This window comes from Erythrobacter sp. R86502, assembly GCF_042466465.1.
GTDB lineage: Bacteria > Pseudomonadota > Alphaproteobacteria > Sphingomonadales > Sphingomonadaceae > Erythrobacter.
In genome coordinates this window covers 2,449,956-2,911,328 of record NZ_JAXHCJ010000001.1, presented here as the reverse complement: position 1 = coordinate 2,911,328, position 461,373 = coordinate 2,449,956, and the positions used below count along the sequence as shown (strand labels likewise).

Sequence of the window (461,373 nt, the reverse complement as noted above, 5' to 3'; positions counted from 1 at the left end):
TTGATTTCGGGCTGGCCGAACTTGGCCCTGTCGGACGCGATGATGAAGTCCGCCATCATGGCAAGCTCGCAGCCGCCGCCCAGTGCAAAGCCGTTGACGGCGGCGATCCACGGCTTGCGGGTCTTCTTGACGATCTCGGCCGTCCACGGGCTGAAGAAATCCTCGAGGTAGAAATCGGCCGCCGCCTTCTCGCTCATTTCCTTGATGTCGGCGCCTGCCGCGAAGGCCTTGTCACCGCTGCCCGTCAGCACCGCGCACAGCTGCGAGCCATCGGCCTGATAGGCGGCAAAGGCGTGGATCAGCTCTTCCAGCACCTTGGAATTGAGCGCGTTCAATGCCTGCGGGCGGTTGATCGTCAGCAGCGTGACGCCGCTATGGCCTTGCGCATCGGTTTCGGCGGTGATGGTTTCGTACGTCATAGGGGCTTCCATTCCTCATCGGCGGGCAGCGGCGCGAAAATCGCGGCGAGCAAATGTTCGCTTACGTCTTCTGGCGTGGCCGGATTCCATTTGGGATCGTTGGTCTTGTCGGTGATCACCGCGCGCACACCTTCGGCAAAATCGGGGCGGGTGAGGACGCGAGACGCGATGCGATATTCCATTGCCATGTTGTCGGCAAAATCGGTGAGCGCGACGCTCTCCGCCAGTTGCCGCAGCGCCACCTTGCAGGTCTGCGGGCTTTTGGTGCCAAGCGTATCACGCTCCTTCATCGCCCAATCGTCACCTGCATCCGCAGCCGTTTCGAGGCTGGTAAGAATGTCTTCATAGCGATCGGAAGCGAAATGTTTGGCGATCTTGTCCGCGTTCGCTTCTATCCGCGCCTTGGGCGGCGTGCCAACCGGTTCGCTGAGGATGCCCGCGATCCGATCGGGATGATCGTGGATACGGGCCTTAATGTCTTCGAGCATGGCGTGCGGCACGTAATGCGTTGCCAGTCCGGTCCACAGGCATTCAGCTCCGTCAAGCCGGGCGCCGGTCAGCGCGAGGAACTGGCCGAGCCTGCGTCCCAACCGTGAGAGATACCACCCGCCGCCGACATCAGGGAACAGGCCGATGCCGGTTTCCGGCATGGCGAAGCGAGTATTCTCGGTCGCCACGCGGAATTTCGCAGGTTGGCTGATACCAACGCCTCCGCCCATTGTGATGCCGTCCATGAAAGCCACAATCGGCTTGGCGTAGGTGAACATCTGGTGGTTGAGCTGATATTCATCGTGGAAGAACCTGCGCCCGGACACGCCGCCATCATTCAGCGCTGAATCGCGCAGAAAGGCAATATCGCCCCCCGCGCAGAAACCCCGGCCTTCGTCATGATCGACGATGATTGCCCGGATCGCATCGTCATCAGCCCACTGCGTCAGCGCCGCGCTCATCGCATGGCACATGTCGAGCGTCAGCGCATGCAGCGCCTTGGGCCGGTTGAGGCTGATATGGCCGATGGGGCCGTTGGTGCGGATCAGGACGTCGTCCGTCATGGGATCATTTCTTTCGGTTCAATCAGGTCCCAGCGATTGCCGAAAGGGTCGCTGAAGACGGCAACGATGCCATACACCTCGTGGCGCGGCTGTTCATGAAAGATCACCCCTGCTTCGACAAGCCGTGCGTGGGTTTCTGCAAAATCATCCGTGTGGGCGAAAAACGCGACCCGGCCCCCGGCCTGATTGCCGACCGCGGCAGATTGCGCTTCGGTCATCGCCTTGGCCAGTAGCAGGCGTCCGCCATTCTTCCCGCCAACCACGACCCAGCGCTTCCCGCCGCCCATATCCTTGTCCTCGATCAGGTCGAAACCCAGCGCACCGACACAGAACGCGATTCCCACATCGTAATCAGGCACCACCACCGACGCCATCGCAAGCCGCACGCCTGTCACTGCCGCAGCAGATCCCGGCCCACGACCATGCGCATGATCTGGTTGGTGCCTTCGAGGATCGAATGCACCCGCAAATCGCGCCAGAAGCGTTCGATCGGGTAGTCCTGCAAATAGCCATAGCCGCCGAACAATTGCAGCGCGCGGTCAACCACGGACGAACCATTGTCCGTAGCGAGACGCTTGGCCATGGCGGAAAAGCGCGTCTTGTCGGGCGCGTTGTCGGTCACCTTGGCCGCAGCGAGATACAAAAGCGCGCGCGCAGCCTCCAGATCGGTCGCCATATCGGCCAGCATGAATTGGGTGTTCTGGAATTCGGCGACAGCCTGCCCGAATTGCTTGCGATCCTTTGTGTACTGGATCGCTTCGTCAAGACAGCGCTGTGCCCCGCCCAGCGAACACGCGCCGATATTCAACCGTCCGCCGTCCAGCCCCATCATCGCGATGCGGAAGCCTTCGCCTTCACCGCCAACAAGGTTTTCGGCCGGTACCCGCACGTCTTCAAGGATGAGCTGTGCGGTTGGCTGCGAATGCCAGCCGAGCTTCTTCTCATTCGCGCCAAAGCTGACTCCGGGCATATCCTTTTCGATGATCATGCACGAAATGCCCTTCGGCCCGTCTTCCCCCGTGCGAACCATCACGGCGTAAATCTCGTTCGCGCCGGCGCCCGAGATGAACTGCTTTGTCCCGTTCAAAATGAAATAGTCGCCATCGCGCCGCGCGGTGGTACGCAGCGCGCTGGCATCCGACCCACTTGACGGTTCGGTCAGGCAGTAGCTGGCGATCTTGTCCATGGTCACCAGGTCAGGCAGATACTTGGCCTTCACCGCATCGCCGCCAAACCGATCGATCATCCACGCGGCCATGTTATGAATCGAGATGAAGGCGCTGGTCGACGGGCAGCCATAGGCCATCGCTTCCATGATCAGTGCAGCTTCCAGCCGTCCGAGGCCAATTCCACCCGATTGTTCGGACACATAGATGGCGCCAAAACCCAATTCAGCGCTGCGCTGTATCGTCTCCTTGGGGAAAATGTGCTTTTCGTCCCATTCCGCCGCGAACGGCGTAATCTGGTCGGCGGTGAAACGTTGAGCGACCTCGCGGATGGCGAGCTGGTCGTCGGTGAGCTGAAATTGTCCGTGCATGATCGGGTCTCTAGCCGCCTCTGGCGCCCTCGGAAAGAGCAGCGATCTGGCCTGACCATGGAAATTTGTCAGGCCAACGCATTCGTGCCAAATCCGCAATCGAAGACAAGGCGTATGTGTCAGATGCCAGAGACAGTCCCTACCCTCATTTGTGTTTACAACGCTGATGGCGACCCGGTGTCGACAATTGTCGATTTCGTGCACAAAATTGTCGCGCCGGCAACATATCCGTGTTCACTCTGCGCCTTGACGTATGGGCATTTCTCGATGCGGCGTGAATGGCGCAGCTTCATCGAAAATTGCGGGATACCGGTGAAATTTCTCTATCGCGATGAATTTCGCGCCGATCTGGAACCGCGCAACATTGCCTTGCCTGTCATCCTGCTGGGGTGGGGAGCACCTCAACCTGAAGTGCTCGTCAGCGCGGCCGAGCTGAGCGCCTTGTCAGATGTAACCGAACTTATGGCTTTGGTGCAATCTCGCCTTGCCTTGCAGAAACCTTAGTCAGCAGCTCTCAGATAGGCTGGCACATGTCTGCCTTTCCGACCTGCGCGGCTGCTGCAAATTGTGCAGCGTCTGGGGCAAGACGGCGGATCAGGACGACCCCAGTGGTCGTTGGACTGACGATCGCGCCCTTGCCAGCTTTACTACCCGGAGGCAGCAACTGGACGCCGACAACTGGGCCGTCCCCCCTAATGGTCGCAAAATTGTCGGTCTCGGCATCGAAAAACGCAAGCGACTGGTATCCGCGCCAAGGTTGCATTCGCAGATGCAGTCCGTTGCGCGCTTTGCTCAGATCATAACGGCACAATGCATAATAAAGGTCGGGCGAGGATCGCACCACGCTTTGCGTCTGGGGTGTAATCCGTTCGGGCGTCGTGAAACGGTGAAGCGCCACGCCACGTTCTTCGAGGAGATCAAGCGCGCGAGTCATGATGATGCCGGGCGTAAGCTGCAAGGTCAGTATATGGGTAACGACCGTCATTAGAGCCACAGCCAGCAGCGGGCCGATCCAGCGTCTCATGCGGCGTCCTGACATGCGATACGTACGATCTGCGGAGGGTCTAACGTTTCCGATGGATCGTTGAGCAAAGCTGCGTGGGGCATATAAATCCGAAGCGTCAGATCAAAATTTCCAGCGGCCCGGCTGGAAATCCAGTGCGCGGCGCCTTCAGGTTGCTGGGGCGCGATCACCGATTCCCACCGACCATCGCCCGCCCGTTCGGCATCAATGCTGAGTGCCCCGTCAGTATTATCAGGGAGCATGCTAGAATGGTCGTAAAGCGTTACCGACCACCATCCCCCTGGCATCGGACCGCCCGATAACCGATAGCTGCACCCTTCCCGCAACGGCGCGCCCGACTGATCCGTCGAACGCGTAAAATACACAGCCTCTGTTTTTGCGAGTGCCAGCAGGCCATGACGTGCAACGCGAGCACGCGTGTATGGGTCTGCCGCCCTAGATCCGATTGCAAAATCACTGTGCCAGCCGCCAACATCGATGTTGCCTGACGCAAGATTAGGTCCGGTGGGCCCCAGGCCCGCCATCCAAAGCGCGCTACACACGCCAAAAAGACTGCCAGCCGTCACGGCGCCGAAATAGACGAGAGCCCTGCGTATCAATGGCGTATTCCTACCTGATCAGCCGCCATCCCTACGTCAATTTCGGCCATATGACCTACGGACACGTTCTGGCTGCCGAGCACCGGAGCAGGAGTTCAACCGCATGTAATTTCAGAAACTTTCATGTCTTTGCCGTAACGCACGTTCACGCGGTCTTCACGATAGTCCATTGTCCAGGCCGCATTTGGCGGTCCCCAACGTAAGGTTCGCGCACCGCTTACACGCAAGATCGCTTCACCGGAGGATTGGCTTGCATCGCGTCCGACATAAGATTGCGCAGGTTCGGCTTCGCAAACCATCGGAACCGGCGGCGGCGAAACGCCATCGACTTCACCACTGCCACTGTCGCTGACATTTACGACGCACCCGGAAAGGCTGAAAAGTGTAATGGCCGCGAATGTCGCTGCTTGCCCGGACTTCTTCATGTTTTAATCCTTTCATGCCCGTGACAGGTTTGATCCTGCCCTCCGACACGAAAGGGTATCAGCCCAATGCACATGTGAGAAGTGCTTCAAGAACCAGAGAATCAGGCTGCACACACGATCGTTGCAGAAGCCGTCAAGGCCGCTGCTTTTTGCGCTAGATCGTCAGCCTTCATCGGACGGCCGATAAAGTATCCTTGTGCATAGTCACAACCGATGTTTTCGAGAAAGGCCAGACACCCCGCCTCTTCGATCCCCTCTGCCACGACCTTCAGCCCGAGCTCATGCGCCAGCTGCACGGTAGACCGCACCAGCATGGCATCGCCGCGATCCACATGAGCATTGGCGACAAACATGCGGTCGATCTTGAGTTCCGACAAAGGCAGCAACTTGAGGTAATTCAGCGCAGATTGCCCCGTGCCGTAATCATCCATCGAAATGCGGATACCTGCGTCCTTGAACCGCCTTAGCGTGGCGACGGCCTTTTCGGTATCCTCGAATTGCGCGCTTTCCGTAACTTCGAACGTTACAAGCTGTGTCGGAACACCTGCGTTGCGCACCAGAGCCAAAGCGCGAGCGGAAAAGCTGTCCGACGTTAGCAGGCCAGCCGAGATATTCACGGCAGCCCCGATCGCCAGGCCCCGTTCCTGCCAAATACGCATATCGGTGAGCGATCGGGCAAGAACCGCCAGCGTCAGGTCGTCAATTCGGCCAGCCTCTTCGAACAGCGGAATGAAGCAATCAGGCGGAAGCATACCGCGATCGGGATGTTTCCAGCGAACCAGCGCTTCGACGGCGTCTATTGTCTGGGTCCTGAGATTGAGTTTGGGCTGATAAAGTACCGAAATACCGCCACTGTGCAGCGCCGCTTCCAGTTCACCCAACAAGGAAAACTGTTGCGATGCCGCCTCACCCTCGTCCGCGTCGTGCAGACGCCAGACTTTGTTTGTCCGTTTCGCAACAGCCGCAGCATGCGCGGCGTGAATGGGTGGATCGATACCGCGCTGATCGGCGACACCGAAGGTCAGCGACACGCCAAGCCTGCGGCCATCGATTTCGAAAGGGCTGCGCATAAGAGCACGTAATCCGGCAAGCTGAGCCTCAATTTCGTCGATCGGTAGCGAAGTCGACCAGACGAGAGTACGATCTTCGGTGCGATAGATCTTACCGCTTCCGCCTGCGACCTGCAGCCGTTCGGCAATTCGCCGCAGAAGCTGTCCCAGACTTCCTCCTTCAAGCGCCAATTGCAGCCCGGCAAAGTCATCAATTTGCGCCGCGATAAAAAAGCGATCGTGCGGACTGTGGGGCCGAGCATCGAGAGCCAGACGGTTGGGCAGCCCGCTTTCAACATCAACTTGCATCCTCAGGGCAGCAAACCGGTGTGACAACACACCGTACCGCACAGCGCCTGCTCCGATCAGTAAAGCCAGCGATGGCGCAACCTCGAACCAGAGATCTGCAGCCAGACGCGCTGTAAGCCACACTGTAACTATGCCAAGCATCGCAACGGCAGTGCGGACCAGCACAGCGCGCCGGCGCCGTGCGCGCAGCAATGCAAGCGACAGGACTGCGGCGACAAGCAGCGGCAACCGCCATGACCCATAAATCGGCACACCGTCAGCCAGCGTTTCTGCCGCCAGCGCCTGAATGACAACACCGGGGATAACGCCATTGCGCGGTACGGCATATCGATCGCCTATTTCGATGGCCGATGCACCGATGATGACGTCCTTGCCCTTCAGACTTCCAGGCGGGATCATCCCATTTTCGATCGCAACAAAGCTGTGACGCGGTATCGTTGCAGGATCGATTGCAAAATCAATCGGGAAGTGTTCACCGACCGCGCCCGATCGGCCTGCGACGAATGTGGACAGCGAAGGACGGGCGGTCGCGCCCGTTACCGTACCAAACGGCAACCGGCGAACCATGCCGTCAGGATCAGGAGCGACGGAGACAGAGGCGAGATGCGCATGTTCGCGCAATTCGGGGATGGGCAGCGAATCGAGCTGACGTTTGTCGTCCGAACTGGCTCTTTGCGCGAACGTCGGAAGCGCAATTGGCGCATGGGCATTGGCAATCGCAAGGGCAAAGGCGCGATCCCCTGCGGCATCGCCATGGCCCGAAAAGTCGACATCAAAACTGATCGAGCGCACACCAGCTGCATCGAGCGCTGTCACGGCTCTTGCGTAGTGGTCCCGCGGCCATGGCCACCGCTGGATCGCAGCGATGCTGGCAGCATCCATTTCCACAACATGCACTTGCCCACTGGCTTCGCGGCTGAGCAAATTGAAGCTCAGTTCCGTCAGACGATCTTCAGCCGGGCGGAACACGCCGGTCATCGCAACTACAGCGACCAGCATGACCAATGCGGTCACCATCAATCCGCCAGTCAGGTGCGAATCGCGCTGCTGGGAAAAAAAGCGGGCGAAGATCACACAGGGTTCCGCTGCGGCATCACAGTCGCATCACCGTGATTTGCGATGCGATTAGCGATCAACAACCTGGCCCCCACGCTTACCGTGGCCGCGGCCGCCTTCCCCATTTCCTCCACCGAAACCGGGAGACCGTCCTGCACGACCAACACTGATGCTACCGGCCTGACCAGCATCCAGACCGCGATCATCGTCGTCGTCCTTGCCGTCCTTGCCGTCCTTGCCGCCCTTGCCGTCCTTGCCGTCCTTGCCGTCCTTGCCGTCCTTGTCGTCCTTGTCGTCCTTGTCGTCCTTGTCGTCCTTGCCGTCCTTGTCGTCCTTGTCGTCCTTGTCGTCCTTGTCGTCCTTGTCGTCCTTGTCGTCCTTGCCGTCCTTGCCGTCCTTGTCGTCCTTGTCGTCCTTGCCGTCCTTGCCGTCCTTGCCGTCCTTGCCGTCCTTGCCGTCCTTGTCGTCCTTGCCGTCCTTGCCGTCCTTGCCGTCCTTGCCGTCCTTGCCGTCCTTGTCGTCCTTGCCGTCCTTGTCGTCCTTGCCGTCCTTGCCGTCCTTGTCGTCCTTGCCGTCCTTGCCGTCCTTGCCGTCCTTGCCGTCCTTGTCGTCCTTGTCGTCCTTGCCGTCCTTGCCGTCCTTGTCGTCCTTGCCGTCCTTGTCGTCCTTGTCGTCCTTGCCGTCCTTGTCGTCCTTGCCGTCCTTGCCGTCCTTGCCGTCCTGGCCGTTGCCGTCGCCGTCGCCGTCGCCGTCGCCGTCGCCGTTGCTGTTTCCGTTCTCGTTGCCGTTTCCGGTTCCGGTTCCGGTTCCGGTTCCGTCGCCGTTCGCATTGCCGTTTCCGTTGCCGGAGCCAGAACCGTCGCCACAGCTAGCCGCGGTGCAGGCTCCATTGTCATTGCCGCGCCCGCCGGAGTTGCCAAAACCTGACGCGTCGCCCCGGCCAGAGTTGTCGGCCACCACGACCGCTGCTTGCACGGCGACCTCGCCCGACACGAAACCGTTCGAATATCCGCCGAGATCACCAGGTGTGCTCACGATGGCGCTTTCAATCCGTACCGGCACAGGGTCTGACAATGCGGCAGGTTGCGCTGTGGCTGGGGACGCAGCGGCCGGCGCCGATCCATTAACCGGACGTGCGGGCGAATCGAGCACGCGCCGCCCCTCACCTTCAACAACCATGCGCAGCGGATCACCCGCCGCAATCATTGCAACCGCGCCAGGACGGATCAATTCGCGCACACCGCCATCGTTCGTGGCTGCCTCAACCGCACCTTCGGTGACCTGAAGGCTCGCGCCATCCTTGCCGACAGTAATCACGAAGGTCGTGCCCTTCACCACAGCAGCCAAATAAGGAGTTTCGACCGCGAAATGCGGATTGGGCTGCTTGCCGATGTTGAACAGTGCGCTGCCATAGTCTTGGATAATCTGCACAATCCCGCGTTCGCGCGCTGCCGCAGGAATACGGAGCTGTGCATTCTGACGCATGGTGACAAACTCGCGTCCGCGTACAAGCACCGCCGAAGATCGCGCCTCAGTGCGCACGATGGCGCCGGGCACAAGATCGGATCCCACCTTCACAGAACGCTGGCCCCGTGCATCAGTGACGATAACGGTCCCCTTTGCCTCGCTGATCGTCCACCCGCTGGATTGCGCCACTGCAACCGTGCTGCCGAAAAAAAGCAAAATCAGGGGCAGTAAAAGGTGTGTCAGTGAGCGCATATCAATCTCCGAGAGAACGCCATTAGAGATGAGCTGCGCAAATCCAGTTTATGCAGATGGTTAACAGAATATTGCACTGAATATTGGTTAACTTTTGTAGCCTAGGGATCGCGTGAGCTACAAAGTCGAGGGCCCGTGCCGATACTTGATCATCTTAGTAAAGGTTTAATCGCAAGCCTGCTGCTGACCACGCATTCACTGGCTGCGCAAAATGCACTGGATCGAACAAATCTGCCCGGGCAAATTTCCCGTGAGGACATGACCTTACCGTCCCAGCCTGCGTCACTAACACCTGCCCAGGCAGAGCCCGATAGCAAGCCGCGGGACGACGCGAATGCGGCGGCGCTCGATATCAGCGCAATCCTTTTGGACGGACTGACAACGATGACGCGTCAGGATTTTGCCGGGGTGATCGAGCCCTTTGCAGGGCGTACGCTCGACAGTTCTGACCTTACTCGTCTGACCGACGCCGTTGCCGCAAAAGCGCGGGCTGAGGGATATATTCTTGCCACTGCCTGGATCCCACAACAGACCTTGATGGCAGGGGTGCTTCGTGTGCAGATCGACGAAGGCTTCATTGATGCGGTGCGGATCGAGGGAACCGATGATCCCGCGGTAAGGCGGCAGATTGCGCAATTGATCAATGGCCGCCCTTTGACGCTCAAGGAACTGCAAAGACAGGTGTTGTTAGCTGACGACATCCCCGGTGTGTGGATCCGCAGCACGCGTTTCGAACAGGATGGCAAGAAACGTGTGCTTGTTGTGGATGCTGGCCGCGGAGACGCAAGTGGCAGCTTACTGATTGCCAGCGATGGCACAAAGCCACTGGGGCCCATTCGCGCTCGAATCGACTTTGATGCCAATGGTTTGTTGTCGCCGCGCGACAAGATCGACCTGAGCTTTTCGGCGACGCCGCTCGAACCGGATGAGCTGGCCTTTTTCAGCACGCGCTATACCGTGATTGTCAATGATTACGGCACCAGTGTGGGTGCGTTCGGTTCCTATTCGCGCACAGAACCCGGGGCCTATCTGTCTGACCGCGAACTGCTGGGCAAGGCCTGGCAAACCGGCATCCGGGTACGACATCCTGTGTTGCGTACACAGGATCGCAGCCTATGGTTGGAAGCTAGCGGCGAACTTCAGAACCTGACGCAAGACAGGTCCGGAAGCCTTGCCCGCCATGACCGGATCGCGCTGGCACGGCTTGGCTTCTATGGGTTTGGCCCCTTGGCAGGTGGCACCCTTCAGGGCCGAGCGACGATCAGCCAAGGCCTCAATATTCTCGGCGCGACAGGCATTGCTGATCCACAAGCCTCACGATTTGATGCCGAGCCCGATTTCACCACCCTGTCATGGTGGCTGAACTGGCGGCAAGCCATCGCCCCCCGCATCAGCTTGTCGCTGGCAACCATCGGGCAGATTTCAACGGCACCGCTTCTGATCGGCGAAAGCTTCGCTTTGGGAGGCACGGACTTTCTGCGTGGATATGATTTCGCCCAGCGCGTTGGCGACGAAGGCGTCGCGGGGCTGGCGGAGCTCCGCTACGACTGGCCCAGGCCGCTTGGCGCTGCGCAGCGCATGCAGCTTTATGCGTTCGCCGATGGCGGAACCGTTTCGAACCTTGCCGACGGTCTGGGCAGCGGCTCCCTCGCATCAAGCGGAGCAGGGCTTCGCACCGACATAACCCGTGACCTTGATCTTGATCTCGAAATCGCAGTGCCGCTGACAGAGGACCGGTACGATACAGGAGATAACAGCCCGCGCATCAACGTAAGAGTCAGTCAGTCCTTCTGAGCCGCACGTGGAGCGAGCAATCAATCTTTGTGTTTGTCGAGTTCATCACCCGTAATGCTGACAACGTGCAGCAGATTGGTTGCACCCGGGGTTCCGAAAGGCACCCCGGCAAGAACGATCAACTTTGCGCCCGCATGAGCAAACTTGTGGCGAAGCGCCATGCGCTTGCCTTTGCCGATCATTTCTTCAAAACTGCCGATATCCTTTGTGACCACGGCATGCGCGCCCCACAACAGAGCCATGCGCCGCGCCGTACGCGTTGAAGGCGTGAGCACAAGCACCGGTGTCGCGGGACGTTCGCGAGCGACCCGTCGTGCAGTCGATCCACTTGCAGTAAAGACCGTAATCGCACTGATGGGAACCGTATCGGCGATTGTCATACAGGCATGGGCCAGCGCGTCCGACGTGGTGGCATCGGGCGGCGTATCAAGGAAGCGGACACGCGCCATATATCCCTCATCGCGTTCGACCTGAACAGCGATCCGATCCATCATGGCAACCGATTCTTCCGGCCACGCGCCTGCTGCGCTTTCAGCCGAAAGCATAACCGCGTCTGCCCCATCATAGACCGCGTTTGCCACGTCTGAGACCTCGGCACGCGTCGGGGTCGGCGCCTCGATCATCGATTCAAGCATCTGTGTTGCGACAATCACCGGCTTACCGGCACGACGCGCCGCGTTGACGATCCGCTTCTGCAGTGGCGGGACTTCGTAAGGTTCCAGTTCCACGCCCAGGTCGCCGCGGGCCACCATGATGCCATCGGCAAGTTCGATGATCGAATCAAGCCTGTGAACCGCTTGGGGTTTTTCGATCTTGGCACATATCGCCGTACCGCGGGTTCCGATCAGCTTGCGCGCCTCGGCGATATCCTCGGGCCGCTGCACGAAGGACAGCCCGATCCAGTCCGCGCCATGTTCCGTGGCAAACGCCAGATCACGGCGGTCCTTCGCGGTCAGAGCGGGGATGGGTACTTCAGCGTCAGGAACATTCACGCCTTTGCGATCGGAGATTACCCCGCCCACCTCGGCGCTGCACAAGATACGGTCGCTGTCCGCTTCAAGCACCTTGAGCCGGATCTTGCCGTCGTTGATCAACAGCCGCTGGCCGCGTTCCATGATCCCGAACAATTCGGGATGTGGCAGGCAAACACGGTTTTCGTCACCAGGCGTCTCGCTGCGGTCGAGCACAAAATGACCTGAATGGCGGATCACGGCCTGACCATCCCTGAAGGTGCCAACCCGCAATTTCGGTCCTTGAAGATCAGCAAGGATAGCGATCGGCCGGGCAAACTGCTTTTCCAGCGAGCGGATCGCATGCACCGCGGCTTCGTGATCTTCGTGGGCGCCGTGGCTCATGTTGAGCCGGAAGGCATCTGCGCCGGCGCGCACGAGCCGCTCCAGCATTTCTGGCGAACGGCTCGCAGGGCCAATAGTGGCAAGAATCTTGACCTTGCGGCCGCGCGGGTCGATCCGTGGCTGATCGCTTCGTGACATTTTTTTGGCTATCCCTTTTGAGGCTGGCCCTCGTTGCAGTGCGCTATGACACACCCGTTTTTCAACTCAAGGAAAAGCCGCCATGAATAGCAATGCCGATCCGCTCGATGCGCTGGATGATGTACAGGCCGCCGCGGCGTTCCGCCGGTTGGTGCGCCATCTGCGTCATCGTAATGACGCACAGAACATAGACTTGATGGGTCTCGCCGGGTTTTGCCGCAACTGTCTGGCCGACTGGATCCGCGATGCCGGTTTCGAAGGTGAGAAGGAAACCGCCCGCGAAGTGATCCACGGCATGCCGAGCGGTGAGTGGAAGGCGACCCGGCAATCACCTGCCACTGAAGAACAATTGGCGCGCATGGAAGCAAGCATTGCGAAGAACGCACAGGAATAATTCACTCTGACGGTTCAATCCGCGAAGCAGGCTGGCTATCGGGGCGGGCTACCGATTCTTTTCCGATGGAGCTCCCCCAATGGCTGACAACGCCAATTCCGCTGACGACCGCCTGCGCCTTCTGATCGAACGTATCGAACGCCTTGAAGAAGAGAAAAAGGGCATCGCTGACGACATCCGCGATGTTTACATGGAAGCCAAAGCGGTGGGTTATGACCCCAAGATCATGCGCCAGATCGTACGCCTGCGAAAGATGAAGCCCGACGACCGCAGCGAACAGGATATGCTGCTGGAGACGTACAAGAATGCACTCGGAATGGCGTAAGCTCTTTCGGAACAATACGAGCGGGGCTACGGCGTGTCCATTGCGACCGGTGATAGTGTTTCACGCATTGTCGGTCGCTTCGGCACCCTCCCCTTGCGCCGAGCGTGACCCATCCGTGGCCACGCGTTATGGCGAGCAATCCATCAAATGTTGCCTACGACGCATGCAATGAAAAGTGCGGTATCCTTTCGGGATGATACGCAGATCAACCCGTTTTCAGCGCGATACCGCCACTTTGGGCACTTCATCCGACGCTGCTCGACAGAGGCACAAGACAATCGCCATGGTCTGCAGGCGACGAAATGTCTGTGTCCACCTGTTTAAGTTCGATGCCATTGTTGACTGCCCAGATTGCAGCCTGCGTACGGTTCTGTGCGCCCAGCTTTCGCAAGATTGCCTTGACGTGCACCTTCACGGTCGCCTCGCTGATATCTAAATGGCCAGCGATGACTTTGTTGGGTGACCCAAGAATCAAAAATCGCAGTGTTTCAATCTCGCGATCGGAAAGTTGGGCGATAACTTCGCGCTCAGACAAAACGGGTAGCGAACCCCCGTTCCAGCGGCGGGGCAGGCCGGTGGCAAGCTCACTCGGCATCACCTTCTCGCCCAGGAGGACGAGCCGCAAAGACTCGATAAGCGGCTCGCAATCAATGCGCTTTACAATGTAGCCGTCCGCCCCGGCCCTGAACGTCTCGACCATCATGTCGAAATCGAAATCCGGGCTTAGTACGACCACTTTCGATTTGGGCATCGCGCGTTGCAGCTGTGTAACTTGCGCACAAACGCTATCGTCATCACAAAGATCGACAACCACTATCTGAGGCGGCTCAAGTTGAGCCTTTACGTCAATTAGTGCTGCGCAGGACCGATGCGATCCGACAACAGTGAATTCCTCGCCCTCAAGAATTCGCTTCATTCCTTCGCGCGCAAGAGCATTGTCGCTCACCACCGCGATAGGCCTAGGACGTCGATTAACCATCGTAAATCTCCCCGAGCTTTCCCCTGCGACCCGAAGACATTAATTCTTTTTGGATGACAACTTAAATGCTTACATTCGCTGTGCCATCATCAAATGGCCCAACCAGCTTAGGTTTGCACCAGTCGTTGTATGCGCTTTGTAAACCACAAGCGACTCGATTCGTCGAGTCTCAAAATCAATTGCAGTATTGCAAGCGTTTGCAGTGCGATGTGCACAGTCAGATGATCTGCCGGATAAGCATGAAGCCTTCAGCGGCAGCACGGAAAATCGTCGATCCTCTGACAGTTGCCAGCGCCCGCAGAGTTTGGAGCGATCGCTCGTCGGGAAACGGCTTCACCTGACTCTTGAAGGCTGCGAAGGCTTCAATCTTCCGTTCGATCGTTGCGCTGATGTCCAGGTAAACGTTGGGCAGGAAGGCTTCTGTAATTCCGGGCGCGGCCCAATTGGTTTCTGACAACGTCTCATAAGCCAAGATCCTTCGCGGAACGTCTTGCGCACGGGGGCGCGACGCAACCAAGGCGGCGGTGAATACCAATTGGTGATCGCGGTGCACGTCGCCGACGAAGGGGATGAAAAGCGTATCGGGCATCAAATCGCTGACGAGTTGCCCGATTGCCGCATTGATTTGCGAACCGGGCAATGTGTCGAGCGCCGCCGCAGGAAGATCAAGGAAGTGACATTGCTTCACCCCCAAGATGGTGTGCGCCGCCGAAAGCTCATCACGGACCTGATCAACCAAACTGGCGGAAAACGCCGGTTCATAGCCCTTTGTCACAATAGCAACATGCACATCCTGTCCGCTGTCCGCCAAACGTGCCATCGTCCCGCCACAACCAAGCACTTCATCATCGGGATGCGGGGCAATTACCAAAACCTTGCCAAAATGCGCGAGATCGTCGGTCATCTGCTTCCTAACACGCTGTGCAGTCGAATTGGCGAACGCCCTTGGAACTCCCAATCTTCAATCCGCAACACACCTTGCCCAGTTATGACATCCAAGTGTTCATCCGATACGGACACGACCTGTCCGATCACACCATGATAACTTTCGCTATCACGTGGGTGCGCTTTCCAGATCGTCAATCGGTTATCACCTTGATGCGTAAATGCGCCAGGGTAAGGCGCTGACACGGCCCTTATCAATCGATCAATATCGCGTGCCGGGCTGTTCCAATCGATCACACCATCTTCGGGTCGCCGGCGGGCGGCATAGGTGGCATAGACTTCATCCTGCGGATCTCGACGCGGGTTGCCTGCGGCGAGCGCCTGAAGCGCTGATCGCACCATCGCATCAAGCGCCACCATGTGCTTGTCATACAGGCTTCGCGCGGTCTCTCTCGGCGCGACATGAAAGAACCGCTGCTCTAATATGTTGCCGGTATCGACCCCTTCGTCGATCCAGAACAGCGTAGCGCCGGTAATCTTCTCATCGTTGAGCAAGGTCCAAGGCAGGACCGCCCTGCCGCGCATTCGTGGCAAAGGCGCGGGATGGTAACCGATGACCCTGCCGGGAGCGAGCTGCATGAATTCGGGACCGCAGATTTGCGACCAGCCGATCACGAAGATATAGTCTGGTTCCGCGGCAGCAATTTGCGACAGCGCGTCAAGGTCGTTAACGTTTCGCACCCTTGCAACGTCAATGTGATGGTTTGCGGCAAGCGGCTGCAGATCGACGAAATCGGAATGCCTGCCGGCCAGCTCCGGGGTCAGCGTCACCACAAGCGCAGGGATACAATTCATCTCGATCATCGCCTTGAGTGCACAGCAAGTGCTCTCGACGGCGCCCACCAATGCAATGCGCATCAGCTCATGCCGCGCCCCGGGCAATGCCCGGTGGATCGCGCTCTTCGCCCACAACGGCGTTGCTCGGCGAACGCATCCCGGGGCGCTTCCGGGATAGGCGCATCTCATCCATGAGCAACTGGTTGACCAGCTTAACGTCGTACACCGTCTCGGCTAATTCACGCGACCTGTCCGCCATAACCGCAAGCAGTTCGCGATCCTCCACCAGACGCATCATTGCTACAGCCAGGCTTTCTGCATCGCGCGGAGGAACCAGAAAGCCGTTGAATTCATCTTTCACGGCATCTCGGCAACCGGGGGTGTCGGTCGTTATCACTGCCCTGCCCGCCGCCAATGCCTCAAGGATAGTGCGCGGCAATCCTTCACGGTAATAGGTTGGCAGCACAAACACGTGGGCCTGACGCAGAAACGACGGCACGTCGTCAGTCTCGTCAATAAGCTCGATCGGATATTCGCTTTTCAGAGATACCAGATCGGCGGCATTCATGCCCGTCGGGTTGCTCAGCTCGGGCCTTCCGATCAGTGCGAACCGGCTGTCGGGATGCTGGGCAACAACGATTGCTGCAGCTTTTGCATACTCCAACACCCCCTTGTCGCGCATAAGGCGGCCAATCATCAGGAAGCGTACCGGGCCCGCTGGCAAAGCAGCCTTGGCAAACCGGTCAAGATCCACTCCGGAACCGGGTACTTGGACGATGGGGGATGTCCGATCCAAAATCCCTGCCGCAATCATGTCGGACCGATCATCAGAGTTGAAAACGAATACCCTTTCTGCCCGTTTTAACCCAGCGCGATACAAACGGCAAAACAGCCATTTCAAAACCCGTCTTTCGGATGCCGCGTCGCTAAACAGATACCCCAGCCCTGACATCAGCGCATAATACCGACCGACCCCGGCTATTCTGCAGGCAATCCCGCCGTAAATTATCGGTTTTTGGGTATAGGCCAGAACAACGTCGGGCTTTTCCTGCCAAATCAACCGAACATAAGCCGCAACTGTCTTGAGGTCTGCAAGCAGGTTGGTGCCGGTGCGATCCATCACGACCGCGCGCAGTTCGATCCCCATATCTGCCAGCTTGCCGCGCACAACGGCATCATTGTCAGGTGCAATCGCAATCACCTCATGCCCGGCGCTACGAAGAGCCTCGAGCAGTTTGCCGCGAAAATTGATCAGCGAGAACGCCAGACTGGATAACACGACGACCTTCAATGTTATCCTCCCACCGCAGCAACCGGCTGCTGTCCGAAAGACTAATGCGTCCACTTGCGACAAGAAGTAAAACGGCAATCGGTCGATTAGGCGAAAGGTCGATCAGAACACGCAAGGATAGGGGGCATGGTGAATAGGGGTAGCTCTTGTCACTTCCGAGTTGCCGCCCCCTATCCTTCTGCAACGCCAAACCCCACCTTTTTGGGCGAAGCCTGAATGCGTTTTCGCCCTTACGGCTATTGCCTTGATGAGCAAGTGCACCGCCCTGTCGCACCGACTATTCGTCACGATGCTGGGCATTCGCTCATTATCTGGAACAAGCGGAATGACGATACGGGCAACAACGATCCCTTCTCACCCGGTAGACAGGCCAGGTGCCGATAGCGCGTTTGTCGGATTCGACGATGGCGCGGGTCGGCTGACCCGGCTGTCGCGTTATTGCGCGGCAAAACTTGGCATTGCGAATGCCTTCCGATGGCGGCGGATCTTTCGATTGGTCGGCGTAATGGGGCTCGATTTTGTAGCACTTGCGGCGTCGTTGGCAGTGCTTTTCCCGTTAATCCAGCAGCTTCAACTATCAGGCGGCTATCGTGTTGCTCCCGCACTGCTTGTTATTTCAGTAGCGGCGGCAGGCGTTGCGATCTTATTCTTTGGCGGCCTGTACCGGAGAAGCTGGCGATTCACCTCTCTCGCTGACTGCCTGACAATGGGAGTGAACGTCGCGGTCGCATTGGTTGCGATTTGGTTTGGCATCTGGTGGAGTGCAGAAGCACGCAATCCGGACCTGATTTTGCTGGTCGGACTATCACATTTTGCGCTCGCATTTGTCGCCATGCAGATGCTGCGCGTTTCTCGGCGCGCGTCCCGTCGGCTACCGCTTCGTCGATTAGCTAGCCGCAGTTCTACGGGAGAAACCCTCAACCGCGAACGGGTTCTGCTCGTGGGTCGCGCAGACTGGGTGGAAGCGATTGTGCGGATAACCCGGACGGATACCAAATCTCCCATCATGATTGTGGGCGCGCTTCTGCCCGAAGCCGACGGGCCTATACGTCAGATCCATGGCGTTCCGGTGCTTGGATTTCCCGAGCATGTGATCACCGCCGTGCTTGCGCTCGAACAGAGGGATCGCCGCCCCGATACGGTGATGATCTGCGATGATGCAGTCAATCTGAGCGCGCGTGCCATAGCCTTGGTCCGCAGGCGAGCACGCGACCTCGGCATCAAGATCGTGCGCGTGGGTGACGATTGGGGGCACTTGCTTGGGCGCACGAATACGTCTGCCATCGATAATCTTTCGACCGCAAAATTGCTGGAGCGATGCGAATTTGAACTTCGCGAAGGCGCAATTTCGCAGCAGATCGCCGGAGAATCGGTGCTTGTAACCGGTGCTGGCGGGACCATCGGCGGCGAATTGGCGAGGCAGCTTGCAGCCTTTAGGCCGGGTAAGCTCGTCCTGCTCGATAACAACGAGTTCAACCTCTACAAGATCGAGCAGCAGATCAGGGAAAGCCACCCTACTATCCCGGTGTTCATGTCGCTTTGCGATGTTCGCAACCTGTCCGAGGTCAAGCGAGTTTTTATCAAGCATGAACCGTCCATTGTGTATCACGCAGCGGCAATCAAACATGTGCCGATCGCTGAAGCGAATGCCTGCGCCAGTGCACACACGAACATCATCGGCAGCAAGAATATCGCCGACGCTCTGTGCGAATTCGGTGCAAAGGCGATGGTTCAGGTCAGCACCGATAAAGCGGTCAACCCCGTCGGGATCATGGGGGCGAGCAAGCGCGTTGGCGAGCTTTATGCGCAATCGCTGGATCTGTGTGGCGTTGACGATCCCGATGCCCCTCGTTTCATGACAGTGCGGTTCGGCAATGTGCTAGGTTCATCGGGGTCAGTGGTTCCCCTGTTCACAGCGCAGCTGCTGGCCGGTGGTCCGGTCACCGTGACCCATCCCGATATCGAACGCTTTTTCATGACCGTGCGTGAAGCGGTGCAGCTTATTCTGGAAAGCAGTTCAAGAGCGCTTCAGGACAATGCACCGCGCGGCCGCATCATGGTTCTGGACATGGGCGAACCCGTTAAGATCGTCGACCTGGCACGACGCATGATCCGCCTTCACGGCCTTGAACCTGACGTTGATATCGAAATCGTGTTCACCGGTCTGCGCCCGGGTGAAAAGCTTTTTGAAGAGCTTTTTGACAGTTGCGAACACCAACAGGCATCATCGATCCCGGGCATCTTCGAAGCTCAGTCACATCCTATTCCTTTGCCGTTGATCACCCGCGCGATCGAGGAGATCGGCATCGAGATCGAAAAGGGGGACGAGACGAATGTTCGGCGGATTGTCCATCATCTTACCAGCCTTCCCAGCAACTCTGCCACCTTGGCCGGTTTTGTAGCCAATTCCGAAGCACTGTGGCGTCGCCAGCCTATGGCGCCCGAGGAGGTCGGTCTGTCATGATGCACCTTGCAGGTACTGCCACGCCATTCCCCGCAGTCGAAAATTCGAAGCCAACGATCGTAATGTCACGCTGGCCTCAGCACGAAGACGACGAGATTGCCGCGGTGCTTACGGTTCTGAAATCGGGGCGGGTGAACGCGCTGGTGCACGGGGACCAGACCCGCGCGTTTGAACACGAGTTCGCTGAATATATCGGAGTTCCCCACGCAATCGCCGTTAGCAATGGAACGGTTTCCCTTGAATTGGCGCTGCGGTCGCTGGGTGTTGGCCCGGGCGACGAAGTGATTGTCCCGGCGCGCAGCTTCTTTGCGACCACCAGCGCAGTCGTTGCGGTGGGTGCGAGCCCAGTATTTGCCGACGTGGATATCTCCACCCAAAATATCGATCCCGATTCGGTTCTCCGCATGATCGGCCCTCGGACCCGTGCAGTCATCTGCGTGCATCTGGCAGGTCTGCCATGCGACATGGAACGGCTCTGCGCGATTACCTCCGCCCATAAGCTTGCTCTGGTTGAGGACTGTGCACAGGCCCACGGCGCTACCTGGAATGGGCGCCCGGTCGGGTCTTTTGGCGATGCGAGCTCATTTTCGTTCTGCACGGATAAGATCATGTCGACCGGCGGGGAAGGCGGGATGCTGGCCCTGAAGGACTCAGCTGTTTGGGAAAGGGCGTGGGCGTACAAGGACCACGGCAAAAGCCCCACGCGACTGACCCAGAGTGCCCCGGGGCCAATCGGGGAATATCGTTATCTGCATGACAGTTTCGGAAGCAATTTCCGCCTGACAGAAATGCAAGCCGCGATCGGGCGCCGTCAGTTGGTGAAACTCGATCAATGGGTCGTAACCCGCCGGAACAATGCCAGCGCCCTGCTTGCCGAAGCGGTCAAGCACCCGGCGATCGTGCCTGTGTCAGCGCCACAGCAAGCCGATCACGCGTACTACAAATGTTACATCAAGCTGGATTATGATCTGCTGCCCGCCAACGTTTCACGTTCGGACATTGTAGCAGCGCTGCAGGCCCAAGGCATCGCATGCGGTAGCGGGTCGTGTCCCGACATGAGCCAAGAGAACGCCTTTGCTAACCTCACCATCCGGCGCGATGGCAATCTTCCTAATGCTGTCAAACTTGCCCGCGAGACGATCATGTTTCAGGTCGACCACACACTTACCACCGCTCAAACCGCTTGGATTGGAAGATGTCTGGCAGATGCTGTTGAAAGCTTCGCGCCCATGCAAAGATTGCCATCATGAAGCCTGAACTGGACTTCATCGTGATTGGCGCAATCAAGGCGGCAACGACGTGGTTGCAGGCACAACTCCATCACCACCCCGATCTGATTATTCCCGAAATCGAACCTCATTTTTTCACACGCGAACACGAGCGCGGATGGGACTGGTATCGATCGTTGTTTCCCCGCACCAAGGAACCCGGAACGCTGTGGGGAGAAAAAACCGCTGACTACCTTGCAAAAACCGAAGCGGCAGAACGCATACGCACCGCCTATCCCGATGCGAAACTCGTGGTCCAGTTGCGCAATCCGATTGATCGTGCGTACTCGGATTACAAAATGCTGCTTCGTCGCGGGACGATTTCGGGGCCGCCCGAAGATTATCTCAGATCGATGGACAATCCGCAGCCTCGGTTTTTGCACGATGGACTGTACGCGCAGCACCTACGCCGATGGCTGAATCTTTTCCCGCGGGAAAGCATATTGATTTTCACGTTTGATGATGTCCGCAGCCAACCCCAACAAACGCTTGAAGCGGTTTACAATCATATCGGCGCACGCAAACAAATCGATAGCGAAGTTCTGTCGCGAAAGTTCAATGATAGCGGCGAGAAACATCTGCCCCTGCGCGTTCGCAAACTTTTGAAACCGCTCAAGCCGATCGTTCGACCCTTCCGCAATTCGGCGATCTTCCAGCGGACGCATGCGCAACTTGCAGCGGAAATTAAATATCCGCCTCTGGCTGACGAAACCAGAAAAAGCCTAGCCAATTTCTATTTTCAGGACATCGAGGATTTGAGCAAAATGCTCGGGCGCGATCTAACCTATTGGATCAGGCCGGATTTGGAAGGCAAAATCGCGGGATCACTTAACAATCATTCCACCCCATCCGCCTTGTCAGCCTGACAGTACAAAACCGAACGGGAAGAGGACGTTTGATGATCGCCATCAGAAAGCCAACCACGATACTTATGGCGTTTGCCATTCTGGTGAATGCGACCGCGTGCTCATCGGGGCTAGCCAATCTACCGCCGCTCACCAGTACCGGTGTCGCCGAAATTCAGGTGGCGCCCGGCGACAAGATTCGTATCGCGGTGCAGGATTTGCCTGCGGTCAACGGCGACTATGCCGTTGATGAAACAGGGTCGATTTCCGTCCCGTTGATCAAGCAGGTGAAAGTCGCGGGCCTCAGCTATGCTCGAATCGAAGAGGCACTGACGCGGCGTCTGATCGACCAGGATATTCTGAAGAATCCGGTAGTTACCGTACAGGGCCTTGATCTCAGGCCGGTCTATATCATTGGCGAGGTCCGACAGCCGGGCGAACTGGTTTATCGGCAAGGACTTACGGTGTTTGCCGCTGTTTCAATGGCAGGCGGCTACACCTATCGCGCCAAGACCGGATCCGTTGCGATCACCAGAACGATCGATGGCCGGGAGGTCACCAGCGTGGCAGCTGAAGATGCCGTGCTCCTGCCGGGTGACCGTATCCGCGTGTACGAAAGCTGGTTCTGATGACACGTAAATCGCCGGGCCGCCGTGTCTTGTTTGCGCTTCTGCTTGGCGCGACATGCCTGTGTCCAACTTCCCTGCTTGCACAAACAACGGTCGCTCCGCTTCTGGCTGCAGATGATCCGGTTTTCCGGATCGATCCGATCACGGCGGGTCCGTTGGCTCTGAGGCCGCAGATCACAGCCGTGGTCAGTTATGACGATAACGTCCTAGCCAGTCCTGAAGGAACGGAAATCAACGACGTAGAATTTGTCGTAAGGCCCGAACTCGCCGCGCGAATTGGCGATGACAATTTGGCGTTCCAGATGAACGGATACGGTGAATTTTCGCGGTTTGCCGATTTTTCAAGCGAAAATTCAGACATATATGGGGTAAATGGCTTGCTTGCATTCAGCCCCAGGGTCGGCGACCGGCTGAACGTCTTTGGTGGATTTGCCCGTCTGAAAGAAAATCGCGGCGATCCTGAAGCACGCCTGATTGCTGGCCCTGGCCCGCGTCTGATCGATGAAACGTCTGCAGGTGTGAATTATCGTCGTAGTGAAAGCCGGGTCCAATTCAGTCTCGAAGCCAACTATAGCGATCTTGATGCTGTCTCATCGCTCGATGATGATCGCGATTTCGAAGTCTACGCAGGACGGGCGACCGTTGGTTACAGGATCAGTGGCCCGATTTCTGTGACGGCTACGGGATTCGTGAATGTCCGCGACTTCCGCCAAGAGGCGACGCTCGTCGATCCGGACCGCGATGCCGTAACCTTTGGGGGGCAGGTCGGGGTAGGTATTGCAGAAAGCGAACGCCTGCGGGGCCGTTTGCGATTGGGTGTATTCCGGTTCGAGCCAGAGGACAAAACCATTGCGGCGCGAAACGGATTTTCGGCCGACGTTTCGCTAGCCTATCTCCCTACGCGCCGACTTGCGTTCATTCTGGAAGCATTCAACGGCGATGTCGCTACCTTTCGACGAGGCGCAGAGGCCCGCACAGACTCCAGGGTTTCGTTCGTCACCCAAGTCGAAATGCGTCACAATTTTTTTGGACGCGTCGGAGCGCGATGGGTGCGATCCGAATTCGTGGGAAGCGGCGTGACCGAAGACATTACGGGCGCCAACGTTGCGCTTGAATATCTTGCCAACCGACGCTTTTCGCTGATCGCTGAAGGTAACGTTTCGCAAAGGACAAGCGATGACCCTTTGCAGGAGTTTGAGCGCTTCCGACTTAGCCTTTCGGCCAGAATTCGGTTTTAGCGCGTGGCCTTCTTCGCAAACGGACCAGTTCTTCATAGACGTTGATGACCGAAGTGACATGCCGCTGTCTGGAAAAGCGTTCACGCGAGGAACGCTCAGCGCGGTCGACCATTGCCGCCGTCTGAGCTGGGTTTGACAATGATTCCATGACGCCATCAGCCAATGCGACAGGGCTTTCCGGCTCGACGAGGTATCCGGCATCGTCGAACAGGGCCTCAGGGTTTCCACCCGAACGCGTCGCAACCACCGGGGTACGCACCAACATTGCTTCGACCAGCGTCCGACCGAGCGGTTCTCCGACGGCGGGCACAATCAATTGGTCGCAACCCGCGATCCATTCGTGGCCCGGGGTGCAATATCCCATCATCCGTATGTGGTCTTGCATGCCTGACCGGATGATGTGCTTCTGCAGCGACTGCTCCATCGCAGGACTTTCGGCTTCGCCAAAAATAAGTCCGTAGACAGGACGGGTTATACGGCGACGCAATTCAGCAACCGTGTCCACGAAAAGCAGCGGGCGTTTGCGGTCAATGATGCTGCCAAAGTATCCCAGTATCAGCGCATCATCGGGCAAGTCAGCTTTGGTGATGACCTGGCGCCGCGCAGCCTCGCGATTAGCCGTCAGGGATGTGTCGAAGGGGCTGAATACGACATCGGCCTTGTGCGCGGCGCTCCATATCTTGGCCTTGGGCAGCGAGAATCTGGAAACGGTCAGCACCTTGCTTGCCAAGGCCGGCGCCAGCAAGCGTAGCCCCAGCGCACCAGGATCGCCGCGGTGATGCCAAAGCAGAGCTGCCCCGGCTAGCCTGGCGGGCACGGCCCATGTCGCATGGGTGCGGCCATCGTTCGTATGCACGATATCAACGTCTTGCTTGCGCAAAAACGACATGCGCAAGGGCGCGCCGGCAATGGTGCTGCCGAACTTTGCAAGATTGAACCTTTCATTTGGTACAAAAGAAACCGCAGGCCTTGCAGGGTCGGCAATTTGTTCAAACTTTTCAAAAAAAGTAGCGATCTTGCCGTCCGGAACTTCAGGCACCACAATGATGCGAAAGCGTGCCGGGTCAAGATCCTGAATCAAACCGCGCAACGAAACGTGGCTGCCGCCGATGGTGTCCCCTGCAAGTGGGAAACATATCGTAATCGTTTCCATACCCGCTTTTGCCGCAGGGCTCTGTGCCAAGTGGTTCGGAGCATGCATCATGTCAGGTTGAAGGCCGCAGCATCTGTTCGCGGTAGGCGAGGAAATCTTCGAAATTCGAATAGGCATCGCCGTCAGCATCGGCCCAGGGGTCAGAAACGCGCGGGTCCGCGCCGTGCGTTTGTTCCCACCTATCGTCCATTCCGTCGCGATCGGTATCAGGATAAGGTGCTTCGGCGATCGGCGAAGGCAAGGTGCCCGGCCGATCGTCAATGTTGCCGCTGCCGCGCCGAATATCGGCGACAACTCCGCGATCCAATGTATCGCGCGGCCATGCCCCGGAACCGGCAAGAACGGCATCATAGGCAGTAGCCGCTGCCGCTGGATTGATGGTGAGCGGACACGGCGGAGTTTCGGTCAAAACCGCTTCCGCTGATGCTGTAACGTGTTCGAAATCTCCGGAAAACGTGTTGTTCCAAAGATAAATGCTGGCAAGGCCGGTAGAGCCAAAAATTTCGCGCACCACGCCTTGCGCATTTGCTGTGGTGTCGCGGCCGCCGATGAAACTGTTGCCCACGATCGAAACCGGCGTTCCCCCATAGGTTTCCCATACTTCGGCAAACTGTGATTGCGCGTTGTAGAAAACATTGTTGATCACCTCGACACACGAGCCTGGCGGGAAATTGATATCGGGGTTGCGGTCACCGTTGTGCGCGCAAATGTTGGCAATGAAGCTGACATTCTGGGCGTCCTTCGGGTCACTTGCCAAAAGCGCGCATTTGTCATGTCTTGGAATGCCGTAAGAAAACAGGGAATTGCTGATCGTGATCCGGTCATTGTCGGCATAACCGTTCACGAGCTCGTCACTGGCCCAGCTGGCGCTGACGTGATCCAGAATGACATTGAAGCTGTCTTCTATGGTGAAGCCGTCATCGCTTTCACGGTTTCCGCTCAAACGGTCGAGCCGCACGCGGACATGGCGGACGATGACATCATGGGTGCGCTTTATCACGATCGGCGTCCGTGCCTGGTTGCCTCCGGCATGGGCGATCACCACACCACCGCCAGGCGCAGTTTGGCCTGCAATCGTGAGATAAGGATCCTTGATTATCGGCGGCGTAGTGGTGAAGCGAAACACGCCGCCGACACGGAAGACGCAAACCCGTTTCCCTGTGCTTGTCAGGCAAGCGCGAAGCGATCCGGGACCTGCATCACTGTGGTTGCTGACATAGATGATCTTGCCACCATCGCCCCCGGCCGTTGCTGCACCGTAACCGATTGCGCCGGCAAAGACCCGTTTTCCGGCAACTGGCTCAGCTTCGCCTGGCGGGGCGGCGACGACTTCTTGCGCGCATGACGAAAGGATGAGGTTCGACCCGAGAATTATGGCCGCAACCCCCAGTGGCCCTACCCGGTTCAATAATGTTCGCATGAATGTCTCCGGGAACTCAGGCGCACGACCGACAGTCTCAAAGCCGGCTTACGAGCGTCGCGCATTAGGGGACGTCGGAAAGCGCGGCAGGGTTTATCCCTACACCATCACCGCACATCATTCTCGTCAAACCATGAACCGGTGCAAGACTTCTTTAGTATAGATCGTCCACCCCTTCCTTGCCCGAACCGCCTAGCCCTTATTCGCTTTGCGTTTATCTTATAAGTCGTTGAGAGCGTGCACTGCTGGTTGCTACACAAGCGCCATGCTCGGAACCAAGAGTCCGGATTACGCCATTGCGATGTCTGCTCGAGACCTTGGGTCCCCGGGCACGCAGACGATGAATAGCGGACAAGTCGGATCAAAATTGTGGCTGGAGCCGGCTAACGCGGAAAAGCCGATGTCGCGCCGTACGCGCATCGTATTGATCGGCTCCGTATTTTTCTCTGGCTGGGCATTGGTTCGGATCGGTCAAATAAACCTGACCCTGAGTGACATTTTCCTAATCATCGTATTCTTGACGATGCTAATCAGGGGTCAGCTCAATGCCAGACCATTTGGACAGTTCACGCCTTACTGGTATTGCGGCCTTGGTGTAATGTTGCTGGGCCTTATGATCGGCAGCATCGCCCATAACAGCCTTGACCGCTTTCTGATCGTGGGGGCTCAATATCTTTTCGGATTTTTGCTGGTCCCGATGGTCTTCATGGGTCAGCAAATGACTTTCATGCGTAGCCTTGTGGCGGTATTCGTCTTTGGCATCGCGGTTTCAAACCTGCTGGGCGTATCGGCCAGTCTGCTTTTTGAACAGAGCGACGTTGCAGCCTTGATGGGGCGGGGCTTCGTTGCGGGCAATGGCCGCGTTGGGGCGATGACCGGTGAAGTAAATTGGAACGGAGCGATGGTCGCGTTCGCCGTTCCCATGCTGATCTATTCGGTCCAGCGCCGCATCATGCCATCAGGAATTGGGATCGCATGTGGCGCAATTCTGATTTGGGGCATGCTGGCCAGTGGTTCCTTTACCGGTTTTTCGGCAACGATCCTGGCCGTATCCGCCTATCTTGTCATATCGGGCTTTGGTTTGCTGATACGAGTGGCGCTGCTCGGAACCACGTGCGCCAGTCTTTTTCTCGTTTCGGGATTGCCGCTGCCCCAGGCATTTGAAGATCGGGTCGCTGGCGCGGTGACCAGCGGCGATCTCAACGAAGCGGGCACTTTTACGGATCGGTCGGTGCTCATCAAGGAAGCCTGGGGAATGACCGAAGACCACATCGTGGTTGGGCTAGGTGTCGACAGGTTGCGGCGTGTTAGCGGTCATCGCACACCCGTCCATGAATTCCATCTGCTGATCTGGAACGAAGGCGGGTTCCTGGCCTTTTGCGGTGTCATCGTACTGCTGCTGACGATGTTTGGCATTGCCTTTCTAGCCGCATCACGAAGCCGAAATGAAGGCGCCCTGATTCTGGCGTCGGTGGTGGTTTTCAATATCTACACCTTTTCGATCCCTCACATGTTTTCGCGCATCTGGATTTTGCCGGTGTTGCTTGCGATGAGCACTTATCTCGCCCGCCGCCCCAACATCAGCAGCCCTGACACCCATCCGGGGCCGCTATGAACGAGGCAGGCATCATGGACGGCGGCTCGAAGATGGGGGTCAATGCGATGCTGCGCTCAAGATTGGGTAGCATCCTGCATCTATTGAGCGGAAACATGGCAGTTTCGGCCCTAATGGCGGCAAGCACTGCGATTGCCGCCCGCGCGCTGGGACCTGAATCATATGGAATTCTGGCACTGGTGTTGACCACGGGGCGCATCTTTGAACGGCTTATCCGTTTTGAAAGCTGGCAACCCATCATCCGTTTCGCGTCGCAGACAAGGATCGAGGCTAGTCCAAACGCCATGTCGCAGCTTTTCCTTTTGGGATTGCTGCTCGACATTGCCTGCGCATTACTGGCGTCGGCACTGATGCTGGGGATCGGGTACCTCATCCTCCCGCTGCTGGGTCTGGACCGATCGTACTTTTATCTTCTCGTAATTTTCGCGCCAGCCATCGCCTTTAATGTCCGAGGGATGCCCACCGCCGCGCTTCGCCTGGCCGGGAACTTCAAGATGCTGGCCTATTTCCAAATGTTTTCGGCTGCTCTCAGGGTTCTCATGGCGGTTGCAGCCTGGCGACTTGAAGCATCCATCGGAGTGTTTCTTGCGATCTGGACAGCGGCCCAATTGATCGACACGGCGCTGTTCGCCGCACTTGCGGCACGCGCTCTCAGGGGGTTGGGGGTTCCCAATCCGATCCATGCCAAGGTGAGGGGCCTTATCGCCGCCTTCCCGGGTTTCATGCGGTTCGCCTGGTCCACCAACGCTTCAAGCGCATTGCGCACTCTTACGCAAGAAGCCGATACGCTGCTTGTCGGGGCACTGGGCGGGCCGACAGTGGCAGGTTTCTACCACCTCTCGAAGCGGTTTGCCAAAGTGGCCCAGCAAATCGGGCAGCAGGTGCAAACGGTAATCTATCCAGACCTGGCCCGAATGTGGGCGCGCAAGCAGTTCGACAGTGTCAGTTCGGTCAAGACAAAGACGCAGTTGTCCCTGGCCGCGATCAGCCTGCTTCTCATCGGCGTTGTTGCCGCGATAGGCGAAAGTGGTGTCGCCTGGCTGTTCGGAGAAGACTATATTGCGGTCTATCCGCTGCTAGTTGCCCAACTGGTTGCGGTTGGGCTGATCATGATCGCAGCGCCTTCGCGTTCAACCATGCTCGCAATGAACCAACCGGGCATAGTCCTTGCCGTCGCTGCGGCATCCACGGTTTCGTTTTTCGCTGCTAGCTTCATGCTGATCCCTGTGTTGGGTGCCATCGGGGCGAACCTTGCGCATATTCTGTTTGGTCTTGTGACCGTCGTACTGCTTGAACTCTGCTATTGGATGGTTCGCGCAGCCGGCAGAGAAAGGCGATCGTAAGCCTTATGAACGCAATTGGTTCTGTTCCGCGCGCGTTAGAACATGCCGGCCCCGCTCGCCCCGGACGCATCAGCTTCCTTTTGCCCGGACTTCGAGCAGGAGGCTCGGAACATGTTGTGACGTTCACCGCGAACCGCCTCATCGAACGGGGTCACGCTGTCGAAATCATCAGCTTTGAAAGCGGATCTGCCGCCCCTTATTACACACCCGATCCGCGAATTGCGTTGCATTATCTGGCGCTACCTGTCGCGCAGCGCGCGAAGCTGGCTGCTCTGGGTGAAATCGCACAAAGGACAGGCAGGTTGCGTAAACACCTGAAGAATTCGCGGCCTGACCTGCTGATCAGCTTCCTGACGCGAACCAATGTTCAGGCGATATTGGCCTCTCGCGGTCTCGATATTCCCGTAATAGTGTCCGAGCGGAACAACCCCGTGCAGCAAGACCCAGGAGCAGCGTGGCGCTGGCTGCGGGCGCGCCTTTATCCGAAGGCGTTCGGCCTGATTACAATGACGCACGGTGCCATGGCATGCTTTCCGCCGCAGATGCGACGCCGTTCTTGGGTCATCCCCAACATGTCAGAATTTGGTGAGAACCGCGCAATCTGCCACGATGGTGATATCAGGCACTTGGTTGCGGTTGGCCGGCTGACGCATCAGAAAGGATTTGATCTCCTCTTGGAATCGTTTGCCGCGATCGCACCGCATCATCCAAATTGGCGGCTCACCATTTGGGGGGATGGGCCGGATCGGACGAAACTCGAAACACTTCGCAATCAACTCGGTCTTGCCGATCGCGTGCTGATGCCGGGGGTCACCAACAAGCCGGGCGGCTGGATTACCAATGCGGATGCATTCGTCCTTAGCTCACGATTTGAAGGTTGGGGACTGGTGTTGGGCGAGGCTATGGCTGCAGGCCTGCCATCAGTCTCATTTGCCTGCGATTTTGGTCCGGCGGAAATGATCCGCAATGAAGAGGATGGCTTGCTGGTTCGAGCAGGCGATGTTCCCGCACTTGCGGCAGCACTGGACCGGCTGATGGGTGATGCGGCGCTCCGGAAACGGCTTGGCGCACGTGCGCAGGAAACATCCCGGCAGTTTCGACCCGACCGGATCGGGCAATTGTGGATCGACCTTGTCGAAAATGTTCTTGCTGAAATAGCGCCAACTGACGGTCTGATTGGAACATCATGATCACTGCTCTCAAAGACATCGTTCGCGATTATCGCCAGTCGAACCATGACGCGCGATTACAGCGCCGGACACAGGACATCGACGCTTTCTTGGTGTCCTTTCCCAAAAGCGGGCGCACATGGCTGCGCTACCTGATGTCGCTCTACCTCGCACGCCATGCTGGTCTGGATTTTGAACCGGACCTTCACTCGACCTTCCGCGTCATGCCGAACTTCGATTTGGACAAACAGCGAGGCTTGGGATCGCTCGTTCAGACGGTTGCCCCCGATTTGCCCCTTATCGCCGTCAGTCATCGTACATACGACGCCAACCTGTTCGCCCGCGTCCCGGTCGTGATGCTGGTACGCGACCCGCGCGACGTTCTGGTGTCGTCCTATTTTCACCAGACCCGCCACAAGCACAGATTTGAAGGCACGATGGCCGATTTCCTGGAATCCGAGGCTTTCGGTGCGGCCAGCATAGCCGAATACCATAACAACTGGGCCAAAGGGCTCGAATGCCGCCCCTCACTCGTGTTGAGCTACGAGGAAATGAGCGGCGCAACGACCGATACGGTGGGAACTATACTCCACTTTCTCAACCTGCCGGTTAACGCGACATGGTTGGACGAGGCCGTGGAAAAGGCACGCTTCGACAATATGCAGAAGAAAGAGCGCACGACCGGAATTCCGGGCCACGAATACGACAAGAATGACGCGGACGCCTCACGCGTGCGCCGCGGGAAGGTGGCGGGTTACACCGACTATCTCAGCGCCGACGACGATGCCCGGATCCGTCAGATTTTTTCCAATCGGCTGAACAAGGAAGCATGGTCGCTGTACCGATCGACCGGCTTTGCCCCATAAAGTGGCGTAATTCATGCGAACCTGCTCCATTGTAAACTCACTCACCACGGGCGGAGCGGAAGTTCTGGTGTGCGCCTTGACGCAAGAATTTGCGCGAGTTGGCGATCAGCCTTTGGTGATCGCCCTGTGCGATGCCGAAACCGTCGGCAACTCTGCGGAAACTGAAGCGCGAATGATCCGTGAAATTACGTCGGCGGGCGGGACGTTCCGCTCGCTGCGGCTCTCCGCGAAGCGCAACCCTGTCGTCGGAGCGTTGCGGTTAAAGCGGGTCATGAAAGATTTCGCGCCTGACGTCGTCCATGCTCACACGGTACGTGCACTCCCCATGCTTGCGCTCAGCTCGATGACAACGCCAACGGTCCTCACGCATCACAACACCCGGCTACCCTTTCCGCCGTGGCTGTTCACAATCTTTGACCGCATGACAGACAGCTATGTGGCGATTGGAGCCGACGTCGAGGCGATCTTGCGTCGCTTTGTCGGGAAGCCCGTCGTGCGTATCCCCAACGCGGCAAATCGATCATTCAAGGCTGGAAATCCACGCGCGATTGCCGGGCACCCATCCGCTGTCCTGTCCGTTGGAGCAATCAGCCGCCAGAAGAACTACGATCTGCTAATCGACGTGGCTGCGGCACTGAAGTCGATCCAGCACCCCCGATCGTCGTTTCGTTTTCTGGTCGCTGGCGGCGGACCTGATCTGGAACAGATGCGGGCTCGGACTCAACAGCGCGGCTTAGACGACATTGTGGAATTTCTGGGAGAACGATCAGACGTTCCGCATCTCATGGCAAACAGCGACATCTATCTCAATGTGTCGCTGTTCGAAGGCATGCCGTTGACATTGCTGGAGGCAATGGCGAGTGGCTTGCCCATCGTGGCAACCGACGTGCCTGGCAACCGCGAACTGGTAGAAGAGGGATTTAACGGCCTGATGGTTCCCCTGGGCAACGCAGCGGCTATTGCTGAAAAAATCATGCGAATGGTTGAAGATTCAAATCTTTACCAGCGCCTTTCGATTGGCGCAATCGCCAGAAGCGGGGCTTTTTCGATAGAGCGGACCGCAACGCTTCATCGCAATCTCTACCGTGAATTGGTCGCCGGAAGAAGAAAACGGACTGGTGAATGCCAAAAAGGGGTAGTCTAAAGAGCACGGACTTCGCCGCAATAGCTTGAGCGATCTGACCCACATTTCCCTATCATCGTCGCACCGCGCACGGCTGCGGCTACGCCTATTTCGGTGATGGGAGCAAAACGGTGAATGAAGTTTTCGCCAATCAGCCGGGTCAAGTCCCCATGGCTCATGAACGCCGTCCATCAGGCTTTCATTACTCGCCCCCGCAACAGGCTGCGACCGGCGAACAATTTGGCCTCATCGATTTTATGCGAACATTCGAACGGCACCGATTGCTGGTGCTCGGGATTGTGCTCGCCGCCGCTGTGATCACTCTGATTTGGCAGCTGACATCACCCAAGCTTTACCATGCAAAGGCCAACATACAGGTCGAACTGATCGACGAAACCGGGACCAATCAAGCCGATGAACTGGCGAAGAATTCGCAGCGTCTTGCGAATGAGAGCAAGCTCTATCGTTCGCGCACCTCGGCTTATCGGGTGATCAGACAACTCAATCTGACACAAGACCCACTCTTCATACGGCAGATGGGCGGAAAGCCAGAAGGGACCGAGGCGGAACAGATGAGCAAGGCCATTTCGACCTTGCTTGCGTCCACCGAGGTGACTTCCGAAGAAGGGTCTGACCTGATCGAATTTTCGGCCACAGCGCGTTCGCCAGAACTTGCGGCGCAGATCGCGAACACGTTCCCTCAGGCAGTACGTGACCTGAAGCGCGCGCGTGACAGCAGGCGCAGAAAGGAGCTGATGGACGATCTGGAGATTGAACGGAAGGATCGCATGGCACGCGCCGTCGAAGCGGCAGAAGCGTTGGCGAGGTTCCGGGTTTCCAATCGTATGCTGGTCGGCGCGGGAGGCGCCGAGGATCTGGCCCAGATCAACCGTATTTCGACTGAAGCGGCCTCGGCATCGGCGATGGGTTCCGGATCAGCCGCGCAAAGTGCTGGTGTCTCCCAGGCAGCTGGACTGTCATCGACTCTCGGTGCGACCTCGGCTGCAGTGCAGCAGTTGCAGCGTCAGGAGGCTGAACTTGGGGCGCAAGAAGCCCGCCTGTCGCAAACTTATGGCAGCGGATATTCCGAACTCGCCAGAGTGCAGACCGAATTGCAAAGCGTTCGGGCAAGCCTCGCCCGCGAACAGGAGGAGGCGCGCAGAGCAGCCCAAGCGCAGGCCAATGTTGAAGGCGCCCGTATGCGGCAATTGGCCAGCGCCGAAGCCGCAGGCAACGCGGCGCGTGCAGGCCAGTTGCAGGCCGTCGTCAACTCGATGACCTCAAAAGCCCTTGCCAACACCGCCAACACTCCCCTGCTTCAGCAGTTGGAAAGCGCAGCGCTGACCACGGCGGCCGCAGTGACGAGCATTTCAGAACAGATAAACCGAGTTGAATCGGAAAAGCTGGTCGAAGGCGTCACGTCAAACATCATCTCGCCGGCGACGCCCGACAGTGAAGCCATTTCGCCCGCTCCGCTCAAAACCACGGCGGTCGCCGTTCTGGGTGCCGGTGTCTTGGCGATGATTATCGCTTTCGTCATCGAACTGGTCGACGACCGCCTGCGCACGACAGCGCAGATTCGGAAGTTCTTCGGCCTCCCCGTGTTCGGGATGTTTCCCTCACTGTCCGAGGGCGTATCATCGAACCTGCGGGAGTCGCCAGTAATTGCCGAGCCGCATTCGATTTTCGCCGAGGTCGCACGCTCTGTCTACTCGGAAATCCGGTCACTGGTCCCACTCGACCAATCGCAAAGCGTGTTGGTGACATCGCCAATGCCCGGCGATGGCAAATCCGTGACCGCACTAACTATCGCCGCAGCGGCGCTGACCTGGGGCAAACGTGCCGTGATACTGGATCTTGACCTGCGCCGCTCAGGTATTTTGCAGAAGATACAGCAGGATATGAACGCTCCTGAACTGGTGGATGTCATCAGGGGAAGCGTTGATCTGCATGGCCTTATCGCTCCGACAAACGAAAACGAAGATGTGCTTCCCGAAGGCGGTCTTGAAATCATGCTGAAGCCCGATGCGGACGAGATGCTTTCGCGGTTCATGCTGCTCAGCGCATCGCAACCGATCTCCGAACCCTCATCCATTCTCAATTCGTCGCGCTTCCACCAGTTGGTGACGGATCTGAAAAAACAATTCGATATCGTTATCGTGAATGCGCCGGCGGTTCTTGCCGTGCGTGATGCCCGTTCGATGTGCGACTACACCGACAATACGATTGTTGTGGTGCGCTGGGGCGAAACAAGCGTCGATCAGGTCCGCGCGACGCTTGAATCGCTGGGCAGCGGAAATGTGGCCGGTTGTGTGTTCAACCAGGTTGATTACGCTGACCACGCGCGACGCAAATACGGCGATTCAATCCAATTCTATCATGAGGCTGCGGACTATTTCACCAGCGAAGTCCCTGCCCGGCTAACACTGCGCAGGCAGCTTATGCGGCTTTTCAAAGGAAAGCGCCTCGCCGCTGCATAGCATGTGGTGCACCGGGCCTAGGGATCATTATGCGTATCGCAGTCATCAGCGACGTTCATTCAGCCGCCACTCCTTTCCGGCGCGCCTTGGAAGCGGCACGCGCAGAAGGTTTTGACCAATTGCTGTTGTTGGGGGATCTGTTCACCTACGGCGTCGATCCGGCCGCTTGCCGCGAGATAGCAATCGACGCAATCGATCGCGATGGCGCCTTTCTGATCGGAGGAAACCACGAACAGATATACATTGATCTGCGCGACCGGAACACAGACTATTTCGACCGTTTGCCTGAGTGGATTCGCGAATCCATCGAATGGACTTGGCAGGAACTTGGCGAGGAATGGCCGCAGCAATTAAGCTGGATTTCCGAATGGGCGTGGGACGGAGCCTTGTTCGCTCATGCCAATCCCTTCGGGTATGGTGATTGGACTTATCTTGGCAACAACGAATTGCTGAGCGCTGCGGCGCGACGACTGCGCGATCGCGGGTTTCGTTACGGAATATTCGGCCACCTACATCGTGAAAAATTCCTTCGCGACGAACACGGCGTCGAAGTGCATGTCGTGGATTCGGTGGGGCAGCCACGTTCCGGTCGCGGCGCTCAGCCGTCATGGACCATGATCGAAAGCCATTCCGGCAAACTGCAAGTGAGCGTCCGGCCCATAGATTTCGACGCCCGTGCCCATCAGTCCGCTATTATTCATGCACGTGGGCTTTCGCTGGAAACCAAATCACAGCTGTGCAGGTTCTATCAATGATCAAGGTCGCCGTTACCGGAGCCGGGGCCGTTCTGGGCCAAGGCATCATCAAATCGCTTAAGATGGCGCCCTGCAAGTACGACGTGCTGGCGCTTGATCCCAATCCTTTGTCTCCGGGCCTGTACTGGGCGGATTCGCATCACCTGATCCCTATGGCAAATGACCCAAGGTATGGCGGTGCCATTGAGACGCTGCTGGAGGCGGAGCGTCCCGATGCTGTGCTGGTCGGCACCGATGTCGAGTTGGCCATTTTTTCGCGCAACAAGGACATTTGGGAGACACGTTTCGGCACAAAAATTGTCGTCAGTTCGCCCGATATTGTCGCGATTGCAGACGACAAAATGGCAACGGCTCAGTGGCTGGAGGCACAGAGGCTCCCGTTTCCTCATTCAGCAACTGGGGAAGCGAGCGATGATATCGATACGCTCGTCGCCGCGCACGGTTTCCCGTTGATTGTAAAGCCGCGTCAAGGCGCCCGCTCAATTGGCGTGTCTTTGGTTCACAGCCGTGAAGACCTGGCTGTTGCCCTTCATGGGCGGGAGGGTCTGATTGTCCAGCAGTGGGCTGGCCCCGATCACGAGGAGTATACCGCAGGGGTCATATGCTTCGATGGCGAAGTCTCAGCCTCTATCGTGTTGCGACGAGACCTGCGCGATGGCAACACCTTCCGGGCGTATGCGGCCGACTACCCCGATTGCGATGCTTATGTCCGGCAGGTCGCAAGCGCGCTACAGCCCTATGGGCCGGCAAACTTCCAGTTTCGCCGCGGCACTGACGGAGAGTTCCGGCTGTTCGAAATCAACGCGCGGTTTTCCGGCACGACACCCATGCGCGCGCTGCTCGGTTTCAACGAAGTGCACATGGTCCTGCAAAAGGTATTGCTGGGTAAAGCGATTGAGCAACCATCGATCACGCGGGGCACCGTTGTACGCTTTCTCGAAGAGCAACTGCTTCCGCCCGAGGTCTGCGCCGAAACTGGCGGAGCTGCGCAGTGAGGATCGCATTGACCGGCGCATCCGGCAAGATCGGCAAGTCGTTCGTGGATGCGGCAATGCGAGCAGGCCACAGTCTGCTGTGCCTTGGCCGGCGATTGCCGCCGGAACTGGAAGGTGCGGTCGATTATCAATACCTGGATTTCGCAGCGCCTGCTGACAATGTTGCGGTTTCCGAGGCACTCCGAAGCGTAGATACTGCGGTTCATTTGGCTGCCAAGGTTGATACAGCACCCGTCGATAGTTCGGCAGCGCTTGCGATGTACCAAATCAATGTTCTGGGAACTTTGCACTTTATACAATGTCTCGCGAAGGCGGATGTGAAGCATCTTGTGTTGGCTTCAGCTGCCAATTTTTACGACTCGCGCCTTTCCATCGCTGACGAGCGTTCATTGATCCGCCCGGTTTCGCGAACACTTTATTTGTCATCCAAGGCTGCGCAGGAAGCCATCGCACGCGAATGCTGTCTTAATGACGGCATTCGCTGCGCCACAATGCGCATTTCGTCGGTAGTTGGAGCCACGGCCGACGGCCTTATCTCCCGGCTCGTCGGCAAAGTTATGCGCGGCGAGGCAATCACGATACACAGCCCTTCGTTCGGCGCTGATTTTGTAACGGCGGATAGTGTGGTGCGCGGCTTGATGACAGCCGCAACGCAGGGGCTTGAAGGGGAATTCAATCTTTCATCAGGAACACGCCACACCCTGACCGATATTATCGCACTGATCGAAGCCCGCTTAGGATGCGTGGCCAACATCCAATACAGCGAGCCAACCATTCCCCCAGATCAGGGTTTTCCCGCAATCAGCTGCGATCTTTTGCGGGGAATGGGTTACGAGCCCGATCCCCTCGAGATGCTTATTGACGCCTTAGCCCAGAAGATTGAACGCGCATCGGCGGCTTGGAAACCGGTTCGTTGACGATGGGTAGCCTGGTTCAACGCCTTGTCGCACTGGTCTTGCTGATCGCTCTTCTGCCCATATTGCTGGTATTGGCGGTCGCCTTGGCTGTGTCACAAGGTCGCCCGGTCATGTTCAGACAGCTTCGCGCCGGGAAGGGAACCACGCCTTTCGCACTGACCAAGTTCCGATCGATGCGTGACACGCGCGACCAAGCCGGCAGTCTCCTTCCCGATGCTGACCGTGTCACCCGCATCGGAAGCATCTTGCGCCGGACCCGCTTGGACGAACTCCCCGGTATCTGGAATGTTGTGCGCGGTGATATGTCTTTTGTCGGACCACGGCCGCTATTGCCCGAAACAATCAGGGACCTGGGGTCCAACGGAATGAAACGCTGCAGCGTCAGGCCGGGGCTGACCGGTTGGTCTCAGGTGAATGGCAACACGCTGCTCACGCTCGAACAGAAGGTGGCGCTGGACCTGTGGTACATCGATAACCGTTCATGGATGCTCGATGCGCGAATCGTTCTCGCAACCTTCATGGTCATGATCGCCGGTGAGACGATTCGGGATCACAAGGCGTGATCCGGCGTCAGCTGCCACTTTTGCGCCACCGCAGGGCGTTTTGATAGGGGGCGCGCCTTCCAAAGACTTTCGATCAATCGCCTTTCTGGTCGTATCTTGCCGGAGAGATAAACCAGATCAGATGATTAGCCGTAGCTGCCGCCACCCAATCGTGAGACCGGTTAAATTATCCGCCGTCCTTGAGCCTGACCGGATGACTTCAGCGGCCAAAAATCGGCCGGTTCAGCAGCCATCGACATAGCGGTAAATCCGCACAACTTGTCGCCTCCCCCTGTTACTCAGTCAGTCTGCAGGCCCATGAGAGCACGACACCAACAATCAAAAGTATCGTCGCCGTGACCGCCCCCACAAAACTGGTTGCGAATGGAGACCGCTCGCGGATGCGAGTGGCTCACTATTCGTTTGGATATCTGATTGCGCCGCTGGCCATCATGCTTGGCAGCTGTGGTGGAGATGGTGAGACTACCACTGTTCCGCCTTCGGGTGCAGGGCCGACCGAGCCGCCGACCGCCAATCCAACGCCAGCCCCCACGGCAAGTCCCACGCCCACACCGGGTGGTTCAGGTTCTGCGTTCAATCCCGCCAAGCTTCCTGACGGACGGCAGCGGGCTTTCCCGACCGCTGAAGGCTTTGGTGCGGCCGCAACTGGTGGCAGAGGCGGGCGGGCAATCCATGTAACGAGCCTTGCCGATGCAGGGCCGGGATCGCTGCGTTCGTGCATTGAAGCCACGGGACCCCGCACTTGCATTTTTCGCGTCGCCGGCACCATTGAACTGCTATCGCAGCTCAATGTCAGTGCGGGGCAATTGACCATCGCGGGACAAACTGCGCCCGGCGGCGGGATTGCAATCCGCAACGCCCCCAGCAATCTGACAGGCTCTCCACTGTTCCTGCGCGCGCCGAACCTTATCATTCGGGGCATTCGGGTAAGACCCGGACCGACATCAGGGCCAAAGCAAGATACCACGGATGCAATCACCGTGGACACTGCCGCGCAAAACACGATCATCGACCACGTCTCGCTATCGTGGGCAACAGATGAAATCTTCAACTCGACCAAAGCTTCAAGCAAGATCACATTGCAATGGTCTTTGATTTACGAAGGGCTCAGCCGGTCCACCCATATCCAAGGCGAACATTCAAAGGGCGTTTTTGTCGAAGGCAGTGATCTGTCATTGCATCACGTCTACATGGCGCACGCGGTTGACCGCATGCCTAACGCCGGAACCGGGTCTCGTATCGATATCGTGAATACAATATCGTACGATATGCGCGAAAAGGCGCACCAGTATTTTTCCAATCTCCGGAACCAAAGCAATCCGAATAGCGGGCTTGTTCGGCGCGCTAACATCGTTGCAAACTGGGTTTCTTACGGACCGTCGACCTTGCGGAATGCGCCAGTTTTTGGTGCAGACTACGTCACCGAGTTTTCAACATTTCCCGGAAACGCTCAACTGTTTCTGAGTGGAAATATAGACGGTCGGCGGCAGTCGAATTCCGCCGACGACCGACTGTTTCTGGATCCGAAGGATTGGTCTTTTGCCGTCAACAGTTTGATCGGCGTTCTTTCGGTCGAACAGGTTACAGACGCCCAACAGGCTGTGCGAGATATTCTGGCCTACGCCGGTGCTTGGCCCCGCGATTCTTCAGATCGGCGTGCTGTGATGAACTTCCTCGGATGCACGGGACGGATCATCGATTCCCCGACCGAGGTTGGCGGATGGCCGGCGCTTGCAGGTGGAACACCCTACGCGGATGCAGATAGCGACGGCATTGACGATGGCTGGGAAGCCGCAACGGGGCTGTCCGATCCCAATGCCGATGGGGACGGCGATGGCTACACGAACCTCGAAGAGTTTCTGAATGAACTCGCAGGCGATCAGGATCGGCAAGGCGCCCTGCGAATACGGGTAGGCACGGGAACCGGAGCCATTCCGGCAGTCAATTGTGGTATTCCCGTCTAGGGCGCGTAACGGACCATGCATGTGGTTTGATCCATGTGAGAGGGCTGCAAGACGTTAGGCTGGCTCGTCTGATGGGACGCCTGCTATCGGACCGAATGAAGCGATCAAGTCGCCCTTGGTGCACCGAATTCGGGATCGACTGTCATTGATTTGCGCGCTTGCTGTGTTAACATCCTAAGACAGTTAGGAGAGAGGTATCGTATGGTTTCCCCTTGGAAAGATGCGCGCGGCGTGATCGTCAGCACCACCCCCACGCTCGAAGGTCGCCCGATCCAGGAATATATGGGCATCGTGACTGGCGAGGTGATCGTCGGCGCCAACCTTTTCCGCGATCTGTTTGCCAATATCCGCGATATCGTGGGCGGGCGTTCGGGATCGTATGAGCGCATTCTGGCCGATGCGCGCAATCAGGCGATCGAGGAACTGCAGGCCGAAGCGGCCTCACGCGGTGGCAACGCCGTGGTCGGCGTCGATCTCGATTACGAAGTCATCGGGGATCGCGGATCGATGCTGATGGTATCGGCTAGCGGCACCGCGGTGCGGGTCTGACCGGCGCTCACCACGCACCATAATCCCCGATCAGGAACAGCGCATTATAAGCGGCGTGGTGCACCATCGCCGCGCCGAGCCCCAGACGTGTGCGGGTGTAGGCGAGCAGCAAGCCGCCGATAGTCTGGGGCAGCACAACCAGTACGCCCAGCGGATGGCTCAGCGGTTCGTAATTGCCAAGGTGGATCAGACCGAACACCAGCGATGAGCCCCACACGATCCACCGGAAATGCTGCGTGAACCACGTCGGAATCGTCTGATCGCGGCGCTGGGTCAGGCTCCAGTGCACGCAGCCCGCCAGCGCAACCGCGACCGCCATGAATCCCACGCCCGAGGCCAGATCGGGCGGCAGGAACAAACTCACACCAAAAAGCGCCAATGCTGCAAATCCGTAAGCCGCAAACCGGAGTGCCGCGATGCGTCCTGTCAACCAGCCGCGAAACAGCAGCTCTTCCAGTACCGGCGCCAATAGCAGCGAGACAAAGATATCCTCGGCCAGCGAGATATCCTCCTCGATCGTTTGCGGCAGGAAGCCCGCCTTGGCATCCCACGCCGCAGTCAACATCACCACCAGCGTATCGAGCGCCAGATCGAGCGCGATGATCACCGCAAATGTCAACGCCGCCGCGCGGCCCCATGCGGTGGGCCGGGCGACAAAGCTAGGGCGAACCATGAAGCGCAGCGCATCCCCCACGCGCGCTCTCGGGCTCATCGCTCCTGCAACGTGCGCCCTTGCGTCGCCTGCATCCATCGGGGTAAGGCCCGCCTCTATCTTTCCAACATTACCGGTGAAGTCGTCCAATGGCAGGCCATTCCAAGTTCAAGAACATCATGCACCGCAAGGGTGCGCAGGACAAGAAACGCTCGGCGATGTTCTCCAAGCTGAGCCGTGAAATCACCGTTGCGGCCAAGATGGGGATGCCCGATCCCGACATGAACCCGCGCCTGCGCCTCGCGGTCAACGCCGCCAAGGCGCAGTCGATGCCCAAGGACAACATCCAGCGCGCGATCGACAAAGCCAGCATGGCCGGCGGCGAGGATTACGAGGAAATCCGTTATGAAGGCTACGGCCCGGCCGGCGTGGCGCTGATCGTCGAGGCCCTGACCGACAATCGCAACCGCACCGCCACCAATGTCCGCACCGCGTTCAGCAAGAACGGCGGCAACCTGGGCTCCGAAGGCTCGGTCAGCCACGGGTTCGAACGCAAGGGCCTGATCGAATACCCCGCTTCGGCAGGCGACGAGGAAAAGATGCTCGAAGCCGCGATCGAAGCGGGCGCGGACGATGTGGAATCGTCTGAAGACGGCCACACCATCTGGACCGCGGCCGAGGCGCTGCACGGCGTTGCGGGCGAACTCGAAAAGGTGCTCGGCGAGGCGGAGAATGTGAAGCTGGCCTGGAAGCCTTCGCTCACGGTCGATGTCGATGAAGACACCGCAGGCACGCTGATCAAGCTGATTGACGCGCTCGAGGATGACGACGATGTCCAGACCGTGTGGGGCAATTACGAAATCTCCGACGAGGTGATGGAGAAGCTCGGCTGAAAAAGCGCGAATGGCTGCTGGCGATGATGCTCGGGGCCGCGATCGTGGTGGCAATGCTGTGGCGGTTCGGCTTCCGGGTCGGGCTGTGACCGCGTGATCATCCTCGGCCTCGACCCGTCCTTGTCCTCCACCGGCTGGGGCGTGATCGTTTGCGAAGGCGCGCGGATCAGCCACATTGCCAACGGCCAGATCACCACCCGCGCCGCCGCGCCGATGGCCGAACGGCTGGCCGCTCTTTACACGGGCTTGGCCGAGGTGATCGCACAGCACGCCCCCGCCCGCGCCGCGGCGGAAGAAATCTTCGTCAACAAGAACCCGCAATCGACACTGAAACTGGCACAGGCGCGCGGCGCCGTGCTGGCCGCCAGCGGCGCGGCAGGGCTGACAGTCAACGAACACGCGGCGCGATTGGTGAAGAAAGCCGTCACCGGCACGGGCGCGGCGGAAAAGGCGCAGGTCGCCGCGATGGTGAAGGTGCTGCTGCCCGGCATCGCCATCGCCGGAAGCGATGCGGCCGATGCACTCGCCGTGGCGATTGCCGATGCGCATCTGTCCCCCCGGTCTTAAACGGAGCAAGGCACGATCACCCTACTGGTACGCCCCGTTGCGAGCACCCGTAAGAGTGTCTGCGCAAAGGTGGATGGGATGACCGCTTTCGGGGACCTTCGCTTCAGATGCGATTGGCCGGATGTGGGTGGAAAACGGACAAGGTCCGCGCTACGGTTGGGCATGAAGCTTCTCGGCCTTTCCGCTTACACTCTGCTGCCAGCTTTGACGCTTTCGGCTTGCACAGAGGAGCGCCATGAGACTGTTGAGTATTTCGAGAACAAGACTGGCTTGTCCCTCTGCCAATCTGCCCAAATCCAAAACATCAGGGTCGGCGATTACGACCACGAGACTGACTTCACTTACGGCGTTCTCATCAGGATCTCTGATAGGTGTCAACGCGAGTTTTTGGAGGAGATTGAGCAGCGCTTGGGCTACGTGTGTCGGCTTGGAGCCACTTGCAGCTTCATTGACGAGAATAGTTGGTCCTACGAACTGCTGCCGCTCGCTGATGGCAGAATGAAATTCATCCTCCGAGCGACTTGAGACCCGGAACGGCGGTTTAGGGGTCGCTTCCAGAACGACAGCAATTTTTCAGAACCGCGGCAAAGCCGCCATCAGCGGCCCGATCTCAGTAGTGACTGCTGTCGACCCGATGGCGTTCGGTCATTTTAGCCGCCTTGGAGGTCCGTTTCTGACAGAAGCTGCCGATCATAGGCAGCACATTGCGCAATCGGCTTTGCGCCCCGATCTCGGTCCTCGATTGATCGCGCACTTCACCCAAAAGTTGCCCTTAAATCAGATCAAAGCCGATGTAAGGTAAAACGCTGCTCTGGTCCGATATCGTCTTCAGCAGTAATCCTGAAAGTTGGGATGGGCGATCTGGCAGGCTTCTTGGGTCTGGGCAGCAACCCGCCCTGCCCGTGCACCCCTAACAATCGTGTGCATTTGCTTTGACAGAGCCGGCGGTCACCGACCGCGCATGGTCGACCGGCTGATGCCATACATCGCGGCGAGTTCATGCTCGGTAGGCAACCGGTCTCCCAGCTTGAACTAGCTCGAGACATGAAGCAGCTCAGCGTTTCGGCCAACGCCTGATAAACGCGCGTCGACTGCTTTGCTGGTGCGGAATATATGATGCAATTTTGTCCTGACCAATTGCGCTTAGCAAGACGCAAAGGTGCCCCTTTGCGGTGCCCTCGATGCTCAGAAGTGCCTGCCTGGTGTAACCTTAGCATCGGGTGTTAACGCTACCTCCGCCAGAATTTAGGATGCTGGTTGTCGCACTCGCCGCAGAATGCGGGCATTTTTTCACGCGGACTTAGGATAGTTCTAATCGCTTCGTGCCAAGGGCAACGGTGGGCTGATCAATCCATTGACTTGAGTGACTGCAAGAGTAAAAACGGATTCGTGGTAGCGCTATCATGCGCCTCAAGAGCGGCGCGCGGCAGTTACCCGTCAGAATGGCACAAATGCCATCACATGGGAGGGAGAAGTTTCATGAGGGCGTCGTCCTATAATCGTGTTCGTTTTGCGCCGGCTGATGTCAGCCGTCGCCTTGTTCTGTCGGCGAGCGTTTCGGCCTTGGCGTTGGGCGCTTTTGCGTCACCGGCCGCGGCGCAGGATGCCGCCGAGGATGAACCAACCAACGAAATTCTCGTCACCGGCGTGCGCGCCAGTCTTGAGCGCGCGATGGATATCAAGCGCGAGGCGTTTGGTGTTGTCGATGCGATTTCGGCCGAGGATATCGGGGACTTCCCTGACACCAACCTTGCCGAGTCGCTCCAGCGCATTCCCGGCGTGTCGATCAGCCGCATCAATGGCGAAGGTTCGCAGGTTACGGTCCGCGGCTTCGGCCCGGCGTTCAACCTTGTCACGGTGAACGGGCGCCAGATCGCCACCACCTTCGTCAACGCGGTCGGCGGCGACCAGGACGTCGATTTCAGCCGTGCCACCGGCCGGTCGTTCGACTTCAACAATCTCGCCTCGGAAGGCGTGCAGCGGCTCGAGGTTTACAAGACTGGCCGTGCGGCCATCCCTTCCGGCGGTATCGGCGCGGCGATCAACGTCGTCACCTCGCGCCCGCTTGAAGCGGCAGGCACTGGCCTGCGCGGAAGCGTCGGCGCCAAGGCGCTGTACGACCTCAGCAATTCCGACTTCACGGTCAATCCCGAATTGTCGGGCGTGCTGACCTGGACCGATCCCAATGACACCTTCGGTGTGTCGCTGTTCGGTGCCTATCAGGAACGTACCAGTGAATCGGTGAGCGCCACGTCGAACGCGTGGAACGTGTCGCCGTTCTCGTCCTTCCCCGGTCGCGGTGCGGCCACGGTGGTGACCGGCGCTCCGGCTGATCCCAATACGCTCGTCGCGGTGCCCAACGACAGCCGCTACCACTTCTCGGAGTTCGAACGCGAGCGCATCAATGTTGCCGGAACGGCGCAATTCCGTCCGATCGAAACGCTGACGTTTACCGCCGATGCGATGTATGTGCAGAACAAGCTGAGCGAGCAGCGGACCGATCAGACGAACTGGTTCAACCGTCCGTTCGATGCCATCACGTTCGATCCCAGCGATGCGGTCCCGACTTCGGTCTTCATCGAGGAAGGCGACGGTTACGGCACCAAGGATCTGGGCTTCGAGCAGCAGTTCCGCGCCACCAAGACCGAGCTGCAGTCCTACGGCCTCAACGCCGAATGGGAGATCGCGTCGGGCTTTACCTTACGCCTCGATGGCAACCACTCGATCTCGCGCTCCGATCCGAACTCGGCCAATGGTGCAAGCTCGACCCTGTTCAGCCTCGGTGCGCCGGTGGTGGACGGGCATTCGGTCGACTATTCCGGTGCGGTTCCGATCCAGCGTTACACGGTGAACGATCGCGGCGCTGGCAATGACGGCATCCTGGGCACGGCTGATGACCGCGGCAACAACAATGGTGTGCTCGATATCGGCGATCTGGGGACCCAGATCCAGCGGACCAACGCTTCGAGCCAGCGTCACGTCGTCGATCAGCTCAGCGCCGATCTGACCTGGGAGTTCGACGGGAATAGCCGGTTCGATGTCGGTGCCCGTTACATCGACTCGACCATGACCAGCGCCCGCACCCAGACCCAGCAGACGCTGGGCGACTGGGGCATCAACAATGTTGGCGATATCGCTGCCCAGGCCGGCAATCTGGTTGAGGAATTCTGTCTCTCATGCAAGTTCGACAAATATCAGGTCGGTGATGCCCAGACAGCGTTCCGCGGCAATGCCGTCGACCTGTTCCAGCTGTTCGAGCCGTTCTACGCAGCGCAGGGCAATCCCAACAACATCACCGGCAATGAATTCGACCGGGTGGGCGAGAAGATCTGGTCGACCTATGCCCAGTTCAACTGGGATGGTTCGATCGGCGGTCGTCCGGCCAATATTGTGGCGGGTGTACGGTGGGAAAACACCAAGACCACCGCGTTCTCGCTGGTCGATCAGCCGCTCAGGATCGAGTGGGATTCGGACAATGATTTCACCCGGGTGGTGAGCGGCAACATCGCTGAGATCACCCGCACGGGTGAATACAACGAACTCCTCCCCTCGATCGATTTCCGGATCGAACCTGTCGATGATGTCGTTGCGCGTGTGTCCTATTCGAAGACGCTGGCGCGGCCTGATTTCGGCAACCTGTTCGCGTCGCAATCGGCGAACGGGCCTGATCGCCCGACCCTGCTGGGCGGCATTGCTGCCGGTACGCAAGGCAACCCCGATCTCGATCCGCTCGTATCGGACAACTTCGACATTTCGCTCGAATGGTATTTCGCCCCGGCAAGCTTCGTGTCGGGCGCGTTCTTCTTCAAGAGCGTGTCGAACTTTGTCGGCACGGGTCAGGTAGAACAGAACCTGTTCGGCCTGCGCGATCCCACCACGGGTGCAGCCGGGACCCGGTCGGGCGCGGCGCTTGCCCAGATTAACGATATCGGCGCGGTGCTTAGCGATGTCAGCCTGTTCACCTTCACCGCGCTGATCGATGCCAATAACGGCAACGTGGCGGCCGCCCGGGCGCAGTTCGAGGCCAACCTCGGTGCCAACGGCCAGCTCGACCAGGCGTTCGTCGACACGATCCTGGCGCAGCGGGACGTGATCGCCAATGACACCGATCCGCTGTTCGTTTTCGATGTCGCAACCCCGATCAACAACCGCGAAGGCAACATCCACGGCTTCGAATTGCAGGGTCAGTACTTCTTCGGCGAAACCGGCTTTGGTGTTTCGGGATCCTTGACAAAGGTTTTCGGCGACGTCGACGTGGACGTCTTGTCCGATCCCAATACCGATGTCTTTGCACTGATCGGCCTGTCCGACAGCTACAACGTCACCGGGATCTACGATGCCAACGGGATCACGGCGCGATTGGCTTACAACTGGCGCGGGAAATTCCTGTCCGGGGTCAACCGCGGCGGGGCACGCAACCCGGTATTCTTTGACGACTTCGGCACGCTCGATGCCAGCGTCACCTGGGACTTCTCGCCGAACCTTTCGTTCTCGCTGGAAGCGGTGAACCTGCTCAGCGAACCGATCCGGTCGTTCGGCCGCGACGAGAAGCAGCTGTTCTTCGCGCAGGAGCTCGACCCGCGCCTGTTTGCCGGGGTGCGCTACCGCTTCTGACGCGTGGCGTCCGAATGTATCGATCGGGGGGGCATGACCATGTCCCCCCTTTCATCTCCCATCATCCATTGAGATCAGCCTTCGTCTGAGGCAGGATGACCCGATGCCCAAGGTTCTGCTCAACAATATCGATCATCAGGAACTTCGGCTGAACACGCGCGGCGGACGCGAATTCGGCGATGGCGTCAATCAGGTGTTGGTGTTCCCCACCGAGTTCGAACCGGCACAACGAGAATTTCCGATCATATTTCGCCCCGATAGTGACGGCCGGTTGCGACCGGTCGCGCTGCTGGGGCTGGATCGCGATGAGAACCTGTTCCTGGGCCCCGACGGTCGATGGCAATCCGACCATGTGCCGGCCTTGCTGCAAAGCGGTCCGTTCGCGATTGCGGCATCGTCGTCACACAGCGGCGACGGCGATCTGCAGGTCCTGATCGACCTCGATCATCCACGCATCTCCCTGACCGAGGGCGCGCCACTGTTTCTTGAGCATGGCGGCAATTCCCCGGCACTGGACAAGCTGCTCGGCGTGCTGCGGGCGGCCTATATGGGCCATCGCTTGCTCGATCCGCTCATCGAGGCCTTGAACGGGGCTGGATTGCTGCGTCCCTTCGACCTCCAGCTGCGGGTCGGACCCGACCGCGCCTATGCCATTTCCGATGCACACACGATCGACCGCGAGCGGTTGGCGGGCCTGACGGGCGAAGAATTGGCGACGCTCCATCGCAGCGGCTTCCTGCAATCGGCCTTCATGATCGCTGCATCGCTCGGAAACCTGCAGCGCCTGGTCGACCGAAAAAGTGCTCGGCTTGCAGCGGCGCCAGGAACCGCTGCGGCATGAGCGGCTGGGGTCGCGCTGCCAAGCGGCTGAGCGGCATCGATCCTGCTGCCATCCCCTATGCCGATCTGTTTGCCGGCCAACAGCCGGTGGTGATCGAAGGCGCTGCGGCGCATTGGCCCATGGTTTCCGCCGGACGCGAAGGCGAAGCGCAGGCGGCCGATTACCTGCGGCAATTCGCTGGCGACACCCCTGTCACGGTCTACACCGGTCCGGCGGAAATCGGGGGCCGGTTTCACTATGATCAGGATGTCGCATCGTTCAATTTCCGGTCGTCCCGCGCCCCGCTGGGCGAAGTGCTCAACGGGCTGATCGCATCGTCCGCCGATGCCGAGGCGCCAGCGGTCTATGTCGGATCGACCGATATCGACTACTTCCTGCCGGGCTTTCGTAACGATAACGACCTGGCGCTGGACCACCCCGATTTTGCGCACAAGCCGACACTCGCCAGCATCTGGATCGGCAATCGCACCACCGCGGCAGCGCATTACGACATCTCGCATAATCTGGCCTGCTGCCTGGTAGGCAAACGGCGGTTCACGCTGTTCCCGCCCGATCAGATCGCCAACCTTTACCCGGGCCCGCTCGAGCCGACGCCCGCCGGACAGGTCGTGACCATGGTCGATCTGGCCGCGCCCGATCTGGCCCGTTTCCCGCGCTTTGCCGATGCAATGGAGGCGGCGATCATCGCCGATCTCGCGCCGGGCGATGTCCTCTATTACCCTGCGATGTGGTGGCATCAGGTTGACGCACTCGCGTCCTTCAATGTGCTGGCGAACTACTGGTGGAATCCGGTTCCGGCCCACATCGACACGCCCCAGACCACGCTGCTGCACGCGCTGCTGAGCTTGCGTGATCGTCCGGCGGGGGAGAAAGCGGCCTGGCGCGAAGTTTTCGACTACTACGTGTTTGGCGATAATGATGCGGCGCGCGCCCATCTTCCGCAGCACGCGCGCGGACCGCTGGCGGCGCTCGATCCCATGACAGCGCGGCGGCTCAGGGCCCAGCTGCTGAACCGGCTCAATCGTTGAAGGACAAGGGCATGGCATCGTCACACGGCAAGCCGGTCAGGAAGGTGGTCATCGCCGGCGGCGGCACCGCGGGGTGGACCGTGGCAGCCGCGCTCGCCAAGAATCTGGGATCTATGCTCGCCATCGAGCTGGTCGAGTCCGACGCGATCGGGACGGTCGGCGTCGGCGAAAGCACCATCCCGACCGCGCGGCGGTTTCACGAGATACTGGGGTTGTCCGAGGCCGATTTCGTGCGCGCCACCGGGGCGAGCTTCAAGCTGGGTATTTCGTTCGAGAACTGGGCGCGGGAAGGGGAGCGCTATTTTCACTCCTTCGGGTCAACCGGACGTTCGACTTGGATGGCCGATTTCCAGCATATCTGGCTCGAAGCGCAGGCGTTGGGCGTGGCCGGTCCGATTGGCGATTACAGCCTCGAAACCCAAGCCGCGCTGGCGGGCAAGTTCCGCACCGGCGGGAATGTCCCGCTCAACTACGCCTACCATCTTGATGCCACGGCCTACGGACTGTTCTTGCGCGATTTCGCCACGAAATTCGGCGCGGTGAGAACCGAAGGGCGGATCACTGAAGTTCGCCGTGACGGCCTCAGCGGCGACATTGCCGCGCTTGTGCTGGATTCGGGGGCGGTGATCGAAGGTGACCTGTTCATCGACTGCACCGGCTTTCACGGGCTGCTGATCGAGGAGGCGCTCGAAACCGGGTTCGAGGATTGGACCCACTGGCTCTCGACCGACCGCGCGCTGGCCGTGCAGACCGCTGCCACCGGCCCTGCGCGCCCCTATACGCGGGCCATCGCGCATGATGCGGGCTGGCAATGGCAGATCCCGCTTCAGCGCCGGGTCGGCAACGGGCTGGTCTATGCGAGCGCGCACCTGTCCGACGATGCCGCGCTCGAACGACTGGCGCAGCGGCTCGAAGGGGAGATGTTGACGCAGCCGCGCCTGATCCGCTTTCGCACCGGCACGCGCCGCAAGGCGTGGAACCGCAATTGCATCGCGATGGGGCTGTCGTCGGGGTTTGTCGAACCGCTCGAATCAACCAGCATTCACCTGATCATGATCGCGGTGACGCGATTGATGCAGCTGTTCCCCTTCAATGGCGTCACCGAAGCGCTGGCTGACCGCTACAACGCGCTCTCCCGCGCAGAGCTGGAAGGTATCCGGGACTTTATCATCCTGCATTACCATTTGAACGGCCGCGAAGGCGAGCCGTTCTGGGACGCCTGCCGCGCGCTCGAGCTGCCCGATACGCTGGCGGCACGCATCGAACTGTTTCGCGAAAGCGCGACGGCCTTTCAGGCTAGTGACGAGCTGTTCCGGGTCGATTCCTGGGTGCAGGTCATGCTGGGGCAGGGGCTGGCGCCTGAAGGCTACCACAAGCTGGGCCAGATGATCGGACGGGACCGGCTCCGGCAGTCGCTCGCGGAACTGGAACGCGGGATCGGTCAGCAGGTGGCGGCGCTACCGACCCACCAGCAATTCCTCGATCAGTACACCGCGCTGGTTGCAGCGTGATAGCGACCTTCAGGCCTTACTGACTAGGCAAAACCGGACTTTTTTCAGGCATGGCACTGGTCGCTTTCGCCGCGAAGGGCATACAAAAGAATGTAAACCTCGCACACGACCGTAAGCCAGAAGGATTTCTGCAAGCCTACCTAGTCGGCCATAGGTGCCCACTTGCAGCATGTTCGCTGTCTTCGCCTCAGTGTCGCGGGACTTTTTGTTGAGCGCACAGGTGATTTCCCCGTAGCGATCCAAAATCGCTTGGGCATTGTTGACTTCAAGAATGCCGAGAAACCGCTTGAACGTGTCTGCGATACTCAAGCTCCTTAACCCCCGGTTTGCCTGCAAAAGGCAGGGTTGGATTAGAACATAATCAATTTGATGGCTTGACGGCAGCCATACACAAATTTTTGTAAAGCCGAGCGGCTCGCAGCTATTGGTGAAGATCTTGGCCGAGATAGATGAACTGCCAAAAATCATCAGCCACAAGCATCCGGCCCAGACTTTTGGGATGTTGGGGTAGGCGCGGTGGGGCGAGAGGTTGATTGGATCGCGGTTGCGGAAAGCTGGTCCAGTCCGCCTCCAGATGAGGAGAGCAATGGTCAATCTCAGGAGCAGGCTCCTGCCGACAACTCTCAGGCTTATTCGCCGTACCTTCAGTACATTACCAACCAGTGCATTTGCTCTGACAACGCCTTCCAGAAGCCTTGGAAAGTCGCCATTGGAGCTCCAAGCTGAGCGGCGACAGCTCGCGAATCAGACTTGGTCGTTGGCGATAGCCAGATCGAACGACTGATTTAACCGAGAGCCGCCATTCGGCTTTTCAGATCGCCAATCGGCCGAGTTTTATGACTAAAGCTGGGTGGAAGCCTGCCATTTATTCGGCAGCGCTACATCGCTGAGATGTAGAACGTGACAAATCGTCGGCTTGGTGCATTTGCAGCGATGTTTGGCGCAGCCAGCCTTCTCGCTGGCTGCCAGAGCGATGGCGAGAGGGTAATCGCAAGAGCGCAGCGACTTGATACCTGCGGTGCGAAGCCAATCCGCGAATTTGTATGGCGAATTGCTGACCAGCTAACCCGAGAGGCGATCGAGCAGCGGTTGGCCAACGCTCAGGAAATCCGGTGGATTTCACCGGGAGACAAAATAATCGCAAATCTCAGCACGGGCCGGATCAACATCTCAGTCAATGAAAACGGAAAGATCCAGCATATTGGCTGCTACTAAAGATGCGTCATGACCGCTTTGTGGTCGCTAGTTGAACGTCTGCTTTTTGGTAAGTAGCTTGCAAAGCAGCCATATGCCGCGGGCAATCATGCTTGCGGTTTCGCCCCCTCAAAGAGCAGAATAATCAATCAGGATATCAACGCGTAACATGAACCTCTACGGCATCCCCAATTGCGATACGGTGAAGAAAGCCCGCGCCTGGCTCGACCGGAACGGCCTCGCCTACACCTTCCACGACTTCAAAAAGGAAGGCGCCAATCCCCCCAGAATCAAAGCGTGGATCGCGGCGGCGGGGCTCGATACGGTGCTGAACCGTAAGGGCACCACGTTCCGCAAGCTGTCCGACGCCGACAAGACGCTGGTGGCGGACAGTCACACAGCTGTCGTTTTGATGGTTCAGCAGCCCAGCATCATCAAGCGGCCTATCGTGGAACACGCGCACGGAATTCTGGTCGGTTTCAAGGAAGACGAATGGTCCGCAACCTTGCTTTGATTGTCGCGCTTGCGCTGGCGCCCATTCCGGTGGCGGCGCAGGACATGCTGGTCATCGCCCACCGCGGCGCCAGTGCCGACCGTCCCGAACACACGCTCACCGCCTATGAACTCGCAATCGATCAGGGCGCGGATTACATCGAGCCCGATCTGGTCGCGACCAAGGATCTGGTGCTGGTGTCGCGCCACGAAAACGAGTTGTCGGGCACGACCGATGTGGCGACCCGCGAGGAGTTCGAGGATCGCCGGCGCGACAAGACCATCGATGGGCAGAAGGTCGCCGGCTGGTTCGCCGAAGACTTTACTCTGGCCGAATTGCGCACCCTGCGCGCCAAGGAACGGATTCCCACGCTGCGGCCCGCCAATGCGCGGTTCGACGGGCTCTATCAGGTGCCGACCTTCGCCGAGATCGTGAAACTGGTGCGCGCCAAGGAAGCGGCCACTGGCCGGCGGATCGGGCTCTATCCCGAGTTGAAGCACCCTGAGTTTTTGCTGCAGGATTCAGGCATCGACATGGTCGACCTGCTGCTCGGCGAATTGCGCACGCTGGGGATCAAGCCTGCCGACCCGATCTTCATCCAGAGCTTCGAAATCGCGCCCTTGCAGCGGCTTAAGCAGCGCGGGGCCGGCTTCAAGCTGGTGCAATTGATGGCGCCGCTGGGCGGCCCCGCGGATGAGCCCGCGATGCGCTACGCCGAGATGGTCACGCCGACCGGGCTGGCCGAGGTCGCCAAATATGCCGACGCCATCGGCGCGCACATCGCGCTGGTGCTCTCGCCCGACGGCGCGCCTACGGCACTGGTGGCCGATGCCAGGGCAGCGGGGCTGGCGGTGCACGCCTGGACGGTGCGGCCCGAGAACGAGTTTCTGCCCGCGGGCTTGCGGACCGGCGACGATCCCAAGGGCCGGGGCTGCGGCGATGTGCGGCTGGCGGAAATGCTGCGCGCTGCAGGGGTCGCCGGGGTGTTCTCCGACGGGGGCTTGAAGAGCCGCACCTGCCCTTAGGCGCGCCGGGCGCTCAGGATATAATTCAACGACTTGTCATCGGACAGGTGCAGCCCCTTGCCCGGTCGCCAGGCGATCCCTCGGGTGGCGGTCACCGTCAGCCCCGCATTGACAAGCAGGTTTTCGAATTCATCAGGGGTGATGAAATCCTCCCAGTGATGCGTGCCGCGTGGCACATAGCCGACCGCTTCGGCCGCGCCGACCAGCAGCACGCGGCTTGCCGCGGTGCGGTTGGGGGTCGACATGACCAGCAGACCACCCGGCGACAACCGCGCAACGACATCGCGAAGAAACGCCCGCTTGTCGGCGACATGCTCGATCACCTCGACGCAGATCACCAGATCGAAAGTGCCGATGTCGAGGCCCGCGACCTCCCCCGCCATGTAACGGATATCGAGCCCCATGCCCTCTGCATGGGCGCTGGCGGCAGCAACGTTCTGCGCCGCCGCATCGACGCCGGTGACAGCGCCGCCCAGCCGTGCCAGCGGCTCGCTGGCGAGACCCGCCCCGCAGCCGATATCGAGCACCGCCTTGCCTGCCAGCGGCTTGGCTTGCGTCGCCGCACCCGGCCAGTGCGCATCGATCGCGTCCCGGATGAATGCCATGCGCACCGGGTTGACCTGGTGCAGCGAAGCCATCTTGCCCTTCGGGTTCCACCAGTCCTGCGCCAGCTTGCTGAAGAAATCGGCTTCCTCGGGACGGATAGTTACATTCGATACGTTTGCGTTTCCCATGAACGCCCCTTAACAGCGCCCGCGAACACTCACCAGCAGGAGCTGCATCTTGGCCCGCATCGTGATGAAATTCGGTGGCACGTCGATGGCCGGGACGGAGCGGATCCGCCGGGTCGCCAATCTCGTGCGCGCGCAGGCCGCGGTGAAACCCGATGGCACCCGCGATTCGGTCGCCGTGGTCGTCAGCGCGATGGCGGGCGAGACCGATCGCCTCGTCAACTTCTGCCGCGAGGCCAATCCGCTCTACGATCCCGCCGAGTATGACGTGGTCGTCGCCAGCGGCGAACAGGTCACCAGCGGGCTGCTGGCGCTGACGTTGCAGGCGCTGGGCTGCAAGGCGCGGAGCTGGCTGGGCTGGCAGCTGCCGATCCAGACGATCGAGGCCCATGCCAAGGCGCGGATCGACATGATCGACGCACCGGCGCTGATCGCCTCGCTCCACGCAGGCGAGATTGCGGTGATTCCGGGCTTTCAGGGCGTTTCCGAGGATAACCGCGTCACCACGCTGGGCCGCGGCGGGTCCGATACCTCGGCGGTTGCGGTTGCAGCAGCAATCGGCGCGGACCGCTGCGACATCTACACCGATGTCGACGGCGTCTACACCACCGATCCGCGCATCGTCGCCAAGGCGCGCAAGCAGAAGGCGGTGACCTACGAAGAGATGCTCGAACTTGCATCGGTGGGCGCCAAGGTGCTCCAGACCCGCAGCGTCGGGCTCGCGATGAAGGAAAGGGTGCGGGTGCAGGTCTTGTCGAGCTTTATCGGCGAAGGTGCCCCGCCCGCCGATGATCTGCCCGGAACGATGATCGTTTCGGAAGCTGAAATGGACGAATTGGTGGAGAATGGCCTGATGGAACGCCAGCTTGTGACCGGCATCGCGCATGACAAGAACGAGGCCAAGGTGATCCTCACCCGCGTGCCCGACCGGCCCGGCGCGGTCGCCAACATCTTCGAACCGCTCGCCGCGGCCTCGATCAATGTCGACATGATCATCCAGAACGTCGGCCGCGACAAGGGCGAGACCGATGTGACCTTCACCGTGCCGCAGTCCGATCTGGCCCGCGCGCAGGCGCTGCTGGAAGACCGCCGCGGCGAAATCGGCTTCAACCGCATCATCACCGACAGCAAGATCGCCAAGATCAGCGTTGTCGGCGTCGGCATGAAAAGCCATGCGGGCGTCGCCAGCACGATGTTCCGGGCGCTGTCGGACCGCGGGATCAACATCCAGGCGATTTCCACCAGCGAAATCAAGGTCAGCGTGATGATCGACGAGGACGAGACCGAACTCGCCGTGCGCGTGCTGCACACCGCTTACGGATTGGACGCGGTTAACTGAAAGCCAGCCCGCCTTATCGAAGTTAACCATTGTTGGTGATACAGTCTTAACCTTTTCGGCCGGATTGTCTTTCCTCTCCATGTGGGAGCGAAAGGGCGCATACCATGGCCATCAAGGCCCATCTCGATACATTGTCATCACGCGGTTTTAAGCTATCCAACACCAACTCCGAACGCAGCGCACAGCGCAGGGCTTTGCGGCTCGAAACCAGCGGTTTTGTTGCGGGTGCGGGCGAGGCTAACGTTACCATTCACAACATCTCGGCCGCCGGACTTTTGATCGAGACCGAACTGAGCCTTGCTGAAGGCGAACAGCTTGCGCTCGATCTTCCTGAAGCAGGTGCGGTTACTGCGGTAGTCGTATGGCGAAGCGAGCGGCTTTACGGCTGCGCGTTCGAGCAGGCTATCGGCCCCGCCGCGCTGGCCGCAGCGCAATTGCGGGGGCTGGCCCCACGCGAAACGAAGCAGGCTGTGAGAATAGAAGCTCCGGCAGTGTCCGGTGAATTGCTGGGACCACGGCTGAACCGGTTGCGGCGCGAGGCGGGTCTTACATTAGCTGACCTCGCTGCAACGCTTGGCGTGAGCAAACCCACCGTCTGGGCATGGGAAAAAGGCAAAGCCCGTCCCCTGCCTGAACGGGTTGCCGCGATTGCCGACGCGCTGGGCGTGACACCCGATACGCTTGCAGCCGGCCCAGAACAAAACAACGAAATCAGGGCTACAATCGCAGAATGCCGCGATCGCATTGCAGCCGCCTGTGGAACCACGCCCCAGTCCGTAAAGATCATGATCGAATTATAAGCAAAATCGCGTTCCAACGCTGAGAATATGATGCCTAATACGTCAGATACCTATTAGATAGCCTGTCCCATATGAAAAATATGGTAAACGAAAACTGGAGATGATTCGTTATTTAGTCCGGTATGTTTACGTAACTAACAAAATGATGATTTATACTCGGGTATACTAGGGATAGTTTCCTGCCAATCACATCGGGTTAGTTACTAAGTAAATCTGACTGAGGGCGCGTCACCGGGTTTTTCCGTTGGACCGCTGGGGCACTGTCGGTATGAGAATTGGTTTGAGTGACGTCGAAGGTCATGTGCTGCATGGTCTGTTAGAGGAAACGTCGGGCGATATCGTCATCAGGATCGACCGGCATGGCTTCATCATCCACGCTTCGGCGAATATCGCCGAGCTAGGGTTCGATTTTGCCGGAGCATTGCTGCTTCCCCACATCACCGATTTGGCGGCACGAGATCACGCTGCCTACCTTGGAGAGCACGTAGCGGCAGTTCTGGCGGGACGCCCACAGACTGGCTGGGCGGAGTTCCCCGTGAACGAAAGCGCCGGCTGTAATTCATCAAGCTCCGGCCATTGCGCGCGGTGGTACGCGCTAAGCTTGCGGCCAATGTGCGATTCAAGGGGCATAGCCGATGGTGCCATGTGCTTGATGCGTTCCGTGCAGCAGGTCCGCAGCCTGGAAGGTGAATTGCACGCTCGCGCAGTAACCGATCCCTTGACTGGTCTCGCCAATCGGCAGGCCTTCTGTGCCACATTGAGACGGCATCTCGCCCACGGAGGCGGTCAAATGATAGCGGTCTTCGCCGTTGATTCCATGCGGGCCCTGATGATGCGTTACGGCCAGCGCACAGCGGACGAGGTCTTGTGGGGCTTTGCCAAGTTTCTCGAAACAATGGCGCTGAGCGGGCATGAATTGGCCCAGTTGGACGGTGAACGGTTTGCCGTGCTTTTGCCAGAGATGACTTCGCGCAGCGCACGCGAGTGGTGCGAGGATGTGGTTGCCACATTTGCTGGTCTCGCTTCTCCTGCTTCGAACCATGCGCGGTCAAAAGGCACGCATTTGACCGCGAGCGCAGGGCTCGCTCGGGTCGAATGCACTGTAGATTGGACCCTGCGCGAAGCCGAACTCGGGCTGGTGCTGGCGCGTGCTGGTGGAGGGCGCCAGGTGGCTGTCGCAGGACACCGGCGCGCAGCCTGACACCTCGCTAAACTCGCGTGCGAGGATAGGTCATGCCATGGTCATGAGCCATATTGCCACCATCCTGCTGCTCGGTTCAGGCGAGTTGGGCCGCGAATTCGTTATTTCTGCCAAACGCCTCGGGGCACGGGTGATCGCCTGTGACAGCTATGACAATGCACCCGCCATGCAGCTCGCCGATGGTCGTGAAGTGTTTTCAATGCTCGATGGCGAAGCCTTGCGGACAGCGGTGCATAAGCATCAGCCCGATCTGATTGTGCCAGAGATCGAAGCAATTCGCACCGAGGTTCTGGTCGATCTGGAAACCGAAGGCTTCATGATCGTACCGTCAGCACGCGCCGCGCAGCTCACCATGAATCGCGATGCCATACGCGACCTGGCAGCAGAAGAGCTGGGCCTGGCCACATCGCGATATGGATATGCTGAAAGCCTTGCTGAGGTGCGTGAAGTGGCCGGACGTATCGGCTACCCGCTGGTAATCAAACCTGTGATGTCGTCGTCGGGAAAGGGCCAGAGCAAGGTCGATTCACCGGACGCGCTGGAAACCGCGTGGGACAACGCTGTCGTCAATATGCGCGGCGACCGGGCGCGGGTAATCTGCGAACAATTTATTGCTTTTGATTATGAGATCACCCTCCTCACTATTCGCCATAAAAATGGTATCAGTTTCTGCCCACCTATCGGCCACCGGCAGGAACGTGGCGATTACCGTGAAAGCTGGCAGCCGGCGGCCATGTCGCCCGATGCATTGGTCAAAGCGCAGCACATGGCCGCCAATGTGGTTATCGCCCTGCAGGGTGATGGCCGCGGTTGGGGGCTTTATGGGGTCGAATTTTTTGTAAGTGGCGAAGATGTCATTTTCTCCGAACTGTCTCCGCGGCCCCACGATACCGGTATGGTCACGCTCATCAGTCAGCGCCTGAATGAATTCGACCTTCATGCGCGCGCCATTCTGGGATTGCCGGTACCCGACGATATTGCCGCCCACCCTGCGGGATCAGCGGTTATCTTGGCTGACAGGGATAGCGACAACTTCGACTTTGACGGGCTGCAAGATGCGCTCGCGTTAGACCCTGTTGCAGTGGATGTACGGCTTTTCGCAAAGCCCGCCACCCGGCCCTATCGCCGGATGGGCGTCGCGCTAGCCACGGCCGATACCGTCGAAGCAGCAGTCAAGCTGGCGAAAGACGCAGCCGGCTGCGTCCGGATCCATTACCGCTGATAGCAAAGGGGCAGCTTTCCTTTCGGAAACGCCGCCCCTGAAGATCGTGTGCAGAGAAATTCAGAAGCTGACAATTAACGCCATTTTGTTCGCAAGCATTGCCACACGACGAGCATTGGCAGCATTGAGCGCAAGCTCTACCTGCGGCTGATAGTTCGCGCGGGCCTTTGCGATGCAGGCACGATCGCTGACCAGAGCAGCGAGATTGCGTAACGATGCGCCGCTTTTGCACGCTTGGCGGGCCGCACGGTTCAGCCGCTGTTCGAGCACGACGCGGCCATCGGGCCGGGTGAGATCCAAATCACTGTATGAAACTGCAACCGATTTCGTTTCGGCAGCGAGCGGCGCAGCGATAGCAAGAGCAAGCGCTGGCAGGGCGATTCTGAAAAGCATTTGCGCGGTTCCTTTTGAAGCCCATCAGTAAATCTGCGTCAGGGGGTTTGACCTAGTACGGGCAGTCCATGCTGACCTCGGCGGCATACCGTGCGAGCGTTACAAGTTGCGGACAGGTGTAAGAAAGTTTCGTTAAGCGGCAATCATAGTGCTGTCGCAGATTTGCCATCCAGATGCCTTTGTTGCGTTGTTACCTTGACGCGATATTCCCCGTCGCTGCTTGCGATGCGAGCCACTTGCGCCTAATTGCCGCGACCATGAACACTTACCCGCATTCCGCTGCGATGATGCAGCGCGGCACCAATTTCCTTGGCTGTGAAACCGCAATTCTATGCGGCGCGATGAGCTGGGTGTCAGAGCGCAATCTTGTTGCCGCGATAAGCAACGCGGGCGGATTTGGCGTGATTGCTTGCGGCGCGATGACGCCGGAATTGCTGGACAGGGAAATCGCAGCGACCAAGGCACTGACCAGCAGACCTTTCGGCGTCAATCTCATAACGATGCACCCTGCGTTGTTTGACTTGATCGCAGTGTGCCGAAAGCATGGGGTTACGCATGTGGTGCTGGCAGGGGGCATACCGCCCAAAGGCAGCGTTGAAGCGATCAAGGATGGTGGCGGGACCAAAGTGATCTGCTTTGCTCCCACGCTGGCATTGGCAAAAAAGCTGCTGCGCTCAGGCGCGGATGCGATGGTAATCGAAGGGATGGAGGCCGGTGGCCATATCGGCCCGGTCTCAACCAGCGTGCTGGCGCAAGAAATCCTGCCTGAACTCAGCGCAAACCATCTGGTCTTCGTTGCGGGCGGGATCGGCCGGGGAGAGGCGATTGCGAGCTATCTCGAAATGGGCGCGGCGGGCGTGCAGCTGGGCACCCGCTTCGCCTGCGCCACCGAAAGCATCGCCCACCCCGATTTCAAGAAGGCGTTCTTCCGTGCCAGCGCCCGCGAGGCCGTTGCATCCGTTCAGGTCGACCCGCGCCTGCCGGTCATCCCTGTTCGCGCGCTCAAGAACAAGGGCACCGAAGAATTCACCGCCAAGCAGCGCGAAGTGGCCGCGCTGCTCGATGCGGGTAGCGTCGACATGATGGAGGCGCAGTTGCAAATCGAACATTACTGGGCCGGTGCGCTCAGGCGCGCAGTGATCGAAGGTGATGTCGAAAACGGCAGCGTCATGGCCGGACAATCAGTCGGCATGGTAAACCGCGAAGAACCAGTCGCCGATATTATTGCCGAACTGATGACGCAGTGCGAGACAGCGCTGTCTCGCGCAGCCGTTGCGGCCTAGACGCCGTCCATGAGCAGCCGCCGCCATGGCGCGGCGCGTTCATCATCGCTCTCCAGCGGGTTCCACACTGCCGCCATCCGCGCGCGCGCAGCAGGCTCGGGCAACCCGGCCGCGCGATCGAGCAGGTAGAAGAATGCCGTCACCCGGTAGTTCATGATGCAATGGACGTGATGCGGGCCGGGCTGCGCCGTCAGTGCTGCGGCGAGCGCGGCGACATGGGTGGGCGTGGGCGCGTCGAACGGCACCGGGATGGGGGTGTAGGCGATCCCTGCCGCCGCCAACAGCGCGGCCTCGTCTGCCAAGGCTTCGGGATGGCTGTATAGCGCTAGGTTGACGACATGGCGCACACCGATCGCCGCCAGCCGCGCCGGATCGCCCGGATCGAGCTTGCCCGAGGTGGTGATCCCGTCCGGACGGCGCTGCCAGTTCCGGATATCGTCGGGATCGCCCGCCTCCGCCATCGCTACCGCCGGGCGACCTTTTTCGCAGCCCCGCCCAGCGCCTTGTCCTCGTTGGCGCGCTTGATGACATAGGCGCGGATCGCCTCGATCTCGGATTTGGAGAGCGATCCGGCGAAGCTCGCCATGCCGTTGGACTTGAGCGCGCCGTCATGCACCACCGCGCTCCACGCAGCTGCGCTTTCGAGCGATCCGGCGCGGCGCAGATCGGGCAGCACGGTCGATCCGACCGCGCCCGGCGCGTGGCAGACCGCGCAGTAGCGGCCATACTTGGCCTGCCCGACCGCGATCACTTCGGCCGAAGCGGTGCTGGGCGGCGGATCGAGCGGAATATCCGCCAGCGCCGGTTCGGGCGGCAGCTTGGCGGTGCCGCCGAGCTTGAACACCAGCAGCCGCGAAATATTGCGCACCGGCGCTTTGCGATTGATCAGATCGCCATCGACGCTGAGCGCATAGGCCCCGCCCCAGCCCGCCAGCACCGCGACATATTGTTCGCCATTGACGGTGTAGGTGGCCGGCGGTGCGACCACCCCGGTCTGCGCGGCAAAGCTCCACAGCTTCTTGCCAGTGCTGGCATCATAAGCATTGAACTCGCTCCCTGTGGTGCCTTGGAACACCAACCCACCACCCGTCGCCAGCAAACCTCCGTTCCACGGACCGGGATGCTCTACCGTCCAGCGTGCTTTTTGCGCAACCGGATCCCACGCCACCAGCATTCCGCGAAGCGTGCCAGCCACCTGCTTTCTAAAGCCCCCGTCCGGTGGCAGATCGCCCGCACCAAGGTTGAAGCCGACATTGAAGCCGCGCACCGTGTCGGGCTTCCAGTCGGCCTCGGGCGCATACATCATGCCAGCCTCGAAAGCGGGGATGTAAACAAGGTTCTCTCCCGGGTGATAGGCCATAGGATGCCAATTATGCCCACCAAGCGCCCCCGGCGTTACCAGCGCGGGCTTACCGGTCTTGTCGACGCGGGTTTCGGGGTTTTCGATCGGGCGGCCTGTGGCCGGGTCGATCCCGCTTGCCCAGTTGACGCTCACATAGGGCTTGGCGCTAATGAACTTGCCGGTCTCGCGGTCGATCACATAGAAAAAGCCATTCTTGGGCGCCTGCATCAGCACCTTTCGCATCGCCCCATCGATTTCCATGTCGGCGAGCATGATGTGCTGGGTGGCGGTGTAATCCCAGGTCTCGCCCGGCGTCGTCTGGTAATGCCAGACATATTCGCCGGTCTTGGGGCGCACCGCGACGATGCTGGAAAGGTAGAGGTTGTCGCCCTCCCCGGTCCCGTCCTTGCCGGGGCTGCGATAGGCGCGGTTCCAGGGGCTGCCATTGCCCACCCCGATATACAGCAGGTCGAGATCGGGATCATAGGCCATCGAATCCCACACCGTCCCGCCGCCGCCGATCGCGTCGGATGCGCCCAGCACATCCATGTTCCAGGTCTCGGCGGCCCTTTCCAGGTAGGCGGGCGCATCCCTGGGGTCACCGCCTTCCGGCACGGTGTAGAACTTCCACAATTGCTCGCCATTCGTCGCATCATAGGCTGCAACAAACCCGCGCACGCCAAACTCCGCGCCGCCATTGCCGATGATGACCTTACCATCGATTACGCGCGGGGCGCCCGTAATGGTGTAGCTTTTGGACTGATCGACGGTGACTTTCTCCCAAACAACCGCTCCCGTGTCGCGGTCGAGCGCGATCAAGCGGCCATCCAGCGTGCCGACGAATAGCTTGTCATCCCATGCGGCAAGTCCCCGATTGACCACATCGCAGCAAGCCTTGACCGCAGTTTCACCCGGCACTTCAGGATCGAACGCCCATAACGCCTTGCCGGTAGTCGCATCAAAGGCTTTCACCTTGCTCCATGCGGTAGTGAGGTAAAGCTTCCCGTCCATCACCAACGGGGTCGCCTCCTGACCGCGCCCGGTATCCATATCGGCAAACCATGCAAGGCCAAGATCGCGAACGTTCTCGCGGTTCACACCGTCCAGCGGCGAATAGCGTTGTTCGGAATAGGTGCGTCCGTGGCTGATCCAATTGGCGCTATCGCCATCTGCCCCGACTAGCATGGCAGTTGTGATCCCATTTGCGCCGCCATCTGCGTTCGCACTTGTAAATATCTGACTGCAATTTGCCAACGTCCCAGCTGACAACAACAAGGCCGCTCCGTAAGCCCAATGCTTGAAGTGCATCACACCCGCTCTCCCCTGATAAGCCGCCCGTTTCCCGAGCCGTTCTATTTGGCCGCATGGTGACGTCTTCCAGCGGGCTTGTCCAATCCTACTGCACGCGCTTATCATGCGGCCGACGGGCTGGCAGGAGAGACCACCATGTGTGAAGAAAGCAAGCTGGCCGAGTGGGCCAAGACAACTCTAAGCCGGCGACAGCTCGGCGCGCTCACCGGAGCAGCAGCCGTGGCTGCTTGCGCTTCAAGTGACGGCGACAGCATTGCGCAGAACGCTGTCCTTGGCCTTAAGGAGCGCGGCGTCAGTTTCTCGGCGGCCGACGGTACTCTTGATGGCTTTTTCGTCCAGCCTGAAAGCGGGCGCCATTCGGCTGTCATTCTCTGGCCTGATATCGCCGGGATCCGGGAGGCCAAACGCAACATCGCCCGCAAGCTCGCATCAGCAGGCTACGCGGTTCTGGTCGTCAATCCCTATTACCGCGACGTCGCAGGCGAACAGTTCGCCGATTTTGCCACCTTCATCGATGCAGGCGGCTTCAACAAGGTCGGGCCGTGGCGAAAGAAGCTGGATGCGTCCGCCATCATGCGCGATGCGACTGCAATCGTCGGTTGGCTTGATAGCCAGCAAGGCGTCGATTCAACACGCGGCATCGGCACACAAGGCTATTGCATGGGGGGACCCTTCACCATCTGGAGCGCTGCGGCCGTACCAGCGCGCATCAAGGCAGCGGCAAGCTTCCACGGCGGAGGTTTGGTACGGCCTGACAATCCGATGAGCCCGCATAAGGTGCTGGACAAGGTTGAGGCGAGATTGCTGATCGCCGTGGCGCAGGACGATGATGCTGAGGCGCCCAACGACAAGACGATATTTGCGCAAGCTGCTGACGCCGCCGATGTCGCCGCAGTGGTGACCGTCTATCCCGGGGATCATGGCTGGATGGTTGCCGATAGCCCCGCCTATGAAGCCACCGCGGCAGCACGCGGTGAAGCGGATTTGAAGGCGTTGTATGCAGCGGCTCTGACGTAAATCTTGATTGGTCAATGGCGGGGGGCCTGCGCCACCCGCCACCACCGGCCCGCTGGCCTTCAGCCCGATTTGCGCAACTTCGCACGCTCGTTGGCGGCACCAAAGCGACCGTGCTTGCGATACCGCAGCATCCACTTGTCGAGAAACAGGCCCAGCGGTTTGGGTGCGATCCCCAGATCGGCAAAGCCGCGAGCGCTTGGTGCGACGGTGCTGCCAGCCTTGAGCAATGTCCACTGGTCGCGGCTCATTGGGGTGCCCGGCATCGCTGCGAAAGCAGCGCTGATACCGTCAGGCACACGAAGAAAGCTACGCTTGCGACCCTGTGCAGCCGCAATCCTCTCGTGTATTTCGATCATGGACAACTGCTCGGGCCCACCAAGTTCATAAGTGTGTCCACCATGACGCTCAGGGTGCTCAAGCGCGATCGCTACGGCCTCGGCAACATCATCGGCATAAACCAGCTGCAACTTCGCGTCTGGTCCGAAGACCGGAAGAACAGGCAGCATTTCGATCATACCGCCGAACATGTTCAGAAAGTTGTCGTCCTTTCCAAAAACAATCGAGGGGCGAAGGACGGTGGCAGTCGGAAACGCCCCCAAAACTCGCAGCTCACCGACGCCTTTGCCGCGAGCATAGTCTATGGCCGATGAGGGGTCTGCGCCGATTGCACTGACATGGACGAACGATTTGACACCGCGCTTTTGGGCCATTTGCGCCATGGCTCCGGGCGCTTCACCCATCAGTTTGACGAGATCGCCGTCAAAAGCTCCCACCAGATTGACCACATGACTCGCGCCGTCCAGCGCCGCCGCAACATGTGCTTCGTGTGTGATATCGCACGGCATAAGCTGCAGTTGCCCCAAGTTGGCAAGCGGCTTCAGATCCTGGGCCTTGAAGGGTGCCCGGCTTGCCAGCCGAATCCTCGCCCCGCGTACAAGCAAGCTTTGAGCAACATAGTTGCCAATATAGCCGGTACCGCCGAATATAGTGACCAGTTGACCGGTAAGCGGAGATGAGATGGGCATGGGTCTGTTGCTCTTGATGGCGTTGTGATGATTGGCCGCGCTTTGCGACAACGCAGCGCCGGAGGCAAGGGTTCCGGTAAGCGATGGGTTCATCTACGCGTCTACGATGCCAAACGCCGAGGCATCCGACCGTGCTCTGCGATGCAACGGAAGAAATTAGCAAGCGCGGAGGGCCATCCAACCGAATTGCAAGCATCCGTATTATTGGCTGCTCACAGACTGAAATCTTTGCATTGACAGCCCCCCCGGCCCCAGCTAATCGCCCGCCCCTACCCAGCTTCCGGCAGCGATGACCGGATGCACCGTGCCCAGATGGCGGAATTGGTAGACGCACCAGCTTCAGGTGCTGGCGCTCGCAAGGGCGTGGAGGTTCGAGTCCTCTTCTGGGCACCAACGCTGGTCAAAGATGGGAACACTCCCCTCAAGACGCGGCAACCCCTTGGCAATGCCCCTCTCCAGCACGGACTTGGGCCCGCTGATAACGATCTGTTTATCGGAAACTTCTACCCGCGAAACGAACATTCGCAGGTAGGCGTTTCGCAAGGTGCTGTCCTCATCGTGGAGCTTCTCGCGCAGTTGCTGGGCAAACTTCTGCAGAGCCTCAGGCGTGATTTTTCGGGAGCCTCTGGCCAGCTGACTTTCAAGGACTTCGATCCTTGAGGTGAGCGCGGCCACAGCCTCACGATTCTCCGTCAGGCGGTTGGCAAATTCCGGATCACTCGCCTTCATCACGCCATCTTCGATCAGAACGAGGAGCCGGTCGATCGCGGTACGCCGCCTTGTTCGCTCCGCGTTTGCCTGGGAGAGCTCCTGCTCAAGCAGTTGCCGCTTCTGATCGGTCAGTTCGAGGACATCCTTGAGCAACAGCTCGAGGCGCCCTTTACCAAGGATGCGCTTCTCGACAGCGCCGAGAACCGCCTCATCCAACTTCTCCCGTCGAACGTTCGGACATCGGCACCTTTGCCCTATGTTCGTCCGCTCATTGCATTTGTAATAGTAGTATTTGACCTTCGTTCTGGATGTGCCGCTGCCGATTGTCATGCCGGATCCGCAGCCTGACATGCCGCATCTTGCTATGCCCGTAAGCAATGTTGTCCCCGCAGCAACGTGGGGGGCCATTTGTGTCGGGGCCCTTGAGGATCTCAGCGCCGCAACCCTTTCGAATTGCTCACGCGTAATGACCGCAGGGCATTCCACCGGGATCCAATCTTCGCGTTCGGGCACAATGCCGTCATCATCGGCCGTTCTGTCGTAATAGATCCCCGTATATATCTCGCGGCCGAGAATGCCCGCCAAGTTCCCGTTTGTGAACCGTGCGCCTCGAAGCGTTACGCGGCGATCATTAAGCGTTTTGACGATCCAGCGGCCACCGCGCCCCTGCTCCGCCCAATCGAAGATCTGCTGCACGACCGCTGCTTCGGCCGGCAAAATTTCGAGCTTCATCCGCTGCTTCTTGCCATCGGTCTGAGCGACATATGTTGTGAAGCCGAAGGGGATGGGGCCGCCATTCCAGAACCCCTTGCGGGCGTTGGCGCGGCGGCTTTTCCGCGTATAGATCGCATCGTCTATCGCGCGTTGTTCATCGACCATCGCGGTGATTGTCTGGCCCATCCGTTTGGTGCGACCTTCACCGAAATTTTCGGTCACGCTTACCATCTCGACGCCGGCTTGGGCCAAGGTATGGATCGTGTTGACGAACAGGTGTATGTTGCGCGCAAATCTAGCCTGACGGTAGATCAAAATGATCTGGACCGGCCGGTCAGGGCCGGTTGCATCGGCGATCATGCGGGTAAATTGGGGGCGCTTGCTTAGCGTGCCGCTCAGGCCGCTGTCGACATACTCACCGATGATGTCGATCCCGTTCCGATCGGCATACTGGCAGCCAGCGTAACGCTGAGCCTCAATCGAAAGCGCCTTTCCGCCTTCGTCATCGACGGACAAGCGCAGATATAAATAGGCTTTCTGTACCGCCTGGCATGCTACGGGCTTCGCGCGCATCACTCATCTCCGCTGAATAGCGCCGCGATTTCCTCGCCGAGCGCCTCGGCGAGCATTTGAATCTCCTGCGCGGTGATTGGCAAGTCCAAAGGCAGATCGCTTCGGACTGGAACAAGCCTGATGGGGCTCCGCCGACGCAAAGCCGGCGGAGCCCCAGTTTTTGGACAATCCGTGCTTCGTGACACTGCCATCGCCCTTTATGGCGTCAGCCCGCATCCAGTTCGAAATAGGCATAGATCTGCTGGACGAAGGCCTGTGCTGCGACTTCACGTTCTTCAATCGTCATTGCGTTAGGATCGGGGAGGCGCAGCCTCGCGATATTATCAGAGTGCATGTCGAGCGCCCCAACGACCTGATCGTCACTTCCGAAGACTTCCACGCTATCTGTCGGCGCGAACGGATCGGCCTTTTCGGCACTGGCTTTTTTTCGCAGATCCCTCAATGTCGAAAGCGTCGAGTAGCTCGCCGGGAGTGAAGGAAACTCCTTCCGCTGCCAGGTCCTCCGCTCGAGAGACAAATGCACCAACTTCCTCGTCGCTGACTTTTTTCATGTGGTCGTGGATGCGCACGCAAGCGTCGATCGAAACGCGGTCCGGCTCCTTCAGCAGATCAAATACGACCGGAAAGTCCTCAATGGTCCGAGCTGCCTTGATCATTCGGCTGACTTGGTCCTTCTTGAGGGCCGGATATCGTTCCGCGATGGCCTTCTGGCTCATGCCCGATACCCGATGGACATTGTTGACAGCGAAGGCCATTTCGATCTGGGTCTTTGCGACCTTGCCGACCACGGCGTCACACATGCTTTCGACGGCCTGCAACTCCGTGCCAACAAAAATCACGCACCTCACTTTCGTATCCATTTTGTTGTGATGGACGGTTCGAAGCGCGTTCACGCGGCGCCTCCCGTCTTTGACAGCGTACAAATCATCGCCAAGCTTGATGACGACGAGGGGACGCATCATGTCGGGATTGTGAGCTGTCGCGAGCAGTCCCGCGTCGGCGACATCTGATCGCCGAGACATGACCGCGCAGTGGTATTCCCAGTCTTGCAGACTGGAAAGGGGAACCCAGACTTCCCCGGGCTCTGTTGGTGGGCGGTCGAACTCTTCCTTGATCGCTTCTGACACAGGAGGAGCATTATTCAATAACTGCGGCTGCTCGATTTCATCCTGAGGTTTGACTGCTGGCTTGGTAATCGGAGAATCTTCGGGGTAACTTTTTTTGATTTCAGGCGAATCTTTGTGTTCATCTTGGGATCGCTGCGGAAGATCGAGAGGTTTAAGCTGGCTCTCGCTCACCGATGTATTTTGCTTTTCCATTGTCATTCCATTCGCTTGAGGGCCTTTGACACTGCGTCTGGCGCTCGCGAACTGGTTTGATGATTCGCTCAGTTTTTGTTGATCCTGACTTACTTGTTTTTGTCGCCACAATATCAAGATGCGCGTCGCAGGCATCCTGGCAGCCGCTATAATGGGGCAAATTGCCGCTTCTGCTTTGCGCAAAATTCTCGGGCATTGCGGCCCGCAGGGTGAAGGCCCGACATCGGACAAGCTTGACGATCGCTTTGGATGACGGAACCTGGGACATAGCTGCCTTTTCGAGGCTGCTGGCCTGACGGCAGGTTTCGTCGGAAAACGACATCAGCTCCCCTAGTCGGCTGCTGACCGCGAGGGCCAATTTGCCTCTTGGATCGAACTGTTAGCCGTAGGAGGAAGCGCTGGCCGGTGCCGGTGTCACAAGCGCTCGATTTTTACACCGCGATACCCTCATGGTTGGTGATGGCGGCCTGTTCGCTCTTCCGCAGCGGCGGCCGTAGGCGGTCGTTCGTTCATGTTGACTGCCACATGGCTGATCAAGTTAGCGGACGCGACGGCAAGCGTGGTCGCCGGACGCGAATGCTGGCAAGAACGGCACGGAAATGGAGCTGAGACCGGATCGATGAAGTTGCGCGCTTATGATCTCGAGAAAGGCCAGGGGCGGCGGATACCGTCGCTGGGCGTGTGCATCTATTGTCAAAGGCCGCTCTCGCCCGAGAATCTGACCGACGAACATGTGATCCCTTTCGCGCTCGGCGCGAACTCGAGCATTTTCCTCGAAGCGTCGTGCCAAGACTGCGCGAGGACGATTCAGCCCTATGAGCAGGACGTGCTTCTTAAACAGCTAGGCAACTTCCGCCGACAGATCGACGCGCCCAGCCGGACCAAACCGAAGAAGCGCCCAACACATGCAAACGTCACCTTCAAGGAGGTTGATAACGATGGCTGCGACCTGCGGCCGCTCGGCGAGCGTAGCATCGCCATCGCCGAGTTGCCGCTGGCGCTCAGCCTTTGGCAGCTGCCCGAGCCGCGGATCATGCGTCCGCATTCGGTTCCCGGCGACGACGAAGGTCAGCCATGGCTTTACTGTGACGACGTAAATACGGTGCGGGCGCTGTGCCGCCAGGTTGCCGAAGAGACTGGCAGCAGGCACGTCGCGCTCGAAATCGGCGCGGTCAATCGGACGAACTTTCTGCGCTTCCTCGCGAAGACCGCGCACGCCTATGCGGTGGCAGAAGTCGGCCTTGACGCGTTCGAACCGTTGTTGATCGAGATCATCCTTGGTCGGGAGAACGATATCTCGCGCTATGTCGGCGGCTATTACGGCCCACCCCCTCCTGGTGCGGCGCCGGAGAATCTCGTCCTGGCGCATATCGGTCAAGCGGTGGAGGGACCCGGCGCGGGGCTGCTCATTGTAGCGCTGCAGTTCTATCCGCTGCTCGGTTCGCCGATCTACAGTGTGATCGTCGGCCGCACCATAATTGACATGGACGCGCAGGCGTTCGACATCGGCTACGACGTTTCCGGCTGACCAGCGTGGATACGCGCGCAGACCGCCAGCGCCTCGCCTACCTATTCTGCTCGCGCCGGGAGAGCTCGGCCAGCCTGATATCGTCCCGGACGAGTTCTTGCGCCTTGAGCGCGTCGAGCGTTCGGCGTGTTTCGTACGGCCACAGCCATACATCTTCGGGAAGGACCTTCCACAAGAGGTCGAGCAGCTCGCGCGGATACTGGGAGGCGATCCCTCCTTCTAGGTCGATGAAGTGGCCCATCCGCACCGACGATCCCGCGATCGCATCGAGGAGCGGGAGGATCGCATTGACGATCTCGACGAACCTATCCGGCATGGCCAATGCCATGTCGACCAGCCGGCCGGACGTCCGCGGCGTCCGGACCGACCTCTGCCGTGGCCACACGCGTTCGAGGAAGGGAAGGATCCGGTCGCCCCATTTCGAGTCGGGCTCGTTCGACCACCGCTGCAGATACCAGAGCATCTGGGTCCGCAGTTCGTCGTCGGCGTGAATCAGCACCTCGCGCAGTTCCACATCGGGGATGAGCGCGTCGTCTTCGGCGGGGTTGTCGCTGCCGGCCCAGCCTGCAAGCAGCATCCCGGCGAGCTTGTTGGCTTGGTCCCGGCGCTTCGCACCCGATCTCGCCAGCGCGATGAAGGCCGGCTTGAGGCGAGTGTAGAGCGGGAGCTGCGGCGTCCGGGCCGCCCAGAAATACCCTCCCCAAAAGGCTTGGGCGTCGGCGTCGTCTTCGTCGGCGACTGCCAGCAGTCGGCTTTCGGTCCAGTCCGGGTCGATGAAGTAGAGCCAGTTCGAGTGCGGCGCGGTCATGGCGATCGCCTGCCGACGCGCGTCGCCGGGGAGCGCGAGGAGCTGATCAAGCCGGGTCTTCCACTCGGCAGGCAGACCCGTGTCGGAATTGAAGTCGGCCTTCGACGGATCCTTGAAGAGGGCGTCGACCATGCGGCCGGCTGGCTGGTTGAGACCGTCATCGACCCATCCGGCGTCCGCCCATCTGAACCGGTCCTTCGGCGGGTGGGTCGCCAACGCGGCGACGAGCAAGTCCCACACTGCCTGGAACACGTCGGGAAGGTTGGTCAGCAGCCAGGTCGCGCGGTCGCGAATCCACTCGCTGATTGGATGCCGCAGTTCCGCGACCTTCTCTGTCTGGAGCTTGGCGAGCCGCCCCGCGATGACAGTGAGCAAGCGTGGATTGGGTTCGCCCTTGGCGGTTTCATGAAGGAGAGCAGCCCATTCCCGCGCCGGAAACTCACCTTTGCGTGCGGCGTCGGTCAGCACCGCCAGCGCGAACGCGGGACGCCTTTCCGCCAGCCCGGAGAAGGGCCGGTGGTCGATGAAGGTCTCGAAGTCGCGGCCCGAGGCTTCGCGCACGGCGGCCAGCACCTCGCCGACCGTTAGCCCCTCAAGCGGGGTGGGGTCGGTGTCGGTCGGAATGCTGCGGACCTTGCCTACGTTCGGCTGCGCCGTGCGATCCGCGAACCTGATCTCCCAATCGGGATTGTCTTTGCGCAGGTTGGTCATCTCGGCTTCCAGATCGAAGCTGAACTTCACCCCTTGAGCGCTCATCCATTGAAGGCGGTTAAGCCGGTAGTGGGCGTTGATCCTGGCGAGATCGTCGCGGGACTCCGGCCAGGGGAATGAGCCCGTCAGCAGGCGGCACTCGAGATCCTGTCGACTCTTCGCGTCCAAGTCTGTCCATCTGTCGCGGAGTGCATACAGCAGGTCCCGTTCCTGCTGATCAGTCCAGAACGACTCGTCGTCTAGAGACAGAAACACCTCGGCGGCCTCGTCCGGATCAAGGATCGCTGGCTGGCCCGCCGCCCAGATCCGGAGGCGTTCAAAGACCGGATTTGAACCGGCCGGCCAGCGGCCGAACTCCTCCCTCGCCGCCGCGCGGTCGGCCTCCGCCAGGCGGACCATCATGTTTACAAACGTCGCGAGGAGGCCGGTCAGTTGGAAACCGTCCTCGTCAGGCTGTTCTCCATCATCCGCCCGCGTAGCGTCGAAGTATATCCGGTCATGCCCGCCAATCTCGCTTTCGAGGACGATGGCGTGCTCGATCTGGGCTCGAAGAAGCTGGAGCGCATAGCCGAGATGCTCCGCTGGAATGACGAGCGGCTTGTGCGGTCGCGGATACTTCACGTCAGGCCGAAGGACGTTCTCGATCGTCACTTCCTCTTTGCCCGGAGGTAGTCGCGTAAGGATCGGCGGCTCGACGGTCAGCAGCGGACGATACATGTCGATCGTTGACCTGACAGTCGCCGTCGACCAGCCCGACTGGGCGACCACCGCCTTGATCTCGTAGCGCTGGCGATTGGGGTCTGGCGGGTCGGTGCGCCACGCAGCGATGAGCAGGCGCCATGCCTCTCGGATGCTAGCCGGAAAACGATCCTGCTGCTGGCGCAGCGACCATTCGAGATGCGACACGACGTCCGGATGCAGACCGTGCTGGTGCGCCGCCCACCAGACTGCGGCCGGCTGGTGGGCGACGCGGACCAGATACGCTCCTAGATGCCAGAGGCGGGCCGGCAGCTTCGACGGGCCGCCGGCATCCGGACCCCGCAGCCGACCCGTCGCGTCCGGTGCCAGCCGCTCGCGATCGGCTTCGGTGGCGGCAAGCAGATCCCAAGCGTCCGCCGAAACCTCGCGGCTGGAGAACCGGTCGTCGGGATCGGTCGGCGGCGGTGGTCGGTCTGAGTCGAGACCTAGTGAATCGAACGGATCGACGCGTTCGCTTCCCTCCACGTGAGGGTCTCGCGGGCCAGGAGGCGCGTAGCGCCTCTTCGGATCAAAGACGCAGAGCCATTCCGCCGGAAGAGGCGTTCCCTTGTCCGCCAGGCGCCGGGCGCCGTCGCGCGTCGCCGCGAGGTGGGCGACGATACCCCGCTTGTGGGGCTGGAGGGCGCCCGGGCCGGCGGCCGCCATCGCGATGACCCTCTCGTGCCAGGCGTCCACTTCGCGCGCCCGGCCCGCCCATGCCCGCAAGGTCTCCCAGAGCGCAAAGTGGCCGTTAGCGCTGTCGTATGCGATGGGCTGCACGCCCTTGTGCTTCCATTGTGCGGCGGCCTGGTCGACGCTGCCTGACTGGAAGGCATAGAGGTCGTTCGGCCTGTCCTCCTCCCGGCTGAGCGCCTCGAGAAGATACTGGACCGGCGGATCGTCTGCCGAATACCCGACGAAAACGATCTTGAAGCGCTGCAGTAGTGTCTGGATGTAGCGGGTTGCCCAGCCATCCGCGAGATACGCCCGGCCGAAGTCGGCGCTCGAAAGAACGAACTCGTCGTCGCAGGCGCGGCTATACTCGACGTCGACGCGGCCATGGATGTGGATGACCCCCCTGAAGTCCGTCGGGCGCCGAGGATCGGGCAGATGCGGCGGATTGAACGAGCCGAGTCCGGGGTCGCAGTCCTCGAACAGCCGGTCGAAGTTGGTGGTGATCAGCCTGACGACGCCCGCCGGATCGCGTGACAGGTCGAGCAGGGTGCGATGGGCGCCGAGCCCGTGCCCCTGAGGAGGAACCAGGGCCTTGGCCACAGCCTCGCGCACCTCTTCGGGGTAGAACTCCTGCTCCAATAAGCCGAAGATCCGGTCGGTGGCGACGACGCCGGTGAGGCCGGTCGCCTTCTCGAAGTCCCGGCTCGCCGAAAACAGTCGTCTGGCCGGACTGTCGAGGGCGGAGCCCAGAGAGGAGAGCACCCGGCCAGCGAGGCTGGGAAAGTTCGGCAGGTGTGCCTGCGCCTGCGAGACGCCCGCTCCGCAGAAGAACAGGACATGTCCCGCGTCGCGGGCTGTCAGCAGTTCGTCGGGTAGTTCCGGACCGTCGGCGATGAACCTCATTGAAGCATACTAATCGTCTAGCGCGTGATGAGGGAAGCCCAGCGTTCTGAAATTTTGGTTTCGGTGATACCAACACGGTCCAATCCGAGCGGGCCACTAGGCAGGGAGTGTGCCATCAGTCCCACCTGTGTTCCTGACATGAACGAGCGTGGGAAGGCAGGCTGAACGTCTGGATATGGGTCTTGGTGTCACAACCGGTCGGTTCTGACGCTCTACACCAGTCAGCGATTTCCAGCGGGCTCACAGGTGTCACAAGCTCATATTGAAATGTGGCTTCTGAGATCGATGATCATGCGCTTCGATGGCCCGACGCAAGCGCTCTGGTGCCAAATCGTATCCTTCGGCCAGCGGCAGGTATCAAAAGATATGGTCGATCAGTACTTAGCCAGTGAACGACCGACTGTGGGGCGATAGCTATCGGAAGGTCGTGGGACATTACTGCCACTTTAGAGCGATTGGTCGAACGGCAGCTCTTGTCAGAAGGCCGACAGCCAGCGATTGCCTGACTGCTATCGCATACTGCAAGAGAAGCGCGCCGGCCCAATTGCCTAGCAGCGGAATATCGATGACCATGACGAGCGAGCAACTCTCCCAGATCGAAGCCATTGCGCAAGGGTTTATCAACCTCGTCAGCTCTCTAGGCGCCGTCGTTTTGGAGTGGGCCTGGTGTGAGCTGGTGTTGCGAGCAGGCTGGCTCCCGCACGCATCCATTCCCCCCAAGTTGATCGCCGAGGCGGCGGACGTGCAAGGAGCGACCAGCTCCTAACCGGATGTCTTGGTTCCTGGGACGCGCGCGAGATCGCGATCTGTGGCCAACTCAAAGCCCCTGCTGTGATCGGCATCGTTCCAAAAGTCGCAGAAACTCACAAGAACTCCTTCGGTATCGTCGTTTGTCCAGTCGTCGCTGATTGATCGCGGTGACGCCAGGCCAAGTGCGAGCCGTTGTCCGCAGTGAACATCGAGCACGATAATCCCAGCCGCGTCGAACGACTGCGTGTCGTCGACAAAAATCCCGGGAGCCGTGAGAACGCCCTCGACGCCCGGCTTCCCGGCGAAGTCCGGCCGCCGGAGGACGAGACCGCCCTCACGCCCAAATGCGGCCTGCCAAAGAACGCCGCTCGAACCGCCCCCATCGAGTGCGTCGTCAAAATAGTATGGAGCGAGATCCTGTTGAGCGGCGGGCAGCACCAAGCGATCGACCACAGCCAAAGCGAAGGTAGGCCCTTGGGCGAACTGCGAGGACTTGAACGCCCGTCGCCACTTGCTCCGAAGGGTGTCGATAACCCGATTGAGAGACGGCGGATCGTAGGCGGAATCAGTGCCCGACTTCCTATAAGGCGCGATTTCGCGCTCGGACGTGGTTATCCGCTTGCCTTTCCGGGCCTGCCGTTCGTGCTCCACCTCGCTCTCAAGCGCGTCGTTAAGCATCTCTTTGTGACGGTAAATCCCGTCGACGACATCAAGAGACTTCACCTCGATGAAGAACTGTTTTCCATCATCCGTCTCGCACTCGAAGTCCGGCATTGACGTATTCGTCTCCGCAAGGCGCTTAACCTGAACCTTCCGCTCCCGAAGGAGAAGCATCACAATCGCTTCGCCGTAGATCTCGAAAAACTGCGCGTAGGCCTGTGCGTCCGGCGCAGACCGCACCTCCTCCAACTTTGCGCGAAGCTGTCCGACAAAGGTCTTGAGCGCGGGGTCGCTATGGGCCTTCTCATCAATCACGCGAAGCGTGGACAAGTCGATCGCGTTGAGGCTGAGATCCTGAGTCATGCCACTCAGTTTAGCGCACTCCGCCAAGTATGCCGACGTGGCAGGAAAAGCGGCAAGCTTCGCAGCCTCATAGGACATCTCGAAGGTACGTTGCTTCTCCGGATCGGTCGCAAGCGTAGGATCCGCCAGAAGCGTACCAAGGGTCCCGCTCGCTTCTGCGAAAGCCGCGGTGGGATGATCGCCGGACAGGCGTGCGAGTTTGTCGAGCACCTCCACCTCGACGAAAGGCATGACCGGTGCGGCCAAGATCAACCGTTGACGGTACAAAAGGTATGCGCGGCCCAAGGTGGAGGCCGGCGTAAAGGGTACGCGTTCCGTCATGAATTTCCCTGTTCCCCGATCGATGGATGCACGTCGATTTTGCCCGCGCGACCATTCGAGAATGCACGCTTCGCTCGTCTTTGCGGTCACACATATACAAGCGAAGTAAAAGACCGATAGGCTTCAAACTAAATGACCTGAAGATGATCGCGACCAGTCTCTGTAGCGCCCTGCCAAGCTATGTTAGGCTCACGCTCTTAGCATAAGCATGGGGGCGACCGCGTGGCGCGCATTGCTGCCCCAAAGCTCCGCAAGGTGCGATTAGCCGGTTCTGGCATTAGGCGACGTTCCCGCAGGCCAACCGAAACGGCGTAAGTTGGGTCGGAAGCGGTCGCGAGACATCTGAAAACAGAACCGCCGCTGCGCTCCTGCCTCCGCCCGGAACACGCCGTTCGGTTTGCGGCCCACCTGCCGCTACAATAAGTCCGACCTGAAGCGCACAAGACCTGTGTCATATACGACCACAAAATCTCCAATCTCGCTGCCAAGCCCAATCTCTGGCAAAAGCGATCTGGTCAAACGTCAGGCTCTGGGATTTCACACATTCGCCAGCCTCCCCCTTGGGGCCAGTGCCAATCCTTTCCGCCAACCCCGGATCGCAATTGATCGGCGACCAAGCCGGAAGTCTTCGGGCAGCCTCCCTCAAAATCGCAAATTTGCGATCAGCTTGCTGTTCCGCGGCATGGCTCGGAATGACGTCCGGTATCTGCAAGAGGTCGAACTGCTGCCTGAAGATTTGTTGCACATTCTCGACCGGGTGAACAAGGGGCAAATAGCCCTTCCGCAATGAATTGGGTCGTTTTGCAAAGATTTTTACAAACGGCGAATTTTCGTCTTCATACCGCTGAGCAACATGATCCAATTCCTTATTATAACGAATGAAATTGGAGCATTTGTTGAGAAAGTCCACTTCAGCATCAGGCACAAGCCATGCTTCGAAATGAGCACCTCGGGTCCAACCAGGCTGTCCTACTTGCGCCGCACTGTCGCGAGCTGAAGCCGCAATCTTCATCGATAGGTTCTTGAACGCATCGGGCAGCGAAAACAAAAGATCCTCGATCTTCTTCGCGTCACGCGGAAATTCGCGCTCGACGAATGTCATGAGGGCATGAGCGTCTCGCCGATCGGCGTTATATGCACCGGCGCCAAGCGCCATAGCGGTTGGATAAATTCTCAACCACCCACACTCTTTTCGGACAATTTTCTTGTACTTTCGGCGCTCCCCCTCTTGCCGCCGTTCTGGTTTCTTTCGTACGAGCTTGGCCGTCAATGTTTGTGCGGTAGGCGGGCAGATGTTGGCCAGAATGACTATCGACAACCACATCTCGCGTTTGGTGCGCTCAGAATTTTGATAGAGGATAGTGGGATGCCGTGATCCGGTTGCCATGCTGGTCTTTACCCGAAATCCGATCTGATGAAGGGAGACTGGAGCAAAATGAGCTGCATCGACGCCATTCATCAGCAAAGCCGGAGGCTTCCCATCCGGGCACTCCACTCGGCGGAAGGAGGGTTGCAGCGCATCGGAGCATGCAACGCTTCGCTTTAACCGCGCGAGAATGTCCGTATCCGCGTAGGCTTGGTCCAGAGCATTCATGGAATGATGAATGAACCGCAAACTTAGCAGCAAGCCGTGCGCATGAAGACCGACCTCGCTCGTATCGGACATCATGTCGCCGATTGTGCAGTAGCTGGCGATATGCTCGCGGACAGCAGGGGCCGTGATGTTTCTCCGCGACTTCATCTGGCGCAGAATTTCGAACACGCGCTCCAGTTCGGACATGATCGCCCAAGGTGCGAGAAAGGAGTCCCGCTCGTTGCCTCGCAAACTTATTAGCGGCTGTATCTCGAACGCTTCATAATGGGTTCCTTGCTCACTTATTACAGTAGCTGAAGTCAAACGGTCGACATCGTCCCAGCGGCGCAACCAGAGCGCAACAAAAAGCTCTGGTGATTTCACCAGAATGGCTTCGAGATAAGAAAGATATTCAGCTACACCAAAACCCCAGAGCTGACGCTGAATAAAGTCCGTGCTCATGATCCTGTCATAAACCGTTATCCCGGTGTAAATCTTTCTGGGCGCAGCGGTCGGGAGGAACAGTGGTCGCCACCGATAAAAAGCTAGAACCTTCAACTGATCTGAGCCAGCGGGCACTACCATCCCATCGACAAAGCAAATGCTCCCATTCTGGTAGAAGCCTTCGACCTTGCTCAGGTCACAGATGGTCTGCGGACATGGCTCAGGGTAGTCGGGTTTTGCTGCGACTTTTGCGAGACGCTCCGAGACGGGGTGCCCCTGCACAAGCTGGTCGCGCTCGCCGGGCCATCGATCCATGCCCGTCCAATTCGACGAAAGCGACACCGCGATCGCGCCCGTCGAAACGCCAGCTAACCGGAAGTCGTCGCTGATCGTGTCGGCACCGTTCTGCAGCCCCTTGACCACGCGATACACAAGGTCAAGAAAGGTCATACCATCCGCTTCCCGAGACGGCGTGTCAGCCAGATCGCTGTCATGTATATGGTTCGGGTTAACGGTGATCGGGTCACCTATGATTTTCGGCTGTCCCATTCCTTTTGAACGCGTTTCCATTCTTCTTCGTCCCGTTCAGCATTTTGGAGATCAAAAGCCTTCAAGTTTACTTGTAGGATATTCAGGCGGCTCCAAAGGTCGTCCGCGACCCCCAAAATCTCGACCGTCTCCAAATGGGGCAGGTTTGCCTCCAGATTGCTGATCATGCCGAACAGCCTGCCGATGACTCCGTCGATCTCCCGCTCAATCGCTAGGGGTGAAATCAAGCGGCAGAGGACGCCTTCTGCATCGCGCCATTCAAACCATCCTCCCTCATCGCTGGCCGGGCGATAAAACTGCGGATCGAGTTGCAACTGCTCGAAAGCCGTTACAAAGGTCGGGCCGAGGTGTCTTGCCTCTGGCACTTGCGCAAGCGACGCCGCTCTCGTTTGCAGCTGACTGGGCTCGCCGCGAAGACGATCGGGAGATCGAGCAGTGGCATATTCGAATTCGTCGTGAAGGCCGACAACAAGACGAACATGCGCCGCGCCTTCGTTAGCAGCCCGGATTTCTCTTGCCCTTATTCTCGCCCGATCGCGAGTTTCGATTTTAACGTGCTCGTTCCAACGCTCAACGTCGAGACTGAGCTGATCAAGGCGAGCAAAGGCGATGCGAAGTTCGTTGCGTTTCTGAGCTCTCGCCGAACCCGTCAGTACGTCAGCTTCGCGGAACAGCCGGTCTATTGCCAATGCCAGCTCCTTTGCCTCGGCTTCAATCCTGTCAGGACGATCGATGACTACCGTCGCCCCGGTCGCGTCCGTCCACCTGAACTCGCTCATACGAAGTCTCCATAGTTGAGATTGGCACCGTGGCATTCGAGCCAGTCAGCGGCTTGTCCGCGCAGAAGATGCCCAGGCATCGGCAATCGAAGGACGCGGCAGGTGACGCGGATCAGCCAGCGTTGACCGCTAGTCATAGGTGCCTGTCGCCAACTGCCCTCAAGCCGAAATTCGAGATCCCGCTTCAGCCACTCCGCGCGGTCCTCCGAATATAGCCGGAAGCGACGTTCCCAAGATGCGTAAAGCCCCTTGGCCTCCAACTCGCGGGCACTGACGTCGAGCAGATCCGCGAGCGCTTGCGCCGCCGTCCGGTCCAGATCGTCAATAGCCGAGGATGCAAGACCATCGCGAAGCCGTGCTACAGGCGATTGAAGCAGGCCTGCGAGTGCATCAGCATCGGCGGCCTGAAATCCTGCTGCAACCATGACTGCGCCCAAAGCATTCTTGTGATGCATGGCCGAAGGTGTCGCGACCACCACCTTGTGGACTGGCTCTGACAGCGCGCGCTGGCGTGCCGCAATGTCATGGCTGTGCTGTTCGAGTTCCGCCTTCCACTCATCAAAGGCAGCCGCGTCCTTGGACTTTTTCGGCTCGTCGCCAAAATCGCAAATTTGCGAATTCATTTGTGGCCTCCTTTCGAAGGCCTTCTCGCACATCGAAAAGATAGGCATAATCCTGACTTACCTTCAATAAGTCAGGGGTGCAGATTAAAAGAAACAATGATAGAAATGGGGGGTGTAAATTTGGTGCAATAAATGTTTCAGCTATGCAGAAAACAAAACCCTCCCGCTCTTCAGCTCGGACACCCCCCACTTCAAAGGATCATCGCTATATAGCGGCGACCTTCATCGATGACTTCGGAATTTCACGGAAGCTATCGGTCACATCGGCTTCCTCCTTCTCGAAGAAGAAGCTGGCTGCTGCAACGCGTCGGACAGTACGGCTGGCTGATGCCGAGCTTGATCGCGCCATGAGGGCTGGTGACCGGGAGACCGCGCTTGCTATCAGGCGACTTCGCAAGCAGGAGCGCGCTGCTGATCGTAGCATCTCCAACTTCTTCCGGCGACGGATCAAGACCGTCGAACCTCAGATCGAGAAGGTCAAGCATCAACCAACGATCAAGATAACCTCGCGCTGGCCATTCCGGGAGGTCGCTCTACCACGCTACAGTGCCGCCATTTTCGACAGCCAGAAGCGACGCGGCGTTTTCATGCGAGTCGAGTACTATGGCGCCAAGACGTCAAAAGCGGGCGTTGCCATGCGCGCCTGCAGATACATCTTTCGCGGGTGCGCTCTCGACGAGGACGGACGACCGTTGTTTGAGAGCAACCTCGGTCTGAGCGTCGAGGAAGCAGTTTGCGCCCTTGATCATCTCGAACAGATCAACCGGTCGGCACAGAAGAATGCCAAGGTTCTGTTCCACACGGTATTGGCGCTCGACCATCGCTGGTCGAAAGCGCAGCAGTTCCAGGTTGCCCGCGAGTGGGCCGAAGAGTGCTTCGGCCAGCATGGTCTGCCATATGCCATCGCCCTGCATTCGCCCGACCCTGATGGCGATGCTCGCAACTGGCATGCACACGTTCTGTCCAGCTATCGTCCGATGGTTCGCCTCGGCACATACGAATGGGAAGTCGGCGAGGCTGTACGCACCGATCTCGATAATCCTAAGGCCATGCAGCTTCTGAGGGAAAACTTTGCGCGCGCGATGACACGCATGTCGCGCGAAGCCGGACAATGCGAGCGCCACACTGCCCTATCGTATGCTGCCCGCGGTCTCCCGATAGAACCCCAGCAGCATTTGGGCGAGGCGCGAACGCGCAAAGTCAGAGCCGGAGAATTCGTCGCTGCGAACGAGGAGAATCATAGCCGTGTAAGCCGTTCAGTTACAGCGCTGGCGCAGACAGAGCTTGAGAAAAGGATGAGCGCCCTTGAGCGCCAGAAGCGTCCGCTCATGGCGGCCATGAGCAGGATTTTGGCGGCAGTGAAATCGCCGCATGTTCCATCGCGGGCCATAGTCGCCTCAAAGCTCGCGTTGCCTGCTACGAAAACTCGCCCAGCCCTTCGTCGGGCGGAGCCAACCACGTCCGTTACACTGCCGGCCAGCACCGTCAGGGTTGCATCAATCCATGTGCCAAGCGGGCATCAGAGCGCCCAGAATCCACCATTGTCCTCGCTCGAAATCGCAAATTTGCGATTTCCGGCAGCTGCATCGCAAGCGAATGTCTTTTCGTTGGATCCGTCAGAACTCCTTGATGCGCGGACGCTTCGTCATGCCACACGGGTCACGGGGCCGGAGGTGCCTCGCGTGTCTTCTCGAAGCGCCGGCTTCTCGTGCCCGAGTACTATGTCAGCGTCAGTGCCGCCGTTATCCTCGCTTGGCGAATTTCCGCGACCATCGCGATCTCTTGAAACCGAGGAAGAAAGCGTGACCGAAGATCAGGCGAGGCCTTTGCCACCGGCGCGCTCGTCGGCAGAGGACGGCGGCATCCCGCACGATCTGAAGCAGCTGATGGAACGCCTGCGCACAAGGAAGCGTCTCATCCGGAAACGCGACCATCATTTCGAGCTGCCGATCGACTTAATGGACGAAATTGGAATGGCGCAGCGATCGCTTTTGACGCCTGCCGTGCAAGATTTGCTGCGGGCCGAATACTTCCGGCAAGTCGATGACATCGGGCTGCTTGCCGGTCACTTTGCTGCAAAACCGGGAGATCTCTACGCCGTCACGGGCGGATGGCGCGCGCACCACGACGTTCCACGCCACATCCGAGAAGAGGTGGACCGTTGGCTCACGGAGCCGCGACTGCAAACCGCCTTGCAGACATTCGTTGGGAGGCGGCAGGTCGATCCCAAAGGCCCCGAATACGAGCGGCGCATCAGCCTCGTCTACGATTTCGTCTATCGCCGAACAGAGGCTCAGGCATCTCAGCCGGGCGACACGCAAGACGTCCCCGCTGGAACAGCAGTCGCTCCGGCAGAAGTCGGCATTGTACCGGCGAAAGGCTCTCAGCCCAGCTCTCGAGCTGAAGACGCATCGCGTCGTCCGACAGGACCCCCATTCCCGGGGCCAGATCTGGACCGCAAAGCAACATAGATTGGATGGAAGTGGAAACCGGGCGAACCCGGTTGAGGGAGTGGAAAAGTGGGCAAGGTGCCCGCTTGCGCTCCGCCGGGTTCGGGCCGGAGGCCGAAACCGTGAAGTATCAGAAGTTTCATCATCCAGAATACTACCAGACCGATCACATACAAGTGCTTGATATCGAGACGCTGGCGCCTGAGACCGAGGACGGCTCGTTCCCGCCTTGGCCGCTCCACGAGGCTGTTTGCGCCAGTGTGCTGACCCAGAAGAGGGCTGGCGACAGCTACGAGTTCGACATCCGCACCGTTGAGTTCGCCAATGAGCTCGAAGGCCTGCGGCAGCTGTTCGGCCTGCTCGATCCAAGTGCCACGCTCGTCACATGGAACGGCCGCGGTTTTGACGTCCCCGTGCTTCAACTCGCAGCCGCACGGCATCTGCTGTTCGAGGACAACGCCTTGCGCACAGCATGGCTGGCGCCCCGCTGGGCGATCAACCACGCCGATCTCGCCGAGCTTTACGGTCGGTTCGGCGGCGCAGGTAGGCCGAGCCTGGCAAATGTTTGCAGGGGGCTCGGCATAGCTGCCAAGACTCAGGGCAGTGGCGATAGCGTTGCTGCGATGATCGCCGATGGCCGCGAGCAGCAAGTCTTCCGGTACTGCGAGGAAGACGTCGCTATCACATGGCTGGCGTGGCTACACTACGCCGCCGCGCGCTATGCCGATCCGGGCAAACTGGCACACCCGCTCGCCGCATTCGACCGCTGGCTCGCCGATGATGATAACGGCCGGTACGCCCATCTCAAGCATCTGCGCGATCTCCCGCTGTTCCGACACGCCCGCGAGGCGGACCCCGTCTTTCGGCTCGATCGACTTATCGAGCGGACCGAAAGGCGCGCGAACATCGCCGCTATGCGCCCCAGCACCATGTGATCTGACCTTCTTTGCCAAGGGATAAGGCAGGGATGGAAATTGAAAGGAAAATACGAAATGACTGACACGTTCACCGCGTGCTGCCTGCGCACGCGTCCTGCCGATGCAAACGATCGCGGCGACACGATTTACGTCCGAGCCGTCGGAGCGGCCCGATTCGTCTTCGAAAACGGGACCTGGACGGCCCACGCATCAAGCTGGCTGTGCGGGGGACATCCTGATCCTGATGGCACAGCCCTGCACTGGATCGCACATCACGCCGCCGTGCAACCGCTGGTGTTCTGGTCGTTGTATGAGGCTGTCGACCGGGCGTTTGCCTTAGCTGATCAGGTTGATCTGATGGGCGATGCCGACCCGGCCGAAGATCTGAAAGCAATCCGCATGGCTTTTGGTCGTAGCGTGATCCCGTCAGTTGATGCCTACTATCCGTATGCGCGGACGATGAGGCAGGCAGCGCGGGACGATGATCGAAGTCGCGAACTGGTCGGCATGATGCGAAACGCGAAGGACCTGCCCCTTGTCACATTGCACCGGTCGGTCATTGCCGAGGCCGAACTTATCGGGCGCCTGGCCATCAAAGCGCTCGGCCGCGGAGCCGAGCTCGACTGAATATGATCGGGATCACCTATCGCCAACGCGCCCCGCCTGCTGCCCCGGCTACACGCAGTATCGAATTTTTCCGCCCGCTAAATGCGGGCCTTTTAATGCCTGGAGTATATCACAATGACCAACCACACGTCCGATCCCCTGCCTTTCGAGCAGGATGCTGACTTCCGCCATCAGGCTATCACGCTCGGCGAAGAAGCCGCGCTCTTCCTCGCTGATCGATCGGCCCCCAGCACATGGCAGCGGGTCATCGTCTGCGATTTCGAATACCTGTACGACATCAATGCGTTCAAGCGCTACCAGGTCGCGGAAGGCGATCCCACGCAAGGCTTCGTTCGCTGGCCGTTCCATCGCATCGTTGCCGGGGCATGGTGCATGCTGACGATCTCGCCGGACATGGATCGACCTGTCGTCACCAACATCGAAGCTATCAACAACCGCTCCGAAGCGGACATCGTCAGGGCCTTCTTCACCATGTGCGCGACATTCCAGGATGCCCGGCTCGTTAGCTGGGGCGGAGAGTCCAAAGATTTCCTCTGCCTCAAGCGCGCCGCGATCGAGCTTGGGTTGATCCTGCCTCCGCAGCTGCGCGATCCGGCTCCGTTTGCGCGCACGCGACTGGACTTGGCGAGCGCTGTGCGTTCGCTTGGCCACTACGTTCACCTGCCGGAATTCTGCGAGGCGATCGGCGTGGCGTCGAAGCCCTTGCCTTCGAAGGACATCTCGCTCGCTGTCCGACACGCGGCATGGGATCATGTCGAAAAGCAAGTCGTGGCGGACGTCTGCACAATCGCGCAGGTAGCATGGCGCTACTTCCTTGCGACCGGATCGGCATCTGGCTCCCCGGATGCTGGTGACGAAGCGGTTGTCACTGCGCTCGCCAATCGGTTTCCGGACAACGTTTGGCTGTCGAAGTTGGCGAGACCGGAGCAAATGGCGGCCTGATACGAGTGGACCTCGGCATCGAAGTCGGGGTCCACACCTCTACGTTACGGCGTTCCGACAAGGCCGGTAGCTTGGCCTGCATCCGACAGACGATCGCTTCTGAAGTGCCGTAACCAAAGCGGGATCTTGCCGCAGAGCCCCCTTTTTTTTAGCTCGCCTCGGCACAGCGGGGGGCGTCAGTCCGGCGACCCAATGCCCAAGCGCGGCTAAGTTCCTCAGGCGTCACTTCGCTTACCCTATGCCCGCGCCCGGCGGCGGCAAGGTAGGTTAAGTGCGCGGGCATCAGCGCAGGTTGGGTCATCCAAGATCCCCAAGCGCTATACGGCGAGCCCTCCGTGCGGGTCGCTGTTCTCGCCGATCCGGTCTCGCCTTCTTGTCGGCTGGCGGCACTAGCCCTAGAGCGCAGCAATGACAGATGTTTTCGACGCCGAGACCCGGATGGCAAGCGCGCCTATCTTCGGCTCAAAGCCTGAACTGACATCCTTTGGTATGTTTGAGTTTGCAGGAAAGCTGCTGCACTGGAGGCGACATGGATCGTGCTGAGTTCGAACAAGAAGTAAGTAAGGCAGTTGATGCAGCAGCGAGGAATGGCGCGAAATGGAAGCCTCTCGAGCACGCATTTGCCAAACAAGGCGTGCTCGCTGGGGGAGCCATTAGCAACCAGCAGGCAGAGCAACGAACACGTATCAGGCAAATCTTCACGAAGCGTCCCCTGCAAGGCGTGCTGCGATACTCCGAGTTCGCTGTGTTCGTTCTTAATCAGGATCAAGCTGACCGACACAAAGCGGATCCGGAGAAAGTCCTTACCTCAGTTATTAAAGCATTAGAGGCAGAACGCCCCCAGTTGCCATCGAATGTCTGCCTCGAGAGCTTCCTAATACTTCGTCACGACGGCAATCATGATTATGCGCCCTTGGCACTAGTTTCTTGGGGCGAAGGGAAGGCAACGCAGCTTGTGCGTGAATGGTATCCTGAGGCCCCGTTTATCGACAAATCTGGTGATGTTGTTCTTGCGCAGAGTCCAAATGGTTCATCCGCTAGCTTTGAAGATATTTACGGAGACACGCTGATCGCAGGCAGGCCAGGAGACAACGTGATCTTTTTCGGCCCTCCAGGGACAGGTAAGAGTTACCGGATTAAGCAGGAGACAGTTGATTTTTTCGACATTGTCATGACCGCTTTTCACCCAGAGTACGCCTATTCAGACTTCGTGGGCGCCTATAAACCTGTGTGCGGATATGACGATACTTTGAAGATTAAAGACTTTACCGGCAGTCAAGAAATCTCACGCCCCATAGTTTACTACACCTTCGAACCCGGGGTACTTATTAGGGCAATTGTCCGTGCACATGAAGCCGAGGGTGGACCTGTCGCCCTCGTTATAGATGAGTTGAACCGTGGGGATTGCGCAGCGATCTTTGGCGACTTCATGCATCTATTGGACCGTGCAGAAGGTGGTCGAAGCGAGTTCGGTTTGGACGTATCTCTTCCGCTTGGCGCTTACCTTGTGGAGGCAGGAGTGCTCGAAAGTCCGACTGAGAAGCTCTTTTTGCCAGCGAACCTCCATATCTTCGCCACGATCAACACTTCCGATCAGGCGCTCTATCCGATCGATTCCGCTTTCAAACGTCGTTGGAGTTGGGAAGCGATTCCAGTGACGGGTGCGTCAGGCCTTGAGGCGGTTTCCATTCCGCCAGTGGGCGATGCACCTATGATGCCTTGGCTTGCTTTTATATTTGGGCTCAATGATTTAATCCTCAGGCATACTGAGAATGAGGACAAGCGGATCGGACCGTGGTTTATCAAAGCCGTTGGAGACAGCATCCCTGCAGCTCAGGTCCGAAACAAGCTACTCTACTTCCTATGGCACGATGTGTTTCGCGGCCATACTTCCGAGGTGTTCCTGCCTGGTCTCAGGACATTCGAAGCGGTACAGGCTGCCTTCGATGCGAAGGGTATTCCCGGTGTTCTCAGATCATTCTCGGCGCAACCGCAGGTCGAACGTGCGGACGATGAAGAGGCCGCACTAGAAGACATGGACAGCCAAAGTGAAGCTGGCTCAGGTTCCTGAATGGGGAGGCTCTGGACATGAGACCTAGACCTACTGTCGGACTCCCTAGCGAGGTTATCCCGAGGGGTTGGGTGGAAGCGGTGGGGTTCGTTCGCATTAGCGGGCGACTATGTGTCTCTTTCCCAAAGGTCTACGATGCATGGAAGGATAGGCTCGCAACCGACGGCGCGCTGAGAGTAAAGCACTTAATTCTGCTCGTTCGAGTTCTTAGGGAGTATGGCCGCTCGATTTCCACGCAGATGGGCTGTGCGAGCGAAGGCTTCGTTTCGAACAATCCAGGTATGCTCGATTGGTTGGAGGCAGCTTGCGAGTTGTATGAAGATTTCCAGTCTAATGGCTTATACTGGACGAAGCAGTCGCAAATGTCCGATCGCGCCACATCTGGGGCGATAGCATGGAGCAAGACGCTTTCTAGCGTGCAGCCATATATGATTGACGAGGCCCCCATATATCTAGCTGTTGTTCGGCGGAACCGATCCCGCACAAATCAAGACTTGCTCCATCGAATTCATGCCCGCGCCATAAATGAGATTGCAGAAGCGCTCTTGGGGCGAAGAGCGTTCTTGGAATCTCAATACCTGGATGACATCGACCTTGGGAAGCTTCGGTCAGGCTCCCCTGCCATCTTTAAGTCGCTAGCGCGCATCACTTACACAGATCGCGGCAAGTACCTCCTGAAGTTGCTCATGAGGTATTTCGAGTTTGCAGATACTGAGCGGTCTAGGCCAGTGGATGGTTCACTTTTGTGCTCCTCAGAAGCGTTCGGGCTGGTATGGGAACACATGCTCCGGGCGACTGTCCAGAACTACGACCGAGGTAACTATCTGAGGATGCCGAGCGGCGAATGGAGAAGCCAAGGCGATGCACCCAGCAGAGGTATCGCGCCGAAACCGGATTTCGGCTTTATGGCCTCGATAGGTAGCGAGAAACGCTTGGCCATTTTCGACGCTAAAGACAAGCCTGTCAGTCTTGGCGAGCGAAGCGGGACCGAGCAAGATCATTATAAGCAGATCGTGTATCGCATGTTGGGAAAGTTTGCGTCACCGGTCTGGAACGCGCTGGTGTTCCCCAGCGTAGATCTAGTTGGCGATGGGGGGTCCTTTGTAGCATTGGGCAGCCATGTTTGGGCTGATCACCCAGGAACGATGGTGCATGAAATAGCTGCTGATTATCCGACAGTATGCCAGGCCTTCTTGGCCGGCCGCCGTTTGGACCCCACGCCAGTTCTCTGCGATTTGGCTCTCGGCTGACGATTGACACCCACATCTTTGTCGTCGATTCTCGCGCCCGACGCACGTTGCGATCACTTTGCGCGGTCAAAAGTAGGCCGTAAGCCATATAGGCCTTTAATGTTGAAGCACATTTTTGATGATTTGAGAGAGACCCAAGGGGAGGAAACCGAGGGTCTCCCGCCTGCATCGCCCTCCGCAGCAGAAATGCTTCAAGGGGATGAGGGGTTTCTCAGAGGAAGGTCACGTTCGGAGCCTGTTGGTGGTCCACCGCTACGCTGGGTCGACCTGTTCGCTGGCTGTGGAGCTATGTCTCTGGGTGTCTGGGAGGCTGCGTGCGCGGACAAGCGACGGGCTGAAGTGGCGCTAGCGGTAGACTTTGCGGAAGCTGCAGTCGCAGTCTTTCGTGACAACTTTGAGCATGCAGATGCTCGCTGCGACGACATCACCAAGCTTCTGACTGGCTGCGAGAGGGGAGAAATCTCGCCCGAGGAAGAAGCCTTGAAGGCCGCCGTCGGCCGAGTAGACCTGCTGATCGGCGGCCCACCCTGCCAAGGTCATTCAGATCTAAACAACTTCAGCCGTAGGGACGATCCTAGAAATCGTTTGTACCCCTACATGGCCCGCGCTGCAGAAGTCTTTGACCCCAAAGCGGTGATCATTGAAAACGTTAAGGGTGTTCCTCATGATCGCACCGGTGTGCTGGCTTACACATCAGCCTATTTAGAGGAGCTGGGCTATCATTTATCTGATGGCTTGATTGACGTATCCCATTTCGGCGTTGCCCAGAAGCGTGTTAGGCATGTGCTGTTGGCAACGAAGCAGCCGGTTCCGGGACTTGAGCGATTGCTAGCTCCGTATGCCATGGCGCCCAGATCGATCCGATGGGCGATCGGTGATTTGACGGGCGTTCCGCCAATGACGCTGATCGACCGGACCTCGACTCCCTCGAAAGACAACGCTCGTAGGATGTCGTATCTGTTTGAGAATGACTTGTTCGATTTGCCTGACTCCGAGCGCCCGCCTTGCCATCGAGACAAGGCCCACACCTACAGAAGTGTTTATGGGCGCATGAGATGGGAAGATTTGGCCCAGACGGTCACCAGCGGCTTCTACAGTATGTGCATGGGGCGTTACGTGCATCCAGAGCGGATCAGCACTCTCACCGCTCATGAAGCGGCTCGTCTACAGTTCATTCCTGACAGTTTCTCGTTCGGATCGGTTACGACACGTACGGCGCTTGCGGAAATGATCGGTAACGCCGTGCCGCCTAAGCTTACATACATTTTAGTCCGTGCACTGCTCAAGCAAGGGGCAATCTAATGCAGTTCGCTAGTATCTTCTCCGGCATCGGCGGCTTCGAGCTTGGCCTTGGCGAAGCCGGTCATGAGCCGACCGTGCTGTGCGAGATCGACCCTGGGGCACAAGCGGTCCTCCGCCACCGTTTTCCAGGTATTGATATTGCGCATGACGTAACACAGTTAACCCAACTTCCCCACGGCACTGATCTAGTCACTGCCGGCTTCCCTTGCCAAGATCTAAGCTCATCAGGCCCAAAAGCAGGTATAGGTGGCTCTCGTTCCGGTTTGATCGGTGATGTATTCAGATTGATCGAGGCAAGCAGACCTCAGTGGGTTCTAATCGAGAACGTTCACTTCATGCTACACCTCGCTAAAGGCACAGGTATCGCTCGTATTGTAGAGGAGCTGGAATCTCTGGGCTATGCTTGGGCGTACCGAGTGCTAGATTCTCAGGGTTTTGGGCTGCCTCAGCGCCGCAGACGCGTTTTCATCCTCGCATCGCTCGACGAAGATCCACGGGATGTATTGCTCGCAGACCAAGGAACATTCGAACCTGCAGCGCCGTCGATCAGCAGGCCTGTCGGCTTTTATTGGACTGAAGGAACCTACGCTACCGGCCTAGCCGCTGACGCGGTGCCACCCCTCAAGGGGGGGTCTACCATCGGAATCCCATCACCTCCCGCGATAATGCTTCCTGAGGGCTTCGTGGGCACACCTCACATTGAAGATGCAGAAGCTTTGCAAGGCTTTCCTCGCGGCTGGACCTCAGCGGCTGCAGATGCCGCAAGAGAATCTTATCGATGGAAGTTAATTGGCAACGCCGTGCCGGTGAACGTTGTGCGTTGGATTGGTGATCAGCTGAAGGATCCCAGAACCTATGACTCCGGGGCGGACGTTAGGATAGAAAAGGGCTCAACTTGGCCAGATGCTGCCTGGGGCAAGGGAGGAAAGCGATATCGATCCCAAGCAAGTCATTATCCGAGCGGGGTAGAGCAAGCCAGCCTCGCGCAGCTTCTTGCCCATGACTTGCGTCCGCTCTCCGTACGAGCATCTCGAGGCTTTTTATCTCGCGCACGGAAAGGAAACCTGCGATTCCCTGAGGGCTTCCTTGAATCCGTCGAGCAACACGCAGCTAAGCTTGAGGCTGCCTAAAAGCATCGATCGATCCAGTCCGATGCTGCACGGCAGATTCATGGCGTTCGCTATAGGTCTGATATTCAAAGCCGAATAATCAAAGAAATGAACCGATCTAAGTCGAGGCGCAGCGCACCTTCGAAGACGAATCAAGCGCCCTCGGCGTTGCCCGCTACCGGAAACACCGCGACGCGGCTTGGCAGAACGTCCTCGATCCCCACCTAGATGAGGCTTCGCTGCCACCGGCCAGAAGGCTGCTTCGCAGGTATCTGGCTCCCACAGCTGAAGCCATACGTGAGTTCCTCACCAGCGCATCGTCAAGGCGCGCTGGCAAAAAAGCACACCGGCATCAAGCTGCTCGATGGAGCCAGGCCGGAGCCCTCGGCCTACCCGCGTAGCCATGGACGAACCCGAGGGATGGTGGCTACCTAAGCCCGCCGCCTCGCAAAGTCCTCGTCAGGACGCACATCGGAAGTGCGCCCCATTCAAGGGGCCTGCAGGGTGATTTGCCACAAGTTTTGGTTCCCACTTTCGGACTCGAAGGGGCACCATTTTTGCAAAAAGTCAGGACAGCGGCTTTTTTCCCGCATTCCCATAGAGTGCGCCGGAGAACCGTGATCATTTTGGCGACCACTTTGCGCCCCAATCGTGGTCATTCGACATGCCAAGCGGTGTAACCCAAGCCTTCCTTTACAATCACGCGCCGCTTGGCCCTAAGGAGAGTCGGTAGTTGTGACTATGCCAACCTTCTGAATTAGCATGTCGAACGACTGACATTGCCAGAAGCCGACCCCGAAGGTCTGTGGCCTACTTTAAAATCTCCTGTGAGGAAGGCTCTCGCAAATGAGCGGTAGAACATATTAAGCCAGTTGAAGCCCCGGATCGGTTTTTCTCCGAAGATGTGAGTTCCCCAACCGGTAGATGCAGAGCTGATCGAGCACAAAGCTTTTGCATGTTCACAAACGCTCGTTCGAGGGCGTGAGAATTTCCGTCCCGATGTTCGGGCCAACCATAACGTCTCGTTCAGGGTTTGCGGGACGAGCGTGATCAACGGCAAGCACAATTGCGCGACCTGGTTGGCAGCCGTGGGAAAGGAACGTGCCGACGCTCGAGCTATGGAAGCGTAAAGCAGATTAACCTACGTTACATCCGTGTGCCTAAGTTACCGGCGCAAGCTGTGCAGCGCCGAGGACGCGCTCAGCCGTCGGTTGAGCGCTAGGGATTGGCGCAGGGTTTTCGAGCGAGATCGCAATCACGCTCCCGGCGGCGATGTCTTTGCGCATCTGGTCGGTAATTTCGACCACGAAAACCGAGCCACCAATGCCCTGCCCTAGCGAGCGCGGTTGTCCGTCCGGTCCGATGACCCACAATTCAGGAACAAGGTTCTGGTCCGTGATCTCAGCAATGCGGGCGGTCAGCTTACCGTCCTGGCCTTCATAAACCACGCTCAGAAGCGGGGCGCCATTGGCCTGGCTGACCTGGGCCACGCTGATGGCAGATGTTGCCTCATCGTCCTGCATCTGCGCCACAGCGAGCCTATCGCCGAATTCCTGCACACGGCTTCGCTCGCCAAGATAGAGGCCGCCAAGCACCAATGCCGTCAAAGATGCGGCGACCGCGCCCAGCCGCCAACCGGTAGCCGGCCCGGTTGCGATTGACGGTGAGCCTGCATCATTAGCAGGGCTTGGCAGGACGCGCGCCTCGCGTTCCTCGGGGAAAGTGGCCTTCATCCGGTTCCAAAGGTCATCCGGCGACCAACCTTTGTCCGCAGGTGCCGAGCGCGCCCAATCATGGCCAACCGCTTCCCACCGAGCCACGCGGGCTGCAAAATCTGGATCGGTGTCAATACGCGTTTCCGCTGCTGCGTGCGCATCGGCATCCAGCATACCGAGGGCATATTCGGCCGCCAGCGTCTCTGGATCTGAGGGCGAGGCAAGGTCATCAATCATGGATCATTCTTTCGCGCATGATGCGAAGCCCCCTGCGTATCCGCGTCTTGACGGTTCCCAGCGGCAGGCCCGTTGCATCTGCTACCTCCGAATATGTCATGCCGCGCAAATAAGCGCTGCGGATCAGATTTGCATCGGCTGAAGCCAGATTCTCCACCTGCTGCCTGATATTGTCCGATTGCTCTGCACGGATAAGCATTTCTTCTGCAGTCTCACTTTGGTCAACGACGAAGATCAGTTCGTTGTCGCCGCTGGTTGGTCGGCGCTTCTGGGCTCTGAGCCAGTCAATTGCACTGTTACGCGCAATTCTGGTCAGCCATGCCATCGGTGTACCTTTTGTCGGGTCGTAGCTGACTGCCCGGTTCCAGGCCTTCAGATAGACTTCGTGCACTACGTCTTCGCTGGCCTCCCGGTTTTGAATGAAGCTGAAACAAAGCGAATAGAGTTCATCAGACGTTCGAACGTAAAGACGATGCATGGCTGCCTTCTCACCTTCTGCCATGGCAAGAAGGATGTGAAGTAACTCACTATTCTGTGTGTCTCTGGCCATGCGCGCCGTTATTCTCCCGCTTCAGCAGCCCGCGATCTAGAAAGGCGGCAGCAAGTTGCGCAAGTTTTAAAATAAATTTTGATCCGACTAAAACCAGCCGCGATCCGCAAACGTAGGGACCGAGCGCAGGAACGTGCGCCGCGACTTCATTGATGCATTGCGCGAGGAGAAATTGGGTGAAATTCAAACACGCACTGCCCCTGACTGCGGGGGTCATAACAGCGTTGGCGGGGGGCGCGCTCTATGTGACCGGCGCCGGTCTCACAGCCGCTGACCACCTTGATCCGCCGGGCCGAACCAATCCAGCGGATGACACGACACCCGACAAGGCGGCCGACATTGCCGACGTTTTCGCCTGGCACACCGCCACAGACATCAACCTGGTGCTGACTTTTGCTGGTCCCCAAGCGACCAATCTTCCAGCCACCTATGATCCGAACGTACTTTACACGATCAACGTGTCGAACGCGGCGCCGCGCACTACGCCCAATATCCCGATCGAAATCCGCTTCGGACAGGGTTCGGGCAGTAATACCTTTGGGCTTCAGGTGAAGGGCCTTCCCGGTGTGACCGGGGCCATCGAGGGGGCCGTGGAAACCGATCTGGTCAAGGACGGTGTTCGTGTAAGGGCCGGCTTGTTTGACGACCCGTTCTTTTTCGACCTTCAGGGTTTTCGTGACACGGTCGCCACGGGAACATTGAGCTTCAACAACCAGCGCGATTTCTTTGCGGGGCAGAACCTTACGGCAGTCGTGATCTCGATCCCGCGGAGCCGGATCGAGAATGGAGCAAATCTGGTGGATGTGTGGGCCACCACTGCCCGTTTTGGAGGTCAACTGTGATGACAACGAACTATTCGAAAACGTTGCGTGGAGCACTAGCGACTGCTCCGCTTATCATGACACTCGCCATGCTGGCGGCTTGCGGGGACGATGAGAAGGCTCCGCCACCGGTTGTTGTCGCGCCGTCCCCGACTCCGACGCCAAGCCCAACACCCACTCCGACCAGTTTTGATGTAGGCCCCTGCCTCAACCAGATCGTGCCCGGAACGGGCGGGGTGACTGTCGCTGGCGCAGTTGTGCCTGACACCTTGACGCTCAACCTTGCTGCCAACGCCGGTTTCCCCAATGGACGTCTGCTGGCCGATCCGGTTATCGACGTGACCTTAGCGGTGATCTTCCTCGATCTTAGCCGCAACGGGCCGGGGACTTTGGCAGGACTGCCATTGAATCCGTCGCGCAACGACGTGCCACTGCCGACAGGCTTCCCCTTCCTTGCAGCCGCGCAAGGAACGCAGGTCATGACATCGCCTGGTTCGGGCTTTACGTTCCGCACCGATGCGGCCAGCGCCTACACGCGGGTTGATCGCATGGGAATGCCGGCGGTGTCGACTGCGCTGATCGGTTCAAGTCAGAAGAACGCGTACAACGACGCCAATCCCGCAGATGATGCTGATGGCGATTTCGTGCCGGAACTGAGCGCGCAGCTCACGGGCCTGACAAACGCGCTGGCGGATGATCTCGTTAGGGCCGGCCTGACCCCCTGCGCGGTCGCAAGGTAAGGGCTGCCAAGGTCGCCCCTCCTCCCCTGTAACCGGGCAGGCCCGACCCGTAAGGGCCTGCCCGGTTCACCAGAATGCGGCAAGGATATCATGTCAAAAATGCTCCGTTGGCCGGTCATCGCAATCGTCGCGATACTGAGCATTGCCCTGCTGCAATGGATGACGCAGCCCGGCAATGGTATCCCGGCGCCCGTTTTTGCCATGGAACAGCCTACTTTCGGCCCGACGAGCTATGCCGACCTGCTTCGCAATTCAAAAAATCGTCTAGACCAGTCGCAGGCTCGCATTGTTCGTGCGCCCAACGAATGGCTCCGTCACGCCGGGGCAGGCGCCGCGGCGCTTTCGCTGTTCCGTCTCACCGGCGATATAGCCTATCTCGACATTGCCCAGACCCGGATCACGGCGGTGCGCGACCTTGCCCCGCATCCCTCTGGCGTGCCTGAATTGCGGGCCGAATTGGCTTTAGCGCGGCACGATCTGGCGGTAGCAGCACGCGAACTTGAAATCTTCGCCCGTTCCAGCGTTGCGCCCGAAAAGTCCGCCTTGTCGGAAGCCACGGCCATGCGCGGCGATTTGGCGTTGTACACGGGCAATCACGGCAAGGCTGAAAAGCTTTACCGTAAGGCAGCTCAATTCGACCCGCATATCAGCGTGACGCTTCGCCAGGCGAACCTTAAGCGCGTATCGGGCCAATTCGATGCCGCGATAGCCACGCTGGCAGGCGCCACGCGTGCCGAACGACATAGCCCGGTCGTGCTTTCAGGCATTGCTCTCCAGACAGGTGTAATCGCAAGCGCACGCGGCGATTATGCAGCAGCAGCCGATTGGTACGACCAAGCCGAAACGCTGTTTTCGGGCCATTGGCTAACCGCACTCTACCGCGCCGAGGCTGATCTTGCGAATGGCCGAACTAACAGCGCGCTCACCGATCTGGAACGGCTGGCTCGTGACCACGGGCGGCCCGAGGCGATGGATATGCTGGCGCTGGTCTGGCGCGTTCGCGGCGACAATGCCCGCAGTCGCTACTGGGCGATGCAGGCTGGCGCGATCTGGCGCGAATGGTCGGGCAAATATCCTGCCGCTTTTGCCGCCCACGCAGCCGAGCATGAACTGGTGTTCGGCGATGCCGGGGAGGCCCTGCGTCTGGCCCGTATCAACGCAAAGGCCCGACCTTATGGCGAGGCGCGATTGCTGCTAGCGCGCGCGCTCATGGCAAATGATCAGGCCAGCGCCGCGCTGACCGAGATCACCCTTGCCGAACAGTCCGGATGGCGGTCCGCGCAACTTTACGCCAACAAAGCGCAGGCGCTGACCATCCTCGGTGATAGCGACGCGGCAGAAACTGCCGATGAGCAGGCGCGCGCGATCAACCCCAAAATCAACGACCCGGCAACGAGGTTGATATGGCTCGCACACGGCTGATCCGCTTTTTTGTGGCGTGGCTTCTCACGGTTGTCGCGCTGACTGGCATGGCAACGGCGCATCAGGCACCGAACAGCGAAGCCTATCTCGATTTTCACGCCGACCGTGTCGAACTGGAGCTCGTCATCCCGGCGGCAGAATATGCCTATGCCAGCGGCAACCGCGTCGCGAATGAAGACGCTGCGAAGGCGCAGGCGCGGCGCTATCTTGGCGAAACCATTTCGGCTCGGGGAAGCGGCGGTGCCTGGCAGATGCAGGTGAACAGCCTCGATTTTGTCAGCCGGGACGGCGATGACGATCTAGTCGCAACGCTTTCTCTGGTACCGCAAGACCTGTCGGAGCTGGGCGGATTCATGCTCGAGTGGCGCGCAGTCATCGCGGCGGCACCCGACCATTTCGTGCTGGTCATGTTGCGCCGCGATCCGGCGAGCAAGCTGGGCGATGCGCCCGATGTCATCGGCACCTTGCGCGGCAACCGCAATGCCTTGGCGATCAATCGCGGCGCTGCGCGCAGCTGGATGCCGTTTGCCAACGCGGTCAGTCTCGGTGCCAATCACATTCTTGGCGGACTCGATCATCTGGCGTTCTTGCTGGCGTTGCTGCTGCCGCTGCCGCTGCTGGCCCGGGGCGGGCGTTGGCGCGGAGCACGCAGGGCCAGGCCAACCATCCGGTCGGCAGCGGTCCTGATTTCGGGCTTCACGCTCGGACACAGCGCCACCCTAATCATGGCATCACTGGGGGGAATGACCCTGCCCGGAGCGCTAGTCGAGACCCTAATCGCAGTGTCGGTGCTGATTGCTGCCATCCATGCCATTCGCCCGATCTTCCCGCGCCGCGAGGCTCTATTTGCGACGCTGTTCGGGCTGATCCACGGCCTCGGCTTTGCCGGGTTCCTGAGCTTGACCGATCTTTCCGTGGCGCGCAATATCACTACGCTTCTCGGCTTCAATATCGGGATCGAGCTGGTTCAAATCGCCATCGCGCTCGCAATCGTGCCTGCGCTGGTGACCATCGCCGCCACACCAGCCTACCAACGGCTGCGTAGCGCATTGGCGATGTTCTGCTGCATCATCGCCGCGATCTGGGTGGCAGACCGTTACGTCGGCCTCGACGAACGCTTTGTTACGCCCTTCGAGGCGGTGGTTGAAACCAGCATGATGCTGGTGTTCGCAGCCGTCCTCACAACCGGAGTGGCTCTGTTCGCGCGCCGCATCGGTGCGCTCAAGCCCAGATCGGCCTGACCCTCTTCAGCCCGTTACAAAGGACTTTCCATGGCTGCAAAAACCGCATCGGTACCTGCCCACAGGCTGGTAATTGCATTGGCCGGAACAGTCTTTTACTCTTTCGCCACAGCTGCAACAGCGCAATCCACGACTGAATCTGAAGCAGCCGATAGAGAAAGCGCCGAGCCGCAACAGATCATCGTTTACGGCCGCGGTCTGGAAGAAATCGGCATTTCCCGGTCCGCATCCCAAGGCACAGTGGGCTATGCCGATTTCGACGCCATTCCGATTTCGCGGATCGGTGAGTTGGTAGAAAACATCCCCGGCCTCATTGCCACGCAGCATTCGGGCAGCGGTAAGGCCAACCAATTCTTTCTGCGCGGGTTCAATCTTGACCACGGCACTGATTTTGCCGGGTTTGTCGATGGCGTTCCCATCAATATGCGCTCTCACGGCCATGGGCAGGGCTATCTCGATTTCAATTTCCTGATCCCCGAGGCGATTGAACGGATAGACTTCCGCAAGGGGCCCTACTTCGCCGATGTGGGGGATTTCAGCGCAGCCGGAACCGCCGCCTTCAAGACCGCTGACACCTTACGCCCTTTTGCCGAAGCACAATTGGGCGAGTTCGGCTTTGTCCGCGGCGTGGCGGGGGGCAGCACCGGCCTTGCCGAAGGCGACTTGCTGATTGTGGGCGATGCGCAATTCTATGACGGTCCGTGGCTACTTGATGAAAATCTCGAGCGTTTCGCTGGCTTGGTAAAGTATTCGTTCGGCGGCGAGACCAGGCGGTTTTCGCTTCAGCTCAACGCGTATGATGCACGCTGGACATCGACCGATCAGGTGCCGGAACGCGCGGTGGCCAGCGGGCTTATCGATCGGTTCGGCAATATCGACGATGACCTCGGCGGCAGTACAACCCGCCTCGGAGCGGTGATCGGCGGTGCGGTCGGCGGCACCACCTTTTCAGCCTATGCCACCCGCTACGAGTTTGAGCTGGTATCCAACTTCACTTACTTCCTCGAAGACCCGGTCCTGGGCGACGAATTCGTTCAGCGCGATAAACGCTGGGTGCTCGGTGGTGCGGTGTCGCACCGGTTCGAGCGCGGCCCCCTCGCGCTCAACGTCGGCGCCGATCTGCGGCACGATGCCATCGACGAAGTGGCGCTGTTCCGCAGTGTCGATGCAATTCCTGTCGAGACCGTTCGGCTAGATGCCATCGACCAGACGGGTGTGGGGCTTTACCTCGATGGCCAGATCGCAATTGCGCCCGGTTTGCGCGGCTTTGCCGGGCTCAGGTTCGATTACCAGACGGTCGACGTGCAGTCCGATCTCGCAGCCAATTCAGGCGAAACCGATGATGATCTGTTCGCCCCCAAGTTCGGGCTGGCTTGGCAGGCATCCAAAACCATAGAGCTCTACGCCAATTACGGTCAGTCCTTCCATTCCAACGACGCGCGCGGCGCAACCATCGCGTTAGATCCGGTCAGCGGCGAACGAGCAGATCGAGTGCCGCTGCTGGTGCGAGCCAAAGGGGCCGAACTGGGCGCGCGGCTGGAGACAGCGACGATCGATGCTTCGGTTGTCGGGTTCTGGCTCGAACTTGATTCCGAACTGGTCTTCATCGGCGATGGCGGCGCAACCGAACCCAATGACGGATCGCGGCGCTATGGTGTTGAGGCTAATGTGTTCTGGCGCCCCGCACCCGGCGTGGTGATTGATGCCGCTTACGCCCATACCGATGCCAGGTTCGTCGGGCCGGGTGCGGGCGCCGATGCCATTCCAGGCGCGGTTCCGGAGGTGATTGCCGCGGGGGTGGCAGTAACCCCGGTGCCCGATCTGACGATCACTGCCCGGGTTCGTCATTTTGGCAGTGCCCCACTGATCGAGGATCGCTCGGTCCGCTCTGATGCGACCACGCTTGTCAATCTGGCGGGCTATTACGAGCTAGGGGCGATGCGATTGGGGATCGAGGCTTTCAACCTGTTCAATAGCCGAGACGCCGACATCACCTATTTCTATGAATCCCGCCTCCCCGGCGAAGCGAACGGTGTTGAAGATCGCCATTTCCACCCGGTCGAACCGCGTCAGCTACGGGCGAGCCTGAGATACAGTTTTTGATCAGGCTTGCCGCATTCTCCCCAAGCTTTAAAACTTTATTGGCAAACTGTATCTGTCAGTGCCTCGGGGTCTTCATCCCCCTCAGGAATTTCGATCCGTTGAACGCGCCAGATGGCCGTCGACCATAAGAGGGCCAGGTTTCACGAAAAGCGGCCAGTTGCGCCCCTTGGGACGAGGGGCGATTTGCGGTTACTGAGTAGGTGATCGAACGGCCGTTTTCGCCTTTCTGACGCGCTCCTTCAACCGTTTACAGGCGAGCTCCGCCCGTCACATGCCAATAGCTCAGCGCGGCCGACCTAGCCAAACTCCACCTCTCAGCCATCGATTGTAGGTCATCCTGCGATCGCGGGGGCGACACTGCGGCTAGCACACAAACAGTATTTAAATGGCCCCAATGCTTCGTGATCAGCACGAACCCGAACCGCCTTAGTCCGCGCTGCATAAACACTGATTACGTTTTACTTATTTTGTCACGGTAAACACTTTCGTCACCAGCCTTCTGATAGTGCAAGGGTCTACCTGATCGCGAAGCGAGCAGATAACGTAACACGGGAATGTGGCGGATGATCTGGAAAAACGCTGACGACCGCAAAGCCGACCTTGAGCTACTAGAGCAGCTTCAAGCAAATGCGCCCGCAACACACCGGGCGCGGATTCAAAAGGCGATTGCCAACGTTCGCTCCGGTCAAAAAGGTGAGCGGGACGCAGCACACTACCTTAAACGCGAATTCGGCACGAGCCAGTCGATCGGAATGCTGCACGACTTGCGATTAGAGCAAGATGGCGAAGTCGCTCAGATTGATCATCTTGTCATTCATCAATTGCAAGCGACGGCCTAGGTCTTGGAAACAAAAAATTATGCTGGTCGCATTACGTGCGATGACCATGGTGATTGGACAATATGGAACCAGGGCAAGCCGCGCTCCATCCCTTCGCCCCTTAATCAAGCACGCCGCCAATGCGAGCTCCTGCGTCAGTTTCTTGAAGCCAACGACATCACCAAGATAAGCAGGATTCAGCCTGTCGTTTTGATCTCACCCACGTCTAGTGTGGATAGATCGAAATTACCTGCTGACGCGCACATCGTTAAATCGGACAATTTCGGCGCTTGGTGGCGCAAACAATCGGCTGATCTCGGCTCCGGTACAGCGATGCGCATGATGGGAAAGCATATATTTTCAGGCGTTTCGAAACAAGATTTTACCGAACTCGGTAATCGCTTGGCTGCTGCGCACAGAGCTCCAACATATGACTGGCGTGGAATGCTGGGCCTGGGCATAGCACCAAATCAAGCGGCGCTTGCTTCAACAGCGCCCGGTCATAAGACTTCAACTCACATGGCGATCGAGCTGACGGGCGACGGGCCGTGGACGTTCGAAACCACTCACGGAAAGATTAAGGTCAACGCGATCCCGGACGGTCGTTATGCCGTTCGAAATGACCGAAACGACCGCTTGATGGAAGCGGTCAAAACGTCCTGCCGTGGCCACGGACAATGGAACGCGCGTTTTCGCAATTGGCTGATCGGTGAAGAACAAATCAATAGCGTTCTAGCTGCGATCATGAATATCATTGATACCGCAGAGAGTCAGCGCGATGAGTCACATAAACCGTATCGTCAGGGGGTGGGCAGCTGAACGTCGCTCTGTGACTCTACTGAGACGTGTGAGTTGTAAGGATCCCATTTGACGCAATGAGCTAGAAAACTAACTCTGCCGCCACTGGGTAACTCGGTTTCCATGATCGATGAGCATTCATCCAATTTTGTCATGAGTGCCCCGTTTACTGTGTACCCTCCTTCATTTGCTAATGCGCGACAAGGCTCCGCGTGATGATGCGTTTGCCGAGATCCCGCATCTCAACGACGATAGCGCGCCTCTTCTTATCTTCCCGGCACGCCTCCGTTAGTTGTGCGCTATCTTTAAAGCCTCCTCTATGGTGGCTGCCCGGATGCGGAAGTCCGATAACTATCTGATCGTGGAAATCAGGGTTTCTTAAGCTTTCCGCACGTATGACGCTACGTCAACCATGCAAAGCTATCTGCCTTTCCGGTTGCCTGCATTCGCAGCAACGGCCTGCATTACGATAATGGCAGGCGGCACCCTTTCCGTGGCAGCGGCAGGGCCCGCTACCCTACGGGTCCAGGTCGTCGATCTTGACGGAATACCGGTGCGTGATGCCGTCGTCGAACTTCAAGCCCAACGCCAGCACACAGGTCCAATCCGCTTCCCGTGGAAAATGGGGATGGCCCAAAAGGATCGACAATTTCTGCCCGGGACATTGGTCATCGCCAAAGGCAGCACAGTCGCCTTCCCCAATCTCGATAATGTCCGTCATTCGATCTACAGTTTTTCAAAGTCAGCAAGATTTGAATTCGAACTCTATGGCCGAGATCAGACCCGTACGCAGGCATTTCCTGTAACCGGCAGCGTAAAGCTCGGTTGCAATATTCATGACGAAATGCGCGGCTATATTCGCATAACCAACACACCGTTTGCGGGCAAAACCGATCATAACGGCTACCTGACGCTACAGGGCATGCCAACGGGAAATTCGGCGCTGACTGTTTGGCATCCACGATTACGCAGTCCATCGAATGAAAGCCGATCGACTTTTACCATCACGGACGATTCGCAGACCCATCGCATAACAGTAAGCTTGCTATGAGCATGGTGCCGGGACGTTTCGCAAGGCTGCGTTTCGGATCGCTGCGTGCGCGGATCGCGGTGCTGTATGCTTCGCTGTTTGCTGTCGTATTGGCGGTTATCGTTTCATTGGCGGCCAGTGGATTGACACGCTTCGCAGAACTCAGCGCCACGCGCGATCTAGCCGCGAATGCTCGTGTGTTTGACGAACTTCTGGCAACGCGTGCGCAGCAGATGGGCGATCAGGCTGACGTGCTGGCGCGCGATTTCGGTTTTCGCGAAGCAGTGGCGACCGGTGATAGCCCCACCATCTCCAGCGCGCTTTTGAGTCTGCAAACACGCGGAAGCACCGATGCCGCTTTCGTATTGACACTGGAAGGCGATCTGCTCGTCGCCGATGGCAAGCGCATCCCCGCGTCTGCACAATTATGGTCGCGGCTGATTGAGGGAGAAAGCCGCGGCATCATAGCATTGCGCGATGGGTTTGCCCTCGCTGCGGCTGCACCTATCGAAGCACCCGACCTTATCGGCTGGCTGGTGATCGCAAAACCGCTCAATCGCGCCGAGCTCGGACGATTGCTCGATCTGGCGCCCATCGCCCTTGAAGCGCAGGTCATCGACGCGCGCGAGCTTCCTCAGTGGCTTCAAGCTGCAAGGGCAGGAAGCGTCATCGAACATGATGAAGCCGATCGTTCGCTATACCATGTATCCGATCTTGCGGTGTTACAAAACGGCATCGCTCCGCGCCTGTTGCTGCGTCATTCGCTCACGGAGTCGCTAGCGGAGTTCTCGCAGATGAATAGGCTACTGGTGCTGCTCGCAGTTGGCGGGGTTGCGCTGGTCCTTGGTTTGAGCTGGCAAGTTGCGCGCAGTGTCACTGAACCTTTGCATCAACTGGATGAGGCCGCCCGGCGCATCGGGCAGCGGCGGGAAATCGCGCTGGGAATTGAAACCGATGACGAAATCGGCAGGCTGGCCCGTAGCTTTCTCGATATGGCCGAAGCAATCGAGGAGCGCGAAAGGCAAATTCATATTGGATTGCATGACAGCCTGACCGGGCTGGCCTCGCGCAAGTTGTTCGTCGAGCAGTTGGGTCAGTTGTTGCCGCAGACCAGTGCTGAAAGACGATTGCTGCTCGCATTCATCGATCTCGACAATTTCAAGGTCGTGAATGATACTCTTGGTCACCCTGCCGGCGATGCTGTGCTGCGCGCCGTCGCAAATCAGTTACGCACCGATTTCCCCGATGCACTGATCGCCCGCTTCGGCGGCGATGAATTTGCCATCATTTTCGATGAGCTAAGCCAAAGCGCCAACCTCAATCAACTGGCTGCATCTCTGAAAACCAGCCTGGTCGCTTCAATTCCGATCGAAGGTCAGAAAGCTGATTGCTCAGCCAGTATCGGTATTGCGGTTGCTCCAGCCGATGGTCTGGATGTGAGCAGCTTGATGAAGCGCGCCGATCTTGCGCTCTACTGCGCCAAGAACAAAGGTAAGGCGACCTACCATTTCTTCGAGCCAGCGCTTGACGCACATGATCGTCTGCGCAGCCAAGCCGAAGACGATATGCGTGCGGCGATCAAACGGAAGGAATTCGAACTCGCCTTTCAGCCACTTTTTTCCATGACCGAACAGCGCATTACTGGTTTTGAGGCGCTGGTGCGATGGCACCATCCGGAACGTGGTCTTGTGTCACCGGCTGATTTCATCGGGTTGGCCGAAGAAACCGGGTTGATCCTACCACTGGGGGAGTGGGTGCTTCGCGAAGCCTGTCGGCAAGCCAGTACATGGCCTGAAGATCTGACTGTCTGTGTTAATATAACCCCCAAGCATTTCAATTACAGCGGACTGCCCACTACCATCGTACAAGCACTTTCTAGCAGCGGACTTGCAGGCAACCGTCTTGAAATCGAAGTGACCGAGGGCATATTTACGTCGGATACTGTCAAAACCACATCTATCCTTACGGCAATCCGCAGCTTGGGTGTGCGAATATCGCTGGATGATTTTGGCACCGGCTATTCAACTTTGCACTATCTACGCGCTTTCCCGTTCGACAAGATCAAGATCGACAAGACCTTTGTCGACGATCTGGGCAACGATGCCCGCAACGGCCACGCTGTGATCCGCGCGATTACGACGTTGGCCGATGCGCTCGGCATGGCGACGCTTGCCGAAGGGGTGGAAAGTATCGCGCAGCTTGATGCGCTGGAGCGCGAGGGATGCCAGAACATGCAAGGGTATCTGATTTCGAAGCCGGTGGCTGCTGAAGATGTGCTTCGCCTATTAGCCGATCAAACCGGGCATCAACGCAAATTGCTTGCGTAGTTTCAGCAAACCAAAAAATTTCTCACTCGTTTGACCCGGATGCAAACCGCAGATCGCGGTTATATGTCGGCTCGCAGCTGGCGCTGAAAACGCGCCCATGGTTCAGGCGGCTCCTGATTCACATGTCTCTTCCATATGATTCGCGTTGACTAAGCTTGCGCTCGCTGCAGCCAGGACGATGTCCGCCAGAAAACTTTTTGCTGCACTAGCTTTTGGGCCCGACGGTTCGATCTTAGGTCCGCCACGTCAATAAGTGACTGAAATCACTTCAGCGGTTCCTCGCTATAGCTTGGTCTGATACCGAGGGTATGTGGGATCATTTAAGCAGTCAAAACCAGAACCAGCGGCAAACTATAACTTCTTGCTAACCTACGTTGGTTAATGGCGGAGGGTATGAACACCGAACCGCACTTTAAACCACCGTTTACCGCGATCCTGGCAACCACCCTACTTGTCGGCGGTCTGGCACCTGCACCCGTGCTAGCTGGCGGCGTGACTGCTGGCACCTTGATCGAGAATACAGCCGTGGCCAGCTACGATGAAGGCGGCGTCGCCCGCAGTGTTAATTCCAACACGATCACGGTGCGCGTTGACGAATTGCTTGATGTGACGCTGACATCACTCGATCCCGGCCCAATCGCCGCACGGCCCGGCGATGTGGTGTTTACCTTTGAACTGACCAATCAGGGCAACGGCCCCGAAGCCTTTCAACTATTAGCCAATACCGCGGTGGCAGGGAACGATTTCGACGTCTCATTTCGGGCAATTGCAAACGATAGCAACGGCAACGGGGTTTACGACGAGGGTATCGACGAGATCTTTGCCCAGCCGCAAACCACGGCAATTTTGGCGCCCGATCAACGGCTGACCTTGTTCGTATTGGCATCGGCACCTGCGGATGCAACCGACCAGCAGACCAGTGCCATTTCCCTTACAGCTGAAGCCGTGACCGGCACTGGTGCTCCCGGTACTGTATTTGCAGGAACTGGCGTAGACGGAGGCGATGCAATCGTCGGTACGACGGGTGCACAGGCCACTGCACGCGGTGAACTGATCAACGGCGTGGCCGCTGTGGCGCTAATCAAGTCAGTCGTGCTGCGCGATCCCTTTGGCGGCACAAGCGCTGTGCCCGGAACGATCGCGACATTTACGATCGAAGCACGGATCAGCGGGACCGGCGCTGCAGATAACCTTATCATAACCGACGCGATTCCGGCTGGCACGACATACTCCCCCGGAACCCTTGCGCTTGACGATACCGCTTTGAGCGATGCTGACGACGCCGATGCAGGCATGGCATCTAACGCCCAAGGGATTGCCGTCACGCTTGGAAACGTCGCAGCACAAAGCACGCGGAAGGTCTCATTTGACGTCGTCGTCGACTGATTTTCACCCCCATCCAGATACAAAAGTAAGGGCTACGCAATGAACCGGATCAACCAATTTACAATGGCTTTTGCCGCAGCGATCGCGCTTGCAGCTCCGCTCTCGGCGCAAGACACCGCGCCGCCCGTTTCGCTGACGGGTGACGTCATGGCTGAAACCGTTGTAGTCGACGCTGACGGCAAAGAGCGCGTCGAACTCGTCCAGCCTACGACAATCGTTCCCGGTGCCAAGCTTGTGTTCGGCACGGATTACACCAGCAAATCAGCCGAAGTGGTGAACAATTTCGTTGTCACCAACCCTTTGCCGCAGGCCGTCCGCCTTGCACCCGACGCTGATCCTGCACTGATGGTGTCGGTCGATGGCGGCAAAACCTTCGGCGCGCTTGCCGCGCTAAGTGTTACCAATTCCGATGGGACGACCCGTCCCGCCGCCCACGCGGACGTTACCCATGTCCGCTGGGTGTTGGCGAGTATCGCTCCCGGACAATCGGGCCGGCTCACCTATCCAGCCATCATCCGCTGATCAGCGGGAGATAACCGCCACGCCCTGCGGGCGGATCATTTCACGCGGGGCACACACTCAGGACCAAAATCATGACAACCACCAAGCATTTGCTGGGTGCGGTGAGTGCGTTTGCGCTCGTCGCGATGACCAGCGCGCCAGCTCTGGCGCAAGGGACCAGCGCAGGTTCGACCATCCGGAACGAAGTCTCGGTCAGCTACAACGTTGGCGGCATCTCACAGAACGCCGAAGTGGCGAGCGACGAATTCATCGTTGACCAGCGCGTCAATGTGAATGTCGCTTTTGTTGGTGCAGCGACGACTGTGAACCCTGGCCAGCAAGATGCCGTCCTTGTATTCGACGTCACAAACCTGTCGAACAGCACGATCGATCTCGACCTTGCAACGACGTTGCGCAATGGCACGGCCGCGGACATCAGCAACATCCGCATCTTCCGTGATGCCAATGGCAACGGTGTCTACGACGATGCCGATCGCACTGCTGGCGCCATTACTTTCCTCGATGAAGTAGCGGCAGATGCCGACGGCGTAACCGAACGGGTATTCGTGCTGGCGAATATTGGCCTTAACGCAGACAACGCCGACCTGTTCGACGTTGCACTGACCGCAAACGCGCATGCTGCTGGCACTGTCGGAACGCTTGGCGCTGAACTGGTCGAATCAGCTGCCAACACCACTGGTATCGATACCGTTCTGGCCGACGGCCTTGGTGATATTGACGCCGTACGCGATGGCGCGTTTTCCGATACGGGGACGTACACCGTGGCGGGTGCTGTCGTAACCGTGGCAAAGACCAGCCGCGTTGTGGAAGATCCGCTCAACGGAACTAATAACCCCAAGGCAATCCCGGGCGCGACCATCGAGTATTGCATCACGGTAGCAAATGCCAGCGGCGCTGCGACCGCAACCGACGTGGCAGTCAACGATGATCTGCCCTTCGATGTGACGTTCGTGGCCAATTCGATCTTTGTCGATGGTGATGCAACCTGCGCCAACGGCAGTTTGGGCGGCACGTTTACGGCAGAAGGCGGCAACGCTGGAAAGGACCTGGTCGCAGGCGATCTCAGCGATGTTGCCGGGGGCGAGACACGCTCGCTCTATTTCCGCGTCGTGATCGACTAAGCCGCGATCAGGATCTCGGTCTTGCGTGTTACCCCCTCCTTCAGACGAATGGCAGCGGCACTGTGCGCAGTGCTGCTGCCATTCGGCATGCCTCAAGGGGGGGTAAGCGCGCAAACCTCCGACGCGGCCGCAGTGCGCACGGTGATCAACATCGCCGAAGCTACATGGGATGATGATGGTACACGCCGAGGCGTGGTCAGCAATCCCGTTCAGTTCGATGTCCGGTCGGCGCCCAGTGCACCGCCTGCCATCCAGGTTTTCCGGCGCGCGCCCGGCGCGGGTTCGGAACTTGTGTACCGTCCGCCGAGCTGCGGCGTACCGACCGAGCCGGTACTTTTGAAAAGTGTCGCACAAACAGCCAACGCTGCGGCCGTTGCTGAGACCATATCCTCGCTCAACACAGCGATCGTCCAGCCTACCGACATGCTGCGCGGCGGCGAACCCCTTTTCTTTGAAGTCAGTGCCGTCAGCGCGAACCTTGACCCCAGTGCGGTCGATAGCCTGACCGTGGTGCTTACGTCAGCCGATGGCGACCGCGAAACCATGACGGTGTTCGAAACGTCAACGGACAGCGGTGTCTTCTCCGGCGTGATCGATACTTTCCGCATTCCCCCGCCGCTGGAGCAGGAAGATTGCCGGCTCAGCGTCGGGCATGATTCGCGCATCACGGTGGTCGCGGTCAGCCCCGGTACTGACGACATCCTCGTGCAAACCGATCTTACCGTATTGGTTGATCCCTTTGGTGCGGTGTTTGACAGCGAAACAGGGGAATTGGTTGATGGTGCGCGTGTCACGCTTGTCGATGCCGGCACTGGCGCCCCTGCCACGGTCTTTGCCGAAGATGGCGTCACATCGTGGCCTTCAACCGTCACATCAGGTCTGCCGATCACCGACGCATCAGGCCGCGTCGTTCCGATGGGGTCGGGTGAATTCTGGTTCCCGCTGACAACATTAGGGCGTTTCCGCCTCGTGGTGGAGCCGCCCGCCCCCTACACCGCGCCCTCTGTTGCCCCGCGCGAGCTTCTCGTGAATGTTACCCGCCCCGATGGCCGCGGCTACATCGTTCGCGAAGGGTCCTTCGGCGATGTCTTCGCGTTGGATAATCCGATCCCGTTCGAAGTCGACATTCCCGTCGATCGTCCAAGTGGTAGCCTTGCGGTGGTCAAGTCCTCGTCACGCGCCACTGCTGCACCCGGCGATGCGGTTTTCTACACCATCACCGTGCGCAACGCCGATCCGGCGCGGGTAAAGCGTTCGGTAACGCTGGTCGATACCCCATCCCGCTGGCTGCGTCTGCGTCGTGATACGGTGCGGATCAACGGCGTGGCAGCGCCAGACGCCGTCACCATTTCTCCTGATGGCAGCAAGCTGACAATCGGGTTGGGCGATCTGGCCGCCGGGTCGAGCGCCCGTGTAACCTATGCCATGTCAGTAGGTCCCGATGCGCCCCCGGGACGCGCGCTCAATGATGTGATCGTTCGCGATGGATTGGGCCGTCAGACACGTGCCAGCGCCGCAATCGACATTGTGCGCGACACAATTGCCGATCGTATGACAATCATTGGCCGCATCACCGCCGGTGCTTGCAGTCTTGATGAAGCGCAACGCGTGGGTGTTGCTGGCATTCGTGTCATGCTTGAAGATGGCAGCTTTGCCGTGACAGACGCAGACGGCCGTTACCATTTCGAAGGCGTCGTTCCGGGTACGCACGTTGTCCAGGTGTCGCGTATGACCCTGCCCGATCAGGCGCAATTGATCGACTGCTCGCGCTCGACGCGTAACGCGCGCAGCGAAAGCTCGCGCTTTGCAATAGGTCAGGGCGGCAGCTTGGTCGTGGCTGATTTTCACGTTGCAATGCCCGAAGGCGCGGCCGATGTTTCCGCCCTGCCCTCGCTGGCGGATGCGCCCGTCGAACCCTTCAAGACCGACGAACCCATCGCGACACCTACCGACTTCCTATCGCTCGGTGATGGGGCCGATGGCTTTCTGACCCCGCAAGAAGACGCCAATCCGCGCGCGCCTGCCGTGCGCGTTGCCATTCGTCACCGCCGCGGGCAGACTGTAGAACTTCTGGTGGATGGGAAGCCGGTCGATCCGCTTGCCTTTGATGGCACGCAAAACCCCGAAAAAGGCCGGTTTGCCGTCAGCCAATGGCGCGGTGTGCCGTTGATCAACGATCGCACTACCCTCGAAGCGCGGATCGTTAACAGCTTTGGCGAAGTGGCCAAGTCCTTTACCCGTGACGTGTTCTTCACCCGCATCCCGTCCAAAGTCGAATTTTTGCCTTCACAGTCAGAGCTGGTTGCCGATGGACGGACCCGCCCCGTCATCGCCATTCGTGTGATCGACCGCAACGGACGTCCGCTGCGCGAGGGTATTTCAGGCAGCTTTACGCTCAACGCGCCTTATGAGAGCGCCGAGCAGATTGACCGCCAGCAGCTCAACCAGCTCACCGGTACGGCCCCTTCGGCAGCGCGCTGGGTGGTTAAAGGCGATGAAGGCATCGCCCGGATCGAACTGGCTCCTACCATGGTCAGTGGATCTGTGCGGCTCGCTTTCGCATTCGACGAAGGCAATATTGCCCGGCGTCAGGAGCTGGAAGCCTGGATCGAACCAGGCGATATCGAATGGACCATCATTGGTCTTGCCGAAGGCACAATCGGTGCCCGTTCGGTTGCCGATAACATGGAGCGCGCCGGTCAGTTCGACAGCGACCTTGGCGATGATGCGCGCATCGCGCTGTACGCAAAGGGGCGTGTGCTGGGCAAATACCTGCTGACCCTTGCCTATGACAGCGCCAAGCAACGCGAAGATCAGCGGGTGCTGGGCGCCCTGGATCCGCAGGCGTATTACACCGTGTTCGGCGATGCGTCGGTCCGTCGGTTTGATGCTGCCAGCCGGGAAAAGCTGTATGTCCGGATCGAAACATCCACTTTCTACGCGCTGTACGGCGACTTCCAGACTGCGTTCAACCAGACACGGCTGGCAAATTACAACCGCACGGCAACCGGTGTGAAGGCAGAAGCGCGCATGGGCCAGATCAAGGCGCAAGGCTTTGCGGCTGAAATCGCCAGCCGTTTTCAGCGGCAGGAAATTCAAGGCCAAGGCATCACCGGACCATACAGCCTTGCCAATCGCCGCATCCTGCCGAATTCGGAGCGCGTTACGATTGAGGTGCGCGACCGTTTCCGCCCCGAACTTATCATTGCCACGCGCGAGCTTACCCGCTTTGCCGACTATGACATCGACCTTCTTTCCGGCACCATCAGCTTTTCAGCCCCGGTGCTGAGCCGTGATGAAAACCTCAACCCGCAATTCATCGTGATTGAATTCGAAGCCGATGGGGCGGGTCAGGCTGAATGGAACGCGGGCGTGCGCGCCGACTGGATCAGCGCGAACGGCGCGGTGCGCGTTGGTGCCAGCGCCATCAGCGACGCCGGACTGGTGGGCCGTGATGGTCAGGCACAGCGCACCGATCTGGGCGCTGTCGACCTGCTCGCGCGCGTCGGCGAAAACACCGAAATCCGCGCTGAGCTGGGCGTCAGTCAGCGCGAAGGTGAAGCGGCAACCGCCTGGCTTGTCGAAGCCCAGCACCAGACAGGCACGCTGGACCTTCTTGCCTATGCTCGCCAGATTGATGGCGAATACGGGATCGGACAGCAAAATCTTGCCGAACGTGGCCGGCGCAAGGTTGGCGTCGATGGACGGATCCTGCTGAACCAGAATTTCAGCTTCATCGGCAGCCTGTGGCAAGACGATGCTCTTGGTAACCTTGCCCAGCGCCGTGCGGCACAGGGACAGTTTGTCCTGACCCGTCAAACCACCGATCTGCGTCTGGGCCTCGTGCATTTCAACGATCGCCTTGCCGACGGCGAACGTGCTGCATCAACCGTTCTTGAAGCTGGCGCGACCCAGCGTCTGTTCGACAACAAGCTGGAGATTTCCGCGAGCACTGCTGTCGCGCTCGGCACGGCAGAAAGCCTTGATCTGCCTGCCCGTCACCGGCTCGGCGTGCGATATGCGATAACGCAGGACGTTCGATTGGTTGGCACATACGAACTGGCTGATGGGAAAAACATTTCCTCGCGCCAGCTTCGCGGAGGCATCGAGGTGTCGCCATGGCAGGGCGGCCAGGTCGTGACGACGCTGGGTCAGGAAACCATCGGGGAATACGGGAACCGCAGCTTTGCCGCATTTGGCCTGTCGCAAACCCTCGCGCTCAGCTCCTCTCTGACGATCGACGCCACCATTGATGGCAACCGTACGCTTGGCGGCGCTCCCGCAACGGCAGGTATTGTCAATCCTGCGCAACCTGTTGCCAGCGGCGGTCAGCTTACAGGGGGATTGCTGTTTGAGGATTTCACCGCCGCTACTTTCGGCGCGGCATGGCGCAAGGACCGCTGGAGCGTGGTCGCGCGCGGTGAAGTGCGTGATGGCGAAATTACCGATCGCAAGGGTGTAACCGTCGGCGCAATTCGTCAGCTTGGCGAAGGTAGCTTGGTTGGCTCGGGTGGCACATGGACCCTGTCCGAAGCAGCAGGCGGCGCGAAAGCTGAAATCTTCGATGCAAGCATTGCCTTTGCACACCGCCCTTCGGCATCACCGCTCGCGATGCTGGGCCGCCTTGAGTATCGCAGCGATCAAATTACTGCAGGTGTCGCAGGAGAGATCGGCGGCAATGCAGGTGCCGGCGCAGGCCGCACAGCATTGGTCGTGGATGGCAACGCAACCTCTCGCCGTCTGGTCGCCAGTCTGTCAACCAATGTCAGCCCGCGCGGCCAGGACGATGGCACAGAAGTTCGGCGTCATGAGATGTCGCTCTTCCTCGGCGCGCGGCACAATTTCGATCAGTTCGAAGGTACAGAATTTTCGGGCACCAGCCTGCTTGTCGGTGCAGATGCCCGCATCGGTATCGGCGAACGTATCGAACTGGGAGCCAGCACCACCGCTCGCTCCAATCTGACCGACAAAGCGACCAGCTTTGCCTATGGCCCGACGCTGGGTGTGGTGCCGGCAAAGGGCATGTTGCTGACGGTGGGATACAACATCGAAGGCTTCCGTGACGGCGATTTCGGACCGGCCCGTAATACGAACAAGGGTGCCTTTGCGTCGGTGCGCATGAGCGTCGACGCCGACAGCCTTCGCTTTTTGGGACTGGGCAATTAAGCGATGGGAATGCGCCGTTTTTCCCGATCTGCTAACGCGGTATTTACCATGGCTTCCTATGCCCGTGGCATGAATGCCTGCTGGTTCTCGCTACGTCGTGTGCTTACCCTAGTAGTGTTGCTTTGCGGGTTGATGTGGAGCCCGGCTGCGCAGGCGCAAAGCTGCGGTCAGGCCACCACGCAGGGGACAGCGCCAGATAGCTGGCAAACCTATTGCTGGCTCAACCTTACCAATTACAATGATACAACGGCACGCTCGGCATCGGGACAGAACCTTACGTTCACACTTCCCGATGGATCGACGGTGCGACTTAACGCGCGCGTGACGAGCACCGCTGCGACAGGCTATAACGCGGTGGCCTCGCCATCATGGACGGGGGCCGCCATCGGTAACACGGCCTTTAACGGCATCCCAGGCCGACCCGTCCTGTACACGGCATCGGCAGGCACCAGCACCATCACCTTTTCCAACATTGCGGTATCACCGCCGAGCGGCGCAAGTGCAACCGTCTACTCCTTCGTGGTCGCTGATGCGGAATCTACGAACGAGAACGAATTGCTGCGCATGTCCACCAATGGCGGAAGCTGGCAGCTGCTGGATTCGGTCGGACCGATCGTCGGAACGAACTTTCCCCCTATAACGGGCGTCGGCACCAACACCGTCAATGTCGGGGGCCGATCAGGAACAGTCGGCGCGTACATCATTGCCAGCAACAGTCCCACGACGGTGTCGGTCCAAACCCAAGCAGGCGGTCTGCAGGGGGTGATGTTCGCAATCCGCTTTGCCACGATCCGGCTGGAAGCCAGCATCAATGGGGCACGATTGAATACGGCCGATCAATTTTCGTTTCAAATCGCCAACACCAACACCGGCGGAACCATCATCAGCGGCACCACCAGTGGAACAGGTACGGGTCCGTTTTCTACACCCCCGCTTGCCCTGTCAGCTGGCGTTCCGATTACTCTGCGCGAAAGCATGGCCCCCGGCAGCGCCAGCAATCTTTCCCAATATGCCACGACATTGACCTGCGTGAATACGGCGGGCCCTACTCGTGCAAACCTGCCGAACAATCAGGTGACGACGAGCGCCAGCATCGGGCAGCTCGAATTCGGCGAATACCTGGTGTGCTCCTTTACCAACGGTGCACAACCACAGCTTCGCTTGCGAAAACTTCTCGGGACTTTCGGGCGCCGGTTTACTGGCGATCAGTTCACGATCCGCATTCGTGACGGAGAAACCGTGTTTGCGGCTCGCACAACCACGGGCACATCCGCCACGATCATCAACGGCGATACCGGACTGCTCCAGACCGTAGCCGGCACGGCATATACGCTGGACGAAATCGCTGCAGGCACGACCAACCTTGAAAACTATACCGCGACGCTTGGATGTACGAACGCGGCTACGGGATCGAACACGGTGCTTCCTACCAACGTGGGGGGCGAGATTATCTTGAAGCCGGGGGATGCGGTGACGTGCACGATCCGAAACACCCGCAGGACGACTGCGGTGCTGGTCGTCGAAAAAACAAGCATCATCATATCAGATCCGATCAACGGCACGCAAAACCCCAAAGCCGTGCCCGGCGCGATCATCGAATACGCCATTTCGGTCCGAAACGTCGGGGCACGTAGGGTCGATTCAAGCTCGATTGTAATTGTCGATGTGATGCCAGCCAACATGGCATTTGCAACCGGCACGCCGGTAACATTCACGAACGGCGCAAACCCCAGCGGGCTGAACGCCTTCAACCCATCGACGATGGTGCGCTTCTCATCCGCGGCGAACGGCACCGATCCGTACACGTACAGTCCGGTTGGCACATTTGACGCGAATGTGCGCGGCATCCGGATCGCGCCGACAGGCACGATGTCCGCCGCCAGCTCAACGGCGCAGCCCAGCTTCACCATTCGGTTCAGAGCGCAGGTGCAGTAGGCTACCCTTGCAAGGCAGCCGCACGCATCAGCCGCGCGCGCGCTTCTTCTTCGCCGATCAGCGGCAGGAGTTCGCCCATATCCGGACCATGGTCCATCCCGGTCAGCGCTTGGCGCAGCGGTAAAAACAAGCCGCGGCCCTTGCGCTGCGTCGCAGCCTTCAGCGCAAGAGTAAGGTCAGCCCAAGGATTGCTTCCCCAAACCAGGGATTGCGCGGCAATGCCGATAAAAGCCCTGTCGTCCTCGTTGAATGCAGGCACATCGATCGGACCTGTTACCAAGCGCCACCAATCCGCCGCCTCCCCAATATGGGCGAGGTTGGGACGGATTGCATGCCATCCATCGGCGTCCATTCCCGCAGGCAAACGATCGGCTATCGCTTCGTAAGATAGTTGGTGGACAATGCCGGCATTGAGCCGTTCAAGATCTTCTTCATCGAATTTGGCGGGCGCGCGTCCAAAAGTGCTCAGATCGAAGCTGGCCACCAGAGCTTCGCGATCGGCAATCGGTTCGATCGGCTGCGACGTACCCAGCCGCGCCAGAAGTGCAATTATCGCTTCAGGCTCGATCCCGCGTTCTCGAAAAGCATCGCAGCCCAGCGAACCAAGCCGCTTCGACAACTTGCCTTCCCGACCAACGAGCAGGGCTTCATGCGCGAAGGAAGGCAAAGCATTTGCTGCGCTCGTCTGTGCAGCAAAGCCTGCAGCATGAAGTGCGGTAAATATCTGAATTTGAACTGCGGTATTGGATACATGATCCTCACCGCGCAAAACCTGCGTCACGTCCATATCGATATCGTCAACGGCACTGGGCATCATGTAGAGCCAAGATCCATCCGCGCGTCGGATAACCGGATCGGAAAGCTGCGCTGCATCGAATTTCTGCGGGCCGCGGATACCATCATCCCACATGATCGGCTCGTCATGATTGAGCTTGAACCGCCAGTGCGGGGCGATGCCTTCAGCTTGCTTGGAAGCTATTTCTACATCGGTCAGTTTGAGCGAAGCACGATCATAAATCGGTGGAAGCCCTCGGCCCAAGGCAATCTTGCGCCGAACTTCAAGCTCCTGCGCGGTTTCGAAACATGGATACAACCTTCCAGTGTTCCGGAGCGCAGCAAATGCAGCCTCGTAACGGTCCAGCCTGGCAGATTGGCGCTCTTCGAGATCCCAGTCGATCCCCAGCCATGCCAGATCAGCGCGGATCGCATCGACGTATTCCTCTTTGCTGCGTGCCGCATCGGTATCGTCGATGCGCAGGATGAAGCGCCCTCCGCCCTGCCTCGCCAACATCCAGTTATGGAGCGCAGTGCGGATATTGCCAACGTGCAGGCGACCGGTGGGCGAAGGTGCGAAACGGGTTGTAATCATACCGGGTTCGGTAGAACGCACACGCGCGTCCCGCAAGCATTCACACCCCGCGCCATTCGGCCGCTGCAAGTGCCAGCGCGCCGTCCCATAACCGATGCATGCGGTCCGGACGGATAAACCCGTTCAATGCATTCTCAAAATCATGCCGTGAACCGCGCGCTGCGGCATCGACGAAGGCGCCGATCGTAGCTTCGTCATGGCTGAGCAACCGGCAGCAAAAGCGGGATATGCAGATACATTCCGGCCAAGTCGTCGACACGGTATGTGCAAGGGCTAACGATTTTGCCGCTATCTCCACGCTTCCAAGGCGTACGGCCAATTCTGGCACGGGGTCGTGCCCCATTCGGTCATGCAATGCGATAAGGCGCAATGCGTGGATGAAACGCCCCGCGACCGGGCCCAGGCCTTCGACACGAGGTGCAGCGGCCAAAGCGGCGACAACTTTTTTACCGGTCGCAGATGCGTTCTGGTGCCGTGACATAGAAACCTCGCAGATATGTAGGGGAACAACAAGTCTCACCTAACTTTGTTGCGAGTGATTTGCAATAGCAAATCTATCTAGTAACGACGCCGCTCATGAAAAAGCCCCGCCGGAGCCTGAACTCCGGCGGGGCTAATTTCTGGCACTTTGACCGTTGAGGTTATTATTCCTCGCCGGCGTCGTCCGCATCCGCGGCAGGCGCGGAGGCTGCCATCGCTGCCATTGCCGCCTTCATCTTCTCTTCCGATCCGACGGCGTCAGGCGCAGGTTCGGCTTCACGCTGACCGGTTGCGGCAAGCGCATCCTGCTGCTTCTTCCAAGCCGCCTTCAACGCCGCATCGCGGCTGTTGGCGGTGACGCGCAGGCGGTTCATGCCCGCGCCAGTACCGGCGGGGATAAGACGGCCGACGATCACGTTTTCCTTCAGACCGATCAGCGTGTCCTTCTTCCCTTCAACCGCCGCCTGCGTCAGCACGCGGGTGGTTTCCTGGAACGAAGCAGCCGAGATGAAGCTACGGGTCTGGAGCGAAGCCTTGGTAATGCCGAGCAGCACCGGATTGCCCGAAGCGCCCTGCTTGCCCTTGCCCAGCTTGCCGTTGATCTCCAGCATTTCTGCCAAATCGACCTGTTCGCCCGGCAGCAAAGTGGTGTCGCCGCCATCGGTGATTTCAACCTTCTGCAGCATCTGGCGAACGATCACCTCGATGTGCTTGTCGTTGATCTTCACGCCCTGCAAACGATACACTTCCTGAATCTCGTCAACGAGATACTCAGCCAGTGCTTCCACACCCATGACTTCGAGGATGTCGTGCGGGTTGGGCGAACCGGAAACAAGGGTATCACCCTTCTTCACGAAATCGCCTTCCTGCACGTCGATCACCTTGGTCTTGGCGATCAGGTATTCCACCGGATCCCCTTCCTCGGGAATGATCGCGATCTTGCGCTTGGCCTTGTATTCACGAACGAATTCGATCCGGCCAGAAATCTTGGCAATGACCGACACGTCCTTGGGCATGCGCGCTTCGAACAGTTCGGCCACACGCGGCAGACCGCCGGTGATGTCGCGGGTCTTGGCGGCTTCGCGGCTCGCGCGGGCGAGGATGTCACCTGCCTGCACCGTGTCACCATCGGTGACCGACAGGGTTGTACCCGGAGCAAGCATGTAACGCGCTGCTTCGATTTCCCCACTGCCTTCGGCGAGAAGAGTCATGCGCGGACGCAGATCTTCCTTCTTCTTGCGACCCGTCGCACGGTTTTCCGTGACGACGCGCTGTGCAATGCCGGTTGCGTCATCGACCTGTTCTTCCAGCGTGATGCCTTCAACCAGATCCTGGTACTTCACCACACCCGATTGTTCGGTGATGATGGGCAGCGTGAACGGATCCCACTCGGCGATGCGATCACCGATCTTGACGTGATCGCCATCCTTGAACTTGATGACGGTCCCGTAAGGCACCTTGTGCATTTCACGTTCGCGACCTTCAGCATCGATAACCGCGATTTCACCGTTGCGGGCAAGGCTGAGGATACGTCCCTGCTTGTCCGAAATCGTCGGCATGTCGCGAAGCTCGATCCGGCCTTCGGAAATCGCTTCAAGGTGCGACGTTTCGTTGAGCTGCGCCGCGCCGCCGATGTGGAAGGTCCGCATCGTCAGCTGGGTGCCCGGCTCACCGATCGACTGCGCAGCGATAACGCCGACAGCTTCACCAATGTTGACGGGCGTACCGCGAGCAAGGTCACGGCCGTAGCATGTACCGCACACGCCCTGTTCGGCTTCACAGATAAGCGGCGAACGGATCTTGGCCGACTGGACTTCAGCAGCCTCGATGTCCTTCACCATCGCTTCATCGAGCAGAGTGCCCGAAGGAACGATCACTTCGCCCGTTGCCGCGTTCAGAATATCCTCGGCCACGGTGCGACCCAGAATACGCTCACCGAGCGATGCGATCACCGAACCGCCCTGAACGATAGCGCGCATTTCCAGCGCGTTTTCGGTCTTGCAGTCTTCCTCGACAATCACGCAATCCTGCGACACGTCGACCAGACGGCGGGTCAGGTAGCCAGAGTTTGCGGTCTTCAACGCCGTATCCGCCAGACCCTTGCGGGCGCCGTGGGTCGAGTTGAAGTATTCAAGAACGGTCAGACCCTCCTTGAAGTTCGAGATGATCGGCGTTTCGATGATTTCGCCCGAAGGCTTGGCCATAAGACCGCGCATCCCACCCAGCTGCTTCATCTGCGCTGGGCTACCACGCGCACCGGAGTGGCTCATCATGTAGATCGAGTTGATCTGCGCCTCACGGCCCGTTTCCGGATCGATCGGCGTCGCCTTGATGCGTTCCATCATGGCGTCGGCGACAAGGTCACCGCACTTCGACCAGGCATCAACCACGCGGTTATACTTTTCCTGCTGCGTGATCAGACCGTCCTGATACTGCTGCTCATATTCGGCCACCAGCGACTTGGTGCTTTCCACCAGTTCGATCTTGGCATCAGGAATGATCATGTCATCCTTGCCAAAACTGATGCCAGCCTTGAACGCATGACGGAAACCAAGGCTCATGATGGCATCAGCGAACAGCACCGTGTCCTTCTGGCCGGTGTGACGATAGACCTGATCGATCACGTCGCCGATTTCACGCTTGGTCAGCAGCCGGTTGATGATGTCGAAGGGAACCTTGTGGTTCTTCGGCAGGCATTCACCGATCAGCATCCGGCCCGGCGTCGTTTCGAAGCGCTTCATCACCACGTTGCCGGCTTCATCGGCCTGAGGAACGCGGGCCAGAATGCGGGTGTGTAGCGTAACGGCTTTGGCTTCCAATGCCTGGTGCACTTCGGCCATGTCGGAGAAGCGTGCAAGCCGCTCCACCTTGGTGCCATCAGCGTTTTCGAGATATTCCGGGAACTTCTCCTGCCGCTCCATCGAGAGGTAGTAGATCCCCAGAACCATATCCTGCGAAGGCACGATGATGGGCTTGCCGTTTGCGGGCGAGAGGATGTTGTTGGTCGACATCATCAGCACGCGCGCTTCGAGCTGGGCTTCCAGCGAAAGCGGCACATGGACCGCCATCTGGTCACCATCGAAGTCGGCGTTGAAGGCCGAGCAGACCAGCGGGTGCAGCTGGATCGCCTTGCCTTCGATCAGCACGGGCTCGAACGCCTGGATGCCCAGACGGTGCAGCGTCGGCGCGCGGTTCAGCAGAACCGGGTGCTCGCGGATCACCTCGTCAAGGATGTCCCAGACTTCCTTGCGCTCCTTCTCCACCCACTTCTTCGCCTGCTTCAGGGTCATCGACAGACCCTTGGCATCCAGACGGGCGTAGATGAACGGCTTGAACAGCTCGAGCGCCATCTTCTTGGGCAGGCCGCACTGGTGCAGCTTCAATTCCGGACCGGTCACAATCACCGAACGGCCCGAATAGTCGACGCGCTTGCCGAGTAGGTTCTGGCGGAAGCGGCCCTGCTTGCCCTTCAGCATGTCGGACAGCGACTTCAGCGGACGCTTGTTGGCACCGGTGATAACCCGGCCGCGGCGACCGTTGTCGAACAGGGCGTCGACGGCTTCCTGCAGCATACGCTTTTCGTTGCGCACGATGATGTCCGGCGCGCGCAGTTCAATCAGGCGCTTCAGACGGTTGTTGCGGTTGATCACGCGGCGGTAGAGATCGTTGAGATCCGAGGTCGCAAAGCGGCCTCCATCCAACGGCACCAGCGGGCGCAGTTCGGGCGGGATCACGGGGATCACTTCGAGGATCATCCATTCGGGGCGGTTGCCCGAATCGATGAAGCTTTCGACGACCTTCAGCCGCTTGATGATCTTCTTGGGCTTGAGCGTAGACTTGGTGGTCGCCAGCTCTTCCATGAGCACGTCACGCTCGTTCTCGAGGTCGAGCTGCATCAGCATGGTGCGCACGGCTTCTGCGCCGATATCGGCGGTGAAGGCGTCTTCGCCATACTCATCCTGCGCTTCGAGAAGTTCGTCTTCGGTCATCAGCTGGAACTTCTCCAGCGGGGTCAGACCGGGCTCGGTGACGATGTAGCTTTCGAAATACAGCACACGCTCAAGCTGCTTGAGCTGCATGTCGAGCAGCAGCCCGATGCGCGACGGCAGCGACTTCAGGAACCAGATATGCGCGACCGGCGCGGCCAGTTCGATGTGGCCCATGCGTTCACGACGGACCTTGGTCACCGTGACTTCAACGCCGCACTTTTCGCAGACGACGCCCTTGTACTTCATGCGCTTGTACTTGCCGCAAAGGCATTCGTAGTCCTTCACCGGACCAAAGATGCGCGCACAGAACAAGCCGTCACGTTCAGGCTTGAACGTGCGGTAGTTGATGGTCTCCGGCTTCTTGATCTCGCCATAGGACCACGAGCGGATACGCTCCGGCGAAGCGATACCGATCTGGATCTGGTCGAAGGTTTCGGGCTTCGCCAGCTGGTTGGTGAATTTGCTCAGTTCATTCATGACTGTGTTCCCTTAGGGGGATGAAACTCGAAAGCGGGGCGGCGAGGCCGGGAGCAAGCACCCCCGGCCTTCATGCCTTATTCCGCTGCAATCGCGCTGTAGTCGGTCTGATCTTCGTCTTCGTCGAGGATCGACTTGAGTTCGACGTTCAGACCCAACGAGCGCATTTCCTTGACAAGAACGTTGAAGCTCTCGGGGATGCCGGCCTCGAAGGTGTCGTCACCCTTGACGATCGCTTCATAAACCTTGGTGCGGCCGACCACGTCGTCGGACTTCACCGTCAGCATTTCCTGCAAGGTGTAGGCCGCGCCGTATGCCTGCAGCGCCCAGACTTCCATTTCTCCGAAGCGCTGGCCGCCGAACTGCGCCTTACCGCCCAGCGGCTGCTGGGTGACGAGGCTGTACGGCCCGATCGAACGTGCGTGGATCTTGTCGTCGACCAAGTGGTGCAACTTGAGCATGTAGATGATGCCCACGGTCACCTTGCGGTCGAACGCCTCGCCCGTGCGCCCATCATACAGCGTGGACTGACCCGAAGAGTCGATCCCAGCCTTGATCAGCATGTCCGACACATCCGGTTCGCGTGCACCATCGAACACCGGTGTCCCCATCGGCACACCAGCCGAAAGGTTGCCCGCCAGTTCGACGATATCGGCAGCCGAGCGGCTATCGAGATCTTCGAAATACTGGTCGCCGTAGATGTCCTTCAGACGCTCCACCACCGCTTCAGGCGGCTTGACGCCAGCATAATCTTCGGCCGCATTCGGATTGGCAGCGCGCCATTCGTCCAGCTTGTCCTTGATCTCATGCCCAAGCGCGCGCGCGGCAAAGCCAAGGTGCGTTTCAAAGATCTGACCGACGTTCATACGCGAAGGCACGCCCAACGGGTTCAGTACGAGATCGACCGGCGTGCCATCTTCAAGGAACGGCATGTCCTCGATCGGCAGGATGCGGCTGATCACACCCTTGTTACCGTGGCGGCCGGCCATCTTGTCGCCCGGCTGCAGCTTGCGCTTCACCGCTACGAACACCTTGACCATCTTGAGCACGCCCGGCGCGAGTTCGTCACCGCGTTCCAGCTTTTCCTTACGGTCCTGGAACTTGGCATCGATCAGCGCGACGGCTTCGTCGTACTGCGTCTTCACTGCTTCGATTTGCGCCTGACGACCATCTTCGGCGACTGCGAACTTAAACCACTCGAAGCGGTCAAGCTCTTCCAGCATCTCGGCCGTGATCTCTGCCCCCTTCTTGGCGCCCTTGGGAGCAGCCGATGCGGTCTGACCGATCAGCATGTCGCGCAGGCGATTGTAGGTCGCACGGTTGAGGATGTTGCGTTCGTCGGCAGCGTCCTTGCGCAGGCGTTCGATTTCCTCGTTTTGGATCGCGCGGGTACGGTCGTCGATCTCGATACCGTGGCGGTTGAACACCCGGACTTCGACAATGGTGCCTGCCACGCCCGGTGGCAGACGCAGCGAGGTATCACGGACATCGCTTGCCTTTTCACCGAAGATCGCGCGTAGAAGCTTCTCTTCCGGCGTCATCGGGCTTTCACCCTTTGGCGTGATCTTGCCCACCAGAATGTCACCAGGGTGCACTTCTGCACCGATGTAGACGATGCCCGCTTCGTCGAGGTTGCGCAGCGCTTCCTCGCCAACATTGGGAATGTCACGGGTGATGTCTTCTGGACCGAGCTTGGTGTCACGCGCCATGACTTCAAACTCCTCGATGTGGATCGAGGTGAAGACGTCGTCCTTCACGATGCGTTCGCTGATCAGGATGGAGTCTTCGTAGTTGTAGCCATTCCACGGCATGAACGCGACGAGGCTGTTCTTGCCCAGTGCCAGTTCGCCCAGATCGGTCGAGGGACCATCGGCAATGATATCGCCCTGCTCGATCACGTCACCAACCTTCACCAGCGGACGCTGGTTGATGCAGGTGTTCTGGTTCGAACGCTGGAACTTCTGCAGCGTGTAGATGTCCACGCCCGACTGGCCGGCTTCGACATCGCCGATCGCACGAATCACGATACGGGTTGCGTCAACCTGATCGACGATCCCGCCGCGCTTGGCTGCAATGGCCGCGCCGCTGTCACGCGCCACGGTTTCTTCCATGCCGGTTCCGACCCAAGGGGCCTCAGCCTTCACAAGCGGCACCGCCTGGCGCTGCATGTTCGAGCCCATCAATGCGCGGTTGGCGTCATCGTTTTCAAGGAAAGGAATGAGCGAGGCGGCAACCGAAACCAGCTGCTTGGGCGACACATCCATCAGCGTCACGTTCTCACGCATCGCCATAAGGTTGTCGCCGTTGTGGCGTGCTGAGACCAGTTCTTCGACGAAGCTGCCGTCTTCAGTCAGTTCGGCCGAAGCCTGCGCCACGGTGTGCTTCTGTTCTTCCATTGCGGACAGATAGATCACGTCCGTCGTCACCTTGCCGTCCACAACCTTGCGATAGGGAGTTTCGATGAAGCCGTACTTGTTGACGCGGCTGAAGCTCGCGAGCGAGTTGATCAAACCGATGTTCGGGCCTTCGGGCGTTTCAATCGGGCAGATGCGGCCATAGTGCGTCGGGTGAACGTCGCGCACTTCGAAGCCCGCGCGCTCGCGCGTCAGACCGCCTGGGCCCAAGGCCGAAACGCGGCGCTTGTGGGTGACTTCGGACAGCGGGTTGGTCTGATCCATGAACTGCGACAGCTGCGAGGAGCCGAAGAACTCACGCACTGCAGCCACAGCGGGCTTGGCGTTGATCAGGTCGTTCGGCATCACGGTGCTGACATCAACCGAGCTCATGCGCTCCTTGACGGCGCGCTCCATACGCAGCAGGCCGACACGATACTGGTTTTCCAGCAGCTCGCCCACCGAACGCACACGGCGGTTGCCGAGGTTGTCGATGTCGTCGACTTCGCCCTTGCCATCCTTGAGGCCAACAAGCTCCTTCACCACCGCGAGGATATCGTCCTTGCGCAGCGTGGTGACAGTGTCTTCGCACTCGAGGCCCAGACGCATGTTCAGCTTCACGCGGCCCACGGCCGACAGGTCATAGCGTTCAGCATCGAAGAACAGGCCTTCGAACAATGCTTCGGCAGTTTCCTTCGTCGGCGGTTCGCCCGGACGCATGACCTTGTAGATCGCTTCCAGGCCCTCGTCGCGGTTTTCAGCCTTGTCGGCCTTCAACGTGTTGCGGATCCACGGACCGGTGTTGATTTCGTCGATGTCGAGCAGCGGCAGGCGATCAACGCCCGCCTTGTCGAGGGTTTCGACATGCTCGAGCGTCACTTCATCACCGGCTTCGATATAAATGCGCCCGGTTGCTTCATCAATCATGTCGGCAGCGGCGTAGCGGCTGACGACTTCTTCGACGGGAAGCAGCAGTTCGGTCAGGCCATCCTTGCCCGCCTTGTTGGCGGCACGGGGGCTGATCTTTTGACCTGCCGGGAAGACTTCCTCACCCGTGGCAGCATCGACCAGCGCAAAGGTCGGCTTGGCGTTGCGCCATGCTTCGGCGTGGAACGGGATCTTCCAACCATCCTTCGCGCGCTCCCATACGACGGTGTTGTAGAAATGGTGCAGGATGTCTTCGGCATCGAGGCCGAGCGAATACAGCAACGCGGTGACGGGTAGCTTGCGCTTGCGGTCAATACGAACGTTGACGATGTCCTTGGCGTCGAACTCGAAGTCGAGCCAAGAACCACGGTAGGGAATCACGCGCGCGGCAAACAGCAGCTTGCCCGAAGAATGGGTCTTGCCGCGATCGTGATCGAACAGCACCCCCGGCGAACGGTGCATCTGCGACACAATCACGCGCTCGGTGCCGTTGATGATGAAGGTGCCGTTGTCCGTCATGAGCGGCATGTCGCCCATGTAGACATCCTGCTCCTTGATATCGAGCACGGACCGGGTTTCGGTCTCGGCGTCGACCTCGAACACGATAAGGCGCAGCGTGACCTTCATCGGCGCGGCATAAGTAATGCCGCGCTGACGGCACTCGGTTGTGTCGTACTTGGGCTCTTCGAGTTCGTAATGCACGAAATCAAGCTCGGCGGTGCCGGCGAAATCACGGATCGGGAACACGCTGCGCAGCGTCTTTTCGAGGCCCGAGACATAGCCAGTGGCCTTGTCCGAACGCAGGAACTGCTCGTAGCTTTCGCGCTGAACTTCGATCAGGTTCGGCATCTGCACCACTTCGTGGATGTCACCGAAGATCTTGCGGATGCGCTTTTTCGCGGTGCCCTGCGCCTTGCGGCTGCGGGTGACGGGCGGCTTCGCCTTGGTTGCCATGGAGGAGTGGCCTCTTTGATTGGGCCGCGCGAGGATGCCGCGCGGACGGGGAATATCGCTATCGTTCCGCGCGGAAAACATGCCCGTTTCCAACGCACAAATGCCGCGTGCCCAGCCCCACATGAATGGTGATGGCGGCAGCAGCAGTCCTGTACGTCGCGAAACTGGCTCGCTACCGCTTCCATCCCAGACCAATTCCCGCGCATGAATCGGTCTTGCTCGAAGCGAGCGAGAGACGCGCATGTAGGATCGCTGCAACGCAGTGTCAACGGCCGGGACGTGCGCGCGAAGAATTGAAATGCGATCGCTGGCAGCGACCGTCTGGCGCGATTGTTACCCAGTCGTGCACCTTATCTCGTACTAGATATTGCAACCAGACCATCGCAGCTTGTAAAGGCGCCGCGCTAACAGGAGAAAACCCATGAAGCGTATCGTACTCGTAGCCGCCCTTCCCTTCGCTCTGGCCCTGGCCGCATGTGATGGTTCAGCCGAAGAAATGGGCGAGGAGCAGGATGATGTCATGGAAGCCCAGGGCGAAGTTCTGGATTCCGCATCGGGCGTGACCGAAGATCAGGCCGATCTGGCCGAAGAAAAGGCCGACGTGGCCGAAGCTGCCGGCAAGCCAGCCGAAGCCGCCGCTCTTGAGCAGAAAGCCGAACAGCTCGACGCCAAGGCCGAAAACATGGAAGACACCGCCGACGGGATGTAATCCCAGCGGGGTTTTGGGCAGTCTGGCGGCAATGGCCGCTTGACTTTACAACCCATCCATTTAAGGGCTCGCCGCGATCGGCGGGCCCTTTTTGGTTTGCCGGTCATCCGTCCGAGACAGTTGGTGAAGGCAATGTGGCCTTCTTAATTCCCAGCCTAGACGGGGAAACGAGATTCCGGCGATATGCGCAAGCAATCGCCCACGTGCTGGCCGTGATGGTAGCACACCCTCCTTCCCTTTCGAACGGACTCGCCCGTGTATGGTGCCTTTGGGTTGCTGTGCGCGGACAAACGTAGCCGGTCGTTCGGGCAGCCGCCTGATCGGCCATTAGTGAAGGAGTATGGCATGGATCGTTCGCAGAAAGCCGACGCGGTTGCCCAGCTCAATGCAGTCTTCAACGACGTTGGCGTAGTGGTTGTCACCCGCAACGCTGGCATGACGGTGGCACAAACCACCGCCCTGCGTTTGAAGATGCGCGATGCTGGCGCCACCTACAAGGTTGCGAAGAACCGTCTCGCCAGGCTCGCTCTTGAAAACACCGACTATGTCGGGCTCGGTGATATGCTCACCGGTCCGGTCGGGCTGGCCTGGTCGACTGACCCGGTCGCGGCTGCCAAGGCCGCTGTCGAATTCGCCAAGACGAACGACAAGCTCGAAATCGTCGGCGGTTCGATGGGTTCGGTCGTTCTCGACGAAGCCGGCATCAAGGCACTCGCCTCGATGCCCAGCCTCGACGAGCTGCGCGCCAAGCTCATCGGTCTGGTCAACGCCCCTGCGACGAAGATCGCTCAGGTCGTTACCGCACCCGCCGCCAAGGTCGCCCGTGTTTTCGCCGCTTACGCGGACAAGGCAGCCTAAGAGACGCTTTTCGTCAGACGACACAATCTTGGGGTTTTGGACATGGTGTCCGGCCCCGCCACAATTTGGAGTGAACCATCATGGCTGATATTGCCAAGCTTGTTGAAGAACTTTCGAAGCTGACCGTGCTCGAAGCCGCTGACCTTGCCAAGGCCCTCGAAGAAGCATGGGGCGTGAGCGCCGCTGCTGCTGTCGCTGTTGCCGCTGGCCCGGCCGCAGCTGCCGAAGCCGTTGAAGAGCAGACCGAATTTGACGTGATCCTCACCGGCGACGGTGGCAAGAAGATCCAGGTCATCAAGGAAGTCCGCGGCATCACCGGCCTCGGCCTGACCGAAGCCAAGACCCTTGTTGAATTGGCTCCGAAGGCTATCAAGGAAGGCGTCAACAAGGCTGAAGCTGAAGAAATCAAGAAGAAGATCGAAGAAGCCGGCGGCACCGTCGAGCTCAAGTAAGCAACACGGGGCGCCTTGGGGCGCCTGCCTCCGGTCTGATCGGATAAAAAGGGACGGCGGTACCAGCAATGGTGCCGCCGTCTTTTGTGTCTAATCTGTAACGCGCGCCTGTAACGGACGCTTCGATCCTATCCGGTATCAGCAACAAGGAAGGATAAGCGCATCAGCCCACTTCGTTACGAACTGTGAACGAAGCGTGCATGTCTTGCACGACCTCCAGCCCGGTGCGTTCCCACCTGCAATGCCTCTTTGGGGACGCCAGATGATGTATGCTTGGCCGGCACCACACGAAAAGCGCGCGTGCCAGCCCCTTTGGCATAGGGTCTACGTTAAACGTCAAAAAGCATTTGGTTGCTAAAGTTCGGGCAGCCATTCCTGCAATGACGGGCGTACCGCTGAATGTGCGGTTTGCGCCGCGTCTATGTGAGATAGACGCGGCAGGAAGGGAAGGCTGGGAAATCGCACCGGGAAATTACTGCTGAGCTGGTGGGGGATAAATTCCGGTCAAACCACTGAAGGCCTAGTTCTTGGTGAAAATTATAGCCAAAATGGCGCAATCTTTGATTGTTGTCACACCGCTGCGGTAAACCAAATCGTAGACTGCGATCATTTAGGTTGCGGCGATAAATCTAAAGATCACAACTGCGTGCAAATGAGACACCTCCGCGGTCGGCACCCTGAAGAAGCTTTACTCTCAGTTAATAATCTCTAACATCGTGGCATCGAGTCGCGGGGTCGGATTTCGACTTAGAACGTTTGATAAGGGCAAAGCTCCACTCACGTTCCTTGATGATTTGGGGGAGAGACTATGGCCATCGTTAAGGTAGGCCTCTTGGCGGGGGCGCTTTTTTGCGCCTTTCCAGCACTGGCTCAGGATGCGGTTTACAAACCCATAAGCCCCACTTTCGGCGGAAATCCATTCAATTCAAATCATGTCCTTGGCGTGGCTAACGCGAACAACGACACCCGCGATCCGCGTGCGACGAACAGTAATTCGCAGGCTGATATTTTTGCCCGCCAGCTGCAGTCGCGTTTGCTGTCGTCACTGTCCTCACAAATTGTGGACGCGATTTTTGGCGAAAACCCTCAAGAACAAGGCGTTGTCAGCTTCGGTGGTCAGACCATCGAATTTTTTCGCAGCCTTACCGAGGTGACGTTGATTATCCGCAACGATGAGACAGGGGAAGAAACCCGCATCGTCGTCCCTCTCTTCATCGAAGTGGATTGACAATAGATGTTGCGATCTTCTCTCTCGATTGCTCTTTTGTCTGCGGCAGCTCTTACTCTTGGTGGGTGCATGAAGATGGCCCAGGATGGCCGCAATACTCTGCCAACCACCACCAGCCTTGCGTATTTTCCTAAGAAAACACAAACCCAAAATCTTCTCAATCAGCTGCCCGCGCCACAACGCCCGGTCGCAATCGCGGTCTACGGCTTCACTGATCAAACTGGTCAATTCAAACCCAGCGAAACCGGCCAGACCCTGTCGCGCGCCGTCACGCAGGGCGCTACTTCGATGCTGGTCAAAGCGCTGCAAGATGCAGGCAGTCGCGGTTGGTTCACAGTTGTCGAACGTGAGCGCCTGGATAATCTTCTACGCGAACGTCAGATCATCGGGGAGATGCGCAAAAGATATTTGGGGGAACAGGAAATCGATCCCAGCGCGTTGCCGGCCCTGTTATTCGCTGGCGTGCTGCTTGAAGGTGGGATCGTCGGTTACGATACCAACACCGTAACGGGCGGAGCTGGTGCAGCATTCCTGGGTATCGGCGCGCGGACAGAATACCGGCAGGACAACGTCACCGTTTATCTGCGCGCTGTATCGGTACGCACCGGCGAAGTGCTCGCCAATGTCACCGCCTCCAAAACAATTGCGAGCCAGGCTATAGGCGCAAGTGCATTCAAATTTGTGGCTTTCCGTGAACTGCTTGAAGCCGAAGCCGGAATTACTTCGAACGAACCCGATCAAGTCGCGTTGCAACAGGCGATCGAAAAGGCTGTGTACGGCTTGATACTCGAAGGGATCGACCTCGACCTATGGCGATTTGAGGACATGGCGGCGGCGCAACCAATCATCAACGCCTACCGCGCTGAGCGTGATGGCCTTTACGAAGCCAGCGACATTCAGAAAGCGATCAAGCGCGCAGGTTCGTTGACCGCTCTTACGGTTGTCGATGACGAAGAGAAAGAAGGGCGCCGCGACGGTTCGTGACACTGAACGAGTTTCCCTGAAGGCCAGAAGGCCGAGAAGGGTTCACCCGAGAGCGCAGAAAGCGCCGGATAGGTCGCGAAAATAAGCACGCAAAGGAGCTGCAACTCCAATGCGCGCGAGGAAAGGCATGCGAATACCAATTTAGCCCGGCGTCTTGGCGCGCCGCGGCATGTGGTTGGTATCGCCTATCGTAGGGGCAGATGCAACCGTGAAAGCCGACCAGCATGTGACTGAGACTGCATACAAAGGCGCAATCGCGTCTGCGGCCATGTTTCAGATTGCCCGCAAAAGCGGCGCATTGCGTGGCTGCACAGCGCCACTGGCGGCACCCCCCACAGATCCAGAGCTTCCCGTCCGCACCCTACCGGTACGGCCCGGGCAAAATCACCGGGACATACACGATCCCGGACAGAAAACATGCACGCGTAGTCGCACTGGAAACCTCAACACAAAGGAAATGTGAGATGAGAAAGACTATTCTTACAGGCGCTTCCGTCCTGGCGCTTTCGATTGCCGTCCCGGCCTTTGGTCAAACGGCTCCGTCCACCCCGACCTATCCATCTACACCTGCTGAATGCGCAAGCGCAGGCAACAATTGCTCGACGATTGATCAGGCCGGCACCGATGGCAATGCCATTCTGAACCAGTCTGGTTCGGCTAACGTGTCGGCCATCAACCAGACCGCAGCATCGGCGAATGTAGACGCAAAAGTAACTCAGGAAGGTACGAACGCCACCTCATTCGTCGAGCAGAGCGGCGGCCCGGGTGTTTTCGTACCCAATGCAAGCGGAACCTTCGTTCGCAACAAGATTGAAGTAAGTCAGAAAGGTGATGGCGCCGATTCGGTCATCTACCAAGGCAAAAGCTCGCGGCTTCAGGTTGGTGTTAATCAGGATGGCGACAGCACCTCGTATGTGAACCAGGAAGGCAACAATTCGGCTGTCGAAGTGACGCAGACCGGTGACGCCAACGACTCGATCGTGTTCCAGTCTGCCAACACGAGCACGGTTGGACTACCGTTCAACGGAAACCAACGCACCGGAGTTGTCCAAACCGGCTCGGAAAACACCTCGGGCATCTATCAGGGCGACCTCAGCACGACATCGATTGATGAGCGCGACCTTACTGCCAACGTCATCCAGAACGGCGTGAACAACGATTCGTTCATCAGCCAGACGAACAGCGGTGGGCGTGCTGAGGCGACTGCCGAAGTTAATCAGCAGGGTAACGACAACATGTCATTGGTGCAGCAGTCGGGTTTGCTTGGCGACGCATTCCCGGTTGGTACGATTGTCGATGTCGATCAATTCGGCAACGACAACATGTCGGACGTCGTACAGGAAAACAACTCGACTAGGGGTGATGCGACCCCTGCCAGCGCGGTCATCATCAAACAGTTCGGTGACCAGAACGACAGCACGGTGAACCAGAGCTCCACAAGCGGAAGCGCAAAGGTGACCCAGACTTCCGAAGGCATCAATCCGACCAGCCCGCGCGCACGCGACAACCGTTTCGATGGCGGGACTGACACCGTTCGCGGCAACTTCTCGAACATCAGGCAGTCAGGTCTTGGCCAGAACGATGCGACGCTTAATCAGACGGGCCAGTTGAACCGTTCGGATATTCGTCAGAGCAATGTTGACGGCATCGCTACTGCCACTGTTGTTCAGGATGGAACCTTCAACAACTCGGATATCAGGCAAACGGCAGCTGCCGAAGCAACCGTTAACCAGCTAGGTAGCTATGGCGACAATGATTCGTCGATCGAACAAAACGCCGACGGTGCCACGGCGATCGTTAATCAGTTCGGCAACAACACTACGAACGGCCCTTCCTTCCCGACCAACCAGTCGTTCATTACTCAGAGCGATGATGCAAGCGCCATGGTTACCCAAACGGGCAGCCAAAACCTTTCGACGGTGAACCAGAATTCCGGTGCGTTTGAAGCTGTGGCGGTCGTAAATCAGCAAACAGATCCGACCGCGATTGGCTCGGGTGACGATGTCAATGAATCGACGATCACACAATCGGCGACGACCAGTGCGTTCGTGAATCAGATCGGTCAGGGTAACTTCTCGAACGTTAACCAGTCGGGTGGCAACGCCAGTCCAGATAATGGCTTCATGTATGCAGTTCAGATCGATCAGCTGGGTCAGGATGGCAGTTCAACTGTAACTCAAACCGGCATGGGCAACGAAGCCAGTCTCATGCAACTTGCCGGTTCGGAACTTGCTGAGTCAACGATCACTCAAGGCGGCAACGATAACCTCGCGCTGGTAACGCAGGGTGGTCTGGATAATTTCTCCAGCGTCATCCAGTCGGGCGACAACAACACCGCAACCGTCAACCAGTATTCGAACGGCAATTCTTCGTACGTAACGCAGGGCGGCAACGGCAACAGTGCCACGGTTAATCAAGGCGTAGCTCCGTCGATCGGCGGCTGACGATGTGGGGGGTGCAGCAGGCTGCGCCCCCCTTTCTTTTTTGGGGAAACTAACATGAAAACTCTTATTCTTGCCGGTGCTTCGGCGCTGGCTCTCGCCATCGGCGGCACCGCAGTCGCTCAGGATTCGGCCAGCGCGCTTACACCCGGCATTGCCGATTGCTCCACCACTTCAAGCGGCAATTGCTCCGACATCGAACAGACCGGCACTGACGAAGCCGCTGACGTTACGCAGATTGGCAACGGACAGTCGCTATCGGAAATCGATCAGGATGGCGAAGACAATACGGCAACTGTCAACCAGACGAACGATGCCGGTGCTGCCAACGAATCTGAAATCGAACAGACCGCTTCTGCAGACCGGGCCACGGCTGAAGTCGATCAGAACGGCGCAGGTAACCTTTCATCCGTCGTCCAGAGAGGCAATGATCTTCTTGCCGATGTCGGTCAGAACGGTGTCGGCAACAGCTCTGTCATCAGCCAGACTTCGTCGGCCGACTTTGCGATCACCACGGTCCAGCAAAACGGCTCTCAAAACGTTTCGGATGTGACGCAGACCGGCAATTTTGCAAGTGTCTCGGTGGTTCAGACCAATGATGAGTTGGAAACGCTCGGTAACAATTCCCTGGTTTCGCAAACTGGCGACGCGGCAACGGTTGTCGTGACTCAGTCGGGGCAAGAAAACCTCTCCGACGTTGGCCAGACTGCCGATGCCGCGCTGGTGACGGTCGATCAGACCGGCGCCAACAACCAATCTCTGGTTGATCAGGCGGGCGCTCTTGTGATCGTCGACGTCGATCAGTTCGGCGATATGAACGTTTCGAAAGTCGATCAGGTCGCCGACGGTGCCTTCGCCCGCGTCAATCAACTTGGTGATGAGAACACTGCAAGCATCGTCGAACGCGCAGAGTCGTCGCGTTCAACGATCGTACAGACGGGCGACATGAACACCGCAGCGATAGGGCAGGCAGATGCGCGCAATCTGATCGCTACGGTCCGCGGGCGTCCGATCACAATTGGGGCGATAGAGAGCGACGTAGCCAGCATCGCTCAAACTGGCGATGGCAACAAAGCCTCGGTGCTTCAGTTCGGGATCAACCAGACCGCCACGATTACCCAGATCGGCAGTGGCAATGTGTCGGGCACGCCAGATAGCATCACCGATGTCGGCATCTTGCAAGTAGGCGAAGATCAGGTCGCCAACGTGTCCCAGTCGGGTGATCGCAACAGGTCCAACGTTTCACAGGGCGTCGACAGCGATCTTGTGATTGTCTCGGGTGCGAGCAGCAGCAGGAACTTTGCCTTGGTCAATCAAGACGGCAATAACGGTATCTCCAGCATCCAGCAGGACGGTATCGATAATAAGGCGCAGCTAACGGATACGGGCGAATTCAACGAATCGACCATAATCCAGGCTGGAAACTTCAACGTAGCCGACGTTGCACAGGGCGGCGCGGGCAACCTTTCGACTGTCAACCAGACCGGCAACGGGAACACCGCGCTTGTGGGGCAGAACGCTTCCGTGCCCACCGGTACATTCTGATTGCGATTATACCAACGCAGCTCTGGGCGGGAGGTTATTCTCGCCCAGAGCACCCAATAAGAGTATAAGGATATCGCCATGCCGCTTTCCGCTATCCGTTCTGCCTCCATATGCCTGCTGATCGGCGGGTTAGGGCTGACTGGCTGGAACCCGGTATCGGCCCAAACTGCGCCCGAAAGGGGAGTGTTTGTGACTCAAATCGGCGAAAACGCCGTGGCATCTGTGACACAAACGAACGCCGACAGCTTCGCCCGCATTGTGCAGGAGGGCGATGGTAATGAAGTTGAGCTCGACCAGAACGGCGCTGCTGTCCAGCGGGCTCAAATTGTTCAAAATGGCGATAACAATAATGTCCTTGCGCAGCAGGAGGGCAGCGTCGTTCTCGCGCTTGCGCAAGAGGGCAACCAAAACATCGCCGTGACGTTTCAGAACGAATCGTTGGCCAATGCGCAGACGACCGCTGCAGTAGTTCAGAGCGGCAATGGCAATTCGCTCATGCTCGCGCAGGATGGCAGCAACAACAGCGCCGAACTGAATCAGGTGGGCGATGATAACACCATGACCGCAACACAGCTCGGCAACAGTAACCAACTGGAATGGACCCAAATCGGGAATGGTCTTTCCGATCTTGGAATTGTCCAGACCGGCAACGGCAATCTCCAGATTACCCAAAGCGCAGCCGGCGCACAGTTTACCCTTCCACCCGGTTCGGGCGGATAAGGCCAATGATGATCGTCCCCATGCGTCTTGCCTGCCTCCCCCGCCTCACGATCCCATTGCTCGTCGCCATAGGCTGTCTCTCGCCGGGGCAGGCATCGTCCCAGGACCGCGGTACCGACAATCGCGCACAAGCCGATCAGGTACAAGCATCCTCAAGCGAAGTCGTCCATCAGGGCAACTCTGGTAAAGCCTATCTTGATCTTGAACACGAACAGCCGCTCAAAGACCGTGCCAGCTTGGTACAAGCGCCTCATGGCCAGATAATTCGCCCGCCCAATGGTGATACGGCAGAGCAGATTTCAAGCCGGATTGAAGCGAGCGCGGGCATTCGCCAGTTGTCCAGGGCCGATCTCAACGCCACCCTCGCACAGTTGAGCGCGGCAGAACGGCACGTTCTGCTACAGACGATCGAGGGTACGGACATATGTGACGATCCGCCGCAAATTCCTGCTGTATTGGCATTGTGCCGTGACCGGATTGAAACCCGCTCTCAGGATTTTGCGCTCGACATCGAACGCCCTCTTAGCGCGGAAGAGCAACTGTTGCGCGGCGGGCTGGATATTTCAGCGCAGCCAAACTTCAATCAAGTGATCGAACGCCTTGCTCGTACAAATGCGGCAACGGACGATTTCAGCAATCAGGCGATTGCCTCAATAGCGCTGGTTCCAGATTCGGCATCTACACAGCCTAAGGAAGTCAAGCCGGATGGAACGGAGGGCCTTGGAGAAGCGACGCAGGCACTTATCGATGCGATTATCAACCAACTTGGGGGCGGCACACCATGACCATTTTTCAATTGGAAAGCCTGGCTGCGCTCTTGGTTCTTACCTCCGGAACGGCTCCCACAATGAAGCAAGATCCCCAAGCGCTGTCACTTGATGTCAAAAAACGCGGTGACGTCGTCGAGGTGCAGTTGATCGGTCGTTCGGCTCGTTCGCAGGAGGTCAGCTATTCGCTCGAAGTAGTTGCGCAATCGACGTCCCGTCACCGAGGAAAGACGACGCTTATTGCGGGAAAGACGGCTGTGCTGTCCACCATGCGCGCGACCGTTGGTGAGAACTGGTGTGTAAAGCTGGTTGCCGAAGAGTTGGGACGTGAGCCTTATGAAGTCTTTGAAGGAAGTTGCGAGATGGACTAAATGACAATACCTAATTGTCATCTCCCGCGCTGAACGAGCCCTTCTTTATCCAGCCGGAGTTCGATCGCTGAAATCTGATCCATATGGACCTTGCGGGCATTTTTGGGCCGCGTGTCGGAATGACTGACGTTAAATTCGTCATAAACCGGATCATAGCTGATCGGGATTCCCTGCGCCTGCAATTCCCCCAACGACAACCAGGCATTGCCCGCGGCCGAACTGCGGATTCGGGCCAGTTGCGCGGCATCGATCCGGTCCGCCAACACCTCGGCGATAGAGCCCAACCGCACCTTGATCCCTGAAGACGACTGCTCGAAATCAACCGCACCGGATGCCTTGCCGTCGACCCGCGTGATCAATCGGGCCACGGTTGCGGACGGAGCAGACACGCGTGGGGCTGATGCCGGCGCAGCTATCGCCGTCAGCGGCAAGGATGCCAACGTTGCTGCGGTCGGCGCTGCTGCGGCCGCCGAGTTGGCGCGCATTCCTGGGACAATCGGAGCGGTGGGGGCTGGCCGGCTTGCCTGAGCAACGGGCCGCCCCGAAGTCAGCGCTACGATGCCTGCATTTGTTGGCGCAGACTTCGCAGCATCATCCGTCTCAGGCATGGAAGTTGGCGCACGCACAGTGCGCGTGGCAGGATCGACCGTTATGTCCGCTGCAGACAAGCGGGAAACGGTCAATTGCGCAACTGCCGCGGGTCCGGCAGAAATTGCTGACGGGTCCACTGTTGCTGACTGCGTAAGTGCCGCCGCGATCACAGGCACAGCGTCCCCTACGAGGGGCATTGCTGCGGCCGGCACCGCTGGAATGGCAGGGGCCATCGCGGCCATCGGAATATCCTCAGCAAGCGGGGATGATACGGCGATATCGGCTTGGGCGGACACCGCCGACCGTGCATCAGACGGCCAAGCGCGAGCTGCAGTGAGATCCGCCGTCGACCCGTTCATCGCCGCCACGGCGTCGGTTTGGCCGAAGCGGTCGGGTGATTGATGGATCGTCGCTGCCAAAGCGGGCTTAGATGACTTTTGCGCACCTGCAGGCAATGCAGGGGGCGCAGGGGGCGCTGCGATTCCGGTGCTTGCCGCATCCAAACGGAGCCGGTCCGCTGAAACGGGCAGCGGCGCGAACATCGCGGCATATCGCACGCCTTCCAACCCCGGTGCCGGTGATGCGGCGAAGGTCGCAATCGCTCGTCTGTGCTTGACCAATGCAGGTTCGGGCGGATCGTCTGCTGCGTCGGATGGCAGAAGATCGCCGGCACCGACCGAATATTCCGGAAGCGCCAGCACCGCGATGAACGCCGCCGTGCCGGACAGCGTCCGCGCAACCAGTCCCGCGCCAGTGTGCAGACGCTGCACAGTGCTGCCTGCACCATCGTTGCGGCGGTCAACGTCAAAGGCTCGGAAGTTTAGGCGTTGTACCATGTGTTCCCCCGGAACAGGATTATGAGCGGACGGCCCGATTCGGCAAAGCGATTTCATCGCAATCGGCCCTTGGGGAGCGCATGTTCCGCAGGTGTTCCGGCAAAGGGCCGCAACGCAGGTGATGCGGCGCTTTTGCGCTTTCCCCGAATCGCCTACCCGCCTATCCGGACCGGCTCGCCATCCGGCGGGTGTCCGGACCGATGATGCAACAGGCGACCCACCTCGAAACACCCAGCTGGGGCCAGGAACTGCGCGCCACGCTCGCACTGGCATGGCCGCTTGCGGCTGCCAATCTGCTGCAGATGCTGACCTATGCGGTCGACGTGATCTTCATCGCCCGCCTGGGTGAGCAGGAGCTGGCAGGATCGGCGCTGGCGGTATCGCTGTTCGGGCTGGTCTTGTGGGCGCTGACTGGTTTGACGGGCGCGGTGGCCCCACTGATTGCCGAGGCGGTGGGCGCACGGGCCCCGGCGCTGCGTCCTGTCAGGCGGTCGGTGCGAATGGCGCTGTGGCTGGCAGTGATTGCCGGCATCGGCGGCATGGGGCTTTGCCTGATGCTTGATCCGATCATGCGCCTTTCGGGCCAACAGACCGGAATTATCGCGCTGGCGAACCAGTACAACAACGTCATCATCTATTCGATGGTGCCGATGCTGCTAGCGGGCGTGCTGCGCAATTTCGTATCGGCATTGGGACGACCGATCTTCGCCACGGCGATCACCGGGCTCGGCATTTTCGTCAATGCGGCAGCCAATTACGTCTTTATCTTCGGAAAATTCGGTGCGCCTGAAATGGGCCTGTCGGGCGCTGCGGTTGCGACGATCATCACCGGTTTCTTCACGCTGGGGGCCTATGTCGTGGCTATCCGGATGGACCGGCGCTTGCACCGCTATCATGTCTTCGGGCGGCTGTGGTCACCCGACTGGGCGCGGTTCAAGCAGATCATCCAGATCGGCACGCCGATTGCGCTTACCATCACGGCCGAGGCGGGTATTTTTGGTACTGCGGCGTTCTTGATGGGACGGTTTGGATCTGCGGAACTTGCGGGGCATACCGTTGCGCTGCAGCTCGCCGCGCTCGCATTTCAGGTGCCCTTTGGCGTGGGTCAGGCGGCTGCAATCCGGGTGGGCTACCACTACGGCGCACGTGACGCATTGGCAGCAGGCCGCGCAGGTTGGGTGGCCATTGCAATCGGCGCAGGCTTCATGGCGCTGACCGCAAGTGCGATGATCCTAGCCCCCAGGGCATTGCTGCGGATCTATGTCGATCCTGATGCAGCCGCCAATGCGATGCTGGTATCCTTTGCGTTGCAATACCTTGCACTGGCTGCGATCTTCCAGCTCGCCGATGGCGTGCAGGCGGTCGCGGCAGGCGCGCTGCGCGGTTTGCAGGACACGCGGATTCCGATGTGGATCGCAATTTTCAGCTATTGGGTGCCGGGGATCGGCATGTCGGTCGGCCTCGGCTTCTTTACGCCGCTGGAAGGTACGGGGGTTTGGATCGGTCTGGCCACAGGGCTGTTCTTTGCCGCCGTGGGCCTTATCTGGCGGTGGAATCGGCGTGAGGTTCTGGGGCTGACCCGGGGGCGGGCAGCGCCTTAGGCTCCTTCACCGGCTCTCCCACATGATGCACTTCGCGCTGCGGGAAGGGAATGGAAATGCCCTCCTTGTCGAACTGGTTTTTCGCCGCTTCTGTCAGCGCCCAGGACACCGAAAGATAATCTTCGGTCTTGCTCCACACGCGCAGGCCCATGGTGACAGAACTGTCCGCCAGCGCCGAAACGAACGCAACCGGCGCAGGATCGCTCAGCACACGGTCGTCAGCCTCGGCCAGAGCCAGCAACTGGCTGCGCGCATGGTCGATATCGTCGCTGTAGCCAATGCCCACAAGCAGTTCGAACCGGCGTGTGGGCATCCGCGAAAAATTGACAATCGGCTTGTTCCACAACTCGTTGTTGGGAACCATGATGTAAAGACCATCATATTGCAGTAGCTCTGTGGTGAAGAGACCGATTGCCTGAACTATGCCCGTCACCGGCCCTGCGTTAATAGCTTCGCCCACACGGAACGGCCGCTGAATCAGGATCATCACACCCGCCGCGACGTTGCTCAAGGTGCCTTGCAACGCAAGGCCCACAGCCAGCGCAAGACCGCCCAGCGCGGCGATAATGCTGGTGGTCTGCACTCCGAACTGGGTCAGGACGGTCACACCGACCACCGCCCAAAGCGCGTACTTGATCAGGTTGCCGAGAAAATTGGCGACCGTGGGTTCGATCCGGCCAGAACGGGTCAACGCGCGATCGGCACCCCGTGACAAAAGCCGTGCAACGATTGCGCCGATCACCAGAACCGCCAGCGCGCCAACAATCTGGGGAATGGCCTCACGTATCCAGATCCAGGCTTGCGTTGCCATGTCGAATTCCTGGGTCAATTCAGCCAGGCGGGCCTGCAACTGGGGGGCGGTCATGGGGCGAACGGGCTCCTGCTGACAGCGGCGCATCGTGTGCGGCGCAATAGTGGTTCAGCCGCGCGGATAACGAACCCACCCGCCGCTGGCCACCCCGCCGCCGAAAATTGCGCTTGATTTGAAATTTTTTGCCCACGCGGGGGTTGATTGAATCAGGTGCTGCGACCAAATGCCAGTCCGTTGGCACTCTCGGACGGAGAGTGCCAAGCAACCTCAACTTTTCAGGAAAGGTCATAAACATGGCATTTCGTCCGCTGCACGACCGCGTTGTGGTCCGTCGCATCGAAGCCGACCAGAAGACCGCTGGCGGCATCATCATTCCCGATAGCGCCCAGGAAAAGCCCAGCGAAGGCGAAATCGTGGCCGTAGGTGAAGGCGCCCGTGACGATTCCGGCGCCCGCATCACGCTCGACGTAAAGGTCGGCGATCGCGTCCTGTTCGGCAAGTGGTCGGGCACCGAAGTCAAGATCGGCGGCGAAGACCTGCTGATCATGAAGGAAAGCGACATCATGGGGATCATGGGCTGAACGCCTGATCCGTCTGCGCTTACTTTTCACGTAAACAAATTTCAGGAGAAACAATCATGGCAGCCAAGGACGTAAAGTTCGGCCGCGACGCGCGCGAAGGCATTCTGCGCGGCGTTGATATCCTCGCCAACGCCGTCAAGGTCACGCTCGGCCCCAAGGGTCGCAACGTCGTGATCGACAAGAGCTTCGGTGCGCCCCGCATCACCAAGGACGGCGTCACCGTCGCCAAGGAAATCGAGCTCAAGGACAAGTACGAAAACATGGGCGCGCAGATGCTGCGCGAAGTCGCCAGCAAGGCGAATGACAGCGCGGGCGATGGCACCACCACCGCGACCGTTCTGGCCCAGGCAATCGTGACCGAAGGCATGAAGTCGGTTGCCGCCGGCATGAACCCCATGGATCTGAAGCGCGGCATCGATCAGGCCGTGCTTGCCGTGGTCGAAAACCTCAAGAGCCGTTCGAAGGACGTCTCGGGCTCGGAAGAAATCGCGCAGGTCGGCATCATCTCGGCCAACGGCGACCGTGAAGTCGGCGAGAAGATCGCCGAAGCCATGGACAAGGTCGGCAAGGAAGGCGTGATCACCGTCGAAGAAGCCAAGGGCCTCGAATTCGAACTCGATGTCGTTGAAGGCATGCAGTTCGACCGCGGCTACCTGTCGCCCTACTTCATCACCAACCCCGACAAGATGACTGTGGAGCTGGAAAATCCCTACATCCTAATCCACGAAAAGAAGCTGTCGAACCTGCAGGCGATGCTGCCGATCCTCGAAGCTGTGGTGCAGTCGGGCCGTCCGCTGCTGATCATCGCCGAAGACATCGAAGGCGAAGCGCTGGCGACCCTGGTGGTCAACAAGCTGCGCGGCGGCCTCAAGGTTGCTGCGGTCAAGGCACCGGGCTTTGGCGATCGTCGCAAGGCGATGCTTCAGGATATCGCTATCCTGACGCAGGGCGAGATGATTTCCGAAGACCTCGGCATCAAGCTTGAAAACGTCACCGTGGGCATGCTCGGTCAGGCCAAGAAGGTCTCGATCGACAAGGACAACACCACCATCGTCGATGGCGCCGGCTCGGCCGATGACATCAAGGCGCGCGTGGCCGAAATCCGCACCCAGATCGACAACACCTCGTCCGACTACGACCGTGAAAAGCTTCAGGAACGTCTGGCGAAGCTTGCTGGCGGCGTTGCCGTCATCAAGGTTGGCGGTGCTACCGAAGTCGAAGTGAAGGAGCGCAAGGACCGCGTCGATGACGCGCTTCATGCAACCCGCGCTGCGGTTGAAGAAGGCATCGTCCCCGGCGGCGGCACGGCTCTGCTTTACGCTACCAAGGCTCTCGAAGGCCTCAAGGGCGTGAACGAAGACCAGACCCGCGGCATCGACATCATCCGCAAGGCGATCACGGCCCCGATCAAGCAGATCGCCCAGAACGCCGGCCATGATGGCGCGGTCGTTGCAGGCAACCTGCTGCGCGAGAATGACGAAACGCAGGGCTTCAACGCTTCGACCGATACCTACGAAAACCTGGTCAAGGCCGGCGTGATCGACCCGACCAAGGTCGTGCGCACCGCGCTGCAGGATGCGGCCTCGGTCGCCGGTCTGCTGATCACCACCGAAGCGGCGATCGTCGAGCGTCCGGACGACAAGCCGGCCGCACCCGCGATGCCCGACATGGGCGGCATGGGCGGCATGGGCTTCTAAGCCGATACAACCGGCATGCGCGGCGCTTGCTGTCGCATGCCGGCTTTGCCAAAATTCAGGAAACCCCGGTGGTTGGCTCCGCCGGGGTTTTTCTGTTAGCGTCGCCGCATTCGGGGGCCATGACAATTAAAAATCAAAGGAATGCCCACTATGAAACTGCCGCAAAATGCTCACGTCGCTCTGATCGACGGTGAGAATTTCACGCTGTTCCGCAACAGCGGCCAAGCAGACGAACCCAAGCTGACGGAAATCGAAAAGCCTTCGCTCGATCCGACCAATTTCAGCGCCGGCGTGACCCATCAGGACTCAGGCCGCAAGCCCAGCAGCACCGACCTGAGCGAACTGGCGCACGGCGCGGCGGCGGCCGAATGGCTTAATACCAAGGCAATCGCCGGGGATATTGAGGCGTTGCTTATCATCGCCGATCCCAAGACCCTTGGCGAAATGCGCCAGCACTATCACACTGAACTGTCGCAGCGCCTTGTGGGTGAGATCAACAAGACCCTCACCGGTCAGCCCACCGACAAGATCGAAGCGGCGATCGCAGCGGCTGATTGATTAATACAAGAAAGGGCGGCCTGCACGTGGCGGGCCGCCCTTACCATTGCTTGCCGCGTCCTAGCCGATGCGGTGTTCGCCCCTGATCCAGCGCACCGTGCCTGATGATGCGCGCATCACCACGCTTTCGGTTGTCAGGATCGTTTCGCCGGTCAATTTGCGGCGACGCTTCACCCCGCGCAGCAACGATCCGTCGGTTACGCCGGTGGCGGCAAAGATGCAGTCCCCCTTGGCGAGATCATCCAGCTTGTAGATGCGGTTCAGGTCTTCGATGCCCCACTTGCGCGCGCGGGCGCGTTCATCATCGTTGCGGAAGATCAGCCGCCCGTTGAACTGTCCGCCCACGCAGCGCAGCGCCGCTGCGGCCAGCACGCCTTCAGGCGCGCCGCCCTGCCCCATGTACATGTCGACCGTGGTTTCTTCATCCGTCACCGCAATCACGCCTGCGACATCGCCATCGCCGATGAGCACCACGCCGCAACCAATCCCGCGCAGTTCCGCGATCAGATCGGCATGGCGCGGGCGATCGAGCACGCAGACGTTGATTTCCGACGGCTTCACGCCCTTGGCATTGGCCACCGCCATCACGTTTTCCGTGGGCGATTTGGCCAGATCGATAATGTCTTCAGGATAGCCCGGCCCGACCGCCAGCTTATCCATGTAGACATCGGGTGCGTTCAAAAGGCAGCCTTCTTCGGCCGCCGCCAGCACGGCAAGCGCGTTGGGCCCGGCCTTGGCGGTGATGGTGGTGCCTTCCAGCGGATCGAGCGCAATATCGATCTTGGGGCCTTTGCCCATGCCGACCTTTTCGCCGATGAAAAGCATCGGCGCTTCGTCGCGTTCGCCTTCACCGATCACCACGGTGCCATCCATGTAAAGATTGTCAAAGGCGCGGCGCATCGCTTCGACAGCGGCGGCATCGGCGGCCTTTTCATCCCCGCGTCCGATCAATTGCGCAGCGGCAACCGCGGCAGCTTCGGTGACGCGCACCATTTCAAGCACCAGCACGCGCTGGATCGCTCCATCGTCGGCGCGGCCGGAATGTTGTGCGATGCCTTGCGAGGCAACAGAGAGGTCGGTATCGGTCGAGGAGTTCATGCGCAATTCAGCCCTTTATTGCTCTGGTTGCATCCACTCTTGTTATCGTCATGGCGCTTAAGCGGATGGAGACGGGTTTGTCGAGCAATGCAACACCTGTCGCGGCGCGTTTCTGGTTGGGGTGTGCGGCCACGGCAGCGATGATCGCTGTGCCCTTGGCGGCGCAGGATGACACCGCCGCGACAACGCCGCCCGCTGCAACCGCCAGCCCCGAACCTTCGCCCCCGCCGCGGGTCAATCTGATGGTCACGGTGCCGCAGGCCAACGTGAACGAGGCGCAGTTGCAGGCCTGCCGCGATGATGCCGATGCCGGCACGATCAGCGGCGAAATCGTGGTGTGCCGCGAGGTGGGCAGCGATGACAGCAATCTGACCGGCGATCGTGCGACGACGCAGAAACGCTACGCTCAGGAAACCATGCTGAAAGGCGCACCGCGCGCGCCTGATTTTATTGCCGATTGCAAGGATCAGGGCAATCCGTTTGGCTGCGTCGGCTTCGGCAACGCGCCTCCGCCTGCCTATATTGTTGATTTCGATGCGCTTCCTGCTGCGCCTGCCGGTTCGGACGCCGACCGGATCGGACGCGGGTTGGCCCCGCGTGGCAATGACCGCGAATTGACCGAAGACGAAGAAAGGGCCCGCCGCGAAGCTGCCGGCATCAAGACAAGCGTTCCGCCACGGCCCGCCAAGAAAGGCGGCTGAATTATCGCCGGGCCGCTTGTCTTGATGATCACTGCGCTGTCTATGGCAAGCCCGGGGCAAGTGCTGCCTTCCGAAGCGCAGAAGCGCCCGCCCGCTGCCGGGCCAAAGGATTCGAAGGTTCCCGCCGAACGGGTCCCGATCGACATCGGGCAAGACCGCTGGCCTGCCAATCCTCCGCAAACTATCGACATTCTGGCCCCGCCGCCCGAATCCGAAGCCGCCAGCGCTGCGGCGCTGAAAGAGTGCGAGGATGAACGCGATGTCGGCATTGTGGCGGGCGAAATCGTGGTGTGCCGCAATCTGGAGGTCGATACGTCGCAAATCTACAGCGGTACGCGTGAAGCCTGGCTCAAGGATTATGCTGCCCGCACGATGAACGCTGGCACCTTGCCGCCACCTGACGTTGCCGGGCCCGGCATCTTTCGCGGACCGGCGACTGTCGCGGGCCTGTGCCTTGTCGGTCCCTGCCCGGAAGAACCTGCGGTGATGATCGATGTCGAAGCCATCCCGCCTCCACCCGAAGGGTCGGATGCGGCCCGCGTGGCGCAGGGTCTTGAACCGGTCGAAGCCGACAACGCACCGCTATCGGATGAAGCGCGCAGCCGGGTCGAAGCCGAGCTGGGCCTCCCGGGTGTTTCCGCAGGCCCGCAGGATCCGCTGTCCTGACAACTAAAGCGGCAGGATCGGGAGCACCAGCGGTTCGCCCGTAAGGCTGTCCGATCCTTCGAGCAACGCCAACGCCTTGGCCACGCACCTTTCGGGGCCTTCATGCGTGACCATCGCCACCATCACTTCGCCCCCGCTTTGCGACCGGCCCTGCTGGATCAGGCTTTCGATCGAAACATCGCCATCACGCAAGGCCGCGGTCAGTTCGGCCAGAACGCCGGGGCGATCCTTCACCATGAACCGGATATAGGTGCGTTCGGTACGATGGCCGGGTTCAGCCGGTGGCATGGCGGACAATTGGCTGCTGGGGATCGAAAAAGGCGCGCCCACTTCATCACGCGCAATGTCGATAAGGTCGGCGGCAACCGCGCTCGCGGTCGGCCCGTCGCCCGCGCCGGCGCCCTGAAACAGCAGACGGCCCGAGAAATTGCCTTCGGCCACTACGGCGTTGGTGGGGCCATCCACAGCGCTCAGCGGGTGGCCGCGCGCGACCAAACAGGGCCGCACACGTTGCAACAGGCGCGGGCCTTCGGATGTCTCTTCCACATCGGCTTCACCAATAAGGCGGATGACAAAACCCAATGCGGCGGCCTGAGCAATATCGGCAGCGCGCACCTGGGTGATGCCGCTGACGCGCACACCGGCAAAGTCGACCCGCGTGCCGAACCCGATCGCGGCAAGGATCGCAAGCTTGTGCGCCGCATCCACCCCTTCGATGTCGAACGCAGGATCGGCTTCGGCAAATCCCAGCCGCTGTGCATCGGCCAGCACAGCGTCGAAATCCGCGCCAGTCGCTTCCATTTCCGAAAGGATGTAATTGCAGGTGCCGTTGAGGATACCATAGACCTTGGTGAGCGCATTGGCGCTAGTGCCTTCGCGCAGACCCTTGATGACAGGGATGCCCCCCCCCACAGCGGCTTCAAACTTTAGCGCGGCATTGCGGGCCTCGGCGATTTCCGCAAGCTCAAGCCCATGGTGGGCGATCATCGCCTTGTTGGCTGTTACCAGGCCCTTGCCCGCCCCCAATGCGGCACGCGACAGGGCCAGCGCCGGCCCATCCGATCCGCCGACCAGTTCCACGACCACATCAACATCGTCGCGCCGCGCCAGCGCGGTCATATCGTCCTCCCAGGCAAACCGGGCGATATCGACCCCGCGATCCTTGCCGCGATCGCGCGCGCTGACCGCGACAACCTCGATCCCGCGGCCCGCCCGCGCGGCAATCAGCGCACGGTTGGTGTCGAGCAACCGGATCACCCCTGCCCCCACGGTCCCGAGACCGGCAATTGCAAGACGCAGCGGTTGAGAGGCGGTATCGGCCAAGCGGTCCTCCATCAGTGAGACAAGGCCGCGCTTAACCGTGCAAATCCCGCGGTCAAGCCGCGATGGCGCTATCCACCTTTCGTGATCGCCCTGACGCAAGGCCCAATCGCTTCGCGGACATAGGCATAGTCCGCCGATGCCAGACGCCGCGCTTCTGGCTCGCGCGCAAGATTGACGTTGCTGGGCAACTGATCGGGCAGCGCGCAGGCAAGGCGATACCACCGCAGGCTGTCAGGCACCGGAGGGCGCGCCGCCGAATTGATGATCTCCCCCCATGAAACGCCCCATTGCGGGCTTTGGCCAGGACGACGCAGCACCGTAATCGACACGGGCGAACGGTTTTCGGTGGCGAGGAAAATCTGGGTTTCCGATTCGCCTGTCAACGTTCCCGGCACCGCCAGCGCATCGCTGATCCCGGTGATCCGCGGCGGGACCTGATCGGGGGCGGCGTACAGTTCGTTCAGGATCGGGCGAAGCCGGGCATCGAGTTCGGGAGTATACGATAGTTGCGCACGCGGGCTCACCAACTGCACTTCGCCCGGACGGCCTGCGACCGGCTTTGCGAACAGCACAAAATCCTGCCTTTTCAGGCGAGGAACCTTGCCTTTGGCATCAAGGGGTACATCGACCAGATAGGCCAGCGTGCTGCCAATCGGGCTGCGCCCCGCGATCAGCGCAACGGTGTTGGCTTCGATGTAAAGCCGCGCGAATCCTGCCGCAACGCCGGGCGCGCGATCGGCTTTCAGCGTGGTCTGCCGGCGAATCTGAGCGCGTACCACCAGCTCCGCTGCATCCGAAAGCGTGGCGAGATCGGCATAAGTGGGCCCTTCAGGGGCTGCCTGCGCAATGCGCGGCGGTTCTTGCGCGCTACTGCCAACAGGCATCAGCACAAGGCCTGCGCCAATCAGAAGAGAAACCTTCAGAGGATTGAAAAACGACATTAATTCACCTTTAACCCTTGGGCCTGTCACAGCACCGGACCATTGCCTGTACAGGCGGACTTTAGCAGGGCTTATTGCACATGGCTCGCAGTGAATCCGCCCTGAACCGCAAAAGCGTTTGATCGACTAGGGGTTGCCCGTTAAAGCCTTGGGGACTGATTGTGCGGGCTTGGGGACATTTCCGCACAAATGGTTCAGGTTGCGTATTGGATGAAAGTGTCCATTACGTGCCAGCCGGGGTAATATCGGGCGAGACGCTTGCGCTGCGCCCGTATTTTTATTCCCGGCGTGGGAGGAATGAAATTACCGGGATCTGCTTGTCGTCTTTCGGGTCGGCGGGTGGGGAGTGTGCCGATCCGAGTGATCGGCGAGTATTTGGAGAGAAAGCGCTGGATGTCCTACGCTAGCCAACAACAAGCCGGGAACAAGACCACCTCGATCGTTATCGTGATCTTGATTCACGTCGCGATCGGGTATCTGCTTGTGACCGGGCTTGCCATTGACGCCGTTAAACAGGTGGTCGAACGCGTTACCACCGTCGAAGTCAAGGAAGATGAGCCGCCGCCGCCGCCGCCGGAAGAAGAACCGCCGCCGCCGGAAGATACACCTGAGCCTGTCTCACCGCCGCCGCCCAATGCGCCGCCGCCGTTGGTGGAAAATCTGGTCCAGAACAGCCCTGTTCAGGTCGTGGATCGTCCATCGCCTCCGGAGGTGATCCGCAGGCCCAACGTTACGCAGGAACCGGTCAAGGTGGCCGAACCTGTGGTGGTCGCCACCCCGTCCAAAAAGCGCGGTGTGCAGCCGAGGAACCAGAATTGCTGGGCTGCTCGCATTCAGGAAAACTACCCGCGCCGTGCAGCGCAGGAAGAAATCGAAGGCACCGTGGGTGTGCGCGTGACTGTAACGGCAGAGGGCAAGGCCACCGGCTGTTCGGTAACGGCATCCAGCGGGTCCAACATCCTTGATGCCGCGGCCTGCAAGGATCTTGAGCGTTATGGTCAGTTTGAACCGGCCCTCAATGACGCCGGCAATCCGATCAGCGCCCCCTGGTCTACGCGTATCGTCTACAAGCTGAATTAACGGATCAATCCGTGACGCGGCCAGACCGCTACCCACGGACAACTTTTCAAGAGGACTACTCGCAATGAACCTTTATCTTCTCGCCGCAGCCGCTGGTGAAGCAGCGCCCGAAAGCCAGTTCGGCTTTGTCGAAGCCATGACCGAAGGCGGCCCCGTCGCCTGGTCGATCCTTGCCATCATGATCATCATGTCGGTTGGTTCGTTCTACATCATGTTCACCAAGCTGTTCGAACAGAACAAGGTGATGAAGCAGTACAAGGCGGTTCAGACCCAGTTCTGGCGCGCGTCGAGCCTGCGTGAAGGCGCGACCAAGCTTGAGAAGGACGGCCCGTGGCGCCAGCTCGCCGACGATGCCGTCAAGGCTCAGGAAGAACACGGCAAGATGACCGACGCTCTGGAATCGCATGACTACATGCACGGTTCGCTGCAGCGTTCGGAAGATTCGATCAACGCCGTGCTCGCCGGCGGCTTGCCCTTCCTCGCCACCGTGGGTGCGACCGCACCGTTCGTTGGTCTGCTCGGCACCGTGATCGGGATCTACCGCGCACTGATCAACATCGGCATCGCCGGTAACGCATCGATCGACAAGGTCGCTGGTCCCGTTGGTGAAGCGCTCATCATGACCGCCATCGGTCTGCTGGTTGCTGTGCCTGCCGTGTTTGCGTTCAACTGGCTGCAGTCGCGCAATCGCAAGATCGCAGCGATGCTCAGCACCTTCTCGACCGATCTCTTGGCGTACATGAACTCGAACGGTGCGGTGAAGCCTGCCATGACCACCGCTGCAGCTGCACCGGTTGCCAAGCCTGCTGCCAAGCCGGTCGCCAACCCGACGCTCAACAAGTCCTGATCGTCATTGCCGACAGTCGGCGGAAGCGTCCCACTTGGCCGCTTCCGCCACTGCCCGGCCCCCGGCCTGCAACGGCCGAAACGCCGGGCAGGCATTCAACGTCAAAGTTTTGACAGGCTAGGAATTCACAATGGCGATTTCTACGGGAGGCGGGGTCGATACCCCCATGTCCGACATCAACACCACGCCGCTGGTGGACGTGATGCTGGTGCTCCTGATCATCTTCCTCATCGCGGTTCCGGTGGCGATCCAGACCATCGAAAGACTTGAAATTCCGGTGTTCGAATCGCTGGAATCGAAGGACAAGGTCGAAAACCTGCTGGTCACCGTAAGCGCGACTGACGACAACGGCCTCAGCGCCGGGGATCCGGGCTATGCCGGCGCCTCGCGCAACGGCCAGTGCCGGGTTTACATCAACAACATCACGCTTGTGGACTCGGCTGAGCTGCAGGAACGCGCCTTCAAGAAGCTTGACGCCATCGTCAAGCGGGCGGGCGGTGCCGAAGCGCTGATGTCGAACCCTGAGGATATCCCCCAGGTGCATATCCGCGGCGACGTCAACGCCCCGTGGAGCTGCGTTGCGGGCACCATCTACAACATCCAGCGGGCCGGCTATCCGATCGTCGGGTTCATTTCGAACCCCGTCGATCCGGGCTGACGTGCAAGCGAACCTAAGGAGTAACTGACATGGGTATGTCTGGAGGCAAGCTCGACGGCGAGCCGATGATGGACATGAACATGACCCCGCTGATCGACGTTTTGCTCGTTCTGCTGATCATGTTCATCATCACCATCCCGGTGGCGACCCACTCGGTCGACATCGATCTGCCGACCCCGCAACCGCCGAATGATCCGCCGCCGATCGATCCGATCAAGAACAAGGTGGTTCTGACGGTCAACGACGAAATCCTGTGGAACGGCACACCGCTGAGCCAGAGCGAACTGGTCTACACGCTGCAGCAGACGACGCAGATGGCGGTTGAGCCGGAACTGCAGTTCGAACCGGAGCCGCTGGCCAGCTACGATCTCTCGGCCAAGGTGTTGCAGAACATCAAGGGTTCAGGCGTCACCAAGTTCGGATTCGTCGGGAACGACAAGTACCGCGACTTCGGCAAGTAAGCCGTACCCGCAAAGGGATGGATCAAAAAAGGGGCGCTGCGAGCAATCGCGGCGCCCCTTTTGCATGGCATCGGATGCGATCAGACCCAATGTTTCACGTGAAACATTTCGGGAACACCGGGCCGATCAATCCCCTTCGACTGGTTCGTCGGGCCGCATAGCGGCGGCAATCAGCCCTTCGGCTTCGAGCAGCAGTTCATCATCCACCGCCCCTTGCGGCACAGCCTCGCGCCCGATCATCGTCATCACCGGAACGGCGAGCGGGCTGACCCGTTCGAGGGTCACATGAACCAGCTCGCGCTCGGAGCGTTCGAGCAGATCGGCCAGCCGGCCCACATCGGTCATCCGTGAACGCGCATCGGCCCAGGCCGCCTCGATCAGCACGTGATCGGGCTCGTACTTGCGCAGCACGTCATAGATCAGGTCGGTCGAGAACGTGACCTGTTTGCCAGTTTTCTTTTGACCGGGATGCTGGCGCTCGACCAACCCGCTGATCACCGCCACTTCACGAAAGGCGCGGCGCAGCAGGTGGCTTTCGGTCACCCATTCGATGAATTCGCCGGTGAGGATGTCGGGCGACAGCAGCGGTCCGGGGTCGGTCACGGGTTTCAGACCCCAAACCGCAAGGCAGTAATCATTGGCTACGAACCCGGCGGGCAGCAGACCGCGGTCCTCCATGCGCCGGGTGATGAGCATCCCCAGGCTCTGGTTCGCGTTCCAGCCTTCAAAGGTGTAATAGGTGGTGTAATGCTTGCCGCCGTGCGGAAAGCTCTCGACCAGCAATTCCCCCGGCGCGGGAAGCCGCGATCGGTAGTCCTGCATTTCGAGCCATTCGCGCACATCGTCGGGAAACTGCCCCCACCCGGCCCGGTCCGCCAGCAGCGCCTGCACGCGGGTTGAAAGGTGCGCCGTGATCGGCAGACGCAAGCCGCCATAGCTCGGGATCGTGGCGCTTTTCTTCGCCGCACGGACAATCACGTCCATGTCCTTGACGCTCTCCACCTCAAGGCTCAGCCCGGCAAAGAAGAAGGTATCGCCGGGGGATAGCTGTGCGGCGAACCGTTCTTCGACCTTGCCCAGATTGCGCCCGTTCCTGAACCGGACGGCCAGCATTTCAGAATCGACGATAATGCCGGCATTCATCCGGTGCCGCTGAGCCTGGCTGGGATGCGACAGCCGCCACATCCCGTCACGCGTCCGGACAATGCGCTGGAACCGGTCATAGGCCTTCAGCGCATACCCGCCGTTCGATACAAAACGCAGCACGCGCCCAAAGGTATCCTCGTCCACCCAGCTATATGCCAGCGCGCTTCGGATTTCTGCAAGCAAAGCATCTTCGTGGAAGGGCGCGGCGCAGGCACAGGCCATTACGTGCTGGGCGAGCACATCCAGGCTGCCGGGACGGAAGGCCTCGCCATCCCGCTGGCCTTCGTCGACCGCCTGCTTGGCTGCGGTGGCTTCAAGGAATTCGAACCGATTGCCCGGCACGAGCACGGCGCGGCTCGGCGTATCGAGCCGGTGCCCTGCCCGCCCGATCCGCTGGAGCAGGCGCGATGAACCCTTCGGCGCGCCCATCTGCACGACCAGATCGATATCGCCCCAGTCGATCCCCAGATCGAGGCTGGCGGTGCACACCAGCGCGCGCAGCTCGCCGCGCGCCATCGCATCTTCCACCTTGCGGCGCGCTTCGACCGAAAGGCTGCCGTGGTGAATGCCGATCGGCAGGTTGTCGTCGTTTTCCTCCCACAGGCACTGGAAGATAAATTCAGCCAGAAAGCGCGTGTTGGTGAAGACCAGCGTGGTGCGGTTCGCCTTGATCGCCTCGTAAAGCTGCGGGACCGCCCAGCGGCCCGCGTGACCGCCCCACGGGATACGCTCTTCGACAGGGAGCAGGATCTCGACTTCGGGCTCGGCCCCCTCTTCGCCCAGCACCAGCGCAGCGGCGGCGATTTCGCCGGTGGCATCGGTGTGCTGCGGGGCAAGCCATTCCTGAAAGTCGCGTGGATTGGCGAGTGTCGCCGAAAGCGCCACCCGCTGCGCGTGGGGCGCCACCGCGTTAAGCCGCGCCAGCGACAGCGCCAGCAGATCGCCGCGCTTGTCCGTGGCAAAGGCATGAACCTCGTCGATGACCACGCGCTTCAACCCCGCAAACAGGTCCGCGCTTTCGGGGTAGGACAGCAGCAGCGACAGGCTTTCAGGCGTAGTGAGCAGAACGTGTGGGGGCTTTTCGCGCTGGCGTTTCTTGCGGTCCGACGGCGTATCGCCGCTGCGGGTTTCGACCCGGATCGGCAGGCCGATTTCCTCGATCGGGGTCAGCAGATTGCGCTTTACGTCCTGCGCCAGCGCTTTCAGCGGCGAGACGTACAGCGTATGCAGGCCGTCGGCGGGCAGTGAGCCGGCCGACGGTGCAAAGTCGCACAAGGTCGGCAGAAACCCGGCAAGCGTCTTGCCCGCGCCGGTATCGGCCACCAGCAAGGCATGCTGACCCGCGCGGGCTTTTTCCAGCATGTCCCACTGGTGCCGCCGCACCCGCCATCCCCGCCCCGCGAACCAGTCTGCAATAGCGGGCGGCAGGGGAGGATCGGTATCGGTCACGCCGGTCATGTGGGCGCTGACAGCCCCCACGACAAGCGGCGCGGCCTATTCAGCGGCTTGCTGCTGCGCTTCGATCTCTGCCACGCTGTAGCCCATGATGGTGGCAACGCGTTCCTGCTCTGCCGCGGACAGATCGTTAAAGCGGCGGATCGGCGGCAGCCCTTCGCCCGCGGCAGCAAGCTGTGCCTCCATCCCGGCGAAGGATTCCATCATCTGCGGCATCGATTCCATCGTCGCGCTGACAATGCGCGGGTCGCTCGACATGGTGAAGCTTTTGCGGGCGTAGGCAGCACCGATCTCGGTCTGGAAAAAGGCTTCGATACCGTCCAGTTCGGGCTGCGAAAAATGCACCGCATACAGTTCGGCCATGGCTTTGCGCACGCTCGGCTCCATCACGGTCATGATGTCCTGAATCAACGCGGGGAGCAGAGCCGCTTCGCGTTTGTGCCGTTCGGCATAGGCAGGATCGAACATAGCGGCGATCTGGGCGGCCTGTTCGGGGGTTAGGCTGATCGCCTCTTCGCTGAACCCTGTGCCCTTGCTGATCGTGTCCATCGCAGGCGCTTCGCCCAAGGCCATCAGCGGGACCAGCAGCGTATCGAACATCGATCCCATCATGTCGGCCATCGTGCCTTCGGGGATCATCCGCGCAATGATGCGCTGCGCCTGCGGCAACCGGGCTTCCTGCTCGGCAGTCAGCGGTTCTGCGGGGTACAGCGTGGCCATCATCGCCATCGCCTCATCGAATTCGGCAGCTTGGGCCTCGTCAACCGTTGTCGCCATTGGCGTGGTATCCTGCGCGGCAAGGCCAGCGGGCGCAACCAGCAGCGACAGCGCCGCGCCAGCGATCAGACGTATCGAATTCCTGCGCATCGAATCTCTCCCCTTGTTCGGACCCGATCATGCCGCAGCTTTGGTCAGATCGCCAGAACGCTGATCGTGGCAACGGTGACAGAACCGCTGGCGATGCGCAGGCTTCAGCGCCGTTGCCCTGTCACCGCCCGCATCGTGCGAGCACGATGCCAATCAGCATTAATACCACGATCCAGCGCACCGCCTGCGGGCCAAGTCCGCCAGGGGTGCCATCTGCGCGGTGGCTGTCCCATGAGGAAACCCGTTCGGAATCGAGCAGACTTTCAAGTTCGGGATAGCGATCGCGGATGCCGGTCAGCAGGTCATGAACATCCAGCCGCCGCACCCGCAGCCGGTCACGCACACGGGCGCGGCCCGGCCGGGACAGCTCCGCCCATGCCTTGTTGAGCGGATGATCGGGGCGCTGCACGTTTTCATGAAATCGCATCCCTTTCTGCCGCTGGTTGAGGAACACCAGCGCAGACCGTTCTTCCAGCGCCCCAGCTTCGGTCAGCCAGCCGAAAGCATCGTTCGCCGGTTCGACAAATGGCGCCGAACGCGGCCAGGTGCGTGCAAACAGTTCGGCCAGCCCATCATCAAGCGCGTTGGTTTCCACCAGATCGGCCACCTCGGCCCGCGCTAGCAATAAGCCAAGCGCGTGCCGGCCCTGTTCACATTCGTCGAGCGTCACCGGTAATTCGGATGAAGCACCGTCACCGTGCAGGATCGCCAGCAATTCCAGCCAGGCTGCTTCGGCCTGCATTTCGGATTCGGATCGTTCGCGCAGTGGGGCGGCGGCGGCGGGATCGTCCCATGCCTCTGCGCTGCTTCGGGCAGCGTCATCATCATCGTCATCATCATCGTAGCGAAGATCATCCGCAAGATCGCCAAACCGGCCGTCCTGCAACGCGGCATCATCGCGGGTCTGCGCTGCATATTGCAACGCCAGATCGCGTGCGCGCCGCAGTTCGGCATATCCGGCGATATCCGCATCTACGTCAGAAGCCCTCAAGCTATCAGCATAGGCCTTGCGGATGATCGCGGTGTCGCCGGTGGGGTCGATCCCTAGACGGCTCCACGGAAAGCGCCGGGTCATAACGGCGAATGGCTGTCGATCTGATCGAGCAGTTGGCCAAGCCCCTGCCGCGCATCGGCGATCAGGCGCGGGTCCTGCTTGTCGAGCGCGCCCTGAAATTCGGTCAGGCCTGCACCGATGATGTCGCGGACTTGGCCCGTGAACCCTTCATAGGCGCGTTCCGCCCGCGCCAGCAGGGCGACGTTGTCCGCCTCATCACGCGGGTGGACTTTCAGCTTCTCCAGCGCCTTGCGCCGCGCTTCCACGTCCTTCTGGGTGCGTCTGTCTTCTTCATCGACGACCACCAGATTGCGCGTCATCCCGGTCATCGGCACGGCAACATCCACCTCCAGCAGCCCGCTGGTGTCATAAGTGAAGCGCACGTCGACTGACACCTCACCCGCGGGGCGCGGGGGCACCGGAACGGTAAGCTTACCCAGCTTGACGTTTTTCTTCACGTCGCGCGCTTCGCCCTGATAGATCGAAAAAACCACCTGCCGCTGGTTATCGGCAAGGGTGCGGAACCGTTCCATCCGGCTGACCGGGACAGGGGTATTGCGTTCGATAATCGGCGCGAAGATATCATCGTGATAACGCCCGTGCTGATCGCGGGTCGCGGTGCCCACACCCAGCGTGAACGGCGCGACATCGGTGATGCGGATTTCCTCCAGCCCTTGCCCGCCCGAAAGCAGCCCCGCCTGGATTGCGGCACCCAGCGCAACGGCGTGATCGGGATGCACGGTGGCGTTGGGAAAGCGCCCGAACATCCGGGTCAACGCCTTGCGAACCACGGGCATCCGGGTCGCGCCGCCCACCAGCACGATGTCCGAAAGCGTGCGCACATCGACATGGCAATCGCGCAAGGCCCGGATCACCGGATCGCGCAGCCGCTTGACCAGCGGGCCTGCCGCATTCTCGAACGCTTCGGTGGTAATGTGTGCGGTCAGGCTTTGGCCTTGTGCAACGCAGGTGAAGTCCGCCTCCTGCGCACTCGACAACGCCCTGCGTGTGCGTTCTGCGGCCAGCGTCAGCACGGCGTGGCGGCGGTCGGCGGGCAGAGCGTCCAGCGCCGCCGTATCGTCGATCAATGTCAGCGCAAGTTTCACCAGCACCTCATCGAAATCATCGCCGCCCAACCGGTTGTCGCCCGCCGATGCGCGCACTTCGACAATGCCTTCGAACATTTCGACGATCGACACGTCAAAGGTGCCGCCGCCAAGGTCGAACACCAGGAAGGGTTCGCGGTCGCCCCGATCGGCAAGACCAAAAGCAAGTGCAGCGGCGGTGGGCTCGTTGATGAGCCGGCGCACATCCAGCCCCGCGATCTCGCCCGCCCGCCGTGTGGCGCGGCGCTGCCGTTCGTTGAAATAGGCTGGCACGGTGATGATGGCGGCGGTCGGACGTTCGCCCGTCATGGCTTCGACATCGTCGGCAAGGCTGCGCAGCACCATAGCCGAAAGGTCTTCCGGCGTCATCGTGGTGCCTGCGAGCGTGACTGTGCTGGCCGTACCCATCATGCGTTTGAAGCTGGTCGCGGTGTCGCCAGGGTGGGTGGCCATGCGATCTAGCGCCGCTTCCCCCACCCAGGCCTGTCCGCCCTTTGCCAGCGACACCGCCGAAGGGGTCAGTTCCTTGCCAAGCGCATTGGGCACAAGCTGCGGTGCGCCGTCTTTCCAGACTGCGACCGCGCTATTGGTAGTGCCAAGATCGATCCCGACGAGCATTCCGGTCGTCATACCGCGCAGGCGCCGTCTGACAATTGCAAACGCATTGCGAAAGGCGTCAGTGCCCCACCGTTTCCCCGCGTTCCAGCCCTGATGCAGCCAGCTGCGCATCGATCTGCGCAAGCAACCGGTCAAGCCCTTCGGGCGTCTCGCTTTCGGCGCGGGCGACCAGCACGTCCTGCGTGTTTGACGCACGCAGCAGCCACCAGCCGTCTGCAGTATTGACCCGCACGCCATCGGTGGCATTGACGCTTTCCACATCGGGGCCGGGGTTGGTCGTCAGCCGTTTGGCAATTTCGGACATTGCGGCAAACTTGCGGCTTTCATCCACCTGGAAACGCATTTCCGGCGTGTTGAGCATCGGAGGGATCGCGCCGCGCAGTTCGGTCACCGATTTGCCGAGCCGCGCGGATGCAGCCAGCAACCGGACCCCGGCGTACAGCGCGTCGTCGAAGCCGTAATAGTCATCGGCAAAGAACACGTGCCCGCTCATTTCGCCCGCCAGCGGCGCGCCCGTTTCCTTCATTTTGGATTTAATCAGAGAATGGCCGGTCTTCCACATCAGTGGCTCACCACCCAGCTCCGCCACGCGGTCAAACAGCGCGCGGCTCGCCTTCACATCAGCGATAATGGTCGAATTTGGACGGTTTTTGAGCAGATCCTCGGCATAGATCATCAAGAGCTGATCGCCCCAGATCACGCGGCCCGTGCCGTCGATGGCACCGATCCGATCGCCGTCACCATCGAAAGCCACTCCGAAATCGAGGTTCTTTGCCGCGACGAGCGCCCGCAAATCGGCCAGGTTAGCCTCCACAGTCGGGTCAGGATGATGGTTGGGAAAATGTCCGTCAACTTCGGTAAACAGCAGATGATGTTCCCCGGGCAACCGGGCGGCGAGCTTCTCAAGCGCGGGGCCAGCGGATCCGTTTCCGGCGTCCCAGCCGACCCGCAGTGTGGCGAGTTTGGCGGTGTCGATCCCGGCCAGTCCTTCGAGCAGGCGGTCGATATACTCGCCCATGATATCGCGCGAGGACACGGCGCCCATTCCGCTGGCGAACGCCCCGTCTGCTGCCAGTTTCCCGAGCTTCTGGATATCGGCGCCGAAGAACGGACGACCCATAAATACCATCTTGAAGCCATTGTAATTGGGGGGATTGTGGCTGCCAGTTATCTGAATGCCGCCATCCACCTGTTCGTCTGACGCTTCGGCGTAATAAAGCATCGGCGTCGCGCTCATACCAATCCGCACGACGTCGCAGCCGCTCGCCGTCAATCCTTCGACCAGCGCATGTTCAAGCATGGGCGAACTGACCCGGCCATCATAACCCACAGCCACGGTCTGCCCGCCCGCTTCACGCAGCAGCGTGCCGAACGCCCGTCCAATCGCCCGCGCATCATCCGCGCCGAGCGTTTCACCGATGATTCCGCGGATGTCGTATTCGCGCAGCACAGTCTGGTCGAAATGATGTTGCATGGGAAAAGGTGCTCCAAAATCTGTGCCGTGACGCCGCGCATGGATAGCGCAGATCGGCCGAAAATCGTCTGAATCGCAAGCGTTTCTAACAGGTCAGCGGACAAGGCCGGGTGTTACGGACCATCCAGCCTTCGAATATTCTGAGAAACTCCTGCCGCGCGTGTGTGTCAATCCCGTGATGTGGGGGGCACGTCCTGATCGGATGGAATTACAGGCACGTGCGGCAGATCGCCCAAAAGCAAATCGCGTGCGGCATTGGCTTCCTGCATCGCCGCGTTGGTGCCGCCCCTGTCGGGGTGAACCATGGCGGTCAGATTGCGGTGCGCATCGGTAATCTCGGCGCGGCTGGCCCCGGCAGATACACCAAGCACAGCCCGCGCCTGCTGCTGCGCCTGATCATGAGCCTTGTCCTGTACGGATGACAGGGGAAGATACGCCCAAGGCCATTTCCCCACGGCCCAGCGGCAGACCACGCTCAGCACCAGGGCAAGGATTAACACCTTCAAAACCATCAGGCCATCACCAATTCGCCCTGTTCGCGGTCAACAGCAGGCAGGCTCAGTGCCTTGACCAGCGCCCGCAATTCCTGACGTGCGACGAGATGGCTGGTGCCCAGTTCGCCCAGATGCCCCTTGTCGAGCAAGGTCAGACCCGACGGGAAAAGCTCGCGATAGATCACACGCTCGGACAGGCCTTGTGTCACCCGAAATCCGACGCGCTTCGACATTTCGCCCAGCGCCTTGTGAAGACGCGCCTGGTTGCGGGCTTCGACATGGCCGGTGCGGTTCCTGACGACGATCCAGTCCATTTCGGGGCGGTGCTGCTCAATCGTCATCCGGCTGCGCTTCAACCGCGATTCCCAGATCAGTTCGGCAAAGAAGGACAGCTTCTTCACCTTGAACGTTTCGGCATCGACCTGGCCGATCAGATCGAAATCGACGAAGCTGTCGTTCATCGGTGTCACCAGCGTATCGGCGTTTTCGACCGCGATACGGGCATAGGGATCATCGCGGCCCGGATTGTCGATGATCAGGAAATCGCAGCTCGCCTCAAGCCGGCGGATCATACCCAGCAGATCGCCGGTCGAATTGCCGCGGAACACTTCGCAATCGGGCGTTGGCAAGGTCAGTCCGCGCTTTTCCAGCGTGCCCAACCGATTTTCGATATAGCGGTGCATTGTGCGCTGACGCGGATCGAGATCGATCGACGCAACCCGCGCCCCCAGATAGGACAGCGCCACGGCGATATGAACCGCGGTGGTCGATTTGCCGGTGCCGCCCTTTTCATTGGCGAACACGATCCTGTGAGCCTGTCCCTTGCGCAGGCTGCGTCCCGCCAGTGCGGGTTCGGAAGGTTGTTCGCTCGGCACGGGCAGCATGGTTGGTCTCTTGTCGTGTATCGGCTTGAACAGGGACAGCGTGCGCCGCTAGGGCACAGGTTTCGCTTTATCCTTGGAGGCGCACAGGTGCAAACGGTCAAGTCGCTGCAAATGTTGAGAACCGCTTTGGCACAGCTGCGGGCCGATGGCGCAACGATCGCTCTGGTGCCCACCATGGGCGCCCTGCACGAAGGCCATCTGACGCTTGTGCGCCGCGCGCGGGAAAGCGCAGATCATGTCGTCGCCTCGATCTTCGTCAATCCCAAGCAGTTCGGCGCGAACGAGGATCTGGACGCCTACCCGCGGCAACTGGCTGAAGATGCAGCGATGCTGGCAGCCGCAGGCTGCGCACTGTTGTGGGCGCCGGACGCCGAAACGATGTACCCGCAAGGCTATGCAACAAACATCAGCGTTGCCGGGGTCAGCGATGGCCTGTGCGGCGCGGCGCGTCCTGGACATTTCGATGGCGTGGCTACCGTGGTGTGCAAATTGTTCAACCAAGTGCAGCCCGATACGGCATTTTTCGGCGAGAAGGATTTTCAGCAACTCGCCGTCATTCGGACAATGGCGCGCGATCTCGATCTGGCCTTCCCGCATGTCAGTGCGATCACCGGTGTCCCGACGGTACGCGAGGCCGATGGTTTGGCAATGTCGAGCCGCAACCGATATCTCTCCCCTGCCGATCGCACCGCCGCCGCAGCGCTTCCACGCGCGATGAAGGCCGCCATTGCTGCTATCGAAGGCGGCGCCGATGTACCCGGAACATTGGCGCAGTTGCAGACCGATGTTCTGGCAGGCGGCTTTTCCAACATCGACTACGCCGAACTGGCAGATGCGCGCAGCCTTGCCCCGTTGAAGCAGTTGAACCAGGCCCCTGCCCGGCTGCTGATCGCGGCGCGTATCGGCGGGACACGTCTGATTGACAACATGGGCGTAAACCCGCGCATTTGATACCAGACGATATTGACGCACCTGCATCTTCGGTGGCATTGGCGCAATCGAGCGGGCGGGTATAGCTTAGTGGTAAAGCTCCAGCCTTCCAAGCTGGCTATGCGGGTTCGATTCCCGCTACCCGCTCCAGCCCTCCCTTCCCAAACAGCCCCAGAAAGTCTATAAAACCCTTGGAAATCCGAGGGGTTTAGGCCCTCGGTCGTCCGAGAATGTCCCTATGCTTCCCGCTGCATCCGGGGCTCTTGGGGGCCACATCGCGGGGCCATGGTATTTCGGGCAATTGGACTAGCCCCCACGTGGGGGCCATGAGCTGGGAAAGGACCGAGGGCCATGCCGCTGACAGATGTTGCGATCCGGAACGCCAAGCCGCGCGGTAAGGCTTATAAGGTGGGCGACACTCTGGGCCTGTTCCTGCTGGTGCAGCCGTCGGGCGGAAAGCTGTGGCGGGTCAAATACCGGATCGACGGCAAGGAGAAGAAGCTGGCGATCGGCCTCTAATCCACCGACGAAATGACCGCCCACGGCTTCCGCTCCATGGCGTCAACCCTTCTCAACGAAAGCGGCAAGTGGCACCTCGACGCCATCAAACGCGCACTTGCCCACGGCGACAGCGACAGGATCCGCGCCGCTTACCATCGCGGAGCCCACTGGAAGGAGCGCGTGGCCATGGCACAATGGTGGAGCGACAACCTAGATCAACTTCGGAAGGGCGCCGAGGTGGTGCCGATCAAGGCGGGGAAGCGGTGATCGATCTGAAGAAACCGCAACTCGCCTACGATCCGCGAGTGACCGAAGGTCCTCGACAATATTTCAGCGTTTTATAGCCAAGTTCCTTGCCCGCAACTTGCCGCAAACCCGCCCAACTCGGGAGCTGGTCATTCGTGCACAAACTCTGTTTCCTTCGATACATCAGTGAGATGCAGCGCGAATTCGCGAGGGGGGATGTGCTAATCGTACCCCTATTGCGCCGTTCGGATCCAATGCCTTGGGACGCTTTCGGCTTGTGGCTCTTGAACAATTCTTCGGGTCGGAGCCAACGGCAGGCGAGTGCCTAGATCATCCGATCCGAGCTCTGATATAGCCAGCCAGTGTGTTGGCCGCTTCGCTCACAGCCTGTTCAGGCGCGATTTCGAAACCTGCTTCAAGCTGGCGCGCGTAGTCTGCTGCCTGCAGGAGCGCGATGGAAAAGGCCTGGCGCAGGCGCGCGTTCACCACATTCTCGGAAATGTCGGGCAGGCACGCAACCACTTGAGCCCGCAGCAAGAGCAGGCTGGGCATCCCGTGTTCGGTGACGAGCTCGAGCAGGTTGAAGCGCGGATCGGACGAGAACTGGAGACAGAACCTGACGTAAAGCCGCCCTTCCTCGTCAAGGCAGCAATCCATGAAGGGGGCAATCGCCGCTGCTATCAGCGCGGCAAGCCGGCGCGCCGGATCGGGTTCATCGACCTTGGCGAGACGCAGGGCGCGCTCTGCCTCGATCGCCCTGTAGCGCTGGATGAAGACTTCCTTGATCAGCGTTTCCAGATTGCCGAAGTGGTAATGCACCGCGCTCGGATTGCGGGCACCCGCAGCGCGGGTGATGTCCTTGACGGAAACCGTGCCCAATCCTCGCTCGGCGATGAGGCGCTGTGCGGACTGAAGCAGAGCGGTTCGTGTATCGGAATGCGTCGACTGGGACATGGTTCTCTGATCTAATATTGCACATTAATGTGAGCCATGGGATACCACACTCGCAGGCTTACCGCAAAGAACAGAACTGGTTCGCCCGGCTTGCAGCAAGAATGATCAGGGGGATGCGACGCGTGTACAATCAAGCTGGTGCGCCCGATCCCGTCAAGCAGACCGCCGCTCCGCCGCCGCTGTCGCGGCCGACCAAGCTTGCCTTCGGCATCGGCGCCATCGCCCCGGGTATCACGGCGGCCGCATTCGATTTCTTTCTGCTGATCTTCTACAGTCAGGTGGTCGGTCTCGATGCGCGGCTGGTCGGCTTGGCGATCCTCATCTCGCTGGTGTGCGATGCGCTCAGCGATCCGATTGTAGGCTATTGGTCCGACAATCTGCGATCGCGGTGGGGCAGGCGCCATCCGTTCCTTTATGCCTCGGCCATCCCGCTCGCGGCGAGCTACTACTTCCTGTGGACGCCGCCCGCGAACGCCAGCCAGACCGTGCTGTTCTGGTACCTTGTGACGCTGGCGGTGATCGTGCGGACCGCGATCACCTTCTACCGCACACCGGCGAGCGCGCTCGTGCCCGAACTCACGACGGACTATCACGAGCGGACCGCGCTCTACAGCCTGCGGTATTCTCTCGCCTGGGTGGGCGGCAATGCGGTGTCGGTATGGGCCTTTGCGGTCTTGTTCCCGATGTTCGTGACCGCCGCCATTGCCGACGGGCGATTCAACCGCGACGCCTACCCGATCTATGGCCTCGTCGGGGCGCTGGCGATCCTGCTGTCGATCCTCGTCAGTGCGGCGGGAACGCACTCGCGAATTCCTTACCTGAAATCCGCTCCTCCGCCCCGTAGGTTGACGATCAAACTGATCTTCGGCGAGCTGATCGAAACGCTTTCGAACCGCTCCTTCCTGTCGCTGTTCATCGCCGCGATGCTGGCGGCGATCGCCGGCGGGCTGGCTGCGGGTCTCTCGCTCTACTTCCTCACCTATTTCTGGGGCTTCGACGAGCGCCAGACGGGCGCGATTTTCATCGGCACCTTTGTCGCGGCGGGCATCGGACTGGTTCTGGCACCCTTCGTCTCGCGCAAACTGGGCAAGAAGCGCGGCGCGATCATCATCGGACTGCTGGCCTTCGGCGGCGCGCCGGTGCCTATCGTCCTGCGGCTGCTCGACCTGTTGCCGCCCAATGGGACGCCCTTCATCTTCTGGTTCGTCACCATCACCAACATCCTCGATATCGGGCTGATCATCTGTTTCCAGATCCTGTTCGCGTCGATGCTGGCCGATCTGGTGGAGGACAGCGAATTGCAGACGGGCCGGCGATCCGAAGGCGTGTTCATCGCTGCCGAGACCTTCATCGACAAGGCCGTGCGCGGTCTCGGGGTGATGGCGGCAACGACGATCCTGACGCTCGCAGGCGTCTCACCGGGCGCCAAGCCGGAGGACGTCAGCGCCGACGCCGTGTGGCGGATGGGAGCATATTACGTGCCGCTCGTGCTGGCGCTCTGGATCGCGATGATAGGGGTCATCTCGACCTACCGGATCGATCGGGCCACTCATGAGGAAAACCTCAGGAAGCTGGGTTCCTGAGGTTTTCGCGAAGGCGGAGCCGGGTTCGTTCCGGCGCAGCGGCTAGAACGACCTTCGGATCGTTACCCCGTAGGTGCGCGGCTGGTTCGGCGCGCCGTTGATCGTGCCCGCCTGTGCGAGGGCGGGCGAAGCGAAGACGATATGTTGATCGTCAAGCAGGTTGCGCGCCCACAAGGACACCGCGAAGTCGCTGGCAGTCCTGATCCCGACAGACATGTTCACGAGGTTCTGTTCGCGTGAAAAGCCGCTGCCCACCAGCCGGGCCGCTTCGTTCGGATCGTCGAGAAACGGCGAATCGCCGATATGCTGCCAATCGGCCCGCACGAAGGCGTCGAGGCTGCCGATGGTGAAATTGTAGTTCGAACCGAGCGTGAACTGGGTCTCCGCCACCCCTTGCGGTTGCTGTCCCGAGATATCGATGCCGGGGCCGAAATTGGGGAAGCTGTCATAGACCGGATCGAGGAAGGTCGCGCCGCCGGTGAAGAACAACCCGTCGAGCGGGCTCCAGCGGAAATCGACCTCGACGCCGAAGGTCGATTGCTCAGCCGCGTTGGCGAACACGAACCCGTTCTGCGTGAACACGGTGGTCTGGAAGTTCTTCAGGGTCTGATCGAACACCGTGAGCGTGAAGGCGAAGCTATCGAAGGTGCCCTTGATCCCCAGCTCATAGACCTCAGCATCCTCGGGCGAGGCCAGGCGTGTCCCGGGCAGGAGATTGGTCGAGTAAAGTCCCGCACCGGCAATCGGCGAGGCAGGCGTCGCCCGCAGCACCTGCCGGGTGACCGGATCGACCACAGGATTGCCGGGGGCAAGGATTGCGGCCGGCGGCCTGCTCTGCCGCGACAGGTTCCAGGAGCTCGCCTTGAAGCCCGTGGCGTAGGACGCATAGACGCTGATCTGGTCGGTCAGTTCATAGGCGAGGCGGACCGTGAAGTCGGTGCTGTTGTCGCGCGATTGTCCGTCTTCCACCGCATTGGGCAGATTGACGAAGGGTGGGAAGAACTGCAGCGCCCGCAGCCCATTGAAAGGGTTCGCGGTGCCGAGTGCGGTCGCCAGTGATTGCTGCTGGAGCTGCGCGTAGATGGCCGGATTGGCTGCGACGAACGGCCCCACCGACGCCGAATTCTGCAAGTTCACGCCGCGCGCCGCCAGCAGGTTCCTGAGCGTGGCGTTGTAGCCGAGCTGGTCAAGATTGACCGCAGCCAGCGCATCGGTGCTGAGCGCCGTGACTGAAACGTCCTTGCGATCTTCGGTATAGCTCACCCCGAAAGTGGCAGTCAGACGGTCGGTGAGATTTACGTCGATATTGCCGAAGACCGACCAGGCGGTGTTGTCCTGCTCGCTCATCTCCGAAATGCCTTGTCCGGGTGCGGCAAAGGTCCCGGCCGGTAACCCGGTAGCGGCCTCGAACGCGGAAACCTGCGTGGGGTTGCCGAGCAGCGCGCCCAGATAGCGCCGGTAATCCGCGCCATAGAACAGGTCGTTGCCCGACTGAAGCTGCTCATCGAAATAGAAGCCCCCGATCATCCAGTCGACCAGCTTGCCCGCGCCATTGGACTGCAGCCGGATTTCCTGTGTGAAGGTCTCGATTTCCGATTGGCTAGCGTTGGTCGAAAACAATTCGAGGCTGGTCGCGTCCGGATCGAACTGAGATTCGACGTCATTGCGGCGATAGGCGGTGATGCTGGTCAGCGTGGCGAAATCGAAGTCGACATCACTCTGAAGCGACACGCCGTAGTTCTCGATCCGGTTGCTCGGCACGATGTCGTAGAGCACGTTGTACGCGAACGGGTCTTCGGAGACGAATTGCCCGCCCAGCGCGCGGATGCTGGCGCCGGTCGGGCCTTCGACGAGATTGGTGAGGATGCAGCAATTCTCGTCGATCTTATCGTAATCGGCGATCAGGCGGAAACTGACATCGAGCGACGGCTCCCACAGGATGTCGCCGCGGATGCCCCAGCGGTCGCGCTCGTTGTAGTCGCCACCGGTTCCGAGATCCTCGACATACCCGTCGCGCCGGTTGAAATTGCCGCCCAGCGCCACGGCCACGGTGTCGGTGACCGGGCCCGTGGCGTAGGCTTCGAAGCGATGCAGGCCGTAATTGCCGAAGCTCGATTCGACGTGCCCATCGAATTCGAACTGCGGCTTGCGCGTGGTCACGGAAATCACGCCCACCGACGCGTTCTTGCCGAACAGGGTCGATTGGGGGCCGCGCAGGACCTCGACCCGCTCGAGGTTCGGCAGGTCGGAGATCGAGGCGGCCGAGCGCGAGCGATAGACACCGTCGATGAACACCCCGACCGAGGGTTCGAGCCCAATGGCGTTCTGGCCGTTGCCGAAGCCGCGGATGAAGAAATTGGTGTTACCCGAAGTCTGGCCCTGCCGGATGGCGAGCGAGGGAACGAGTGTCTGGAGATCGAGCAGATCCTGGATCTCGGCCTGCTCGATTGCTTCTGCCTCCACCACGGAGACCGCGATGGGCGTGTCCTGCAAGGTCTCCTCGCGCTTGTTCGCGGTAACCACGATGTCCCCGACACGCGGGGACACCACGGCGAGGTCTTCCTTGTCCGCCTCCGGCTGATCCTGTGCGAATGCCGGCGCGCTCAATCCGAGCAACAGCACCGGCAGCGCCGTGCCTGTCGCCAGTGCACCCTTCAAGCGCAGTGCGAGATGCCGAGTGGTTGTCCTTGCCATAAATCCCCTCCAGTGAGGCAGCGCCTGGCTCAGACCCGGTCTACTGCGATACATTAATGTGATAGATTATTGGCAGTTCCGCAAGGAGAGATTTGGAGCTTGCGCAGCGTGCGTATGGCGCGCGGGAATGGGCCCCGACTGTCGGCGAGCTTCACCCCTGTCCTCGACAAGAAAAGGGCGTGGGCGACGATGATCGAAGGGATCGAGGGGATGCTGGCCTAGTTGGGCCAGATCACGAATTCATCACCGGGCACAGCCTTCTGCGCCTCGGTCTTGTCAACCATCACCGGGCTGGCGAGCTTAAAGGGATACAGCGGCTTGACCGCACCCTTGTGATGCGCGGCCAGCAGTTGCGTGAGCTCGGCGACCTTGTCGGGCCGATTTCGGGCAAGATTGGTCTTCTCGGTGGGGTCCGCGGCCAGATCGAACAGCCATGTTTTCTGCCGCGTGCCGTCGATCTGCAACTTCCAGTCGCCCGCGCGCACCACCTGATAGGCGCCCGATTGCCAGAAGATCGCATTATCGGGGCGGGAGAACGCGCCGCCCCCGGTCGCGAGCGGCAACATGTCACGGCCATCGATGATACGATCGGCGGGCAGGGGCACGCCGGCCGCCGAGGCCAAGGTTGGCAGGACATCGATATGCGCGACCGGCGTATCGATCCGGGTGCCAGGCTTGATGGCCTTGGGCCAACGCACGAACATCGGCACGCGAATACCGCCTTCGAACAGCGTGATCTTCCAGCCGCGATAGGGCGCGTTGATGTCGGGCAGGCCGACATAGCCCGCCCCGCCATTGTCGCTGCTGAGCACCACGATGGTGTTTTCGGCAAGCCCCTCCTCTTCAAGCTTCGCCATGATCCGCCCGACGCTGCGATCCAGCGCGTGCACCATCGCGGCATAGACCCGCAGCCGATGCGGCTTGATGTCGCCCACCGCCTCGAAGTCCTTACGAGTCGCCTGCAAAGGCGTGTGAACGCCCCAATGGGCCATGTAGAGGAAAAACGGCCGGTTGCGGTTGGCCTCGATGACCTTCAGTGACTGGTCGGTCCACCAATCGGTGATGTAGCCGCCCGGCTCGAACGGCTTGCTGCCATTGAACGTCGCGGCGAATTGCAGCCTGGCCCAGAAGAACTTGTCGATCGGGTCGAAATCGAGCTTGGCGTTGACGACGTTCGGATCGTCTTCCGGGAGATACATGCCATTGTGCATGTTGAGGCTCTCGTCGAAGCCTTGCGCATTGGCCTTGAACTCGGCCGCCTCGCCAAGGTGCCACTTGCCGATGTGGACGGTGTGGTAACCCTTGGTCTTGAGCAGTTCGGCGATGGTGACTTCCGAGCCGGGGAGCCCCTGATTCTTGAAGGGCATCTTTTCTTCGTCGAATTCTGGATTGAACACTGTCGGCGGCAAGGCGCCGCGATCCATGTCGGCGGCGAAGATGGGCAGGGCCTTGGCCATACCATCGGGGATCGGGGTGAATTCGAACCCGGTGCGGGTGGGATAGCGACCCGTCATCAGCATCGCGCGCGAGGGCGCGCAGGTCGAAGTGCCGGAATAGGCCTGATTGAAGATCGCGCCCTGGCCTGCGAGCTTGTCGATGTTCGGCGTAGGCACCTTCCCTCCGGCGACCCCGCCGCCGAAGGTGGTGAGGTCATTGTAACCGAAATCATCGAACAGGATGAACACCACGTTGGGGGGCCGTTCGGAGGCGGGCGCATCGGCGGTGGCCGGGCCCTGATCCCACACGACCTCCCGTGTGGGCTCGACATATTCCTTGGTCGCCTCGATCCGGCGCATCAGCAGCGCGGTCATGATCGCGTTGCGATTGAACCATCCGACCGCGGCTCCGATCACGACGACTGCCAGCACAGCAATCAGGATTTTTCTTAGCATCAATGCCCCCACCGCGGCGCAGTCGCCGCCAATGTCTAATGCAATCAATTATAGCGCGCAAGACGAGACGGCTTTAGCAATCGGTAGCCTTACGAGCGTTTCATTTGCTGAAGACAAGGCCTTGGTAGGTGCCGGACCGTCGCCACGCCTCGATATGCTTGAAATAGCCCTCGGCACCACCCGGATGGCCCTGCGACTGGCGGAACTCCTTGCTCCATCCTTGGCCCTCGTTGTTCCAGAAGCCGGGGGTGCAATCGGTTGAGGCGATCAGCGATCCTTGGTTGGTCAGGATCAAGTCGACCCATTGCAAGGCTGCTTCCTCAGTTGGTTCGACCTCGGCATAGCCCTGGCTCTCGGCATAGGCGATCACCTGCGCCACCGTCTTGGCATGATCGACGATATTGTGCGGGATGTTGGTCACCATATTGGCGGCCTGGTTCATCTGCACCATGAAGGCGTTGGGAAAGCCGGGCACGTGCAGTCCGTGCAGGGTGCGCAAGCCCTCGGCCCAGTATTGCGACAGCAGCTGGCCGCCGCGGCCCTTTATGTCGAAGCCCGTCTTCATCTGGAAGTTGGCCCCGAATTCGAAGCCCGACGCATAGACGATGCAATCGACCTCGTAGAGCTTGCCGCCCACCATCAGCCCGGTTTCGGTGATCCGCTCGACGCCCTTGCCATCGGTGTCCACCAGCGTGACGTTGGGCTGGTTGTAGCAATCGAGATATTCGTCGCTGAAGCAGGGGCGCTTGCAGAGCTGCGAATACCACGCCTTGAGATGATCGGCGGTGTCCCGGTTCTCAACAACCGCATCGACCCGGGCGCGGATTTCCGCCATCTTTTCGATGTCCGCGTCCTCGATCGCTGCCAGGATCTTCTCCGGGCTCATCTGGCGCGGAGGACGCCCCAGCGCGCCCGCTACCCCCGTGGCCAATCTGGCGAGCCACATCGGCCGACCATCCAGAACCTTTTCCCGGATGCGCCGCGAAATCGCGGTCCAGCCATCGTTGATCAGATCTTCCGACGGCAGACCGCGCCCGACATTGTCGACGAAATTGTCCATCCAGCGCTTCTGCCAGCCCGGCTTGGCCATATTCGCGAACCACTGCGGATCGATGGGGTGATTGCCGCGCACGTCGACCGATGATGGCGTGCGCTGGAAAACGAACAGCTGGCCGGCAGTCTTGGCGACCTGCGGAATGCACTGGACCCCGGTCGCGCCGGTGCCGATCACGGCAACGCGCTTGTCCGCAAGCCTGTCCATCGGCGCGCCGAAAGCATCGCCGCCGGTATAGTCGTAATCCCACCGGCTGGTGTGGAACTGCTTGCCCGTGAAGGTCTCGATCCCGGGGATCCCCGGCAGCTTGGCGACGTGCAGCGGGCCGGTGCCCATGCCGAGATACTTGGCGGTGAAATCATCTCCGCGATTGGTGGTGATGCGCCACAGCCTCAAATCGTCCTGCCACTCTACAGAAGCGATCTCGGTATGGAACAGGGCCTTGTCATAGAGGCCGTAATGCTTCGCGATCCGCTCGCAATGGCCAAGAATTTCGTGACCGGGCACGTATTTCTGGCTCGGCATGTAGCCGGTTTCCTCAAGCAGCGGCAGGTAGATCATCGCCGCCGTGTCGCAGCGCACGCCGGGATAGCGGTTCCAATACCATGTGCCGCCGACGCCGCCCGCCTTGTCGATCAGGCGAACGCTGTCGATCCCCGCCTCTTTCAGCCGCGCCGCCGTGACCAGGCCGGACATGCCGGCGCCGATGAAGGCGAAGGTGACGTGATCGGTGACGGGATCGCGGGGAGCGAAGGGCGTGTGCGGATCGACGGCGAAATCCGCGAACTTGCCCGAGAGGCGCTGGTATTGCTCGTTGCCTTCGGGCCGCAGACGCTTGGCGCGCTCGGCCGCGTATTTCTGCCTGATGGTTTCCTTGTCTAGCACGGTGGTCATGCAATTGCCTCTCGCTTGTCGACCGCGACGAGGGGCATCCGGCAGCGCGCCCAAAAGTGACATGCGCCGACACTTGTTGTCGCGATCTAATATAGTGCATTAATTAGCCGCTGCGCGCTTCGGGAGCAAGCGCTTTGTGTCGGGTGCTGTTCTTCCCGTTAGCGCCGCACAACGCGGTGCTACCCGGAAGCAGAGGCAGCTGTTTGCGGTCCGCCCTGTCGAACCTGGTCGAACACGCGCAGCACCGCTTCTGCGATCACCTCGGGAACCTCTTCCTGCAGGAAGTGCCCGGCCGGTGTTTCGGTAACCTTTGCAGTGGGAAAATTCTCGAGCATCGCAGGCACCGCGCTCCCGAGGATGGGATCGTTGATCCCCCAGACGATCTCGACCGGCACACCGAGCCCGCGTACAAAGGGAACCAGCGCGCGCATCACCGGGGTGCTCGGATGATCCGGACCGTCGGGCACCATCCGCATCATTGCCAGCGGCGCCTTGTGGTTGCCGCTTTCGCGCACCGGGCGGGCATAGAGATCCTTGATCTCCTGCGGCATCGAGGCGGGATCGTGCTGCGGGCGATGCAGGCCCCGGAAGATCGCGTTGCGGACATTCCCCAGGAACTCGCCGACAATCGGGGTCTTCATCAGGTCGTGAATCTTGGAAAGGCTCGTCTTGACCTCGGTCACGCGGATCGCGGTGTTCATGATGACGATGCCCTTCGCCATGCCGGGCGACAACGCGAGCGCGCCGATACCGATCGGGCCACCCCAGTCCTGACCGACATAGATCACCTGATCGAGCCCGAGCTGCTGCAAGGCGGTGTTGATCCAGCGATTGTGGTTCGCCGCGGTGTGCATGCTGACCGGCACCTTGGACGAAAAGCCGAGCCCGATTAGCGTCGGCATGATCACGCGCACCCGGTCGAGCGGCAGATGCTGGGCCACCTTGCGATAGAGAAAGCCCGAGGTCGGGTTGCCGTGCTGCATGAAGATGGGATAGCCCTCGCCGACTTCGAGCATATGCACCTTGATGCCCGGTTCGACCTCGATGAAATAGCTCTTGTAGCTGCCGGTCACGAACTTCTGCGCATAGTCGGGAAGCGGAAAGCCCTCGAACGTGCCCGAGGCCGTAGTGACCTTGCCGGCCCCGCTAGGGGTGACGATCGACCCGTCTCGAGTGATTGCGAATGCGCCCGCTACCGCTGCCGCGCCCAGCGCGCCCGCACCGATCAGGATTGTTTCAACCATGCCTTGCTCCCGTTCAATCGTCTCGGCTTTGCGCCCGTCGTACTGCTATCGGTTGGTTTCAGGCGTTTGCCGCGCTGCGAGGTAGAGCAGGCCGACGAACGCCAGTTCAGGAATGACGCGCTCCGGATGAACCGGTGCACCATGGAGCAGCGTCGCGGCAATCCGGCCGAGTGCAAAGAATCCGAACAGCATCATCGCCGGGTAGAACCACACGCGTTCCTTGCGGATCAGGCCGATCGCCAGACAGACGGCGATGGTCAGCGCCCAACTGGCCGAGTGACCGCTCAGCGAGCTCAGCCCCAGACCGCTATCGGGAAACTGGTAGCCGAAGAAGGCGGCGGCGCGATCGGGGTTCGTCATCGTCCGGATACCCAGAAACCCGAACAGGATCGCCAACACCACCGGCGGCATGAGAACCGCCCATCTCAGAAACTTTGCCATCATTCATCCCGTTCGATTGGCCCGACGTTGTATCGGGCTCTCACGAATTAATATGAGACATTAGATCGTTCCGGGCAATTGCTAATTTGAAAGGCGGGCAATCGCGGCGCCCCTTGCTCATCTAATGCATTCGATTAATAATGTACATCAGCCGCAAGCCAGTGTCGGCGATTCGAACGGAGCATGCCCATGCGCAAACCCATCCGCATTCTTGCCGCAGCCGCACTCGCCTGCGCCTGCTTCCCGGTCGCCGCCCAGCCATCGGCGGAGCAGCTCGAAAAGGTCCGCGATATCCTCACCGAATCCGACGCTAATGGCGACGGCAGGGTCACCCGCCGGGAATATGACGCGCACCGCGCCGACATCTTCGCCAAGCTCGATCGTAACGGTAACGGCGTGGTGAGCGAGGAAGACGCGCCGCGGATCCGGATCGCCAAGCGCAAGTTCACCGAAAAGCTCGAGCAAGTCCTCGCGATGGCCGACAAGAACGGCGACGGAAAGCTGTCCCGCGCCGAATGGGACACTCCCGAACGCGATATCTTCGCCCTGATCGATCAGGACGAGGACAGCGTGATCATCCTCGCCGACCTGCCAGTGCTCTGACCATCCCTGCCCCTCGAAACCTGGAGCCGTGCCATGAAACCGCTTGTCATTGCCATCGCCGCCGCAAGCCTCGCCCTCTCGGGGTGCGCAACCGCCAATTTCTCTGCAGACTATGACCAGACCCACGATTTCAGTGCCTACAAGACCTTCGCATGGGCGGGTGAGAAGCCGATGACGGTGTTCGGAAGCGCTCAGGTGCCACCGGTCGTCGAACAGAGGATCGCCAGCGAAATTCGCACGGCGCTAGAGGCCAAGGGGTATCGCTACACCGAAAAGCTTGCCGATGCCGATTTCGGCGTGTCGTTCACGGTGGGGCGCCGCGATTCCACCGAAGTGCTATCGAGCCCCGAATATTTCTGGGTCAACCAGACCAACTGGCGCTGGGGCCGCGCCTATTATCCGGCCTATACCGGCGTCTACCGCCGTCCGCTCGGTGTCACCGCGGTAACGCCGGTCGCTGTCACGACGAAAGACGTCAAAGCCTATTCCGAAGGGACGCTCGTGATCGACATCTACGATGTCGCGGGCAAATCGCCGGTGTGGCACGGGGCGGGAACCAAGACCGTGGAGCGTACCGAACGACCGAGCGCAGCCAACAAGGCGACCACCGAGAAAGTCCGCGAAGCCGTGACCCGGATCCTCGAGGATTTCCCGCCGAAGTGACCGCCTACACGGCGGTTGCCGGGACGCGCCGCACCACCATTTGGCGCGTCCCGACCGTTTTAGTCACTACTTGTAGCGGGCATCCAGCTGCGCCTTGAGCTGGGCGAAGGTGACGTAGCCGTCCTTGTCGGTATCGATCGTCTTGAAGTTGGCCACGACACGGGTCATGCCGCCGTCCTTGGCTTCCTGCAGGGTCAGCTTGCCGTCGCCGTTCTTGTCGGCTGCCTTGAACTTCGACGTTAGCTGCGACAGCGCCATGTCGTAGCTCTGGGCATGAGCTGCGGGGGCAAGGACCAGCGAAGCCGCTGCAAGCGCGGCCATCCGGTACATCGTCTTCATAAGTCATTCTCCTTCACGGGGTTAGGGGCGGGGTAAGCCCAATGGCGGCAGCGGATCACTCGCTGCCTCATATCAACCGGCTTCGGTCGATCGTCTTGCTGCCGGCGGGCAGCGAGAACATCATGCCATCCTCGCCGACCACGATCGGGCCGGAAAAGCGGCTTGCGGCATCGCCGAGGAAGGCGGCGTAGAGCCACCGGCTCGGCAGCGGCGGGACGAGGTGGCTCAGCACCAGCATCCCCGCACCGGCGGTCTCCGCACTTTCGGCGGCTTCTTCGGGCGAGGTGTGGTAATCCTGAATGTCGTGCATGATCTTGGCCGCGCCCGTCTGTCCGTCCGCACCCGCTGCCGCCTCCATCTTTTGCACCAGCCCGGGGTTCAGCGCCTCGTGCACGAGGATGTCGACATCTTTACAGACGGCTTCGAGATTGGACGACTTCTTGGTGTCACCGCTGATGCACAGCGAGCGACCCTCGTAGTCGAAGCGGTAGCCGACCGAGGGCTTGATCGGATCATGATTGACCGTGAAGGCGGTGATTTTCAGCCCGCCACGCTCCAGCACCACAGCCGTCGGACCGGCCATTTCGAACGGGCGCGCAACGCCGCCCGCGCCGCTTGGCGGGACGACCGCGGTGCCGTGATGCGCGATGCGATAGGTGTTGTCGGTCGCGTAGGCCGCGTTGAACCCGGCCACGATCGCTTCGACCCCGGCGGGGCCGTAGACCGGCAGCGGCGCGGTGCTCGATCCGCGGGTCCAGTGGAACAGCATCAGCGGGCCGAAGCCGTCGATATGGTCGGAATGGAAATGCGTCAGCAGCAGCCCGTCGGCCTGGCCGGGGCTTAACCCCATGACATTGAGCGTCTCCGCTCCGCCTTCGCCGATGTCGACCACGAACATCTGCTTGCCCGCGATGACGACGTTGCAGGGCCCTGCGCGGTCGAGATTGGGCATGGGAGACCCCGTGCCGCACAGGCCGATGTGGAGGCCGTCTCCCAGCGCGGCGAGGTTGTCGACGCCCATGCGCTGGGCCGTGCCGCGTTCGAACAGCCACATGCCGATGCGCGCCTGAAATGCGTAGGCTGCCATGCCCCCGACAAGAACGAGGGTGAGTGCCGCCAGTCCGATCCTTTTCAACCAGGTCACGATTCGGCTCCTTCCATGCGGGCAGCGCGCCAGCTTGAGTCCGCCCATAACGACACGAACTAATACCATGCATTAACGAACGATCAAGAACCGCAGAAAATCGCGTCGCGCCGCGTAGGCGTGGCTGAGCTGGTTCGCGTCGCCGAACTGGGCCGGATTACTCGGCGGTGCGGCGAGCCATCCGGCGCAGCATCTTGAACAGGCCCCAGACGACAAACCCTACCAGCAGCGCTATCCCGGCGATGACGCCGTAGAGCCAGGGATAGTTCGCGAGCATCTGAACGATGTTGTTTTTGGCGGTCTGCGCCACCGAATCATAGCCCTCGGGCATCGGCAGCACGCCCACACGGCTCGCATAGGCGTCATAGTCTGCCACCATCTCGGTCAGGAGCTGAGGGCGGGCGATGCTGAGGTCGGTGGTTTCGCCGGGGTCGCGGGCGAGATCGAACAGCCGCCAGCGGCCATCCCCCAAGGGCAGCACGCTGCGGGTGATCTTGAAGTCGCCCTTGTAGAGTGCGGTGTTGCCAGAAACTTCGATTACCCGAACCTCGTCGCTGGCATAGGCGGTTGTTGCCTCCCCGGTGAGGACCGGGAGCAGGCTGCGTCCGGTCATCGTGCGCGCATTATTTCCCGCAACCTCGGCAGGCGCGCCGATCCATTCGAGCAGCGTGGGGGCGATGTCGGTCATCATCGCGGGGCTGTCGATACGCGCCGCCTCAAGGCCCGGACCGGCGATGACCAGCGGAACGCGCACGCCGCCCTCGGTAGCGTAGAACTTGAACCATGCGCCCGGGGTGGCGGTGGCTGCCGCCCATTCGGGGCCGATGAAGCCCCAGCTCCTGCGCCCGCCCATGCCCTCAAGCCCGATGTGGTAGCCGACGAAGCGGTGCCAGGCACTGAGCGTCGCATTGTCATCGCCGCGTGAGGGTTCGGGGCCGTTGTCCGACGCAAGCACGAAGATCGTGTTGTCGTACTGGCTGCTGGCCTTGAGGTGATCGATAAGGCGGCCGATGTTCATGTCCATCGCTTCCAGCATCGCGGCATGCACCTCCATACGCGCGGCATAGAGCACGCGGTCCTCGGCGCTCAGGTCTTTCCAAGCGCGATAGCCCGGTGGCAGGTCTGCCATCGCTGCACCCGGCGGCACCAGCCCGAGCGCCTCGGCCCGCTGCTGTCGCTCACGCCGTAGCACGTCCCAGCCCGCGTCATACCGGCCCTTGTACTTGGCGATCAGCTCCGCCGGTGCCTGCACCGGAATATGAACGGCCTGAAACGGCAGGTAGGCGAAGAGCGGCTTCGATGGGTCTGTCTCGCGCAGATAGGCGATCATCGTATCGACGATGAAGCGCGAGGAATAGAAGTCATCGGGCAGATCGGTCTCGACGCCGTCCTCGTACCAGGGCGCGTCCTTGTAGTAGGGAATGTAGGCTTTCTTCTCCCAATTGTCCGCGCCCGATGCGGCCAGAGCGAAGGAACGATCGAAGCCATGCGCCTGCGGCATCGCCCCAGCCTCTTCGCCCAGATGCCACTTGCCGACCATCAGCGTGCGATAACCTAGGCTGCGCAGCCGATCGGCGAGCGTGAGCACGCCGGGTTCGAGCGCCATCGAATAGCCCGGCTTGCCGCGCTGCTCGCTCGGCAGCACCTCGGGGATCGTCGCAAAACCCGTCAGGTGGTTGTCCATCCCGGTGAGCAACATGGCGCGCGAGGGCGAGCACAGCGGCGAGGCGCGGAACTGGGTAAACATCGCGCCGCGCGCAGCGATGGCATCCATGTTGGGCGTGTGTGCTTCCCCGCCAAAGGCGCCGAAGTCCGTCAGCCCTGCATCATCCGCGAGGATCACCACGACATTGGGCCGGGGCCGCGCTGTGTCCGCAGCAGTGGCGGTCGGAACAGCCGCACCGGCCAGCAGCACGGTCGCCAGCACGCTTATCCTGCCTGTCCCCCAAACTGATTGCATCGCTTTCCCCTGCCGTCATGATTGCATCCGCCGCTTCCCAGTCTCATGGTTGGGCTCGTCCATGGCGATGAATTGACCAATCTAATGGCATACATTACACCGATGATCCAGCGCCTCGAGCGCTCACGCAAAAGATCGACCCGGCGAACAGGGCAGACCAGATGACGCTTCAGCCAGAGCCCGAACACAATCCCAACCCGCCGGCGATGGTCGATCCGCCAGCAGCGCTCCGCCTTGCGATGCGCGATGGCTTCGAACAGGTGATCAATCCAGCGATCCGCGCGCGGCGCAGGCATAGTGCCGAAGCTGCCCGGATTTCTACAGGCACGCCGCACCGGGTCGAATATTTCCACCAGTACGATGACCCCTATTCGCAGCTTGCCGAGCAAGTGCTGGCGACCCTCGAAGAACGGTATGTCATCGAACTGGTGCGCCATGAAATCCGCGCTAGCGGGGGCAAGAACCAGCCCGAACCGGCCATGCTTGCGGCTTGGGCGATGCGCGATGCGCAGCTGATCGCACCGCACTATGGGCTCGAAGCCCCCTCGCGGCGGCATCGCACATCGGACACGCCGCCCGATCCTGCCACGCTCGATGCCGGAAGCGAACGGCTCGCCGCGCTCGGCCACTACTCCGGGGCGATGTTTCACTATGCGGGCGAGTGGTTCTGGGGCGTCGACAGGCTGTTTCACCTCGAACAATGGCTGCGCGATCTGGGCGCCTGCAAGGACCCGGCGCTCCCCTTCATCTGCCCGCGACCGGCGATCGATGTGGCAGGAGTCGATGCGAGCGCGCTTACGCTCGATTTCTATCCTTCGCTCAATTCGCCCTACACCGCGATCATCTATGACCGCACGATCGCGATGGCGCGTGAATGCGGGATCCGGCTCGAACACAAGCCTGTCCTGCCGATGATCATGCGGGGGGTGCCCGCCACGCGGGAAAAGGGCGCCTACATCATGTTCGATGCCAAGCGCGAAGCGGAACATCTCGGTGTCGATTTCGGACCCGTCATGACTCCGATCGGCGAGCCGACCCGGATGCTTTACTCGCTGCTTCCCTGGGCGTCCGAGCAAGGCAAGGACATCGCTTTAATGTCCGCCGGACTGCGCCTCGCCTGGGGCCAAGGCGTCGGGCTGCATGAACCCGAGGGCCTACGCCGGGCGGTCGAAGAAGCGGGTCTTGATTGGGCTGCGGCCCAGACAATTCTCGGCACTGATCACTGGAAGCAACCAACCGCGCTCCGGCAGATCGAAATGACCGAGGAACTCGGCCTATGGGGCGTTCCCAGCTATCGCCTGCGCGGTGCGGACGGCGAGCCGGACCTGTGCATCTGGGGTCAGGACCGCCTGTGGCTGATCGCGGCCGAAATCCGGCGCCGGGCGGGCGGCGCTCGATGATCCGCAACACGGCGCTGGTCGCGACGCTTGCGCTGCTGTTGATGAGTTGTGCGGAACAGGCCGCGCAATCGTCCAATGATGCGGCTGCTCCCGCCTGCGCGGGGATCGCCAAGCGCGAGATGGTGTGGATCGAAGGTGGCACCTTCACGATGGGAGAGGCGGCGCGCTACCGCGAAGAGGGGCCTCCGCGCACAGTCACGGTCAAGGGCTTCTGGATGTCCACGACCGAAGTTACAAACGCGCAATTCGCTGAATTCGTCGAAGCCACCGGCTACCGCACCGAAGCGGAGCGCGATCCGCCGCCGATCCCCGGTGCGCCGCCGGAAATGCGCGAGCCCGGCTCGGCGGTGTTCCGTATCCCCACGCCCGACAATCCCAACTGGTGGCAATGGGTGCCTGGTTCCGATTGGCGGCACCCTAACGGCCCGGGAAGTTCGATCGACGGGCGCAGCAATGATCCCGTGGTGCAGGTCACTTACAACGACGCACTGGCCTATACGAGGTGGGCTGGGGCGAACTTGCCGACCGAGGAGCAATGGGAATTCGCGGCCCGCGCGGGCGGGGCCGCCCCGCCTGAGCCGCTCGATCCGGACGGGAAACCGCAGGCCAATTACTATCAGGGCGTCTTCCCTGCGCGCGATACCGGCACCGACGGCTACACCACGCGCGCCCCTGTCGGTTGCTTCGAGGCCAACGCCTATGGACTTTACGACATGATCGGCAACGTCTGGGAATGGACTTCCAGCCAGCCGCGTGCAGGCGAACCGACCAATGTGATCAAGGGGGGCTCCTTCCTGTGCGCGGCAAATTACTGTGCACGCTACCGCGCTGCCGCACGCCAGTTCCAGGAACGCGACCTTGGCACCGATCACATCGGGTTCCGAGTCGCCAAACCATGAATGCTGGAAGGTGTGCAGATCGATAGTGACCCCTCAATGCCGAGCTAAAAAATTCTCTGATCGCTGGTGAAGTACCAACGGTTGAGGCGCTTCGAGATCGAAGAGTGCGGTCGAATTTCGGCGCGACGGGGCCACTTTCGAGTCGGTTGGGGGCCAGAGAAATTTAATCGTCAGCAATAGGTGTTTTGTCTCAATTCAGTAAGCCGACTTTTGGCTTGCCGCTACCGCTCCACAATCCCCGAAAAGCCGCAAAAACCGCCACTCCGGAGGTAGTATGCGCATCTGTTCCCCCATAGCGTCTCACACAGCATCTCACAGGGCCGGTCTTGGGCGCGCTGAAACTATGCGCCAGCAAAGCTATGTTGTCCGCAAAGGCGCGCGGTATCATTTCTCCCGCCAGATGCGGCATCCGGCACGCATCAAACCTGAAAGCATCTCGCTGCTCACAACTGGCCCGAGCAAGGCGCGGTGCCTAGCCCTGCGGCTTGCCGTGACATGGGACGAACGGAGCCTCCGGCAGACATGGTTGCAAAATCTGGATCGGGTTTTGGGGGTTTAACAGCCGATAACATGATGACAGCCAGTCGCCGTTTACCGAAGGACGACTGTCCAATTTGGCCTGATATTGACACATCGCATTCGAGAGTGAGCTTCGCCCCGCTGATGGATGTGTAGGGATCAAGAGCTGATCAGCGGGAATTCCCCTGTCGGCAACCGGTTTCCCAATCGACACTGTCGTCGAAACGATCACCGTCGCGGCGTCGGGACCGCGTGGTCAGTTGGCCCGCAAGTTCGACAATCGGTTGTTCTCGCGACTAGCCTAAAAATTTTACTCCGATGGAAAGCCCTCAACCGCGCTTTCGGTCTGCTTGTCGAGAGGAATGCGCCGGACAAAAAAGACCAGTATCACGGCGAAGGCTGTCAGCACGCCGATCAACATCCATGCATCGTTGATGGAGTCTACCAGGGCTTGTCTTTCCACCAAGGGACGGATCATTTCCGCGGTGAACTCGTCGGGCGGCGTGCCGATCTGTTCGATGAAGGCATCGCGGGGTATCCCGATCCTTACCGCAGTTTCGATGTTCCCGGCAACCAACTCGTCGACGATCTTCGCCCCGTAAATCGCGGCGCGGCTGAAAATCGTGGTGTCGATCAAAGCAAGCCCGATCGCGCCGCCGAGATTGCGCATCAGATTGAACAAGCCGCTGCCGTCCGCCACCAGTTCGGGTGACAGTCTGCCCAAGGCCATCCGCGTCGGGGGCAGCAGGCAGAACATGGTGGCCACGCCGCGCACAACCTGCGGCCAGAACATTTCGGCATAGTCGGTCTGGGCGGTCTGCGTCGTGCTCATCAGCAGGCCGACCGCAAACAGGACGAAGCCGAACACTGTCAGCGTGCGCGCACCGACTCGCTGCTCCAGATACACCGCGACAGGCGCCGTCAAGAGCTGGGCGATGCCGGTGACGAGCATGATCTCGCCGATGCGGAGCGCGTCATGTTCGCGCACGAGGCCCAGAAAGAAGGGCATCAGATAGGTCGACCCGAACAGTCCCATCCCGAGAATGAAGCTCAAGGCACAACCGATCGCAAAGTTGCGATCCCTGAAGCATCGCAATTCGACAAGCGGTTCAGGCGCACGCACCGTGCGCCAGACGAACCATGCCGCGCATAGGGCGAAAGCCCCCAGCAGCGCAGCCACGCCCGAAGACAGCCAGCCGTCGGTCGGGGCATCCTTCAGCCCGATCTGCAAGGCAGTCAGGCTGACAGCCAAAAGGGCCAGCGCGGCCATATCGACTGACCGTGCGAAGCGCGTATTGCTGGCCGCAGAGCGAAGGGTGGCAGCGGCCCCGACCGCGGCCAGAACACCCGGCAGGATGTTGATGCGAAACAGCCAATGCCAGGAATATGTCTCGGTAATCCAACCGCCGACGATCGGGCCTACGGTTGGCGCAAAGACCGCAGCTACCCCGGCGATGGTCGTCGCGATGCCTTGCGAACGCACCGGAAACAGCAGGAACACGGCAGAGAAAACCGCCGGAATCAGGGTGCCCCCGGCAAATCCCTGAACGATCCGCCACACGATCAGCGACGTAAAAGTCTGGCTTTCGGAGCAGCCGATCGATGCAACCGTGAACACCGCGACTGCCGAAACAAACAGCCAGCGCATGCCCAGCTTTGCGGTCAGAAACCCAGTGAGGGGAATCGCTACGATCTCTGCTGTGAGATAGGCGGTCTGAATCCAGATCATCTGGTCGGTAGCGATACCCAAGGCGTTCTGGATCGTCGGCAGGGAGGTGGCGACGATCTGGATATCGAGGATCGCCATGAACATGCCGATGCACATGAAGATGAATCCGGCCCAGGTCCGCACGGTTGCCTCAGGTATTTCGGTTGTGTTCATCGGATGTCCGGTAGCCGAAGAGGATGGCGGTGACTAAAGGAAACTGGCGTCCACATTCGGGCCAGCATCGTATAACCTTTCGGAACAATGCCTCTGGGGTGCGGTTCCCGTGAATGACCAATCCCATTTGCCGGTCGAGTGACCGATGTGAGGCCTCTTTGACGCTACCGGTAAGTATACACTCGCTCGCGACCGCGACACCGCTGCACGTTCTCGATCAAACAACAGGTGCGCAGGTCGCGGAACAGCTGCTTGGCGGGGCATTCGAGGATTTCGGACGGCTGCGCGCGATCTACGGCAATGCCGGGATTGAATTTCGCCAGCTGGCCCGTCCGGTCGACTGGTACACCGAGCCGCGCAGCATCGTCGAGCGTACCGAGGTCTATCTCAAAGTCGCGCTCGATCTGTTTATCGAAGCGTCCGAAAAGGCCTTGGCCGAGGCGGGCATTGCCGCGGACGACGTGGACGTCATCGTCACCGTGTCGTCCACCGGCATCGCCACGCCTAGCCTGGAAGCGCGGGCGATGCGCCGGATGGGGTTCCGCAGCGACGTGTCACGGGTGCCGGTGTTCGGCCTCGGCTGTGCCGGCGGCGTTTCGGGGCTTGGCTTGGCAGCGAAGCTCGCCCAGGTCGGTCAGGGTGCCACCGTCCTGTTCGTGACCGTGGAGCTGTGCAGCCTCGCCTTGAGGACCGAGAATGTTGGCAAGGCAGACATCGTCTCGACCGCGTTGTTCGGTGACGGCGCGGCGGCCTGCGTCATCCGGGCCGGCGACGAAGGCTTCACGCAGATTGCAGGAAGTGCGGAGAAAACCTGGACCGATACGCTTGATATCATGGGCTGGCAGATGGAGCCCGCTGGCCTGGGCGTGGTGCTCAACCGGGCCATTCCAGCCTTCGCCCGCAAGGAATTTCGCGGCGCAATGGAGGAAATGCTCACACCGCAGAACCTGCGGATCGACGACGTCGACCGCTTCATCTGCCACCCCGGCGGCGCCAAGGTCGTTGATGCGATCGAGTCTGCGCTCGCCCTGCCGCAGGGCAGCCTCAACGAAGAGCGCGAGGTCTTGCGGCGGCACGGCAACATGTCCGCCCCAACCGCCCTCTTCGTGCTCGACCGCGTCCGCAAGAAAGGGCTGCAGCCCTTGTCGGTGATGGCGGCGCTGGGGCCGGGCTTTACCGCCAGTACGGTCACCTTGCGGAGCGCCGCATGACCCTTCCCTATGCGATCATGCTGTTCGTTACCTTGCAGCGAATAGCCGAATTGTTCATCGCACGCAGCAACACCAAGGTGCTGATCGCGCGGGGGGCGACCGAGTATGGACGGTCGCATTATCCGGTGATGGTGCTGATGCATGCATCGTGGCTGGCGGTGCTGTGGGCCGCCGTCGGCGGCGCGCCGGTGTACCTGCCGCTGCTCGCCGTGTTTGCGGTTCTTCAAGCCATGCGCGTGTGGGTGCTGGCGACACTTGGCCGTCGCTGGACCACGCGCATCATCGTTCCCAAGGACGAGGCGCCGATTACCAGAGGCCCTTTCCGCATCATGCGTCACCCAAACTATTTCGTCGTGATCTGCGAAATCGCGGTCGTGCCGCTGATGTTCGGTCTGGTCTGGGTCGCAGTGCTATATTCCGTGCTCAACGCGGCGATGCTGTGGGTGCGCATCCGGGCCGAGAACGCCGCCTACTCCGAAGTCGCGGCCTGACCTTGCAACTGGCGCCGGGCCAGCGCTTCGCGTTCGGCCTTGATCTTGAGCATCGCCGATTTGCAGGTCGGTGATGTCTTTTCGATGTTTCGGATCATGCACGCCTCGACCTTCTTGCGGCTGAAAGACTTCATCTCGGCGGGGCAAAGCTTGCGCGCTTCCTGCACGCAGGCTTTCTTGCCGGGATCAGGCGCTGCAAAGGCGGGGCTGCCCAGCGCGAGGGCCGTGGCAATCGCTGTAATGCCACGAGCGATACCAATATTAGCACGGCGCTTCATATTCTAATACCCCTGTGACTCTTTGGCGTTGTCCCGCACTGCTGGCGATATTGGATTGAACCGTCGGTGAATGGGGCGATCACGAAGCGCCGGCATCATTGGGTCGCGACATCCACTGCAGGATGAACAGTTTGACCAAAACCGCAACAACACGCTGAGCAGATCGTCATCTGCGGATGAGTTTGCCGGTGTGGTTTTGCATGACAACTTTCAGAAAGCGAACCGGACTGCGCCACGTTCTCCACGTGCATCCAGCACATTTGGGGTGTTGGTTGGGGGGCAAAGAACATTGATATTCATAAATAACCTCATATTTTTCAATCTTGTAATTCAACTTGCCTTCCCGCGACCGCGCCACACTTCTGAAAAGGTCGCAATTAACCGCGCCTTTGGGGGCGGCATGCGCATGTATTCCCCATGGCTTGTCACATAGCATCCGGCAGGGCCGGTTCTGACCGCACTGCGCTGGCGCTATTTCGTTCGCCGAACGCGTTCGGCGCAAAGGGCCGCTAACGCGATGCGCCCGCAGGCCTGTAAGCATTTCACTGGGCACAGCTAACCCGAGCAAGGCCCAGCGCCTTGACCGGTGGTTGGCGGTGAGTTGGGATGAACTGGATAGGGACGCCTACACGGTCATTGCGCACCAACAGGGTGTTGGGATCGCGTCAGATCCCTCTAGGAGAATTGGACTAGGACAAAGGACACGTTGTCGCGACCATCGCGCTCAAGTGCCTGCATCAGCATCTGGTCGGCCAGCTCTGGCAACGGCTTTTGGTTCAAGATGTCCTGCGCTCTCAACGAGCGCGACAAACCGTCGGAACATAGCAGCACCCGGTCTCCCGGCAGGATGGAAACCGCGATCTCTTCGATCAAGGGATATCTGCTGCTCCCCAGCGCGCTGGTGACGACGTTGGCCTGCGGATGGGTATGGCTGGTGGCCTCGTCGATCAACCCGGCATCGAGCAGTTGCTGGACGATGCTGTGGTCTTTGGTCAGCTGGCGCAGCGTGCCCTCCCGTATGAGGTAGGCGCGGCTGTCGCCGGCCCAGCAGATTTGCACCTCATCGTGACCGGCAACCATGGCAACAAGGGTCGCTCCGCCCTGACCCCCAATCAATTCGAGCAGTTTCTCATGGGTCTGCAGCACCGCCGCGTTCAAGCCTGCAGTATTCTGCCGTTCGCCCCAGCGCGTCAATTCAGCCACGACGAAATCGGCGGCAACATCGCCGGAACGGTGGCCTCCCATCCCATCGGCGACTGCCCAGAGCCGTAGATCAGTCCGATCGAGCACGCGGTCCTCGTTGGCGGTACGCACCCGACCGACATCGCTGCGGCTGACCGATTGGCTTGTGTCGGCCCCGCGAACAGGCTTGCGGAACAACCACTTGAGCGCGTTCACAGTCGGCGCCCTGCCTTGAGCGCTTCCTCGGTCGTCGTGTAGGCGGCGGCAAAAGCCTGGTCCAGCAGCCCGGGTCGGCCATTGGCAAGCTGATCGGCAAGGTCGGCATGACGCGCGCTGACTTCCTCCACCACGCCAGCAGCACGGGTCTTGAAAAGCCCGGATCGCTGCTGCGTCGCTTCCTCAAGGCGTGACGGATCGAACCTGTCGATCGCGGCGCGCAGGCTGCCCTGCAGGCCCGCAAAGGTCGCGACCAAGTGCCGCTTGAGGTCCATGAACGAAACCTTCAGCGCCGACGGGCCGGATAGAAAGCCATCCGATTCCGCCAGTAGCAGATCGATCGCAAGGCGCTGCGTGGGTGCCCACTTGAAGGGATTGTTTTCTTCGCCGGCAATCGTGGTGCGGCTCATCTGGAAACGCATGCGGGCGGCGTCACGTTCCGCCATCAGATCGCCGATCCCCAACACCATCTGTCGGTAAAGCCCGCCCGCGCGGTGCATGATCACATCGGGTTCCTCGGCGGATAGCAGCGAGGGATCAAGGCCCGCGCCTTCGCAGAATGCTTCGAGCAGCGTCCCGTCCGCACGGGCCGCCACACGCATGGCATCGTTCCATTCGCTGGGAACCTCGATCGAATGGCCCAGAGGCGCGGTCATGATCATGGTGCGCTCGGAATCGAAGCCCGGTGTTGCAGCGAACGGCGCGATCGTCGCGACGATCCGGTAGCGGCCCATCATCAGCGCGCACGGGACAGCGATCATTGTCCGCTCGCCAGCGGGCAGGTTCGCCCCCGTCGCCGCATCGCCCACGCCATTGGCGCCCAATACCGTGATCGCCAATCCTTCCGGCGTTGCTTCAATTTCGCAATGCGCGCGCGAGAGGGCACAATCCGGATCGGCAATCGACCAGTCGGCGGCAGGATCGCGCCCGATTGTCAGAGTGCCTTGATCAAGCAGGCGCACATCGACGGGATTGACCGCATCGTCCCTGTCAAAAAGCTGCAGCATGTACATGGAAGGGCGACCCTAGCTTGGAAAGGCGATACGCGTGGCTGCGAGGTCAACTGGCTCGACCCGGGTCGCGGCACGTGCCTCTGCCTCGGCAGCGAACCTGTTGAAGGCATCGAAGGTATCGCCGAATTCATCGTTGCGCTTGTGTGTCAGCCGGACCGAAAAATCCCCTTTCGAAGCTTCCTCCAAGGCCCGTCGCAAGCGCCGCAGCGGTCGGGCGACCAGGACACCGCTGAGGTATCCCACCACCAGAACCAGCGCCATAATGAGGCTGGACAACACCATCATCAGCGTTCGCGATGTTGCAATTGCCTGATCGAGTGGGCTGCGATCGAGCACCAGATCTACCATCCCGAACCGGACATTTGCGTAATTGATGGGCCGCACAAAACGCATGCCCTCGCTCGCCGTTTCCGCTTTGGATGGAGCGCGATAGGCCGTGCCGATCAGCGCCGCATTGGTGGCCGCACGGATCGTCCCGCCATTATCTGCAATGATGATCCGGCGGACATCTTCGGCGTCAGAAGCTGTGACGACAAACGCCTGCAATGCCGTCCAGTTCTGCTCTGCAGCAGGCAACCCGGCGTTGTCGACCACCGTGACGGCGGCGTTGTCGGTGACGAAGGCAGCGATGCTGGCGCCCGATGCCGCAGCCATACGCTCAAACAGTTGGGTTTCGCGCTCCGATATGAAATACACCGAAGCTGCCAAGGCCATCGCCGTGACGCTGACTAGGGCGACAGGCAATGCGAACCGCATTGATCGGCCCCGGCGCTCGGACCCTTCATCGCGTTCTGCAGCCAGTTCCCGGTCGATCGCGGCGACCAGCGAAACGCCATCGGCAAACCGGTTTTCCGGCTTCTTGGCCAGCAAACGGTCAATAATCGCGCGCAAGCCCGCCGGACAGTCGGCAGAAACCTCTCCAATCGGGGCGACCTTTTCCTGCGCGATTTGAATCGCGAGGGTTGCCAGACTGCCACCGGGAAAAGCGATCTTGCCGGTTACCATTTCATAAAGGACCACGCCGAGCGAAAACAGGTCAGACCGGTGATCGACTGGCAGTCCGAGCGCCTGTTCGGGGCTCATATAGCGGGGGGTTCCGAGCAGTTGGCCCATTTGCGTGCGGGCAAGGCTGGCAGGATCGACCTCGCCAACGCGTGCGACCCCGAAGTCGAGCAGCTTTGCAGTCTGGCCATCTGAGCAGACCATGATGTTGGAAGGCTTTACATCGCGATGAACGATGCCGGCGCGATGCGCATAAGCCAGCGCATCGGCGAGCTGACGAGCAAGCAACAACACCCGTTCGGACGGCAATCGCCCCTGCCTTTGCAGCAGCGTGTCCAGCGGCTCGCCATCGATCAATTCCATTGCAATGTAGGCTGCCCCGCCGACATCGCCCACGTCATAGATAGTCGCGATATGTGGATGGCTGAGCGCGCCGGCTGCGCGGGCTTCGCGCAGGAACCGCGCGCCAAGCTGCGCATCGCGTGTGTATTCAGGCTTAAGCACCTTGATAGCGACGGTGCGGCCGATTTCGGGATCTTGTGCGCGGTACACATCGGCCATCGCGCCCTGACCGATCAGGGCCTGAATACGGTAGCGTCCGAGCTGGTCGAAGCTGTACTCGCCGCCATTTAAATCCGCGTGCGCCGGGCGACTGGGTTGGTTCTGCAGCATCACTCAGTTCCGGGCCCGGACGGTTGCTGCAATGCGTTTGGCGCGCGCAAGGTCCCGGTTGATGGCAGCGTTGCCGGGATCGAGAGCGGCGGCACGGCCAAGCTGGGACATCGCCTGGCTCAAGCGACCCTGGTTCAGCGCGGCGAGACCTGCAGCGTGCGCGCGCTTGGCTGCGGCAGGGTCGGTTCGGACGCCAGCGGGCGCCTTGGCCTTGACCGGTGTGCGTGCGGTGGCCGGGGCCTGCGTCGGCGCGCGGGTTGTCGAAGGCTGGACGGTGCGCGGCGGCGGCGCTGCTCGCGGCGGCTGGCCAGGAATTTGCAGAACCGTCCCTGCGGTGACGAGGTGGGGATTGTCGATGTTGTTGTACCGGGCCAGCTGATAGGCTTTCAGTCGGTTGCCGAGAAATTGCTCGGCAATGCTCGTCATCGTGTCGTCGTTCTGGACGACGTAAGGAAAGTTGACGGGGCCCATATCTTCACGCGCATTGCCGATGATCGACTGCCTCAGCATCATGAGCGCCGGATTGCCGGGATCGCGGTTCAGCGCCTTGTCCAGACGCTTACTCGCTTCTTTGCGCTTGCCGATGTAAAGAAGATTGGCGATCGCATCGACGTCGCCCGTAGCGGTTGCGGTAGCGTTGGTCCCGGCCATCTGCACCGGCGCCTTGCCCGAACAGGCGGCCAAAAGCACCGCGGCGATTACGGCAACACAGTAACGCGACGTCATAGAGAAAGCCTTTCAAGCGGCATTGGCGCCACTGGGTGGGCGAGGTCATGTCCCCGCCCCGAATCGCGAACGAACGCTACAAAGTCGGCCGACGAAAGCGGCCGGGAGAAATGATAGCCTTGGTAATAGCGGCAACCGCGGGCCCGCAGCCACGCATACTCGGCAGCGGTCTCGACACCTTCGGCAAGGATATTGATGCCGAGCCCGCGTCCAAGAGCCAGCAGAGCATTGCAGATCGCCTGGCTGTCCCGCCGCTGATCGACAGCGGTCACGAAGCTACGGTCGATCTTCAGCTTGGCGAACCGCAGCGCCCGAAGCGCGCTAAGACTGGAATAGCCCGTACCAAAATCGTCGATGGCAACCGCAACGCCCATCGAACGCAATGCGCGGCAGAAGCGCGCGGCACGGTCGCCGTCAGCCAGGGCGACACTTTCGGTCAATTCGATTTCCAGCGCATCAGGCGCCAGGCCATGGCGCACCAACGTACGCTCTATCATCGAAGGGAGCGCCTCGACTTCGAGGTCTTTCCCGGAAAGATTGACCGCTACCCGCATGTCCATGCAGCCCGAAGCGCGCCATTCACGCGCTTCACGCAGCGCATAGTTCAGCGCCCAGAGGCTGAACTCCTGCGTGATCCCTGCAGCTTCTATCACTGGAATGAACCGCGATGGCGGAATATTGCCGTGTACGGGATGGGTCCAGCGGATCAGCGCCTCGGCGCCGCAAACGCGGCCTATTTCCGCATCGAACAACGGCTGGAACGCCATATGAAGCTCGCCGCGGACAATCGCTTGCCGCAGATCCTGTTCGAGATCGAACTGCTCTTTGGTATGTGCGGCCAGCGTGGCATCGACGAGGACATTCTCATGATGGCCCTCGGTCGCAACGGCGAACGCCGAAAGCGCGGCCGAAACCGCGGCCTGCGGCGTTCGTTGGCCTGCCTCGAAGCGCGTGCTTCTGAGTGCAATCCCCGGCAGGATTTCGCAATTCTCCTCGACCAGCCGATTGCTCAAGGCGTACAGCATCGCTCTTGCTTCGGCTTCCGCGGATGCCTCGCTCGCTTCAGGTCCGAGCCAGACGGCAAAATGCGCGCGGTCGATTTGTGCAATCATCCGTGAGGCTGCGAGCATCGCGCGAAGGCGTGCAACGATCAGCAGCAACACGCGTTCGCCAAGAGCCGGATCGAAAGTGCACAGCCGGTCATAATCACGGCAGGTCAGCACGATGAGCGTGCCGGTGGTGTCCGCGGCCATTTTTTCGAACAGGATTTCGCGGGTGGGTAGACCGGTGATCGAATGAATGCGAAGATCGCGGCTATCTTCATTTGCGGTGCGGGCGACGAGCGCGCTAATTGTGTTTGCGGCGCGCGTACTCAGCGGGCCGTGGGTTGCAATGCCGATTTCAGCCTCTGCTGCCGCGACTTGCTGTGCAAGATCGCGGCGCAAGCGCCACGCAGTCCACCCCATAGCAACGCTTGCTAACGCAACACATCCAAGCAGTATGGCCGTTAGCCAAATCACCGCGGCCACCCCTGAAAGAGGATGCGAATCGCTAGATGGTCAAGGCGTGAATATGCCGGTTGCATCCATATTGGATAGAATGAGAGGTGTTTATGGAGACTTACCTTGCGCAACGGTTCGTCTCAAATCTCGGCCACGATGGTTTGCGCGTTCTGACCGCGCTAGCAATGCAGGCGCTTGTCCCTGTTGGGTTCGTGGTGGTTCCGGAAAGGGCAAACCCACCAGCGTGCGCGTGTAGCGGCGCAAAAAGCCTTCACCGTAACCGACATGTATCCGCCGATGGGAGACACACCTATTCCCTTACCGGGTAGCGGTAAGATCTGCGCAGAAACACCGCGTCCAGGCTTGCACATTGTCATCGCGAATCGTTGCGATCATCGCCTCATAGCGTGCCTTGCGTTCGTCCAACGGCATATCAAGCGCCTGCAGGATGGCATCGGAGATGTCGTCGGGACTGTAGGGGTTGACCAATACTGCCCCCGTCCCGTCCAATCCAAGCTGTTCGGCCGCCCCGGCAAAGCGCGATAGGATCAGCACACCCGGATCATTGGGGTCTTGCGCCGCGACATATTCCTTGGCGACCAGGTTCATGCCGTCGCGTAGCGGCGTCACAAGGCCGATTTTCGAGCCGCGGAAAAAGCCGAAGAGTTCGGCATGAGAATAGCCGCGATTGACATAGCGGATCGGCACCACATCAACTTCGCTGCGCGCCCCATTGATCTGCCCGGTCTTCTGCTCAAGCATCATCCGGATGTCCTGATAGCTCTTCACATCCTCGCGGCTGGGCGGCGCAATCTGGATAAATACAAGGTCGCGCACACGCTCAGGGTGCTGGTCGAAGAACCGGCCGATACCATCGATCCGCTCGGGCAGACCCTTGGAATAGTCAAGCCGGTCGACCCCGATCATCGCGGTGCGTTCACGGGTCGATGACAGCAGTCGCTGGTGGGCGTTGCGTGATTCGCCCCTATTGCCCTGCGCCTGGAAATGATCCCAGTCGATACCGATGGGATAGGTCCGGGCGATCACTGAACGACCTTCGAAGCTGATCGTGCCGGCTTCCTCGTCGACCTCGGCGTTCAATTCCTTGCTGCAATAGTGCAGGAAGCTGCCGCGCCATTCGTCAGTTTGAAAACCGATCAGGTCATATTCGAGCAACGTGCGCACCAGTCGTTCATGGAACGGCAGCGACACGAAAAGCCGGGTAGGCGGCCAGGGGATATGGAGGAAAAAGCCAATCCGGTTGTTGACCCCTTGGGCGCGAAGCCGTTCGCCCAAAGGGATCAGGTGGTAATCGTGCACCCACACCAGATCATCGGGCTCGATCAGCGGCGCCACCGCATCGGCAAACCGCTGATTGACCCGTTCGTATCCGCGGCCCGTTTCACGCTCGTATTCGGTCAGATCAAGGCGATAATGAAACAGCGGCCACAATGTCGAATTGGCGTAACCGTTGTAATATTCCTCAACGTCGCGGGCGGGCAGGTCGATCGTCGCGGTGGTGACACCCTCGTGACGTTGCAAATTGATGCTGCCGGCAGGATCCTCGCTTTCCTGGCCCGACCATCCGAACCAGATCCCGCCGTTGTCTTTAAGCGCAGAATTGAGCGCGCCGGCCAGCCCTCCCTGGGCACCGGCCGCACCCCGCGCCTTGGGCACGGCAACGCGGTTCGATATGATGATCAGGCGGGTTATCGGACATCACTCCATGGCTTGGACAGTAATCCGGCGCAGTTGATGACACCGACTAGCGAATAGGTCTGCGGAAAGTTCCCCCACAATTCATCATCATTGTAGTCGAGGTCTTCGCTGAGCAGACCAGAACGGGTGGTATGGCTGAGCATGGTTTCAAACAGCCGGCGTGCTTCATCACTGCGTCCGACAAGATGCAACGCCTCGATTAGCCAGAACGTGCAGACATTGAACGCTGTCTCGGGCGCGCCGAAATCATCTTCGGCCGCGTAACGCAGCATGAAATCGCCGCGCCGCAACTGCTGCTCAACCGCAGCAAAGGTGGAAAGGAACCGGGGATTGTCAGGTGCAAGGAACCGCAGCTCCACCATCTGAAGCAGGCTGGCATCAAGGTAATCGCTTTCAAAGCTTGCTCCGTAATGTCCGCCTGCATCATCGCGGGCATCACCGTTATCAACCCATGCTTCGGCTTCGATCTTGGTGCGGATGGCATCGGCGCGTTCGCGCCAGAGGCTTGCGCGGTCTGCCTTGCCGAGCCAATCCGCTGCCATCGCCAACCGGTCGCAGGCGGCCCAGCTCATCACGGCGGAATAGGTGTGAACTTCCTGCCGGGTGCGGAATTCCCACAATCCGGCATCAGGTTGATCGTGCATCGCCCATGCCATTTCGCCAACCTGTTCAAGGCTTTCAAAGTCGCATTCATCCGCGATCCGCAGCAGTCGCTGATCGATGAATGCCTGCACGGTGGGCAGGACGATCTGGCCGTAACAATCGTGCTGAACCTGCTTGTAGGCTGCATTGCCCACTCGCACCGGCCCCATGCCCCGGTAGCCCGGAAGCGCGGGCGCCGTCGTTTCATTGAGTTCTGCCACACCCATCACCGAATAGAGCGGCTGGATCTGCCCGCCTTTAGCTCCGTCGACGATATTGCGCAGATAGGCGAGGTACTTTTCCAGCACATCAAGCGCGCCAAGACGGTTAAGCGCCTGGACTGTGTAGTAGGAATCGCGAATCCAGCAGTACCGATAATCCCAGTTGCGTTCCGAGTTTGGCGCTTCGGGAATTGACGTTGTCAGTGCCGCAACAATCGCGCCGGTTTCTTCGTGCTGACACAATTTTAGCGTGATGGCGCAGCGGATCACCTCCTGTTGCCACTGCACCGGCGTTGCCAGTCCTCGCACCCAGCGCTGCCAATAGTCGCGGGTGGCCTGTTCCATCCGGCGTACCTCCTCGCGAAGGGCGCCGGTAAAGGGTTCGTCGGGCCCGAGGAAGAAGTGCAGATCCTGTTCAACCCGGAACGTGCGCTGTTCGAGGATGTAGCCTACCGGCGCGTCGGTGCTGAGGCGCAAGGCCTGTGGGCCGATCAGATAGCGGATGTGGTTTGAACCATGCGTGGTTTCAGCTGCCATCGCGCCGTAATCGCGCATGGGACGCAAAACGACACGGATGCGCGGGCTACCGGCGACCGGGCGCACAATCCGGCTGATCGCGACAGGGCGATACATCCGGCCTTTACCTTCATGGCGGGGACAAAAATCCAGGACTTCGACCGCGCTGCCATCCTCAGCTTCTAGCCGTGTGACCAGGATCGGCGTATTGCGGATGTAGCCTTGCGTCGCGCTGACCTGCCCCACAAGCTCGAACCGCCAGATGCCATCGTCGCGGTTGTCTCCGTTCAGCAGCGAACAGAAGACAGGATCGCCATCGACACGCGGCACGCAGCTCCACACAATGGCTGCCTCGCGGTCTACGAGCGCGCTGACCTGACAATTGCCAATCGGCCAGAGTTCCAGATCAGGTGTCACAGTTCCAACCACGCAATCACGTCCTTTACCGTTCCGAGCGAATAGCGCGCCGTTTGCGAAACTCGGTCGCCCACCGCAATGCCAAAACCGCCGCGCCTTTCGCAGGCGGCAAATCCATCTTCGTCGGTCATATCGTCGCCCAGAAAGACAGGCGTGGCACCGGCGAAGGGGCTCTGACCACCCAGCAGATCGACCGCGCCACCCTTGTCAGCGCCGGGTTGCATCATCTCGACAACACATTTGCCAGTCTTGATAGCCATGGCGTGCTCTGCAGCAAGGTTTTCGGCAAACCGAAGCGCGGTGTCTTCGAAATCGGGACGAGCGCGGTAATGCAGCGCCGCGCCATGCGGTTTGTTTTCGTAAAGCAGCCCGTTGTCAGCAGCAAAGAGCCGAAGCCGCTCTGCCACCGATTCCGGCAACGGCTCTGCCACGCGCAGCGTCGCACCCAAGGGCGCGCGGACGTCAGCCCCGTGTGACCCGGCAAGATAAAGCGGCACCGGGCCAAGGAACCGCGTCAGATTGTCAACGCCGCGGCCGGAGACGATGGCAAGCCTGCCGTCAAGCCGGCACGCAAGCCGTTCCAGACGCGCGCCCAGATCGGCGGGAACTGCGATAGCGTCGGGCCCTTCAGCGATTTCGATTAACGTTCCGTCAAAATCGAGAAAAAGCGACACAGGCCCCGCGTTCTGCAGCGCAGACAGTGGAGGCGGGTCGGGCTGGCGAAGATTCAATCCCATTGGCCAGAGCATAGGGTCTATCACGGGTGGGTCAAATCGTCCCTTCGCACGTGCAGCAATCTACCGCGTTTGGGCAACTATCCAGCCGAAGCGGCCATGTGCTCGGCAACCTATCGTAGGTAGCGCCGCGGTCAATCTCCCTCGAAATCGCCGGGCGTGCCTTCATGCGGCGCTTCGTGGGTTGCCCAGTCCGCGCCGCCGGGGGGAAGGTTGGGTGCACCTGCCGGTCCTTGCCCTTCGGTTGCCTGACCTTGCCGCAACCTGTGAAGATGCACCTTGGCCATCATGTTCGCGCTGATCGGAGCCGTGACGAACAGGAAAACGGAAACCAGCAGTTCGTGCGTGGTCCAGACGCCCGCGACAAGCTGAAACCACGCCACCGATGCCACGAGCATCGCACCAAGTCCCAGAGTGGTCGCTTTGGTCGGACCGTGCAGCCGTTCCATCAGCGATGGCAAACGCACCAACCCCCAACTGCCGATGAGCGCAAAGGCGCTGCCCAGCACAATCAGTCCACTCACCAACAGTTCGGCGGCCGAGAAAGACAGGCTGGTCATTCGATCACATCCCCGCGCAGCAGGAATTTGGCATAGGCGACAGTGCCGACAAAACCGACCATGGCCAGAAGCAATGCAGCTTCGAAGGACGTACCATTGCTGCTGGCGATTCCGGTTAAAACGATGATTCCGATGACATTTATCACCATCGTATCGAGCGCCAGAATGCGATCGGCAACACCCGGTCCCTTGAACAGTCGCCACAGGTTCATGGCCAGCGCCAACGCCAATGCGCCGAACCCGAACGTGAGGGCGTATCCGATCATCGGAAGATCTCCACAAGACGCGCTTCGTAGCGTTTCTTCACCTTGGCGACCTCGGCTTCAGGATCAGGAGCGTCGAGCGCGTGAACCAGCAGATAGTTGCCGCAGGCCGAAAGATCAGCAGAAACGGTGCCCGGTGTCAGGCTGATGGTGCCGGCAAACACAGTGATTGCCTCGGCCGTTTTCAGTTCGAGCGGGATCGTCAGCCATGCAGGGCGCAGTGCATGATTGGGTTTGAACAGGATGATTGCAGCGACTTGGAAGTTGGCAACGACAATATCCCAGACAACAATGCCGACATACAGCATGGCCGGGCCGAAACGGACCGGGGGGCGTTCGGGCCACCACGGCGCGGTGAAAATCGGAACAAGCACGCCGAACACCATACCGAGGAATATGGTGCCGAATGTGAGGTCGCTGACCATCACGACCCACATTGCCACCAGCAACAGGCTAAGACCTGGATGGGGGAAAAGGCGGTTCATCATCGCGCCCCCTTCATCAACACGGCACGCGCACTTTGTGCAGGATTCAGAACCTGCAGGGCCGCAGCGTTGGTATAGGCACTCACCCAGCCAGCGCCGATAGACAAAAGAGCGAGCAGCGTGAGTGCGATAATCGGGGCCGCGAAATCAGCGCGGGTGGCTGGTACGGCCGGCAGGTCGCAATCAGCCGAGTTCCAGAACACCGCGCTGCCAACCCGTGCAAAGCCGACCACACCGATAAATGTGGTGCCGAGGATCACGCCCCACGCCCAGCCCCAGTTCTGCAGTTCGGCTACCGAATTTAGGATCAAAAGCTTGCCGATGAAACCCGAAAGCGGTGGCAACCCCGTCGCGGCGATGGCTGCGGCCATGAACAACAGCGCAACACCGCCGCGCCCGGCAAAAGCGGGTCCAGCCACCGCATTGTCGCCATAGGTGCCGCGCCGGCGCGCCGTGACATCTGCCACGAAAAACAGCGCCGCCGCTGCCAGCGTCGAATGCGCGAGGTAATAAAGACCGGCGCCCAAGCTGTCGGCGCTCCATCCGGCGACCGCTATCAACAGTGTGCCGGTTGAACCGATAACGGCATATGCGGCCTGTTCGGCCATGTTGCGGGCCACGAAGACACCGGCAAAGCCGAGCACCGCACTGATCATGGCTGCGGGTAGCAGATAGGGTGCAGGAACCCATGCCGCCGCGCCTGCGCCGTCGCCAAAGATCTGTGGCACCACCCGGATCAGGGAATAGACGCCGACCTTTGTCATGATCGCAAACAGCGCAGCCACTGCAGGGGTCGCTACCGCGTAAGTCCGCACCAGCCACAAATGCAAAGGCGCCACCGCTGCCTTCAGCGCAAACACACTGACCAGGAGCAACCCGGCAATGCGCAGCAACCCCTGATCCGCTGGCGCAATCTCAGTTACGCGCAGGCCCATATCAGCCATGTTGAGCGTGCCGGTCAGCGCATAAAGCATCCCCAAAGCGATCAGAAAAAGCGATGATCCGACTAGATTGACGACGACGTATTGCACACCGGCCTTCAACCGCGCTGGCCCTTGGCCATGCAGCATCAGGCCATAGGACGCGATCAGCAACACTTCGAAGAACACGAACAGGTTAAACAGATCGCCTGTCAGGAACGCTCCATTAAGCCCCATCAGCTGGAACTGGAACAAGGTATGGAAATGCCAACCCCTCCGATCCGATCCCGTGATGACTGCATGAAGCAGAACGATAAGAGCAAGCGAAGCGGTCAACACCAGCATCATGGCAGCAAGCCGGTCGGCTACCACGACGATCCCGAAGGGGGCTGACCATTCGCCCAGTGCATATGCGAATATTTCGCCGGAACGGACCTGTCCCAACAGTGCCAGCGCACAACCAAGCAAGGCTAGGCAGGATGCAAACGCAATGCCGACACCCAACCTCGGCTTCCGCCTGATAAGCAGTAGAATGGCGGGCGCAGCCAACGCGGGTATGGCCACCGGAAGAATGGGAAGATGATCGGCAAACGTCACGCTTGGGCTTCCTCACCGTCATCTTCGCCCGGCGTTCCCAATCCGTCTTGCGCATCACAAGGAACGGTATCGCCATCGACATGATCGCTGCCGGTCTCAAGGAAGCTGCGCAGCGCAAGGATGACAACAAAAGCGGTCATGCCGAAGGTGATCACAATCGCGGTCAACACCAAAGCCTGCGGCAGCGGGTCGGCATATGCGCTGACGGCTTTGTCCCAGATTGGCGGTCGGCCCATTACCAGCCTGCCTGATGCGAACAGAAAAAGGTTCACGGCATAAGAAAACAGCGTGAGACCTAGCACCACCTGAAAGGTGCGCGCCCGCAGCGCAAGGAAGATACCGCCCGCAACCAGCACGCCGATCGCACTTGATAAGAGGAATTCGTAGCTCATGCCCCGCCTTCATCCTGCATGTGTGCAGCGCGTGCGGCGCGCTGGGCAATATGGCTCAACTGCGCGAGCGCCAGCATGACTGCACCAAATACGGTCAGGAACACCCCTGTATCAAACAGCATCGCGCTTGCGAGTTCGAACTTGCCGATAAGCGGCAGATAGAAATAGCCAAAGGTTGAGGTCAGGAAATTGGCCCCGAAAATCACGGAACCCAACCCAGTTGCCATTGCAGTCAGCACGCCCCACCCGATCAACTGGTGTTCGCCAAACCGCTTTCGCGCATGGGACCAGTCGAAACCTGCAGCAAGGTATTGGATTAGGAAGGCAATCGCCACGACAAGCGCGGCAATAAAGCCCCCACCGGGCTGGTTATGTCCGCGCAAGAACAGATATATCCCGACGGTCAGCGTCAAAGGCAGCACAATCCGGCTGGCTGCGACCAGCATGGTCGGGTGCCGTTCGGGCGAATGGATCATGTCTTCACGCCAACCCCGAAGTCGTGAGCCTGCCTCTCCCACGGCAGTCGTTTCCAGCAGAGCGTAAATCCCAAGCCCTGCAATCCCCAACACGATGATCTCGCCCAGCGTATCGAAGGCGCGGAAATCGACGAGGATCACGTTCACCACATTGGTCCCGCCTCCGCCAGATTTCGCATTGGCCAGATGATAGGCTGCGATGCTCGGCCCCGGATCGCGCGTCAGCAGTGCCCAGGCGATTCCTCCCACCAATATTCCGCCCGCAACCGCAAGCGCGCCATCGCGCCATTTGCGCGGTGCGGACGACAAAAGCGGTGGGCGCTTGGGCAGCAGGTTCAAGGCCAGCAGCAACAGAAGGATCGTCACCACCTCGACCGATATCTGGGTCAAAGCCAGATCCGGTGCGGAAAACTGAACGAACGCAAGGCTGACCACCAAGCCGATGACGCTGACATAGATCAGCACACGCAGCCGGTTGCGCGAATCATTCACCACCGCCGCTGTGGCCGCGATCAGCAAAACCCATGCGATCACCGCGACAGGCTGGGCCGGCAATAGCGCCCGCCCGCCTGTCAGCACGCCGCCCGCCTGCGCGCCATCGATCATCAAAAGCACCACCACACCAAAGGTCGCAAGCAGCATGCGCTGCAGCGATGGGGTGTGCGTTGCGACCAAACCCTTGCGCACCCAATAGTCGGCAAAAGCAAAGGTCCGCTCGAACAGGGCCTTAGCATCGGGAAGACCGGTCCGGTCCCATACGGATTGCAGCGCCTTGTGCTGCCATAGCAGCAAAGCGCCCCCGGCGACGGCAATCAGGCTGAGGATGAGCGCAAGGTTGACCCCATGCCACAAGGCAAGATCGAATTCGGGCGTCGGCGCGCCGATCACAGCTGCCGTTACCGCGCCAACCAGCGGCCCGGCCAATAGCATCGGTGCGAGCCCCAGCAACACAGCCAACCCCGTCAAAATCGCCGGGGCGCCCCACATTCCGGCGCCAGGATCATGCGCGCGGGCATGAGGTTCCGCCTCGCGCGGGGTGCCGAAAAACAGGTGTGCGGCAAGCCGTAGCGAATAACCGACCGAAAATGTCGCGCCCAATGTGGCCAGAACGGGCAACAGCCATGGCACCCCAAGAAGCGCCAGCTTGGGCGTTTCATAGAGCATCAGTTCCTTGGAGATGAAACCGCCCAGCGGCGGAAGACCGGCCATCGAAGCGGCGGCCAAGGTGGCTATGAGCGCCGTGATTGGCATGGCTTTGGCCAGTCCGCCCAGACGGCGGATATCGCGCGTCCCTGTTTCATGCTCGACAATCCCGGCGCTCATGAACAGAGCGGCCTTGAACGCTGCGTGGTTGAGGATGTGGACCACCGCTGCCAGCGCGGCGGCCTTCAAGGAAAAGCCGAGCAGCATCACCAGCATACCCAGCTGCGAGATGGTCGAATAGGCCAGAATGCTTTTCAGATCATGCCGGAACAACGCCACCACCGCGCCGAAGATCATGGTCGTCAGGCCAACCGTCGTCACCACGAAGGTGTAAATTTCCGTCCCGGAAAGCACCGGCCATAGCCGTGCGAGCAGAAAGACACCCGCCTTAACCATCGTTGCGGAATGCAGGTAGGCACTCACCGGGGTTGGCGCTGCCATGGCGTGCGGCAGCCAGAAGTGGAACGGGAACTGTGCGGACTTGGTGAAGCAACCCAGCAGGATGAGTCCAAGCGCGACGGGATAAAGTGCAGAGCTGCGCACAATATCGCCGCGTGCCAGAATTGTCGAAAGATCGAAGGATCCGGCCACAAGACCCAATAAAACCATGCCTCCGATGAGCGCCAATCCGCCGCCGCCCGTCACCGCCAATGCCATCCGCGCACCCTGCCGCGCTTCGGGTTTGTGTTGCCAGAAACCGATCAGCAGAAACGACGCCAGGCTGGTCATTTCCCAGAACACCAGCAGCAAAAGGACGTTGCCGGCAATCACGATGCCCAGCATCGCACCCTGAAACAGCATCAGGCTGGCGAAGAACCGCCCGGTCGCTTCGCCAGCGCTCAGATAAAAATGACCGAAGATCACGACCAGCAGCCCGATGCCCAGGATCAGCCCTGCAAACATCAGCCCCAGTGGATCGACCATCAAGGATAGATCAAGCCCCAGCGACGGCACCCACAACCAGCGTGCCGATGGAACCTCTCCAGCGATCACGGGCCCGGCCAAGGTAGCAAGGAGCACAAGCCCCCCCAGGCTCGCCGCGGCAGCAACGCCCGAATGCACCGCACGCCCTGCCCGATCCAGCAGCGCAATCGCCAAAGCGGCGACAAACGGAAGCGCCAAAAGCGCCAAAAGCGTCAAGGCAGTTGCCATTGGCGGCCCCGGTAGTCCCTTATCCTACGAGTGTGCGATGCAGAAAAGCCGTGATCGGCGCCCCGGTTCCGCATAGACGACCGCCCGGCGCAAGCACAACCCAAACCCATCATCGCGATGACGCGCTCACCGGCGACATCACTCGCCCTCAAATTCCATGAGCGCGTGAACAGCGACCCCCGAGCCGCGAAGGCGCGCAGCCCCGCCGAGATCGGGCAAGTCTATGACGAACAGAGCGTGCTCCACAATGCCGCCAGCCATGCGTAACAAATCGGCGGAAGCAAGGGCCGTGCCCCCAGTTGCGATCAAATCATCGACCATAACGACCTTTTGACCGGACTGGATCGCGGTCGGGTCCATCTCAAGGCGGTCGGTCCCGTATTCGAGCGCATAGTCGATCCCGATTGTCGACATCGGCAACTTTCCCGGCTTGCGCACGGGCACAAAGCCGATGCCCAATTGCACCGCAACCGCCGCGCCGAAGATAAAGCCGCGCGCCTCCATCCCTGCGATCTTGTCTGCGCCTGCAGCCTTGGCCCGCTCGGCAAGGTGGTGCACGCTGGCCGCCATGCCCTGATGATGACCAATCAGCGTTGTGATATCGCGGAACTGGATACCGGGCTGAGGGAAGTCCGGCACGGTGCGCACCAGGCGCTTCAATTCATCCGGCGTAAGATGCGGCGAAACCATGCAATCCCCTTTCCCAGCCCTAAAAGCAGAGCGCCCCGCCATCCGCAAGGGATGACGGGGCGCCAATGCTTATCGTTCGTGCAACCGGATCAGCTCTTCTTGGGCTTCATACCCGCCCAAACCTGCTTGTACGACAGGAAGGCCAGGATGGTCGCGAACAGGAGGAACCCGAGAACGAACCAGCCGGTCTGCTTGCGCTGAACCAGTGAAGGCTCCGCCGTCCAGGTAAGGAAGGCCGCAACGTCAGCCGACATCTGCGGAATTGTCGCATTGGTGCCGTCTGCATAAGTGACCTGACCATCAACCGCGAGCGGCGGGGCCATGGCGATGTTCACGTTCGGGAAGTGCTTGTTAAAATACAACCCGACCGGCGTTTCGAAACCAACCTTGGCAGCAAGTGCCGGGTCCGGTTCACCGTAACCCGTCAGCAGATCATACACATAATTCGATCCATCGTGACGCGCTTTGGTCATCAACGAAAGGTCAGGCGGAATTGCGTTGTTGTTGGCCGCTGCAGCCGCAATGGCATTGGGGAACGGCATCGGGAAGTAATCGGTCGGCTCGCCCGGACGTGTCGTGGTTTCGCCCGTGGCCGGGTCAATGCCCGGAACGGTCCAGCTTGCCGCTTCGGCGTCAACTTCCGCTTCGGTGTAACCGAGTTCCTGAAGGTTGCGGAATGCCACAAACTTCAGGCTGTGGCAGGCCGAGCAAACTTCCTTGTAAACCTGATAACCGCGCTGAAGCTGGGCATAGTCCCACTTGCCGAACGCGCCATCGAACGAAAAGCCGTTGGCTGGGCCTTCGCCGTGCTCGTAAAATGCATAGGCGGGCTGCTTTTCGGCCGCTGGGCCGAAGGCGAAGTTATAGGCACCGGGTAGAAGCGACCAGAACACAACCACCATTGTGATGGCGAGGCCTGCGATGATGCCGCCGAGACGAATAGACATGACCGAACTCTTTCTCGTTATCGGGTCAAATTGCTGGGGGTTGCCCCGGCCGATTACTCGGCCGGTTGCAACGAACCATCAGTGGCGGTGCCAGGAAGATCGCCGACGACGGTCTCTGGATTGACCTTCCCACCGCCCTGCGTGCTGCCAGGCTTGTCCCCGCCGACCACTGCTTCAGTGATCGAGAAGGGCAAAGGCTTGGGAACTTCGATCTGGCTGATGATCGGGAGAATCACTAGGAAATGCAGGAAGTAGTAAGCCGTCGCGATTTGGCTGATGATCACGTAGGGTTCTTCAGCCGGCGCGCCGCCGCAGATGAACAGCGCGATCATGGTCGGGATCAGGCCGAACCAGAAGAACTTGCGGAACATCGGGCGGTAGTGGCCCGAACGAACCGGGCTCTTGTCCAGCCAGGGCAGGAAGAACCACAGCAGGATCGAACCGAACATCGCAATTACACCGAGCAGTTTAGCCGGGATCAGCACGATACCGGTGAACGGGATGCTGAGATCGCCCGTGAAAGCGCGCAGGATTGCGTAGAACGGCCAGAAGTACCATTCAGGAACGATATGTGCAGGCGTCGAGAGCGGGTTCGCTTCGATGTAATTGTCCGGGTGACCCAGATAGTTGGGCAGGAAGAACACCATCGTGGTGAACAGGATAAGGAACACGCCAAGGCCGAAGCCGTCCTTGGCAGTGTAGTAGGGATGGAACGGCACAGTGTCCGATTCCTGCTTCACTTCCACGCCCGTCGGGTTCGACGATCCGGGAATGTGGAGCGCCCAGATGTGCAGGATTACAACGCCGGCAATCACGAAGGGCATCAGGAAGTGCAGGCTGAAGAATCGGTTCAGCGCGGCGTTGTCCGGGGCAAAACCACCGAGCAACCAGATCTGAAGCGGTTCGCCCACCAGTGGAATCGCGCTGAACAGACCCGTAATCACCTGCGCGCCCCAGAAGCTCATCTGGCCCCAGGGAAGCACGTAACCCATGAAGGCGGTCGCCATCATGAGCAGGAAGATTACAACACCCAGTAGCCAGATCATCTCGCGCGGGGCCTTGTACGACGAATAGAACAGGCCGCGGAAGATATGCATGTAGATGACGATAAAGAAGAAGCTTGCGCCGTTGGCGTGAGCGTAACGCAGCATCCAGCCGTAATTGACGTTGCGCATGATGTGCTCGACCGTCCCGAACGCGACCTGCGCGTTGGCGGCGTAGTGCATGGCGAGCACGATGCCGGTGACGATCTGGATCATCAGGCAGAAGCCGGCTAGAACGCCGAAATTCCACATGTAATTGAGGTTGCGGGGCACCGGATATCCGGCGCCGACGGCATTATAAACCAGCCGCGGAAATGGCAACTTTTCGTCCAGCCACTTGGTAACAGTGGTCTGCGGTTCATATTGCTTGGCCCAGGCGAAACTCATGGCGTTCTCTCGGCTTGATCTGAGTTAAAGATACGGACGATTGTGATTATCGTTCAGATACGAATGCTCAACCGACGCGGACGACCGTGTCGGACGAAAAACTGTACTCGGGAACCTTGAGGTTCAAGGGCGCCGGGCCTTTCCGGATTCGGCCAGCAACGTCGTAGTGCGATCCGTGGCAGGGGCAGAAATAACCGCCGAACTCGCCCTTGTTCTCACCTTCGGCGGCCCCCAGCGGCACACAGCCGAGGTGGGTGCACACACCCATGGTGATGAGAATATCTTCGTGCCCTTCTTTGGTGCGCGAAGCCAGGGTTGCGGGATCGCGCATGTCGGCCGCGTCATCCGCCTTGGCCGCCGCGATTTCTTCGGGCGTAAGCCGCTTGACGAACAAGGGCTGCTTGCGGAACGTCGCCTTGATGCTCTGCCCCGGCTGGATGGCGCCGACATCGACTTCGGTGGTGCTGGCAGCAAGAACGTCGGCGGACGGGGCCATCTGGCTTACCAACGGAAACAGCAACGACGCGCCGCCGACGCCAGCCGTACTGAGCGCGGCAATATGAATCCAATCGCGACGGCGTACGCCGTCCTGCGCTTCGATTGCACTGGTATCGGCCGTGTTCGTAGCCATTTCGTCTTACCCTGCTCGTTCTGACGCTGCGGGCTCAGCCCGCCCAGCGTGGTGTTCCAGTGTCGAGGTTTGCGCCCCGATGCCATTTCCGTCGATTGATCCCACGTTTCAGGCCTGATCACGCTTTGACACGCAGCTCAACTGAAACTTGGGCGGGCAAATAACGGCAATCCTCAGAAATTCCAACCGTGTTTTAAACAAGCGGCGTTCGCCTGCGTGCAAGCCGAGGTCATGGTAACGCGATCATACTGATCTGTCTGCCATAATTGGCTTCGCCCGCCTGGCTGGCGCGTCGATGCGAATGGTAACGTTCGAAATGGGAGAATGTATCCCGGCGCATATCCGCAATTCTGCTGAGCCCGGCTGACGCCAGTCGGCTGATGATGAAACCCGGCAAGTCGAATTGCCACCGCGCCAGTCCGTCGCGATGGGGCGCGGACCTGAAAAACCGGTCGGACGCTTGCGGGAAACGGGCACGGAATGGCGCGTCCACTTCATAGCTGTCCTGTGCGATTGTGGGGCCAAGAACCGCCACCATCCGGGCACGCTGTGCGCCGATTGCCTCCATTGCCGCGACGGTGTTTTCCAGCACGCCATCCACCGCGCCGCGCCATCCGGCATGGGCTGCGCCGATCACGCCCGCCTCCCTATCGGCGAACAGGATCGGTCCGCAATCGGCTGTAATGATACCGAGCACGACACCCGGTGTTCCTGTCACAACAGCGTCGGCCACAGGTCGACCCTCGGCAGTGTCTTCCCACGCATTTGTGACAGGCACAACGTGGGCCGAATGCACCTGATGCGGCGCGGCAAGACGTCCGCCGGCCAGCATCGATTGCGCGCCTGCCGCCCTTGCCGCCTGCACAGCGTCCATTTTCCCGGGGCCGCCAAAGCCGAACTGGTGCGCACCGTTGGCGCTGCCGAAAAACCCGTGCGGAACACCGTCCAGCAGCGTGTGTCGTTCAATCTGAAACGGCGCCATTTCAGCCTTCCAGACTGCGGCTTACCTGCTCGTAGGTATCGCGTGACAGATTGCCCGCCGCCATGATCCGTTCCAGTTCAGCCTTCATCATCGCCGCGCGTCCCGGTTCGATCCGACGCCACCGACCAAGGGCAGGAACAAATCGCGCTGCGGTTTGCGGGTTGATCGGATCGAGCGCGAGAATCACATCTGCCACCATGCGATACCCCTCCCCGTTGGCCGCATGGAAACCCTTGGGATTGCCGGCGAACGCCATGTGAAGCGAACGCACCCGGTTGGGATTGCGCATGGTGAAATCCGAATGCTGCGCAAGCGCGCGCACATGTTCGATGACATCGGGATGTAGCGACAACGCCTGAAGCGTGAACCACTTGTCCACCACAAGTGCATTGTCCTTGTAACGATCGTGGAACGCCGCCAGTTTGGCTGCGCGCGCGGGATGGTCCAGCCCGCACAACACCATCAGCGCACCCTGCCGGTCGGTCATGTTGTCAGCTGTATCGTATTGGACTGCGGCAAGATCCCCAGCGCATTCAGGGTCGCCGGCGGCCAGAAAACCAAGCGCGATCGACTTGACCTTGCGCGCGCCGCGCCCCGCCGGGTCATCAAGGCGCAATGCTGAGGTTCGCGCGTGAAGCGCTAGCAATTCATCCTTCAACGCCGCGCCGATGGCGCCCTTCAAGGCTTCGCGAGCGGCATGGATAGCGCCCGGATCTGCCTTGCGTTCACCCGCTGCCATCGCTTCGAACAGATAGGTTTCGGAAGGCAAAACCATCAGCTCGCCCCGCATCGCATCATCAAGCGCCGAGTCATTCAGGCTTGAGCGGAACGCGCCGATGATCGCGGCTTCACCACCCTGCCTGTCTGCGTTCGAGAGCGTGCCGCCTGCCGCCCCGATAAGATGCCCGACCGCAAGTTCCTGCAACGCTTCGGAGCGCGCAAAAGGATCATTGTCCTGCGCGGCGAGAAACACCAGGTCTTCGCGCACCAAAGCGCGTTCGATCACTACAGGCGCAGTAAAGCCCCGATTGATCGACACCACCGGATCGGCGCCCGTCAACGGCAGAATAAAGCTTTGCTCTGCCTCGTTCAGCACGATCAGCTGCTCTGAGCCGAGCGCCCCGCTTTGGCGCGAATGCACCGCGACCCGCAGCGGGATCGGCATGGGAAGCTTGTCGGGCTGGCCGGGGGTGGCAGGGGCCGTCTGCATCAGCGTCAGCGTCAGCGTGTCGCCATCGACCGCTTGTGAGACCGCAACGCGCGGCGTTCCGGCCTGCGAATACCAGCGCCGGAACTGGGTCAGATCGATGTCCGCTCCATCTTCTATCGCGCGAACAAAATCCTCGCAGGTTGCCGCTTCGCCGTCGTGGCGGTCAAAATAAAGATCGGTGCCTGCACGAAAGCGCGATTCGCCTACCATCGAGCGCATCATGCGGATCACTTCTGCACCCTTGTTATAAACGGTGGCAGTATAGAAGTTACTGATTTCGCGGTAAGAATCGGGTCTGATCGGATGCGCGAGCGGCCCCGCATCCTCGGGGAACTGCGCCGCACGCAGGATTCGCACATCCTCGATCCGCTTGACCGATTCGCCGCGCATGTCCTGCGAAAACAGCTGATCGCGCAGCACGGTGAAGCCCTCTTTCAAGGAGAGCTGGAACCAGTCGCGGCAGGTAATGCGGTTGCCCGACCAATTGTGGAAATATTCGTGCGCGATCACGCCTTCGACCGCGTCGAAATCGGCATCGGTCGCGGTGTCGGGATCGGCCAGTACATATTTGGTGTTGAAGACGTTGAGACCCTTGTTTTCCATTGCCCCCATGTTGAAGTCGCTGACCGCCACGATGTTGTAGAGATCAAGATCATATTCGCGGCCGAATACATCTTCGTCCCACTTCATCGAACGATGCAGCGATTCCAATGCATGGTCGGTGCGGGCAAGGTCTTCGCGGCGCACCCACACATTGCACTCAACCATGCGGCCCGATGCGGTGGTGAATGGCTTGGAGTTGGCGACGAGGTTACCTGCGACAAGCGCAAAAAGGTAGGAAGGCTTGGGCCAGGGATCATGCCATTCCGCCCAATGGGTGCCGTCAGCACCCTGGCCTTCCGCCGTGCGGTTCCCGTTGCACATCAGGATCGGGAACGTGGCCTTATCGGCTGCCATGCGGACGGTGTAGACCGACAGCACATCGGGCCGGTCAGGGAAGAAGGTAATGCGGCGGAAACCTTCAGCCTCGCACTGCGTGCACAGCATACCACCCGAAGCATAAAGGCCCATCAGCTGCGTGTTTGCACCCGGATCAATATCCGTCACGATGGTAACGGTGTGCCTGTCACCGGATAGGCTAAGCAGCAGGTCGGGGCCATCCATTCGCCACTGCGCTGGCGCACCGTCTACGGTCACGCTCTGCGCGGTCAGGCTATCCCCGTTCAGGCGCAGTTCGCTGCTCGGCGCAGCGTCGGGATTGCGCTCGATCTCAAGCGTCGCGGTGACGATGGTTGCTTCCAGTCCCAGCTGAAAATCGAGATGCGTGGTCGGCACCCGCCAGGCCAACGGCTTGTAATCGGCGCGCTGAATGACCGGCGGTGCGTGCGGCATGGGAGCGGCGTCGGCCAGTTCGGGGTTACCTTCGGGCGTGGTGGGATTGGTTGCAATGTCCATGCGTCCCGATTTAGGTTGATTTGGGCGCAGGTCCAATGGTTAGGTTACCGCCATGGCGCATTTGCTGATCTTTGGACTGGGTTACACGGCGGGTCGCATCGCCGACGCGATGAAGGCCCGCGGCTGGCAGGTTCGGGCGACCGGCAGCGCGGGCGACATCGCCTTTTCGGATCGTGACGCTGTGCTGTCAGCGGTGCGGGATGCGACGCATATCCTTTCGTCTGTTCCTCCCGACCGGGAAAGCGGCGGCGATCCCGTGCTGGATACCTATGGCGAGGCGCTGGCTGACAAGTTGCTGTTCTACCTCTCCTCCACCGGAGTTTATGGCGACCGGGACGGCGCATGGGTGGACGAAGCGACGCCGACGATTGCGCAATCGGGAGAAGGCCGCCGCAACGCGCGGGCCGAAGCTGACCTCGCTTGGCTCAATCTCGGCGCCAGAGCTTTTCGCCTTCCGGGTATCTACGGGCCGGGACGCAGCGCGCTGGACCGGGTGCGCGACGGCAAAGCCCGGCGGATTGATCTGCCCGAACAGGTTTTCAGCCGCATCCACGTGGATGACATCGTCAGCGGCGTGATTGCCGCATTGACGCAGAACGCGCCGCCGGGCGCCTATAATCTCGGTGATGATCTGCCTGCCAGCGGCAATGCCGTGACCGAACATGCATGCCGCCTGCTGGGCCTTGAACCGCCGCCGCTGGAAACGCTGGAAGAGGCCAACCTCTCCGCAATGGCGCGCGGGTTCTACATGGAGAACCGCCGCGTTGCCAATGGCAAGGCCAAGCGGGTGCTAGGGTGGCAGCTGCAATATCCGACGTATATCGAGGGCCTCTCGGCGCTGCTGTGACTAGCGCCTGAGCGCACCGCTCTGCTGCACCTGAACGGCCTTGACCCGCCGCGCCCTGAGCGCCAGCCCCATCCCGATCAACGCAAGCGCCATGCCGCCCATTGACAGCGCGTCCCATTGAAACCCCTCAAACAGGGTCGACAGCATCATCGCCACGCACACGGTCACGATACCGTTGTAGGACGTCTTTCCTGCGCCAATCTCCCGTACCAGATTGTAATGCAAAGGAAACGTCACCACCGATCCGATGATCGCCAGATAGGCCGTGCCCGCCCAGAACTGCCAAGCGCTCGGTAGCGACGGCGGACCGGCGGTGATAAAGGCATAGGCAAAATCGAAGATCGTTCCATACAGCATCGCCCAGGCAAGCAGGCTGACCATGGGCACCCCGCGCCCGGTGGGGTTGGCCTGCACGACATTGGCGATCGAAGCGGCGAGCATCCCGCCAATCGCCAGCATGATGCCAAGGCCCACGTTCCCGCTGAGCGGCGCGGCGTTCCATTCGTGGACCAGCAGCATCGACACGCCCGCAATCGCAACCAGACTTCCGCCAATGAAACCGCCCTGCACCTTTTCCCCGATGAAGATCTTCGCGAAGATCGCGTTGGGCACCATCAACAGCGCAAACATTACCGCCACGATCCCCGAGGTGATGTGCCCTTCGGCATGGTAGACGAACAGGAAGTTGCCACTGAACTGCGCAATCCCGACGCCCAGTGCCAGCAGATGTTCGGGCCGGCTCAGGCGCAGCCGGTTGCCCATCATCAGCGCCAGCGCGAACAATGCAGGGGTTGCCAGCATGAAACGGAAGAACACGCTCCAAGCTGCGGGCACACCGGCAATCTGCCCGGTAATGACAAACCAGGTCGAACCCCAGATCGTGCCGGTCAGCATGAAGGGGATCAGCACCCTGGGGCTGAGCATCGACGGCGCGGAGGCGTCACTCATAAGGCAGCGATCGCCTTGCCCAGCGCCTGCGCATCTTCTGCACGGGTGTTCCAGGCGGTGACGAAGCGTGCCGAATCGCTGCCCCAATCATAAAAGGCAAAATCCTGCGCCCGCAGTGCAGCGCGCTCGGCTTCTGTCAGACGCACGAACAATTCATTGGCTTCGACCGGGTGCATCAGACGGTCGGCGCATCCGGCCGCAACTTCCTGCGCCGCCGCGTTGGCGTGGGCAGCGTTGGCGAGCCACAGACCATCGTCCAGCATGGCGAGGATTTGCGCCGCCAGATAGCGCCCCTTGCATTGCAAATGGCCGGCACGCTTGCGGCGGTAACGCACCTGCATCGCAGCCTCCGGGTCGAACAGCACCACGGCCTCTGCCCCCATACCGCCGTTCTTGATGAAACCGAAGGCGAGGCTGTCTACCTGGCCACTTGCGGCGCGCGCTGCGCTTTCAGGTGATCCGCCCATGAAGGCAGCCGCATTGGCGAACCGCGCCCCGTCCATATGCAGACCCAACCGGCGTTCCTGGGCGAAGGCTGCCAGCGCGGAAAGCTCCTCCTGCCCGTAGGCGCGGCCGTATTCACTTGCCTGCGTGATCGCGATGGCGTGCGGCTGCACCTGATGGACATCGTTGCGGATCGGGTCGATTGCTGCAGCGATGCCCTCTGGCGTTAACATCGCCCCTTCGCCGTCGGCATGTATCAATTTGGCCCCGTGCAGGAAGAAACCGGGTGCGCCGCCTTCATCCACTTCGATATGCGCCTCGCGGTGACACACCACCCCGCCGTGCGGCGCGCACATCGTAGCAAGTGCCAGACAATTCGCTGCTGTCCCCGTCGCCACCCAAAGCGCGGCACAATCGCGCCCGAACAACGCGGTAAAGCGCGCATCGAGCATCGCGGAAAGCGCATCCCCGTCGTATGGGTTGTCCGGTTCATCGGCCTTGCGCATCGCGTCCCAAAGACGGGGGTGGACGGCTGCGGCGTTGTCGGACAGGAAGGGCTTGAACATAGTCATCACCCATCGCCTCTAGCCGCACATTCCGGCGTGACAAGCGGGAGCATACAAACGTGAGCGAACAACCCCCCAAGCTGACCATCACCCACCATGTCGCAGGCCAGGGCGGGCGTTATGTCGCCGTGCTCGCGGATGCGGCAGAAGAAGGCTATCTCGAATGGGAGCCGGGCGAAGCACGCGATGGACAGGACGTGCGCATCGCCGCTCATACGATCGTGCCGCGCGCGATCGGCGGGCGCGGTGTAGCCGCCGCGCTGGTGGACCGATTGGTCGAAGATGCGCAGCGGCAGGGTTTTCTGATCCGGCCCGATTGTTCTTACGTAGCCAAGAAGTTCGAAGACAATCCCGATTGGGCGGCGCTTAAGGCCTGATCGTTGTCCGCAGGATCGGGGGCGTGGTCGAGCTGCGAATAATCGGTTCCCGCAATCGTCTCGATCACCGCCGCCCTTAGTGCGCGTGCGTCGTCGAGCATGACCCCGTGCATCGTGAATTGGCCGCCTGCCAGGCCAAGATGCACCGTGGCATAACCCCGAAGCCGCGCCAAAGGGTTCTGCATGATCTCGACCGAATGGAGTTTCAGCCGCGTGGCAATCAGCTGCGTTGGCGAAAGGAACCCATGGCTGGCATAGACCTGTGTCCCATCGATGGCATGGCGCCGGAAGCTCCATGCATAGATGTTGACGCCGACCGACAGTAACGCCGCGCCCAGTGGAATCAGGAACAGGCCCGGAGGCGCAAGAATGGCGGCGGCTGCGGTCAAAACGAGGAAAATCGTCGCATCACGGAACACGCGATCATTACGATGGCGCTTGCTGGCGCGATGCCAACGCAGGCGTGCATTCGGCAATGCGAAGCCGGCCGCAGCTGCGATCGGCGCGATGTCCGTCATCTTGGCAAAGGGCGCAACTTCATGGCTTGCGCTACCAGCATCCTGCGCAAGACTGACGAAGCTGAGGCCATGCCAACCGAACCGATAACGCACCACCCCTGTACCGATCACAAGGCCCTGTACCCGATGCGCAGGCATGACCACATCGGTTCGGGTCAACAGCCCGCGCTGGCGGCGAAATCCCCGCGCTGAACGGGTCAGCGTGAAACCCCAATCACGCAAGACCGTCCGAACCAGTCCTGTCGCAACACCGACGATCAGTAACGCGATCAGTCCGGCCAGTGCGGCGGCGGCCTGCACGTAGGGGCCAAGGCTCGCCACAACGCTGCCCTGTTCTTCCAGCCAGCCGCGCCATAGCTTGACGTTCCAGACATCAATGCTGGACACATTATCGGCATATTGCAGCAAGCCGCCCAGAACGGCGAACACCGCGAGTGAAAATTCGAACAGGCCGAAAGTCAGCAACCGGCGGGGCGACATGGTGTAAAGCAGATCGCCAGCATCGTCAGCTAAGGTTGCACCCTGCGGCTGCGCATGTCCGGCGGACAACGCCGCCTCGTCGTCGCGGCGTTCGCGCACAAGCTGTCTCAGCCGTCCCCCTTCGGCGGCGCTCAGAAATTGCAACGTAAGATCGTCACCCCCGCCCGCCCCGGTTTCGAACTTCGCAGCAACCAACCCGAACAATCGCGGCAGGGGCTTGGCTTCGATGCTGACGTCCTGAATACGTTCGAACGGCACTGATCGCGCCGTGCGGCTCATCACACCGCTTTCAACGCGAATATCGGCTTCACCGATCGTGTAGGTGAGCCTGCGCCACCCGATATAACTGACCAGCGTGCCGATCGCTGCCGCTGCCACACCCACGCCCAATGCCACCCAGATGCGGTCGTTCCCCCCGATACCCGAAAAGGCAATGGCGAGAGCGGGGACGATGGCGCTGCGGATAGCGCCGATTGCGCCCAGTATCACGCTGACCGGGGCAGTGCGCTGCGGCTGGTTCATCACCGCGCGTTCAAACCGTTTCGCGGCGAATGTGGGCACGGATCATTTCCCGCATTTCCCGTGCCAGTTCCTCCCCAAGACCGGGTAGCGATACGCTGGCATTGTGGTTGCCGGCCGTGTGAAGGGTGAGGGTTGCTATCCCGAAAAAGCGTTCAAGCGGGCCTTGCTGGACATCGATGTGCTGGACCCGGCTGAAGGGAACCACTGTGTCCGACCGGAACAGCAAGCCGCGCACAACGCGCAGCCGATCGGTATTGATCTGATACCCGCGGGCCCCATACCGGCGCGTCGGCACGCGGATGATCAGCGCGATCGCCGCCAGCAAAACCGGGACGGCGATAATGCCAGCTGGAAACAGCTGCTCACCGCGAAAGGCCGTCTCCAGAACCAGAGCGCTGACAAGGAACGGGATGGCGACAAGGATCGCGCGCACTCGCAAGGCATGCGCGTAATTGGGATGCAGTCTGGTCAGCGCATCGTCTTCATCGAATGGTGCTGGAACGGGGGTGATGGGGGGCGCGTAATCCATGGTGCCTTACTGACGCAATACAGCGCATTTGCCTAGCGCATTTCTGAAAGCTGTGCAGCGCACGGCGATGCTGATCCGCTGAAGGCTTACCGCCTTATGCCACCGCGCAAATTGCGTTCATGACACGCGCTGCAACACGGACTATCCCCCTTTCATGGGAGAAAACACAGCGCCCGCTCCGGAATCGTTCTGCGCGATCGTCGGCCAGCATGCAGAGACGCAAGGCGCGGTTGTCGCCTTTACCTACGCGCATGAAGACATCAGCTTTGCCGCGCTTGATGAAGCGGCAAACCGTGTCGCCAACGGATTGGGGGCGCTTGGCGTGAAGGCTGGCGAACGCATCGCGTTTCTGGGCAAGAACCACGCATTTTACTTCGAAACCTTTCTGGGCGCGTCGCGGATCGGCGCGGTCATGACCCCGGTCAACTGGCGGCTGGCTGCACCTGAAATCGCTTACATTCTCGATGATTGTCAGGCGAGGGTCGTGTTCATCGGCGAAGGTTTTGCCAACATGATCGCAGACATCCGCAGCGAATGTCCGCACATGACCGCGGTGATCGGTATCGACGCACCCGACTATACCGGCACCGATTACCGCATCTGGCGAAGTGAATGTTCGGCCGCGCGGCCTGCGCATCATGTTCGTGCAGGGGATGATGCGTTGCAGCTTTACACGTCGGGGACGACGGGAAAGCCCAAGGGTGCCGTGACAACGCATGGCACAATCTTGTCAAGCCGCGATGCCAAGGCGGCGGGCGCAGAGATTCGCGCATGGCAGATGCCCGTCCCCGGCGATGTCACCCTGTTGGCCATGCCATGTTTCCATATCAGCGGTACAGGCGCGGGTATCAGCACGATGGTTGCTGGAACCACTTCGATCATTCTGCCTGAGTTTGATCCAGGCAAAACGCTGGATCTGATCCAGAATTACAATATCTCGAAGATCTTCCTCGTCCCTGCCGCGCTTCAGATCCTGCTGAACCATCCGAGGGTTGCCGAGACGGATTTCAGCCGATTGCGCTACATCACCTACGGTGCGTCACCGATCCCGCTGGACCTGATGCGCGAAGCTATTCGCATCATCGGGTGCGGGTTTGTGCAGATGTACGGCATGACCGAAACCAGCGGTACCATTGTCGCACTCGATCCCGAAGATCATGTTCCGGAAGGCAGCCGGCGCATGCGGAGCGTCGGCAAACCGCTTGCCGGGGTTGAAATCAAGGTCATCGATGAAGCGGGCGCGCCCGTTCCGGTCGGCACCGTGGGCGAAATCGCCACGCGGTCGGACAGGAACATGCGCGGATACTGGAACAAGCCCGAAGCGACCGCTGCGACGATCGATGCTAAAGGCTGGCTCCGCACGGGTGACGCCGGCTATCTGGATGCTGACGGCTATCTCTACATCCACGACCGCGTGAAGGACATGATCATTTCCGGCGGTGAAAACATCTATCCTGCCGAAGTCGAAAACGCTATCTATTCGCACCCTTCGGTGGCGGATGTGGCGGTGATCGGCGTGCCCGACGCACGCTGGGGCGAGGCGGTGAAAGCCTGTGTGGTGGTGAAGGGCGCGGCGGCTTTGAGCGAAGCCGAACTGATCGCCCATGCCCGCCAGCAGATCGCCGGGTACAAATGCCCCAAGTCCATCGATTTCGTCGCCGAATTGCCGCGCAATCCCAGTGGCAAGATATTGCGGCGCGAATTGCGTGCGCCTTATTGGGCGGGCAAAGACCGGGGCGTAAATTGATCCTGCGCCATTCAAAGCAGGCACCCCTGCCGAACGGCGGGCGATTGGGCGCGATCAAGGTGCTGGCGATATGATATTGGGCGCAGTTCTGGCAGGCGGCCAGGCCCGACGCTTTGGTAGCGACAAGGCCCAAGCCCTGTATCGCGGCGAACGCATGATCGACCGGGTCACAGCCGCCTTGTCAGCGCAATGCGATGTAGTGGTGATGTGCGGGCGCATCGAACACGGCTTCGCCTCAATCCCTGACTGGCCCGCACCCGCACTTGGCCCACTTGGCGGATTGGCGGCAGCATTGCGACACGCCGAAACGCGCGGCTTTGCCCATGTGCTGTCGGCCGGAGTGGATGTGCCCAACCTGCCTAGAGATATGGTTGCAATGTTGACCGGCGAAGGCGCGGCCATCGTTGCCAGTCAACCGGTCATCGGGTTGTGGCCCGTCGATGCATTCGCCGGGCTGGAATCCTTCCTGAACGATGGGGGCCGCGGTCTTTATCGCTTCGCCGAACGTATCAGCGCTAGGCAGGTGACCCCGCCGGTGGCCCTGTTGAATGTGAACCGACCGGAAGATCTTCCGCAGGACTGATCGCCCGGCCATCCCAAACAGCAGGCCTGCCTAGGTTACAGCGGCCCGTTCCTGAAATTCAGCGCGTTGCCATTCGCCCGAAGTCAACACTTCGGCCAGGTGGCGCGCTGCACCGGCCATGTCGGCGAAGCTGAGATAGGCGGGGGCAAAACCCAGCCGCAACACGTCGGGCGCACGAAAATCACCGATCACGCCGCGCGCGATCAGCGCCTGGCAGATGGCATAGGCATCGGGCGTGCGGAACGAGAGTTGACTGCCTCGCTTGCCAGCCTGCGGTGGGCTCACCAGCTCCAGTTCGACACCATGCGCCATCAGGCTTTCAAGGAAGAATTCCGACAGCGCCTGTGATTTGGCATACAAGCGGTGGACACCGATTTCGGCGATCAGGTCGACCCCGATTTCCAACGCTGCCAGACCAAGCACCGGCGGCGTGCCGCATTGCAGCCTTTCGATACCCGGTGCGCCTTCATAATCATCGGAGAAAGCAAAAGGCGATGCATGGCCGAACCACCCCGTCAGCGGTTGCTGGAACGTGTCGTGATTCCGCCGCGCAACAAAGGCAAATGCGGGCGCACCCGGCCCGCCGCACAGGTATTTATACCCGCAGCCCACGGCAAAATCCGCGCCGACACCGTTCAGATCGACCGGTAACGCTCCTGTTGAATGGGACAGGTCCCACAACACCAGCGCGCCTGCGTCATGGGCTGCGCGGGTCAATGCGGCCATGTCGTGCATGGCGCCGGTCTTGTAATGCACATGCGTTAGCATCAGCAACGCGACATCACCGTCCAGTGCTTCTGTCAGGCGATGCCGTTCGGCCAGACGCCGGGTCGCAAGTCCCTGCGCCTCCAACCCGGCAATCATGTAAAGATCGGTGGGAAAATTTCCCGGTTCGGACAGGATCACCCTGCGCCCCGGCCGCATTGCGAGCGCGCCGGCGATAAGTTTGAACAGGTTCACGCTGGTCGAATCGCAGGCGATGACTTCGTCCCTGTCTGCGCCAACAAGAGGGGCGATCTTGCCGCCGATCCTTCCGGCAGCTTCAAACCAGCCGGCGCTGTTCCATGACCGGATCAATCCTTCGCCCCATTGCTGCGCGATTACCTGCTGCAGGGCCGGCCCGGTTGCCTTGGGCAAAGCCCCCAGCGAATTGCCATCCAGATAGATAACGCCGCCGGGCAAGGTGAACCGGTCGCGATAGTGTGCCAACGGATCGGCCGCGTCGAATTCTGCCACGCGCGTTTCGGGGGTCATAAGGCGATCCTGGACATCAGCAGTTCGGAACAGAGGGCCTGCGGCAGCGCGCCCTGGCAAAAAGGCACGCCGGACGCGGAACGGGTGCGATCAGGGCCAGCGAAGCCCGCATCAGTATCATCAGATCGCATCAACCGATCCTTAGCGTGCAAGGCGCGGCACGCAAATTATCCGCGCACCTTGCCTTCGATCACGCGTGTTTCCGGGTGGTGCGTGTCGAGATGCTTAAGGATCATGCGCAGGTTCTTGCTATTGGAACGGAACACCAGATCCGCGGCATCACCGATCAGCGGAATCGCTCCGATGGCGGTATCGAACACGACGTTCATGCCCATCCGGGCCAGCTTCCACTTCGGCAGGCCAAGGTTGCGCGCTTCCCACACGATGTAAGCGCCCATCGCGCTCGTCACCACGTCGCCCAGAACCGGCACAAGCCCGACAATGGCATCAAGGCCCACGGGCATATTCACGCCGGGGATGGTGAAGCTGCGTTCCAGCAGCCGCTCCATGGCGGTCACGCGCGCACGCACGGATGCCGGATCGGAACCGGTCGGGAGCGTGAATTTCATCGGTTCGGGGCGGCGGGGGTTCGGCGTTGTCATACCTGTCAGGTGGTGGGTTGGGATAACGGGAACAAGGGGTGCATCGCCCAGATATTGGGTTGGTAGTTGCGAATTGTGCCACGCACCAGCGCCCAACGCACGGGGGCCCCAAGCGGGATGTAAACCTCGCGCTCGACCAGTTTGGCGGTCGCTTCCACGATCAATTGCCCCCGCACCGCCGGGTCGCTTTCGGTCAGAGATTGCTCCACCAAAGCATCCGCCTCGGGCGCGCAGAGCCCGGCCTTGAGGCTGCAGTGGAACTGGTTGAGATACCAGCGCGGCGAAGGGTATCGTGCCAGATTGTCGCGCAGTTCAAGATCAGCGGCCTCACCCTTGCGCACACGGCGCGTCGTCACGCCGATGGCGCCCCATGCCGCGGTCAGTTCGCGCATCAGAATATCGCCGCCCGGCCCGGAAGGTAACGCAATTCGCACCGATGCCTCGCGCCCGGGTTCGGCAGCCGACCATGCGCGCACCCGGGCGGCCGCTGCACGGCGGCGGTCCTCGATCGAGGCATTGCCCCAGCGGCTTGCGCCATAAGGCGGATTGGCAAAGGTATCGGGCGGGACGATCCAGCTGCTATCGCGCCACCCGGCAAGCCCGAAACTGCGAATGAGGGCTGCGCGGTCAATCGCCATCGACAAGGCTTCCCGGCGGTCAGGATCGGCGAGAAACCCCGCTTCGTTGCGCACCATCAGGCCCAGCAGGCCTAGCGCCGGATCGACCTGGATCGTTCCGCGCGAAAGCGGGCCGACCTCTGCCTGCGGGAAATCGATCAGGCTGCCGCCGAGCACCAGATCGACATCGCCGCGTGAAAAGGCGGCCACGGCTTCGGACGCGCTTGATGCGCTGACCGCCACAGGGCGCGCCACATCCTCCCAATCTTCTCTGGCTGAAAGCCCGCGCAATTCAGGGGGAAGCGCAGTCAACCGGGCTACCGATGTTTCTTCGTCGCGCGACATCACCATGGGGCCTGCGCCGCTGCCGTTCATCGAAAGGCCCAGTTCGGGCTGTGCCAGAAGCCGGAGAAAATCCGGCATCGGCGAGATCAGCCGCACTTCGACGACCCGGCCCGTCATCGCGCGGATATCGCGCACCTTGGCAAGATCAAGCCCGAGCGATGTGCCGCGGAGCCGCACCAATGCGGCGCGCATTTGCTGGCGAATTTCGGCGGCAGTTATCTCCTCGCCCCCCGGCCACGTGCTGTCGCGCAGCCGAAAGATGTAGCTGAGACCATCGTCCGTCACGATCCAGCGTTCGGCAATCGCCGGCACAACCTGACCGGCCGGATCAAGCGCCACCAGTCCTTCGGTTGACGCAGCCCGCAGGTGCTGCGCAGCAAGTGAAAGCCGCACCCCCTGCTCGAACGGATCATCGGGCGCACCGATAACCGCCACCTCCACCGGACCGCCCGCGCCCGATGGGCCGCAGGACCACGTCGCCAGCGCAGCAATAAGGAGAAGGCAGAATCGCATTGTACCCTGCCTAGCAGGTTGAATCGCGCGGGTCAGCTTGTCGCGTATCGCTTCGGCGTAAGCCTCGCGCCGGGTGCGCAATCAGATTTTGCGCAAGTTCTTGCGCTGCGGTGGCGGCGGCGCGCGGTGCGCCCACGAAGGGCTGGCAAGCACGGTATCTTCGGCTTCATTGGCTTGTAATGGCCGGCGGGCTTTCTGAGAGTCGATTTCCTCGTCGAAAGCGACACCGAAGCGGTTGTCTTGCACCCAGGCGACCGTACCGTTCACCGCGCCAACATTGCGCAATTCCACGATGACACGGTGGCCGCGTTGCACGCGCAGCTGGCCTTCCCCCATCATCCCGCCATCCGAAAGATTGCGCACCCGGGTGCGGTGCACCTCGGCGTTATGTTCGACGCGAATGTCCGCCAGCAGAAACAGGCTGTCGCGCGCGACGCTGCGTGTCTCAACTCCTGTCATCGTCAGGGTGACCTCCTAAGCCGAATTGAACCAAGCGTGCCGGCAGACCGACCATAGGCCGTGATGCAAGAACACACCAACGCTGTTGCGATATACGCGGTTAACGACTGGTAAAAATTGTGCCCCGAAGACCTTCCGTGTTTCAGGCCGTCCCAAGCGGGGACATGACTGAAGTCGCAAGGCGCCTTCAATCGTCGCGCGAAATCTTTTCGCGCCGCTCGTGTGCTTCCTGCGCTTCGACCGTCATCGTAGCCACAGGCCGCGCAATCAGGCGCCGCAACCCGATGGGATCACCAGTCACCTCGCAATAGCCGTAATCGCCGGTATCGATCCGGCGCAGCGCGGAATCGATCTTGGATACCAGCTTGCGCTGACGGTCGCGGGTCCGCAGTTCGATGCCCCAGTCGGTTTCGCTCGATGCCCGATCGGTCAGATCGGCTTCCCGGATCGGGCCGTCCTGCAAGGATTGAAGTGTTTGGCCGGCGGCCGAATGAATCGAGCGTTTCCATTCCAGCAGCAGCATCCGGAAATAGGCCTGCTGGCGGTCGTTCATGTAATCCTCGTCCTCGCTCGGGACATAGTTCGGAGCCAGCAGCCGCTTGGCTTTTTCAAGGATATCGATGTCGTCAGACGCGGTTGTTGGCATCAAGCTCTCTCATACCGTGAGCCGCTGGGAAGACCGTCGCGTCCTGACACCTGAATTTTTTCATTGGCTCACTTGGTCCCAGCAAGCTGAAGCAATGCGCGCCCTATAGGCAAGCCTCTGAAAGGGCACAAGCGGCTTTGGGAATCAAACGGGGGCAAATGGCGCAACTTCACAAACGGCGGGAGACGTTAACCAATTTTTGACCATACACACCGCACTTCTTGTCGCACGGAAGGTCGCTTGGGGGCGATCTGGTGACTGACGGGGACTAAATCATGACAATCATCGCAATCGACGCGAATGTTTCACGTGGAACATCGGGCGAGCACATGCTGGGCACATGGCTGGCTGCTGCCGCGATGGGTCAGGCAGGGGCGTGCTTCGATCTTGGCGTCGCGTTTTCGACCGGCAGCAACGGTGCAACGTGTGATCTGGTCGAAGCGCACAAGTGGTTCAACCTTGCCGCCGCACGCGGTCATGAAGAAGCCGCCTATTGCCGCGCCGATATTTCCGATGAGATGACGGCGCGCGAAATCGCCGAAGCCCAGCGCCGCGCGCGGCAGTGGCTGGCGGAAGGCCACCAGCAAGCAGCCTAATCGCCTTTGCGGAACGGGGTGCGGCTGCCAAGATACATCTGATCGCTCGCCACGCCGGCGCGCTCTTGTTCAAGAAAATCGGCAACCGCGCTGCGAAAGCCGGGATCGGCGATCCAGTGCGCCGACAGCGTCTGCACCGGCTCATACCCGCGGGCCAGCTTGTGCCCGCCCTGCGCGCCCGCCTCAACGCGGGGCAACCCGCGTGCAATCGCAATATCGATCGCCTGATAATAACACAGTTCGAAATGCAGGAAGCGCACCTCGCGGGTGCAGCCCCAGTATCGTCCGTAGAGCGCATCGCGTCCGGCGAAATTAAGCGCGCCGGCGATAGGTTCGTCGCCGTCATAGGCGAGGATGAGGATGATCCGGTCGCCTAGCCGCTCGCCCAGCAGGGTGAAGGCTTCGCGCGTCAGATAGGGTTGGCCCCATTTGCGCGCGCCGGTGTCCTGATAGAATACCCAGAACGCATCCCAGTGCGCCTCGGTGATGTCCACACCGATGATATGCTGGATCGTCAGGCCTTCCACCGCCGCAGCGCGTTCCTTGCGAAGATCCTTGCGTTTGCGCGATGAGAGCACGGCGAGGAAATCGTCGAAACAGGTATAGCCGTGATTGAACCAGTGGAACTGGATATCAGTGCGTGCCAACCAGCCGGCTTGTTCGAAAAGCGGCATCTGGACAGGCTCAACAAATGTGGCATGAGCCGACGACATATTATTCTGAAGACAGACCGCCTCGGCCCCCTTGAGCAAATGCGGGGCAAGCGCCGGATCGCTCAGCAGCAAGCGCGGACCGGTGGCCGGGGTGAACGGTGCGGCAATCTGAAGCTTGGGGTAATAGCGCCCCCCTGCCCTGTGCCATGCATCGGCCCATGCGTGGTCGAAGACATATTCGCCCTGCGAATGGCCCTTGGCATAGGACGGCATCGCGGCGAGCAACCTGCCCGCAGCATCGGTGATGACGATCGGCGCGGGCTCCCACCCGGTGCCGGGGCCGACACTGCCCGAATCCTCCATCGCGGTGAGGAATTCGTGGCTGACAAACGGATTGTCGTTTCCGCCCAGCGCGTTCCATTCCTCGGAAGGGAAATTGCCGACCGAAGAAGCAATACGAACGATCAAGTCTGCGTCGCTCACGCCAGCCCAGCCCCTTCGGCAATCAGCGCATCGGCATGGGCGCGCGCACGGGCACGCGTCTCGGGCGAGTTAACCGTCCAGGTCAGCACAGGCAGTCCTTCGGCACGCAATCCTGCGACCCAGCGGCTGGGCAAAGCGTCGATGTGATAGGCAAGAAAATCAGGCTGCGCGATCCGCAATGCGAGCGTGCGCCGCCACGGCGATTGCGTGTCGCCGCGCTCATCCTCACGCATGACCAGACCGGCGCAAACCTTCGGTGCGTATCGGCGGAACCAGCGGGCGACGCGGGGGTCGAAACTCATGACCGCGGCCGGTCCAGCATATTCGCCGAGCAAATGCCTGACAGCCGCGCAGCTTGCAGCGATGCTGTAACGCGGGCGCGACTTGATCTCGATCAGCAACGGCACGCGGCCCGCGATCCGATCGAGCAGCGCTGCAAGCCGGAAAGGTCGGTGTTCGGTGTCGTTGAGAAATAGCTGTTCGATTTCAATAGCGCTGCGGCGGCCAGTAGCCCCCGCAGCCCCGGTGAGGCGCGCCAGATCCCAATCGTGAAATACCATCGGATGATCATCGCGGCTGCGCTGGATATCGCATTCGACCCCCATGCCAGCCGCAATGGCTGCTTCCGCAGCCGCAAGCGAATTTTCCGGCACGCCCGCAGAATGCAAACCGCGGTGGGCATATTCCCACTGCGTCAGCCAGTCCGGAGCGCGCCTTTCATTCATGCCTTCAGAGCGATAACCGCATCGACTTCCACCGCCGCGCCGCGCGGCAAGGCAGGGACGCCAACGGCGGCGCGTGCGTGCTTGCCGGCGTCGCCAAACACCTGCTCCATCAGGTTCGAAGCGCCGTTGGCAACTTCGGGCTGATCGGTGAAATCGGCGGTGCAATTGACGAAGGCGCCCAGTTTCACGATCCGTTCAACCTGTTCGAGCAAGCCTGCCGCTTCGAGCTGCGCAATGATCATGAGCGCGCAGGCGCGAGCGGCGGCCTGGCCATCTTCGACGCTGACATCATCGCCCAATCGGCCCGTTACCACAGCGCCATCGACAAAGGGCAACTGACCGGACACGTGGGCAAAACTGCCCTGCACCACAACCGGCACGTAGCTGGCAACGGGCGCTGCGGCCTTCGGAAGTGTTATGCCGAGTTCGGCAAGTTTGGCAGCGATCGTCATATTCAGTTCTCCAGTCGTTCCAGCAGCCACGGCAGGGCTTCATCCCAGGTATCGATACGGGCCTCCGCATGGCCTGATTTATGAGCGCAATCAATCGCATGGGCGATCATTGGTTCGCCGCACAGGTGCAACCTTGTGACCTGCGGCGTGATATCGGCGACCGAGGCATGGTGCTGGGCCAGATCGTCGATGAAAACGGCGCGGGTCGGCGCGTATTCGTCGATGATCGCCTTGAGCGCCGGCCCCTTCGGCCCCTGATTGGTAAAGACCCGGGCATTGATGCCAACCTTGGCCAACTGCTCGGCCCGCGCATCGCGGTGCGCGTCGACCAGATTGGTCAGAATCACCACATCGGCCTTTTCCGCCAGCGTGTTGATGCCTTCGACCGCGCCCGCAATCGGCATCTGTGAATCCATTTCGCTGTCGAAAAACCGGCCCAGCATTTTCCAGATGTCGGCTGGCGCCAGCAAATCGCCGCTGTCCTGCCAGCGCAGCGCTTCGGCAAAGTTGTGGCCTTCGAGATGGAAGGCGACACCTTGCGAACCTTCGAGCCAGGTCTTGAAAGGTGCCACCATGTGCAGCAGCACTTCGTCGCAGTCGGAGATGATGAGCGGGCGGGTCATGCGTGCAAAGCGTCCTTGGCGGCAACCAGTTCCTCGGGCGTGACAGCTAAAGCCTCTGCCGCGCGAATCAGATCGGGTTCGTGATTGGAAAGAAATTCGAGCGCAGAGGCGAGGATCATCGGATCGCCCAGTCCAGTCCTGAGAGAATCGGGATCGAGGCCGGTCAATTCAAGGTAACGGCTCGCACGATCATCATCTTCCAGCACCCAGCCGAGCGCCGCCAGCGCCAGCATCTGCGGATTCACCGGCTCGGATGAGGGTCGATGCGGGATTGTCCTGTCCTTTCTGCGTGGTTAGTCTTACACCGGTCGAATGCGGGGCAAGCAGTGACAAAGCGTATCATGGTTGTCGAGGACAATGACCTTAACAGGAAATTGTTCTGCGACGTATTACGCGCCAACGGGTTCGATGTGGAACCCGTGGCGGAAGGCAACAAGGTGCTGGATACAGCGCGCGCCACATCGCCCGACCTCATCATCATGGATATCCAGCTTGGCGGCGTATCTGGTGTCGATCTGATCGAAGCTGCCAAGCGCGATCACAGGCTCGCCGGTATTCCGGTGCTGGCCGTGACCGCCTTCGCGGCGAAGGGTGATGAAGAACGCATCCGTGCTGCGGGCGCAGAAGGTTATCTGTCGAAACCTGTGTCAATTGGCCCCTTCATGACTGCAGTCAACGCGCTGGTCTGATAGGCGGTGCGAAACCGCGAAACGCTTATGATCCAAGGCAAGGCGACGGGCGCTTTGCGACGTCCGACCGTGCTCAGGGCATGAAGTGTTTATACAGGTGCGTTCTGTTCAGCCTGCGTTGGATGTGGGCATTATAGTCCCTCGCCCATACCGCCGCGGCGCTTGCGGCGCGGCGAAAACTTGACAAGCTGCATCATCGGCCGCTTTGCAGCCGTAGTACCTTGGCATACGCCGCCATACACCAGACGCAAAGAAAGCATACCCGCCATGACCCCTGCAGACGTCGATGATCGCATCCGCACTCTGGTCGAGCCCTTCAACAAGAAGGGCGTCGCAATCGAGGATTCGACCACCTTTGCCGGTGATCTTGAATTTGACAGCCTGACCGTGATGGATTTCGTCGCCGAAATCGAAGACGAATTCGATGTTATCATCTCGATGAACCAGCAGGCCGAAATCGAAAACTGGGGCCAGCTCGTCGCCGCGGTGCACAAGATGCAGGATAGCTGATAATGGCAACGTCCGTGAATGACACCATGACCGCAGCCCAGCCTGTCGACCTGCTCGCCAAGTTTGATCCGATTATCCAGACCCGCGAGACGCTGCTCGCCGCAGGGGTGGAAGATCCGTTCAGCCTTGTCATGGAAGAGGTTCTTTCGCCCACGCGGGCGATCTGCAACGGGCGCGACACGATCCTGCTCGGCACATACAATTACATGGGCATGACTTTCGATCCCGATGTGATTGCCGCTGGCAAGGCGGCGATGGAAGATTTCGGCGCGGGCACCACCGGCAGCCGCGTGCTGAACGGCACCTTCCGCGATCACCGCGATGTCGAAACCGCGCTGCGCGAATTTTACGGCATGGATCACGCGATGGTCTTCTCGACCGGGTATCAGGCCAACCTCGGGATCATCTCGACGCTGGCGGGCAAGGGTGATTACATCATCCTCGACATCGATAGCCACGCTTCGATCTGGGATGGCTGCGCGATGGGCAATGCCGAGGTCGTGCCGTTCAAGCACAATGATGTCGAAGCGCTCGAAAAGCGCCTGAAGCGCATCCCCGAAGGTGCGGGCAAGCTGGTGGTGCTCGAAGGCGTCTATTCGATGATGGGCGATGTCGCACCGCTGAAGGACATGGTGCGCGTTTCCAAGGAAAACGGTGCGATGGTGCTGGTGGACGAGGCCCATTCGATGGGCTTCATCGGCGAACATGGCCGCGGTGTCGCTGAAGAACAGGGCGTGCTGGACGATGTCGATTTCATCATCGGCACCTTCTCCAAAAGCGTCGGCACGGTCGGCGGTTTCTGCGTTTCGAATCATCCGAAATTTGAAGTGATGCGGCTGGTATGCCGCCCCTACGTCTTCACCGCTGCCCTGCCGCCGAGCGTCATGGCAAGCTCTGCCACTTCGATCCGCAAGCTCATGCATGGCAGCAACAAGCGAGCGCATCTGTGGGAGAACAGTCGTACTCTGCACGGCGGGCTGCGCGCACTGGGCTTCCAGCTCGGCACCGAGACACCGCAAAGCGCGATCATCGCTGTCATCATGCCCGATCTGGAAAAGGGCGCGATGATGTGGGAGGCGTTGCTGAAGGAAGGGCTCTACGTCAATCTTGCCCGCCCGCCGGCCACCCCGGCAGGCATGACGCTGCTGCGCTGTTCGCTGTGCGCCGAACACACTGCGGATCAAGTACAGACCATCCTCGGGATGTTTGAACGTGCGGGGAAAGCCATCGGGATCATTTGAACATGGAGCGATCCATGCCCGCGCACTCATTTAACCGAATTGGTTATTTTTATTGACATCGTGACGCTATCTGGTTAGATAAAGGCATAGTCGAGAAATAGCGATTCGCCATCGGGCGGCCTTCCTTCGGGAAGTGCCGCCTTTTTGTTGTTCGCAAGGGAGACATGCCGATGGCCTACCCTGAATCTGCCCGGTCCAAACCCGAAGAGGAGCCTGAAACAATCATCGCCGATCGCCGCTGGCGGGTCCGCTTCATCGAGCATCTTTCGACCACGTCGAATGTGACGCAATCGGCAGCGAAGGCGGGGATCACGGCTTCGCGCGCCTACAAATTGCGGCGCAGCGATCCTGATTTTGCCCGCCAATGGGCCGCGGCGCTGTCCGAAGGGTATCTGCATCTTGAAATGGAAATCATCCGCCGGCTGCGTGATGGTGATTTCAAGACCGGCGAAAGCGACAAATTCGATTTTCCCAGCGCCATAAGGCTGCTTTCTGCCCACCGCGATGCCGTCGCACGCGGGCAAAGCCAGGTGCGTGATGTCAGTGCCGCCGAGGTGCGGGCATCGATCGATCGCAAGATCGAGGAAATCCGGCGCAGAATGGAACGGGAAAAGGCGCGTCAAGGACAGGCGGGATGAGCCAGGCTTATCGATGGATACTTGGCGGCGAGCCCGGAGAACGCAACAGAGCCCGACATGCGCTTTCAAAGGCGCTCAACCAGGACGAAAAAAACACCTTTCCTTATCTGTGGGAATACACGGCCCGGCCTGAACAGCTGCCGCCGGACGGGGAATGGCGTATCTGGATGATTATGGCCGGGCGCGGGTTCGGCAAGACCCGTTCGGGCGCAGAATGGGTGCGGATGATCGCAGACGCCAATCCTTCTGCCCGCATCGCACTGATATCTTCGTCTCTGGCAGAGGCACGCGCCGTCATGGTTGAAGGCGAAAGCGGGCTGATGGCTGTTTATCGCCCGGATCAAAGGCCGCACTTCGAACCGTCACTCCATCGTATCCGCTTCCGCAGCGGCGCGCAGGCACAATTGTTTTCTGCCGCCGAACCCGAAGGTCTGCGCGGCCCGCAACACAGCCACGCCTGGTGCGATGAAATCGGCAAATGGCCGTTGGCGCATGACCGGGCCACCCGGTGCTGGGAAAATCTGCTGCTGGGCCTCAGGTTGGGTCCGGAACCACGTATTGCCGTTACCACCACACCGCGCGCAGTGCCCTTGGTGCAGCGATTGGTGAAGCAGGCCGCCCAAAGCGTTGATGTCGTCATCAGCCAAGGCCGAACCGACCAGAACATTGGCTGCCTGCCCGATCGTTTCATGCAGGCCATCACGGATGAATTTGCCAACACGCAGCTGGCGCGTCAGGAAATCGATGGCGAACTGCTGGAAGATGTCGAAGGCGCCTTGTGGACCAGATCGATGCTGGAACAGGCGCGCGAACACGGGCCGGTGGCGCTCGCGGTGCGGGTCGTGGTTGCGGTCGATCCGCCCGCCAGCGCCACAGGCGATGAGTGCGGGATTATCGTCGGCAGCCTGGGGGAAGACGGCATCGCTCGGGTGTTGGCCGATTGCTCGGTCAGCGGGGCAACCCCGGCGCAATGGGCCATGCGGGTGGCAGACGCAGCACAGGAATGGAGAGCTGACCGGGTCATTGCGGAAGCCAATCAGGGCGGCGCGATGGTGGAAAGCGTATTACGAGCCGCCGATCAGGCATTGCCGGTCAGACTGGTTCACGCCAGCCGGGGCAAGGTCGCACGGGCCGAACCGGTGGCTGCGCTCTACGCCGCAGGCCGCGTGCGCCACGTCGGCATGTTTGCGCGCCTGGAAGACCAGCTGTGCGGATTGCTTGTGGGCGGTGGTTATGCCGGCCCTGGCAGCAGCCCCGACCGCGCCGACGCCGCTGTATGGGCGCTGACAGAATTGCTGCTGGGGCGCGCCAGGCGCCCGAGCGTGCGGCACATCTAACCGAAGGAATTTGCGATGCCCTTGCTCGACACTCTGCTCTCCGCCTTCAAAGGCGGGGAGCGCACTCGCGTGCCCTTGGCTGCCGGAGCCCTGCACGCATGGAGTTCCGGTTTTGAAATGGCGACCGGACCCTGCGGATATCTCTACCGGCGCGGCATCGAAGAAGGCTTTCTTGCCAATCCGATCGCCCAGCGTTCGGTAAGGCTGCTTGCCGAAGGCATCGGCCAGGCGCCGCTGCATTGTTCCGATCCCAAACTTGCCGCTCTGGTCGCAGCCACAACTGCTGGCCAATCACTGATCGAAACGCTTGCGGCCAATCTGCTTCTGCATGGCAACGGCTACGTGCAGATCATCAAGGACGCATCAGGTGCGCCGGTGGAGCTTTTCGCGCTGCGCCCGGACCGGGTCAAAGTGGTGCTTGACGCCAACGGATGGCCGCATGCCTATGATTATACCGTTGGGACACACGTGACCCGGTTGGCCATCGACGATGATGAGGGCTGGCCGAGCCTGTTTGCCATCAGGGCAATGCACCCGCTGGATGACTACTGCGGTGCCGCCGCGCTGGAAGCGGCGTGGCAGTCCGTGCGGATTCATAATGCGGCAACCGCATGGAACCGTGCTTTGCTGGAAAATGCGGCCCGTCCGTCGGGCGCGCTGGTATATGAAACGGGCGACGGCGCGGCTTTGACGCGTGAGCAATTCGACAGGCTGAAGCACGAGCTGGATGTCGCCTTTTCGGGCGCTGCCAATGCTGGACGCCCGATGCTGCTTGATGGCGGTCTGAAATGGCAGAGCATGGCGCTGACACCGGCCGACATGGACTTTGCCACCCTCAAAAGTGCGGCTGCACGTGACATCGCCCTCGCATTCGGGGTGCCGCCCATGCTTCTCGGCCTTCCGGGAGACAATACCTATGCCAACTATCGTGAAGCCAGCCGCGCCTTGTGGCGGCTGACCTTGCTGCCTCTGGCTGAAAAGCTGTTTGCTGCGCTGCGTGAAGCTCTCGCCCCCTGGTTCCCTGACGTTGAGCTCAGGATCGATCTGGACCGGGTTCCGGCCCTTTCGGAAGATCGGGAACGCCTCTGGTCGCAGGTTTCCGACGCAGATTTTCTGAGCCGCGCTGAAAAGCGCCAGATGCTGGGCCTGCCGCCCGAGGAGAACGCCCAATGAGCCGTGAAGACATTCTTGCCAGCCTGATGGGGCAGGCGCGTGGAGAGGGCGCGGAAATGATTACGCTGCGCGCCATAATCGAAGAGGCCAGCGTCCTTGCAACTGATCGGGCGCTGGACCGGTTGGGCCTTGGAGATGCCAGCGCAGAAGGCGATCTGATTGCCCTGCGCGAGCTGCTTGGCGCTTGGCGCGATGCCAAGGCCAGTGCGTGGAAGGCGATGATTGACTGGATAGTGCGCGGCGCGCTGGCCTTGCTTCTGATCGGGATCGCAGTGCGGCTTGGCGTGTGGGATTTGCTGTGATGATCGCCCGGAGCTGCACCCGCTTTGCTGGCTATGCGGCGTTGTTCGACATCGCCGACGCGGGCCGTGATACGATTCGCCGCGGCGCCTTTGCCAGAACATTGGCAAACCGTACTGCGCCTGTGCCACTCTATTGGCAGCACCGGCCCGACCATACGATCGGTGCAATCGAACATCTTACCGAAGATGCGCGCGGTTTGCGCGTCATTGCCCGGATCGACCGTCCAGATAGCCGTGCAGCGCACCTGCTGATGCGGGGTCAGATCAATGGGCTTAGCTTCGGCTTTCGCACCCGGGCTGCGCGTCATTCGCAGACGGGTCGCGAACTGCTTGAAGTCGATCTGTTCGAAATCAGTCTGGTCACACATCCGCTTCACCACCTTGCCCGGGTTCACCTTGTGACCTGACCGGGTCGTTTCTTGCGCTTTCCCCGAACGGCCGCCGCTTTGGCGGCTTTTTTTCTGCCCAACCGAAAGGTCACTGCCCCATGGAAAATACCCCCACCACCAACACAGCCGGCGCCAATCCGCTGGATGCCAGCTTCGACATCGTCGCGCGTCAGGATCAGGCCGAAGCCGACATCACCGGGCTTCGTACCGATGTCGATGACGTGAAAGCGCGGCTCGACAAAGTGGCGCGGGCGGCCAGCCGTCCCGTCATGGGCGGCGCTTCACCGCTTGCTGATACGACCGAAGTGAAAAGCTTTGTCGATGGCTATCTGCGGCGCGGCCGCGAAACAGAACTGAAGTCGATCAGCGGGATCAGTCCGGCCGATGGCGGCTATGCCGTTCCCCGCCAGATCGATGCCATCATCGCGGCTGAACTTGTGAACATCAGCCCGATCCGCGCCATCGCCCAGGTCGTACAGACTGGCACGTCGGGCTATCGAAAACTGGTTTCGACAAGCGGTATTGCATCGGGGTGGGTCAGTGAAACCGCGGGGCGTCCGGAAACCAATACGCCGACCTTCACGGAAATCGCGCCGCCGGCAGGCGATCTCTATGCCAATCCAGCGGCAAGCCAGACCATGCTTGATGATAGCGCGTTTGATCTGGAAAGCTGGTTGGCCAATGAAATTGCCATCGAGTTCGCTCGGGCTGAAGGCAGCGCCTTTGTCAGCGGGACGGGTGTCAATCAGCCCGAAGGCTTCCTGACCGGGCCCAAAGCCACCGCAGAAGACGGCGTGCGCGCCTTTGGCGTGACGCAATATATCGGCTCGGGCAACGCCACGGGGCTTGGAACCGCGCTGGATGGCAAGTTGATCGATCTGATTCACTCGCTCAAGTCCGGTCATCGGCAGGGTGCAGTCTTCGTCATGAATTCGGCGACACTTGCAAACGTGCGCAAGCTGAAGACGGCTGACGGGGCTTTCCTGTGGCAGCCGGGTCTGGTCGAGGGGCAACCTGACCGCCTTCTTGGCTATCCAGTGATTGAGGCCGAAGACATGCCTGATGTTGCAGGCGGCGCCTTCCCGATCGCGTTCGGCAACTTCCGTCACGGGTATCTCATCGCCGAACACAGCCCCACCCGCCTGCTGCGCGATCCGTTTACCAACAAGCCTTTCGTTCACTTCTACGCGACCAAGCGGATTGGCGGGAAGGTGCTCGATTCCAACGCGATCAAACTGCTGAAGATCGAGGCCTGACGACAGTCCTTGTCCCGGCGGAGCCAAGCCCCCCCTTCTTGCGCTCCGCCGGGCTACCGCGCCCGCATCGCTTCAGGCCGCCCCTCCCGCCTGACAACAGCGATGCGGGCGCCCTTTTTCATGACATTTACCATTTGGGAGAAACCGCAATGCTGCGGACAATCGTGCAAGCCCCCACGCCTGGCGAGCCCGCGCTGGTGGAGCTCAAGCACTGGCTCGGGATCAACCGGCCGAATGAAGACGAGACGCTGGGCCAAATTCTCCAAGCCAGCGTGACGATTTGCGAAGCCTTTACCGGCAAGGCCCCGCTGCGTCAGACAGTTGAGGAGATCATTCCGTTATCCGGAAGCTGGCATGAACTGATTTCGCGTCCCGTACACCAGCTTACCGGAGCCGCGTTGCTATCGCCCGATGGCAGCCGTGAGGTGATCGAAGTGCCCGCCGATGCGCTGGAATGGCGCCTTGGATCCAGCGGATGCATCAGGCTGCGGCGCCCGCTCATCGGGGACAACTTGGCCGTGCATCTGGTCGTGGGAATTGCCGCGGACTGGACCGGCCTCCCTGCCCCTCTCCGGCATGGCATCATCAGGCTTGCAGCGTACAACTTCCGTGATCGCGAGGGCCAGTCGCATGGTCTTCCCCCGGCCAGTGTCACGGCGCTTTGGCGTCCGTGGCGCGACGTGCGGCTCGGATGATCCGCGTGTCTGCCCGTATGGGACCGCTGATGCAGCGCCTGCGCGTTCGCGCATCGCGGCTCGTCGCCAAACGCGCTGTGTCGCTTGGCCGACCCAAGCGTACCGACTGGCACTCCGCCACAGCCTTATGGCCCGACATGTTTGGAGAACCACGCGATGGAAAATGATCTTCGCGCAACGTTGGTCGCCTGGCTGGCCGCCGATCCGGCACTGGCGGCGATCCATACGGTCGCTGAAGAGGCGCCGCTGTCGGTCACGCCGCCCTGGCTTGGCATTGCCGCAAGCGCATCAGCGGATTGGGGCACCAAGGAACGCAACGGCCGCGAAGTCCGCGTCGCGCTTGAACTTGAAACCTTCACCGACCTGACCAGCGGCGATTCCGAACTGCTGCGCGCTATCGAACGACGCGTGCTGGACCTGCCGCCGTTTCAGCCCGGCTTCGAAGTCGCTTCGATACGTTTCCTGCGATCGCGCAGCCAAGCCCGCCCCGACAATCGCCGCGGAGCGCTCGTCGAATACCGTTTCCGTATCTTCGCACCGAACTAGGAGAAACTTCCATGCCCGCACAATCCGGCTCCGCCTTTTTGCTCAAGATCGCGGACGGTGCATCGCCGCCAGCCTATCAAACCATCGCTGGCCTCAGAACCACACAGATGTCGATCAATGGAGACACTGTGGTGGTGACCCACAAACAATCAGGCGGATGGCGTGATCTGCTGTCTGGCGCGGGAACGCGTTCGGTTTCGGTAAGCGCGGCAGGAATTTTCCTTGGCAGCGCCGCAGAAAGTGCAGTGCGCGCGCATGCAATGGCCGGAACGCTAGATGATTACGAATTGTCGTTCGAAGACGGCGAACGTCTGCGAGGCCGATTCTTGGTGCAGAGGCTGGATTACGCCGGGGATTTCAACGGCGAACGAAGCTACACATTGCAGCTTGAAAGCTCAGGCCAAGTGGTGCCCGCATGACAGGCGCGGCCAATGCCCTGAGAGGTGAAGGCACCCTGACGGTCGCAGGCGTCAGCTATGTCTTGCGCCCAAGCTTTGAAAATCTTGTGCTCGCTGAAGCAGAGCTGGGCTCGCTGTTCGCACTTGTCGAACGGGCGGCACAGGGGATCATGACGCTGACGGAAATGACGGCCTTGTTGTGGCACTGCTTTCCTTCCGAGGCACGGCCCGAACGCATCGCGGTCGGTCAGGCGGTGCTTGCAATGGGTCTTGTCGGAGCGACCGTGCCTGTCCGGAATGTTCTGGCGCAGGTGCTTCAGGGCGAAGCATGACCCCAAGGTTCGCTGACGCATCTGCTCGTTGGTGTGCGCTCGCCTCGCAACAGCTTGGCTGGCGTCCGGCCGAATTCTGGAGCGCGACGCCTGCCGAACTCGCGATGGCGCTCACCGCGCCCGACGATCTCAACACCCCTCCCCCGCCAAGCCGCGAAATGATCGCCCAAATGATGGAGCGCGATGCCAATGACTGACAATTTCGAAGAACTCGTGATTGACGTGCGTGCGCGCACGGACGGTTTTGCCAGCGATGTCGAATCGCTGCGACGCGCCGTCGATGGATCGCTGCTCGATGGGTTCAGCCGCGCAGGGAATGTGCTTGAACGCGGCTTACTTTCGGCTTTGAGAAGCGGAAGTCTCGGCTTTGATGATCTCAAGCGTGTGGCTTTCAGCGCGTTGAGCGAGATCGCAAGCTACGCCCTTCAATCGGGCTTCAGCAGCCTTTTTGGCGAGGCCGGTGGCGGTGCAAGCGGTGGCGGGCTTGCCGGAATTTTGGGCCAATCGGTTGGGGCGCTGTTTGGATTGCCCGGCCGCGCCACAGGTGGCCCGGTGGCGCCAGGACGCGCTTACCTGGTCGGTGAGCGCGGACCTGAAATGTTCGTGCCCACTGCAGCTGGACGCGTCGAAGCCAACCCAACCACGCCCGGCCGCGATGTCCGCGTTGCCATACAGGTGGCAGTGCCCCGCGGCCAGGCAGCACCAACAGCCATGCAACGATCGTCGCGCCAGATTGCAAGCGCCGTTCGGCGCGCGTTGCAGCAAGGCTGAGAAAAGGGGAAGACCGATGGCATTCTGGCTCGCCCGTGAGCGCCGTGCGCAGGAAAGTACGTTCATCCAGCGCTTCGATCCACGCTTTTGGACCGTGAATTTTCCGCGGCCCGCGATGGCATCCGTCGTGACGACCGGGCCTGATGCCTTGCGGGTCGATCTCGAACTGCATCACGCAGGTGAGCTGGTGGGGCTGATATGGGAGAGCGCCGATACGCTTGATCATCCTCTGCTCGCCTATCAGACCGACCGCAGTTACGCGCACACGACATTACGTTTCCGCTGGCAGTCCGAAGGCGTAATCGCTCTCGACCAGCCCAATGGTCCGACCCTGACAATTGAAGGCCGCGACGCGTCCGGCGCACCGCGGACCTGGTATGTTCGGCTGTGGAATTACGCGCAAGGCACACCTACCGATGCGCAAATCACATTGCCATTTTCCACGCTTGAAAGCGGATACGCTTTGCCCGGCGAGCCGATCTATCCCGAAGATATCGATCGCCTGTTCATCTCGTTGGTCGCGCCGGATTTTGCGGCCGGGAGCAATGCGCCGCTGGCAGCCCGGTTCAACGGTTCGGTTATCATGTCCGACATCGAAGCCGACGGTGCCGGTGCAATGATCGAAGTGGGCGATGTGCTTGTGCCTCCGCATGGCGAGCGAATGGCCACGGCGTATGACGATAGCTACAACCAGACCCCGGCCCGGCTGCTGCGTGGGATCATCGGGCTCGGCTATCGCTACGACATCGTGCATTATGTCGGCATGAGCCACTTCATGCGGCTTGCGCATGATGCGGACGGCACCCTCGGGGCCGCACCTGATGGCGCTTTGGCCGCACCAGCCGCGGCCTGGCATCGCAATCTTTTCGCTCTCGCACGGACCCAGGGTTTTGAAGTCATCGCGTCGCTTTCGTACGAGCTGTTCGATAGCTATTGCCCCGAAGACTGGAAGCAACGCACGGCGAGCGGCGCTGCTGCCTTGACTGGATGGGTGCCGCCTTCGACCCTGCTTTCTCCTGCCAATACCGCAGCGATGGAATGGCTCGCGAACGTCGCCGGCAATCTGGTTTCATTGCTGGAAGAGGTCGGACTTCCGGTTCGCTTTCAGATTGGAGAGCCGTGGTGGTGGGTTACGCCAGAGCGGGAAATCTGCCTGTATGATGCTGCAGCCACATCCGCATTTGGAGGCAATCCGCCGATAATTTCGGACATTGCAGCCACTCTCGATGAAGACGCCAAAGCGCTTCTGGTTGCTGCAGGAACAGTGCTGGCAGCCTCGACCGCCCGCTTGACGCAGGCCGTGCGCGCGGCGGCGTCCTCTCCAGCCGAAGTGCTACTGCTCGCCTTCACGCCGACCATCCTCTCAGACGCTGCGCCCGAACTCTACCGGGCCAATCTTCCAATCGGATGGGAGGCCCCAGCTTTCGATCGCCTGCAAATCGAGGACTATGACTGGCTTACGGCAGGCGCGGACGCGCTTCGCCGCACCGCCTATGCGGCAGTGGATGCGCGCTATCGTTATCCCGTGGGCGATCAGGACTATCTGGCGGGCTTCGTGCTCGATCCAGCTGATGCAGAAACGTTCTGGGCGCGCATCGACGCCGGGCTTGATGAAGCTGCCTCTCGGGGGATTGCACGTCGATATGTCTGGGCCCTGCCCCAGGTCAACCGCGATGGCTACACCCGCCTCGCCCCTCCACCGGAGCAAGCCATGGAATCTTTCGACAACATTTCCTATCCGTTTGCGCTGGGTCGCAGCGCCTCGGTAGCTCCGGAGTTTTCCACGTCGATCGCCGTCACTGCCTCAGGGCATGAGCGCCGGAATTCGCTGTGGTCCGACGCACGCCTGCACTTCGATGTAGGGCCGGGCATTCGATCGGAAAGCGAATTGTCCGAACTTATCGCCTTTTTTCGCGCGCGGCGCGGCCCGGCGAGGGGGTTCCGCGTGACAGATCCATTCGACAACAGCTCCAACGGGATGACTGGCATCCCCACGATGCTCGATCAACTGCTCGGTACCGGAGATGGTGCGCGTGCCGATTTTCAGCTGGTGAAATCCTATGGCGGTACGGAACCGCAGGTTCGCCCGATCACTCGGCCACAGGCACAAACATTGGTTGTGAGCGTGGGCGGCGTCGCAACAACCGAATGGGTACTGAGGGAAAAAGGCCTGCTGCGCCTTTTGTCTGCCCCGCCCGTGGGGGCTGAGGTGCGCGCGGGGTTTCGGTTCGATGTCCCGGTGCGGTTTTCCGAGGACCGGCTTGATGTAGCGGCCGTGAACTTTGCTGCGGGCGAAGCGCCATCAGTACCGCTTATTGAAATTCGGGAGGCCGCTTGATGCGTGTGTTTTTTGATCGGGAACTCGACACGGTGGCGACGTTCTGGCGCATCTACCGCAAGGATGGGGCGGCGCTTGCCTTTGCCAGCCACGATCGCAACCTGTACTTCCACGGCATGTGTCATCTCGCTGCGCCTGGAATGATCCCGGCAGCAATCCGTTTGACCTCCGAAATCGCGCATGACAGCGCCGAAGTACAAGGTGCGCTCAACCATGATTCTATTCGCGAGGCGGAACTGGCAGCGGGGTTGTTCGATGACGCCGCGATCGAAATCGGCGCGGTGGATTGGATCAGCCTTGACCACCACGTCCTCTACACCGGCCGGATCGGACGGATCGCGGATGACAATTCGCAATTTTCCGCTGAACTTCGCTCGACCAAGAGCTTGCTTGAAAGGGATCTGGTACCGCGCACCAGCCCGACATGTCGCGCTGAATTTTGCGGCCGCGGGTGCGGTCTTTCCGCTTCGCGTTTCACAAGAAGCGGAGTGCTCGCAGCGATCGATCTCGAAGGCAATCGCGTGCAATTCACCGAACTGAACGGGGAAGCTTTCATCGATGGGCGTCTGCGCTTCCAGAATGGGCCACAGACCGGTGTCTCATTTGGTATCGTGGATGCCGCCGACGGTTGGCTCGTAATTGATAGACCCTTGGTCGCGGGCACATCGTCTGGCACCCACGCCGAACTGCGCGAAGGCTGCGATCATACCATTGCCACGTGTGGTGAACGTTTTGGAAATGCAAAAAACTTTCGGGGCGAACCCTTCCTGCCGGGGAATGATCTGCTCTCACGTTACGGACAGCCGTGACCGATCCGGGTGTCGCGCTGGCCGAGGCTGCGCGAAGTTTGATCGGATCGCGGTACCGACTTCACGGACGTAATTCCTTCACCGGGCTGGATTGTGTCGGACTGGTCGTAGCCGCCTTGCGTCTGGTGGGAGAGCAACCGGTATCGCCCAGTGGCTATAGCCTGCGCAATCTGGACATTTCGCAGTGGTTACCCCTTGCGTCGCAATCCGGACTTTCAGCAGTTTCCGGCATTATCAAGCCAGGCACGATATTGTTGCTGAGGCTTGCGCACTGCCAGCATCATCTCGTGATCGCGGCCGATCGCACCAATGCCATTCATGCGCACGCCGGGCTTCGGCGTGTTGTTCTGCAGCCTATCGACCCGACCTGGACGGTTCGTGCCCAATGGCAACGCGCTGTTTCGATAGAAGGATAACTAGATGGCAACGCTTGTACTTACTGCGCTTGGCTCAGCAATCGGCGGGCCGGTCGGCGGCTCAATTGGCGCGTTTGTCGGACAGCAGATTGACGCGCGTCTTTTCGGTCCCGGTGGCCGCGAAGGTCCGCGCTTGCGGGATCTGGCGATCAGCACATCAAGCTATGGCCAAGCAATTCCCCGCCAGTTCGGACGTATGCGCGTGCCCGGCACGGTGATATGGTCGACGGATTTGATCGAAAGCAAGCGGAAGGAAAAAGGCCGTAAAGGCCAGCCTTCCACGACAACCTATGCCTATTTGGCGTCTTTCGCCGTCGCTCTCTCCAGTACACCTATTTCCCGCATCGGCAGAATCTGGGCCGATGGAAATTTGCTCCGTGGGGCTCAAGGCGATCTGAAAGTGGGAGGTGCCATGCGGGTATACTGCGGCTTTGGCGACGATGCAGTCGACCCGCTGATTGCCGCTGACAAAGAAGAATTTGCGCCTGCCTTCCGCGATTGTGCCTATGTCGTATTCGAAGACCTTGAATTGGGTGATTACGGCAACCGCATTCCCGCGCTCAGCTTTGAGGTTTTCGCTGAAGGTGACGCCGAAGGCATCTCGCTTGATCAACTTGTGCCGGGTGCGGACGCATTTGCGCGCTCTGCGCCGCTCGCTCATGCCCGCGGATTTGCGGATGAAGGCGGACCGTTGGCTTCGACACTTGCAGCAATCGATCAGGTGATCCCGTTGGTTTGCATGTCGGGTAGTGAAGGGCTCACTGTCGCCACGCGCAGCAACGTTGGCAGAAATCCCGTCACTCTGCCCGATCAATTGGCTCTCCAACACAGCGCAAGCGAAGATGCACGGTACAAACAGCGGGCAGGTATACCAACGCGCACGCCTGCCGCGCTTCGATATTACGACGATGGGCGTGATTATCAGACAGGCGTCCAAAGGGCTGCGGGAGGAAGAGACGCAGGGCGCGAGCTGATGATCGATCTGCCGGCCACCATGAGCGCAAGCGGTGCACGCCAACTTGCCAATGAAAGCGCCAATCGCGCGCGTTGGCAGCACGAAACGATCACTTGGCAGATTGGCGAGCTTGATCCCCGGATTATGCCAGGCAGCATCGTTCGTGTCCCTGACATGCCCGGTAACTGGTTGTTGCGGAGCTGGGAATGGATGGACCGCGGCATCACGGTCGAATTGGAGCGACTTGCGCCTTCGGCAGGAGCGGCTCGTCCGAGTGACCCTGGCGAAAGCTTGAGCCCGATCGACCTTGTGATCCCCTCCACTCGACTTGCCGTGATCGAACTACCGCCGGAAGATGGCGTAAACCCGGACGCTCCCCTGATTTTTGCGGCAGCGTCTGCTCAATCGAACGTGTGGCGCGGTGCTGCCCTGTTTGCGCTGCAGGGCACCGCACTAATCGATCTTGGGACAACCGGAACGCAGCGCGCCACCATGGGCACGTTGCACGATAGTTTGCCCGCATCCCAATGCCTGCTTTTCGAGCCCTATGCCACCGCAACGATCGATCTGGTGGCGCCAGACCTTGAACTGATCGACACAGATATCGAAGGGATCGCAGCAGGGGCCAACCGGTTGCTCATCGGCGGCGAATTAGTTCAATTTTTGCGTGCGCTGCCGCTGGGAGAGCGCCGCTGGCAGCTTACCGGTCTGCTTCGGGGTCGCGGCGGAACCGAAACCGCGGCCAGTCAGGGGCACGCACCGCAGACAACCGTAGTTTTGCTTGATGACAGTCTTGTTCCGCTAAGCTCGGTGCTGATCCCACCGGTCGGAGGTTCGCGCGTTGCTGCATTAGGTACTGGTGATCCCGAGCCCGTGATCGCTCCGCTTGCCAATGCGGGCCTGTCACGCCGCCCTCCCTGTCCCGTTCATCCGATCATTCATACTGAAATCGATCAGGCTCATGTTTATCGCTGGACACGGCGCGCCCGAGGCCAATGGCGATGGGACGATAGTGTCGAGGTTCCTCTGGTGGAGGAACGTGAGGCCTACGTTGTTGGATTTGGTCCATCCGATGCGCCCCACGTGGCTTGGCAGCGCGACGCGCCCTGGCTTCGCCTGACCCTCGCAGAACGCACCGCAATCATGACCACTTATGGTCCGGGGGACTTGTGGGTCAGACAGATGGGCACGTTTGCTCAGTCGCTGCCGCTACTTCTTGCTCCACTTTCTTAGAAAACACGGAGAGCCTTTAATGCCCGAACCTATCGCATTTCCCAGCACCACGCCGCTCCTCGGCATGCCACTTTTGATCCCCGGCCAGGCACAAAAGGAATTTTTCATCAATAAATCAGTGGGGTTGCTTGACGCTCTAAGTATGGGGGTCGTGAAAGCATCGCGATCTTCTCCGCCCGACGATGCCGAAGAGAGCGACTGCTACCGCATAACCAAGCCTGCCACCGGCCTGTGGGTAGAGCAAGATGACAGTCTTGCAGTGCGCATCGGCGGCGGCTGGCACTTTGTCGCACCATTCAGTGGTATGAGAGTTTTTGATCAGACCGAAGGTCATTTGATTGTGTTTCGATCGCAGTGGGAAAGCGCCCCTCAGCCTTCCACGCCCGCCGCAGGAACCACAATTGACACGGAAGCAAGAGCCGCAATCGTCGATCTGATCCAGTCGCTACAGATGCTGGGCATGTTCACCCAAGAACCGCTTTAAACTGACAGATTAGCTAAGTTTGGCCCTTTTTACGTGTGCATTTCTTACTGGAACCCCGCCAAAGCGACATTCTTGCAACACCACTGCGGTATTGATTGCTTGCCTGATGATAGGGGAAAAGATAGAGACGCAAGGTGCCTCAAGTCCAATACAAAGGGGAATTTTAGAATGCGCAAACTCGTCATTGGGATGGCGATGGCTTCGACCGCGCTGACCACACCTGCCATGGCCCGCGACGGTCAGTGGTACATTGAAGGTGATGGCGGCGTGATGATCGTCGAAGACCAGAACATCGATGTCAACGGCGTCGCCGATAGTGCGTCCGTCAACTATGACACCGGGTACGATTTCGGCGGCATGGTCGGTTATGACTTTGGCGGCTTCCGCCTCGAAGCAGAAGCCAGCTATCGCGACGCAAACGTAGACGACATCTCGGTCGGGGACGTAGGGTTGCAGATCGACCCAATCGGTCAGCCCGGTGGTCGTAACGGCCGCCTGTCTAACGCTACCGCGCCTGCACTCGGTGGTGTCGATGTTCTTAGCTTCATGATTAATGGCCTTCTCGACTTCGGTCCAGATGATGGAATTCAAGGATTCGCTGGTGGTGGTGTCGGTGTGGCCAGAGTGGACATGGATGCTAACTTCGATCTGAACGGGCCAGGGGCCTACAACGATTCCGACACAGGTTTCGCGTGGCAGATATTGGCAGGTGTTCGCGCCCCGCTTAGCGAATCTTTGGATGTCGGCCTGAAGTATCGCTACTTCAACGCTCCAAACATCGGCCTCATCGATTCGGTGGGTCGTACGCTGGACACTAGCTTGACGAGCCACTCAATCTTGGGTTCGATCAGCTACAACTTCGGTGGGGAAACTCCTCCTCCTCCGCCGCCGGTAGTGGCTCCGCCGCCACCCCCGCCGCCCCCGCCGCCCCCGCCGCCTCCGCCGCCTCCGGCAGCGCCGTGCAACACCGGGCCTTACGTGGTGTTCTTCGACTTCGATAAGTCGGACATCACTCCGCAGGCTGCGAGCATTCTCAACAGTGCCGTCACAGCGTACGCAAATTGCGGCACTGCCAGCGTGATGCTGGCCGGTCACACTGACCGTGCGGGCAGCACGTCGTACAATGTCGGCTTGGCCGAGCGCCGCAACGCCGCCGTTCAGTCCTATCTGACGGGTCGCGGTGTCCCCGGCACTCGCATTACTGGCGAAGCGTTTGGTGAAGCTCAGCCGCGCGTACCGACTGCTGACGGCGTGCGTGAAGCGCAGAACCGTCGCGTGGAAGTAACTTACGGTCCTGGTTCGGGCATGTAAGCTTGTCGCCTTATGACTAAGGAAAGGGGCCGGAGCGATCCGGCCCTTTTTTTGCGCCTGGTTGGCAAGTCCTCAGCGCACCGCCATATCGCGATCCGATCATGACCACGCGAATGGTTTCAAGGTGCAGTGTGACGTTTCAGCCAGCACGCCACCTCAGATTCGATGACGCTAGACTATGAATCCGGCACGATCCAAATTCGTGCGCTAGCTTGCTTTCCGTCTCTCCGAGCGGCTAGCCCTCAGACGTCTTCTAGGCGCATTCTATCCGCGCTGACGAGCCAGCCAGCGTCCGATGGAAGGACAACTTCAATTCGGCTCAACTTGAATGTTTGAAAGCTACCCTCTCAGTTTCTTCGAAAACGAACCGCTTCTTGTGTCAATTGTATCTAGCAAGATGAATCATATTGATCACTTGCTGTTTGCTCATTGAAACCAGACGGGCGGTGCGAAAACACTTCGAAACGATCTACAGGAAATATCGGCAATCTATGTTGCCTAGATTTGCGAGCCCTTCCAGAAGTAACGACCAGTAGCTGGCGATCACTTTAGACTTCGATCATACGCGTATTTCGAACCCTATTATGATGGCCTTTGGGTCGCGTGAAGCGGATCGTAGGATCGGAAGAGGCTAGGTACAAAAGTGATAGGCCTCATCATGGCCAGTAAGGGCGCCAGTTTAGGCGTCACATGCTCGTACCCAATGGTTTTGCCGGTGCACAGGTACTGCTAAGGAGAGTTCGTAGACACAATCCTTATCAACAGCGCGACAACTGATCTGACGATAGACGGATTGAGGCGTTCAGGTTTCCATCGTCCACACGGAGACTGCCCGGCAGCCGGGCTGTGGGGGTTATGCGTCAGTTTATGACTGGTTTTCAAACGGTGGTTGCGGGAGTTGGATTTGAACCAACGACCTTCAGGTTATGAGCCTGACGAGCTACCGGGCTGCTCCATCCCGCGATACCGATGGCGTAGAGACGCCAAAAGGGCTGCCCTTGTGGGGTCAGCCCTTTGACTTTGTGAATGGGTTATACCCGCGTTCCACTGGCTTCAATGCCTGGCGACGCCCTACTCTTCCGTACCTTGAGGCACAGTACCATCGGCGCAGTCTGGTTTCACGGCCGAGTTCGAGATGGGATCGGGTGGGTCACAGACGCTATGGCCACCAAGCAATGGGGCCAGTGGATGCGGGTTTTCAAATCGATGCACACTCAAGAGTTTTGAGTGGTTTAAAGGGCGTATCTGGCTGGAGACGTTCTCCACCGCACGACGTGCTTGCCACTGAGGCAGGCCTGTCGTTGACAGTGCGAATTCTCAAGCATGATATGAACTATTAGGACCGGTTAGCTCCATACATTACTGCACTTCCACACCCGGCCTATCAACGTGATGGTCTATCACGGTTCAAAGATACCTAATCTCAAGGGAGGCTTCCCGCTTAGATGCTTTCAGCGGTTATCCCGTCCATACATAGCTACCCTGCGGCACTCTTGGCAGAATGACAGGTACACCAGAGGTATGTTCACCCCGGTCCTCTCGTACTAGGGGCAACTCCTTTCAAGTATCGACGCCCACGGCAGATAGGGACCAAACTGTCTCGCGACGTTCTGAACCCAGCTCACGTACCACTTTAATTGGCGAACAGCCAAACCCTTGGGACCTGCTCCAGCCCCAGGATGTGATGAGCCGACATCGAGGTGCCAAACGATTCCGTCGATATGAGCTCTTGGGAATCATCAGCCTGTTATCCCCGGCGTACCTTTTATCCGTTGAGCGATGGCCCTTCCACGAGGGACCACCGGATCACTATGACCGACTTTCGTCTCTGCTCGACTCGTCAGTCTCGCAGTCAGGCAGGCTTATGCCATTGCACTCTAACAGACGGTTTCCAACCGTCCTGAGCCTACCATCGCGCGCCTCCGTTACTCTTTAGGAGGCGACCGCCCCAGTCAAACTACCCGCCACAGAGGGTCCCTACACCGGCTAACGGTGCGAGGTTAGATATCAGAAAACAGCAGGGTGGTATTTCACCTATGGCTCCATGTCAGCTGGCGCCGACACTTCAAAGCCTCCCACCTATGCTACACAACTCTTTCCTAATACCACTCTGAAGCTGCAGTAAAGGTGCACGGGGTCTTTCCGTCTAACCGCGGGTACTCCGCATCTTCACGGAGAATTCAATTTCGCTGAGCATATCCTGGAGACAGTGGGGAAGTCGTTACGCCATTCGTGCAGGTCGGAACTTACCCGACAAGGAATTTCGCTACCTTAGGACCGTTATAGTTACGGCCGCCGTTTACTGGGGCTTCAATTCGGAGCTTGCACTCCTCCTCTTAACCTTCCAGCACCGGGCAGGCGTCAGACCCTATACGTCGTCTTGAAGCCGACTTAGCAGAGTCCTGTGTTTTTGATAAACAGTCGCTACCCCCTGGCCTGTGCCCCCCACCAGTGCTTGCGCATAGATGGGGCCTCCTTCTTCCGAAGGTACGGAGGCAATTTGCCGAGTTCCTTCAGGATACTTCTCTCAAGCGCCTTGGTATACTCTACCTGACCACCTGTGTCGGTTTCGGGTACGGTCTATACGGTGGGGCTATTTCCTGGAACCTCTTCACCGCCCCTCCAATCCAATAAGGAGGAACAATTTACGAGATCCGTCACACACCACCAGGCCCACGAATATTAACGTGGTTCCCATCGACTACCCCCTTCGGGCTCGTCTTAGGGGCCGGCTCACCCTACGCTGATTAGCATTGCGTAGGAACCCTTGGTCTTTCGGCGACAGGGTATCTCACCCTGTTTGTCGCTACTCATGTCAGCATTCGCACTTCCGATACGTCCACGGTCGGTTACCCTCCCGCTTCACTCGCCTACGGAACGCTCCGCTACCGCTCAGAATAAATTCTGAACCCTAAGCTTCGGTGCATATCTTTAGCCCCGTTACATCTTCGCCGCAGGAACCCTTGTTTAGACCAGTGAGCTGTTACGCTTTCTTTAAAGGATGGCTGCTTCTAAGCCAACCTCCTGGTTGTTTTGGGATTCCCACATGCTTTCCCACTTAGATATGACTTGGGGACCTTAGCTGTAGGTTAGGGCTGTTTCCCTTTTGACGACGGACCTTAGCACCCGCCGTCTGTCTGCCAGACAAGACTCGATGGTATTCGGAGTTTGGTTAGGTTTGGTACCGCTCGCGCAGCCCTAGCCCATCCAGTGCTCTACCCCCATCGGCATACATCTGACGCTCTACCTCAATAGATTTCGCGGAGAACCAGCTATTTCCCGGCTTGATTGGCCTTTCACCCCTAAACACAAGTCATCCGATAATTTTTCAACATTAAACGGTTCGGTCCTCCAGTGCGTGTTACCGCACCTTCAACCTGCTCATGCCTAGATCGCCGGGTTTCGGGTCTAATCCAACATACTCAGTCGCCCTATTCAGACTCGCTTTCGCTTCGCCTACACCTAACGGCTTAAGCTCGCATGCTAGATTAAGTCACTGACCCATTATGCAAGAGGTACGCTGTCACCCCCTAAAGAGGCTCCAACTGCTTGTAAGCATTCGGTTTCAGGTACTGTTTCACTCCCCTAATCGGGGTGCTTTTCACCTTTCCCTCACGGTACTGTGTTCGCTATCGGTCATGTACGAGTATTTAGGCTTGGAGGGTGGTCCCCCCATGTTCAGACAGGATTTCACGTGTCCCGCCCTACTCTAGTCCTTCATCATCACTTTCGCATACGGGGCTGTCACCCGCTACGGCCAAACTTTCCAGAATGTTCTGCTAGTTGAAATGAAGGCACTGGCCTGGTCCCGGTTCGCTCGCCACTACTACGGGAATCTCTGTTGATGTCTTTTCCTCCAGGTACTGAGATGTTTCAGTTCCCCGGGTTCGCTTCACCAAGCCTATTTTATTCAGCTCGGTGATACCTTATCCACCTCGCCCAGCAGGCCCGAAAGCCAACTGGAAGAAATGGTGAAGGTGGGTTTCCCCATTCGGAAATCGCCGGATCAAAGTTTGCTCACAACTCCCCGACGCTTATCGCAGCGTGCCACGTCCTTCTTCGCCTGTACATGCCAAGGCATCCACCAAATGCTCTTACCTCACGCTTGAGAATCCACACTATCAACGACAAGCCTGCATAGAGCCTGGCGCCTTGCGATAGTGAGGAGAATTATCTCAGCCAGATAATCAATTTGATTAATGTGATGATATTCGCCGCCCTGTCACAAACCCGAAGGCCTGCACAGATACGACGATACCGCCACGGCATCGATTTAAAAACCCATTCACAATGTCAAAGATCGGCGATCCCATGCAAAACATGGCAAACGCCTGACCTGCCGAAGCAGGATCAGTTTTCGTTTCATCTATCGGATGTCAGAACGTCCGCGGCTTATCGCGACGTACCATGTGTACCTGACCAGGTGGGTACCTGGTGGAGCCTATCGGGATCGAACCGATGACCCCCTGCTTGCAAAGCAGGTGCTCTCCCAGCTGAGCTAAGGCCCCTAAAGGTATATGGTGGGCCTGAGTGGATTCGAACCACTGACCTCACCCTTATCAGGGGTGCGCTCTAACCAACTGAGCTACAGGCCCACACCACCGTATCCGGCCGCCATTCCCGAAGGAACAGGCTGCCGCAAACGGGCGTGAGCCGGCTCAGGCACACAGCCTGCAAACACGATTGTGCTGCAAGCTGTATCCGATTGATGAAAGGACATGAGGACGACGGCAATGTTCTTTGGAAGCCACGAAGCTCTTCCCAGGGCTAGCCCGGGCGCTTTCGTGAATATCCTTAGAAAGGAGGTGATCCAGCCGCAGGTTCCCCTACGGCTACCTTGTTACGACTTCACCCCAGTCGCTAAACCCACTGTGGTCGCCTGCCTCCCTTGCGGGTTAGCTCAACGCCTTCGAGTGAATCCAACTCCCATGGTGTGACGGGCGGTGTGTACAAGGCCTGGGAACGTATTCACCGCGGCATGCTGATCCGCGATTACTAGCGATTCCGCCTTCATGCCCTCGAGTTGCAGAGGACAATCCGAACTGAGACATCTTTTGGAGATTAGCGCATCCTTGCGGAATAGCTGCCCACTGTAGATGCCATTGTAGCACGTGTGTAGCCCAGCCTGTAAGGGCCATGAGGACTTGACGTCATCCCCACCTTCCTCCGGCTTATCACCGGCAGTTTCCTTAAAGTGCCCAACTTAATGATGGCAACTAAGGACGAGGGTTGCGCTCGTTGCGGGACTTAACCCAACATCTCACGACACGAGCTGACGACAGCCATGCAGCACCTGTCACTAGGTCCCCGAAGGGAAGAAATCTGTCTCCAGAAGTCGTCCTAGGATGTCAAAGGCTGGTAAGGTTCTGCGCGTTGCTTCGAATTAAACCACATGCTCCACCGCTTGTGCAGGCCCCCGTCAATTCCTTTGAGTTTTAATCTTGCGACCGTACTCCCCAGGCGGATAACTTAATGCGTTAGCTGCGCCACCCAAACTCTATGAGCCCGGACAGCTAGTTATCATCGTTTACGGCGTGGACTACCAGGGTATCTAATCCTGTTTGCTCCCCACGCTTTCGCACCTCAGCGTCAATACTTGTCCAGCGAGTCGCCTTCGCCACTGGTGTTCTTCCGAATATCTACGAATTTCACCTCTACACTCGGAATTCCACTCGCCTCTCCAAGATTCTAGCTTCCCAGTTTCAAAGGCAGTTCCAGGGTTGAGCCCTGGGATTTCACCTCTGACTTAAAAAGCCGCCTACGTGCGCTTTACGCCCAGTAATTCCGAACAACGCTAGCTCCCTCCGTATTACCGCGGCTGCTGGCACGGAGTTAGCCGGAGCTTATTCTCCAGGTACTGTCATTATCATCCCTGGTAAAAGAGCTTTACAACCCTAAGGCCTTCATCACTCACGCGGCATTGCTGGATCAGGCTTTCGCCCATTGTCCAATATTCCCCACTGCTGCCTCCCGTAGGAGTCTGGGCCGTGTCTCAGTCCCAGTGTGGCTGATCATCCTCTCAGACCAGCTATGGATCGTCGCCTTGGTAGGCCTTTACCCCACCAACTAGCTAATCCAACGCGGGCCCATCTAAAGGCGATAAATCTTTGGTCCGAAGACATTATCCGGTATTAGCAGCAATTTCTCACTGTTATTCCGAACCTAAAGGCAGGTTCCCACGCGTTACGCACCCGTGCGCCACTAGACCCGAAGGTCTCGTTCGACTTGCATGTGTTAGGCATGCCGCCAGCGTTCGTTCTGAGCCAGGATCAAACTCTCAAGTTGTGTCACACACCAATCAGGCACGGGAATAAACCCGCCAGCCAGAAAGGCATGAGCTGCAAGGAGCCAATACCTGCTGTCAAACGTAATGGATACGAATGAACATGCTTAACATCCGCCCAGCCGTGGTGGCTGAACAAATGCGGCATCGGCTTAAATTAACCGGTACCCGGAGCCTTGAGGTCCCCGGACCGGGCGCCGTCGCCCACATGTCCCTTCATCAAAAATCAACAATGTCAAAGAACCACCAGACAGTAATAGCGGACAGCTCTAGGTTCCCCGATTTACACCGGGGGACCGGCTATCCGATTATGTTGGCGACCAACGTTGCAGAAGAGGCAGAAGCCGTCAGCGCCGCGTCGGTGGAGCCCATCTATGAGCACACCGCGATTCGGTCAACAGGGTTTTTGCAATTTTGTTTCATCGGCGCGAAATTCTGGGCCTAGCTGACTAAGGAACCTTGCTAAGGGATTGAATGTCATGACGCCGAACAGACATTCTTGGGGTCGCCGGCTCAGCTTGGCGGTCAGATCCCCCGTTCAGAGTCTGGCATAGTTATAAAGTGGTCTACGCCACAGCTTACGATGGAAAGCCCCGATCTGAGCTGTCTTCCTTATGGAGTCGCGATCGATCGCCACCCTATCGGCGAATCGCGGCCTCGGCACGTTGGGCGATGGTAGCCTCTGCCTTAGGCAACGTCCGATAAGCGTAGATCAACAGCGCGAGCGAAATCGGCGCAACTGCGATCAATGACAGAACGCCGATCCGCATACTGCCGCTAATCTCGGATATTTGGCCGACCATGTAAGGCCCAAGCCCCAAACCCACCAGGGTGGTTGCGAGGAAAAATGACGCGGTTGCTGTACCCCGCATACGCGGCAGAACCAGGTCCTGCGTGGTCGCAGCGGCGGCTCCCAATGCCGTGGCGGCAAACATCCCGGCAAGAAAATTCATCAGATAGAACAATGGGGCATTTTCCGTGGTGAACCCGATCCAGATCGGGATCACGGGAGCTACGATGCCGAACATGATGACCAATATCCGGCCCGAAGGATTGCGAGCCCTCAGGATATCCGACAGACGTCCTCCCAGGATGACGCCGAGAAAGCCGGAAACAGCTCCGCTACCACCCAAGACAAATGCCAGTTCGTCCTTCGGCAGTCGCAATACGGTTTCCGCATAAGGGGCCGACCAGAACGCGAGCGCATAGGCTCCGAGCGATACAAGACCGTACCCCAGCGCGGTGCATATGAACGCGGGCGTCCCCCATATCAGACTGAAAGTCGCAGGGTCATGCTTGCGCAAGGTCGAAGCCCACGAAAACACCGCATAATAGCCAAATGCGATCGCCGACCACTGCGGCAGGTTGCCCGTCAGTTCGATCATAACAAGAGCCAGCGCAATCATCGCGGCGGCCATGATGACATTGACCAGCAGCGCCATCGCCCCCCGGCGCAGCGCATGATAAAGCGTAAACGGCGGAAGCAGCATCGACAGGTCGACAAAGAAATCAACCAACGGATGGCGTGCATCGGGCGCATGGGTTGCAGGCCGGACGGGTTCACGCAAGGACGCAACCCAGATGGCGAGAAGTAAGCCCGGTATCCCCACCGCCAGGAACGCCGCCTGCCACCCCACGAGGCCAGCCATCCCCCCGCCAGGATAGGCCGCATCCCAAACCTTGGATATCTTCGCACCAATCAACAACGAAACGCCGCCGCCGAGGTAAAGGCCCGACGAATAGATCGCGAGTGCCGTGGCACGCTTGCGGGCCGGAAAGTAATCGGAAATCAGCGAATATGCCGTGGGGCTTGCAGTCGCCTCCCCCACCCCCACACCCATGCGAGCCAGAGACAAGGTAAAGTAGTTCCGCGCAAATCCGGACAAAGCGGTCATCGCCGACCAAAGCAGCAACCCAATCGTGAGTAGCCGGACACGGTGCCACCGGTCTGCCAGCCTTCCCAACGGCACACCGAAAAGGGCGTAGAAGACTGCGAATGCTGCCCCTCCCAAAAAGCCCAATTGCCCATCTGTGAGATTGAGATCGCGCTTGATGTCGACGGCAAGGATCGAGAGGATCTGACGGTCAATGAAATTGAGGATATAGACCACAACCAGAACGCCCAACACATACCAACTGTATGCAGGAACAGATTCCTCGCTGCGGACGTCGGCCGCTACGACTTTATCGCTCAATGATGGTCCCCTATCCCGGATGCTCTTATTATCTGCCGGCGATCACGACCGGTCAGGTGTTGTAGGCAGTGCTATCGGTAATCCCTGCCTCGGCAAAACCCTTTTTCCGCAATCGACAGGAATCGCACAGCCCGCAGGCCAAACCTGAGGGAGTAGGATCGTAACATGACCAGCTCCAAGCTGGGTCCAGCCCCAGCCGGGCACACTCGCGCGCAATGTCAGCCTTGGTCATATGCTGCAGCGGTGCGTGGATCGTGAAGGGGGCGCCTTCAACCCCTGCCTTGGTCCCCAGCCGTGCTGTCTCGGCGAAACTGGAGATGAATTCGGGGCGGCAATCGGGGTAGCCTGAATAGTCGAGGGCATTAACCCCGATGAAGACATCACAGGCGCCGGCTGCTTCAGCGCAAGCGGTTGTCAGGGCAAGAAAGACAAGGTTGCGGGCCGGAACATAAGTGACAGGAATATCGTCCCCCACCCCATCCTTTGGTACCGCGATCGTATCGGTCAGTGCCGATCCGCCAAAGGCGCGCAAATCCAGCGCGATCTGGGTATGGCGCGCCAGCCCCAGTTTTGTAGCGATGCGCGCAGCCGATTCCAGTTCAAGTCGGTGTCGCTGACCGTAATCGACCGTCAGCGCGTGGACCGCAAACCCGGCTTCTTGCGCCAAGGCAGCTGTAACCATCGAATCCAGCCCGCCGGACAACAATACTACAGCGAGCGATTGGGGCGGCATCTTTTCGGAACCACTCATGCCATCCCCCTACCATGCATGCGAGCAAACGCAATTCTGGCGGATCAACAGCGGCCAGTGCGGCGTGCTTCCGCGGTCAACTGGAACGGCATGCCTTTGTGAATCCCTTGGCTTTCCAATTGAACCAATGTGCCCGTTTCACGGCGAATGCTGGTTCTGCCATAGCCGTTGCCGGGGCATGTGTACTGAACTGTTGTTCGCGCAGCGCCATCCTCGACAACGAACTGGCTGCAACCACTCTCTTGGTGCATTATTTGAATGAGTTCGGTACCTGTCTTCACGCAAATCTTGCGATTTCGCGCAACGCCGCGCTGTTTGATCGTCCATTCACCTTTGGCCAGTGAGCTCAGCATCGCCAGACCATCGCCTTGCGCGGTGGCGGGAGTAGCGAGCCACATCGCGGCTCCCGCAGCGAACGCCCCCAATCCAAGCACGCGCATGCTGCTCTCGGTTCGATTCATCATTCCAGTCCTCGTGCCCTGTTCAGGCGCTGCCGTATTGCTGATAGTGGCCTTAAAGGTCCCAGCGATAGGATAAGTTTTCGACGAAGCGTCAGATTTCGAGTGCAAAAGTGCGCGAACAGAACGCGCAATCGACCGCGATGACACCGTCGGCACTGCGCATGTCTTCTTGTTCATCGGCGGGGAAACGCGAAATGATCGATTCGTAATGCGCCGCGCTGCACCGGCAACCGCGTGAAAGGCGCGCGCCTCTTTGCACGCGAACTTCGTCCTCTTCGTGGAAGAGGCGCCAGACGATTGCTTCCAGCGAAAGCGTAGGGTCCACCAATTCATCATGGCTGGTAGAACCTGCCATCACCGAGACATGTTCCCAATCAGGGTGATCGAGCCGAACATGCAGGCGTTCGCGACCCTCCTCACCATCAGCCAGATGCTGCACAAGCAGCCCGGCGGCGACGCGCCCCTTTGCGCCTGCACGGCTGGCAACGCGGATGAGCGTGGGGATCTGTTCGGACTGCCCGAAATAGCTCTCGCACGCTTCGGCAAGGCTATCGCCTTCAAGCGGAACGATGCCCTGATAGCGTTGCTTGCCTTCGGTTTCGAAGGTGATGGCCAGATAACCGTCACCAAACAATGCCGCCAAGCTGGGGTTGGCTCCTAATGTAGCAAAGCGCTCAGCATCAAAATCGACGTAGCCCCGCACTGCGCCTGCCCGATAATCCACGACCAGCAGCTTTACCACGCCGCCCTGCGTCTGCGCCTGCATGGTCAATTGCGCGTCGTCGCCCTTCAGGAGCCCACCCATCAGCGTGCCCAGCACCAGCGCTTCGCTGAGCAGATGCGTGATCGGGGCAGGATAGTCGTGCGCCGACAGAACCTGTTCGAGCACGTCGTCGAGCCGCACAATGCGGCCCCGCGCGCTGCGCCTCGGCAAGGTGAAACCCATCAGGGTGTCGGAAAATGTTTCGTTTGGATCGATCATGCGGGGCCATATGGGGACGGTTCGGCTTTCACAAAACCCCCCAGCAGCGGCGCATCAGTTCCCGAGCAATCCGAAACCCCACAGCAGCACCGATTTCTGCGCATGAATACGGTTTTCAGCTTCATCGAAAACCGCAGATTGCGGGCCTTCGAAGACCTCCTCGGTCACTTCCTCACCAACATGCGCAGGCAGACAGTGCAGAAATACGGCATCAGGCTTGGCCAGCGCCATCAGTCCGGCATTGACTTGGTAAGACGCCATTGCTGCCAGCTTTTCGTCTGCATGGGCCTGCCCCATCGATACCCATGTGTCGGTCACGATCACATCTGCGCCCCGTGCCGCTTCTGCAGCGTCGTGCGTCATCGTGACCACTGCACCGCCCGCGCGGGCCAGATCGATAAATGTGCGATCAGGCTCGTACCCCGCAGGCACCGCCACGCGAACGTTGAATTTCATGAGCCCCGCAGCTTCAAGGATCGAGTGCAGGACATTGTTGCCATCGCCGAACCAGGCAACTTCAAGTCCAGGAAGCGCCTTGCCGTTTTCAATCACCGTGAGCAGGTCGGCCACAATCTGACAGGGGTGAGACAGGTCAGTCAGCCCGTTGATGACAGGTACTGTCGCATGTCGCGCCATTTCAGTCATCTTGGCATGATCGTCGGTGCGCAGCATGATACCGTCCACCATTCTGCTGAGCACCCGCGCGGTGTCGGCAATGCTTTCCCCGCGTCCAAGCTGACTTGATGCCGAGTCGAGCAGCAAGACGCTGCCGCCCAACTGGCGCATTGCGATGTCGAAGCTGACGCGGGTACGCGTGGAGCTTTTTTCGAACACCAGCGCCAGCACTTTGCCAGCCAGCGGCGCATCGGCGTCTGGCATTCCCTTGGACTTACCGACACGGGCTGCCTTGCGATCGATCGCGTCGTTTATCATCGCGGCGATGTCATCACCCCCGGCATCACCAAGGCCGATGAAATGGCGGTAGTCTGCGGCGCCAGGCACGGTCATGCTGGTTCCGGGACCTTATAACTGGCCGCGCCCGCCGACAGCTTGTCGAAGAACTCGTCGATCTCGGCATCGCCGATGACAAGTGGGGGGATCACGCGGATCGTGTTGTCGCCCGCAGCTACGGTCAGCAGTTGGTGATGATCGCGCAGGTGCACGTAGAACGGACGGCTTTCCATCTTCATCTTCAGGCCCAGCATCAGGCCCTTGCCTCGCACCAGTTCGAACAGTTCGGGGTAATTGCCGATGAATTGCTCCAGCCGTGCACGCATACGCTCGCCCTTTTCGGTGACAGAGGCGAGGAATTCCTCGTTTGCCACGGCCTGCATCACCGCCATCCCGGCAGCCATCGCGAGCGGGTTGCCACCATAGGTCGAGCCATGCGTGCCGAAGGTCATGCCACGCGCGGCGTGTTCGGTGGCGATGCAGGCGCCCAAGGGAAAGCCTCCGCCGATGCCCTTGGCAGTTGCCATGATGTCGGGGGTGATGCCGCAATGTTCGTATGCATACAATTTGCCAGTACGCGCTACGCCGCACTGCACCTCGTCGAGGATCAGCATGATCCCGTGTTCGTCACACAGCGCACGCAGCCCAGCCATGAATTCCTGCGAGGCTGGGCGGATGCCGCCTTCGCCCTGAATGGGTTCAACCAGAATGCCAGCGGTGTGCGGCCCGACCAGCGCCTTGGCGGCGTCCAGATCGTCAAAAGGCGCATATTTGAAACCATCGAGCAGTGGCGAAAAGCCGTGATGCATCTTGGTCTGATTCGATGCGCTGATCGTCGCCATCGTGCGCCCATGAAAGGCGTTGTGGAAGGTAATGATTTCAAACCGGCTTGCATCGCCAGCATCGCCGGCGTTCTGGTGATAGGCGCGCGCAGTCTTGATCGCACATTCGACCGCCTCGGCGCCCGAATTGGTAAAGAAAACGGTGTCACCAAAGGTCGTATCAACCAGCGTCTGCGCCAACTTTTCGCCCTGCGGACTGCCATAGAGGTTAGATACGTGCATCAGCGTCGCCGCCTGCTGCTGGATCGCGCCGATCAGTCCATCGTGCGAATGGCCAAGCAGGTTCACCGCGATGCCGCTGGCAAAATCGAGATAGCGGGTGCCATCCTCGTCAATGAGATGGCAGTGCTCGCCGCGCACTGGCCGGACACCGCAGCGCGGATAGACGGGCATGAGCGGGGTAATCGACATGGGCAGTGTCCTGAATTGGAAATCGGGAAACAAGAAACGCAAATGGCGGCCCTGAACCAGAGCCGCCATCTACAATCCGGTAATCTGCCGCTGACCTTGCGTCAAACCGCAAGGGGCGGTTCTGGCCGAGGTCAGCCTTCGATCGGTGCCAGATTGACGGCGGAATGTTTTCCGCGTCGATCGATTTCGAGATCGAATTCGTAACGCTCACCTTCGTTCAAAGCGGAAAGCCCCGAACGTTCGACCGCGCTGATGTGGACAAAGGCATCAGGCTGGCCATCATCGCGGACGAGGAAGCCGAAGCCCTTCATCGCGTTGAAGAACTTGACCGTGCCCTTGGCGCGTTCCCCGGTCAATTCGCGTGACGGAGCCGCAGCCTTCGCGGCCACAGCGATGACATCGCCAACGACCTGAAGATCCTGCGCCGACACCTTGCCGCCGCGATCCACGAGGTTGTACTGAAGCTCCTGCCCTTCGGCGAGACCTTCAAGGCCGGCCCGTTCGACCGCACTGATGTGCACAAACACATCTTCTCCGCCGCCATCCTGCTGGATGAAGCCAAAGCCCTTTTGGGTGTTGAAGAACTTCACCGTGCCCTTGCCGGTGCCGACGATCTGCGCGGGCATCCGCGGCGCACCGCCAAATCCGCCGCCGCCGCCTGGGCCGCGCTGACCGCCGCCGAAGCCGCCGCCACCACCGCGAGGGGCACCGCCACCGCCGCCGTAACGGTCACCACCGCCGCCGCCGCCGAAGCGATCACCGCCGCCGCCGAACCGGTCACCGCCGCCGCCGCCGAATTCACGCGGGGGCGAGAATCCGTCATTCCCGCCACCAAACGGATCGAAGCCTTCTTCGCCAAAGCCGTCACGCTTGTCGCGTCCGCGCCGGCGTCCCCTATCGTAACCCATAGATCAGTACGTACCTTGCCACACTGCCCGGCCTGAATTGTGCCGATGACGTGGACAGTGAGCCGCATCGGACACAGACGCACCGAGATTTTTGGCCCGGAACGCACGTTGTCCAAGCCATAGCGCACAAAAGCCCGCTTTGCGAATGATTTTACCGCAAGGCCTTATAGGGCGTTGCTAGCCTGTGTGCCGACGCTTGTCGGCGCCGGCTGGTTTGGGCATGAGAAGCGCGGAAGTCACCCGAACAGGCAGGATGCATCATGACCGATTTTCGCCCGCTGACCGCAAATGTGATGGTCAGCCCGCAGCTTGCACTTAGCGACATCACAGCCGCAGCTGATATGGGGGTGGCTCTTGTGATCAACAATCGCCCTGATGGTGAAGACCCGTCTGCGCCTCAGGGGGACAGAATTGCCGAAGCTGCCGCCGCTGCCGGTATGAATTACGTGGCGATCCCGGTGGGTCATGCCGGCTTTAGCGAACCACAGGTCAACGCGATGATCGACGCGCTCGAACAGGCTGAAGGCCCGATTCTCGCCTATTGCCGTTCGGGCACACGTTCGACTTTGCTTTGGGCGCTGGCTGCGGCCAAGCAGGGCGAAAATCCCGACACCATCGCCCGCGCCGCGGCGCAGGCGGGCTATGACATCACTCCGATTCGCGCGATGATCGACATGCTCGCTGCGCGCTGAGGCGCCCCTCTCATGGATCTGCTGCTGCAGACTGCTGGCTCGCTGGTCGCGATCCTCGCGCTGGCGGGGCTCGCGTGGTGGATGAAGCTTGGCGGAGAACCCAAACTCGACAGCGAGGCCGCAGTGCGCCGTGCCGCCGGCGAGGTTGAGGACGGGTTCGATCCCGTCGCCGCCGGTTTCGACGGCAAGGCCGCAATCGTCCGCGATGCGCAGGGGCGGATCATGGTGATCAAGCGCCACGGCAACCGCTTTGCCGGGCGTGTGCTCGGCCCGCAAGCGAAGGCCGGTGTCTGGCAGGATCCCGGCCACAGCGCGCTCAAGGTCGACAGCGGCGAGCGGCGCTTCGGCACCGTCTTTCTCGATATCCCCGCGCCCGAGACTTGGGCCGACGCGATCAATCGGGTAAACGAGAGGCGCGATGCCTGATTTCAACCCCACCCAATATGCGGTGCCGCTGTTCGTGGTGGCTGTGCTGGCCGAGATGATCTGGGCGAAGCTGCGCGCGCCGGAAGCCTACGAGCCCCGCGATACGCTTGTCAGCCTTGCCTTCGGGCTGGGCTCGACGGTGGCGGGCGCCTTGCTGGGCGGATTCGCGCTGGCGCTGTTCATCGGGGCCTACGAGTATCGGGTATTCGATTTCGGTCCCGAGTGGTGGGCGGTGTGGTGGGCCTGGCCGGTGTGCTTCGTGCTCGACGATCTTAAATATTATTGGGTCCACCGCGCCGGGCACCGCATCCGCTGGATGTGGGCGAGCCATGTGAACCATCATTCGAGCCAGCATTACAACCTCTCCACTGCGCTGCGGCAGACGTGGACCGGCATGTTTACCTTTGGCTTCCTGTTAGCGTTGCCGCTGGTGCTGCTTGGTTTCCACCCCGCGATGATTGCGATCTGCGGCGGGTTCAACCTCATCTACCAGTTCTGGATTCATACCGAGGCGATCAGGCGCATGCCGCGCTGGTTCGAAGCGGTGATGAACACCCCTTCGCACCACCGGGTGCACCATGCCACCAACCCGCGCTATCTCGACACGAATTACGCAGGGGTCTTCATCGTGTGGGACCGAATGTTCGGCACCTTTCAGGCCGAACTGGATCATGAGCCCATCCGCTACGGGATCGTCAAGCAACTGGGCAGCTTCAATTTGCTGTGGTCGGTGTTCCATGAATGGGTGGGCATGCTGTCCGACATCTGGCGCGCGCCTTGGAAGCACAAGCTGTCCTATCTGCTGCGCGAACCGGGCTGGAGCCATGATGGTAGCCGCGAAACCAGCGACATGATCCGGGCGAAATGGCAGGCCCGCACCGATGTCGTTGCAACTGACGCAACTTCAGTGGCGGATCGAAACCGGATTGCAGGCAACCAAGAAGCTGCCTAGTCTCCCTGCAAAAGGGAGAGATCATGGAAAGTTTCGACTACATCGTCATTGGCGGTGGCAGCGCGGGTAGCGCGGTTGCCGGCCGGCTTGCTGTTGATGGAACGCGCCGGGTGTGTCTGCTTGAAGCGGGAGGGCGCAATGACAACGTCCTTGTAAAAACGCCGGGCTTCATGCCTTTCCTGCTGAAAAATGCCAATTATCGGTACGAAACCGTTCCGCAAAAAGGCCTGAATGGCCGCACGGGCTACCAACCTCGGGGGCGTGGTCTGGGCGGATCGTCAGCAATCAATGCGATGGTCTATATTCGCGGGAACCGTTGGGATTACGACAACTGGGCCGCGATGGGCTGCGACGGCTGGAGCTATGACGACGTGCTCCCCTACTTCAAACGCGCCGAAGCCAACGAACGCGGCGGCGATGCGTTTCACGGCGCGGGGGGCCCGTTGTTCGTCGAAGACCAGAAATACGCCAATCCGACATCTCACGCCTTCGTCGAAGCCGCTGCGTCCTTGCAGCTGCGCACCAATTCCGATTTTAACGGGGGCCAGCAGGAGGGGTTCGGGCTGTATCAGGTGACACAGCACAAGGGCGAACGCTGGTCCGCGGCGCGGGCCTATGTCGAACCGATCCGCGACGCCGGCAACTTTTCGGTGCGCACCGATACGTTGGTGGAAAAGCTGGTGATCGAAAATGGGCGCGTGACCGGGGTTCAGGTGCGGCGCGGCAACGCGAGCGAGACCCTGCTTGCGCGGCGCGGCGTGGTACTTTCAGCCGGTGCGTTCAATTCGCCGCAGATCCTGATGCTCTCCGGCATCGGCCCGGCAGAGCACCTCAAGGCCCATGGGATCGAAGTGGTTGTCGATCGTCCCGCCGTCGGTGGGAATTTGCAGGACCATATTGATTATGTCTCCGGCTGGGAGACGAAAAGTGACGTTCCGATTGGTAGTTCTTTCAAGGGTACGATCAGGATGGCTGCCGCGATGGTAGAACATCGGCGCACGCGAACCGGGGTCATGACCACACCTTATGCCGAGGCAGGCGGTTTCTGGACCGTAATGCCGGACAGCCCGGCGCCGGACGTGCAATGGCACTTTGTCCCGGCCGTGCTCGAAGATCATGGCCGCGAAAAGGTGAAAGCGCATGGCTTTTCGCTCCATGCCTGCGTCTTGCGCCCCGAAAGCCGCGGCACCGTGCGGCTGCGTTCCCCGGATGCGGCAGCCGCGCCGGTCATTGATCCCAATTTCCTAGATGACGAGCGGGACATGGCGGTCCTGCGCGGCGGGGTGCGCCTGTCGCACCGCATTGCCGATACGCCGCCGATGCAGGCGTTTGGGCCGACCGATCGCCACCCCGTCGATCTTGATGATGACGCCGCTTTGGATGCGATGATCCGCGCCCGGGCAGACACGGTCTATCACCCGGTTGGCACGTGCCGGATGGGCGCGGATGCAGACGCGGTGGTCGATCCGACGCTGAAGCTTAACGGGCTTGATGGGCTGTGGGTGGCCGATGCAAGCGTGATGCCGAAACTTGTCAGTGGCAACACAAATGCGCCCAGCATCATGATCGGCGAAAGATGCGCAGATTTCGTAATGGCAGCGGAAAAAGCCTGAAACCAACATCCTGAAGAATGCGCACCCCGCCCAAGGGGCCGCAGGTTCGACAGCGCAGTCTCAACAAAAAAAGGCCGGAGGGCTTCACGCCGCTCCGGCCTTGTCCAGTTTGTTCGTTCGCAGGAGGAACGTGGTGAGGCGGGGGGAGAGGAGAGGGAGAGAGATGTCCCCCCCCGCCAAGCTTGGTGTTTCTCAGTTGGGTCGCATCGCGAAGGGCCAAAAACCGGTGCCCATTTCTGGCGCGATGCTCCCTTCTCAGTTGTAGGCGCGCTCCCCGTGTTCGGAGATGTCGAGGCCGTTGACTTCGCTTTCCTCATCGACCCGCAGACCAATGGTCAGCTTGACGAGGAAGCCGGCAATCAGCGTGCCCAACGCGGCCCAGCCAATCGTCACGAGAACGCTGAAGACCTGCACGCCGAGCTGCGTGCCGAGCGCGGTGGAACCGTCGCCGGGGCCGCCAAGGAAAGGCTGGTACACGACCGCCGTTCCGATTGCGCCGACGATACCGCCCACGCCGTGGATGCCGAAAGCGTCAAGCGAATCGTCATAGCCCAGCTTTGCCTTCACCTTGGCAACGAAGACATAGCAGACCGCCGAGGCGATAACGCCGAGCAGGATCGCACCGAAGGGACCGGAATTACCCGCTGCTGGCGTGACAGCAACCAAACCGGCAATCACACCTGAGCAGAAACCCAATGCCGAACCCTTGTGACCTGCTGCGCGTTCAATCACCATCCAGGTTAGCGCTCCGGCTGCCGTAGCAACGAAGGTATTGATCATTGCAAGGCCTGCCGAACCATCGGCTTCCAGCGCGGAGCCTGCGTTGAACCCGAACCAGCCCACCCACAGCAGGCCCGTGCCGATCATCGTCATGACAAGGCTATGCGGCGGCATAGGCTCCGAGGGATAGCCGCGACGCTTGCCCAGCATATAGGCGAGCACCAGTCCCGACACACCGGCATTGATGTGCACAACGGTGCCACCGGCAAAGTCGAGAGCGCCGTCTTCAAACAGCAGCCCGCCACCAGCCCACACCATATGTGCAATCGGGAAATAGACGATTGTCAGCCAGATCGGTACGAAAGCCATGACCGCGCTGAACTTCATCCGCTCTGCCGTGGCGCCAAGGATCAGCGCTGCCGTAATCGCGGCAAAGGTCATCTGGAAGCTGATGAAGACATATTTGCTGATGACTTCATCGGTGAAGGTTGCCGCGGTGCTGCTCGCATCGGTGCCAGAAAGGAAATAGCTGCCTCCGCTGACGAACAGGCCCAAAGTGCCTTCGTAAGTGGTGTCGCCGAAGGCGAGGCTGTAACCCCACATCACCCAGATCAGCATGGCAAGACAGGCGGTCGCGCCGATCTGCGTCATGGTCGAGAGCATGTTCTTCGACCGGGTCAGGCCCCCATAGAACAGGGCAAGACCTGGAAGGATCATCAGCAGCACCAGAATGGTCGATGTCATCATCCAGGCATTATTGCCGGGATTGGGAACGGCCGGTGCAGCTTCGGCTGCTGTCGCAACGGCTTCAGCAACATCGGCCACCGGAGCGGCAAAGGCGGGCGCGGCAATCAGGGCCGCCCCGGTCATCAGCGCTGCAGCTTTGAAGATAATACGGTTCATTGATTGACCCCCTTACAGCGCGGTTTCGCCGGACTCGCCGGTGCGGATGCGGGTGGCGGACGCAAGATCGAGGACGAAGATCTTGCCGTCGCCAATGGCGCCCGTGTTGGCGGTCTGCTGGATGGTTTCGACCACCTGCGCGGCGATATCGTCGCTGGCAGCGATCTCGAGCTTCACTTTGGGAAGCATGTTGGTGGTGTATTCGGCACCGCGGTAGATTTCGGTCTGACCCTTCTGGCGACCGAAGCCCTTGACCTCGGTAACGGTCATCCCGGCAATCCCGATGCCGCTCAACGCATCACGCACGGTGTCGAGCTTGAATGGTTTGATGATGGCGATGATGAACTTCATCTGTGGCCCCTGTTACGCCGGATCATTCCGGTCATCAGGGACACAGCAACAAGTGTGCCATATTTGTGTAACGCGGCAGACGCAGCGGGCGCAGCCCACTATCGGGTGCGCACGTTACCCTTCGTGCCTAAAAGTTAATCGCGTGGTTACAATTTAGGCATTTTAACGTCGGTTTTACAGGAATTCGCGCAATGTCGCGATGAAACGGTCAAACTGATCGTGGTGAAGCCAATGGCCCGCCTTTTCGAACTCGATCACCTTTGCCGTTTTGAAGTGCGCGATCCGCCCGTCCTTTTCGGGGTTGGATGCCCAGGAGTCTGCGCCGTACAAAAGCAGTGTCGGGCAGGAGATCGCGCTCCATAACTGCTCGATGAATTCGTCGGCGATATCCTCGACCGGCCACACATTGAGATGCGGATCGAATTTCCAGCTATAGGTGCCGTCTTCGTTGCGGTTGACCCCGTGAACCGTCAGATGACGGGCCTGTTCTTGGGTAAGATAAGCGTTTTCCTCGATCATCCGGGCGAAGGCGGCTTCGATGCTGTCATATTTGCGCGGTGAACGCCCGGCCGCCTTGCGCTTTTTTTCGATCCATTCGGCAAGGCGCTCGGGATAGGGTTTGCTGCGCTGCTGGCTACGGGTCTTGGGCGATGGCCCCAGCCCCTCGATTGCCACCAGCTTCGTCACCCTATCGGGAAAGGCGCCCGCATAGCGTAGCGCGACATTGCCGCCCATCGAATGCGCCACCATCCGCACCGGGCCAACGCCGAGCTGGTGGATCAACTGCGCCAGATCATAGACCATGTCGCCCGCCGAATAGACCCCGTCCGACACCCAGTCGCTATCACCATGCCCGCGGTGATCCATGGCGATGACGTGGTAATCTTCCCGCAAGGCTTCGGCCGTCCAGTCCCACGAACGCGCATGATCGCGCCCCCCATGCACCAGCACCAGCGGCGGCTTACCGCGGCCGCCCCAATCAAGGTAGTTGAGCCTAAGGCGCTGCGAGATGAAGGTCTGCGAGGTCGGGCCGGTGTCGTGCATGACGCCTGCCATGCCGCGAACCAGTTCTCGCTGCAAGACTACCGTTCCTTGGTTGCGGAGAAGATGAGCTGCGGGTTCTTCTCGACTTGGTAGCTCACATCCCACGGGCTCTTGGCCATGAAGACGTAATCGCCATCGCGATCGCGGGCGAGGTTGGCGCGGTTGAACCCGGCGAATTCCTCGAGCGTCTTTTCATCGCCCTTGATCCAGCGCGCAGTGGCAAAGGGTGAGGGTTCAAGCACGGCCTCGACCTTGTATTCCGCTTCGAGCCGGCTGATCAGCACTTCGAGCTGCAACTGCCCGACCACGCCGACGATGTGTGCCGAGCCGATGTCCGGGTAGAACACCTGGATCACGCCTTCTTCGCTGAGATCGTCCAATGCCTTGCGCAACTGCTTGGTCTTGGTCGGATCGCGCAACTGAACGCGGCGCAGGATTTCCGGGGCGAAGTTGGGCAGGCCGGTGAAGCGCACCTGATTGCGCTCGCTCAGCGTGTCCCCCACCCGCAGCGTCCCGTGGTTGGGAATGCCGATGATGTCGCCCGCCTCGGCCGTATCGGCCAGCTCGCGGTCCTGCGCGAAAAACAGGATTGGCGAGTGGACGGCGATCGGCTTGCCCAGCCCTGACGGGGTCAGCTTCATGCCGCGTTTGAAGGTGCCCGACACCTGCCGCATGAACGCAATGCGGTCGCGGTGGTTAGGGTCCATGTTGGCCTGCACCTTGAAGATGAAGCCGGTGACTTCGTCGCGGCTCGGCTCGATCTGCTCCTCGCCCGCCGGTTGCGGGCGCGGCGGCGGAGCGTAGCGCGCGATGGCATCGATCAACTCGGTGACGCCGAAATTCTTGAGTGCCGACCCGAAATAGACCGGCGTCAGATCGCCATTGCGGAAGGCTTCGAGGTCGAATTCCGGGTAACCACCGCGCGCCAGCTCGATCTCGTCGGCGAAGCGCTGGGGGATGGCGGCGGTGTCGCGCGCGCCGAGATATTCGCGGCTCGGGCCCTCGGGGCGGGCCACGGTGTCGGTAGCGAAATCGAGGATGCCCTCGAACTCGCCGCCCATGCCGATCGGCCACATCTGCGGGCTGACGTCGAGCGCCAGCATGTCGGCGACCTCGTCGAGCGTCTCGAAGGGATCGCGGCCTTCGCGGTCGACCTTGTTGACGAACGTGACGATCGGGACGCTGCGCAAGCGGCACACCTCGAACAGCTTGCGGGTCTGCGGCTCGATCCCCTTCGCCGCATCGATCACCATCACCGCGCTGTCGACCGCCGTCAGCGTGCGATAGGTATCCTCGCTGAAATCCTCGTGCCCCGGCGTGTCGAGCAGGTTGAAGACGATCCCGTCCTTCTGGAAGGTCATCACGCTCGACGTGACCGAGATCCCGCGCTGCTGTTCGATCTTCATCCAGTCCGACCGCGCGCGCCGCGCCTGCCCGCGTGCCTTGACCTCGCCCGCAAGATGGATCGCGCCGCCCTGCAACAGCAGCTTTTCGGTGAGCGTCGTCTTACCCGCGTCAGGGTGCGAGATGATCGCGAAAGTGCGGCGATTGGAGGTCATTATGTGTCGCGCGCGACGCGGAAGCCCGCGAAGTCCTGGTTGACCGGCATCAGTTCGATCCGGTTGATGTTGAGATGCGGCGGCAGGCTGGCGATCCAGCCGATGGTGTCGGCGATGTCCTCGCCCGTCATCGGATTGACCCCGCGATAGAGGCTGTCGGACGCCTCCTGGCTGCCGGTGCGTACCACGGTAAATTCGGTTTCGACCATGCCAGGCTCGATGCTGGTGACGCGCACGCCGGTTCCGTGGAGATCGGCGCGCAGGGCGAGCGTGAAGTGGTTGGCGAAGGCCTTGGACCCGGCATAGACATTGCCGCCCGGATAGACGTAACTGCCCGCCACCGATCCGATCGCGATGATCGCGCCGCGGCGTTCGATCAAGCCGGGCAGCAGCTTGCGGGTCAGCACCACCATTGCGGTGATATTGGTGTCGATCATGGTCTGCCAGTCACCCAGATCGGCGCTCTGTGCCGGCGACAGGCCTTGCGCCAGACCGGCATTGTTCACCAGCAGATCGATGTCGCGAAAGCCTTCGGGCAGGTTTGCCAAGGCCGCGTCAAGCGCTTCAGTGTCACGCACGTCGAAACAGGCGGGGTGAACCTTGTCCGCGCCCAGTTCGGCGACCAGCGCGTCAAGCCGCTCCTGCCGCCGCCCGGTGGCGACGCAGCGCCAGCCGTCCGCGACAAGGCGGCGCACTGTGGCAAGGCCGATCCCAGCGGTCGCGCCGGTGACGAATGCAGTCTTTGTCATCCGCGTAGCTCCCCGCCGAGTTTCGTGGCAGCGGCAACGACCTTTTCGGCAATCGCCTTGATGTCGGCATCCTTGAAGCTTGCCTCGCCGGGTTGAAGTGTGACTTCGACCGCGACCGACTTGAGCCCTTCGGGCACGCCTGTGCCGGCGAACACGTCGAACACACGCACACCGGTGATGCTGCCCTTGTCCGCACCCTGAACTGCGCGCACAAGATCGCCGGCAGGAAGGGTGGCGGGCACAAGGAAGGCGAAGTCGCGGGTCACGGCCTGCAGCGCGGGCGGGGTGAAGCCGGCACGCGCGAACGCCGCGTTCTTTTTTGGCGGGATGGCGTCAAGGAACAGTTCAACCGCCGCTATCGGCCCGTCGACGTCAAAGGCCTTCAATGTCGAGGGATGGACCATTCCGAACCGGGCAAGCACCACCTTGGGGCCGAGCCGCAAGGTCGCCGACTGGCCGGGATGGAACTGCGGCCCTGCGTCGCTCATCACCATCAGATTGGCAACCGGTGCGCCCGCCGCTTCGAGCAGTTGCAGCGCCAGCGCCTTGGCATCGAACGCGTCAAAGCCCTGCGCCTTGCCCCCCTGCCAACCGCGTGGCGTTTTTTCCCCTGCGAGCACTGCACCCAATGTCGGCTTTTCATCGCTGAGGCCATTTGCACCGCGGAAATACCGCCGACCGATTTCGAACAGGCGTGATGAGCCGGCCCCGCGATCCGCGTTGCGTTTAGCCGCCATCAGCAGGCCGGGCAGCAAGGCGGGCCGCATCACCTTCATGTCTTCGCTGATCGGATTGGCGAGCACCCACAAGGGCTGGTCGCCGGCAAAGTGTTCGGCAGCCCAAGTGGACAGGAAGCTCCAAGTGATCGCTTCGTTCAGCCCGCTCGCCGCGGCTGCGCGCCGCAAGCCGCGTTCAAGCTTCTGCAGCGGCGTCGCGGTGGGCCTTGCCACCCCTTCAGCACGGGGCAGGGGTACGCTGGCCACCTTTTCCAGACCATGGATGCGCACAACTTCCTCGACCAGATCGGCCGGGCCTTCGATGTCGTGGCGGCGCAGCGGACAGGACACCTGCCAATCGGCCGCAACAGCAAAATCGAGGCTTTCGAGGATTCGCTTTTGTTCGTCCGATGGCACCTCCACCCCGCCAAGGCGGGCGGTCAGGGCCGGATCAAAGGTGATGACCTTTGCATCGGACGGCGGCGAACCGGCGCGCATGGCTTCGCTGGGCGTGCCGCCAGCCAGTTCGACAATAAGGCCGGTGAGCAAATCAAGACCCTCATCGAGAAACGCCGGATCGACCCCGCGTTCAAACCGCGTGCGCGCATCTGACGACACGCCAAGCTTGCGGCCCGTCGCGCCGATCCGCGCCGGATCGAAATATGCAATTTCAAGCAGGACATCGGTCGTCGCTTCGCTGACACCCGAATATTCGCCGCCCATGATGCCGGCGATGTCGTGGACGCGCGCATCGTCGGCGATTACCACCATGTCGGAATCGAGCGTGTAGGTCTTTTCGTTGAGCGCCAGAACCTGCTCGCCATCCTTGGCCCGCCGCGCCGCGACCGGGCCTTGCAGCTTGGCACAATCATAGACGTGCGCCGGACGCCCGAAAGCAAGCATCAGGTAATTGGTAAGATCGACCAGCAATGAGATCGGGCGCTGGCCTGCGCTTTTCAGCCTTTGTTGCAGCCAGTCGGGCGATGGGCCGTTGGTAACGCCGGTAATGACACGTCCGTAAAACGCAGGGCAGCCTTCGGCATCTTCAATGCGTATCGCAACCGGGCAGGCGCCGGTCGGGGAAAAGGCGGGTATCGCAATAGGCTTCAGCGTTCCCAGCCCCTTGGCAGCAAGATCGCGGGCGATGCCGTACACGCCCATGCAGTCCGGACGATTGGGTGTCACAGCGACTTCGATGATCGGGCTGGAACCGTGGTAATCGGCAAAGCTCGTTCCTACGGGCGCATCATCGGGAAGTTCGATGATGCCGTCATGATCTTCGCCCAGTTCCAGTTCGCGCACGGAACACATCATGCCGTTGCTCTCGACCCCGCGGATCGCGCTTTTCTTCAGCACCATGCCGTTGGCAGGGACAACTGCGCCGGGAAGCCCGAGCACACCCTTCATCCCCGCACGCGCATTGGGCGCGCCGCACACGACCTGCAGCGGTTCGCCCCCATTTACATCGCCGCCCGTGTCGACGGTAAGCACCTGCAGCTTGTCCGCATCAGGATGGGGGGCTGCGGTGAGCACATGGGCCACGCGGAAGCCGCCAAGCTTTTCGGCCGGATCTTCGACGCCCTCAACCTCAAGCCCGATGGCGTTCAGCGCGTCGCAGATTTCGGCAAGCGAGGCGGTGGTCTCAAGGTGATCCTTGAGCCAGGTCATCGAGAACTTCATGCGCGTGCTCCCACGCCGGCGGACAAGGTGGGTTGGTCGAACGGTGAGAAGCCATAATGCGCCAGCCACCGGCCATCGCCATCAAAGAAGGCGCGCAGATCGTTCATCCCGTATTTGAGCATTGCGATCCGGTCGATCCCGAGGCCAAAGGCAAAGCCCTGATATTCTGCCGGATCAAGACCGGCAAATTCAAGCACGCGGGTGTTGATCATACCGCTGCCCCCCAGCTCCATCCACGCATGGCCGGGCGCATCACCATGTCCGCCCACCACGCGGCGTCCGCCCTGATTGGAATAACCCACATCGACTTCGACACTGGGTTCGGTGAACGGAAAATAGCTGGGGCGAAGACGCAGACTGATGTCTTCGCGTTCGAAAAAGGCCTTGAAGAAGGTCTCCAGCGTCCACTTGAGGTGGCCGAGATGGATGTCCTTGCCCACCACCAGGCCTTCAACCTGATGGAACATCGGAGTGTGCGTCGCATCGCTGTCGCTACGATAGACGCGGCCGGGCGCGATCAGACGGATCGGGGCGCCCTGCGCCAGCATTGAACGGATCTGCACCGGGGACGTGTGGGTGCGTAGCAGGATCTCGCGCTCACCCGACTTGCCATCAGAGGCGTCTGTCTTGTCCGGAAAGTAGAAAGTATCATGCATCGCGCGCGCCGGGTGGGTTTCATCCATGTTAAGCGCGGTGAAATTGTGCCAGTCGTCTTCGATCTCTGGTCCGGTCGCTACCGAAAAACCAAGGTCAGCGAAAATTTCGGCCAGTTCGTCCATTACCTGCGAAACCGGATGCACCGAACCCCTGGGTGCAGCCATCGCTGGCAAAGTAAGATCGATCGTTTCGCGGGCGAGCTGCGCGTCGAGCGCGGCCGCTTCCAAGGCTGCCTTACGGGACTCCAACGCATCAGCAATGCTGGCACGCGAAGATTGGATCGCAGGCGCAGCGGCGGTGCGTTCTTCGGATGACATGCCGCCCAGCGTCTTCAGCGCCAGGCTGACCCAGCCTTTTTTGCCCAGCGTTTCAAGCCGCAGCGTTTCAAGCGCTTCAAGGCTTTCTGCCGCCGCAATTGCGGACAACGCAGCCTTTGTTTGGGAAGTAATGTCGGTCATGGCCTCGGGTGATCTGCTGAGAGAAAACGTGCCGCCGCCCGCTAGCGGCAAATGACGGGATTTGCAAAGCGCCAGTGGGTTCAGGCACGGGTTGGCATACCCGGCGCATGCTGGCTTCGACCATCCAGCCAAGCGCGCATGCACCGCCGCAATCTCGCCCCTGGACAGCCTGATGGTCAACCGACCGCATGGGCGGGTCAGGGCCGCTGCGAAGGCGGATCCAGCGTCTGCGCAGCGCTTCCCCGGGCGCGCATCCGCGCTTCCATGAAAGACGCGAGAATCGGGTGATCGAGCGCGGCAAATTCGGTAGGATTCATGGTCATGAAGGCATGAAATTCGCGCGTGAACTGCGCCTGATCGTGATAATGCTCGTCCATTGCCTCGGTCCAGGGCCGACCTTGATGAAGCATGAAGGTGGCAAGGCTGCGCATGAACCGCTGGCGGCGCAGGAGCACTTTCGGCGCAAACCCGAAATAGCGCATGCACATCCGTTCAAGCGTACGGATGCTCATTGCGCAGGCATCGGCCAGATCGTGAACCGATGTGTGCTCGGCACTCACCAGCGCGGAATGAATACGCGCAATGCGCGGCTCGTCACGGTTGGGGCGCATGGCCTTCGTCATCGCGGCAACAAGAGCATCGTACTGATCGTCATGTGTTGCATCGGGATCGCACAAGGTCTGCGTCAGACCGGCGAAGTGGCGGAAGGCTTCATGCTGCGAACCATCACACAGGATATTGGCATATTCACATGCGTCGGCTTGAAAGAACCGCGCCCACCCCAGCGGAAGAAAGCCGACGCCCCACATGTGTACGGGCCCCAGCGTGAAACGGCAGGGAAGCGTACTGGGCCCCGAGGCGACATACTGCGCGCCGCTGAGCCGGTGTCCGGCAATCTCGCCTTCAGGGGGTGTGCCGCAGAAGAAGCGGATATTGGCCCATTCGGGTTGCAGAAAGTCCGTCACGCGCGGTGCGGTGTCAGGCAATTCAAGCGTGAGGTGGTAGAACGTTGTGAAACACCCGGCAAACTGCGCAGGCGGTTCGCGGAAATTGGTGGTTAGCCGTGCGCCTGACGGCGGTGCTGGACCGCTTGCGGCATGATGGTCTGCGATACCCCCCATACCCAATCATAGGCGCAATTGACGCGGTTCTACAAGAGCGCGGGTTGCGGGCACACAAAAGGGACGAGCTCCCGCAAAGGAACCCGCCCCTGATCTGTTAGCCGGGCCGAAGCCGCGCCGACTTACGCCGGCAGCGCAGCCTTCGCCTGAGCGATCACAGCCTTGAAGGCACCGCCTTCGTTCATCGCGAGATCGGCCATCGCCTTGCGGTCGAGTTCGATGCCGGCCAGCTTGATGCCGTGCATGAACTGCGAATAGGTCAGGCCTTCCATACGGACGGCCGCATTGATTCGCTGGATCCAGAGACCGCGGAAAGTCCGCTTCTTGATCTTGCGGTCGCGGTACGCGTACTGGCCGGCCTTTTCGACCGCCTGCCGCGCGACGCGGATGGTGTTCTTGCGGCGACCGCGATAGCCCTTGGCCTGTTCGAGTAACCGCTTGTGCTTGGCGCGGGTGGTAACACCGCGTTTGATGCGTGGCATATCAGTATATCCTTATCTGGAGGATGCGCAGGCGCAGGGCCCGCCGCATCAATCGAGGCCGTAGGGCGCCCACTTCTTGATCGTCGGCGTATCATGGGCCGACAGGACCGAAGTGCCCCGGTTTTGGCGGATATACTTCGCGTTGTGGCTGATCAGACGGTGACGCTTGCCAGCGACGCCGTGCTTGACCTTGCCAGTGGCGGTGAGCTTGAAGCGCTTTTTGACGCCGCTCTTGGTCTTCAGCTTGGGCATTTTCATCTCCTGAGTGAGACACGTCGAAACCCGCCATGGCAGCCCTTGTCGCCAGGCTGGCTGATTGATTCGTGTCGGTGAAGTCGGCGCGGATAGGCGCGGCACGCGCGAAAGGCAAGCGATTTGGGCGTTGCCGCTGGCGCCAATGCGCGCTGTTGGAGACACATGAGACACTGTCCAGGAACAGAAAACCCGACCGCCCGCCGGCCCATGCGGGGCGCAGTATCGCGCGATGGAAATAAGGCGGCAATATCATCCTGCCAAACTGCCAGCGCCGACCCCGGTAGGAAAGCACGCCTTGTGCGTAGTGAGCCCCGCAAACAACCGCCGCGGGATGGCGGCAAACAGGCCGCATCGCGAACGGGGTCAAGGACCGGAGTTGGGCCGGTTGGCATATGTCTGCTTTCGGGTATTCGCTCCCGCACGACAACTAGTCGAACAACGGCTGAAAGGCGCGTATCATCGGGTTCGACGAGTGCGGTCCGCCATCCGACAGAATACTTTCCGCCTCGCCATCCTTGATGCTATCTTGCGATAAAGCGGGGTTAAATCATGCGATTTGGCAAAGTTCTCAAGGTTGGCTGTCTCGGCCTACTGGCCATATTGGTGCTGGCAGGAATCGGCATCTGGATCTGGAAGCCCTGGAATTCGATGGTGCCTGCCTTGATGAGTGACCCCGCACCGCAGGGCGAGCGGATTGAGCAGGGCGAGTTGCTGGGCAATTACTATCCCGCCAAGAACGCAGAACCCGCGCCCGCCATTCTCGTGATAGGGGGCAGCGAAGGAGCGCTGGGCGCCGAGATGACCCGACTGGCCAAGGCGCTCAACGCGGAAGGGTTTTCAGTCCTCCACCAATCGTACTGGCGCGCGCCCGGACAGGCGCAGAAATTGGAGCGTGTCCCGCTTGAGCGGTTCATGGAAGGACTGGCGTTCCTGCGTTCGCGTCCTGAAAACGATGGCGAACGGCTGGCAATGATGGGCTGGTCACGCGGCTCAGAAGCCACGCAGCTGGTGGCGATACGCGATCCCGGGATCAAGGCGATTGTGCTGGGTATGCCGGGAAGCGCCGTCTGGCCCGGCTTTTCTTGGGAAACGCCGTGGGCGGTGTTCGAAACAGCCTGGACATGGCAGGGCGAGGATTTGCCTGCCCTCATTATCAGCGAGCACGGATCTTTCTTTAGCGATGAAAAGGAATTTGCTGAAACCAAACGCAAGATCCTCGCTATGCAGGATGACTACCCTGAGACCATCATTCGCGTTGAAGAGGCGCAGGCGGCCGTGCTGATGATCTGCGGAGGCAGGGACGTCGTGTGGGATTCTTGCCCGATGGCGGAGCGGCAGCTGAAGCGGCTTCAGGCTGCTGGTCGAAAGGATGCAGAATTGCTCGCATACGAAGATGCCGGGCATTACGCCTACGGTGCCCCGGTGCCCAAGGACAGTGCCGCCTATAAGCAGCTCAACATTCTGGGCGGATCGGTTGAAGCAAACGCGGAAGCGCTCGACGATGCGTTTCCGAAAATCATTGCTTTTCTCAAGAATAATCTGGGCGATAACCGAAATTAGGCTGTGGTCCCAATCTTGGGGGTAGGGAACGGAACGACGACTTTTGCCTCACGCGTTGCGTTTACCACCCGGATCGGAAAGCTTATTGATGATGCCATTATCAGAGACGCTCGATCCTCGGCAGACCCAGGTCATTGTGCTCAATGGGGTAAGCAGTGTCGGCAAATCCTCAGTCGCTAAAGCTGTTCAACACATCGCTGAAAAGCCGTTCTTGCACGTCCAAATGGATGATTTCCTTGCAATGTTGCCCCCTCGGGCCATCGAGCACGAGGATGGACTGGTCTTCCGTCGTATCGACAGCAGGACCATCGACGTTCAGTCCGGATATATAGTCAGGCGAGCATTGGAAGGCATGCGATATGCCATCGCGGCAATGGCCGACCGCAGAAATCATATGATCGTTGATGACGTGTTTTTCGACAGCGAAGACACCGAATATCGGCAATTGCTTGTGAAATTCGATTTTAGGCTGATTGGGCTCTTCGCGCCTCTCGACGTTGTTCGAAATCGAGAACTCGCCAGAGGTGACCGAGAGGTTGGCCTTGCACAAGGTCAGTTCGAGCGGGTCCATAAAGGACGGACATACGATCTTGAAGTGGACACCTCGCAGGCGCCTCCGGAGACGATTGCGCGAAAGATCTGTGAAGCATTCGGCCTTTGATGGTCAGCAGGACTTTTAGAACCAGTTGATTGAGGGGCGCTTAGCTAGCGGCAGTAACGGGGTCGCTTCCTGAACAGCGGGAATTTTTCAGGATCAGGCCAAAGCCGCCACGTCACTTTCGGGATCAGGCCGGGGGCCGACTCATGACCGGAAGTGGGTGGAAAAAGGACAATCGAAAGCTTCGCCTTTTCTTTTTCCGTATGGGGACCATGAGGCAGTCTGCGGCGACAAACGCATTTTATGCACGCCTCATCAAAATTGGATTTAGCACTTCAGCGCGCCACAAAAATCCAAGTCAACCTTTAATATTAGCGAGCTCCATTATATTATATCCTACAATGTAATTGTCACATTTTTTAAAAAATTTAATAAAAGATATTGCCATTCAGCTGTTTGGGAACAGCAGGAGGCGTTTTTATTGGCATTGACGAAAAACAATAAAGAATGTAGTCTTCAGCGGCGAATCCGGAAATCCGCAGCTCCCTCATTCGCGTTCACGATCGACCAAGAGTATCCCGCGAATTTAACGGGTCGCGAGAAATAACAGGTCGTAAAGTTGCGGACCCCATTGGCCGATCATCCACATTGAGCAAAGGATGGTCTAATGAAAAAGCTACTGTTTGTTGCATTTGCAACCTCGCTCGTCTTTTCCGCTACCGTCATACACGCGCAACAGGGTGGGATCGTTGTATCCTCCGGAAGATCCGTCGATGATTTCGTCAACGATGTATCACGCGACCTTGATCGGCAACTTAAACGGATCGCCATCACCTCGTCCCGCCAACATGGAAATGGCGTAGCTCAAGTTTTGTTTGAATGCGGGCCCGACGGCAAACCTATCAATGTCAGAATGTATAAAAAGTCCGGGTTCTGGACCAGTTTGGAAGCTCGCAGCGTCGTTTCGAAAATACGTTCGCTTCATCCACTGCCGCAGGGCATAACGCACGATCAACTCTATCTAGCAAATATCATTATTGCCGATAGCCCTCGCGAATTCCAGAAATTGTCTGAAAAATTGGAACAGCTGGAAAAGCAGCGGATCGCTTCTGCGACGGGCGACCGTAAGATATTCGCTTTCAACCTTAGCAAATCCCCCTCAACCTGAAATTAGCAGTCAGGTGAGCTTTGGCACTGCCAACGGGCCGTTCTGCGGGCGGACCGACGGCGGTGCCATTGGCGTTCTGACCTGTGCCGCACCGGGTCATCGCGCCATTTTGATGCATAAGTATGGCTGCCGCATTCTAATTGGATGTCCGAAAGTCCGAAACGGGGTCGTTTCCAGAACGGCAGTTTTCGATTGAACAAAGCCGATAGCAGACGCTTCGGCCTACCCCATGGCCTCCAGCACATCTTCCAGCCGCGCCGGATCGCCCAGCGCGATTACCGTGCCGTCTGATCCGGCATCCAGCGGGTTGCCCTGCCAGTCTGCCATCATGCCGCCTGCGCCCTCAACCACGGGCACCAGTGCCGCATAGTCATACAGCTTCAGCCCCGCTTCGATCACAACGTCGATATGGCCCGAAGCGACAAGCCCGTAATTGTAGCAGTCGCCGCCATAGATGATCTTTTTTTCGGCCACGCCCTTGGCCACCGACATGAAGGCATCGGCTTCTTCATTGGTGAACAGATGCGGGCTGGTGGTGGCGAGCACCGCGTCGGACAGCTCCTTCAGCGGCCGGCAAGTGGCGGGCTTGCCGCCAAACAGCGTTGGCTGCCCGATGCGCCCCACCCAGCGTTCCCCCGCAATCGGCTGATCAATGATGCCGAGCACGGGCCAGCCGTCCTGCAGCAGCGCGATCAGCGTGCCGAAGATCGGGCGCCCTGCGATAAAGCTGGTGGTGCCGTCGATCGGATCGAGCACCCATTGGCGGCCTGCGCCTTCGTTGCGGGTGCCGTATTCCTCCCCGATGATCCCGTCGCGCGGAAACTCGGCTTCGATCAGCCGGCGCATCGCGGCTTCGGCGGCCCGGTCGGCTTCGGTGACGAAACTGCGGTCGGCCTTCTTTTCCTCGCTCCACTGGCCGCGGAACAGGGGGCGGATGGCAGCGCCGGCCAGATCGGCAAGGCGCAGGGCGAGAGCGAGATCATTATCGTTCATGCAGCCATCCAATAGTCATGGGCTTGCGCCTGTCGAGCCTCGGTGTAGCGGCGCGCCTCCGGCCCCACCCATTCCAGCGGCAGGTCGTCGTGGATTGGGGTGCGGGCGACAAACCAGCCCTGTCCCGGCAGGCCATCGGACTGGCGCACCACCAGCACGGCAAGGCCGGGTTCGCCCAAAGCGCGCCCGTCCTCGTCGATGTGGTCGAGCACCTTGCACAATTGGCGCATCAAGGGCCGGGTGAAGACGTGGCCGAGGATTCCGAGCAGTTCGGAATAGGTCAGCGTCTTGCGCTGCCGGGCAGCGCTGATGAGAATGTCCCGAACCTCGCCGGGATCAAACATCAATCGAACAGGCTGGAAACCGAGCTTTCATCCGCAATCCGGCGAATCGCTTCGCCCACCAGCGGGGCGATTGGCAGGATACGGATGCGATCAGATGCTTCCGCGGCCTCAGTGGGCCGGATCGAATCGGTGATAACCAGTTCTTTCAGGCTCGACCCGTTGATGCGCGCCACTGCGCCGCCCGATAGCACGCCGTGGGTGATATAGGCTGCGACCGACTTGGCCCCGCCTTCCAGCAGCGCCTCGGCCGCGTTGCACAGTGTACCGCCCGAATCGACGATGTCGTCGATCAGGATGCAGTGGCGTCCTTGGACATCGCCGATGATGTTCATCACTTCCGATTCGCCCGGCCGGTCGCGGCGCTTGTCGACGATGGCGAGCGGGGCGTTGTCCAGCCGCTTGGCCAGCGCGCGCGCGCGCACCACGCCGCCCACATCGGGGCTGACGACCATCAGCGACTGATTGCCATACCGCGCCTGAATATCCGCCGCCATGACCGGCGCGGCATACAGATTGTCGGTCGGGATATCGAAGAAGCCCTGGATCTGGCCGGCGTGCAGATCCACTGCCAGCATCCGGTCCGCGCCGGCTTCGGTGATGAGGTTGGCCACCAGTTTGGCCGAAATCGGCGTCCGGGGTCCGGGTTTGCGGTCCTGCCGGGCATAACCGAAATAGGGCACAACCGCAGTGATCCGCTTGGCAGACGCGCGGCGCAGCGCGTCGATGCAGATCAGCAGTTCCATCAGGTTGTCGTTGGCCGGAAAGTTGGTCGGCTGGACGACGAACACGTCTTCCCCGCGCACGTTTTCGTGAATTTCGACGAAGACTTCCTCATCCGAAAACCGCCGCACGCTCGCATCGGTGAGCGGGATTTCGAGATAGGCCGCAATAGCGCGGGCGAGCGGCAGGTTTGAGTTGCCGGACATGATTTTCATGGTGCGCGAATCCCCGCTAAAGCCGTGACGCCCCCGCCTAGCGCCGCGTCATGGAATTGCAACGCAGTGCCGCCCGGTTCTCGTCAACTATCGGCCCGCTTCATTCAATCGGCCGGCGCGTGTCGAGCAGGTCTTTCTCGCCCGTGCCGCGTTCCTCGCTGACGAGCTGTTCGATGGTGCGATCACGCGGGGCGTGTTCGTCCCCGGCCGGCATCGCGGGTGCGGGTTTGGCCACGGCCACGCGCTTGGCCTCGCCGGATTTGGCCTCACCGGGTTTGGCCTCACCGGGTTTGGGAAGCCGGGCAAAATCCTCCACGCGGATACGATAGATCGGCTCTGGCAGTTCGTAGCCTTCGCTTTCCAGCGCAGATTTGGCCGCCTGTATCGCAAGGCTGCGGCCCTTCATGAAATCGGTCGCTTCCTGATCGACCCACGCAAAGAAGCGCAGAACGATGCTTGAATCGCCCACCGCCTGAATGATCGCGTGGCTGCGCGGATCATCAAGCACGAAGGGCAGTGAACGGATCGCGGCAAGACCCACCTGCATCGCGGCCAGCGGATCATCCGCCGAATCGACACCCAGATCGAATTCGAACCGCCGTTGCGGGTTGCGAGTGAAGTTGAGGATGTTGGCTTTGAAGACGGTGGAATTGGGAATGCGCAGGTGGTTGCCATCCATCGTCATCAGCACCGTGGCCCGCGATGTCAGCCGGATCACGTGGCCTTCGAGCGTGTCGATGATGACATGATCATTGGCGCGGAATGGTTGGCGTAGGCTGAGCATCAGGCTGGACACATAATTGTCGACCGTATCGCGCACGGCAAAACCCAGCCCGATGCCGATGATCCCGGCGCTGCCCAGCACCAGGCCCAGCAGGGCAGTGGCATCAAGGATCTGCAAGGCGATCACCAGCCCTGCAATGATTCCCACGACGCGGATCGCCCCTGCCACCAGTTCGGCCAGAAACCCGTTCGGTGTGGCCCAGGCCCAGAAGCGCCGCTGCCCTGCCACAAGGTATCCGACCGCCGCCACCAGCAAGGCCGCCAGCACCGCCACACCCAGCAACGGCAGGCTTTTGATCAAGCCGCGAAAATCTTCGGAAAGCGATGACAGCGCCGGCGACAGGTTGCTGTCCACTTCAAGCGATCGTTCGATCCCGTTTTCGACCGTGACAACGCCGCCGATCCGTTCGGCGATGGCGAGCGCCTGTTCGCGGTCAGCCTGATTGGCGACCGATCCCGACAGGCGAACCACCCCCGATTGAACCGCGACCTCTACACCGGCCAGACCATCGATCTGCGCGAAAATGCGCTGCAACCCTGCCTGCGTGGCGCGATCCGATTGTTCGGTCAGCGCCGCAATATCGATCGTTCCCGAAGAGCCCGCATCGGCTTCCTCGGCCGCCGCACTGCCGGTCGGGTCCGTCAGCGTCTGCGCAGAAAGCCCGGCGGCGCCTGTCAGCCAAAGACTTGCGAAAAGACCAAGGAGCATCAAGCGAAGGGGCATGAATGTGCAAAATCCTTTGCCGCCGCGCAGGTGCGCGATCAGGGGTGCGCCCTTAGACCAAGGACGCAAGGGGGATGGCAGGAAAAGGCCTGCGCACGTGACAAGTTCCATCCCTGCCCTGCTCCGGCACGATTGCATCGGCGGGAGAATGCCCCCCCGCCGCGCCATTGCCCGCGTGAGCGCCTACCCCCCCTGACGACTGGCCTCGGCTGAATTGATCACGGCCTTGTCCCAGGTAACGCGGGTTTGCGTCTGCGGATTGAAGCGATCGTCCTTATAGGTCGCTGCGCGTGCGGCGGCGATTTCCGCTTCGGTCAGATCGTCGCTCGGCTTCAGCGCAAACACGTCGATCCCGCGGGCGATTTCCGTGCCGTAAAGATGGCCCTTGTACCAATAGACCGACCAGTAACCCCCCAGCACCATCTGCTTGGCATCAATCGGCCCGCGATCGAAATAGGCGATTTCCCGGGGATTGGCGCTGTCGGTGAAATCCATCACGCTGAGCCCCCCCTGATACCACGCCTGCGCAAACAGATCGCGCCCCGGCACCGGGATGATCGATCCATTGTGCGCCACGCAATTCTCCTTGTCGCTCTGCGCGGCGGGCATTTTGTAATGCGCACGGAAGACAAGCTTGCCATCAACGATGTCGTAAACCGCATTGGCGCCCCAGGTCTTGGGATCGGACGCCTTGCAGCGCGGGCGCCCGCCGCCGCCCCATTCATCGGTGAAGATCACTTTGGTGCCATCATTGTTGAAGGTAGCCGAATGCCAATAGGCAAAGGTGGTGTCGGTGACGGCGTCGATGCGTTTGGGGTTCATCGGATCGGAAATGTCAAACAGGATGCCATTGCCCGAACATGCGCCTGCCGCCAGCTTCAGCGCAGGGTAGACGGTGATGTCGTGGCAATGATCGGTCGGCGCGGTGCGCTGCGTGTTGTCGCCATGATCGCCGCCGCGCCACAGGCCGGCAATTTCGCCTGTTTCGGTGTCGGCAAAGACCCGCGGGCTTTTGACGATCCGCGCCGTGGACGGATCAGCCAGCGGAATTTCGATCACATCGACCGAGAACAATGCGGTGCGCGTGTCGCCGGGAATTTCGCCGATGCAACCAGCCAGCTCTTCGGTTTCGCGGATGCCCGCCGTGCCCGAGTTGTAGACGATCAGCCGCGTATCATCGGCGCTGACGACAGAGTGCGTGTGGCTGCCCCGGCAGGTTTGCACGGCGCCCACCTGCACAGGGCGCGAAAGATCGGAAATATCGAAGATACGCAGGCCACGGAAACGGTCGGCGTTGACCTTGCCCGGCGCGCCTTCAAGTCCGCAATCCACCCGTCCGCGGGTCTGTTCGACGCTCATGACAAGCAGATCGCCTACCACCGAAACATCGCCCTGCCCACCGGGGCACACGACGCTGCTCATCAGACCGGGCAAACCATCGGCGCCCAGCTTGTACAGGTTGAACCCGTGGTACGATCCCGTCACCAGAACATCGCCGAAGAACGCCATGTCGGTGTTGGCAAAATCAAGCAGCGGTGAACGTTCAGCGTATTCGGTCAGGTCTTCTTCTTCACGGGCGGGGGCGCCATCAGGGCCTGCTGCGGCCACAGCAGGTTCGGGCGCAGCAGGTTCGGATGCAGCGGTTTCAGCAACGTCCTTGTCAGCCTTCGGCGGCACGGGCGGGCGCAGGCCTGCGGGGTTTTCGGGATTGAAGAACCCGGCTGGCTTGGGCAGGCTGGCCACCTTGGTAAGCCCAAGGATCGCCTCGCCCGCGGTGTTGAACCCGGCGGTGAGATTGGCACGCGGATCGGGGGACAGCCCCGCCAGCAGTTTGTCCATCCGCTCGATCTCGGTGGTCTGTTCGCTGTCGATATCGCTGACGAACTGGTAAAGCACGGGGTCAGCGGCAGTGCCGTCTTCATCGAACAGCTTTTCCACCATGTCGACCGCGCCTTCATGATGCGCGATCATCAGGGTGAGGAACTGGCGGTCGAACTCGGTGCCCTTGGCGTCTTTCAACGCCTGCATCTGGGCGGGGCTCGCCATGCCGGCCATCATGTGGTGCATGTGCGCGCCGTGGCCGGCCATCTTCGGGTCTTCCAGCGGTTCGCCGCGGTCGGCCAACCACCCTTTCATGAACGCAATTTCATCCGCCTGGCTTGATTCGATCCGCCCGGCAATGGTGAGCAGATCGGCCGAATTGGTGCGATCCTTCGCCAGTTTTGCCATGGCGAGCGCCTGCTCGTGATGCAGGATCATGTTTTGCATGAACGCAACGTCGGCCTGCGTGTAGCTGGCCTGTGCCAGCTGGGTCGCCTGCTGCGCGGTCAGCGTCTTGCTGGCCTGACCGGGCGCGCCCGGCTGGACGATCTGCGCACTTTGGGCACAAACGATGCCCGATGACGACAGCAAAACGGCGGCGAAGGCAGCGCGTGCAGCGCTGCGTTTGGCATTAGCGGTCATGAAAGTCCCCTTTGATCCGTGCTTGACCGGCAACCTGCCGCCTGGAGCGGCTCAGTCAAGCCCGACGACGAAGGTTCACCGCCTGTTTCGATGAACCCACGACCACGTCCGAGCAGGTGCATGACAAGAAAGGTTTTTGAAGGCCGGTCGCGTGCGCCGCACCTTTCATCGCATGGGACTCTCTCTGCCCTTGTCGCGCCGAACCGCGCGGGGATAAGTATGTCATTAAGCCTACCGCAACCCTGTTGGAGTAGCTTGTCCTCATGACACGCCCCCGCCTTTTCGCCGCCGTTACCGGTCTTGTCGCCTCTTTTGCCGCGATGGCGAGCCCGGCTGCGGCAAGCGCCGATGATCTGCAGGCCACCTTCGACAACACCTTCGGCACCCAGTCGCGTCAGCCGCCCAGCTTTGAAGCATTGTATGCCAACAATCTGCAGCAGCGCATCGCCGAACTGGCCGATCCGGCGCAGGGCCGCATCGGGGTGGCTGCAATCGACCTTGCAACCGGCGAACAGGTCATGGTGCTGGGCGATCAGCTTTTCCCGATGGCATCGACGAGCAAGATCGCGGTGGCCGCCACGTTCCTCGAAATGGTCGAACAGGGTCGTTATTCCCTGACATCGGAATTTCCGCTGATGATGCCGGTCGCTTCGGCCAAGTATTCTTCGGCTAAAGCCCCGGTGCGCGCCGGGCAGTACATGCCCGCGATCGATTTGCTGGAAATCATGATCACCCGGTCCAGCAACCCTGCGACCGATGCCCTGCTTGCCGCCGTGGGCGGACCCGCGAAGGTCAATGACTGGATCCGCCGTCAGGGCATTTCCAACTTCTCGATCAACCGCGATATCGCGACGCTGGTGCGCGATGATGGCGAACACAATCCCGCTTTTCACATCGACCCGCGCGATGCCGCAACGCCGCGGGCGATGGTCGATCTGCTTGCCGGATTGTATCGCGGAGATTTCCTGTCCGACCAAAGCCGGCAGGTGTTGCTTGGCGCGATGAGCCGCACCGTTACGGGCAAGCGGCGCATCCCGGCGCATATTCCGCTTGAAGCGCGGGTGAGCCACAAGACCGGTTCGCTCAACAACACGTCGAGCGATATCGGCATCATCGAATGTCCCGATGGCCGCACCATCGCCGTGGCGATCTATGTGACGGGTCAGGGTACCAAACTCGCCCGTGAACAGCGTATCGCTGCGATTGCGCGGGCGCTGTATGATGGCTTTGCCGTGCGTGCGCAGCAAAATCCTACGAAAAACTGGGCCAACGCGCCCTACGCAACAGGCGGTTGAGCCTTACCGTTTGAACTAACGCAAAAAGGGCGGCGCCTTGCGGCACCGCCCTTTTTTTTCAGCTGATCGTAGCCGCCAGGCGGCGCTGATCGTGCGTCCGATTATTCGGCAGCAGCTTCGGCTTCGGCAGCGACGTTAGCAGCGGCATCGCCAACTTCGTCGGTGGTCTGAACAGCAGCGTCGGCAGCTTCGTCAGCCGCTTCATTGACTTCAGCAGCAGTCGCATCGGTGGCGGCATCGACGTTGTCGGCAGCGATTTCACCATTAGCTTCTGCGTCAGCAGCCATCGCGTCAACAGCTTCTTCGGTTTCTGTTTCTGTGGTTTCGCTGCAAGCGGCAAGGCCGAGAGCCGAAGTGGCGATGGCAGCAGCGAGGATGATCTTGCGCATGGTATGGATTCCCTTGTCTTGAAATAAGAGCCTGCGAACGAGACGCGCCGTTTACACGATCGCGCCGATACCGGTATCTGTTCGGCCCGGTTCGTGGTCTCAGATAAGGCCGAACACGGGCAGAGACAAGCGAAATAAGGCGTCACGCCCCAATTTTGCCGTATTTCCGCCGCAATTCGTCTCGTCGTTTTCCGGAAGCCATTTCGCGGTTTGCCGCGCCAAGCCTCTACCCGCGTCCGGCCGTGCCTGCTAGCAGGCGGCATGGCCGATAAGCAGCATCTCTATCTCGTCGACGGTTCGTCCTATATCTTCCGGGCTTATCATCGGCTGCCGCCGCTGACCAACCCCGAAGGCACCCCCGTGGGGGCGGTTTATGGCTATACCACCATGCTGTGGAAGCTGGCTTCGGATCTTGATGCAGCGGACGGGCCGACCCACCTAGCGGTCATCCTCGATGCCGGATCGATCAGCTTCCGCAACGATCTGTACGAACATTACAAGGCGAACCGGCCCGAACCGCCCGAAGATCTCGTGCCGCAGTTCCCGCTGATTCGCGACGCCACCCGCGCCTTCAGCCTGCCATGCATCGAAGTGCCGGGGCTGGAGGCGGACGATCTGATCGCCACTTACGCCCGCCGGGCGCAGGAACGCGGGTGGGATGTCACCATCGTCAGTTCCGACAAGGATCTGATGCAGCTGATCGGCGAAGTCGAAGGCCCTGATGGGCTTGGACGGATCGACATGCTCGACACGATGAAGAACCAGCGCATCTGGCTTGAAGAGGTTGAAGAAAAGTTCGCGGTACGCCCCGATCTGGTGGGCGATGTGCTGGCGCTGATGGGTGATGCGGTGGACAATGTGCCGGGCATCTACGGCATCGGACCCAAGACTGCGTCCAAACTGATTGCCGAACATGGTTCGCTGACCGCTGCGCTTGATGCAGCGCCGGGGATGAAGGCTTCCAAGCTGAAGGACCGACTGATCGAAGGGCGCGCAGACGCCGAATTGAGCCGCGTGCTGGTGACGCTGAAAGAAGATTGCGATCTGCCCCAGCCGCTGGACGAAATGAAACTGCGCCCCGTGCCAACCAAACCGCTGGCCGCGTTTCTGGAAACCCACGGGTTTACGTCCTTGCTGCGGCGGCTCGACACCGGTTCGGGCAGCCCGTCGCGGGCCACCGATCTCAACCCGCCCAAGCCCAGCAAGGCGGCAGCAGACGCCGCAGCGCAAGGCAGCCGCCAGCCACTGCCGGACATGCCGCCGGTCGATCATGCAGCCTACGAAACCGTACAGACGCTCGATCGGCTGAACGCCTGGGTGGACCGGGCGGTTGCTGCGCGGCTGGTTGCTGTCGATACCGAGACATCGAGCCTTGATGCGATGCGTGCAGATCTGGTCGGCATCAGCCTGGCGCTCGGCCCCAACGATGCCTGCTACATCCCGCTTGCCCATGGCGGCGCGGACATGTTCGCGCAAAAGCCGCAGCAGGTGCCGATGCCAGACGCAATCGCCGCGCTGAAACCGATGCTGGAGGACGACAGCGTCCTCAAGGTGTTCCAGAACGGCAAGTATGATCTCAACATTCTGGCCCGCGCAGGAATCACCGTGTCCCCGATTGATGATACGATGGTGATCAGCTTTGCGCTGGACGCGGGCCGCGCAGAAGAAGGCATCGGCGGCGGACACGGCATGGACGAACTGGCGCAGCGCCATCTGGGCCATACGCCGATCGCTTTCAAGGATGTCTGCGGCACAGGCAAGAAAGCCATCGGTTTCAACGAAGTCCCGCTCGACCGGGCGACCGCCTATGCCGCCGAAGATGCCGATGTCACGCTGCGATTGTACCGTCACCTGAAACCCCGGCTTGCGATGGAAGGCGGCACAAGGATCTACGAACGGGTGGACCGGCCGCTGATTGCGGTGGTGGCCGCGATGGAGCGCGAAGGCATTCGGGTCGATCGTGCGCGTCTGGCCCGGTTGTCCGAGGAATTTGCGGTCGAAATCGGCCGCCTCGAAGGCGAAATCCATGCTGTCGCCGGGCAGGAATTCACCGTCGGCAGCCCCAAGCAACTGGGCGAGATCCTGTTCGACAAGCTGGGCTACAAGGGCGGCAAGAAAGGCAAGAGCGGGCAATATTCCACCGATGTTTCGGTGCTGGAAAAGCTCGCTGCCGAAGGCGCGCCGATTGCCCGAAAGGTGCTGGAATGGCGCCAGCTGGCCAAGCTCAAATCCACCTATACCGATGCGCTGCAGGCCGCGATCAATCCCGACACCGGCCGGGTCCACACCAGCTACAGTCTGGTGGGCGCGCAGACCGGGCGGTTGTCGTCGACCGATCCCAACCTGCAGAACATCCCGATCCGCACCGCGATCGGCCGACAGATCCGCGAAGCGTTCGTGCCCGAACCGGGCAACGTGCTGCTGGCGGCGGACTATTCGCAGATCGAATTGCGGCTGGCGGCGCACATGGCCAATGTCGATAGTCTGAAGGAAGCCTTTGCCGAGGGCGAGGACATCCACGCCCGCACCGCACGCGAAATGTTTGGCGAAGTCACCCGCGATACCCGCGGACGCGCCAAGACGATCAACTTCGCGATCCTCTACGGTATCAGCCGCTGGGGGCTGGCGGGTCGGCTGGAAGTTCCCGCCGATGAAGCGCAGGCGATGATCGACACCTATTTCCAGCGTTTCCCCGGCATCCAGCGCTATATCCACGACACGCTCGAAAGCGTGCGTGCCAAAGGCTATTCCGAGACGCTGTTCGGTCGCAAGACGTGGTTCCCGCGGATCAACTCCAAGAACCAGGCCGAACGTCAGGGAAGCGAGCGCGCCGCGATCAACGCGCCGATCCAGGGCACCAGCGCCGACATCATCAAGCGCGCGATGGCGCGGATGCTGCCCGCGCTGGCCGATGCGGGCCTGCACGACGTGCGCATGCTGCTGCAGGTGCACGACGAACTGGTGTTCGAACTGCCCGAGGCCCGCGTCGAAGCGGCGACCCCGGTGATCCGTCAGGTGATGGCCGAAGCCGCCTTGCCCGCGGTCGAGCTCACCGTGCCGCTGGGCATCGATATCGGCACCGGGGCAAGCTGGGATGCTGCGCATTAGGGGCGAACCGACGAGCCAGCGGTTGAGGCGATGGCAGCGCTGGCCTAGGCCCGCGGCATGATCGACGTTCTGAAACGCACCATCCCGGAGGTGAGAATCGACTGGCAGGAGGCCGGTTCGGTCGCGCTGATCGCCACGGTCGCCGTGGTAACGGCGCTCATCATCCACCGGGTTTTGTTCGGCATCCTTCGCCGCGTGACGCTTCAGAGCCAGAGCGAGGCGGACGATCTGGTGCTGCGGTCGCTGAGCCGCCCGGTCAAATGGGCGATGGTCGCCGCCGCGCTCGCGATGGCAGCACAGAGCCTGCCGCTGCTTGCCGCGCTATGGGAAACGCTGTCAGGCTTCGTGGTGCCCGCGCTGGTTGGCTGGATTGCGCTCGCTATCGTGCGCGCCTGGGTGAAAGCGGTCGAACTGCGGCTCGACCTTGCGGCGGAGGACAATCTTCGCGCCCGTCGCCGGCAGACGCGGCTGCGCATTCTCGGCCGGATCGCGACCTTCGTCATCATCTTCGTCACCCTGTCGCTGGTGCTGCTGTCGATCCCCGGCGTGCGCGAGGTGGGGGTGACGCTGATGGCCTCGGCGGGGCTTGCCGCGCTTGCGGTAGGGGCGGCGGCGCAGCCTGCGCTCAAGTCGCTGATCGCAGGTATCCAGATGGCACTGACCGAGCCGATCCGGATCGGCGATGTGGTCGTGATCAACGGGGAGTGGGGTCTGATCGAGGATATCCGCACCACCTACGTCGTCGTCAAGGTGTGGGACGAGCGGCGGCTGGTGGTGCCGACCACCAAGTTCCTCGAGGAAATCTTCCAGAACTGGACCAAGACTACCGCCCGGCTGATGGGGACGGTGTTTCTCTACGTCGATCCCGCCACGCGGCTCGATCCGATTCGCGAAAAGGCGCTTGAGGTCATCGCCGCGAATCCGCGGTGGGACGGGCGGGTCAACCACATGCAGGTCACCGACCTGTCGCGCGATGCGGTCGAGGTCCGGCTGCTGATGACCGCCAAGGATTCGCCCACGCTGTTCGACCTGCGCTGCGATGTGCGCGAGGCGATGATCGTGTGGATGGCGGAGACAATGCCCGAGGCGATCGTGCGCGGCCGCGTGCTTTCGGGGCCGCTTGGTCCGGGTGGTGCACTGGGCGACCCCTCCGCCGCCGCGCTTGAGCAGCTAAGCGACGAAGGGGGCTGAGCCTTGTTCAGTCGTGCTTCTTTTCCCGCGTCGGGGTCAGCATGTCGGGTGACAGGAACCCGATCGGTTGCACCGCGGCGGCGCGCTTCTTCAGTTCGCCGCGCATTTTCTTGTATTCGCTTTCCATCTCGACCGTTACGGTTGCACGCGAATCTTCAAGCGCGGCCTTGAAGTCCTGCGCATTGACGCTGGACACAGCGCCGCCCACACGGCGCAGCGCGGCCAGACCCGCGCGGCGCACCACATCTTCCAGATCCGCGCCGGTGAACCGTTCGGTCTGCGCAGCAATCGCGGCCAGATCCACGTCTTCGCCCAGCGGCATCTTGGCGGTATGAATGCCCAGAATATGCTCACGTCCCGGCTTGTCAGGGGTGCCGACATAAACCAGTTCGTCGAACCGGCCCGGACGCAGCAGAGCCGGATCGACCAGCGTCGGACGATTGGTCGCCCCGATCACGACCACCGATTGCAACTCTTCAAGCCCATCCATTTCGGCCAGGATGGTGTTAACCACGCGGCCCGTCACCTGCGGTTCGCCCTGCCCTGACCCGCGCGCCGGAACGAGGCTGTCGATTTCGTCGATGAACACCACACAGGGCGCCACTGCCCGGGCGCGGGCGAACAGTTTGGCGATCTGCTGTTCGCTTTCGCCGTACCACTTGGACAGAAGATCGGACGACTTCATCGAAATGAAGTTCGCCTCGGCCTCCTTGGCCACGGCCTTCGCCAGCAGGGTCTTGCCGGTGCCCGGCGGGCCATAGAGCAGGAAGCCCTTCGCGGGACGGATACCCAGGCGGCGGAAGGCGTCGGGGTTCTTGAGCGGAAGTTCGATACCTTCGCGCAGCTTCTCCGTCGCCTCGCCCACGCCGCCGATGTCGTCCCAGCCCACGTTGGGAACCTGCACCATCACTTCGCGCATCGCGGACGGCTGGACGCGCTTCAGCGCACTGAGAAAATCGTCGCGGCTGACGCACAGGTCTTCGAGCACTTCGGGCGGCACGGTGCGTTCATCAAGATCGAGCCGTGGCATGATCCGGCGCACCGCTTCGATCGCGGCTTCACGCGCCAGCGCGGCAATATCCGCGCCGACAAAGCCGTGCGTGACGCGCGCCAGTTCATCGAGGTCGACCGCCCCTTCGAGCGGCATCCCGCGGGTGTGGATGCCGATGATCTGGCGCCGTCCGCGCTGATCGGGCACGCCGATCACGATCTCGCGGTCGAAGCGGCCCGGACGGCGCAGCGCCTCGTCGATCGCATCAGGCCGGTTGGTGGCGGCGATCACCACAAGATTGGCGCGCTTTTCCAGCCCGTCCATCAACGTCAGCAACTGGGCGACCAGCCGTTTTTCCGCCTCGCCGGGCACCTGTGTACGCTTGGGCGCGATCGAATCGATCTCGTCGATGAAGATGATCGCAGGCGCGGCGCGGCTGGCTTCTTCGAACACTTCGCGCAGGCGCTTTTCCGATTCGCCATAGCCCGAGCCCATGATTTCGGGCCCGTTGATGATAAAGAATTCAGCATCGCTTTCATTGGCAACGGCCTGCGCCAGGCGGGTCTTGCCCGTCCCCGGCGGACCGTGGAGCAGAACGCCCTTGGGCGGCTCGACGCCAAGGCGGATGAACAGTTCGGGATAGCGCAGCGGCAGTTCCACCATTTCGCGCAACTGGCGGATGGTTTCTTCCATGCCGCCGACATCATCGTAATTGACCACGGCGCGGCCATCACGGGGTTCTTCGAATTCGGAGCGCAGCTCAACCTCGGTGTTCTCGTCGATATGGACGATGCCCTTGGGGCTGGTCGATGCGACAGTCAGGCGGATCTGGGTCAGGGCATAGGCAGGCGCGCGCAGCAGTTGGCGCACGTCGGCGGGCATGTTCTGTACCGGCTGCTGACCCGTGGTGGCAACCAGATCGCCTGCCATCAGGGGGCGGCGGAAGAAGTTCCGCTTCAATGCCTGGGTCGGACCCTGCAGGCGCATTTCGCGCTGCGCGGGAGCAAACACGACACGGGTGGCGGGACGCGATTCGCCGCGCATGATTTCCACATGCTCGCCCGATCCGCCTTGCGCATTGCCGCGCTGAAGCCCGTCAAGACGCACCACATCCAGCGCGTCGTCTTCAGGATAGGCGGCCATGGCAATCGCGGCGGTGATACGCTTGCCGTGGATTTCGACGATATCGCCTTCGGTAATGCCAAGCTTCTGAAATGCGGAGCGCGGAATGCGCGCTATGCCGGCGCCCGATTCTTCCTGCCGTGCAGGGGCAACCTGCAGCCGCACTGAGCGGATGGGAGGGGCATTTTCGGTATCGGCCATGGGGCGTTCCTGTCCAGGCAAGGGAGTTCAATTGCGAAAGCGATAGCTAGGAACAGACCCGCGCGAATGCAATCTGGCGCACAGCCGATTGCCTGCTTGGCCCACCGGGCAAGAAAAAAGCCCGGCACAATGTGCCGGGCTTGAAAAGTTTGGGAGAGGATGCCTGAAAGGCCCGTTCCAAATGGCGGAAACCGCGTCGTTGTGCAAGTGCGAAAGAAACATAGTGAGTTGCAAAATGCACAACTGTCGCCCGATTTAGCGAGGGTGTGTGCGCAAACTTGCAAGCTTCTGCCTCAAGTTTCAGCATAAGCCTATTTTGTAGGCACATTTCAGAACGATGACACTGCTGCGACGCAACATGAACCACGATTCGACTTGGTGTGTCGCATGGGCGTGACACGGGCCCGCTAACCCTCTAGTCACATTCGCGTTCCCGGATATGGGATCGGTTTGGCGCGATACCAGAAGAGGCAGACAGGCCCGATGACCAAGCTTTACTCCGACGCCGCCAGCGCGCTTGCCGGCGTCCTGCGTGATGACATGATGATTGCCGCCGGGGGCTTTGGCCTGTGCGGCTTGCCCGAACGGTTGCTCGATGCGATCCGCGATTCGGGTGTCACAAATCTCACCTTCGCCAGCAACAATGCCGGGATCGACAACGAAGGCATCGGCAAGCTGCTGCGCACGCGGCAGGTGAAGAAGATGATCAGTTCCTATGTCGGCGAAAACAAGGAGTTTGAACGGCAGTACCTTGCCGGCGAACTCGAGGTAGAATTCTGCCCGCAAGGCACGCTGGCCGAACGTATGCGGGCCGGCGGCGCGGGCATTCCCGGCTTCTACACCCGCACAGGCGTTGGCACCGAGGTTGCCAAAGGCAAGGAACACAAAGACTTTCCCGACCGCGACGGCGTGATGCAAACCTATATTCTCGAACAGGGCATCTTTGCCGATCTTGCGATTATCAAGGCATGGAAAGCCGATGAAACGGGCAACCTGATCTTCCGCAAGACCGCGCGCAATTTCAATCAGCCCGCCGCGACCTGCGGCCGGGTTTGCATTGCTGAAGTCGAAGAAATCGTTCCCGCCGGCAGTCTCGACCCCGATCAGATCCATCTGGCGGGGGTGTTCGTCAACCGGCTGGTGCTGGGCGCGCCTTACGACAAGAAGATCGAATTCCGGACCGTTCGCGAAAGGGAGAGCGCGTGATGGCCAAAAGGTTGCTTCTGCTGCCGCTGGCGCTGCTGGCGGGAACATCGCTGTCGGGGTGCGTAGCGGTGGCGATCCCGGCCTTGGCCGGATCGGCGATGGTCGGGTCGCGTGTGCTGGATGATAGCGAGGTTGCCCAAGCGGCTGCAGCTGTGCCCGCTGCGGCCCCGACGATAACCGCCGTGCCGCCTGCCGCTCCCGCTCCCGTGGCCGTGCCCACCGCCGTGCCGACGCCTCTGCGCACGCCTGCGCCAATGCCTGTGGCGGCCCCCGTACCAGTTCCCGCGCCGCCGCGCGCGCCCGCTCAGCCCCCCGCTCCGACAGCGTTGCCTGCACCCGCGCCCGTAACCCCAGCAGCTCCATCGGTCTTGCCTGCCCCTGCGGCCGCACCGGCCGCCTATCCCGATCCGAGCAAGCCGCTTGCACCGGGTCAGAGCAACTTTGCGCGGTTTGTGCGTTACGCACAGGCATCGGCCCTTGGTGCAAGAGACGGGGCAGATTTGCTGTCAGCCATCCTCAGCGATCCTGTCGCGCTGGACGGCAAACGCCGCCGCTGCGCCGCAGGCGAACAGCAGGTCGCGCTGATCGATCTTGATCCGATGGGCGGCGTCTTCGATCCCCCCAGCGCGCCCAAGCCGCAGCCTGGGCTTATCCTGGGTCTGGCAGTGCTGCGCGAAGCGGGTGTCGAGATCGCATGGATGACCGATCTTTCGGTCAACCAGTCAGGCGCTGTGCGCACCGCGCTCGAACAATCGGGCCTCGATCCGCGCGGAGAGGATATCATTTCGCTGCGCCGTGACGAAAGCGACACAAAGCAGCAACGCAAGGACAATCTGGCCGGCATCACCTGCATCACCGCGATCGCCGGTGACGAACGGTCCGATTTTGACGGACGTTACAAATACCTGCGCAGCCCCGCAGCCGCGGCCGAGCTTGAACCGGTAATCGGCAATGGCTGGTTCCTGATCGAACCGCTGCTGGGCCAATAAAGGCATGACAATGACCACACTTCCCGAAGGCTGGACCCGCGACCAGATGGCCGCCCGCGCGGCCCGTGAATTGCAGGATGGCTATTACGTCAACCTCGGCATCGGCATCCCGACGCTGGTGGCCAACCACATTCCCGAAGGCATGCTGGTCACGCTTCAGAGCGAAAACGGGATGCTGGGAATCGGGCCGTTCCCCTATGACGACGAGGTCGACCCCGATCTTATCAATGCGGGCAAGCAGACGATCAGCGAACTGCCGCACAGCGCCTATTTCGACAGCGCGACCAGCTTTGCGATGATTCGCGGCGGTCACATCGACCTCACTGTGCTGGGCGCGATGGAAGTGGCCGAAAATGGCGACATCGCCAACTGGATGATTCCCGGCAAGATGATCAAGGGCATGGGCGGCGCGATGGATCTCGTCGCGGGCGTGAAGAAAATCATCGTGGTGATGGACCACACCGCCAAGGACGGATCGCCCAAGTTCATCCCGCAGTGTACCTTGCCGCTGACCGGCGCGGGCGTGGTCGATATGGTCATCACCAATCTTGCGGTGTTCCAGCGTGCGGGCAAGGATGAACCGTTCCGCCTGATCGAAATGGCACCGGGTGTTACCGAGGCCGATATCGCTGCGACCACTACGGCGCGATACATCGCGCAATGAAGCGCGCCTTTGCGATTGGCGGGATTGGGGTGCTGGCGGCCATTGCCGGACTGATCGCCTTTACCGCGCCGCCGCGGCTGTTGTCGCATGTGGACCGCGTGATCGGCGGGACAAGCGGCGCGGTGCAGAGCGCGGAAGGCGTCGCTTTTGGTACGCACGGCCAAACTCTCGATATCTGGAGGCCCGAGACCGCGCCCGATATCGACTTGCCGGTCGTCGTCTTCTGGTACGGTGGCGGCTGGGCCAAGGGCGACCGCACGTCCTATGCCTTCGCCGGACGGGCGCTGGCGCGGGCGGGTTTCGTGGTGGTGATCCCCGATTACCGTAAGGTGCCCGATATTCACTTCCCGGCCTTTCTTGATGACGGGGTCGAAGCGCTGGCGTGGGTGCGTGACAATGTTCGCAATCATGGCGGCGATCCGGACCGGGTTGCAGTGATGGGCCATTCGGCGGGCGCCTATCAGGCGGTGATGCTGGCGCTGGATGCTGAGCGGCTGAAGGCTAACGGGATCGCCCCCGATTTCATCAAGGCAGGCGTGGGCCTGTCGGGCCCCTACGATTTTTACCCGTTCGACAGCCCGCGTTCGATCGCGGCGTTCAGCCAATGGCCTCGACCCGCCGAAACGCAGCCGATCACCTATGCCCGAATGGATGCACCGCCCCTGCTGTTGGTGACATCGGACGGCGATGAAACCGTGCGGCCTCGAAACGCCGACAATCTTGGCGCAAAGCTGCGCGGACTTGGCGCGACAGTGCAAGTGATGAACTACGGCCCCCTCGATCACGAAGAGATCGTGATGGCGCTTTCGGTTCCGTTCCGCGGCAAGGGCAAAGTGCTGGCCGATTCGGTCGCTTTCCTGAACACGCAGATGGCCGAATAGCCGATGTGGCTGACCGAGCCTCGCAATGCCAACGCGCCGCTGGCGGGTCTGAAGGTGGTAGAGCTGGCCCGTGTGCTGGCCGGCCCGTTCTGCGGACAGATCCTTGCCGATCTCGGCGCTGATGTCATCAAGGTTGAAAGCCCTGAAGGCGACGGCACCCGGCTGTGGGGGCCACCCTGGGTCGAGCGGGTAGATGCGCAAGGCACGGTCCACCGCGAGGCGGCCTATTACCACGCCTGCAACCGCGGCAAACGTTCGATCATCGCGGATTTTGCCGCGGCTGGCGATCTGGCGCGGGTCATGGCGCTGTGCGCCGAGGCCGATGTGGTGATCGAGAACTTCAAGACTGGCGGCCTTGCGAAATTCGGTCTGGATTATGCCAGTCTTGCCGTCAGCAATCCGGGCCTTGTCTATTGCTCGATCACCGGCTTCGGACAGTCCGGGCCCCGCGCGCATGAGGCGGGGTATGACTTTGTCGCGCAAGGCATGAGCGGGTTGATGTCGGTGACGGGCGAGCCTGAAGGCCACCCGGTCAAGATGGGTATCTCGATCAGCGATCTGGCGACCGGCGTGTGGGCCGCAAACGGTGTGCAGGCGGCGTTGTTGATGCGGGCGCGCACGGGGCGGGGTCAACAGGTCGACATGAGCCTGCTTGATTGTTCGGTCGGTCTGCTTGCCAATCAGGCGACCTACCTGTTCACCACCCGCCACAACCCGCCGCGCATGGGCAATGCCCACGCACAGGTCGCGCCCTACGGCGTGTTTGCGGTGAGCGATGGTCATGTGATCCTTGCCCCTGCCAATGACGGTCTGTTCCGCAAGCTGATGGCGGTGCTGCAGCTTGACCATCTGGCCGACGACCCACGGTTTGCCGCGAATGCCGACCGCACGGCGAATGCCGCTGCGCTTGACGCCGCCATCGCGGCGGCAACCACCGGGTTCACCAAACAGGGGTTGCTTGATGCCTGCCATGCCGCCGGGGTGCCCGCAGGGCCGATCAACCGGCTGGACGAGGTGTTTGCCGATCCGCAGATCGTGGCAAGAGGCATGCGGGTGGAGCTTGGCGGGATGGCAGGGGTGCGCAGCCCCTTCACCTTCTCGGACGCCGAACTGGCCCTTGACCGGCCCTCACCCATCCACGGAGAGCATGGCTGACAGCGGGGCACGCGGCTGTAGGAGACACATGAGACACTGTCCTGAACAGGAAAACCGGCCTGTTTGCCCCGCTGCCGACATCAGAACAGTAAAGACGCACGCGGCAGGCCATGCCCGCAGCCGTGTCAGGCCTTGCGCGGGTAGGAAAGCGCCGCCGCTCCTGCGCGCCACAGCCGTTCGAAAGGGCCCTGCCCGATCCTGGCAACCCATGGCGGCGACCACAGCAGCATCGCTGCGACCGGCACCAGCCCCAGCGTGAAGGCTTGCCAACGGGTAACATCGCCAAACAGGCCCAGCCCCCAGTGCGCGAAGATCGCGGACAGGATCACGCTGGTCATGACATAATTGGTGAGCGACAGCCGCCCCGTTGCCGCCAGAGCGCGGGTGACGCCGGTCGGTGTGTTCAGGAACGCCATCGCCAGCGCGGCATACCCCAGCGCCAGCGCCATGTCGAACGGGGCCGAGAGCACCAGGGCCACCGGCCCCACCAGCGGCGCGGGGAAGCCCGTTTCCTCCAGCCACAGCGCGAGCAGCAGCAGCCCCGGCAAGGCCACCAGCGCCGCGATCCCGGCAATCCGTTGCAAGCGGAAGGTGCGCCATTCGCCCTTGAGCATCCCGCCGCGCCACAGCCCCATGCCCAGCGCGATGGCCGACAGATTCAGCGGCAGCGAGGCCGCCACGGTTATCAATTGCGCCGGGATCGCAAGGCTGCGGCGCGCCACCCGGTCCGCCAGCCCTTCGCGCCCCTGTTCCAGCAATATCGCGATCGTCGCCGCGTCGCGGCCGAACTGCCGTTCCGCCCACAGCAGCGCGTCATGCCCACCCCAACCCGTCTGAAACGCCACTATGGGCGCACCCAGTGCGACCAGTCCGAGCGCGACGTGAACCACCAGCAAGCCGAGCGCGACCGCGATCAGCGCCCGCGCCGATAGGCCCGCCAGCAGCGGCAGCGCCATTCCGGCAAGGGCATAGGCGCGCAGAACGTCGTTGCTGGCAAGCAAGGTGGCATGGACAAGCCCGATCAGCAGCAGCACCGCCATGCGGGCATAATGCGCACGCCACACCCGGGCGTGAGGCTGGGCTGCGGCGGCGCGTTCGATCAGGATCAGGCACCCTGCCCCGAACAGCATCGCAAACAGGGTGCGAAACTTGTCTTCGATGAAGACGAAACTGCCCAGCCACACCCAGTAATCGGGCGGGCTGACACCGCCGTAAGACAGCGGATTGTAATAGGCCGGGCTGGGCAGCGCAAAGGCGAGGACATTCATCCCCACGATCCCGATCACGGCGATGCCGCGCAGTGCATCCAGCGCGAGGATGCGGTGGGAAGGGGCGAAGGGTGCCGTCATGGAAAACAGCACCCTTACGCCAAAATCAGGCCAGCGCCGCCTTCAGGTCGGCCACCAGATCGAGCCGCTCCCACGGGAACAGGTCGCCATCGGGTTTGCGGCCAAAGTGGCCATAGGCCGCCGTCGGCTGATAGATCGGCTTGTTAAGGCCCAGATGCGTGCGGATCGAACGCGGGGTCAGGCCGCCCAGCTTGGCAATGCCGAGGATCGCGGTCTCGATCTTGTCATCGCCGACCGTGCCGGTGTCATGCGTGTCGACATAAAGCGACAGCGGTTCGGACACGCCGATCGCGTAGGCGATCTGGATCGTGCAGCGCGTGGCAAGGCCCGACGCGACCACGTTCTTGGCGAGGTAACGGGTGATGTAGGCGGCCGAACGGTCGACCTTGGTCGGGTCTTTGCCGCTGAACGCGCCGCCGCCATGCGGGGCCGCACCGCCATAGGTATCGACGATGATCTTGCGGCCCGTCAGACCCGCATCGCCATCCGGGCCGCCGATTTCAAAGGCGCCTGTGGGATTGATATAATACTTGGTCCCGCGCAGCAGCACCGGCGGGATGATCTCCGACACGATGCGCTTCACATAGGCTTCCAGCTCGGCATATTTGGCCGGGTCGGCATGTTCGCCGGTAAGGCAGTAACCCTGCTTGTGCTGGGTGGATACCACCACCGCTGTCGCCGCGACAGGCAGCGATTGTTCGTAACGCAGCGTCACCTGGCTCTTGGCATCGGGTTCAAGGAAAGGGGCCGCGCCCGAATGACGGTCGGCCGCCATGCGTTCAAGGATCTTGTGGCTGTAATACAGCGTGGCGGGCATCAGATCGGGGGTTTCATCGGTCGCGTAACCGAACATGATGCCCTGATCGCCTGCGCCTTCATCCTTGTTGTCGCCCGCATCCACGCCTTGCGCGATTTCCGCAGACTGGCCGTGCAGGTTGTTCTGGAAGGTGAAGGTTTCCCAGTGGAAGCCGGTTTGTTCGTACCCGATGCGCTTCACCGTAGCGCGAACGGTCTTTTCGATTTCCTCTTCGGCGCCCGGCGCCCATTCGTTGTTTTCGAACACGCCCTTGCAGCGGATTTCGCCCGCCAGCACGACCAATTGCGTGGTGGTCAGCGTTTCGCAGGCGATGCGCGCTTCGGGGTCTTTCGACAGGAACAGATCGACGATCGCGTCCGAAATCTGGTCGGCAACCTTGTCCGGATGGCCTTCGGACACGCTTTCGGAGGTGAAGAGGTAATTGGTGCGCATGATGTACCCCGTGGGCTGAGTTAAGCGGTTCTGGCGCGAAACGTCACCTTATAGAGATATAAGGAAACCTTTATGTCCCGCTCCGTTCGGGTTCGCCCTAGCCGCGTGCGCGGGTGAGCGCAAGCACTCTAGGCAAGCCGAGGCCCAGCCCGATCAGCAGCACCGCCCATGCCATCGTCAGGATGTGACCCCACCTTGCAAACAGCGTCGGGGGCTTGGCCGCCGGTATAACCCCGTCGATGCGGTCGGCCTTGCCCATGCCGATCGTCTGGCGCACCACCCCGTTCGCATCGACCACCGCGCTGATCCCGGTAGTGGTCGATCGCAGCACGGGAAGCCCTTCTTCGGCGGCGCGCATCCGCGCCTGCGCCAGATGCTGCGGCGGGCCCCACGTGCCGAACCAGCCATCGTTTGACGGGTTGAAGATATAATCCGGGCGGTTCGCCTTGTCCGCGACCGCGCCCGAAAACACGATCTCGTAACAGATCATCACGCCCGCCTTGCCGTGCACACCCAGATCGAGCGTGCGCGGACCGGGGCCGGGCAGATAGTCGATGCTGCCTGCCACCAGCCGCGATGCGCCCAGCGGTTCAAGCAGCCAGCGCATCGGCAGATATTCGCCATACGGCACCAGATGCGCCTTGTCGTACCCGCCCAGGTTCGTGCCTTCGCCGTCCAGCGCCATCACCGAATTGCGCGCGCTGACCGCGCCGGGCACGGTGCCGGGACGCGGCGCGATGTTCAGGTTGACCACCCCCGTCAGCAGCGTCGATTCCGGGCCGATCACCCGCCCGATCAGCTGCCGCGCCAGCACGGGATCGGCGCCCGCGGTCATCTGGATATAATAGCGTTCGGGGTAACCTTCTTCGAGATAGTCGGGGACCGCGCTTTCGGGCCACAGCACCAGCCGCGACTGGTCGCGCCCGGGTGCTGTCAGGCGAGCGATCCGGGCAAAGTGTTCGTCGAACTTGGCGGGATCGTTGATTTCGGATTGCGGAAGATAGGGCTGCACAAGCGCGTAGCGGGTGCCGTCAACCTGCGGCGTTACATCCGGCGCCGGCAGATGCATCGCCGCTGCAGTGACAAGCGCGCCCGCGCCGCCCGCGATCCATCGCCGTTCCGCCAGTGCCCAAAGCAGCATCGCCCCCAGCAGCACGGTCAGCCCTGAAAGTGCATAGGTTCCCATCCACGGCAACAGGGCGGCAATCCCTTGCGCCTTCCACCCGCCCAGAAGCATCAGCCCTACAGGCGGCCAGGGATAGCCGGTGAATACCCAGCCGCGTAAGGCTTCGGTCACGATCCAGGCACCCGCCAGCACCAGCCCGAAGGCCCACAGCGGGCGTCTCTTCGCCAGCACATGTGCCGCCAGCGCGGCCATCGCAGGGTAAACGGCCAGGTACACGCAAAGAAGCGGCACCGCGGCCCAGCCCAGCACTTCGGGCATCTTGGCCTGATGGGTGAAGGCGGTCGCGATCCAGTTGTTGGCGAGGGTAAGGTGTGCCCAGCCGAAACACCAGCCGATCCACAGCGCGGCGCGCTTCGTGGCAGCGGCGCGGGCCAGCCATACAAACCCCGCCAGCGCAACAAGACCCAGCGGCCACAGGTGCAACGGCGGGTAGGCGCAGGCAGCCATCAGCCCAAGCGCAATAGCGGCCAGCGCCGGATACCGCAGCATCAGCGCCGCCCCCGCGGCCAACCGCTCATTCATCGCGGTTTATTCGACCGTTTCGAGCGCGCCGCCGCCTTCGCCGCCCGTATCGTCTCCACCGCGAATCGAGGGCGGGAGGATCGAACTGTCGATGCCGCCCTGATTGCCTGCGCGTTCGCCGTCGTTATCGGCCACCTTGCGGGGCTTGCGGACGCGCGCGGGCTTGGGTGCAGGCTGTTCGCTGTCTGTGCGCGGTTCGGCCGGGGTGTCCGCGCGGGGCGTATCGCTGCGCTCGGGACGATCCTTGCGCGGGGCACGCGGCGCACGATCGCTGCGGGTATCGTCACGGCCACCTTCACGGCCATTCTCACGCCCGTTTTCACGACCGCCATCTCGCGCAGCGTCTCTGGGCTTGCGCGGCTGGCGGCGCGCAGACGGCTGACGCGCCTGCTGTTCGCCGCGCTCCGAATCGCGATCATCGCTGCGGCCATCGTCACGCCCGGTGCTCAGGAAGCTTTCGCCTTCCTGCCCGGCTTCGCCTTCGCCTGCATCGTTGCGGGCGACATTGTCCTGCTGTTCGTACCGCGAGCGGGTCGACTGGTCGTTGCGCCGCACCGAGCCGAAATCGACGTCGTCGTCGCCGTATTCCTCGGCCTGATCGCGTTCATCGTTGCGGCGGCCGTTGCTGCCGGCGCCGCCGCGCTGTTCGTCCACGCGAGCCTTGTTATCGGCGATCACGCGGAAATAGTGATCCGCAAACTGGAGATAGTACTCCATCTGCACCCGGTCGCCGTTGTGATGGGCATCCTGCGCGAGCTTTTTGTACTTGTCGAGCATCTGGGGGGCATTGCCGCGCGCCCGGCTGTCGATCCGGTTCAATTGCGCGCCGTTGCCGCCCTGATTGCGGTTGCCGCGTCCACGACGACGGTTATTCCGGTTGTTGTTGTTATTCAAGGAAGACGTTCCTTATCAGCGACCTGGCGCAAAACAGTCCTGCACCCGCGGTCAAAGACCCCTTGTCCCTGCGCCTTGCGCCTGATCGGGACAATCCGTCCGACCGGGGCGTTCCGCGCGCTCCGCGCTGCCGCTGTCGGGGACATGCCCTGACGGCCGTACCAGCTGAGTTTAGGAGCTCGGCCCAGCGATTTGCGCCCTTCGCAGATCGTCTGGCCTTTCTTCGACGTAGCGATGCCAAACCGGTTTGCCAAGCCCTGCTGCACTTTTCTCAGACAAGGACAAGCGCGCGCGGGCGTCCGGCAAGGTCGCGGTGCAACACCGACGCAAAGCCCGAAGCCTGCGCCAACGCGCCCACTGATCCCGCCTGATCGACGCCGATTTCTAGGATCGCGGCCCCTTGCGACGTCAGAAGATTGCGCAATTGGGGGATCAACACACGGTAATCATCAAGCCCTTCCGGCCCTGCAAACAGCGCGCTGGCGGGCTCATGATCGCGCACCTGCGGATCAAGCGCAGCATTGCTTTCCACATAAGGCGGATTGCACAAGATCAGATCGAAGACACCCAGATCATCTGCCCAGCCCGGATTGTGCCAGTCCCGCTGGTGCCAGGCGCTGCGCGGTGCCAGCCCCAGCGCAGCAGCATTGCCCGCTGCAACCGCAAGCGCGCCTACCGATGCATCGATCCCCACCCCCTGCCACTGCGGGCGCTCGGTCAGGAACGCGCACAGCAACGCGCCTGTGCCTGTACCAAGGTCGATCGCGCGGCCCTGCGCGCCGCTGCGCTCCAGCGCCGCCACGATCAGCGTTTCGCTGTCGCCGCGCGGGATCAGCGTGTCGCGGGTCACTGCGAGCGTTAGCCCGTAGAACTCCGCGCTGCCGATGATGTAGGCGACAGGTTCATGCGCGGCGCGCCGATCGATCAGCCCGGCGAAATCGTCGGGCGCAGGGTCACGCATCGCCTTAAGCAACATGGCGGAACGGCTCATTCCCAGTGCGTGCGCCATCAACAACTCGGAATCGAGCCGCGCGGTATCGCCGGTCGCGACAAGCCGGCTTGCCGCTGCCCGGATCGCTTCGCCGACGGTCATCAATCCGACCCCCTCACTCCGCCAAGGCCGCCAGCCGCTTGCCCTCGTCCTCGGAAATCAGCGCATCGACCAGCTCGCCAAGGCCCGGCCCGGCGAGGACTTCTTCCAGCTTGTGCAGCGTCAGCCCGATGCGGTGATCGGTGACGCGGCCTTGCGGGAAATTGTAGGTGCGGATGCGTTCCGACCGATCGCCGCTGCCGACCATCGCCTTGCGCGCCTCGGCCTCGGCGCCCTGCGTGGCCTCGCGCTGGGCGTCATACAGGCGCGTGCGCAGCACTTGCATCGCCTTTTCCTTGTTCTTGTGCTGGCTGCGTCCGTCCTGACAGGTGACAACGGTATTGGTGGGCAGGTGCGTGATGCGCACCGCCGAATTGGTGGTGTTGACGTGCTGGCCGCCTGCGCCCGACGCCCGGTAGACATCGATCTTGAGGTCTTTGTCTTCGATTTGCACGTCGACCGCGTCCGGCTCGGCCAGCACCGCGACGGTCGCCGCCGAGGTGTGGATGCGCCCGCCGCTCTCGGTCACGGGCACGCGCTGGACGCGGTGGACGCCGCTTTCGAACTTGAGCTTGGCGAAGACGCCCGTCCCGGTGACGTTGGCGATCACTTCCTTGAAGCCGCCGATGTCGGAGGCATTGATGCTGACCGCCTCGACCTTCCATCCCTGTTCGGCGGCGTAGCGTTCGTACATGCGGTAGAGATCGGCAGCGAACAACGCGGCCTCGTCACCCCCGGTGCCGGCGCGGATTTCGAGCATCGCGGGCTTGGCATCAGCAGAGTCACGCGGCAGCAGCGCAATGGCGAGACGGCGTTCGAGATCGGGGAGGGTGGCCTTGATCTGCGCCAGCTCGTCTTCCGCCATCGCTTTCATTTCCGGGTCCGCGAGCATCTCGGCGAGGCCATCCATCTCCTCGCGTGCGGATTTCACCTCGGCAGCGATCTTGGCGACGGGTTCAAGCTCGGCATAGTCGCGGCTGGCGCGCACGAAGGCCTCGCCCTCCAGCGTGCCGGACGCCATGCGCGCTTCCAGCTCCGCAAAGCGGTGCGCGATCTGGTCAAGGCGTTCGGGAGGGATGCTCATTCCGGCAGCTTACCGTCGGCTTGCCGAAGCCAATGGGCGTTTTGTGCCTGCGCCACAGCGTGGGGAAGGTCATCCGGCGACATCCGCATCTGTTCGCCGCCGTGGAGGTCCTTCACCGTGACCTCGCCAGCCGCCAGTTCGTCTTCGCCGATCAGGATCGCAAGCAAGGCGCCGCTGTCGTTAGCGCGGCTCATCCGCTTCTTCATCTTGCCCGACGCCATGATCTCGACGCTGTTCGCCTGGTCCCGCAGGACCCGGGCGATCCGGTTGGCCTGATCCAGCGCAGCTTCGCCCATCGGGATGATCGCAACATCAAGGCCATGGTTGGGCGCGCGGTCCCCGACCAGCATCGCCAGCCGCTCGATCCCCGCAGCCCAGCCCACCGCCGGCGTCGCCGCGCCGCCGAGCGATTCCATCAGCCCGTCATAACGCCCGCCGCCCAGCACCGTGCTCTGGCTCCCCAACGCCGCGGCCGAGGCGCTGCCCTCGTCGGGGATGAATTCGAACGCGGTGTGGCGGTAGTAGTCGAGCCCGCGCACCAGGCTTTCCGCGCGCTTCCATTTCACGCCCGCCGCATCCAGCCCGCCGGTGACGGCGGCGAAGAATGCGCTCGCCTCCTCCGAGAGGAACGCATCGATCTTCGGTGCATCGGCGAGGAACGGCTTGTCGCGCAGATCCTTGGAATCGAGAATCCGCAGCGGGTTCTTCTCCAGCCGTTCCTGCAATTCCTCCGAAAGCTGATCCTTCACGCCAAGGAAATAGTCGATCAGCGCCGCCCGCCATGCCTCGCGGCTTTCCCCATCGCCCAGCGTGTTGAGGTGCAGGGTGACATCCGTGATGCCAAGCTCGCGCAGCAGCTGATCCGCCATCGCCAGCAGCTCCACATCCGCCTGCGGCTCGCCCGCGCCGATCACTTCGGCGTCGATCTGGTGGAACTGGCGGTAACGGCCCTTTTGCGGGCGCTCGTAACGGAACAGCGGCCCGTGGGTGGCGACCTTCAGCGGCGCATATTGCTGCCAACCGTTGGTCAGGAACGCCCGTGCGATGCCGGCGGTGAATTCGGGGCGCAGGGTCAGGCTCTCGCCGCCGCGGTCGTCGAAGGAATACATCTCCTTCGATACCACATCGGTCGTCTCACCGAGCGACCGGGCGAACACTTCGGTTTTCTCGAACACCGGCATTTCGACCCGGCGGAAGCGATACAGACGTCGCATGCGCTCGAACGTCTCAACCACGAAAGCAAAAGCCTCGGCATCGGCGCCGAAGATGTCCTGGGTGCCGCGGATCGCTTGGGGTGTCTTCTTGCTCATAGGAGTCCTTGTGGGTGAGGGGGGCGATTAGGCCCACACAGCCTCTTTCGCAATCCTGCGACACGCATTAAGGCGCGCGGCAACACCTCTTGCAACGCACACAACAAAGAGAACCTTCATGCGCATCGACAAGATTCCCACCGGCGTAAACCCACCCGATGATCTCAACGTCATCATCGAAGTGCCCACCGGGGGCGAGCCGGTGAAGTACGAATTCGACAAGGAAAGCGGCGCGCTGTTCGTTGACCGCATCCTGCACACGCCGATGCGCTATCCGGCGAACTATGGTTTCGTGCCGCACACGCTGTCGCCCGATGGCGATCCGCTGGATGCGCTGGTGATTGCGCGTTCGCCCTTCATCCCCGGCTGCGTGGTGCGCGCACGCCCGATCGGCGTGCTGAACCTCGAAGACGAACAGGGCGGCGATGAAAAGCTGATCTGCGTCCCGGTGAAAGAAACGTTCCCTTATTACGCCGATGTGGTCGAAACCAGCGACCTGCCTTCGATCATCTTCCAGCAGATCGAACACTTCTTCACCCACTACAAGGATCTGGAAGCCGAAAAGTGGGTGCGCGTGGGCAAGTGGGGCAATGCCGCCGAAGCCCGCCAGATCACCATCGAGGCGATCGAACGGTATCAGGCCGCCAAGTAAGGTTCGATCCGGGGGCAAGCCTGCACCGGTTGCACGGCGCGGGCTTGCCCCCTGGTCTTTAAAGCACGCTCAGCACGGCCTTGAACATCAGTGTCAAGCCAAAGGGCAGCCCAATGGCGAGCGCCCACAGCGTGATGGTATCGCGGCGAAACGCGGCGGTGAAAGCGGGGTCACGCGCATCGGCGTCGCTCAGCACCGACCAGCGTTTTTCGAACCAGCGGCACACCGGGATGATCCCGGCCACCAGCACGATCAACGCCAGATAGGGCAGCGCGCCCGACGTGCCTTCGGACAAGGCCTTCACCGTCACGAAAATCTGGAGCGCGGTGTAGGCCAGAAGGCCATAGGCCACGTGATCGCTCATCGCCTTGCGCCAATCACGCACCCCGGCTGTCGCGAGCGCATCGGCCTTGCCGTGCTTGTCCATTCCCATCATCCGATCCGCTCCCCAACGGTGTGTTGTTCTTGGGGCAGTATTACAAAGCCTTTACGGTGTTGCAAGAACAGCCGTGGATTTGCCATTTTTGTTACGCCAAGACCCCTGCCCGGGCGCGGGTCCGAACGATCCGGCATCGCACGAGTAAGTCTCCGACAGTCGCCCGCGCGGCTTTGCGGACTAAGCAAAAATCCTGCCAAACCGCTGCCACCCCTTTTCTGCGGGGCGAAGGCTGCTAAAGCTGCAACAACATGAGCAGCACCCTAACCGATCCGCCCACCGAGCCCGCGCAGGTCCAGCCGACCGGTAGCGGACTTGAGGTGATCTCGATCGCCAAGAGCTACGACAAGCGCGCGGTGCTGACCGACATCTCGTTGACCGTGGCCAAGGGCGAAGTGCTCGGGCTTCTGGGGCCGAACGGCGCGGGAAAGACCACCTGTTTCTATTCGATCATGGGGCTGGTGAAACCCAATTCGGGCCGCATCCTGATGGACGGCGAGGATGTGACCAAGCTGCCGATGTATCGGCGCGCGATCCTGGGGCTTGGTTATCTGCCGCAGGAAACCAGCATCTTTCGCGGCATGACGGTGGAACAGAACATCGCCTGCGTGCTCGAACTGGGCGAACCGGATGCCGCCACCCGCGCCAGCGAGCTTGAACGCCTGCTTGATGAATTCGGTCTCACCCGCCTGCGCCAAAGCCCGGCGATGGCATTGTCGGGCGGGGAGCGGCGGCGCTGCGAGATTGCCCGCGCACTTGCCGCGAAGCCTTCGATCATGCTGCTGGACGAACCGTTTGCAGGCATTGACCCGCTGTCGATCAGCGACATCCGCGATCTGGTGAAGGATCTGAAGCAGCGCGGCATCGGTGTGCTGATTACCGATCACAATGTCCGCGAAACGCTCGACATCGTGGACCGCGCCTGCATCATATATGGCGGGCAAGTGCTCTTTGCCGGTTCGCCGCAAGAACTGGTGGCCGATGAAAACGTACGGCGCCTTTATCTTGGCGAAAGCTTCACGCTGTAGGTCTGACAGGCATGGCTCTCGGCCCCCGCCTCGATATCCGGCAAACGCAATCGCTGGTGATGACGCCGCAATTGCAGCAGGCGATCAAGCTGCTGGCGGCCTCCAACCTGGAAATCGAGAGCTTCATCGGCGAGGCGCTGGAAGCCAATCCGTTGCTCGACACGGGCGGGACGGGTGATGCGGGGGAGCCGGACCGGATCGAAGTGGCCCCGCCACCGGGCGAAGATGCGCCTGCGGATCAACTGATGCTGGCAGGCGGCGGCGAAGCCGATGCGCCGCTTGATCTTGCCTCGGTCGATCGCGACTGGGACACCGGCGACGGCGAAGCGCGCAATCTGCGCGATGCCGAATGGGGGGCTGCTCCTGCTAGCGGCGGTGATTTTGCCGATGCCCCCGACTGGGACCAGCTGCGCGCTGCCGAAATTACCTTGTGCGAACACCTTGAAGCACAGGTCGGTTTGCGCACGCGCGATCCCCTGCTCGGCGCCATCGCACGGCACATTATCGGACTGCTCGACGATGCAGGCTATTTCACCGCACCCATCGGCGAAGTGGCGGACGATCTGGCTGTTGCAGAAGATGACGTGTCCGCCGCGCTGGCGCTGATCCAGTCGTTTGATCCGGTCGGGGTGGGCGCGCGCGATCTGGCGGAATGTATCGCGCTTCAGGCCCGCGAGGCCGATCGGTACGACCCGTGCATGGCGATGCTGATTGCCAATCTCGATCTTGTCGCACGGGGCGAAGTCGCGCGATTGAAGCGTCTCTGCCGCGTCGATGACGAGGATTTTGCCGACATGCTACGCGAACTTCGCAGCTATGACCCGCGCCCGGGGCTGGCGTTTGCTTCCTGCGATACCAGTTCGGTGGTGCCCGATATTCTGGTGCAGGCCAATGCCGGCGGCGGGTGGGACATCGCCCTGAACGAGGACACCCTGCCCAAGCTGATCGTCAACCGAGGCTATTTTGTCGAACTGAACGCAGGCGCCACCAACAAGGAATCGCAAGGCTGGCTGAAGGAAAAGCTGGCTGATGCGCACTGGCTGATTCGCGCGCTGGACCAGCGGCAAAGGACGATTTTGAAAACCGCAGCCGAAATCGTGCGCCAGCAGGATGGATTCTTCCGCCGCGGCGTGGCCGAATTGCGCCCGCTGACCCTGCGCGAAGTGGCCGAAAAGATCGACATGCACGAAAGCACGGTCAGCCGGGTCACCAGCAACAAGTATCTCGCCTGCGCGCGCGGGACGTTCGAACTGAAATATTTCTTTACCAGCGGGGTCGGGCGCGTTGGCGAAGGCGCCGATGGCGAAGGCGCATCGTCGGCTGCGATCAAGGCGCGAATCAAGGCGTTGATCGATGCCGAAACGGTCAAAACCATCCTGTCGGATCAGCAACTTGCTGATTTGTTGCAGAAGGAAGGCTTTGATCTGGCACGCCGCACGGTCGCCAAATATCGTGAAGCGATCGGCCTGGGTTCCAGCGCCGAACGTCGCAGGGCTAAGAAACTCGCCAGCGCATCCTAGCATTTTTCCGCAGGCGACGAGCGAGGTTTGACAGCCTAAGCACAACCCATGCCACATGCCGCCAGGGTGTGACTCGAAAGACTCACTTCAAATCGTTAACGCCCTAAACTTCTTATTAACCTTTTTTGGTGAGAAGTGGCGTGGTTAACAGATGGCAACCTCTCCTAAGCAGGGGTTACCATGGGGCAAGGACAGGGGACTGCAATGCGCGTGCTGCTCATCGAAGACGAACCGACCACCGCCAAGGCGATCGAGCTGATGCTCACCACCGAAGGCTTCAACGTCTATTCGACCGACCTGGGTGAAGAGGGCCTCGATCTGGGCAAGCTGTATGATTACGATATCATCCTGCTCGATCTGAACCTGCCCGACATGCATGGGTATGACGTGCTGAAAAAGCTGCGCGTCGCCAAGGTGCAGACCCCAGTGCTGATCCTGTCAGGCATCAGCGAAATGGATTCGAAGATCCGCAGCTTCGGCTTTGGCGCGGATGATTACGTCACCAAGCCGTTCCACCGCGAAGAACTGGTCGCCCGCATTTATGCCGTGGTGCGTCGTTCGAAGGGCCATTCGCAGTCGGTCATCCGCACCGGCAAGCTCGCCGTGAACCTCGATGCCAAGACGGTCGAAGTCGATGGCAGCCGCGTTCACCTGACCGGCAAGGAATATGCGATGCTGGAACTGCTCTCGCTTCGCAAGGGCACCACGCTGACCAAGGAAATGTTCCTCAACCACCTGTACGGCGGGATGGACGAACCCGAACTCAAGATCATCGACGTGTTCATCTGCAAGCTGCGCAAGAAGCTGTCGCTGGCTTGCGGCGGTGAAAACTACATCGAAACCGTCTGGGGCCGCGGTTACGTTCTGCGCGATGACGAAACGGTCGTCGAAGCGGCGTAATTGGTTCTTCGAGGGCCCATTCGGGCCCTCGTCCTTGGGCCGTTTCGGTGCCCGCGGCACCGAGCACTTGCGGCTCACGCGCTAGCGCTCGCGGCCTTTAGGGCCGGAGTGGCGCTCTTTGGCAATTGTTGGTGCCCGGGGTGGAAACACGTCGGGCATTTTTCTATGGGCGCGCCATGACAGCATTCAAGGAAGGCGATCCGACCACCATTGCGCGGCTTTACGGTCGCAGCGTCGGCAAGAAGTTGCGCAAGTATCAGCAGGGGTTGGTCGACACCCTTCTGCCGCAGATCGCTGTGCCCGCCGAAGGCCCCGTCACAAGCGAAAGCCTGTTCGGCGATGCGCGCCCCCTGCATTTCGAAATCGGCTTCGGCGGCGGTGAGCATCTGGCCTACCGCGCCGATCTGTTGCCCGATCACGGCTTCATTGGCGCCGAACCTTTCGTCAACGGTGTGGCGCAGGCACTGACCCATGTGGCCGATCAACGGCTTGCCAACATCCGGCTACATCATGGCGACGCGCTGGAGGTGCTGCAACGCATCCCGGATGGCGCGCTGACGATGGCCTATCTGCTTCACCCAGACCCCTGGCCCAAGGCGCGCCATGCCAAGCGGCGGATGGTGAATGATGGACCGATCAAGCTCCTTGCCAGCAAGATGAAGGCTGGCGGCGAATTTCGGTTCGGCACCGATCATGCGGTCTACCTGCGCCATGCGCTGATGGTGATGCAGCGCCACACTGATTTGTTTGAATGGGTGGTCGACAAACCCGCCGACTGGCAGGTGCGACCCGCAGGCTGGCCCGAAACACGTTACGAGCATAAGGCGCGCACCGTGTACGGCCACGAAGTGTGGTACTTCCGCTTCCGGCGGCGCTGACTGCTGCATCAGGGGCTTGCGCGCCACCCATCGCGCCCGTCCCGCGCCTCGTCGTGTTTGCCCGCTACGGGCCGCGCCAGCATGGAACATGTCATGCCCGCACGCCTTATCCTGCCCAAGAAACAATGATCCCAGCAGGAGAAGACCACATGACGATCGCAACGCTCAAAGATCTGTATATCGACCAGCTTCAGGACATCTACAGCGCGAACAAGCAGTCGCTTGAAGCCACCAAGAAGATGCACGAGAAGGCCACGTCAGACGCGCTGAAGGAAGCCTTGAAGGCTGGCGTCGACGGAATTGGCGAAGGCATCGAGCAGGTTGGCAAGATCATCAAGAGCCACGATGCCGAACCGACCGGCGAATTCTGCAAGGGCATGGAAGGTCTTGTGAAGGAAGTGAAGGCGCACGCGCTAGAAGCCGATATCGAAGACAAGGACGTGCTCGATGCGTCGATCATCACGCAGTACCAGCGTATGACGCATTATGGCCTGGCCGGTTACGGCACCGTGGTCGCCTTTGCCAAGCGCCTGGGCCTGAACGACGATGCCAAGACGCTGCAGACGTGCCTCGACAACACCTATAGCGGTGATCGCACCATGACCGACATCGCCACCGGCGAAGTCAATAAGGCCGCGATGAGCAACTGACGCGAATGATACCACCGGGCCTGATCCCGGTGACATGACAAGGGGGGCATCGCCATGTTGGCCGTGCCCCCCTTTTTCATGCCTCGGGCGTGTTATCCCACGACCCCCGCGCTCGCCAGGACGGCCAGTGTCAGCACATCCGGCACGCTGGCTGTCATCGGCACGATCTGCACGGGCTTTTCCACCCCGATCATCATCGGGCCGATCGTGGCATTGCTGCCCAATTCGCGCAGCAACTTGGCTGACAGGTTGGCCGATTGCAGCCCCGGCATGATCAGCACGTTGGCCGGGCCGGACAGGCGGCTGAAGGGATAAAGCGACATGACCTTGGGGTTGAGCGCGGCATCGGGTGCCATTTCGCCTTCATATTCAAAGCCCGGATCTTCCCGGTCCAGAATGGCCACGGCTTCGCGAATCGAATTCAGCCATTGGCCCGACGGGTTGCCGAAGGTCGAATAGCTGAGGAAGGCGACCCGCGGTTCGTGACCCATCCGGCGCGCGACCGCAGCAGTTTCGCGCGCGATATGGGCCAGTTCCTGCGCATTGGGACGTTCGTTGATCGTGGTATCAGCCAGGAAGGTGGTATGGTTCTTGCCGATCATCATGTGGATACCGAAAGGCAGCGCGCCTTCCTTGGGATCGAGCACAATGTTCACTTCGCGCACGGTCTGCGCAAAGGTGCGCGTCATCCCGGTTATCATGCCATCGCCATGACCCAGTGCCACCAGCAGCGCGGCAAACACGTTGCGTTCCTGATTGACCATGCGGCGCACGTCGCGTTCGGTGTAACCTCGCCGCTGCAGCCGCTTGTAAAGGAATGCGACCATTTCCGGCACGTGTTCGCTATCGGCAGAGTTCTGGATTTCAAAGCTGCCGGGATCGCTGACCGACAACTGATGCAGCTTGTCGAGCACCGCCTTGGTGCGGCCCACCAGAATGGGGGTGCCATAGCCGAAATCGCGGTACTGGATCGCAGCGCGCAGCACCACTTCTTCCTCGGCCTCGGCAAAGACCATGCGCTTGGGATTGGCCTTGGCAACTTCGTACACGCCGCTCAGCACCGATGTGGTGGGGTTGAGGCGTGACCGCAGCTTGACCCGGTAGGCATCGAAATCCTCAATCCGGGCCTGCGCCACGCCCGAATCCATCGCCGCTTTCGCAACCGCTGAAGATACCACTTCGATAAGACGCGGATCGAACGGTGCGGGGATGATGTAATCGGTGCCGAACTTATGGTTCTTGCCATAAGCCGATGCGACTTCTTCGGGCACCTGCTGGCGCGCCAGTTCGGCGATCGCCTGCGCTGCAGCGACCTTCATTTCTTCATTGATGGTGGTCGCCCGTACATCCAGCGCGCCGCGGAAGATGAAGGGGAAGCCCAGCACGTTGTTAACCTGATTGGGGAAATCGCTGCGGCCGGTGGCGATGATTGCGTCGGGGCGCACGGCCTTGGCTTCGTCGGGCATGATTTCGGGCACGGGGTTGGCCATCGCGAAGATGATCGGGCGGTCGGCCATCCTGCGCACCCATTCGGGCTTCAGCGCGCCGGCCGCCGACAAGCCAAGGAAGATGTCCGCACCCACCAGCGCTTCTTCAAGGCTTGTGGCCGAGGTGGCGACCGCGTGGGCGCTTTTCCACTGGTCCACGTCCTCGCGGCCCGGTGTGATGGGTCCCGAACGATCGCACATGATCACATTGTCGTGGCGCACACCCATCGCCTTGATCAGCGCGGTGCAGGCAATCGCCGCCGCGCCCGCGCCGTTGACGACCACCTTCACGTCGCGGAAATCGCGCCCGGTCAGGTGGCACGCATTGAGCAGGCCGGCCGCCGTGATGATCGCGGTGCCGTGCTGGTCATCGTGCATCACCGGGATCTTCATGCGTTCGCGCAAGGCGGCTTCGATGATGAAGCATTCAGGCGCCTTGATGTCTTCCAAATTGATGCCGCCAAAGGTCGGCTCCATCAGTGCCACCGCATTGATGAAGGCATCAGGGTCTTCGGTATCGAGTTCGATGTCGATCGAATCCACGTCGGCGAAGCGTTTGAACAGCACCGCCTTGCCTTCCATCACCGGCTTGGAGGCCAGCGCGCCCAGATTGCCTAGGCCCAGGATAGCGGTACCGTTGGAAATCACCGCCACCAGATTGGCCTTGGCGGTGTAGCGCGCGGCGAGCGAGGGATCGGCGGCGATGGCTTCCACCGGCACGGCCACCCCGGGCGAATAGGCAAGGCTGAGGTCACGCTGCGAGGTCATCGGCTTGGTCGCGACGATCTCGAGCTTACCGGGGCGGATCGTCTCGTGATAGAACAGCGCCTCGCGCGCGGTGAAGCCGCCCTTGTTCTCGATGCCGTTCTCGTCGGCCATGTGCCTGATCCCTTTGTGTGTCCGATGCAAATTCGTGTTCCGCTTAGCCGCCCACAGGCTGATGCGATAGGCCGGAAATGGCGCAACGCGGGGGAAAGCCGTAGCGGCGGACGTTTGCGAATCGCGGCCGATGGGGCAAGGCCGCGACGATGTCCGCTCCCGCAATATCCAAACTCACCCCGATGATGGCGCAATACCTCGCCCTGCGCGAAGAAGCGGGCGATGCCATGCTGTTCTACCGGATGGGCGATTTCTTCGAACTGTTTTTCGAAGACGCACGCCAAGCCGCGCAAATTCTTGACATCGCGTTGACGACGCGGGGCGAACACGAAGGCTTGCCCATCCCGATGTGCGGGGTGCCGGTGCATTCGTCGGAAGGCTATCTGGCACGGCTTATCAAGGCGGGCTGCCGCGTCGCCATCGCCGAACAGGTCGAAACGCCCGGTGAAGCCAAGGCGCGGGCCAAACGCGAAGGTACCCCGTCGTCCAAGGCGCTGGTTGGCCGGGCGATCGTGCGGCTGGTCACAGCGGGCACCTTGACCGAAGAAGCCCTGCTCGAACCGCGCCGCGCCAATGTACTGGTCGCGCTGGCGGACCTTCGCGGCACCATCGGGATTGCATCGTGCGATGTGTCGACGGGTGCCATGGTGCTGGAAGAATGCGCAGCCGATCAGTTCGGCGCGGCGCTAGCTCGGTTGTCGCCCAGCGAAGTGGTCGTCTCCGAAGACTGGGCACATGGCCCGGATGACGCGATCTTTCGGCCCCGCACCACCTTTGCCAGCGATGCCGGCGCTGACCGGCTGATGGCTGCGCACGGCGTGGCCACGCTTGATGCCTTTGGCGACTTTTCCCGCGCGATGCTGGCAGCGGCTGGCGGGCTGATTGCCTATCTCGGTCATGTCGGGCGCGGCAGATTGCCGCTGCTGCTGCCCCCGGTGTCGCGGGCAGGCGCGGCAGGGATGGCGATGGATGCGGCCACGCGGGCCAGTCTGGAAATCCTTGAAAGCACCACGGGCGGCCGGGCTGGCAGTCTGATCGGCGCGATCGATCGCTGCGTCACCGGCGCCGGTTCCCGGCTTCTGGCCGAAGATCTGTCCGCGCCCTTGCTGGATGCGGCCCGGATCGAGGCGCGCCTTGGGTTGGTGCAATTCTGGCGCGACCGCCCGATCGAGCGCGCTCAGCTGCGCGAAGCCTTGCGATCGATTGCCGATCTGGGACGCGCGCTGGGCCGGGTAGTGGCAGGACGCGGCAGCCCGCGTGATCTGGGCCAGCTGCGCGATGGGCTTGGCGAAGCGATGCGGCTGCATCATTGGTTGCGTGCCGCCCAGGATCGCCCGCCGCTGCTTGACAGCGTGCTTGCGGATCTCACCGGACACGGCGCGCTGACCGATGGGTTGACCCGTGCGCTGGTGGCCTCGCCGCCGACCGAACGATCGGGCGGCGGCTATATCGCCGATGGTTACGATGCCGCGCTAGATGAATTGCGCGCCGCATCGGGCGATGCCCGGCGCGCCATTGCCGCGATGGAGGCGCGTTACCGCGACGAAACAGGCATTGCCACGTTGAAAATCCGCCACAATGGGGTGCTGGGCTATTTCATCGAAGTGGCGGCACGCCATGCCGATCGGCTGATGGCCCCCGACAGCGGCTTCACGCACCGGCAGACCATGAAAGATGCAGTGCGGTTCAATTCGGTCAAACTGCATGCCGAAGCCGCGCGCATTGCCGAAGCTGGCGGGCATGCGCTGGCAACCGAAGAGGCTCATTTCGAAAAGCTCGTGGCCGAAGTCGTCGCTGCACGCGAAGCCATCGCGGCAACTGCTGCGGCCCTGGCCCGGATCGATGTGGCAGCGGGCAATGCCGAACGCGCGAGCGAGGCGGACTGGTGCCGCCCGCAGATTTCCGAAGACGCCGCGCTCACCATCACCGGCGGGCGTCACCCGGTGGTTGAAGCCGCGCTTGCCAAGGCGGGGGAACGGTTCGTCGCCAATGATTGCCATTTGCTTCGCGAAGACCGGCTGTGGTTGATCGGCGGGCCCAATATGGGCGGCAAATCGACCTTCCTGCGCCAGAACGCCTTGATCGTGCTGCTGGCACAAGCGGGGTGCTTTGTCCCCGCCAGTGCCGCGCAAATCGGACTTGTCGATCGCCTGTTCAGCCGTGTTGGCGCTGCGGACAATCTGGCCCGCGGGCGTTCCACCTTCATGGTCGAAATGGTGGAAACCGCCGCAATTCTGGCGCAGGCCACGCCGCGCAGTTTCGTTATCCTTGACGAAGTGGGCCGGGGCACATCGACCTATGATGGCCTGGCGCTGGCCTGGGCTGTGGCTGAAGCGGTGCATTCGCAGATCGAATGCCGATGCCTGTTTGCCACGCACTATCACGAATTGGCCCGGCTGGCCGAAACATGCGAGGCGCTGTCGCTCCATCACGTGCGAGCGCGGGAATGGAAGGGCGATCTGGTGCTGCTGCACGAACTGGCCGATGGCCCGGCGGATCGGTCCTATGGCCTTGCCGTTGCGCGGCTTGCCGGGGTTCCGGAGCCTGTCGTCGCGCGCGCCAGGGCCGTGCTTGAAAAATTGGAGGCGACACGGACGGCTACCGGCGGAATCGCTGCCGGGTTGGGCGATCTGCCGCTGTTTGCCGCGCTTGCCGCTGAACCTGTGCCCGCATCAGCCGAACAAAAGCTGGCCGATGCGCTGCGTGCGGCGGATATCGACGCGCTGACACCGCGTGAAGCGTTGGACCTGCTATACGAATGGAAGCGTGCGCTGCCGCATTGAAGGGGCTGGACGAACCGCCCAGCCCCCGGCCAGTCTCAACGATTACGGGCGATCGGTTTCGCGCAGGACATCGGGCCCCGTACCGTCTTGCAGCGCCTCTTCATCCTCATCGGCATCGACGCCGCTGTCGTGATACCGGGCGGGTTCATCATCGTGATCGGGCTCCCCCGAAAAGGCCGAATTGTCGATTTCGCCGGTGTCTTCCATGTTGCGCATCACGTCCACTAGATCGGTTTCGTGGCCCGCCACATTGTCCACGCCGGGCGAAGGCGCCTTGCGGCTTTCGGTGCCACCTGGCTTTTCATTCGTGTCGTTCTGCGCTTCTCGTGCGAGATCCTGTGCCTGCTGTCCGCTTTCATCCTGTTCGGAATTGTGCGTTTCGGGGGCCAGGCCTTCGGGATGGCCAGCAACAGAGGCGGGGTTCTTGTGGTCGGACATGGTTGTTCTCCTAGACCGGGCACAAGTCGCACCGCAGCGCGGATGTTGCACCACCGGCGGCAGTCCGTTCGCTGCACAGGCCAAGGCGATTGCACGAAGTTTTAACCACGGCCCTGTTATCCTCGCACCATGTACAAAACCGTCTTCCAGAACAGCAAGGTCGCCCTCGCCTTTGCCGCGATGACCGTGTGCAGTGCGGTGTCGATGGTCGGCACGTCGGATGATGGCGGTATGCTGACTTCCGCGGTCAAGCTGATCGAATTGCAACGCGACAGCAGCGCCGAAAGCGCGCAGCGGATGGATGACAGTTCGCGCGAAAGCGGGCCGGCGGCTGAACCTGCGGTTTTCGGTGATTACGGGTCCATGCCCGATGATGCCCCACCAAGCGGCCCAGCCAGCAGCAGACCCGCGCCGTCGGACATCAACAACCCGATGCTCGCACCGCTTTCACCCACGGCCATTGCGCCGGGTCGGGTACAGATCGGTGCCCCGATCGATGCGGGCCGGTAACGGCCAATCAGCCTGGCGTCAGCGAGTTGGCACCGGCACATCGCCGGTGTAGTCGTAGAAACCGCGCCCGGACTTGCGGCCCAGCCAGCCGGCTTCAACATACTTTACCAGCAGCGGCGCAGGGCGATACTTGCTGTCGCGTGTGGTCTTGTAGAGCACCTTGATAATGTCGAGGCAGGTATCCAGTCCGACGAAATCAGCCAATTGCAACGGGCCCATGGGATGGTTGAGACCAAGGCGGCACCCCTTGTCGATGTCTTCGATTCCGGCGGTCGATTGACCCAGCACGAACACCGCTTCGTTGATCATCGGCAGCAGGATGCGGTTCACGACAAATCCGGGTTCGTCCTGGCTCAGCACCACTTCCTTGCCCAGACCCTGTGCGAAAGCCGTGACGCGGTCGGTGGTGTCCTGCGCGGTGGCAAGGCCGGGGATGACTTCGATGAGGCCCATCACCGGAACCGGATTGAAAAAGTGCAGGCCGATAAACCGCGCCGGATCGGGGGAATGGTTCGCCATGCGCGTAATCGGGATCGATGACGTGTTGGACGCCATGATCGCCGTATCGCCAAGCACCGCGCCCGCCTTTTCGAAGATCGCGTTCTTGATCTCTTCGCGTTCGGTCGCAGCTTCGATGATGAGATCGGCTTCGGCAAAGGGCGCATAATCGGCCACCGGCGTGATCCGGGCGAGCAGTGCCTCGGCATCTGCCGCCTCGATCTTGCCGCGCCCCATCAACTTGACCAGCGCCTTTTCAACGTTGGCTTTACCGGCTTCGGCACGGGAGAGATCGATATCGGCCAGCATCACATTCATGCCCTGAGCCGCAACGGTCTGGGCGATGCCGGTGCCCATTTGACCGGCCCCGATGACAGCGATGGTGCGCATGATGTTGTCCTTCGCAAGTGCAGCAATTGCTTGCCGCCCTAGCGAGGTCAGGTGGGCTTGGCTAGCGGTTGGCGCCGGGAACCCACTTTATGTCGGCCTTGCCATCATTATTGGCCGCACGCCCCAGCACAAAAAGATAATCGGACAGGCGATTGATATATTGCAGGGCGGCCGGATTGGTCGGTTCTTCCTGCGCCAGCGCGGTCATTGCGCGCTCGGCGCGGCGTGCCGCGGTGCGCGCCAGATGCAATCGCGCAGCCGCTTCGTTTCCGCCGGGCAGGATGAAACTGGTCAGCGGTTCAAGAATGTTGGTGAGCGCGTCGATCTGATCTTCCAGCCAGGTGACTTGCGACGCCACGATACGCAAGACCATCGCGCTGGGAGTAAAGTCTTCTTCCGGCCCCGCGGGCGTCGCCAGATCGGCGCCCAGATCGAACAGATCGTTCTGGATACGGAAGACGGCATCGGCGGGATTGCGGCTCAACTTGCGCAGGGCAAAACCGAGCGCGGCATTGGCTTCATCAACTGTCCCGATCGCCTCCATGCGAAGCGCGTGCTTGGGAAGACGCGATCCATCGACAAGGCCGGTGGTCCCGTCATCGCCGGTGCGGGTGTAAATGCGATTGAGCTTGACCATCGGTCGCCGGTCTAGCGCGATACCGCCAGAATGATAGCAACAACCACGATTGCCAGCGCCTGATATTTGATCCGCGCAAACATGGCCTTGTTCTGCGCCAGCTGCATATCGGTCGCGGTCGAACCTTCGCCGGTTTCCAGATCGATCTTGGTTGTCCTGAGAAAAGCGACAACCCCCTTGATCAGAGAGAAGGCCACAAGCCCCATCAGGACCAGCAATACGGGCACAAGCACATAGTTCATGGTGTTATAATGGACGTTCGCCCGTCAGGTTCCAAGCTGCAAATGCTGCAATCGCAGTTGTGCGGCAAGCATCCGGCCATCCTCCCCTGCTTCGCGCCGCTCGGCAAGGGCTGGCGAACCGCGCCGCTTGGCCAGTTTTTCGCCGTTTTCGTCGGTCAGCAAGCGGTGATGGTGCCAGCGCGGCACCGGCAGATCCAGCAAGGCTTGCAAGGTGCGGTGGACATGGCTTGCCATGAAAAGATCGGCGCCGCGTGTGACAAGCGTGATACCATCCGCAGCATCGTCAAGCGTGGCGGCCAGATGGTAGCTTGCCGGCAGATTCTTGCGCACCAGCACGACATCGCCGATGCGCGACAGATCGACCTGTTGCGGCCCGGCGTGTTCATCAACCCATGTCAGCTGTCCGATTTGCGCAATCGCGCGGGCCGTATCCAGCCGCCAAGCCATCGCGCGGTCGGGGTCTGGCGGTGTGCGCTTGCAAATGCCGGGATAGATCAGGCCATCAGCCCCGCTCACTGCACCTGCTGCCTCGATATCTTTGCGCGTGCAGGCACAGGGATAAAGCAGGCCGCGTGCCCTCAATTGGTGTGCAGCGACGGCGTAGCTTTCGAGCCGTGCGGATTGTGCCGGCACATCGACCCATTCCAATCCAAGCCATGTCAGATCGCAGCGGAATTCGTCGGCCAGTTCGGCCCGCGACCGGGGGCCATCAATATCTTCGATTCGCAGCACGAAACGCCCTCCGGCGGCGCGCGCCAGATCATGCGCGACAATCGCGGACAAGGCATGACCCAGATGCAGATGGCCGTTCGGACTAGGGGCAAATCGGGTCACAAGCGGGGCGTGTTCGGACATGCCAGCGCCATGCCATACGAAAGATTGTTACGCTATCCACAGCTCATCAACAGGCTGTCCCTGTGGATAGCCACCTTGTAACGGGTTTGACTCTTTGGCCTGCCACGTCAGGATGGACGCAATCAGGGAGGAACGCAAACCGTGTTCAAAGCCGAACTGATCGAAAGAGCCGCCCGGTTCCGCGGGGTCGATGAAGACCCGACGCGCAATCTGTCGGCGTGTCCGGCGCTAGTGCTCAACGCCGATTACACCCCCTTGTCCTATTACCCGCTCAGCCTGTGGCCGTGGCAAACGGCAATCAAGGCGGTGTATCTCGACCGGGTGGATATCGTCGCGAGCTATGATCGCGAAGTCCATTCGCCCAATTTCGACATGAAGATCCCAAGCGTCATCGCGCTGCGGCAATATGTGAAACACAGCGAATTTCCGGCTTTCACGCGGTTCAATGTGTTCCTGCGCGATCGCTTCCAGTGCCAGTATTGCGGCAGTCACGAACACCTGACGTTCGATCACGTCACGCCGCGGCGTCTGGGCGGACGCACGACCTGGGAAAATATCATCACGGCCTGCGCGCCTTGCAACATGAAGAAGGGCGGCCGCACACCCAGGCAAGCCGCGATGCCCCTGCTGCGAACGCCGATCCGGCCAACCAGCTGGCAGTTGCAGCAGCACGGAAAGCAGTTCCCGCCCGGTTATCTGCATGAAACCTGGCGGGACTGGCTTTACTGGGATGTCGAACTCGAAGCCTGACGGGTGTCTGCGTCTATGCGCACGGGACCAGCGGGTGTCGGCGCGATCAGAAGGTGTAGGTGAGCCCAAGCCCCGCAATGAACTGATCGGCACTGCCAGCTTCAGCGACGATGGGTGACCGTTTGAAATCACCCAGCATCCGGTAATAGCCGACCACGGCAACCGCGCTCAATCCGCGGGTCAGATCGCCGGTCAGCGCATGGGAGGCCAGAAGATTCACACCTGCGCGCTTGAAGCCTTCATCCGCCTCGCCATAGGGCGAAAGCCCGCTGACCTGTGCACCGGCTGCATCGATGTTGAAGTAATAGTCCGCAAAATCACCGCCGACATATTCGGCCACCACTGATGCGCCGACAAAGGTCTGGGTCGACAGCGGCGTGCCGTATTCGATTGTAGGGGTGATGATATAGCTGTCATGCGCACCGTTCACGTCCCACCGCGCATCGATACGGGCGCTCAGAATGTCAAAATCGCTGGTGATGACGCCGGTTTTGGTGACGCCGACCCACCCGCCCAGTTCGATCGCCGTGCCCAGTTCGCCCAGGGCTTCGACCTGCGCGTCCTTGATCAGATCAGTCCGGTCCAGGCGCACAGCGGCCACCGGGCCAAAGCCGACATCGATTCCCGGTCCGGAAACATTGTCACGGATGACATCAACGTACAGTGCCGGACCGCGTGAGAAGAAGTTGAAACCCGATACGCTTCCGCGCACCACCAGTTCCGGGATGATGATATTCTCATCAGAGCCTTCGTAGCTGGGTACAGTAATCACACCCGTGCCGAGCGACAGGTAATCACCCCCCTCATCAGCGATCGTCTCTGTCTCGCCAACGTCCTGCGCCTGCGTCGGAGCGGCCAGAAGCAACGCCAAGCCCGCTGTTACCGGGGCAATTTTTACAAGACGTCGCATTATGGTGATCTCCGATGAGGTAAGGCCGCGGACAACCGGCCCACCGCGAACAAGTTACGTCCGATACGATGAGTCGTTCTCTATGTCAGACGAGCCACGCCTCACGGCTAACATGGCGAGAGCAAGGCGCAGGATCACTTCGCCGCGTTAAGCCGCGTTCTGCGCGATTTTTCCGACATTTAAGGGACTAGATGCCACGGCGCGGCATGTTATTTTACTGGTGCTGCTGGGGAGGATTGAACTCCCGACCTCACCCTTACCAAGGGTGCGCTCTACCACTGAGCTACAGCAGCGCCGGTATGGGCGGGCGCTATTGTCGCGCTTACCGGCAATGTCAAGCGGGGCTTGATGGGCGCGGCCATATCGGCAAGGGGTTTCCCATGGATAAGAATACCCGCAACAATATGTCGCGAGAAGATCGCCTCGCAGCGCGTCTGCGCGACAACCTGCGCAGGCGCAAGGCGCAGGCCCGCGCCATGAATAATGCACCCGCCGATTCGGATGCGGTAGATGCAACGGAATCTCTTCCCAATCCGCCACACGAAAGCTAACCACCCGCGCTCTGTTCAGACGCAAAAGTTCGCAGCGCCCGACCAGCGACTTCGGAGAAACGATGCCCAAGCTCATTCTCGTCCGCCACGGCCAAAGCCAGTGGAACCTCGAAAACCGTTTCACCGGCTGGTGGGATGTCGACCTGACTGAGCAAGGCGTGAAAGAGGCGATTGCTGCGGGCGTCTTGCTGAAAGACAAGGGCGTGTTGCCCACCATCGCTTTTACGTCATTGCAAAGCCGGGCGATCCGCACGCTGCATCTCGCGCTGGAATCCGCCGGGCGGCTGTGGATTCCCGAAATCAAGGACTGGCGCCTCAACGAACGTCATTATGGCGGGCTGACCGGCCTCGACAAGCAGGAAACCCGCGACAAACACGGCGAAGAGCAGGTGCATATCTGGCGCCGGAGCTTCGATGTGCCCCCGCCCGCGCTGGAGGCTGGCGGCACCTACGATCTGGCCGCAGACCCGCGCTATGCGGGAATTGCGATCCCTTCGACCGAAAGCCTCAAGCTGACGATCGAACGGGTGCTGCCCTACTGGCAAAGCGATATCCTGCCGCATCTGGCGCGCGGCGAGACTGTGATCATCGCAGCACACGGCAATTCGTTGCGGGCTTTGGTGAAGCATCTGTCGAACATTTCGGATGATGACATCACCGGGCTCGAAATTCCCACCGGCCAACCGATCATCTACGATTTCGATGACAGCATGACGCCGGGCGAACGGTATTATCTGAAGGACGCATGATGGACGTGACCGGGGGCAAGATCGCAATCGTGATGGGCAGCCAGTCGGACTGGCCCACCATGAAAGCTGCCGCAGAGGTGCTCGACGAACTTGAAGTGCCTTATGAAGCGCGGATCACATCGGCCCACCGGACGCCAGATCGCATGGTCGCCTTTGCCAAAGGCGCCGAAGGCGAAGGCTTCAGCATCATCATTGCAGGCGCAGGCGGCGCGGCGCATTTGCCCGGCATGATCGCCAGCATGACGCATCTGCCGGTGCTGGGCGTACCGGTGCAATCACGGACACTTTCGGGGCTCGATAGCCTGCTTTCCATCGTACAGATGCCGGGCGGGGTTCCAGTGGGTACGCTGTCGATCGGTGAGGCTGGCGCCAAGAATGCTGGGCTTCTGGCGGCGGCAATCCTTGCCCTGTCGGATGAAGACCTGTCCGAACGCCTGCAGGACTGGCGCGCTGCAAAAAGCGCCGCCGTGGCCGAGGCGCCGGTCGACTGATGCTGCCCGCAGGTTCCACCATCGGCATTCTGGGCGGCGGGCAGCTTGGCCGGATGATGGCCATGTCTGCGCTTCAGCTGGGCTACAAGGTCATCGGTTTTGCGCCTGAAGGTGACAATGTCGCGGCCGAAGCCTGCGGCGATTTCGTCACGGCAGATTGGGACGACACGGCGGCCCTGTCGGATTTCGCAGCCCGCTGCGACGTGGTGACATGGGAGTTCGAGAACGTCCCGCTTGGCACGGTCGCGGCCCTGCCGCAGACTTTGCTGCCCTGTCCGGCGCGCGCGCTTGAAGTGGCGCAGGATCGGCTGAACGAAAAGGCGTTCGCTGCCGACCACGGGGGCACCCCGGCGCCCTACGCACGGGTCGACAGTGCCGCCGATTTCGAAGCTGCGCTTACCCGGATTGGGACGCCCGGCATCCTCAAGACCGCGCGCGATGGTTATGATGGCAAGGGCCAGTGGCGCGTGCGATCCTCGCTGGAAGCGAGCGGCGTCCACTTTCCGGGCGTGACATGCATCTACGAAGGCTTCGTGACTTACGAGACAGAGTTTTCGGTGATCCTTGTCCGCAGCATAAGTGGCGACGTGCGGTTCTGGGATTCGACTGCGAACCTTCATGATGGGGGTATGCTGACGCAGTCGCTTCTGCCGGCAGGTGACAGGGTCGAAGCCCAAGTGGGCGAGGCCCGCGCTCTGGCTGCCAAGATCGCCGATGCGCTTGGCTATGTCGGGGTTCTTACGCTGGAATTCTTCGCCACACGTGATGGGCCGGTGTTCAACGAAATGGCGCCGCGGGTCCACAATTCGGGTCACTGGACGATCGAAGGCGCGGCCACCAGCCAGTTCGAAAACCACATCCGCGCCATTTGCGGGTTGCCGCTGGGCGGCACCGCGACGCGGTTCGAATCGATCGACATGCGTAACATCGTGGGCGACGACGCCTTGAACGCACATGCGATCCTTGCCGAACCGGGTGAGCCGCACCTGCACCTTTACGGCAAGCGTGAAGCGCGTGAAGGCCGCAAGATGGGCCATGTTACCCGCGTCGGGCACGCGCTGCGATGAGCGCCGCGATCGTCCTGATCTACGCCCGCGCTGCCAACGGGGCGATCGGCAATGATGGTGACCTGCCGTGGCGGCTGCCCGCCGATCTCAAGCGGTTCAAGGCGTTGACCATGCACAAGCCGATGATCATGGGCCGCAAGACCTTTCAAAGTCTGCCCGGCCTGCTTCCCGGCCGCCGCCACATCGTCTTGTCCCGCCGCGATGGCTTCGCGCCCGATGGCGTGGACGTAGCCGGATCGGTTCAGGAAGCGCTGGCGCTCGCTGCGCAAGGCAATGACAGCGGCGAAATCGCGATCATTGGCGGGGCGGCGATCTATGACGTGTTCATGCCGCTCGCCCACCGCATCGAACTGACGCAGATCCATGCTGATTACGAGGGCGACACCTTCATGGCCGAGCCGGGGCGCGAATGGCTGCTGACCGCGCGCGAGGATCACCCCGCTGAAGGCGCGCATCCGGCCTTTTCCTTCCTGACCTATACAAAAGGCACCGCTTGATGCGCTGGCTCGATCACCGCGATCCCATGCCCGACGCGTTGCGCGGTGCGGTGATTGCGCTGGGCAATTTCGACGGGTTTCACCGCGGCCATCAGGCGGTGGCGGGCGAAGCGATCCGCTGGGCGCAGACTGAGGGCCGCCCTTCGATCATCGCGACCTTCGATCCGCACCCGGTCAGCTACTTCAAACCCGATGTGCCGCCCTTTCGGCTGACGACGCTGGAGCAGCGGCAGGAATTGTATCTGGAAGCCGGCGCAACCGCGATGATGGTGTTCCATTTCGACGCCGAACTGGCAGGCACCAGCGCGGAGGATTTCATCCGCACTATCCTGATTGAGCGATTCGGCGCGCATGGGGTGGTGACGGGCGGCGATTTCACCTTCGGCCAGGGAGCGAAGGGCAATGTCGGTTTGCTGCGCACGCTGGGCGGCGAACTGGGCTTGCAATCAAGGGTGGTCGAACCCGTGGCAGCAGGCGGCGAGACTGTGTCTTCCAGCCGCATCCGCACGGCGCTGCGTGACGGCGACCCGCAGCTGGCGGCGCAATTGCTCACCCGGCCTTTCGCGATTCGCGGCATCGTCGAGCATGGTGATAAGCGCGGGCGCACCATCGGCTATCCCACCGCCAACCTTGCCATCGACAGCTATTTGCGGCCCAAATACGGCATCTACGCCGTGACGGGCCGCATTCTGTCGACGGGCGAAGTGCTTCACGGCGCGGCGAATATCGGCATTCGCCCGCAGTTCGAACCGCCCAAGGAGCTGCTCGAGCCCTATTTCTTCGACTTCAGCGGCGATCTGTATGGGCAGGAGATCGAAGTCGCCTTCCACCATTTCCTGCGCGGCGAGGCCAAGTTTGACAGCCTTGACGCGCTGATCGAACAGATGGACAAGGATTGCGCCGAGGCGCGGCGGCTTCTAAGCGCCCATCCCGATGACTGACGAAACCAAGCGCGATCTGAAAGACACTGTCTTCCTTCCGAAGACGAACTTTCCCATGAAGGCCGGCCTCCCGCAGAAGGAGCCGGGCATTGCCGCGCGCTGGGAGCAGATCGGGCTGTACGATACGCTGCGCGATGCCCGCCGGGGGCGTGAGAAGTTCATCCTCCACGATGGCCCGCCCTACGCCAATGGCGATATGCATATCGGCCATGCGCTGAATCATATCCTGAAAGACATGGTGTGCCGCACGCAGAACCTGCTGGGCAAGGATGCGCCTTACGTGCCGGGCTGGGATTGCCACGGCCTGCCGATCGAATGGAAGGTCGAGGAGCAGTATCGCAAGAAAAAGCTGAACAAGGACGAGGTTCCCGCCGCCGAATTCCGCGCCGAATGCCGCGCCTATGCGCAAAGCTGGGTGGATGTGCAGCGCGAGCAGCTGAAGCGACTGGGCATCATGGGCGATTGGGACCACCCCTATCTCACCATGGACCCGCAGGCCGAAGGCACGATCGTTGCCGAACTGCTGAAGTTTGCCGAGGCCGGAAACCTCTATCGCGGATCAAAGCCGGTGATGTGGTCCCCGGTTGAAAAGACCGCGCTGGCCGAGGCGGAGGTCGAATACGAGGACATCACCTCGACCCAGATCGACGTGGCGTTCGAGATTGTGGAGTCGCCGATTCCCGAACTGGTCGGCGCGCATGCGGTGATCTGGACGACGACGCCTTGGACGATCCCGGTGAATCAGGCTTTGTCTTATGGGCCGGAGGTGGATTATGTTCATTTGGCCGAACTCGACGAAATGGCAGAACCTACCGGTCGCCGCTTTCTGGTTGCTCGCGAATTATACAAGCCGTTCCGTGAGCGGATCAGGACGCAGGGCGATCCGCAACAGAACTACGCTACATTGGACTTCTATGTTGGTTCCGACCTCGCCGGCACCCTCGCCCGCCATCCGATGCACCACCTCGGCGGGTTCTACGCCACCCCGCGTCCGCTGCTGCCCGGCGACTTCGTCACCACCGACTCTGGCACCGGTCTCGTCCACATGGCGCCCGATCACGGCGAGGACGACTTCGACCTGTGCAAAGCGAACGGCATCAACCCCGTCTTCGCGGTGATGGACGACGGGCGCTACCGTGACGACTGGGAATGGCTCGGCGGCGCGGATGAGCGGCGCATGAGCGTCATCAACCCCAAGTTCAACGCGCCCGACGGCCCGATCTGCTCGGACCTGCGCGAAACCGGCGCGCTGCTCGCCGCGAGCGCGGATTACGCGCATTCTTACCCGCATTCGTGGCGTTCCAAGGCCAAAGTGATCTTCCGTGCGACCGCGCAGTGGTTCGTGCCGATGGACCGGGTGATGGAGTGGATCGAGCCAAAGACAGCTACGGAAAAGCGCTGGGAAAACGAAGGCGGCGCGATCGATCCGGCGGAGGAAACCCTCGCCGCCTCGCCCACCTTGCGTGAACGTGCGGTCGAGGAAATCGCGCGCGTCGAGTTCATCCCCGAAAAGGGCCGCAACCGCATCGGCGCGATGGTCGAAGGGCGGCCCGACTGGGTGCTCTCGCGCCAGCGTGCATGGGGCGTGCCGATCACGCTGTTCGTGCAGCCCGATGGCACCTATCTGGCTGACCCCGAGGTCAACGCCCGCATCGTCGCCGCAGTGATGCAGGACGGCGTCGATGCCTGGGACGAAAGCCGCAAGGCGGAATACCTCGGCGCGAGCCACAATCCCGATGACTGGGAAATGGTCACCGACATTCTCGATGTCTGGTTCGATAGCGGCTGCACCCATGCCTTCGTGCTCGAAAGCGGGCGCTGGCCCGACCTGCAATGGCCCGCCAATCTCTACCTTGAAGGCAGCGACCAGCATCGCGGCTGGTTCCAGTCCTCGCTGCTGCAGTCCTGCGCCACGCGCGGCCGCGCGCCCTACGATCAGGTGCTGACCCACGGCTTCACGATGGACGCCAAGGGCAAGAAGATGTCCAAGAGCCTCGGCAACACCATCAGCCCGATCACGGTGATGGAGCAGACCGGCGCGGACATCATCCGCCTGTGGGCGCTGAGCGTCGATTTCACCGAGGATCACCGCATCGGCGACGAGATCCTCAAGGGCGTCGGCGACCAGTACCGCAAGCTGCGCAACACCTTCCGCTACCTGCTCGGCGCGCTCGACGGGTTCGTGGGCGACATGGGCGACGCGGGCGAACTGCCCGAGCTGGAGGTCTATATCCTCGCGCTGCTCGCCGACCTCGACAAGAAGCTGAAGGCAGCGGCGGAGGCTTACGACTTCAACCTCTACACCCGGTTGCTGGTCGATTTCTGCAACGAGGATCTGTCGGCCTTCTACTTCGATATCCGCAAGGATTCGCTGTATTGCGACGGGCCGGACAGCGTGACGCGCAATGCCTACCGCACCGTTCTCGACCTGCTGTTCCACGCGCTGATCCGCTACGCCGCGCCGGTGCTGGTGTTCACGGCCGAGGAAGTGTGGCTGACCCGCTATCCGGAAGACGCCGCGGCAGATGACGAAGGCCGGCACGGCTCTGTCCACCTGCTCGAATGGCCGAGCGTTCCGGGCGTGGTGGTCGATCATGCCAAGTGGAATGCGCTGCGATCCTTGCGCGACCAGGTCAACGAAGCGATCGAGCCGCTGCGGCGCGACAAGACGATCCGCTCCAGCCTTGAAGCCGAAGTCACCGTGCCTGCCGATGCCGTGCCTGTAGGCGTATCGGACGCGGCGCTGGCCGAACTGTTCATCACCGCGACAGTCACCCGCGGGCAGGGAAGCGGCGTGACCGTGACCAAGACCGACCACAACAAGTGCGGCCGCTGCTGGCGGCTGTTGCCCGACGTGGCGGAAGATGGCGCGCTGTGCGGCCGCTGCGATGCGGTGGTCAGCGATGGCGATATGCTGGAAGGTATGGGGGCATGACCGGTCTGTTCACACGCAACCGTCTGATCGGGCTCGTGCTGGCGGCGCTGGTCGCCATCGTCGATCAAGCGGTGAAGATGTATGTCATCGGCCCGCTGGCCTTGCGCGAAGTGCTGCATATTGATCTGCTGCCCTTCTTCGATCTTACCTATACTGAAAACAAGGGCATCTCGCTTGGCATGTTTCAGGCGAACGACATGGAAACGCGCTGGCTGCTGGTGCTGCTGACGGGTGCCATCGCGCTGGTGGTGCTGGTGTGGATGATGCGCGAGCGCAAGCTGGGCGATATCATCGGCCTGTCGCTGATCCTCGGCGGTGCGCTTGGCAACATCCGGGATCGCTACGATCTGGGCTATGTCATCGACTATGCCGATCTGCATATCGGGACATTCCGGCCCTTCCTGATCTTCAATATCGCCGACGCCGCGATCACCATCGGCGTTGTCATTATTCTTGCCCGTAGCCTGCTGGTGCGCGACAAGGACGAGAGCCAATCCGGGGAACCGCCCCGTGGAGAGACCAAAGATGCGTAAGTTTGCACCCCTGATTATGCTGGCCGGCGCTTCGGCAATGCTGGCGGCCTGCGGCGGCGGGAACGGTATCTACAATCGCGAGCGGCCCGATGAATTCGCGGTCCAGCGTCAGGCGCCGCTGGTTGTGCCGCCCGATTTCACACTGACCCCGCCCACCCCCGGCGCGCCGCGCCCGTCCGAAGGCACCGCCTCTGAGCAGGCGCTCGAAGCCCTGTTTGGCGGTCCTGCGCCGCGCAGCCGTGTCGAAGCCAGCGTGATCGACCGCGCCGGTGCTGCGGCACCCGGCATTCGCAGCCAGGTAGGCGATACGCAGACCAACACGGTGGCCAAGGGCCGCGTAACGCGGGACATCATCGCCGCACCAGAAGGCGACGGGCAGTCGGCAAGCACGGTTATTCCGTCCTGATCTGATCTTTATATGTGGGGCGGCGGGCATTGGTCCGCCGCAGCCCATCCGATAGGCTGGGACGCTTTTGTCTTGCGACAGATGCGGCGTTCAAACTGTGCCCGCGCGCTATTCCGCGCTGTCACTCAGGCGGCTTACCAGCAGTTTGTCGATCCGGCGGCCGTCCATATCGACAACTTCAAACCGCCAGCCCTGATCGTGGAAGTATTCGCCTTCGCCGGGCAACTTCTTCATCACGGACAGCACATAACCAGCCGCCGTCCCGAATTCGCGGTCTTCGCCATATTCAAGGCCCAGTCGGTCAGCCAGCGCATCGGCTGACAACGAGCCGGACACCAGCAGCGAGCCATCCTCACGTTCAACCACAGACGGCAGATCCCCGTCATCGCTGTCGCTGGCGAAATTGCCGACAATGGCGGTCAGCAGGTCGATCGGAGTGACGATCCCTTCGAAGTGGCCGTATTCGTCGTGCACCACCGCCAGCGCGACCTCGGCAGATTGCAGCACGCGCAGCGCGTCCATGGCATCAAGCTGATCGGGCACCACTTCGACGCGGCGGATCATTCCGCGGATCGAAACCGGCGTTCCCGCCACCATCGCGGCCAGCACATCGCGCACCTTCACCACGCCAAGGATCGTATCGGGTGATCCTTCGGCCACGGGCAGCAGCGAATGCGAACTGTCCTCGATCGTTTCGCGAATCTCGGCAAGGTCGGCATCGGCCTCGATCCAGTCGACTTCGGTGCGCGGAGTCATCATCTCACGCACGGGCCGTTCGGCCAGGCGCACGACACCGGTCAGAATCTGGCGCTGTTCGTCCTCGATCACGCCCGAACGGGTGGCTTCGGCAAAGATCATCTGAAGTTCTTCGGCCGTGACCGACGCTTCGCCCGTACGGCGGATACCGAACAGCCGGATGATCGCGGCCGAGCTGGAGTCGAGCAGCCACACCAGCGGCGCCGCGACGCGCGACAGCATCGCCATCGGCAGTGCCATGATCAGCGCAAGCGGAACCGCGCTGCGCAGCGCCAATTGCTTGGGCACCAGTTCGCCTACCACCACGCTGAGATAGGTCGTCAAAGCAATGACCACCGCGAAACCTGATTCTTCGGCATATTCGGCTGGCACGCCCAGCCATTGCAGACGTTCACCCACCGGCCCGCCGAGGCTTGCGCCCGAATAGGCACCCGCCACGATCCCGATGAGCGTGATGCCGATCTGCACCGTCGAAAGAAACTTGCCCGGGTCTGCGGCCAACCCGATCGCAACACGCGCCGCTTTCGATCCACCTTCGGCCCGGGCCTCCAGCGCACTGGTCTTGGCGGAAACGATGGCGAGTTCGGACATGGCAAACACGCCGTTGATTACAACGAGGACGAGAATGGTCGCCAGATCGGTCCAGGGAAACGGGGTCACAAGCGGTGCGCTAGCACAAACTGTGCGTCTTGCCAGCCATCCCAAACGTCAAATGGAACATATGTTCAAAAGCCTGCTTCTTGTTCAGCGAAGGTGAATGTGGGTCAGCCCACCGCCGGCGCAACCCGTTCCGTCACCAAGTCGCTGACCAGGCGGTTAGGTAGGGTCGGTCAGTAAAAATAGGGAGACTTTACCATGAATATTTCACGCATCTTGCTTTCGGGCACCGCAGCACTGGCCCTCATCGGCACCAGCGCCTGCGTCACCGATCCCAATACCGGCGAAAAGAAGATTTCGCGCACCGCAATTGGCACCGGACTTGGTGGTACGCTTGGCTATCTGCTGGGCGGCGCCATTGGTGGTGATACGGGCCGTATCATCGGGGCTGGCATCGGCGGTTCGGCCGGCGCGGTGCTTGGCAAGCAGTATGATGACCAGATCAAGGAACTGCGCGAAACCACAGTCGGCAGCGGCGTGGACGTTGAAGAAGTCGGCGATCAGGACGCGATCCTCGTTCGTCTTCCCGACGGCGTGACCTTTGCCACGGGTTCGGCTGCGATCAACCCCAGCTTCTATGCAACGCTCGACAGCGTGGCACAGACGCTGATCCGCTATCCCAACAGCCTTATCGATGTTTATGGCTTCACCGACACCACCGGCTCCGACGCGGTCAACCAGCGCCTGTCGAAGCAGCGCGCCGATGCGGTTGCCGATTACCTGTCGACCCGCGGTGTGGCGCGGGCCCGCATGGCGACCCAGGGCTTCGGTGAGCAGTATGATTACCTGCGCATCAAGACCGGCGACAACATTAACGAGCCGCTGAACCGCCGCGTTGAAATCAAGATCATTCCGGTAAGCCAGGATGATGTGAACGCCGCACGCGGAAACTGATTGGTTCATGACGATTGCATGGCGGGCCGCCCCTTCGGGGGTGGCCCGTTCGTGTATCAGCGAAGCGCCTTGGCCCGCTGCGCCAACCGCGCGACTGCCGCCTCGTGGATCGCGGGCGAGCACACCAGAACGCCGAAATCACGCGGATCGTGCTTGTTATACGCCAGAGGGCGGCCGAACGCGTCCGAAACCTCTGCCCCTGCCTCGCGCGCGATCAATGTCGCTGCGGCGATATCCCATTCATACCCCCAGCGCAGCGTCGCCACCAGATCGGCCTGATCGGCGGCAACCATTGCGATCCGCAGGGCAATCGAGTTTGGCTGATCAACCGCGGTCAGATCGCCATCCTCTTTCAGCAACATCGTGGTGGGAACGCGTGCGCCTGCAATCTGTGTGCGCTGGCTGGCGCGGATGGGCGCACCGTTCAATGTGGCGCCCTGCCCTGCCATCGCCACCCATTCTTCAGCGCGAGCAGGCGCCACCAAAATGCCAATCAGCGGGCGACCTGCACTCACCAGCGCGACCGATACCGCCCATCCTGTGCGGCCCGCCACGAAATCGCGGGTGCCATCGATCGGATCAACCAGCCAGATCAACCCGCTGGCTGTGCGCACCTTGTCATCGGCGGTTTCTTCCGAAAGCCAGGCGGCCGAAGGCAGCAGGCGATGCAGTTCACGTTTCAGAAAACGGTCAACATCAAGATCGGCCTCGCTTACCGGGTTGCCGGGGGTCTTGTCCCAGCTGTGCAGCGCATGGCCTGATCCCGGCCACCGCGAATGGGCAATCCGGCCCGCCTCGCGGACAATGGTAAGAAGTTGGTCCCTGTCAATCATGAGAGCCCCGCTGTTGCGCCTGCACACAGTACTTTTCAAGAGGGTCGATCCGTGCTTAGGCCCCCTGCAGACCTACCTCTCCCCAGGATTTGCTAGAAGGGATCGATACGCCATGAACGTCCATGAATATCAGGCCAAGGAACTGCTCGCCCAGCACGGCATCGCCGTTCCTGCAGGCCATGCCGCACTGACCGTCGAAGAAGCCGTGGAAGGTGCCAAGAAGCTGCCCGGGCCACTTTACGTGGTGAAGGCCCAAATCCATGCCGGTGGCCGTGGCAAGGGCAAGTTCACTGAACTTGGCGCCGATGCCAAGGGCGGCGTTCGCCTCGCCAAGAGCCTTGAGGAAGTGGAAGCCCACGCCAAGGAAATGCTCGGCAACACACTGGTCACCATCCAGACCGGCGATGCCGGCAAGCAGGTGAACCGCCTCTACATCACCGATGGCGTTGACATCGCCAAGGAATATTACCTCTCGCTGCTGGTCGATCGTGCCACCGGGCGCGTGGCCTTCGTCGTTTCGACCGAAGGCGGTATGGACATCGAAACCGTCGCGCACGACACGCCCGAACTGATCACCACCTTCAGCGTCGACCCCGCACAGGGCTTCCAGCCGCACCACGGTCGCGCCGTGGCCTTCGCATTGAAGCTGACAGGCGATCTCAACAAGCAGGCGCAGAAGCTCGCCAAGCAGCTTTATGACGCCTTCCTCGCCACCGATTGCGAGATGCTGGAAATCAACCCGCTGGTCGAAAGCGAAGACGGCAAGCTGCTGGTGCTCGACGCCAAGATGAGCTTTGACGGCAACGCGCTGTACCGCCACCCCGATATCGAAGCCCTGCGCGACGAGACCGAGGAAGACCCGGCCGAAGTCGAAGCATCGGAATACGACCTCGCCTACATCAAGCTCGATGGCAACATTGGCTGCATGGTGAACGGTGCGGGCCTCGCGATGGCGACGATGGACATCATCAAGCTCAACGGTGCTTTCCCGGCGAACTTCCTCGACGTGGGCGGCGGTGCCACCACCGAAAAGGTCACGGCAGCATTCAAGATCATCCTGAAAGACCCGGCGGTCGAGGGCATCCTCGTCAACATTTTCGGCGGGATCATGAAGTGCGACGTGATCGCCAACGGCATCGTGCAGGCGGCCAAGGACGTAAACCTGCAGGTTCCGCTGGTTGTGCGTCTGGAAGGCACCAACGTGGCCGAAGGCAAGGCGATCCTGAACAATTCGGGCCTCGCCATCGTCAGCGCCGATAATCTTGGCGATGCGGCACAGAAGATCGTGGCCGAGGTCAAGAAGGCCGCCTGATCGCGGGCGCCATCATCACGACACATCCCGGGCGGGACTGATCGCGTATCACTCTCGCCCGGCCTTATCGCACCCCGCCTCGCTTGACGTTTACGTAAACGCAAGCTAGGCGGGCGGCAAGGGCTGATACGGCCCATGATTCTTTGAGAGGAAGGAACGCCCCATGAAGATCCTCGTCCCCGTCAAGCGGGTGATCGATTACAACGTCAAGCCGCGGGTCAAGGCCGATGGCACGGGCGTTGACCTTGCCAACGTCAAGATGAGCATGAACCCGTTCGATGAGATCGCGGTCGAAGAAGCCATCCGCCTGAAGGAAAAAGGCGCGGCCACTGAAATCGTCGCGGTCAGCGTCGGCCCGGCTAAGGCCGCCGAAACGCTGCGTACCGCGCTCGCCATGGGTGCAGATCGTGCGATTCTGATCGAAACCGATGAAGACGTGGAACCGCTGGCGGTTGCCAAGCTGCTCAAGGCCATTGCCGAAGAAGAACAGCCCGGTCTCGTGATCCTCGGCAAGCAGTCGATTTCGGACGATTCGAATCAGACAGGCCAAATGCTTGCAGCCCTGATGGGCCGTCCGCAGGGCACGTTTGCTAACACCGTCGAAGTCGATGGCGATTCCGTTACCGTGAAGCGCGAAGTTGATGGCGGCCTTCAGACCGTGAAGCTCAGCCTTCCCGCGATCGTCACCACCGACCTTCGCTTGAACGAGCCGCGCTATGCCAGCTTGCCCAATATCATGAAGGCCAAGCAGAAGCCGCTCAGCACCAAGACCGCTGCCGATTACGGCGTCGATCTGACCCCGCGCCTCAAGACCCTTAAGGTCGCCGAACCGCCGGTCCGTCAGGCGGGCGAAAAGGTCGCGGACGTTGCGGCGCTGGTCGAGAAGGTCAAGGCGCTGGGCATCGCGTAAGCGCGCCGCGTCACACAGATAAGGAACTCAAGAGATGAAGACTCTCGTTCTCGTCGAACATGACAACACCAAAGTAAGCGACGCGACTCTCGCGGTCGTGACCGCTGCGGGCAAGCTGGGCGAAGTGCACCTGCTGGTCGCCGGTCACAATTGCGGTTCGGTTGCTGAAGCTGCCGCGAAGATCGCAGGCGTGGGCAAGGTCCACGTGGCCGATGACGGCGCCTATGCCAACGGCCTGGCCGAGAACGTCGCGCCGCTGGCGGCCGAACTGATGGGCCATCACGACGCCTTCCTGGCCGCTGCCACCACGCAGGGCAAGAACGTCGCCCCGCGCGTCGCCGCGCATCTCGATGTGATGCAGGTTTCGGAAATCCTGTCGGTTGAAGGCCCCAAGACCTTCACCCGCCCGATCTACGCCGGCAACGCGATCGCCACCGTCGAAGCGACCGATGAAAAGCTGGTCATCACCGTGCGCGGCACGGCGTTCGAAAAGGCTGCGACCGAAGGCGGTTCGGGCACGATCGAAGCCGTGGGCGGCGCAGGCGATGCCGGCACTTCCAGCTTTGTCAGTTCCGAAATCGCCAAGAGCGAGCGTCCCGAACTTACCAGCGCGAAGATTATCGTTTCGGGTGGCCGTGCGCTGAAGGATGCCGAAACCTTTGAAAGCACGATCACCCCGCTTGCCGACAAGCTGGGCGCAGCAATCGGTGCGAGCCGTGCGGCGGTCGATGCAGGCTACGTTCCCAACGATTACCAGGTCGGCCAGACCGGGAAGATCGTGGCTCCGGAAGTGTATTTCGCCATCGGCATTTCGGGCGCGATCCAGCACCTTGCCGGTATGAAGGACTCCAAGGTCATCATCGCGATCAACAAAGACGAAGATGCCCCGATCTTCCAAGTCGCCGATATCGGCTTGGTCGCGGATCTTTATACCGCCGTACCGGAGCTGACGAACGCGCTCTAAGTGCTTCATCAGATTTGCCTTTATTTTGAAACGGGCCTCCGGCAAGCTCCAAGCTTTCCGGAGGCTTTTTCATGCGTAACGTTATTTTCGCCGTCGCAGCGATTGGCTCTGCCCTCGCACATGTCCCTGCCAGCGCCGAACAGGTGGTGCTACAACCCGCAAGCCGCTGGAACGTGGACTTTGCCCAGAACAAGTGCCGCCTTGTTCGTCTGTTTGGCGACGGCAAAGATCAACACCTGCTCAGCCTTGAACAATACTGGCCCACGATCGAAGCCGGGCTTACGGTCGCTGGTCCTTCGGTCCGGCGGTTCCGCAGCGCCGAAGATGTTGATATCAGTTTTTACAACGGGCAGCAGCCGCAGGAACGCTCAGCCCTGATGGGAACCATCAAGGGCATAGGCGATGCCGTGGTCATCTCGTCGGTTCGGCTCGATGGACGCCGCCCCGATGATGACGCACCGAACGGCCCTGTTGGCCCCGATGCCATGGTGGCGATGGGCCAGCAGGCGAACATTCTCACAGTACGGCAGAAGTCGCGGGCGGTGTCTTTTGCGACCGGGCCGATGGACGATGCGTTCAGAGTGATGAACCGCTGCACGCTCGACCTGCTGCGCGAATGGGGTCTTGAACCCGAACGCCACCTGACCGCGATGAGCCGTCCTGTCTGGAACAACAAGGATGCGCTGAGCGCCAAGATCGCCGCGGTCTATCCACGTTCGGCATCCTATTCGGGATTGCAGGCGATCTTGCGGATGCGCGTGATCGTCGGTGCGGATGGCAAGGTCGAAAGCTGCGACATGATCGATGCGACCGAGAGCGAAGGCCTCAAATCGCCTGCCTGCCAGATCATGGAAAACGCCACCTTTGAACCTGCACGCGATGCCTCGGGCGCGCCGTTCCGGTCGTTCTATGCCACATCGATCATCTACCGCATGGGGTAACGCAGGTTCAAAGCACCACGGTGATGAGGAAATGCAAGCTCATCCCCACCAGCCCGCCGACCAGCGTGCCGTTGATACGGATGAATTGCAGATCGCGCCCCACAGCGCCTTCAACCCGGTCGGTGATTGTGCGTGCGTCCCAGCGTTTCACCGTCTCTGACACCAACCGCACAATCTGGTCGCCATAGCGGGTAGCGATGCCGACCATCGTGCGGCGGGCAAAACGGTTGATCTGCAGCTGAAGCCGCGCATCGGCCTGCAAGGCATGCCCCAATTCTGCCAGCATGTGCCGCATTTCTTCGCCCATCGCACTGTCGGGATCGCGCGCGCGGCGGATCAACGATTGGCGAATGCGTTCCCACACCCCGGTCCACCACACCGCAACCGCCGGGTTGGCGATCAGATCACGCTTTATCGCTTCGACGCGCTCGCGCGTTTCGGGATCGTGCTGCAAATCCTGGCCGAGCTTGGCCAGGCCCTCCTCGATCTTGGCGCGCAATGGATGATCGGGATTGACCAGCACTTCGGCCAGCAGCTTGTACAGGCCATCGAGCACGCTGGCAGAAATGGTCTTGTCGATCCCGGCCCAGCGCAACACACCGGCAATGCGCTGGTGGATGATGTCACGCAGCGTATCTTCGTTGTCTTCGATTGTAAGGCCCGCCCAGCGGATCACCCCATCGATGAGCGGCTGATGGCGCTTGTCGGCCATCGTCGTTTCGATCATCCGGCCTGCCAGCGGCGCAATGTCGAGCTTTGCCAGCTGGCTGGCAAGGCCGGACCGAACCTGATTGCCCAGCCTGTCGGGATCGAGCGATTCGAGCACTTCGGCCAGCAGCTCGGCGGCGCCCGATGTTATGCGCGATCGGTGGTCCACCACTTCGCCCCCGGGCGCGCGTTCGGGCGAGGCCACGAGAAACTCACCCGCAGCCTTGGCGATGTTCATCCCCGCCATCCGGCGGGCAACAACGGCAGGGGTCAGGAAGTTTTCGCGCAGGAATTGCGCCATGGTGTCAGCGATGCGATCCTTGTTTTCCGGGATGATTGCGGTGTGGGGGATCGGCAGGCCCAGCGGGTGCCGGAACAGTGCAGTTACCGCGAACCAATCAGCCAGACCGCCCACCATCGCGGCTTCGGCGAAGGCGTTAAGGTATCCCCAGGCCGGATGGCCTGTCGCAGCAAGGCCGTGCGTGGCGATGAAGATTACCGCCATCGCCGCCAGCATGCCGGTGGCGGTCCAGCGCATCCGCCGTGCGCGATCGACCGTCAGGGGCTGGCCGCCCAGCGTCAGGGGCCTCGTAAGATGCGTTGCCATCTGGATGCCTTAGCGCGGTTCGCGCGTGCCAGTCACGCACTAACCCACGGGGACTGCGCGGCGATTATTCGGCAGGCTCGCTGCCGGGGGGCAGCTTGGCAAGACCGGGGAAGGCGCGATCGGGCACGGCACCGTATTCGCGGTTTTCGTCACCCGGCTTGTAGGTCAGCATCCGCGAACGCAGCCACGGGCCGACACGCTTTTCGAAACTGTCGGCCAGGCTGAAACCGGCCGGCACAATCAGGAGCGTCAGCAGTGTCGACAACACCAACCCGCCGATCACCACGATCCCCATCGGCTGACGCCACGCGCCATCGCCTGAAAGCGACAAGGCGACCGGCACCATGCCCGCGGTCATCGCCACGGTGGTCATCACGATGGGCTGCGCGCGCTTGTGCCCGGCATCCATGATCGCATCGAGCTGCCCGACCCCCTTGTTCATCTCCTCGATGGCGAAGTCGATCAGCAGGATCGAGTTTTTCGACACGATTCCCAGCAGCAACAGAATACCGATATACACCGGCATCGATTGTGGTTGGCCCAGCAACCAGATCAGCAGAATTCCGCCAAGCGGAGCGAGCGCCAGTGATGTCATGTTGACCAGCGGGCTCATCAATCGCTTGTAAAGCAGCACCAGCACCGCAAACACCAGCAGCACCCCGGCAATGATCGCGATGATCAGATTGGTGATCAGTTCGGCCTGCCATTCTTCCTCGCCCACAACATCGCGGATGACGCCCACAGGCAGATCCTGCAGCACTGGCAGCGCGTCGATCTGCGCCTGTGCTTCGCCCTTCAGCACCCCGGCCGAAAGATCGGCGCCAACCAGCACACGGCGGTTCTGATTGTACCGCTGGATCGCGGTGGGGCCCGAACCGAAGGTGATATCGGCAACCCGGCTCAGCGGCACCGATCCGCCGCCTGCCAGTGGAACAGGCAGGTTTTCGATCGTGCGATAATCCGAACGCGCTTCTTCCGAAAGCCGCACCACAATCGGGATCTGGCGGTCCGACAGCGAGAATCGTGCGGCGTTCTGTTCAATTTCGCCCAGCGTCGCGATGCGGATGGTCTGCGACAGCGCAGCGGTGGTTATACCAAGATCCGCGGCGATCTTGTCACGCGGGGTAATGATGATTTCGGGACGGTTGAGATCCGCGCTGATCCGAGGTGCGACCAGCGACGGCAGCCCGCGCATCTGCTCGACCAACTGATTAGCGGTCTGTTCGAGAAGCACGGGATCGGAACCCGCCAGCATCACGGTCATGTCGCGGCCCGAACCAAAGCCGCCCGACTGCGACTGAAAGCGCACGCGCGCGTCGGGGAACCTGGCGAGCACGGGAGCAAGTTCACGTTCGAATTCCACCGAAGTGCGCGCCCGATCTTCCTTCAGTTTGACGAAGATCGAGGACGTATCGCCCAAGCGGATGCGTTCGAGCATTCGCTCGACCTCAGGTTCCTGACGCAGCCGATCGGCGACCGAATTGACCACCCGCTTGGTTTCCGTAAGCGTGGTGCCGGGCACCACTTCGATTTCCACCCGGCTGTTTTCGTCATCGATCGTTGGTTGGAACTGTCCGGGGATCTGGCCGAACAACACGATGGTGATGAGCAGCGAAAACCACCCGATGCCCAGCATCCAGATCCGGTGATCGTAGAAACGCGCAGTCATCCAGCGGCTGCCGCGCGCAAAGGCGCTGTCACCGCGGGCCGGCAGCTCGATCAGCTTGAAAACGGCAACAGCAGCAAGGAAGGACAATAGCGAAATCAGCAGCACGATGACGATTTCGAACAGCTTGGCGACAACCTTATAGGCAGTAGAATTGACATCGGCAGAGACGGCCGCGGCGATGTCCTTGTGCACTTCCAGGCCAATCAGACCCTTCCACGGCGGCGCAGCGCCCGCGCCCTGCGCCAGCGCGCCGGATACCGAACCGCTCGCCAGTTCGAACATCGCCAGCGCGGGCACCAGCAACAAGATGATAACCGTCAGCAAAAGCGCAGGCACATACAGCGCCCGGCGGCGCGGGCCGGCAAGGCCCACGCGCCGTGCAGCCATGCGGCCCGTGCTCAAGGTCCAGGCCAGCACGCGCATGTACGATGCAAGCGCGGGGCCTCCGCCATGGTCGGCATGACCCTTCGACTTGAGGAAATAGGCTGCCATCAGCGGCGTGATCATTCGTGCAACCGCAAGGCTCATCAACACCGCTATCACAACCGTGATACCGAAGTTCTGGAAGAACTGGCCCGATACGCCGGGCATCAGTCCCACAGGCAGGAACACTGCGACGATGCAGAAACTGGTGGCAACCACCGGCAGACCGATTTCGTCGGCGGCATCGATGCTGGCCTGATAGGCCGACTTGCCCATGCGCATGTGGCGCACGATGTTTTCGATCTCCACGATCGCGTCATCAACCAGCACCCCTGCCACCAGCGCGAGGGCCAGCAAGGACAGGAAGTTGAGATTGAAGTTCAGCATGTCCATGAAGAAAAAGGTCGGGATCGCGGATAGCGGGATCGCAACCGCGCTGATGAAGGTTGCGCGCCAGTCACGCAGGAACAGGAACACCACGACCACAGCCAGCACAGCGCCTTCCACCAGCGCCCAGATCGATGAATTGTACTGCCCGCGGGTATAGGTCGTGCTGGTCGAAAGCTTGATGAATTCGACGCCTTCGTTCTCGGCTTCGATCTTGTCCATTTCGGCAAGTGCGGCGTCGTAAACCGACAGATCGGACGCGCCGCGGGCGCGGTTCATGTAGAAGTTGACGACTTCCTTGCCATTCACTTCGCTGATCGAACTGCGCTCGGAAAAACCGTCGCGCACCGTGGCGATGTCCGCCAGCCGCACGCTGCGCCCGCCGCCCAACTGGATCTGGGTCTGCGACAGTGCATAGGCCGTGTCCGAGTTGCCGAGCACGCGCAGCGATTGGCGGGTGCCGCCGATTTCGGCAAGACCGCCTGCCGCATCCAGATTGCCCTGACGCAGCGCGCCGTTGATCTGCGAGGCTGTGACTCCGAAGGATTGCATCCGAGCCGGGTCAAGGATCACCTCGATCTGCCGATCGACCCCTCCGAACCGACCCACTTCGGCCATGCCGTCGATCTTGAGCAGGCGCTTGGCGACGGTGTCGTCGATAAACCAGCTCAACTGTTCAAGCGTCATATCGTCGGCTTCCACCGCGACATAGCCGATCGGTTCGCCGACGACGTTGACCTTTTGTACCCGCGGTTCAAGGATGCCGTCAGGCAGGCTTCCGCGCACCCCGTCGATGGCGGTTTCAACCTCGTTCACCGCTTCGATCAGATTGGTGCCGATTTCGAATTCGACGAAGGTGTTCGATCCGCCTTCGCTGGCGGTGGACTGGATCGAATTGACGCCGTTGATCGATCGCAGAGCGCTTTCGACCCGCTGCGTGATCTGGTTTTCAATCTCGGTCGGGGATGCGCCCGGCTGGGCGATGTTGACCACGACTGCCGGGAATTCGACATCCGGATTGTTGGTCACATCCATCCGCATGAAGCTGACGATCCCGGCAAACAGGATGCCAGTGAACAGCACCAACGGGATTACCGGGTTGCGGATCGACCAGGCCGAGATGTCGCGAAGTGCCATGATGTTCCTGCCTGTTTTAAGCCGGTGCTGCGCCTGCCCCTTCAGTTACGCGGACCCCGCGTGAAGGATGGACGACCTTACTTCTTGAGAGGTTGCGGGTTGACCGTTTCGCCGGCGTTGAGGAAGCCCCCGGCGCGCAGCACCACGGCTTCGGTTCCGGTAAGACCTTCGGTAATGGCGATGCCGTTTTCGGTTACCGCGCCAGTCTTGACTGCGCGGCGCGCGATCTTGTTATCTTTGCCCACGACATAGACGAAGCTGCCGTCACCATCGGCCAAAACGGCGCTTTCCGGCAGAACCGTCGCGGTAAAGCTGCCCGAATTGAGACGCGCCGTGGCAAAGCCACCGGGCCGCAATTCCGGTGCGAAACTCAGCGCGATACGCGCCGTGCCTTGCCGCGTGGTCGCATCGATTACCGGTGCGACCTGCCAGACCTGACCGGAAAAGCTCTTGTCCGATCCGGTCGGAACGATGGTCGCGCTGGTGCCGACCGAAAGCTTGGCGAGCTGTTCTTCGGACAGCTGAGCGAGCATTTCCATCTCGCCGCCGCTGGCAATCGTGAACAGTGGCGGGCTGGCTCCGCCCACTGTCTGACCGGGTTCGACATTGCGGGCAAGGACATAGCCTGTCGCCGGCGCGTAGATATTGAGCCGTTCGTTGCGCGCGCGCTGTTCGCCAAGCTGCGCCTGCGCAACCTTGACTCGCGCTACTGCGGAATCGCGCACCGCGGTCAGCCGGTCGATATCGGCCTTGGAGACAAATCCGCGCGCAACCAGCTGTGCTGCACGATCCAGATTGGCTTCGGCCAGATTGGCATCGGCGCGGGCGACATCGATCTGCGCCGCCTGCGCGTTGGCCTGCTGGACCTGCACACTGCGATCGATCACGGCGAGAACCTGGCCTTTCTGCACCCAGTCCCCGGCATCCACGGTCACACGCAGCACCTGACCACCTTCGCCTACAACACCCACGGGCAGCGGGCGGCGCGCAGCCAGTGTACCGGGCGCTTCGATTTCACCGGCCACCCGTGTGGTTCCGGGCGTTACCACCGTAACCGAAGGGGCCTGTGCATTGTCATCGGCAACCGCGACCGGTTCACCACCAGCAAACGCGAAATAGCCGGCGATCAGCAACAGCAGCACAAACAGGCCAAGACCGCCGACAATCAGCCACCGCGGGATCCTGGGCGCATCAAGCGAGCGCGCACCGGAATATTCGGTGGTGACGCCGTCTGCGGCTTCGGCCGTGATCGTTGTTTCGTAATTCATCGCCATTCCCTCACCCGGCGCATGATCGTGTACAGATCAATCCGGCCCCGAGTGTATTACTCGTATAAGTCACCAACTGCAACGCCTCATAGAATGTCAGGCCTGGCGCTGCAATGCGCACATCGACAGGTGACTTTCAGCCTAGACGAAGAGCGCAGGCGTGGTTTGTCCGGGTGAGAGAGCGGCAGTGGTAAGTTAGCGGACCCGGCCGCGCTGGAACAGGTTCACAATGGCCAGCAGGACAATCGCCCCCAGCAACGCGACCAGCAGCCCGGTGATCGAGAATTCCTGCACGCTTCCACTGATGCCCAGCAGCGGCCCGGCAATCAGATTACCGACAACCGATCCGATGCAGCCCACGACGATATTCAGTACGATCCCCATCGAGGCATCGCGGTTCATCACCTTGCTAGCCAGCCAGCCGGCGATCCCGCCGACAATCAATGCGACAATCCATCCCATAATGTATCTCCACATAGGGGCAGCGCATGCAGAAATTTCCCGCGGTGCCCCGAAGTGATGGTGCCGCTGAACGGCACAAGCCCGCAACGCCTTGCGGGCGAAGCGGGCTTGCAGCGCGATGAACCGAGATGAACGTCAGTACTTCAGCTGGCGTTCGTACAGATCTCGGTAATGCTGGATCTTGGTGACACGCAGACCGTGCATGCCCGATCGGTCGACAGCCCGCTGCCACGACGCGAATTCTTCAAGCGTAAGACCATAGCGCGCCAGCGCTTCGTCAAGCGTCAGCAGCCCGCCATTGACGGCGGCCACCACTTCGGCCTTGCGGCGCACAACCCAGCGCTTTGTCTGCGGCGATGGCAGGTCGGCTATCGTCAATGGTTCGCCAAGCGGGCCGATGACCTGTGCGGGGCGGATATCCTGGTTTTCAATCATTGCTTGTCTCTCGCATCGCCACGCGGCGCGTCGGAAGATGGTCTTCGCGGTTCGCCCGGGCGGTTAGCCTCGCCAGATCCAACCCTAGCGCCCAAGGCTTTAGATTGCCCTAAAGCATCAAGGTTAACGTCTGGTTCGCTATCATCGAGAAGCGCGAAGTAACTTGCGGCCGCATCGCCAAAGCTGGCAGCGGCCACTTCAATCGGCGACTGCGATTCGGTCCGCAACAAAAGCCGCAGATCGCGTGCTGCGTTGAGCCGTGCGGTCAGCTCGCTCCATTCAACCGCACGCAAAGCCTCGGTGGCACGGCGCGGGTTGCGCGCAGGCAGGCGCTGTTCGGGACGCAAACCGCCTGACATTCGCAGACGGATCGATTCTTCGGAAGACTGATCCCCCGAACCCGCGCCAGCGAAGGCGCTGAAGGACTTGGCTTTTTCAAACATCATCCCCCTTCGTAACCCGATTGCGTCAAAATCCGGTAAAACCGGCATTTACCCCAACTTAGGAATAGTGCGGGGCATGAACGCAGCAAAGGTGCGGGGCAAAGCGGCGTCGGGCGGGCGCCACTGGCGAAACCGGCCGCGCGTCGCTATATCGCGCTCGCTCATGGAAACGCCTGCTCTTCTTCACCCCGGCCATCAGGCCGTGCCCGCTACTGGACCGGATGCCGCAGCGCTGTTCGATCTGCCCCGCGCTGCGACCGATTGCCGGATCGTTGTTGCGATGAGCGGCGGCGTCGACAGTTCGGTGGTCGCCGCGCTTGCCCATGCCAGCGGGGCGGAGGTGATCGGAATCACGCTCCAGCTGTATGATTATGGCGCGGCCACGGGGCGCAAGGGTGCATGCTGCGCGGGCGACGACATCCGCGATGCGCGCGCCGTGGCCGACCGGCTGGGCATCGCGCACTATGTCTTCGATCACGAAAGCGCCTTCCGCGAAGACGTGGTCGAACAGTTTGCGGACGAATATCTTGCCGGGCGCACGCCTGTGCCCTGCATCCGCTGCAACATGGGGCCCAAGTTCACCGACCTGTTCCGCATGGCGCGCGAGCTGGGGGCGGATTGTCTCGCCACCGGGCACTATGTCCGCCGGGTGACGGGCGCAGACGGGGTGGAACTGCACCGCGCCTTCGATCCGGCGCGCGATCAGTCGTACTTTCTGTACGGTACCACCGAAGCGCAGCTGGAATATTTGCGCTTTCCCTTGGGCGGCATGCCGAAGCCGCAGGTCCGCGAACTGGCCGAAGCCGCAGGCCTGCGCAACGCCGCCAAGCCCGATTCGCAGGACATATGCTTCGTTCCCGATGGCAATTATGCCAAGATCGTCACCAAGGTGCGGCCCGAAGGCGCAGCGCCGGGCGCGATCGTCCACGCCGCCACTGGCGAAACGCTGGGGACACACAAGGGCATCGTTCACTTTACCGTGGGCCAGCGCAAGGGTTTGGAAATCGGCGGTCAGGCTGAACCGCTTTATGTCATCGGGCTTGATGCGGGAGCCCGCGAGGTGCGGGTCGGGCCCAAGCGGATGCTGGCGGTTCACGCCGCACACCTTACCGAAACCAATCGCATCGGGCCCGTCCCCGATGTCGCGCTGACCGCCAAGGTGCGCAGCCTTGCCAAGCCGGTGCCCGTGACGCTGGAAGGCGCGCTGGGCGATGGCGCGGCGGTCACGATCCGCTTCGATGCGCCTGAATACGGCGTCGCGCCGGGGCAGGCCGCGGTGATCTATGCCGGGGACCGTGTAGTCGGCGGCGGGTGGATCGCGTCGACCGAGAAGGTCAGCGCCTAACCGTCCCAAGGTTCCAGCACGCAGCCATAGCCTTCGCGGTAGGTGGCGGTTGCTTCGGCTACCAGTGGGAAGCGTGCGGTGACGCTTTGCGCTTCGGGATCGTCTCGCAAGGTTACCGCTTCCATCCCGGCCAGCTTGTCCTTCGCGCAATCCTTGAGAGTGCGGCCCGCGACAAAGCGGCATGAACAGCCCACCCGCGCCGAATAGGCCGCGGCAATCCCGCCATAACCGCGGATCGGTTCGCGGAACGCCCACGCGGCAAGGCCCACCCCCAGCGCGGCGATTGCCAGCAGCCAGAGACCCCAGTGAGAACGGCGCGCAGTGCCGCGGGTGGATGAATTCGCCATTGCCAAGCCTTCGCGCATCGGGAATTGGGGCCGGGATGACCCGTGGATCGAAGGCCCTTAATCGCGCAGCCCTGCTCGCGCCAGCCCTGCTGATGTTCACCGCCTGCGAGCGCGCACCGGACGGCCAAAGCGCCTTGCCCGATGCCGCGCTGGCCGCGGTGACCGATAATGCGGGCGCCCCCAAAGACCAGCTGGCGCGCGAAATCGACGATCTGTTCAGCGCGCCCGATCTGGGCGAAACCCGCGCCGTGGTGGTGATGGCGAACGGCGAACTTGCCGCCGAACGCTATGGCCCCGGATATGACAGGGACACCCGCTTCATCAGCTGGTCGATGGCCAAGACCGTAACCGCGGTGCTGATCGGGATGCTGGTTGCCGATGGCAAGCTCAGCCTGGATGACCCCGCACCTGTGCCCCTGTGGCAACGCCCCGGCGATCCGCGGGCCGACATCACCGTGCGCCAGCTGCTGCAGATGCGCAGCGGATTGCGGCACACCGAAGCCGGCGACCCCCCTTACGAATTGAGCGAAGTCAGGATGCTGTTCCTTGACGGGCGCGGCGACATGGCAAAGTGGGCGATGGAGCAACCGCTGGAAGCAGAGCCTGGCAAGCAGTTCGAATATTCCTCTAACACCAGCGTGATCCTTGCCGATATTGCCGCCCGCGCGTTGACCGCCAGTACCGCACCAGAAATGCGCCGCAAGGTCGTGGCGGGGTATCTGCAGGAGCGGCTGTTCGGCCCGCTGGGCATGACATCGATGGTGCCCGAATTCGATGCGTCGGGAACGCTGATCGGTGGCAGCCTGATGCATGCCAGCGCCCGTGATTGGGCACGGCTGGGCGAGTTCCTGCGGCGCAAGGGCCGCGCACCAGGCGGCGAACAGCTTGTTCCGCAACGCTGGGTCGACGCGATGCTGACGCCGTCTCCTGCCAGCCCGCATTACGGCTTCCAGATCTGGCTGAACCGCCCGATTCCCGGCACGCCCGCCAGCGACCATCCGCTGTTCCCCGATCGCGCACCGGACAGCCTGTTTTCGCTGATCGGACACATGGGGCAATATGTGCTGGTTTCGCCCAGCCAACGCGTGACCGTGGTGCGGCTGGGCCATTCGGACAGCGCCGAACGCCCGCCGATGCTGCAACAGGCGGCCGATATCCTCGACCTGTATCCTCAAAGGTAGAAGCGGCCTTCGACCACTGTGACGCAGGGCCCGCCAAGCCAGGCGCGATCGCCCGCGTCGTCTTTGGCCAGCCGCAGCGCCAGATTGCCGCCGCGCGTGCTCGCCTGATGCGCGGTGAAGCTGTCCCGCCCCAGACGCTTTGCCCAGTACGGCGTCAGCGCCGCATGGGCCGAACCGGTGACGCTGTCTTCGTCCACCCCCCCGCCGGGCACGAACACGCGGCTGACGATATCCGTGGCGATGCCGGGCGCGGTGGCGATGAACTGGTCGGTGCCAAGCCGTTCCAGCCCGCGAATGTCGGGCGCAAGAGCGCGCACTGCCGCTTCGTTTTCATAAAGGTAGATGTTGTAGCCAAGATCTGACCGGGCAATGTCACGCGGTTCCGCGCCGAGCAGGCGGATCGCGTCGGCCTGATGGCTGGCGGTGTCCGGCGTGGTCGCAATCGCGGGGAGCGCAAGTTCGTATCCGCCTGCGGCCCTTACCACTTCGAGCACGCCTGACTGGCGCGTGCGGAACGTCACCCGATCGCGCGCCTGCCCTTCGGCATCGCGGGTCAGCAGCACATGCCCGCTGGCGAGCGTCGCATGGCCGCATAGCGCGATTTCATAGGTGGGGGTACACCAGCGCAGCTCCCAATCAGCTTCTCCGGTGGCATCGCGCACCACGAAGGCGGTTTCGGCAAACAGGTTTTCCGCGCCGATCGCCACCAGCACATCATCAGGCAGCCATTCGTCCAGCACCATCACCGCCGCCTGATTGCCGCCAAAGGGGCGCGATGCGAAGGCATCGACATGCCAATAGGGGATTGTCTGTGTCATCGGGGCCTCATGGATAAAGCAGCGTATCGGACCATGCCGCATCGGCCGCATCGCGGATGAATTCACGGCGGTCGTGCAGGCGGTTGTCGCGATCGATCCAGAATTCGATCCGCCGGGGTGACAGTGTGAATCCGGTCCAGTGCGAAGGGCGCGGCACCTTGCCTTCGGCTTCGTGGGCGGCCCACAGTTCCTGCACGCGGTCCAAATAGGTCTGGCGTTCGGGCAAGGGACGCGACTGGTCGCTCGCCGCGCTGCCGACCTGGCTGGTGTAGGGGCGCGAGTGGAAATAGGCATCGGCGCGTTCGGGGCTGACTTCGATCAGCGGGCCTTCGATGCGGATCTGACGGCGCAGGCTCTTCCAGTGAAACAACAGTGCCGCCTGCATGTTGGCGCGGATCTGATCGCCCTTGCGGCTTTGCGCGTTGGTGAAGAAGGTGAAGCCGCCGCCTGCCATGCCTTCAGGGTTTTCTCCCGCGCCGTGACCCTTCAACAGCACCATTCGCACTGATGGCGCAGCGTCCGCCGTGGCCGTGGCGAGCGCCATCGCGTTGGGATCGTTGATTTCGCCCACCTGCGCTGCGGCGAACCATTCTTCGAACAGGTCGTAAGGATCAGCGCCGGCACGAATCACGCTATCGGCCAGTTGGGCATCGTCGAGCGCGTCAGCATGGGTTTCGTTCATCAAAATGCCCTTCAATCTGAAATGCGAGACAGATGAGACACTGTCCAGAAGCGCAAAAACCCTTCGCCGCACAGGATCGTTCCCGCAACTTGCGCATCTAGGCAGACCGATGCACGGGCGCAACGTTGGTGGCCAGACGCGGCGCTGTAGGAAAGCCCTGCCAGCACGGCGGGCGGGCTGCGTTCCTGCGGACTGCGTCCGGCAATCTTGCACATTGCGCAAGCCGGGACCGTGGTCCCCGCTTGCGTGTGCGCGCTGTCTCACCTAGCTAATACGCCATGCGTGACCCCTACAGCACCCTTGGCATTGCCCGAACCGCATCGGATGCCGACATCAAGAGCGCCTATCGCAAGCTCGCCAAGGAGCTTCACCCTGACCGCAACAAGGACAATCCCAACGCATCGGAAAAGTTTTCCGATGCGACGCGCGCCTATGATCTGTTGTCGGACAAGGCCAAGCGCGCGCAATTCGACCGCGGCGAAATCGATGCCGATGGCAACCCTGCCAATCCGTTCGCAGGCATGGGCGCACGGCCGGGTTATGGCCGCAGCGGCCCCTATGGCGGCGGGCCCGGCGGCGGGCCGGGCGGCGGGGATTTTGGCGGCTTTGGCGCGGATGATGTCGATCTGGGCGATCTGTTCGAAGGCCTGTTCGGCGGGCGTGCGCGCCAGCAGCAGGCGCAGCAGCAAGCGGCCGGACGGCGCGGTTTCGGCCGCCAGCCGCCCCCGCCCCCGCCCCGGCGCGGCGCGGATATCCAGTATCGGCTTGCCGTGCCCTTCGTCGAAGCCGCGTCGGGCCGCGATCAGCGTATCACGCTGGCCGATGGCAAGGCGATCAATCTGAAACTTCCCGCCGGTGTCGAAGACGGCACGATGATGCGGCTGAAGGACAAAGGCCATCCCGGCACCGGCGGCAATGGTGATGGGATCGTGATGATCGACATCGGCGCGCATCCCTTCTTCCGCCGCGACGGGGACAATATCCGCATGGATCTGCCGATCACCCTTGATGAAGCGGTGCGCGGCGCCAAGGTCAAATGCCCCACGGTCGATGGTGCGGTAATGCTGACCATCAAGCCCGGCAGTTCCAGCGGCACCGTGCTGCGGCTGGCGGGCAAGGGGTGGACCCGCAAGACTGCAAAGGCCGACGGCGCCGGGAATGAACGCGGCGATCAGCTTGTCACCATCGAAATCCAGCTTCCCGCCGATCTGGCCGCGCTGGAAACCCGGCTTGACGGCTGGGTCGATACGGCCCGCCCACGCGAGAAGTTCGGCCTGTAAGGGCCGGCTTGCGGCGGCGTGCCAGCTTTGTTGCCCCGTTCGCCCGGTTTTCTGCATGCGGGGCGTGTGGCGCGGCGCGTGGCGGTCGACACGTTCAATGACGGCTTCATCCACGCTGGCAATCTGGCCTATCTGTCGATGCTGGCCATCTTTCCCTTCTTCATCCTTGGCGCGGCGCTGTTCGATCTGATCGGCGGACGCGACAATGCCGAAACAATGGTGGCAGTGGTGGCGCGGGCGATGCCGGAATCGGTGGCCGCGGTGATCGTGCCGGTGGCCGAAACGGTCATCTATGCGCGGTCGGGCTGGTTGCTGTGGGCGGGGGCCGCGGTGGGGCTGTGGACCGTATCGAGCCTGATCGAAACGATCCGCGACATCCTGCGGCGCGCATACGACGCCGAAACCGGGCGGTCGTTCTGGCGCAAGCGACTGATTTCGGCAGGGCTTATTCTGGGCGCGGTGGTGTTGCTGATGCTGTCGCTGTTTGCGCAGGTGCTGATCGGCGGCGCACAGGAGGTGATCGATGCCGTCCTGCCGCAGCTTGGCAAATGGATCGGCGCGCTGCGCCTGTCGCGGATCGTGCCGGCGCTGGGACTGGCGGGGTCGTTATGGGTCCTGTTCGTCACGCTGACCCCCCGCGCCTATCGCGGGCGCAAGTGGCCCAAATGGCCCGGCGCCTTGTTTACGACGCTGTGGTGGCTCGCGGTCGCCGCTGCGCTGCCGGTGGTGCTGCGCAGCGTTTTCACCTATGATCTGACCTATGGCAGCCTTGCCGGAAGCATGGTGACGTTGCTGTTTTTCTGGCTCGTCGGGCTTGGCGTCGTTATTGGCGCTGAAGTGAACGCGGCTCTGGCGCACGAAGCGGCAGCCCTGGCAAAGCCACCCGAGGAGAATGGTTGAATGGACGGACTGATGCACGGCAAGCGGGGTCTCATCATGGGGCTGGCCAATGACAAGTCGCTCGCTTGGGGGATCGCCAAGAAGCTGGCTGAACACGGCGCCGAACTGGCTTTCTCCTATCAGGGCGACGCGCTGGCCAAGCGGGTCAAGCCGCTGGCCCAGCAGCTGGGCAGCGATTTCACCTTCGAATGCGACGTGTCCAGCATGGAATCGCTCGACGCGGCCTTCGCGGCGTTGAAGGAACGCTGGGACACCCTCGATTTCGTGGTCCATGCCATCGGCTATTCGGACAAGAACGAACTGCGCGGGCACTATGTCGATACCAGTCTCGACAACTTCCTGATCACGATGAACATTTCGGCCTATTCGCTGGTGGCCATCACGCAGCGTGCCGCAGCGATGATGCCGGACAGCGGCGGCACGATCCTGACGCTGAGCTATTACGGCGCGGAAAAGGTCATCCCGCATTACAACGTGATGGGCGTGGCCAAGGCGGCGTTGGAAACCAGCGTGAAATACCTCGCCAACGATCTCGGCCCACGCAACATCCGCGTCAACGCGATCAGTGCCGGACCGATCAAGACGCTGGCAGCGAGCGGCATCGGCGATTTCCGCTATATCCTCAAGTGGAACGAACTGAACGCACCGCTGCGCCGCAATGTCTCGATCGAGGATGTAGGCGGTGCGGGGCTTTACCTGTTGTCCGATCTGTCATCGGGGGTGACGGGCGAAACGCATCATGTCGATGCAGGCTATCATGTGGTGGGCATGAAGCAGGAAGACGCGCCCGATATCGCGCTGTCCTGACCGCCAGCGATCAGCCGCAGAGGCTGCGCCGCGCCAGCGCAAACGTGATGAGACAGGCGTCGCCCGCCTTTCGGGCCTGAACCCCGGAACGTCCTGGCCTCTGATCAATGTCTGATCGATCGTGGCCCAACGCATTGGTCAAAGGTTGGCGACGATTTGCGCAGATCGACCGCGACATCGTACACCGCGCCGCGCCCCATGATCTCTACAGCCATTGTGCCTTCATTGAGATAATGGCGGTTCAGCGCCACCCCATCAGCAATCTGGCCCGGCCTAACAATTCGCGCAGAATGATCCGGGGCGTTCGGATGTAGGCTTCGCCTTTGTCGATCCGTTCAAGCAACAGTTCGGGCGAACAGGGCAGACGTGTGACCGGGTCGATGTAGCGCGGGTACAGTATCAGTGTTGCGGCAACCATTTCGTCGAGCGATCGCCGCCGCGACCGGCGCTCCGGCACTGGCCCGAGATCGCGTGTCAGACCCCATCCTGCATAGAAAGGCACACCATGCGTCACGACTTCGCAGCCCCGCAGCAGGGCTTCGAAGCCGGCCAGCGATGTAATCACATGTACCGCATCTGCACGGGCCAGCAGTGCGGGCATCGACGATGTGCGATCAATCGCGTCGGCAAATGCCTGCACCTTGTCATCGGGCACATGACCCTTGCGGTGCCCGGCCTCGACATCGGGATGCGGTTTGAACACGATCCACGCGTCCGGTTCCAGCGCACGGGCATTCTGCAGGAGCGAAAAATTGTCGAGCCACGGGCCTCCGCACAGAACCGACCGATCATCTTCAACCTGGCCTGTCACCAGCACCACGCGGCGTTGTCCGCGTGGCAGGACGGATGCGGCATTGCGATCCTGCCCGTATTTGCCGATCCCGCGCTGTACAATCGTCGCGTGCAGACGCGCCGCGCGGGCGCAGGTGGCCGGGTCAATATCCGCATGTTGCAGGATATTTTCCAGTTCGCTGGGACGGGACGGGTCAAAGTGGGGCCCCAGAGCATCGACCGCAATCGACAAGGGCGGCACGCAATTTGCGCCAAGGCCGCTTGACCGGATCATGCCGTCCTCGATTTCGCCAACGGCGATATTCCGGTCGGAAAACTGCGCCAGCGCGTGCTCGTCGGTCCGCGCAACCCACGCCAACACGGTGTCGCCCGCCGCCAGTTCGCCCGGCCGCACGCTTGAACGGTGACGGATCGGGCCCGTGCCGTCCCACAGCAGCGGATCGGTGGTTACGCGTTTCCATCCGGCAACGCCAAAAATGGCAGCGAAGCGGCGGTTGGCTTCGATCATCAGGCGCCAGGCCGACAGTTGTTCGATTGCCGCAAGCACGCTTGCAGGCTGACCGGTAAACGGATCGACGTAATTCCAGCCATCCAGCACTTCGGCCTGGACGACATGCTCCAGCCCCCCGGCCTGTGCCAAGCGCGCGAACCGGCCTTTGCCGACAATGATGAGATCGCACCCCGCAAGCGCCCCGACGAGCGCCCAGTCGTCATCGGCATGGGCAATGATGCACCGCGCGCGGGCGCAAAGCGTCCAGGGATCGCTTGCAGCGGAAAAGAACGGGACATCCTCCCGGCCCTCGCCGCGCAAGGCGGCGCGGTCGATCAGCCCCTCGGCCCCGGCGGCGGCCAGCACCGCTTTGCGGCCCTGCGGCGTCGACGCGCAAAGCAGGACATCGCGATTATCGGGAAGCTGGGCGTCGCCAAGCCAGAAAGTCCCGCCAACGCGTGCACCGCGCAAGGCCGCCACGATGTCCCCTGCCGTCTCTTCTCCAGCATAGGCAGCGGCAGCAGCATGAGCGAGGCTGGCGGATCGACTGCGCGGAAATGGGGGTATGCGCAGGAAGGGAAGCCTATCAGGCAAGGTGCGCTCCGGCCAGCAGCACTCCGGCCGTATCGAGACACAACGCCACGTCGTCCCATCGGCGCTGACAGCTGGCGATGACAAGGCCCGAGTCCGGAGCGCCGCAATGGTAGGCGGTGCCATCCTGCCGCCGCGCAACCCCGCCTGCTTCCTCAACAAAGACAACGCCAGCCGCATGATCCCAGGCGATTGTGCGGGTGAACAGGGTCGCATCATTGCCGCCCGCGGCGACCCGGGGATACTGGTCGGCAGCGCAGCGCGGACTATCCACGACATCAAAGCGACCGGCAAGCACATCGATCAGCGCGTCGCGGCGCTCGGGCTGCGCAAATAGTCGGGTCACCGCGACCGTGGGCCTGCCGCCCCGCCGCAAAGGTGATCGAAAAGGCTGGCCATCGACAAAGGCGCCGCGTCCGCGATGCGCGCTGCACAACCGGTCTGTTACGGGATCATAAATCCATCCGGCAACCGGACGGCCGTGTTCGGCCAAGGCCACCAGCATTCCAAACGGGGCAAGTCCCTTCGCAAAATTTCCCGTGCCGTCGAGCGGATCTATGATCCAGCACGTTCCCTGGGAAAGCAGGTCCGACAATGCGGGATCGAAATGCACCGCCTCTTCGCCCACCACATGCGCACCGGGGATAAGCGCGGCGAGCCGGTCGTGCAGGATCTGCTCGCTTTCGCGGTCGGCAGCGGTAACCGCTTCGCCGGCAACCTTGAAATCGGCATCGATCGGCCGCCCCGGCGCAAAGCGAGGCAGGATCGCCACTCTCGCCGCTTCGCGCAGGGCTTCGCTCACAGACTTGTCGAGACTGGCGTTCAAGCGTCTGGTTCCAATTGCCTTGTTGCAGATTTGCACATGTGGTGTGCCGGGCGCGTCTGGCCAGCAGCGGCACAACTGCCGATATGCACTCCTGAACCTTCGCCTTCGCCGCTGCAACCCCGCTCCGCGGTTGCGACGGGCCGCACTTAATACGCGGCCATGCGAAGTTTCCTTGTGTCTCATGCAGTTGCAACGATATTCGCATCCGTGCGATAGGCCCGTCATTCGGCTGGAGCAATCCAGAGCGAAACTACTAAACGCCAAGAAATGCGGAACTTATGAACGCCAAGAAACCGAACGTGATCAAAGCTCTGGACGTGACCCCCCTGGAAACCACCGTGATGCTGTCACATTCGGATGACGCGGCGATTTTGGCGCGCGGCGCTGAAGTTGTGCGAACCGAGCGGGAAGCGCTCTCGATGCTCGAAGACTCGCTCGATGACAGCTTTGTCGAGGCATGTCGGACAATCCTGGGTGCCAAAGGTCGTGTCATCGTAACAGGTATGGGCAAGTCGGGCCAGATCGGGCGCAAGGCCGCAGCCACCTTTTCGGCTACGGGAACGCCATCATTCTATGTCCATCCGGGCGAAGCAGCGCACGGCGACCTCGGGATGATGGTGCCCGGCGATGTGCTGCTGGTGATCTCGAATTCGGGCAGCACGGCCGAATTGCAGGCCATTTTGTTCCGCGCCAAGGCTATCGACGTGCCGGTGATCGGGATCGCTTCGCGCAGGCAATCGCCGGTGATGGGTAGCGCCAAGGTCAAACTTTGCCTTCCCGCGGCCAGAGAAGCCTGCAGGGCCAACATCGCCCCAACCACGTCGACCACGCTGCAACTTGCTTTGTGCGACGCGCTGGCGATGGCCGTGATGGACATCAGAGGCTTCACGCATGACGGCATGAAGATGCTGCACCCCGGCGGCGCGATCGGTATGCGCCTGCTTCCGGTCAAGGATTTCATGCATCGCGGGCTGTCCATGCCTCTCGCCACTGTCGAGACGCGCATGCACGAAGTCATTTCTGTCATGACGTCGCGGGGTTTCGGGATCGCGGGGATCGTCGACGAGGAAGGCTTCCTGCTGGGCGTGGTGACCGATGGCGACTTGCGCCGACACTTCGATTCCTTGTCGACCGTGTCAGCCCGCGAGGTAATGACCGCGATGCCCAAGTGTCTTGATGGCGAGATGAGCGCAGAGGCCGCGCTCGAAGTGCTGAACGACCTGAAGATCACGGCGGCGTTCATCGTTGAGACCGACGCAGAAGGCCGCCGCAAGCCGCAGGGCGTTGTGCACATCCACGATTTCGTTCGCATCGGTCTCGGCTGACCGATATAGGCAGGCACATGCCGACCCCCAGTTTCGCCATCATCATACCGGCTCGCTACGCGTCGACCCGGTATCCCGGAAAGCCGCTGGTCAAGCTGCGGGGAGCCGGGGGCGAACCCAAGATGCTGATCCAGCGGAGCTGGGAATGCGCCATTGCCGTCGATGGCTGCACCGGTGTGTGGGTGGCGACCGACGATGATCGCATCGCAGATCACGTCACCGACTTTGGCGGTCAGGTTGTGATGACGGCTGAAAGCTGCGCCAATGGGACTGAACGCTGCGCCGATGCGATTGCCCGGTTGGGCGATGTGGCGGACATTATCGTCAATCTACAAGGCGATGCGCCGCTTTCGCCCAGCCACGTCGTGCGCGATCTTGTTGCGAGGCTCGATTCCGAACCGGAACTGACGATGACCACGCCGGCGGTGCGGTGCTCGCGCTCGGTCTATGCGCACCTGGCTGAAGACGCCGCCAATGGGCGCGTCGGAGGCACCACTGTGGTTGGCACCAGCACGGACCGCGCGCTCTATTTCTCCAAGCGTCTTGTCCCCTATCTGTCTGAAAAGGATGCGCAGGCGGAGTTTCCGCCAATCAGCTTGCACCTTGGCCTTTACGCCTATCGCCCCGATGCGCTGCGGCTTTATAACGGCGCGCAGGCCAGCCAGCTCGAGCAACTCGAAGGGCTGGAGCAATTGCGCTTTCTCGATCTGGGCCTGGCCGTGGGCCTTGTTCATCTCGACCCGCTGGCCTGGGACTCCATCGAGCTCAACAATCCCAGCGACGTTCCGGTGATTGAGCGCATTCTCGCCGAACGAGGCATCGCCTGAGGCGGTCCCGCGGCAAAATGGCTTTGTAAAATGAACCTGCCGCGACCGCTTCTGCGTGCGCTGGTGCATCTGGAAGCGCTGGCCTCCGGGCCCAAGTCCTATCTCGAAGGCGTTGCCTGGCGCATTCGTGGGTTGAAAGTGCGTTCTCGCCATCGCTTTTCGGCCTTGATGGGGCACACGCACCACGCTTACGACCTGTGGATGGCAAGCCGGGAGGTTCAACGTGTCCGCGCCATCCCAGCCGCAGGCGGCGTGCCGCCGATAGTCATCGTGATCGATTGCCGCAACGGCGCATACGGTCTGGCCCGAACCCTCCGATCCATTGCCGATAACCGTGCCGAGGCTGTGGATGTCGCTATCCTCGGGCCCGCAACCTCCGAGAATTGCATCACCCTCCCCGATCAGCAGGCACTGGCACGTTGGATCAGCGCACGCGCCAGTGCATGCTGGCTGGTCGCGGTCGAATGCGGCGATCTGATCGCCGGGCACGCGATCAGGGCCTACCGTGCGGCGCTCAAAGCGAAGCCGGACGCTCTGGTGTTCTATGCCGATGACGACCTTTGGCAGGAGCGACGCCGGCAGTCGCCGCATTTCAAACCGCAGTGGAACGCAGAACTGGCGCTGCATCACGATTTTGTGTCATATTCCAGCATGTTCCTGTGTAACGCTGCCATGGCCGCTGCAGACTGGCCCCGCGGCGCCATGGATTGGGTCAGCCAGCAGCCCGTTCATGTCCCGCATGTGCTGCATCACCGTGTGAGCAGGCCTCAACCGGTTCGACCGTCCGCGCAACTTCCGCAAGCAACCCTGCCGCACGTGAGCGTGATCATCCCAACGCGCAACCATGCCGCGCTGCTGCGCAAGTGCATGGCTGGCGTGCGCGCAACCGCTTACCCATCTTTCGACATTACGGTGATCGACAACGGCTCCGGCGATTCTGACACGCTCGACTACCTAGAGCAACTGGAGCGCGAAGGTGTAGCTGTCGACCGGCAGCCGGGCCCGTTCAATTATGCACGGATGCACAACAACATTGTGCCGCATCTTGCAGGCCCGCTGATCTGTTTCCTCAATAACGATATCGAGATGATTGGGCCCGATTGGCTGTCGTTCCTCGCCGCTGCCGCGATGCGCGACGACGTGGGCGCGGCGGGTGCGCGGCTGCTTTATCCGGATCGGTCCATACAGCACGCAGGCGTCGTCATCGGCGTCGGCGGCGGCGCCGGCCATGCGCACCGGCTGCAATGTGATGGCACAGAAGGCTATTTCGGGCGTGCCCATCTGCCGCAGTACGTCAGCGCGGTCACCGCCGCCTGCCTGGTGATGCGCAAGGACCGCTTTGAAGCGGTCGGCGGCTTCAATGCGGAAGATTTTGCCGTGGCCTTCAATGATGTGGATCTGTGCCTCAAGCTGAACGCGCGCGGCTGGCAGAGCTTTTATGAACCACGCGCCTGCCTGATCCACCACGAATCCAAATCCCGCGGATTCGACCGCGACGGCCCCGGCAAGGCCCGCTTCGACGGCGAATTGGCGGCTCTGAAGCGAATTTGGAAGACTGATCGGTTGCACGATCGGTTCCACCACCCCGAGCTGAGTCAGTTCGGCGAACAGTTTGTGGTGCGGTTGTGAGCGAACGCCTCGCCCTGCCCGGTGTTACCTTGTGCGCGGTTGCCAGTGTCAATCTGGCCGCAACCCTTGCCGCGATGACGCGCTGCCTGGCAGTCGCCGACTTTGGCAAGGCGCTGCTGTTCACTGATGCAGACGATCTCGATCTGCCGCAGCAGATCGAAAGGGTCGCCATACGCCGCCTCGGATCATCATCGGAATACTCCCGTTTCGTGCTGCGCGATTTGGCCGACTGGGTCGGAACACGTCATTGCCTGATCGTGCAATGGGACGGGTTCATCCTCAATCCATCGGCGTGGGACGACGCTTTCCTCGCCTGTGACTACATCGGCGCTCCTTGGCCGCAGTTTGGTGATGGTCACGATGTTGGCAATGGCGGTTTTTCCCTGCGCAGCAAGCGCCTGATGCTCGCCGCGCGCGACCCGCAATTCGTGCATAGCGACGCAGCCGAGGATGTCGTCATAGCCCGTATCAACCGCACCCTGCTTGAACAGGGGAAGGGCTTGCGCTTCGCCGACCGGCCCACCGCGAGCGCTTTTGCGTTCGAACGGGATCGGGATGTCGCATCGCCTTTCGGCTTTCACGGGGTCTTCAATCTGCCCGCGGCTATCGGCGTCGACGGGTTCTGGCACATCTACGCCTCGCTGGATGACAAGCGCACGGTATGGACCGATTTCTGGCCCCTGCTGCGCGCTGTGGCACGGGGACCCAAAGGGACCAGGCGCGCGCTCAAAATGGTATCGGATCGGCTCGGCCTTACCCGATGAACACGGACCGCCCCTATATTCTCGATGTAAGCCGGTTGATATGGCGGCTGAACAGCGCCCGGCTGCCGACCGGGATCGACCGCGTTTGCGCTGCCTATCTTAATGCCTTCGCTGATCGATCACTGGCCCTCGTCCAATGGCAATCGCTGCGTCTGGTCTTGCCCGCCTTGGATAGCGATCGGCTGTTTGCCCTGTTGAAAGCCGGTCATGGCGCTGGCTTCAAGCCCCGCCTGTTCGCAATCGTGCTTCGCGCGCTGCTACGGCGCGGAGGTGAAAAACGCCCAATAACAGGGAAGATCCTGCTCAACGTCGGGCATACGGGGCTGAATGCGCCGGGCCTGACGGAATGGGTGCAACGCAACGGGGTTCGCCCGGTTTACCTGATCCACGACCTCATCCCGATCACGCATCCTCAATTTTGCCGGGAGGGAGAAGATGCGCGCCACCGGGTCCGGATGCGGCAGGCCTTGGTGAGCGCGCATGGAATCATCGCCAACTCGCAGGCAACGCTGGATGACCTTGCGCATTTTGCAGATGACGCAGGTCTTCCCATGCCGGAATGTCTGGTGGCGCATCTGGGTGTCGAACCTCTTGCGACACATCCGGATCACTCCATCCATCCAAGACCCTATTTTCTGGCCAGCGGCACGATCGAAGCGCGCAAAAACCACGCGCTGCTGCTGCGGCTGTGGCGGCGTCTACGCGATTTCATGGGAGCTGGAACGCCTGACCTGATTTTCATCGGCCAGCGCGGGTGGCTGGCAGACGATGTGTTTGCCGAACTGGACCGGGACCAGCCCCCGCACGGGCGGGTCATCGAGTTGGGCCGCTGCGACGACGCGGCGCTGGCCAGTTGGATCGCAGGATCGCGCGCGGTGCTTATGCCTAGCCATGCTGAAGGGTACGGGCTGCCCGTTATCGAAGCGCTGGCGCTGGGGGCGCCAGTCATCGCAAACGATCTTGCGGTTTATCGCGAAATTGCTGGCGATATCCCGCTCTTGATCAATGTGGCCGACGAAGATGCGTGGCTCGATGCTCTGGTGGAATACAGCGGCGAATCCGCGCAGCGCCAACAGCACATCGCTGCGGCCGCGGGCCTTTCGTTGCAGGGCTGGCCCGATCATATCGAAAACGTGGTAGGCTGGCTTAACCACCGCTTTGGCCAGTGACGGGCGAAGGCCCACCGATCCGAACACGTCCGGAGGCTCCGGCACTATCGGGGACTGTGCTTGCCCGGTGATTCACAACCACGTTCCTGCAAGCCTTCCTGCGCGAGCCTTTCCGGGGTGAAATTCAGCAGACCGAAACGGCACGCTCCGTTGCCCTCGACCTTCACGGAATCGAGTGTCACGCGTCTTGGGTAAGCCTTCACCGTCGCCGCCGAACTGCCCATGTCCACCACAACGCCCGCCCGTTCTTGCATCCAGGGTTGCTGCAGCGCCCCTGCAAAAAAGACATTGCCCGGATCGGTAATACGCACCTGCCGGATCAGCGCCTGGCTGACGGGCCCGTAAAACAGCACCCCGGCAAGCCCTGCGCGGCTGATAAGGCTGTCGACGATAGACACGTCTCGCGTATCATAGCCGACCTTCATTCCGTAATTGAAGCTGTCGCTGATCTCGGCCCTGCGAATGGAAACCCTTTCCACGCCGCTACCGCCACCCACGATATCGATCGCTTCCCAGGTGTTGGCGATGCGCGCTCCTTCGATATGGATATCACTGCTGGATCGTCCGATAGCCAATCCGTCGGTCTGCCAGGGAATATCGCCTTCGGCAAAGCGTGCGCGGCACCCGTCGATGCGCAGATCATCGATCTGCATGTTGATCGACCGTTCGATCGCCAGGCAGGTCAACTGCTCCTGCGAACGCGTACCGTGAAACCCGCTGTCGCGTGCGCCGCGATCACCGGCCCGGCGGAACTCCCGGATCGGCACACTGTTCCAACCATCGTGCCGCGCCCTGTCCAGCGACAGTGTCGCATCGCCTGCATACGGGGACCAGACGAGATTACGCAGCCGCAGGCGCCTGATCGTGATGTCGGCGGAATCAACGATCATGACGCCATAACCCTTGCCTGCCCCAGTCACCTCGACATCCTCGATGACGAGACCCCGCGCATTCCCGATCCAGATGCCCGCCGCGTCGCTGCGCGCGCCGGATTCGGGGCTCGACCCGCGATCGACGGTGACATTGCGCAACGAGACCTTGATGGGCGGCTCGCCCCGCTCGGGCCGGATCAGCAGGGTGCGGGTGTAAAGATAGGCTTCCAGCCCGGCGGGAAGGGGATCGGGCATGGCTGGATCCCCGCAATCGGCAAGGGCTTCCGCATCCTTTTCGACCGGGCAATCGCCTTGAATCCATGGCCGCGTGTCGAACGGGGCGACATCCTGTCTGAAGCGGGCATTGGCGAGGCAGAAATCAGCGGCAACCCGCAATGATCCCCGCACCCGGTATGTGCGCCCTTCGCCATCCAGACAGCGGCCTGCCGCTTGCCGAAACGCAATTTGCAGCGTCTGCGTATCGTCAACGCGGTCATCGCCCACCGCTCCGAACGACGTCAGTGTAAGCGGCGGGTCATCAGCTGCTATCGCCGGGAACGGCGACAGCAGCATGAGGCAGGCGATCATCGACCGCTTCACGGCCCGAACAATGAAGGGCTTTATCTCCATCAAGCCAGTGTGAGCTGGCTTCCTGAAACCGTGGCTGAACCGCTCAATTTCCCGGGGCCACGGCGTTCGTGATACCGATAAGCGAGAACGCGATCTGCGAAAGGATGGTCACGAACCTCTGCAGGTCAACGCCTGGTGCGTTCGATACATAAAGAACATCGCGGTTGTGCATCTGGAAGCTCTGCATGAGGAACACGCCGCGCGGGTCCGACAGGTCGATCCGATAAATAACCGGCAGTCTTCCGTCGGGCATCAGGCGTGCACCGGCGACAACCGCCGGATCAAGGCGGCTGGGATCCTCAAGCCGGAAGACGAACACGCCCTTGACGTTCGCACGGGCGTCTTGCAGGCCGCTGACCCTGCCCATGGCTTGTGACAACGTGATCCCCGTCGCTTCGAAATCCACTTCCAATTGCGCGCCCACCGCACCAAGGGCAGTGAAGGAATAGGGCTGGTAGAGAGCCGTGACGACATCATCGGGCTGAAGGCGGATATTCTGACGCGGATCGCGCACGATGGCTTCCATCGGCATTGAAACAACTTGATCATCGCGAGTGATCTGGATCGAGGTTCGCTCCAGTCTTTCCGACACGCCGCCGGCAACGGCGATCACATCGAGCAAGCGTTCCCCACGCGGAGTGAGTGGAATTCGCCCGTTCGTCACCACCTTGCCGACAACGTTCACGTTCGCGCTGGCATTACGCATAAGCCCCACGCTGACCTGCGGCTGATTGGCAATTCCCCTCAGCCGGGCAGCAATATCGTTCTCCAGCTGGCGGGGCGTGCGCCCGGCTGCGCGCAAACGGCCGATGAACGGCAGCGACACGATGCCATCGGCATCGACCATCTGCTGGGGCAGGTCAGTTTCCTTGGCAAGCGCCATATCGTTCGCCATGGCGGCGCCGCCGGGCTGACCGAACATGCCGAACAGCGCTGCAGGCGGGGCTTCCCAGACCGATACGTCGAGCACGTCGCCTGCACCAATCACCGTTCCGACCGGCTCGCCATCGCCAAACGCTCTTGCGAAAGTTTCGCTCCGCGCGGTTGCCGACAGGCCCTGCGCAACCTCGGGGGAAAGATCGACGACACGAATTTCGGCTCCCGCGAAGTCGGCGCCCTGCGCATCGCGGATCGCCCCGGCCGGCGGGCCGCTGCTGCCCAGCGACGTGCAGCCAGCCAGCGCCGCGGCAAGCAGCAGCGCGATTGCGAAGCCCGACCTGCGGGTTCGTCCTGTCGCATGGGCTGCAGATGCAACCGGGTTATCGAAGTTCATGCGTGTTCCAGTCATCATTCACAACATCTTGGCCCGGTCTTATGATCGGGAGCCTGCGGAAGGTTCGGAAAATTGCCTTAAGTCATTGCGTCACTGCGGGAAAGCAGGAGATTTAACCCATTCTGCGGCACGCGAACATGCCGAGATTCCGACCCGCCGACGACCGCGATAGCGCAGCGGCGCCAGCGTTTCCAGACATTCGATCGTGCGATTGGAGGCAGCGGACCGCTGTCGCACCCGTCAATAGATCCAGCAGCGACCATGGCGCGTATAAGCAGGGCACCGCTCAGTCCGTTTCGACCGTCACCGCGGGCGATTGCGCTTCGGACACCGCCTTCGCCTTGGCCCGCTCGCGTTCCGCACGGTTCACTTTATTGATTTGCGTATCCGAAAACGCCGCGTGGCCTGCGGGGAACTGTTCTTCGAGCATGAATTCGTTGGCGACCCAGCGCACCGAACGCTTCACGATCCGCGCCGGATTTCCGGCGATTACGCAATGCGTTTCATCAAATCGCTTGGTCACGACGCTGCGCGTGCCGACGATACAGTCGTCAGGCAATGTTACCGATTTGCCGATGAATACCCCTTCACCGACCCAGACGTGATTGCCGATGAAAATTCCGTCCGAAACATCGAGATAGGCACCGCTTTCGTTATCGAAGACGAGATGGGGATATTCCCCTCCTCGCACGACGATATTGCTGGAAAACATGCATCGGTCGCCGATTTCGAGAAGGTTGCCCGAATTTGGCAGGATAAAGCGTCCCTGGCTGGCGATCGAAAAACCGTCACCGATCCTGATCCGCGCACGCGAACACATCCAGCGCACGCTACCGATCTCTATCCGCAGATTCTGGAGCAACGATCCGGAGCCGATCAATATCTCGTTATCGTGCCCGAAAACGTACAGATTAAGGGTTTGCGGGTTCTGGCTTGCCCCGATCCGGATGACATTGCCCTGCCCCTTGATTGTACCGACAAGGGTGATGTTGTCGCCGATCTCGATGTGGTTGCCTGCAAGGTCGCCTTCCAGTCCGACAAGGCCGGGCTGCGGCAAGGCGGGTGATGTGGACGGGACGTTCGCCGCGCTCGGTAAAGCGCCGACCGCTCCCGGATCGAGAGATGCGGCGGTCGGCTCGCTCTGGCCGGATTGCTGACCGTCCGCCGCACGATTCCAATCCGTTGCCGGGGAACCAGTCCCCTTGAAAACAGCCGAGATCGCATTCCACGCCGATCGTAAACCCACTCTACTCAAGTCCTCGCAATTCAATCCCGCCGCTTACATCGCTGGCCAAAAACTGTCGAGTTGCATCATTTGGTCGGTCGTGCAGATGAACCGCAAGGCAGCACTGCGAGCGGCCGTTGCCGGAGATTGGATTTGCTTTCAGGGGTCTTTGAGGCCATGGGCATGGTGTAAATATACGACCATCAGCATCAGGTGAGTTCAGAGGCCGTCACACCCCATGGCATTCAGGTTTTCCAATGGATTGAGGGGCCCGGCGTTCCTTTTCAATCTGCTCGTTGTCGCTCCCACGCTCATCGCGGTGGTTTATTTCGGTCTGCTGGCATCAGACATTTATGTGTCGGAATCGAAGTTCGTGGTGCGCAGCTCGGAACGGCCCGCGGCAACGGGTATTGGCGCCGCGTTGGCCGGCGCCACCGGCCTTGGCGGGGCGAGCGACGAGTCCTTCTCGGCCAAGGCCTATGTCGAGTCCCGCGATGGGCTGCGTGCGGTCAACAAGAACAATGCTTTCAAGTCGGCCTACAGCGATGACAGCATCTGGATCGGTCAACGCTTCGGATCTTTCGGCGCTAACGATTCCTTCGAGGATCTCTACACGTACTATCTGAACAAGGTGAAAGTCCAAACCGAGGTTGCATCCTCGATTTCGACACTCACAGTTCGGGCCTATACCGCGAAAGATGCCCACGCCTTCAACGAGCGGATTCTGCGGATGGCGGAAGGCACGATCAACCGCATGAATGAACGCAGCCGGTCCGACCTGATCAAGTTTGCACTGACCGAGGTTGAGGATGCGAAAAATCAGTCGCGTCAGGCCGGTGCGGCGCTGGCCAACTTCAGGAACCGCAACGGCGTGGTCGATCCCGAAATACAGGCCACCGCGACACTCGAAATGATTTCCAAACTGCAGGATCAGCTTATCACCGCGCGCACGCGGCTGCAGCAGCTACGCCGGTTCACACCGCAGAATCCGCAGATCCCTGCCATCCAGACCCAAATCCAGACGCTCGAAGCGGAAATAGATTCACAAAACACCGGCCTCACCGGCAGCAACAAATCACTCGCCGCCAATTCGGCGGAATACCAGCGGCTTTTCGTTGAAAATGAATTCACCGACAAGCAGCTGGCCGTTGCGCTCGCTTCGCTGCAGGAAGCGCGCAACGAAGCGCGCCGCCAGCAGGTCTATGTGCAGCGCATCGCACAGCCCAACCTTCCGGATTCGCCGATTGAGCCGCGCCGTCTGCGCGGTATCCTGGCGACCTTCGCGCTGGGACTGGTGGCCTGGGGTATCGCATCGATGCTGGCGGCGGGCATCAAAGAACATGCGCAATAAGGTGAGGCATCAGCGTGGCGAATGATCTTGTTCCCATAGGTCAGGACCGTCGCGCCTTAGTCAAACATGCGACTGTGCAAGGGCGTGTAATCTGGGCGCTTGTCCTGCGCGAAATCATGACGCGTTATGGGCGCCAGAACATCGGCTTTCTGTGGCTGTTCGTCGAGCCCATGCTTTTCACGCTGGTCATTGCGGCAATCTGGACGGCCACCAAGACAATCCACGGGTCGGACCTGCCGATCGTGGCATTCGCCCTAACCGGCTATTCGGCGCTGTTCCTGTGGCGCAACATTCCCAATCGCTGCTTCGGAGCGCTGGAAAGCAACAAGTCGCTGCTGTTTCACCGGCAGGTACAGATTCCCGATGTCTACTGGGCGCGGATTTTCCTCGAAATTCTGGCGGGAACAACCAGCTTCGTCGTGCTGGGGATCGCCTTCTGGTCACTGGAATTCCTGCTTCCGCCCGAAGATGCATTTCAGGTTCTCGGCGGCTGGCTTCTGCTGGGCTGGTTTGCCGCGGGTCTCGGTCTGTTGCTGGGCGGCCTGTCCGAAAAATATGACGTCATAGCGAAGCTGTGGCCGCCGATGACCTATGCGCTTCTGCCGTTTTCGGGTGCAGCCTTCATCGCCGACGCCCTGCCCGCGGATGCGCGCGAGATTGTGCTTTACCTGCCGATGCTGAACTGTGTGGAAATCATCCGGGAAGGTTGGTTCGGGAGCCAGATAACGGCATATTACGATGTCGGCTATGTCATGGTGTTCAATCTTTTGCTGACATTCAGCGGCCTTGCGTTGGTCCGGCAGGTGGGCAAGGGGTCGGATCAGGAATGATCGAAGTCATCGACCTTGTTAAAGTATACCCGTCGAATGCTGGGCCGCGCACCATCCTTGATGGCATCAACATGGTGGTGCATCCGGGCGACAGGGTCGGGATACTTGGCCGCAACGGCGCGGGCAAATCGACGCTGGTGCGCATGATCGCGGGAGCAGAACCGGCCACCAGCGGGATGGTCCGGCGTTCGATGAGCGTATCCTGGCCGCTCGCCTTCACTGGCGGCTTCCACGGCCGCCTTACCGGGCTCGACAACTTGCGTTTCATCTGCCGCATTTACGGCTCGGATTTTAACGCGCAGCGGCCCTTCGTCGAAGATTTCACCGAGCTCGGCTCGTACCTGAACGAGCCGGTGATGAGCTATTCCTCGGGCATGCGCGCAAGGCTGGCTTTCGCAATTTCGATGACGATCGATTTCGATTGCTACCTCGTCGATGAGGTTATGGCTGTCGGTGACGAAAGTTTCCGCGAACGTTGTCAGTATGAATTGTTCGAGAAGCGAAAGGACAAGACCATGATCATGGTCTCGCACAGCCGCGGCTACCTGCAGGCCAACTGCAACCGCTTCCTGCTGCTGCGCGATGGCAAGATCATCGAATATGCCGACCCGGACGAAGCCTACTGGGATTACAAGCGCATGCTGCTTGGTCCCAAGGCGCTCGAACAACGGGCGCTTGCCAAGGCCAAGGCCAAGGGTAAGCCTCTGCTGGAAGCGCATACCCACGACAGCGACGACACGTGATTAGAGCCGGGGGCGGACGACCGCCCTCGATCTTTTTCAACCCATCAAATTGCGCGCCTTGAGCTCCGCATTGGCCTTGTCGAGCATGTCCTGCGGCACGGGCTGGGTGCGGACCCAGTCACAGAAACGCGCCAGGCCTTCCTCCAGCGAAATCTGAGGTCGCAGGCCGATCGCTGTTTCCAGCGCCGACAGATCTGCGTAATTGTGGCGGATGTCGCCAACGCGGTATTGCGCGCTGACATGGGGGACGATGTCGGAATCCATGAAACGGGCCAGCAATGTCGCGACCTGCATAATCGACGTGGGTTTCCCATAGCCCACATTCGCCAGCGCGCCCCGTTCCGCAGGCGCTTCGATGAATCCGAGCACCGCACGGGCGACATCCTCGACATGCACGAAGTCGCGCGTTTCCTCGCCGTCCTCAAACACCGGCAGCGACAGGCCAAGACGCAAGCGGGTGGAAAAGATCGACAGAATGCCGGTGTACGGGTTCTGCAGAGACTGCCCCTCGCCATAGACGTTCTGGAAGCGCAGTACCGCATGGGCCAGACCTTGCGACGTGGCGGCGATGCGGATCATCTCTTCCTGTGCCAACTTGGTGGCGGCATAGATCGATGCCGGCGACAGCTTGTCATCCTCACGCGTGGCGGTTTCCACCACGGCGGCTCCGCAATCCGGGCATTTGGGTGTCCAGTCATGCGCGGCGAGCTGCGCGGGTAGCCGCGCGCCGGGATAGCACCGCTTCCCTGCCGGATCGCACCCGTTGCACAGGTACGCACCTTCGCCATAAACCGACCGGCTGGATGCCAGGACAATGTTGCACACATCCGTTTGCGTGTTGGCCAGGATATCCAGCAGGATCGCCGTGCCCTGCACATTGACCCGGTAATACCGATCGATCTCGTACATCGACTGGCCGGTTCCGGTCTCGGCTGCGAGATGCACCACGGTGTCTACACCGCGCAGCGCGGCTTCCAAATCCTCGCGCACTGTCACGTCGCCGCGCACAAACTCAACGCCGGACGGAGGCGTGAAGGCCGGGCTTTCACCGTGGATCTGAGGAGAAAGGTTATCGAGCAGCCGCACCGAATGACCCGCCGCAATGGCGAGCGAGGTCAGATGCGTGCCGATGAAGCCGGCCCCGCCGGTGATCAGGATGGTCTGGGACATGCAAGATATGCTTTCAATGGTCTGCTTGGTGTTGGCGATTGGGTGCGCTCACGAATCGAGGCGTTCCTCTTCGCAGACGACTTTCTGTTCTTCATCCAGTTCGCCCGAACGGTCGGTCGGTCCGACATTGGATTCCAGCGCCGAATAGTGTTTCAAAAACACGCTCATGACATGGTCGACCCCTTCGGACTTGACCGAGCGCGCATCCGCCGGGTCAAAATAGCTAGCCTCGAAATAGGGGTTGGCCACGATTTCGAAACTGGGAAAGTAGAAAACGGACGGATCGTTACGACATACATCATCCGCAACGCTGCGCAGGATTGCCTTGCTGGCTGTGGTTGAAACAATCACGTGACGGTTTTCGAAGGTGGCGACCAAAGGCACCGGCGATACGGTCAGCAGCACTTTCACGCTCGAATTCACGGCCCGAAGCTGCGTTAGGAACGCGTGAAGATCGTCGAGGATTTCGCCGTGGGTGAAGTTGACCGGCTCATACGACCTGGCATCTACCCCGGACGAAACCACCATGGGGCACAGCGGAAAGACTGCCCCATCAGCGGTCGAACGCCAGGCTTCGGTAAGGCCGAGGGTCAGCACCAGCACATCCACTTCGGCAAAAAGTTGTCGCACGGCGGCGAAGTGTTCTTGCCGGGATTCCTCGACCAGCTGCGGGCTTGCGAAGCCATCCGGTTCGATCTCGGGCCTGAAGGGATCGACATAGCGCCCGTCCGGTCGGCGCCAGGCCTGATCCTTCGGCATCAAACTCCCATGGGCGCGCTCGAACAGCTGGCGCAGTTGACGCGTTGTATAGACGTTTCCGTAACGCGCGGAATAGACGCCATAGTTCCGGCGGCTACGCTCGGCCGCATCAAGGCCATTCCCGGCTTCGGTAACAAGATAATTGTGGCCCGAGGCCGCCAACCGGCGGGCGATATGCTGCGCAAAACAACTTCCCGCGGTGCCGATCCGCGTGTCCGGGCCGATACGGAATTTCGCCTCGACCACGGGATCGAGAACACCGTGGCCGGGTGCCAGTACACCCCGCTGCCAGAATTGGTGATCGGGGAAAGATCGATAGGGGTTCGGCGATGGTTTGGTTCCGGCCAGCTTGCCTTCAAGCCCAAGCAGGTCCTGTCCCGACAGGCGGGGATGACAGGTTCGGTCGAGCGCGATCTGACGATAGGCGGCAAATGATCTGGCAATGAACTCACTGAGACCGAAGGTGCTCTGAGGCCTGGGCTTGAACTGGAACACATATTCGCCGCCAGCGATGCCGAAATGTTCGGCAATCTCGGGATACACAGGCCAGACGATATTGCTCGCCATCTCGTCCGCCATGAGGTTTTCAGGGTAGCGAACCTCCGGTGCGATACCGGCCTTCGCCAGCAGCAGTCTGGCAAGCATGGCAATCACAGGCAGTTTGGGATGCAACGTGACGTGCATGAAGCATCCCCCGGCCAGCAAGGGTGCCAATTCACGCTCGTCCCACAGGCCAAACTTCATGAATTGCTCGCGCATGTGAGCATCGGATTCGGCGCGCGCGCGAAAATAGCCAAGCTGCTCGAAAACATCGTGACGGAACAGTGCCGCGGTTTGCGCTTCGTCGTAGCCGGACAGAAAACCGTGCAGGATCAGGGCTGAATGATTGGACCCCATCGGGCCCTTCACCAAAGCCTTGCCGGTTTTGGGCCGGATCAGGTCGGGGTGAAAGCCTGCGTGAACAATGGCGGGGAAATCGAGCGTGTCATGCTTCTGCCGCAGCGTTTCGATCGCGGGCGCGAAGGACATCACCGGGTTCTGCACCAAAAGCAGCCGCGCTTCAGGCCCGCTCGTTTTGGCCAACAGATCTGCATCTTCGAAATAACGAAAAAATTCGACCGTCACATTGGGGAGCATCCGCTTGATACAAGCAGCGAGCTGATCGCCTTGGCAATTGCCAAGAACCGTGATCGCTTCGTATTTTCGCGTCGCCATGCCCGGCCCCTATCAGACCTTCGTCAGCTTTGCTTGCTTGAATGTCTCGAAATACTTGTCGTATTCTGCCCGGTATCGCTTGTTTCTGATGCGCCGTTTTCCCTTGCCGGTCCATACCAGAGACTCCGAGGCGAAATCCCAATCGAGTAATGTCGTCGGCAATTGTGCGACTTTTAAGGTCAAACCCGGGTCCGATGCCGGTTCCTTCAATGCGAACGTCAGCGCTATCTGATCGAGAAACCAAGCCACATGACCAGTATGCAGCGCATCGAGGATGTAGGCGGCTGTGCGATCCATAAAATCACGCGTCGCATCGCTATTGGCCAAAACGATACCACAGGCCGCCACGGCAAGATGCGGCTGGAGGGAAAAACGATTGCGGATGAGAACATCGGCACTGCGGGTAAGCGGGCGGCTGACGCTCAAGTCGCCGCGCACAATATTGTCGACGTCCATGACGAAGTATGTGCCCGGCGCCGCCCTCATCAGCTCGGCGAGCCGCACAAAACGGATCGAGGCAAAGTACGTCTTGCGCTGTTCGGTATCGAAATCGACCAGACGGGCCGTTTCGAAGCCGTGGCTAACCCGTTCGGGCCCTAGAAGCTTCTCTACCGCCTTCAGGCATTTGCGCGCGCCATCGTGCGGATTAACGATGTGCACGTGAAGATTGGCCTCGGGCGAGTTTCTAGCCATCGAGACGGCAATCGAGCCCAGATAGCGCAGGCAATAACTGGTATCCATGCAGACGAACACGGTTACCCGCTCCTCTGCATCTTTGGGCATGGTCACTTCGCTCACCTTGTATAGGTTTGATCTGCGCCGGACCTTGTCCTTGTCAAACTGGGCGAGCCAGAACGTGCCAAGCGGATCTGGACCGTGTTTCTGCGCCTGGGTAATGGCCTTGGCGCCCCATTCAGTGACACCCGCGCGACCGATGGCGACACCCAACGCCGACATGACTTCGGGAGTAGCTTCGTGTTCCAGGCATTGCGCAAGAACCTTGCGGGCTTTGTCGTATTCACCGCGAACAGAATAGGCGTTGGCGAGTGTCTGCGCGGCCTCTTGGTTTGCTGGATCGCGATCCAGCAAAGGCTTCAGTAATTCGATAACTTGCACCGTCTTGTTTTGGAATGACAGTATTTGCGCTTCCATCACAACGAGATCGGGACGATTATCGGCCAACTTCGGATTTTCGGCAAAAATCTGGCGCATCAGCGATGCGGCCAGGTCGATCTCGTAGCATTCCAGCATAACCTGAACCATGCGGACGGTCAGATCAGCGTGTTCACCCCCAGCATCAATAGCCGACCTGTAAGCTGATAGCGCTTCTTCGAAGCGACCTACGCGAAATTGGCAATCGCCAACCAAAGTGAGAAGTTCGGCATTTCGCGGGTAGCGGGTGAGAATTTCGGCGATGACCTCATCAATTTGCCTGTATTCGTAGTCGGCCATCGCCAAGGTCAGTGCGTTTCGGCAAAAGTTCGCGCCCGGCTCAGTTCCGCCAGACTTCCAAGCATCCACCAAGGGATCTTGGACAATCTCCGGAAGGCCAATGTCCAGTAACATACAGCCAAGATACTCGCTCGCCTTGGACAAAACCCGGGTCCAGTCGCCGCGTTCTTGCGGCTCCTGCCGCAGAACACGCGATCCTGGATACCACACGCAGGTTTCACCATGCCCCAGCCAGTGCGCAAAGGGCGACGATGGAACGAGAACCAGGTTGGGAACACCCAGGCCGCCGGCAATGTGGGCGGTCGTGTGTCCAATGCAAATCACGACGTCCATCGCGGCGACCAGATCGCACATGCCCAAAAGATCGTTGGTCCTGTCGATGCCCTTGGCTTCGAGAAGCTGCGCGCCTGTGGCCTCACCTGCCTCGGCGATCGCTTCTGCTTGATCGCCATATTGCAGGTTCACCAGTGCAACCCCGGGCAGGTCGATAGCAGTGAGCAGTTGTTCGAGTGGAACGGACTTTTCATCCCCGACGTACGGATTGTTCGAGGTCCAAGAAAAGCCAACCAGCATACGCTTGCCGACACTGTCCGCTTCCAGTTCAGCACGCAGCGCTGCAGTACGGGCAGGATCGTTACGCAAAAACGGTTTTGACGAGGTATAGTCGGTCCGAGCACGTCGGAAATAGCGCACCAGACTGCCGATAGGAATGTGGCATGCCACCTGCTCCAGCCAGTCGCCTCTTTCTTGACCAGGCTGAACCTGCTCCACCACCTCAATTTGCGGAAATGCTGCAGCAAAGACCGGCACAAGCCGGGCCTCTACTTCAAGCACCACATCAAATCCAAGGGCTAGTACGTCTGGCAGGATTGATCCGTGCAACAAGTTCTGACCAACGCCAAAATTGACTTCCGCCCAAATCAGAAGCTTGCCGCTCAGCTGTAGTTCTCCACGCCAGAGCGGCGGCCCTTCCGGCACGTTGTTAAGCCGGGCAAAGGTGGGGGTGTGCATGCGGCCCTGATCTCGGTCAGCAGCTTCGGCGAATTCGCCCGACAGCATCAGCGCCGCAGCAATCCGTTTGCGCAGCAACGGTGCTTTTGAATCGATCGCAAGAGCGGTTCGATAGACCGAAATTGCCTCGTCATAACGCGATAGCCGGACCAGGGCATCGGCCTTCATCTGCAATAGGCGAAGGTTGGACGGAATTTTGCCTAGCGCAATTTCAGCCTCTGCCAAGGCCGTTTCGGGCTTGGACAGATTGAGGTTCAACCAAGCGATTGTTCCGGATAGTTCGGCGTGGGAAGGGCCGTCTGTTTCCACCTTCGCCCGTAACCGGTGGCATTCGATCAGCGCACGATGCCAGTCCTCTTCTCCAATTATCGACTTGATCCACGCATTGCGGGCATCAAACTTCGATGGATCCATCCGGATCGCTTCTGCCAGGAACGTCTTCGCTTCGGAATGGCGGCCAAGTTTGAGCAAGACCTTTCCGGCCAGCGTCACATCATTGTAAGTTTGCGGCAAAGTGCCGATCGCGCGATCAGCAAGGATTGTGGCCGCTGATATGTCATGAACGTCGGCGGCTGAGCGGGCCGCAAGGAGCAGAAGATTGTGGTCGGAAAAGTTCTCGGCACAGTAGACCTGCTGGAATGCAAAGTGCGCCAGGCCAGGCATGTTACGCCGCGCAAAGTCGATACCGCGGTCAGCCAGGGCACGTAGTTCTTCGTTTAGCCTCAGGAGAGTTCCGTCACCTGACGCATCGATTTCAAGATCGGTTCCGTTGCCGACTACCGGCACACCGAGGCCGGTAGCCAAGCCAAAATGGACCTGACGTCCCCAATGTTCCTCGGGCAATGTCAGTGCGAACGGATAACGGTCTACGTATGCATTGCCGGCCAGCAGCATCTGCCCTGTGTAGTCGACAACACACGAGGCAACTCGATATCCATCAATTGTCAGATGCAGGGTATCGCTTTCGCGCTCGTCGGTAGGCACTGGCATCCAGCCACGCACTGCACCGGCCGTGACGTAACGTGATCCTCTCCGATCAATTCGCGCGATAACGCCGCCGACACTGGGCATCATCGGTTCGTACTCCCTGACCACGTCATCCTGCTGCGGACCCTGAGGCGTTGCTTGCCGCTTCGAAGACACCCAACACCTGCTCGGTCAAGCGATCCAGGCTGTATTGCTGCCGCAGTTTTTTCTGGGCAGCGACAACTTGATCGAAACGCTGATCCTGATCGGATACGAGCGCATCAATGGCACGTGCCCAATCCTCAACCGTATCCACCAGGATTCCGCACCCATCTGCACAGGCGGCATCGTAAGCTGTGCCGCGGCTTGCGATAACGGCAGCCCCAATCGACGTGTAGTCGACCCATTTCGTATCTGCCTTGACCACGTTAAAGGGTGTCTCGAGCAGAGGGCAAAGACCGATATCCCACCGCAATTCCCGGAAGCTGGCCACAAACGCATCATAGTCACCGATGGCCGGCGTGGCCTGTACGCGGCCCGCGAAGCCTTTTAGTTCAGGTGGAAGCGCCATCGAGCCGAACAACTCGAAGCGCAGGTGAGGATAGCGCTCAAGCGCGTCAGCAATCACGGGAGCAAGCAGCGTCAGTTCGGGCGTCTTGTCATTGCCCATAAAGCCCATAACACGCGTCTCTCGGCGTTCCGCCGCGGCGACAATTTCCCCTGGGCAATAGATTTCGCCCGCGAAAAGATCACGCGTGATTCCCAATTCGCGAAAGCGATCCTGCAAACGCCTCGTCGAGCAGTAAACGATATCAGCCTTATCAATGAGGTAGCGGACGGTTGAGGTCCGCTCTGGCCGGTTATGTGCCCGGAACTTACCTTCACCAAGCTCCCGTGGGACATTCAGCAGATCGTCGTCGATGTGAAAGATGACCGGGACACCCGCATCTCGCAGCTTGCCAACCATTGTATGCACTTCGGGGCCGCTGTAGCGGCAAAAGACCGCGATGTCGGGACGTATCGCATCGATGCGCCGACGCACAAAGGCTTCCGAGGCATCCGTCGAATCCGGGGTTGCGGCGCGCGCTTGAATAATGTCTTTTTCGGTAATCAAAAACAGTCGGATAGCACCCGTCTGCTCCAGCTTTGAAAGTGGCTTGAGAAAACTGATGTGAAGGGTCGGAATGATCCCGTTCGCCACGAGTAGCACACGCCTCGCGCCGTCATCGAGTTTCCGAGCCGGCCTGGCATTCGGAACGCTCCCCCGCGAAAGCATGCCGGAAACCATCCGCAGGAGGCGCTTACGAACAACCTCTGGCTCAACATCAAGTCCACTTTTGCGCAAAAAGCGCCTTTGCCGGGCAAGAAGTGGCTCAGGGTCTGCGCTCGCTTCCTGAGCAAATTTATCCCACTCTTCAACGGTACCGACGTGGGCAAGATCTGAATAGGCGGTTGTATCAAGAACGGAATCTCCGTCGCGCCACACTGCGGTGGGCACGCCAGCAAGAACCATATCGATCAGTACCGACGATGGAGCCGAAATCCCGAATAGGAAGCGGTTCATATCCGTCTTGAACATCGGTTTGTTGGCCAGAACCACGTTCTGCGGCAGCTTGATCAGGTTCTTGACGATAAACTGACCACCTGGATGCGGCCTTACCGCCACCTTGCGGCCGCGGCGCGCCTGATCACCAGCAAAAGTCAGAAGCGTCTGAAGATATGCCTGCTGGAAATTGCGGGTCGATCGCATGCGAACCGAATGCAGGTTTTCGCATACCAGCCCTGTGTCGCGCTGCGTGCCTTCAGGCTGTCGATCAAGCAGGCGATTAAGCAACATCGGTGGGCCGAGTTCGACATACTTGTCTTTCTCGGATGCGCAAAGATGGCGCAGCTGGTGTCTCGCAACCCATCCGCAAAGAATATCAGCGGCAAACCTGACGGAACTGCCGTGAGCGAGGGTCTGCTCACGGTTTTGATTGAAACCGACGCATTCGTAGCCGTGCTGGACCGTTACGCGGACGAAGCTGGGCGGTGCCGACAAGAAAACCTGGTGATTAACCGCATGGGCTGCCAGATTGGACTCACTCGCAGAAAAGATAATCCCGCGGCGTTCCTGCAAGACCTCAATAGCCGCAAACGGAGTGTCGAAACGCGACATCGTTGCCAACGAATCGTTCGCCAACTCATCGAGTTCGGCACGCCATGACCATTGCTTGTCCCGCCCCTCGAACTGTCGGGAAACAAGAAACAGCAATTCAGCATCGCATTCGTGCGCGATGGTTCGGATGATCGGACGCAGGACACTGACGTCCTGTATCAGATCGAACAAAAACGCGATGAGCGGGCGCTTGTCGGACTGCGGGCCAATCACTGCCGGTGCGCTCCACCGTCATGCTTTCCTTCACGACGCAGATGTCCCATTCCCATCAAAGGGGACGTCAACTCGGACCGATAGATCTTTGTCTGAGGAATTAGACGACGTGAAATTGTGTCAATCGCTTGCATGACGCGGACATAGTGCACCATCTGCCCTGCCCGGGTCTTGATCATATGCGGCCGCAATGAGCGCAAGACCCGACCTTCATCGTCATCGGGCAATTCAATCACGAACGGATATATCTGATCTGCGCCAGTATCCGACCGGATGAAAGGCTGCATGGAGGCTGCGATCATGCCCGCACCCGAATTGGACACCCGGATTTCAAGCTGGCCTGTTTTGTCACGAAATTCGAAATAGATGTCAAACCTACGTGCCGAATTGCAAAAGGGGGTGCCGATCGAGGCAAATCCACGTTCTTTGGCGTAGGCAATGACGGCGTGGGTGGTCCGATTTCCGTGAAGCACAGCTGCGGCCGGTCCTGTGCCACCAGAGTGTCTGGGAGCCGAAGGCATTGCGGGAAAATGTCGGACGAATTCCAGCAGCCGCCCTGCCTCTTTCGCAGGATCAGCAAGGTTGTCCATGCATTCCGTCAGCATCGGCAGCGTTTGCGGGCGCAGTCGCAATCGCCCTTCCTGCAGATCTTCAAAGAGTTCAGCCGCATCGCGGTACACGAGAGGCCCGATCGATTCATACAGATCAAAGCCAGCCGAGAGGATTTGCGTTCCGCCGGTCAATGCAGAGATACCGCGATTGAGTGATTTCGCGATTGAAAAATTCTGATGGTTTACCGGAATGAATGAAACAAGCGCTTCATCCATCGCCTGCTTTTCGCCGTCCTGGCTCCACTCCTCGATGACAAGTGGGAAACCAATTGCACGGAGCCGTGCCAAGTTTTCCGAATGCAGGGCGCGCAGATTGGTAAGCACCTTCAGCCTGACATCAAAACCGTGCCGGGCAAGCGGCTGGAGCGCGCCCGCAAAGGCGGCAAGATCGGTTAGACCGACAGGGAATACCGGGTTGTCGCCGTTCCCAAACCAAAGGACGTCTAATCGTCTATCAGACAGCGCCTTCGCAGCCTTTTCGTCCAACCGACGGGCGAGCATGTCCTGATCTAGCGTATCGAGCGGATCATTGAGGACATGGCAGGGCTTATCGGGCGCAAATTCCCCCACGACGTCCTGCATTCGTTCAGTCGAGCATAGGAAAAAATCGATCCGGGGTGCGATGTCCCGCAGAAACTCCCGATGCACATGACAAGGGCTCACACCGGGGCTGAAATAGTCGTCGAACATGTCAACGCCCACTCGCACGCCCCGGTCGCGAAGGTAGTCCGCCACAAGCAACGCGCGGGCATCGGTGCATTTGCTGAGAATAACGATGTCTTCGTCGATCAGCCAACGCCCCTCCAGATTGTCGATCACATCGACGCGAATGCTGGCACCCATCGTTTCGAGATGCGGAGCAATTCTGCGGTATCGGATGCGAACGCCAGCACGGGTCAACCACTGGTCCGACTGGACGAGGGCCTTGATTTTCAACGCCTTAATTCCATCACGACTGTAACCCGGTCAAGCAGGGATTGCCAATCGGCCGGGCGCACCGACCGGTGGGCTAGCGGATTGGGGAAGTCGGCACTTGGGGCCGCCTCATCAACTGCGGCTCGGACTAGCGTGGTGCAAAGGTTCGTGTGGCCCGCAGCCAGAGCGCGGACACCCAAATCAAGGTCGTGCATCGCCATCGGGAACCGCTGTGCATCGAAACCGCCAAGAGCGCGGAAGATGGCGGCATCGTACAGGACGCATTTCGCATGGTTGGCCACGACCGGGAATGTCGCGGCCGGCATCGCACGGGCAATGTCCACCTGGTCGAAATCGAAAACTGGTTCACCAAGGAGCGAGACCCGCGTCGGGAAATAGCCGGCGCTGTGGACGCTGGCCTCGTCGTCATCATGAAATTCGGTCACCAGCGCGCAAGCTGCCGAAGCCGTTCCAGGACGATCGGCCAGATGCGACAGCACAGCAATCGTGCGAGGATCCGATACCAGAACACCGGGGTCGAGGAATATCAGCCAGGCTGCCTCGGAAATTTTCGCCGCGGCATTGAGCCGCCCCGCCACTGTCAGATCTATGCCGTTGATTGATCGAACTGGCAGCGCGCAAGGTGGAAGCGGCTCGTTGTCAGGCCAGCCTGTGACGATCACGTCAAGGCGCTCCGCTCCGATCTGGTTTTCGAGCGCGGACAGGCAATTGACCAAGGCTTCCTCATCGCGAGGGAAATCGATGATGACAGTGACCGTCTTGCCGATGCCCGAGATGGGCCCCGTCGGCATGTCCTGATCAGGCGAAACCGGGATCAGCGGGTCAACCGCCCACGCAAGCCTGTTGTAATGGCGCACTGCAAGGGGGAAAGTCGAGCCGCCAATGCCGGTCGCCCCTTCCCCCGACGAAAGAAGGAATGGGGCATGGGCCGGCATTTCGCCATGTTGAAGCCTCGCCAAATTTTCATCGAACGGCAGCGACACATCGGCATGAGGCCGACCCGTAGCTGCGTCGACCACTGCAAAGCGGGTCATAGCTAAATCGTGCGGAAAATGCCTTGAGACCAGTGCGTAGATCGACGGTATGCAGTCGCTTGGAACGACCAGTTTGGCACCAGCGGCAGCACGAGCGCCTGGCCTGCTCGCCGGTTCTATACTCTCAATCATAGACACAAGCTGCGCGCGCTGCGGCGGGTACGATCCGTCCCGTGCGCGAACCGCCACCCCGAAGTGCCGGGCGATTGAAGTGAGTAAGGCGGGGCGGTATATCGGTTCAGTACCACTCGCTCCGCGCATGTCGATTTCAATGCGCTCAATGGCGAAGCCATCCGGCCCTTCCGCCCAGCCCAGCCACTCCAGCGCCAGTGCATGACTATATTCGGCAAGTGTCGCCATGCTACCCGGCGCGGCCTCTAGGACCGCCAGTTCGCCGTAGTGCACGCCTCCACGCAGCAGCGATGGAAATGGCACCACCGCACTATCAACGAGTGATCCATCGCTCTTGGACAGCACCATGAGCAACGGCCCCAGCGGATCAATCAGCTTTACTTCGACGAGATCGGCTTCACCGCCACCCAATGCCGCTTCGGCAACACATTGCAATCGGTCATTCCCATCAACCTGAAACACACGTGCCAGACCGATAAAGCCCCGCGAAAGCCGCAGGGTCAGAGAAGATTGGCTATCATACCAGGCATCGGCGATCGAACCGAGGCCACACCCGGAACTGGTCAGCAGGACGTGCGACGCGGAAACGGCGGCTTGCACACTTGCGACCGTTACAGCGGCGGCGTTTTCCATACGCATGGCTGCGAACAAGGCGATACGGTCCAAAGCATGCTCGGGCGTATCGCTTGCGAGGCACGCGACGACATCAATGCCGACTGCGATAGCGCGAGCGTTTGGTTGCCCTTCAAGCTCCTTCAGCGGGACGATTGCCGGACGAGTTGCAGAGTTGGGCGAGAGCATCGCTCTCCAGCCACTCGTCTTGGGACGCCAAGCTCCTTCCAACTCGCTCACTTCGGCTCTGAGCTCGGGAGGCGGAGAATATTGCTTGTCGAGCGCCTGTGAAGCGGATGCAGGAGCAGCAAAGGCTTGTGAATTTGCCGTCGGCTCTGCTGGACCGCCAAACAGAGAACGGCGACGACGGCCCTCGTCTCGCCCATGCTCCAGGTAATGGACCAGCGGATTTAACCCAGCACTGCGAATATCAGGGTATTCGCTAAGATACCATTTGCTGTTGAAAGACGGACTGGGATGCCTGCCCTCGGCGCCCCCGAACGAAATGAAGTGGTCCAGCAAATCCTCGCCCGCCGCCACCACATCCGGATAGCGGGAGGCGTAGAACTGGGGGTCGAACATCCCACTTGCCGAAACCAATCCGCGCAGTTGCCTGTGCCGCAACATCTTCTTTCGCGCCTTTGGCTTGAAATACGAAAAAAGATACTTTGGCGACAAACCGGCTTTCAAGGCTTCCAGTGAGAATTGGGTCCCACCGCCTGTGCTTCCGGCACGAGCCATCAGTTCGTTCTGCAAATTCTCTATAGTCGCTTCGCGACTAACAGCTTCCGCACGCAGGCTTGACTCGCGCTCTCGCGCTTCGGCCAATGATTTTTGAACGGGATCAAGCGATTTGCGAATATCCGCAACCTCGGCACGCGCGGATGCGGTTTCACCTTTCTGCGCAATTTCTACGACACGCAGCCGATCCACCTCGGACAGAGCCACGCCGAGCCGCGTCTCAAGCTCGCTGACTTCTACCGTCAAGCGCTCAATCGCTGCTTGGAAGACTCCATTTTGCTCAGTCAGGATTTCGGCGGTATCGCGGCTGAAACGAAAAGCCTCTGCCCACTTCGCCTCAATCTTTGCCAACTCCCCACGGTCTTTTTCTGGCAGCGGGGACAACCGATCTCGCTCGTTCTCGAGCGCCGCAAGCGTTTGCCGCAGGGCATCTATTTCGCTCGCCTGCAGGCGCGTGCCCTCCTCCATCGCTTCCCATTTGCGTTGCAGATCCAAGAGTTGCGATAAGAGCGCTTCAGCCGCCTGCCTCTGCGAACGCAATTCGTCGCCCATATCGGCAACAGCCGCAAGAGCGATAGCGACAAATTCCCGCGCCTGATCGAACGATTGTCTAACTTCATCCATCTGGATGCGGCCGCGGTCATCTTCACCCTCACGCGCCCATCTCGATATGATGTCCTGGGCCGCGTGCACCCACAGACCGAGTTGGTCCGCTTGCAGAATTACCTGTGCCGGCACTTCTGCCTCGCCTCGACCGCCACGTCCCAGCTCGACATGAATCGATTTTCGGACCCGCGCGGACCAGGCCGGCCAAGTGACGCCTGTTGCCTCCGACACCCGCGCTACCGCCGCCTCCCAATCTTCCGACAACACTTCCTGGGATAGATGGGCGCGGACCAAGCCGCGGCTTGCCTGCTCGCACTCAATGACCCGGGCAAGCCAGACGGCGTACGCAGCCGGGCCGCCGAAACCTGCAGACTGCAGAAGACCAGAGGCATAACTGGCCGGATCTTCATAGAAATCCAGGACGACCGGCTCGATCCCGCATGTCAGCAGCACGTTCCGCCAGAAGGGGACCAGTCGCCCAATCGCATTATCGTGGAGAACAAACAGCGACGACGAGGAATATGTCGAACGCACGAGTTCGACGGCGCGTTCGTGAAACTCCGCATGCCGCAGCGAAGAGTACCAACCTTCATGAAATGGCTCGATAGAGCCTTCGTCAAATCCGGCTGATTCAAGGACGGCCTTGTTCAGATCGTGCAACTGCTCCTGAAAGCGACTGGCATCGCCATCCTGATAAACGCCGAGATGGACCAAAATCCGTGCAAGGGCCTGCACACCGTCCCCGTACACGCCCGCCAACAACACACAACGGCGGGCATTTTGAACGAGACCACTCTCTTCAGCCAGACCGGAAAACATTTCGCCGCAGTATCCAGTAGTTTACGTCTCGTTGCCCTACGCCCATGACCTATTGGGAACCAGCGTGTCAATGACTATTGACGACAGGTTAGCGCAGTCGCAATAGCGTAAAGCCTACGAATATGGAGCCAATGAACGACTATGGCGGATGCCGCGCTCACCGAAGTGCCAATCTTGATCCTCGGAGAAAGCCACTCAACAGCAATTTCACGGGCGATTGAGATTGAAGAGGATATACCTTTCGTCAGCATTGACGTGAGGACCGGCAGTGACAAGTCAAAGATTAACTATGAACTATTCAGTTTTTACAGGCCCGAAAAACTTGTACTTGCCTTTGGCGGCACTGAACACAACATCATCGGCATGATCGAAGGGGAGCCCAAATACGACTTCCTTTGGCCCCCGTTTGACGACTTTGACACGGAGCGCACGCTGATTCCAGCCAGCGCGATCGAGGAAATCCTCGCTTTACGGATAAAAAGTGGGTTGCGCAGAGCATTGCGTGTCCGCGAACTTTTCGATTGCCCGGTTTTCGCACTTGCGCCGCCACCGCCATTCCTTGCGATTGACGATGCAGCCGCGCTGCCCAAAGCCTTCGCCTCGTTGCTTGAGGCCGGCATTGCGCCAGCGCCGATCCGCCGGAAGCTATATGCCGTACAATGTGCAGTTATGCAGTCCCATTACGGAAGCCACGATATTCCCTTAATCAGTGCGCCGAAAAAGGCGTGCGACGCTAATGGCTATATCCTGCGCAAGCTGTGGGGCCGTGATCCCACACATGGTAACCGACATTATGGTCGGATCCTGGTTCAGCATCTAAGAGACAAACTGGGGGTCAAAGAGAACGCCGCGGAAAAGAAGACAGATGACTAAGCATCACCCCTATGTCGGCCGACCGGATTATCAGTTCTGGCGCAAGGAACCCGGCGTTGCAGAACCGTCTCTGTTCGACCCTGTAGGCCAGCCAAGTTTTCTCATCGATCCGAAAGTCAAGGTGGTGACTGCAGGGAGCTGCTTCGCGCAACACGTTGCCCGGTACCTCGCAAAGACCGGTTTCAATTTCCTTGTCACCGAGCGGCCCCACCCCCTGCTTACCGAGTCTGTTGCCAACAAGCTGAACTACGGGCTTTTTTCAGCGCGGTATGGCAATATCTACACGACACGGCAGCTGCGACAGTTGCTTGAGCGCGCCTACGGGTCATTCAAGCCAGTCGATGGAGCATGGCAGCGCCAGGACGCGCGCTGGGTTGATCCATTCCGGCCGCAAGTCCTACCAGGCGGTTATGTCAGCCCGCTCGAAGTCGAACTTGATCGTGAACTTCATCTTGCGGCCGTTCGCCACGCGATCGAGGACATGAACGTGTTCGTCTTCACGCTAGGCCTTACCGAAAGTTGGCTCGATAGTCGCGACGGTGCGGTCTATCCGCTGGCGCCCGGGGTAGCCGGCGGGGTCTATGACGAGAACATCCACGCCTTTTGCAACTTCGACATCGAAGATGTGGCTGCCGACCTTCAGTGGAGCCTCGACTTCATCCGTTCGCGCAACCCTTCGGTGAAGTTCATCCTCACCGTGTCGCCCGTTCCGCTGAACGCAACCGCGCTTGATCGTCACGTGGCGGTATCGACGGCCTATTCGAAGGCAGTCCTGCGGGTGGCGGCAGAAAGAATCTGCAACGCCAATGACATGTGCGACTATTTCCCGTCCTACGAGATCATTACCAGCCCGATAACGCGCGGCGCCTATTTCGAAGATGATGCCCGCGAAATCCGCCCTGAGGGCGTGCACCACGTCATGTCGCTATTCCTCAAACACTACGCAGGGATGCAGACTGGCACGTCGAAGCCTGCGTCCCGGGAAACGCCGAATAAGGTGCCCGGCCGGATAGAACAGGCCGAAGCGCTGATGCAGGCGCTGTGCGACGAAGAGGCGATCGACAACATTTGAGACAATGGCACTTGCCCGACCCTGGTGATCGGAAGGACAGCCCGCGTCGCTAACTCTCTCGTACCGATTGTCCGGCTTCCGGATCGAACCATCAGGCATTGGATCAAGTGGCAAAGTTCATACTTCACATTGGCGATGCAAAGTGCGGCAGTACTGCCATACAAAACGCGCTTTACCTGTCGCGCGGGCGCTTGGCAGCCAATGGCATTTATTACGATACGCATTTCCCCAATTCGGGCCATACGGCACTCACGCTCCTGATTGGCCAGCGTAGCAGGGGGGGCAGTGCAGCGCGCGAGGTGCGGGCCGCCAAAACGCTCGGCTTGCTTCAGAAGGAAGCGCGAAACTTCGAATGGGTCGTCTTGTCAGCGGAAAACTTCGTCAATCTGTCGCCCGACATCGTAGCCGAACTTTCAGAAACCATCGCAGGGCCAGTCGAAGCTTTCGAAGCAATTGCCTATGTCCGCAGCCCGGTGGCAATGTATGCGTCCAGCATCCAGCAGATTATCAAGGGCAGTCACCTTTTCCCGGCTCCCGAAACCTACCATCGCCGCATCGACCGAAAGCTGAAGGATTGGCTGGCCTTCATCGGACAGGAACGGTTCGAGGTGCGGTTGTTCGAACGGCAATCGCTGGACGGCGGGGATGTGGTTACAGATTTCGCGAACTATCTGACTCACGTCACCGGCACTCCGATCTGTTTGCCTTCCGGGGCTTACAACACGTCACTGACTGCCGAACAGACGCGGATTATGCAGCAGTTCCGATTGGCTGTGTATCCCGAACAGTCGGGGACGCTCCTTCCGGGCAGCACGGCACTGGCGAAGTTTTTTGCAGCGCTTAACGATATCAGATCGGTGGGTAGCCCGGTCGTGATTTCAGACCTTGCCCGCGATGTCATTCGTGCCCGCAATGCCGATGTCGCGCGCGCGCTGATGGAAGCTTTCCCAAGCCTTGTGTTCCCCGACTTTTCAAAAACGGACATGCCCCTGCCTCAGGGGCCGTTTCCATGGACCGGCGATGACAGCATCGAGGCCGTTCTTGCCAATTTCGATAGCGGAATTGCCGCCCACTTGGCCACCCTTCTTCCCGAACTGAACGGCGGGCGCGGGTTGGACGATCAAACCATAACCGCCGCCATGTTCGGACTGGGTTTTCACGGCGTGGCCGAACAGACGGCATTCCGCACGGCGTACGCGGACTATTCGAAAGCTCGGGCCCTTCGTCACAGCTAGGTTGGTTCGCGATCGTCCACATTCAGCGCAGATCAAACCAAACAGCCGGCATGACTCTAACAGAAAAGCATTTTCTGGATTCCCAAACATCGCTCAGGATGCGTCAGCCGGTTCCAGGTTGCAGAGGCTTGCGACGGTGCGGCGCTTGCCGCGTGGCGGGCGATGATCATCACGCTTTGCGACAATCGGATCAAATCCTGTCACTTCCGGCCTGTTTGCGTCCAATTCAAATTGGCTCAAATCCGCCCCTACAAACTCTAGGTCTATCGCTTTTGAGTTCATCAAGTTTGCAATAGCGAATTGCTGATCTTCGAAGCGCTGGCGGTAATCATCAATACTCGCCGCCTGCTGCTCGCGAAGTTTCTGAAGTTTGTGAGCGGCTATGGTCTTTTCAAACGCCACCAGGATGGGGCCAATAAATTGCTGCACAAGGGCATCAAGATCCCCGTGGATCCTGTTGAGCAAGTCATGGTCGTGTGGTTCTTCGCCCTGCTCAGCCCACTTTTCATGTATCGCGTATACTTCCTCGGACCAGGCAGCCACGGCCCCTGCAGACGTTGCCTTCTGCGCTTCGTGATGGTGGCGTTCGGATTCCGATATGAAATTCGAGATCTGCTTTCGCCTGGCAGCCGACAAGGCCGGCCAAGATACTTGTGCGTTTGACACAACAGTATCGATCACTTGCTGGCTATCTGCAAGGAGGCCATCATATGTCACGTGGAGCCGGGGAAATTGCCTCGAATGACGTTCTGCTTCGAGCACGTAGCGCAGCCAAAGCAATTCGCTTATTGTCGGGTCGAAACCATTGCGGGCCCCCAGAGATTTGCCTATCTCAGCGGGGCTGCGAACAATGTTGGCGACCACCGTCTTTGCGCCAAAATCGTTGAGCACGGTTGTCCAGAACGGAACCAGCTTGGAAACTCTGGGATCCTTCAACACGAAGAGCCGCGATTTTTTATATTCGGATTTGAGACAATCGAGAGCTTGTGTCCGAAAGTCTTCGAAGCTTGCACTCTTGTACCAATCGTCCGGTATCAATTCCGGACTGTGCCATGAATTGCCAGCAGACTCGAGAATTCGGTCATTGAGACGGACAAGAACCTCCGACTCCCAATGCCCCTTTGCATTGCTAGCAAGATTCTCAGCGGCCCCACCCAAAAGCGTGGCCGGGAGATCTGCGCCCAAGAGAGATATGAGGCGCGTGAGGGCTGATGTCCCGCTCCTGTGCATGCCGAGCACCAGGATACACGTCTTGGAATGGCCTTCATTGTCCAAAGTCACTGCCACCTCGAAAAAAACTCTTCAATTGACGAACATTGCCTAGGCAACAAGCAACTCGGCCACTGATCCGACGTCATCTGCAATCCGATAACCTGAAATGACCCCGTTCGCGCGCAATCTCAACCCAATTTCCGACGGGTATGGCTATCGCAGCAATTGCTGCGGCATCAACGGGATGCGGGGAAAGGTTCTTGAATGCCTTAGGTGCGGCAATCGTTGGTCCTTGCCTGGCGAGTGTACGCCCTCCGGTCGCGGCGCCCAACCCTTATGTTTGCCTCGCGCCGATAAGCGACGTTGGCCGTCCAAAGCAGTCTGTAGTGGTACTGGCTTTGTAAAGTCGACGCAGTCGCGGGCCTCGCGTCGTTGGAATCATGCGGTTATCCGCGCTGCTTTAAGCCGGAAAACTCTATGCGAGCGCGCGGTGCCCTCATTCGTGCTGTGATTGACTTTCGCCGGACGGATGATGTCGCAGAACAACAAAAGATACGCGAACAGATTGCAGGTCTGCTGGATGTGGCAGCTGAAGCTGCGCAATCATCGACTTCGGATAAACCGCATCCCGCGACCGCCAGATTGCTTGAATCAAAGCAATATCCATTACGGCACATAACGTCCGGCCATTGGGTCGAGATCAATTCGATGTTGCCTTGGGCAGCACTGACGGGACATAACCGTTTATCGTTTCGCCCGATGCCGAACGGATCGACCGCAGTGCAAGCGGCGTCTGGATTCGATTCATTTCGAAGACCCGACCCCGTCATTCTGCGTAGGTTGGTCGGGTTCGTACATAATGATATTCTTGATGAAACTGCCGGATATGTCTGACGTCGTCGCGCCTTGCCAGATCGGGCGACGCTTGCGGATAGGACCGGAATCCTGCTAGGCGTAGCGCTGGTGGCGTATATTGGCCCGGCGCGCGGGGGCGCCAGGCAAGCAACGGGTTTCACTGGCGTTTCAGAAGGTTGAGTATGAGCGAAAATTCCCCCTTCAAGGTCTTTATCGGTTACGATTCACGTGAGGATATCGCCTATCAGGTCGCGCGCCGATCCCTGCTTCGTCAGAGCGGTCCCGAGGTGACGGTTCACCCCATCCGCCAACCTGCCCTGCGCGAGCTGGGGCTCTACACCCGCCCCAAGGATGTGACTGCAACCACGGAGTTTTCGCTCACCCGTTTTTTGACGCCGTATCTCGCTGCTCAGCAAAGCGGCTGGACCTTGTTTACCGATTGCGATTTTCTGTTCACCACCGACATTCGCGGCGTGCTCGCCGATCTCGACCCTGCCAAGGCGATCTATGTGGTCCAGCACGAATACGATCCCAGTCATGACATCAAGATGGATGGCAAGAAACAGACGCGCTATCCGCGCAAGAACTGGTCATCGTTCATGCTGTTCAACAATGCCCATCCCGATGTGAAGGCGCTGACCCCGGATCTGGTCAATTCAGCCACGCCGGCGTTCCTGCACCGTTTCGAATGGATCGCCGACCAGTCCCAGATCGGCGCGCTCGATCTGGACTGGAATTTCCTCGAAGGCGAATACCCCAAGCCCGCCAAGACACCGCGCGTGATCCACTTCACGAACGGCGGGCCATGGTTTGCCGAGTGGTCCGATTGCGATTACGCCGATCTATGGCTGGCAGAGGAAGCCGCCTATCTAGCCACGCCCGAGGCGCAGGCAGCCTGATCGGCCGCTTCGCGGCACGCAAGTTATGCCGCGCCCTGCAGGTGCGCGGGCGTTCCCCATTCCAAAGCAAACAAGGTTTTACCATGGAAGTCACCCTCGACGACAGCATCGTCTTTTCCAACGAACGCCCCTTTGTCCTGATCGGCGGGATGAACGTGATCGAGGACGAAGACATCGTGTTGGAGGTGGCGCAGGCTTATGTCGACGTCACGGCAAAGCTGGGCATCCCCTATGTCTTCAAGGCTTCGTTCGACAAAGCCAACCGTTCGTCCATCACCTCGTTCCGCGGACCCGGTATGGAAAAAGGACTGCAGACACTTGCTGCCGTCAAGGAACGGTTCGGCGTCCGCGTGCTTACCGACGTACACGAACCGTTTCAGGCAGGCCCCGTGGCTGAAGTGGCCGATATCATCCAGTTGCCAGCCTTCCTGGCACGGCAGACAGATCTTGTGGTGGCAATGGCCCGCACAGGCGCTGTCATCAACATCAAGAAGCCGCAGTTCCTCGCTCCTCACGAAATGACGCATATCATGCGCAAGTTTGCAGAGGCGGGTAACGAACAGATTATCCTGTGCGAGCGGGGCAGCTCGTTCGGCTACAATAACCTTGTGGTTGATATGCTTGGGATGGACATGATGAAGCCTATGGCGCCGGTCGTATTCGACGTGACACACGCATTGCAGAAACCAGGGGGGCGCAGCGACAGTGCCGATGGTCGCCGCGCTCAGGTCGCCGCCCTGGCCCGTTCGGGAATGGCGCTCGGCATTGCGGGCCTGTTTCTCGAAGCGCACCCTGATCCTGATAACGCCAAGTGCGATGGCCCCTGCGCGCTGCCGCTGGATGCGCTTGAACCGTTTCTTGCGCAGGTGAAGGCGATCGACGACGTAACCAAGGCACTGCCGCCTTTGATCACCGGCTAAGACGCATCGGGCCGGGAGAGCGAGCAAGGCTCTTTGATGACGATAGTCTTCGCGAAATGCGGATTGCAACGGGGCCCGATCGCCATGGCGCAGGCTTGACGAGTGCCGGCGGTCATACCTTGTGGCCTATGCCGGGCGCCAAATGCACCGCGCCGGAACTTTCGTGCATGTATCAGAGCTGAGGCAGCGTATGCCTACTCCGGGCGTCGGCAAATCTGGCCCCCGCAGTTCAGAGCTTGTCGTTTGCGGAGATATTGGTCGAAAAGACGCGGTCCCAGACCATACCGGTAATCGCATAATTGCCCTTCGCACGCAGATGGTGGTGGCGCATGTGATGGGTCTTGAGCCGCCGACCCAAGCGCCCCTTCATCGGGAACTGATGACACGCGTAGTGGACAAGATCATACAGGACATAACCAGACATGAAGCCGAGCAGGAACCATGTCCCTGTGGGACCAGCCACGGCGACAGCGGCGATCCAGATTAGCAGGCCCACCGGAATGCTGACGATCGGGGGCATCAGGTTACGCAGCGGATCATTCGAATCAGTATGGTGATTGCCATGAATGATGAAGACGGCGCGCTGAAGCAGTGCCGAGCGCGGTTCGAAATGGAAGACATGACGATGCAGCATATATTCTGTCAGCGACCATGCCAGCCAGCCCAGGCCGATCAGCGCCGGCGCCCAAGGGGTCGGCGCATAATCTATCGCAACATAGGCAATAGCGGGCAGCAGGATTGCCCAAAGCACGACAAAACCCCGTATCGAGACGACGGTCAGCCGCTCAAGCCGGTTACTTCGAAACAAGGTCACGCGTGTGCGAGAGGATAGCGACCCTTCAGACATTACAACGCTCTTCTTCGCTCCTGCAAAATTGTCAACGCCGATACGATATACGACACTGAAATTACGACAATTGGATGTTAGACCGCAACTGCGAGATAATGAGCGGACCGGTCAGGCCAGATTCGCTGACACGTAGTGCTAACTGGCCCTCCATAGTCAATCCTTGACCGCAGGCCGAGTTCCATCCGTATAGCAAGCATGACTGTAAAAACACCCTCAGTGCATATACGTATCTTCATCACTGGCGCATCGGGTGCGCTCGGATGCGCGCTCGCGCTCAGGCTGGCGGGTCCCGGCGTGAGCCTGTCGCTGTGGGGTCGCAACCGGCCACGACTGGATGAGGTTGCCGGCTTTTGCCGCGAACGCGGTGCAAATGCCGAGGTCCGCTCGCTCGATCTTTCCGATTGCGACGCGGCCCTGGCTGCATTGCACAACGATGACAATAAAGGCCCCTTTGATCTGGCATTTCTCGTTGCCGGACAAGGCGATACGCTTGCGCCCGGTAGCATCGTCGAGAACCCGGCCCAGGTCGTGCGTCTCGCGCAGACCAATTTCGTGGCGCCCGCCGCAATGGCCGCCGCGCTGGCCGCGCGCATGGCAGCGCGTGGTGCGGGACGCATCGGCGTGGTGGGAACCGCCGCAGCATCGCACTCCCTTCCGTTCGCCGCAGCCTATTCGGGAAGCAAAGCCGGGCTTTCCCGATACATCGACGCGCTGCGGCTTGCAGTCAGCCGATATGGGGTGACTGTCACATTGGTATCACCCGGCTTCTTCGCGGGGACGACGCCGTCGCGTCCCGGCGAGATTTCGGCTGACGAGGTTGCCGGAAAAATGATTGCCGCGGTCAGGGCGGGACGGGCCGAACTGGTAGTACCCCGGCGGTTCCTGCTGCTTCGCTGGTTTGATCGGTTGCTGCCCCGCCCCTTTCGGGATCGGTTGCTGCTATCACTCCGCGCGCCCTAGGCAAATGGCATCCAGAATAGCGTGATGGAGTTCGGCGGGCGTTAGGTCGCATTCGGCTGCGCTGCCGGGCATGGGGGTGCCATCGGCGGAATAGCGGATCAACACGTAGGGCGTATGACGCTCCGTACCGGGCTCGCTGGCACCGGGGATGCTGGGCCGATGGTCACCGAAAAAACATAGAATGGTGGGCCGACCAATGCCCGGAAGAGCATCCATCAGGCGCGCCAGCATGGCATCACTGCGGCCCAGCAGTTTCAGGTAAGGGGCAGCGCTGTGCGCAGCGTCGGCGTCGCCCGGCGGCCATGGGCCATGATTTTCGATCGTCACCGCATAGATCAGGCTGGCGCCTGCACTGTCCTGTTCGGCAAGGTTGATAATTCGGTCGGCAACAGCTGCATCGGTGACATAGCGCCCCTCCCCCGGTGCCGGAGGATCAAACGCGTCTTCGCCGACAAGCCTATCGAACCCTGCTTCGGGCATGAGCCGGTCCCGTCCATAAAAACGCATGTCATGCGGGTGGACGAACCAGCTCGTCCAGACGGAACGGTCAAGCCGGTTGGGAAGCGCATGACTGGCCTCGCCACGCGCGGTCAGAAAGGGGTCGAACCGGCGCGTCCCGAGCATGTCTTCACCGCGCCCGAACAACACGCCGAATTCGGTTCTCATCGTGTAGGCCCCAAAGCCGGACACCATAAGCCGACCATGTTGGAAGGCGCCGCGCCGTGCCGCTTCAAGTCCGGGGAGCAATAGCACCGGATCGCCAAGCAGCACCGCAGGGTCGGTAAAGGATTCGCACTGGACAATCACCACCAGCTGACGCGATGCACCGGCAATCGGCGGCAATTGGCAGGGCTCGGGATCTGCGGTGTGGCGCCATGCATACCAATGGGCAAGGAGACAAGGCACCAAACCATGCCGCATGACGTCATGATCAGGATCGGGCACATCGTTGGACGCTGAAAAATCAATGTGGCGCAGAGCGGCAGCGATCCCCCCGCCCGCAATGAGCCCCAGCCCAAGACCCGCCAGCCTCGCCGCCAGATCAAGATTCGATAGCGCCGCCAGAATGATGAAGAGGCCAGCCACCCCCCCTGCCAGGACCACCACCTGCACCGGACGTAACGCAGTGAGGTAGAATTGCGGTTGCTGGAAAACCGCTCCGATCAGCGCGAAATCAGTAAAGACGAGCGGCTCGCCCAAAACCCGGCGCTTTATGTTTGAAATCAGCGCGAACGCCCCAAAGAGCGCCGCCACCACCACTCCCGACACCACAGGCGCGCCGGTCAGAATGAGCGCGAGCGCATAAACCAGCATCGCGGCCAGCACGAGCACCACGGTCCCGCCAGGGCTGCGCAGCGGGAGCGACATTCGCCCGCGCGGGAGCGCGAAGGCATCGGCCAGGACTGCAACCAGACATGCCAATGGCGCGGCAACCGCGATTTCGCGCCATACCTCGATCATGCCCGCCTCACCGAAAGCAATGCAGTGCATGGCCTGCAGAACTGCATAACGCTCCCATCATGCGCGACCGTGATCATAAGCGCACGGCTAGCTTCGAACGACCATGGAAAGCAAAAACAAAATGCTGTTCCATCATCGACAAACCGATGCCGAGACGCTTAGACAAGCACACGCCTATCCCGCACCTATCGAATGATCCTGCGAATTCTTGTGACTGCTGAACCGATCCTGCCGTCGTCAAACGCGCTTCAACCAACACAAACGCAGCGCCGCGTGTTGCTGCTGCAGGGTCTTATGGGCCCGTTTTTTCAAAGGCTTGGAGCAGGCCTGCGCAAGTCCGGCCACGATGTCTTCAAGGTCAATTTTAACGGCGGCGACCGTGCCTTCTGGCGGCTCCCCAATGGGGTCGACTTTCGCGGGACGCTGGATGAATGGCCCGCAGCCTTGGCCCGGTTGCTGGATGCCCACAACATCACTGATGTGATGTTGTTCGGCGATTGCCGCGATCATCACACAGCAGCACTCGCAGTGTGCCGGGAGCGAGCACTGACCGTGTGGGTGTTTGAGGAAGGCTATGTGCGTCCCGATTGGGTGACAATGGAGATCGGCGGCGTAAATGGCCACAGCCTGCTGCCGCGCGACCCCCAATGGTACCGCGAAGTGGCAGCCGAACTGCCACCTGTGCCAGAGCACAACAAGGTGCCTTCGTCATTCCGGCGCCGGGCGGCCGAAGGACTATGGTACAATGTCGCCGATGTCCTGACACGCTGGCGCTATCCCGGCTGGCGTACCCACCGACCATGGCATCCGCTGGTCGAAGGCATTGGCTGGGCACGCAAGTTGAACCGCCGAGATGAACGGCGCGAACAGGGGGAAAAATTGATTGCCCGGCTGTCAGGGCAGGATGCACCTTATTTTCTGTTTCCGCTTCAACTTGATTCAGACGCGCAAATCCGGCTGCATTCGCCCTTCTCCGGCATTATCGAAGCGCTAAAGGTCGTGCTGCAATCCTTCGCCGAACATGCACCGGCCAATACACGTTTGGTGGTAAAGGAACACCCGCTCGACAATGGGGTGCGTGACTGGCAGCTCGAAACAGCTGATCTTGCCAAAAGGTTCGGGATTGAAGGTCGGGTCGACTATCTGGCGTGGGGCGACATCGAAGCGATCGCACAGCGTGCGTGCGGGATGGTAACGATCAACAGCACCAGCGGGACTTTGGGCCTGGCACGGGGGATTCCTGTAGTGGTGCTTGGCAAGGCAATTTATGATTTGCCTGATCTGACATGTCAGAATGGGCTTGATCGCTTCTGGACCGCTCCAACGCCGCCCGATGCGGAAACGTTCCGCGCCTTTCGCCGAGTTTTGATCGAGCACTGCCTGATACCCGGGGGATTCTTTTCGGACGAGGCACTCGACAAGGTGGTCACCCACGCCGTTGCCCGCTTCGATGGGCGCAAGTTGTTGCCCGACTGAGCTTGCAGTATTCCGACCAGCATCGGCGACAAATGCGGCGGAGCGCGAGCACATGACCAGCCTGAGCCTTTTCGAACACACTATTTTTGCGCTCGCAATCCAGATGATCATCGGCTTGCGCACAGGCAACTGGTGGGCGGGTGCCGCGTTGGCAACGGGCTATTTCACGGGCCGCGAAATGGCGCAGGCGGAGTATCGCTGGATTGAGCAATTTGGCGGCGGACTACGCGCCGATATGCCATGGCATGCGGTGTTTGACCCGCGCGTCTGGCAGAATGCCGACCAGATAGCGGATTGGCTGGGCCCGATCATTTCCACTACCGCAATCGCATTTGCAGCAGGGCGCGCCAAGCGGTCCCCAGACCCGGCAAAGCTGCCGCGTTCTTGACCCCGTAACGCTTCGCCCATAGCGCACGGTACCGCAGCACTTTCCGGAAGGCTCCGACATGCGCACCGTTCTTGTTACAGGATCAGCCGGATTTATCGGCTTTCACCTTTCGCAATTACTGCTGGACGAAGGTTTTCGCGTCGTCGGCTTTGACGGGATGACCGATTACTACGACGTGCGGATCAAGCAGCGCCGCCACCAGATGCTGTTGCAGCACCCGCATTTTTCCTGTCGCGAAGGCATGCTGGAAGATTTCGATACGCTGCACGCGCTGGCAGTGGCGGAACGGCCTGATGTGATCGTGCATCTGGCGGCGCAGGCAGGCGTGCGCTATTCGCTTGAAAATCCCCGCGCCTATATCGATGCCAACGTCATCGGCACCTTCAACGTGATGGAATGCGCGCGCGAACTGGGGGTCGAACATCTGCTGATGGCGTCCACATCATCGGTGTACGGCGCGAACACGCAGATGCCGTTCGATGAAGGGCAGAAGGTCGATACCCCCCTCACGCTTTATGCCGCGACGAAGAAGGCGAACGAGGCGATGGCGCATTCCTACGCGCACCTGTGGGATCTGCCGACAACGATGTTCCGCTTCTTCACGGTCTACGGCCCGTGGGGGCGGCCCGACATGGCATTGTTCAAGTTCACCCGCGGCATCCTCGAAGGGACGCCGATCGACATTTACAACAATGGCGAGATGTACCGCGACTTCACCTATGTCGCCGATCTGGTGCGCGGTATCCGCCTGCTGATCGATGCAGCGCCGGTGCGGCCAGACACGCCGGAGGACATCGCGTCTGGCGACAGCCTGTCGCCCGCCGCGCCGTTCCGTGTGGTCAATATCGGCAATGGCGACAAGGTGCGCCTGATGGACTTCATCACCGCGATCGAAGAAGAATGCGGGCGCGAGGCGGTGAAGAACTTCATGCCGATGCAGCAAGGCGATGTGCCCGCGACCTGGGCCGATGCCTGCCTGCTGCAATCCCTGACCGGCTATGCGCCGCAAACCCCGTTCCGCGAAGGCGTGGCGCGCTTCGTGGCTTGGTATCGTGATTATTACCGGGTCTGATTCTTACTGCGGCGGGGGCGGCAGCGCGCCTTCGCTGGGAAGTTCAGCCGCGCGTTCGCGTTCAAGCCGTTCCATATATTCGCGTTCGATCATCTCGACCCGTTCCTGTTCGGCAGCGGCATCGGCATCGATGGTGGACAGGCGTTCGGCGCGGGCTTCCTCGATCAGCAGGCCAAAACGCACGCCGTCTGCCTCAGCGCGGTCCTTGTAGGCGGCTTCGATGAACTTCTGGGTGCAGCCGGTAAAGCCGCCTGCACCTGCCGGTGAACAACTCATCGCGCCGAAATCACCGACATACTTGATCTGATCGACCTGCCGCGCCAGCGACTGATTGGCCGGATTGTCCGAATAACGCAGGTTCGACGGGATGCGATACCGTTCCTCCTCGACCAGGATTTCGCACACCACCACTTCGCCGGGTTGCGCGACAGGACAATCCGATTCGCTGTAAGCGATCACCATGTTGATCTTTTCGTCGGCGCTTTGCGCGGCGGCCGGGCTCGTCCCTGCAGCAAGGGCAGCGATCAGGGCGGGGGCGACGAGATGCTTCATGGCACGTATATCCTTCGTGGTCGTGCGGGATGTCACACGCGAAATGTCTTACCGGGCAATGGCCGCGACCGGTGCTGTTTGTCTAGTGTCACAGGGCTGAACCGCCGGTGAAGCGGCAAGGTCCGTGCGGTTAGCGAAAAATTGAACCCTACGGGCCTATGGGGGCGCATGGACGAAAGAATCGCAGTTGTAGGTCTGGGCTATGTCGGTCTGCCGGTTGCCGTGGCGTTGGCGGAACGGCTTGGACCGCACGGCGTCAAGGTCAGCGGCTTTGACATTGCAGCAGCCCGCATCGCGCAGCTTTGCGCAGGGTATGATGCCACCCGTGAGATCGACGATGCGCGGCTGGCGTCATGCGGCCTTGCCGTCAGCGATGATCCGGCGGTGATGGAAGATGCCAGCCTGATTATCGTCACCGTGCCGACCCCGATCACCGAAGAACGCCGCCCCGATCTGACTCCTCTGCAACGTGCCTGCGAAACGATTGGCCCGCGGTTGCAACCGGGCACGCTGGTGGTATTCGAATCGACCGTGTTTCCCGGCGTGACCGAAGACATCTGCGGCCCCTGGCTGGCGCAGGCTTCGGGGCTGACGCAGGGGCGTGATTTCGCGCTGGGGTACAGCCCGGAACGCATCAACCCCGGCGATACGATCCACCGGCTCGAAACCATCACAAAGATTATCGCCGCCGACAGCGCGGGCGCGCTGGCGCGGATGCGCAGTGTCTATGGCGCGGTTGTCGATGCGGGGCTGCACGAAGCACCTTCGATCAAGGTGGCCGAAGCCGCCAAGGTGATCGAGAACACCCAACGCGATCTCAACATCGCGCTGATGAACGAAATCGCGCTGATCTTCGATCGCATGGACCTTTCCACCCGCGATGTGTTGGCGGCAGCGGGGACGAAGTGGAACTTCCTGCCCTTTACCCCGGGCCTTGTCGGCGGGCACTGTATCGGGGTCGATCCCTTCTACCTGACCGCGGCGGCGGAAAAGCTGGGCTACCGGCCCGAAGTGATTCTGGCTGGACGCCGCATCAATGATTCGATGGGGCAGGCGATCGCGCAAAAGGTGGTCAAACTGCTGATTGGACAGGGTGTGTCCCCCTGCCGGGCGCGGGTTGGCGTCATGGGGCTGACCTTCAAGCAGGACGTGCCCGACATCCGCAATTCCAAGGTGCCCGACATTCTTGCCGAACTGCGCGAATACGGCATCGCGGCGCTGGTCAGCGATCCTCTGGCCGATCCGGCGGCGGCGGCGCATGAATATGGCATCACGCTAAGCCCGCCCGAAGACCTCACCCAGCTTGATGCACTGGTGCTGGCGGTGAACCATGCGCAATACATCGCGCAGCCCGCCGATCTTACCGCACGCCTGCGAGATGGGGGGGTTCTGGTGGACGTGAAAAGCGCGCTGGACCGCGGCGCTTTGCCGGAAGGGCTGGTTTACTGGAGCCTTTAGCCTAAGCCGATGGCCAGCGTCTCGACCGCGTAGCGACGGCAAGGGCGCGCGAAAATCAAATACGCTCACTCACCTTGATCGCGATGCGGCACCCCAAACGAATAGCGCCCGCCAACAGCGGGTAGGCAGGAGCGCGTTCGGCACCGTTGGCCATCGCCGAATCGAGATGCTCACGCTCTTCATCGCGGAAGGTTTCGATCATTTCCGCCAGTTCGGGATCGGCGCCGCTGGCTTGCAGCGCGTCGAGCTGATCGGTGTAATGCTTGTCGATCTCGGTCTCGACCGCCGCGGTGCAGGCCATTGCGGCTTCGGGCCCAAGCAGCGCGGTGAAAGCGCCCAGCCCGTAACCTGCCGCCGACCAGATCGGATGCAGCGCCGTGGGGCGCACGCCGCGCCGCGCCAGCAGCGCATCGAACTTGGCTCGGTGTTCGGCTTCCTGCGCGGCCATGTGGCGAATTTCGGCCGAATGCGGCCCGCGATCGCCCATCACGGCCAGCTGGCCTTCGTAAATTCGGGTCGCGCCAAATTCGCCGGCCTGATCGACCCGAATCATCCGATGGAGTGCGTCGCGGTTCATATCTGCGTTCCCTTTGTACGTCCCCGTCGCCGGGGTCTTATTTTCTATACGCGGCCAGTGCCAAAATGGCCGCACCGCTCACCGTCGAAATCAGGAAATTGAACCCGGCCAGCGATATGCTTCCCAGGGTCCATGGCGCCACATCGCAGCGGATCAGCGGCGCGGCGTTGAAGTCCAGCACGTCGACCCCGGCCATCGGAGCGGTGCAGGCGGTGATGCCTTCCCACCAGCCGTATTCGACGCCTGCGTGAAACCCGCCGATCAGCCCGGAGGTCAGGATCGCCAACCCCGCCAGCGCCGTCCAAACCTGTGCAGGCTTCAGCACATAGGCCATCAGGCCCAGACCCAGCGCGGCAAAATGCGGATAACGCTGCCACCAGCACATTTCGCACGGGTACAGGCCAAAGCCGTATTGCGACACATAGGCCCCGCCCAGCAGGGCCGCCGGGACCAGCACGGCAAGCACGCGGGCCCTTCGGGTGTTTGCCCCCGGATTGTGCATCATGGCTGCCTTAACGCTTGGCCGATGACGAACCGCGCCGCGGCGCCGGGCGCAGGGCGACCGTGCTCTTGGTGGCGCGCCGCAACGTGTCCATCGCGTAGTTCAGCTGGAAATCCTTGATCCCCTGATCTTCAAGCTGCGCCGCGGTCTGCTGGAAACGGGGGTCCGAAATCTTGTCGGCCTCCATCTCTTCGTCCTTGATCGCAAGCTCGTTGATCAAATGCCCGCGCAGATCGCTTTCGCGGGTCTGATATTTCTGGCGCAGCGCATAATCGGGATCGGATATCTGCGGCACGGTGATGTCGGGCCGGATCCCGCCTTCCTGCACCGATTTGCCTGCCGGGGTAAAATAGCGCGCGGTGGTGAGCTTCAGTGCCGCATCATTGCCCAGCGGCAGCAGCGACTGGACCGAACCCTTGCCAAAGCTACGCTCCCCCATGATCAGCGCGCGGCGGTGATCCTGCAGCGCGCCCGCGACGATTTCCGAGGCCGAGGCTGACCCTGCATTGATCAGCACGATCATCGGCACGCCTTCTGCCATGTCGCCGCGATAAACCGTCTCGGCATCGTAGAGCATCGTTTCGCCCCGCGCGCGACCGCGCTGGCTGACGATCCGGCCATCGGTCAGGAACAGATCGGACAGAGCGACCGATTCGTCCAGGCTGCCGCCGGGGTTGTTGCGCAGATCGAGCACCAGGCCGTTGACCCGCCCACCGGGAGCCTGCTTCTTGATATCCTGCCAGGCGGCAAAGACATCCGCGCCGACATTGGCACTGAACTCGTTGACCGTGATGATGCCGATATTGCCCGCCGACACTTCGTGCGTGACAGGCTCCAGCTCGATCACACCGCGGGTCACGTTCACTTCCAGCGGCTCTTCGCGGCCCGGACGGAAGATCGTGAGCTGGATCGACGTGCCCTTGGGCCCCCGCATCTGCGCCACGGCATCGTCCAGCTTCTGATCGACGATCAGCTTGCCATCGAGATGCGTGATGAAATCGCCGGCCTTGATCCCGGCGGTTTCAGCCGGACTGCCGCGGAATGGCGAGACGACCTTGACCGCCCCGTCCTCCATCACGACCGACAGGCCCAGACCCGAATATTGCCCGTCGATCATCGTTTCGAGTCGCTGCAGATCATTGCCATCCAGATAGGCCGAATGCGGATCGAGCGCGGCCAGCATCCCATCGATCGCGCCGCGGATCAGCACGTCATCCTCAACCGGTTCGACGTAACTTGCCTTTACCCGCTGGAACACCGCGAACAGCTTGGCAAATTCCGGCCCGGCGCGGCCATCGACCTGCGCCATGGTGACAGTGGTGGCAGGGATCAGCGCGACAGCAGTGACCAGCGCGGCGCTGCGCAGGAGGGCGGCGATTTTCATGAGGCGTTCAAGGCTCCTTTGTCCGCTAAGGTATAGGATCGGCGGCCTGAACGCCAGATGAGACCGTCAGACCAGGTTGCAAGCGCGCAGCGGCGCCTATCGCACATATTGCACGGGGTTGACCGGTATCCCGTCGCGCCGCAGTTCGATCGTGACCGGCTGCACTCCGCCGCTGGCACGGCCGATCGGACTGCCGCCTATAACGGTATCGCCCACCGCGACCTCGACCCGGTCAAGCCCTGTGACAAGGCTCGTCCAGCCGCCATCGTGTTCGATGATGACGATGCGCCCGAACCCGCGATAGGCGCCCGCAAAGGCCACCCGTCCGCGGGCGGGTGCCACCACCTGCGCATCGCGCGCCGGTGCAAGGCTGATCCCGGTGCTGGCAAGGCCGCTTGCACGCTTAGCGCCGAACCCGACAAGCGTGCGCCCCTGCACGGGAAGCTGAAAATCACGCGGCGGCGGCGCGGTTCTGGGTGCTTGTATCGGACGGGGTACGGGGCCGGGTTCCTGCAGCGCTGCGCTGGTCATATCGGCCGGGCGCAGCACCGGGCCGGGCAATGCGGCAAGTTCCTGTCGCAGCGCCGCCACTTCGCCCAGCTTGTCGACCAGACCATCCAGATCGCGCGCCTCTTCGGCAAACGCCAGCGCGCGTTCGGCTTCGCGCAGCGCCGCCCCGCGCGCGCTGCGTGACGCAATGCGCTGGCGGTTTTCGAGCGCGGCCAGCGCCGCCCGTCGCTCGCGCAGGGCGCCCTCCCCTTCGCGCATCTGGGCAAGCGCCCTTGCGCCTTGTGCTTCCAGTGCGCGGCCGCGGGCCAGTTCGCTGCGCAGCGTCGCGGTGCGTGCGCGGATCTGCGGCACCGCGCTGCCCAGCACGGCGCGGACGTGAACTACGTCGGTCAGTGATCCAGGTTGCAGCGCGGCCAGCACCAGTGGTCGCCGCGCTGCGGTTTGCAACGCGGCGGCAAGCCGTGCGGTGGGTTCCTGCCGTTCGGCCAGCTGGGCGGTCAGATCGGCGCGGGCTTTACGGGCGATGGTCAGCCGGGCGCGGGCAATTTCGATATCGGCTTCGGCCTGCTGGATTTGCGCGGCAAGCGCGGCGGCTTCGCTCGCGGTGCGGATTGCCGCTTCGGTGGCGTCCTCGGCAGCGCGGGTCAGACGCGCAGCGCGGGCTTCGGCAATCCGGCTTTCGCGGGTGGCACGCGACAGCGCCGCCTCCGCATCATCGGGGTCCAGCAGCAGTGCGGTTGGCGCGGCGACCGTGACGGGCAGATTTGCCATCAAGCCTGCCCCAAGGCCCACCACGGCAAGACAGGACAGGATCAGCGGACGACGCATCGCGGTGTCATGCCCGATGATAAGGGTGCCCGGCAAGGATTGTGGTGGCGCGGTAGAGCTGTTCGCTCAGCATCGCACGGGCCAGCATGTGCGGCCAGGTGGCAGGGCCGAAGGCAAGCAGCAGATCGGCGCCAGCGCGTTCGGCATCGGAATGGCCATCTGCGGCGCCCAGCAGGAAGCGCGTTTCGCGCACGCCTTCATCGCGCCACCGGCCTAGCAGATGCGCCAGATCCTCCGAACTCATCGCCTTGCCGCGTTCATCGAGCAGCACAGTGCGCGACGGCGTCATGGCGTCCGCCACCTTGCCCGCGCCGGTATCAGGCCATTCGGTCAGCTTGAAAGGCCATGTCATGCGCTTGGCATAGCGATCCACCAGCTCGCCTTCAGGCGACCGGCCAATCTTCCCGCGCGCGATGATGTGAAGGAGGATAAAAATGAACCTCGACAACAAAGGGCCAGACGGTCCGCACCGGTCCGCAAGGCCGACCGGCCGCCCGCAGGTGCTCCGTCGCGCAGTGACGGAAGCGCACCGAGGACGCTCGCCCGGAAGGGCGAGCGAAAAACGAATTACGCCCTGCCCTGCTGCGGCTCCCCACCCTCGAACGACCACATGCGTTCAAGATTGTAGAAGGTGCGCACTTCGGGACGGAACAGGTGAACGACCACGTCGCCTGCGTCGATCAGCACCCAGTCAGCAGCGGGCAGGCCTTCGATCCGGGCATGGCCGAAGCCCGCCTTCTTGATCTGTTCGGCCAGCTTCTGCGCCATCGAAGCGACCTGACGCGTCGAACGGCCGCTGGCGATCACCATATGATCGGCGACCGAGCTTTTGCCTTCAAGCGGGATCGACACGACTTCCTGTGCCTGATCATCGTCAAGCTGGGCAAGCACGAGCTGATGCAGGGAATCAGACCCCATCTCAGACGTGCCCTGCGATGGGGCGGTAGCGGCCGCAGCTTGCACTGCGCCAAGCGGCAAGGAAGCGATATGGGCCTCGGACATGGGCAATCGGGTACCTCCAGAGTATAAGGTCAATGGTGTCTGCATCACGCAAACGGGCAGGATAGCGGGCCGAAACGCCTGCGCGCTTCATGCCTCGGCCTCTTGCCGGAGCTTGCGGAATGTCAGCCGGTCACGCACCGTGGCACCTCGTTTCTTTCCATCCACACCCTGACCAAGCAAGGCGTCGGCCCACCCGGCATGTGCACGGCGAATAGCCGTGGCCGAGCGATGATCTGGATCGAAACGCAATAACACCAGGGCTGGTGCGCTCCATTGCCCCCGTTTCCGAATACTGGCCGCAGACACACGATAGCGTCTGAGCCAGGCCATGGCGGGGCTCGTCATAGCGCGTCCATCATAGCCGGGACGGGCGATAACCGCAATCGGCATTGTCCGCGCCAGCTTCCGCCAGTCCTTCCAACGGTGCAACTGGGCGAGATTGTCCGATCCCATCAGCCACATAAACCGACGCCGGGGATACCGGCGGGTCAATCTGGCAAGCGTTTCAGCGGTGTAGCGCGTACCCAGTTGCTGTTCGATCGCGGTGGGCACGATTCGCGCGCGCCGCGCCTGCTTGCGCGCTGACAGCAATCGGGCGGCAAGCGGCGCCATGCCCGCACGCGGTTTGAGCGGATTGCCCGGAGAAACCAGCCACCATGTTTCATCAAGCCCCAGCGCCTCAGCAGCGAACAGCGTGATACGCCGGTGCCCACCGTGCGCGGGGTTGAAGCTCCCGCCGAGCAGTCCGGTAAGATGCGGAGGCGGCGGCAAGGATCAGGCGCGTGTCTGGCCAGCGCCGCGCACCTGCCACTTGTAGGTTGTCAGCCCTTCCAGAGCGACAGGCCCGCGCGCGTGCAATCGCCCGGTGGCGATGCCAATTTCTGCACCCAGACCAAACTCGCCCCCGTCAGCGAACTGGGACGAGGTGTTGTGCATCACGATGGCACTGTCGACTTCGCCCAGAAAACGTTCGGCCGCGGCTTCGTCCGCGGTCACGATCACATCGGTGTGCGCCGATGAATGGCGGGAAATATGCGCCAGCGCCTCGTCCAGCCCGTCCACGATGGCGACAGACAGCACGGCGTCGAGATATTCGGTATCCCAATCCTCGGCAGTGGCAGCGATTACCCGCCGATCTAGCGCACGGGCACGTCCATCGCCGCGCACTTCGCAACCCTTGTCGATCAGAGCCGCAACCATCGCGGCCGCCTGGGGATAGGCCGAATCGATCAGCAGCGTTTCCATCGCGCCGCAAATCCCGGTTCGGCGCAGCTTGGCATTGAGCGCGATCCGCTCTGCCATGTCGGGATCGGCGGCTGCGTGGATATAGGTGTGGCAAATCCCATCAAGATGCGCGAGCACGGGCACGCGGGCATCGGCCTGCACCCGCGCCACAAGGCTTTTGCCGCCGCGTGGCACGATCATGTCGATCAGCCCGCTCGCCGTCAGCATCGCCCCCACGCAGGCGCGGTCTTGCGAGGGCATCAGTTGCACCGCGTCAGCCGGCACGCCCCCGCGTTCCAGCCCGGAAACCAGCGCAGCGTGAAGCGCACGGTTGGAATGCACCGCCTCGCTGCCACCGCGCAGTACAGCGGCATTCCCCGCCCGCACGCACAGCGCCGCGGCATCGGCGGTGACATTCGGACGGCTTTCGTAAATGATCCCGATAACCCCGATCGGCACGCGAATGCGCTGCATCTTCAGACCGTTGGGCCGTGCCGCTGTATCGATAATCTCGCCCACCGGATCGGGCAAATCGGCCACCGCGTCCACCGCATCGGCGATGGCGGCCAGCCGCGACTCGTCCAGCGCAAGCCGGTCGAGCATCGCGCCTGCCAGGCCATTGGCTTCTCCGGCGGCGATGTCCTTGGCGTTGGCGGTCAGGATGGCGGGCGCGGCATCGCGCACCGCCTGCGCCGCTAGATGCAATGCAGCGGCACGGTCGGCGCTGGACATTGCAGCCAGCGCCCGCTGCGCCTGCCGCGCAGCGCGCGCCATATCGGGAACCAGGGTTTCGGGATCGAGGGTGCGGGTGTCTTGTGCTTGATATGTCATGGCGCGCAGCTCTAGCATTGATAGGCCGCGCTGTCAGGATAGACGATTCGCCGGGCGCTTTCAGGGGCCTTCAAATCGGCCATCCGGTTTTGTTCCATCGTTCTTATGCAAACGATGATCAATTCGCCGCGATTCCCTGTCACCTCGTCTGTAAAGTCAAGTTCCGATTCGACCCGCCGCCACACCGCTGTTAGCGCACCTGTCCGTGGGGCATAGATAATAAAATCGGGGCCGCAGGTGTCAGAAACAAAGTCCGCTAAAACGCGGGGTGAACGGCTACGTGAGCTGTTTCCCGACCGCGAATTTTTCATGCGTGCCGATGGTCAGGTGCGTTTCATCAAGATCTCCGCGAAGCTTCAGATGCGCGTTGCCGCCGCGGTTGCGGCCTTTGTGCTGCTGTGGCTGATCGCGCTGCTTGTCATGGCGTGGGGCCAATACCGCGCCGAGGCTGACCTTGCCTCATTTGCCGCAGAAAAGGCGCGTGTCGCCACCACCGATGAACGGATCAAGGCCTATGGCGGCGATCTCGACAAGGTGGTGGATGATCTTCAGCAACGCCAGGCGTTTCTCGATGAAATGGCGCGGATGCTGCCAGAAGACATCGTCGCAGAAGGCGGTGCCAGCGGTACGGTGAGCGATTCGGCCACCGAAGCTGCAAAGACCATCGAAAAGGTTGGCGCGCTGATCCCGCAGGCCCGCGGCCTTGCCGAAATCGAAGCGCGGCAGCTGGCCTTTGTCGAACGCCTCACCCGCTTTGCCGATGCCCGCGCGCTCCGCGCCGAAGCCGCGATGCGCAAGCTTGATCTTGATCCCACACTTCTCAGCCGTGAAACCCGGCAGGCGATGGGCGGCCCGTTTGAACCTGTCGCTGGCGGCACGAGCATCGATCCGCGGTTCGAGCGTCTGGGCCTCAGCCTTGCTCGTATGGCCGTGCTGGAACGGGCGCTGGATGGTATTCCGCAGGTTGTGCCTGCCAGCGTCGAAAACATCACCTCTGGCTTTGGCTATCGGCGCGATCCCTTCAACAATCGCGGCGCGATGCATGCGGGCATCGATTTTCGCGGGGCGACCGGATCGCCGATCTATGCCGCAGCGACGGGCCGTGTAACCTTTGCCGGGACGAAGTCAGGCTATGGTCAAGCGATCGAGATCACGCATGGCAACGGCATGCTGACCCGTTACGCGCACTTGTCGCGGATCGATGTGGCGGTTGGTCAGCAAATTGCTGCGGGCACCACCATCGGCGGGCTCGGCAGCACGGGCCGATCCACTGGCCCGCACCTGCATTTTGAAGTTCGCATCAATGACCGCGCGGTCAATCCGCGCCCGTTCCTGGAGGCTGCCCCCGATGTTCTCAAAGAAGTCCGCCGTGGCCGATCCGGCCGCACCGCCGCCGCCGCCGTCGCGGTCCGCAAGTAGGAACAACACCATGGCTTCGGGTTCGACCTTTTCCGTCATCGGTGCCGATGTGACGATCACTGGCAACATCAATGCATCGGCCGATCTGCATATCGACGGTACGATCGATGGCGACATCACCTGCGCCAGCCTGGTGCAGGGTGAAAAAAGCATCATCAGCGGCGCGGTGATTGCCGAAAGCGCGCGTTTGGCGGGCAAGGTATCGGGTTCGATCACCGCACGCGAACTGGTGATCCTCAAATCGGCGCGGATCGATGGCGATGTGCATTACGATGCGCTGACCATCGAACAGGGTGCCGAAGTCGACGGACGCTTCGCCCCCAATGCCCGGCAGGCGGTCAAAGCTGTGCCGGCAACCGCCGTGGCCGCCGAATAGGGCTTCGATCATCGGCCAATGTTTCACGTGAAACATTGGCCGCGATTCCCGCCAGAGGTCAAAGCACCTCGGCGCGCAGGGCCTTGCGATCGAGTTTGCCGATCATGGTCTTGGGCAGGCTTTCGCGGATCACTACCCTATCGACGCGTTCGTGCTTGCCGATCCTGCCATTGAGCCAGGCGCCCAGTTCTTCCGCCGAAGCGGATGCATCATCGTTCAGCGTGACATAGGCCCGCGGCACTTCGCCCCGGTATTCTTCAGGCACGCCGATCACCAGCGCCTCCTTTACCGCCGGGTGTTCAAGGATTACGTCCTCAACCACGCTGGGGAAGACCTTGAACCCACCAACCGCGATCATGTCCTTGATCCGGTCGACGATTTCGAGGAACCCGTCCGCATCTTCGCGTGCGACATCGCCGGTGCGCAGGTAACGTTTGCCATCGCGTTCGGCAAAGCAATCGGCATCGTTTTCGGGCCGGTTCCAATAGCCGCGCATCACCTGCGGGCCGCAGACCGCCAGCTCGCCCGGTTCGCCTTCGGGGGCGAGCTTGGTCGGGTCTTCCTTGTCGAGCAGGATCACCTCGGTCCCCGCGACCAGCTGGCCGATGGTGCCGCGCTTGCGGAACCCGTCATAGGGGTTGGCCGACACCACGCCGGCGCTTTCGGTCAGACCATAGCCTTCGACCAGCCGCACGCCGGTCGCCTCTTCGAAACGGACATGAACGGGGCCGGGCATCGGCGCCCCGCCCGAGATGCAGACCTTAAGGCTGCTGAGGTCAGTCTTGGCAAGATCGGGGTGATCGAGCATCGCCTGAAACATTGTCGGCACGCCGGGAAAGCCGGTGCAGCGGTATTTCTGGATCGTTTCCAGCACCTGCTTGGCTTCGAACCGCGGCACCATCGCGATCGATGCGCCGGTCACACAGGCATGGTTGAGCAGCGCGGTGTTGGCGAACACATGGAAGAACGGCAGCGCCCCCATGAACACTTCGTCCCGCGCATTGCCAAAGGGATTGAGCCCCGCGACCTGCTGCGCGTTGACCGACAACTGATCATGCCCCAGCATCGCGCCCTTGGGCCGCCCGGTGGTGCCCCCGGTGTATTGCAGCAGAGCAAGGTCAGCTGCGGTGATCGTGGGCCCGGCAAAATTGCCGCGCGGGGTCATGTCGGACCAGCTGCGGGTCTTGGGACCATAAGCGACATCGGCAATCTGACTGCGCTTCAGCAGTTTCAGCGCCGCGCCCTTGTACCAGGGAAGCATGTCGGCAAGGCTACCGACGACCAGCGTTTCCAGTTCGGACCCGTCAAGCACCTTCTTGGCGGTCTTGTAAAGTTCGGGAACGTCAACAGTTACCAGAACCCGCGTTCCGGAATCGCCGACCTGCCAGCTCAATTCCTCGACCGAATAGAGCGGCGAGAAGTTCACCACCACCGCGCCCGCCATCATCGCGCCGTAATAGGCTGAGGCGTAGATCGGCATATTGGGCAGGAACAGCCCGACGCGGTCGCCCTTGCCGATACCCGCTTGGGACAGTCCCAGCGCAAAAGCCTGCGCCTGCGCGAAAATCTGTTTGTAGCTGTAAGTGCGTCCCAGAAAATGCAGGAACGGCGCGTCAGGATTGGCGCGGACGCTGCGTTCCAGCATGGCCGGAAGGCTCATCGGCTCAAACTGGGTATTGCGGGGTATGGGGTGATGATAGGCGGTATTACTGACAGTCATGTCAATAATATTGGCCGACAATCACACCGCGCACAAGCGAAAGTCGCGGGTGCATTGTCGCTTTTTGCAACGCGGATGCGAAGGCGGCCGGGGCGTCTGCAACACGCCCCGGCACGGTCGATCAGTTCGAGATGAACCCGCTTTCAGGGTCGATCTTTTCTTCGGCAGCTTCGGCAGCACGGCGTGCGGCGAGCCATGCTTCGGCTTCGGCTTCCTGTGCGGCAGCGCCGGCAGCCTTGATGTTGGCATCGCGTTCGGCGCGCAGTTCGGCGATCAGATTGTCGCGGTCATTGCGTTCCGATGCCACGGGCGCTTCGGTGTCTTCGGAAATGCCTGCACGCTTGGCAGCCTTGGCCACCATCGCATCGAGTTCGCGCTGCGAACACAGGCCCAGCGTCACCGGGTCTTTGGGCGTGATGTTCTGGATGTTCCAGTGCGTGCGGTCGCGCAGCGCACCGATGGTGTTGCGCGTGGTGCCGATCAGCTTGCCGATCTGCGCGTCCGACACTTCGGGATGATTGCGCAAGATCCAGGCGATGCCATCGGGCTTGTCCTGACGCTTGGACACCGGGGTGTAGCGCGGCCCCTTGGTGCGGGTCACTTCGACCGGAGCCTTGTGCATCTTCAGCGAATAGCCGGGATCGGCCTGCCCCTTTTCGATTTCGGCCTGCGTCAGTTCGCCCGCGTGCACGGGATCGCGCCCCGTGTACTTGCTGCTGGCCAGATCATCGGCCATCGCCTGCACTTCAAGAATGTGGAGGCCGCAAAATTCGGCAATCTGCTCGAACGCCAATGCGGTGTTGTCCACCAGCCAGGTGGCGGTGGCATGCGGCATCAGCGGCTTGGGCTGATCCTTGGTCGCCATGAGGGAATCTCCAGTTGAAAATAGAAGGGCCGCCCCTTTCGGAGCGGCCGCATTGGATTCTTAGATACGCCATGCGGCGCGAAACGGCAAGCAAACCTTGATTCAGGAGGCTGAAGGCGCTGACAGCGATACCGTGTGCGCTTCGTCCAGCGCGGCCAGACCTGACAAGAACTGCTGGGTGGCGGCATCCCACGAATAGCTTGCGCCATAGGCAGCGCACGCGTCGCGGTCGCAGTAACGCGCCGCATCGATCGCGCGGGTAAGGTCTTCGGAAAGCGCGCCGACCGCGTCGGTCACGATGTCGAGCGGCCCTGCCACCGGAAAGGCCGCCACGGGCGTGCCGCAGGCCAATGCTTCGATCATGACAAGGCCGAAGGTGTCGGTGCGGCTTGGAAACACGAAGACATCAGCGCCGGCATAGCACCCCGCCAGCGCAGCCCCGCTGCGCTTGCCCAGAAACACCGCGTCAGGGAACTGCGCCTGCAGCCCCGCCCGCGCCGGACCATCGCCAACCACTACCTTCGTGCCCGGATAGCCGCAGGCGAGGAACGCCTCGATATTCTTCTCAACCGCGACCCGGCCGACATACAGCAGGATCGGCCTTTGCAGATCGGCATATTCGGGCTGCGGCGGCGCATTAGGGGTGAAACAGGCCAGATCCACTCCGCGGCTCCAATGCGTCAACCGGGTGAGGCCCTGTTCGCGCAGCTGCGTGCGGATCGTTTCGGTAGCGACCATGATCGTTTCGGCGGGCCGGTGAAACCAGCGGATATAGTGCCAGAAAAGGCTGGCTGGCAGCCCGGTGCGGCGGGCAAGATAATCGGGAAACTGGGTGTGATAGGCGGTGGTGAATGGCACCTTGCGCCGTAGGCAGTACCGACGCGCCGCCAGACCCAGCGGGCCTTCGGTCGCGATATGCACCGCGTCGGGCGCTATCCGCGCCAGCTGGCGCCCAACCCCGCCCGGCAGGGTCAGCGCCAGCCGGATTTCGGGATAGGTGGGCGCAGGGACCGAACGGTAATCTTCGGGCGAGATCACGGTAACGTCGTGGCCCCAGCTTCGCAGCACCTCGCACGTGGTCGACAATGTGCGCACCACACCATTGGTCTGCGGATGCCAGGCATCGGTGACGATCGCGATGCTGGTGGGCGGTGCCGCCGGCGCGCGCGAAAGATTGAAGGGCGCGCGGCCCAGCGGCGCGGCGCCATCGAAAACCATCTTGGTCTGCCGGTTCACGCCGCCTCGCGTGCGGAGGGCGGCGCATCGGCATCGTCCTGCGCGGTTGCCGCAACTTCGCGGCGCTTCATTTCTTCGGGCCAGTGCAGGATTTCCATGCGCCCGTCGTGGTGTTCGACCAGCGCGTTGCAGCCTTCCACCCAGTCGCCATCGTTCCAGTATTCGACCGGCTTGCCGTTGTGTTCGAACATGCGGAATTCGGCGGTGTGAATATGCCCGCACACAACCCCGTCAACACCGCGCTCCCCTGCGGCGCGGGCGACGACTTCTTCATATTTGCCGATGAATTCGACCGCGTTCTTGACCTTGTGTTTGGCCGCCTTGGACAGCGACCAGTAAGGCTTGCCTAGCCAGCGCCGCACCGCGTTGACGGTGTGGTTCAGCTTCATCATCAGATGATAGGCATGGTCGCCCACAAAGGCGAGCCAGCGGTGCGATAGCATCACGGCATCGAATTCATCGCCATGCAGCACCATCAGTCGCCGCCCATCGGCGGTGTCGTGGAAGGCGGCGCGGCGAATTTCGATCCCGCCGAAATTGAGGCCTGTGAACTGCCGGAACATCTCGTCGTGATTCCCGGGAATATACACCACCCGCGTTCCGCGCCGTGCGCGCTTCATGATCCGCCACACGATGTCGTTGTGCGCGGCGGGCCAGTAGAACTTCTTCTTCAAGCGCCAGCCATCGATGATGTCACCGACCAGATACATGGTCTCGCTGTCGACATGGTCGAGAAAATCGATCAGCAATTCGGCATTGCAGCCCTTGGTTCCCAGATGCACGTCGCTGATCCAGACCGTGCGGTAGGACCGGCGCTCAGCACTTTCGGGTTCAGGGATGCGCGGCGGCGACAGGGGAAAGCTGGCAATATTGTCGCTGATGATGTCAGTCAGGTCGGCAGCCGTCATGCGAAATCCCCGGAGTTCCTGTCGCTGGCGCAGGGTGTGACAGCGAAATGTTACAGGGGACTCACAGACAGGTGACGGTTCGGGGTCAGTTTCCGGTCAGAGCTGCGTCAATTGATCGCCGCATCGCCGGGGCGCCTTCATCAAGGTCAGCCCCCCGCCACTTCGAGCACGATCTTGCCGATATGGTCGCCCGCTTCCATCCGCGCATGCGCGGCGGCGGCCTGCGCCAGCGGGAAAGTGCGATCCATCACCGGCGACAATTCGCCATCGGCGAACAGCGGCCACGCATTGTCGGCGATTTCGTCGGCCAGCGCCGCTTTGAACGCGTCCGAACGCGGGCGCAGCGTCGATCCGGTCAGCGTCAGCCGCTTCATCATCACCACCGCCATGTTCAGATCGGCCTTCGCGCCCCCCAGCACCGCGATGGTGACGTGGCGGCCATCATCGGCAAGGCATTTCATGTTGCGCGCCACATAGTCGCCCGACACCATGTCGAGCACCACGTGAACGCCCTTGCCCTGCGTATGCTCCAGCACCGCTTCGACAAAATCCTGATCGCGGTAGTTGATCGCAAAATCGGCACCGATCCGCGTGGCCGCAGCGCATTTCGCATCGTCTCCGCAGGTCACGATCACGGTAAGGCCGAACGCCTTGGCGAGCATGATCGCCATCGTCCCGATGCCGCTGGTGCCGCCGTGGATCAGCACGCTTTCACCATCGCGCGCCAATCCGCGCTCGAACAGGTTGTGCCACACGGTGAACAGCGTTTCGGGCAGGGCTGCCGCTTCGGACAGCATCATGCCTTCGGGAACAGGAAGGCAATGCTGCCAATGCGCAGCGCAATATTCGGCATAGCCGCCGCCGGGGGTGAGCGCGGCCACATATTGGCCGATCATTTCGCGCGGAACCTCGGACCCGACCGCGACGATCTCGCCCGAAACCTCCAGCCCCAGCAGCGGCGAAGCCCCCGGCGGAGGCGGATAGGCACCGGCGCGCTGCAGGCAATCGGGTCGGTTGACCCCGGCATAGGCGACGCGGATCAGCACATCATCAGGCCGGACCCGCGGCAGCGGCGATGTCTGTATCGCCAGCACGTCGGGCCCGCCCGGAGCGTCGAAACCGACAGACTGCATGGTCTCGGGCAATTGGGCCCCCGTGCCTGCGATCATTTCTTCCATCCCCCACACCGTCGTACGAACCCTTGTGGCAGCGCGAATAACCGTCTCACCGATTGACAGCAAGCCGCTTGGGCATGATGCTGCATACCAATGGAAGAACCCGATCGCCCCCGGCCCAGCGGAGACGCGGCAACTCGCCTTGCTGGTGAGGATCTGGCCCCCTATTCGCAGGGCGAGCTGGATGAACGGATTGCGCTGCTGAAAGCAGAGATTGCACGCGTTTCAGCCCACCGCGAAAAGGCCGCCGCCCACCGCGCCGCGGCCGATGCGCTGTTCGGCAAACGCGGTTCGACCGAGGCCGGCGGATGATCCGTACCGTATCTTTCAGCGTATCGTCCTTAGGGGATTCGCAATTTGCCCGGCCCATCCCATATTGTCGGAAACTGGCTTCCCCCGCTCGCTCGCCACGAGCACCCTCCCGCAGATAGAGGCCTCTCCCATGCCCAGCTTTGCCCAGAATCTCGAACGCACGCTGCACAACGCACTCGGCAATGCGTCTGAACGGCGGCACGAATATGCCACGCTCGAACACCTGCTTCTGGCGCTGATCGATGACGAGGACGGGGCGGCCGTAATGGCGGCCTGCGGGGTCGATCTGGCGGAACTGGGCGAGGTGGTGAAGCAGTATCTCGATCAGGAATACCAGAGCCTCAAGACCGAAGACGGCGCTGATCCCCAGCCCACCGCGGGATTCCAGCGCGTGATCCAGCGCGCGATCCTGCACGTCCAGTCTTCGGGCAAGGACACCGTCACCGGCGCCAACGTGCTGGTCGCGCTGTTTTCCGAACGCGACAGCTACGCGGTCTATTTCCTCCAGCAGCAGGATATGAGCCGGCTGGATGCGGTCAGCTTCATCAGTCACGGCATCGGCAAGGGCGGCCGCCAGGTCGAACCCAAGAACGCAGCCGGAACCGACAAGGCCGAAGAACCCGCACAGACCAAGGATGCAGGCAGCAGCAAGAAGGAAACCGCGCTCGACCAGTTCACGGTCAACCTCAACGCGCGCGCCGAAGCGGGCAAGATCGATCCGCTGATCGGCCGCGGGCCGGAAGTCGACCGAACGATTCAGATCCTGTGCCGCCGTTCCAAGAACAACCCGCTCTACGTGGGCGATCCGGGCGTGGGCAAGACTGCAATTGCCGAAGGTCTGGCGCGCAAGATCGTCGAAGGCGATGTGCCCGAAGTGCTGGCGCCGGCGGTGATCTATTCGCTCGACATGGGTGCGCTGCTGGCGGGCACGCGCTATCGCGGCGATTTCGAGGAACGGCTGAAGCAGGTCGTCACCGAACTCGAAGCGATGCCGCATGCGGTGCTGTTTATTGATGAAATCCACACCGTGATCGGCGCCGGCGCGACCAGCGGCGGGGCGATGGATGCCTCCAACCTCCTGAAGCCCGCATTGTCGAGCGGCGCGATCCGCTGCATCGGTTCGACCACTTACAAGGAGTTCCGCAACCACTTCGAAAAGGACCGCGCGCTGCTGCGCCGGTTCCAGAAGATCGATGTGAACGAACCCACAATCGAGGACACGATCAAGATCCTGAAAGGTCTGCGCAGCGCGTTCGAGGATCACCACAAGGTGAAATACACCCCCGACGCGATCAAGACCGCGGTGGAACTCTCGGCGCGCTACATCAATGACCGCAAGCTGCCCGACAAGGCGATCGACGTGATCGACGAGGTTGGCGCGATGCAGATGCTCGTTCCCCCGAGCCGCCGCAAGAAGACCATCACCGCGCGCGAGATCGAAATGGTGATCGCGACAATGGCGCGCATCCCGCCCAAGTCGGTCAGCAAGGACGACAAGAAAGCGCTCGAAAACCTCGAACGCGATCTGAAGCACGTCGTCTTCGGGCAGGACGAGGCAATCCAAAGGCTTTCGACCGCGATGAAGCTGAGCCGTGCGGGCCTTCGCGATCCGGACAAGCCGATTGGTTCGTTCCTGTTCAGTGGCCCCACCGGCGTCGGCAAAACCGAGGTTGCACGTCAGCTGGCGAACATCATGGGGATCGAGCTCAAGCGCTTCGACATGTCGGAATACATGGAGCGTCACTCGGTCAGCCGCCTCATCGGTGCGCCTCCGGGCTATGTCGGCTACGATCAGGGCGGCCTCTTGACCGATGCGATCGACCAGAACCCGCATTGCGTGCTGCTGCTTGACGAAATCGAAAAGGCCCATCCCGATCTGTTCAACATCCTGTTGCAGGTGATGGACAACGGCCGCCTGACCGATCATCACGGCAAGACGGTCGATTTCCGCAACGTGGTGCTGATCATGACCACCAATGCCGGCGCATCGGATATGGCGCGCAGCGGGATCGGGTTTGGCGATGTGTCCAAGGCCGATGCCGGGACCGAAGCGGTGAACAAGATGTTCACCCCCGAATTCCGCAACCGTCTGGATGCGATCGTGCCCTTCGCTTATCTCGGCAAGAGCATCGTCGCCCGTGTGGTCGACAAGTTCATCCTCCAGCTGGAATTGCAGCTGGCCGAACAGAACGTCCACATCCAGTTCGACAGCGATGCGCGCGCATGGCTCGGCGACAAGGGCTATGATAAGCTCTACGGCGCGCGCCCGATGGCTCGCCTGATCCAGGACAAGATCAAGCAGCCGCTGGCTGAAGAACTCTTGTTCGGCAAGCTTGCCGAAGGCGGCGAGGTGCATGTCACGGTGAAGGACAACAAGCCAAGCTTTGAAATGACCCCGGCCCCGCCCAAGGTAAAGCTGGCCAAGAAGTCCGCCTCGCGCAAGAAATCGGCCACCCGCAACACCGAAGCGGAAACCGACGAAGGCTGAGCCTGCATCAATGAACACTATCGCGGGCGCGAAGGGGCATACCTTTCGCGCCCGTTTTCTTGTGCGCGCTTACGCCCGCGCTCTGCATCGGTTCGCCTGTCCCAAGTCTTACCGCAAAATGACCCACCCTTACCGTATAGAAGCGGGATTGCCTTAGCGTTTGCCGTGCGGCAGCTTGACGATTGTAGAGCAGTCATGGGCGCGCTGCGGGTTTCCCCCCACCCCTTCGATCTCGCCGCGCCCATGGCTGCCCTGCTCAGGTCGTCGCAAGGATTTACAATGGTCGCCACCAAACTGAAGTACGAAACGCCGCGCCTTCACACGCTCGGCACACAACCGGAATCCTTTATGGCACACGCCAGCCCCGCCATGCGGCAGGCCGTCATGGAGCTTCAGCGGGGCACATTGCAGCAGCGCCGCTTCTGATCCCGCAGCGCATCACCCGGCCGCTGTAATAGGGCTGGAAAGTCGCGGCCCGGCTTCCCACTTTCTGTTCCATGACAGCCGAACGCGCATGGATACGGCCCGAGCCGCATGGCATCCACATTGTCCCTGCGGACATCTGGGTCGATCCGTCGCGTGCGGTGCCGCGTGCACTGGTGACGCACGGCCATGCCGATCACGCGCGCGGGGGGCATGGCGAAACCATCGCAACACCCGAAACGCTGGCGATCATGAAACTGCGCTACGCCACGTGCGCGGGCGCAAGGCCTGCCGCCTATGACGAGCGCGTGGATCTGGGCGGCGGGGTCTTTGCAACCTTTTTGCCCGCAGGTCATGTGCTGGGAAGCGCGCAGATCCTGCTCGAACATGCGGGCGAACGGGTCGTGATCACCGGCGATTACAAACGCGTGCCAGACCCCACCTGCGCGCCGTTTCAGGTGACGCCGTGCGATATTTTCATCACCGAAGCGACCTTCGGCCTGCCGGTCTTCACCCACCCGCCCATCGGCGAGGAGATTGGCAAGCTGATCGATGCACGTGCCGAAAATCCGGATTCGTGCATTCTGGTGGGCGCCTATGCCTTGGGTAAGGCCCAGCGCGTCATCGCCGAATTGCGCGCTGCCGGACATACCGATACGATCTGGCTGCACGGCGCAATGGAGGCGATGTGCCGGCTTTATGAGGAGCACGATGTGCCGCTGGGCGATCTGCGGCTGGTGGCCGATGCCACCAAGGACCAGATGCGCGGCCATATCGTTATCGCGCCGCCATCGGCGCTTAATGACAGGTGGAGCCGCCGTCTGCCCGATCCCATCACCGCGATGGCCAGCGGCTGGATGCGCGTGCGCGCACGGGCTCGCCAGCGCGGCGTGGAACTGCCGCTGGTCATCTCCGATCACGCCGACTGGAACGAACTGACCCGCACGATCCGCGAAGTGAACCCGCGCGAAACCTGGATCACGCATGGCCGCGAAGAAGCGCTGCTGCGTTGGCATGAACTGCATCAGCGCCGCGCACGCGCGTTGGCGCTGGTTGGATACGAGGACGAGGATGACTGACACCCTCGTCCCCGGTCAATCAGGCCGGCGTGATCGCAGCCAGATCGGCAGCAATCTTTTCCAGCATGTCATCGGTGATCATCCCTTGCGAAAAGGGAGCGACCGCCTTGAGGCTGAGCGTCTTGAACTGTTCGTAGGCGGGATGCTGAGCCAGATCCTGCCCGCCGAAATGCTTGACCAGCACGGCCTTCGACCGTTCGTCGGCCATCAGCGTTTCGATCGGCGTGTCGATGGTGAAAGCGGCGGCCGTGGTGGTTGCGGCGGCGGCGCTGTCATCGGCAAAGGCCGGAGCGGTCAGCGCCGCGGCGGCCAGACCCAGAGCAGCAAGCGGAATGAACTTCATACAGGCGGTTCCTTGTTGAAGACGCGCAAGCGTGCAGCGTCGGCGCAGCGCTTTAACCGATCCGCATGGCGCTGCAATGAATGGATGGACCAACAGGTGCGGCGCGGCTGATGGAAGAATTTGCCGCCCTGCTCGATGCGCTGGTCTATACCACCAGCCGCAACCGCAAACTGGCGCTGATTGCGGCCTATCTGCGGTCTGCCCCCGATCCCGATCGCGGCTGGGCGCTGGCAGGTCTGACCGACGGGCTGGATTTTCCTGCGGTCAAATCATCGACCATCCGCAACCTCATGATGGAACGCGTCGATCCGGCGCTGTGGGCGATGAGCCGCGATTTCGTAGGCGACACCGCCGAAACCGCCAGCCTGCTGTGGCCCGAACCGGAAGATGCCGTGCCCCAGCCCCCGCTGTCGGTGGCCGAAGTGGTCGATCGGCTCAGCGCGCTCACCCGCGCTACGGCGCCCAAAGAACTGCCCGGCTTGCTCAGCCGGATGGATGCCAAGGGGCGATATGCGCTGATCAAGCTGGCGACCGGCGGAATGCGTGTGGGCATTTCGGCGCGACTGGCAAAGGTTGCGTTTGCGCAGGCGTTCGATGTGGCGGTGGAGGAGGTCGAGGAATACTGGCACGCGCTGTCGCCGCCCTACACCGAACTGTTCGCATGGGCGGCCGATGGCGGGCCCGCGCCCGATCTGGCCGGCGTTCCGCGGTTCCGCCCCTTCATGCTGGCGCATCCGCTGGAAGACGGCACGGTCGATCTGAAGGATTACGCGGCCGAATGGAAATGGGACGGCATCCGCGTGCAGCTTGTCCGCACCAGTGGTCAGACGCGGGTCTATTCGCGATCGGGTGACGATATTTCCGCGACATTTCCCGAACTGCTCGATGTGCTGCCGATGGACGCCGTGCTCGATGGCGAATTGCTGGTGCGCGGGACGATTCAGGGCGGCGAAGCCGGCGGAGCGGCCAGTTTCAATGCGTTGCAGCAACGTCTGGGCCGCAAGACGGTATCAGGCAAGATGCTCAAGGAGTTTCCCGCCTTCGTGCGGCTTTACGATGTGCTGCTGCTCGATGGCGAGGATTGGCGCGATCAGCCGTGGAAGTCGCGCCGCGCAACTTTGGAAACGCTGATGGCGCGTCTGCCCGCCAGCCATTTCGATTTGTCCCAACTGGTCGACGCCGAAGATTTCACCGCGCTCGCCGCGATCCGCGATACTGCGCGCGACGAGGCGATCGAAGGCCTCATGCTCAAGCACCGGGACAGCCCCTATGTCGCAGGCCGCAAGGTCGCCCTGTGGTACAAGTGGAAACGCGATCCGCTGCTGATCGATTGCGTGGTGATGTACGCCCAGCGCGGCAGCGGCAAGCGGTCAAGCTTCCATTCGGATTTCACTTTCGGCTGCTGGGATGGCGATCCCGACAGCGGCGCAGAACTGCTGCCGGTGGGCAAGGCCTACACCGGCTTCACCGATGCCGAGCTGAAGCAGCTCGACAAGTTCGTGCGGCAAAACACGCTGAACCGCTTTGGGCCGGTGCGCGAAGTGAAGCGTGAACTGGTGTTCGAAGTCGCGTTCGATTCTGTCCATTCGAGCAAACGCCACAAGAGCGGCCTCGCGATGCGTTTCCCCCGCATTCATCGCATCCGCTGGGACAAGCCCGCACACGAAGCCGATCAGCTCGAAACGCTGAAGGCGCTCATCAAGGATTAGAGCGGTGTGCCGCAGAAGGTTGCGCTCGGCGCGGTTTGCGGCGCACGGAACCAAAGCATCGCTGTGCCGCTTCCCCCGTCATGAAAACCAACATCCGTTCCAACTGGTCGCATGCCGTGCTGGTGTGCAAGAAATGTTCGAAGAAGCTGGAAAAGAAAGGCCGCGGGTTTGGCCCCGATGATAAACGCCTGTCTGCTGCGCTCAAACGCGAGCTGGGTGCGGGCAAGGGTCGCAAGGCGCAGGTCGGCGTGATCGAAGTGCCCTGCCTTGATATTTGCCCCAAGGGCGCGGTCGTGGTGATCGACAGTCGCCGCCCGCGTGACTGGCGCATCGTCTCTCCCGATGCGCCGTTTGCCGATGAGGTCGAACCGCTGCGTTAAAGTGCGGCGGCCACCGCGGCTGCGTGCACCTTGGCGTTTTCGGCATAGTGCATCACGCCTGCGCGCATGCCCATGATGGCCGCCTCGCTCAAATCCTTCATCTTGACCGCCGGACGCCCCGCCCACAATTCGCGCGCGCCCATCACCTTGCGTTCGGTCAGCATTGCCCCGGCAGCCAGCATCGCATCGCTGCCTACCACCGCCTTGTTCATCACGATCGCCCCCAGCCCCACAAAGCCGCGATCCGCGATGGTGCAGCCATGGACCATCGCCATGTGACCGATCAGCACATCATCGCCGATGACAAGCGGGCAGCCATCGGGATCGCCCGGGCGCGGCGGATCGCAATGGAGAATGCTGCCGTCCTGCACATTGGTCCGTTCCCCGATACGGATGCTGAAGACATCGGCGCGCAGCACGCAGTTGTACCAGACCGATGATCCCGCGCCGATCTCGACATCGCCGATGATGGTGCAACCGGGCGCGATAAAGGCGGTGTCGTGGATGCGCGGAGCTTTGCCGTTGATCGGGATGATGTTGACGCCGGGGCGTTCGGGGGCACGTGTCGTCATTGCTGATTCTCCCATTGCGCGCGGGTGATGGCATATTGAATGATCGGTTCGGGATCGGCGGGATCGCGGAAATCAAGATCTTCACGCCGCTGCATGCCGAGCTTTTCCATCAAGCGCCAGCTTGCGGCGTTCGCTTGGCAGGTCAACGCCACAAGACATGGCGCTCCGTGAACGGCAAAACCCCAGTCCACCACTGTACGCATCGCTTCGAGGGCATAGCCTTGTCGCCAGCAATCTTCGCGCACCAGCCAGCCGATCTCGTGATCGCCGGGATTGGGAGCCAGAGGATGCATGACCCGTCGCATCCCGCAATGGCCAACAATTGCGCCGGTGCTGCGGGCCTGCGCCATCATGAAACCAAATCCTTCGGCGGCAAAGCCCGCCCGCGACTGGGCGTGTTTGGCGGCGATGATGTGGCGGGGCTGCACGCCGCCCAGATGCGCCATGATGGCGGGCGTATTGAACAATGCCATATGCGCATCCAGATCAGCTTCGCCAATCTGGCGCAGCACAAGCCGCTGCGTGGTCAGGACAGTTTGCGTCACGCGGCTTTTTGCCAACCCTGCTGCGTGATTGCATAAGCGATGATGCGCGGGTTGTCGGGATCGAAATCGGCATTGTCGAAATCAAGGTCCGCGCGGCGCTGCATCCCCAGACGCTTCATCAGGCCCCAGCTTGCCGTATTGCCCTGAACGGTCAGCGCGATCACTTCAGCCGCGCCAAACCGGTCAAACGCCAGATCAAGCGATGCGGCCGCAGCCTCCTTTGCATAGCCCTGCCCCCAGGCATCTTCGCGCAAACGCCAGCCCACTTCCATCATTCCTTGAGGCCCGCCTTTCTGATTGGAGCGTTTCAACCCGCAAAAGCCGAGCAGCGCGGCGTCCTCCCGCCGTTCGACCACCCAAAAGGTATGCCCATGATCGCGCCGATAGCCTTCCAGCCGTTCACGCACCGCTGTGCGCTGGGCCGGATCGGCCACCCCGCCCAACCAACGCATCACGGCCGGCGTATTGATTCCGCGCCAGAACGCGTCCCAGTCCCCATCTTCCCAATCGCGCAGCACAAGCCGCGCCGTTTCGTGGCGGAAAGCCCCTGTGGTGTCAGCCATTCAGCAACCTTGCGACATGCGCCGCGTGATAGGTGAGCACCCCGCTGCACCCGGCGCGTTTGAAGGCAATCAGCTTTTCCATCACCAGCGCATCACGGTTGCCGATCCCGGCGGCTTCGGCGGCTTCGATCATGGCGTATTCGCCGCTCACCTGATAGGCGAACACGGGCACGTCAAACCGCTGTTTCACGCGGTAGATGATGTCGAGATAGGCAAGACCGGGCTTCACCATCACGCTGTCCGCGCCTTCGGCAATGTCGAGCGCCACTTCGCGCATCGCTTCATCGGCATTGGCGGGGTCCATCTGGTAGGATTTCTTGTCACCCTTCAGCAGCCCGCCGCTGCCCACCGCATCGCGGAACGGGCCGTAGAAGGCGCTGGCATATTTGGCGGCATAGGACATGATCTGCACGTTGGGATGCCCGTTCATCTCCAGCGCGCGCCGGATCGCGCCGATGCGGCCATCCATCATGTCGGATGGCGCGATGATGTCCGCGCCGGCGTCGGCCTGATTGACCGCCTGATCCACCAGCATCGCGACGGTGTCATCGTTGACGACATACCCCGCATCATTCACCAACCCGTCCTGCCCGTGCGAGGTATAGGGGTCGAGCGCCACGTCGGTCAGCACGCCGATGCTGTTGCCGCACGCGTCCTTGATCGCCCGGATTGCCTGGCACATCAGATTGTCGGGGTTGTGGGCTTCGGCGCCATCATCGGTCCGAAGCGCACGCGGGGTGTTGGGGAACAGCGCGACCACCGGAATGCCGAGCGCGATCGCTTCCTTGGCGCGGGCCACGATCCCATCGACCGACCAGCGCGAAACCCCGGGCAGCGTCGTGATCGGTTCTTCAACGCCGCGCCCCGAGGTAATGAACAGCGGCCAGATCAGATCAGCCGGGGTCAGCAGCGTTTCACGGTGCAGCGTGCGGCTCCATGCCGATGCACGGGTGCGGCGCAGGCGGGTGTTGGGATAATGTCCGGTCATGCACCGGGGCTTACGCCCAATCCGCGGCGCTTCACAACCCCTGCGTTACAGCGTCGAAGACGGCGCCCCCGTGCGCGCCATATCCACCTTTTCGATCTCGCGGACAGGTTCCTTCACCTCGGTCGGGAGCGGGGTCAGGTCCATGAGCGCGGCGCCGGGCTCGATGTCCTTGAGGCGGATCAACTGGCGCCGGAAATCGATCAGCTCGGTGCCGGAAAGCTCGGCACGGGTGACAAAGGCGACGCTGGCGGGATTGATCGCGCGGCCGCCACGATACATTTCGTAATGAAGGTGCGGGCCGGTGGAAAGACCAGTCGATCCGACATACCCGATCACCTGACCGCGCCGCACCTGCTGGCCGGCGCGCACCGCCATCTGGCTCATGTGGCAGTAGCGGGTCGACAAGGCGCCGCCGTGCTCGAGCCGCACCGCGATGCCGCATCCGCCCGACCGCCCGGCGCTGGTGACCCGGCCATCGCTGGCTGCGACAATCGGTGTGCCGTGGCGCGCCTTGAAATCCATGCCAGCGTGCATCCGCCTGTAACCCAGGATCGGGTGACGCCGCATTCCGTAATTCGACGTGATCGGCCCCGGCACCGGCGCGAGCAGACCGCGGCGCTGTTCGCCCACACCCGACGCTTCGTAGAAACGCCCTTCGCTGCCCCACCGCATCAATTGCGTGCGGGCGCGGCCGCCACGGTCGATCCCTGCATACAGCAATTGTCCCGCCTGCCGTTCACCGGTCGCGGCGCGGCGATAGGCGATGATAATATCGAATTCGTCCGACGCGCCGACTTCGCGGTCCATGTCGATCTGCGCGTCGAGCGCTTTGAGATATTCCTGCACGGCGCTGGCCGGAACGCCTGCCTGCCGCATCGAACGGTACAGACTGGTACCCACCAGACCGCGCACCCGCAGCGGGGTTTCATCGACGCGGATAATGTTGCGTTTCAATGCGAGCGGCCCTGATGGCACAACCGGCGTGCCGTCTTCCATCAGGACGCCGACGCCGGGACGGGTAAGCTCAAGCTCCAGATCGAAGCGCGCACGGAACGCCAGGCTGTTGAGCGGGCGCGGTTGGCCCGGTGCGGGGCGGCGCCCCAGCAGCAGGTCCATTTGCGTACCTGCAGCAAGGTCGCCCACCGCCACGGCCTGCCCGACAAGGGCGGCAGCGCGATCGACGTCACCGGCGGCGACACCCGCACGGCGCAGCATCGAGGCAAAGGAATCGCCCGGCGCAAGCGTCACGACCATCTGAATCTGCGGGCGTTCGGGCGCGCTCTTGAGCGGGATCACCGCTTCGGTCGGGCCCATGCGGCGCCCGCTATCACCGCCAAGGGCCAGCGGCAGGATCATCTGACTGCGCATTTCGCTGGTTACATCGTCGTCCTGCGGCATCGCGGGGCGGGCTTCCAACGGGGTCAGATCAGGCCAGAAGGCCAGCGCCGCCACGCCCAGACCTACCATCGTCCCCAGTCCGCGCAGCCAGCGGCGGCTGCCGATGTTTTCGGCAAGGTCGGGTGCCAGATCAAGCCGATCGAACCACCGCGAGGCGTCCTGTCGCCAGTTTTCATACCGCGATGCGGCATCGCGCCATCGTTCGGCAAACCGCCGCCGGGCCTTTTGCCCTGCGGTGGGCGGCTTGAACTGCCGCGAATTGCGCAGATAGGGGGCAAGACCGCGCATCGTTTCGGCATCAACCGTTTCGGGTGGCACGGCTTCGCGCTCAAACCTGTTGGCCGAGGGATTTATTCCAGACGCGTCGTCTGGAACGCTGCCGGACGCATCGTCGGGCTGTGCCCCGTCCATCAATTTGCGCGCATCATCCAACATCACTGCCCCGAAGGCCGCACCCTTACCGAAAGGTTCACTGTCCGGCCAGCGCGCGCCATGTCGCATTTCTTTGCCCGATCATAGTAAATGCACGGTTAACCCACGATCAATCGTATCAACGACGCGACCAGACGTTGCGCTTATACGCCGCTGCAATGCGCGCATGGTCTTGCCCCGCCGAAGCAAGCCTGACAGAACCCCCGCCATAGTGCCTGCTCCCCCGCCTGCTCGCCTTGCTGCCCTGCGCGGCGTTTCCGCCAATCCTGCGCAGGACGCGCGCGTGCGGGCGGTGCTGGGGCCGACCAACACGGGCAAGACGCATCTGGCGATCGAACGCATGTGCGGCCATTCTAGCGGCATGATGGGGTTTCCGCTGCGGCTGCTGGCGCGCGAGGTGTATGACCGGGTGCGCGCCATCAAGGGGGACAAGCAGGTTGCGTTGATCACCGGAGAGGAGCGGATCGAACCACCCGACGCGCGCTATTTCCTGTGCACCGCCGAAGCCATGCCCCGCGTCAGCGGGCAGCACGCCTTTGTCGCGATCGACGAAGCGCAGCTGGGCGCCGACCCTGAACGCGGGCATATCTTTACCGACCGTTTGATGAATGTCCGCGGGCGCGAAGAAACGATGATCCTGGGTTCGGCCACGCTGGAACCGATGGTCAAGGCGCTGATCCCCGGCGCCGAAATCACCACCCGCCCACGCTTTTCCACGCTGTCGCACGCGGGCGTGTGCAAGCTGTCGCGCCTGCCCAAACGATCAGCCGTGGTCGCCTTTTCGGTCGAACAGGTCTACGCTATGGCCGAAGCATTGCGGCGGTTCAGGGGCGGCGCGGCGGTGGTGATGGGCGCGCTGTCGCCCGAAACCCGCAACAAGCAGGTCGCCATGTTCCAGTCGGGCGAGGTCGACTACATCGTCGCCACCGATGCGATCGGCATGGGGCTGAACCTTGATCTCGATCACGTCGCCTTTGCCGCGCTTTCCAAGTTCGACGGACGCCGCAAGCGCCGCCTGACCCCATCGGAAATGGCGCAGATCGCCGGGCGTGCCGGACGCCATCAGCGCGATGGCACCTTTGGCACGCTGTCGGGAACGGGCAAAGGCGATCCGGGCGAACCGCTCGCCTTCACCGATGAAGAAGTCTACGCGGTCGAAGAACACAAGTTCGCGCCGCTCACCCACCTGTTCTGGCGCGATGCCACCCCACGTTTCGATTCACTGCGCACACTGATCGCCGATCTCGAAGCACGTCCCGACCACGCCGTGCTGCGCGCCGCGCCCGAAGCGATCGACATGGCGGTGCTGCGCCGGCTGGCTGACGATGACATCGGCCGCAGCGTGCGCGGTGCCGGAAGCGTGCGGCGCTTCTGGGAGGCGTGTTCGCTCCCCGATTTCCGCAATCTGGGGGTCGAACAGCACGCGCGGTTTGTCGCACGCTTGTGGGATGACCTTGCCCAAGGCTATCTGGGCGCGGATTTTGTCGCTGCGCGCATCGCGGAACTTGACCGGATGCAGGGCGACATCGACACGCTGCAGGGCCGGATTGCGGCGATTCGCAGCTGGGCGTATATTTGCCAGCGACCCGATTGGGTGCTGGCGCGTGACGAAATGGCGGCGCGGGCTCGCGCTGTCGAGGCGAAACTTTCGGATGCGCTGCATGCGCGGCTGACCGAGCGTTTCGTGAACCGAAGGACGACTCTCTTGATGAAATCGCTGGGGCAGGACGCAAGCGCGCTGCCCGTCACGCTCGAACCCGATGGCCAGCTTACCGTTGAAGGCGAAAGCATCGGCCGGTTGGAAGGCTTCCGCTTCCATGTCGACCCCAACGCCGGGGTCGCTGACCGACGGATGCTGCTGGCGGCGGGGGAAAAGGCTTTGCCCGCCCTGCTGGCTGAACGCGCCGATTGGCTGCTGTCGCAAGGCATTGCCGAACTGGAAATCAGCGGCGGCGCGATCCGGTGGCAAGGGCGTGCCCTGGCCGACATCAGCTTTCCCGGTCAACCGGGCGCGGGCAATTTTGGCGCGCCGCGTCTGGCGCTGAGCCGCGATCTGGCGCTGCTGCCCGAAGCGGCCAAGACAAAGCTGGAAGCCGGGTTGACGCAATGGCTCGACAGGCAGCTGGAACCGCTGGCTCCCTTGCGCAAACTGGCCGAAGCCGCGCGCGATCCCGAAGCCGGATCGCAGGCGCGTGCGCTGGTCATCACGCTGATCGAAGCACGCGGGGTCATCAGCCGCGAGGATGCCGGGCTGGAACACCTGCCCAAGGACATGCGCCCTTACCTGCGCAAACTGGGCGTTACTTTCGGCGCGCTCGACATTTTTGCAGCGCCTCTGCTCAAGCCCGCTCCCCGGCGGCTGCTTCACGCGCTCGGCCTTGATCTGCGCCCGGTGAATGATGCGATGCTGCCGGTGCTTGCAGAGGGCGGGTGGGCCAAGGGCCGCTTGCCGGCCGGGTATCGCTATGCCGGTAGCCAGGCGATCCGGGTCGATCTGGCCGAGAAGATCCTGCGCGCCGCTTTTGATGGGCGAGCGGTGGCTGCAGCCCTGCACCCCAAGGAACGCAACCGCGCCTTCCGCGTCGATCTGTCGCTCGCGGTCTCGATCGGTCTGGAAGCGGAGAACGCTCGCCGCCTTCTGGGCAGTGCCGGCTTCCGCTGCGACAAGGCGCGCACGCTTCCCGAAGGCGCATTCGGCCCGCCCGCACCCGATCGCTGGCACTGGCGCCCGCGCCGTCCACAGGAACAGGGGCGCGAGCGTGATGATCGCGCCGCAGACCGCCGCACCGACCGCGCGCCGCAGCAGCGCCGCGCACGGCGCGACGATCGCGATCGGACAGAACGCAGCGCCCCTGACGCGGCGCAGGCCAAGGGCAAACCTCGCGATGACAAGCGCCCGCAGCGCCCCGCCCGCCCCGGTCCCAAGGGGCCGCCCCGCCCCGTTGCAGACACTGGCCCGGCACGCGCTGGCGGCGCCTTTGACAAGCTGGCAGACCTGCTCAAGGGCTGATGGCGAGCGGCACGGGACAATCGATCCGGGCGGACCGGCTGCTGGTCTATCTGAGGCTCGCCCGCACCCGCTCTGCCGCGATTACGCTGATCGAAACTCACGCTTTGCGCCGCAACAGAAAGCATGTGCTGCGGGGCGCAGAACAGGTGCGTATCGGGGATGTGCTGACTTTGGCGGTGGGCCGCAGCGTGCGGGTGATCGAACTTGTGACCATCCCCGACCGGCGCGGCACGCCATCCCAGGCGCGTTTGCATTACCGCGATGTTGACGCCGAGGGTCTTGACCCTAAAGCGCAAAACGCCATAGCAGCATCGCCTCTCACCGCGGGCCTTGTGCCCGACGATTCCGAAGACCGCTTTTGAAAGAGCCGCAATGACTTACGTCGTCACTGAAGACTGCATCAAGTGCAAGTACACCGATTGTGTGGAAGTGTGCCCGGTCGATTGCTTCTATGAAGGCGAAAACATGCTGGTGATCAATCCCAGCGAATGCATCGATTGCGGCGTGTGCGAACCCGAATGCCCCGCCGAAGCGATCCTGCCCGATACCGAAGACGGGCTGGAAAAGTGGCTTGAGCTGAACACGCAATATTCGGCCGTCTGGCCCAATATCACCAGCCAGAAGGCCCCGCCCGAAGATGCCGATGCGCACAAAGGCGAAAAGGACAAGTTTGAAAAGTACTTCACCGAAGAGCCCGGCGACGGGGATTGATCCATACCTTATGGGCGCGCCGAGGGAACCTCTGGCGCGCCATTCGGTAATTAGGGCATGGTCCCTGTCATTGCTTCATTGAAAGCCGGTTGGTCGCGTTCCAGCGACAGCAATGCCGGCCTGATCGCCGCCGGAATCGCCTATTACGGTTTTCTGGCGCTTGTCCCGATGCTGGCGGCTGCGATCCTGACCTATGGTCTGGTGGTTGAGCCTTCGGTGATTGCCGAACATGGCAACAGCTTGTCCCGCACGCTTCCGGGCGGCGCGGGCGAATTGGTTGCAGGCCAGCTGGACAATGTCGCAGCGCGCAACAAGGGCAGTTCGGGCCTTGGTCTGATGCTTGCCATCGCGCTTGCGTTGTTCGGTGCGCGGGTCGCCGCCGGCGCTTTGATTACCGCAATCGACATGGCTTTTGCGATCAAGCAAGACCGCGGCTTTATCGCTTCCAATCTGCTGGCGTTGGCGATCACCTTTGGCGCAGTGCTGGCGCTGGGCCTGATGGCGGGGATTACCACGCTGGTTTCTACCGTGCTGGCGGGCAGCGGCGGCGCCTTTGCCAGTTACGTGCTGGTCGGGCTTGCCGGATTTGGCGGCGCCTATCTTGCCTACCGCGTGTTGCCGCGGCGCGATGTCGTGGGACGGAACGCGGCAATGCGTGGCAGCGGGCTGTTTGCGTTGGGCTGGCTGGCTGCCAGCATAGGTTTCGGTTTTTACGCCAGCAATTTCGGCAATTACGATGCCACCTACGGATCGCTGGGCGCGGTGGTCGTGTTCCTGACCTGGCTCTGGCTGAGCGCGTTCCTGCTGCTGCTGGGCGCGCATGTCGCGGCCGCCAGTGCGCCCGATGCGGACTGAAACGCGGGACTCGCAATTTTGTTGCTGACGTGTTATATACCCTTGCAACCGCGCTGAGCTTTTAACAGGCGCAGGACGATAACCAGGAAGGCCGCACACCCCCCGCAACTCCACGTTTGGATAATCTTTGACCCGGCGCATGCATCTCCCTTCGCAGGAGGTGATCGTCACCGGGTGGATTGTCCTTCTCAGGATTCCGGGCAGGCTTATAGAAAGGATCTTGCATGGCAAGCACCGCAAACGCATTCACCGTTGGCGATTATGTTGTCTACCCGAAGCACGGCGTAGGCCGCGTGATCGAGTTGCAGAAGGAAGAAATCGCCGGAATGCAGCTGGAACTTTACGTGCTGCGTTTTGAAAAGGAGCGGATGACGCTCCGGGTGCCCGTGGGCAAGGTTGAAGCGATCGGAATGCGCAAGCTTTCGTCGGACAAGACGTTGAAGCAGGCAATGGAAACCTTGAAGGGCAAGCCCAAGGTCAAGCGCACCATGTGGTCGCGCCGCGCACAGGAGTACGAAGCGAAGATCAACTCGGGCGACCTTGTGTCGATTGCCGAAGTGACCCGTGATCTGTTCCGCCCCGAAGACCAGCCCGAACAGTCCTATTCGGAACGTCAGATTTTCGAAGCTGCATCCAGCCGCCTCGCCCGCGAACTCGCGGCGATGGAAGAGACGGATGAACCGACCGCGCTGAACAAGATCCTCGACGTGCTGCGCGAACACGCGCCGCAATATTACGACAGCGCCGAAGAAGCATAAGCCGCGCGTCGCTGCGAAACCAACAGGGGCCGTCCTTCGGGGCGGCCCTTTTTGTATGCGCGCAGGCGATCGTGCCGCGCACCGCTTGCAGCGGTTTGCTTGGTGTATTATAACGGCAATACGCTTTCGGGAGAGATGTTCACATGTTCAATGCTTTGTCCGCCGCACGTGTCGCTGCACCATTGCTGGCGCTTGGTGCCACGCTTGGTGGATGCGAACAGAATATGCTGATCAACGGGCAGGAAGGCGTCCCCCTCGCCGAACTGGAAATCGCCGGCCCGCCGCCGACCGATGTGGTGCTGTCGTCAGGTGACACGGTGATCCTGACCAATGGCAACACCTTTGCTATCACTGTGGAAGGCAGCGACACAGACAGCCTGCGGTTTGTCCGCGACGACAAGGTGATTGGCGTCACCCGTGAAAGCGGCTGGAACGGCAAAGGAACCGCGACAATCCGCATCACCATGCCGCCGCCGGAAGATGTCATCATTGCCGGAAGCGGCACGGTCAGGGCGCAAAACCTTGCCAGCACATCGGAAATCACCATTGGCGGATCGGGCCTGATCGAATTCGGCGCAGTGGCTGCGGAAAAGCTCGGGATCAATATCGGCGGCAGCGGCACTGTCAGGGGCGCGGGCACGGCACGCCGGCTTGAAGTGAATATCGGCGGTGCGGGTGATGTTGAAATGCCTTCGCTCAAGGCAGACAACGCCGAGGTAAATATTGGCGGAACGGGCGATGTCGCCTTTGCATCGGATGGCGAAGTCAGCGCCACGATTGCGGGCGCAGGCGATGTAAGGGTTTCGGGCGCCGCAAAATGCGCCGTTGAAACCTTCGGTTCGGGCGCCCTCACGTGCACCCCGACAAGCGCCGCTGCCGCCGCACCCGCTGCGATCCCGGCCGATATGCAGGTGCCCCAGGCGCCGATGGTGCCCGTAGGCCCGGCAGTACCCGCAGCGCCCAACCGCGCACAATAGCATTTGCCTTATCGCAAGGGGCGCGCAACATAGGGCCACCATGCGTGCGCTTCCCCTTGTGGCCCTCGGCCTTGCCTCGCTCGCCCTGCAGGGGTGCCTTGCCCGTGCTGCGGCGGATGTCGTCACCTTCCCGGTCAGGGCTGTGAGCAAGGGGGTCGATCTGGCCACCACCAGCCAGTCCGAAGCCGATGAGAATCGCGGCAGGGAGATTCGCAGGCGCGAAGAACGGCTTGGCAAGCTGGAACGTGAATTCGACAGACAGGCCGAACGCTGTGCCGATGGCGATGATGCAGCGTGCGAGGAGGCGCAGGCCATTCGGGCCGAGATAAAGGCGTTATTGCCGGGGGTTCCGACCGAACCGCAGCGGCGCGATTAAGCCGCCGCCCGCCGCAACCGATCATTGACCGCGCGGCCTATACCTTCATCGGGCACCGGGGCGACCGCGATGCGGGGTTGCGGAGCGCGTGCGGCTTCGTGCAGGGCAGCGTAGAGGCGCGCTGCGGCCTCGTTGCAGTCACCACTTACTGACAGCGTTACAGCGCCGCTCACAGCGCCGAAACCGATCAGGAACTCGTCTGCCGCGGCCTCGCGGGCGTTCAGTCGTACAGGCTTGCCCGGCGCATAGTGGCTGGCAAGCTGGCCCGGAGCCTCGATAGCCCCGCCCGTGTGCGGTGCGGCGATCTGAAGCGGGCCGGGGCGCAGTTCTTCGACCCGGCCATCAGCGCGCACTGCGACGATGGTGGATTCAACCCCCGCCGTGGTGGGCCCGCCGTCCAGCACCATATCGATCCGCCCCTGCAGGGAAGCGAGCACATGGTCGCTCGTCGTCGGGCTTATAAAGCCCGAACGGTTGGCCGATGGCGCAGCAAGCGGGATGTTCATTTGCCTGAGCAGTGCCTGCATCACCGGATGCGCCGGTACGCGCAGCGCGACCGTGGCAAGGCCTGCCGTGACGGCATCGGCCAACCCGGCATCGGCCCGGCGCGGCACCACCAGCGTCAGCGGGCCGGGCCAATACGCCTCGGCCAGCGCGCAGGCTTCGGGCGTGAACGCCCCATACCGCGCCGCCTGCTCAAGCCCTGCGACATGCACGATCAGCGGATTGAAATCCGGGCGGCCCTTGGCGGCATAAATCCGCGCTACCGCCTCGGCACTGTCGGCCCGCGCCGCAAGCCCGTAAACCGTCTCGGTCGGCACCGCGACAAGGCCCCCCGATTCGAGGATTCGCGCCGCTGCTGCGATCCCCGCGGCATCTGCCAGCACCACTTCCGTAACGTTCTTGCCGCTCATGCCCCCGGCGCTATATTCAAACCCCAGCGCTGCCAAGTGCGAACCCCTTTCCTCCACGCAAGGACGCCCCCAAAGTGACCCCCTTTACCCCGCCGACCGCCGATCAGCTGCTCGCCATCCGCGTCAATGCCGGGATCGACGAGCTGGCGACCCACGAACGCTTTGCCCATGCCGAACCCGATCTGGTCGAAGCCATCGTCGAAGGCGTGGGGCAGTTTGCGGCCGGAGAATTCGCCCCGCTGAACCGCATCGGCGATCTGGAAGGCGCCAAGCTGGAAAATGGCGTGGTGCGCCTGCCCGACGGATTCGATGCCGCCTACAAGGCCTATGTCGAACAGGGCTGGAACGCGATCGCTTCGCCCGTCGAACATGGCGGACAGGGCCTGCCCTTCACATTGTCGTGCAACGTGCTCGAAAACCTCGGCGCGGCAAACATGGCCTTTACGCTGCTCCCCATGCTGAGCGTCGGCGCGATCGAGGCGCTGGAGCATCACGGGTCGAACGACCAGAAGGCGATGTATCTGCCCGAGCTAGTCAGCGGCGCATGGTCCGGCACGATGAACCTCACCGAACCTGCGGCGGGCAGCGATGTCGGCGCGCTGCGATCGACTGCGGAACCCATCGAGAGCGGCGAACATGCTGGCAAGTACAAGATCACCGGGCAGAAAATCTACATCACCTGGGGTGAGCACGATCTGGCCGAAAACATCATTCATCTGGTTCTGGCACGGCTTCCCGACGCACCCGAAGGATCGCGCGGCATTTCGCTGTTCGTGGTGCCCAAATATCACGTGAACGCCGATGGCAGCCTTGGCCCGCACAATGATCTGCGCTGCGTCAGCATCGAACACAAGCTGGGCATCAACGCCTCGCCCACCTGCGTGATGTCCTATGGCGACAATGGCGATTGCATTGGCGAGTTGGTGGGCCACGAAAACAAGGGCCTCGCCGCGATGTTCACGATGATGAACAATGCGCGCATCAATGTCGGCAATCAGGGCGCGCAGATTGCCGAACGCGCCACGCAGCAGGCGCTTTCCTATGCGCGTGACCGGGTGCAATCGGCCCGCGCCGGTTCGCCCGACAAGACTGCGGTCGCCATCATCGAACACCCCGATGTGCGCCGCATGATCCTGCGCATGAAGGCGCTGACCGAAGCCAGCCGCGCCTTGCTGTATTACTGCGCCGGGCAGGTCGATCGCGGCAATCTGGGCGATGATGCTGCCCGGGCCCGCGCCGAAATCGTGGTGCCGCTCATCAAGGCATGGGGCACCGACATCGGCGTCGAAGTCGCCGGGATCGGCATCCAGATTCACGGCGGTATGGGCTTTGTCGAGGAAACCGGCGCAGCGCAGCACTGGCGCGATTCGCGCATCGCTCCGATCTACGAAGGCACCAACGGTATCCAGGCGGCCGATCTTGTCACCCGCAAGCTGGGCCTTGGTGGGGGCGAGGCCATGGTGTCCCTGTTCGAAACCATCGCCCGCGAGGCGGCATCCGAATATGCGCTTGCCGCGCTTGCGATGGATTGCGCGCACGTGGCGCGTTGGATGCGCGACGAGGCGAGCCTGGATGACAGGCTGGCCGGCAGCGTCCCGTTCTGCACGATGGCTGCGGTCTGCGTGGCGGGGTGGCAGTTGATGAAACAGGCCGAAGCCGTCGCTGCGGGCGCATCGCCCGAACTCGCCGCGACCAAGCCGGTGACGGTGCGGTTCTTCCTCGACCGGATCGTGCCCGAAGCCGCCGGGCTCAAGGCAGGCGCTGTGGCAGGGTCAGACCTGCTGTACGCACTACCCACGGCTGCTCTGCTTGGCTGACATGCCCCCTACGCAGCAGGCGCTGGAGAGGATCGCCGCCGCGTTGGAGCGGCTCGCCCCGCCTGCGCCGCCGCCGACCGATTGGCTTGGTGCGCCTGCCTACGTGTGGGATGGCATCGCGGTGCGGGCTGTGCCGGCGCTGGAGGCCTTGCCGCTGGATGCACTGCACGGGATCGATGCGCAGAAAGTTGCGCTGCGCGACTTGTGCGATCGGTTGGCACGCGGCGCGGCGGCGCATGACGCCTTGCTGTGGGGCGCCCGGGGCATGGGCAAATCGGCGCTGGTGCGCGCCTGCGTGGCCGATGTGCAACGCACCCAACCGCAGGCGTTGGCGCTGGTGCAGATTGCGCCTGACGCGCTGTCAGGCTTTCCCGCGCTGGTGGCAGAGCTGGACCGCCATCCCCGTGCATTCCTGCTGTTCATCGATGATCTTGGATTTGACGCCGATGGCCGGGCCGCGGTGCTGGCGCTCAGAAGCCTGCTCGATGGGGGTGCGGTGCCCCGCCCGCCGCGCATCCGTGTGGCGGTGACAGCCAACCGCCGCGCGATTGTCGAACGCGAGGATACCAGCACAGCCATTCATGAACGCGACGAACGTGACGATGCGCTGGCGCTGGCCGATCGTTTCGGGCTGACATTAGGGTTCCACCCGGCGGACCGGGAAACCTATCTCGCCATCGTCGCAAGCTATACCGCGCCGCTGGGGCTTGCCTTCGATGCCGAGGAGGCGATGGCCTTCGCGATTGCGCGGGGCAACCGGTCGGGCCGCACCGCGCGGCAATTTGCCACCGAACTGGCCGGGCGCGCTGGCCTGCCGCTTTAGTTGGCGGGCTGACGCGCCTGCTGTTCGCGCAGGTAGTCCGCTTCGAAATCAGCCTGCGGATCGCGCAGCGCACGTGGCGGCAGCGGTTCGCCCTGCAGGGCGGCGATCGCGGGCGCGGGCTTGGCGGTGGGCGAAATCACCCGCCAGATGATTCCGGCGGTATCGTCCGACACCAGCAGCGCCCCGTCGCCTGCCCATTCAACCCAGGTGGGGCGGCCGCGGGTGGTGTCATCGCCCGTCAGGAACCCGGTGAGCACCGGTACCGGCTTGCCCACCGGATTACCCAGATCATCGAAGTCCACATACACCACGTCGTAACCCGACATGGGTTTGCGGTTCCACGATCCATGCCGCGCGATGAAGGCGCCGCTCGCAAAGGCATCGCCCATCCGGCTCCCCTCGCGTGAGAACACCAGTCCCAGCGCCGCGACGTGCGGGCCCAGCGCGTATTCGGGATTGCGCACATACTCCATCAGGAACCGCGGCATCGGCGCCTTGACCCGGCGGTCGATATTGGTGCGGTAATAGACCCAGGGCCAGCCGTACTGCGCGCCCACCGGGACATTGGTAAGATAGTCGGGCACCAGGTCGCTTCCCAGCATGTCGCGTTCGTTCACGGTGGTCCACAGCTCCCCGGTCCAAGGGCTGAAATCCATACCGTTGGGATTGCGCAGGCCTGCGCCGAACTGGCGCTGGCGGCCGCGGGCCAGATCATATTCCCAGATCATCGCGCGGCCTTCTTCAACCGCCATGCCCTGATCGCCGATATTGCTGACCGATCCCACCGCGACATAAAGCGCCTGTGCATCGGGGGAGAGTTCGACATTGCGCATCCAGTGACCGCCGCCTGCGGGCAGATTCATCAGCTTGCGCGGTGCCCCGCTGACGCTGGTGCTGCCCAGTTCGTAAGGGAAGGCCAGCAACGCGTTGTGGTTGGCAACAAACAACGTGCCATCCTTCCAGGCCATGCCCGACGGCGAATCCAGCCCCGCTTCCAGGATCACCTCCTTCACTTCGGCGCGGCCATCGCCATCGGCATCGCGCAGCAGCACGATCTGATTGGGCGATTCGCCTGCCGCTCCGGCGCGGGAGAACAGGAAGCCTTCGATCCATCCGCGGATCGTTGCCATGATGCCGGAACTGCTGCCTGTGCTGGCGGGCGCACGGGTCAGCGCGACCAGCACATCGCCATTGGGCAACGCAAACAGCGTGCGCGGATGATCCAGCCCTTCGGCAAAGCGCACGACCGCCAACCCGGCGGCGGGTGTGGGCGCTTCGCCATCGGCCCAGCCTACCGGCTCGGCGATCTGGACGGTGGGGAAGGTTTGCGCATCGCCTTCCTGCAGGATCGGATCGACCCCCGCGACCTCATCGACCGCCAGATCGGCGGTGTCACCGCGGGCAAGGAAGAACAGGGCGATGCCTACCAACAGAATGGCGACAACAACAGCGATTGCGATTTTGCGAAAAAGAGCCATGTGACGCGAGATATAGCCCGGCCGCCGATGCGGCAACCGATAAGGCGGGCAACACGCGATGAAAGGCCTTGCTGCGCATGTATGATTTCAAGCCCGCAACCCCGCTTCCCCCGGCAGAGCTGTATCGCGATCTGGTCAGCGCTGCCGACGCACTGACTGCCGACGAACCTGATGGCATCGCCAACATGGCAAATGTCGCGGCGCTGTTGTGGGAATTTCTGCCCGATCTGAACTGGGCAGGGTTTTACCGTGTGGCCCCGGCAAAATCGGGCGCTGACGATGAACTGGTGCTCGGCCCCTTCGTCGGACGACCGGCCTGCATCCGTATTCCTTTTGGCAGGGGCGTGTGCGGTGCAGCGGCACAAAGCGGCGTCACGCAATGTGTAGCCGATGTCCACGCCTTCCCGGGCCACATCGCGTGTGACGCGGCCAGCCAATCGGAACTGGTGGTGCCGGTGCGGCGCGGCGACACCGTGATTGCGCTGATCGATCTCGACAGCCCCACACCCGCGCGGTTCGCAGCCGAAGATGCCGCCGGGATTGAGGCGCTGGCCGCCTTGCTTGCGACGCGGATCTGACCCCCTGCCCCACCCCTATCCCGAAACGGGACACGCGTGACAGCGCCGCTTGGGTGCAAGGCGGCAGGGGTGGTAAGGTTTGGCTAACCATCAGCCCGACCGGCTGTTTCAGGGGGATTTTGCCCATGTCGACGCTGTCACGAACCTTGCCCGTCCTTGCGCTTGCGCTGGTCATGCCCGCCGGATTGCAGGCGCAGAATTATGCCGACCTTCCGCCGCTCACCCCGATGGATGAAGCCGATTTGCGCGATCTTCCCGAAGAATACCGCACCGCTCCGCTGACTGTGCAAGGCGATGAGACCGTGACTCAGGTGAACGGGGTAGAGACAATCACCCGCACCCGCCGGATCGAAGGCCCCCGGCCGCGTCCCGCAGCGCCTGCACAGCCGCATCAGGGCTATTCCTACCCCGCAGGCTATGCCCCCACATATGCCAGCGCGCCAGTCGTGTTTGAACGCGAAGACTGGCTGCGCGAATGTCGCCGCCGTACGCGCGATCTGGGCCGCGATGATACCGGCGTCATCATTGGCGGCCTTCTCGGCGCGATTGCGGGCGGTTTTGCCGGATATGAAATTGCCGGCGTGGGTGACCGGGTGCTCGGTACGGCGCTTGGCGTAGGGGGCGGCGGATTGATCGGCGGGCTCATCGGCAGCCTGTTCGATGGCGATGATGACGAAGATCGCTACGATTGCGACGCCGCGCTCGACAGTTACCTATCCACCTACGGCACGCCCGGGGCGCGCGTTGCCAGCCGTGAGATCGCCTACGCGCCGCCCGCCTATGCCGCGCCGGCCTATGGCTACGGCTACGGCTATCCGGCCTACACCTATGCTGCACCGCCGCAGATGGTGATGGTTCCGGTGCGCACCGAAACGCAGCAGCAGGTGGTGGTGCGCGAAACCGAACGGTATGAAACCTATGCCGTCCCCGGCGCGTCGCGCGAAATTCCTGCGCAGCGCCCTTCGGCCAAGATGATCAAGAACCGCTAATTCGGTACGATCATGACGGCATGAAAAAGCCCCGCACGATCGCCTGATCATGCGGGGCTTTTTGCTGCTACGGCCAGTAGACGATGCCGATTCAGAATTCGCCGCCAGTCAAACGCTGGCATACCAGATCGAGCTGGTCGAGCGTGGTGTAGCGGATCGTGATCGTTCCCTTGCGTGGATCGACTTCGGGCTTGATCTTGACGTTCAGTCCCAGAAATTCTTCCAGATGCTGCTGAACGGCAAGAATATCCGAATTTTCAATGCTTTGCGCAGTTGCTGTCGATCCCGCGCTCGTAGATTTGGCGGGCTTGCGGGTCAGCGCCTCCATATCGCGCACCGACAAGCCTTCGGCCACGGCGACTTCGGCCAAATGCGCCGCATCGTCACGCCCAATCAATGCGCGGGCGTGCCCGATCGACAATTTGCTCTGTTCGATCAGACCGAGCACCGGTTCAGGCAGGGTCATCAGTCGCATCATGTTGGCGACATGGCTGCGCGACTTCTCGACCATCTTGGCGATGTCGGCCTGAATCATGCCCTCTTCTTCGGACAGGCGATTATAAGCCCGCGCTTCTTCCACCGGGCTGAGATCTTCGCGCTGCAGGTTCTCGATCAGCGCGAGCGCCATTACCTCGCGTTCCGAAAGATTACGCACCAGAGCGGGAATTTCATGCAGCCGCGCCTTTTGTGCTGCACGCCAGCGCCGCTCGCCCGCGACGAGCTGATACCCGTCACCATTGGGATGCGGGCGGACGATGATGGGCTGGATCACGCCGCGCGTCGCAATGGACGCCGCCAGCTCTTCTAGCGCGGCTTCATCGAAATATTTGCGCGGATTGCCCGGAAGCGGCTTGATCGAAGCCAGCGCAAGGTTGCGCAACAGTGAATGCCCCGCTGCCGGTGTGTCAGTCGACGTCCCTTCATCGCGCCGCACCAGCGGTTCTTCGCGGCGCGTTTCTCCCAAGAGGGCTCCCAACCCCCGCCCCAAGCGGCGCGGCTTGTCATCGCTGCGCGCCGGAGTATTCACATCGGCGGGTTGTGCGACATTATCATTCATGCGGCTTGTCTTTCTGCGGGAAACCGCCCGATCAATTCGCGCGCCAGAGACATGTAGGCGCGACTGCCGGTGCAGTGCTGGTCATAGATAAGTGCGGGGAGCCCGTGGCTTGGCGCTTCGGACAGCCGGACGTTGCGCGGGATCACCGTGTCAAACACCAGTTTGCCCAAACAATCGCGCACATCGTCAGACACCTGATCGGTCAGACGGTTGCGGCGATCATACATGGTCAGCGCAATCCCGATGATACCCAGGTCCGGGTTAAACCGCTGCTGCACCTGATCCACCGTCTGAAGCAGCTGGCTCAATCCTTCGAGCGCAAAGAACTCGCACTGCAGCGGAACCAACAACGTATCAGCAGCGCACAGCGCGTTGAGCGTCAAGAGACCCAGCGAAGGTGGGCAATCGATGAAGCAGATGTCATGGCCCGCATGGTTCGCCAACGCCTTGTCGAGCCGGTGGGTGCGCCCTTCCACGGCAACCAGCTCAACCTCTGCTCCGGACAGATCAACGGTAGCTGGAACCAGATCAAGCCGCGGGATGCTCGTCGGTACAACCGCGCTGGCGAGTGATACCTCGTCGACCAGCAGATCATAACTAGAAACTTCGCGGGCTGCTGCGTGAACGCCCAGACCGGTCGATGCATTACCCTGCGGGTCCAGATCGATGAGCAACGTGCGCCACCCAGTCGCGGCCATGGCCGTGGCGATGTTGATCGCGGTCGTGGTTTTGCCCACCCCGCCCTTCTGGTTGGCGATCGCGATTACGAACATGATGGGGTCAGCATGGTGATGTGCGTCCTTCCCGCGCGCCGTCCAGGATCGATCCGGCGCGTGTCTCGCGTGTCATGCCTTCACAATGATTCCCGCGTCGGGATCGGTCAAGGAATGTTTCACGTGAAACATTGCCCGAATCGAAGGCTTCAGTGTTTCCAACTCCTGCGCCGCCGAGCGGCCCTTGGGCAAGACATAGGCGGTACGCCTTGTGGAGAAGGGTTCGGACAAGCTGAGCAGTTTGGGTAGCGGCGCAAAGGCGCGTGCCGAAATGGCGCGGGCTTCAAAGGGTTCGACCCGTTCAAGCCGCTGACCCTCTACCCGGCATTTTTCCAATCCCAGGGCGTCAATCGCTCGTTCCAGAAACGCCACACGCCGACCACGCGATTCGACCAGCACCACGGGCATATTGGGGCACATCGCTGCGATCACCAATCCTGGGAAACCGGGGCCGCTTCCCAAATCGAGCCATGGACCCTGCGCATTCGCCCCTAATATTTCACGTGAAACATTTTCGAGCAACTGTGCCGAATCAGCAATGTGCCGTTGCCATAGATGTGGCTCGGTCGCCTTGGCGATCAGGTTTTGCTCTTGGTTTTCCTGAAGCACCAACGCGGCAAATGTCTCAATCCGTGCCATTCCGGCGGGGTCGATCAATCCGGCGACATAGTCGCGGGCTTCGGTTTCATTCGTGATCATGCCGCACGCTGTCCATTCGTCAGTCGGCGCGCGTGCACAAGCAATGCGGAAAGTGCCGCGGGCGTCACACCCGGGACGCGGCCTGCCGCCGCCAGCGTCACAGGTGCTGCTTTACTCAGCCGTTCGATCATTTCGTTCGAAAGGCCCGGAACGTCACCATAAGGAAAATTATCGGGTAGCACCAACGCCTCGCTGGCGCGCAGATCGCGAAGCTCCGCGTCCTGCCGGGCGAGATAGGGCGCATAGGCAGCGTCTTCGGCCATTTCTTCAGCGAGCCACGGATCAATTGCGGTGGCATCGCCAAGAAATGGCGATAGCGCCCCAGGCGTGATTCCATCATGCCGTAACCATTCACTGATCGGTTTTGCGCCATGATCGCGGCGAACAGGTAGTCCGAGATCGGCAAGCTCCTTGGCATGGACCGATTGCGAATGTTTCACGTGAAACATTTCACGCGTTTCTTCACGCCTTTGCCACCACGCCGCGCGTGCTTCCCCAATGCAGCCCGCTGCCATGCCCAGACCCGTCAAGCGCGTCGCCGCATTGTTGGCGCGCAGGCGGAGCCGGTATTCGGCGCGGGAGGTAAGCATGCGATACGGCTCGGAAACGCCCTGCAACGTCAGATCATCGACCATCACCGCTATGTAGGAATTGGCGCGGTCAAGCTGCGGCGCCTGCTTGCCCAGTGCGGCCGCTGCGGCTTCAAGCCCTGCTACCAGACCTTGCGCAGCTGCCTCTTCGTAGCCGGTTGTTCCGTTGATCTGTCCAGCGCAATACAATCCGGGAATGGCGCGCAGCTGAAGATCGGGCGTCAACGCGCGAGGGTCGATGTGATCGTATTCCACCGCATAACCCGGCTGCACGATCGCCACACGCTCACAACCTGGCATCGTGCGAACCACGATTTCCTGCACGTCGACAGGCAATGATGTGCTGATGCCATTGGGATAGACCATCGGGCTGTCGAGCCCCTCGGGTTCAAGAAAGACCTGATGGCCTTCGCGGTCACCGAACCGATGGATCTTGTCCTCAATCGACGGGCAATAGCGTGGACCTGCCGCCGCAATCGCGCCCGAGAACAAGGGCGAACGATGCAGGTTGGCACGTATGGCATCATGCCCCGCCTGCGTCGTACGGGTCATCGCACAGAACACTTCGGGGTTCATCCGCCGGATGGTGAGCGGTGACATCGTCCACGCCTCGCCATCCGAAGGTTGTTCTTCGAGCACGGCCCAATTGATGGTGCGCCCATCAAGCCGCGGCGGCGTACCCGTTTTCAGCCGTGCCATCGGCAGATCGGCGCTACGCAGTTGTTGCGACAGACGCTTAGCGGCGTGCTCACCGATACGCCCCCCTTCAAACCGTTCCTCGCCCCGGAACAAAATTCCGCCGAGGAACGTCCCGGTACACAAGATCACGCGGCCAGCACGAAGGACGGTGCCATCCGCCAGTTCGAGACCTGCGACGCGCTCGCCGTCTAAAACCAACGCTGCTGCCTCGCCCTGGACAAGCGTGAGGTTGTCATGCGCGCGAACCATCTGCTGCACCGCCGCTTTGAACCGCACGCGATCGGCCTGCACACGGGGGCCCCAAACCGCGCTGCCTTTCGAACGGTTGAGCATCCGGTAGTGGATTGCCCCCGCATCGGCAGCGCGGCCAATGATCCCATCCAGCGCATCGACCTCACGCACCAGATGGCCTTTGCCCAATCCTCCAATCGCCGGATTGCAGCTCATCGCGCCCACCGCGGCAAGATCGAAGCTAACCAACGCAACATGCGCGCCCATCCGTGCCGAAGCGCAGGCGGCTTCGACCCCGGCGTGACCGCCGCCAATTACGATGACATCGAACGTGTGCATGGCCGCGCAGATAGGGCCTGGCGCTCTGATCGTCAAAGGGACGAATGTTTCACGTGAAACATTTTGGCTGATTTCGGTTCAATGTTTCACGTGAAACATTTTCGGCGGTACTGATCTCAATGTTTCACGTGAAACATTTACCGGCCGCTAGCCTTACTTGCCGATGCAGAACCGTCCGAACAGCGTATCGAGCATATCCTCGGTAGTTGCGCGTCCGATCAGCCGATCAAATGCTACCCGTGTTCGCCTCAGTTCTTCTGCAACCAACAAGGGATCTATGCGCTGGCGTGCCGAAGCCAACGCCTCCGACGCTTCCGAAAGCCGCGCGTGTTGCCGGGCATTGAGCGCCGCCTCCCCCGGTTTGGGCATGGCGTTTCGCGCCGCATCGACCAACGCGCTTTTCAGATCGTTGATCCCTGCACCCGTCGCCGCTGACACGGTGAAGCGCGCCATTCGCTTTGATGGGATATCGGCGCGGTCGGCCTGCGCCGCTATCTCCCAGCAAGCGCCTTCTGGCCCTTGCCCTTCCGGCCCCAGCCACAACACCAGATCGGCGCGTGCCACTTCTCCCCGCGCACGGTCAATACCGATCGTCTCGATCGCATCCGCCAATCCCGCATCATCCGCGTCTCGCAGGCCCGCGGTATCAACAAAGGTGAACGGCGCCCCGCCAATCGTCACGGATCGCTCGATGACATCGCGGGTTGTCCCCGCAATCGGGGAGGTGATCGCGGCGTCGCTTTCGATCAGGGCGTTGAACAAGGTCGATTTGCCTGCGTTGGGCGGGCCCGCCAACACAACGCGATAGCCTTCGCCAAACCGTTCGGATCGGGGGCGCGCCAGCCACTGGTCGATTTCATCCGAAAGTGCGGCAATGTTCCACGTGAAACATTCGGGCAAATCGGCGGCGTCCTCTTCGTCCGAAAAGTCGAGCACGCCTTCCACTTCGGCAGAAAGACCCAGCACCTGTTCGCGCCACCCTTCGACCTGACGGGACAGCGCACCGCCAAGATTGGCCAGCGCGGCGCTGCGTTGCCATTGGGTTTCAGCGGCGAGCAGATCGCCCAGTCCTTCGGCCTCGGCCAGATCAATTCGGCCATTGGCGAAGGCGCGGCGGGTGAATTCCCCGGCTTCCGCAGCGCGCGTGCCCGGAACGCCAGCCAGCGCATCGAGCAATGCGGCAATCACAGCGCGGCCGCCGTGGCAGTGAAATTCGGCGAGGTCTTCGCCCGTCGCCGTGTTCGGCCCCGGAAACCAGAGCACCAACGCTTCATCAAGCAGTGCGCCTGATGCATCGTACAAACGAGCGAGCGATGCGCGGCGGGGTGTCGGCACGCGGCCCGCCAAGCCCTGCAAACATGCCGCGGCCTCGGTCCCGGATACACGGATGACCCCTACCCCTGCGGGCGGCGCTCCGCTGGACAGCGCGAAAATCGTCGGGCTGCTGGACATCGCCGGTTTCACTCGCCGCGCTTCGTCCCGTCGCCGGCCCGCGATGCAGCGGTCATTCCGCCTTCGACAAAGCTCTGGAACAGCTTCAACCCGACCTGCCCCATCGGAGCGAGCGCAGCCGCATATTCCTGCAACTGTTCGGGGTTCGATACGCCGCGCATCGATTTGGCGATGGTGTCGACATAGGCCGAATTGGCGGCGCTGACATCGGGAAGACCCATGAAGCTGCGGGCCTCTTCGGGAGTGCAATCGACTTCGATGGTGATCTTCATGGGGCGGTTCTCCTCTCCGGTTGCGCGCGACTCATTTGCGCTTGGCAGGCGGGCAAGGCAAGCGATAGGGTTGACCCCGCCCTACCCCTGCAAAGAGAGACGCATATGACCCTGAACGACACCATTTCCACTCTGGACGGCGATGCGACCTTCGGAGCCTATGTCGCCAAGCCCGAAGGTACACCGCGTGCTGCGATTCTGGTGATCCAGGAAATCTTCGGAGTGAACCCGGGTATCCGGCAGAAGTGCGACAAATTTGCTGCCGACGGCTATCTAGCCATCGCGCCCGATCTGTTCTGGCGGCTTGAACCCGGCATAACGCTTGATCCCGATGTGGAACGCGAGTTCCAAACCGCGCTCGACCTGATGAACCGGTTCGATCAGGATGCCGGTATCCGCGATATTGAAGCGACGATCCATCATATCCGCCAGACCCACGGCGTCACCAAGGTGGGATGCGTGGGGTACTGCCTTGGCGGACGACTTGCTTACATGACCGCGGCGCGCACCGATATCGATGCCAGCGTCGGGTATTACGGTGTCGGGATCGATGGCCTGCTGGGAGAAAAGCATGCGATCGCGCACCCGCTAATGCTGCATATCCCCACCGCCGATGGATTTGTTTCACGTGAAACACAGGCCGCGATGCACGAAGGTCTTGATGACCACCCCAAGGTCACGCTGCACGATTATGAAGGCCTCGATCACGGGTTCGCCACCGAGATGGGCAAACGCCGCGACGATGCTGCCGCCACGCTGGCGGACAGCCGCACAGCCGCCTTCTTTGAGGCACATCTGGTATAAGGTATGGAGACAGGGGCTGCGGCATGGTCGCGGCTCCTGCTGGACTGGCACAATGGGAGGGATCATGAACCGTGTTCACGAAGGGCTGGCCCGTTGGGACAGCTACATGCACGGCGGGCATGATCCCGCAACGCTTAGCGCGCTGCTGGCCGATAACGCGGTCTTCCATTCACCGGTGGTCCATACCCCGCAGACGGGCAAGGCTGTGGTCATGGCCTATCTTGTCGCCGCAGCGCAGGTGCTGGGGAATACCAGCTTCCGCTATGTTCGCAGGTTGGTTGATGGCGATCAGGCGATGCTGGAATTTGAAACCGTGATCAATGGCATCCATGTCAATGGCGTCGATATCATCACCTTCGATGATGATGGCCAGATCAGCGACTTCAAAGTCATGGTGCGTCCGCTTAAAGCGATCAACATGGTGTGGGAAACGATGGGCGCGCAGTTGGCGGCATCACAACACGCCCCCTCCCCGCGTTAGATCGCAGAGATCCGTTTCTGATTGGCCAGCGCCCTTTCGCACCCGAAAAAGGCTAGAACCGCATCTTCTACCGTTTTAGGAACCGGGTGTGCCGCCTCCTTCGATATGGAAGCAAGCGCGGCGGGCCCACTGTCCGCATCAAAGCAGCGCATCCGCCAGACATCGAACAACGGGACGGTGATTGATCGTTCATCGATGATGTCGACATGATGGTGCCGTAAATCCCGGCGGATTTTGTCGAAGGTCGACACCAGCTTCCAGGTTTCGCCTTCGAGCGCCTGCAAGAACCGGTTGTTGGCGTAGATCAGAAAACCGTTCAGCCCCGACCGTTCGTTCGCCACCCGCGCATGATAGACCAGCCGGAACAGCTCGGCGCGGTCGATGTTGGCCGATGCCGTGCTTTGGTAGATGATCCGGCGCATAGTCAAACCCCGCAAAGTGCCTGCGGGACAATACACCTTCAGCCAAAACCAACCCGTAGCGGCCAGTTGAGGGATATTACCAGGTGATCAATTCAGAACCGCGAAATTGACAATCATCTTGCGCACCTCGGGATCAAGGCTCTCGGGCAGTTCCCGTTCGAGCATGTCGCGGCGGCTTTCGATGCTTTCGGCAATCAGTACCCGCTTCATCGCCCAATCGGGACAGGCGCGCTGGGCGATACCGCGCTTGTCGAGCACCGATACGCCGCTGTGCCGCGGGTCAGCGGTGATCGTGTCCATCAGATTGGCAACCGCGCCTTCCTCCCCTTCAAGAAGCTGGAGAAAGTTGCGCCCGTTGAACAGCAATAGCCCGGTGATGCCCTGCGCGGGGTTGTTGCGTGCGCTGGTGGAAAGGATCGCGTCAACGTCCTCGCGCGGCAGGGTCGGCGCAGTGCTGATGTAAAGATATTGGCTTAGCACGTTGTCCCGTCCATCGGTTAGCGGCCCGACCCCTCGACCCGTTAATTGCTATGCTTACTGGTTCATGGTCGCGAAGAAGTCTTCGTTGGTCTTGGAATCCTTCATCTTGTCGAGCAGGAATTCCATCGCATCTACGGTGCCCATCTGCATCAGGATGCGGCGCAGCACCCACATCTTGCTGAGGTTGTCCTTGTGGACCAGCAGTTCTTCCTTGCGGGTGCCGGACTTGCCGACATCCAATGCGGGGAAGATGCGCTTGTCCGAAACCTTGCGATCGAGCACAATTTCGCTGTTGCCGGTGCCCTTGAACTCTTCGAAGATCACTTCGTCCATACGGCTGCCAGTGTCGATCAACGCGGTGGCGATGATCGAGAGCGAGCCGCCCTCTTCGATATTGCGCGCCGCACCAAAGAAGCGCTTGGGACGCTGGAGCGCGTTGGCATCGACACCGCCGGTCAGCACCTTGCCCGATGACGGCACCACGGTGTTGTAGGCGCGGCCGAGGCGGGTGATGGAATCGAGCAGGATCACCACGTCATGCTTGTGCTCGACCAGGCGCTTGGCTTTTTCGATCACCATTTCAGCAACTTGCACGTGGCGGTTGGCCGGTTCGTCGAAGGTCGAGGAGATCACCTCACCCTTCACACTGCGCTGCATGTCGGTGACTTCCTCAGGGCGTTCATCGACCAGCAGGACGATCAGGAACACTTCGGGATGGTTGTCCGTGATCGCCTTGGCGATGTTCTGCAGCAGCACGGTCTTACCCGTGCGCGGCGGCGCCACGATCAGCGCGCGCTGGCCCTTGCCCTGCGGGGCGATGATGTCGATCACCCGCGCGCTCTTGTCCTTCACCGTCGGATCGAGAGTGTCGAGGTTGAGCTTCTGATCGGGGTACAGCGGCGTCAGGTTATCGAAATTCGTACGCAGACGCACCGCGTCAGGATCGTCGAAATTGACCTTCGCCAGCGTAGTCAGCGCAAAATAGCGTTCGCCTTCGCGCGGGGCGCGGATCTCGCCTTCGACCGTGTCGCCGGTGCGCAAGCCCCAGCGGCGCACCTGGTTAGGCGAGACGTAGATATCGTCAGGCCCGGCGAGGTAATTCGCCTCGGGGCTGCGCAGGAATCCGAAACCGTCCTGCAGCACCTCAATGGTGCCTAGCCCCATGATCTTTTCTTCGTATTCCTCATCCTCGGCCAGTTCGCGCAGGATGCTGAACAGCAGATCCTGGCGGCGCATGGTCGAAGCGCCTTCGACGCCCAGTTCTTCCGCCATCGCGACCAGTTCGGCCGGGGTCTTTCGCTTGAGGTCTTTGAGATGCATTTTTAATGTGTTCCGAAAGTCTTAGAGTGGCCGGATGGTCAGTACCGCCGATCAATGGCAGCGCCCCTGTAGCAGGGCTGGGCTTGGAGAAAGCAGACCTTGGCAGCGCAGCACGGCGCGCCAGCACCCGGATAGGTGATCTTGAGATAGAAGCCCGCGCCTGCAAGGTCAATGCCGCGATTGCAGGGTGCGCGAAACGCGTCAGAACGGCTTGATGTAGACCAGCACCACGATGAACAGCAGCAGGATTCCCGGCACCTCTCCCACCATTCGCAACGTCTTTTCCGAAAGCGGCCGCTCCCCGCGGGCCATCTTTTTGGTCTGACCCACCAGCCACCCGTGATAGCCCGTCAGTGCAAGCACAAGCGCCAGTTTGGCATGGAGCCAGCCCGATGCGAACCAGCCCCCGCTGTAGGCCATCGACAGCCCCAGGATCCACACAATGATCATGCTGGGCGTCAGGATGATCTTGCGCAGTTTGCCCATCCGCATCGCCCATTTCGCCTCCCCCGGCGATCCCGGCAGGTGATCGAGCATGTAGATGCACTGGCGCGGCAGCATGAACAGCCCCGCCAACCAGAACACCATGAAGATCACGTGTCCCGATTTGAGGAACAGATAGATCGAAGCCAGCACATCCTGCATCAGATCATCCTCTTAGTGCGCTGAGCAATTCTTCGACATGCGCGATGGGCGTGAACTGCCCGATGCCATGCCCAAGGTTGAAGACGTGCGGACGGTCTTCAAAGGCGGCGATGATGGTTCTGACCCGTTCGGCCACCGCAGGCCCGCCAGCTTCAAGCAGCAGCGGATCGAAATTGCCCTGCACGGGCATTCCGGCAGGCAGGCTGGCGTGCGCCCAAGCGGGATCGAGCGTTTCATCCAACCCGACCGCATCCACCCCCGTCTCACGCGCATAGGCAGGCAGCTTGGCCCCCGAACCTTTGGGGAAACCGATCACGGGAGTATCGGGGTGCGATTGCTTGAGCTGCGCCGTGATCGCGGCATTGGGGGCGATCACCCATTTTTCGAACTGATCGGGCGCAAGGCTGCCCGCCCAGCTATCGAACAGTTGCACTGCTTCGGCACCGGCGTCGATCTGCCCGCGCAGATAGGTGACCGACACATTGATGATCGCATCGATAATCGCCTGCATATGCACCGGATCGCGATAGGCGAGCAACCGCGCCGGGCCCTGATCCTTCGACCCCTGGCCTGCAATCATGTAGGTCGCGACCGTCCAGGGACTGCCCGCAAAGCCGAGCATCGTTACATCGGGCCCGATCAGCGCGCGGGTGCGGCGCACGGTTTCATACACTGGTTCGAACCGTTCGAAGGCGGGGGTGAAACTGTCCAGCTCCACTTCAAGCAGCGTCGGCGCAAGGTGCGGCCCTTCGCCCGCCTGAAAGGTCAGCCCCTGCCCCATCGCGTGCGGCACGATCAGGATATCGGAAAACAGGATCGCGCCATCGAATCCGAACCGCCGGATCGGCTGCACGGTGATTTCGGCGGCGGCCTCGCTGTCGTAAACCAGTTCGAGGAACCCGCCCTTTTCGGCTCGAAGTTCCCTGTATTCAGGCAGATAGCGGCCCGCTTGCCGCATCAGCCACACGGGGGCAACGTCCTGACGGACACCTTTGAGCGTATCGAGAAGCGGACCGGGCATAGGGTTCCTTAGAACAAAACAAATCAAATTATAAAAGGATTGATGGAGTCTGTTGGCCCTGTGGATAGCGGGAATTACCAGCCAATCGCCGATTACCCCCAGCCTGCCCGGCCGTGCCAGCCCCCCTCGAATCCGCAACGATTGGAAGTCAAGCTGGCTTTATCCCCACTATTCCCAGCCTGTCGACAAAACTTGTCCCGTGTGGGCAAATACCCCGGTGAAAACGCCGGTAGCGGGCATGAAAAGTCACCCCCAGCTTGTGAGTCCGCCTCTCCCGTGGTTTATGCGCGGTTCTGTCCACAGCCCCAGCGGCGACACAGCGATCAGGGACGATGAACCCACTCAATCTCCACCTTGTATCCGATTCGACCGGTGAAACGCTGGAAATGATCGCCAAGGCGGCGTTGGCGCAGTTCGATAATCCCGCGGTGAACCGCCATTTCTGGCCGATGGTGCGATCCTTGCAGCATCTCGACCGGATCGTGCCCGATCTTGCCGCGCACCCCGGTTTGGTGTTCTACACGCTGGTGAACCCCGAGACGCGCAAGCGGCTGGAGGAGCATTGCCGCCATCTCGGCCTTCCCGCGGTGCCGGTGCTCGACCAGGTGACCGCCGCGCTGGAGGCGCAATTGGGGCAGGAAGCGCATGGCCGCCCCGGCCGCCAGCACATGATGGACGAAAGCTATTTCAAGCGCGTCGATGCGATCCAGTACACCATCGCGCATGATGATGGCCTTGCGCATGAAGACTGGGAAGAGGCAGATATTCTGCTCGCAGGCGTCTCGCGATCCTCCAAGACGCCCACCAGCATCTATCTCGCCAACCGGGGCTACAAGGTCGCCAATATCCCGCTGGTGGTGGAAAGCCCGCCGCCGTCTGCCTTGTATCGCCTCAGACACCCCTTGGTGGTGGGGCTGACAACCTCGCCGGAGCGGCTGGTGCAGATCCGTCGCAACCGGTTGCTGTCATTGAACGAGGCGACCGAAACCGCTTATGTCAACAATGACCGGGTGAAGGCCGAACTGCAGTTCGCGCGGCGGATGTTTGCCGACAACGGTTGGCCGGTGATCGATGTGACCCGCCGTTCGATTGAGGAAACCGCCGCGGCGATCATCCGTCTGGTGCAGGAACGGATGCGCAAGCCTGCCAGCGAAGGCGGTGTGGGAAAACCGATATGACTCTCATTCTGGCAAGCAAGAGCGCCTCGCGCCGGGCGATGCTCGATGCGGCGGGCGTGGCCTATGAAAGCATCCCCGCCGATATTGATGAACGCGCGGTGGAAACGGGGTTGGAAGGGGCTGCCCCTGCCGATGTGGCTGAGGCACTGGCCGTGGCAAAGGCAGCCGCGGTGGCACAGCAAAAGCCCGGCGCATTGGTGCTGGGTTCGGATTCGCTAGTGGTGTGCGAAGGCCGCCGCTTCGACAAGCCGCGCTCTGCCGAGGAGGCGGGCGAACATCTGCGGTTCTTTTCCGGCAAGGTGATGGAATTGCACTCGGCGGCCGCGCTGGTGCGGGATGGCGGGTGCCTGTGGAGCCACGCCAGCCTTGCGCGGCTCCATGTGCGCGACCTCTCCGACGATTTTATCGAGCATTACCTGACCCTCGAATGGCCGGAAATCGGCCACACCGTCGGCGCCTTCCGGATCGAGGGGCCGGGGGTGCAGCTGTTCTCGAAGATAGAGGGCGACCAGTTCACCGTGCTCGGAATGCCGCTGCTGCCGCTGCTTGGCGCGCTGCGCGAAGAGGGGGCGCTGCTGGCGTGACCAAGCCTTATGCCGAGGTGATTGGCGATCCTATCGCGCAGTCCAAGTCGCCGCTGATCCATGGCTTCTGGCTGGAAAAGCTCGGCATCGAAGCCGATTATCGCGCCTGCCATGTTACTTCCGCCGCACTGCCCGATTACCTCGCCCATCGGCGGCAAGACTCCCTGTGGCGCGGGTGCAATGTCACCATGCCGCACAAGCAGGCGGTCATGCCGCTGCTTGACACCGTCGCGCCCGTTGCTGCCGGCATCGGCGCGGTCAACACCGTTCTGCCCCACGGCGGTGCAGGGCTTTCGGGCACAAATACTGATGCTGCCGGATTTCTCGAACCGCTTGGGCCAGACCTTGCCCAGACCCATTATTTTCGCATGGCGCGGATCATGGGAACAGGCGGCGCGGCGCGGGCGATCATCACCGCGCTGGCCGACAAGGGGTTCACGCTGGTGGTGGCGGGCCGCGATCCCGCCAAGGCGCGCACGCTGCTCGATACGCTTGCACCCAAGGGAGAGCATCATGCAGTGGCACTCGACCATTTTGCCAACCCCACCGATTTTGCCTTCGACGACCGCGAAGATTGTCTCGACCTGGTGATCAACGCCACCAGTCTGGGCATGACCGGCCAGCCCGCACTTGCCTTTGACTGGAGCCACGCCCCGCCCGGCAGCATCGCCTATGACATCGTCACCGCCCCGCACTATACGCCGTTCCTGCAAGGCGCGGCCGCCAGGGGATTGCGCACCGTGGACGGGTTTTCCATGCTGATCGGACAGGCGGCCGCGGCTTTCGCGATGTTCTTTGGTCAGCCTGCTCCGCGCGAACATGATGCGGAATTGCGCGCGATCCTGACCCGATGACCAAACCAAAGATCATCGGCCTTACCGGCAGCATCGGGATGGGCAAATCCACCGTCGCGGCGATGTTTGCCGCAGCGGGAATTCCGGTGTTCGATGCCGATGCCGAAGTGCGCGCGATGCAGGCGGCAGGCGGCGAACTGGTCCCCGCGATCGAGGCGGCCTTCCCCGGATCGACCGGCCCCGAAGGCGTTGACCGTGACCGGCTGGGGCAGCAGGTCTTCGCTGACCCGGCGGCCCTCGCCCGGCTCGAAGCCATCGTGCATCCGGCGGTCGCGGCAAAACGCGGCGCGTTTCTCGAAGCCAACGCCGACAAGCGCGCGGTGGTGTTCGACATCCCGCTGCTGTTTGAAAAAGGCGGTCACGAGAGCGTCGACACCATCGTCGTCGTCTCTGCCCCCGATGATGTGCAGCGCGCCCGCGTGCTTGCCCGGCCCGGCATGACTCCCGAAAAGTTCGCGCATATTTTTAGCCTGCAACTCCACGATTCCGAAAAACGCGCCCGCGCCGATCATGTCATCGACACCGGCACCAGCCTTGATGAAACCCGTGCGCAGGTGGCCACGCTGATTGCTTCAATTTGATTGCAGGCCCCCCTTGCAAGTGCCGGGACATGGGCAGATAGTCCGGCACATGCGTGAGATCATCTTCGACACCGAAACCACCGGGCTCGATCCCAAGACCGGGGACCGGATGGTCGAAATTGGCTGCGTTGAAATGATCGGCCGGGTTGAAACGGGGCGCACCTACCATGCCTATTTCAATCCCGATCGCGATATGCCGCCCGAAGCCGAACGGGTTCACGGGCTGAGCGCGGCGTTTCTCGCCACCAAGCCGCGTTTTGCCGAAACGGTCGCCGAACTGCTGGCCTTTCTTGAAGATTCGCCGCTGGTCGCGCACAATGCCGGCTTCGATTTCGGCTTTCTGAACAACGAACTGGAACTGGTTGGCCATCAACCGATCAGTCTTGACCGGATGGTCGATACGGTGGTGCTTGCGCGCAAGAAACATCCCGGGGCCAAGCTCAGTCTTGATGCGTTGTGTACGCGGTACGGGATCGATCGCAGCCACCGGGTCAAGCACGGCGCGCTGCTGGATGCCGAATTGCTGGCGCAGGTCTATGTCGAGCTGACCGGGGGGCGCCAGATCGGATTGGGGCTCAGCGCGCTTGATCCGGCAGCGGACACCGCGGCGCAGCCATCGGCCAATGCGCCCTGGCACCGGCCGCCGACCAACCGGCCCCGGCGTGAACCCCGTCCCCATTGTGCCAGCCCGGAGGAGCTGGAACGACACCGCGTTTTCATCGGCGGGATCGCCGAAGCGATCTGGACCCGCTGACGCCAGCGGTTCAACCCGGATCGACGATGATAATCCTCAGTTCTAACAGGAGGGCTACACCACATGGATATTCGCATTTCGGGCCATCAGATGGATACCGGCACCGCGCTTCAGGCGCATGCGTCCGACCGGCTCAGCGCAGTGGTTGACAAGTATTTCGACCGGGCGATTTCCAGCCACGTCACCTTCGGAAAGGCCCCGGCAGGCGCGTTCAGCTGTGATATCGTTACCCATGTGATGCAAGGCCTGATCCTGAAGGCACAAGGCACCGCGCAGGATGCCCATGTCGCCTTTGATGATGCGGTTGCGAAAATCGAAAAGCAGCTGCGCCGGTACAAGCGCCGCCTGACCGACCGTCATGAACAGGCCGATCACGCCCGCGGCGAGGAAGAAGCCGCCTACACCATCTTTGCCGTGGAAGAGGATGACGAGGAAGAAGTGATCGCCGATGCCCCGCTGGTCATCGCCGAAACCCGCGTCGATATCCCGACAGCCACCGTTGCCGATGCGGTGATGATGATGGACCTTCGCAACACCAACGCATTGTTTTTCAAAAATGCTGGCACGCAGCGGCATAATATGGTTTACCGCCGTGCCGATGGCTCGATCGGTTGGGTTGAGCCACGATAGGGCCGGAAAACCGCGGCTGCCGCCGGGCAGACGTTGCGGACCCCGGCTCAAGCGGCGGAAGCAGGAGGGGCTCCGCCTCGTCCCGGTTGTGTCAGCATGACATGACCGGAACGGTGTTTCGCCGTTATGCGGCGCTCTCTATCGGGATTTTGCACGGACATGGATGTCAACCTGGCTCTCTCACCGCAGGCGATTGCGTTCGCCCGGCTGGATACCAAGCCCAAGGTGCTTGCGCGTATGGCCCAACTGCTCAGCGCGGCTTACGATCTCGACGAAGTCGAAGTGCTCGAGTCGCTCGAAGCGCGTGAGCATCTGGGTAGCACCGGCTTTGGCCGCGGCGTCGCCATCCCGCATTGCCGGTCAAAGAACGTGCGCCGACCATCGCTGGCGTTGCTCCGGCTCGACACGCCCATCGATTTTGCAGCCGCCGATGCACGCCCTGTCGCGCTGATTTGCGGGCTGGTGTCGCCTGAAAACGCCGGCGCCACGCATTTGCACGCGCTGGCCGCAATTTCGCGGCTGACGCGGGATGAAACCATGCTTCAGATGCTTGCCGATGCACCGGACACCGATGCGCTGTATGCGCTGTTGACCGACCAGTTCCTGCGCACCGCGGCTTGACGACGGCGACCGTGCATGACCGGCAGTGACGACATCCCTTCAGCCAATGGGGCCCAGCAGCATTACCGTGCGCTTGAACGGTTGTATGCGTCCGCCCCGGTGAATGCCAAATTCGCCAGCACGCTCGATATTCCGGGCGAAGGGCAATCGCGGCTGCGCTTTACCGTCACCCCCGATGATTATCACGCGGCGGGCGCGGCGCATGGTACGATCTATTTCAAGATGCTCGACGATGCAGCGTTCTATGCGGCCAATTCGCTGGTGACTGATCGGTTCCTTTTGACCACTGGCTTCAACCTGTTCTTCAGCAAGCCGGTGCGCGCCGGAATCGTCACGGCCGAAGGACGCTGGGTCAGCGGACGGCGGCGGGTGTTCGTGGCTGAAGCGCGGCTGGTGGATAGCGATGGTGAGGAAATCGGCCGGGGCACCGGCACCTTCATGCGATCGCGCATCCCGCTTTCCAGTCTGCCGGGTTACGCGGTGAGCGGTCTTTAAGGTGGCCGTTCGCCTGCCTGCGCATCTTGAAGCGGGCGCCATCATGCGACTCGCCGATTCGCAAGGCGGCTTTGCAACCGTACTGGCCAAGGGTGAACGCGACGCCGGAACTATTCTGATTGTAACGCTATGTCGCGGAACTGACGCAGTTCTTTATGAAAGGATGCCGCAAGCGGATGGCACCCGTTCTTATATTGCTGCAAAGCGGCAAATGATTGATCTAGAACAAGATTTTCAAGACTATCTGGCGCGCCGGAGCCAGCAAGACAGCGATATCTGGATAATTGAGGTTGATATCGCGCATCCCGAACGCTTCATCGCGGGATTGAACGATTTGCGTTGACGCAAACGTCAGGCGCTCTATCGGCCCCGCTCAATTCCTCGCGCAGGCTGACAGGGCGGCAATACGGCCGATACCTCCAGCACGCAGACGGGGAGCGGCCGGCAGGCTTTCTGAACCCCCATAACCGTCATGGTCTGGAAAAGGTTCCATCCTGCGTCTGTGCGCGCTCACCGCCCAATTGGTTGAGTTCATGGGTCGCAAGACTGTTACGATTGCTGCGATTGCCGGATTGGCGTTCGCAACCACGATGTTTCCCGGCGGCACCGATGCCGTCGCACTGGCGCAAGCCGCCACCCAGCAGCTGACCGTTCCCGCTCCGGTTGAACAGGTCGAACTGGTTCCCGAGCCCGTCACCTTCGTGACCGAGCCGGTGGTACAACCCCTTCCCGCCGAAGACCCCGCGCCTGTCCTGACAGAAGCCGGATCGCTGCCCGAACTGGTGCGCATGGTCGATACCGATGCGCCGATGGATGAACAGATGCGCTGCCTTGCCGGCGCCGTCTATTTCGAAGCCCGCGGCGAACCGCTGGCCGGCCAGCTGGCCGTAGCGCAGGTGATCATCAACCGATCCGAAGATCGCCGCTTCCCCGCGTCCTATTGCGGCGTGGTCGCCCAACCGGGCCAGTTTTCCTTCATGCGCGGCAGCCGGATGCCTGCGGTTCGCACGGGCACGTCAGCCTGGAACCGTGCGGTCGCGGTTGCACAAATCGCGCATCAGGGGCTGTGGGAATCGGAAGCCGGCAATGCCGTGTTCTTTCATGCCCGCTATGTCAGCCCCGGCTGGAGCCGCACCAAGACGCGGCTTGCCCAGATCGACACGCATATCTTCTACCGATAATTCCGCGCTGCGGCGCGCAGCCGCATCGGCAAAGCGCAGCGCGGGTTATATCGAAAGCGTCACCCACACTGGCGTATGATCGCTGGCCTTTTCCCGGCCGCGGTATTCCTTGTCGACACCGCAGGCTTCGAGCCTGTCGGCACATTCTGGTGACAGCAGGATGTGATCGATGCGGAAACCGTGATCGCGCTGCCATGCGCCCGCCTGGTAATCCCAGAACGTCCACACCCCGCCCCGCGGATTGTAGGTGCGGATGGCATCGGTCCAGCCATCGTTGAGCATCTGCGAATAGGCCGCGCGCGATGCGGGCTGCGTCAGTGCATCGCTTTGCATTGCCTTCACTGACCAGACATCGTCGTCTTCGGGAATCACGTTGAAATCGCCCAGCACCACGGCGGGGACCTCTTGTGCCCTGATCGCTGCCATCCGGGCGCGAAGCTGCTGCATCCAGGCAAGCTTGTAGGTGAACTTGGGTCCCGGGTGGGGATTGCCGTTGGGAAGATAGAGGCAGGCAATCCGTACGCCGGAGACATCGGCTTCCAGATACCGCGCCTGTTCGCCTTCGCCTTCGTTGGGGCCATCGATGCCCAATCCGCGCTGCACTTCGGCAAAGGTATGGCCTGCGCGGGTATCGACCAGTATTGCGACACCGTTGAAGCTTTTCTGCCCGTGCCAGATCGCACCATAGCCGATCGCTTCAAAATCCGCGGCGGGAAAGCCTTCGTCCTGCGATTTGATTTCCTGAAGACAGGCAACCGCGGGGCGGGTTTCTTCAAGCCATTCCAGCAGACGCGGCAACCGCGCCTTGATGCCGTTGATGTTGTAGGTAGCGATTTTCATCAGGCTTCCTCGCAACCGTAGGGCGCAAGATCAACTCAAATCCCGAAACTCGCGCCGCAGCCGCAGCCAGCGGCCGCCTGGGGATTCTCCACCTTGAAGGCCGCACCGCCCAGCGATTCGACAAAATCCACCGTGCTCCCGGCAATCAGGTCCAGACTGACAGGATCGACCACCAGCGCGACGCCATCGGTTTGCGAGACGCTGTCATCAGCGTGCGGCGCATCGGCGAGATCGAACTTGTACTGAAACCCCGAACACCCCCCGCCTTCGACGGACAGGCGCAGGATGGCCGGGCGCGCCTGTTTGGCCGCGATCAGGGCCACGCGTTTGGCGGCCGATGGGGTGAGGATCAGGGGCTGTGCGGTCATGGTATCAATCTAAGAGGCGCAAGCCCAATCCTCAAGCGGTTGCGGTGCCTGCGATCAGACGGCCTGAATATAATTGCGCATCGCCTCGGCCTCGTGCTGCACTTCGTCGATCTTGTGTTTCACCAGATCTCCGATCGAAATGAAGGCGACCAGCTGTCCGGCGTCGACAACCGGGAAATGGCGAAACCTACGGCGGGTCATCAGGCCAAGCGCATCGTCAACGGTGGTAGACGGTTCGACCGTGACCGCAGGCGATGTCATGATCTGTTCGACCGGCATGTCCAGACAACTGCCGCCATGATCGGCAAGGTGGTAGATCACGTCGCGTTCGGACACGATTCCCACCACTTCGCCATCGCGCAGCACCGGCATGGCGCCGATGCGTTTGCTGGCAAGTACGCTGACGGCCTGTGTAACCGGGGTCGCAACGTCGCAGGCGATTATATCGGATGGGCCACGTTGGGCAATGATTCGGGCAATGGTCATGGCGACTCCCTCTCTCTCAGAGCAAGAAAATGCCACGATCGCCGCAAAAAAGCGAATCGATGCGCAGGGCGGTAGCCGGGGGTGTCTTGCACCGCAGGAACATGCCGTTGCAGCTTTCGCGCGTTGCCAAGCTGACAGCTGCACGCCATGTCGGGCAGATGACACGCAAATCACCGCTCGATGATCCTGAAAACGCTGCGCACGCCTGGGCGCGGTATCGGCAGATCATGAAGCTGCTGCTGGCGATCACCGTGTTGACGGTGGGAATCGCCATGGGACTGCTGTTTGCCTATAACGGCATGATTTCAGTACATTTTTATATTGCTGTCGCGCTGGGGATCAGTCTGACGATGCTGCTGGGCGGCGCGTTGATGGGTCTGGTGTTCCTCAGCAACGGAACAGGTCATGACGAATTGGTCGACAATCAGCTTCCCGGCAAGGACGAATTCTGGTCGCCCAAGGATGACTGATCGGGCGCAGTGAGACGGTAATCCGCCACTGGAATGCCGCCGACCAGATGTTCCTGAATGATCCGTTCCAGAACCTGCGGACTGCACGAATGATACCACACGCCATCAGGCCACACGACCGCGACCGGACCGGCAGCGCAGATCTGCAGACAATCGGCCTTGCTGCGCTGGATGCCGCCCCCTTCGCCGCGGCGACTGTCCCCGCCCCGCTGCGGGCCTACCAGCCCCAGTTCCTTCAAACGGGTCTTCAAGAATCCCCACGCCTCTTCGCCCGCTTGCCGTGAACAGCATTTCTGCTTGTCCGAAATGGCGCACAGCATGATGTGGCGGGCGATGGCGTTGCCTTTGGCCGGGTCGCCGTAATGCTTGGCCAGCGCAGTTTGCGCCGACAGCAATTCCTGACGGCTCATTCGGGCGCGTCCTTGGTCAGCCAGCGGCCAAGCCAGTCGAAGACGGTGCGATGCCATTGCAGCGAATTCCTGGCACCCAGAACCCAGTGGTTTTCATCGGGAAACACCAGCAATTGCGCAGGGATGCCGCGTTCCTGCAAGGCGGTGAAGCTTTGCAGCCCTTGTGTGTAGGGAACACGAAAATCCTGTTCGCCCGTGACAACCAGCATCGGGGTTTTCCAGTTGCTCACGAAATTGACAGGGTTCCACCTTTCGTAAGTGTCACGTTGCTCTTCGTAGGAACCGCCGAAATCCCACCGCGGGAACCACAATTCCTCGGTGGAATAATAGAAGCTGCGCATGTCGAACAGGCCATCGTGCTGGACGATGCAATCGAACCGGTCGGGCCACTGGCCTGCGATCCAGTTGACCATGAACCCGCCATAGCTTGCGCCCATGGCACAGGCCCGGTCGCCATCAATGCGGTTATCGAGCGCCAGCGCGGCTTCCATGCCTTTCCTGAGGTCTTCAAGCGGTTTGCCGCCCCAGTCGCCGCGGATCGAATCCGTAAAGGCCTGCCCGTATCCGGTACTGCCATGAAAATCGATCGAGATGACCGCATAACCCTGGCTCGCCAGAACGCGGGGGTTCCAGCGGGTGGACCAACTGTCATTGAAACTGCCCTGCGGACCGCCGTGAATATAGAGGATCGCGGGGATCGGCCCTTCCTGATCGGCAAGCCTGGTGATCTGGCCCCACACGGTGTCGCCTTCGGCCCCTGCAAAGCTGAACCGGCGGGTGACAATGCTGGCAAGCCCGCCCATCCGCGTTGTCGCGACATCGGTGATAGGGCGCGCTTGCCCCATGCCATCGGACAGGAACAGTTCGGCCGGGTTGCCCAGCGAATCGCGGGTGAACAGCGCGCCTCCACCGGGCAGCGGTACCAGATTGGCGATATGTGCCTCGTTCCCCGCCATCAGGTTGAGTTCGGTTACCTTGCCGGTTTTCGTGTCGATCCGGAAGGCGGGCGTATCGAGCACCTTCTGCGCGGTTGCAATCAGATGCTTGCCGTCTGCCTCCCATGCAAGGCTGCCAAAGCTGAGGTCTGTCGTTTCCGTCAGATTGCGCATTTCGCCGGTCTTGAGGTCGAGCAGCTGCACGGCCAGCTTATCCGCTTCATAGGTCGGGCGGGCCATCGCCAGCCATGCCAGATAGCGTCCATCGGGCGATGGAACAGGGGTGGTATCGGTCGCCTGATTGCCCGCGGTCAGCAGCCGGGGCGGCGCGCCGGTCAGATCGGCAGCGTAGATATCGAGATTGGTCGATGTGGGTTCGGCTGCGTTTGCAAGGCGGGCGGTGAAGTACAGCACCGTACCATCGGGGCTGAAGGCCAGTTCCTCGGCCCCGCCAAAGGGCATCGTGGGGGTATCGGCCGTGATCCCGGTGGCAGGGTCGATGCCATCGGCCGGGACGCCCTGCCCCACGGCCACGCCATCCTTCAGCGGGAAGGTGAAGATGCGGTTGTGCGTGCCCGGCGTGGCCCAGCGGTCCCAGTGCCGCACAAAGCCGTCCTTGGCGTCATACAGCCGTCCTGTGCCCGGGCCGGGAAGATGCTGCGGGGATGCATCGGCGCAGCCAAAGGTCGGACAGGTGCGCGCCACTTCGCCCCACAGCGCCACGGCGTTGCCGTTTGGGGAGAGTTTGAAACCCGCTATCGCAGCGTCGGGCATATCGGCCACGATCTGCGGTGTGCCGGGCATGCCGTCCGCCGCCAGCGCGGCGCGCCACAGCCGGGTGCGCGGCGCTGCGCTGGCATCGGGATGTTCGCTGCTGAGGAAATACAGATGGCCGTCTGCACCAAAGGTCAGACCGCTGGCCTGCATTCCCAGGTTCAGCGCGATGGCATCTGCCCCCGGCTTGGTCAGATCGCGCAGATAATGCGATGGGGTACGGTCCAGGCTTTCGGGGTCGGTTACCGTCACACTGTACACCGCCAGCGTGCCCGCTGCGTTCACCGCAGGCGCACCGAGACGCGGCAGGGTGACGAGATCTTGGTCGCTCATCGGCGGCGCGGTTAGCCCCGGGATCGGGCCAGTGTCTTGCGCAGCAAGCGGAAGAGCAGAAAGGGCGGCGGCGGCGACAGCGCCGAACACGAGAAAGTTACGCATGACAGCGGGGTTAGCCCGCCTTGCCGCTTTGCGCCAGAGAGCGAATGCCGATCAGCGGCGCTTGCCGACAATCCGCGAAATTTCGGCCTGTACAAGGTTTTCGACCATCGCAGGCAGATTGGCTTCGAGCCATTCGGCCAGCATGGGACGCAGCATTTCGCGGACAAGGCCTTCCAGAGAGGTTTCCCCCTGCCGTACGATGTGCGGGCGCGCCGGCGGTTCGGCCAGCATCGCCAGCGCGGCGAGATTTTCCTGCATCGCATCGCGCACGGTTTCGGCCAGCAGGGGCGATTCGTCGGTCTGGTCCATCGGCATCGCAGATGGTTCGCGGGGGGATACGTCCTCACACTCCATCGCGGCCAGATCAAGCACGTCGTCATCGTCACGCACCTGATGCGTGCGGGCGAGCGGCGCCGGTTCGGCTTCGGAATCTTCGGACACCAGCATCCTGCGACGGCGCGCTTCCATGGCGCCCACGCGGTTGTCGCGCGCGATCACTTTCTTGATCGATTCGAGGATTTCCTCAACCGATGCTTCGTTGTCCTGCGCCATAATCAGCCCCGTTTCCACGCCCGGCACGTCCCGAATCGGGATCGCATCATTCGCCGGGCAGCAATTGCGGGCCGATTTTTGCGTCAGCGGGCGGAATGTCAACGGTTCTGGTTGATTTCGGGGCAGGTTCCGCATCGCGGTCCCAGTCCCACATCTTGCTGCTGACCCGTGCAGCGTTGATGGTGGGATCATACAGGACGCCGGTATCAAGGTTGAGATCGCGCGCTTCGGCGCGGCCCATCAGCGCCAGCAGGTTGAACCCTGCAACATAGGCATTGCGCCGCGCTGTCACCAGCTGCGCGCGGGCATTGACCAGTTCCTGTTCGGCGTTGAGCACATCGAGAATCTGGCGGTTGCCGATCGAATTTTCCGCGCGCACGCCTTCAAGGCTGAGCTCGGCCGCTTCGACCGCGGCTTGCGAGCTTTTGATGACCGCGTTGGCGGCAAACCAGTTGGAATAGGTGGCCCGCGTGCTTGCGATCACCTGCCGTTCGGCGGCGATGACATCTTCCAGCGCGGCGCTTTCAAACGCGCCGGCCTGCCGTTGCCGGGCAGCAGGAAGGCCGCCCTGAAAGATCGGAATCGTGAAACGCAGGCCCGCGTTGGCGGTGGTCTCGGTCTGGAAGAACCGCGGATCACCCGCCTGCAGCGTTCCGAAATAATCTGCATAATTCGCGCCGGCAAACACCGCCAGTGTTGGCAGGCGCCCGGCACCGGCGGCTTCGGTATCGAACCCGGCCGCCTTGGCGCGTTCCTTCGCCGCGATCAGGCTGGGGTTGTTTTCCAGCGCCGTGACCACTGCAGTGCCCACATCATCGGGAAGGCCCGGAAGCGGGGGCGGCGGTTCAAGATCGCCCGGCGCCCGTCCGACAAGCCGGATATAGGTTTCCCGCGCCGCGATCAGGTTGGCATCGGCCAATTGCCGGTCGCCTTCGGCCACCGCCAGACGCGAACGCGATTGCGCCACGTCGGTAATGGTCAGATCGCCGATCTGGAACCGATCGCTGGTGGCTTCCAGATTGGTGCTCAAAACCGCAACATTGTTGTCCGCCAACGCAACCAGTGCTTCGGTCCGCAGCACGTCCATATATGCCGCGACGACTTCGATGAACAGGTTGCTTTCGCTGGAGCGCAGTTCCGCCTGCCCGGCGGAAACGCGTCCCTTGGCCGCCTTGATCCCGTTTCTGACCGCGCCGCCCGAATAGATCGGGACAACCAGATCCGGCCCGACGCTGAAGATCCGTTCGGTGGGCGCGAAGGCATTGGGCGACGGTTTGACGAATTCGACATATTGTCCCGTCGCATTGATCGACGGCAGCCCTGCGGCGCGCTGGATCGGCACACCTTCATCGGTTGCGCGCTGGCTGGCCCGTGCACTTTCGAGCGAGGGGTTGGTTTCGTAAGCACCCACCAAAGCCTCACGCAGCGTATCGGCCTCAGCAGGGCCTGCTAGCGCTAGCACGCTTGCCGAACCGACCAAAGCGAGAAGGGCGCCCTTGCGCGTCACGCGAAGGTCCAGCCCTTGGGTGCATCGAAGGCGTGAAGTACCGGAATACCCAGGTCTTCGACCGGTTGCAGATTGACCGTACCGGCCACCTTGCGTCCGGTGGCGAGCCGCGTGACCTGCCGCAGAAGCAACCCGGTTACGATCCGGCCTTCGTCTTCCAGTAGGGAAGTGAGGGTTTCGGGAAGTTGTTCGATCGCGCCGTCGATCACGATCAGCGAATAGGTGCCCGCACCGCCCTGACCGATTGCATCGGCGGGAGAAATTTCGGTGAGTTCCGCCACCAGGGGCCGCAGCAGCGCGGCCAGATAACCCGTTCCGCCGCGAACCACCAGCACGCGGTCAGAAGGCAGCGGTGCAGCTTCAAGCAGCAGCTTGCCATAGAACAGCGGGGCAGCAAGGTGGCCCTGTTCGCCCAGCAGCACCGCCCGATCGGTGTAGGCCTGCGCAACCTTTTCCGGCGGCAGAAAATCTTCCCGCGGCGTCATCAGCATACGGGCCAGCGCATATTCCTCGTTGACCCCGCTGGTGCGCAGCTGGCTGTCGATCATGGCGCGGCGCGCGATCAGGGATGAAGGAGGGGTTTCGGGCGTGATCGTGGTCATGATGTTCATCGTCTCTTTGCCTGACTGTATTAGGGAAGCAATACAGTCCGTCAAGCTTCTCCTTAAACGCGCCGCGCCGCTGTTCCAAGGACTTTGCAAAGTCCCGGCGTGCAAGCGTGCGTCGGCGATTTCGGCCTTTGACCTCGCCGCGTGCCAGTGCTTAGGGGAGCGCCGGTTCCTTCGGGATTGTATTCGACTTAATGAGGGATGGCTTCGATGAGTGACATGACGACAGCAGGGCAAGAGGTGCGGATCGAAACCGACTCGCTGGGCGAAGTGGCGGTTCCGGCGCATGTCCACTGGGGCGCGCAGACGCAGCGCAGCATCGTGAACTTCCCGATTGGCGGCGAAAAGATGCCCCCCGCGCTGGTCCGCGCACTGGGAATCCAGAAGCTTGCGGCGGCCAAGGCCAACATGAAGCTGGGCGTGCTTGATGCCAAGCTGGGCGAAGCGATTGTCGCTGCCGCACGCGAAGTGGTCGACGGGACGCTGGCTGACCAGTTCCCGCTGGTGGTGTGGCAGACTGGCAGCGGCACGCAGTCGAACATGAATGCGAACGAAGTGATCGCCAGCCGCGCCAATGAAATGCTGACCGGCCACAAGGGCGGCAAAAGCCCGGTTCACCCCAACGATCATTGCAACATGGGCCAGTCGTCGAACGACACCTTCCCCACCGCAATGCATATCGCCGCGGCGACAGAGGCGCTCGATCACCTCATTCCGGCTCTGATCAAGCTGCATGGCGCGCTGGATGACAAGGCCAAGGCCTTTGCCGATATCGTCAAGATCGGCCGCACACACTTGCAGGATGCCACCCCGATGACGCTGGGGCAGGAGTTCTCCGGCTACGCCAAGCAGATCGAATACGGCATCGCCCGCGTAAAGGCCGCGCTGCCACGGGTGCTGGAACTGGCGCAGGGTGGTACGGCTGTCGGCACCGGGATCAACGCCAAGGTTGGCTTTGCCGAGGAATTTGCCGCTCAGGCCGCCGCCGAAACCGGCCACGCCTTCGTCACCGCGCCCAACAAGTTCGAAGCATTGGCCGCGCATGATGCGATGGTGGAGATTTCGGGCGCGCTCAATGTGCTCGCTGTCAGCCTGATGAAGATCGCCAATGATATCCGGCTGCTGGGATCGGGCCCGCGCTCGGGCCTTGGCGAACTCAGCCTGCCCGCCAACGAACCCGGTTCTTCGATCATGCCGGGCAAGGTCAACCCGACCCAGTGCGAAGCCATGACCATGGTGGCAGCGCAGGTGATGGGCAATCACACAACGGTGACGGTCGCCGGATCGCACGGGCACCTGGAACTCAACGTGTTCAAGCCTGTGATGATCTACAACGTGCTGCAATCGATGAAGCTGATCGGGGACGCCAGCCATGCCTTCACCGATAACTGCGTTGTCGGGATTGAAGCGAACACCGCGCGCATCACCCAGCTTCTCAATGAAAGCCTGATGCTGGTCACGGCGCTGAACCCGCACATCGGGTATGACAACGCGGCCAAGATCGCCAAGAAAGCCCACGCCGAAGGCACCACACTGAAGGAATCGGCGCTCGCGCTGGGCCTGCTCACCGAAGATCAGTTTGCACAATGGGTGGTGCCGGCGGACATGATTCGTCCGCGGGATTGATGACGCCGCCATAAGGGGTCGGACTCTGGGCGGCTGAACAGGCGTTCATCTTTCGACCAAGGTCTGACCCTGCCCGACGATAGACGCCCCTGCATATGGCAGATTGCAGGCAGGGGCGTTATCGATGGTGGCCATCATGGCAACCAATCCCAGCAGCGATGCGGTTTTCGACCCGCCCCCGCCCCCTGCGACGGTATCGTTCCGCACCGTCCTGTTTTCGATGGTGGTGCTGTGGGCGACCTATTTTGTTCTGACCACGCTGCGCAGCATGGTCATGGACATCGAACTGCAATTCGATCTGGGCTGGCGGCGGCTGGTGGTGACCGCATTCGGGGTGCTGTTGACGCTGGTGCTGTGGCTGCTGCTGCGGCTGTTCGACAACCGGGCACTATGGCTCAAGATCTCGGCGGCGATCGCCTTGGCGCTGCCGGTGGCGTTGTTGATCGGGCAGGTGAACTACCTTGTCTTCAAGGACATGTCCTCCGCGATCGAGCAGGCTTATGCGCAAAAGAACAACCTGAACCTGCGCCGCGATGAAAGCGGCAACCTGCTGGTCGATGTGCCCATGCGCGGGGTTGATGCCAGCGGGCAGAACAGCGGGCAGGATACGCAATCGGTCATCATCGAGCCGGCCGAAACCTACGGCGATTTCTGGCGCAAGCTGCTCGACGTGGCGCTGGGGCGGTATTTTCTGCTGCTGGCCTGGGCTTCGACCTATTTTGCCCTGCTCGCCGGTGTGCAGGCGCGGGCGTCACAGGCTCGTGAAGAACAGTTCCGTTCCGCCGCCAAGGCAGCCGAGCTTCGATCGCTGCGTTATCAGGTGAACCCGCATTTCCTGTTCAACACGCTCAATTCGCTATCCGCGCTGGTGATGACGGGCAAGGCCGACCGGGCCGAAATGATGATCCAGACGATCAGCCGCTTCTACCGCCACAGCCTTGCCAACGAACCGACCGCGGACGTGGCGCTGCAAGATGAATTCGATCTTCAGAAGCTGTATCTCGATATTGAAACCGTCCGGTTTCCCACCCGGCTGGTGTGCGTTTTTGATCTGCCCGAAGATCTGGAAGATGCGCGGGTGCCGGGGATGATCCTGCAACCGCTGGTCGAAAATTCGGTCAAGTATGCCGTGTCGGCGGTGTCGCGCAAAGTGACCATCACGATTGCGGCACGTGAGGAATTCGATCAGCTTGTCATCACTGTCGGCGATGATGGCCCCGGCGTCCCGCAGGGCGCTGCGCACGGGTTCGGCATCGGGCTGGCCAACGTGCGCGACCGGTTGGAGGCGCGCTTCGGGCCCGAAATCGGCTTTTCGTCAACGCCTGTCGAAGGCGGCTATTGCACCGAAATCCGTATCCCGCTTTCGCGTCCCCTCAATCAGCAGACGAGCCGCCATGCCTGAGAACGATCGTGAAACCGCCGCGCTGCGCACATTGATCGTCGATGACGAACCCTTGGCAGTGGAGCGCGTGCAGGTCATCTGTGCCGAAATCCCCGCGGTGCGCGTGGTCGGCACCGCCAGCGACGGTGCGGCCGCGCTGCGGCTGGCCGAAAAGCTGACCCCCGATCTGGTGCTGCTCGACATGACCATGCCCGAACTCGACGGGTTGGGCGTGGCGCGCCATTTTGCCGCGCAGTCGCAGGCACCTGTGGTCATATTTGTTACCGCGCACGATCACTTCGCAGTCGAAGCCTTTGATCTTGAGGCGGTAGATTATGTGCTGAAGCCCGTTTCAGCCGATCGGCTGGAACGCGCGATCGAGCGCGCAGTGGCGCGCCGCGGCCAGCGCCGTCAGAAGGCGAGCCGCTATCTGGACGAATTGTGGGTGCCGCACCGCTCCGAACTGCTGCGTATCGCGGTGCATGAAGTGCATCAGATCGATGCCGAGCGCGACTACGTGCGGCTGCATGTCGGCGGGCCTGACGCAGCGCGATCCTATCTGTTGCTCCAGACCATCGCGGGGCTCGAAGAACGGCTCGATCCCGAACAGTTCATCCGCATCCACCGGTCCACCATCCTGCGCCGCGACCATATTCGCGGGCTGCGGCATGATGGCCTGGGGGTGTGGTCGGCCGAACTGGTCAATGGCGAGGCGCTGCGTATCGGACGCACGTATCTTGCCCGTGTCAAGGCGATGGCGGGGCGCTGAACCAAGGGCCGCAGTGATCCGCGATGCAGGGTGAGCGGTCAGCGCCGTGCACGGCTTCTTCCCAAAAAAACGGCCCGAACCCCAGGGACTGGAAGGGTTCGGGCCGTAGCGACTGCGCCGCCGCCGCCGGGGTCGGGGCGAAGCGCAGCGTTCGCAGCGTGCTATCCGCCGCGCTGCTTTCGGGGGGCGAGCGCGGCGACTTGCTGCCGGGCTTCGCTGCGCGCCTTGGCCATGCAGCCGCGCGCATCGTGCCGCATCACGCGGGTTCCGGTGGCCGGGCTGTTCACGCGGCAGACCGTGCGCGCGGCCTTGTCGACCCGCCAGTCGAGCGTTTGCTGACCAGCGGTCGTGCCAAGGTCGATATCGGCGGTTTTGACCGCGACACGCATCGGCTGGCCATTATCGGCGAGCGCCGGGGTAACAGCGGCGCCGGCAAGGGTAAGCGCGGCAAGGGTGCGAGTGAACGACGTTGCAAGGGGTGTCATGTTCCATCTCCTCCATGTGGCAGGGGCCTTTAATCGGGCGGGGGTCCGATCGGTCGGGGTGCGATGGGCCCTGCTGACACCCTTGATACCCGCCAGCCCTGCGCACGGCATCAGCGCGTCGATCAACCCCCGTGCCGCCTCCGACCGGCGAAGCGGTGCCCTGACCGAGGGTGTGAATGGGCGGACAAATGACGGTTCCCAATCGACCAACGCAGCGCCATAGTGTCGCCGTGGGCTATGCAACCGCCATTATCTTCCTCTTGGGAATCGCCAACTTCGCCATCAACCGTGCGGTGTTCGACAGCGATCACCCGCTGCTCGCCCGATTGCCGCAGGTCAGCCGCGCCATGGGCCGCCGCGCCGCGCTGGCGAGCGAATTTGCCGTGCTTTTCTTTGCTCTGCTGCTGTCGGTGGAAGGGTGGCCGGGTTTTGTCTGGGCCTATGCGCTTTATACCATATTCAATGCAGGTGCCGCGTGGCTGATCCTGACGCGGCGGGTATAGGGGCGACATGACCACCCGTCTGTTCCACATCAGCGATGTTCATTTCGGCGTGGAAGACCGCGCCGCGCTGGATGCGGTTGCCGCGGCGGTGGCCGCTGAACGCCCCGATGCCGTGGTCTGCACCGGGGATCTGACGCAGCGCGCCAAACATTCCGAATACGCCGCCGCGCAAAGCTGGTTTGCTGCGCTGGGCGTACCTGTCGTGCTCGAACCGGGCAATCACGATATGCCCTATTACAACCCGTGGGAACGCTTCACCGATCCCTTCCGCCGGTTCGAGCGTCTGCGCGCGGCGGTCAGCGGAGGGTTCGAATCGCCCGATGTGGTGCTGGTGCCGCTGCGCACCACCGTGCGGGTGCAATCGCGCATTCCCTGGTCCGATGGGGTGGTGAAGGCGTCCGCGCTGCGGTCGACGCTGATGCAACTGGAAGCGCTCAAAGGCGATCCGCGCACTATCATCGTGATTGCGCATCACCCATTGCTGGGACCCGACGTGAGCGCGCACAACCCGACAATCGGCGGCGATGCGGCCTTTGCGCAGATTGCTGCGGCGGGCGCACATGCGATGATAACGGGCCATGTCCATATGCCGTTCGACGAAACCCGTCGCAGCGCCGGGCACGCCATGCGGACCATCGGCACCGGCACGCTGTCCACCCGGCTGCGTCATGATGCGCCGCCCAGCTGGCGGGTGATCGATTGCGCACCTGGCGGCGTCATCGAAACCCATCTGCGCCTGATCGGAACTCCGTCCGCATCGTAAGATAAGGGCCGCCGGCTTTAACCCTTCCTCTAGGGAAGGCATTAACGCTTTTTCGGTGAAATACGGCGCGCA

The 461,373-nt window shown here is 60.9% G+C and carries 415 protein-coding genes, 6 tRNA genes, 3 rRNA genes and 3 pseudogenes (1 of these 427 cut by a window edge); 218 read left to right on the top strand and 209 right to left on the bottom strand.

All coding sequences use genetic code 11. The features are described 5' to 3' along the window. The 4 genes in view from SJY33_RS13900 to SJY33_RS13885 are tightly spaced (at most 17 nt apart) and all read right to left on the bottom strand, a layout consistent with a single transcriptional unit that may run on beyond the window. Positions 1-419: the 5' portion of an enoyl-CoA hydratase-related protein gene (locus SJY33_RS13900; protein WP_379923370.1), read on the bottom strand. Its footprint begins 376 nt before the window's first position; the window shows 419 of its 795 coding nt (coding positions 1-419); it begins with the start codon at positions 417-419; its stop codon lies off the left edge, out of view. Then, positions 416-1,471, bottom strand: a complete 1,056-nt coding sequence (locus SJY33_RS13895) for an enoyl-CoA hydratase/isomerase family protein (protein ID WP_379923369.1) — start codon at positions 1,469-1,471, stop codon at positions 416-418. The genes SJY33_RS13900 and SJY33_RS13895 overlap by 4 nt, the downstream gene beginning before the upstream one ends. Continuing rightward, on the bottom strand, positions 1,468-1,845 hold the full coding sequence (locus tag SJY33_RS13890; protein ID WP_379923600.1) for a VOC family protein: 378 nt from the start codon (positions 1,843-1,845) through the stop codon (positions 1,468-1,470). Before SJY33_RS13890 ends, SJY33_RS13895 begins: the two co-directional genes overlap by 4 nt. Positions 1,846-1,862: 17 nt before the next feature. After that, complete coding sequence (locus SJY33_RS13885) at positions 1,863-3,008, bottom strand: acyl-CoA dehydrogenase family protein (protein ID WP_379923368.1); 1,146 nt, start codon at positions 3,006-3,008, stop codon at positions 1,863-1,865. A gap of 57 nt (positions 3,009-3,065) precedes the next feature. Here SJY33_RS13885 and SJY33_RS13880 point away from each other — a divergent pair, with 57 nt between their 5' ends. Beyond that, positions 3,066-3,512: a hypothetical protein gene (locus SJY33_RS13880; RefSeq protein ID WP_379923367.1), complete on the top strand. Its 447-nt coding sequence runs from the start codon at positions 3,066-3,068 to the stop codon at positions 3,510-3,512. A gap of 10 nt (positions 3,513-3,522) precedes the next feature. Here SJY33_RS13880 and SJY33_RS13875 read toward each other — a convergent pair whose 3' ends face one another. From SJY33_RS13875 to SJY33_RS13855, 5 genes are all read right to left on the bottom strand, one after another. Then, a complete protein-coding gene (locus SJY33_RS13875) occupies positions 3,523-4,032 on the bottom strand; it encodes a DUF1254 domain-containing protein (protein ID WP_379923366.1) in 510 nt (169 codons plus the stop codon). Continuing rightward, positions 4,029-4,556, bottom strand: a complete 528-nt coding sequence (locus SJY33_RS13870) for a DUF1214 domain-containing protein (protein WP_379923599.1) — start codon at positions 4,554-4,556, stop codon at positions 4,029-4,031. The genes SJY33_RS13875 and SJY33_RS13870 overlap by 4 nt, the downstream gene beginning before the upstream one ends. Before the next feature lie 170 nt (positions 4,557-4,726). Then, complete coding sequence (locus SJY33_RS13865; protein ID WP_379923365.1) at positions 4,727-5,056, bottom strand: I78 family peptidase inhibitor; 330 nt, start codon at positions 5,054-5,056, stop codon at positions 4,727-4,729. A 101-nt stretch (positions 5,057-5,157) separates the two neighbouring features. Next, positions 5,158-7,488 carry an EAL domain-containing protein gene (locus SJY33_RS13860; protein ID WP_379923364.1) on the bottom strand — a complete coding sequence of 777 codons (2,331 nt, stop codon included), beginning with the start codon at positions 7,486-7,488 and terminating at the stop codon, positions 5,158-5,160. Positions 7,489-7,539: 51 nt separating this feature from the next. Then, entirely contained in the window at positions 7,540-9,126 is a 1,587-nt protein-coding gene (locus SJY33_RS13855) for a FecR domain-containing protein (protein ID WP_379923363.1), read from the bottom strand. Positions 9,127-9,447: 321 nt separating this feature from the next. Between SJY33_RS13855 and SJY33_RS13850 the strand changes: the two genes are divergently transcribed. Then, positions 9,448-10,983 (top strand): ShlB/FhaC/HecB family hemolysin secretion/activation protein, encoded by a 1,536-nt coding sequence (locus SJY33_RS13850; RefSeq protein ID WP_379923362.1) that lies wholly within the window; start codon positions 9,448-9,450, stop codon positions 10,981-10,983. Between the two features lie 20 nt (positions 10,984-11,003). On the opposite strand, the gene pyk is transcribed toward SJY33_RS13850, so the two are convergent. Continuing rightward, positions 11,004-12,476 carry a pyruvate kinase gene (gene pyk, locus SJY33_RS13845; protein WP_379923361.1) on the bottom strand — a complete coding sequence of 491 codons (1,473 nt, stop codon included), beginning with the start codon at positions 12,474-12,476 and terminating at the stop codon, positions 11,004-11,006. Between the two features lie 82 nt (positions 12,477-12,558). Here pyk and SJY33_RS13840 point away from each other — a divergent pair, with 82 nt between their 5' ends. Both SJY33_RS13840 and SJY33_RS13835 read left to right on the top strand, forming a co-directional pair. Continuing rightward, a complete protein-coding gene (locus SJY33_RS13840) occupies positions 12,559-12,870 on the top strand; it encodes a DUF1244 domain-containing protein (protein WP_379923360.1) in 312 nt (103 codons plus the stop codon). A 79-nt stretch (positions 12,871-12,949) separates the two neighbouring features. Beyond that, positions 12,950-13,195, top strand: coding sequence for a DUF2312 domain-containing protein (locus SJY33_RS13835; protein WP_379923359.1), 246 nt, complete (start codon positions 12,950-12,952; stop codon positions 13,193-13,195). A 244-nt stretch (positions 13,196-13,439) separates the two neighbouring features. Here SJY33_RS13835 and SJY33_RS13830 read toward each other — a convergent pair whose 3' ends face one another. The 4 genes from SJY33_RS13830 to SJY33_RS13815 all read right to left on the bottom strand — a co-directional run bounded on the left by SJY33_RS13830 (position 13,440) and on the right by SJY33_RS13815 (position 17,175). Beyond that, positions 13,440-14,141, bottom strand: coding sequence for a LuxR C-terminal-related transcriptional regulator (locus SJY33_RS13830; protein WP_379923358.1), 702 nt, complete (start codon positions 14,139-14,141; stop codon positions 13,440-13,442). 250 nt (positions 14,142-14,391) lie between these two features. Then, entirely contained in the window at positions 14,392-15,078 is a 687-nt protein-coding gene (locus SJY33_RS13825; protein WP_379923357.1) for a PIG-L deacetylase family protein, read from the bottom strand. Then, positions 15,075-15,923 carry a methionyl-tRNA formyltransferase gene (locus tag SJY33_RS13820; protein ID WP_379923356.1) on the bottom strand — a complete coding sequence of 283 codons (849 nt, stop codon included), beginning with the start codon at positions 15,921-15,923 and terminating at the stop codon, positions 15,075-15,077. Before SJY33_RS13820 ends, SJY33_RS13825 begins: the two co-directional genes overlap by 4 nt. A 58-nt stretch (positions 15,924-15,981) precedes the next feature. After that, a complete protein-coding gene (locus SJY33_RS13815) occupies positions 15,982-17,175 on the bottom strand; it encodes a glycosyltransferase family 4 protein (protein ID WP_379923598.1) in 1,194 nt (397 codons plus the stop codon). Between the two features lie 952 nt (positions 17,176-18,127). Between SJY33_RS13815 and SJY33_RS13810 the strand changes: the two genes are divergently transcribed. Genes SJY33_RS13810 through SJY33_RS13790 form a run of 5 tightly spaced genes read left to right on the top strand, consistent with a single transcriptional unit; the run spans position 18,128 to position 23,631 of the window. Next, positions 18,128-19,651, top strand: a complete 1,524-nt coding sequence (locus SJY33_RS13810; protein ID WP_379923355.1) for a polysaccharide biosynthesis protein — start codon at positions 18,128-18,130, stop codon at positions 19,649-19,651. Then, on the top strand, positions 19,648-20,901 hold the full coding sequence (locus SJY33_RS13805) for a DegT/DnrJ/EryC1/StrS family aminotransferase (RefSeq protein WP_379923354.1): 1,254 nt from the start codon (positions 19,648-19,650) through the stop codon (positions 20,899-20,901). The genes SJY33_RS13810 and SJY33_RS13805 overlap by 4 nt, the downstream gene beginning before the upstream one ends. Continuing rightward, complete coding sequence (locus SJY33_RS13800; RefSeq protein WP_379923353.1) at positions 20,898-21,785, top strand: sulfotransferase family protein; 888 nt, start codon at positions 20,898-20,900, stop codon at positions 21,783-21,785. The genes SJY33_RS13805 and SJY33_RS13800 overlap by 4 nt, the downstream gene beginning before the upstream one ends. A 32-nt stretch (positions 21,786-21,817) precedes the next feature. Then, positions 21,818-22,393: a polysaccharide biosynthesis/export family protein gene (locus SJY33_RS13795; RefSeq protein ID WP_379923352.1), complete on the top strand. Its 576-nt coding sequence runs from the start codon at positions 21,818-21,820 to the stop codon at positions 22,391-22,393. Beyond that, positions 22,393-23,631, top strand: a complete 1,239-nt coding sequence (locus tag SJY33_RS13790; RefSeq protein ID WP_379923351.1) for an outer membrane beta-barrel protein — start codon at positions 22,393-22,395, stop codon at positions 23,629-23,631. The genes SJY33_RS13795 and SJY33_RS13790 overlap by 1 nt, the downstream gene beginning before the upstream one ends. On the opposite strand, the gene SJY33_RS13785 is transcribed toward SJY33_RS13790, so the two are convergent. Together SJY33_RS13785 and SJY33_RS13780 are read right to left on the bottom strand one after the other, a co-directional pair. Further along, positions 23,603-24,913 carry a glycosyltransferase family 4 protein gene (locus SJY33_RS13785; protein ID WP_379923350.1) on the bottom strand — a complete coding sequence of 437 codons (1,311 nt, stop codon included), beginning with the start codon at positions 24,911-24,913 and terminating at the stop codon, positions 23,603-23,605. The two genes, SJY33_RS13790 and SJY33_RS13785, sit on opposite strands and share 29 nt — an antisense overlap. Then, positions 24,837-26,204 carry a pectate lyase gene (locus SJY33_RS13780; protein WP_379923349.1) on the bottom strand — a complete coding sequence of 456 codons (1,368 nt, stop codon included), beginning with the start codon at positions 26,202-26,204 and terminating at the stop codon, positions 24,837-24,839. The genes SJY33_RS13785 and SJY33_RS13780 overlap by 77 nt, the downstream gene beginning before the upstream one ends. 340 nt (positions 26,205-26,544) lie before the next feature. Here SJY33_RS13780 and SJY33_RS13775 point away from each other — a divergent pair, with 340 nt between their 5' ends. The 12 genes from SJY33_RS13775 (at position 26,545) to SJY33_RS13720 (ending at position 40,543) form a co-directional block, all read left to right on the top strand. Then, positions 26,545-27,819: an O-antigen ligase family protein gene (locus SJY33_RS13775; RefSeq protein ID WP_379923348.1), complete on the top strand. Its 1,275-nt coding sequence runs from the start codon at positions 26,545-26,547 to the stop codon at positions 27,817-27,819. Beyond that, the gene (locus SJY33_RS13770; protein WP_379923347.1) at positions 27,816-29,162 is read left to right on the top strand and encodes a lipopolysaccharide biosynthesis protein; all 1,347 of its coding nucleotides are present in this window, start codon (positions 27,816-27,818) and stop codon (positions 29,160-29,162) included. The genes SJY33_RS13775 and SJY33_RS13770 overlap by 4 nt, the downstream gene beginning before the upstream one ends. A gap of 5 nt (positions 29,163-29,167) precedes the next feature. Next, positions 29,168-30,352 (top strand): glycosyltransferase family 4 protein, encoded by a 1,185-nt coding sequence (locus SJY33_RS13765; RefSeq protein ID WP_379923346.1) that lies wholly within the window; start codon positions 29,168-29,170, stop codon positions 30,350-30,352. Beyond that, a complete protein-coding gene (locus tag SJY33_RS13760; RefSeq protein WP_379923345.1) occupies positions 30,349-31,197 on the top strand; it encodes a sulfotransferase domain-containing protein in 849 nt (282 codons plus the stop codon). Before SJY33_RS13765 ends, SJY33_RS13760 begins: the two co-directional genes overlap by 4 nt. Before the next feature lie 13 nt (positions 31,198-31,210). Continuing rightward, positions 31,211-32,341, top strand: coding sequence for a glycosyltransferase (locus SJY33_RS13755; RefSeq protein WP_379923344.1), 1,131 nt, complete (start codon positions 31,211-31,213; stop codon positions 32,339-32,341). A gap of 110 nt (positions 32,342-32,451) precedes the next feature. Continuing rightward, the gene (locus SJY33_RS13750) at positions 32,452-34,800 is read left to right on the top strand and encodes a GumC family protein (protein ID WP_379923343.1); all 2,349 of its coding nucleotides are present in this window, start codon (positions 32,452-32,454) and stop codon (positions 34,798-34,800) included. A gap of 29 nt (positions 34,801-34,829) precedes the next feature. Next, positions 34,830-35,555 (top strand): metallophosphoesterase family protein, encoded by a 726-nt coding sequence (locus tag SJY33_RS13745; RefSeq protein ID WP_379923342.1) that lies wholly within the window; start codon positions 34,830-34,832, stop codon positions 35,553-35,555. Next, complete coding sequence (locus SJY33_RS13740; protein ID WP_379923341.1) at positions 35,552-36,550, top strand: ATP-grasp domain-containing protein; 999 nt, start codon at positions 35,552-35,554, stop codon at positions 36,548-36,550. Before SJY33_RS13745 ends, SJY33_RS13740 begins: the two co-directional genes overlap by 4 nt. 8 nt (positions 36,551-36,558) lie before the next feature. Beyond that, entirely contained in the window at positions 36,559-37,467 is a 909-nt protein-coding gene (locus SJY33_RS13735; RefSeq protein ID WP_379923340.1) for an NAD-dependent epimerase/dehydratase family protein, read from the top strand. Between the two features lie 2 nt (positions 37,468-37,469). Beyond that, positions 37,470-38,030 carry a sugar transferase gene (locus SJY33_RS13730; RefSeq protein ID WP_379923597.1) on the top strand — a complete coding sequence of 187 codons (561 nt, stop codon included), beginning with the start codon at positions 37,470-37,472 and terminating at the stop codon, positions 38,028-38,030. Positions 38,031-39,010: 980 nt separating this feature from the next. Further along, on the top strand, positions 39,011-39,994 hold the full coding sequence (locus SJY33_RS13725) for a hypothetical protein (protein ID WP_379923339.1): 984 nt from the start codon (positions 39,011-39,013) through the stop codon (positions 39,992-39,994). Positions 39,995-40,195: 201 nt separating this feature from the next. Continuing rightward, positions 40,196-40,543, top strand: coding sequence for a heavy metal-binding domain-containing protein (locus SJY33_RS13720; RefSeq protein ID WP_379923338.1), 348 nt, complete (start codon positions 40,196-40,198; stop codon positions 40,541-40,543). 7 nt (positions 40,544-40,550) lie between these two features. Here SJY33_RS13720 and SJY33_RS13715 read toward each other — a convergent pair whose 3' ends face one another. Beyond that, positions 40,551-41,345, bottom strand: coding sequence for a type II CAAX prenyl endopeptidase Rce1 family protein (locus SJY33_RS13715; RefSeq protein WP_379923337.1), 795 nt, complete (start codon positions 41,343-41,345; stop codon positions 40,551-40,553). Here SJY33_RS13715 and SJY33_RS13710 point away from each other — a divergent pair. Next, positions 41,345-42,088: a YebC/PmpR family DNA-binding transcriptional regulator gene (locus SJY33_RS13710; RefSeq protein WP_379923336.1), complete on the top strand. Its 744-nt coding sequence runs from the start codon at positions 41,345-41,347 to the stop codon at positions 42,086-42,088. The genes SJY33_RS13715 and SJY33_RS13710 overlap by 1 nt on opposite strands. 93 nt (positions 42,089-42,181) lie before the next feature. Continuing rightward, positions 42,182-42,655 (top strand): crossover junction endodeoxyribonuclease RuvC, encoded by a 474-nt coding sequence (ruvC, locus tag SJY33_RS13705; RefSeq protein ID WP_379923335.1) that lies wholly within the window; start codon positions 42,182-42,184, stop codon positions 42,653-42,655. Positions 42,656-43,603: 948 nt separating this feature from the next. Here ruvC and SJY33_RS13700 read toward each other — a convergent pair. Beyond that, the gene (locus SJY33_RS13700; protein ID WP_379923596.1) at positions 43,604-43,681 is read right to left on the bottom strand and encodes a GntR family transcriptional regulator; all 78 of its coding nucleotides are present in this window, start codon (positions 43,679-43,681) and stop codon (positions 43,604-43,606) included. A 453-nt stretch (positions 43,682-44,134) separates the two neighbouring features. Here SJY33_RS13700 and SJY33_RS13695 point away from each other — a divergent pair, with 453 nt between their 5' ends. The 4 genes from SJY33_RS13695 (at position 44,135) to SJY33_RS13680 (ending at position 50,649) form a co-directional block, all read left to right on the top strand. Beyond that, on the top strand, positions 44,135-47,269 hold the full coding sequence (locus SJY33_RS13695; RefSeq protein WP_379923334.1) for a TonB-dependent receptor: 3,135 nt from the start codon (positions 44,135-44,137) through the stop codon (positions 47,267-47,269). 103 nt (positions 47,270-47,372) lie between these two features. After that, the gene (locus SJY33_RS13690) at positions 47,373-48,110 is read left to right on the top strand and encodes a SapC family protein (RefSeq protein WP_379923333.1); all 738 of its coding nucleotides are present in this window, start codon (positions 47,373-47,375) and stop codon (positions 48,108-48,110) included. Then, positions 48,107-49,138 carry a cupin-like domain-containing protein gene (locus SJY33_RS13685; protein ID WP_379923332.1) on the top strand — a complete coding sequence of 344 codons (1,032 nt, stop codon included), beginning with the start codon at positions 48,107-48,109 and terminating at the stop codon, positions 49,136-49,138. The genes SJY33_RS13690 and SJY33_RS13685 overlap by 4 nt, the downstream gene beginning before the upstream one ends. A gap of 11 nt (positions 49,139-49,149) precedes the next feature. Continuing rightward, complete coding sequence (locus SJY33_RS13680) at positions 49,150-50,649, top strand: tryptophan halogenase family protein (RefSeq protein WP_379923331.1); 1,500 nt, start codon at positions 49,150-49,152, stop codon at positions 50,647-50,649. Positions 50,650-50,658: 9 nt separating this feature from the next. On the opposite strand, the gene SJY33_RS13675 is transcribed toward SJY33_RS13680, so the two are convergent. Continuing rightward, on the bottom strand, positions 50,659-51,243 hold the full coding sequence (locus SJY33_RS13675; protein WP_379923330.1) for a hypothetical protein: 585 nt from the start codon (positions 51,241-51,243) through the stop codon (positions 50,659-50,661). A 339-nt stretch (positions 51,244-51,582) separates the two neighbouring features. Here SJY33_RS13675 and SJY33_RS13670 point away from each other — a divergent pair, with 339 nt between their 5' ends. The 3 genes from SJY33_RS13670 (at position 51,583) to SJY33_RS13660 (ending at position 53,361) form a co-directional block, all read left to right on the top strand. Beyond that, on the top strand, positions 51,583-51,864 hold the full coding sequence (locus tag SJY33_RS13670) for an I78 family peptidase inhibitor (protein WP_379923329.1): 282 nt from the start codon (positions 51,583-51,585) through the stop codon (positions 51,862-51,864). Positions 51,865-52,012: 148 nt separating this feature from the next. Continuing rightward, positions 52,013-52,357, top strand: a complete 345-nt coding sequence (locus SJY33_RS13665) for an arsenate reductase (protein WP_379923328.1) — start codon at positions 52,013-52,015, stop codon at positions 52,355-52,357. Next, a complete protein-coding gene (locus tag SJY33_RS13660) occupies positions 52,336-53,361 on the top strand; it encodes a glycerophosphodiester phosphodiesterase family protein (RefSeq protein WP_379923327.1) in 1,026 nt (341 codons plus the stop codon). The genes SJY33_RS13665 and SJY33_RS13660 overlap by 22 nt, the downstream gene beginning before the upstream one ends. Here the strand turns inward: SJY33_RS13660 and ubiG are convergent. Then, on the bottom strand, positions 53,358-54,095 hold the full coding sequence (ubiG, locus tag SJY33_RS13655) for a bifunctional 2-polyprenyl-6-hydroxyphenol methylase/3-demethylubiquinol 3-O-methyltransferase UbiG (RefSeq protein ID WP_379923326.1): 738 nt from the start codon (positions 54,093-54,095) through the stop codon (positions 53,358-53,360). The two genes, SJY33_RS13660 and ubiG, sit on opposite strands and share 4 nt — an antisense overlap. A gap of 49 nt (positions 54,096-54,144) precedes the next feature. Here ubiG and SJY33_RS13650 point away from each other — a divergent pair, with 49 nt between their 5' ends. From SJY33_RS13650 to purT, 4 genes are all read left to right on the top strand, one after another. Next, complete coding sequence (locus SJY33_RS13650; protein ID WP_379923325.1) at positions 54,145-55,431, top strand: aspartate kinase; 1,287 nt, start codon at positions 54,145-54,147, stop codon at positions 55,429-55,431. A 104-nt stretch (positions 55,432-55,535) separates the two neighbouring features. After that, complete coding sequence (locus SJY33_RS13645) at positions 55,536-56,231, top strand: helix-turn-helix domain-containing protein (RefSeq protein ID WP_379923324.1); 696 nt, start codon at positions 55,536-55,538, stop codon at positions 56,229-56,231. Between the two features lie 280 nt (positions 56,232-56,511). Further along, positions 56,512-57,432 carry a GGDEF domain-containing protein gene (locus SJY33_RS13640; protein WP_379923323.1) on the top strand — a complete coding sequence of 307 codons (921 nt, stop codon included), beginning with the start codon at positions 56,512-56,514 and terminating at the stop codon, positions 57,430-57,432. 43 nt (positions 57,433-57,475) lie between these two features. Beyond that, entirely contained in the window at positions 57,476-58,654 is a 1,179-nt protein-coding gene (gene purT / locus SJY33_RS13635) for a formate-dependent phosphoribosylglycinamide formyltransferase (RefSeq protein ID WP_379923322.1), read from the top strand. A gap of 60 nt (positions 58,655-58,714) precedes the next feature. Here purT and SJY33_RS13630 read toward each other — a convergent pair whose 3' ends face one another. Further along, complete coding sequence (locus SJY33_RS13630) at positions 58,715-59,047, bottom strand: UrcA family protein (protein WP_379923321.1); 333 nt, start codon at positions 59,045-59,047, stop codon at positions 58,715-58,717. Between the two features lie 245 nt (positions 59,048-59,292). On the opposite strand from SJY33_RS13630, the gene SJY33_RS13625 reads away from it, so the two are divergent. Beyond that, on the top strand, positions 59,293-60,330 hold the full coding sequence (locus tag SJY33_RS13625) for an NAD(P)H-dependent flavin oxidoreductase (protein WP_379923595.1): 1,038 nt from the start codon (positions 59,293-59,295) through the stop codon (positions 60,328-60,330). Here the strand turns inward: SJY33_RS13625 and SJY33_RS13620 are convergent. Further along, positions 60,327-60,791 carry a beta-lactamase hydrolase domain-containing protein gene (locus tag SJY33_RS13620; RefSeq protein WP_379923320.1) on the bottom strand — a complete coding sequence of 155 codons (465 nt, stop codon included), beginning with the start codon at positions 60,789-60,791 and terminating at the stop codon, positions 60,327-60,329. The genes SJY33_RS13625 and SJY33_RS13620 overlap by 4 nt on opposite strands. Before the next feature lie 2 nt (positions 60,792-60,793). Further along, positions 60,794-62,980 carry a PQQ-dependent dehydrogenase, methanol/ethanol family gene (locus SJY33_RS13615; RefSeq protein ID WP_379923319.1) on the bottom strand — a complete coding sequence of 729 codons (2,187 nt, stop codon included), beginning with the start codon at positions 62,978-62,980 and terminating at the stop codon, positions 60,794-60,796. 138 nt (positions 62,981-63,118) lie between these two features. Here SJY33_RS13615 and SJY33_RS13610 point away from each other — a divergent pair, with 138 nt between their 5' ends. After that, on the top strand, positions 63,119-64,000 hold the full coding sequence (locus SJY33_RS13610) for a dienelactone hydrolase family protein (protein WP_379923318.1): 882 nt from the start codon (positions 63,119-63,121) through the stop codon (positions 63,998-64,000). A gap of 59 nt (positions 64,001-64,059) precedes the next feature. Here the strand turns inward: SJY33_RS13610 and SJY33_RS13605 are convergent, their stop codons facing one another. Beyond that, a complete protein-coding gene (locus tag SJY33_RS13605) occupies positions 64,060-65,025 on the bottom strand; it encodes a complex I NDUFA9 subunit family protein (protein WP_379923317.1) in 966 nt (321 codons plus the stop codon). Between the two features lie 306 nt (positions 65,026-65,331). On the opposite strand from SJY33_RS13605, the gene SJY33_RS13600 reads away from it, so the two are divergent. Then, positions 65,332-65,418 (top strand) — tRNA-Leu (locus SJY33_RS13600). A gap of 519 nt (positions 65,419-65,937) precedes the next feature. Here the strand turns inward: SJY33_RS13600 and SJY33_RS13595 are convergent. The 4 genes and pseudogenes from SJY33_RS13595 to SJY33_RS13580 form a co-directional block, all read right to left on the bottom strand. Next, positions 65,938-67,023, bottom strand: a pseudogene (locus SJY33_RS13595) (recombinase family protein); the annotation flags it as partial. A 205-nt stretch (positions 67,024-67,228) separates the two neighbouring features. Beyond that, entirely contained in the window at positions 67,229-67,357 is a 129-nt protein-coding gene (locus SJY33_RS13590; protein WP_379923316.1) for a hypothetical protein, read from the bottom strand. 46 nt (positions 67,358-67,403) lie between these two features. Next, positions 67,404-68,342, bottom strand: coding sequence for a hypothetical protein (locus SJY33_RS13585; protein ID WP_379923315.1), 939 nt, complete (start codon positions 68,340-68,342; stop codon positions 67,404-67,406). Beyond that, a complete protein-coding gene (locus SJY33_RS13580) occupies positions 68,302-68,664 on the bottom strand; it encodes a hypothetical protein (protein ID WP_379923314.1) in 363 nt (120 codons plus the stop codon). Before SJY33_RS13580 ends, SJY33_RS13585 begins: the two co-directional genes overlap by 41 nt. A gap of 189 nt (positions 68,665-68,853) precedes the next feature. On the opposite strand from SJY33_RS13580, the gene SJY33_RS13575 reads away from it, so the two are divergent. Continuing rightward, positions 68,854-69,870, top strand: a complete 1,017-nt coding sequence (locus tag SJY33_RS13575) for an HNH endonuclease (protein WP_379923313.1) — start codon at positions 68,854-68,856, stop codon at positions 69,868-69,870. Between the two features lie 37 nt (positions 69,871-69,907). Here SJY33_RS13575 and SJY33_RS13570 read toward each other — a convergent pair whose 3' ends face one another. Then, complete coding sequence (locus SJY33_RS13570; RefSeq protein WP_379923312.1) at positions 69,908-73,705, bottom strand: SIR2 family protein; 3,798 nt, start codon at positions 73,703-73,705, stop codon at positions 69,908-69,910. A 565-nt stretch (positions 73,706-74,270) separates the two neighbouring features. On the opposite strand from SJY33_RS13570, the gene SJY33_RS13565 reads away from it, so the two are divergent. Beyond that, positions 74,271-74,471 carry a hypothetical protein gene (locus tag SJY33_RS13565; protein WP_379923311.1) on the top strand — a complete coding sequence of 67 codons (201 nt, stop codon included), beginning with the start codon at positions 74,271-74,273 and terminating at the stop codon, positions 74,469-74,471. On the opposite strand, the gene SJY33_RS13560 is transcribed toward SJY33_RS13565, so the two are convergent. From SJY33_RS13560 to SJY33_RS13545, 4 genes are all read right to left on the bottom strand, one after another. Further along, positions 74,468-75,799 (bottom strand): hypothetical protein, encoded by a 1,332-nt coding sequence (locus tag SJY33_RS13560; RefSeq protein ID WP_379923310.1) that lies wholly within the window; start codon positions 75,797-75,799, stop codon positions 74,468-74,470. The genes SJY33_RS13565 and SJY33_RS13560 overlap by 4 nt on opposite strands. A 451-nt stretch (positions 75,800-76,250) precedes the next feature. Then, positions 76,251-78,386, bottom strand: a complete 2,136-nt coding sequence (locus tag SJY33_RS13555) for a hypothetical protein (RefSeq protein ID WP_379923309.1) — start codon at positions 78,384-78,386, stop codon at positions 76,251-76,253. Then, complete coding sequence (locus tag SJY33_RS13550; RefSeq protein WP_379923308.1) at positions 78,344-79,144, bottom strand: hypothetical protein; 801 nt, start codon at positions 79,142-79,144, stop codon at positions 78,344-78,346. The genes SJY33_RS13555 and SJY33_RS13550 overlap by 43 nt, the downstream gene beginning before the upstream one ends. Then, positions 79,141-79,767 carry a hypothetical protein gene (locus SJY33_RS13545; protein ID WP_379923307.1) on the bottom strand — a complete coding sequence of 209 codons (627 nt, stop codon included), beginning with the start codon at positions 79,765-79,767 and terminating at the stop codon, positions 79,141-79,143. The genes SJY33_RS13550 and SJY33_RS13545 overlap by 4 nt, the downstream gene beginning before the upstream one ends. A gap of 143 nt (positions 79,768-79,910) precedes the next feature. On the opposite strand from SJY33_RS13545, the gene SJY33_RS13540 reads away from it, so the two are divergent. The 8 genes from SJY33_RS13540 (at position 79,911) to SJY33_RS13505 (ending at position 90,456) form a co-directional block, all read left to right on the top strand. Then, entirely contained in the window at positions 79,911-82,238 is a 2,328-nt protein-coding gene (locus SJY33_RS13540; protein WP_379923306.1) for a MobA/MobL family protein, read from the top strand. 5 nt (positions 82,239-82,243) lie between these two features. After that, positions 82,244-83,152, top strand: a complete 909-nt coding sequence (locus SJY33_RS13535) for a hypothetical protein (RefSeq protein ID WP_379923305.1) — start codon at positions 82,244-82,246, stop codon at positions 83,150-83,152. Between the two features lie 57 nt (positions 83,153-83,209). Further along, on the top strand, positions 83,210-83,761 hold the full coding sequence (locus tag SJY33_RS13530) for a hypothetical protein (protein WP_379923304.1): 552 nt from the start codon (positions 83,210-83,212) through the stop codon (positions 83,759-83,761). Positions 83,762-83,875: 114 nt separating this feature from the next. Then, positions 83,876-84,703, top strand: coding sequence for a hypothetical protein (locus tag SJY33_RS13525; protein WP_379923303.1), 828 nt, complete (start codon positions 83,876-83,878; stop codon positions 84,701-84,703). Positions 84,704-85,232: 529 nt separating this feature from the next. After that, entirely contained in the window at positions 85,233-86,774 is a 1,542-nt protein-coding gene (locus tag SJY33_RS13520; protein WP_379923302.1) for an McrB family protein, read from the top strand. Between the two features lie 17 nt (positions 86,775-86,791). Further along, positions 86,792-88,024 carry an LlaJI family restriction endonuclease gene (locus tag SJY33_RS13515; RefSeq protein ID WP_379923301.1) on the top strand — a complete coding sequence of 411 codons (1,233 nt, stop codon included), beginning with the start codon at positions 86,792-86,794 and terminating at the stop codon, positions 88,022-88,024. 99 nt (positions 88,025-88,123) lie between these two features. Then, positions 88,124-89,326 carry a DNA cytosine methyltransferase gene (locus tag SJY33_RS13510; protein ID WP_379923300.1) on the top strand — a complete coding sequence of 401 codons (1,203 nt, stop codon included), beginning with the start codon at positions 88,124-88,126 and terminating at the stop codon, positions 89,324-89,326. Beyond that, positions 89,326-90,456, top strand: a complete 1,131-nt coding sequence (locus SJY33_RS13505; protein WP_379923299.1) for a DNA cytosine methyltransferase — start codon at positions 89,326-89,328, stop codon at positions 90,454-90,456. Before SJY33_RS13510 ends, SJY33_RS13505 begins: the two co-directional genes overlap by 1 nt. A 1,139-nt stretch (positions 90,457-91,595) precedes the next feature. Here the strand turns inward: SJY33_RS13505 and SJY33_RS13500 are convergent. After that, positions 91,596-92,387, bottom strand: a complete 792-nt coding sequence (locus SJY33_RS13500; protein WP_379923298.1) for an anti-sigma factor domain-containing protein — start codon at positions 92,385-92,387, stop codon at positions 91,596-91,598. Further along, on the bottom strand, positions 92,380-92,937 hold the full coding sequence (locus tag SJY33_RS13495) for an RNA polymerase sigma factor (RefSeq protein ID WP_379923297.1): 558 nt from the start codon (positions 92,935-92,937) through the stop codon (positions 92,380-92,382). Before SJY33_RS13495 ends, SJY33_RS13500 begins: the two co-directional genes overlap by 8 nt. A gap of 176 nt (positions 92,938-93,113) precedes the next feature. On the opposite strand from SJY33_RS13495, the gene SJY33_RS13490 reads away from it, so the two are divergent. The 13 genes and pseudogenes from SJY33_RS13490 to SJY33_RS13430 all read left to right on the top strand — a co-directional run bounded on the left by SJY33_RS13490 (position 93,114) and on the right by SJY33_RS13430 (position 114,367). Then, positions 93,114-93,779 (top strand): DUF4331 family protein, encoded by a 666-nt coding sequence (locus SJY33_RS13490; RefSeq protein ID WP_379923296.1) that lies wholly within the window; start codon positions 93,114-93,116, stop codon positions 93,777-93,779. 56 nt (positions 93,780-93,835) lie between these two features. Next, positions 93,836-94,498 (top strand): DUF4331 family protein, encoded by a 663-nt coding sequence (locus SJY33_RS13485; protein WP_379923295.1) that lies wholly within the window; start codon positions 93,836-93,838, stop codon positions 94,496-94,498. A 99-nt stretch (positions 94,499-94,597) separates the two neighbouring features. Next, positions 94,598-95,920, top strand: coding sequence for a hypothetical protein (locus SJY33_RS13480; protein WP_379923294.1), 1,323 nt, complete (start codon positions 94,598-94,600; stop codon positions 95,918-95,920). Beyond that, positions 95,902-97,161 (top strand): HupE/UreJ family protein, encoded by a 1,260-nt coding sequence (locus SJY33_RS13475; protein ID WP_379923293.1) that lies wholly within the window; start codon positions 95,902-95,904, stop codon positions 97,159-97,161. Before SJY33_RS13480 ends, SJY33_RS13475 begins: the two co-directional genes overlap by 19 nt. Positions 97,162-97,191: 30 nt before the next feature. Continuing rightward, entirely contained in the window at positions 97,192-99,264 is a 2,073-nt protein-coding gene (locus SJY33_RS13470) for a TonB-dependent receptor (protein WP_379923292.1), read from the top strand. Positions 99,265-99,818: 554 nt separating this feature from the next. After that, positions 99,819-100,901: pseudogene (locus SJY33_RS13465) on the top strand (nuclease-related domain-containing protein). A 391-nt stretch (positions 100,902-101,292) separates the two neighbouring features. Next, complete coding sequence (locus SJY33_RS13460) at positions 101,293-101,931, top strand: methylamine utilization protein (protein ID WP_379923291.1); 639 nt, start codon at positions 101,293-101,295, stop codon at positions 101,929-101,931. Beyond that, complete coding sequence (locus SJY33_RS13455; RefSeq protein ID WP_379923290.1) at positions 101,928-104,237, top strand: putative bifunctional diguanylate cyclase/phosphodiesterase; 2,310 nt, start codon at positions 101,928-101,930, stop codon at positions 104,235-104,237. The genes SJY33_RS13460 and SJY33_RS13455 overlap by 4 nt, the downstream gene beginning before the upstream one ends. Positions 104,238-104,630: 393 nt before the next feature. Continuing rightward, positions 104,631-105,623 carry a hypothetical protein gene (locus SJY33_RS13450; RefSeq protein ID WP_379923289.1) on the top strand — a complete coding sequence of 331 codons (993 nt, stop codon included), beginning with the start codon at positions 104,631-104,633 and terminating at the stop codon, positions 105,621-105,623. A gap of 39 nt (positions 105,624-105,662) precedes the next feature. Then, positions 105,663-106,145 (top strand): hypothetical protein, encoded by a 483-nt coding sequence (locus SJY33_RS13445; protein WP_379923288.1) that lies wholly within the window; start codon positions 105,663-105,665, stop codon positions 106,143-106,145. A gap of 71 nt (positions 106,146-106,216) precedes the next feature. After that, the gene (locus SJY33_RS13440; RefSeq protein WP_379923286.1) at positions 106,217-107,266 is read left to right on the top strand and encodes a hypothetical protein; all 1,050 of its coding nucleotides are present in this window, start codon (positions 106,217-106,219) and stop codon (positions 107,264-107,266) included. A gap of 21 nt (positions 107,267-107,287) precedes the next feature. After that, positions 107,288-112,432, top strand: a complete 5,145-nt coding sequence (locus SJY33_RS13435; RefSeq protein WP_379923285.1) for a hypothetical protein — start codon at positions 107,288-107,290, stop codon at positions 112,430-112,432. 48 nt (positions 112,433-112,480) lie between these two features. Beyond that, the gene (locus SJY33_RS13430; RefSeq protein WP_379923284.1) at positions 112,481-114,367 is read left to right on the top strand and encodes a CshA/CshB family fibrillar adhesin-related protein; all 1,887 of its coding nucleotides are present in this window, start codon (positions 112,481-112,483) and stop codon (positions 114,365-114,367) included. A gap of 1 nt (position 114,368) precedes the next feature. Here the strand turns inward: SJY33_RS13430 and gltX are convergent, their stop codons facing one another. The 3 genes from gltX to rpoB all read right to left on the bottom strand — a co-directional run bounded on the left by gltX (position 114,369) and on the right by rpoB (position 124,956). Then, a complete protein-coding gene (gene gltX / locus SJY33_RS13425) occupies positions 114,369-115,736 on the bottom strand; it encodes a glutamate--tRNA ligase (protein WP_379923283.1) in 1,368 nt (455 codons plus the stop codon). A 644-nt stretch (positions 115,737-116,380) separates the two neighbouring features. Continuing rightward, complete coding sequence (gene rpoC / locus SJY33_RS13420) at positions 116,381-120,682, bottom strand: DNA-directed RNA polymerase subunit beta' (protein WP_379923282.1); 4,302 nt, start codon at positions 120,680-120,682, stop codon at positions 116,381-116,383. A 77-nt stretch (positions 120,683-120,759) separates the two neighbouring features. Further along, on the bottom strand, positions 120,760-124,956 hold the full coding sequence (rpoB, locus tag SJY33_RS13415) for a DNA-directed RNA polymerase subunit beta (protein WP_379923281.1): 4,197 nt from the start codon (positions 124,954-124,956) through the stop codon (positions 120,760-120,762). A gap of 421 nt (positions 124,957-125,377) precedes the next feature. On the opposite strand from rpoB, the gene SJY33_RS13410 reads away from it, so the two are divergent. The 10 genes from SJY33_RS13410 to csgH all read left to right on the top strand — a co-directional run bounded on the left by SJY33_RS13410 (position 125,378) and on the right by csgH (position 135,031). Then, entirely contained in the window at positions 125,378-125,665 is a 288-nt protein-coding gene (locus SJY33_RS13410) for a hypothetical protein (RefSeq protein WP_379923280.1), read from the top strand. 345 nt (positions 125,666-126,010) lie between these two features. Beyond that, positions 126,011-126,523, top strand: coding sequence for a 50S ribosomal protein L10 (gene rplJ, locus SJY33_RS13405; protein WP_379923279.1), 513 nt, complete (start codon positions 126,011-126,013; stop codon positions 126,521-126,523). A gap of 80 nt (positions 126,524-126,603) precedes the next feature. Beyond that, entirely contained in the window at positions 126,604-126,975 is a 372-nt protein-coding gene (gene rplL / locus SJY33_RS13400) for a 50S ribosomal protein L7/L12 (RefSeq protein WP_379923278.1), read from the top strand. A gap of 808 nt (positions 126,976-127,783) precedes the next feature. Continuing rightward, the gene (locus SJY33_RS13395) at positions 127,784-128,203 is read left to right on the top strand and encodes a curli assembly protein CsgF (protein WP_379923277.1); all 420 of its coding nucleotides are present in this window, start codon (positions 127,784-127,786) and stop codon (positions 128,201-128,203) included. Positions 128,204-128,272: 69 nt separating this feature from the next. Further along, on the top strand, positions 128,273-129,187 hold the full coding sequence (locus SJY33_RS13390) for a CsgG/HfaB family protein (protein WP_379923276.1): 915 nt from the start codon (positions 128,273-128,275) through the stop codon (positions 129,185-129,187). Between the two features lie 464 nt (positions 129,188-129,651). Continuing rightward, a complete protein-coding gene (locus SJY33_RS13385) occupies positions 129,652-131,631 on the top strand; it encodes a beta strand repeat-containing protein (protein ID WP_379923275.1) in 1,980 nt (659 codons plus the stop codon). Between the two features lie 54 nt (positions 131,632-131,685). Further along, positions 131,686-133,173, top strand: coding sequence for a hypothetical protein (locus SJY33_RS13380; protein WP_379923274.1), 1,488 nt, complete (start codon positions 131,686-131,688; stop codon positions 133,171-133,173). 78 nt (positions 133,174-133,251) lie between these two features. Then, positions 133,252-133,893: a hypothetical protein gene (locus tag SJY33_RS13375; RefSeq protein ID WP_379923273.1), complete on the top strand. Its 642-nt coding sequence runs from the start codon at positions 133,252-133,254 to the stop codon at positions 133,891-133,893. A 5-nt stretch (positions 133,894-133,898) separates the two neighbouring features. Further along, the gene (locus tag SJY33_RS13370) at positions 133,899-134,678 is read left to right on the top strand and encodes a hypothetical protein (RefSeq protein WP_379923271.1); all 780 of its coding nucleotides are present in this window, start codon (positions 133,899-133,901) and stop codon (positions 134,676-134,678) included. Further along, complete coding sequence (gene csgH / locus SJY33_RS13365) at positions 134,675-135,031, top strand: curli-like amyloid fiber formation chaperone CsgH (protein WP_379923269.1); 357 nt, start codon at positions 134,675-134,677, stop codon at positions 135,029-135,031. The genes SJY33_RS13370 and csgH overlap by 4 nt, the downstream gene beginning before the upstream one ends. 17 nt (positions 135,032-135,048) lie before the next feature. On the opposite strand, the gene SJY33_RS13360 is transcribed toward csgH, so the two are convergent. Next, positions 135,049-136,458 carry a hypothetical protein gene (locus tag SJY33_RS13360; RefSeq protein ID WP_379923268.1) on the bottom strand — a complete coding sequence of 470 codons (1,410 nt, stop codon included), beginning with the start codon at positions 136,456-136,458 and terminating at the stop codon, positions 135,049-135,051. A gap of 203 nt (positions 136,459-136,661) precedes the next feature. Between SJY33_RS13360 and SJY33_RS13355 the strand changes: the two genes are divergently transcribed. Beyond that, positions 136,662-138,059 carry an MATE family efflux transporter gene (locus tag SJY33_RS13355; protein WP_379923594.1) on the top strand — a complete coding sequence of 466 codons (1,398 nt, stop codon included), beginning with the start codon at positions 136,662-136,664 and terminating at the stop codon, positions 138,057-138,059. Here the strand turns inward: SJY33_RS13355 and SJY33_RS13350 are convergent. Further along, positions 137,998-138,924 (bottom strand): mechanosensitive ion channel family protein, encoded by a 927-nt coding sequence (locus SJY33_RS13350; protein ID WP_379923267.1) that lies wholly within the window; start codon positions 138,922-138,924, stop codon positions 137,998-138,000. The two genes, SJY33_RS13355 and SJY33_RS13350, sit on opposite strands and share 62 nt — an antisense overlap. 239 nt (positions 138,925-139,163) lie before the next feature. On the opposite strand from SJY33_RS13350, the gene groES reads away from it, so the two are divergent. The 3 genes from groES to SJY33_RS13335 all read left to right on the top strand — a co-directional run bounded on the left by groES (position 139,164) and on the right by SJY33_RS13335 (position 141,706). Continuing rightward, positions 139,164-139,451, top strand: a complete 288-nt coding sequence (gene groES / locus SJY33_RS13345; protein WP_379923266.1) for a co-chaperone GroES — start codon at positions 139,164-139,166, stop codon at positions 139,449-139,451. Between the two features lie 56 nt (positions 139,452-139,507). Next, positions 139,508-141,148 carry a chaperonin GroEL gene (gene groL, locus SJY33_RS13340; RefSeq protein ID WP_379923265.1) on the top strand — a complete coding sequence of 547 codons (1,641 nt, stop codon included), beginning with the start codon at positions 139,508-139,510 and terminating at the stop codon, positions 141,146-141,148. A gap of 150 nt (positions 141,149-141,298) precedes the next feature. After that, on the top strand, positions 141,299-141,706 hold the full coding sequence (locus tag SJY33_RS13335; protein ID WP_379923264.1) for a host attachment protein: 408 nt from the start codon (positions 141,299-141,301) through the stop codon (positions 141,704-141,706). Positions 141,707-141,766: 60 nt separating this feature from the next. Here the strand turns inward: SJY33_RS13335 and glpX are convergent, their stop codons facing one another. Continuing rightward, a complete protein-coding gene (gene glpX / locus SJY33_RS13330; RefSeq protein WP_379923262.1) occupies positions 141,767-142,804 on the bottom strand; it encodes a class II fructose-bisphosphatase in 1,038 nt (345 codons plus the stop codon). A gap of 77 nt (positions 142,805-142,881) precedes the next feature. Here glpX and SJY33_RS13325 point away from each other — a divergent pair, with 77 nt between their 5' ends. Further along, positions 142,882-143,505, top strand: coding sequence for a hypothetical protein (locus SJY33_RS13325; protein WP_379923261.1), 624 nt, complete (start codon positions 142,882-142,884; stop codon positions 143,503-143,505). Positions 143,506-143,565: 60 nt separating this feature from the next. Next, the gene (locus SJY33_RS13320) at positions 143,566-144,171 is read left to right on the top strand and encodes a hypothetical protein (protein ID WP_379923260.1); all 606 of its coding nucleotides are present in this window, start codon (positions 143,566-143,568) and stop codon (positions 144,169-144,171) included. A gap of 3 nt (positions 144,172-144,174) precedes the next feature. Here SJY33_RS13320 and SJY33_RS13315 read toward each other — a convergent pair whose 3' ends face one another. Further along, positions 144,175-145,506: a homoserine dehydrogenase gene (locus SJY33_RS13315; protein ID WP_379923259.1), complete on the bottom strand. Its 1,332-nt coding sequence runs from the start codon at positions 145,504-145,506 to the stop codon at positions 144,175-144,177. A 56-nt stretch (positions 145,507-145,562) separates the two neighbouring features. Beyond that, positions 145,563-146,435 (bottom strand): hypothetical protein, encoded by an 873-nt coding sequence (locus SJY33_RS13310; RefSeq protein WP_379923258.1) that lies wholly within the window; start codon positions 146,433-146,435, stop codon positions 145,563-145,565. Positions 146,436-146,828: 393 nt separating this feature from the next. Here SJY33_RS13310 and SJY33_RS13305 point away from each other — a divergent pair, with 393 nt between their 5' ends. The 4 genes from SJY33_RS13305 (at position 146,829) to SJY33_RS13290 (ending at position 149,481) form a co-directional block, all read left to right on the top strand. After that, positions 146,829-147,515, top strand: a complete 687-nt coding sequence (locus SJY33_RS13305) for an energy transducer TonB (protein WP_379923257.1) — start codon at positions 146,829-146,831, stop codon at positions 147,513-147,515. A gap of 64 nt (positions 147,516-147,579) precedes the next feature. Then, positions 147,580-148,362, top strand: a complete 783-nt coding sequence (locus SJY33_RS13300) for a MotA/TolQ/ExbB proton channel family protein (protein WP_379923256.1) — start codon at positions 147,580-147,582, stop codon at positions 148,360-148,362. Between the two features lie 130 nt (positions 148,363-148,492). Further along, complete coding sequence (locus SJY33_RS13295) at positions 148,493-149,020, top strand: ExbD/TolR family protein (protein ID WP_379923255.1); 528 nt, start codon at positions 148,493-148,495, stop codon at positions 149,018-149,020. A gap of 29 nt (positions 149,021-149,049) precedes the next feature. After that, positions 149,050-149,481: an ExbD/TolR family protein gene (locus SJY33_RS13290; protein ID WP_379923254.1), complete on the top strand. Its 432-nt coding sequence runs from the start codon at positions 149,050-149,052 to the stop codon at positions 149,479-149,481. A 126-nt stretch (positions 149,482-149,607) separates the two neighbouring features. Here SJY33_RS13290 and SJY33_RS13285 read toward each other — a convergent pair whose 3' ends face one another. From SJY33_RS13285 to SJY33_RS13255, 7 genes are all read right to left on the bottom strand, one after another. Beyond that, on the bottom strand, positions 149,608-152,085 hold the full coding sequence (locus SJY33_RS13285; RefSeq protein WP_379923253.1) for a ligase-associated DNA damage response DEXH box helicase: 2,478 nt from the start codon (positions 152,083-152,085) through the stop codon (positions 149,608-149,610). 36 nt (positions 152,086-152,121) lie between these two features. Further along, a complete protein-coding gene (locus SJY33_RS13280) occupies positions 152,122-152,949 on the bottom strand; it encodes a DUF2059 domain-containing protein (RefSeq protein ID WP_379923252.1) in 828 nt (275 codons plus the stop codon). A 121-nt stretch (positions 152,950-153,070) separates the two neighbouring features. Then, a complete protein-coding gene (locus SJY33_RS13275) occupies positions 153,071-154,024 on the bottom strand; it encodes a hypothetical protein (protein WP_379923251.1) in 954 nt (317 codons plus the stop codon). Further along, positions 154,021-155,739 (bottom strand): Hsp70 family protein, encoded by a 1,719-nt coding sequence (locus SJY33_RS13270; protein ID WP_379923250.1) that lies wholly within the window; start codon positions 155,737-155,739, stop codon positions 154,021-154,023. Before SJY33_RS13270 ends, SJY33_RS13275 begins: the two co-directional genes overlap by 4 nt. A 46-nt stretch (positions 155,740-155,785) precedes the next feature. Beyond that, on the bottom strand, positions 155,786-157,201 hold the full coding sequence (gene pgmG / locus SJY33_RS13265) for a phosphoglucomutase/phosphomannomutase PgmG (protein ID WP_379923249.1): 1,416 nt from the start codon (positions 157,199-157,201) through the stop codon (positions 155,786-155,788). A 167-nt stretch (positions 157,202-157,368) separates the two neighbouring features. Continuing rightward, a complete protein-coding gene (locus SJY33_RS13260) occupies positions 157,369-157,701 on the bottom strand; it encodes a J domain-containing protein (RefSeq protein WP_379923248.1) in 333 nt (110 codons plus the stop codon). Between the two features lie 11 nt (positions 157,702-157,712). After that, a complete protein-coding gene (locus SJY33_RS13255; RefSeq protein ID WP_379923247.1) occupies positions 157,713-158,579 on the bottom strand; it encodes a division plane positioning ATPase MipZ in 867 nt (288 codons plus the stop codon). An 87-nt stretch (positions 158,580-158,666) separates the two neighbouring features. Here SJY33_RS13255 and panC point away from each other — a divergent pair, with 87 nt between their 5' ends. The 4 genes and pseudogenes from panC to SJY33_RS13235 form a co-directional block, all read left to right on the top strand. Continuing rightward, on the top strand, positions 158,667-159,530 hold the full coding sequence (panC, locus tag SJY33_RS13250) for a pantoate--beta-alanine ligase (RefSeq protein ID WP_379923246.1): 864 nt from the start codon (positions 158,667-158,669) through the stop codon (positions 159,528-159,530). A 55-nt stretch (positions 159,531-159,585) separates the two neighbouring features. Next, a tRNA-Gly gene (locus tag SJY33_RS13245) sits at positions 159,586-159,659 on the top strand. A gap of 201 nt (positions 159,660-159,860) precedes the next feature. Then, positions 159,861-160,028, top strand: coding sequence for an Arm DNA-binding domain-containing protein (locus tag SJY33_RS13240; RefSeq protein ID WP_379923245.1), 168 nt, complete (start codon positions 159,861-159,863; stop codon positions 160,026-160,028). After that, a pseudogene (locus SJY33_RS13235) lies at positions 160,029-160,277 on the top strand (tyrosine-type recombinase/integrase); the annotation flags it as partial. Positions 160,278-160,586: 309 nt separating this feature from the next. Here the strand turns inward: SJY33_RS13235 and SJY33_RS13230 are convergent. After that, complete coding sequence (locus tag SJY33_RS13230; RefSeq protein WP_379923244.1) at positions 160,587-161,210, bottom strand: TetR/AcrR family transcriptional regulator; 624 nt, start codon at positions 161,208-161,210, stop codon at positions 160,587-160,589. Positions 161,211-161,332: 122 nt separating this feature from the next. On the opposite strand from SJY33_RS13230, the gene SJY33_RS13225 reads away from it, so the two are divergent. Then, positions 161,333-162,793, top strand: coding sequence for an MFS transporter (locus SJY33_RS13225; protein ID WP_379923243.1), 1,461 nt, complete (start codon positions 161,333-161,335; stop codon positions 162,791-162,793). Positions 162,794-162,835: 42 nt separating this feature from the next. Here the strand turns inward: SJY33_RS13225 and SJY33_RS13220 are convergent, their stop codons facing one another. Beyond that, on the bottom strand, positions 162,836-165,415 hold the full coding sequence (locus tag SJY33_RS13220) for a TonB-dependent receptor (protein WP_379923242.1): 2,580 nt from the start codon (positions 165,413-165,415) through the stop codon (positions 162,836-162,838). A gap of 171 nt (positions 165,416-165,586) precedes the next feature. Between SJY33_RS13220 and SJY33_RS13215 the strand changes: the two genes are divergently transcribed. Beyond that, positions 165,587-165,709, top strand: coding sequence for a hypothetical protein (locus tag SJY33_RS13215; RefSeq protein WP_379923241.1), 123 nt, complete (start codon positions 165,587-165,589; stop codon positions 165,707-165,709). Here the strand turns inward: SJY33_RS13215 and SJY33_RS13210 are convergent. From SJY33_RS13210 to SJY33_RS13195, 4 genes are all read right to left on the bottom strand, one after another. After that, positions 165,706-167,379, bottom strand: a complete 1,674-nt coding sequence (locus tag SJY33_RS13210; protein ID WP_379923240.1) for a sulfatase — start codon at positions 167,377-167,379, stop codon at positions 165,706-165,708. The two genes, SJY33_RS13215 and SJY33_RS13210, sit on opposite strands and share 4 nt — an antisense overlap. A 100-nt stretch (positions 167,380-167,479) precedes the next feature. After that, the gene (locus tag SJY33_RS13205) at positions 167,480-169,327 is read right to left on the bottom strand and encodes a flavin-containing monooxygenase (protein WP_379923239.1); all 1,848 of its coding nucleotides are present in this window, start codon (positions 169,325-169,327) and stop codon (positions 167,480-167,482) included. Positions 169,328-169,506: 179 nt separating this feature from the next. Next, positions 169,507-170,571 (bottom strand): alpha/beta fold hydrolase, encoded by a 1,065-nt coding sequence (locus SJY33_RS13200; protein WP_379923238.1) that lies wholly within the window; start codon positions 170,569-170,571, stop codon positions 169,507-169,509. A 45-nt stretch (positions 170,572-170,616) separates the two neighbouring features. Then, a complete protein-coding gene (locus tag SJY33_RS13195) occupies positions 170,617-171,015 on the bottom strand; it encodes a hypothetical protein (protein WP_379923237.1) in 399 nt (132 codons plus the stop codon). A gap of 186 nt (positions 171,016-171,201) precedes the next feature. Here SJY33_RS13195 and SJY33_RS13190 point away from each other — a divergent pair, with 186 nt between their 5' ends. Together SJY33_RS13190 and SJY33_RS13185 are read left to right on the top strand one after the other, a co-directional pair. Next, positions 171,202-171,615, top strand: a complete 414-nt coding sequence (locus tag SJY33_RS13190; RefSeq protein ID WP_379923236.1) for an EF-hand domain-containing protein — start codon at positions 171,202-171,204, stop codon at positions 171,613-171,615. Positions 171,616-171,648: 33 nt separating this feature from the next. Further along, the gene (locus SJY33_RS13185; protein WP_379923235.1) at positions 171,649-172,278 is read left to right on the top strand and encodes a DUF4136 domain-containing protein; all 630 of its coding nucleotides are present in this window, start codon (positions 171,649-171,651) and stop codon (positions 172,276-172,278) included. Positions 172,279-172,344: 66 nt separating this feature from the next. Here the strand turns inward: SJY33_RS13185 and SJY33_RS13180 are convergent, their stop codons facing one another. From SJY33_RS13180 to SJY33_RS13170, 3 genes are all read right to left on the bottom strand, one after another. Further along, positions 172,345-172,617, bottom strand: coding sequence for an EF-hand domain-containing protein (locus tag SJY33_RS13180; RefSeq protein ID WP_379923234.1), 273 nt, complete (start codon positions 172,615-172,617; stop codon positions 172,345-172,347). A gap of 67 nt (positions 172,618-172,684) precedes the next feature. Further along, positions 172,685-173,761 carry an MBL fold metallo-hydrolase gene (locus SJY33_RS13175; protein ID WP_379923233.1) on the bottom strand — a complete coding sequence of 359 codons (1,077 nt, stop codon included), beginning with the start codon at positions 173,759-173,761 and terminating at the stop codon, positions 172,685-172,687. Between the two features lie 157 nt (positions 173,762-173,918). Then, entirely contained in the window at positions 173,919-175,688 is a 1,770-nt protein-coding gene (locus SJY33_RS13170; RefSeq protein WP_379923232.1) for an arylsulfatase, read from the bottom strand. Positions 175,689-175,882: 194 nt separating this feature from the next. Between SJY33_RS13170 and SJY33_RS13165 the strand changes: the two genes are divergently transcribed. Together SJY33_RS13165 and SJY33_RS13160 are read left to right on the top strand one after the other, a co-directional pair. Next, a complete protein-coding gene (locus SJY33_RS13165) occupies positions 175,883-177,121 on the top strand; it encodes a DsbA family protein (RefSeq protein WP_379923231.1) in 1,239 nt (412 codons plus the stop codon). After that, positions 177,118-178,020 (top strand): formylglycine-generating enzyme family protein, encoded by a 903-nt coding sequence (locus SJY33_RS13160; RefSeq protein WP_379923230.1) that lies wholly within the window; start codon positions 177,118-177,120, stop codon positions 178,018-178,020. The genes SJY33_RS13165 and SJY33_RS13160 overlap by 4 nt, the downstream gene beginning before the upstream one ends. Before the next feature lie 829 nt (positions 178,021-178,849). Here the strand turns inward: SJY33_RS13160 and SJY33_RS13155 are convergent. Continuing rightward, a complete protein-coding gene (locus tag SJY33_RS13155) occupies positions 178,850-180,421 on the bottom strand; it encodes a DHA2 family efflux MFS transporter permease subunit (protein WP_379923229.1) in 1,572 nt (523 codons plus the stop codon). 113 nt (positions 180,422-180,534) lie between these two features. Here SJY33_RS13155 and SJY33_RS13150 point away from each other — a divergent pair, with 113 nt between their 5' ends. Both SJY33_RS13150 and SJY33_RS13145 read left to right on the top strand, forming a co-directional pair. Further along, positions 180,535-181,632, top strand: coding sequence for a type III polyketide synthase (locus tag SJY33_RS13150; protein ID WP_379923228.1), 1,098 nt, complete (start codon positions 180,535-180,537; stop codon positions 181,630-181,632). Beyond that, complete coding sequence (locus SJY33_RS13145) at positions 181,629-182,123, top strand: isoprenylcysteine carboxyl methyltransferase family protein (RefSeq protein WP_379923227.1); 495 nt, start codon at positions 181,629-181,631, stop codon at positions 182,121-182,123. Before SJY33_RS13150 ends, SJY33_RS13145 begins: the two co-directional genes overlap by 4 nt. Here the strand turns inward: SJY33_RS13145 and SJY33_RS13140 are convergent. The 21 genes from SJY33_RS13140 to pepN form a co-directional block, all read right to left on the bottom strand. Further along, positions 182,102-182,401, bottom strand: a complete 300-nt coding sequence (locus SJY33_RS13140; protein WP_379923226.1) for a hypothetical protein — start codon at positions 182,399-182,401, stop codon at positions 182,102-182,104. The genes SJY33_RS13145 and SJY33_RS13140 overlap by 22 nt on opposite strands. Before the next feature lie 675 nt (positions 182,402-183,076). Further along, positions 183,077-183,799, bottom strand: coding sequence for a PP2C family protein-serine/threonine phosphatase (locus SJY33_RS13135; RefSeq protein ID WP_379923225.1), 723 nt, complete (start codon positions 183,797-183,799; stop codon positions 183,077-183,079). Next, positions 183,796-184,806, bottom strand: a complete 1,011-nt coding sequence (locus tag SJY33_RS13130; RefSeq protein WP_379923224.1) for a type VI secretion system-associated FHA domain protein — start codon at positions 184,804-184,806, stop codon at positions 183,796-183,798. The genes SJY33_RS13135 and SJY33_RS13130 overlap by 4 nt, the downstream gene beginning before the upstream one ends. Positions 184,807-184,824: 18 nt before the next feature. Then, a complete protein-coding gene (locus SJY33_RS13125) occupies positions 184,825-186,486 on the bottom strand; it encodes a protein kinase (RefSeq protein WP_379923223.1) in 1,662 nt (553 codons plus the stop codon). 3 nt (positions 186,487-186,489) lie between these two features. Then, positions 186,490-187,212: a LysM peptidoglycan-binding domain-containing protein gene (locus tag SJY33_RS13120; RefSeq protein ID WP_379923222.1), complete on the bottom strand. Its 723-nt coding sequence runs from the start codon at positions 187,210-187,212 to the stop codon at positions 186,490-186,492. Further along, complete coding sequence (locus tag SJY33_RS13115) at positions 187,209-188,678, bottom strand: putative bifunctional diguanylate cyclase/phosphodiesterase (protein ID WP_379923221.1); 1,470 nt, start codon at positions 188,676-188,678, stop codon at positions 187,209-187,211. The genes SJY33_RS13120 and SJY33_RS13115 overlap by 4 nt, the downstream gene beginning before the upstream one ends. A gap of 354 nt (positions 188,679-189,032) precedes the next feature. Further along, positions 189,033-190,427 carry a trehalose-6-phosphate synthase gene (locus tag SJY33_RS13110; protein WP_379923593.1) on the bottom strand — a complete coding sequence of 465 codons (1,395 nt, stop codon included), beginning with the start codon at positions 190,425-190,427 and terminating at the stop codon, positions 189,033-189,035. Next, a complete protein-coding gene (locus tag SJY33_RS13105; RefSeq protein WP_379923220.1) occupies positions 190,424-192,241 on the bottom strand; it encodes a glycoside hydrolase family 15 protein in 1,818 nt (605 codons plus the stop codon). The genes SJY33_RS13110 and SJY33_RS13105 overlap by 4 nt, the downstream gene beginning before the upstream one ends. Further along, positions 192,226-192,903, bottom strand: coding sequence for a trehalose-phosphatase (otsB, locus tag SJY33_RS13100; protein ID WP_379923219.1), 678 nt, complete (start codon positions 192,901-192,903; stop codon positions 192,226-192,228). Before otsB ends, SJY33_RS13105 begins: the two co-directional genes overlap by 16 nt. Before the next feature lie 194 nt (positions 192,904-193,097). After that, on the bottom strand, positions 193,098-193,523 hold the full coding sequence (locus SJY33_RS13095; RefSeq protein WP_379923218.1) for a Na+/H+ antiporter subunit G: 426 nt from the start codon (positions 193,521-193,523) through the stop codon (positions 193,098-193,100). Continuing rightward, complete coding sequence (locus SJY33_RS13090) at positions 193,520-193,789, bottom strand: K+/H+ antiporter subunit F (RefSeq protein ID WP_379923217.1); 270 nt, start codon at positions 193,787-193,789, stop codon at positions 193,520-193,522. Before SJY33_RS13090 ends, SJY33_RS13095 begins: the two co-directional genes overlap by 4 nt. Continuing rightward, positions 193,786-194,274: a Na+/H+ antiporter subunit E gene (locus SJY33_RS13085; protein ID WP_379923216.1), complete on the bottom strand. Its 489-nt coding sequence runs from the start codon at positions 194,272-194,274 to the stop codon at positions 193,786-193,788. The genes SJY33_RS13090 and SJY33_RS13085 overlap by 4 nt, the downstream gene beginning before the upstream one ends. Next, on the bottom strand, positions 194,271-195,788 hold the full coding sequence (locus SJY33_RS13080; RefSeq protein ID WP_379923215.1) for a monovalent cation/H+ antiporter subunit D: 1,518 nt from the start codon (positions 195,786-195,788) through the stop codon (positions 194,271-194,273). The genes SJY33_RS13085 and SJY33_RS13080 overlap by 4 nt, the downstream gene beginning before the upstream one ends. Then, the gene (locus SJY33_RS13075) at positions 195,785-196,180 is read right to left on the bottom strand and encodes a Na+/H+ antiporter subunit C (protein WP_379923214.1); all 396 of its coding nucleotides are present in this window, start codon (positions 196,178-196,180) and stop codon (positions 195,785-195,787) included. The genes SJY33_RS13080 and SJY33_RS13075 overlap by 4 nt, the downstream gene beginning before the upstream one ends. Then, a complete protein-coding gene (locus SJY33_RS13070) occupies positions 196,177-199,011 on the bottom strand; it encodes a monovalent cation/H+ antiporter subunit A (protein ID WP_379923213.1) in 2,835 nt (944 codons plus the stop codon). Before SJY33_RS13070 ends, SJY33_RS13075 begins: the two co-directional genes overlap by 4 nt. Positions 199,012-199,149: 138 nt before the next feature. Continuing rightward, the gene (locus tag SJY33_RS13065) at positions 199,150-199,701 is read right to left on the bottom strand and encodes an adenine phosphoribosyltransferase (protein WP_379923212.1); all 552 of its coding nucleotides are present in this window, start codon (positions 199,699-199,701) and stop codon (positions 199,150-199,152) included. A gap of 89 nt (positions 199,702-199,790) precedes the next feature. Beyond that, entirely contained in the window at positions 199,791-200,648 is an 858-nt protein-coding gene (locus SJY33_RS13060) for a cytochrome c1 (RefSeq protein ID WP_379923211.1), read from the bottom strand. 53 nt (positions 200,649-200,701) lie between these two features. Continuing rightward, a complete protein-coding gene (locus SJY33_RS13055) occupies positions 200,702-202,078 on the bottom strand; it encodes a cytochrome bc complex cytochrome b subunit (RefSeq protein ID WP_379923210.1) in 1,377 nt (458 codons plus the stop codon). 67 nt (positions 202,079-202,145) lie between these two features. Next, positions 202,146-202,709 carry a ubiquinol-cytochrome c reductase iron-sulfur subunit gene (petA, locus tag SJY33_RS13050; protein ID WP_379923209.1) on the bottom strand — a complete coding sequence of 188 codons (564 nt, stop codon included), beginning with the start codon at positions 202,707-202,709 and terminating at the stop codon, positions 202,146-202,148. Positions 202,710-202,938: 229 nt separating this feature from the next. After that, complete coding sequence (pgeF, locus tag SJY33_RS13045) at positions 202,939-203,691, bottom strand: peptidoglycan editing factor PgeF (protein WP_379923208.1); 753 nt, start codon at positions 203,689-203,691, stop codon at positions 202,939-202,941. Between the two features lies 1 nt (position 203,692). Beyond that, complete coding sequence (pepN, locus tag SJY33_RS13040; RefSeq protein WP_379923207.1) at positions 203,693-206,356, bottom strand: aminopeptidase N; 2,664 nt, start codon at positions 206,354-206,356, stop codon at positions 203,693-203,695. A 52-nt stretch (positions 206,357-206,408) separates the two neighbouring features. Between pepN and SJY33_RS13035 the strand changes: the two genes are divergently transcribed. Then, the gene (locus SJY33_RS13035; RefSeq protein ID WP_379923206.1) at positions 206,409-207,203 is read left to right on the top strand and encodes an SDR family NAD(P)-dependent oxidoreductase; all 795 of its coding nucleotides are present in this window, start codon (positions 206,409-206,411) and stop codon (positions 207,201-207,203) included. Here the strand turns inward: SJY33_RS13035 and SJY33_RS13030 are convergent, their stop codons facing one another. Both SJY33_RS13030 and SJY33_RS13025 read right to left on the bottom strand, forming a co-directional pair. After that, positions 207,204-208,151: a DMT family transporter gene (locus tag SJY33_RS13030; RefSeq protein WP_379923205.1), complete on the bottom strand. Its 948-nt coding sequence runs from the start codon at positions 208,149-208,151 to the stop codon at positions 207,204-207,206. It lies immediately after the preceding gene. After that, positions 208,148-209,167: a threonine aldolase family protein gene (locus SJY33_RS13025; protein WP_379923204.1), complete on the bottom strand. Its 1,020-nt coding sequence runs from the start codon at positions 209,165-209,167 to the stop codon at positions 208,148-208,150. The genes SJY33_RS13030 and SJY33_RS13025 overlap by 4 nt, the downstream gene beginning before the upstream one ends. 53 nt (positions 209,168-209,220) lie before the next feature. On the opposite strand from SJY33_RS13025, the gene SJY33_RS13020 reads away from it, so the two are divergent. Continuing rightward, positions 209,221-209,538: a GNAT family N-acetyltransferase gene (locus SJY33_RS13020; RefSeq protein WP_379923203.1), complete on the top strand. Its 318-nt coding sequence runs from the start codon at positions 209,221-209,223 to the stop codon at positions 209,536-209,538. Here SJY33_RS13020 and SJY33_RS13015 read toward each other — a convergent pair. Beyond that, entirely contained in the window at positions 209,484-211,097 is a 1,614-nt protein-coding gene (locus tag SJY33_RS13015; RefSeq protein ID WP_379923202.1) for a PH domain-containing protein, read from the bottom strand. The two genes, SJY33_RS13020 and SJY33_RS13015, sit on opposite strands and share 55 nt — an antisense overlap. Beyond that, complete coding sequence (locus tag SJY33_RS13010; RefSeq protein WP_379923201.1) at positions 211,069-211,587, bottom strand: PH domain-containing protein; 519 nt, start codon at positions 211,585-211,587, stop codon at positions 211,069-211,071. Before SJY33_RS13010 ends, SJY33_RS13015 begins: the two co-directional genes overlap by 29 nt. A 154-nt stretch (positions 211,588-211,741) precedes the next feature. On the opposite strand from SJY33_RS13010, the gene SJY33_RS13005 reads away from it, so the two are divergent. Next, a complete protein-coding gene (locus tag SJY33_RS13005; RefSeq protein WP_379923200.1) occupies positions 211,742-213,334 on the top strand; it encodes a fatty acid--CoA ligase in 1,593 nt (530 codons plus the stop codon). A gap of 70 nt (positions 213,335-213,404) precedes the next feature. Continuing rightward, positions 213,405-213,917 (top strand): molybdenum cofactor guanylyltransferase, encoded by a 513-nt coding sequence (locus tag SJY33_RS13000; RefSeq protein WP_379923199.1) that lies wholly within the window; start codon positions 213,405-213,407, stop codon positions 213,915-213,917. A 30-nt stretch (positions 213,918-213,947) separates the two neighbouring features. Here the strand turns inward: SJY33_RS13000 and kynU are convergent, their stop codons facing one another. From kynU to dksA, 5 genes are all read right to left on the bottom strand, one after another. Then, positions 213,948-215,171 (bottom strand): kynureninase, encoded by a 1,224-nt coding sequence (gene kynU / locus SJY33_RS12995; RefSeq protein ID WP_379923198.1) that lies wholly within the window; start codon positions 215,169-215,171, stop codon positions 213,948-213,950. Positions 215,172-215,338: 167 nt separating this feature from the next. After that, positions 215,339-215,740 (bottom strand): DUF4112 domain-containing protein, encoded by a 402-nt coding sequence (locus SJY33_RS12990; RefSeq protein ID WP_379923197.1) that lies wholly within the window; start codon positions 215,738-215,740, stop codon positions 215,339-215,341. A gap of 38 nt (positions 215,741-215,778) precedes the next feature. Further along, the gene (locus SJY33_RS12985; RefSeq protein ID WP_379923196.1) at positions 215,779-217,248 is read right to left on the bottom strand and encodes an ABC transporter substrate-binding protein; all 1,470 of its coding nucleotides are present in this window, start codon (positions 217,246-217,248) and stop codon (positions 215,779-215,781) included. Between the two features lie 81 nt (positions 217,249-217,329). Beyond that, positions 217,330-217,707: a PilZ domain-containing protein gene (locus SJY33_RS12980; protein WP_379923195.1), complete on the bottom strand. Its 378-nt coding sequence runs from the start codon at positions 217,705-217,707 to the stop codon at positions 217,330-217,332. A 187-nt stretch (positions 217,708-217,894) separates the two neighbouring features. Then, entirely contained in the window at positions 217,895-218,353 is a 459-nt protein-coding gene (dksA, locus tag SJY33_RS12975; protein WP_379923194.1) for an RNA polymerase-binding protein DksA, read from the bottom strand. A 275-nt stretch (positions 218,354-218,628) separates the two neighbouring features. Here dksA and SJY33_RS12970 point away from each other — a divergent pair, with 275 nt between their 5' ends. Then, the gene (locus tag SJY33_RS12970) at positions 218,629-218,949 is read left to right on the top strand and encodes a hypothetical protein (protein ID WP_379923193.1); all 321 of its coding nucleotides are present in this window, start codon (positions 218,629-218,631) and stop codon (positions 218,947-218,949) included. On the opposite strand, the gene SJY33_RS12965 is transcribed toward SJY33_RS12970, so the two are convergent. From SJY33_RS12965 to SJY33_RS12945, 5 genes are read right to left on the bottom strand one after another with little or no spacing between them, the layout of a single operon-like run. Next, complete coding sequence (locus SJY33_RS12965) at positions 218,946-220,085, bottom strand: GNAT family N-acetyltransferase (protein ID WP_379923191.1); 1,140 nt, start codon at positions 220,083-220,085, stop codon at positions 218,946-218,948. The genes SJY33_RS12970 and SJY33_RS12965 overlap by 4 nt on opposite strands. After that, positions 220,082-220,810, bottom strand: a complete 729-nt coding sequence (locus SJY33_RS12960; RefSeq protein ID WP_379923190.1) for a glycerophosphodiester phosphodiesterase family protein — start codon at positions 220,808-220,810, stop codon at positions 220,082-220,084. The genes SJY33_RS12965 and SJY33_RS12960 overlap by 4 nt, the downstream gene beginning before the upstream one ends. Next, positions 220,807-221,262, bottom strand: coding sequence for a RidA family protein (locus SJY33_RS12955; RefSeq protein ID WP_379923189.1), 456 nt, complete (start codon positions 221,260-221,262; stop codon positions 220,807-220,809). The genes SJY33_RS12960 and SJY33_RS12955 overlap by 4 nt, the downstream gene beginning before the upstream one ends. Before the next feature lie 2 nt (positions 221,263-221,264). Continuing rightward, the gene (locus SJY33_RS12950) at positions 221,265-221,885 is read right to left on the bottom strand and encodes an HAD family hydrolase (protein WP_379923188.1); all 621 of its coding nucleotides are present in this window, start codon (positions 221,883-221,885) and stop codon (positions 221,265-221,267) included. Beyond that, positions 221,882-222,130: a DUF3572 domain-containing protein gene (locus SJY33_RS12945; RefSeq protein ID WP_379923185.1), complete on the bottom strand. Its 249-nt coding sequence runs from the start codon at positions 222,128-222,130 to the stop codon at positions 221,882-221,884. Before SJY33_RS12945 ends, SJY33_RS12950 begins: the two co-directional genes overlap by 4 nt. An 81-nt stretch (positions 222,131-222,211) precedes the next feature. Between SJY33_RS12945 and SJY33_RS12940 the strand changes: the two genes are divergently transcribed. The 21 genes from SJY33_RS12940 to SJY33_RS12840 all read left to right on the top strand — a co-directional run bounded on the left by SJY33_RS12940 (position 222,212) and on the right by SJY33_RS12840 (position 239,708). Continuing rightward, positions 222,212-222,574 (top strand): response regulator, encoded by a 363-nt coding sequence (locus tag SJY33_RS12940; protein ID WP_379923184.1) that lies wholly within the window; start codon positions 222,212-222,214, stop codon positions 222,572-222,574. A gap of 267 nt (positions 222,575-222,841) precedes the next feature. Next, positions 222,842-223,084 (top strand): acyl carrier protein, encoded by a 243-nt coding sequence (locus tag SJY33_RS12935; protein WP_379923182.1) that lies wholly within the window; start codon positions 222,842-222,844, stop codon positions 223,082-223,084. Between the two features lie 2 nt (positions 223,085-223,086). Beyond that, positions 223,087-224,325, top strand: a complete 1,239-nt coding sequence (locus tag SJY33_RS12930) for an aminotransferase class I/II-fold pyridoxal phosphate-dependent enzyme (protein WP_379923181.1) — start codon at positions 223,087-223,089, stop codon at positions 224,323-224,325. A 170-nt stretch (positions 224,326-224,495) separates the two neighbouring features. Continuing rightward, positions 224,496-224,963, top strand: a complete 468-nt coding sequence (locus tag SJY33_RS12925) for a hypothetical protein (RefSeq protein WP_379923180.1) — start codon at positions 224,496-224,498, stop codon at positions 224,961-224,963. Continuing rightward, complete coding sequence (locus SJY33_RS12920; protein WP_379923179.1) at positions 224,960-226,300, top strand: DNA-packaging protein; 1,341 nt, start codon at positions 224,960-224,962, stop codon at positions 226,298-226,300. Before SJY33_RS12925 ends, SJY33_RS12920 begins: the two co-directional genes overlap by 4 nt. Before the next feature lie 15 nt (positions 226,301-226,315). Continuing rightward, a complete protein-coding gene (locus SJY33_RS12915) occupies positions 226,316-227,473 on the top strand; it encodes a phage portal protein (RefSeq protein ID WP_379923177.1) in 1,158 nt (385 codons plus the stop codon). Then, positions 227,470-227,775, top strand: a complete 306-nt coding sequence (locus SJY33_RS12910; RefSeq protein ID WP_379923176.1) for a DUF6127 family protein — start codon at positions 227,470-227,472, stop codon at positions 227,773-227,775. The genes SJY33_RS12915 and SJY33_RS12910 overlap by 4 nt, the downstream gene beginning before the upstream one ends. After that, positions 227,775-228,182 carry an HK97 family phage prohead protease gene (locus tag SJY33_RS12905; RefSeq protein ID WP_379923174.1) on the top strand — a complete coding sequence of 136 codons (408 nt, stop codon included), beginning with the start codon at positions 227,775-227,777 and terminating at the stop codon, positions 228,180-228,182. Before SJY33_RS12910 ends, SJY33_RS12905 begins: the two co-directional genes overlap by 1 nt. Before the next feature lie 80 nt (positions 228,183-228,262). Beyond that, the gene (locus tag SJY33_RS12900) at positions 228,263-229,420 is read left to right on the top strand and encodes a phage major capsid protein (protein ID WP_379923173.1); all 1,158 of its coding nucleotides are present in this window, start codon (positions 228,263-228,265) and stop codon (positions 229,418-229,420) included. Between the two features lie 149 nt (positions 229,421-229,569). Next, positions 229,570-230,115: a hypothetical protein gene (locus SJY33_RS12895; protein ID WP_379923172.1), complete on the top strand. Its 546-nt coding sequence runs from the start codon at positions 229,570-229,572 to the stop codon at positions 230,113-230,115. Between the two features lie 156 nt (positions 230,116-230,271). Next, positions 230,272-230,661: a DUF3168 domain-containing protein gene (locus SJY33_RS12890; protein ID WP_379923171.1), complete on the top strand. Its 390-nt coding sequence runs from the start codon at positions 230,272-230,274 to the stop codon at positions 230,659-230,661. Positions 230,662-230,672: 11 nt separating this feature from the next. Further along, complete coding sequence (locus SJY33_RS12885) at positions 230,673-231,080, top strand: phage major tail protein, TP901-1 family (protein ID WP_379923170.1); 408 nt, start codon at positions 230,673-230,675, stop codon at positions 231,078-231,080. Further along, the gene (locus tag SJY33_RS12880) at positions 231,077-231,391 is read left to right on the top strand and encodes a GTA-gp10 family protein (RefSeq protein WP_379923169.1); all 315 of its coding nucleotides are present in this window, start codon (positions 231,077-231,079) and stop codon (positions 231,389-231,391) included. The genes SJY33_RS12885 and SJY33_RS12880 overlap by 4 nt, the downstream gene beginning before the upstream one ends. Further along, positions 231,388-231,588 carry a phage tail assembly chaperone gene (locus SJY33_RS12875; protein ID WP_379923168.1) on the top strand — a complete coding sequence of 67 codons (201 nt, stop codon included), beginning with the start codon at positions 231,388-231,390 and terminating at the stop codon, positions 231,586-231,588. The genes SJY33_RS12880 and SJY33_RS12875 overlap by 4 nt, the downstream gene beginning before the upstream one ends. Next, a complete protein-coding gene (locus SJY33_RS12870) occupies positions 231,581-232,162 on the top strand; it encodes a tail tape measure protein (protein ID WP_379923167.1) in 582 nt (193 codons plus the stop codon). The genes SJY33_RS12875 and SJY33_RS12870 overlap by 8 nt, the downstream gene beginning before the upstream one ends. Positions 232,163-232,178: 16 nt before the next feature. Further along, complete coding sequence (locus SJY33_RS12865) at positions 232,179-234,500, top strand: DUF2460 domain-containing protein (protein WP_379923166.1); 2,322 nt, start codon at positions 232,179-232,181, stop codon at positions 234,498-234,500. After that, positions 234,500-235,309 carry a DUF2163 domain-containing protein gene (locus SJY33_RS12860; protein WP_379923165.1) on the top strand — a complete coding sequence of 270 codons (810 nt, stop codon included), beginning with the start codon at positions 234,500-234,502 and terminating at the stop codon, positions 235,307-235,309. Before SJY33_RS12865 ends, SJY33_RS12860 begins: the two co-directional genes overlap by 1 nt. Further along, entirely contained in the window at positions 235,306-235,725 is a 420-nt protein-coding gene (locus SJY33_RS12855; RefSeq protein WP_379923164.1) for a hypothetical protein, read from the top strand. Before SJY33_RS12860 ends, SJY33_RS12855 begins: the two co-directional genes overlap by 4 nt. A 4-nt stretch (positions 235,726-235,729) precedes the next feature. Continuing rightward, on the top strand, positions 235,730-237,913 hold the full coding sequence (locus tag SJY33_RS12850; RefSeq protein WP_379923163.1) for a phage tail protein: 2,184 nt from the start codon (positions 235,730-235,732) through the stop codon (positions 237,911-237,913). Positions 237,914-237,932: 19 nt separating this feature from the next. Next, positions 237,933-238,397 (top strand): DUF2793 domain-containing protein, encoded by a 465-nt coding sequence (locus SJY33_RS12845; protein WP_379923162.1) that lies wholly within the window; start codon positions 237,933-237,935, stop codon positions 238,395-238,397. Between the two features lie 168 nt (positions 238,398-238,565). Continuing rightward, complete coding sequence (locus tag SJY33_RS12840) at positions 238,566-239,708, top strand: OmpA family protein (RefSeq protein WP_379923161.1); 1,143 nt, start codon at positions 238,566-238,568, stop codon at positions 239,706-239,708. 886 nt (positions 239,709-240,594) lie between these two features. Here SJY33_RS12840 and SJY33_RS12835 read toward each other — a convergent pair. From SJY33_RS12835 to SJY33_RS12810, 6 genes are all read right to left on the bottom strand, one after another. Continuing rightward, positions 240,595-240,671 (bottom strand) — tRNA-Met (locus tag SJY33_RS12835). A gap of 95 nt (positions 240,672-240,766) precedes the next feature. Continuing rightward, positions 240,767-240,881 (bottom strand): 5S ribosomal RNA (gene rrf / locus SJY33_RS12830). 143 nt (positions 240,882-241,024) lie between these two features. Beyond that, positions 241,025-243,816, bottom strand: a 23S ribosomal RNA gene (locus SJY33_RS12825). Between the two features lie 324 nt (positions 243,817-244,140). Beyond that, positions 244,141-244,216: transfer RNA gene (locus tag SJY33_RS12820), tRNA-Ala, on the bottom strand. A gap of 10 nt (positions 244,217-244,226) precedes the next feature. Continuing rightward, positions 244,227-244,303: transfer RNA gene (locus SJY33_RS12815), tRNA-Ile, on the bottom strand. A gap of 203 nt (positions 244,304-244,506) precedes the next feature. Next, positions 244,507-245,993 (bottom strand): 16S ribosomal RNA (locus SJY33_RS12810). The 16S, 23S and 5S rRNA genes sit together here with 3 tRNA genes alongside, the layout of an rRNA operon. Positions 245,994-246,088: 95 nt before the next feature. Here SJY33_RS12810 and SJY33_RS12805 point away from each other — a divergent pair. Then, positions 246,089-246,436: a hypothetical protein gene (locus SJY33_RS12805; RefSeq protein WP_379923160.1), complete on the top strand. Its 348-nt coding sequence runs from the start codon at positions 246,089-246,091 to the stop codon at positions 246,434-246,436. A gap of 193 nt (positions 246,437-246,629) precedes the next feature. Here SJY33_RS12805 and SJY33_RS12800 read toward each other — a convergent pair whose 3' ends face one another. The 7 genes from SJY33_RS12800 to SJY33_RS12770 all read right to left on the bottom strand — a co-directional run bounded on the left by SJY33_RS12800 (position 246,630) and on the right by SJY33_RS12770 (position 253,492). Further along, positions 246,630-248,186: a spinster family MFS transporter gene (locus SJY33_RS12800; protein ID WP_379923159.1), complete on the bottom strand. Its 1,557-nt coding sequence runs from the start codon at positions 248,184-248,186 to the stop codon at positions 246,630-246,632. A gap of 52 nt (positions 248,187-248,238) precedes the next feature. Then, a complete protein-coding gene (queC, locus tag SJY33_RS12795) occupies positions 248,239-248,937 on the bottom strand; it encodes a 7-cyano-7-deazaguanine synthase QueC (RefSeq protein WP_379923158.1) in 699 nt (232 codons plus the stop codon). A gap of 44 nt (positions 248,938-248,981) precedes the next feature. Beyond that, positions 248,982-249,401, bottom strand: coding sequence for a hypothetical protein (locus tag SJY33_RS12790; RefSeq protein WP_379923157.1), 420 nt, complete (start codon positions 249,399-249,401; stop codon positions 248,982-248,984). A gap of 88 nt (positions 249,402-249,489) precedes the next feature. Further along, positions 249,490-250,380, bottom strand: coding sequence for an Hsp33 family molecular chaperone HslO (locus tag SJY33_RS12785; RefSeq protein ID WP_379923156.1), 891 nt, complete (start codon positions 250,378-250,380; stop codon positions 249,490-249,492). A gap of 54 nt (positions 250,381-250,434) precedes the next feature. Then, positions 250,435-251,388, bottom strand: coding sequence for an ornithine carbamoyltransferase (gene argF, locus SJY33_RS12780; RefSeq protein WP_379923154.1), 954 nt, complete (start codon positions 251,386-251,388; stop codon positions 250,435-250,437). Next, positions 251,385-252,584: an aspartate aminotransferase family protein gene (locus tag SJY33_RS12775; protein WP_379923153.1), complete on the bottom strand. Its 1,200-nt coding sequence runs from the start codon at positions 252,582-252,584 to the stop codon at positions 251,385-251,387. The genes argF and SJY33_RS12775 overlap by 4 nt, the downstream gene beginning before the upstream one ends. 131 nt (positions 252,585-252,715) lie before the next feature. After that, a complete protein-coding gene (locus tag SJY33_RS12770) occupies positions 252,716-253,492 on the bottom strand; it encodes a cold-shock protein (protein ID WP_379923152.1) in 777 nt (258 codons plus the stop codon). Positions 253,493-253,752: 260 nt separating this feature from the next. Between SJY33_RS12770 and SJY33_RS12765 the strand changes: the two genes are divergently transcribed. Genes SJY33_RS12765 through SJY33_RS12750 form a run of 4 tightly spaced genes read left to right on the top strand, consistent with a single transcriptional unit; the run spans position 253,753 to position 257,175 of the window. Further along, positions 253,753-254,184, top strand: a complete 432-nt coding sequence (locus SJY33_RS12765) for a TIGR01244 family sulfur transferase (RefSeq protein WP_379923151.1) — start codon at positions 253,753-253,755, stop codon at positions 254,182-254,184. A 12-nt stretch (positions 254,185-254,196) separates the two neighbouring features. Continuing rightward, positions 254,197-254,610: a hypothetical protein gene (locus tag SJY33_RS12760; RefSeq protein ID WP_379923150.1), complete on the top strand. Its 414-nt coding sequence runs from the start codon at positions 254,197-254,199 to the stop codon at positions 254,608-254,610. Then, positions 254,603-255,562, top strand: coding sequence for a sterol desaturase family protein (locus SJY33_RS12755; protein ID WP_379923149.1), 960 nt, complete (start codon positions 254,603-254,605; stop codon positions 255,560-255,562). Before SJY33_RS12760 ends, SJY33_RS12755 begins: the two co-directional genes overlap by 8 nt. Before the next feature lie 23 nt (positions 255,563-255,585). Then, entirely contained in the window at positions 255,586-257,175 is a 1,590-nt protein-coding gene (locus SJY33_RS12750; RefSeq protein ID WP_379923148.1) for a GMC family oxidoreductase, read from the top strand. Positions 257,176-257,430: 255 nt separating this feature from the next. On the opposite strand, the gene SJY33_RS12745 is transcribed toward SJY33_RS12750, so the two are convergent. The 10 genes from SJY33_RS12745 to rpmI form a co-directional block, all read right to left on the bottom strand. Beyond that, a complete protein-coding gene (locus SJY33_RS12745) occupies positions 257,431-258,798 on the bottom strand; it encodes an ammonium transporter (protein WP_379923147.1) in 1,368 nt (455 codons plus the stop codon). A gap of 12 nt (positions 258,799-258,810) precedes the next feature. After that, positions 258,811-259,149, bottom strand: a complete 339-nt coding sequence (locus SJY33_RS12740) for a P-II family nitrogen regulator (RefSeq protein ID WP_379923146.1) — start codon at positions 259,147-259,149, stop codon at positions 258,811-258,813. A 174-nt stretch (positions 259,150-259,323) separates the two neighbouring features. Then, positions 259,324-260,193, bottom strand: coding sequence for an alpha/beta fold hydrolase (locus SJY33_RS12735; RefSeq protein WP_379923592.1), 870 nt, complete (start codon positions 260,191-260,193; stop codon positions 259,324-259,326). 38 nt (positions 260,194-260,231) lie between these two features. Then, positions 260,232-261,752 (bottom strand): peptide chain release factor 3, encoded by a 1,521-nt coding sequence (locus SJY33_RS12730; RefSeq protein ID WP_379923145.1) that lies wholly within the window; start codon positions 261,750-261,752, stop codon positions 260,232-260,234. After that, on the bottom strand, positions 261,752-262,501 hold the full coding sequence (locus SJY33_RS12725; RefSeq protein WP_379923144.1) for an SDR family NAD(P)-dependent oxidoreductase: 750 nt from the start codon (positions 262,499-262,501) through the stop codon (positions 261,752-261,754). The genes SJY33_RS12730 and SJY33_RS12725 overlap by 1 nt, the downstream gene beginning before the upstream one ends. After that, complete coding sequence (pheT, locus tag SJY33_RS12720; protein WP_379923142.1) at positions 262,498-264,897, bottom strand: phenylalanine--tRNA ligase subunit beta; 2,400 nt, start codon at positions 264,895-264,897, stop codon at positions 262,498-262,500. Before pheT ends, SJY33_RS12725 begins: the two co-directional genes overlap by 4 nt. Beyond that, positions 264,894-266,012, bottom strand: a complete 1,119-nt coding sequence (gene pheS / locus SJY33_RS12715; protein WP_379923141.1) for a phenylalanine--tRNA ligase subunit alpha — start codon at positions 266,010-266,012, stop codon at positions 264,894-264,896. Before pheS ends, pheT begins: the two co-directional genes overlap by 4 nt. 197 nt (positions 266,013-266,209) lie before the next feature. Further along, positions 266,210-267,133, bottom strand: a complete 924-nt coding sequence (locus tag SJY33_RS12710; RefSeq protein ID WP_379923140.1) for a helix-turn-helix domain-containing protein — start codon at positions 267,131-267,133, stop codon at positions 266,210-266,212. Positions 267,134-267,255: 122 nt separating this feature from the next. After that, the gene (gene rplT / locus SJY33_RS12705) at positions 267,256-267,615 is read right to left on the bottom strand and encodes a 50S ribosomal protein L20 (RefSeq protein WP_379923139.1); all 360 of its coding nucleotides are present in this window, start codon (positions 267,613-267,615) and stop codon (positions 267,256-267,258) included. Between the two features lie 48 nt (positions 267,616-267,663). Further along, entirely contained in the window at positions 267,664-267,867 is a 204-nt protein-coding gene (gene rpmI, locus SJY33_RS12700) for a 50S ribosomal protein L35 (RefSeq protein ID WP_086606759.1), read from the bottom strand. A 552-nt stretch (positions 267,868-268,419) separates the two neighbouring features. On the opposite strand from rpmI, the gene SJY33_RS12695 reads away from it, so the two are divergent. The 3 genes from SJY33_RS12695 to SJY33_RS12685 all read left to right on the top strand — a co-directional run bounded on the left by SJY33_RS12695 (position 268,420) and on the right by SJY33_RS12685 (position 271,196). Further along, entirely contained in the window at positions 268,420-269,430 is a 1,011-nt protein-coding gene (locus SJY33_RS12695; protein ID WP_379923138.1) for an acyl-CoA thioester hydrolase/BAAT C-terminal domain-containing protein, read from the top strand. Between the two features lie 88 nt (positions 269,431-269,518). Then, the gene (locus SJY33_RS12690) at positions 269,519-270,091 is read left to right on the top strand and encodes a chloramphenicol phosphotransferase CPT family protein (RefSeq protein ID WP_379923137.1); all 573 of its coding nucleotides are present in this window, start codon (positions 269,519-269,521) and stop codon (positions 270,089-270,091) included. Between the two features lie 604 nt (positions 270,092-270,695). After that, positions 270,696-271,196, top strand: a complete 501-nt coding sequence (locus tag SJY33_RS12685) for a hypothetical protein (RefSeq protein WP_379923135.1) — start codon at positions 270,696-270,698, stop codon at positions 271,194-271,196. A 222-nt stretch (positions 271,197-271,418) separates the two neighbouring features. Here the strand turns inward: SJY33_RS12685 and hisN are convergent, their stop codons facing one another. The 5 genes from hisN to SJY33_RS12660 all read right to left on the bottom strand — a co-directional run bounded on the left by hisN (position 271,419) and on the right by SJY33_RS12660 (position 277,438). Then, entirely contained in the window at positions 271,419-272,189 is a 771-nt protein-coding gene (gene hisN, locus SJY33_RS12680) for a histidinol-phosphatase (RefSeq protein WP_379923134.1), read from the bottom strand. Further along, positions 272,186-272,533 carry a ribose-phosphate pyrophosphokinase gene (locus SJY33_RS12675; RefSeq protein WP_379923133.1) on the bottom strand — a complete coding sequence of 116 codons (348 nt, stop codon included), beginning with the start codon at positions 272,531-272,533 and terminating at the stop codon, positions 272,186-272,188. Before SJY33_RS12675 ends, hisN begins: the two co-directional genes overlap by 4 nt. Next, complete coding sequence (locus SJY33_RS12670; RefSeq protein ID WP_379923131.1) at positions 272,533-273,468, bottom strand: ribose-phosphate pyrophosphokinase; 936 nt, start codon at positions 273,466-273,468, stop codon at positions 272,533-272,535. The genes SJY33_RS12675 and SJY33_RS12670 overlap by 1 nt, the downstream gene beginning before the upstream one ends. A 100-nt stretch (positions 273,469-273,568) precedes the next feature. Then, positions 273,569-274,975, bottom strand: coding sequence for a mechanosensitive ion channel family protein (locus SJY33_RS12665; RefSeq protein WP_379923130.1), 1,407 nt, complete (start codon positions 274,973-274,975; stop codon positions 273,569-273,571). Positions 274,976-275,158: 183 nt separating this feature from the next. Beyond that, positions 275,159-277,438 (bottom strand): DUF305 domain-containing protein, encoded by a 2,280-nt coding sequence (locus SJY33_RS12660; protein ID WP_379923129.1) that lies wholly within the window; start codon positions 277,436-277,438, stop codon positions 275,159-275,161. Between the two features lie 263 nt (positions 277,439-277,701). Between SJY33_RS12660 and SJY33_RS12655 the strand changes: the two genes are divergently transcribed. Beyond that, a complete protein-coding gene (locus SJY33_RS12655; protein WP_379923128.1) occupies positions 277,702-278,733 on the top strand; it encodes a serine hydrolase in 1,032 nt (343 codons plus the stop codon). Positions 278,734-278,834: 101 nt separating this feature from the next. On the opposite strand, the gene SJY33_RS12650 is transcribed toward SJY33_RS12655, so the two are convergent. After that, entirely contained in the window at positions 278,835-279,122 is a 288-nt protein-coding gene (locus tag SJY33_RS12650; protein WP_379923127.1) for a hypothetical protein, read from the bottom strand. A 261-nt stretch (positions 279,123-279,383) separates the two neighbouring features. Here SJY33_RS12650 and polA point away from each other — a divergent pair, with 261 nt between their 5' ends. Further along, positions 279,384-282,230 carry a DNA polymerase I gene (polA, locus tag SJY33_RS12645; protein ID WP_379923126.1) on the top strand — a complete coding sequence of 949 codons (2,847 nt, stop codon included), beginning with the start codon at positions 279,384-279,386 and terminating at the stop codon, positions 282,228-282,230. Positions 282,231-282,287: 57 nt separating this feature from the next. Then, positions 282,288-283,421, top strand: coding sequence for a mechanosensitive ion channel family protein (locus tag SJY33_RS12640; RefSeq protein WP_379923124.1), 1,134 nt, complete (start codon positions 282,288-282,290; stop codon positions 283,419-283,421). 7 nt (positions 283,422-283,428) lie between these two features. Here SJY33_RS12640 and SJY33_RS12635 read toward each other — a convergent pair whose 3' ends face one another. Further along, positions 283,429-285,735, bottom strand: a complete 2,307-nt coding sequence (locus tag SJY33_RS12635; protein WP_379923123.1) for a CDC48 family AAA ATPase — start codon at positions 285,733-285,735, stop codon at positions 283,429-283,431. Positions 285,736-286,218: 483 nt separating this feature from the next. Between SJY33_RS12635 and SJY33_RS12630 the strand changes: the two genes are divergently transcribed. Genes SJY33_RS12630 through SJY33_RS12610 form a run of 5 tightly spaced genes read left to right on the top strand, consistent with a single transcriptional unit; the run spans position 286,219 to position 290,630 of the window. Beyond that, complete coding sequence (locus tag SJY33_RS12630) at positions 286,219-286,941, top strand: CoA transferase subunit A (RefSeq protein ID WP_379923122.1); 723 nt, start codon at positions 286,219-286,221, stop codon at positions 286,939-286,941. After that, complete coding sequence (locus SJY33_RS12625; RefSeq protein WP_379923121.1) at positions 286,941-287,930, top strand: hypothetical protein; 990 nt, start codon at positions 286,941-286,943, stop codon at positions 287,928-287,930. The genes SJY33_RS12630 and SJY33_RS12625 overlap by 1 nt, the downstream gene beginning before the upstream one ends. A gap of 10 nt (positions 287,931-287,940) precedes the next feature. Next, on the top strand, positions 287,941-288,594 hold the full coding sequence (locus SJY33_RS12620; protein ID WP_379923120.1) for a CoA transferase subunit B: 654 nt from the start codon (positions 287,941-287,943) through the stop codon (positions 288,592-288,594). After that, positions 288,591-289,475, top strand: a complete 885-nt coding sequence (locus SJY33_RS12615) for an alpha/beta hydrolase (RefSeq protein ID WP_379923119.1) — start codon at positions 288,591-288,593, stop codon at positions 289,473-289,475. The genes SJY33_RS12620 and SJY33_RS12615 overlap by 4 nt, the downstream gene beginning before the upstream one ends. A 3-nt stretch (positions 289,476-289,478) precedes the next feature. Next, positions 289,479-290,630, top strand: coding sequence for a CaiB/BaiF CoA transferase family protein (locus SJY33_RS12610; protein ID WP_379923118.1), 1,152 nt, complete (start codon positions 289,479-289,481; stop codon positions 290,628-290,630). Positions 290,631-290,755: 125 nt separating this feature from the next. Here SJY33_RS12610 and SJY33_RS12605 read toward each other — a convergent pair whose 3' ends face one another. From SJY33_RS12605 to hisS, 7 genes are all read right to left on the bottom strand, one after another. Next, positions 290,756-291,979, bottom strand: a complete 1,224-nt coding sequence (locus SJY33_RS12605) for a DUF418 domain-containing protein (RefSeq protein WP_379923117.1) — start codon at positions 291,977-291,979, stop codon at positions 290,756-290,758. A gap of 25 nt (positions 291,980-292,004) precedes the next feature. Next, positions 292,005-293,228, bottom strand: a complete 1,224-nt coding sequence (gene metK / locus SJY33_RS12600; RefSeq protein WP_379923116.1) for a methionine adenosyltransferase — start codon at positions 293,226-293,228, stop codon at positions 292,005-292,007. A gap of 97 nt (positions 293,229-293,325) precedes the next feature. Continuing rightward, positions 293,326-294,936 carry an apolipoprotein N-acyltransferase gene (gene lnt / locus SJY33_RS12595; RefSeq protein ID WP_379923115.1) on the bottom strand — a complete coding sequence of 537 codons (1,611 nt, stop codon included), beginning with the start codon at positions 294,934-294,936 and terminating at the stop codon, positions 293,326-293,328. A gap of 6 nt (positions 294,937-294,942) precedes the next feature. Next, positions 294,943-295,830: a DUF4167 domain-containing protein gene (locus tag SJY33_RS12590; RefSeq protein WP_379923113.1), complete on the bottom strand. Its 888-nt coding sequence runs from the start codon at positions 295,828-295,830 to the stop codon at positions 294,943-294,945. Between the two features lie 271 nt (positions 295,831-296,101). Continuing rightward, positions 296,102-296,923, bottom strand: coding sequence for a peptide chain release factor N(5)-glutamine methyltransferase (gene prmC / locus SJY33_RS12585; RefSeq protein ID WP_379923112.1), 822 nt, complete (start codon positions 296,921-296,923; stop codon positions 296,102-296,104). Positions 296,924-296,936: 13 nt separating this feature from the next. Continuing rightward, on the bottom strand, positions 296,937-298,004 hold the full coding sequence (prfA, locus tag SJY33_RS12580) for a peptide chain release factor 1 (RefSeq protein WP_379923111.1): 1,068 nt from the start codon (positions 298,002-298,004) through the stop codon (positions 296,937-296,939). After that, entirely contained in the window at positions 298,001-299,314 is a 1,314-nt protein-coding gene (gene hisS, locus SJY33_RS12575) for a histidine--tRNA ligase (RefSeq protein ID WP_379923110.1), read from the bottom strand. The genes prfA and hisS overlap by 4 nt, the downstream gene beginning before the upstream one ends. Positions 299,315-299,432: 118 nt before the next feature. Between hisS and ppa the strand changes: the two genes are divergently transcribed. Further along, entirely contained in the window at positions 299,433-299,966 is a 534-nt protein-coding gene (gene ppa, locus SJY33_RS12570) for an inorganic diphosphatase (protein ID WP_379923109.1), read from the top strand. Between the two features lie 58 nt (positions 299,967-300,024). Here the strand turns inward: ppa and SJY33_RS12565 are convergent, their stop codons facing one another. Beyond that, positions 300,025-300,402 carry a hypothetical protein gene (locus tag SJY33_RS12565; RefSeq protein WP_379923108.1) on the bottom strand — a complete coding sequence of 126 codons (378 nt, stop codon included), beginning with the start codon at positions 300,400-300,402 and terminating at the stop codon, positions 300,025-300,027. 251 nt (positions 300,403-300,653) lie between these two features. On the opposite strand from SJY33_RS12565, the gene lptB reads away from it, so the two are divergent. From lptB to SJY33_RS12540, 5 genes are all read left to right on the top strand, one after another. Next, positions 300,654-301,430, top strand: coding sequence for an LPS export ABC transporter ATP-binding protein (gene lptB, locus SJY33_RS12560; protein WP_379923107.1), 777 nt, complete (start codon positions 300,654-300,656; stop codon positions 301,428-301,430). An 11-nt stretch (positions 301,431-301,441) separates the two neighbouring features. Then, positions 301,442-302,950, top strand: a complete 1,509-nt coding sequence (gene rpoN, locus SJY33_RS12555) for an RNA polymerase factor sigma-54 (protein ID WP_379923106.1) — start codon at positions 301,442-301,444, stop codon at positions 302,948-302,950. Positions 302,951-303,154: 204 nt separating this feature from the next. Continuing rightward, on the top strand, positions 303,155-303,850 hold the full coding sequence (gene ctrA, locus SJY33_RS12550; RefSeq protein WP_054119309.1) for a response regulator transcription factor CtrA: 696 nt from the start codon (positions 303,155-303,157) through the stop codon (positions 303,848-303,850). Between the two features lie 176 nt (positions 303,851-304,026). Beyond that, positions 304,027-304,728, top strand: coding sequence for a tRNA (guanine(46)-N(7))-methyltransferase TrmB (locus SJY33_RS12545; protein ID WP_379923105.1), 702 nt, complete (start codon positions 304,027-304,029; stop codon positions 304,726-304,728). A gap of 149 nt (positions 304,729-304,877) precedes the next feature. Beyond that, positions 304,878-305,378, top strand: a complete 501-nt coding sequence (locus tag SJY33_RS12540) for a ferritin-like domain-containing protein (protein WP_379923104.1) — start codon at positions 304,878-304,880, stop codon at positions 305,376-305,378. Between the two features lie 92 nt (positions 305,379-305,470). Here SJY33_RS12540 and SJY33_RS12535 read toward each other — a convergent pair whose 3' ends face one another. Further along, positions 305,471-307,744: an NADP-dependent malic enzyme gene (locus SJY33_RS12535; RefSeq protein ID WP_379923103.1), complete on the bottom strand. Its 2,274-nt coding sequence runs from the start codon at positions 307,742-307,744 to the stop codon at positions 305,471-305,473. Between the two features lie 149 nt (positions 307,745-307,893). Between SJY33_RS12535 and mutS the strand changes: the two genes are divergently transcribed. Further along, positions 307,894-310,527 (top strand): DNA mismatch repair protein MutS, encoded by a 2,634-nt coding sequence (mutS, locus tag SJY33_RS12530; RefSeq protein ID WP_379923102.1) that lies wholly within the window; start codon positions 307,894-307,896, stop codon positions 310,525-310,527. A gap of 42 nt (positions 310,528-310,569) precedes the next feature. Here mutS and SJY33_RS12525 read toward each other — a convergent pair whose 3' ends face one another. Then, positions 310,570-310,965, bottom strand: a complete 396-nt coding sequence (locus SJY33_RS12525; RefSeq protein WP_379923101.1) for a hypothetical protein — start codon at positions 310,963-310,965, stop codon at positions 310,570-310,572. Positions 310,966-311,094: 129 nt separating this feature from the next. Between SJY33_RS12525 and SJY33_RS12520 the strand changes: the two genes are divergently transcribed. Continuing rightward, positions 311,095-311,475, top strand: coding sequence for a hypothetical protein (locus tag SJY33_RS12520; protein WP_379923100.1), 381 nt, complete (start codon positions 311,095-311,097; stop codon positions 311,473-311,475). An 18-nt stretch (positions 311,476-311,493) separates the two neighbouring features. Here the strand turns inward: SJY33_RS12520 and SJY33_RS12515 are convergent, their stop codons facing one another. From SJY33_RS12515 to gluQRS, 4 genes are all read right to left on the bottom strand, one after another. Beyond that, a complete protein-coding gene (locus SJY33_RS12515; protein WP_379923099.1) occupies positions 311,494-312,363 on the bottom strand; it encodes a 3-hydroxyacyl-CoA dehydrogenase NAD-binding domain-containing protein in 870 nt (289 codons plus the stop codon). Between the two features lie 61 nt (positions 312,364-312,424). Further along, the gene (locus SJY33_RS12510) at positions 312,425-313,000 is read right to left on the bottom strand and encodes a cob(I)yrinic acid a,c-diamide adenosyltransferase (RefSeq protein WP_379923098.1); all 576 of its coding nucleotides are present in this window, start codon (positions 312,998-313,000) and stop codon (positions 312,425-312,427) included. Between the two features lie 11 nt (positions 313,001-313,011). After that, positions 313,012-313,242 carry a hypothetical protein gene (locus SJY33_RS12505; protein ID WP_379923097.1) on the bottom strand — a complete coding sequence of 77 codons (231 nt, stop codon included), beginning with the start codon at positions 313,240-313,242 and terminating at the stop codon, positions 313,012-313,014. 24 nt (positions 313,243-313,266) lie between these two features. Continuing rightward, a complete protein-coding gene (gene gluQRS, locus SJY33_RS12500; protein WP_379923096.1) occupies positions 313,267-314,097 on the bottom strand; it encodes a tRNA glutamyl-Q(34) synthetase GluQRS in 831 nt (276 codons plus the stop codon). A gap of 141 nt (positions 314,098-314,238) precedes the next feature. Between gluQRS and SJY33_RS12495 the strand changes: the two genes are divergently transcribed. Further along, the gene (locus SJY33_RS12495) at positions 314,239-314,847 is read left to right on the top strand and encodes an HNH endonuclease (RefSeq protein ID WP_379923095.1); all 609 of its coding nucleotides are present in this window, start codon (positions 314,239-314,241) and stop codon (positions 314,845-314,847) included. 46 nt (positions 314,848-314,893) lie between these two features. On the opposite strand, the gene SJY33_RS12490 is transcribed toward SJY33_RS12495, so the two are convergent. Continuing rightward, complete coding sequence (locus SJY33_RS12490) at positions 314,894-315,757, bottom strand: MipA/OmpV family protein (RefSeq protein ID WP_379923094.1); 864 nt, start codon at positions 315,755-315,757, stop codon at positions 314,894-314,896. Between the two features lie 218 nt (positions 315,758-315,975). Beyond that, positions 315,976-316,050: transfer RNA gene (locus SJY33_RS12485), tRNA-Thr, on the bottom strand. 87 nt (positions 316,051-316,137) lie between these two features. Here SJY33_RS12485 and SJY33_RS12480 point away from each other — a divergent pair. The 9 genes from SJY33_RS12480 to SJY33_RS12440 all read left to right on the top strand — a co-directional run bounded on the left by SJY33_RS12480 (position 316,138) and on the right by SJY33_RS12440 (position 323,927). Further along, a complete protein-coding gene (locus SJY33_RS12480) occupies positions 316,138-316,308 on the top strand; it encodes a hypothetical protein (protein WP_379923093.1) in 171 nt (56 codons plus the stop codon). A gap of 62 nt (positions 316,309-316,370) precedes the next feature. After that, complete coding sequence (gene gpmA, locus SJY33_RS12475) at positions 316,371-317,057, top strand: 2,3-diphosphoglycerate-dependent phosphoglycerate mutase (RefSeq protein WP_379923092.1); 687 nt, start codon at positions 316,371-316,373, stop codon at positions 317,055-317,057. Next, complete coding sequence (purE, locus tag SJY33_RS12470; RefSeq protein WP_379923591.1) at positions 317,057-317,548, top strand: 5-(carboxyamino)imidazole ribonucleotide mutase; 492 nt, start codon at positions 317,057-317,059, stop codon at positions 317,546-317,548. The genes gpmA and purE overlap by 1 nt, the downstream gene beginning before the upstream one ends. Continuing rightward, positions 317,548-318,615, top strand: coding sequence for a 5-(carboxyamino)imidazole ribonucleotide synthase (locus SJY33_RS12465; protein ID WP_379923091.1), 1,068 nt, complete (start codon positions 317,548-317,550; stop codon positions 318,613-318,615). Before purE ends, SJY33_RS12465 begins: the two co-directional genes overlap by 1 nt. After that, positions 318,612-319,112 carry a dihydrofolate reductase gene (locus SJY33_RS12460; RefSeq protein WP_379923090.1) on the top strand — a complete coding sequence of 167 codons (501 nt, stop codon included), beginning with the start codon at positions 318,612-318,614 and terminating at the stop codon, positions 319,110-319,112. Before SJY33_RS12465 ends, SJY33_RS12460 begins: the two co-directional genes overlap by 4 nt. Beyond that, positions 319,112-320,053, top strand: coding sequence for a bifunctional riboflavin kinase/FAD synthetase (locus tag SJY33_RS12455; RefSeq protein ID WP_379923089.1), 942 nt, complete (start codon positions 319,112-319,114; stop codon positions 320,051-320,053). Before SJY33_RS12460 ends, SJY33_RS12455 begins: the two co-directional genes overlap by 1 nt. Continuing rightward, a complete protein-coding gene (gene ileS, locus SJY33_RS12450) occupies positions 320,046-322,988 on the top strand; it encodes an isoleucine--tRNA ligase (protein WP_379923088.1) in 2,943 nt (980 codons plus the stop codon). The genes SJY33_RS12455 and ileS overlap by 8 nt, the downstream gene beginning before the upstream one ends. Beyond that, positions 322,985-323,521, top strand: a complete 537-nt coding sequence (gene lspA, locus SJY33_RS12445) for a signal peptidase II (RefSeq protein ID WP_379923087.1) — start codon at positions 322,985-322,987, stop codon at positions 323,519-323,521. The genes ileS and lspA overlap by 4 nt, the downstream gene beginning before the upstream one ends. After that, a complete protein-coding gene (locus SJY33_RS12440; RefSeq protein ID WP_379923086.1) occupies positions 323,514-323,927 on the top strand; it encodes a DUF3035 domain-containing protein in 414 nt (137 codons plus the stop codon). The genes lspA and SJY33_RS12440 overlap by 8 nt, the downstream gene beginning before the upstream one ends. A 108-nt stretch (positions 323,928-324,035) precedes the next feature. Here SJY33_RS12440 and SJY33_RS12435 read toward each other — a convergent pair whose 3' ends face one another. Continuing rightward, positions 324,036-325,343, bottom strand: coding sequence for a hemolysin family protein (locus tag SJY33_RS12435; RefSeq protein WP_379923085.1), 1,308 nt, complete (start codon positions 325,341-325,343; stop codon positions 324,036-324,038). Positions 325,344-325,538: 195 nt separating this feature from the next. Between SJY33_RS12435 and SJY33_RS12430 the strand changes: the two genes are divergently transcribed. After that, positions 325,539-326,234, top strand: coding sequence for an OmpA family protein (locus SJY33_RS12430; protein WP_379923084.1), 696 nt, complete (start codon positions 325,539-325,541; stop codon positions 326,232-326,234). A 56-nt stretch (positions 326,235-326,290) separates the two neighbouring features. Here the strand turns inward: SJY33_RS12430 and SJY33_RS12425 are convergent, their stop codons facing one another. After that, complete coding sequence (locus SJY33_RS12425; protein WP_379923083.1) at positions 326,291-327,067, bottom strand: 3'(2'),5'-bisphosphate nucleotidase CysQ; 777 nt, start codon at positions 327,065-327,067, stop codon at positions 326,291-326,293. A gap of 112 nt (positions 327,068-327,179) precedes the next feature. On the opposite strand from SJY33_RS12425, the gene sucC reads away from it, so the two are divergent. The 4 genes from sucC (at position 327,180) to SJY33_RS12405 (ending at position 331,194) form a co-directional block, all read left to right on the top strand. Beyond that, positions 327,180-328,379: an ADP-forming succinate--CoA ligase subunit beta gene (gene sucC / locus SJY33_RS12420; RefSeq protein WP_379923082.1), complete on the top strand. Its 1,200-nt coding sequence runs from the start codon at positions 327,180-327,182 to the stop codon at positions 328,377-328,379. Positions 328,380-328,542: 163 nt separating this feature from the next. Continuing rightward, a complete protein-coding gene (locus SJY33_RS12415) occupies positions 328,543-329,289 on the top strand; it encodes an electron transfer flavoprotein subunit beta/FixA family protein (RefSeq protein ID WP_379923081.1) in 747 nt (248 codons plus the stop codon). A 34-nt stretch (positions 329,290-329,323) separates the two neighbouring features. Continuing rightward, a complete protein-coding gene (locus SJY33_RS12410; protein ID WP_379923080.1) occupies positions 329,324-330,253 on the top strand; it encodes an electron transfer flavoprotein subunit alpha/FixB family protein in 930 nt (309 codons plus the stop codon). 71 nt (positions 330,254-330,324) lie between these two features. Beyond that, the gene (locus tag SJY33_RS12405) at positions 330,325-331,194 is read left to right on the top strand and encodes an energy transducer TonB (protein ID WP_379923079.1); all 870 of its coding nucleotides are present in this window, start codon (positions 330,325-330,327) and stop codon (positions 331,192-331,194) included. A gap of 7 nt (positions 331,195-331,201) precedes the next feature. On the opposite strand, the gene SJY33_RS12400 is transcribed toward SJY33_RS12405, so the two are convergent. The 6 genes from SJY33_RS12400 to SJY33_RS12375 form a co-directional block, all read right to left on the bottom strand. After that, the gene (locus tag SJY33_RS12400; RefSeq protein ID WP_379923078.1) at positions 331,202-332,509 is read right to left on the bottom strand and encodes a DUF445 domain-containing protein; all 1,308 of its coding nucleotides are present in this window, start codon (positions 332,507-332,509) and stop codon (positions 331,202-331,204) included. Positions 332,510-332,573: 64 nt separating this feature from the next. Continuing rightward, entirely contained in the window at positions 332,574-336,125 is a 3,552-nt protein-coding gene (locus tag SJY33_RS12395; protein ID WP_379923077.1) for an efflux RND transporter permease subunit, read from the bottom strand. 77 nt (positions 336,126-336,202) lie between these two features. Then, on the bottom strand, positions 336,203-337,393 hold the full coding sequence (locus SJY33_RS12390; RefSeq protein WP_379923076.1) for an efflux RND transporter periplasmic adaptor subunit: 1,191 nt from the start codon (positions 337,391-337,393) through the stop codon (positions 336,203-336,205). A 195-nt stretch (positions 337,394-337,588) separates the two neighbouring features. After that, entirely contained in the window at positions 337,589-337,855 is a 267-nt protein-coding gene (locus SJY33_RS12385; RefSeq protein ID WP_379923075.1) for a GlsB/YeaQ/YmgE family stress response membrane protein, read from the bottom strand. A 135-nt stretch (positions 337,856-337,990) separates the two neighbouring features. Further along, positions 337,991-338,290, bottom strand: coding sequence for a DUF1153 domain-containing protein (locus SJY33_RS12380; protein WP_379923074.1), 300 nt, complete (start codon positions 338,288-338,290; stop codon positions 337,991-337,993). Then, positions 338,287-338,736, bottom strand: a complete 450-nt coding sequence (locus SJY33_RS12375; RefSeq protein WP_379923073.1) for a hypothetical protein — start codon at positions 338,734-338,736, stop codon at positions 338,287-338,289. Before SJY33_RS12375 ends, SJY33_RS12380 begins: the two co-directional genes overlap by 4 nt. Positions 338,737-338,896: 160 nt before the next feature. Here SJY33_RS12375 and mnmA point away from each other — a divergent pair, with 160 nt between their 5' ends. Next, entirely contained in the window at positions 338,897-340,078 is a 1,182-nt protein-coding gene (gene mnmA / locus SJY33_RS12370) for a tRNA 2-thiouridine(34) synthase MnmA (RefSeq protein ID WP_379923072.1), read from the top strand. On the opposite strand, the gene SJY33_RS12365 is transcribed toward mnmA, so the two are convergent. Next, a complete protein-coding gene (locus tag SJY33_RS12365; RefSeq protein ID WP_379923071.1) occupies positions 340,075-340,425 on the bottom strand; it encodes a hypothetical protein in 351 nt (116 codons plus the stop codon). The two genes, mnmA and SJY33_RS12365, sit on opposite strands and share 4 nt — an antisense overlap. 35 nt (positions 340,426-340,460) lie before the next feature. Between SJY33_RS12365 and SJY33_RS12360 the strand changes: the two genes are divergently transcribed. Further along, on the top strand, positions 340,461-341,606 hold the full coding sequence (locus SJY33_RS12360) for a serine hydrolase domain-containing protein (RefSeq protein WP_379923070.1): 1,146 nt from the start codon (positions 340,461-340,463) through the stop codon (positions 341,604-341,606). Here the strand turns inward: SJY33_RS12360 and SJY33_RS12355 are convergent. Next, a complete protein-coding gene (locus SJY33_RS12355) occupies positions 341,597-342,424 on the bottom strand; it encodes a PhzF family phenazine biosynthesis protein (RefSeq protein ID WP_379923069.1) in 828 nt (275 codons plus the stop codon). The two genes, SJY33_RS12360 and SJY33_RS12355, sit on opposite strands and share 10 nt — an antisense overlap. 7 nt (positions 342,425-342,431) lie before the next feature. Beyond that, the gene (gene pdxH / locus SJY33_RS12350; RefSeq protein WP_379923068.1) at positions 342,432-343,106 is read right to left on the bottom strand and encodes a pyridoxamine 5'-phosphate oxidase; all 675 of its coding nucleotides are present in this window, start codon (positions 343,104-343,106) and stop codon (positions 342,432-342,434) included. A gap of 278 nt (positions 343,107-343,384) precedes the next feature. Between pdxH and SJY33_RS12345 the strand changes: the two genes are divergently transcribed. Genes SJY33_RS12345 through fabI form a run of 3 tightly spaced genes read left to right on the top strand, consistent with a single transcriptional unit; the run spans position 343,385 to position 346,093 of the window. Further along, positions 343,385-344,386: a DnaJ C-terminal domain-containing protein gene (locus SJY33_RS12345; RefSeq protein WP_379923067.1), complete on the top strand. Its 1,002-nt coding sequence runs from the start codon at positions 343,385-343,387 to the stop codon at positions 344,384-344,386. Positions 344,387-344,404: 18 nt separating this feature from the next. After that, a complete protein-coding gene (locus SJY33_RS12340; RefSeq protein ID WP_379923066.1) occupies positions 344,405-345,286 on the top strand; it encodes a YihY/virulence factor BrkB family protein in 882 nt (293 codons plus the stop codon). Continuing rightward, a complete protein-coding gene (fabI, locus tag SJY33_RS12335) occupies positions 345,287-346,093 on the top strand; it encodes an enoyl-ACP reductase FabI (RefSeq protein ID WP_379923065.1) in 807 nt (268 codons plus the stop codon). Positions 346,094-346,197: 104 nt separating this feature from the next. Here fabI and SJY33_RS12330 read toward each other — a convergent pair whose 3' ends face one another. Genes SJY33_RS12330 through SJY33_RS12320 form a run of 3 tightly spaced genes read right to left on the bottom strand, consistent with a single transcriptional unit; the run spans position 346,198 to position 348,792 of the window. Beyond that, positions 346,198-346,308, bottom strand: coding sequence for a dTDP-4-dehydrorhamnose 3,5-epimerase family protein (locus tag SJY33_RS12330; protein WP_379923064.1), 111 nt, complete (start codon positions 346,306-346,308; stop codon positions 346,198-346,200). A 26-nt stretch (positions 346,309-346,334) separates the two neighbouring features. Further along, a complete protein-coding gene (locus SJY33_RS12325; RefSeq protein ID WP_379923063.1) occupies positions 346,335-347,969 on the bottom strand; it encodes a beta-3-deoxy-D-manno-oct-2-ulosonic acid transferase in 1,635 nt (544 codons plus the stop codon). Next, complete coding sequence (locus tag SJY33_RS12320; protein WP_379923062.1) at positions 347,962-348,792, bottom strand: inositol monophosphatase family protein; 831 nt, start codon at positions 348,790-348,792, stop codon at positions 347,962-347,964. The genes SJY33_RS12325 and SJY33_RS12320 overlap by 8 nt, the downstream gene beginning before the upstream one ends. Positions 348,793-349,070: 278 nt before the next feature. Here SJY33_RS12320 and SJY33_RS12315 point away from each other — a divergent pair, with 278 nt between their 5' ends. From SJY33_RS12315 to SJY33_RS12295, 5 genes are read left to right on the top strand one after another with little or no spacing between them, the layout of a single operon-like run. Then, positions 349,071-350,117 carry an SIS domain-containing protein gene (locus SJY33_RS12315; protein ID WP_379923061.1) on the top strand — a complete coding sequence of 349 codons (1,047 nt, stop codon included), beginning with the start codon at positions 349,071-349,073 and terminating at the stop codon, positions 350,115-350,117. A 17-nt stretch (positions 350,118-350,134) separates the two neighbouring features. Beyond that, positions 350,135-350,944: a 3-deoxy-manno-octulosonate cytidylyltransferase gene (locus SJY33_RS12310; protein ID WP_379923060.1), complete on the top strand. Its 810-nt coding sequence runs from the start codon at positions 350,135-350,137 to the stop codon at positions 350,942-350,944. A 30-nt stretch (positions 350,945-350,974) separates the two neighbouring features. Beyond that, positions 350,975-352,573, top strand: coding sequence for a glycosyltransferase family 2 protein (locus tag SJY33_RS12305; RefSeq protein WP_379923059.1), 1,599 nt, complete (start codon positions 350,975-350,977; stop codon positions 352,571-352,573). Beyond that, entirely contained in the window at positions 352,570-353,337 is a 768-nt protein-coding gene (locus tag SJY33_RS12300; RefSeq protein ID WP_379923058.1) for a DUF5672 family protein, read from the top strand. Before SJY33_RS12305 ends, SJY33_RS12300 begins: the two co-directional genes overlap by 4 nt. After that, positions 353,334-354,506: a glycosyltransferase family 4 protein gene (locus SJY33_RS12295; protein ID WP_379923057.1), complete on the top strand. Its 1,173-nt coding sequence runs from the start codon at positions 353,334-353,336 to the stop codon at positions 354,504-354,506. The genes SJY33_RS12300 and SJY33_RS12295 overlap by 4 nt, the downstream gene beginning before the upstream one ends. A gap of 44 nt (positions 354,507-354,550) precedes the next feature. Here SJY33_RS12295 and SJY33_RS12290 read toward each other — a convergent pair whose 3' ends face one another. The 3 genes from SJY33_RS12290 to SJY33_RS12280 all read right to left on the bottom strand — a co-directional run bounded on the left by SJY33_RS12290 (position 354,551) and on the right by SJY33_RS12280 (position 358,527). After that, positions 354,551-355,966, bottom strand: coding sequence for a hypothetical protein (locus tag SJY33_RS12290; protein WP_379923056.1), 1,416 nt, complete (start codon positions 355,964-355,966; stop codon positions 354,551-354,553). 85 nt (positions 355,967-356,051) lie between these two features. Continuing rightward, entirely contained in the window at positions 356,052-357,299 is a 1,248-nt protein-coding gene (locus SJY33_RS12285; RefSeq protein WP_379923055.1) for a polysaccharide biosynthesis/export family protein, read from the bottom strand. 268 nt (positions 357,300-357,567) lie between these two features. After that, positions 357,568-358,527: an acyltransferase gene (locus SJY33_RS12280; protein WP_379923054.1), complete on the bottom strand. Its 960-nt coding sequence runs from the start codon at positions 358,525-358,527 to the stop codon at positions 357,568-357,570. A gap of 217 nt (positions 358,528-358,744) precedes the next feature. Between SJY33_RS12280 and SJY33_RS12275 the strand changes: the two genes are divergently transcribed. The 3 genes from SJY33_RS12275 (at position 358,745) to SJY33_RS12265 (ending at position 361,430) form a co-directional block, all read left to right on the top strand. Further along, positions 358,745-359,857, top strand: a complete 1,113-nt coding sequence (locus tag SJY33_RS12275) for a hypothetical protein (RefSeq protein ID WP_379923053.1) — start codon at positions 358,745-358,747, stop codon at positions 359,855-359,857. 74 nt (positions 359,858-359,931) lie between these two features. Further along, positions 359,932-360,687 carry an ABC transporter permease gene (locus SJY33_RS12270; RefSeq protein ID WP_379923052.1) on the top strand — a complete coding sequence of 252 codons (756 nt, stop codon included), beginning with the start codon at positions 359,932-359,934 and terminating at the stop codon, positions 360,685-360,687. Then, positions 360,684-361,430 carry an ABC transporter ATP-binding protein gene (locus SJY33_RS12265; protein WP_379923051.1) on the top strand — a complete coding sequence of 249 codons (747 nt, stop codon included), beginning with the start codon at positions 360,684-360,686 and terminating at the stop codon, positions 361,428-361,430. Before SJY33_RS12270 ends, SJY33_RS12265 begins: the two co-directional genes overlap by 4 nt. Positions 361,431-361,466: 36 nt before the next feature. Here the strand turns inward: SJY33_RS12265 and SJY33_RS12260 are convergent, their stop codons facing one another. From SJY33_RS12260 to SJY33_RS12235, 6 genes are read right to left on the bottom strand one after another with little or no spacing between them, the layout of a single operon-like run. Continuing rightward, entirely contained in the window at positions 361,467-362,600 is a 1,134-nt protein-coding gene (locus SJY33_RS12260; protein WP_379923050.1) for an NAD-dependent epimerase/dehydratase family protein, read from the bottom strand. 48 nt (positions 362,601-362,648) lie between these two features. Then, positions 362,649-364,574: a GSCFA domain-containing protein gene (locus SJY33_RS12255; RefSeq protein WP_379923049.1), complete on the bottom strand. Its 1,926-nt coding sequence runs from the start codon at positions 364,572-364,574 to the stop codon at positions 362,649-362,651. 12 nt (positions 364,575-364,586) lie between these two features. Next, on the bottom strand, positions 364,587-368,111 hold the full coding sequence (locus tag SJY33_RS12250) for a tetratricopeptide repeat protein (RefSeq protein ID WP_379923048.1): 3,525 nt from the start codon (positions 368,109-368,111) through the stop codon (positions 364,587-364,589). A 22-nt stretch (positions 368,112-368,133) separates the two neighbouring features. Further along, positions 368,134-370,374, bottom strand: coding sequence for a hypothetical protein (locus tag SJY33_RS12245; protein WP_379923047.1), 2,241 nt, complete (start codon positions 370,372-370,374; stop codon positions 368,134-368,136). After that, positions 370,371-371,921 (bottom strand): hypothetical protein, encoded by a 1,551-nt coding sequence (locus SJY33_RS12240; RefSeq protein WP_379923046.1) that lies wholly within the window; start codon positions 371,919-371,921, stop codon positions 370,371-370,373. Before SJY33_RS12240 ends, SJY33_RS12245 begins: the two co-directional genes overlap by 4 nt. Beyond that, complete coding sequence (locus SJY33_RS12235; protein ID WP_379923045.1) at positions 371,918-375,865, bottom strand: hypothetical protein; 3,948 nt, start codon at positions 375,863-375,865, stop codon at positions 371,918-371,920. The genes SJY33_RS12240 and SJY33_RS12235 overlap by 4 nt, the downstream gene beginning before the upstream one ends. A 141-nt stretch (positions 375,866-376,006) precedes the next feature. On the opposite strand from SJY33_RS12235, the gene SJY33_RS12230 reads away from it, so the two are divergent. The 3 genes from SJY33_RS12230 (at position 376,007) to SJY33_RS12220 (ending at position 379,045) form a co-directional block, all read left to right on the top strand. Next, positions 376,007-376,738 (top strand): hypothetical protein, encoded by a 732-nt coding sequence (locus SJY33_RS12230; RefSeq protein WP_379923044.1) that lies wholly within the window; start codon positions 376,007-376,009, stop codon positions 376,736-376,738. Further along, the gene (locus SJY33_RS12225; RefSeq protein WP_379923043.1) at positions 376,731-377,810 is read left to right on the top strand and encodes a GSCFA domain-containing protein; all 1,080 of its coding nucleotides are present in this window, start codon (positions 376,731-376,733) and stop codon (positions 377,808-377,810) included. The genes SJY33_RS12230 and SJY33_RS12225 overlap by 8 nt, the downstream gene beginning before the upstream one ends. Positions 377,811-377,917: 107 nt before the next feature. After that, complete coding sequence (locus SJY33_RS12220; RefSeq protein ID WP_379923042.1) at positions 377,918-379,045, top strand: hypothetical protein; 1,128 nt, start codon at positions 377,918-377,920, stop codon at positions 379,043-379,045. Positions 379,046-379,138: 93 nt separating this feature from the next. On the opposite strand, the gene SJY33_RS12215 is transcribed toward SJY33_RS12220, so the two are convergent. After that, complete coding sequence (locus tag SJY33_RS12215) at positions 379,139-380,332, bottom strand: sulfotransferase family protein (RefSeq protein ID WP_379923041.1); 1,194 nt, start codon at positions 380,330-380,332, stop codon at positions 379,139-379,141. A 402-nt stretch (positions 380,333-380,734) separates the two neighbouring features. Between SJY33_RS12215 and SJY33_RS12210 the strand changes: the two genes are divergently transcribed. The 3 genes from SJY33_RS12210 (at position 380,735) to kdsA (ending at position 382,931) form a co-directional block, all read left to right on the top strand. After that, positions 380,735-381,151: a hypothetical protein gene (locus tag SJY33_RS12210; RefSeq protein ID WP_379923040.1), complete on the top strand. Its 417-nt coding sequence runs from the start codon at positions 380,735-380,737 to the stop codon at positions 381,149-381,151. A gap of 143 nt (positions 381,152-381,294) precedes the next feature. Next, entirely contained in the window at positions 381,295-382,011 is a 717-nt protein-coding gene (locus SJY33_RS12205; RefSeq protein WP_379923039.1) for a hypothetical protein, read from the top strand. A gap of 83 nt (positions 382,012-382,094) precedes the next feature. After that, complete coding sequence (gene kdsA, locus SJY33_RS12200) at positions 382,095-382,931, top strand: 3-deoxy-8-phosphooctulonate synthase (protein ID WP_379923038.1); 837 nt, start codon at positions 382,095-382,097, stop codon at positions 382,929-382,931. Positions 382,932-383,160: 229 nt separating this feature from the next. Here kdsA and SJY33_RS12195 read toward each other — a convergent pair whose 3' ends face one another. Beyond that, positions 383,161-383,682 carry a sterol desaturase family protein gene (locus SJY33_RS12195; protein WP_379923037.1) on the bottom strand — a complete coding sequence of 174 codons (522 nt, stop codon included), beginning with the start codon at positions 383,680-383,682 and terminating at the stop codon, positions 383,161-383,163. 315 nt (positions 383,683-383,997) lie between these two features. On the opposite strand from SJY33_RS12195, the gene SJY33_RS12190 reads away from it, so the two are divergent. Continuing rightward, a complete protein-coding gene (locus SJY33_RS12190) occupies positions 383,998-384,741 on the top strand; it encodes an SDR family NAD(P)-dependent oxidoreductase (RefSeq protein ID WP_379923036.1) in 744 nt (247 codons plus the stop codon). Here the strand turns inward: SJY33_RS12190 and SJY33_RS12185 are convergent. Further along, positions 384,724-386,232, bottom strand: coding sequence for an LTA synthase family protein (locus SJY33_RS12185; protein ID WP_379923035.1), 1,509 nt, complete (start codon positions 386,230-386,232; stop codon positions 384,724-384,726). The genes SJY33_RS12190 and SJY33_RS12185 overlap by 18 nt on opposite strands. Positions 386,233-386,394: 162 nt before the next feature. On the opposite strand from SJY33_RS12185, the gene SJY33_RS12180 reads away from it, so the two are divergent. Genes SJY33_RS12180 through SJY33_RS12170 form a run of 3 tightly spaced genes read left to right on the top strand, consistent with a single transcriptional unit; the run spans position 386,395 to position 389,138 of the window. Then, the gene (locus SJY33_RS12180; protein WP_379923034.1) at positions 386,395-387,678 is read left to right on the top strand and encodes a capsule biosynthesis protein; all 1,284 of its coding nucleotides are present in this window, start codon (positions 386,395-386,397) and stop codon (positions 387,676-387,678) included. A 52-nt stretch (positions 387,679-387,730) separates the two neighbouring features. Next, positions 387,731-388,066, top strand: a complete 336-nt coding sequence (locus SJY33_RS12175) for a hypothetical protein (RefSeq protein ID WP_379923033.1) — start codon at positions 387,731-387,733, stop codon at positions 388,064-388,066. 58 nt (positions 388,067-388,124) lie between these two features. Beyond that, a complete protein-coding gene (locus tag SJY33_RS12170; protein ID WP_379923032.1) occupies positions 388,125-389,138 on the top strand; it encodes an NAD-dependent epimerase/dehydratase family protein in 1,014 nt (337 codons plus the stop codon). 3 nt (positions 389,139-389,141) lie between these two features. Here SJY33_RS12170 and SJY33_RS12165 read toward each other — a convergent pair whose 3' ends face one another. Further along, on the bottom strand, positions 389,142-389,690 hold the full coding sequence (locus tag SJY33_RS12165) for a hypothetical protein (RefSeq protein ID WP_379923031.1): 549 nt from the start codon (positions 389,688-389,690) through the stop codon (positions 389,142-389,144). Positions 389,691-389,858: 168 nt separating this feature from the next. Between SJY33_RS12165 and SJY33_RS12160 the strand changes: the two genes are divergently transcribed. Next, on the top strand, positions 389,859-391,148 hold the full coding sequence (locus SJY33_RS12160; protein WP_379923030.1) for a nucleotide sugar dehydrogenase: 1,290 nt from the start codon (positions 389,859-389,861) through the stop codon (positions 391,146-391,148). A 55-nt stretch (positions 391,149-391,203) separates the two neighbouring features. Here the strand turns inward: SJY33_RS12160 and SJY33_RS12155 are convergent, their stop codons facing one another. The 8 genes from SJY33_RS12155 to SJY33_RS12120 all read right to left on the bottom strand — a co-directional run bounded on the left by SJY33_RS12155 (position 391,204) and on the right by SJY33_RS12120 (position 398,006). Continuing rightward, positions 391,204-391,725, bottom strand: a complete 522-nt coding sequence (locus tag SJY33_RS12155; RefSeq protein ID WP_379923029.1) for a demethoxyubiquinone hydroxylase family protein — start codon at positions 391,723-391,725, stop codon at positions 391,204-391,206. A 37-nt stretch (positions 391,726-391,762) separates the two neighbouring features. Further along, complete coding sequence (locus SJY33_RS12150) at positions 391,763-392,230, bottom strand: disulfide bond formation protein B (RefSeq protein ID WP_379923028.1); 468 nt, start codon at positions 392,228-392,230, stop codon at positions 391,763-391,765. Between the two features lie 7 nt (positions 392,231-392,237). Next, a complete protein-coding gene (locus tag SJY33_RS12145) occupies positions 392,238-393,611 on the bottom strand; it encodes a S41 family peptidase (protein WP_379923026.1) in 1,374 nt (457 codons plus the stop codon). A 96-nt stretch (positions 393,612-393,707) separates the two neighbouring features. Next, positions 393,708-394,985: a murein hydrolase activator EnvC family protein gene (locus SJY33_RS12140; RefSeq protein WP_379923025.1), complete on the bottom strand. Its 1,278-nt coding sequence runs from the start codon at positions 394,983-394,985 to the stop codon at positions 393,708-393,710. Then, entirely contained in the window at positions 394,957-395,379 is a 423-nt protein-coding gene (locus SJY33_RS12135) for a 23S rRNA (pseudouridine(1915)-N(3))-methyltransferase RlmH (protein WP_379923590.1), read from the bottom strand. Before SJY33_RS12135 ends, SJY33_RS12140 begins: the two co-directional genes overlap by 29 nt. A gap of 137 nt (positions 395,380-395,516) precedes the next feature. After that, the gene (rsfS, locus tag SJY33_RS12130) at positions 395,517-395,867 is read right to left on the bottom strand and encodes a ribosome silencing factor (RefSeq protein WP_379923024.1); all 351 of its coding nucleotides are present in this window, start codon (positions 395,865-395,867) and stop codon (positions 395,517-395,519) included. A 171-nt stretch (positions 395,868-396,038) separates the two neighbouring features. Beyond that, on the bottom strand, positions 396,039-396,722 hold the full coding sequence (locus SJY33_RS12125; protein ID WP_379923023.1) for a nicotinate-nucleotide adenylyltransferase: 684 nt from the start codon (positions 396,720-396,722) through the stop codon (positions 396,039-396,041). A 3-nt stretch (positions 396,723-396,725) separates the two neighbouring features. After that, complete coding sequence (locus tag SJY33_RS12120; protein WP_379923022.1) at positions 396,726-398,006, bottom strand: glutamate-5-semialdehyde dehydrogenase; 1,281 nt, start codon at positions 398,004-398,006, stop codon at positions 396,726-396,728. 237 nt (positions 398,007-398,243) lie between these two features. On the opposite strand from SJY33_RS12120, the gene SJY33_RS12115 reads away from it, so the two are divergent. Together SJY33_RS12115 and SJY33_RS12110 are read left to right on the top strand one after the other, a co-directional pair. Next, positions 398,244-399,425 (top strand): M23 family metallopeptidase, encoded by a 1,182-nt coding sequence (locus tag SJY33_RS12115; protein WP_379923021.1) that lies wholly within the window; start codon positions 398,244-398,246, stop codon positions 399,423-399,425. A gap of 10 nt (positions 399,426-399,435) precedes the next feature. After that, positions 399,436-399,801 carry a polymer-forming cytoskeletal protein gene (locus tag SJY33_RS12110; protein ID WP_379923020.1) on the top strand — a complete coding sequence of 122 codons (366 nt, stop codon included), beginning with the start codon at positions 399,436-399,438 and terminating at the stop codon, positions 399,799-399,801. A gap of 58 nt (positions 399,802-399,859) precedes the next feature. Here SJY33_RS12110 and SJY33_RS12105 read toward each other — a convergent pair whose 3' ends face one another. The 5 genes from SJY33_RS12105 to SJY33_RS12085 all read right to left on the bottom strand — a co-directional run bounded on the left by SJY33_RS12105 (position 399,860) and on the right by SJY33_RS12085 (position 405,663). Continuing rightward, positions 399,860-401,521, bottom strand: coding sequence for a long-chain fatty acid--CoA ligase (locus SJY33_RS12105; protein WP_379923019.1), 1,662 nt, complete (start codon positions 401,519-401,521; stop codon positions 399,860-399,862). Between the two features lie 121 nt (positions 401,522-401,642). Beyond that, complete coding sequence (locus SJY33_RS12100; protein ID WP_379923018.1) at positions 401,643-402,386, bottom strand: DUF1013 domain-containing protein; 744 nt, start codon at positions 402,384-402,386, stop codon at positions 401,643-401,645. Between the two features lie 102 nt (positions 402,387-402,488). Beyond that, positions 402,489-403,622, bottom strand: coding sequence for a glycosyltransferase family 4 protein (locus SJY33_RS12095; protein ID WP_379923017.1), 1,134 nt, complete (start codon positions 403,620-403,622; stop codon positions 402,489-402,491). Then, positions 403,619-404,530, bottom strand: coding sequence for a UDP-2,3-diacylglucosamine diphosphatase (locus SJY33_RS12090; RefSeq protein WP_379923016.1), 912 nt, complete (start codon positions 404,528-404,530; stop codon positions 403,619-403,621). Before SJY33_RS12090 ends, SJY33_RS12095 begins: the two co-directional genes overlap by 4 nt. A 146-nt stretch (positions 404,531-404,676) precedes the next feature. Continuing rightward, complete coding sequence (locus tag SJY33_RS12085; protein WP_379923589.1) at positions 404,677-405,663, bottom strand: NAD(P)H-quinone oxidoreductase; 987 nt, start codon at positions 405,661-405,663, stop codon at positions 404,677-404,679. Between the two features lie 135 nt (positions 405,664-405,798). On the opposite strand from SJY33_RS12085, the gene SJY33_RS12080 reads away from it, so the two are divergent. The 4 genes from SJY33_RS12080 (at position 405,799) to SJY33_RS12065 (ending at position 410,007) form a co-directional block, all read left to right on the top strand. Continuing rightward, positions 405,799-406,017, top strand: a complete 219-nt coding sequence (locus SJY33_RS12080; RefSeq protein ID WP_379923015.1) for a DUF1192 domain-containing protein — start codon at positions 405,799-405,801, stop codon at positions 406,015-406,017. 130 nt (positions 406,018-406,147) lie between these two features. After that, positions 406,148-408,505 carry an ATP-dependent Clp protease ATP-binding subunit ClpA gene (gene clpA / locus SJY33_RS12075; protein ID WP_379923014.1) on the top strand — a complete coding sequence of 786 codons (2,358 nt, stop codon included), beginning with the start codon at positions 406,148-406,150 and terminating at the stop codon, positions 408,503-408,505. A 279-nt stretch (positions 408,506-408,784) separates the two neighbouring features. After that, positions 408,785-408,931, top strand: a complete 147-nt coding sequence (locus tag SJY33_RS12070; RefSeq protein WP_379923013.1) for a hypothetical protein — start codon at positions 408,785-408,787, stop codon at positions 408,929-408,931. A 71-nt stretch (positions 408,932-409,002) separates the two neighbouring features. Then, positions 409,003-410,007 (top strand): ligase-associated DNA damage response exonuclease, encoded by a 1,005-nt coding sequence (locus tag SJY33_RS12065; RefSeq protein WP_379923012.1) that lies wholly within the window; start codon positions 409,003-409,005, stop codon positions 410,005-410,007. Positions 410,008-410,026: 19 nt separating this feature from the next. On the opposite strand, the gene SJY33_RS12060 is transcribed toward SJY33_RS12065, so the two are convergent. Further along, positions 410,027-410,350 carry a hypothetical protein gene (locus tag SJY33_RS12060; RefSeq protein ID WP_379923011.1) on the bottom strand — a complete coding sequence of 108 codons (324 nt, stop codon included), beginning with the start codon at positions 410,348-410,350 and terminating at the stop codon, positions 410,027-410,029. 110 nt (positions 410,351-410,460) lie between these two features. Between SJY33_RS12060 and SJY33_RS12055 the strand changes: the two genes are divergently transcribed. Continuing rightward, positions 410,461-412,059 (top strand): cisplatin damage response ATP-dependent DNA ligase, encoded by a 1,599-nt coding sequence (locus SJY33_RS12055; RefSeq protein WP_379923588.1) that lies wholly within the window; start codon positions 410,461-410,463, stop codon positions 412,057-412,059. A gap of 80 nt (positions 412,060-412,139) precedes the next feature. After that, entirely contained in the window at positions 412,140-412,439 is a 300-nt protein-coding gene (locus SJY33_RS12050) for a (2Fe-2S) ferredoxin domain-containing protein (RefSeq protein WP_379923010.1), read from the top strand. Here SJY33_RS12050 and SJY33_RS12045 read toward each other — a convergent pair. From SJY33_RS12045 to SJY33_RS12025, 5 genes are read right to left on the bottom strand one after another with little or no spacing between them, the layout of a single operon-like run. Then, entirely contained in the window at positions 412,436-413,011 is a 576-nt protein-coding gene (locus SJY33_RS12045) for a gamma carbonic anhydrase family protein (protein WP_379923009.1), read from the bottom strand. The genes SJY33_RS12050 and SJY33_RS12045 overlap by 4 nt on opposite strands. Continuing rightward, a complete protein-coding gene (locus tag SJY33_RS12040) occupies positions 413,008-413,556 on the bottom strand; it encodes a GNAT family N-acetyltransferase (RefSeq protein WP_379923008.1) in 549 nt (182 codons plus the stop codon). The genes SJY33_RS12045 and SJY33_RS12040 overlap by 4 nt, the downstream gene beginning before the upstream one ends. Further along, complete coding sequence (locus SJY33_RS12035; RefSeq protein ID WP_379923007.1) at positions 413,553-414,119, bottom strand: GNAT family N-acetyltransferase; 567 nt, start codon at positions 414,117-414,119, stop codon at positions 413,553-413,555. Before SJY33_RS12035 ends, SJY33_RS12040 begins: the two co-directional genes overlap by 4 nt. Next, a complete protein-coding gene (hemB, locus tag SJY33_RS12030) occupies positions 414,112-415,107 on the bottom strand; it encodes a porphobilinogen synthase (protein ID WP_379923006.1) in 996 nt (331 codons plus the stop codon). Before hemB ends, SJY33_RS12035 begins: the two co-directional genes overlap by 8 nt. A gap of 45 nt (positions 415,108-415,152) precedes the next feature. After that, positions 415,153-417,006 carry a M23 family metallopeptidase gene (locus SJY33_RS12025; RefSeq protein WP_379923005.1) on the bottom strand — a complete coding sequence of 618 codons (1,854 nt, stop codon included), beginning with the start codon at positions 417,004-417,006 and terminating at the stop codon, positions 415,153-415,155. A 271-nt stretch (positions 417,007-417,277) separates the two neighbouring features. Between SJY33_RS12025 and SJY33_RS12020 the strand changes: the two genes are divergently transcribed. From SJY33_RS12020 to SJY33_RS11990, 7 genes are all read left to right on the top strand, one after another. After that, complete coding sequence (locus SJY33_RS12020; protein ID WP_379923587.1) at positions 417,278-419,947, top strand: helicase-related protein; 2,670 nt, start codon at positions 417,278-417,280, stop codon at positions 419,945-419,947. Next, positions 419,947-420,309 (top strand): RNA-binding S4 domain-containing protein, encoded by a 363-nt coding sequence (locus SJY33_RS12015; protein ID WP_379923004.1) that lies wholly within the window; start codon positions 419,947-419,949, stop codon positions 420,307-420,309. Before SJY33_RS12020 ends, SJY33_RS12015 begins: the two co-directional genes overlap by 1 nt. Before the next feature lie 10 nt (positions 420,310-420,319). Further along, positions 420,320-420,658 carry a ferredoxin FdxA gene (gene fdxA, locus SJY33_RS12010; protein WP_379923003.1) on the top strand — a complete coding sequence of 113 codons (339 nt, stop codon included), beginning with the start codon at positions 420,320-420,322 and terminating at the stop codon, positions 420,656-420,658. Between the two features lie 57 nt (positions 420,659-420,715). Beyond that, positions 420,716-421,513 (top strand): YihY/virulence factor BrkB family protein, encoded by a 798-nt coding sequence (locus SJY33_RS12005; protein WP_379923002.1) that lies wholly within the window; start codon positions 420,716-420,718, stop codon positions 421,511-421,513. 224 nt (positions 421,514-421,737) lie between these two features. Continuing rightward, entirely contained in the window at positions 421,738-422,271 is a 534-nt protein-coding gene (locus SJY33_RS12000; protein WP_379923001.1) for a CarD family transcriptional regulator, read from the top strand. A 143-nt stretch (positions 422,272-422,414) separates the two neighbouring features. Beyond that, positions 422,415-423,248: a head GIN domain-containing protein gene (locus tag SJY33_RS11995; protein WP_379923000.1), complete on the top strand. Its 834-nt coding sequence runs from the start codon at positions 422,415-422,417 to the stop codon at positions 423,246-423,248. A 40-nt stretch (positions 423,249-423,288) separates the two neighbouring features. Continuing rightward, positions 423,289-423,624: a hypothetical protein gene (locus tag SJY33_RS11990; RefSeq protein WP_379922999.1), complete on the top strand. Its 336-nt coding sequence runs from the start codon at positions 423,289-423,291 to the stop codon at positions 423,622-423,624. Here the strand turns inward: SJY33_RS11990 and SJY33_RS11985 are convergent. Continuing rightward, positions 423,621-424,538: an L-threonylcarbamoyladenylate synthase gene (locus SJY33_RS11985; protein ID WP_379922997.1), complete on the bottom strand. Its 918-nt coding sequence runs from the start codon at positions 424,536-424,538 to the stop codon at positions 423,621-423,623. The genes SJY33_RS11990 and SJY33_RS11985 overlap by 4 nt on opposite strands. Before the next feature lie 74 nt (positions 424,539-424,612). Here SJY33_RS11985 and SJY33_RS11980 point away from each other — a divergent pair, with 74 nt between their 5' ends. Together SJY33_RS11980 and SJY33_RS11975 are read left to right on the top strand one after the other, a co-directional pair. Continuing rightward, complete coding sequence (locus SJY33_RS11980) at positions 424,613-426,355, top strand: acyl-CoA dehydrogenase (protein ID WP_379922996.1); 1,743 nt, start codon at positions 424,613-424,615, stop codon at positions 426,353-426,355. Between the two features lies 1 nt (position 426,356). Then, positions 426,357-427,178: a DUF815 domain-containing protein gene (locus tag SJY33_RS11975; protein WP_379923586.1), complete on the top strand. Its 822-nt coding sequence runs from the start codon at positions 426,357-426,359 to the stop codon at positions 427,176-427,178. On the opposite strand, the gene SJY33_RS11970 is transcribed toward SJY33_RS11975, so the two are convergent. After that, a complete protein-coding gene (locus tag SJY33_RS11970) occupies positions 427,175-428,656 on the bottom strand; it encodes a PQQ-dependent sugar dehydrogenase (RefSeq protein WP_379922995.1) in 1,482 nt (493 codons plus the stop codon). The two genes, SJY33_RS11975 and SJY33_RS11970, sit on opposite strands and share 4 nt — an antisense overlap. A gap of 77 nt (positions 428,657-428,733) precedes the next feature. Between SJY33_RS11970 and SJY33_RS11965 the strand changes: the two genes are divergently transcribed. Together SJY33_RS11965 and SJY33_RS11960 are read left to right on the top strand one after the other, a co-directional pair. Beyond that, positions 428,734-429,234, top strand: a complete 501-nt coding sequence (locus tag SJY33_RS11965; protein WP_379922994.1) for a GAF domain-containing protein — start codon at positions 428,734-428,736, stop codon at positions 429,232-429,234. Positions 429,235-429,359: 125 nt separating this feature from the next. Further along, positions 429,360-430,223 (top strand): hypothetical protein, encoded by an 864-nt coding sequence (locus SJY33_RS11960; RefSeq protein ID WP_379922993.1) that lies wholly within the window; start codon positions 429,360-429,362, stop codon positions 430,221-430,223. A 91-nt stretch (positions 430,224-430,314) separates the two neighbouring features. On the opposite strand, the gene SJY33_RS11955 is transcribed toward SJY33_RS11960, so the two are convergent. The 6 genes from SJY33_RS11955 to SJY33_RS11930 form a co-directional block, all read right to left on the bottom strand. Beyond that, positions 430,315-431,280 (bottom strand): ParB/RepB/Spo0J family partition protein, encoded by a 966-nt coding sequence (locus tag SJY33_RS11955; protein WP_379922991.1) that lies wholly within the window; start codon positions 431,278-431,280, stop codon positions 430,315-430,317. Continuing rightward, entirely contained in the window at positions 431,277-432,053 is a 777-nt protein-coding gene (locus SJY33_RS11950; protein ID WP_379922990.1) for a ParA family protein, read from the bottom strand. Before SJY33_RS11950 ends, SJY33_RS11955 begins: the two co-directional genes overlap by 4 nt. Before the next feature lie 72 nt (positions 432,054-432,125). Further along, a complete protein-coding gene (rsmG, locus tag SJY33_RS11945) occupies positions 432,126-432,752 on the bottom strand; it encodes a 16S rRNA (guanine(527)-N(7))-methyltransferase RsmG (RefSeq protein ID WP_379922989.1) in 627 nt (208 codons plus the stop codon). Further along, positions 432,749-434,611 (bottom strand): tRNA uridine-5-carboxymethylaminomethyl(34) synthesis enzyme MnmG, encoded by a 1,863-nt coding sequence (mnmG, locus tag SJY33_RS11940; protein ID WP_379922988.1) that lies wholly within the window; start codon positions 434,609-434,611, stop codon positions 432,749-432,751. The genes rsmG and mnmG overlap by 4 nt, the downstream gene beginning before the upstream one ends. Before the next feature lie 153 nt (positions 434,612-434,764). Continuing rightward, positions 434,765-436,063, bottom strand: a complete 1,299-nt coding sequence (gene mnmE, locus SJY33_RS11935; RefSeq protein WP_379922987.1) for a tRNA uridine-5-carboxymethylaminomethyl(34) synthesis GTPase MnmE — start codon at positions 436,061-436,063, stop codon at positions 434,765-434,767. Positions 436,064-436,071: 8 nt separating this feature from the next. Further along, on the bottom strand, positions 436,072-436,335 hold the full coding sequence (locus SJY33_RS11930; RefSeq protein WP_379922986.1) for a DUF6489 family protein: 264 nt from the start codon (positions 436,333-436,335) through the stop codon (positions 436,072-436,074). A gap of 105 nt (positions 436,336-436,440) precedes the next feature. Between SJY33_RS11930 and SJY33_RS11925 the strand changes: the two genes are divergently transcribed. Together SJY33_RS11925 and SJY33_RS11920 are read left to right on the top strand one after the other, a co-directional pair. Further along, complete coding sequence (locus tag SJY33_RS11925) at positions 436,441-437,139, top strand: dienelactone hydrolase family protein (RefSeq protein WP_379922985.1); 699 nt, start codon at positions 436,441-436,443, stop codon at positions 437,137-437,139. Positions 437,140-437,203: 64 nt separating this feature from the next. After that, complete coding sequence (locus SJY33_RS11920) at positions 437,204-437,620, top strand: nuclear transport factor 2 family protein (RefSeq protein ID WP_379922984.1); 417 nt, start codon at positions 437,204-437,206, stop codon at positions 437,618-437,620. Here the strand turns inward: SJY33_RS11920 and SJY33_RS11915 are convergent. The 5 genes from SJY33_RS11915 to hemE all read right to left on the bottom strand — a co-directional run bounded on the left by SJY33_RS11915 (position 437,617) and on the right by hemE (position 441,508). Then, on the bottom strand, positions 437,617-438,042 hold the full coding sequence (locus tag SJY33_RS11915) for a BLUF domain-containing protein (protein ID WP_379922983.1): 426 nt from the start codon (positions 438,040-438,042) through the stop codon (positions 437,617-437,619). The genes SJY33_RS11920 and SJY33_RS11915 overlap by 4 nt on opposite strands. Before the next feature lie 87 nt (positions 438,043-438,129). After that, complete coding sequence (locus SJY33_RS11910; RefSeq protein ID WP_379922982.1) at positions 438,130-438,522, bottom strand: BLUF domain-containing protein; 393 nt, start codon at positions 438,520-438,522, stop codon at positions 438,130-438,132. Between the two features lie 54 nt (positions 438,523-438,576). Then, positions 438,577-439,842, bottom strand: a complete 1,266-nt coding sequence (gene rho / locus SJY33_RS11905; RefSeq protein WP_379922981.1) for a transcription termination factor Rho — start codon at positions 439,840-439,842, stop codon at positions 438,577-438,579. A 201-nt stretch (positions 439,843-440,043) separates the two neighbouring features. After that, positions 440,044-440,487: a CopD family protein gene (locus SJY33_RS11900; RefSeq protein WP_379922980.1), complete on the bottom strand. Its 444-nt coding sequence runs from the start codon at positions 440,485-440,487 to the stop codon at positions 440,044-440,046. Positions 440,488-440,491: 4 nt separating this feature from the next. Further along, complete coding sequence (gene hemE / locus SJY33_RS11895) at positions 440,492-441,508, bottom strand: uroporphyrinogen decarboxylase (RefSeq protein ID WP_379922979.1); 1,017 nt, start codon at positions 441,506-441,508, stop codon at positions 440,492-440,494. A 332-nt stretch (positions 441,509-441,840) separates the two neighbouring features. On the opposite strand from hemE, the gene SJY33_RS11890 reads away from it, so the two are divergent. From SJY33_RS11890 to SJY33_RS11845, 10 genes are all read left to right on the top strand, one after another. Then, positions 441,841-442,686 carry a pyruvate, water dikinase regulatory protein gene (locus SJY33_RS11890; RefSeq protein WP_379922978.1) on the top strand — a complete coding sequence of 282 codons (846 nt, stop codon included), beginning with the start codon at positions 441,841-441,843 and terminating at the stop codon, positions 442,684-442,686. Continuing rightward, entirely contained in the window at positions 442,683-443,270 is a 588-nt protein-coding gene (locus SJY33_RS11885) for a Maf family nucleotide pyrophosphatase (RefSeq protein ID WP_379922977.1), read from the top strand. Before SJY33_RS11890 ends, SJY33_RS11885 begins: the two co-directional genes overlap by 4 nt. Then, on the top strand, positions 443,267-444,124 hold the full coding sequence (locus tag SJY33_RS11880) for a shikimate dehydrogenase family protein (protein ID WP_379922976.1): 858 nt from the start codon (positions 443,267-443,269) through the stop codon (positions 444,122-444,124). The genes SJY33_RS11885 and SJY33_RS11880 overlap by 4 nt, the downstream gene beginning before the upstream one ends. Next, on the top strand, positions 444,121-444,705 hold the full coding sequence (coaE, locus tag SJY33_RS11875; RefSeq protein ID WP_379922975.1) for a dephospho-CoA kinase: 585 nt from the start codon (positions 444,121-444,123) through the stop codon (positions 444,703-444,705). The genes SJY33_RS11880 and coaE overlap by 4 nt, the downstream gene beginning before the upstream one ends. Positions 444,706-444,754: 49 nt before the next feature. Further along, a complete protein-coding gene (gene dnaQ / locus SJY33_RS11870; RefSeq protein WP_379922974.1) occupies positions 444,755-445,459 on the top strand; it encodes a DNA polymerase III subunit epsilon in 705 nt (234 codons plus the stop codon). Positions 445,460-445,522: 63 nt separating this feature from the next. After that, a complete protein-coding gene (gene hpf, locus SJY33_RS11865; RefSeq protein ID WP_379922973.1) occupies positions 445,523-446,089 on the top strand; it encodes a ribosome hibernation-promoting factor, HPF/YfiA family in 567 nt (188 codons plus the stop codon). Positions 446,090-446,248: 159 nt separating this feature from the next. Next, entirely contained in the window at positions 446,249-446,710 is a 462-nt protein-coding gene (locus tag SJY33_RS11860; protein ID WP_379922972.1) for a PTS sugar transporter subunit IIA, read from the top strand. A 15-nt stretch (positions 446,711-446,725) separates the two neighbouring features. Further along, positions 446,726-447,205: a PaaI family thioesterase gene (locus SJY33_RS11855; RefSeq protein ID WP_379922971.1), complete on the top strand. Its 480-nt coding sequence runs from the start codon at positions 446,726-446,728 to the stop codon at positions 447,203-447,205. A 1-nt stretch (position 447,206) separates the two neighbouring features. Then, a complete protein-coding gene (locus SJY33_RS11850; RefSeq protein ID WP_379922970.1) occupies positions 447,207-447,548 on the top strand; it encodes a DUF1491 family protein in 342 nt (113 codons plus the stop codon). Between the two features lie 190 nt (positions 447,549-447,738). After that, positions 447,739-448,386, top strand: a complete 648-nt coding sequence (locus SJY33_RS11845) for a cell wall hydrolase (RefSeq protein ID WP_379922969.1) — start codon at positions 447,739-447,741, stop codon at positions 448,384-448,386. A 45-nt stretch (positions 448,387-448,431) separates the two neighbouring features. Here the strand turns inward: SJY33_RS11845 and xth are convergent, their stop codons facing one another. Genes xth through SJY33_RS11830 form a run of 3 tightly spaced genes read right to left on the bottom strand, consistent with a single transcriptional unit; the run spans position 448,432 to position 450,080 of the window. Next, positions 448,432-449,226 carry an exodeoxyribonuclease III gene (xth, locus tag SJY33_RS11840; RefSeq protein WP_379922968.1) on the bottom strand — a complete coding sequence of 265 codons (795 nt, stop codon included), beginning with the start codon at positions 449,224-449,226 and terminating at the stop codon, positions 448,432-448,434. Positions 449,227-449,261: 35 nt separating this feature from the next. Continuing rightward, on the bottom strand, positions 449,262-449,594 hold the full coding sequence (locus tag SJY33_RS11835) for a HesB/IscA family protein (protein WP_379922967.1): 333 nt from the start codon (positions 449,592-449,594) through the stop codon (positions 449,262-449,264). A 54-nt stretch (positions 449,595-449,648) separates the two neighbouring features. Then, the gene (locus SJY33_RS11830) at positions 449,649-450,080 is read right to left on the bottom strand and encodes a CBS domain-containing protein (protein WP_379922966.1); all 432 of its coding nucleotides are present in this window, start codon (positions 450,078-450,080) and stop codon (positions 449,649-449,651) included. Between the two features lie 158 nt (positions 450,081-450,238). On the opposite strand from SJY33_RS11830, the gene SJY33_RS11825 reads away from it, so the two are divergent. Continuing rightward, a complete protein-coding gene (locus SJY33_RS11825; RefSeq protein ID WP_379923585.1) occupies positions 450,239-450,550 on the top strand; it encodes a hypothetical protein in 312 nt (103 codons plus the stop codon). Here the strand turns inward: SJY33_RS11825 and SJY33_RS11820 are convergent. The 5 genes from SJY33_RS11820 to SJY33_RS11800 are packed head-to-tail and all read right to left on the bottom strand — an operon-like array spanning position 450,505 to position 455,777. Next, positions 450,505-450,960, bottom strand: a complete 456-nt coding sequence (locus SJY33_RS11820; RefSeq protein ID WP_379922965.1) for a ferredoxin — start codon at positions 450,958-450,960, stop codon at positions 450,505-450,507. The genes SJY33_RS11825 and SJY33_RS11820 overlap by 46 nt on opposite strands. Further along, a complete protein-coding gene (locus tag SJY33_RS11815) occupies positions 450,957-453,107 on the bottom strand; it encodes a prolyl oligopeptidase family serine peptidase (protein WP_379922964.1) in 2,151 nt (716 codons plus the stop codon). The genes SJY33_RS11820 and SJY33_RS11815 overlap by 4 nt, the downstream gene beginning before the upstream one ends. A gap of 51 nt (positions 453,108-453,158) precedes the next feature. Beyond that, positions 453,159-453,659 carry a DUF2497 domain-containing protein gene (locus SJY33_RS11810; protein ID WP_379922963.1) on the bottom strand — a complete coding sequence of 167 codons (501 nt, stop codon included), beginning with the start codon at positions 453,657-453,659 and terminating at the stop codon, positions 453,159-453,161. Positions 453,660-453,705: 46 nt separating this feature from the next. Beyond that, positions 453,706-455,166, bottom strand: a complete 1,461-nt coding sequence (locus tag SJY33_RS11805; RefSeq protein WP_379922962.1) for a TolC family outer membrane protein — start codon at positions 455,164-455,166, stop codon at positions 453,706-453,708. Continuing rightward, complete coding sequence (locus SJY33_RS11800; protein WP_379922961.1) at positions 455,163-455,777, bottom strand: protein-L-isoaspartate O-methyltransferase; 615 nt, start codon at positions 455,775-455,777, stop codon at positions 455,163-455,165. The genes SJY33_RS11805 and SJY33_RS11800 overlap by 4 nt, the downstream gene beginning before the upstream one ends. A gap of 216 nt (positions 455,778-455,993) precedes the next feature. Between SJY33_RS11800 and fumC the strand changes: the two genes are divergently transcribed. The 3 genes from fumC to SJY33_RS11785 all read left to right on the top strand — a co-directional run bounded on the left by fumC (position 455,994) and on the right by SJY33_RS11785 (position 459,550). Next, positions 455,994-457,400, top strand: coding sequence for a class II fumarate hydratase (fumC, locus tag SJY33_RS11795; RefSeq protein ID WP_379923584.1), 1,407 nt, complete (start codon positions 455,994-455,996; stop codon positions 457,398-457,400). A gap of 136 nt (positions 457,401-457,536) precedes the next feature. Beyond that, on the top strand, positions 457,537-458,802 hold the full coding sequence (locus SJY33_RS11790) for a sensor histidine kinase (RefSeq protein WP_379922960.1): 1,266 nt from the start codon (positions 457,537-457,539) through the stop codon (positions 458,800-458,802). Further along, the gene (locus SJY33_RS11785) at positions 458,795-459,550 is read left to right on the top strand and encodes a LytR/AlgR family response regulator transcription factor (protein ID WP_379922959.1); all 756 of its coding nucleotides are present in this window, start codon (positions 458,795-458,797) and stop codon (positions 459,548-459,550) included. The genes SJY33_RS11790 and SJY33_RS11785 overlap by 8 nt, the downstream gene beginning before the upstream one ends. Positions 459,551-459,711: 161 nt before the next feature. Here the strand turns inward: SJY33_RS11785 and SJY33_RS11780 are convergent, their stop codons facing one another. Beyond that, a complete protein-coding gene (locus SJY33_RS11780; RefSeq protein WP_379922958.1) occupies positions 459,712-460,035 on the bottom strand; it encodes a UrcA family protein in 324 nt (107 codons plus the stop codon). 188 nt (positions 460,036-460,223) lie between these two features. Between SJY33_RS11780 and SJY33_RS11775 the strand changes: the two genes are divergently transcribed. Together SJY33_RS11775 and SJY33_RS11770 are read left to right on the top strand one after the other, a co-directional pair. Further along, a complete protein-coding gene (locus tag SJY33_RS11775; protein ID WP_379922957.1) occupies positions 460,224-460,538 on the top strand; it encodes a hypothetical protein in 315 nt (104 codons plus the stop codon). A gap of 7 nt (positions 460,539-460,545) precedes the next feature. Next, positions 460,546-461,301 carry a metallophosphoesterase family protein gene (locus SJY33_RS11770; protein WP_379922956.1) on the top strand — a complete coding sequence of 252 codons (756 nt, stop codon included), beginning with the start codon at positions 460,546-460,548 and terminating at the stop codon, positions 461,299-461,301. Positions 461,302-461,373: the final 72 nt, after the last annotated feature.

What these genes read in the sequence shown, in the direction of transcription:
- SJY33_RS13765 (WP_379923346.1), top strand. Translation starts at nt 29,168, where the DNA reads ATGAACGCAATTGGTTCTGTTCCGCGCGCGTTAGAACATGCCGGCCCC.
- SJY33_RS12365 (WP_379923071.1), bottom strand. Translation starts at nt 340,425, where the DNA reads ATGGCGAATTCATCCACCCGCGGCACTGCGCGCCGTTCTCACTGGGGT.
- SJY33_RS12405 (WP_379923079.1), top strand. Translation starts at nt 330,325, where the DNA reads ATGCGTAACGTTATTTTCGCCGTCGCAGCGATTGGCTCTGCCCTCGCA.
- clpA (WP_379923014.1), top strand. Translation starts at nt 406,148, where the DNA reads ATGCCCAGCTTTGCCCAGAATCTCGAACGCACGCTGCACAACGCACTC.
- SJY33_RS11810 (WP_379922963.1), bottom strand. Translation starts at nt 453,659, where the DNA reads ATGGCGCAGGACAACGAAGCATCGGTTGAGGAAATCCTCGAATCGATC.
- SJY33_RS12890 (WP_379923171.1), top strand. Translation starts at nt 230,272, where the DNA reads ATGGAAAATGATCTTCGCGCAACGTTGGTCGCCTGGCTGGCCGCCGAT.
- SJY33_RS11890 (WP_379922978.1), top strand. Translation starts at nt 441,841, where the DNA reads ATGAACCCACTCAATCTCCACCTTGTATCCGATTCGACCGGTGAAACG.
- SJY33_RS13295 (WP_379923255.1), top strand. Translation starts at nt 148,493, where the DNA reads ATGGCGATTTCTACGGGAGGCGGGGTCGATACCCCCATGTCCGACATC.
- SJY33_RS12805 (WP_379923160.1), top strand. Translation starts at nt 246,089, where the DNA reads ATGAACATGCTTAACATCCGCCCAGCCGTGGTGGCTGAACAAATGCGG.
- SJY33_RS12090 (WP_379923016.1), bottom strand. Translation starts at nt 404,530, where the DNA reads ATGACGGCTGCCGACCTGACTGACATCATCAGCGACAATATTGCCAGC.
- SJY33_RS12625 (WP_379923121.1), top strand. Translation starts at nt 286,941, where the DNA reads ATGGCCAAAAGGTTGCTTCTGCTGCCGCTGGCGCTGCTGGCGGGAACA.
- SJY33_RS12770 (WP_379923152.1), bottom strand. Translation starts at nt 253,492, where the DNA reads ATGGGTTACGATAGGGGACGCCGGCGCGGACGCGACAAGCGTGACGGC.
- SJY33_RS13670 (WP_379923329.1), top strand. Translation starts at nt 51,583, where the DNA reads ATGTTTGGCGCAGCCAGCCTTCTCGCTGGCTGCCAGAGCGATGGCGAG.
- SJY33_RS13840 (WP_379923360.1), top strand. Translation starts at nt 12,559, where the DNA reads ATGAATAGCAATGCCGATCCGCTCGATGCGCTGGATGATGTACAGGCC.
- SJY33_RS13360 (WP_379923268.1), bottom strand. Translation starts at nt 136,458, where the DNA reads ATGGTACAACGCCTAAACTTCCGAGCCTTTGACGTTGACCGCCGCAAC.
- SJY33_RS13255 (WP_379923247.1), bottom strand. Translation starts at nt 158,579, where the DNA reads ATGCTGCCCGTGCCGAGCGAACAACCTTCCGAACCCGCACTGGCGGGA.
- SJY33_RS13645 (WP_379923324.1), top strand. Translation starts at nt 55,536, where the DNA reads ATGGCCATCAAGGCCCATCTCGATACATTGTCATCACGCGGTTTTAAG.
- rsmG (WP_379922989.1), bottom strand. Translation starts at nt 432,752, where the DNA reads ATGATCACGAATGAAACCGAAGCCCGCGACTATGTCGCCGGATTGATC.
- SJY33_RS11955 (WP_379922991.1), bottom strand. Translation starts at nt 431,280, where the DNA reads ATGAATGATAATGTCGCACAACCCGCCGATGTGAATACTCCGGCGCGC.
- SJY33_RS12935 (WP_379923182.1), top strand. Translation starts at nt 222,842, where the DNA reads ATGACCCCTGCAGACGTCGATGATCGCATCCGCACTCTGGTCGAGCCC.
- SJY33_RS13065 (WP_379923212.1), bottom strand. Translation starts at nt 199,701, where the DNA reads ATGGTTTCGCCGCATCTTACGCCGGATGAATTGAAGCGCCTGGTGCGC.
- SJY33_RS13665 (WP_379923328.1), top strand. Translation starts at nt 52,013, where the DNA reads ATGAACCTCTACGGCATCCCCAATTGCGATACGGTGAAGAAAGCCCGC.
- SJY33_RS13605 (WP_379923317.1), bottom strand. Translation starts at nt 65,025, where the DNA reads ATGCCCATCTCATCTCCGCTTACCGGTCAACTGGTCACTATATTCGGC.
- mnmG (WP_379922988.1), bottom strand. Translation starts at nt 434,611, where the DNA reads ATGCACACGTTCGATGTCATCGTAATTGGCGGCGGTCACGCCGGGGTC.
- queC (WP_379923158.1), bottom strand. Translation starts at nt 248,937, where the DNA reads ATGAGTGGTTCCGAAAAGATGCCGCCCCAATCGCTCGCTGTAGTATTG.
- SJY33_RS11785 (WP_379922959.1), top strand. Translation starts at nt 458,795, where the DNA reads ATGCCTGAGAACGATCGTGAAACCGCCGCGCTGCGCACATTGATCGTC.
- SJY33_RS12655 (WP_379923128.1), top strand. Translation starts at nt 277,702, where the DNA reads ATGACACGCCCCCGCCTTTTCGCCGCCGTTACCGGTCTTGTCGCCTCT.
- gltX (WP_379923283.1), bottom strand. Translation starts at nt 115,736, where the DNA reads ATGATTACAACCCGTTTCGCACCTTCGCCCACCGGTCGCCTGCACGTT.
- SJY33_RS12430 (WP_379923084.1), top strand. Translation starts at nt 325,539, where the DNA reads ATGAATATTTCACGCATCTTGCTTTCGGGCACCGCAGCACTGGCCCTC.
- SJY33_RS12460 (WP_379923090.1), top strand. Translation starts at nt 318,612, where the DNA reads ATGAGCGCCGCGATCGTCCTGATCTACGCCCGCGCTGCCAACGGGGCG.
- SJY33_RS13210 (WP_379923240.1), bottom strand. Translation starts at nt 167,379, where the DNA reads ATGCTAAGAAAAATCCTGATTGCTGTGCTGGCAGTCGTCGTGATCGGA.
- SJY33_RS12885 (WP_379923170.1), top strand. Translation starts at nt 230,673, where the DNA reads ATGCCCGCACAATCCGGCTCCGCCTTTTTGCTCAAGATCGCGGACGGT.
- SJY33_RS13880 (WP_379923367.1), top strand. Translation starts at nt 3,066, where the DNA reads ATGGAAATTTGTCAGGCCAACGCATTCGTGCCAAATCCGCAATCGAAG.
- SJY33_RS12375 (WP_379923073.1), bottom strand. Translation starts at nt 338,736, where the DNA reads ATGATGTTTGAAAAAGCCAAGTCCTTCAGCGCCTTCGCTGGCGCGGGT.
- purT (WP_379923322.1), top strand. Translation starts at nt 57,476, where the DNA reads ATGAGCCATATTGCCACCATCCTGCTGCTCGGTTCAGGCGAGTTGGGC.
- SJY33_RS13060 (WP_379923211.1), bottom strand. Translation starts at nt 200,648, where the DNA reads ATGTCTATTCGTCTCGGCGGCATCATCGCAGGCCTCGCCATCACAATG.
- SJY33_RS11845 (WP_379922969.1), top strand. Translation starts at nt 447,739, where the DNA reads ATGGGTCGCAAGACTGTTACGATTGCTGCGATTGCCGGATTGGCGTTC.
- SJY33_RS11835 (WP_379922967.1), bottom strand. Translation starts at nt 449,594, where the DNA reads ATGACCGCACAGCCCCTGATCCTCACCCCATCGGCCGCCAAACGCGTG.
- SJY33_RS13575 (WP_379923313.1), top strand. Translation starts at nt 68,854, where the DNA reads ATGTTGACTGCCACATGGCTGATCAAGTTAGCGGACGCGACGGCAAGC.
- SJY33_RS13885 (WP_379923368.1), bottom strand. Translation starts at nt 3,008, where the DNA reads ATGCACGGACAATTTCAGCTCACCGACGACCAGCTCGCCATCCGCGAG.
- SJY33_RS12045 (WP_379923009.1), bottom strand. Translation starts at nt 413,011, where the DNA reads ATGACGACACGTGCCCCCGAACGCCCCGGCGTCAACATCATCCCGATC.
- SJY33_RS12110 (WP_379923020.1), top strand. Translation starts at nt 399,436, where the DNA reads ATGGCTTCGGGTTCGACCTTTTCCGTCATCGGTGCCGATGTGACGATC.
- pgeF (WP_379923208.1), bottom strand. Translation starts at nt 203,691, where the DNA reads ATGGCGCCGTTTCAGATTGAACGACACACGCTGCTGGACGGTGTTCCG.
- SJY33_RS13620 (WP_379923320.1), bottom strand. Translation starts at nt 60,791, where the DNA reads ATGGCGGAGGCGGGCGATCCCGACGATATCCGGAACTGGCAGCGCCGT.
- prmC (WP_379923112.1), bottom strand. Translation starts at nt 296,923, where the DNA reads ATGACCGTCGGCGAAGCGATCCGGGCAGCGGCAAGCCGGCTTGTCGCG.
- SJY33_RS13690 (WP_379923333.1), top strand. Translation starts at nt 47,373, where the DNA reads ATGCCCAAGGTTCTGCTCAACAATATCGATCATCAGGAACTTCGGCTG.
- SJY33_RS13730 (WP_379923597.1), top strand. Translation starts at nt 37,470, where the DNA reads ATGGGTAGCCTGGTTCAACGCCTTGTCGCACTGGTCTTGCTGATCGCT.
- SJY33_RS12980 (WP_379923195.1), bottom strand. Translation starts at nt 217,707, where the DNA reads ATGACAGGAGTTGAGACACGCAGCGTCGCGCGCGACAGCCTGTTTCTG.
- SJY33_RS12725 (WP_379923144.1), bottom strand. Translation starts at nt 262,501, where the DNA reads ATGACAAAGACTGCATTCGTCACCGGCGCGACCGCTGGGATCGGCCTT.
- SJY33_RS13660 (WP_379923327.1), top strand. Translation starts at nt 52,336, where the DNA reads ATGGTCCGCAACCTTGCTTTGATTGTCGCGCTTGCGCTGGCGCCCATT.
- rpoC (WP_379923282.1), bottom strand. Translation starts at nt 120,682, where the DNA reads ATGAATGAACTGAGCAAATTCACCAACCAGCTGGCGAAGCCCGAAACC.
- SJY33_RS12760 (WP_379923150.1), top strand. Translation starts at nt 254,197, where the DNA reads ATGGATCTGCTGCTGCAGACTGCTGGCTCGCTGGTCGCGATCCTCGCG.
- SJY33_RS11820 (WP_379922965.1), bottom strand. Translation starts at nt 450,960, where the DNA reads ATGAGCCGTCAGGAATTGCTGTCGGCGCAAACTGCGCTGGCCAAGCAT.
- SJY33_RS13785 (WP_379923350.1), bottom strand. Translation starts at nt 24,913, where the DNA reads ATGCTGACGGCGATGCCTATTCGAATTTCGAAGATTTCCTCGCCTACC.
- SJY33_RS13740 (WP_379923341.1), top strand. Translation starts at nt 35,552, where the DNA reads ATGATCAAGGTCGCCGTTACCGGAGCCGGGGCCGTTCTGGGCCAAGGC.
- SJY33_RS12515 (WP_379923099.1), bottom strand. Translation starts at nt 312,363, where the DNA reads ATGCGCACCATCGCTGTCATCGGGGCCGGTCAAATGGGCACCGGCATC.
- lnt (WP_379923115.1), bottom strand. Translation starts at nt 294,936, where the DNA reads ATGAATGAGCGGTTGGCCGCGGGGGCGGCGCTGATGCTGCGGTATCCG.
- kdsA (WP_379923038.1), top strand. Translation starts at nt 382,095, where the DNA reads ATGGAAGTCACCCTCGACGACAGCATCGTCTTTTCCAACGAACGCCCC.
- dksA (WP_379923194.1), bottom strand. Translation starts at nt 218,353, where the DNA reads ATGCCAACAACCGCGTCTGACGACATCGATATCCTTGAAAAAGCCAAG.
- SJY33_RS12755 (WP_379923149.1), top strand. Translation starts at nt 254,603, where the DNA reads ATGCCTGATTTCAACCCCACCCAATATGCGGTGCCGCTGTTCGTGGTG.
- SJY33_RS11885 (WP_379922977.1), top strand. Translation starts at nt 442,683, where the DNA reads ATGACTCTCATTCTGGCAAGCAAGAGCGCCTCGCGCCGGGCGATGCTC.
- SJY33_RS12345 (WP_379923067.1), top strand. Translation starts at nt 343,385, where the DNA reads ATGCGTGACCCCTACAGCACCCTTGGCATTGCCCGAACCGCATCGGAT.
- SJY33_RS13520 (WP_379923302.1), top strand. Translation starts at nt 85,233, where the DNA reads ATGGATCGTGCTGAGTTCGAACAAGAAGTAAGTAAGGCAGTTGATGCA.
- SJY33_RS12875 (WP_379923168.1), top strand. Translation starts at nt 231,388, where the DNA reads ATGACCCCAAGGTTCGCTGACGCATCTGCTCGTTGGTGTGCGCTCGCC.
- metK (WP_379923116.1), bottom strand. Translation starts at nt 293,228, where the DNA reads ATGCGCACCAATTACCTCTTCACCTCCGAAAGCGTGTCCGAAGGCCAT.
- SJY33_RS13430 (WP_379923284.1), top strand. Translation starts at nt 112,481, where the DNA reads ATGGCTTCCTATGCCCGTGGCATGAATGCCTGCTGGTTCTCGCTACGT.
- SJY33_RS12005 (WP_379923002.1), top strand. Translation starts at nt 420,716, where the DNA reads ATGGTCCCTGTCATTGCTTCATTGAAAGCCGGTTGGTCGCGTTCCAGC.
- SJY33_RS13495 (WP_379923297.1), bottom strand. Translation starts at nt 92,937, where the DNA reads ATGGCCAGAGACACACAGAATAGTGAGTTACTTCACATCCTTCTTGCC.
- SJY33_RS13745 (WP_379923342.1), top strand. Translation starts at nt 34,830, where the DNA reads ATGCGTATCGCAGTCATCAGCGACGTTCATTCAGCCGCCACTCCTTTC.
- SJY33_RS13275 (WP_379923251.1), bottom strand. Translation starts at nt 154,024, where the DNA reads ATGACCCGGCGCTTTCCGTGGAGCCGTCTAGGGATCGACCCCACCGGC.
- SJY33_RS12035 (WP_379923007.1), bottom strand. Translation starts at nt 414,119, where the DNA reads ATGGCTGACACCACAGGGGCTTTCCGCCACGAAACGGCGCGGCTTGTG.
- SJY33_RS11770 (WP_379922956.1), top strand. Translation starts at nt 460,546, where the DNA reads ATGACCACCCGTCTGTTCCACATCAGCGATGTTCATTTCGGCGTGGAA.
- SJY33_RS13165 (WP_379923231.1), top strand. Translation starts at nt 175,883, where the DNA reads ATGACGCTTCAGCCAGAGCCCGAACACAATCCCAACCCGCCGGCGATG.
- SJY33_RS13570 (WP_379923312.1), bottom strand. Translation starts at nt 73,705, where the DNA reads ATGAGGTTCATCGCCGACGGTCCGGAACTACCCGACGAACTGCTGACA.
- SJY33_RS13535 (WP_379923305.1), top strand. Translation starts at nt 82,244, where the DNA reads ATGGAAGTGGAAACCGGGCGAACCCGGTTGAGGGAGTGGAAAAGTGGG.
- SJY33_RS12410 (WP_379923080.1), top strand. Translation starts at nt 329,324, where the DNA reads ATGAAGACTCTCGTTCTCGTCGAACATGACAACACCAAAGTAAGCGAC.
- SJY33_RS13460 (WP_379923291.1), top strand. Translation starts at nt 101,293, where the DNA reads ATGCAAAGCTATCTGCCTTTCCGGTTGCCTGCATTCGCAGCAACGGCC.
- SJY33_RS13090 (WP_379923217.1), bottom strand. Translation starts at nt 193,789, where the DNA reads ATGATCGGATACGCCCTCACGTTCGGGTTCGGCGCATTGGCGTTGGCG.
- SJY33_RS11825 (WP_379923585.1), top strand. Translation starts at nt 450,239, where the DNA reads ATGACACGCAAATCACCGCTCGATGATCCTGAAAACGCTGCGCACGCC.
- xth (WP_379922968.1), bottom strand. Translation starts at nt 449,226, where the DNA reads ATGAAAATCGCTACCTACAACATCAACGGCATCAAGGCGCGGTTGCCG.
- hemE (WP_379922979.1), bottom strand. Translation starts at nt 441,508, where the DNA reads ATGCCCGGTCCGCTTCTCGATACGCTCAAAGGTGTCCGTCAGGACGTT.
- SJY33_RS13795 (WP_379923352.1), top strand. Translation starts at nt 21,818, where the DNA reads ATGATCGCCATCAGAAAGCCAACCACGATACTTATGGCGTTTGCCATT.
- dnaQ (WP_379922974.1), top strand. Translation starts at nt 444,755, where the DNA reads ATGCGTGAGATCATCTTCGACACCGAAACCACCGGGCTCGATCCCAAG.
- ppa (WP_379923109.1), top strand. Translation starts at nt 299,433, where the DNA reads ATGCGCATCGACAAGATTCCCACCGGCGTAAACCCACCCGATGATCTC.
- SJY33_RS12920 (WP_379923179.1), top strand. Translation starts at nt 224,960, where the DNA reads ATGAGCCAGGCTTATCGATGGATACTTGGCGGCGAGCCCGGAGAACGC.
- SJY33_RS11790 (WP_379922960.1), top strand. Translation starts at nt 457,537, where the DNA reads ATGGCAACCAATCCCAGCAGCGATGCGGTTTTCGACCCGCCCCCGCCC.
- SJY33_RS12905 (WP_379923174.1), top strand. Translation starts at nt 227,775, where the DNA reads ATGATCGCCCGGAGCTGCACCCGCTTTGCTGGCTATGCGGCGTTGTTC.
- SJY33_RS13145 (WP_379923227.1), top strand. Translation starts at nt 181,629, where the DNA reads ATGACCCTTCCCTATGCGATCATGCTGTTCGTTACCTTGCAGCGAATA.
- SJY33_RS13390 (WP_379923276.1), top strand. Translation starts at nt 128,273, where the DNA reads ATGAAGATGGCCCAGGATGGCCGCAATACTCTGCCAACCACCACCAGC.
- SJY33_RS12950 (WP_379923188.1), bottom strand. Translation starts at nt 221,885, where the DNA reads ATGACCCGCCCGCTCATCATCTCCGACTGCGACGAAGTGCTGCTGCAC.
- hisN (WP_379923134.1), bottom strand. Translation starts at nt 272,189, where the DNA reads ATGAACGATAATGATCTCGCTCTCGCCCTGCGCCTTGCCGATCTGGCC.
- SJY33_RS12745 (WP_379923147.1), bottom strand. Translation starts at nt 258,798, where the DNA reads ATGAACCGTATTATCTTCAAAGCTGCAGCGCTGATGACCGGGGCGGCC.
- gluQRS (WP_379923096.1), bottom strand. Translation starts at nt 314,097, where the DNA reads ATGTCCGAACACGCCCCGCTTGTGACCCGATTTGCCCCTAGTCCGAAC.
- SJY33_RS13455 (WP_379923290.1), top strand. Translation starts at nt 101,928, where the DNA reads ATGAGCATGGTGCCGGGACGTTTCGCAAGGCTGCGTTTCGGATCGCTG.
- rpmI (WP_086606759.1), bottom strand. Translation starts at nt 267,867, where the DNA reads ATGCCCAAGCTGAAGACCAAGAGCGGCGTCAAAAAGCGCTTCAAGCTC.
- SJY33_RS12145 (WP_379923026.1), bottom strand. Translation starts at nt 393,611, where the DNA reads ATGAAAATCGCCGCCCTCCTGCGCAGCGCCGCGCTGGTCACTGCTGTC.
- SJY33_RS12330 (WP_379923064.1), bottom strand. Translation starts at nt 346,308, where the DNA reads ATGGCTGTAGAGATCATGGGGCGCGGCGCGGTGTACGATGTCGCGGTC.
- SJY33_RS12520 (WP_379923100.1), top strand. Translation starts at nt 311,095, where the DNA reads ATGTACAAAACCGTCTTCCAGAACAGCAAGGTCGCCCTCGCCTTTGCC.
- SJY33_RS13445 (WP_379923288.1), top strand. Translation starts at nt 105,663, where the DNA reads ATGAACCGGATCAACCAATTTACAATGGCTTTTGCCGCAGCGATCGCG.
- SJY33_RS11855 (WP_379922971.1), top strand. Translation starts at nt 446,726, where the DNA reads ATGACCGGCAGTGACGACATCCCTTCAGCCAATGGGGCCCAGCAGCAT.
- SJY33_RS12505 (WP_379923097.1), bottom strand. Translation starts at nt 313,242, where the DNA reads ATGAACTATGTGCTTGTGCCCGTATTGCTGGTCCTGATGGGGCTTGTG.
- SJY33_RS13560 (WP_379923310.1), bottom strand. Translation starts at nt 75,799, where the DNA reads ATGACGGAACGCGTACCCTTTACGCCGGCCTCCACCTTGGGCCGCGCA.
- SJY33_RS12915 (WP_379923177.1), top strand. Translation starts at nt 226,316, where the DNA reads ATGCCCTTGCTCGACACTCTGCTCTCCGCCTTCAAAGGCGGGGAGCGC.
- hpf (WP_379922973.1), top strand. Translation starts at nt 445,523, where the DNA reads ATGGATATTCGCATTTCGGGCCATCAGATGGATACCGGCACCGCGCTT.
- SJY33_RS13120 (WP_379923222.1), bottom strand. Translation starts at nt 187,212, where the DNA reads ATGACGTCGCGTTACTGTGTTGCCGTAATCGCCGCGGTGCTTTTGGCC.
- lspA (WP_379923087.1), top strand. Translation starts at nt 322,985, where the DNA reads ATGACCGGTCTGTTCACACGCAACCGTCTGATCGGGCTCGTGCTGGCG.
- SJY33_RS12355 (WP_379923069.1), bottom strand. Translation starts at nt 342,424, where the DNA reads ATGACACAGACAATCCCCTATTGGCATGTCGATGCCTTCGCATCGCGC.
- SJY33_RS12170 (WP_379923032.1), top strand. Translation starts at nt 388,125, where the DNA reads ATGCGCACCGTTCTTGTTACAGGATCAGCCGGATTTATCGGCTTTCAC.
- groL (WP_379923265.1), top strand. Translation starts at nt 139,508, where the DNA reads ATGGCAGCCAAGGACGTAAAGTTCGGCCGCGACGCGCGCGAAGGCATT.
- coaE (WP_379922975.1), top strand. Translation starts at nt 444,121, where the DNA reads ATGACCAAACCAAAGATCATCGGCCTTACCGGCAGCATCGGGATGGGC.
- SJY33_RS12000 (WP_379923001.1), top strand. Translation starts at nt 421,738, where the DNA reads ATGGCAAGCACCGCAAACGCATTCACCGTTGGCGATTATGTTGTCTAC.
- SJY33_RS13895 (WP_379923369.1), bottom strand. Translation starts at nt 1,471, where the DNA reads ATGACGGACGACGTCCTGATCCGCACCAACGGCCCCATCGGCCATATC.
- SJY33_RS12490 (WP_379923094.1), bottom strand. Translation starts at nt 315,757, where the DNA reads ATGCGACGTCTTGTAAAAATTGCCCCGGTAACAGCGGGCTTGGCGTTG.
- SJY33_RS12050 (WP_379923010.1), top strand. Translation starts at nt 412,140, where the DNA reads ATGAAAACCAACATCCGTTCCAACTGGTCGCATGCCGTGCTGGTGTGC.
- SJY33_RS13710 (WP_379923336.1), top strand. Translation starts at nt 41,345, where the DNA reads ATGGCAGGCCATTCCAAGTTCAAGAACATCATGCACCGCAAGGGTGCG.
- SJY33_RS12400 (WP_379923078.1), bottom strand. Translation starts at nt 332,509, where the DNA reads ATGGCAACGCATCTTACGAGGCCCCTGACGCTGGGCGGCCAGCCCCTG.
- SJY33_RS12080 (WP_379923015.1), top strand. Translation starts at nt 405,799, where the DNA reads ATGGAAGAACCCGATCGCCCCCGGCCCAGCGGAGACGCGGCAACTCGC.
- SJY33_RS12665 (WP_379923130.1), bottom strand. Translation starts at nt 274,975, where the DNA reads ATGCCCCTTCGCTTGATGCTCCTTGGTCTTTTCGCAAGTCTTTGGCTG.
- SJY33_RS12150 (WP_379923028.1), bottom strand. Translation starts at nt 392,230, where the DNA reads ATGATGCACAATCCGGGGGCAAACACCCGAAGGGCCCGCGTGCTTGCC.
- SJY33_RS12675 (WP_379923133.1), bottom strand. Translation starts at nt 272,533, where the DNA reads ATGTTTGATCCCGGCGAGGTTCGGGACATTCTCATCAGCGCTGCCCGG.
- SJY33_RS12670 (WP_379923131.1), bottom strand. Translation starts at nt 273,468, where the DNA reads ATGAAAATCATGTCCGGCAACTCAAACCTGCCGCTCGCCCGCGCTATT.
- SJY33_RS12105 (WP_379923019.1), bottom strand. Translation starts at nt 401,521, where the DNA reads ATGACTGTCAGTAATACCGCCTATCATCACCCCATACCCCGCAATACC.
- SJY33_RS12305 (WP_379923059.1), top strand. Translation starts at nt 350,975, where the DNA reads ATGAACCTGCCGCGACCGCTTCTGCGTGCGCTGGTGCATCTGGAAGCG.
- SJY33_RS11965 (WP_379922994.1), top strand. Translation starts at nt 428,734, where the DNA reads ATGTATGATTTCAAGCCCGCAACCCCGCTTCCCCCGGCAGAGCTGTAT.
- petA (WP_379923209.1), bottom strand. Translation starts at nt 202,709, where the DNA reads ATGGCTACGAACACGGCCGATACCAGTGCAATCGAAGCGCAGGACGGC.
- SJY33_RS12740 (WP_379923146.1), bottom strand. Translation starts at nt 259,149, where the DNA reads ATGAAGTTCATCATCGCCATCATCAAACCATTCAAGCTCGACACCGTG.
- SJY33_RS13720 (WP_379923338.1), top strand. Translation starts at nt 40,196, where the DNA reads ATGGTTTCCCCTTGGAAAGATGCGCGCGGCGTGATCGTCAGCACCACC.
- SJY33_RS13140 (WP_379923226.1), bottom strand. Translation starts at nt 182,401, where the DNA reads ATGAAGCGCCGTGCTAATATTGGTATCGCTCGTGGCATTACAGCGATT.
- SJY33_RS12415 (WP_379923081.1), top strand. Translation starts at nt 328,543, where the DNA reads ATGAAGATCCTCGTCCCCGTCAAGCGGGTGATCGATTACAACGTCAAG.
- SJY33_RS13770 (WP_379923347.1), top strand. Translation starts at nt 27,816, where the DNA reads ATGAACGAGGCAGGCATCATGGACGGCGGCTCGAAGATGGGGGTCAAT.
- SJY33_RS13305 (WP_379923257.1), top strand. Translation starts at nt 146,829, where the DNA reads ATGTCCTACGCTAGCCAACAACAAGCCGGGAACAAGACCACCTCGATC.
- SJY33_RS13800 (WP_379923353.1), top strand. Translation starts at nt 20,898, where the DNA reads ATGAAGCCTGAACTGGACTTCATCGTGATTGGCGCAATCAAGGCGGCA.
- SJY33_RS13790 (WP_379923351.1), top strand. Translation starts at nt 22,393, where the DNA reads ATGACACGTAAATCGCCGGGCCGCCGTGTCTTGTTTGCGCTTCTGCTT.
- SJY33_RS12100 (WP_379923018.1), bottom strand. Translation starts at nt 402,386, where the DNA reads ATGGCGACCAAGGATCAGCCCAAGCCGCTGATGCCGCATGCCACCGCC.
- SJY33_RS12235 (WP_379923045.1), bottom strand. Translation starts at nt 375,865, where the DNA reads ATGTTTTCCGGTCTGGCTGAAGAGAGTGGTCTCGTTCAAAATGCCCGC.
- SJY33_RS13805 (WP_379923354.1), top strand. Translation starts at nt 19,648, where the DNA reads ATGATGCACCTTGCAGGTACTGCCACGCCATTCCCCGCAGTCGAAAAT.
- SJY33_RS12055 (WP_379923588.1), top strand. Translation starts at nt 410,461, where the DNA reads ATGGAAGAATTTGCCGCCCTGCTCGATGCGCTGGTCTATACCACCAGC.
- SJY33_RS13190 (WP_379923236.1), top strand. Translation starts at nt 171,202, where the DNA reads ATGCGCAAACCCATCCGCATTCTTGCCGCAGCCGCACTCGCCTGCGCC.
- SJY33_RS13585 (WP_379923315.1), bottom strand. Translation starts at nt 68,342, where the DNA reads ATGGAAAAGCAAAATACATCGGTGAGCGAGAGCCAGCTTAAACCTCTC.
- SJY33_RS12275 (WP_379923053.1), top strand. Translation starts at nt 358,745, where the DNA reads ATGGCATTCAGGTTTTCCAATGGATTGAGGGGCCCGGCGTTCCTTTTC.
- SJY33_RS12990 (WP_379923197.1), bottom strand. Translation starts at nt 215,740, where the DNA reads ATGAAATTCACGCTCCCGACCGGTTCCGATCCGGCATCCGTGCGTGCG.
- prfA (WP_379923111.1), bottom strand. Translation starts at nt 298,004, where the DNA reads ATGAGCATCCCTCCCGAACGCCTTGACCAGATCGCGCACCGCTTTGCG.
- SJY33_RS13290 (WP_379923254.1), top strand. Translation starts at nt 149,050, where the DNA reads ATGGGTATGTCTGGAGGCAAGCTCGACGGCGAGCCGATGATGGACATG.
- SJY33_RS12465 (WP_379923091.1), top strand. Translation starts at nt 317,548, where the DNA reads ATGCTGCCCGCAGGTTCCACCATCGGCATTCTGGGCGGCGGGCAGCTT.
- SJY33_RS12545 (WP_379923105.1), top strand. Translation starts at nt 304,027, where the DNA reads ATGACAGCATTCAAGGAAGGCGATCCGACCACCATTGCGCGGCTTTAC.
- SJY33_RS12070 (WP_379923013.1), top strand. Translation starts at nt 408,785, where the DNA reads ATGGTCGCCACCAAACTGAAGTACGAAACGCCGCGCCTTCACACGCTC.
- fumC (WP_379923584.1), top strand. Translation starts at nt 455,994, where the DNA reads ATGACGACAGCAGGGCAAGAGGTGCGGATCGAAACCGACTCGCTGGGC.
- SJY33_RS12845 (WP_379923162.1), top strand. Translation starts at nt 237,933, where the DNA reads ATGCCCGAACCTATCGCATTTCCCAGCACCACGCCGCTCCTCGGCATG.
- SJY33_RS12730 (WP_379923145.1), bottom strand. Translation starts at nt 261,752, where the DNA reads ATGACCTCCAATCGCCGCACTTTCGCGATCATCTCGCACCCTGACGCG.
- SJY33_RS13525 (WP_379923303.1), top strand. Translation starts at nt 83,876, where the DNA reads ATGACCAACCACACGTCCGATCCCCTGCCTTTCGAGCAGGATGCTGAC.
- SJY33_RS13580 (WP_379923314.1), bottom strand. Translation starts at nt 68,664, where the DNA reads ATGTCGTTTTCCGACGAAACCTGCCGTCAGGCCAGCAGCCTCGAAAAG.
- SJY33_RS12650 (WP_379923127.1), bottom strand. Translation starts at nt 279,122, where the DNA reads ATGCGCAAGATCATCCTCGCTGCTGCCATCGCCACTTCGGCTCTCGGC.
- SJY33_RS13375 (WP_379923273.1), top strand. Translation starts at nt 133,252, where the DNA reads ATGCCGCTTTCCGCTATCCGTTCTGCCTCCATATGCCTGCTGATCGGC.
- SJY33_RS13410 (WP_379923280.1), top strand. Translation starts at nt 125,378, where the DNA reads ATGAAGCGTATCGTACTCGTAGCCGCCCTTCCCTTCGCTCTGGCCCTG.
- SJY33_RS13755 (WP_379923344.1), top strand. Translation starts at nt 31,211, where the DNA reads ATGCGAACCTGCTCCATTGTAAACTCACTCACCACGGGCGGAGCGGAA.
- SJY33_RS12480 (WP_379923093.1), top strand. Translation starts at nt 316,138, where the DNA reads ATGGATAAGAATACCCGCAACAATATGTCGCGAGAAGATCGCCTCGCA.
- SJY33_RS12695 (WP_379923138.1), top strand. Translation starts at nt 268,420, where the DNA reads ATGCGATTTGGCAAAGTTCTCAAGGTTGGCTGTCTCGGCCTACTGGCC.
- SJY33_RS13315 (WP_379923259.1), bottom strand. Translation starts at nt 145,506, where the DNA reads ATGGAGGACCGCTTGGCCGATACCGCCTCTCAACCGCTGCGTCTTGCA.
- SJY33_RS12970 (WP_379923193.1), top strand. Translation starts at nt 218,629, where the DNA reads ATGACAATCATCGCAATCGACGCGAATGTTTCACGTGGAACATCGGGC.
- SJY33_RS13370 (WP_379923271.1), top strand. Translation starts at nt 133,899, where the DNA reads ATGATGATCGTCCCCATGCGTCTTGCCTGCCTCCCCCGCCTCACGATC.
- SJY33_RS11860 (WP_379922972.1), top strand. Translation starts at nt 446,249, where the DNA reads ATGGATGTCAACCTGGCTCTCTCACCGCAGGCGATTGCGTTCGCCCGG.
- SJY33_RS12425 (WP_379923083.1), bottom strand. Translation starts at nt 327,067, where the DNA reads ATGATTGACAGGGACCAACTTCTTACCATTGTCCGCGAGGCGGGCCGG.
- SJY33_RS13005 (WP_379923200.1), top strand. Translation starts at nt 211,742, where the DNA reads ATGGGAGAAAACACAGCGCCCGCTCCGGAATCGTTCTGCGCGATCGTC.
- SJY33_RS11995 (WP_379923000.1), top strand. Translation starts at nt 422,415, where the DNA reads ATGTTCAATGCTTTGTCCGCCGCACGTGTCGCTGCACCATTGCTGGCG.
- SJY33_RS13115 (WP_379923221.1), bottom strand. Translation starts at nt 188,678, where the DNA reads ATGGGGTGGACTGCGTGGCGCTTGCGCCGCGATCTTGCACAGCAAGTC.
- rpoN (WP_379923106.1), top strand. Translation starts at nt 301,442, where the DNA reads ATGGCTCTCGGCCCCCGCCTCGATATCCGGCAAACGCAATCGCTGGTG.
- kynU (WP_379923198.1), bottom strand. Translation starts at nt 215,171, where the DNA reads ATGACCCCCGAAACGCGCGTGGCAGAATTCGACGCGGCCGATCCGTTG.
- SJY33_RS12765 (WP_379923151.1), top strand. Translation starts at nt 253,753, where the DNA reads ATGACCGATTTTCGCCCGCTGACCGCAAATGTGATGGTCAGCCCGCAG.
- SJY33_RS13685 (WP_379923332.1), top strand. Translation starts at nt 48,107, where the DNA reads ATGAGCGGCTGGGGTCGCGCTGCCAAGCGGCTGAGCGGCATCGATCCT.
- SJY33_RS13350 (WP_379923267.1), bottom strand. Translation starts at nt 138,924, where the DNA reads ATGACCGCCCCCCAGTTGCAGGCCCGCCTGGCTGAATTGACCCAGGAA.
- SJY33_RS12910 (WP_379923176.1), top strand. Translation starts at nt 227,470, where the DNA reads ATGAGCCGTGAAGACATTCTTGCCAGCCTGATGGGGCAGGCGCGTGGA.
- rho (WP_379922981.1), bottom strand. Translation starts at nt 439,842, where the DNA reads ATGCATCTCAAAGACCTCAAGCGAAAGACCCCGGCCGAACTGGTCGCG.
- SJY33_RS13150 (WP_379923228.1), top strand. Translation starts at nt 180,535, where the DNA reads ATGACCAATCCCATTTGCCGGTCGAGTGACCGATGTGAGGCCTCTTTG.
- ileS (WP_379923088.1), top strand. Translation starts at nt 320,046, where the DNA reads ATGACTGACGAAACCAAGCGCGATCTGAAAGACACTGTCTTCCTTCCG.
- SJY33_RS12640 (WP_379923124.1), top strand. Translation starts at nt 282,288, where the DNA reads ATGATCGACGTTCTGAAACGCACCATCCCGGAGGTGAGAATCGACTGG.
- SJY33_RS12735 (WP_379923592.1), bottom strand. Translation starts at nt 260,193, where the DNA reads ATGCACGACACCGGCCCGACCTCGCAGACCTTCATCTCGCAGCGCCTT.
- pheT (WP_379923142.1), bottom strand. Translation starts at nt 264,897, where the DNA reads ATGAAGTTCTCGATGACCTGGCTCAAGGATCACCTTGAGACCACCGCC.
- SJY33_RS13195 (WP_379923237.1), bottom strand. Translation starts at nt 171,015, where the DNA reads ATGATGGCAAAGTTTCTGAGATGGGCGGTTCTCATGCCGCCGGTGGTG.
- SJY33_RS12385 (WP_379923075.1), bottom strand. Translation starts at nt 337,855, where the DNA reads ATGGGATGGATTGTCGCATTGATTGTCGGCGGGATCGCCGGCTGGCTG.
- SJY33_RS12750 (WP_379923148.1), top strand. Translation starts at nt 255,586, where the DNA reads ATGGAAAGTTTCGACTACATCGTCATTGGCGGTGGCAGCGCGGGTAGC.
- SJY33_RS11985 (WP_379922997.1), bottom strand. Translation starts at nt 424,538, where the DNA reads ATGAGCGGCAAGAACGTTACGGAAGTGGTGCTGGCAGATGCCGCGGGG.
- SJY33_RS12865 (WP_379923166.1), top strand. Translation starts at nt 232,179, where the DNA reads ATGGCATTCTGGCTCGCCCGTGAGCGCCGTGCGCAGGAAAGTACGTTC.
- SJY33_RS12250 (WP_379923048.1), bottom strand. Translation starts at nt 368,111, where the DNA reads ATGATGCCCAGTGTCGGCGGCGTTATCGCGCGAATTGATCGGAGAGGA.
- SJY33_RS12440 (WP_379923086.1), top strand. Translation starts at nt 323,514, where the DNA reads ATGCGTAAGTTTGCACCCCTGATTATGCTGGCCGGCGCTTCGGCAATG.
- SJY33_RS12160 (WP_379923030.1), top strand. Translation starts at nt 389,859, where the DNA reads ATGGACGAAAGAATCGCAGTTGTAGGTCTGGGCTATGTCGGTCTGCCG.
- ctrA (WP_054119309.1), top strand. Translation starts at nt 303,155, where the DNA reads ATGCGCGTGCTGCTCATCGAAGACGAACCGACCACCGCCAAGGCGATC.
- SJY33_RS13270 (WP_379923250.1), bottom strand. Translation starts at nt 155,739, where the DNA reads ATGACGACCGGAATGCTCGTCGGGATCGATCTTGGCACTACCAATAGC.
- SJY33_RS12930 (WP_379923181.1), top strand. Translation starts at nt 223,087, where the DNA reads ATGGCAACGTCCGTGAATGACACCATGACCGCAGCCCAGCCTGTCGAC.
- SJY33_RS13310 (WP_379923258.1), bottom strand. Translation starts at nt 146,435, where the DNA reads ATGTCGTTTTTCAATCCTCTGAAGGTTTCTCTTCTGATTGGCGCAGGC.
- SJY33_RS13000 (WP_379923199.1), top strand. Translation starts at nt 213,405, where the DNA reads ATGATATTGGGCGCAGTTCTGGCAGGCGGCCAGGCCCGACGCTTTGGT.
- SJY33_RS12165 (WP_379923031.1), bottom strand. Translation starts at nt 389,690, where the DNA reads ATGAAGCATCTCGTCGCCCCCGCCCTGATCGCTGCCCTTGCTGCAGGG.
- sucC (WP_379923082.1), top strand. Translation starts at nt 327,180, where the DNA reads ATGAACGTCCATGAATATCAGGCCAAGGAACTGCTCGCCCAGCACGGC.
- purE (WP_379923591.1), top strand. Translation starts at nt 317,057, where the DNA reads ATGGACGTGACCGGGGGCAAGATCGCAATCGTGATGGGCAGCCAGTCG.
- SJY33_RS13615 (WP_379923319.1), bottom strand. Translation starts at nt 62,980, where the DNA reads ATGCACTTCAAGCATTGGGCTTACGGAGCGGCCTTGTTGTTGTCAGCT.
- SJY33_RS13335 (WP_379923264.1), top strand. Translation starts at nt 141,299, where the DNA reads ATGAAACTGCCGCAAAATGCTCACGTCGCTCTGATCGACGGTGAGAAT.
- SJY33_RS12265 (WP_379923051.1), top strand. Translation starts at nt 360,684, where the DNA reads ATGATCGAAGTCATCGACCTTGTTAAAGTATACCCGTCGAATGCTGGG.
- SJY33_RS13695 (WP_379923334.1), top strand. Translation starts at nt 44,135, where the DNA reads ATGAGGGCGTCGTCCTATAATCGTGTTCGTTTTGCGCCGGCTGATGTC.
- SJY33_RS12535 (WP_379923103.1), bottom strand. Translation starts at nt 307,744, where the DNA reads ATGGCCGACGAGAACGGCATCGAGAACAAGGGCGGCTTCACCGCGCGC.
- SJY33_RS13130 (WP_379923224.1), bottom strand. Translation starts at nt 184,806, where the DNA reads ATGCTGCAGCTTTTTGACAGGGACGATGCGGTCAATCCCGTCGATGTG.
- SJY33_RS13890 (WP_379923600.1), bottom strand. Translation starts at nt 1,845, where the DNA reads ATGGCGTCGGTGGTGGTGCCTGATTACGATGTGGGAATCGCGTTCTGT.
- SJY33_RS13820 (WP_379923356.1), bottom strand. Translation starts at nt 15,923, where the DNA reads ATGATCGAGATGAATTGTATCCCTGCGCTTGTGGTGACGCTGACCCCG.
- SJY33_RS12895 (WP_379923172.1), top strand. Translation starts at nt 229,570, where the DNA reads ATGCTGCGGACAATCGTGCAAGCCCCCACGCCTGGCGAGCCCGCGCTG.
- mnmA (WP_379923072.1), top strand. Translation starts at nt 338,897, where the DNA reads ATGGAAACGCCTGCTCTTCTTCACCCCGGCCATCAGGCCGTGCCCGCT.
- rplL (WP_379923278.1), top strand. Translation starts at nt 126,604, where the DNA reads ATGGCTGATATTGCCAAGCTTGTTGAAGAACTTTCGAAGCTGACCGTG.
- SJY33_RS12540 (WP_379923104.1), top strand. Translation starts at nt 304,878, where the DNA reads ATGACGATCGCAACGCTCAAAGATCTGTATATCGACCAGCTTCAGGAC.
- SJY33_RS12850 (WP_379923163.1), top strand. Translation starts at nt 235,730, where the DNA reads ATGGCAACGCTTGTACTTACTGCGCTTGGCTCAGCAATCGGCGGGCCG.
- SJY33_RS11915 (WP_379922983.1), bottom strand. Translation starts at nt 438,042, where the DNA reads ATGCGCCGGATCATCTACCAAAGCACGGCATCGGCCAACATCGACCGC.
- SJY33_RS13875 (WP_379923366.1), bottom strand. Translation starts at nt 4,032, where the DNA reads ATGAGACGCTGGATCGGCCCGCTGCTGGCTGTGGCTCTAATGACGGTC.
- mnmE (WP_379922987.1), bottom strand. Translation starts at nt 436,063, where the DNA reads ATGTCCAGCAGCCCGACGATTTTCGCGCTGTCCAGCGGAGCGCCGCCC.
- SJY33_RS12310 (WP_379923060.1), top strand. Translation starts at nt 350,135, where the DNA reads ATGCCGACCCCCAGTTTCGCCATCATCATACCGGCTCGCTACGCGTCG.
- SJY33_RS13870 (WP_379923599.1), bottom strand. Translation starts at nt 4,556, where the DNA reads ATGGCGGGCCTGGGGCCCACCGGACCTAATCTTGCGTCAGGCAACATC.
- SJY33_RS13780 (WP_379923349.1), bottom strand. Translation starts at nt 26,204, where the DNA reads ATGCGAACATTATTGAACCGGGTAGGGCCACTGGGGGTTGCGGCCATA.
- SJY33_RS12960 (WP_379923190.1), bottom strand. Translation starts at nt 220,810, where the DNA reads ATGAATGAAAGGCGCGCTCCGGACTGGCTGACGCAGTGGGAATATGCC.
- SJY33_RS12225 (WP_379923043.1), top strand. Translation starts at nt 376,731, where the DNA reads ATGACTAAGCATCACCCCTATGTCGGCCGACCGGATTATCAGTTCTGG.
- SJY33_RS11815 (WP_379922964.1), bottom strand. Translation starts at nt 453,107, where the DNA reads ATGCGTAACTTTCTCGTGTTCGGCGCTGTCGCCGCCGCCGCCCTTTCT.
- SJY33_RS11930 (WP_379922986.1), bottom strand. Translation starts at nt 436,335, where the DNA reads ATGAAGATCACCATCGAAGTCGATTGCACTCCCGAAGAGGCCCGCAGC.
- SJY33_RS12565 (WP_379923108.1), bottom strand. Translation starts at nt 300,402, where the DNA reads ATGATGGGAATGGACAAGCACGGCAAGGCCGATGCGCTCGCGACAGCC.
- rpoB (WP_379923281.1), bottom strand. Translation starts at nt 124,956, where the DNA reads ATGGCAACCAAGGCGAAGCCGCCCGTCACCCGCAGCCGCAAGGCGCAG.
- SJY33_RS11800 (WP_379922961.1), bottom strand. Translation starts at nt 455,777, where the DNA reads ATGAACATCATGACCACGATCACGCCCGAAACCCCTCCTTCATCCCTG.
- SJY33_RS12185 (WP_379923035.1), bottom strand. Translation starts at nt 386,232, where the DNA reads ATGCACTGCATTGCTTTCGGTGAGGCGGGCATGATCGAGGTATGGCGC.
- SJY33_RS13505 (WP_379923299.1), top strand. Translation starts at nt 89,326, where the DNA reads ATGCAGTTCGCTAGTATCTTCTCCGGCATCGGCGGCTTCGAGCTTGGC.
- pyk (WP_379923361.1), bottom strand. Translation starts at nt 12,476, where the DNA reads ATGTCACGAAGCGATCAGCCACGGATCGACCCGCGCGGCCGCAAGGTC.
- SJY33_RS13775 (WP_379923348.1), top strand. Translation starts at nt 26,545, where the DNA reads ATGAATAGCGGACAAGTCGGATCAAAATTGTGGCTGGAGCCGGCTAAC.
- SJY33_RS11975 (WP_379923586.1), top strand. Translation starts at nt 426,357, where the DNA reads ATGCCCCCTACGCAGCAGGCGCTGGAGAGGATCGCCGCCGCGTTGGAG.
- fabI (WP_379923065.1), top strand. Translation starts at nt 345,287, where the DNA reads ATGGACGGACTGATGCACGGCAAGCGGGGTCTCATCATGGGGCTGGCC.
- pheS (WP_379923141.1), bottom strand. Translation starts at nt 266,012, where the DNA reads ATGACCGACATTACTTCCCAAACAAAGGCTGCGTTGTCCGCAATTGCG.
- SJY33_RS13630 (WP_379923321.1), bottom strand. Translation starts at nt 59,047, where the DNA reads ATGCTTTTCAGAATCGCCCTGCCAGCGCTTGCTCTTGCTATCGCTGCG.
- SJY33_RS13850 (WP_379923362.1), top strand. Translation starts at nt 9,448, where the DNA reads ATGACCTTACCGTCCCAGCCTGCGTCACTAACACCTGCCCAGGCAGAG.
- SJY33_RS12955 (WP_379923189.1), bottom strand. Translation starts at nt 221,262, where the DNA reads ATGACGATCGCTGCCAAACTTGCCGAACTCGGCATAACACTTCCGAAG.
- SJY33_RS11780 (WP_379922958.1), bottom strand. Translation starts at nt 460,035, where the DNA reads ATGACACCCCTTGCAACGTCGTTCACTCGCACCCTTGCCGCGCTTACC.
- SJY33_RS13025 (WP_379923204.1), bottom strand. Translation starts at nt 209,167, where the DNA reads ATGACTATGTTCAAGCCCTTCCTGTCCGACAACGCCGCAGCCGTCCAC.
- SJY33_RS13240 (WP_379923245.1), top strand. Translation starts at nt 159,861, where the DNA reads ATGCCGCTGACAGATGTTGCGATCCGGAACGCCAAGCCGCGCGGTAAG.
- SJY33_RS12635 (WP_379923123.1), bottom strand. Translation starts at nt 285,735, where the DNA reads ATGGCCGATACCGAAAATGCCCCTCCCATCCGCTCAGTGCGGCTGCAG.
- SJY33_RS13565 (WP_379923311.1), top strand. Translation starts at nt 74,271, where the DNA reads ATGACCATGACGAGCGAGCAACTCTCCCAGATCGAAGCCATTGCGCAA.
- hisS (WP_379923110.1), bottom strand. Translation starts at nt 299,314, where the DNA reads ATGAGCAAGAAGACACCCCAAGCGATCCGCGGCACCCAGGACATCTTC.
- SJY33_RS11925 (WP_379922985.1), top strand. Translation starts at nt 436,441, where the DNA reads ATGACCCTGAACGACACCATTTCCACTCTGGACGGCGATGCGACCTTC.
- SJY33_RS11990 (WP_379922999.1), top strand. Translation starts at nt 423,289, where the DNA reads ATGCGTGCGCTTCCCCTTGTGGCCCTCGGCCTTGCCTCGCTCGCCCTG.
- SJY33_RS13515 (WP_379923301.1), top strand. Translation starts at nt 86,792, where the DNA reads ATGAGACCTAGACCTACTGTCGGACTCCCTAGCGAGGTTATCCCGAGG.
- SJY33_RS12285 (WP_379923055.1), bottom strand. Translation starts at nt 357,299, where the DNA reads ATGATGACTGGAACACGCATGAACTTCGATAACCCGGTTGCATCTGCA.
- SJY33_RS13865 (WP_379923365.1), bottom strand. Translation starts at nt 5,056, where the DNA reads ATGAAGAAGTCCGGGCAAGCAGCGACATTCGCGGCCATTACACTTTTC.
- SJY33_RS12175 (WP_379923033.1), top strand. Translation starts at nt 387,731, where the DNA reads ATGACCAGCCTGAGCCTTTTCGAACACACTATTTTTGCGCTCGCAATC.
- csgH (WP_379923269.1), top strand. Translation starts at nt 134,675, where the DNA reads ATGACCATTTTTCAATTGGAAAGCCTGGCTGCGCTCTTGGTTCTTACC.
- SJY33_RS12455 (WP_379923089.1), top strand. Translation starts at nt 319,112, where the DNA reads ATGCGCTGGCTCGATCACCGCGATCCCATGCCCGACGCGTTGCGCGGT.
- ubiG (WP_379923326.1), bottom strand. Translation starts at nt 54,095, where the DNA reads ATGGGAAACGCAAACGTATCGAATGTAACTATCCGTCCCGAGGAAGCC.
- SJY33_RS12985 (WP_379923196.1), bottom strand. Translation starts at nt 217,248, where the DNA reads ATGCGATTCTGCCTTCTCCTTATTGCTGCGCTGGCGACGTGGTCCTGC.
- SJY33_RS12610 (WP_379923118.1), top strand. Translation starts at nt 289,479, where the DNA reads ATGTGGCTGACCGAGCCTCGCAATGCCAACGCGCCGCTGGCGGGTCTG.
- SJY33_RS13680 (WP_379923331.1), top strand. Translation starts at nt 49,150, where the DNA reads ATGGCATCGTCACACGGCAAGCCGGTCAGGAAGGTGGTCATCGCCGGC.
- SJY33_RS13075 (WP_379923214.1), bottom strand. Translation starts at nt 196,180, where the DNA reads ATGAGCTACGAATTCCTCTTATCAAGTGCGATCGGCGTGCTGGTTGCG.
- rplJ (WP_379923279.1), top strand. Translation starts at nt 126,011, where the DNA reads ATGGATCGTTCGCAGAAAGCCGACGCGGTTGCCCAGCTCAATGCAGTC.
- SJY33_RS12790 (WP_379923157.1), bottom strand. Translation starts at nt 249,401, where the DNA reads ATGATGAATCGAACCGAGAGCAGCATGCGCGTGCTTGGATTGGGGGCG.
- SJY33_RS12685 (WP_379923135.1), top strand. Translation starts at nt 270,696, where the DNA reads ATGAAAAAGCTACTGTTTGTTGCATTTGCAACCTCGCTCGTCTTTTCC.
- SJY33_RS12295 (WP_379923057.1), top strand. Translation starts at nt 353,334, where the DNA reads ATGAACACGGACCGCCCCTATATTCTCGATGTAAGCCGGTTGATATGG.
- SJY33_RS13380 (WP_379923274.1), top strand. Translation starts at nt 131,686, where the DNA reads ATGAAAACTCTTATTCTTGCCGGTGCTTCGGCGCTGGCTCTCGCCATC.
- SJY33_RS12060 (WP_379923011.1), bottom strand. Translation starts at nt 410,350, where the DNA reads ATGAAGTTCATTCCGCTTGCTGCTCTGGGTCTGGCCGCCGCGGCGCTG.
- SJY33_RS12840 (WP_379923161.1), top strand. Translation starts at nt 238,566, where the DNA reads ATGCGCAAACTCGTCATTGGGATGGCGATGGCTTCGACCGCGCTGACC.
- SJY33_RS13035 (WP_379923206.1), top strand. Translation starts at nt 206,409, where the DNA reads ATGGCGCATTTGCTGATCTTTGGACTGGGTTACACGGCGGGTCGCATC.
- SJY33_RS13095 (WP_379923218.1), bottom strand. Translation starts at nt 193,523, where the DNA reads ATGACCAGCCTGTCTTTCTCGGCCGCCGAACTGTTGGTGAGTGGACTG.
- SJY33_RS13590 (WP_379923316.1), bottom strand. Translation starts at nt 67,357, where the DNA reads ATGCACTCTGATAATATCGCGAGGCTGCGCCTCCCCGATCCTAACGCA.
- SJY33_RS11830 (WP_379922966.1), bottom strand. Translation starts at nt 450,080, where the DNA reads ATGACCATTGCCCGAATCATTGCCCAACGTGGCCCATCCGATATAATC.
- SJY33_RS13125 (WP_379923223.1), bottom strand. Translation starts at nt 186,486, where the DNA reads ATGCTGCAGAACCAACCCAGTCGCCCGGCGCACGCGGATTTAAATGGC.
- SJY33_RS13200 (WP_379923238.1), bottom strand. Translation starts at nt 170,571, where the DNA reads ATGGTTGAAACAATCCTGATCGGTGCGGGCGCGCTGGGCGCGGCAGCG.
- SJY33_RS13085 (WP_379923216.1), bottom strand. Translation starts at nt 194,274, where the DNA reads ATGATGAACCGCCTTTTCCCCCATCCAGGTCTTAGCCTGTTGCTGGTG.
- gpmA (WP_379923092.1), top strand. Translation starts at nt 316,371, where the DNA reads ATGCCCAAGCTCATTCTCGTCCGCCACGGCCAAAGCCAGTGGAACCTC.
- SJY33_RS13480 (WP_379923294.1), top strand. Translation starts at nt 94,598, where the DNA reads ATGCTCCGTTGGCCGGTCATCGCAATCGTCGCGATACTGAGCATTGCC.
- SJY33_RS13440 (WP_379923286.1), top strand. Translation starts at nt 106,217, where the DNA reads ATGACAACCACCAAGCATTTGCTGGGTGCGGTGAGTGCGTTTGCGCTC.
- polA (WP_379923126.1), top strand. Translation starts at nt 279,384, where the DNA reads ATGGCCGATAAGCAGCATCTCTATCTCGTCGACGGTTCGTCCTATATC.
- SJY33_RS13470 (WP_379923292.1), top strand. Translation starts at nt 97,192, where the DNA reads ATGGCTGCAAAAACCGCATCGGTACCTGCCCACAGGCTGGTAATTGCA.
- SJY33_RS13510 (WP_379923300.1), top strand. Translation starts at nt 88,124, where the DNA reads ATGTTGAAGCACATTTTTGATGATTTGAGAGAGACCCAAGGGGAGGAA.
- rsfS (WP_379923024.1), bottom strand. Translation starts at nt 395,867, where the DNA reads ATGGGGTCTGATTCCCTGCATCAGCTCGTGCTTGCCCAGCTTGACGAT.
- SJY33_RS13540 (WP_379923306.1), top strand. Translation starts at nt 79,911, where the DNA reads ATGCAGAAAACAAAACCCTCCCGCTCTTCAGCTCGGACACCCCCCACT.
- SJY33_RS13395 (WP_379923277.1), top strand. Translation starts at nt 127,784, where the DNA reads ATGGCCATCGTTAAGGTAGGCCTCTTGGCGGGGGCGCTTTTTTGCGCC.
- SJY33_RS12880 (WP_379923169.1), top strand. Translation starts at nt 231,077, where the DNA reads ATGACAGGCGCGGCCAATGCCCTGAGAGGTGAAGGCACCCTGACGGTC.
- rplT (WP_379923139.1), bottom strand. Translation starts at nt 267,615, where the DNA reads ATGCCACGCATCAAACGCGGTGTTACCACCCGCGCCAAGCACAAGCGG.
- SJY33_RS13385 (WP_379923275.1), top strand. Translation starts at nt 129,652, where the DNA reads ATGAGAAAGACTATTCTTACAGGCGCTTCCGTCCTGGCGCTTTCGATT.
- SJY33_RS11950 (WP_379922990.1), bottom strand. Translation starts at nt 432,053, where the DNA reads ATGTTCGTAATCGCGATCGCCAACCAGAAGGGCGGGGTGGGCAAAACC.
- SJY33_RS12025 (WP_379923005.1), bottom strand. Translation starts at nt 417,006, where the DNA reads ATGCGACATGGCGCGCGCTGGCCGGACAGTGAACCTTTCGGTAAGGGT.
- SJY33_RS12860 (WP_379923165.1), top strand. Translation starts at nt 234,500, where the DNA reads ATGCGTGTGTTTTTTGATCGGGAACTCGACACGGTGGCGACGTTCTGG.
- argF (WP_379923154.1), bottom strand. Translation starts at nt 251,388, where the DNA reads ATGACCGTGCCTGGCGCCGCAGACTACCGCCATTTCATCGGCCTTGGT.
- SJY33_RS12630 (WP_379923122.1), top strand. Translation starts at nt 286,219, where the DNA reads ATGACCAAGCTTTACTCCGACGCCGCCAGCGCGCTTGCCGGCGTCCTG.
- SJY33_RS12015 (WP_379923004.1), top strand. Translation starts at nt 419,947, where the DNA reads ATGGCGAGCGGCACGGGACAATCGATCCGGGCGGACCGGCTGCTGGTC.
- SJY33_RS12710 (WP_379923140.1), bottom strand. Translation starts at nt 267,133, where the DNA reads ATGGGGGGTATCGCAGACCATCATGCCGCAAGCGGTCCAGCACCGCCG.
- groES (WP_379923266.1), top strand. Translation starts at nt 139,164, where the DNA reads ATGGCATTTCGTCCGCTGCACGACCGCGTTGTGGTCCGTCGCATCGAA.
- SJY33_RS12315 (WP_379923061.1), top strand. Translation starts at nt 349,071, where the DNA reads ATGAACGCCAAGAAACCGAACGTGATCAAAGCTCTGGACGTGACCCCC.
- SJY33_RS13500 (WP_379923298.1), bottom strand. Translation starts at nt 92,387, where the DNA reads ATGATTGATGACCTTGCCTCGCCCTCAGATCCAGAGACGCTGGCGGCC.
- SJY33_RS11970 (WP_379922995.1), bottom strand. Translation starts at nt 428,656, where the DNA reads ATGGCTCTTTTTCGCAAAATCGCAATCGCTGTTGTTGTCGCCATTCTG.
- SJY33_RS12925 (WP_379923180.1), top strand. Translation starts at nt 224,496, where the DNA reads ATGGCCTACCCTGAATCTGCCCGGTCCAAACCCGAAGAGGAGCCTGAA.
- SJY33_RS12870 (WP_379923167.1), top strand. Translation starts at nt 231,581, where the DNA reads ATGACTGACAATTTCGAAGAACTCGTGATTGACGTGCGTGCGCGCACG.
- pepN (WP_379923207.1), bottom strand. Translation starts at nt 206,356, where the DNA reads ATGGACATTGCAACCAATCCCACCACGCCCGAAGGTAACCCCGAACTG.
- SJY33_RS13475 (WP_379923293.1), top strand. Translation starts at nt 95,902, where the DNA reads ATGGCTCGCACACGGCTGATCCGCTTTTTTGTGGCGTGGCTTCTCACG.
- SJY33_RS11900 (WP_379922980.1), bottom strand. Translation starts at nt 440,487, where the DNA reads ATGCAGGATGTGCTGGCTTCGATCTATCTGTTCCTCAAATCGGGACAC.
- SJY33_RS13055 (WP_379923210.1), bottom strand. Translation starts at nt 202,078, where the DNA reads ATGAGTTTCGCCTGGGCCAAGCAATATGAACCGCAGACCACTGTTACC.
- SJY33_RS13180 (WP_379923234.1), bottom strand. Translation starts at nt 172,617, where the DNA reads ATGAAGACGATGTACCGGATGGCCGCGCTTGCAGCGGCTTCGCTGGTC.
- SJY33_RS13070 (WP_379923213.1), bottom strand. Translation starts at nt 199,011, where the DNA reads ATGGCAACTGCCTTGACGCTTTTGGCGCTTTTGGCGCTTCCGTTTGTC.
- SJY33_RS13825 (WP_379923357.1), bottom strand. Translation starts at nt 15,078, where the DNA reads ATGACCGACGATCTCGCGCATTTTGGCAAGGTTTTGGTAATTGCCCCG.
- SJY33_RS13355 (WP_379923594.1), top strand. Translation starts at nt 136,662, where the DNA reads ATGCAACAGGCGACCCACCTCGAAACACCCAGCTGGGGCCAGGAACTG.
- SJY33_RS12620 (WP_379923120.1), top strand. Translation starts at nt 287,941, where the DNA reads ATGACCACACTTCCCGAAGGCTGGACCCGCGACCAGATGGCCGCCCGC.
- SJY33_RS13205 (WP_379923239.1), bottom strand. Translation starts at nt 169,327, where the DNA reads ATGACCACCGTGCTAGACAAGGAAACCATCAGGCAGAAATACGCGGCC.
- SJY33_RS13230 (WP_379923244.1), bottom strand. Translation starts at nt 161,210, where the DNA reads ATGTCCCAGTCGACGCATTCCGATACACGAACCGCTCTGCTTCAGTCC.
- SJY33_RS13155 (WP_379923229.1), bottom strand. Translation starts at nt 180,421, where the DNA reads ATGAACACAACCGAAATACCTGAGGCAACCGTGCGGACCTGGGCCGGA.
- SJY33_RS12155 (WP_379923029.1), bottom strand. Translation starts at nt 391,725, where the DNA reads ATGAACCGCGACGCACTCCATCGGATGATTCGGGTCGATCAGGCCGGC.
- SJY33_RS12360 (WP_379923070.1), top strand. Translation starts at nt 340,461, where the DNA reads ATGACCCGTGGATCGAAGGCCCTTAATCGCGCAGCCCTGCTCGCGCCA.
- SJY33_RS11960 (WP_379922993.1), top strand. Translation starts at nt 429,360, where the DNA reads ATGTCGACGCTGTCACGAACCTTGCCCGTCCTTGCGCTTGCGCTGGTC.
- SJY33_RS13555 (WP_379923309.1), bottom strand. Translation starts at nt 78,386, where the DNA reads ATGGAAACGCGTTCAAAAGGAATGGGACAGCCGAAAATCATAGGTGAC.
- SJY33_RS12205 (WP_379923039.1), top strand. Translation starts at nt 381,295, where the DNA reads ATGAGCGAAAATTCCCCCTTCAAGGTCTTTATCGGTTACGATTCACGT.
- SJY33_RS13285 (WP_379923253.1), bottom strand. Translation starts at nt 152,085, where the DNA reads ATGACCGGCGTGACCGATACCGATCCTCCCCTGCCGCCCGCTATTGCA.
- SJY33_RS12605 (WP_379923117.1), bottom strand. Translation starts at nt 291,979, where the DNA reads ATGACGGCACCCTTCGCCCCTTCCCACCGCATCCTCGCGCTGGATGCA.
- glpX (WP_379923262.1), bottom strand. Translation starts at nt 142,804, where the DNA reads ATGAACTCCTCGACCGATACCGACCTCTCTGTTGCCTCGCAAGGCATC.
- SJY33_RS12065 (WP_379923012.1), top strand. Translation starts at nt 409,003, where the DNA reads ATGACAGCCGAACGCGCATGGATACGGCCCGAGCCGCATGGCATCCAC.
- SJY33_RS13550 (WP_379923308.1), bottom strand. Translation starts at nt 79,144, where the DNA reads ATGAGCGAGTTCAGGTGGACGGACGCGACCGGGGCGACGGTAGTCATC.
- pgmG (WP_379923249.1), bottom strand. Translation starts at nt 157,201, where the DNA reads ATGCAACATCATTTCGACCAGACTGTGCTGCGCGAATACGACATCCGC.
- SJY33_RS12380 (WP_379923074.1), bottom strand. Translation starts at nt 338,290, where the DNA reads ATGATTGAAAACCAGGATATCCGCCCCGCACAGGTCATCGGCCCGCTT.
- SJY33_RS13610 (WP_379923318.1), top strand. Translation starts at nt 63,119, where the DNA reads ATGTGTGAAGAAAGCAAGCTGGCCGAGTGGGCCAAGACAACTCTAAGC.
- SJY33_RS13160 (WP_379923230.1), top strand. Translation starts at nt 177,118, where the DNA reads ATGATCCGCAACACGGCGCTGGTCGCGACGCTTGCGCTGCTGTTGATG.
- SJY33_RS13485 (WP_379923295.1), top strand. Translation starts at nt 93,836, where the DNA reads ATGACACTCGCCATGCTGGCGGCTTGCGGGGACGATGAGAAGGCTCCG.
- SJY33_RS11775 (WP_379922957.1), top strand. Translation starts at nt 460,224, where the DNA reads ATGACGGTTCCCAATCGACCAACGCAGCGCCATAGTGTCGCCGTGGGC.
- SJY33_RS12690 (WP_379923137.1), top strand. Translation starts at nt 269,519, where the DNA reads ATGATGCCATTATCAGAGACGCTCGATCCTCGGCAGACCCAGGTCATT.
- SJY33_RS12660 (WP_379923129.1), bottom strand. Translation starts at nt 277,438, where the DNA reads ATGACCGCTAATGCCAAACGCAGCGCTGCACGCGCTGCCTTCGCCGCC.
- SJY33_RS12395 (WP_379923077.1), bottom strand. Translation starts at nt 336,125, where the DNA reads ATGGCACTTCGCGACATCTCGGCCTGGTCGATCCGCAACCCGGTAATC.
- SJY33_RS13300 (WP_379923256.1), top strand. Translation starts at nt 147,580, where the DNA reads ATGAACCTTTATCTTCTCGCCGCAGCCGCTGGTGAAGCAGCGCCCGAA.
- SJY33_RS12290 (WP_379923056.1), bottom strand. Translation starts at nt 355,966, where the DNA reads ATGATCGCCTGCCTCATGCTGCTGTCGCCGTTCCCGGCGATAGCAGCT.
- pdxH (WP_379923068.1), bottom strand. Translation starts at nt 343,106, where the DNA reads ATGAACGAAACCCATGCTGACGCGCTCGACGATGCCCAACTGGCCGAT.
- SJY33_RS12260 (WP_379923050.1), bottom strand. Translation starts at nt 362,600, where the DNA reads ATGTCCCAGACCATCCTGATCACCGGCGGGGCCGGCTTCATCGGCACG.
- SJY33_RS12900 (WP_379923173.1), top strand. Translation starts at nt 228,263, where the DNA reads ATGGAAAATACCCCCACCACCAACACAGCCGGCGCCAATCCGCTGGAT.
- SJY33_RS12390 (WP_379923076.1), bottom strand. Translation starts at nt 337,393, where the DNA reads ATGAATTACGAAACAACGATCACGGCCGAAGCCGCAGACGGCGTCACC.
- SJY33_RS12785 (WP_379923156.1), bottom strand. Translation starts at nt 250,380, where the DNA reads ATGATCGATCCAAACGAAACATTTTCCGACACCCTGATGGGTTTCACC.
- lptB (WP_379923107.1), top strand. Translation starts at nt 300,654, where the DNA reads ATGAGCAGCACCCTAACCGATCCGCCCACCGAGCCCGCGCAGGTCCAG.
- SJY33_RS13185 (WP_379923235.1), top strand. Translation starts at nt 171,649, where the DNA reads ATGAAACCGCTTGTCATTGCCATCGCCGCCGCAAGCCTCGCCCTCTCG.
- SJY33_RS12210 (WP_379923040.1), top strand. Translation starts at nt 380,735, where the DNA reads ATGCGAGCGCGCGGTGCCCTCATTCGTGCTGTGATTGACTTTCGCCGG.
- SJY33_RS13010 (WP_379923201.1), bottom strand. Translation starts at nt 211,587, where the DNA reads ATGGATTACGCGCCCCCCATCACCCCCGTTCCAGCACCATTCGATGAA.
- SJY33_RS13760 (WP_379923345.1), top strand. Translation starts at nt 30,349, where the DNA reads ATGATCACTGCTCTCAAAGACATCGTTCGCGATTATCGCCAGTCGAAC.
- hemB (WP_379923006.1), bottom strand. Translation starts at nt 415,107, where the DNA reads ATGACCGGACATTATCCCAACACCCGCCTGCGCCGCACCCGTGCATCG.
- fdxA (WP_379923003.1), top strand. Translation starts at nt 420,320, where the DNA reads ATGACTTACGTCGTCACTGAAGACTGCATCAAGTGCAAGTACACCGAT.
- SJY33_RS12230 (WP_379923044.1), top strand. Translation starts at nt 376,007, where the DNA reads ATGGCGGATGCCGCGCTCACCGAAGTGCCAATCTTGATCCTCGGAGAA.
- SJY33_RS12255 (WP_379923049.1), bottom strand. Translation starts at nt 364,574, where the DNA reads ATGGCGACGCGAAAATACGAAGCGATCACGGTTCTTGGCAATTGCCAA.
- SJY33_RS13530 (WP_379923304.1), top strand. Translation starts at nt 83,210, where the DNA reads ATGACTGACACGTTCACCGCGTGCTGCCTGCGCACGCGTCCTGCCGAT.
- SJY33_RS12510 (WP_379923098.1), bottom strand. Translation starts at nt 313,000, where the DNA reads ATGGTCAAGCTCAATCGCATTTACACCCGCACCGGCGATGACGGGACC.
- SJY33_RS13450 (WP_379923289.1), top strand. Translation starts at nt 104,631, where the DNA reads ATGAACACCGAACCGCACTTTAAACCACCGTTTACCGCGATCCTGGCA.
- SJY33_RS13835 (WP_379923359.1), top strand. Translation starts at nt 12,950, where the DNA reads ATGGCTGACAACGCCAATTCCGCTGACGACCGCCTGCGCCTTCTGATC.
- SJY33_RS13545 (WP_379923307.1), bottom strand. Translation starts at nt 79,767, where the DNA reads ATGAATTCGCAAATTTGCGATTTTGGCGACGAGCCGAAAAAGTCCAAG.
- mutS (WP_379923102.1), top strand. Translation starts at nt 307,894, where the DNA reads ATGTCCGCTCCCGCAATATCCAAACTCACCCCGATGATGGCGCAATAC.
- SJY33_RS12775 (WP_379923153.1), bottom strand. Translation starts at nt 252,584, where the DNA reads ATGTCGATTACCCCGCTCATGCCCGTCTATCCGCGCTGCGGTGTCCGG.
- SJY33_RS13030 (WP_379923205.1), bottom strand. Translation starts at nt 208,151, where the DNA reads ATGAGTGACGCCTCCGCGCCGTCGATGCTCAGCCCCAGGGTGCTGATC.
- SJY33_RS12525 (WP_379923101.1), bottom strand. Translation starts at nt 310,965, where the DNA reads ATGTCCGACCACAAGAACCCCGCCTCTGTTGCTGGCCATCCCGAAGGC.
- SJY33_RS12085 (WP_379923589.1), bottom strand. Translation starts at nt 405,663, where the DNA reads ATGCAGTCTGTCGGTTTCGACGCTCCGGGCGGGCCCGACGTGCTGGCG.
- SJY33_RS11920 (WP_379922984.1), top strand. Translation starts at nt 437,204, where the DNA reads ATGAACCGTGTTCACGAAGGGCTGGCCCGTTGGGACAGCTACATGCAC.
- SJY33_RS12120 (WP_379923022.1), bottom strand. Translation starts at nt 398,006, where the DNA reads ATGACATATCAAGCACAAGACACCCGCACCCTCGATCCCGAAACCCTG.
- SJY33_RS13280 (WP_379923252.1), bottom strand. Translation starts at nt 152,949, where the DNA reads ATGCGCAGGAATTCGATACGTCTGATCGCTGGCGCGGCGCTGTCGCTG.
- SJY33_RS12180 (WP_379923034.1), top strand. Translation starts at nt 386,395, where the DNA reads ATGATCCTGCGAATTCTTGTGACTGCTGAACCGATCCTGCCGTCGTCA.
- SJY33_RS12615 (WP_379923119.1), top strand. Translation starts at nt 288,591, where the DNA reads ATGAAGCGCGCCTTTGCGATTGGCGGGATTGGGGTGCTGGCGGCCATT.
- SJY33_RS12020 (WP_379923587.1), top strand. Translation starts at nt 417,278, where the DNA reads ATGTGCGGCCATTCTAGCGGCATGATGGGGTTTCCGCTGCGGCTGCTG.